We start from the raw sequence: 461,373 nt of genomic DNA on the forward strand, positions 1-461,373 counted from the left end.
AATTTGCCTTCACGAAAAAATGAAAAAATTTTAACTTGATGCTTCAACGTGACTTTTGAACTTGACTAATGAAAGTGACTAAAAATTTTACGGTTGAATCTGACGCAAACTTTGTTGGGCGGGTTGATAATTAGGATTAATTTTCAAGGCTTGCTGAAATTCCGCGATGGCCTGAGATAATTGCCCTTGTTTTTGGTACAATAAACCCAAACCATAATGGGCTAAAGTATGAGAACTAGCCGGGATTCCCATCATATCTGGTAAATTTAGTGCCAGTTGATAGGCAGAAATTGCTTCTTCAACTCTGTCGAGTTTTCTGAGGACATCACCCACATTTGTATAAGGGGCTGCTAAGTTAGGATTTAGCTTAATTCCTTCCATATAAATAGCCCCAGCATCATTCAATTTTCCCTGTTGAGCCAGTGCTAAACCTAAGTTATTATAGGCGGCTACTAGGGTGCGATCGCGCTGAATGGCTTGAGTAAATGAGGCGATCGCCTGATCCAATTTCCCTTGATTCATTAACGCCAAACCTAAATTATTATAAACCCCTGGATCCGTGGGACGACTTTGACCAATTTGACGCCAAATCAATTCCGCTTGAGCGTAATTTTGGGCATTAGCAGCTTCCAAACCCATTTGCCACAGTTGATCGAGAGATTGAGCACCGACCACAGAAGGGGTCAAGGTGAGGGATAAAGTTAGCAAAAATCGGTAGAGTTGTCGCATGATGAAAATTTTAACTTAATTTTAACTTAATTTTAACTTAATTTTAACTTGTTCAGGAGTTACCTATTGATTCTATATTGGGGGATATTGGGGGCAGGGGATGTTTGGGGCAACCACGGACGGATGTTTGGGGCAACCGGGGATGTTTGGGGCAACCACCGCCTTTAGGAATTGCCCCTACTTTTCTACTGAATATAGAATAGATACTTTATTTTATAGCAAAATTTTGCCCACCCTACTACTTCCATGAATACTGACGATTACTGAAGACTACTGAAGAGTACGAAGGTTTCTTTGGGCTGATTGAAAGTTCGGATCGATTTCTAAAGCTTGCTCAAACTGTGCCCTCGCTGCCGATAATTTACCTTGCAATTTCAGGGTTTCTCCCAAATCATTGTAAGCTTGAGGTAAGTTGGGTCTGAGCAAAATTAGCTCTCGAAATGCCGCTTCTGCTTCCGCAAGATTGCCCTGTTTTCGCAGCAGCAAACCGAGATTTCCATAAGCACCGGCATTATTGGGATTGATTTGGATGGCTTGACGATAAGCTGCGATCGCCTCGGTAATTTTTCCCTGTTCATTGTAAGCAATTCCTAAATGATAATAGGCTAAACCTTCCTGGGGATCTAACTCAATTGCCCGTTGATAAGCGGCGATCGCCTCATTCAATTGCCCCTGATGTTTGAAAGTAATCCCCAACCCCACATAAGCTTGAGGTAAATCAGGATTCATCGCCAACATTTGCCGATAAGCGGCGATCGCTTCCGCAAAGTTCCCCTGGTGTCGTAAAGCATTGCCCAAATTATAATAAGCAGAGGTATGATTGGGGTCTAGTTTCAATCCTTCCTGGTAAGCCACAATTGCTTCTCTCATCCGATTGAGATTATAAAGGGCATTCCCCAAATTAAAATAAGCTGGGGCATTATTCGGTTCAAATTCTAAAGCTTTCTGGTAAGCAGCGATCGCCTCTTCAATTTTGGTTTGATTGTAAAGAGCATTGCCCAGATTATAGTAAGCAGCAGCATAATTGGGCAGGCGTTCAATGGCTTGGCGATAAGTTGCGATCGCCTGATCTAATTCACCATTTTTTCTCAGGGCATTGCCTAAATTATTATAGGCTTGAGCATAATTTGCATCTTGGGAAATCGCTTGACGATAATTGGCGATCGCCTCATCCAACTCACCCAAATTATGCAGTGCATTGGCCAAATTATAATAACCTGGGGCATAATTAGGGTCTAATTTAATCGTTTCTCGATAAGCCGCGATCGCCTCATCTAATTTATTTTGGGCATAAAGACTATTGCCCAAATTATAATAAGCGATCGCATTATCTTGATCCAGGAAAATTGCTTTACGCCACAAAGACTCTGCCTGCTCATAATTACCTGCTTCTTGAGCCAACTTACCCGCTTCAAGCAAACTTTCCAGGGATAAAACTTCCCTGTAATTTTCAACGGATTGAGCCGTCACTATTTGGGGGGTTGCCCCCAAAGATAGGGTTAATAACAGAATTAAACATCGACGAAACATAACAATATTTTTGATTTATGTGTGAGAGAGGAACATATAAACGTAATCGGTGAAAAAACAGCGCGATCTGCTGCCTAATCTTTAGCATCTAATCTTTAGCATCTAACCTTTACCATCTAATCTTTAGAATAATCTACACCTGCTCCCCGTCAGATCGGGAAATCCTCTCGTCAAGTGTAGGGAAGGATCGGGGAACGGGGAACGGGGGCCAGCCAATAGGGACGCAAATAAAGTCCCCCAACCCCCCCTTCGCCTTTGAAGGAGGGGTTGGGGGATCGAGATGTATAGCAGAGTAAACTGCTGTCTTAAAATAAATCAACTCCTTCAAACTTTTTCTGGGCTTGAGCATTAGCAGACTCCCCACAAGTGCGCGGAGTGGGGAACATTTTCCCTGGATTAGCCAAACCTTTGGGATTAAAAACTTCTCGCACCCATTGCATCGTTTCTAAATCCGTCTCCGTAAACATATTCGGCATATAGCATTTTTTATCAGCCCCAATGCCATGTTCACCAGACAGACTGCCGCCAACTTTGACGCAAATTTTCAGAATTTCGCCCCCCACTTCTTCCACTTCTGCCAAAGCACCCGGCACGGAATTATCGTAAAGAATTAACGGATGCAAGTTGCCATCACCGGCATGAAACACATTGGCAATTTTATAACCGGATTTTTCGCTGAGAGCTTCAATTTCTTTGAGGACATAAGACAGTTGCGTCCGAGGAATTACCCCATCTTGCACATAATAATCTGGACTGATATGCCCCGCCGCCGCAAAAGCCGCTTTCCTTCCTTTCCAAAGTTTTAAGCGTTGTTCCGGGTCGCTGGCAGTGGTGACATTACGCGCCCCATTTTTTTGACAAATTTCCGTAATCAGCTTTTTATTTGCATCTACTTCTACTTGCAAACCGTCCACTTCTACTAATAAAATACTGACCGCATCACGGGGATAACAGCCAGTGGCTACTACGTCTTCTACGGCATTAATGCTCAGGTTATCCATGATTTCCATACCACCAGGAATAATGCCCGCACTAATAATATCAGAAACCGTCGCCCCCGCCGCTTCCATACTGGTAAAATCCGCTAATAAAACACAGATTGATTCTTGGGTTTTTAGGATGCGTAAAGTGATTTCTGTGGCAATACCGAGGGTGCCTTCGGAACCGACAAATAAACCCGTTAGATCGTATCCGGGCATTTCGGGAATTTCGCCGCCCACATCGACAATTGAACCATCGGGGAGGACTAATTTTAACCCTAAAACATGATTGGTGGTGACGCCGTATTTTAAACAGTGAACTCCACCAGAATTTTCGGCAATGTTGCCGCCAATGGAGCAAATAATTTGACTGGACGGGTCGGGAGCAAAATAAAATCCGGCACCGCTGACTGCTTGTGTGACCCAGTTGTTAATTACTCCCGGTTGTACCACCACCCGCTGGTTTTCTAGGTCAACGGAAAGGATTTTCCGCATGAGGGCGGTGACAATAAGGACGCAGTTTTCTACGGGTAAGGCGCCTCCAGATAGTCCTGTTCCTGCCCCTCGCGCTACCCAGGGGATTTCGTAGCGATCGCAGATTTTCACTGCTGCGGCGACTTGTTCCGTAGTCCGGGGTAGGACTACCAGGGCTGGACGTTGCCGATAGCTGGTTAACCCATCACATTCATAAGTCAGCAATTCTTCTTTCCGCTGGATCACCCCATCTTTACCGATCGCCCGTTCAAATTCTTGGATGATGGGTTTCCAGTTCCTTGGTGTCATCGTGGCTGTGGTTGTTTCTGAAGTCAGCATGGTCAGGTATTTGAGAGGATATGATTTAATTTAATAGTACATCTAGTGTCCGCCGTCCGTCGTCCGTCGTCCGTCGTCCGTCGTCTGTTGTCCGTCGTCTGTTGTCCGTCGTTTGTCCAGCCTTAGCAACCGTGGATAAATAAAAATTAAATAATCGCCTTTAAATTACTCGCCACCTTTTCCAACTGCTCCATTTCTTTTTTCGCCTCACTCATACCCGCAGCACTTGCTTGGGCAGCGCGATTAATTTCTTGAATCGCGGCCAAGGCTTCTTGGACAATTGCCCCTTGCTGTCGGGCGATCGCGGTAATTTCTTCACTATTAAGAAACACTGCATTCATTGCCTCAACAATTTGCTCAAATTCATTGAGCATTTTCCTCGTTATCTTAAGTTTTTGCTGAAAAATTTGCCGACTATTATCGGTGAAACTCACCGTAGACTTAATATTTTGTTTAACTTGGGCAATCAATAAGTAAATTTTTTCTCCAGCTTTTTGACTTTGATTGCTTAACTGACGAATTTCTTTAGCTACCAAGGCAAATTCTTTCCCCTTTTCCCCGGCACGAGTGGCTTCCATTGAAGCATTTAAAGCCAGCATATTCGTATGATTTGCCAGTTCACTGACTAACTCAGATATGGTGGCAATTTGTTTCGTTTGCTCCCGTATATCGACAATTTCCGTGTAAAATTTTTCTATGTTATCGCTTAAAAAAACCAGATCAGCCAAAATTTTTTCTTCGGTTTTATGACTATGTTCAACTAAATTTTTTACTTCCTCCGCCCTATAATTTACTTGAATTACCTGCTCAATTGAATCTTGAGAAAAATGATTCAGCTTCCCCATGATTATTTTAGTTTGGTCAACCGCGATCGCCTGTTTTTGGGTTAGCAATTCTTGGCCTATAATCGTGCTGGCAATTTCCGTAGAATAATTGGCCAAAGTCTTCAGGTTATTTTTTAAGTTATTTTGCAGATAAAAAATTATCCCGACCAGGGCGGATGCAACCACTAAGTTAAGGGCAAATATAATTAAGATATTGACTTGATACCGGAAAAGTTTAGTGCTAGAATAATTTTCTACTGCCGTCACCCCGTCATTAGTAATCTCCCAATAATTCTCACTGTAATTTATCAAACTATCTTTGGCAGTGGGATTGGTGCGGAAATCAGCAATAAATCGTTTCAGGTTATGCCAAGATTTCGCGATCGCCTGGTATTGCTGCAAAACCTCTGGATCCTGAACCCGAGGCAACCCCAAACTGACATCCCCGTTAATCAGTCCAGCAGTCAGGCGATCGATTTCCGCAATTAACTCATCAGACCGTTGCCCAGCTAACTCTAACTTAACCAGTCGCTGCGTCCTACCTCTGACAATTCCCGCTGTATTCACCCCTCGGACAACATTTCTGATCTGATTAAGAAAATAATACACAGAACCCAAACTGATCGTCGAAGAAATAAACAAAGCTGCGGCAGCTAATCTTAACTGAGCAGTGGTTTTCATTGCCTGTCTCGCTTATGGATCAAAGAAAATTAATGGTTAAAATACTGGTTAAAATTACTTGTTAGACTTTGCTGAAGCATCCGCTTTTTCATCAGGGTTTGGTGTAATGGTTCGCTGTTCGCTGGTAATAGTCCGCTGATTTATAACCCAGCCCCCGTCAAGGTCGGTTTCTAGGGGCGTATTGCATACGCCCCTAAACAACCATTTTTCTTGATAGAACTTGCCACCAAGACCCGGATTGCTTCTGTATCATTCATATAGTCCCTCTCTGGTTGATGACGGACAATTCCCTATTGCCTTGTCCCTAATTCCCTCAATGTTTCCATCAAAGATTCAATTTTGTTCCTCAGTCAATTGAGAATCTTCTTCAATTGCCCCTGGAGTATCTCAATTGTGTGATTAACCAAAAACACTAATAAAATCCCCACTCTTGCCACCCCCCCCACCCTTCGCTACCCTGACTGTTCCCTAGTATTTTTGCTTTCTATGAGATGAAGTCATTCTCCTGACCTAAATGGATCAAAGGAAAAAATCACAAAATTTCCGTAAGTCCTAAGATCGACATATGATCGACAGATGGACAACGGGATCTAATTCCCAACACCAATAGAGGTACTGTTTGTACCTCTATTGGTGCTTATGTGGATATTATGTTTAGACTTTTGAGTGATTTAGGAATCCGCATTCTCTGTTTACCTGTAGGCCATCGTCGAGTATTGGCCAAGAATAGTCCAGAAAATCCTTAAAACGCAACAAACCATGACAACGGACTGAAAACACCTACAGGTATAACAGGCGATCGCAGCTTAAAAAACGGGAATCCCAGTTTAACAATTATTTAGCGCCACAACTAAATTATTTACTGTCTGAGGATGGCTCAACTTGTTTCAAGTGAATATGCTTACGTCCGACGGTAATTTCAAACTCATCTCCTGGGGTGAGATTCATCTGTTTGGTGTAAGCAGAGCCAATTAACAAGTTCCCATTGGACTGGACTGTAATCCGATAGCTGGCTTGACGGCCTCCCCGACGGCCTTCTCCAGTGCCGGTACTATCTAAAGTAATGCCCTCAGCATCAATTAGAGCATTCAGAAACGCCATCATATTCACCCGTTCCAGACCATTCTTGGTGACAGTGTAGTACCCGGCTGCTTTGGCTTTTTCCTCTTTGCTGGCTTTTTCTAACTCTTTAACTTTTTTGAGCAGTTCTTCTCCAGTAAGCGGGGTTGGTTGATTAGACATTTTTTGATTTCCTATTCGACAACTGAAAGTATTGTATCATTAATTCTGTAAAAATTTATCCAATTTATCCATCAATATTTTTTTGGAACAATTTAGCCCGGATGGAGTAAACCACCGAATCAGGCGAAACAACCCAGACGTGGAAAGCTAAAGAGAATCTGGGCAAAATCAGTCCAACGATCCAGTGATGGTTGGGCAATTCCCTGTCCGAGAGGTTCCAGTAGAGAAAAATAGCGATAGAAAGATATTTTCAGCGGCGGCATTTGAGGTGCGATCGCCTAGAAGGAGGCGTTACGCAGTTCCACATCATCCCCTGATTCAGTGGCAATGGTCAAGGGGCTGATTCAGTCGCAATCATCAAATCCCCGCAGAGAATTGTCCCATGCAAACCCAGGGGAGGAGGCTAATAAATCTCCGAGTAATGATGGTCAGCCCTAAAACTTTTGCCGATGCAGACTGATGGGATCCAACCAAGACGACGGGCAAAACTATCGTCACAAACTGCTGACATTAACCGATAAGATTTGAGGGGTTCGTCCTATAACGATCGCCCCTGGGCTGGATGATGATTGGGGAAAAATCAGACAGTTTCCTGGGTCAACCAAGATTTATGGTCTGGCGATCCATTTAATCACATCGGGTTAATCCGGTCGGCGCGATCGCATAACCCGGTTTATCATCGACAGTTGTTGCTAACTCAGTAAAAATACGGAAAAAACTTATCCAGGCTTCAACAACAAACGCCACATATATATCATATATATAGATTGGTAGATAGATTGATAGATTGATCTGGTTTTGACCATGACTCAGGGAGTGGACTTTTCATGGTGGGTTTAATCGGGGGGTGCGATCGCGCGTTGCTCAGGCGAGGGAATCGCGCGTTGCTCAGGCGAGGGAATCGCCCACTGGACTTTTACCTTGTTGCCGCACAATTCATCCCCTGACTCACGGGTCTTAGAAGATTTCACCACACAGAACTGCTGGAAAATCCTATTTGTTCGATCCATTTCACTTTTGGTTCAAACCTACCAAATGCCCCAACGTTCTTTCTCAGGAGTCAACCCCCACTGCTGCTTAAGAAAGAGGTGTCCCCTCCCTCCCCTAACTCCTCCCCTAACTCCTCTCCTAACTCCTCTCCTAACTGCTCTCCTAACTCCTCCCCTGCTAAGACCCGGAAAAATCAATCGATATAGGGAGGAGACATCACAAATTTATCCAGCGCCTTTACCCGGCTGGTTTGACCGTATTTAGTCTAATCAATTTGGGATTATTACTGATAGTATTTTTACGAATTAATTCGTGATTTTTATTGTTTTATTTAAATTTAATTGGTAAACATAACTTGTTTTTATCGGTAGATAAATATAATTATTATATCTATTTAATTTTTTAATAAAGTCTGGTAAATTAAGGTAAAAAAAAGAGAAAATACGTTCAATTAATATTGAATCAAAAAAAAGGATTAACCCAGCCAAATTGAGTTAGGGCGAATTCAGTAAAATTGACCAAATCCAGTGAAACCCCAAAAATGCCCTAAATCACAACATCCAATCATCATCGATCTTCCATAATTCCCCAGAATTAAAAGTCAGGGGGAGTGAGGGACGATCAAAATGCCAGTAAGGGGTTGATCCCGGAGGACACTATGTTAACAAATTCCAGCAAAATTTCTATTTATTCTGACTATGTATTGACTGATTTTGACCGCCAAAAAGATTATGACTCAATCAAAATTTTATTGTTTGAAGATATTCCCATAAATCGAAAATTAACCCGAAATCAACTTAAACAACTAGGATAAGTAGATGTAATAAATTCACCACAGACCCCATCAGAGGAAAGAGGAAAGAGGATGCATAGGAAAGAGGAAATATATTCTCTACTCTCTCTTCTCTATTCTCTTCTCTCTCCTTCCTACAGGCGGGAATCCAAGGATTTACGCCAGGGAGCGAAAAGTGCAATTAATTATGTTCACCTGCTTATGAAGTGGATGATGTGGAAAATGGACAAGCAGCCCTGGATCGGTTAGCTTTACAAGCTTATGATCTGGTATTGATGGATTGTCATATGCCGGTGTTGGACGGATATGAAGCGACTCGGTTGCTGCGGCAACGGGAAGGAGAAAATGCCCCTAGGGTGGTGGTGGGTTTTACGGCTTATGCGATGAAAGGCGATCGCGAAAAATGCCTGGATGCGGGAATGGATGATTATCTGACTAAACCTGTGACAACTCAAGAGCTTGGCTTTTGCAAAAATGGATTCCCCAACAATACCGGGAGAAAAATTAGCTTTGATTAATCCCCATCGTTGGGCAGAAATTAGCGGCGGGGATAAAGCTTTTGAAATCAAATTACTGGCAATTTATCTGGAACAAACTGAAGGATATTTGGCGGATTTAAAGAAAGGTTTGATAAATTATTATGCGGTATTGGTGGCTAAACTGGCGCATCAAATTAAAGGGGCTAGTGCGAATGTTGGCATCGAAGATATTGCAGAAATTGCCAGAAGTTTGCAAGCAAATGCTAAATCCCATCACATCAAAGTTGCCGATGGGTTAATCGGTGAGTTAAATCAGTTAAATAGTCTTTTACAGCAGTTAAAGAATTATGTGGCTGATTTAAAGTTACGGAATGGTTCATCGGCAGAATATAGGGAGCATTTAGGGAAAATTTCTCGGTGGCAAACAACCTAACCCCCAGGCGCTCGCTCGACAACGGCAACGGCTGATGATTTAATCCTTGACAAAGTTACAGACAGCATTACAGACAACATTATAGACAGCGATCGCCTACAACAAATTAGCTTTGGAGATCGACAGTTCCTAGAAAAATTGCTGGGGGCATTTATCAGCAATACAGAAATGTATCTGGAACAAGCGATCGCCGCCTTTGCCAGTAACGATATGGAAACCTTAGCCCTTCGTACACACCAAATCAAGGGCAGTTCATCTACGGTCGGGGTGCGTTTCATGCCAGAAATTGCTGCCAAGGTACAAAAGTATGCTCAACAAAATAAACCGCAAGAGATTCCGCAATTACTCCAGCAATTAAAGGAACTACTGGCACGGGTTAAACATTGGCAAAGGAATAACTTTTAAGAATCATAAGGATTCTTCGGTTTGGGGATGGGTGTAATCGAATTGGCTTGGATAGTTAATTGTCGGCGATCGCCAAATTTCTCGGTAATCATCACCCCTTTGACTTCTAACCAAGTATCTGGGGGATAAGCACTGCGATTTTCCTTCAGTTTCACCGGCAAACCGACGGGATAAACATCGGCGGCACAACAAGTAATAATAAATCGGGACAATAAAATATATCTTTCGGGCAGTTCCGGGGCATGAATCACAAACCCTTGAACATTCACCGGCTGACCCGTATAAGCATCGGGTTCGGGATAAACCGTCAGTGTCCTAACCCAGCCAATGAGCGATCGCTCTTCCGGCTTATTATTCCCATTAAAAGCTTGGGGTCTGAGTTTGGTAAGCGCCGTCAAATCACCACTGACAGTCTGACCCGCCAAAGGCACGAAATCCGTCACCTGTCGTTGCAGAGCTTTATCACTGGCAAAAACCGTCGGTTTGATCATAAAACCCACCAAAGCCGACACCAAAAACACCGCACCACTCCAACCCAAGGCTTTTGAACTGAGATGTGGCATCGGACTTGGGGTGTTTAAACTCTGAGTCTTCTGCTTACGGCGACCCATAAGTACAAATTGCCATGCTTTGAAGCCAGCAATAGCGATTAACCCCAGACCCCCACACACCGTCAGGCCAAAGTAATTGGGATGGATCAGCATCGCTAACTCCCCAGTCACCCAGAGTTTAATCAGTAACACTCCCCAAGCGAAAATAGCTACAACGTCTAACCAAGGTTGGACTTGTTTCCAGAGAGCAGAGTTTGATTCATTAAATATAGCCATGATGAAATTTGTTCTAGGGATTGTCTTACGGAGAGTTAGCTAATTTAGCTAATATTCAGGTTATAGGCCAGACAGACCACAAAGGTGAGTTGCGCGGCGATAATCATTAAATAAGCCACGGTTTTCGGCTGGAAAATCCACAACAGCAAACCAATCGCTTTGATATCAATCATCGGCCCAAAAACCAAAAAGGCCAGTAAGGAACCAGTGGTAAAAGTAGAGGCAAATGATAGAGCAAAAAACGCATCAACCGTTGAACAAATGGACACCACTGTGGCCAAAATCAACATGGCAATAATCGAACTGACGGGGCCTTGTCCCAAATTGATAATAATTTCACGGGGGACGAAAATCTGAACGATCGCCGCGATCGCGCTACCCAGAATCAACACCCCGCCCAGTTCCCGCAGTTCCAGCACCATATTATCCACCACCATCGGCAACTGCTGCACCCAACGGGGCCGACGAGACAATTTAGACCCGAAATTTTGACCGCTATCGTTCACCGCAGTCCAGCCACTCTGCAAAATATTCGTTTCTAACCTTTGAGGACCGCCGGTTTCCCCCAGCAAAAAACTGCCAGACTGTAACAGAGGAGAAATCGGCTCGTCCTGAGATTCCTGAGATGCGCCACTGTCCGATTTAGCCCCGAATAAATCCGCCGGACTCATCGACTTTGGCATCGCCCGAATCACCGCTGGTTGGAGAAATGGTCGTAAATCTTGCTGCACACTAAACAACCAGCCCAACAGAGTGGCAATAGCCAAAGAAAAGCCCAACCGCAACACCACCATTTCCGGCAACTCCCGAAACGCAGTCCAAGTAGACCAAACCACAATCGGATTTACCGTCGGCGCCGCAAACAAAAACCCAATCGCCACCGGGGGTGGGACGCCCTGAACCAACAATCGACGGGCCACGGGTACATTCCCACATTCACACACCGGAAAGATACAGCCAATCAAGCTGCCCACAAACGCACCGAGGATCGGGTTGCGCGGCAACTTCGCGATCAGCTTGCGCTCTTCCACAAACAACAAAAGCACACTGGAGAAGATTACCCCCAGCAGCAAGAAAGGAATTGCTTCGACTAAAAGACTCATCCACAGAGTAAAGGCGTAGTTTAATTGATTCATCCGTTTGCCGTAATTTACCAATCTCCCCCAACAGGGTTTGCTTAGATATTCTATCGCCTGTAATTGTTTTGTTAAATATAATCCTATGAATAACCCCCTGAGAATTGCTATCCTAGAGTCTGCTACATTCAGCAATTTAGGATCTGAAAAGCATGAGAATATTAGTCACGGGTGGGGCGGGGTTTATTGGTTCCCACTTGATCGACCGATTAATGGAGCAAGGACACGATGTTATTTGCCTAGATAACTTTTTTACCGGCAATAAGCGGAATATCCTCAAGTGGATGGATAATCCTTACTTTGAACTGATTCGCCATGATGTCACCGAACCGATTCGCCTGGAAGTAGATCAGATTTATCATCTCGCTTGTCCCGCTTCCCCAGTTCACTATCAATACAATCCCGTCAAAACGATTAAAACCAACGTAATCGGGACGATGCATATGCTGGGGTTAGCCAAGCGGATTAAGGCGCGATTTCTCCTAGCGTCTACCTCTGAGGTCTATGGCGACCCGGATGTGCATCCCCAGACCGAAGAGTATCGGGGCAATGTGAACTGTATTGGACCGAGATCATGTTACGACTCAAAAACCGAAATTTTAACAGAGGAAGGCTGGGTAGCTTTCCCGGATTTAAAACCGGGGGTTCGCGTAGCCACCCTAGATCCAAATAACCAAGTCGAATACCATATCCCGGACGAATATATCGAGCAGCCTTATATTGGCGAATTGCTACATTTTGCCAATGCCAAATTCGATTTTTGCGTCACCCCCAATCACTGGATGTACGTCCGTAGTAAAACCGGCGTTCTGAAGTTTGTCCGCGCTGATGAAGACAAACACTGGCATTCGTGGCGCGTGCTTACAGGTGGGGAGTTTGTCGGAGAAGAACCAGAATGGTTTGAGCTAGGTCAGCCTCCTCGAAATGCCAAAGTCAGCGTAGAACGCATTGCGATGGATGACTGGCTGGAATTCTTCGGTTACTACATTTCTGAAGGATGCGTCCATGTCCGCCAACGGGGGCGCGTCGTCAATGGATCCGACTACGATGTGGCTGACTACAACATCTTGATTGCTCAAGAAAACCCAGAAGGACGGGCAAAAATAGCGGCTTGTCTCAGTCGTCTGGGCTTCAAATTTTTCCAATCCGACGACGACCAGTTTAGAATTTGCAGCAAGCAACTGGCGGAAATTCTCTTGCCATTTGGCAAGTCAGGAGACAAATACATTCCGCGAGAACTGCTTCAGCTATCACCGCGACAGTCCTGGATTTTGCTAAAAGCGCTGATTCTCGGAGATGGCTCCCAAAGAGGCAATTGTTACACTTATTACACCAAGTCAAAGCAGCTTGCTGACGATGTGCAAGAGTTAGCGTTGCGTTGCGGATATGCGGCATCAGTAGTTTCCCACGCCGCAGGACGGGATATTTATCACGTTAATATTCGACCGGCTGTTGACGCTCACCTGGTTTCCCCCGACCGCGTTCGCTATGTGGGCAAAGTGTATTGCGTGAATGTCCGTAATCATGTGATCTGCGTGCGTCGCAACGGACGGGCTGCTTGGTGCGGTAACTGTTATGACGAAGGGAAGCGAGTCGCAGAAACCCTGGCTTTTGACTATCATCATCAAAATAATGTGGATATTCGGGTAGCGCGAATCTTCAACACTTATGGCCCTCGAATGTTGGAAAATGACGGACGAGTGGTGAGTAATTTCGTGGTGCAAGCTTTGCAGGGAATTCCTCTGACGGTGTATGGGGATGGTTCCCAAACCCGCAGTTTCTGCTATGTGTCGGATTTAGTCGAAGGACTGATTCGGTTGATGAATGGGGATTATATTGGGCCGGTGAATCTGGGAAATCCGGGCGAATATACTATTTTAGAGTTGGCCGAGAAGATTCAAAAGATGATTAATCCCGATGCCCAAATTGAGTTTAAGCCCCTGCCCCAAGACGATCCTCGTCAGCGCCAACCGGATATTACTAAGGCCAAGCATTACCTAGGGTGGCAGCCGACGGTGCCTTTGGATCAAGGGTTAGAGTTGATGATTCAAGATTTCCGCGATCGCCTTTCCTCGACTTAATTTAACAATTGCTTTTTACGGCATCCTGAGTCATATAATAGCGACCAGTAAAGATGGTTTCTGGCAAAAAGTCACGATCCCTTCGCGAAGCGTCCCGGAAGGAATCGCTCATCTTCGGGAACTGTCCGGGAAACACCCTTGAAAATCAATAATTCGAGGGCTTGAGAATCACAGAAATACAGGTGCATCGTTTTTTTCCACTTCATCAATCGTCAATAATCGGAAATCAGGCTTCTTTTCGCTTAAGAACCGCTCACTGATAATAAATGAGGAGTTACCCATATATGCGCGTTTGCGTCATTGGTACAGGATATGTTGGTTTAGTCACAGGTGTTTGCTTGGCTCATACAGGGCATCATGTGATCTGTGTGGATAACAACGAAGAAAAAGTCAAGATGATGAAATCTGGACTGTCCCCGATTTATGAACCGGGACTTTCAGAACTGATGCAGTCATCTACCAGTGCGGGAAGGCTGGAATTTACCAGTGATTTAGCCGCTGGGGTAAATCACGGAGAAATTTTATTTATTGCCGTGGGAACTCCACCCTTACCCACGGGAGAAAGCGATACTCGCTATGTGGAAGCGGTAGCCCGTGGGATTGGTAGTCACCTGCAAAAAGGCTACAAGGTGATTGTGAATAAATCCACGGTGCCGATTGGTTCTGGGGACTGGGTGCGGATGATTGTCCTCGATGGACTGGCCGAACGCGAAAAATCTGGCGCTAACGGGGATGAAATCGCCGCTAAATTGGGAATTGAATTTGATGTGGTGAGCAACCCCGAATTTTTGCGCGAAGGTTCAGCGATTTACGATACGTTTAATCCGGATCGAATTGTCCTCGGTGGCAATAGCCAGCGGGCGCTGAATCTGATGGAAGAACTTTATCAACCCCTAATTCAGCGGGAGTTTGGCGAAGATCCTTCGTTGCCTCCAGTGCCGGTGGTGAAAACAGACCTGAGTTCGGCGGAGATGATTAAATACGCGGCGAATTCCTTCCTGGCTACGAAGATTAGCTTTATTAATGAGATTGCCAATATTTGCGATCGCGTAGGCGCCGATGTGGTACAAGTCTCCAAAGGCATTGGCTTAGATTCTCGGATTGGCCCGAAATTCTTACAAGCGGGCATTGGTTGGGGTGGTTCCTGCTTCCCCAAAGATGTCTCGGCGATGATTCACACTGCTGACGACTATGGCTATGATGCCAAGCTACTCAAGTCCGCTGTGGAAGTCAACAAACACCAGCGAGTGATTGCGATCGAAAAACTTCAGCATGAACTGAAAATCCTCAAAGGCAAAACTGTTGGTTTGTTAGGCTTGACCTTTAAACCCGATACCGATGATATGCGCGATGCCCCCGCGTTGAATATTATTGAACAACTCAACCGCTTAGGGGCAAAAGTCAAAGCTTATGACCCAATTGTCTCTCAAAGTGGGATTGGTCAAGGACTTTCTGGGGTACTTGTGGAAACCAACGCCGAACAACTGGCTTTTGGCTGTGATGCCCTAGTTTTAATTACTGACTGGAACCAGTTCCGGCATTTAGACTATGGGTCGATGGCTAAATCGATGAATAATCCGGTGATGATTGATGGCCGGAACTTCCTCGATCGCAAGGCCATTGAAGCCGCCGGTTTCCGTTATGTCGGTATTGGTCGATCATAACTTTTCTATCCTAGTTGTGCGTATAGTTGTGAGTACATTTCATCCTAACCTAGAAATATCCAACTAAGAAAAAATGCGGTTAATTCATGTAATTTAATATGCATAAATTAACCGCATTTTTATGCTACAATGTTTTCAGAATGATTTGTATGTTCAAAAAGCCATAGGACTTACGGCATAGGAATTACGACATATCGAACAATTAATTTATAGGGGTTATTTATCAATTATTTGTTAAGTTTATTTTAAAAAAATAAATATGTTTGAGTTAATAAAAAAAATCCATTCAATTATTTAAATTGAATTTAATTAAACAGGCAAAAATTAACGGGTAAATATTGACTTAACTTTACCTGGAAACATAAGCAAAATCACCAATCATGTCAAAAATTAAAAATTAAAAATTAACAATTAACAATTAATAATTAACACTCGATTTTAGAACCAACGAACTTGTCAAAGCCTATAGGATCGGGCGATCGCTCTCGCGGCGCGGATGCGCTTTCGCCCCAGAAAAGAATCCGGTGGCAGACGCAATCAGGCAAAACTAGGTTACACTGGCTTCAGGAAAATTTTGATCACCTGTCAGGCAGACACTATCTCCACGGCAAGCAATGGATTACTGGGAATTTCTCATACAAAAAGAGGGCGATCGCTCCTGGCTACCTCTAGAAACCGCTGATGTGGAAATTTTAGAAGGTAGATATCGGCTGGTTGCGCGATCGAGTCGGCACAACGTGCCCGTAGAAATTAGGATTACCCATCAAACTCCCCCGGAAGAATTCCCGCCAAAACGTCGAGTCCAAAAACGAACCAATCGCACCAGTCCCGAAGGATTAATGGTGGTCATTCCATTTATGCGCTTCAAACCGGGCATTTGGGAACTGCGCTGTGTCGGTGACGTAAACCCCGATGGCCAGGAAGAAACCTGGCAAGAATCCGTGCGTTTACAGGTCTTACCCATTGATGAAGATGCAGAACTGGACGTTCGCGGAGCGGTGCGGAAGCACTTAGATTTAGAACCAACACAGCCCCCCACCTTCTTATCTGAACCGGCTCCCACCCAGGGGACAAATCAAACTATCCATCAGCCAGAAACAGCCCCAAGCAGCAACGGTGAAGACTCATCCTTTGATTCCACTGCCGATCCAGAACCCAGCCCATCATCTGGGAAACCTCCCGCGCCCCAAGTTCAAAATTTTTTGGCAGCCCCAGGAGTCAAATTGACCCTAGCGCGTCAGTCCTATATCGTCAATTGCGGCGAACGGTTTACCCTCTCTGGTCGAATTGAGGCCGATACCACCGAGCAAGGCGAGTTTGTGGTTACAGGTCAACTGCACATTGGTTTACGCAATCCGGAAACCGGCAAATGGTTAGCCGAAGTACAGCAACCCTTATTTGCCCAAAAGCTACCAGTACCCTTTTCCTGTGACGTGGATATTCCCTTAAAGTGCAACACCAGTTTACTTTTAGGAGAAGTCAACCTCTATGCACCCGCAGAATCAAATCAACAGGATGCCCCTGTGTCCTTAGCCAGTGCATCGTTTTCCATTACAGCCGATGTCAATCAGTTGATGGAAGAAATTTCTGATAATTTAATCGAGGAAGAACTCTTAGACTTATCCAGAGAATCGACCATTAAACATAATTTAACGAGGATTGATGAAGCTTTTTTAAATATCGTAGAAACCCTGAAAAATCCTGAACCCATATCATTTCAACGGGTGAAAAAACCGGCAATTCCCCCCAAAATAGACCTACCATTGCCGCCGGATCAACCTTCACCATTTAAATCGATTGAATTTCCGGTGTTTGCTCGTCAACCACAGTTTCCGGTGAAAAATCAGAATCCTCCAGAGGATCCGGCTCAGTCTCCTGACCCAGAACCGGAGCCGGAATTGCCCGCAGAGAAAACTGCCGAGGCGACCAATGTGATTGACTTTACGAAAAAAATTCAGCAAAAAGCCAAACAAAAAGATCAATCTCTTGAGTCTTTTTCGTCAGATAGTCTGACAATTTCCCCGGAACCTTCTACCCCAGAACCTCGCAAACCTTCTTTGTTAGAAACAGCTTTTCAAAAGCTAAATTTACAACAAAGATTTTTCTCTCGCCTCAATGCTTTGGCGAGTGATGATGAGTTATCTGAATGGTTAAAGAGTCATTTTTCTGAGCTAGAAAGTCCCCAAGCTGAGGAACATCCGGTGGCCGATCGAATGGGGGTGGAAAATCCGCCAGAAGAGGAGATCGACTCTGAAGTTGAAGAGGAGGAGATCGACTCTGAAGATCAAGAGATTGTGGTGGATGATGAACTGGAAACGGAAGTCACTAGCCAAACTCAGCTTTCCGTGGGCGACAAGAAAGCCAATCTGTCGAGTGTGGGATTACTTTTGCCCGAAGATGAACCCGTACCCAACCCACACCTGGAGTTGCCACCAGGGGAATTAATCGCCGGTCGTCCGGTAAAGTTGCTGGTGCTATTGCCAGAACTGGAACCCCGCATTTATGTGAAATTATGGCTGCATGACCGGCAAACTCGCACTCTGCTGGATGGCCCGCACTGGATTACGGATTTTTGGGCTACGGGAATGGGGGATATGGAGGCAACGATGCAGTTGCTGATTCCTTATGGGACAGTAGAAATTGAGCTTACGGCGATCGCGGTGGAAATGCAGACGGAACGAGAAAGCCATAAAGTCACATTATCTTGTCCCGTGGCCCCGCCAACTCCTCCGTCTTTACCATTGGATAATCCTCAGAATTAACCGTTCGCGGAGCGCTATCGCGGCGCGGATGCGCTTAGGATTACGGCAATTCCAAACAATATGGCGAGATTGCTACGCAACGCGCTCGCGATCGCTCCACATGGGCGATCGCTCTAAACAAATTTGCTCCCGGTAGATTTTAAAATATTGCTTTAGATCGCCCCATGCAACTGCAAAGTTTGGTGCAATTCCACTAACCGACGCCATTGGTCTTGTCTGAGCACTTCCCAATTATTGCCAAAACCGGATGCCTCGAGAACTCCGGTTTCGGGGTTAACAAAACTCATCACACGAGCTTCTAACACGGCATTAATTCCTTGATTACCCCTGGCGCGAGCCTTTTTTAAATTCTCCACATAGCTCATCCCCGCTGCCGGTGCTTGGTTCAACAAATCCGCACCCGCAACCAACTCCAGGGCGGAAAGCTTAACATTCTGCTCTTGAGCTTGACCCAGGATCGTTTCCACCTGCCTCTGCAATCGTCTAAGCTGACGCCAATCAGCCTGTCTCGGTGTAGGTGCTCCATGTTGGTAACTGAAAGTCCCCAAATTATTTGCGCCATTCCCCGGATCTGTATGACCCCAATAGCTTGAATTTAACTGACCGCTGGCCGTGACTGTTCCTTCGGCTGTCCCAATCGCCAGCACCCCAGGAGCATCAGGAGTCGCAAATAACTCAAACAGCACATTATTTTCCGACCAATCTGTCGGAATAATTTCATGGGAATTTGTTTCTGAAGTGGCTTGTGGCTGCGGCATCGGAGGCAGTTCCCGATATGGAACCACAACAGGTGTGGTTTGTGGCTGCGGCATCGGAGGCAGTTCCCGATAGGGAACCACAACCGGGCTGCTTGCTGGTTTCTGGCTATCCAGAGAATTAGTTTCTGGTTGAGAATCTGAAACTGTATGGGGTTTTTCCACCGACCCAGATGGATTTGGGGACTCAGACTGCGGAGATTTTAGCGGGGTAGATTTTGGGGCATCTTTTTCTGGTAGAGGGTTTTTACCCGGTGTTAATTCCGGGAGTTCTGGTTTGGATCTATCGGCAACCGGGGTTGTTGCTGATGGAACTGCGGATAACTTTTGTCCGGGGTTCGTTGAACTCGTGGCACTGTTTTTTCCCGCCGATATCTCTGCCGAGGATAATTCTTGTTTTTGCTCAACTTTTGGCTCGACAGAATTATTTTTTTCCGCCGCAATTTTCACTGATGGTTGAATAATTGCCGATTCGGTTTGAGATTTATCCGAACCACGAGCAGTGGTCAAACTACTGAATACTTTAGTTTTTTCAACATTAGGCTGGCTGGCAGTCTGCCCATGTCCATCGGCTGATAAAGTTGTCAACCCTTGAGCCGTAGCCACAAGGGTGACGATCGCGATCGCTGGAATTAGACCAAATTTAAGTATATGACTTTGACTCATTCGACTCAATTTAAATCTCCATTTCTTTTTTCTATATAAAAGCAATTAGCTATTACTTAAGATTTAGAAAAATACATTCCGAATCCTCTCATTATGACTACGGAGAAAAACCATAAGGTTTCCTCAACCGCCAATCCGGTATAGATAGTTAGGGCGAATTATTTTTTAATTGTTGATGGTTTTTCTGCTCCTGATGTTTCTGTTCCTGATTTTTTGGCGCCGGATGGTTCTGAGGCTGGTGTTTCGGCATCAGTCACCGGATTGATAAATTTTTGTGCCGAGGATTCTTGGGGTGATGGATTCGAGATCGCACTCAAAGCACTGACTGCGGCAATCAACAGGGCAATATAACTCAGGTATAAATGAAAACGGGTGAAGTAAAATCCCTGAAATGTCCAGAAATGGTTCCGTTGTGACACAGGGGCGATCGCCTCATCTGGAGGTAAAGAATCCGCCAGTTTAGCCCCATCGAAGCCCAGGTAATCGCCAATCCGCCGTACAAACCCTTGGACGTAGATTTTCTCCGGCAATCGCTTGAAGTCCCCTTTTTCCAAAGCTTGGATTGTATGCAATGGCACGAGGGTTTGGGCATGAAGCTGATAGACAGAAATTCCCTGGGCTGTGCGGATTTCCGCGAATTCTCGACCAATTTCACGGAGGCGATCTTCCCAGGTCATTGGTCCCCTGTGCCGAGGAATTTCCGTTTGACGATCATTGGTAGAATATACTTCAGTTTCCTCGGAGATGCTAGTTTGATTGACCGATGAGTCAACAAACGTTGTATCTGATAAGGAATTGGGTAATAAACTGAATCGGATATTTGCTTCTGACATAACTGGTCTATATATATTTTTAGATGACAGCGTTGCATGAAGTTATGTTAACTGTCAAGGGTGTAATCACTGATAACAAACAGCCAACTTTTTTCAGCAAACCTTGACAGACATCAACAGATTTGCACAGATTTGCGTGGCTGGACTTAAGGTTCTTCAGGATCGCAAATCGTCAGAGATTGGAACGACCTCCAAGATTTAGTCATTTTTTTTGCTTGATTCTTGATCAGAAATTAGGGCGTGTCATCAATTAAGCCAAATGACAGAAGCGATGAGATAAATTGCTCCTAAAAAATTACGAGCAGTCTTATCATAACGAGTTGCAATCGCTCTATATTGCTTCAGACGGGCAAAAAAGTTCTCAATTAAATGACGGGCTTTATAAAGCTCTTTGTCATATGGGTAAGAGACTGTGCGATTCCCTTTTGAGGGAATCACCGCCTCACATTTTTTGGCGGAAGATATCGCTTTCGAACTCGCTCATCTGCATCATATGCTTTGTCTGCTAAAACTGCCTCCGCTTCTATCTCTGGTAACAAGACATCCGCTCCCTCTAAGTCATGGGCTTGCCCCGCAGTTAAATGAAATCCGGTCGGATTCCCCAGTGCATCACAAGTGGCATGAATCTTAGTGCTCAACCCCCCTTTGCTACGTCCAATGGCTTGGTCTTCTCCCCCTTTTTTTCCGCCCCGGCACTGTGTTGATGGGCTCGCACAATCGTACTATCAATCATGGCATATTCATCATCCGCATCTTCTGCCAGTAACTGGAAGATATTCTCCCACACCCCAGAACGACACCAACGACTAAATCGAGTGTGAATCACCCTAAAATCACCAAATCTGTCGGGTAAATCACGCCAAGGAATACCGGCACGATAGCGATAGAGAACTGCTTCAACAAAGAGACGATTATCTTTGGCCGTAACTCCGACATGTCCTTTTCTGCCCGGAAGCAGAGGCTCAATTTTTTCCCATTGGTCGTCTCTGAGAGCGTAACGGCGCATAATTCACCTGATGATCTAAAAAGTTTTCTGCTTCTACCTCTGCATTTCTCCTGCTTTTTGTCAAGTCTTCCAATTGATGACACGCCCTAGTTATTACTAATTAGTTATTGGTTGTTTCGCTCCCATAACCACGAATCCATAACCAATCAAAGCGGATATATCGAATTTGCATCTCGATCGCCCACCGACGGCTGAGTCGCATCCCTGATTCATGCTCTATTGAAATATAACACTCTGGTTATCTTCATTATGCAACTGATTTGTATGCAAAAATCATAAAATATTCTGAAATTTATCTTGACTCTAAAACCGACTATTTTGCCTTATGACTCAATTTAACAAGTCTGAAACTTTCATTTGGTTTTGCTGGTTTGGTTGTTTACTGCTGATTACCCTGTTTGTTTGGGTGCTTCGGGGGTTACAAATTCTGCCTTTCCTCTCATCAGGGGTGATTTGGGTGTTGTTGCTGTTATCAATGGGTCTGGGAGCGATCGCTCTTTTTTCGGCCACCAAACGCTATTAATATTTTTGGTTAATATTTTTTCCTGGGACTCATTCTTGGCTCTAAAATTGAGAAAATCATGGCACAAATAATGTGCATGATTGTTGATTGTTGATTGTTATTGGTTATTTGTTGATTGAAAAAATATTAATTATTAAATGTTGGCAATCAACAATCAACAATCAACAATCAACAATCAACCATTACTAATTTTCCATTCGTCTTTAAAGCGGTAAAATCTTTCTAAAAGCTCTTTAAACTCTTAAATTTCCCCGGTTATGAGTCAGGATATCGCCCAATGGTTAGCGGAAATTAAATCTTTACAACAACAAGTTGCTCAACTACAACAAGAGTATGAGGAGGCGCAATCGCGAATTGATCGCTGGAGAGAATTGTATAACCAAGAAGCGGAACAGCGGCGGAAAGAAACTAAGGTCTACCAAGACAGGATCGATACTTTACAATCAGAAATCCAATTGTTGAAACAGGGGGGAAAATCTCCAGAGGAGCGAGCAGCCACTGAGCGGCAGCTTTGGCAGGAGTTAAACCGTCTGGAAACTGACGAAATTAAACAGAAACTCTTGGAGGCGATCGCCCAAATCGACCAAGGCAAAGCAGAAGCGGAGCGACTGCGGGAAGCCCTCAGGCAAGAGCAAATCGCTCACGAGCAAACCCGCAAAAGTCTAACCACAGCCTTGGGTGATACGGTAGAACTGTTGACCCAAGCCACTGTTGCCGCAAAGAAGAAACGTCCAGAACCAACGCTCCCCGGATCTTCTGTTCCTGCCAGCGATCGGCCTGCCACTGCTTTGGAGTCGGTTAAAAGCCCATTGCTTCAGCTACCGCCTTTAGATTAGGTTCAATACCTTGTTTAAAGGAATTGTTATTGCTGTGCTTGATGGCGGTATCAGGATCTTTGAGTCCGTTGCCCGTCAGGACACAAACAATGGTCGCCCCTTGAGGCACTTGGTCTTTGACTTTGAGTAAGCCAGCCACCGATGCCGCCGATGCGGGTTCGCAAAAGACTCCTTCTTGGCAAGCCAAGAGGCGATAAGCTTCTAAAATTTCGGCGTCCGTGACGATGTTAAATTCACCTTTGCTTGATTGTTGCGCCGCCACAGCCTGTTGCCAACTGGCGGGGTTGCCAATCCGAATCGCCGTGGCGATGGTTTCTGGATGTGCTACGGGAGCCCCGTTGACAATGGGCGCTGCTCCTGCCGCTTGAAATCCCATCATTCGCGGGAGGCGATCGCTTTTCCCTAGTTGATGATATTGACAAAAACCCATCCAGTAGGCGGTGATGTTGCCTGCATTGCCCACGGGAATGCAAAGCCAGTCGGGAGCATCACCCAAAGCGTCCACCAATTCAAAAGCCCCTGTTTTCTGACCTTCCAGGCGATAGGGATTGACGGAATTAACCAGGGTGACTGGGTAATCATTGGCCATATCCCGCACAAATTGTAATGCTTGGTCAAAATTTCCTTTAATCGCGAGCACTTCAGCGCCATAAAGTAGAGCTTGGGCTAATTTTCCTAAAGCCACATAGCCATCGGGAATCACCACAAAAGCCCGCATTCCACCCCGTCGGGCGTAAGCGGCTGCGGCTGCGGAAGTATTGCCGGTACTGGCGCAGATGACTGCTTTGGCTCCGGCTTCTTTGGCTTTGGAAATGGCCATCGTCATGCCTCGGTCTTTGAAGCTGCCGGTGGGATTGAGGCCATCATATTTGACAAACACTTTTACTTGCTTGCCAATGATTTCGGCAATCGTTGGCACGGGAATCAGTGGGGTGTTGCCTTCTTTTAAGGTGACTACCGGCGTGTTTTCACTCACCGGCAGATACGGGCGATAGGCTTCAATTAAACCTGGCCATGCGGAATGCGCTGATGTGGCACCAGCGCCGGATTTAGAAGTAGATACGTTAGATTCAGTCGTAGATAAACTCAGGGTCACTGTAGTTCATGTTGGGGGTCGAATTCACATAGACTTGGATACAATCGAAGTCTATTTTTAGTGTACCGCGATCGCGGGCGTTCTCCCTTGGATCTGGCGTAAAAATTAGGATAAATTTTATAATTTACATTTTTGCAACATTTATTTTATATTTTTTTGCCCGGTTTCCCCTGAAGCCTGGGGCAAAGAATTTGGCAAAATGACAAATTTGTTGCACAATGTTTCGCGGATCGCTGTAGAATATTTAACTATTGTAAATAAGTAAAAATTACTATTAAAACGCAAATGTCTACCGTTGTCTTATCAAGCCGAGAAACTTCACCCACCGTTAGCACACCGCAGCATCGTCACGGTTCTGGTCATGGCGCAGAGGGCGATCGCCTCATTCACTTGATGAGATCCGTTTACCAAGCCGATCATCAGGTTAAGTTGCTGCATCTCCACGTCGAAGCCGACACTTTGTTGCACCAGCTACAAGCGGCTCTAAAGCAACGGCAAAATTGAATCATATTTTAAATGGGGAGCTTTCGGAGCTTTCGGGGCAGAGGTGCAGAGGGGCGGAGGGGATGAGGAGCTTCAGGAGCTTCAGGAGAGAGTGAATAGTGAATAGTGAAAGGGAGGATGCATAGGAAAGAGGATGCATAGGAAAGAGGATGCATAGGAAAGATATTCTCTCCTCTCTTTTCTCTCCTCTCTTTTCTCTCTTGGCCATTCGCCCCTACGACTTTTCACTTTCCCCTGCCCCCCCGCTCCTCCGCTCCCCCGCTCCCCCGCTCCGGGGCAACCACCGCCTAGGGAAAAGCCCCTACTTGCCTTCAAAAGAAAAAAAATAAATTACCCGCTGGTTATCAAGTTATGGTATAAAAGTTAAACCTTGATAAACTGTTTCACTTTAGTTAAAAAACTTAAGTGAGTAAACTTGCCCAACCAATTTCTGAACCAAGCATAAAAGGCTAAATCTATGATCTGTATTGCCTGCAACTAATTTTAATCTACAGAAAATTAAGGCAAATTGCCTAGTTTAAGTGAGATAAAACCAGCGGATTTGGCAGAATATAGATAGACTTAACCTTGGACTAATTTACAATTCTTAAGGAGAAGATTCCTTTATCCATGACAGCATCAACGTTAAAACCTCAGAATCTGGAATCATCCGCAAATCAGTTTAATTGGCGGATGCGAGATGTGATCAAAAGCTTGCCCCGCGAGGTTTTTATTAAAGATTCCCGGAAAGCCTGGACAACCGTAGCCGTGAATGTGCTGATGGTGGGCTTAGGTTACTGGGGTTTAGCAATTTCACCCTGGTTTTTATTACCCGTCTTCTGGATTTTTACCGGCACAGCGTTGACCGGATTTTTTGTGATTGGCCATGACTGCGGTCATCGTTCATTTGCTAATCGCAAATGGGTTAACGATTTGGTCGGGCATTTAGCGATGCTGCCGTTAATTTATCCGTTCCATGCTTGGCGAGTTGGCCATAATATTCACCACAAGCACACCAATAAGCTTGGGGTGGATAATGCCTGGGAACCTTGGCTACCAGAAATCTATGGCGAGTTAAAAAATCCTTTGTTGGCCTGGTTTTATCGTCGTCTGCGCGGACGGTTTTGGTGGTTAGGTTCGATTACCCACTGGGCTGCGGTGCATTTTACTTGGTGGAATTTTGAGAAAAGATACCAAGCAAAGGTACGGTTATCGGTGATCGTGGTATTGGTGGGAGCGGCGATCGGTTTTCCCGTTCTGATTGCCACTACCGGCATCTGGGGTTTTGTCAAGTTTTGGCTTTTGCCCTGGCTGGTTTACCACTTCTGGATGAGTACCTTTACTATTGTTCACCACACTGACCCAGACATTCCTTTTCATTCCCCGGAAAATTGGAATGAAGCCGAATCACAGTTGACTGGAACCGTTCATTGTGATTATCCTCGGTGGGTGGAATTTCTCTGTCACGATATTAATGTTCACGTCCCCCATCATATTTCGGCGGCAATTCCTCACTACAATCTCCGCAAAGCTCATCAAAGTCTGAAAGACAACTGGGGTGGTTATATCAAGGAAAGCAAATTCTCCTGGTCTTTGATGAAGAAGATTACCGATCTGTGCCATTTGTATGACGATCGCAAATACTATCAAAGCTTCCAAGAGTTCCACGGTCAAAATAAAGTCTAAAAGGCTTGATTAGTAGAGACTAGATTGTTTTGCCAATTCCCGGCTATTTTTTAGCTGGGATTTTTTTTGATGATTGATGATGATTGATATTTGGCGAGCGATAACTAGGGTGCGTGTTTCCTGGCGATTAAATTGGGGTGAAAAAAAACCATCCAATTCCCGCCGTAATGCACATAATTTGATATTTTGCACTAGGTTTTTTCCCCATCAATAATATGAATATCAACGCCTTTTAAATATTTCAATAGCTGGTTGATGAGCGATCCTTTTAAAATCAGTTCCCAGCGAGATTTTCGAGTATGGCCTAGGACAATCTGAGTAATATGATATTGCTGAGAAATTTCCGCGATGCCCTCGGCAACATTATGGGTTTTAATTCTAATAAATTCGCCGCCAAACTCTTGAATTAAATGTTGACAGGTTTCTAAAACTAAACTTTCTTCTTTGGTTAAAAAACGTTCGGGATTTTCTACATATAATCCATATAACCGAGCTTTCATAAAATTAGCTAATCGCAATCCTCGCCTGACGAGTCTTGGGGAGTTTTGATAGGTAGAAAAACAGACTAACACTCGCTCATGGACATTACAAAATAAGGTTTTTTCTCGATTTTCTGCTGATTCTTCAATGTTATTCGCCACTTCTCGTAAGGCTAACTCTCGCAAGGCCACTAAATGACGACGTTGAAAGAAATTTTGTAAGGATTTTTCAATTTTGTCAGGGGTATAGATTTTTCCTTCTTTTAGGCGTTCTTGTAAGGTTTCTGGGGTTACATCAATGACTACAACTTGGGTGGCTTCATCCAAGATGCGGTCAGGAATTCTTTCTCTAACAACCACCTTGGTAATTTTAGCCACGATATCATTCAAGCTTTCTAAATGTTGAATGTTGACGGTGGAATAGACATTAATCCCATGATTTAAAATCACTTCCACATCTTGATAACGTTTTTCTCGGCTAGAACCCGGTACATTCGTATGCGCTAATTCATCAACTAACACTAATTGGGGTTTCCGGGATAAAATTGCATCGGTATGCATTTCCCATAAGGTGATTCCTTGATGGACTATTGTTTGTTTAGGAATCTCTTCTAAACCTACGGCTTTTTTGGCGGTTTCTTCCCGTCCATGAGTTTCTAATAAGCCAATGACTACATCAATTCCTTCTTCTTTTAATTGATGAGCTTCTTCTAACATTTGATAAGTTTTACCGACCCCAGGACACATTCCAACAAAAATTTTATGTTTGCCCCGATCGCGAGATGAGGCAGGATAATCTCCTGGTAATGAAAAATTGCGATCGGTAATTTCAGTTTTACTAATCATTGGTTTAGAAAAATTATTTAGGATAAATTATCTAAAGCTAAATTAAGTTTTAGCACATTAACACCCGGTTCTCCAAAAATTTCTAAAAATCGATGTTCAGTATTTTTCTCAACTAATGCTTTTACTTGAGCAGCACTTAAACCCCGAACATTGGCAACGCGGGAAATTTGAGCATTAGCTGCGGCAATACTAATGTGAGGATCTAACCCTGACCCGGAAGCATAAATTAAATCGGCTGTGGGAGTAATTTGAGCCAGTTGGCTAATCCGGTTTTGCACATTTTCTAATAATTGAGGATTACTGGGTGCTAAGTTACTCGCACCAGAAATTCCGGTTTTTACGCCCAACTCAATGGGGCTATAATCTACGCTACTGGGACGGGATAAAAAATAACGCTCGGAGGTAAAATTTTGACCAATTAAGGCAGAACCGACTACCTCACCTTGAAGATTTTTGATGAAGCTGCCATTGGCTTGAAAGGGAAAAACAGTTTGACCGATCACCAGAATAATTATTGGGTATAAAATGGCGGTAATTAGCCATAAAATTAGGGTGTTTTTTAGGGCGATCACTATTTCTTTAAACATTATGATTGACCAAGGGTAAAGTTGCAAGAAGTTAAAATCGTTCTGGTTGTAAGATGACAATCAATAAGTAGATTGCCATCGCGATCGTCACTAACAATAAAAGTCCGATCGCCCCAGCGGTTGTCCGGGCGATCACTTGTCCGGTGGCGGCATAAATCATCGGGGACAATAGCAAGTTTGAAGATAGCCACAAAAACAAAGAAAGGGGAAGTAAATGTTTTTTGCCTTGTTTTTGCATGAAAGCGATCGCGTTTTTCCAGGAATTTTCTAAGGGCAAAGCATTCCGGCAGATATGTGATTGATTAAAAGCCGAAAATTTCTCCCGTAATGCTTTGCCCCTACATCTGAAAAATGCTGTAAGTTTTAAAGGTGAACTTAAATAAAAATCGTTGATATTTTTCATCGGATTTTTCCAAAAATTAAACTAAATTAATCAAAGCGATCAGGCTATCAATAACTTTAATGCCAATAAACGGGGCAATTACTCCTCCTAATCCATAAATTAAAATATTTTCTTGGAGTAGTTGATTGGCACTAACTGGACGAAAGGCTACGCCTTTTAACGCTAAAGGAATTAACGCCGGAATAATTAAAGCGTTATAAATCAATGCGGATAAAATGGCTGATTGAATACTCGCCAAACCCATGATATTTAAACTGCCAATTCCCGCTGCGAAAAACATCGCTGGGATAATGGCAAAATACTTGGCAATATCATTGGAAATGGAAAAGGTGGTTAAAGATCCACGAGTAATCAACAATTGTTTACCAATGGTGATTAAATCAATCAACTTTGTCGGGTCTGAATCTAAGTCCACCATATTCGCTGCTTCTTTTGCCGCTTGAGTTCCAGAGTTCATCGCTAATCCTACATTCGCTTGGGCTAAAGCAGGAGCATCATTGGTGCCATCTCCGGTCATGGCTACTAATTTACCCTGGGCTTGTTCCCGTTGAATCACAGCAATTTTTTCCTCTGGAGTGGCTTCAGCAATAAAGTCATCAACCCCAGCTTCTTGGGCAATAACTTCAGCGGTAATTCGATTATCTCCGGTTAACATCACGGTGCGGACTCCCATGCGTCGGAGTTGGTCAAAGCGATCGCGAATTCCGGGTTTAATAATATCTTTGAGGTAAATAATCCCATACAATTCACCATCTTTACAAACTCCTAAAGGAGTTCCACCTAACCGAGAAACTTGGTGATAAGCAATATCCAAATCATCGGTTAATTGGCCGCCACGAGAACGCACAAATCCCTTAATCGCATTCACAGCCCCTTTTCTAACTTCACTGTTATTCGGTAAATTTGTGCCACTCATCCGAGTGCGAGCGGAAAACTCAACTCCTGTGGCTAATTCCGGGTTAAAATTTAGGGCAGCGCCCATTTTTTCCGCCAGTCGAGCAATTGATTTTCCTTCCGGTGTCTCATCAAAAATACTGGCTTCTAGTGCTACTTGAGCCACGTCTTTAGGGCTATAATTATTCACCGGAATAAATTCTTCCGCGAGGCGATTTCCTAGGGTAATAGTTCCGGTTTTATCTAAAACCAATGTATTGATATCACCACAAGCTTCCACAGCGCGTCCTGATGTCGCTACGACATTAAATTGAGCCACTCGATCCATTCCGGCAATCCCAATTGCACTTAATAAACCGCCAATAGTGGTGGGAATTAATGCAACTAAAAGAGCAACTAAAATGACAATACTGACGGGAGTTTGGACAAAGTTAGCTAGGGGAGGAATGGTCGCTACGACAATGAGAAAAACCTCGGTTAATACTGCTAGTAAAACCGTTAAGGCAATTTCATTCGGGGTTTTAGTCCGTTCAGCCCCTTCCACTAAAGCAATCATGCGGTCTAAAAATCCTTTTCCCGGTTCCGCTGTCACCCGCAAGATTAATTCATCAGAAATAATGCGAGTTCCCCCTGTGACAGAACTGGCAACATCGCTACCGGGTTCTTTTAAAACTGGGGCTGATTCTCCAGTAATGGCTGATTCATCGACGGAAGCGACCCCAGAAATTGCTTCCGCATCAACGGGAATAATATCCCCAGCGATTACCTTAATAAGGTCGCCTTTTTTTAAGGTGGTAGAATTAATTTCTTCTATGGAACCATCGGGTAATAATTTGCGGGCGGTGGTGTCTTTTTTGGTAGACCGTAAAGAATCAGCTTGGGCTTTTCCTCTTCCTTCGGCGATCGCTTCAGCAAAATTTGCGAAAAGAAGAGTCAAAAATAAAGTCACTGTCACCAGAAAGTTAAATAAGCGATCGTTTTTATCGGCAACAGGGCCAAATAAGTTGGGATCCAGGACTAATAAAGCCGTAATCAGGGTTCCGATCGCCACCACAAACATCACAGGATTTTTTATCAAATATCTGGGATCAAGTTTGCGGAAAGCATCCCAAAATGCTCTTTGATAAAGTCCTTTAGTTTTGACTTTATTTTGCTTTTTTTGCTGACGTTTATTTAGTCTATTTTTGCAGATCATATTCAATAATAAAGTGATAGGTTTGTTAAAGGTGTAAAGGTTATTGCTGCAATCAGAACGCTGCCGTTATTTCTGACTAGCAATCTGGAAAGCTTCGGCGATTGGCCCTAATGCTAAAACAGGTAAAAAGGTTAAAGCCCCTAAAATCAGAATGACTCCGGCTGTGATACTGGTGAACAAAATAGAATTGGTTTTTAAGGTGCCTGGATTTTCGGGAACGGGTTGTTTATTTAACATATTTTCTGCCAGAAACAATAAAGCCAAAATCGGGATATAACGTCCGGCTAACAGCACCACACTGGTAGACAGATTCCACCAGAGAGTATTATCATTCAAGCCTTCAAAACCAGAGCCATTATTTGCCGCTGCCGAAGCATATTCATAAATCACTTGAGAAATGCCATGAAATCCTGGGTTAGAAACCCCAGAAAGCTGGGGATAGGCAAGGCTAATTGCCCCAGGAATTAAAATCCCCAGGGGGTGAACCAGTAAAATAACACTGGCGAGAATAATTTCTCGTTTTTCAATTTTTCGCCCTAAAAATTCTGGAGTTCTGCCGACCATTAATCCCGTTAAAAACACGGTTAAAATTAGAAAAATAAATAAATATGCGGTTCCGGTTCCTTGTCCTCCCCAAACAATTTGTAAAAATAGATTAAATAAGGTAGCAAATCCGCCATTGGGCATTAAGGAATCATGCATTCCATTGACTGCTCCGCACATGGTTGCGGTTGTGGTGACTGCCCATAAAGCGGTTTCTGCCCAACCAAATCGCACTTCTTTTCCTTCTAAGTTTGGTACAGTTTGACCGAGTAAATGGTTAACTATGTCATTGCCTTGAAATTCACCGATCGCGGTGAGGATGATCGAAAACAAGTAAATCAAAAATACTAAGCAAAATAGAAGCAATGCTTGTTTTTTATCCTGGGTAAAAATGCCAAAGGTATAAATCAATGACGCGGGAATAGAAACCATTAATAAGGTTTCCAGTAAATTAGAAAATCCATTGGGGTTTTCATAGGGGTGAGCCGAATTTATGCCAAAAAATCCGCCGCCATTTTCTCCCAATTGTTTTATCACTTCAAAATGAGCCACAGGCCCTAGGGCAATAATTTGTTTGCCTCCATCTAGGGTATTGACAATTTGTGGCCCAGCTAGGGTTTCTGGAACACCGAGTGCTAATAAAATAATCGCACCGATTAAGGAAATAGGGAGTAAAATTCTAGCGATCGCCCGAGTTAAGTCAACATAAAAGTTGCCTAATAGTCGTCCGGTTAATCCTCGAATAAAGGCGATCGCAACAGCTAATCCGGTGGCTGCTGAAGTAAACATTAAAAAGCCTAAACCTAGGGTTTGACTGGCATAACTGAGGGTGGTTTCACCGGCATAATGTTGTTGATCGGTATTGGTTAAAAATGAAATAGTTGTATGGAGGGTTAAATCCCAACTGGGTGCAGTTAATCCCGTAGGATTTAAGGGTAAAAAACCCTGAAATGCGATCGATAAAAAGATCAAAATTCCCATGACTAAGTTGCTGAAAAGCACCGCTCGCCCATATTGCCAACCTGTCATGGTTAGTTGGTAACGAACCCCACTGAGTTGATAAATGATGCCTTCAATGGGTTGAAGTAAGGGATCGAGAAAAGTCTTGTTTCCCAAGAAAACATCGGCGATATAGGTGCCTAAAATCGGCACAATTCCCACTAGGATGACTAGGGCGATCGCAATTTGAAATAATCCTTGCACCATAAAGATAATGAATTTATCAAAGGTTAATTATATTGTCTGATGGTTTACCGAAAACAACATCTAACGTTGAGTATATTTTTGGCAAAAAATGCTATATTTAATTTATTTAAATTTGTTTATATCTTTGGATATAGGCTGATAATTTTAAGCATATACCTGAAGATATAGATCGCTCTAAACGTTTATAAACAAATCAACAATTATTGGGGGATAGGAAAATGAAGAGAGAGTTACTACACCCTTTAAAAAACCCGGTCAATATTATTGAGCAGCCTAAACATATTTTTTGGTTGATTTTTGCTGTTTTTGGGTTTTTGATTTTCTGGGAATATACCACCCCTGTAGAGTATGTTTTTGGTTATCTCTACATTATCCCTATTTTATTAGCTCATCCCCGGTTAAATCATCGGATGACATTGGGGGTGACGGCAGCAGCTTGTTTATTAACTTTATGTAATGTAGTGCTGCCTAATCTTAAACTGATTGATTCAGCAACCATTGCTAATCGAATTATTGTTGTTTTCGCTTTGGTCGTTACGGGTTGGTTAAGCGATCGCAATCGTCGTTATGAAGAAGCGATTTCCCAACAGCAAGCTCAACTCCAGTCTCAGGCTAAAATTGCTAGTGTTCGCGAGGACTTTACCTGGACTTTAACCCATGATTTAAAAACTCCACTGTTAGGAGCGATTGAAACGTTAAAATTTTTTCAAAATGGACAATTTGGTGAGATTACTTCTCCGCAAGCTAAAGCGATCGAGATCATGTTGCGTTCTCACCAAATAAGTTTACAATTGGTGCAGACTTTGTTAGATATTTATCGCAATGATACGGAGGGATTAAGGCTAAATTGGCAACCGATTAATTTAGTTCAGGTTGCCGAGGAAGCGATCGCCACCTTAACGGATTTAGCCTTAACCAGGCGAATTTATTTAGGGTTAAGTTATGGTAATTCAGATTTTCGGCAATTTTTCTGGGTAAAAGGGGATCAACTGCAACTTCAGCGGGTTTTTAGCAATTTATTGATTAATGGGATTAATCATTCACCTCGTGGGGGTCGAGTTCAAGTTATCTTGGAATCTAATTCTAATTTTCAAACGGTGAAAGTTGGCGACCAGGGTTTAGGGATTCCCCCCGGAGAACTCCAGAATTTATTTGAGCGCTTTTATCAGGTAAACAGCGAGCGCCAAGCGCAAGGATCTGGATTAGGATTGTATTTAACTCAACAAATTATTGAAGCTCATGGCGGGATAATTTGAGCAGAAAATCGCTCTCCCAATGGAGCAATATTTTGTTTTCGGCTTCCCGCTTTGACTCAACAACAGATCCAAGAGTAAAACTAAAAATGATTTTAATTGATTGGTGAATCTATGAAATCAGCCGAATTAAGAGTGTTATTAGTCGAAGATGATGAATTATTCCGTCTGGGACTGAATATTCGTTTACAGCAAGAAGCAGGAATTAAAATTATTGGGGAAGCCAGTGACGGAGAAACTGCCGTTGAATTAACTAATCAATATTTACCAGATGTGGTTTTATTAGATATCGGATTGCCGGGAATTGGGGGGGTAGAAGCTTGTCGTCAAATCAAACAAAATCATCCAGATATGCCGATTTTAGTGTTAACTTCCCATTCTCAACCTAGTCTAATCCAGCGATTAATTGCGGCTGGAGCATCGGGCTATTGCTTAAAAGGCATTGAAGCAAATTTATTAATTTTAGGTTTACGTTCGGTTGTCGCGGGGGCTTCTTGGTGGGATCAAACGGTGACATCAGAAATTCGCACGGTCTTTGAAGACGTTGGAGAATCTGTGACGAAACCCCCAATTTTGGAAAATAGTTTAACTGAACGAGAACAAGAAATTTTATGTTTAATTGCTGATGGTAAAAATAATCAAGAAATCGCTGATTTACTCCATATTACAGCCGGAACCGTTCGGGTTCATGTTCACGCAATTCTGCAAAAATTAGAAGTGCGCGATCGCACCCAAGCCGCAATTTTAGCCCTGCAAAAAGGATTAATATCCCGACCAGATTAATAGACTTATGGCAAAAATCTCAAAATTTGAGAATTTTGCCAGAATTGTCTAAGATAGATTTTTTCTGGAGATTGATTGCTTTGAGCAAACAGCAAAGGGACAGTATATCCTTTCCGCAGATGAAATGCCGGTTTTTGTCAGAAGCGGAAGCATCGCCCCAGCAGATCAATGATTTGATCGACGATTTGATCTACCGACAAAAAGGTCAGTCCGGCTAAGGTTCGGCATCATCTAAGTCATGTTCTGTGTAAATTAGGCGCAGGCAACCGCACAGAGGCGGCAGGCAATGATGGCGGTGCGATCGGATTTATTAAATAACCTGGGCAATTGGGCAAAATTAGTTATATTAGGGACGAACGACGAACGCGGTCAAAAATATCCGTTATCCCATTTATCAAATCGATTCTTTTTTTTTTCAATGAAACTTTATCCCAATTTATTTGCTTATCTCAACGATGCTCCGGTGGCTTCCCTGGATTTACCTGTGAAAGCCAAGAATCGTCCCGTGGTGATTGATGATGGCAAATCCCATCGTGTTGTTGGTTTAATTCATCGATCCGCCCAAGTTTATGAGATTGGCTTTCCCTATCTTTTGCCAGAGGATATTGATAGTCATGCTACCCCCGGAGATGCTTTAGTCAAAAAGTGGCAGTTATCCTTGCATTCTCAAGATTCATCATCCCTTGGCCGCTTGTTGGTGGCTGATGAAGTGTTTGATGGAGCCGCATTAGAAGAGGAAAAACAGTGGCAGGAAAGCTGGAATCAGAAGTTAGGCGATCGCCTCGATGAAGGGGTTTCTCTGATGCTGAAAACCTTGGTGGGGTTATTTAACAGTTTGGGACAAAACTGCACCAGTCATCTCACCAGTCATCAGTTTGACATTGATTTATCCCAACTGAATCAGCACCTTGATAATATTGATATTCGGGAAGCTACGTTACCCCTGGTGGTAAGCCTGAATCGTCGGTATAATTTGCATAAGAAATTACAGAAAATTACCCCAAATTTGCGCCATCAACTGAGACGACGCACGGAAACTATGCGAGTAAGCGATATTCAAGAAATGGATGCTTATTCTATGAGAGATTATATTCGCCGTCCGGGGAGAAGCGCGGCGGAAAAAGCTGGGGTAAAACAAGAGTTAACCGGGGTGAATCGCTATGCGGATTATAATACGGCGGAAAATAAATTTTTGCTGTATTTTGCCGGACGCTTGCTGCATGGGGAGTGCGATCGCTATGAAAAAAGTAATGCCCAGCAATATCGCTCGGAAGTTGTGCAGCTGCGAGCTTTAATCGCTCGCTTAAAACAACAATGCCGTCAAGAAAATACGCGAGTGTTTACGGAGAAAACATACCAATTTACTCAACCCAATCACGTTTTACTCAAAGATCCGATTTATCGCAGCTTTTACAAAGCTTATTTAGACTATATTAGCCATAAGCAAGAAAAAGAACAAGTTTGGCCATTTAGAAACCAAATATTAGCCGACGCGTTTTATTTATTTATGACAGCGGCATTGCTCCGTTTTCCCGAAAATCAGATAGACTCGACCGTGATTGCTTGTCGGAGGAATCCCGATCTCGGCCATTACTTAATTCTGGATAAATCCGTGCCGACTATTCGCGCTGCGATCGATCATCAACCTTATTTGATTCGGTTACACCGACCAGAAAAACATCACCCTCAATGTGATTGGATGTTGACAGTTAAATCAGCCAAAGACACCGCCGAATTCGGGAAATTTCATTTACCGATTTGGGTCTTTTGGTATGCCCCAGATGAATCGGCGATCGCCCACGCGGAAAAATATCTGAATCAATTTAATGATTCATCCATTGGCTTAATCTTTTATTTGCAAAGAACCGCCAAAAAATATTCTGCCAAAGGAGATGTGGGATATTCACCCACCGGCAAAATTTGGATGTTTCAACTGCCCGCTGCCATTGAATCATTCGGTTTTTCCACTTCCGTCGATTTCCTCACGGAATTTTTACAGCGGTTATTATTTTTGTCGATGAGATAAATTAACTATGTGATTGTTGATTGTTGCCTGTTGTTGTTGATTGTTGATTGTTGATTGTTGATTGTTGATTGTTGATTGGGGAAAGGGGAACAGTTATCAGGAGCCACTGCGATCTTGGGGTCTCCCCAAGTCTAGCAAGTGGCGTGGAACGGGGAAAGTGAAAAGTGAAAAGTGAAAAGTGAAAAGTGAAAAGTGAAAAGTGAAACTAAATATCACTATTCACTATTAACTATTCACTATTCACTATTCACTCTCTCCTGAAGCTCCTCTGCTTCCCTGTTCCCTCTGTTCCCTGTTCCCTGTTCCCTGTTCCCTGTTGCCTGTTGTTGTTGATTGTTGATTGTTGATTGTTTATTTCTCCGCAGCCTGCCCCCGCGAAAGCGGGGTTTTTTGTCCGCTCATCTCTAACCAATAACAAATAACCAATAACTAACAACAAACCAAAAATAAGACAGAACAAAGGACAAAGGACAAAGGACAAAGGACAAAGAACAAAGGACAAAGAACAACCAATTGGCCATTAAGTATGGTAATCTCTAAATCATTCCAGAAAATCGAGCAAAAACGCCACAATATTTGAGAAAGGGGGCATTCATGGACGGTATAGCAATACTTAGAGATCAACAAGCTGACTTTATTAAAAGACTCAGTTCAAATGCAGCGGTCTTGCATCAAATGAAAGATTATAAACTCACCGGCTATCATAGTGAGTTAATGGTTATTTCGGGTAGTTTGTTAAATCGATTACAAAAATTTTATACTCGACAAAAAGCAGAAAACTTACCCGATAATTACCAAAAATATATCGAAAAAGATGATTTTAAGCAAAAGCTGAAAAGTAGTTTTAGTAAATTAATTGTTAAACAGTATTTAGATGATTTGATCCAAATTATTGATAAAAATAACAATTTATATTCTGAATATCCGGGAGATTTTTGTCTAACCTATCGACCTAATTATCCAATTATTGTCAAGGGAAATTTTGGCAATAGAAACACTGTATCATGGTCATTAATTCCCGATGAAGTTGAACGAGATGGCGTGGTAGTGTTTGTGTTAATTGAAGAAGATTTCGAGCGAGATAAGTATCAATATAATTTGATTTTAGCCGGTTTTTTGCCGACGGAAATGCTCGAAGGTGCTCCGCACCCCGGCGCAGGCCGCGATCGCACTCAGCCAATAATTAGAGTAACAATTCAGGATCTTCTTTATGGCGGTGGGTTGAAAAGTTATTTAACATCTTATGTAACATCTGGTGCAGGGGTGATGCCGAAAGTACCTTCCCTCAGCCTACCAAATGACCTAGAGAGTTCAACTTCACCAACCAAATGGATTTGCACCCAAACCCTGAGTGATGAAAAATCTCTATTGTGTCTGGCAATTACCGGCGAAGGTGCTCCGCACTGCGGCATAGGCCGCGATCGCCTAGGGTCGGGGCAGTCACCAAAACTCGCTTGTGCGGGGTTAGATCAATGGTTGAAAATTTGGGATTTATCCACGGGACAAGTGGAACAAACGATTTCGGAACACCGTTATCCGGTTTTTTCCTTAGATTTTAGTCCTGACGGCCAAACCTTAGCCGTTGCTTCAATGCACGAAACCATTGAACTGTGGGATTTAGGCAATGGCGATCGCCCTCCCACTTTGCAAAATATTCTCGAAGGTCATTCTCTGGGTGTATTTTCTCTGCATTTCACCCCTGATGGAGAAATGCTGATTAGTCGGTCTTTGGAAGAAAGCATCAAAATTTGGGATCTGAAAACCGGCGAACTAATTCAAACCCTGGATAGCCATGCGGGTCCAGTATGGTCGGAAGCCATTAGTCCTGATGGCAAACTGTTGGCCACGGGAAATTTAGATGAAAGTATTAAAATCTGGCATCTAGAAAAGAATTCCGGAAAATTAAACGTTTCTGAAGTTTGCGTTCTTAATGGTCATTCAGATGTGGTGCGTTGTCTGGCTTTTAGTCCCAATGGAAAGTTCTTAGCCAGTGGCAGTGCCGATCACACAATTAATCTTTGGCGTCTGGATCAATCCCCCGAAAATCCTTCTATCTTTGCCACCCTGAAAGGTCATACGAATATCGTTTATTGTTTAGCTTTTAGTCCTGATGGCAAATTTCTCGCCAGTGGCAGTGAGGATCGCACGATTAATATTTGGCGTCTGGGCGAACGCACTAACAATTATGTCACCGCTTTAGAAGCCACTTTAACCGAACATTCTGGATTAGTTTGGGGCTTACAATTTACCCCAAATGGCAAAACTCTGGTCAGTGGTTCTCAGGACGGAACGATTAAAATTTGGGATCAGTGTTAAATCAGTGTTAAAATATTAACCAATAGAGAATAACCAAAAATAATTATGTCTGAGCGCGAAACTGGCCGGATGGCATTAGAAAAACCACTAAATCCTTGGCATTATAAACCGTGGTGGTGTCAGCCCTGGTCGATTTTATTAACCGGCATTACCATTATTGCAGGCAGTTGGTTACTATTTCATCGCGTCTGGGTGAGTGCGATCGTGGCAGTGCCCATATTAATTTGGATGGGTTTTTTCCTCCTGATTTGGCCAAAACTGATGATTCAAAGTGGCATTTTGGAGCAGTATAAAGCCAATTTAAAATAATTATTTATTGGTTGTTAGTTGTTGGTTGTTAGTTGTTGGTTATTTGTTATTGGTTATTTCTTTGGTTGTTTTACTCAGAATAACGAATAATCAATAGACAATTCTGGCAAAATTCTTAAAAGCCGATCGCGGTTGATCCGCCATATTGCATCCGCAACGCTTTTCGCGAACGGTTGGGGGGATCGAGATATTTATTTTGCCAGAATTGTCTAATAACTAAGAACAACAAATAACCACATCCAGAAAACTTATTTTCGCCTGGAAAGTCTTTAATAGAAGAAGAATAAAAGGTGACGGTTATGAAACCTATTTTTTGGCATTCTTTAATAATTGGGCTGAGTTTACTCCTGTCGCCGACTTTGCCTCCCTGGTTGGCTTCTGCTGCGGAGAACGTTACGGAAACAACCTCTAATGTAGAAGTTGAGGCAGAAGTTGAGGCAGAAGTTGAGGCTAATCCGCAGAATCAGGATTCATCGGTGACAGAGGAAAAACAGGAGGAGAGTGAATCCATTGACGAAACGTGCCAGATGGTGACAACAGAGGATGTTTCCCAGGAAGCTGAGACAGAAGTTGAAGATGCAGAAGACGCGGCAGCAAAAGCGGCAGCCGTTAGCGAAGCGTGCCGGATGGCATTACAACGACGGCAGGTTTTGATTGCGGCAGATAAATTATATTTGGCGGGAGATTATGCAGGGGCTAAGGCATTGTATCAACAAGTGAAACCGCCTTTTTCTGGAAATACTTTGTCCGATGAGTTTGCCGATCGCCCTGAACCGATTTATGACCCGGAACTTTTAGCCCCTGCGGGACAAGTGTATTGGCGGGAAGGCAATGCGGGAATTGAGCAAAAATTAGAAACGCGAATTTTTATCCCCTTGGAGTTATTGGTAGAAAAATATCCCGAATTTATTCCCGGTCATTTACTATTAGCCCAGGCTTTGCAGGACTATGACAAATTGCCACAAGCGGTGGAAGTGTTGAATCGTGCCACTACTCTTTATCCCCAACAAACGGATCTGTTGCGATCGCAAATTGATGTTTTGGTGAAAAGCAGACAGTGGTTAGAAGCGTCGATCGCCGCCCGTCAATTTGCGTTACTTAACCCAGACCACCCAGAGGCGAAAGAATTCGCAATTTTGGCCGAAGAAAATTATGATAAGTTCCGGTCTTATCTGAAAAAAATGATTACCGGAAATGCGATCGCTAATGTGATTACTGGGGCGGCTACTGTCGCCCTCACCGGCAATCCTTTGGGTGCTCTTTCGGCGGTAGAAACTTTGATGCTATTAGCCCAAGGTGAATCCGGTCTGGGCGATCGCATCGCTAACAATGCGATCGAAAATCTGGAAATGGTCGAAGATGAAGAAATCGTTGCCTATATTAATGAACTAGGCCAAAAACTCGCCAAAGTATCGGGGCGCGATGATTTTGAGTATGAATTTCATGTGGTCTTAGATCCCAACTTAAACGCCTTTGCCCTGCCCGGTGGCAAAGTCTTTGTCAATGCTGGGGCGATTTACCACACCGAGTCAGAAGCCGAACTCGCCGGTTTACTCACCCATGAATTAGCCCACGCGATTTTATCCCACGGATTTCAAATGGTGACTCATGGCAACTTGGTGGAAAGTATGACCCGCTTTGTACCCTTTGGCGGCACCATTGGCAATTTATTAGTCTTAGACTATAGCCGAGATATGGAACAGCAGGCGGATCTTTTGGGGACTCGAATGCTGGCAGCAGCAGACTATGCGGCGGATGGCTTACGCAACCTGATGGTGACATTAAATGAGCAATATGACGACAACAGCCCGGTTTTGAAAGCCTTATCCTCTCACCCGCCGACGAAAGAACGAATTGCTTATTTGGAAAGTTTGATTACTCGCGGTGGCTATAATCGTTATGCTTACGAGGGAGTAGAACGCCATCAACAAATCCGCCAGCGGGTTGCCAAATTACTCAAAGAAAAAAAGACCGATGATGAGGATATCCTCGAAATTGAATAATTTTGGTTATTTGTTGTTTGTTGTTGGTTGTTTGTTGATGGTTGTTGGTTGTTTGTTGATGGTTGTTAGTGGTTGTTAGTTATTGGTTGTTAGTTACTGGTTGTTAGTTATTGATTATTCAATCCGGAATCCCCCAAACAACTTGCCAACAACAAACCAACAACAACCAAAGAATCCCTACCCCACAACCAACAAACAACAAAAGAATCCCTACCCAACAACCAACAAACAACAAACAACAAAATTAATTAAGATTTGCTTGAATCATTTTCTGACATTCGGCCACGGAAGCCCGTTGTTCCATTGCGGTGACAAGGGCTTCATAAGCTTTTAAGTTAGCTTCAATTAGGGTACGCGCTTGTAAAGCCGCCCAACGCGCTTTTAATTGAGCATTTATCGGGGTGTTAATTTGACTTAAAACTGCTTGCAATTTCAGCCGGTCTTCAGCCCCTCCAGTGGCGTTATCATAGGCGATGGTTTCGGCGGCAATGCCAGCCATCCAAACGGTGCAATAGCGATCGAGCATCTGCGCCGTGATTTGCCCTTTTTGCAGTTGTTCGTTGAGTTGGCGATCGTCAAATTGTACCCCGCCTTGGGCTGCCTGTCCTTGTTGGAAAGCTTCCCAAGCATTCAGGGCATAGCTACTAATGGGAATATCTAATAAGTAAGCGACCAAAAAGTGACCGGCTTCGTGCTTGATAATGCGTTCGCGATGTTCTGCCGAAGTCATTCTTGCCAACCAATCTAAGATTAAAGTTCCCCCTTGACCTTGCCAAGTAAAGCTGTCTACGGTGGCAAGTCCCAACAGGGTAAAAGTAGCAACTGCCGGAATTGTGGGAGATAAATTGACCAGTGGGCTCAGCAGGACAGAAAAAGTAGTCACAAAGACAGCGATCGCCGCTAAATTTATTGAAAGTTGGCTCATTTTTGGATAATTTCAGAGTATTTGTTAACTTTTATAACATTTGCGCCTTTCCCCGACAAGGCTGAATGGCGATTAGTCTCCTTGTATCTTTGTATTTTTGTATCTTTGTCCTGATGGGCAGTTGGCTGCCAGCGCTTCTGAAGATGGCACGGTGCGTCTGTGGAATGTACAAGGACAATTGTTGCAAGAATTTCAAGACCCTCAAGCAATAAACCCGGTTTCTCCAACAAACCGGGTTTCTGTGAGTCCAGCGTATAGTGTGGACTTTAGCGCTGACGGTCAGACTTTGGTTGCCGCTTATATGAATGGAAGCTTAAAACTTTGGCAGCTTGATGGCAAATTGATTAAAACGGTTAAGGGAGATCAAGGGGCGATTTATCGAGTGCGTTTTAGCCCGGACGGTCAGACGATCGCTACAGGAAATTACCTGAATACAGTGACGCTTTGGAGTGCAACGGGGGAAAAATTGCATCTTCTAACGGGACATAAAGAATCGATTTATAGTATTCAGTTTAGTGCCGATAGTTAGTCCCTTGTTTCTGCCAGTAAAGATGGCACGATTAAAATTTGGACTCGTGACGGGGAAGAACGACAAACTCTGATTGGCCATAGCACGATTACTTGGGATGCTACTTTTAGTCCTTATGGCCAAATTATTGCTTTCGGGGATGATAACAATTTAATTAAACTGTGGAATCAAAACGGGGAAGAATTACAAACTTGGGACATACCGCTAAAGTTAATGGGGTTCAATTTAGTGCCGATGGTCAGAAGATTATTTCTGCGAGTGCCGATAAATCAATTATTATTTGGACTTTAGATTTAGACAAATTAGCCATTTTGCAAAGATTAAGTATTAATGACCTGATGGGGCAGGCTTGTGATTGGGTGGCGGATTATCTCAATTATAATCCATTCGTGACGGAGCGCGATCGCCAAATTTGTGAAGGAATCACCACGGATGGTTAGCCCTTCGCGAAGCGTGCCGGATGGCATTAGAAATCCGGCGATATTTAGCTATTTTAATTTAGTTGCAGAAACCACTAACTAGCGATGTCTTGCGTTAACCTTTGCTACCAACTAACAACTGTCATAGAAACCAGGTTTTTTGGCGGCGATCGGTTCAATAGACAAGAATGCAAAATTCTGGCTTCCAAGCCTCTTTTTTAAGGGTGGTTGGGGGGATCAATATGGTATTTTGCAATAAATCTATTACGGTAAATCGTACAAAAATTTAAACCAATTTACGAATAGTTGAGCTTTGGGATGTTGTGGATTTAAAATCTTTTGCTTAACTCCTTGATGAAGCTGTCTTCCCGGAGGATCTTGCCAAGCTAACCAAGGATATTAGCTTTATCTCGATGAGTTGCTTTAAATTTTGCTCCTTTTGCGATCGCATCTTTTGTCACCTCCTGAGCAAATTGCCACAGCCCTTGATTTTCATCAGGAATCATATAAGCCAAATTTCTAACATTCCCCGCATTTGATTATCCGGCATCATCCAAATGCCAAAATTAATCTGATTAGTAGTCCGATGAATTAATCCCGTTTTTGGCACATTATTTGGTAAATTTGGAATACTTTTTAAGCAAGAATTTTTTATACTTTGCCATCGAGATAATGGTTCTTTATCAGGATTAACGATAATTCCTAATGCCGATACTTAAGATGCTTTTAATTGAGTAAAAATCAGACCGATTTTAATTAAATTTTCTTACCCTTCACAATCTTCAATATAAACGATCTGATTTTTCTTATTTCCCCAGGGAATCCCATTCGCTTCCATTAATTGGGGAATCACTCTTAGGTCTTCGCTGCCTTCCACTAATAGCACATTTTTATGAACTGATGCTATCTTTAACGCACCTCAATATCTCGTTCAGCAGCAATCATCATTTCTTGTTCATCGAAAATAATACTCGCTGGTTTGCCTTTTTCGATGCGATGAATGGTGATGCCATTTTCTAAAGAATTATCTGAATTTGCCACAGCCGCAAAACTTTTCCAACAATCACTATTATGCGTGGTAGCAAAAACTTGCACATTCAATTTTTTGGCGACTTGACAAATAATCGTCCACATATCTACCATCACACTATAATGGAGTCCAGTGTCAATTTCATCGACTAATAAAACCCCATCTTTTACATTCACAATTGCTAATATTAAACCTAATATGCGCCAAATACCATCGCCCATGCTACCAATGGGAACACGCTGTTGACCAATCCGAACCACAAACCCACTTCTAGACCCTGAGTAATAAGATTGCTTAGAAGCGATCGGGGCAATGCGATCAATGCCCGGTTCAATTTTCCGAAGTGCTTCTATAATCACATCTTCTTCTGGAGTTAAAACAACTTGATCAAATAACTCCATCATCTTGTTTGCTGTCAAAGAATACGATTTCACAAATTCGGTTTTGATTCTAAATTATCGATGGTTTTTAATAATGTTATTATAGGGTGCGGATATCAATTCTTGATTTTCAGATAAATCAATGATTAATTTTTATATTCTGGATCTGTCTTCAAACTATTCTAGAAATAATTAAAAATTTAATGATGTTTTTTTCGTGTTTTGTTTATCATAAAATCGCTTAGATTGCTTGACAAAAACAACTAGCTTATTCTTAGGGTTGTTTTTAGAGGCAACTACAGATATTTTTGATTTTTCGTTAATTTCGTGATTATAAAATAAATGACGAATATCTATTGTTTTATGTTTTTCGTTTGGGTTGATTATCTGATCGTTTAAATTATATTCGCCTCTGTCTATCATTAGTTCACATAAAATCTCTAAGTCATCACGAGAATAAAATAGCTGAATAGCTTATAAAATTGAGGTTTTTCCGCTATTGTTGGAGCCAACTAATAAATTAACTTGACCCAGTTGCTCTAGGCGGAAAGATTCAAAACATCGAAAATTTTTGATTTCTAGGGACTTTAACATAATCGATCGAGAAGAGAACTAGAAAAAATGATAGCATTGATTAGGCGTAGCAGTAAAATGACGACTTGATTGGCGCGGTAAGCGAAGCTATTCCGAAGGAAATCGCCCATAAAACATCTACAAAAATCTTAACAAAATATTATCTTTTGAAATCTCCAGAATCAAATTATATGTTTTCAGCTAAAATAAAAGATTGCCGAAATCAATAATTAGCATTATGAGCAAGGGAACACTTTTCGACAAAGTTTGGGATCTACATACCGTTGGCACATTGCCCTCTGGACAAACTCAACTATTAATTGGCTTACACCTGATCCACGAAGTCACCAGCCCGCAAGCCTTTGCCATGTTGCGGGAACGGGGACTCAAAGTGATGTTTCCAGAGCGAACCGTTGCCACTGTAGACCATATTGTACCCACAGAAAACCAGGCCCGTCCTTTTGCCGATACCTTGGCAGAAGAGATGATGCAGGCATTAGAAAAAAGCGCCCAAGAACATGGGATCACTTTTTATAATGTCGGTTCTGGTCATCAAGGAATTGTCCATGTGATCGCCCCGGAACAGGGCAGAACCCAACCGGGGATGACGATCGCCTGTGGAGATAGTCACACTTCCACCCACGGGGCTTTTGGCGCGATCGCCTTTGGCATTGGCACCAGCCAAGTGCGGGATGTCCTCGCCTCCCAAACCCTAGCCTTAGATAAACTCAAAGTGCGGAAAATCGAAGTTAACGGCAACTTGCGACCGGGAGTTTATGCCAAAGATGTCATCCTGCACATTATCCGCAAACTCGGAGTAAAAGGCGGAGTCGGATACGCTTATGAATACGCGGGCAGCACATTTGAGCAAATGTCGATGGAAGAACGGATGACCGTTTGCAATATGTCCATCGAAGGGGGTGCTCGCTGTGGCTACATCAACCCGGATCAAGTCACCTTTGACTATTTGCAAGGGCGACAATTTGCTCCCAAAGGGGCAGACTGGGATAAAGCCGTAGCCTGGTGGCAGAGTATTCGCTCTGACGCCGATGCGGAATATGATGATGTAGTAGTCTTCAATGCTGAAGAAATTTCCCCCACCGTCACCTGGGGCATCACTCCCGGACAAGGCATAGGCGTTGATGAAACCATCCCCACCCCCGACAGCTTGCCCGAAGACGAACGCTTAGTCGCCCAAGAAGCTTATGAATATATGAAACTGCAACCAGGGCAACCCATCAAAGGCACTCCTGTAGATGTCTGCTTTATTGGCAGTTGCACCAATGGACGGATTAGCGACTTGCGCGAAGCCGCCAAATATGCCCAAGGTCATAAAGTCGCCCCAGGAGTTAAAGCCTTTATTGTCCCCGGTTCTGAAGAAGTGAAACAGCAAGCGGAAGCGGAAGGACTGGATCGCATCTTTGAAGAAGCTGGGTTTGAATGGCGCAATGCCGGATGTTCCATGTGTCTAGCCATGAACCCAGATAAACTTCAGGGGGATCAACTCAGTGCTTCTTCTTCTAACCGCAATTTCAAAGGTCGTCAGGGGTCATCGTCAGGACGGACATTATTAATGAGTCCGGCAATGGTCGTGGCAGCAGCAGTTAATGGCAAGGTTTCTGATGTGCGCGAGTTGTTGAATTAGCGTTGAATTAGCATTAAGTTAATGGGTAATGGGTCTAAAATGCCATTACCCATCAATAAACTGCAATCATCAGCACAATTGAGGAATATCCCATGACCCAAACTCCCCTAAAAATTGACAAACCTAGGGCTTTTCCCGACCATACTCAACTACCCGATGAAGATGGTACATTTCGGCAAAATTTTCAAGAACATCCTCAAAGTATAATTCTCACTGATTCCATTGGCCCAGTCTTACAAACAGTCCACCCCGAAGGAGACTATTGCATCGGACAAGACTGTGGTATTTATTGGCGAGAAACTGACCCGCCACGTTCAAAATTTTTTGTGGGGGGTGCCATTGCCCCGGACTGGTTTTATGTGGGTAATGTCCCTGCGTTATTAGATGGACAAATCCGCCGTTCTTATGTACTCTGGCGTGAGTTAATGGCACCGTTAATTGTCCTAGAATTTGCCAGTGGAGATGGGGCAGAAGAAAGAGATAAAACTCCTTTATCTCTTTCTAATACTGAAACCGTGACCAATCCGGGAAAATTTTGGGTTTACGAGCGGATTATTCGAGTTCCTTACTATGGAATTTATGAAATAAAAACTGGTCGTTTGGAAGTTTATCATCTGAGAGATTTAACTTACCAAAAATTAGCCCCCAACGATCGCGGACATTATCCTATTTACCCCCTGGGTATAGAACTAGGACTCTGGCAAGGTTCTTATCAAAATCAAGAACAACTTTGGTTGCGTTGGTGGGACAACGAAGGCACTTTGTTATTAACAGGTCACGAACGCGCTGATTTAGCAGAATATCGGGCTGAACAGGAAAAACAACGGGCTGAACAGGAAAAACAACGGGCCGAATTAGCGGAACAAAAAGCCGCTAAACTTGCGGAACGTCTCCGAGAAATGGGCATTGACCCAGATATGGTTTAAAGTAAACTTTGGACTTGCCCAAAACATCCATATTAATTTGTAGGGGCAATCCGATGGCGGTGGTTGCCCCAATCCCCCCTAGTTTGAGTCCACGGGTAGGGTGGGCAAAATTTTGCCCACCCTACTACCAACAAACAACCAACAACAAACAACCAACAACGAACAACCAAGAACAAAGAACAACTAAAAAAAGGACAGAAAATTATGAGTAGTGAAGTAATCAAAATTTCCGGTCGGGGAATTGCCTTGGTGGGCAATGATATTGATACAGACCGGATTATTCCTGCCCGGTTTTTACGCTGTGTCACCTTTGATGGATTAGGGGAACAAGTGTTTAAAGACGATCGCACCCAAACTCAGGGAAACCATTCATTTGACCAACCCCAATATCAAGGGGCAAATCTATTAGTGGTTAACGGTAATTTTGGCTGTGGTTCTAGCCGGGAACACGCCCCACAAGCGATCGCCCGTTGGGGAATTCAAGCCTTAATTGGCGAAAGTTTTGCGGAAATTTTCTTTGGTAATTGTGTAGCAATGGGGATTCCTTGTGTCACCGCTGAACCAGCAATTGTCAAAGCATTACAAGAGGCGATCGCGGCTAACCCCCAAACTCCCATGACCTTGGATTTAGACACATTAGAAGTCACATTAGGCGATAAAAAATATCCCGTTTCCTTAGCTGCTGGCCCCCGGCAAATGTTTATCAGTGGCACATGGGACAGTTGCGGACAACTGATCCAATCAGCAGATAAAATCCGGGAAACTGCGGCTAAATTGCCATACTTATCTTTTGCTTAAACAAAAGAAACCGGGTTTCTGGGTTTTCTAGGGAATAAGATACCCCCAACCCCCCTTAAAAAGGGGGGATTAAGAAATTAAAGAAACCCGGTTTCTGGGTTGTCTAGCGATCTCCCCTGTATAATATATATATGTGTTATAATATATTCCGATCATTTGTAGGAAATAATTATGCTTAATATTGAACAAATCCAAAAAGATATTAATGAATTACCGGAAGAAGCGCAAACATTACTCATCGATTTTATTGATGTATTAAAAAAACGCTATTCTTTAGCTGAAAAACAAGAGGTTAAATCTCACCCAACTCTTAGCGTTCGATCTAGTACCTTAGACATTCTCAAAGAATCTGGATTAATCGGTTGTATTAGTGCAGAATCAGAACTTTATACGAATTATAAATCTGTAATCCGAGAAGGATTAAACTGTAAATATGAATGATCATCGTTGATACAGGATTTTGGGTTGCTTTGTTTAATAATAAAGACCAATATCATCAAAGCGCCCAAGACAGTTTAGCACAATATCCCCATGAACCTTTAATCACAACTTGGTGTGTTTTAACAGAAACTTGTCATTTACTTTTACAACGTTCTTCAAATACATACCAAGGAGTCCAAAAACAGATTAAATTAATCAATATTTTTAAACAATATCCCCAGCTTCGCTAACACAATCAACCTGTTAGACAATGGTAGGGTGCGTTAGGCGGCTGGTTTTTTCAGTAATTTTGATTAGACATTTAACGCCGCCGTAACGCACCTATTTTGATTGAATTATTTCCCAATATTATCCCAATAATTTAAATCTATTTCGGTGCGTTACGGTGAGCCAGTGCGGTCTTGGGGTCTCCCCAAGTACAGCAACTGACGAACCCGTAGGGCGAACCCGGAGGGCTCGAATTTTAGTTCAGTAAAGCAAGAAACCGGGTTTCTGGGTTGTCTACTTCTTTCTTGCTTCCATCCGCTGCCACCATCCGTTAACCCATCCGTTGCCCATCCGTTGCCTATCCGTTAACCCATCCGTTGCCCATTCGTTGCCCATTCGTTGCCTATCCGTTAACCCATCCGTTGCCTACCACCAAAAAAAATAGCCAGCTTTTTCGTAAAGAAATAAAATCAAAGTGGAGTAATGATTAATACTTAGTACCCCTGTTTTGCTTTACATAACTTAATATTTTCGGGTTCATATTTTCAGGAGGCAGGTTCCATGACGTTCCGAGGCAAATTATTCACCCAACTATTCGCAGGATTGACGGGATTCACCGTCGCCGTAGCCACTACAGTAAATCTGCCTACGGTGGCACAGCAAAACCGCCGCTTTTTTTGCGGCACCGATTTTAGTCCCACTCACGGTACCGTCCCAGCCACGATCGCCCGGACTGAACGCGGCCCAGTTCCAATGATTCACTGGGTTTCTGATTGGATTAAAGATCCGAAGTGGACGCCACAAACCCGCTGCGAAGCAGTGGCCGATCGCTTTCAACGCTACCACGATAATGGCACTCTGAAATATATGCGAACCGGCAACAGCGGCAATTATCCAGTGATTTGCATTGCCAGTATCAAGGGGGGGAACTGTCTCCAAGAAGATATTCTCGTTACTTTAGAACCTGGTACTAATGCCAGTGATGTTTTGCAGCAAATGACTGACTTGCGGCGGCGCGTGGGTAAGCCATTAGAATTGAGCGATGATTTATTCTTCTATGTTGATGGGGAAGCCTACATCAATATGGAAGTGTTTCTGGAACAAGGGCACACCCATGAAGAATTAGAAGAACTTTGGTAATGGCAGTTTTAAACGCAACGTGGCGATTTACTGGAAGGAGAAATTACCGCCCATGAGTGCGATCGCCCTAATCACGAGTTTGCTGCTCACCTTGCCAGGAGATATGCCTCGGAAAACCCCAGAGTTGATATCCGTAAAAGCAGATCCTCCCTTGCTAGTAGTGGATCGATTGCAGCAGCAAGCCTGGGCTATTACCATCAGGGTGTTATCTACGAGTCCCCTGGGGTCGGGATTTGTGATTCAAAAGCAAGGGTCAGTTTATACCGTAGTCACAAATCAGCACGTCCTCCGAGGGGGCAAACCTCCCTATCGCGTCCAAATGCCCGATGGTCAGATATATCTTGCGGATGTGGTGACGGGGGTTGATTTATCGGCGTATGATTTGGCCTTATTGCAATTTCGCAGCCCGAATGTGGTCTATGCAGTGGCCCGGTTGCCTACCCCCCCAACCCCCCCTTATCAAGGGGGGGCGAGGGGGGGTTTGTCCGTCGGGGATGAGGTATTTGCGGCAGGGTTTCCGGCTAGGCAAATTCTTTCCGACCCTCTAACTCCCCCCTTATTAAGGGGGGTTGGGGGGGATCGGCAAGGTTGGGAAGAGATCCCCCCCAACCCCCCCTTTTTAAGGGGGGGCTTAAAACCAACTCCCCCCTTATTAAAGGGGGCCTTCCCTCTAACTCCCCCCTTATTAAGGGGGGGCTTAAAACCAACTCCCCCCTTATTAAAGGGGGGCTTCCCTCTAACTCCCCCCTTATTAAGGGGGGTTGGGGGGGATCGGCAAGGTTGGGAAGAGATCCCCCCCAACCCCCCCTTAAAAAGGGGGGGCTTAAAACCAACTCCCCCCTTATTAAAGGGGGCCTTCCCTCTAACTCCCCCCTTATTAAGGGGGGCTGGGGGGGATCTCCCAGGTTTTGCTTTCCGACCAGGGCGAATCACTCTAATATTAGATCGGCCCTTAGAAGATGGCTATCAAATTGGCTCAAATAATGATGTAGAAAAAGGGATGAGTGGTGGGCCATTATTAAATAGTCGCGGGGAAGTAGTGGGAATTAACGGAATACACGCTTATCCTCTGTGGGATGCAACGGAATTATATGCGGATGGGTCGGAACCTTGCCCCCCGTTACAAGATTTTATTGCGCGATCGAGTTGGGCAATTCCCATTGAGGTATTATCCACCGTTGTTGCTAAAACCGCTGATAATTCGTTTCCTTTGTTATTAGAAGATTTGGCATTTCCCGCGATCGATGAAAGTCAACAGCGTTATACCCCCTATTTTATTTTGCAAATGCAATTAGCCGCCGAAGCCGCAAAAAATTGTGTACCGTAGGGGCCAAGCATTCGCGCCTTGATCTCAAGGAAAAAACAACCATACTTATACGCGAATGCTTTGCCCCTACCAGAAAAAAACGATTTATATTATGTAGGGGCCAAGCATTCGCGCCTTTATCTCAAGGAAAAAACGACCATATTTATACGCGAATGCTTTGCCCTCACCCCCTAGAAAAAACGATTTATATCATGTATGGGCCAAGCATTCGCGCCTTTATCTCAAGGAAAAAACAACCATATTTATACGCGAATGCTTCGCCCTCACCCCCTAGAAAAAAACGATTTACATCATGTAGGGGCCAAGCATTCGCGCCTTTATCTCAAGGAAAAAACGACCATATTTATACGCGAATGCTTTGCCCTCACCCCCTAGAAAAAAACGATTTATATTATGTAGAGGCCAAGCATTCGCGCCTTGATTTCAAGGAAAAAACGACCATATTTATACGCGAATGCTTCGCCCCTTGATCTCAAGGAAAAAACGACCATATTTATACGCTCTTGAGAAAGCCCTTCCTGAGCGTTAACGATCAATCCTTCATTGGTGGCGTCAGGGCGAAGCATTGGCGTATAGATATAGTCGTTTTTTCCTGGAGATAAAGGCGCCAATGCTTCGCCCCTACATTTTTTGCTGATTGGCGTTATAAAATAAATTTAAAATAAATTATCGGATCTCCTGTCGCCAATAGACTCGGTGAGGGCGAAGCATTGGCGTATAGATATAGTCGTTTTTCCCTTGAGATAAAGGCGCCAATGCTTCGCCCCTACATTTTTTGCTGATTGGCGTTATAAAATAAATTTAAAATAAATTATCGGATCTCCTGTCGCCAATAGACTCGGTGAGGGCGAAGCATTGGCGTATAGATATAGTCGTTTTTTCCTGGAGATAATGACGCCAATGCTTCGCCCCTACATTTTTTCCTTAGACTCGGTGAGGGCGAAGCATTGGCGTATAGATATAGTCGTTTTTTCCTGGAGATAAAGGCGCCAATGGACTCGGTGAGGGCGAAGCATTGGCGGATAGATATAGTCGTTTTTTCCTGGAGATAAAGGCGCCAATGCTTCGCCCCTACATTTTTTGCTGACTTGAGGTATAAAATAGGTTTAAAATAAATTATCGCCAACGAGAAATAACCAGCCAAATTATGAATTTTTCCCATCGATTCCCACCAGCTATCTTTGGCGCCGCAATGGTCAGCAGCACAATCGTAATGATGCAATTCGCGACACCCGTAGCCTTAGCCGCAGACGTGCAGCAAATTGCCAGAGAAATTACGGTGCGGATTGATGGGCCTGGGGCCGGGGGTTCGGGATTTATTGTTAAACGAGAAGGTAATACCTATACAGTTGCGACAAACTGGCACGTTGTAGATCGCGAAGGGCAATATACAGTTAAAACCGAGGATGGTCGAGAATATTCGGTTAGCCAAATCCAACAACTACCAGGGGCAGATTTGGCGGTGATGTATTTTACCAGTCCCCAGAGTTATCGAGTGGCAGAGTTGGGGAATTCAGATAATGTCAGTTTGACTCAGCCGATATATGTGTCAGGTTGGATGAATCCTTTGTCTGATGCAATTCGCCAACCAGCTTATAGTTTGATTCAGGGACAAATTACGGCAATCCAGTCACAAAATGATGGCGGTTATACTTTGGTTTATAACACCACTGGTAACTATAAAGGCATGAGTGGTGGCCCGGTATTGAATCAGGATGGTAAAGTCATCGGGGTGAATGGACAAGCGATATCGGATCCACGGATTGGCGTGGTGGGTTTATATCTGGGAATTCCGATTAATACTTTTGAACGGCTGCAAGCTAGGGTGTCTCGACCAAACCTTCAGCCAAGAGAAACGACTCAACCATCTAATACCCAAAGCGATCGGGCATTCTTAGAGCAGGGTAATGAACAGTATAATCGACAAGACTATGAAAGTGCTATTGCAAGTTACAACCAAGCGATTAGGATTAATCCTGAATTAGCCCTTGCTTACAACAACCGAGGTGCTGCCTACGCCGACCAAGGAAAATTAGACCAGGCGATCGCGGATTATAACCAAGCGATTAGGATTAATCCTGAAGATGCCGATGCTTACAACAACCGAGGTGCTGCCTACGCCGACCAAGGAAAATTAGACCAGGCGATCGCGGATTTTAACCAAGCGATTAGGATTAATCCTAATTATGCCGATGCTTATCATAATCGAAGTGTTGCCTACGAAAAACAAGGAAAATTAGACCAGGCGATCGCGGATTATAACCAAGCGATTAGGATTAATCCTGAAGATGCCGATGCTTACAACAACCGAGGTCTTGCCTACTACAGGCAAGGAAAATTAGACCGGGCGATCGCGGATTTTAACGAAGCGATTAGGATTAATTCTGAATATGCCGAAGCTTACAACAACCGAGGTCTTGCCTACTACAGGCAAGGAAAATTACCTGAATATGCCTCAGCTTACTACAACCGAGGTCTTGCCTACTCCGACCAAGGAAAATTAGACCAGGCGATCGCGGATTACAACCAAGCGATTAGGATTAATCCTGAATTAGCCCTTGCTTACAACAACCGAGGTCTTGCCTACTCCGACCAAGGAAAATTAGACCAGGCGATCGCGGATTTTAACCAAGCGATTAGGATTAATCCTGAATATGCCGATGCTTATCGTAATCGAGGTTTTGCCTACTACAACCAAGGAAATAACCGTCAAGCCCAGGAGAACTTCCGCAAAGCTTCTGAACTATATCAACGGTAAGGAAACTAAGAATGGTATCAAAATGCTTTGGAGAGAATTCGGGAATTAGAGTAATTGTTGTTGGTTGTTTGTTTTTTGTTGGTGGTTGTTGGTTGGTGGTTGGTGGTTGGTGGGATTAAGAAACCGGGTTTCTTGTTGGCAGAAAACAGATAACTTTGATATCCACGACATAAACCCGGTTTCTGGGTTGTTTATAAGTTTACTGTGGGGGTAAAGAAACCGGGTTTCTTGTTGGCGAAAAACCGATAACTTTGATATCCCGAAAAGAAACCCGGTTTCTGGGTTTGCGGGTGGAGGTTGAGAAACCGGGTTTCTTGTTTGCTTGTCACCGTTAACCCTTTGATTCACCACAGAAACCCGGTTTCTGGGCTTTAGCAGGTTGTCACATCCCTTGCCACAAATGAGCTAAAATAGTCAAAATGTCCAAAATAGTCAAAAACTATCACCATGCAGACTTACACCCTTAGCGAAGCCCGAAACCGACACGGGGAAGTCTTCGACCAAGCGGCCGTAGAACCCGTATTACTGACAAAACAATCTCGACCCAGCTATGTCCTCATGTCCGCAGAAAGCTATCAACAATTAATCGATCGCCTCACCCAACTAGAGGATATGCTGTTAGGTCAAACAGCAGAAGAGGCACGAAATCAATCTCAAATGGTTGGTACTGAAACCTTTACCAAAACTCTCAGGGAATTAGCCAATTAGCCAGCTAACACGATACAAACAGCATTGGTAGCATTGGTAGGTAGGGTGCGTTAGGCGCTAGAGTTATTTTTGCCGGAGATAGATAATTTTAAAAGCGCCGTAACGCACCAAACAATTAATATATTTATCCACCTTGGTGCGTTACGGCGGCGATTTTCGGCAAAGTTTCCAGAAATTGCCAATTATTTTCGCCGCCTAACACACCCTACCGCTACGATGGATCTACGATTTATTGAATATTTTTTTTCAGCCAATCCACAAAACCTACAAATGTCATTTCTTCGGTTAAGGTTAACTGAGTTTTATCTTCCCTATGAAGATGAGGAACATATTCCCCGGCATGAGTTCCAATTTCGCCATATTTTAGCCGAATAGCACGAGGATCGGGACTATTATCAAACCCCGCTTCGACTCGTTCTCCGAGTAAAACATAATACCGATACTTCCTCACTTCATCGCTGAATAACTCTGTCACCAACACCCGATACAAACCATATTTACCTTGAATCCGTAAAATTGCCCTGGCTGGAGTCATATCAGTAATAAATTCCACGGATTCAAAGGTGGCTTTTGCCAAAACAATTACATCGTTAAAATAGTCTGCAATTTGATTGTCCAATCTTCGATTCCTTTGTAACAAAATTCCCAATCAGCCAAATCAATTTCCCATAGTTTATTTCCATCCGCCTCTATTTTCTCAATCCAGGCTTCATCTTGACCAATGCGTTGGGCAAAAGTGGGATAATCAATGCCATATTTAGCGCGATATTTAGCCTCATTTTTCTTCAATTCGGCTACTTTTGCGGTAATCTGGGAAATCGCATAACATTGAACCGCTAAATCTATCGCTGCTTGCACATCACCCAAAGCCGTCAGTATCTCAATATATTCATCTTTAACTGATACGGTGGTCATAGTCCTTAATATTCAGTAAAATTGACCAAAATCATCTTGACCGCGTTGCTATATCACAGTATAGCATGAAACCAAAGATATCTGGTAGGGTGCGTTAGGCTCTAGAGTTATTTTTGCCGGAGACAGATATAAAAGCGTCGTAATAAAACCAGAAACCGGGTTTCTTGAAGAAACCCGGTTTCTCTGCTACAGCAAATCAAAACATTGCATCATTTCCCTCGCTGTGCTTTCAAATTTATTATATTGCCCATTTTCTGCCCCATAAATCACCACATAAGCTTTATCAGTCCTGACAATTCCCATCTCTATTTTCTTCACCATCACCCCATTTTCAACTCCCTGATAAGTCAACTCATAAGCGGGACTATTGGCTAAAGTGCCGTCTTGCCGATTCAAAATCGTAACTTGAGGAAAAAACTTGTTAATCTCCTCCATCGAAGCTTGAGAATATTCAGCTAAGGATAAAGTTTTCTGTAATTTTTCTACCTTAATCGTCACCTTAGCCCTAGCATCATCAGGTGCCATAAACTTAGTAATTTCCCCGGTCATGGGATCATCAATGGCTTGCCTCCTCCAAGTTGGGTGATATTTAATTTTAAACCCATATTCATAATTATCATAAGGGGAAAATTTTTGACAGGGTAGTGGCGGTGGTGGCGGTGATGACGGTGGTGGTAACTGCTTGATTATCTCTGCCAGTAACGGAGACATGATTCCTGCGGCAGCTATGGGAATGAAAACCTTTTTTTTCATCCAAAAATTCTGTTTTTTCGGTTTATTTGGCTTTTTCCCTGAATGATTGTCCGGATTAGGCTGTGATACCACCTCTGGCGGAGTAGAAGTGGGCGAGTAAGTATTTTGATTGCTATTTTTCACTGCTTTGACTGCTGCTAAAGCTTCTACCGCTGATGGATAACGCTGATTAAAATCATAAAGCACCATTCGGGTTAAAACCGCAGCGAATAATGGAGCAATTTGCACCTGATTTTGCCAGATTAATTCTCCATTAGCATCCTTTTTAAACTCCCCACTACGCGGGTCTGGATTTAACCCAGTCAGGGCTTGAATTGCAATTACCCCCACCGCATAAATATCGCTACTTAATTGAGGATTGCCATTCGCTTGTTCATTGGGCATATATCCGTGAGTTCCCACCATCACCGTCAATGGTTGCCCCTGGGGATTCACCGATAAATTAGAAATTTCTTTAACCGCCCCAAAGTCAATTAAACAAATTTTCCCATCACTATGACGCCGCATTAAATTCGCGGGTTTAATATCCCGGTGAATGATATTCTGCTGATGCACATAAGCCAGCACTTCCAAGATTTCTATTAATAGATTAATTACCTCGGTTTCGCTTAACTTCTGACCAATCTTCAATTCAGTTTTACTCAGGTCATCCCCGTCAATAAAATCCTGAACTAAATAGAATTCGCTATGCTCCTGAAAATTAGCTTGCAATTTAGGAATCTGCGGATGACTGAGTTTATGCAGGGTTTCCGCTTCGGTGTTAAACATCCGTTTGGCTGTAGCCAAAACTGATGATTTCTTTGACTGAGGTTGCAGTCGCTTCACCACACAATGAGGATTTCTCGGTAAATCCCGATCTTCGGCTAAATAGGTTTCCCCACAGCCGCCACTGCCCAAACTCTTGATAATATGATAGCGTCCCCGTAATGTTGTCCCAATCATTAGAGATATGCTGGATGGTGAATTGCGCTGACTATTTTGATTCTGCCATAAACAATTGGTTTTGATTCCCCCAAGTGGTGCTAAATTTCTGATGGATGATATTCAGCGTCTAATTTCTGGAAAATGGGCAAATCACCGTGAATTTATTAATTTATCCCATTAATTTATAGACAGCATACCCCTTTTGTAGGGGCGAAGCATATAGCCTACCCTACCCTACGGGAAGGCGTTCCGCCTACGGGAAGCCGCTCCGCGTCTACGGCATGGCTTCGCTTACCGGGCAGTGAATTTTCGGTTTTTACAGTTAAGATAATTACCCGAATGCTTCGCCCTGGGTTAACCGAGTAAAGGGCGAAGCATTCCCGCCGATAAGTGATTAATTATAAGCATAAATTTCCGGCGGAAATGCTTCGCCCCTACGGAGATAATTTGCAATGGGAAAATAGGCGATCGCACTAAACCCTACAACTACAACTAAACCCTAAAAAGCTAAGTCATCCTCAACCATTTTATCCCCGATTTCTTGATAAGCATATTCACAAATTTCTGCATAGGGACAAATCTGACAATTGCTTGGCCAAGCATGGGCGCGATAATCTCCTTGTAAAATTTTTTGCACAATATTTTTCACTTCATCACCAACGGCTTGGAAATAGTCACGGGGATAAGTGAAAAGCTTGGGTTCTCTTAAGTAAGCAATGTGGGCTTGGGGGCGTTCCGTTGCTGCCGCATAAACCCATAATTGGCAGCGATGTAAATGAGGTTCGATGATTTGGTCTGTTTTATAATCTAAAACAAAATCATCACCTAATAAATCAATCACCCCATTAAAAGTAATGCTATCTATTTTGAAAGTAATCTTGGTTTCTTTGCTAATGTTTCCTTGGCGATAGGGGGCATAGTCTGGGTATTCATCCCAAGCTTGCACCAGAGATAATATTTCTTGGATTTGTGCCGGGAATAAGCTAGAGTTAAATCGAGATAAAGTTTCCGGGTTTCTGATGTTATTTTCCAAAGCTTTATGGACTAAAATGCCAATTTTTTGAGCGATCGCCATCCCTTCTCCTGTCCCTGGGTGTCCATCAATATAGCGAAATTTAAACCGTTTAGGACAGCGAGTATATTCACTCAAAGCTGTCACCGGCAATTCAAATAATCCCGAACCAACAAAACCGATAATTTCTGGACGATCGCCCTCTAGTAAAGGGGGTAATGGCGGTTCGGGGGCGAATAAATCCTCGGCGGTTAAAGGAATTTTTTCTACAGAAATATTCGCCGCATTCAGTCCCGGACGCAGCAAATCTAACAAACTGCCTTTCTCACTAGCTGCGGTTAAAATTAGGCGATCGCGACTCCGAGTAAAAGCCACATAAAGCAACCGCAAAGCTTCAGCATCTTCTCGTTGTTTCTGTAAATTTTCCAGCCAAACGTAAAGGACTGGCTTTTGTTTTTCTCCTTCCTCATTAGACAAGGAAACTGCCACACCCCACGCAGGGTCAAAATACACCGATGGCGAATAATTGGGTTTACTTCTGGTTAAATCAGGCACTATTACCACCGGCCATTCTAAACCTTTAGCTGCATGAATCGTCATTAAAGTAACGGCATTTTCTGCCTCCAAAGGTAGCCGGGTAATTTTCACATCAGCGGCGGCAATTTGTCGTAACCGTCGCACCACATTAAATACATCATTATTTCCCGTTTCTAATTGTCGCACAAGTTCCATAAAACCTCGCCAGTCTGCCAGCCGACGGGGTGCTCCTGGTAGGTTATTAATCACTGCTGTATATCCGGTTAAACGGTCAGCAATTTGCAGTAAACGGGTGGGCGGTTCTACGGTGCGATCGCCTAAAAGTTGCTTTAATATTTCTACGGCAGAGAAACCGGGTTTCTCCAAGAAACCCGGTTTCTGTTCCATCTGAATTTTTTCCCACCAAGAAAGGTTTTTTCCCTCAACGGTTAACAGAGAACGACTAATCATAAATAAGGTGCGATCGCTAATAGCAAAAAATGGGCTCCGTAACACCGCCACCAAAGCAATATCATCCGTAGGATCCGCCAAAAATCTTAATAAAGCCCAAGCATCTTTTGCTTCCCTAGTATCTAACAAATTGCCGCCCCCGGACAACACCACGGGAATGCCCTCACTTGCCAAAGTTTCCCCATACAATTCTAACGGATCCCAAGTGCGAGAAAGAATCGCCATATCTCCCGGTTTCACCGGACGCAAACCGCCTGTTTTTTTGTCATAAACAGGCATTTTTTGCTCTAACATTTGTTTAAGCGTTCGGGCAATATGCCGACCTTCTGCCTGACGGCAACGGTTAATATCATTTACCTCTCCAGCGGCAACAGTATAAGCCTCTAAATAAGTATTAACATCTGGATTAATATCATTAACATATGGGGCTTCTGTGCGAAAAGCCGTTAAATTTTGGTGCAAATTTCCCAATAGCGGCGCAAAGATTTGATTAATCTGGTTAATCAAGCTTTCATGGGTGCGAAAACTGGTAGAAAGTTCCACAATTTCGCCACCTTTTCCTCTTTTACCTGAATCATGCTGAATGCGATCGCACCAGCTTTGAAACACCGCCACATCGGCCCGTCGAAACCCATAAATTGACTGTTTAGCATCGCCCACAATAGTCAATATTGCCTTAGAATTTAGCAACTCTAAAAATTCTCCTTGGACGGGGTTAGTATCTTGGAATTCATCCACTAAAAAAGCTTGCCACCGTTGCCAATAATACTCTTGAACTTCGGGATGACTCAGGGCTTTTAGGGCATAGACTTCTAAATCCGCAAAATCTAATAATCGGGCTTTTCGTTTAGCCGCTGCTAAAAACTCCCGCACTTGCATAAATGCCTGCTTGAGGATGGGCAAAATAGCGGTTAATTTATGGTCAAATTCGCCAATGTCTAGATTAATCCTGCCTCGCTTGATTTCTTTGTCTGCCAATTTTTTTAGAGTAGCGATCGCCTCTTTAATTTCCGTAAATCCCCCATCTGGCCATTTTTTCTTACTGCCTCCCTGCAAATTAATCTTGGTTAGATTTTCCAAAGCGTTTGTTGGTTCACTATTTTCTTTTAAACTATTGACTGCCTGAATCGCAGTTTTCCGGGCTAATTCTATGCGATCGCCTTCAAGTCCTGCAAACTGGTGTAAAGTTTCTGTTGCCAATTGCCATTGGGAATTGCCCAACAATTCACTCAGGGCAAATTGCTGCATTTGGGCAATTAAATTTTCTGGATTAATTGACCGATTAAAAGCTCGTTCAGCGGCGATTGGATCGGCAATTAAATGGGGTAAAATTTCCCCCAATTGACTATAAAAAATTTCTTGATAAATCTCGGCAGGTAATTCTGTCAAAGCCAAAATTAATTGCTGATTAAGCCAAATTTTACTTTCCAACTCATCCAATACGGTAAAATCAGCGGGAACCCCTGCCGCTTCCGGGTGTTCCTGACAAATTCGGGTGGCTAAAGAGTGGAGGGTACTAATTTGGGCTGCTTCCAATTCAGCTAACAAGTCAAAGCGATCGGGCAGTCTTTGAGAAACCGTTGCCCGAATGCGCGATCGCAGTTCGGCTGCTGCCTTATCCGTAAACGTACAAGCCACAATTTCCAAAGGGGAAAACCCGTCAACAGTGAGGTGATAAAAATAGCGTTCTGCCAGCATATAAGTTTTCCCTGTACCAGCACCAGCAATCACCGCTACACTACCAGAAGAATAGGCTGCTTTTTCTTGTTCCGTCGTTAAAGTCATAATGCCAAAAATAATTGAACCGAACCATCGGCAGGCGATCGCCATTGGCAATTAAGCCGATTCTCTAGCATTCTACCATTCTGTAATCCTGGAACCAATCCTGGAACCATAAGTAATTTTTGAAGATTTCGTGAAATTAGTCAAACTAAATTCTTTTTTGGTAATTTTTATGGTATATTACATAATTAAGAAAAAATCAAAATAACCTCAATGACAACTGAATTTAACTTTTTTCAAAATTGGTATCCGATTTCCCCCCTTGAAGACCTAGAATATGACCGACCTACTACCGTAACGATTTTGGGCAAATCCTTGGTAATTTGGCAATCCCCGGTATCTAAAAAATATCAAGTATTTTTAGATGAATGTCCCCATCGTTTAGCCCCCTTAAGTGAAGGCAGAATCGAACCGAAAACCGGAAATTTAATGTGTAGCTATCATGGCTGGGAATTTGATGCCGATGGCACTTGTCAGCGGATTCCCCAAGCGGAAAATCCCGACTTAGTGAGTAAAAATAAAACAAATTTTTGTGCCCGCAAATTTCCCACCCAAGAAGCGAATGAATTACTCTGGGTTTGGCTGGATCCGAAATCAGAGGAGTTAGCCGCCAAAACCCCGCTACCTTTATCACCGCAAATTGATGCCGAAAAAGGGTTTGTTTGGTCTTCAATCGTGCGAGACTTAGAATATGATTGGCAGACATTGATCGAAAATGTCGCCGACCCCAGTCATGTGCCTTTTGCTCATCATGGGGTACAAGGCGATCGCGAAAAAGCCGAACCCTTACCCATCACCATCAGCCAATCAAATGCCCAAATCATCGAAGCGAAAATTGACCGAAAATTTAAAAGCACAATTACCTTTCAACCTCCTTGTCATTTAGAATATCAAATTTCCTTGGGTGCGGATAAACAAATAGGATTAATCACCTATTGTATTCCCGTTTCTCCAGGCAAGTCGAGAATAGTCGCGCAGTTTTCTCGGAATTTTGCCCAAAACTTACACCGGATCACCCCGCGATGGTGGGATCATCTACAAAATCGCAACTTAATATTAGACGGAGACATGGTTTTCCTCCATTATCAAGAGCGAATATTACAACAAAAACAACAAACCCAAACTTGGAAAACCGCCTACAAAATGCCCACATCGGCGGACAAATTAATTATTGAATTTCGCAATTGGTTTGATAAATATTCTGGGGGTAAATTGCCGTGGCAGGAAGTAGGAATAAACCCGCCAGATATTTTGTCAATTTTGCCAATGACTCAAAACCGACAACAAATACTCGATCGCTATCATCAACATACCCAACATTGCAGCAGTTGTCGGGGGGCATTAAAAACCGTGCAACGGTGGCAAATCTTTTTGCTGGTTTACTTTATCCTCACAATTGCTACAGTTGCACTGCTGCCAGATGCCCTCAGACTGCCCTGGGGTCTGCCTTTAACCTTAACCGCACTCCTCGGTATGGGGGTCTACGGTGGACTCAAATTTTGGCTAGAACCGAAATTTTACTTTGTTGATTATATCCACGCATTCAAAAAGTAATCTTGAGTCTGTATAAGTCTGTATGTCAACCCGCAATGGGTGACTTCTGTCCGGGGAAGTGAAACCTGGTGGGCTAAAATTAACACTGGCAATTCAGCCTGAACATAAGGCGAAAGTAAGGTGGGCAATGCCCACCTTACTTAGTCGATCGGGGTCATCCACAGAAATCTTAAGAAATCTTAAGTAATTTTCCTAATACAGTTTAACCACTAGACAAATGACTACCTAATGTGTTGCTACATCTGACCGCTTAATGTCTGACTCCGGTTTCCAGGGAACTTGCCTAAAACCGATTGGTTCACGAGAAATAACTAAATGTGCGGTCTACCGTCGATAAATGATGTAATAGTCATAATCCTGGTTGACCAAGAAAGTACCATATTGCCCACCAAGAACCAGACGCTTCAGTGCAAGACATTTTGCTTTGTCCTGCATGACAAAGATGCTGATTTTTGCCTGATGGATTGCCCAAACTCAAAGATTCGTGAGTTAATAGTTAATTGTATGATGAATAACTCAATTCCAGAGCTAGAAAATATTATTACTCAGTTGAAAAGCCTACAACGACGTAACAAAGCCAAAATGCTGGTGGTGGATGACGAACCAGATAACCTGGATCTACTCTACCGCACTTTCCGACGGGACTATCAGGTACTCAAAGCCGAAAGTGGCACCCGCGCTTTAGAATTATTGCGCGAAGAGGGTGAAGTGGCCGTGATTATTTCTGACCAACGAATGCCGGAAATGAAAGGGACGGAGTTCTTAAGTAGAACGGTGCCTGATTTTCCCAATACAGTGCGGATTATTCTAACTGGGTTTACGGATATTGAAGACCTGGTAGATGCGATTAACTCCGGTCAGGTTTATAAATATATTACGAAACCTTGGGATCCGAATGAACTGAAAACGGTGGTGCATCGTGCCGCAGAAACTTATAAAGTGCTCAAAGATCGCACGGAAGAATTGCGGCGGGCTGAAGCGCAAACCAACCTCCTATCAATTATTTTGAATTTATCTCAAGAGGCTAATTCTTTAGAGGATTGTTTGAAACCGATCGCCGTCGCCTTTGGGGAAAATTTTGCCGCTGATGTTTGTCTTTTGCAACTGGTGGAAAATAATCGCTTAATCCCCAGTCAAGGGGTATTTTCTAAAGTCGGCATTGAGGAAAACTGGTTAGAACATGACCCGTTAACCGCAGCGGCGATCGCCACCAGAACCTTGCAAGGATCTGTTCATGTAGAAAAAGATAGCAACCTTGCCGAGGACGAACATTATCAAAAATCTGGGACACAAGCTCATTTGGTCATGCCAATTACTTACCGGGATGAACTTCTAGCAGTCTTGTCTCTTCAGTGGAAGCAACCCTTTACCCTGCGAGAAGATGAAGTGTCTACAATCCATTTGTGCGCTAGGCAAGTGGGTGTCACCCTGACCTGTGTCCGCTATCATCCTTAAGGTTGATCTGATGGATTCTCTATAATTTTTCTGCCCCCTGAATTACTCTTATTTTACAGATGTCTACTGTTTCTAAACCTCCTATATCTTTATCCAATCAAATGGTTCCTTCTGCCAGCGAAATTCAACAGATATTTAATCGCATCGCCCCAGTTTACGATCAATTCAATGACTGGCTGAGTCTGGGTCAGCATCGGATTTGGAAGCGGATGACTATTGCCTGGAGTGAAGTCAGTCCTGGAGATATTTGTTTGGATCTGTGCTGTGGCAGTGGGGATTTAACTCTGCTTCTCGCGGAAGAAGTAGGAAAAACAGGTCAAGTCTTTGGGGTAGACTTTTCTGTAGAATTGCTGAATCAAGCGCGTCAACGTCCGGGAAAACAAGAGGTCATCACCTGGGTAGAAGGGGATGCCTTGGATTTACCTTTTCCTGACGAATATTTTGACTGTGCCACCATTGGTTATGGTTTACGCAATGTTAAAGATATTCCCCGTTGTTTAAGCGAATTGCATCGAGTGCTTAAACCCGGTGCCAAAGCCGCGATTTTGGACTTTCATCGCCCCAGTAATGCGATCGCCCGTGAGTTTCAGCACTGGTATTTAGATCATATTGTCGTACCCTTAGCCAAAGCCAACGGATTATATAATGAATATGCTTACATTTTTCCCAGTTTAGATCGATTTCCCATTGGCAAAGAGCAAGTTGAGTTAGCGCGAGCGGCTGGATTTGCTGCCGCCACTCACTATCCTATTGCCCAAGGAATAATGGGAGTATTAGTTGTGAATAAAGTTTAATCTTTAGTGCTTGGTTGTTGGTGGCCCCTCTTTGAAGGGGGGGGGTTGGGGGCTTGTTAGTGGTTGATTGTTGATTGTTGGTGGTTGATTGTTGATTGTTGAAGCAGCAGGACATGGACTTTCACCTTGTCTCTACGGAGATCACCGTCTTCTTATCTCCCCCTGCCCCCTGCCCCCTGCCCCCTACAGCCTACACCCTCTCCCCTACAGCCTACACCTGGAAAAAAACACCTCTTTGCGAATACGATTAAAGGAGATTAGATTGCGCTATGTTTCAGATTCTTGATTCTACTCTCAGAGAAGGAGAGCAAACCCCAGGAGTTTATTTTTCCCCGGAAACAAAGTTGTTAATTGCTCAATATCTAGATCGAATTGGCATCGATATTATTGAAGTCGGAAATCCTGCTGTTAGCCCGGAAATTTCTGAAGCGATCGCCTTAGTTGCCCAGGCAAAATTAAATGCGAAAATTGGCGCCCACTCTCTTTGTCGCATCGATCACGTTCAAAAAGCATTGGATTGTGGCATAGATTTTTTAGGCATCTTCTTTAGTGTCGCCAAACACCGTTTAGAGCGAGACTACCATATTACTTTTGACCAAGCCCTTGAGCAAATTGTCGAAGTAATTCGCTATGCCAAAGCCCAAAATCCCAACCTGTTGATTCGCTATACCCCTGAAGATGCAACCCGCACCGAAATCGAACAGGTGATTGAAGTAGCCACGGCGGCAGTCCAAGCTGGTGCAGATATTATTAGCATTGCCGACACAACGGGATACGCAACTCCGTTTCAACCCGATCGCAGTTACGCCTATTTTGTCAAAACTTTAAAGCAAAAACTAGCGGATCTTCAGCTATTTCCTAAAATTGCCGTTCATTGTCACAATGACCGAGGTTTAGCCCTCGCCAATGCCCTTGATGCTTACAAAGCTGGCGCCGATATTATCGATGTCAGTGTTATCGGTTTGGGAGAACGTGCGGGGATTGTTGATTTGGCAACTTTATTAGTCAACTTAGTTGAAATGGGGGAATCAAAACGGCGTTGGGAGTTTAAATATCTTCAAGAACTCTATCATCTGGTGAGTCAAGCTTCCCGGATTTCAATTCCGCCTCTTTTCCCGATTATGGGAAAAAATGCCTTCACTCACTATGCCGGGGTTCATGTCACAGCGATCGCCAAGGATCCGATGCTTTATCAAAGTCTCAACCTGGAGAGTTTGGCTCATCAAAATAAATTAGCCTTAGGAATGCAATCTGGTCGAAATTCAATTGAATTAGCTCTCAAGCAAATTGGCAAAGAGGAAATGATCGAGAATGAAAGTCTAATTAAGTCAATTCTAAAAGAGGTGAAATTTTTAGCTAAACAAGGAACTTTGATTGATATTCATAATGAATTTATCAACCTAGTTAATCGATGTGTTGCTATAGAAAATTTTGAATAATATTGGTCAGCATTCACCCTTATGGTTTGGGTTGCTAAAACCATAGAAATATTGTCTTTGAGGAGCCTCTAGGTTTGACGTTAAATGATCTCTAACCCATCAATATCCATCCTATTTAACAGATTTAAAATTAACTCCCCAGGTTCGATATTTTCACTGTTCCTGGCTTTAATCGCCTTGTCTTTTGCCGCAATCTTGATTAAACTATGCGAACAAGAAATGAGCGCGATTGGCACCGTGTTTAACCGTTTATGGATGGCATCGATCTTACTAGGAGGCTGGGATTGGATCGCTCAAATGGGCGATCGCACCCCCGAATCCGATCTGCCCGGGCTAACCCTGACTACCCAGCCCCAAACAATCCCTAATTTTCGGGAAATTGCGCTTTTATTTCTAGTGGGAATTATCGGCACGGCTTCGGTCTTATGTTGGGCTTGGTCATTAACTCAAACGAGCGTGGCAAACTCAACCCTGATGCGGAATTTATCGCCCTTATTTACTTGTATTCTCGGTGGGATATTCTTACAACAGCAGTTTGAAATTCGCCTGATCGGTGGTCTGTTTTTAGGCATATTTGGCGCATCACTGATTGGCATGAATGACATCCAAATTGGACTAGAATATCTCTGGGGAGATGGGTTGGGTCTATTAGCCGCATTGTTTTATGCCTTAAATCTGTCTATCCTAGAATATTTACGCCCCAAATTTTCAGCGGTGAAATTGTTATTTTGGCGCTGCACGATTGGCGCGATCGCTTTGTTGCCGCTGATTTGGCTAACCCAAGACAGTTTTTTTCCCCATTCTTGGCGCGGATGGGCTACCGTATTTATCTTAGCCAGTCTTTGTCAATGCTTTGGTCAATGTATGTTGATTCATAACCTCAAGTATTTTTCTTCCACCTTTATTGCGATTTTCTTACTCCTTGAACCAACCCTGACAGCAATTTTTGCCTGGGTGATTTTTGGCGAAACCTTAAGTGGGTTAAATTCCTTGGGATTTGTGATTATTTTGAGCGGCATATTTCTGGCAAAAACTAGCCAAAGCTCCCATAAAAAAATTTTAATCGAGGAAAAAACAACATGATGCAATTAAACCAAAATCAAACGGAGTCGATAGAGTTAATCCCTGGAATTGGATTTGGATTCTCCGCCGTTGATGGCTGGCTTCCCCTGGTGGAACAACCCTTGCTGATTTTAGTTGGCTTGACGGGAGTCGGCAAAAGTACCTTGGTCAAGGCTTTATCGGATACCCAGTTAAACTTTACCCTGTTGCCTAACCGTCGAACTTTAACCGATCGATTTATCATTCCCACCGTGAGACAAATCGATGGAGTGGTCACGGACGACGATCTCACCTGCCGTGTGACACGCTTCTCTTATACCCGTCGCTATAAGCAACTCTTTCCCGAAGGAATGGTCTATGTTTTAAGTCAATTACAAATCAACCCGGAGCGACTCTGCTTTCCGCTACTCTTTGATGGTTTGCGCGGAAAGCTGGAGGTAAAATATGCCAGTGAACTTCTGCCAAATTCTCAATTTATCGTGTTAGAAGCGCCGAATTCGGTTCGCTTGGAACGTCTGTTAACTCGTCAAGATTCCTTTGATCGCATTGGACAATCTAGCCCGATCGCCTGTAACAATGATACTCAGAAAATTAGCAGTTTGGCCGAATTAGGATTGCCCGAAGCGGTGAATTTCTTCTCACCGGAAGAAACCACCAGGATTTTAACTCAAATTAATCAAGGAGACTACTCGATCGCCGAGGTGCGCGATCGCCTAAAAATTATCGTGGAAGAACAAAAAAACTACGATCCCTTAGCGGCGCGATCGGTCTTAGAACTCCTGCCGACCCACCGCACTCTATTTATTGATACAACGCTTAATAGTCCTGAGTCCATCGCCCAAAAAATTAAGTCCTCATTCCTGGCTAATTAACCCAACCCTGAATTAAGGTAAAATAAGGTAAAAGATGATTTTCATCCCTAAACTAGCCCTTGGCTTCCTGTGGCTATTCACTATTTTAGTTGCCCTCCCTACTCCGGTTCTGGCCAACAATTTGGCAGACATTATCAATGAGGGCGATCGGGTAGAACAGGTAGTCACAGGTTTTGCGTTTACAGAAGGCCCCGTTTGGCACGATGGTGGTTTTTTACTATTTAGTGATATTCCCGCTAATACTATCTATCAATTGTGGACGGGCGATCGCGTTAGGTTGGGTTTCGTTCCTCAACCCAACCTAAGCAATAATTTTTTTGTCGCTCAACCCGATCAACAAGTAGAGTTAAAAGTATTTCGTCATCCTTCTGGAAATGCCAATGGCAACACTTTAAATCGGCAGGGTAGCTTGCTAAGTGCTGAATATGCTAACCGTCGGATCTCCTTGACCCAGAAAGATGGTACAATGATTACATTGACCGATCGCTATCAAGGAAAATATCTCAATAGCCCCAATGACTTAGTAGTTAAATCCGATGGCAGTATCTACTTTACTGACCCTAACTACAGCCCTAAATTTATCCAGCATTACCATCTGCAAAAACATTCTCAAGAACTGGAATTCTATGGGGTCTATCGGCTCACCCCGGATGGTAAATTGACGCTTCTATGCCGGGAATTCCTACATCCCAATGGGATTGCCTTTTCTCCAGATGAAACAAAATTGTACATCAGTGATTTCCAAAAATCTCACATTCGCGTCTTTGATGTGAAGCCAGACGGCACCCTAACCAACGGACATATTTTTGCCCAACTCAATCCATCTAGTCAAATCGGAGGGCCAGATGGGATAAAAGTAGATCGGCGAGGAAATGTTTATTGTACTGGACCAGAAGGAGTGTCCATTTTCTCCCCGGCAGGGGATTTTATGGGTCTGATTCAAGTACCAGAAGTTCCGAGTAATTTAGCCTTTGGAGACAGTGACTATCAAACCCTTTACATCACCGCAAAAACCAGCATTTACCGGATTCATCTCAAAATCCCAGGATCCGCAGTAACCGGGACCATCCCATATTTGTAGGGGCGAAGCATTCGCGTAGATAATTTTTCGGTTTTTTGGGATAAATTTATCCGCGAATGCGTTCATCCCCTACGGGCTGATTTACCAAAATGGGATGCTCCCGCAGTAACCCCCAAGGGGGTTTGAAGACCAAACTTCTACTTGATCCCTGCCTCTTGCTCGATCAATGAATTTATCTAACTTATTTATTTATATTGGCCCGCCCATTGCCGGTGGCATTATTGGCTATTTCACCAATGATATCGCCATTCAAATGTTATTTCGTCCCTATCGAGCGATTTACATTGGTGATCGGCGGCTGCCATTTACTCCCGGATTAATTCCGCGAAATCAAGAACGTCTAGCTAAACGAATTTCTGATACCATTATGGGGTCTTTGTTAACCCCGGAAGAATTGCAAAACCTGGCACGGCGTTTGCTGCAAACCGAACGCATGGAAGGGGCAATTCACTGGCTATTGCGGATGGCAATGGATCAGATTAAGTCCGATACAGAAGCCAAAACCGCGCAAATTTTGGCGGGAATTCTCCATGATTTTCTCGGCCAATCTTTGCCAAGAATGTTAAAGGTTTTAGCCAAAGATGAAAGCTTTTTACAAGAACAACTCGATCAAATTTTTGACCAAGTTTTATTAGAAATTCAACTCAATCGCGCCCAAGCCCATCAACTAGCCAATTGGCTGTTAGATGTGGTATTGCCCCCAGATGTAATTCGGCAAGTGTTGGTCGATTTCTTGACTGATCGCAACATTCACACCATTGATGAAGGATTTCGCGAACAAAGTAGTGGCACCTATTGGGTCGTAGCCAACCTGATTGGATTACGCAGTACCTTGATGCGGTTACGCACCTTTTGTTTAGATGAAAAAGAAAAGTCAAACGATCGCATTCGGGATTTAATTGTTGCCCTGGAACTGCGCGATCGCCTAGAAGAATGGTTTCAAACCCTTTCCCTGCAAAATCTGCCCTTATCCACCGTCAAACAATTGCGGAAAACCATCCGCGATAGTGTCCGCAACTACCTGCAAACTAGCGGCACGGATTTATTATTAGGCTTAAGTAACTCAATTGATTGGCAAAAAGTATCTAGTTTAATCTTAACTCGCTTACAAAAATCCGCAGTGGTCAGTAAATCCCTCGGATTAGTCAGTCACGAACTAGCCCTGATTTTAGAAAGATATCTAGAACGGGACTTAGAAAATTTAGTGGCCAAAGCCATCCCCATTTTAAACATCGATCAAGTAATTATCAATCGGGTGAAAGCCACCTCTCCCGAAGAATTAGAAAATGCCATCAATGGCATTGTCAAAAGTGAATTACAGGCGATCGTTAATCTAGGAGGAGTGTTAGGTCTGATTGTCGGTTGTATGCAAACTATTATTCTGCTTTTACAATAATGATTTGTTAGTTGTTAGTTATTAGTTGTTAGTTATTAGGTGTTGGGTAGGGATTCTTTGGTTGTTAGTTGTTGGTGGGTAGGGATTCTTTTGTTGGTGGGTAGGGATTCTTTGGGTAGGGATTCTCTGGGTAGGGATCCTTTAGTTGTTGACGTTTGACAAACAACAAACAACCAACAACTAACAACAAATAACAACTAACAAATCATTCATAAATCGTGCCATCGGGCATAATCGCACCACTGAGGTTAAATTTTTCTAAATGAACCCCTGTCAGCGTTGCTCCATATAAATTTGCTCCACTTAAATTGGCCAACTTTTTTGTCGCCAGATTTTCTATGGGGTTCTCCTGACGGGACTTTTCATAATTGCCGAAAGATGGCAATCTTAACTGATCACCCACTAACAGCAAAGTAAAAATACCGATTTGAATCGTTGAACCATCGGTTAAAACCACAGGTTCTTTCACTCTTTGTCGATTGACAAATACACCATTGGTACTATTTTGATCTTTTAAAATGTAACATCCTTGATCGTCCGTTTCAATAATCGCGTGCCGTCGAGAAACCATCGGGGAAATAAACCGCACATCCGCATTATGATGGCGACCAAGTAGGACAAATTTTTTATTTTTTAAACAAATTGAATGAGGGATGACTAATTCAGTGGATTTTTGCAAATTGCTTTCCAAAGAATTGGTATTATGTCCCGACCCAGCATTGCCGATAATTTCCGTTAATTTAGCATCCGTGAGATTGGCATGATTCAGATTTGCTTCACTCCAATTAGCCAGACTTAAATGGGCTCTAGTCAAATTGGCTCCAGTTAAGTCTGCACGAGTCATATTGGTCGAGTATAAATCCGCGCCAGTGAGATTAGCTTTGCTGAGATTTGCCTCACTTAATTTTGCTCCTCTGAGGTCGGCTTCAATTAAATTCACCCCGACCATTTTGCTAGAAAATAATTGGGCATTAATTAATTCAACGTATTCTAAATTTGCCCCGGTTAAGTCCGCATTATAAAGTTGCGCTTCACTCATTTTGGCGCGGGTCAGATCCGCTTCAGTCAGATTCACTCCCGCGAGGTTGGCGAATTCTAATTTGGCATCTTTTAAATGAGCTTTACTTAAATCAGCCCCGGTTAAATTTGCTCTAATTAAGTCTGCCCCAATTAAGTGCGCCCCATTTAAATCCGCACAGTATAAATAAGCCCGAAAGAGATAAGCCCGAAATAAGTCGGCCCGCCGGAGATCCGCATAGCTTAAGTCTGCATAACTTAAATAAGCTCCAAAGAGTTTACTATCTCTTAGGTCTGCATGACTCAAGCAGGCTTTTTGTAAATTGGCACTGCTGAGATTGGCTAATTTGAGATTGGCTAAATTCAGTCTCGCACCGTTGAGTCTGGCATCATATAAGTCCACATCACTGAGATCCGCCCCGGTAAAGTTGGTGCTGCGGAGTTCGGTTTCACTCAAGTTAGACCCACTCAAGTTCGCTCCACTGAGGTCAGCACCACTCAGGTCAACACCATTTAAATCAACTCCTTTGAGGTTAGCCCCTTTGAGATCAATCCCACAAAAATCTCTTTCTCCTGCTGCGTATGCTTTTAACAGTTCTTGAGCATCCATTCAAAAAACCCCCGCTACTGCACGTGATCTCCGAAATATTAAGCTGACGAGAAATGTAGCGCGATCGCCCGATCAAATTCTTTGACAGACGGATCTTGACAGACGGATCTGATATTGATTCCCAGGCGCTATTAGGCTGAGGCTGACCGAGCTAAAATATTAGCAATCCCCTCCTGAATTAGTTTAAGCCTAACAACTATTTTGACAGGGAATTTTAATTTTGGTTCTATGATTAAACCATGACAGCATGATGACATGACAGAATGATGATTTGTCATCTTTTGTCACCCTGATGCTTTATCCCTGATGTTTACCAATTCACTCCGCAACAAATCCATCTAACAATTTCATCGGCTTCATCGGCAAGAAACAAAAAATTTAATACTGCATCCGATCGCGCATCTTCCCCTTCACCGCATTTTTCTCAATAAACTCAATAATCTTACCCGCGACATCGACTCCGGTTGCCGTCTCAATTCCTTCCAGACCGGGGGAAGAATTCACTTCCATCACCACCGGGCCATGATTAGAACGTAACATATCCACCCCGGCTACTTTCAACCCCATCGTTTTCACCGCCCGAATTGCGGTGGAACGTTCCTCTGGAGTTAACTTAATTTTCTCTGCGGTTCCCCCTCGGTGAAGATTAGAGCGAAATTCCCCCTGAGCCCCTTGGCGTTTCATCGCCGCAATCACTTTTTCCCCGACCACAAAACACCGGATATCTGCACCACCTGCTTCTTTAATAAACTCCTGGACTAAAATGTTGGCATCTAAACCGCGAAACGCTTCAATCACCGACTTGGCGGCCTGGTGAGTTTCCGCCAGCACCACGCCAATGCCCTGAGTTCCTTCTAATAATTTAATCACCAAAGGGGCTCCGCCTACCATATCGATTAACCCATCAATATCTTGGGTAGAATTGGCAAATCCCGTCACCGGCAAACCAATTCCTTCTCTGGCTAGTAGTTGCAAGCAACGCAACTTATCCCGAGAACGAGAAATTGCCTGGGAACTATTGGTAGAAAATACGCCCATCATTTCAAACTGCCGCACCACTGCGGTGCCATAAAAGGTTTTCGATGCACCAATTCGGGGAATCACCGCGTCAAAGTCTTCTAATTGTTTGCCTTGATACACTAAAATCGGTCGATGGGAGGTGATATTCATGTAACAACGAAGGTAATTGATTACTTTCATTTCATAACCCCGTTGCTCACCGGCTTCCTTCAATCTAGAAGTAGAATAAAGCGTACTATCTTGAGATAAGATGGCAATTTTCATACAATGATTCGTTTAACTTGTTTTTTTCCGGTGGGAGAAAGATTGCGGCTAAGTAAGTATGATTTCCCAGGATTAACCAAGAAGCGATCGCGGACTGCCTGACGTCCCAGCAGCATCCTGAAGCCCATCACATCCCGATTAGTTAACGTCAGTTCAATCGGCCATTCAGAACCGCCAAGAACTACCAATGTGACAATCGTTAATCTTAACTCAGTATGCCCTCCAGAATTGCGGACTTCTCGTTCCTCTAAAATTTCCGCTTCACTAATCACAGTCGTGTGGGGATTCCGCTGATAAGGATGCACTTTAAAGCGCACCTTATATTTATCTTCTGAGGAGAAAGTCTGGAGATCAAACGCATGAATCGCCGAGGATCTAGCCCCGGTATCAATTTTGGCCTTCACTGCCACAATTCCCAACTCTGGCAGAGACAGCCATTCTCGCCAACCGATCGCTGGTAAATCTTGTTTTTTTTTCATCTGAGATCGCTGCAGAGTAAACTCGTTACCAGATTACCGGCATTTTTCCCAATATTTTCCCAATATTTTCCCAATATTTTTCTCAATAGTATAGGGGCGAATGCTGATGCATGCCCCTACTAACCAACCAGCGATCGCACAACCACCATCAAACCAAGGAGGAAATCCGAGTTTATTCCGGTAGTTTATACTGACTCACAATTCGCTTGGCGAATTCCGGCACATGATCCGCTAATTTTTCTGGATGATTCCGTTTCACATAAAGATAATTGCGGGTAAAGTGAGAATCAATGGAAAAGCGGGCATATTCTAAACCTTTCGGGCCAATTCTTTCGATCGCCACCCCCATAAGTTTCGCTGCCCACATTGGTAAAGTCACCGCCTGATCGTAAGCGGGAATACTTTGTTGTACGGCGGGTTTGCGGTTGCCTTGGGACATCACCGGCTGAGTATCCAGTTGATCCTGCACCAAATCCAACATTTCTTGGCCGATTTGGTTGCGAACCACAATCCACTGCCAACCAAACGGTGCCCCCATATAACCCACCACCAAATCCGCCAAGCCATTGGTATAGTCAAAGCAACTCATACAAGAAGGGGCAAAAATATCTTTCAGTTTCTTGGTGTTCAGGCCAAAAAACGGCACCAATTCCACGGAACCATCTTCATGTTTGAAGTGAACCCGGAAATCCTGCATAAATTCATAATGAACCACTGTATCCGGTGACTTGCTGGTGGTTTCCAAGAAGGTTTGTAACCCAGCGCGGCTGACGTTATCGACGCAGGGGGTGCCTAAAACATAGAGTTTTTCTAAACCGAGTTGTTTTTCTACCGCTCGCAAGGCTTGAATTTGACAACCTACCCCAATCACCAGTAACCGTTTCATGCCTGATTTTTCCACTTGTTCGAGCACCGATAAGTTGGGGGAAAGGGTGGGTTTATTCACTCTGGCCGCCAGCACTTCTTCTTTGGTTCTCGCTACCACGGGCATGGGTTGAAAACGGTCTTCTTTGGTGTTCTGCACGCAGACCACCCCTTCTACTAGACCGCGATCGAGCATTTCACAGGCAATGCTACTGACGATCCCAGTCCATTGGGCGCCGGGGATCGGGTCTTTTTTCTTGGCGGCCATCATCTGTTGATGCACGCCAAAGTACAGTTCATCGGGGTTATCTAAGTTGCGATCGCGCCCGTGGGCAGCCTGTTCCAATTCTGACATCTGCTGGTTCAGAAAAGCACAAGCTTCTTTGACGTAATGGATGTAATAAGTATCACACAGCCCACATTCGCTACAAAGTTCCTTGGCGGGACGCCGCGCACCGGGTCGCAGGGCTTTCGCTTTTTTATGCTTGGGAGTTTCGGGAATAACTGAAGTCATGGAAATTTTATTTCTCTGCTCAAATCGCCTATATTCACTATCCTATCTGATTCCATCGCCTTTTTTTCATTAACTTTTCATCAACGCTTAAAAATTCAGTCAAAAACATTTATTATTATTTATGAATAAAATTAATTATATCTCTAATTAAAATGATATTGATGAATTTTTAATGCTATTATTAATCTGGCTATTTATACCACCAAAATAAACAATAAATATCATCTAAATATATTAATATATTTAGATGATATTTATTGTTGGTTGTTAGTTGCTGATTAAATGTCAACCAACAACCAACAAACAACAATCTTGCCCTGAGCCCAGTCGAAGCCGAAGGGCAAAAACAACCAACAAACAAAGAACCCCTACCCAACAATCAACAAACAACAATCAACAAATATTCCTTATTTCACCCACATAACCTGAACCATTTCACCAGCAGGAATTAATTTTTTACCCACAGGCACGATCGCTAACCCATTTGTTTGAGCTAAATTGATCAGATTTCCCGAACTATGACTACCACCGGCTAATTTAAATTGATATTCAGAATCAACGGATTGGATCTGACCCCAAAGATAGGTTTCTCGCTGACCTCCAGCCCGTAAGTCTTGCTGAGTTTTGGCGAGGATAAATTCTGGTAAAAAGCCATTATTTAATCCAGAGAGTTTGCCCAGGGCTGGTTGGACAAAGCGCCAAAATGTCACTAATGCGGAAACCGGATTTCCTGGTAAGCCGAAATATAATAAGTTTCTGGATAAGTTTCTGGATAAGTTGCTGGCAGAATCTCCCAGGGTTGTGGACGGGGGAAATGTAGCGACGGTTAAAGGTTTTCCTGGTTTAATCGCCACAGATTTAATATGAATTTGACCGCCTAATTCCGTGAGGATTTGTTCTACATAGTCATAGTCACCGACAGAAACTCCGCCAGTGGAAAGGACAAAATCCGCCAGGGACAAGGCTTGGGCGATCGCCTGTTTCAGCTTGCCCGGATCGTCCGGGACAATGCCCAACGGCATAGCCTCACACCCTGCGGCGATCGCTGCTGCGGTCAAAGCATACTGATTAGAATCCACCAATTGTCCTGGTTTCAGGGATTCTCCGGGGGCAACTAACTCGTCGCCTGTGGAGAGAATAGCCACCTTGGGACGGCGATAGACCGGGACTTGGACACATTGCGCCGTGGCTAAAACGGCAATATCCGGGGGGGCGATCGCAATTCCAGCGGGCAGCAGGGGGTTTCCCGCCCGATAAAAAGACCCTCCATACCGAACAAACTCCCCGATTTCTCGTGGGGCGGCCAAAATTTCCACCGCTGTGCCTTGGCGTCGGGTTTCTTCTTGCATCACCACCGTATCCGCCCCAGGGGGCATCATTGACCCGGTTAAAATCCGGGCAGCCAGTCCAGGCTTAATTTCTACCTGTGGCGGTTTACCAGCGGGAATTTCTTCAACCACGGTTAACAGGGTGGGAGTTTCTGGACTAGAGTTGCTCACATCTGCATAACGAACGGCATACCCATCCATTGCCGAATTATCCCAGTGGGGAAAATCTCTTGACCCCACCACCGGCGCCGCTAACACTCGTCCAGATGCCGATAACAAGTCTAAACGTTCTACGTCCTGCTGGTCATCTAACGGCTTGACCAGGTTGAAAATGATTGACTCAGCTTCTTCAACTGACAACATATTACCTTATATTTTTTTGATACTGACCTCCTGATTATTTTAAAGTATCAGTGATTAATTGAAAAATTCATCTCAGCTATTCGTCTTCTTCCGACTCTTCATCACTGGGATTAGGTTTGCCAATCCCTAGATTTTTTTTCGATTGTTTTAACTCATGCCAAAGAGATTTAATTTCTTCATAAGCTTCTTGCGGACTGAGTTTGCCTCCGGTTTCTAAGTTACAAATATAGTTTACTTTCTGGGCAAATTCCTGCAAATTTGAATTAAAAACCACATTTTCCGGTTTAAAATCCCCGTAGTAACGACTCCGAGGATACAGAAAATCATCTTTGCTGTTTGGCATTAGGTTCTCCTCTATTTACAAATCATGTATCCGGATAAATATTTCCTAGTTTGGCAACATTCATTTATGGTTTTATCTTGTTTTCTCCTTTTGGATCTCTCGGTAATTCAACTCACCTATCAGGATCTTTTGTCCTAAGCATTTATGTTTTGCTTTGTTGGACGTTTTTCGGTTAAGTTAATCTAATTTTAACTTAATTTTAAAATAAAATTAATTAGTGGCGGAAAATGCCTGATGAGAACTGGCGACTCTAGATTTAGAGTCCATTACTTCAGGAAACCACAGCCTACCAGTCCCTGGCGGTGAGTTAGTCTTATCTCATTTTCACAATCTCTCATGGTTTTGTCTGCAATTTTATTGCAAGTTGGCGATTGCATATCGGAGTGATAGAATCGCGTTAGGTTACCTTCGATGTAAGCTAGAAGCGTTGTATGGTAAGCAAAAAATGGAAAAAAACACCCGAATTCAAGAAACACAAGGCAACGGGGAAATAGATTCAAACATCGATTCCAACAACATCGATTCAAGCATCGATCGCGCCTTAAATGCCGAACAGTACAAGCAGAAGATGCAACGGCGTCAAGCTATCCAAGCGGAACGGCTGGCAAAAGCCATTCCAGAAAAAGGACTGATTATTGTTCATACAGGCAATGGCAAGGGAAAAACGACCGCAGCATTGGGAATGGTGGTGCGATCGCTTGGTCATGGTTATCGAGTGGCGATTGTCCAATTTATCAAAGGTGCCTGGGAACCGGCAGAAAAAGCCGTCCTCAGTCAGTGGGAGTCTCAATTAGAATTTTATGCGATGGGGGAAGGTTTTACCTGGGATACCCAAGACCGCGATCGCGACACCCAAAAAGCCCAAGAAGCTTGGCAAAAAGCCAAAAGCTTAATTACCAACCCAGAAATTAAGCTGGTTCTCCTTGATGAAATTAATATTGCCCTCAAGCTGGGTTATTTATCTGTAGAGCAAGTCCTTGCTGGTTTAGCCCAAAAACCCGCTGATTCCCATGTCATTCTCACCGGCAGAGGCGCCCCAGCCCCTTTAATTGAACGGGCTGATTTAGTCACGGAAATGACCCTGGTTAAGCATCCGTTCCGGGAGCAAGGGGTGAAAGCGCAACCAGGAATTGAGTATTGATAGTTGTTTGTTGATTGTTGGCAAGTTGGTTGTTGGTTGGAGAAAGGGGAACAGTTATCAGGGAACGGGGAACGGAGGAGAGAGGAGAGAGAAGAGAGAAGAAAGATGCATAGAAGAGAGAGTTTTCATAATTCACCTCTTTTCTGTTCCCTGTTCCCTGTTCCCTGTTCCCTGTTCCCTGTTTGTTGGTTGTTGGCAAGTTGTTTGTTGGCAAGTTATTTGTTGGCAAGTTATTTGAATTATCTGGCTCAAAATCACGAATAACCAATAACCAAATGTACCAAATTTACCAAATTTGTTCTTGATAGTTGTCCTTGCAGGTAGCTAAAAGACGCCGATCCAAGTCGCTGAGGTTGGCGATCGCCTGAAATCCTTCTAAAGAGAACTTTGTCTCGCCATTTCCCGGAGGTTGGCGATCGCTGGCTGACGCCACTGGGTAATCTTCCACAATTCCCAAAGCAAAAGTATGAGTCATGCCATCATAACTATTGACTACAGTTAAAGCTAACTGATTTCCCTGACGAGTGCCGTAAAAACAATCAAACTCGGAATGTGGCATATACAATGCACCAATAATCTTGCCCCCACGAGACTCAAACACCATATAAGCTTGACCAATTTGATCTAATTCCGAGGATTCACCATAAAGATAAACGCCATCGGGCAAGGAATCATCGCTCTTGTCGAGCAATTTTTCTGGTTTAATCGATGCAGGATTTGATAAATGAATTGTCTGTGCGATATTTTCCGTAGTTCGATGCAGAATTGCTTCTGGAGTCACATCGACCACGTTCGACAATGCCAGCACTTGTGTCGCGCATAATCCGACCAGCATAGTTCCCAGCAAGACACCACCCTTTAAATAGAGATTTTTGGTGACTTGGGCGAAACGGGCAAAGTCCAGCAATGGCGACGTTGAACTGATTAAATGATGCAACATCTCACTTCCTCCCCCTGAATGTTTAGACGGTGAGAATTGTTATAATAAAGTCATCAAGTAATGGGGAAATACCCAAAAAAATTTTTCCTTATAGAATTAGTTTCACCGATATTTAGGGGGATTTCCGCATTCCTTTACATTTTGTAACATAATGATGATGTCTAGAAAAAAATACTCAGGAAAATAAGAAAACTCATCAGAAAACTCAGATGTTGGCACAAGCCAGAGTCATGGTTGGCAAACAACTAAGTTTGCTCGTCAGAAATTCGGCGATGCGATTTGACTGAAAATGAACAAGCCCTATGTAGAAGAAGATGAAAAAATTTAACCCTGGAGGCAATACTGGGCAAGTTTTATATTCAAAAGGCGATAGTCAAAAGGCGATATTCAAAAGGCAAGTGAAAAAAATAGCTAACAAAGTGATGACATTGGCAAAAAAGCAAAAATTTGAGGCAAATAAACAAATTGAACGGAGCAGAAACTCCATGAATTATCCCCCTCAATAAACCCACTTCCACCCGATTTTCCACCGTATAACCGGCAGCTTGCCCATCTAGGTGAAAGACAAAAAAAGGACAGACATAATGCCTGTCCCATAACATCAAATTCTATCAAAAAATAGAAATGCTCGGCTCATCGGGATTTCAGCCTAGCCCAACAGTTGGATGTTAGAAAAGGTGAACCGATCGCGGCGATCGCTTTCCGGGTTGTGAATCAGGCGATCGCTCAGAATTTGATACTTGCCCACCTGGGTATAGTGGTCTTCAAAATTGCTCTTTTCCCCCTTTTGCTCCCCAGTTTTGGGGTCGTGATAGACAGAATCATAACAGTGGGAAAGGTAGCCCTCTGGGGTTTGGTGGCTGCTTTGGGTGTAGATCGTCACCACAACCCCGTGGATGTGGCGATGCACCATGCAGACCTCATTATTGCGGAGTTGGTAGCGATCGCCTTCCCCCTTACCGCCGATAATAATTTCCACTGCCCCCGTTTCATCGGTTTCCCCATAGCTAAAAGTATTTTCCCCATGCACCGCTTCAAAATCGCGACGCACACGGTGGATCGCCGTTTCCCAAAGTTGCCCATGAATCGCCTTTTGCGCCGCCTCATCAGCAACATCCATAACTTCCGCCTTCATATCCGGCCCCACCTTCACCCGGCCCTGAATCACCTGACCCTCATGCTCATAAGTGACATCAGCGGTATAGCCGGGAAAATCCGCATCCCAGGTGTAACGATTTTCATAAGCAGCACGGAAAAATTCGCGGGCAGAAACTTGAGTTGCAACCATAAATACTCCAAGTGTTCCAAGTGTAACGATAAAATCTATTAACTAGAATAAGCTTTTGTGAGAAATTTTTGTAGGGTGCCTCAGACACAAGAAATGTGAACTCAAATCTAGACTTTTAAGAGAATAAGTAAAGAAAGTTTTGATTAAATTCACCGAAAATACCGCCATCTTGTGCTGGCCATCTTGTGCCGGGGAATCAAAAGCGAAACAGGCGAGAAAATTAAAAGATAAAATTTATCCTCTCATCTGCACACCCCAGACCCCCAAAACTTGTGACAGAAATGCTTGGGGATGCCAGCGCCTCCTTGAGGCAAGCCCCCCCTTATGGGAGGGTAAGTTAAGCTAAAACAAAATCAACTTAGGCACCTCACTTAGGCACCAGCGAGCACAAAATCGACCTCATTAGTGCCATCAGTTTGTCCTTGACCGGACGTAATTTGCTGACCCGTGGTCTCCACTTCCACCGCCATTGGTGTTCCTTCTAGAGAGATATTGTAATCAGTCCCATCCGCTGTATAGCCAACGCTGGCAACCATTTTCCGAGCACCATCGGTATATTTGAAAGCCAACATTTGTTTTTTCCCTTTCTGGTTATCGTCAGCCCAAATCACCATATATTGAGTATCTTGATAATCAAAAACTTTCGGTGGACGATTGGGGACGTAACGACCGGGAGACCCAAAACTGGCATCAAGAAAACCCTGAACTGAACTCGGTTCTACATTGACATATTGAATGGTCTGTTCCGGTGGCGCTGAGAAAGAGGCCATTTTTGCGGCAACGGTTTCCTCAACAGCCGCTTCGTCTTCTAAGTTTCCTTCGGGGGTTTGTTCTTTGCCTCGGTTGCGTAAATAATCCGTGGCCAGCTTAACACCAATGCCGCCAACCGCAGCGACTCCGGCACCAATCAGTAAATTTTTCAGTTTCACTATTTGTTCTCCTGATACTGAGCAATCTCAATGGCATGATAGCAAACGACGGGTGTGACCCGATCGCGTCAGTGCTGTTCTGGTTAAAATAGTCCAGAGGTTTTGAGGAAACTTAATATGATCGCTCAACTTTCATTGCCCGAAACCGAGCCAGAAATTATTTATCCGGATAGTGACGGTCAACCGATCGCAGATAAGTGCATCTGTAAAATTAATTGCATATTCAGTTCCAATCCCCAGGAGAATTTTTCTCACAGATGTTACTAGGCTTGACCAGTCCTTATAAGCATCTACTTGAATCCATTCATATTTCATACATAAATTTCCACAAAATCTCAATCAAATTTAGCTGGGGTGAATCAGGGGGTAGCCAAAATATTTCCAGCCCAGCGACCTGCCATGATTCTATTTTGTCGATCGCGGCTTTACTTGTATGGATTGAAGCCTGGTTGGTCTATCACCACTACGGTTTTTTTAGTTAAGGTTTGGCAAAAATCATCTAAAACCTTTATTAACCCGTCACTTGTCAGCGTATTATGATAAATTTTAGAAAACAATTCATTTTTTCTGTTCAGCCAACCTACCACATTCAATCGGGGGCTGCTTGAACTTTTCAAAGTAATTGTTTCCCCCGGCAATTGCCATCCATAAGGGATAACAGGAGTCAGGCTAAAGCCAACTTCATCTAAATACCTTAAGTCTATGTCGCCTTTTTCATCAAGGTTTTTTAAGACTGATAATTTTTCTAGCTTCAGCTCATATTCCCACTCAAAGAGTGGCCTGTTGAGACCTATGATCATTCTTTTCCTGGTCATGCCGAATTCTTTTACCACTTTTTTTAGGGTGGATTTACTCACTTTGATTCCCCAGGATTCTTCTACCTGATTTATCACTTTTTTTCAAGTTTTCGGCTCCGACTTCACCCACTCTTTCACTTGTTCCTTTTGGGATGATGACAACTTGGGTTTTCTGCCTCGGCCTGCCCGGTCATACAATCCTACTAATTTTTGAGTTTCCCACTTCTGAAACCAATAGTGTATGGTACGGCGGCTGACTCCGAATATGTCGATGAGTTGCTCTCTCCTGAAACCGCTAAAACTTAATAGAATACAATGGTCTCAGGCTCGCACTTGAGGCCGCTTGCTTTCTTGATAAATTCTTTCTAGAAGTCTTTGGGTTTCTGGACTTAAATTCTGAATAAATCTCACTGTAGTGCCAAGCACCGGGGGATTTTCCCTGTCCTATTATACACGAATCACAAACAATGTGCAATTTATTTTACACCAGTGCTTACCACTTTGGCGGCATTCTGCTTATAATAGAAACACGGTAATGTAAACTTTTGTAAAGAAAATGAGTGCTTTAATGACCTTAGAAGAAATTTCTGCCAAGTTGGACAGCCCAAAAGTGGCCGATCGCATGGTGGCATTGGCGCATCTGCGGGATGTGGCGCCGGAAGATGCCATGCCTTTAATTAAGAAAGTTTTAGATGATGAAAGTCTGCAAGTGCGGGCAATGGCCGCGTTTGCGGTGGGACTGAAGCCCACCGACGAAAGTTATCCGATTTTGGTGCAACGGCTGGAAAGCGAACCGGACTACAGTGTGCGGGCAAATGTGGCGGGGGCTTTGGGTTACTTGGAAGACCCGCGAGCATTTCAGCCATTAGTCCGGGCATTTTATGAGGATACGGAATGGTTGGTGCGCTTTAGTGCCGCAGTCGCTTTGGGCAATTTGAAAGATCCCCGCGCCCGTGATGTGCTGATTTCTGCCCTGGATAGCCCAGAAGTGGTGGTGCAACAAGCGGCGATCGCGGCATTAGGGGAAATTCAATCCGTAGAATCCGTGGATCGGATTCTCCGGTTTATCCAATCCGAAGATTGGTTGGTGCGTCAGCGTTTGGCGGAAGCTTTGGGAAATCTGCCTACGGAGAAAAGTCTCTCAGCCTTGAAATTCTTAGAAAAAGATAGCCATCCCCAAGTGGCAGCGGCGGCTTGCTTATCCCTGGAACGTTTGGGCAAAATCAAAAATCAATCTTGATTCTTAATCTTGATTCTTTTTGATCCCCCAATAACTTGTACCATAGACCGATAGATATAAATATAGCGATCGAATTGCTTTAATTGATGGACATTATTGAGTTTTTTGAGCAGAGTGCTGGTAAATGGTTTTCTCAGCGCACCAGTCAACATATGGCAGAAACCAAATCTGTGGCAGATAGCACGGATCTATGGATTGACTCCTTAGAGAAAAATGACCAAGAGGTGCTGCAACTTTGTCAGGATCACAAAGTTAACCCCTCTTTGGCTTTATGTGCGGTGCGGGTACGTTGGGAAAATAAACCCTTGTACAAGGAACCGAAAAAGATGGGGTCTACGGTTTTGGTAGCGATCGCCTCCGACCCTCACGCCAAAGAAGGCAAGTTATTGAGAAAACCAGGCCCAGGAATCAGCGATCGCGCTGGCAATGTTAGTCGGTTTGCGATCGGCAATGATAACGCTGTCACCATTACTACCGAGTCCGATTCTTTGTTTGCGGAAGAAAGGCTCTGGTTTGCTGGAGATAATTTACGCTTGCGTACCAGTGCGGTAAAAGACGAAACCGGCTATAGTTTATTGTCATTTTGTAGCGAAATTCGCATGGGTGGAGTTAAGCCCAAGGAATGATCGGATCCCCCCAACCCCCCGATCCTCGGGGGGCTTTCGATTATCTGATTTAATCGTCTAATTTGATTTTTTCCGAGGTCGAGAGCGTCTTTTTCGCGGTTCTTCTTCGGGATGCTCTAACTTATTTTCTAACACCGCTTTTAGCTTCATATAAAACTCTGAAGCGGCTACATCTGGAGTAAATTGATGAATCGGCGGACGAGTTTCTTGCCAATTAAATTCAGAATTCACCGGGGCTGAGGGTAGTTGATCTGAGTCAAGGTTTAGGACTGTTTGCCAATCAAATGTTGGCAAATCAGAAGAACTCATAGAAGCATCGATCGCCGCATTAGCGGCATTGATAGAATCATTGAAAGAGGAATTTGTCGAAACATTGAGAATGCTTTGAATCGTCGCTTCATCTTCCTCATCTAGCCAAGGATCTTGGAGTAAATTATTAATGATTTGACGCTGAATTTCTTCGGTAGATAACTTTTCTTTTTCATCAGCTTTTGACTGAGCTTTTGAGTTAGCGCTATTCTCAGAAATCAAGGGCAAAGAATGAGCGGCATTTGATTCAAATGATTCAACCTCCGGGGAGGCGATGCCGTTTTTTTCCCCAGAATTTTCAGAGTTTTCAGAATTTTCAGCGGCAGATAGCAAAGCCACTGCGGGGGATTGTTCCGCAGTATCCACCATGATTCTCGGGACAGTTTCCCCGGTGGTTGGCAGGCTCAAATCAGGCTTATACTTAGCAATTATGGGGTGGATCGCGGGGTTATTTGTCAATAATTTATCCGGTTCCTCAATAATTGTATCGGGGATATTTTCTGCCAATTCAGGGGCTTCAAGCAGCGCCGATTGATGAGTCACTTGAACATCTTGTTCGGGAATATTTGCTTCTGGCAATTTCCCACAAATTAACTGCTCAAATTCCCAGTTAAAGTGATAAATTGGCCTAGATCGCCGCTGCCAGCAGGCTAAAATTTGTTCTACAGAAATGCTTTTATAACGGCCTTGATATAACGCTTCAATAATCGCTAACCGTAACCAGCGGGATGGATAATCTTGCAGCCATTTATGAATTAATTCTGCTGCGGTCCAATGACTCAGATCAAAACTATAGTGAACCAGCAGCGTTTCAGCAGTCATCGCTGCTGCATCATTATTTTTTGGATCTGGTCTAGTCATTTTTTTTGCAGAATTTCACCCATTATTTGTAATTGTCGGATTTACTGAATTTCTTGGTTAACTCGCCGGATCCCACCATCCACCGATCGCACTTCTGAGCGAGAAAAAGGTTCACCTCCACCCCTCCAGTTAAAGTCACTGATCCGCAAAGACAGAGAACCGAGTTGTTGTTCAGGATTATAGCGAATCGCTAGACCGTAACTACGCCGACTGTACTCCAGAATTAAATCAGTATTAATCGCTTCCTTGGTATCAAGATTAATCAGAGTTTGTACCCCGAAGCGAATTGGCCCATAAATTTGTTGGGTCAATCCGAGGGCAAGTACCTTAGAGTCAGCAATTCTATCAAATAAAAAGGGAGAAGCACCATCTTTCCAAATCCGGGATAAACTTACGCTCCAACCCGTATAGTCTAACCAACGACGGGAAAAATGACCAAATTGCCCTTGGATGCCAATACTTCCAGAGACAAAGTTTTGGGTATCGCCATTACTGTAGCCAGTCAAAGTGCCGTTGAGTCCCGTGAACAAGCGAATATATGGAATGACAGGACTGGGACTATATCGTAGTCCCTCTTGGGGATTCGCCGGTAACGGGGTTCCTTGCCAAAGTAAAAAGCCACGACTTAAAGCCGCACCCCCTTGAAATCGGGTTAAGCTGGTGCGATTATGCTCCCGGATCGGTTCGAGTAAGTCGATTTGATCGGTGTCCGCATTGATGGATTGAATGCTGCCTTCATAGCTGAGGTTGATGCCGGTTTTGCCCAAGGGGATAATGGGAGAATTTAATAGGACGCCCAGACTTTGTTGCACGGTTCTAAAGCCAAGAGAACCGTTGAAAATGCGATCGCGATAGGCGTATTCCCCTGTCAGAGAATGGGTGCCAATTTGTTGCCTTAGTAGTAGATTGGCTCTAGTTTTATCGTCAATAGTGTCAGGGTTGAGGGTGGTAAATGTGGCTCGTCCTTCTAGGTTGGTGGTGGGACTGAGTTTGCCATTGACTCTGGTTTTGAAGCCAAACAGGTCAGAAATGCTATCGGGGCCGGCGATCGCCTTTTGAATATAGAATTGGGGGCTAATGCTGAATTGGAATCGGTCATTGACGATGGGCTCTAAAGGCGTTTCGGCATAAAATCCCCCGCGATCGCCCCCATCATAGCCGAAACGAATTAAAGACGGGTCGCGTTCCCGGCGATCGATAATCACTCGTTCCCGCAACAGCGGAATCGATACTTTATTCTCGAAAACTAACCGAGGTCGTCGGGCAATCACTTCATCCTGTTCCGGGGACAACCGTCGCACCGTCACATGACGGGAGCGTAATTCTAATTCTGGGGGAGAATATGGATCGTTGGTAATTCTAACATTCGTCCCCTGCCAATCTTCCCCGGTAAAGGTCAGGTCATCGCTTTCAAACCGCAGCCGGTTGATGGTGCCTCCGGTAGTGGGCAGACCCACCCCTTGATTTAGTCCAGCCCCCACGCCGATCACTAGACCCCCTGTGTTCCTAACTCGGCGCGGCGGTTCTCCCGCCCGCAGTCTTTCCGTGAGCGCCCGTTCTTGTCCAGCCCCCGCCGTCACATCCGTGGGTAAGGTGGTGGCAACCGTCGAGGTCGCTTCATTCAAAACAATCTGACCTTTAGCCTGCTGCATTCCCCCTTGGTTTCTGACCACATCGTATTCCAAGCGATCGCCCTCGATCACCTGAGTGCCATTGGTTAAAAGCACTTGCCCTTGGGCTACGGCAAACCGGCTGAGTAAATTCATTTGCAGCCATTGGGAATTTAATACCGTATTCCCCAACCGCATAAACACATCGCCTTCCGCCGTCACCACCTGACGTTGCTCGTTATATTCCTGGCGATCGGAATTAATTTTTACTACATCCTCTGCACTCAACGGCAGAGGCGTTCCCTCCGTGGGTTGTGGGTTGGGGGTCACGGCTTCTCCTGGGGCCGGGGTTGGGGCTGGGGTGACTTGACCCGCTTGACTAATATTAATTTCTGAAAAGTTATTTTCTGAACAGTTAATTTTTGGAAAGTTAATCTCTGAAAAATTAATTTCTGACAGTTTTGGGGTCAGTTCGGAGGGCGATCGCTCCTTTGTTGATAAAGGCCAACTCACTTCTAAAGGCCCACCGAGTAAAAAAGCTTGCGGCGGTATTGCCCCATTAGCATCAGGGACAACTGGCAGCGCCGTTAAGCGATCGGCATCAACATTAAATAACCGCTGTGCTGGAGGTGCAATAGAAAAATTTTCTGCCGTAGTCAACTCCGAATCCTGGATTGGCGGCATTTGGTATTCAATGATCGCAGGCGGTTCAGAAGGGGGAACCGGATAGGACATATTTAATCACAACAGATATAAATAATCGTGGCAATTTACCCAAATCTCAGATAAAACTGCCAGCTTAAAACAATAGTTTCCAGGAGATTCATCTGAGAGGATAAGTTCCCAGGCAATTGACAATCATTATTATCCGGCATTATCCGGCAACTCTCCCCATTCGTGACAAACCCCCACTTAAGCGCGGGGGTTCAATCTTGGGATATTTCTTCCCTGAATTATTCCAAGTCGCGACGACCGGGGTTCCGGGATGGGTCAGAAGACAAAAATCCAAACACAAATAAGCCCACAAAGAACAGAACCACGATATTGACAACGATTTTCAACGTAACCATGAAAAAATCTCCGAATATATAGCAAAAGATAACAACAAAACCATCATCGATGGTTTAAGCATCCTTATCATATCGAAATCTGGTCATTTTTGAGCGCTGAATTTTCTCAAAATAAATTCGTTATTTGTTATTCGTTATTTATTGGATATTTATTGTTTATATGTTATATGTTATATGCGATAATATAAAATATGCAACCACCAACCAACAACCACCAACCACCAACCACCAACGAATAACCAACAACCACCAACCAACAACTTTTTTGGTAAAATCAGCACCGACGACCTGAGACAATCGTCAAGCATAAAGAGGATAAATGAGGCATTTCTGTGAGTGAAAAGACACAATTAAAAGCCATTGAATTATTTGCCGGGATAGGCGGTTTTCGCCTAGGCATGGCAGCGGCGAATATTTCTACAATTTGGGCTAATGATAGCAGTGAATTATCCAGTCAAGTTTATCGGAGTAACTTTGGCAAAAATTCTTTAGTTTTAGGCGATATTAGGGAAATTAATCTAGAAGAAATTCCCTGCCATGATATTTTAACTGCCGGATTTCCTTGTCAACCTTTTAGTCCCGCAGGAAAAAAGCAGGGAGTTCGCGATCGCATTCGGGGAACTCTGTTTGAACGGATTATAGAAATTTTGCATCATAGAAAACCGCAGTATTTCTTTTTAGAAAATGTTAAGCGTTTGTTGACAATGGAATCCGGTTATCACTTTCGCGCGATTTTAGATGCCCTGTCAGCTTTGGATTATTTTATAGAATGGAGAATAATTAATACTGTCAGCTTTGGTTTACCCCAGAATCGCGAGCGCATCTTTATTTTTGGCACTAGGATTAACCAAACAAACAGCCCGGAAATGCTAGAAATGCTAAAAATGCTAAAAATGCTAGAAAAATATTCCGTCTTTTTAACCCATGAAGATTTAAAATTCATAGAAATTAATCCATCATTTACGGATAATTTAACGCCAATTATCCGCAGTCACAGCAAACCGGGAAATTGGGGAATTGCCTATCAGAAAAAAATCTACTCTAAGCAGATTCCTCCGTTACCAGACATCCAACCGAGAAAGAAACTCAGAGATATTCTGGAAAATGAATCCGATGTCGATCCGCAGTTTGATTTTACCACCGATACTGGGGAAAGAATCAAACAAAGTAAAGCCGTGAATCGCTATTGTAATGGAGTCGAAATCCTTTATAATCAAGGAGGAGGAGCGAGACTCGGTTATACTATTTTTGGGATTAATGGCATTACTTCAACCCTAACCGCTTCTACTTCCAGACATTATGAACGGTATCAAGTAGGGGATAAATATCGACGGTTAACCCCAGTGGAATATGCCCGATTGATGGGATTTCCCGATGATTGGTGTCGCGTTGCCAGAATTTACGATCGCTATGCATTATTTGGCAATGCGATCGCTCCTCCTTGTGTGGCATGGGTAGCCAATCGAATCGGTAAAAATAACCTTATCTTAAATCAGCCAATTTTTCAGCAACTAACCTTAGCTTTGTAACCAGGAGTAGCCTGAATCAATGCAACGATTAACCTTGACTAAATTAAAGACAGAAGTCCAAAAATTTGCCAGACAAATCAGTGATACTCCGATTCCAAGCTTATACGGAATTACTGACGGAAAAGCAGTCGGAACTTATGTATAAGCTGCCTTTAATCAATATTTAATTCGTCAATATTATTACAGCAGCGGAAGTGCCGCCAGTGGCATATATTTTCCCGATTTAAATGTTGATTTAAAAGTAACATCCATTCGACAGCCTCAGTCTTCCTGTCCATTTCGCGATGCCAGTCAGAAAGTATTTAAACTGGGGTATCATCTCCTGGTTTTAGTCTATGAAAAAACCGACGATAGAGCCTCTCATACTTGTGATCTAAAATTTTTACACATTGTTTTCTTAGAACAAAAACACACCGCTGATTATCAAACCACTTATGGATTGCGAGAAATTATACGGCGTCATGGTAATAAAGATGATATCATTGCGTTTTTAGAAGAACGGAATCTCCCTCTAGATGAGATAGGCCGTGAAATTTTAGCCGATCGCATAATCAGCCACCCTCCAGAACAGGGTTTCTTAACGATTTCAAATGCCTTGCAGTGGAGATTGCAATATAGAAGAATTATTGATCTAGCCAATTTGAGCACAACAGAAGGCGTAGAAAATTTACTAATCTAACCCAAAGATATAGCACCGCCCTGGATTAACTTGTGTTAATCCTTGTGTTAATACTTCAATTAAGAAACCAGGTTTATGAGTTTCTGGAAACCTGGTTTCTTTTCTGTGCGTAAGCAAAAACCCCTAGCACTTGAACTCATGCTAGGGGTTTTAACTGCCAATCACATACTTTTTCCATTCTTGATGCAAGCCACTCTTGACGTGCTTGTTCACCTCAAAGTAGAGGCTGCTGTGCGGTTTGCGCGGATGATGACTTAGAGGCATATTAGCTTCTTGGGGGGTACGATTTCCTTTTTTAACGTTGCAACGAATACAGGCAGTCACGAGATTGTCCCAGGTATCTCCACCGTGGCGCGATCGCGGCAGGACGTGATCCAGGGTCAAATCATCCCCAGAATATCCACAGTATTGACAAGTATGGTTATCTCGGTAATATATATTAGGGCGAGTCAGTGGGATATCTTTGTAAGGCACCCGGACGTATTGCCGCAACCGAATCACCGTGGGCAAAGGAAACTCAGCATAAACATATTTACCGTTATGTTCTACTTGCTCGGCTTTGCCTTTGAGCAATAAAACCACCGCTCTTCGCCAGTTGGTGATATTGAGCGGTTCGTAAGAAGCGTTAAGAACCAGAACCTTACTCATTGATTTGGGGGATTTGGAGATTAATTTTAGGGATTTTAAAAGCAAGTTTTCCCCCGATGCTAACACAAGTTGCAATTTTCGGCTGTTTTATCTCGGACTAGGGCCGCCCGATCGCCTGAATCAAGGTGCAGGGTGCAGTGCAGCACAACCAAAGAGAGTAAACCCTGCCCAATATCTAGGTTCTGGGAATTTTTCCCTGGTCGAGAGCATGGCTTGACGTAAAGATTGGGCTTTATCTCCAGTGCCTTGAAAATCTTGATAAAACTGTTTCATTAGTATGGGGCTGGAGTCGGTGGGGGGCAGCCACAGAGAGATGATTAATGTATTCGCTCCCGCGACTAAAAAAGCTTGGCTGAGTCGAAACACCCCGTCACCCCAAATCTGACCCCGGGCAATATCACAGGCACTCAAGCAAACCAGATCCGCTGATAAGGGCAGTTGGTGGCGATCGCTGCTTAAATGAAAAATATCTCGCAGGGTCAAAAAACCATTTTTTCCTTGGGAATTGGGTGCTAAGGCAACGACTCCTTCCATGCATTCCGTGGAACCCAGCCACCCATGAGTAGCTAAGTGAATAATTCTGGCTTTGGGCATTTGCTCCAAAACCACAGTTCTTGTAGCAGCATCATTGGTCAGGGGTGCCACATTCAGTACATCAGCCACCGCTTTAGCTTCGATTTCCGCTCCTGGTAAGCGGGTCATATAGACGGGAACCTCCCCAAATTGTAGGGAAAAACTGGGCATGGTGGGATTTCCCAAGACTAATGCCGGATAAAGAGTCAGGGGTAATTTAGCGGTCGGATCTGAGAGGCGAAGGAGCTCCGCTCCGCTGCCGCGATCGCTGCTTTTGGGGGTCAAAGAACTGCTGAGGGATTGATCGGGGGGGAGATCCTGCGGGACAAATGAGTGTTTTTGTCTTTTCCGAATCAGTTCGATCGCCTGCAAACTTGGCGCACTCAATAAAGTATGTTTTTCGATCAAATATTGACCATTTTGATCTTTCAGAGCGCCAAAGGGAAGTAAAAATAGGAAATCTTGGGGAATAATCATCACCCGTGAACTGGGATCCCTCGGCAACCAATCCGCGATCGGCGAAATCAAAAACCGATACAGTAATTGTAATTGTTCGTCCAGGGAATAGCGGCGAAACATTTGCGGTAACGTGGACAAATAATCTTTGCCAACGGCGATCGCCTCTCGCACCGTTCGCACCAAATTCGCCAAAGAAGTCTGATATTCTTCCAGCAAAGGTGTTAAGTCAACTTCTTGAAACCAAATCTGACCTTTGGGGGACACCACCCAAATCAGTAACTTCGTTGCATAAGCATAAATATCAGGGATGCCCCAATGAGTAGAACGAGTAGAACTTCCCTGATAAAACTGGTTGTAATCATAAATCAGGGAATATTCCACTAAAGTAGATGCCTGAGATTTGGCAATTTGTTTAATCTGGTAAATACTTAGGGGAGAAACCGATGGCAAAAAGGGCGATCGCATCCCTATATGGTTGGTCAAAAAATCCACAAATCCTTTCGCTCTGCCTTGTTCTGATACCTCCAAGGCTTTATCAACTCTTTGCTGCTCGATTAAAACCCGTTCAAATCCGCGATAAATATCGGGAAGCCCCTGGTCTTTGATATATAAATTCATTGTTTTGCCTACCCATTCCTATCAATTATTCTACGTCTTCAGTAGTCAGAGATCGGCGATCGGTCGTACCCATGCAAAAAAATTTTGTCAGCATTCAGCATTGACAGCGGCCAGTTCTCACCCATGAGCCTTGGGTTCCGAGCCTCAAGGTTAACGACTCACGGGTTGATGTAGAGAGGATAAATTGCTGCTCTTTACAAGCTAACCACTAATCCCTATAAATTATTTGATCCTTTATATATTCTTTACATATTATAGTTTATCTTATTCCTGAGAAACTGACCATTTTTTTGAGAAAATTTCCGCCCGAATTTAGCCCTAAAATTTGTTCCATAATCTTAAATTATTGTGAAATTATTTAAGTTTATTTAAAAAGCCACAAACTGCGCGAAATCTTTTAGCATAAAATAATCGCTATTTGTTAATAGGTATTCATTATTTGTTATTCGTTATATAATATTTGCTATTTAATAAAGCCAATGCCTACGCAAGCTTAATTTTCCCCCCTATTTCCCCTATCTCCCCTATCTCCCCTTATCATCTTCACAAGGTTGACAATGCCCACCCGACTACTTTTCAAGTAAAGCACGAGTTAATTGCATAACAATATCCGTATTAAAATTAATCACTAACTCTCTCAAGGCATTTGCTAAATTGGCTTCTGAATCAGGGATTTGTCTAATTAATTCCAGCATCACATCCGCATCCAAACAGTAAGCGGCTTGATACATTTCTTCTAGCCATTCCGGGGACATCACCCCTAAAGCTTCTGGGGATAAATTAGCCCCTGCAAAAGCTGGCTGTATAGGGGATGGAGTTTCATAAATATACTGCACCCCTAAATATTGAGAAATTTTGGCAAAAATCACCGATTCTTGGAAAGGTTTTCTCACCATATCGTCACAACCTGTCGCGAGAATTGCTTCCTGTTGTTCTTCCCAAACACTTGCGGTTAAAGCAATAATCACAGGTTTTTGTGTACCAGCAGCTTCGGTAATTCGTTGAGTGGCTTCATAGCCATTCATAATCGGCATCCTCAGATCCATCCAAATCAAATGGGGCGACCAAATTTCCCATAAAGCCACAGCTTCAGCGCCATTTGTGGCTTCTTTCACCTCAAAACCGATCGCCCGCAGCAGTTCAACCAATAAGCAACGACTTTCCCAAAGATCCTCCACAACTAAAATGCGATAATTCGGCTGTCCTGGGGCTAGTCCGACCACGGTTTGAGTCAATTTTTCCGGTTCACTTTTCGAGGCTAAACCTAATTGAACCGGAATAGCAAAGGAAAAAATAGTGCCTTCTCCTAAGACACTTGCAACTTGGATTTTACCGCCCATCAATTGCACAAGTTTTTGCGAAATCGCTAAACCCAGCCCCGCGCCTTGATTTAAATTTTTTCCCGCTTCTCCTTGCAAGAAAATTTCAAATAAACTGTCAATCTCATCCTGAGCAATTCCCACTCCGGTATCTTCTACGGCAAAGCATAGAGAGAAAGGGCAATAGTCATCAGTCATCAGTGAATCATTCGCCAGATTATTCGCCGGATTGATTTCATTTTCCCCTAGGCTAACGCTAACTCTTAAAGTCACGCTGCCTCGATCGGTAAATTTAATCGCATTAGTTAATAAATTAATTAAGACCTGACGCAATTTTTTCTCATCGATTTGAACCCACTGAGGCAGATCGAAAGCCCGGTCGAAAATTAAATTTAATCCTTTGGCTTGCGCTTTAGAGCGTAACATTTCTTCAACGGTGAGTAATAACCAGTGCAAGTCACAATCATTCCGGGCTAAACTCATTTGTCCCGTTTCAATTTTGGATAACTCTAAAATATCATCAATTAATCCGAGTAAATGTTCCCCGCTGCGATTAATAATCTGTAACCTTTCTTGATGATAAGCACTTAAAGTGCGATCGCGCCCTAAAAGTTGGGTAAAGCCCAAAATAGCATTTAAGGGAGTCCGCAGTTCATGGCTCATATTCGCCAAAAACATACTTTTAGATTGGTTCGCTAATTCCGCTTGTTCTTTGGCTTGTTTTAATTCTAACTCCGCTTGCTTGCGATCTGTAATATCAAAAATAGTAGAGCGAGTCATTATCAAATTACCTGCGGCATCTTTAATCGCCGTAGCATTTAAAATCGCCGACAAAACCGTGCCATTAGAGCGAATCATTTCAAAGTCTACGTTATTTAACCAACCGCGCTGTTTCAACATGGGAAAATTTTTCTTAAATATTTCAATGCTTTCGGGGGTCAAACATTGACTAAGGTGCATTTTCCCAATCACTTGTTCCCGGGTATAACCTAGCCAGTTTAATTCAGTATCATTAATTTGAATAATTCTGCCCTGACTATCTAAGGAATGGTAGCCACAGGGGGCATTATTGTATAAATCCGTAATCTCTTCCGCATATTTTTGTAATTTTTTTTCAGCGTTTTTGCGCTGAGTGATATCTCTAATCACCACCATAAAACCAATGATCTGATTTTCACTATTTTTCACCATTGTCCCAATGGTTTCAGCCAGAATCATTCCCCCATCTTGGCGGCGAAACTCAATTTCCGATCGTTTTGGTTCGTCGGTTGCCGTCGGACTATAATACTTTTTCCAATGGGCATAATACATATCGGGTGTTTCATAAAGAAATTGGGGAGTTTTTCCCAACACCCGTTCGGCAGGATACCCTAATATTTTAGTAAATGCCGGATTAACTTTCCTAATTTTGCGACTGACATTGGTAAAGATAATTGGATCGGGAATCGCTAAAAAAATTGCTTCAATTTCCGCTTTCTTATTTTCTAAGCTCCGTTGAAACTGATGACTTTTGATTAATTCTGCTTGTAGTTGATGATTCAAGGTTTGTAATTCCAGGGTTCTTTCTGCCACCCGGTTTTCTAAATTATGATTAGTTTCCCTTAATTCAAGTTCTAAATTTTTTCGATAGGTGATATCTTTGAGAATCCCACGCATCTGGACTGCCGATCCGGTTTCGTCATACAAAAATTTACCGCTTGAGACAACCCAACGCTCCTTGCCAGTCGGATCAATAATTTCATGATCCATCAGCCAGGTAGTAGCGTTTAACCGGGATATTTCCAAGGAATTGGTAATCGCATCTAGGTCGCTATGATGGAGTAAGTTAATAAAGGCTTCATAAGTTCCCGGAAAACTGCCCGCTGCCAAACCTAACAGCCTTTCGCTTTGAGGAGATAATATGACACTTCCGGTGATTAAATCCCATTGCCATGTTCCTAATTCCGCCGCTTCTACCGCTTGTTTAAAATGTTGTTGTGTCTGTTGAAGGGACTGGTTAGCCTCGGTGCGATCGCGCTCTATTTGATTTAACCAATAGCCATTCCAACAAACAATCACTAAAAAACAAACAATGGTAAACGTTACTTGAATGCCATAAGCCGCTTTCAGATCGTACCAGCCGAAATCATATCCTTCAAACACCAAAAAATTGAGAACTAGAGGAAATAAAATTACCCAAGGAATGAGCCAACGCACCATCAAACCACCGATAAAGGGACTGACAATGATTTCCATCAATCCGGCTTCGGGATTGGTCAACAAAATTCCACCATAGAGAAGCAAAAAAGCCAGAGCAGTATGGATTGCTTGAGTGGTTGAATAGGCGATCAAAGTAGCCAGAACACCCACATTAAACAAATGTCCCAATAAAGCCAAAAGAGAAATAATAGCGGCCACACTACTGAAAAATTGCGCCAACCAAATGCCACGATTGGTTTTGTTTCCCACCAACCATAAAGCTATTCCCATTAAGACAAAATTCAGGGCTGTATTAAACCCCATTCTCCCCGGAAAAGTTGTGGTAATTGCAGAGCTAAAATCCTGAAAAAGCCACTCATCAATGCCTAAATTTATTTTCAAATAATATTGAATTATATTGACTACTCCCAGCAGGCTTACCAATAACGCTAACCCTTGGGCGATGCGATATTGCAGTCGGGTAATTCTTTGATATTGGAGAATTCTTAAGGATATTCCAGCTAATAAAAAAGCCAAAGCGGTGTTAGCTTTCATGGTTGATATACTACCGGGAAAACCTGTTTTGAGTAAAGGAATATCCCAGTACCAACCTAGAAGCACCAGACCGCCTATGGCCATGACCAAAAAACTCAAAAATTGACCGATTCGTTTGTTCATAAGTTTAACCAAGGGTAAATTTTGTATAACTGTATAACATAGACAAGAAAGCTTTTATACCAATCTTGATCCCCCCCAACCCCCCTTAAAACCGCCATCGGCTTTTTATACCAATCTCGATCCCCCCCAACCCCCGCTTCCAAGCTATTCTTTTAGGGGTTTGGAAACCCCGAAAAATCGTTCAACAGAAGATCGTTATTTCGTGTAGGGGCGAAGCATTCCCGTACAAAATTTACGCTTCTAACCATAAACTATCGGCGGGAATGCTTCGCCCCTACGGATCCCCGATGGATCCGACCAATATTTGTGGTCTATTCAATTGAAAAGTAAAATAACGATTTTTGAAGACAGGATTTCCCAAACCCTACAAGATTAGCTAAAAAAGGGGGTGTTTTTGATAATTTTGCAGTCTTGTCTAATAATTCACCTCCTTTAAAATTTTCAATAATTGACTAATGGTGTAAGGCTTTAACAAAAAGGCTTGGGCATCAGCTTGTAAAGCCAGTTGTTTATTGTCCAGGATGCCGCTGGTGCCAATAATCTTAACTGCTAGGTTCATTTTTTTCAGAGCGCGGATGGCGGTAAATCCATCTAAATTGGGCATCATCATATCCATTAAAACCACACTGATTTCTGCTTGATTTTTGGCATATATGGCCAGGGCTTCAATCCCATCACTCGCCAGCAGTATTCTGTAATTATACTTCTCTAAGGCAGTTTTGGTAATTTCTTGAATCGAGCTTTCATCCTCCACAATTAGAATTAACTCTCCGTTCCCGGAGGGCATTTCTTCTTCTAAGGTGGTCGTAATGATTTCTCCCTGAATAGCCGGTAAGAAAACTTCAAATTCTGTCCCCTTACCCAACTCACTTGTCACCCGGATAAAACCGCCATGATTTTTCACAATTCCCATCACCGTAGATAATCCCAGTCCGGTGCCTTTTCCCACTTCCTTAGTGGTGAAAAATGGGTCAAAAATTCGCTCTAATAGTTCCGACGGAATGCCGGATCCTGTATCAGAAACCGTAACCACCACATAAGGCCCCGGTTTGGCTTCTAAATTCAGCAGGGCATAATGTTCGTCTAAGTAACGATTTTCGGCACTTATGGTTAAACTACCTCCTTCGGGCATGGCATCCCGCGCATTAATCATCAGATTCATAAATACCTGATCCATTTGAGTGCGATCGGCGGAAATTGTCCAGAGTTCTCTGGTGGGGCTTTGATCGGAAATTTCTATCGATTTGGGAAAAGTCTGTTTGGCAATTCCGATCAATTCTCGAAACAGATACCTGAGTTGGAAGACAACGAATTCACCGTCACTGGCGCGACTAAACAGCAGAATTTGCTTGACCAAATTCACCGCCCGTCGGGTACTTGTAGTCAGGGTACTCAACAATTCTTGTGTCTTTTGATCAACATTCGTGAGTCGGAGAGGCAAGAGTTGACTAATTCCCAAGATGGGAGTCAGGATGTTATTAAAATCATGGGCAATGCCACTGGCTAAGGTGCCGATACTTTCTAAACGCTGGACATGGTAAAACTGTTTTTCCAGTTGTTTTTTCTCTGTAATATCGCTGTTGACGCTCAGGATTGATTTCGGTTGGCCTGATTCATTTTTTACCAATGTCCAGCGACTAGCTAGGATGATTTTTTTATTGCTTTTAGTCCCTTGTGCGATTTCCCCTTGCCAACTGCCCTGTTTCATTGTGATTTGTAAAGCTTGATTCAGGGCATCATCTTGATTAAATAGGGTTTGAGTTTTTTGCCCGATCGCTTCAGCGGTTGTCCAACCATATAACCGTTCAGCCCCTTGATTCCAGAAAACAATTTGCTGTTCTAGGTCTTGGACAAAAATCCCATCAGTGGCAATATCAATTAAGACTGCTTGTTCAGCAATTTTGCGCTCGGCTTTTTGCCGATCTAATAATTCTTGACGAGTTTTTTCATACAATTCTGATTGTTGAATGGCAATCCCTACCTGAATCGCTAATTGTTGCAGTAATTCAATTTCTGTGGTTTGCCATTGCCGGGGGGCAGAACATTGATGGACAATTAATAATCCCCATAAGCGATCGCCTTCCAAAAGCGGAACGGCTAAATTAGCCCTGGCTTGAAAAGATGCCATTAGTTCGCGATAACAGGGTTGAATGTCATCCGCATAAAAATCGCTGCGGTTGGTGACAATTCCCTGACGATAGGGTTCGATATATTTGTTCGCAAAGCAGGGATCGTAAATATGCCTGGACAGAATAGCAGGATAATCACTTAGCACCGATTCTGTAATCACTACACCAGTCCAATCCGGTTGAAAACGAAAAATAATCACGCGATCGGCGGTGAGAAATTCCCGCACTTGATCCACGGTTCTTTGTAATACTTGATTGAGAGCCAAGGTTTCACGAATATTTTGCGCGATATTGGTGACTACTCGCTCTCGGGCGATTTGATTTTTTAAAGTGATTTCTGCCTGTTTGCGCTCTGTAATATCAAGATTTACACCGGCTCCATAGAGAGGTTTTCTATTTTCGTCAAAATAAAAACGTCCATAAGCCGCCATCCAGTGAATACTTCCATCTGGCCACTTAACACGCACTTCAAAATCGAGTTTACCCGTTTTCATGGCACGAGCAAAAGCATCATCCCAAATTTTCAGGTCAGCTTCCAAAATGTGCCGTCTAGCAATGGCTTCTCCCCACTCTATTTGGGGCTTATCATAACCAAAAATCTGGTCATGGCGTAGCGATCGCACCGAGGAAACATCATTAATTAAATCCAAATACCATGTACCCATTTGGGCGGCTTCAATGGCAATCATTAAACTCTCTTGACTCTCTTGTAAAGCCATTTCTGCTTGTTTGCGCTCTGTAATATCGTCAACAAAAATCAGAATTCCTCCCACTTCCTCCGTATCAAGTCGCCAGGGTAAAATTTCCCATTTCAACCATTGCACAGAGCCATCAGGTAGGATAAAAGAGTCTTGATCGCATTTTTGCGTAGCACCTGCTAAACATTTTTGATGAATCTGTTTCCAAGTATCAGGAATATTCGGGAATACTTCATAGTGAGAGCGCCCTAATATCGCTGCCATAGAATCTAATTGATACAATTCTAGCCAGCGTTGACTGACATTCAGATAACGCATTTCGCGATCGAACATGGCCACACTGACAGGAGCATATCTCACAAACAAACTTAATTTTTTTTGCTCTTCCCTTAAGGCAATTTCCGAGCGTTTGCGATCGCTGATGTCAATAATCGTCCCCATCATCCGCACAGCTTTTCCAGTTCGATCATAAATTCCTTGTCCTTTGCCTAACAGCCAATGGACAGAGCCATCTGAATGTATAACCCGATATTCTGCGGTGTAACCTGTGTGATTTTCTTGTGCTTGTAAGAGTTTCTTTTCTGTCTCAGTCACATCATCGGGATGAACACGACATCGCCACACTTCATAATCCGATGTCACTTCCCCTGGTTGATAGCCTAATAAGGTATAATGACTCGGATTCCATTGAATAATTCCGGTGGTTATATCCCAATTCCAAATACCAGTTTTAGTTAATTCTAATGCTAATCGGAATTGTTCTTCTTGTTGCTTGATAATATTTTCCGCTTCTTTCAGCGCTATTTCTGAATTTTTCCGTTGGGTAATATCCGTTAAAACCCCGGTTACGAACCAACAATTATGAGTTTGCTCCCATTCAGAAAACAGGGAAGCGGAAATCCAGTGCCAAGTGCCATCTTTGTGGCGAAAGCGATACTCTACATGGCTGATGGGTTTCATCCGATCTTTTTCAGTGATTTGAGCAAACAGGGGGTCTAAATCTTCAGGATGGACATTGTTTTTCCAGAGATTTGGATCGGCGATGAGTTCTTCTGGAGTATAGCCAAACAGGATTTCGCATCCAGGAGACCAATAATCACAAATACAAGTGTTATCGGCAAATGTTCGATAGCTGGTAATCGCCGCGATCGCCCGATTCAAAATATTATTCAGTTTCGCTTCCTCTTGGCGCTTATAATCGGTAATATCTCGAAAAACAATGACCGCCCCAATCACCTGACCTTGACTATTTTGAATGGGTGATGCTGAGTCATCAATATCAAATTTCCTCCCATCCCGTGCCATTAAAATGGTATTTTGAGCTAGATTAAGAATTCTCACTTCATCTAAAGCTTTAATAATCGGATTGTCTACAGGTTCTTTCGTAATGGCGTTAATAATTTTAAAAACATCAAATAAAGGTAAACCTTGCGCCTCCTGTTCGCTCCAACCTGTAAGATTTTCAGCCATTGGATTGAGATAAGTAACATAACCCTGGGAATTAGTCGTAATCACCGCATCGCCAATGGATCTAAGAGTGATTTGAGCTAATTCTTTTTCATAAAAGAGAGCTTCTTGGGTGCGTTGGTGTTCAGCAATTTCTTGGGTAAGATGTAAATTTTTTTCCTGGAGACTTTTTTGAAGTCGCTGAATTGATAAATGAGTTTCTACGCGGGCTAACACTTCTTCGATTTGAAAAGGTTTAGTGATATAATCTGCCCCACCCACCGCAAATCCCTGGATTTTATCGCCGGTATTAGTCAGCGCACTTAAAAAGATTACGGGAATATGGGCAGTTTGCTCATCGGCTTTTAATTGCCGACAAATTTCATAGCCATCATAGTCAGGCAGCTTAATATCCAGTAAAATCAAATCTGTCACGGCGGCTTTCGCCCCTCTTAAAGCCATTGCCCCGGTTGTACAGGAACGAACTTTATAGCCTTGTCCTTGTAATGTGTCTCTCAGAAGTCGAAGATTATCGGGTAAATCGTCAACGATTAAAATACTCCTATGACCCATGTCATTTTTCATTAGATATCTCCAATATTTGTGATTATTTTGTGATAATTAGTCCTGCCATTATAGGTTGGATCCTGGGAACATAATACCATGACTCATGTCATTTTTTTGCCCTCGTTCCCAGGCTAGATATGGGGGGAGAACGAGAAAACCATCAACCATTAACCATTAACCATTAACAAATGTTTTCCCAAAATCAAAAGGAGCAGGCTTTGAGATTTCATAGCCTTGAGCATAATCTACACCGATCGCCCCGATTTTATCTAAAATTGCGGCATTTTCCACAAACTCAGCGATGGTTTGCAAATTCATCACCTGCCCAATGCGATTAAAACTTTCCACAATTGCCAGATCGATCTCACTATTGACAAGATTCTTGACAAAACTGCCATCAATTTTTAAATAATCCACCGGGAAATGTTTAATATAATCAAACGAGTTCATGCCGTGACCAAAATCATCTAAGGCAAAACAACAGCCCAGTTGTTTGAGTTCATTAATTAATTTAATGGCTTGGTCATGGTTAGCGATCGCAGTAGTTTCGGTAATTTCCAAACAAATCGTCTGCGGTGGGACTTCCGCTTGCTGTAATTGCTCCTTGAAAAAATCAAGAAATTGCGGCTGATTAATACTAGATCCAGAAATATTCAGCGCATATAAATTATGCGTCTCATCAACCCGGTCAAAATTTTGCTGGTAGTAATGGCGATATTGACTGAAGAAAGTCTGAATGACCCAACGATCTATGGTTGGCATCAATCCATAGCGTTCTCCAGCGGGCAGAAACACTGCCGGGGAGAATAGTTGGCCATTTTCACTTAAGAAACGCAATAAAATTTCATAGTAAATCGGCTTATTTTGACCTTGAATGGGAGTAACTTTTTGATAATAGAGACAAAAGCGATTTTCCTGTAATGCCTGATTAATTTGGACAACCCATTGTCTTTCTTTCCGTTGTCTGACTAACTCATAATCATTATCTTGATAGACTTGAATACAGTTACGCCCTCGGTTTTTTGCCGCATAACAACAGGCATCGGCAATACTCAAAACCGTATTTTTATCTTTGGTATGCTGGTCGATCGCCACTACGCCGATACTCACCCCAATCTTAAAGGTTTTATTCTGCCAATAAAAGCGAAATTTTTCAACTTTTTGGCGATAAGATTCGGCGACTTCAATTCCTTTTTCCAGGGAACATTGATGAAGTAAAAAAGCAAATTCATCTCCGCCTAAACGAGCTAAAGTATCCGTAGACCGGATGCGCTGCTGCAATAATTGAGTCACTTGACGTAATAACTCATCTCCCGCTGCATGACCACAAGTATCATTCACCACCTTAAACTGATCTAAGTCTAAATAGCATAAAATATGGTTGTGTTGCTCATTTTTGGCAGAGGCGATCGCCTCCTCGAGTTCTTGTTCAAATTTCCGGCGATTCATTAATCCGGTTAAGGCATCGTGGCTGGCTTGCCAAGACAATTGACGGGTAAAATTATAGGATTCGGTGATATCCCGAAACACAATCACTGCCCCAATGACATTACCTTGACGATCTTGAATCGGCGCCGCTGAGTCATCAATCGGAAATTCTCGCCCATCCCGCGCTATTAACATCGTATTTTTAGCGAGATTAACTATTTTAACTTGCTCTAACGCCTCAAAAATCGGATTTTCCACGATTTTTTTCGTGAATTCGTTAACAATATTAAAAACTTCAAATAAATGTAACCCTTGAGCCTCTTTTTCATTCCAGCCGGTTAAATATTCGGCCATCGGATTGAGATAGGTGACAAAACCATGAGCATCGGTGGTAATCACCGCATCCCCAATGGATTTTAAGGTGACTTGAGCTAATTCTTTTTCAAAGAATAATGCTTCTTGGGTGCGCTGATGGTCGGCGATTTCTTGCCTTAAAAGCAAATTTTTTTCCTGGAGAATTTTTTGCAGGCGCTGAATGGATAAATGAGTTTCTACGCGGGCTAATACTTCTTCGATTTGAAAGGGTTTGGTGATATAATCCGCCCCACCCACGGCAAATCCCAGGATTTTATCGAAAGTATTCGCCAGCGCACTCAAGAAAATGATCGGAATTTGGGCAGTTTGCTCATCGGCTTTTAATTGACGACAAACTTCATAGCCATCATAATCAGGTAGCTTAATATCCAGTAAAATTAAATCTGTCTCCGCCGCTTTCGCCCCTCTTAAAGCCATTGCCCCGGTTGTACAGGAACGAACTTTATAGCCTTGTCCTTGTAATGTGTCTCTCAGAAGTCGAAGATTATCGGGTAAATCGTCAACGATCAAAATGCTACCTTTAGTACAGGAAGTCATGGTGATATCTCCCTAGGGAATATGGGGAAATTAGCTTAACTTTAGCAGAAACCCGATGAAAAATTACCCTAGGGCAGTCCAAGGGCATTTGATTCAGGGGAAAACCCCTTTCCGTTGGTATTTATTCCCGGTTGGATTAGCTGGGAAAAAATAACCGTAAATAACTGGATAAAATCACATCACCCCAAATGGCGCTGATGGCTCCACCGATCGCCAAAAATGGGCCAAAGGGCATGGGTTGTCGGCGATCCAACCAACCCAGAGCGATCGCCCCTCCGCCGAGAAATGCGCCCATGATACAAGCCAGAAAACCCGCCACGAGCATATATTTCCAGCCCAACCAAGCTCCCATCATAGCCATCAGTTTGGCATCTCCTGCGCCCATTGCCGCTTGTCCAAAGGCGATCGACCCCACCACGCCAATAATATCTAATAACCAAATTCCCAAGACCATGCCGATAATTCCTGGCATCAAATAATCGTGGAGTCCGGCGGCAAAATTCGGGGCTTGCAAAAAACACCGGGCTACCTGAAACCCCAAACCCACAACTAAACCTGATTTCGTGAGGACATTGGGCAGGGTCATGGTATCCAAATCGATCAGAGATAGGGCGAGTAACCAGCTAAAAAATGCCCAATTTGCCACCATGTCCAAGGGAGTCGCCAAAGAAGTTAAGCAAATGAAGACAAATAATAAACCTGTGGCGGCTTCTACCAAGGGATATCGGATAGAAATTGGACTGCGACAGTGGCCACAGCGTCCCCGCAATCGGATCCAACCCCAGACCGGAATATTTTCGGTCTTGCCCAGTTTATGCAAACATTGGGGACAACGGGACGGAGGCCAAAGAATTGATAAGCCAGCAGGCACCCGATAGACGACGACGTTGAGAAAACTGCCAATGGACGAACCCAAGATAAACACGATCGCGATCGCTGGCAAATAGTAGATCCATTCCATGTGAGTTTAAATTTTTCCTGATAAGATGCCCGAATCTTCAATTAATAAAGTCCCGATTCAATTTGCTCAAACGGGACAAAAGATTCAGTAAATAATAAGATCGGTTTGCGTTGGAAAATTAGCTGTCCCCGATAACTCAACCGATCAATTGCCACCCCCACAGGGCGATCCATCCGTTCTCGATGAACTTCTTTATAAGCACGATAAAACAGTCTTGCTGCTCTGAGCAAGGTTGGATCGAGTAATTGGGGTGACTGTGTAGAATAACTCGCCATTTGTTCTGGCCATTGCTGTGCCGCGTTTACCACGGACCCACTCCAATGCTGAAAATTTTCTCGATTGTAGCTGATTTTGTTAATCAGCGATCGCGGTGATGGAATTGCCAGAAAATTACCCCCGTTGCCAAACGTGGCGATCGGGGCAGTATCGCTCTCAAGGATATCCCGTTATAATCTCTATGGAACGTCTGTTTAACCAAAGAGTATCAATGCTCTGGACTATCTACAGTCAGCGTGTTGATCTCTGACCTGTTGGGTCGCCACACTTTCTGCTCGATTTCCTGTTGTGAACTTTTACAAACGCTTATGGAAACCTTAGATCAATTTCTCCCACAAGTTTGGTTTGTCATTTTAGCCTTGTTCCTTTTCCTTTATGTTATGCTGGATGGCTTTGACTTAGGGGTGGGAATTTTATCTCTGACCGCTTCTACGGAAAAACGGCGAGGTATTTTGATGACAAGCTTAAGCAATGTTTGGGATGCGAATGAAACCTGGTTAGTGCTGATGGGTGGTGCTCTTTTTGGCGCTTTTCCCTTGGCATATAGCACTATTCTCAATGCCCTATATATCCCGATTTTGATGATGATTTTCGGGTTTATATTTCGGGCGGTGGCCTTTGAATTTCGCGAACATTCTCGCCGCAAAGTATTGTGGAATTTTGCTTTTGGTGCCGGTAGTTTCTTGGCCGCCCTTGGTCAAGGATTTGCCCTAGGGGGTGTTTTGCAAGGTATTGCCGTTGATGAAGCAGGACATTTTGTGGGCAATACTTGGGACTGGTTAAGTTTGTCTTCTTTGTTGGTGGCGTTGACTTTAATTCAAGGTTACGTTTTAATCGGTTCTACTTATCTGATTCTGAAAACTTCCGGAGAGTTGCAAACTACCCATTTCCGCACTGCCAAAATCGCCGCTTGGACAACATTATTGGGCGCGGGATTAATTACGATTACCACGCCGCTATTTTTTGCCCAAATCCGCGATCGCCTATTTAATCCCCCGCAAGTGTATATTTTTGCCCTGATTCCTTTCTTAGGCATTTTGTTAATCGGTTTATTGATTAATAGCCTGAACCAGCGACAAGAAAAAACCCCGTTTATATGGACAATCGGCATTTTCCTACTCACGTTTTTTGGATTAGCTTTGATTGTGTTTCCCTACATCATCCCCATCCAAATTACTATATATGATGCCGCCGCTGCCACCAGTTCCCTGGTGTTTATGATTGTCTTCATTGGTTTTTTAATCCCGATTATGTTGTTTTACAATATTTATCAATATATTGTGTTCCGGGGAAAAGTCATTACCGACAATTATGGCGATTAAGAGGATTAATTCGCGGTTGGCTAGGTTAGGGGGCGATCGCACCTGTTTTCTTTTGCCAAATTAATCTAATTGATAATTGACAATTGATAATTGACAATTGATAATTGATATTTTTTAGCGATCGATCAATTATGAATTATCAATTGTTAATTAATTGTTAATTATTTTACCCGTTCCCCGTTCCCCGTTCCCAGTTCCCCAACCACCAACCACCAACCATAGAATCCCTACCCACCAACCATCAACCATAAATTATTATGAAAGCAGCCATCATCAATCAATACGGTTCCTCGGAAGTATTACAAATCGCCGAAGTTGCCAAACCTACTCCCAAAAATAATCAAATTTTGCTCAAAGTTCACGCAGCCAGCATTAATCCAATTGATTGGAAAACCAGAAAAGGAATGCTGAAATTTTTAATTAACCAAAAATTTCCCTTAATTTTAGGATTTGATGTGTGTGGGGAAGTGATAGAAATCGGCAGCAAAGTCACCAAATTTAAACCCGGAGATTTAGTTTACGGAATGGTCGATTTTCCCGGTGGGGCTTATGCGGAATATGCAGTAGTTTCAGAAACCGCTGCGGCATTTAAACCGAACAATATGACCGCCGAAGAAACTGCCGCTTTACCTGTTGCTGCCCTAACCGCTTTACAATCTTTACGAGACTTAGGGGGAATTCAGCCCGGACAAAAAGTGCTGATTAATGGCGGTTCTGGAGGGGTAGGTACTTATGCCATCCAAATTGCCAAAGCCTATCAAGCCCATGTCACCGCTGTATGCAGTACCAAAAACTTAGAATTAGTCAAAAGTTTAGGCGCAGATCGCGCGATCGACTATACGCAACAAGATTTTACAATTTCTTCAGAAACTTATGATATTATTTTTGATACAATTGCTCATAAATCTTTAGGAAAATGTAATAAAATTTTACACAAAAACGGAGTTTATATTACCACTTTGCCCATATTACCTTGCTTATTAGAAAGTTTCCTAACTCTGTTATTGCCCGGAAAAAAATGTAAAATTATTTTGGCTAAACCTAGTGGTGAAGATATGGCTACCTTGAAAGACCTGGTTTCTGCGGGTAAACTACGCAGTATTATCGATCGCACCTACCCCCTTTGGCAAATTGCCCAAGCCCATCAACACAGCGAAGCCGGCCATGTAGTGGGTAAGATAGTGATAACCGTCTAGAGAGTAGTTTGCCACCAGGGGCTGGGAGTCCGCGATCGGCGGTCAGCTAAATTTGGCAATAACTAAACATAAAGGATCAAAGATTATGAAATTTGTGGATGAGTACCGAGATGCGAAGGCTGCACAAGACTATGCTCTGGCGATCGCCAAAATTGTCACCAAACCTTGGACAATTATGGAAATCTGCGGCGGACAAACCCACTCGATCGTCAAATATGGCATTGATGAACTTTTACCCAAAGAAATTACCCTCATTCACGGGCCTGGTTGTCCGGTTTGTGTCACTTCTATTGAGTTAATCGATCAGGCGATCGCCCTAGCACAACGTCCAGAAGTTATCCTCTGTTCTTTTGGGGATATGTTACGAGTTCCTGGCACAGAAAAAGACTTGTTAAGTGTAAAAGCAACCGGGGCAGATGTGCGGATCGTGTATTCTCCCGTAGATGCTTTAAAAGTTGCGCGGGATAATCCTGACAAAGAAGTGGTATTTTTTGCTGTCGGATTTGAAACCACTGCCCCAGCCACATCAATGGCCATATTTCGGGCAGAACAACAAGAACTAAAGAATTTCTCCATGTTAGTTTCTCATGTGTTAGTGCCCCCGGCAATGGAAGCGATCTTAGCCTCACCCAACTGTCAAGTTCAAGGCTTTTTAGCGGCGGGTCATGTTTGCACCGTCATGGGTTACACCGAATATTATCCCATTGCCGAAAAATATCAATGTCCCATCATCGTCACCGGATTTGAACCTGTGGATATTCTCCAAGGAATTTATCTTTGCGTGCAGCAGTTAGAAGCAGGGAAAGCCGAAGTAGAAAATCAGTATAAACGTTCCGTAGAAGAACAAGGAAATATTCCGGCTCAACAGTTAATTCGAGAAGTGTTTGAAGTGACTTCACGAGACTGGCGCGGCATTGGGGAAATTCCCCGCAGCGGCTTAAAACTCCGGGATAAATATGGCCAATTTGATGCCCAAAAACGCTTTAATTTGCAGAGTATCCCGTCAGCTTTCGCCGAACCATCACCATGTATTAGTGGGGAAATTATGCAAGGAGTTAAAAAGCCTCATCAGTGTCCGGCTTTTAGCGGCGAATGTACTCCAGAGCATCCTTTAGGTGCGCCGATGGTTTCTTCCGAAGGGGCTTGTGCTGCTTATTATCGCTATCGCCAACAGTCCAATCAAACCTCACAAAAAAGTTAAAGGAGTGGCTTGATTGTGTCTCATCAGAATGCTAAATCATCAGTTTATTAGCCGGGCAGAGAAAAGAAACCGGGTTTTTTCCGAACCACCCACATTTTTGGAAAAAACAGCAAAAACCCGGTTTCTCTAATCCCGATAATAAATTTTGCCGTTAAGTTTGCCGTTAAGTTTGCCGTTAAGTTTGCCGTTAAGTTTGCCGTTAAGTTTGCCGTTAAGTTTGCCGTTAAGTTTGCCGTTAATTTTGTTGATAATTTTGCCGTTAATTTTGCCGTTAATTTTGCCGTTAATTTTGTTGATAAAAATCCCAGCTAGGCAGAATGAAAGCTGAGTGAGAACGCACAAAACAAGATTGATTATTATCGACGATTACTTCTACCCAAGGATCTCGATCCTTATCTAATTTGACTTCGCGGGATGATACCGGAGCAATCTGTGTTAAAAAACGAAATCTTCTGAGAATGTTATAATTAGTCCCCGGCCCTTGACGACAATTTAAACCGTTGGGATCTCGGTCAACCACCCGCCAAGATTGCCAGTTTACATTTCTAAAGTTTCCCCGATTATCCGGTTGTGGCTGTGCATGAACCCCAAAGGAAGTGGTGGTGATGGCTGAGGAGATCGCGATCGCGAAAATATTTCTCAACATCTTAGACATCTCCTAAATTAATTTGCTACGGCTGAATAGCACTTTCATTCATTCACAGCCGCCATCAATCAGGAAGGTGAGAGAGAAAATAAGAGAGAAAATCTTTGCCTTACAGCAGTTTTCAGATTGGTCAACCACAAATATCCGTAGGGGCGAAGGAAGGATTCCGGCAGTCTAAGGGCACGATCTTTCCGGCAGTTAATTTATTGCTTAAAATATTAATTTAACTGCCGGAAAGATCGTGCCCCTACTGCTTAAAATTTTGATATTTGATGGTTGACGGTGGACTGTTCACAGACAACGGGCAAACGAGGACTAGGAACTAATGAGCGATCGCCAAAAAGAAAGCAGAAATAACTAGGGACTAAGGACTAAGGACTAGGAACAAATAACCAAGGACAAAAGCCATAAGTGGTTGGTTAAAAAATTAAAATTCTGCCTCATCTTCTAAGGTTTCAATTAATAAATTCATTTGCTTTTTTTTCTCGGACAAAAAAACCTCGCATTCCTGTAACGCTGCTACAGCCCAGGCAAATTTATCAAAGACTTCCGCCAGGTCTAACTGGCCTGATTCAATTTCATCAATAATCGTTTCTAGGTTAGCTACGGTAGCTTCATAATTCCAATTTTTAGCTTTAGCGGACTTGGTAGTAGTAGATTTTTTCATAGGGCGTTACTATTAGCTGTACTATTCATTTAATCAGATAAAATTTCGGTAATTTTAACTTTAATCTGTCCTTCGCCTAACTGAATGATTAACCCTTGATCTAAGGATAAATCAGCGGTAGACCGGGCAATTGCCCCAGCTTCGGTTTTGGCGATCGCATAGCCGCGTTTTAACACCGCATTAGGGTCAAGGGCAGCCAATTTTTGCCGCAATAAATCACAGGTTTGGTCAGCTTTTTGCAAACTGCGGCTAGTTTGGGGAAGCTGAAGCAGGCGCGATCGCATAAAGGCTAAATTTTCCCTAGCCTCTTCCCACTGTTGTGTCACGGAACGATAAAGCGCCGTCATCCGCTGACGATGTTCCGCCTCCAGAACCCGGAAACTGGGCACGGCAATTTCTGCCGCAGCGGTCGGGGTGTGAGCGCAAACATCCGCCGCTAAATCCGCCAAAGACTGATCTCGTTGATGCCCAATGCCTGTAATCACCGGAATCGAACAATCAGCGATCGCTCGCACCACTCTTTCATCATCAAAACAGACCAAATCCTCCGTAGCGCCACCACCTCGCGCCAAAATCAACACCTCAGCGCGACCATCTGCCTCAACCCGCTGAATCGCCTGAACAATCGAACTTGGGGCTTGTTGACCCTGAACCGTTGCCGGGGAGAACAAGACCTCTAACCCTGGATAGCGTTGGCTGAGAGTTCGTTGAATATCGCCCCAAGCGGCGGCTTGCGGCGAAGTCACCACCGCAATGGTTTGGGGATGAACTGGCAAAGGTCGCTTTTTCTCCGGGTCAAACAACCCCTCTGCTTCCAGACGCGATCGCAGTTGGCGGTAACGCAACGCCTGCAACCCTTCTCCGGCTGGCAACGCTTGCCAAATCGTCAACTGATAATCTCCCCGCTGGGGATAAAGGCGAATACTGCCCAAAACGAGCAACTGTTCCCCAGTCACAGGCTGTTGCACCAACTTTCCCCGCTGACTATTCCAAGTCACACAGCGAATGGCAGCCCCCTCATCTTGCAGGGTAAAAAATATCCCACTGGCATGATGTCGTGTACTTGACACCTCTCCCATCACCCAAATTTGGCGTAAAAGCGGATCCTTCTGTAAAACTGCCTGAATATAAGCAGTCAATCCAGACACCGACACCACGGAGATATCGGCTAGATCCGCATCGGCAAGTTGAAAATCGGGCAAATCGGCAGTCATAAGCAACGAGTCAGCAGCGATCGCGACGAGCAGTCAGAGGTTTAATTTACCAGAAAACTTAGTTGACTTAAAAGTCAATATATCCTATAGTGGGTTTAAAGCCCGGAGAGAGCAATCCTAGGGCTTTTCCTTGCTGACCACAAATTTTCAGGCAAGCAAGCTAAAATAAAAGCTCTCGAAAACCCTGACAACTCTTGAGGCTAGGCATGGCTACTCAAACCTCTACGAATAGCGAAAAAGACAAAGCCCTGAAAATGGTGCTGACCCAGATTGAGCGAAACTTTGGCAAAGGCTCAATCGTGCGCCTGGGAGACGCCACCCGGATGAAAGTGGAAACCATCCCCAGTGGAGCCTTGACCCTGGATTTAGCCCTGGGAGGCGGCTTACCAAAAGGGCGGGTGATTGAAATTTACGGCCCTGAGAGTTCGGGTAAAACCACCGTCGCACTCCATGCCATCTCCGAAATTCAAAAATCTGGGGGAATTGCCGCGTTTGTCGATGCGGAACACGCTCTCGACCCGACTTATGCCGCTAACCTGGGCGTGGATATTGAAAATTTACTCGTTTCCCAACCAGATACGGGAGAAATGGGTTTAGAAATTGTGGATCAACTGGTGCGATCGACCGCTGTAGATATTGTAGTGATCGACTCTGTGGCGGCGTTGGTGCCTAGGGCAGAAATCGAAGGACAAATGGGAGAATCTCAAATAGGCTTACAAGCCCGTTTAATGAGCCATGCCCTCAGAAAAATTACTGGAAATATTGGTAAATCTGGTTGTACGGTGGTATTCCTCAACCAACTCCGGCAAAAAATTGGCGTCACCTATGGGAATCCAGAAGTGACAACCGGAGGACAAGCCCTGAAGTTTTATGCTTCTGTCAGATTAGATATCCGCCGGATTCAAACCTTGAAAAAAGGCTCAGAAGAATATGGAATTCGGGCAAAAGTGAAAGTGGCGAAAAATAAGGTTGCGCCCCCGTTCCGCATTGCCGAATTTGATATTTTATTTGGTAAAGGGATTTCTCGCTACGGCTGTATTTTGGATCTGGCCGAAGAAACTGGCGTGATTACTCGCAAAGGTACTTGGTATAACTACAACGATAATAACATTGGGCAAGGACGGGATAATGCCTCGAAGTATCTCGAAGAAAATCCCCAAATGGCGGCAGATGTTGAGAAAAAAGTGCGCGAACAATTAGAACTGGGTGCCCTGGTTTCTGCTAATTCCGTGGGACATCCTCACGATGAGGATTCTGCGGAAGAATATTCTGAAGAATATTCTGAAGATTAATGCCGATTAGAGGTTAATAAATCTCTGATAAATCAGCACAAAACCTCGGCTTCATTGTCGAGGTTTTTTTGGGCGCGATCGCATCCCCCACATTTAATTTATTGACTGCTAAATCATCATCGATTGTGTAGTTTATAGTAATTTTAAATTTAAATGAGACATTTAATCGTAGTAGGGGCGGTTCGCGAACCGCCCCTACATACGCCCCTACATAATTAATAATTGCGCGAACCGCCCCTACATAATTATATTAATCTTAATTGCAATAACTATAATATCTATTTCATCTATTTCCCGGATTATTTCCCGGATTATTTCCCGGATTATTTCCCGGATTATTTCCCGGATTATTTCTCGGATAATTTCTCGGATAATTTCCCACCATTGAAATAAAATTTCGCTGGTGAAATCCAGAGAAACAGGGATTCTCCCTCCCAGAGATTGATACACGCGGTTGGCAAAATAGACCCGCCCCGCAGAAAATGCGCGTTAGGATCTCAAAGGTTTCTCACTTCCGGTCGTTCGATCAATTTTTGGTTCTGATTAATCCCGGTCTGAATCTGGTTTTTTTTCTAGTTGTTTTGGCTCTAAATTTATATTGGGATTGGCTTCTAATCCTAATTGTAATTTAAGTTCAGGTGTGGACTTAGATGCCGTTTCTAGTTCGGCATCGATTTCCGATTCAGAATCAATGTCTAGATCGTTTTCCAGATCTATTTCCGATTCAATTTCCGGTGCTGATAGAGGAGAAATTAAGTCTCCATCGGCTGTAAATTGAGGGTAATTTGACGGCAAATCTAAGGACATTCCAGATTTAGATTTTGCCGAAGATTCTACCTGTGTTTTCATTCGCCGAATGGGAAAATTGGCAATCAACGCCGTGGCGCGATCGCTATTTTCCAGGGATAAATTAAATCCTTCGGAGTCTAATTCTACATATCGAGAAACCACTTCCAGGATTTCTTGTCGCATCGCCTCAAAGGTATCTGGAGTGATATCAGCGCGATCGTACGCCAACACCAGTTTGAGGCGGCGCTTGACTTCTAGGCGACTACTGTCAGGCCCAGATCGAGGAAACAATCTTTCGAGAAGTTCGCTAATCATGTAGCTTGCAAAAATGGTAGAGGCTTACATTATTTTGGTAAAGAACAATTTGCGGATGCGGGAAAAGAAGTTGTCTGAAGGTAGACTTAAATCTAATAACTCTACTTTTTCTCCTTCTAAACGACGGGCAATATTATCAAACGCTTTGCCAGCGAGTGTTTGCTCCTCCCCTAATACTAAGGGTTCCCCACGATTGGTAGAAACAATCACCCGTTCATCATCTGGAATCACTCCAATCAGAGGAATAGCCAGAATTTCTTGGACATCCGCTACTGACATCATGTCATTAGCTTCTACCATTTGTGGTTTAAGTCGATTCACAATTAAATGAATTTGCCGCACTCCGTGGGCTTCCAGCAAACCAATCACCCGGTCAGCATCACGCACTGCGGCAATTTCCGGCGTGGTGACAATTAAGGCTTCTCTCGCGGCGGCGATCGCATTTTGAAACCCCTGTTCAATTCCCGCCGGTGAGTCAATCAGCACATAATGATATTTCTGCAACAGTTGCTGAACAATCTGTTTCATTTGATCTGGGGTCACGGCATCTTTCATGCGATTTTGTGCTGCGGGCAGAAGTGCGAGTCCCGGTTGACGCTTGTCTTTAACCAAGGCTTGTTCTAACCGACATTGACCGGCAATCACTTCTACCGCTGTGTAAACGATGCGATTTTCTAACCCAAGAAGTAAATCAAGATTTCTTAGGCCAAAATCAGCATCGATTAAAGCTACTTTGCGACCTCGTTTAGCCAGTGCCATGCCGAGATTCGCTGTAGAGGTGGTTTTTCCCACCCCGCCTTTACCAGAAGTGATGACAATAATGCGACTCATAAATAAAATTGACTATGAGATTGCGGGTGAATGGATGGGTTATTTTTATTTACCAGCGATAAAGCTGATCAGAGTTGGACTGCCGATTTAGTTAATCGATTGGTAGCCGATTTACTTTACCATAGTGTGCTGCGTTGGTCCGAGGAACACTTCGGACTCAACCGAGAAATTTTGGTGTTTTTAACAGGGAAAGAGCAGAAATAGCAGTTATAATTCCGTTGCCGAGGAAGAAGATTTGGCAAAATCCAGAGCTCCAGCGATGCGAATACCCTCTGGGGATACATACGCCACTTCTGGATAGAATTCCGGGGGACTTTCTGGAGAACGGGCAACATAATCGCCAATTCTAATTTGGGTGGGCTCCATTTCCAAGGCCATAATGATTGATTCATTATTGCCCCGCGCTCCTGCATGGACAATGCCCCGCAAACGGCCCCAGACTAAGATATCTCCATCAGCGACCACGGAACCCCCCGGATTGACATCCCCGCGAATCACCACGGTTCCTTCATGGCGAATTTCTACCCCAGAACGAATGGTCGTTTCTAGATAAAGAGGATCGGCGAGGGCTTGGACTGGGGCATTGTTGCTGGGATTAAAGGCCGCTAGGTTGATGCGCTGTTCGACGGAATAGCCAGCGGTTGCCGCTGCCACAGCGGTTTGACGGCGAGCAGTGTAAACCCGACTGAGGTTTAATTGCACTTCAGAAAGGGCATCGGCGATCGCCTGCAATTGTCGCACATCTAGCAACCGATCCTGAGCCATCAAATAGACGGAGGTATTGGCTTGCCAGAAGCGATCGCCCCCATTTAATCGGTGTTTTAGGGCTTGCCACATCTCCATCCAATCATTCAATGGTGTATCGCCATCTTTTGCTCGGATTTCTCGGGGCAGAATTAGCAAGAGTTTTCCATCCTTGGTGGTAAATCGAGGCTGCAAGTTCGGATCGATCGCAATGAAGAAATCTGGCTCCTCCGCTGATTTATCCTCAGTCACTTGCTCCTCCGTCGAGGAGGTCTCCGGTTGCTCCAGTTCTTTCTCTGGAGGGGTTTCTGCAGAGATGTTGGTGGCTGGGATGTTGGTAGAGTTTTCCTGGGAAATGGTTTCCGACAATGGAACAGAAGTATCAGAAGTCATGCGGCAAACACAGGCGCATTAAGGCTTTGAATAGTTTAACAAAATTATAGACATACCTAGACAAAAATTGAAAACTCTTTTTGATTTATAGGAGAATATCCGCTATGAGGCGGAAACGAAATGCAGCTAGTCGAGAGGCATCTAATCAAGAAGACACATGAGGATTGGCAAGAATGCGATTCTTTATGGTTTAAAGCCAAGAATCTTTACAACCTCTGCAACTACTACATAAGGCAACGGTTCTTCGAGACTGGCAAGGTCTGGCCTAATACTAAGTTGTATCACTTGGTAGCCGAATCTTATGCCTATAAACATTCGATATCTTCCCACCCCTGATCACCGCCAATCACAGCTAAAATAGCAATGACTAAAATATCTTTAAGGTTGTGTTTTTGGGTTCTTGCCACTCTCGGATCGGGAACAGAAGCTACATAATTTAATAAATTGGCTTGGATTTCGTTTAGAGAAGTTAAGGTTGGTTGGTCAGATATTCTAGGTTGAGGGGGTTGAGGAAGTTGATCTGCCGATGCAAAACCCTTTGTCATTGCCTTTGACTCCGTTTCAAATTGATTGACTATCACTGAGATTCAAATTCAAAATTGATTATAGGTTTAACTTCGGTGACTCGAACCCATTACATATTTTGACAAATTTATCAAGGACATTTTTTACTAAATTAGATGAGCTTACCCTGAGTGAACAACGTCTAGTATTAGCGCAAGTCAAAGTCGAAGACCATTAAACATGAAATTACTGCAAATTACTGCAATTCCCGCTCTATTGGCATTATTAGATATTCAAGAGGCAATTATTACCATTGATCCGATGGTAACCCAGACTGATATTGTCCGACTCCTTAGAGAGAAAAAAGCCGATTATGTGTTGACACTCAAAGGGAATCATCCAACTCTTTACACCCAAGTAAAAAACTGGTTTATCCAGGCTCAAAGCAACCATTTTGAATGCCTTGATGTTAGTTATGTATGACCAACGCATTGACAAAGGGCATCATCGTGTTGAAAAGCGTCACGTTTGGGCTGTACCACTGTCAGCTTTTGGTGGTCTTTATCAACAGGAGCAATGGGAACGGACTTCAATGTGTCGTCATGGTTGAGAGAGTCCGTCATCTGTGGAACAAAACTACTCGTGACGTTCACTTTTATCTGTCTTCTTTACCTGCTGATGCCCAACATCTTGGTCGTGTGATTCGCCAGCACTGGGGCATTGAAAATCAAGTTCACTGGACAATAGACGTTACTTTTAAAGAAGATCAATGCCGGATCCGCTTTGGTCATAGTCCTCGTAATTTCGCCTTTCTCAGACGTCTGGCTCTTAATCTCCTTAATCAAGAAAAAACTTTCAAGAGCAGTGTGCGTCAAAAAAGTAAACGGGCTTCCATGAAGATGAGTGCCATATGTGGTGGGGATATCTGTGTAGGTATGTATGGGGTAAAACAGACGAACGGATTTCAGTCCCCATCACGAATGAGAGACAGAAGCAGACCTACTATGGAGCGGTGGATTTATATACTCAGCAGTGTCTAATTCAAGTCGTTAAGAAGGGGAATTCTGAGTCAGGCGATAGCCTTCATTAAATATTTGTTAGACCAATATCCTCAGAGTAGGATTGCCATCATTTGGGATGGTGCAACGTATCATCGTTCTCAGGCCGTCAAAGATGATCTAAAGTCGGTCAATCAAGAACTCGATGAATCTCACTGGAAAGTGACTTGTATTAGCTTTGCTGCCAATGATCCAACTCAGAATCCCATTGAGGATATTTGGTTTGAAGCGCTTGGTGTGTCTTCCTGAGTGGTTGTTTCTGAACTTGTTGAAACATTGTTCAATTGCATCTTGGCAGCTTCTTCAGGGTCTGAAGCCATAGGAGTTTGCTTCAAACACGGCTTCCCATTCAGGTTCCATTACATTTTTGACTATTGCTTGTGCGACTCTATCCTTGATGGTGGGAATCCCTAGAGGACGTTTCTTGCCATTGGATTTGGGTATATATACCCGTTTTGTGGGTTTTGCTGAAAGGCATCACAGCAATTCTCATTTTGGAAATTTAACTGCTAGCTCGTTGAGTCCTTTCTGTGAGGGCTAGGGGTGGAAATCCCTATAAGGTTCGGAACCTTGTTTCAAATGACCATTTCAGGTCGCGCCCGTGTGAACGAATCGCACTGAACTTTTCAAAGTAATTGTTTCCCCCGGCAATTGCCATCCATAAGGGATAACAGGAGTCAGGCTAAACCCAACTTCATCTAAATACCTTAAGTCTATGTCGCCTTTTTCATCAAGGTTTTTTAAGACTGATAATTTTTCTAGCTTCAGATCATATTCCCACTCAAAGGGTGACCCGTTGAGACTTATGATCATTCTTTTCCTGGTCATGCCGAATTCTTTTACCACTTTTTTTAGGGTAGATTTACTCACTTTGATTCCCCAGGATTCTTCTACCTGATTTATCACTTTTTTTCAAGTTTTCGGCTCCGACTTCACCCACTCTTTCACTTGTTCCTTTTGGGATGATGACAACTTGGGTTTTCTGCCTCGGCCTGCCCGGTCATACAATCCTACTAATTTTTGAGTTTCCCACTTCTGAAACCAATAGTGTATGGTACGGCGGCTGACTCCGAATATGTCGATGAGTTGCTCTCTCCTGAAACCGCTAAAACTTAATAGAATACAATGGGCTCGGGCTCGCACTTGAGTCCGCTTGCTTTCTTGATAAATTCTTTCTAGAAGTCTTTGGGTTTCTGGACTTAAATTCTGAATAAATCTCACTTTAGTACCAAGCACCGGTGGATTTTCCCTATGCTATTATACACGAATCACAAACAATGTGCAATTTATTTTACACCAGTGCTTATCAGCCGCTTAAACTGAGCATTAACACCGTCGATCGCGGTGCTTGATGCGTGTGGTAGTAGGGGGCAATTTATCAACTGTCCCACAGCCAACGGAACCAAAATTCAGTTGTGTTACAAAAAAGTTGTTCGTTCATATCCCAGTTGATTAACTGGCATATCATCAACGGAATTAGCCACCGGGGGTCCAGAATCCCCAATAGATCGGGAGGCTGATTCATTTTTCCTTTAAGACTTTTTTCCTTTGAGACTTCTCTTTAAGGCTAGTTTTGATTATGGTTTCAGAAAAATTTCGCCATGAATTACGCAAAGAATCTCAGCAATGGCAAGCGGAAGGATTGATTAGTTCCCGGCAATATGAGGAATTATCCCAACGCTATAGATTTAATCAGTTAGACTCCGCCGCCAGCGATCGCTTTATTAGTATCTTAATTGGTTTAGGATGTATTCTCCTGGGTTTAGGGGCGATCACATTTGTCGCCGCAAATTGGCAAGATTGGTCACGAAACTTTCGGGTTATATTACTGTTGGCCGTATTTTTGACCGTGAATATCAGCGGCTTCTATCTTTGGCGACAACCGACCCGTAACCCTGGAAAAAAACGCTTGGGTCATGGATTATTACTGTTCGGGTCGCTAATTTTAGGGGCAAATATAGCCCTAATGTCCCAGCTTTTTCACCAAAGCGGCCCCATTTACGAGCTATTTTTATATTGGTCATTAGGTGTCTTACCAATGGCTTTTGCTCTCCGGTTAACTTCTTTAGGAGTTTTCGCCCAAATTCTCCTGGGAATCAGCTATTTTTCAGAACTGACAGATTACGGTCGAATCGAAGAGTTTGGTTTCTCGCAAATACTGATAAATCATTTGCCGATCTCCCTCAGTTTATTATTTGTTCCGTTAGCTTATTGGTGTGGTTCGCGGGTAATTTTTGCCTTAGCCAGTATTGGCATTACCCTCAGTTTTATGATCGGTATTAATCCCTTTGCCTTGGGTACGAACGGCGGGGGTATTTTGGCCGCGATCGCCTTTACTATACCGCCCGCTTTATTATGGGGTTATCGCGATGATTTATGGAAATTTACCAGAATCTGGATCGCCAGGATGCCTGCTTTAAATGAATATTCTTTTCAGGCCATTTCACGAGCGATCGCCCTTTGCTTTTTCGCCATATTTTTATATTTCTTTTCCTTTCACGGAGTTTGGGATCGTTGGTTGTGGAGTGATCCTAGTGTCACAGAAATCGAAAAGTTTCGCCAATTTTTACCCGATGTATTCTTGTTGAGCGTCTTTGCCTTCATGGGATGGCTGCAAATTTTCAAACAGCCTCAAAATCTGAATCCATTTCAGACCCTTAACATTAACAATGGGATGATTCTCATATTGATGAGCGTCATCAATATCTTATTGATCGTCCACCTGAATATTACGCCGATTCTGCCAATTGCCACCATCGCCATTAACATTTTATTAGCCTGGTTCGCTATTGGGTTAATTCGGGATGCCTTAACCTTAGTCAAACGCACAACCTTTTGGTATGGCATGGTGCTGTTAGTCTTGCAAATTACCAGTCGGATGTTTGAATATGACACAGAATTGCTGTTAAAAGCCATCGTCTTTGTTATCTGTGGTGTGGCCATTATTGCGGCGGGTTTGTGGTTTGAACGTCAGCTTAAAGCCGCGAAAGCTAAAGCATCTTTACCTGAATCAATTTAGGAAAAATGGATAAAGGGGAATATAGCAAAAATTATTTATAGTCACATTCCCCTATATTTTTCCATGTTTTTTCCAACAACAACGATTAATTCATTTTTGTCAAATTCGTTAAAGGAATTCAGCCCATGATATCACCGAAAGAAAATCACCAAAATCCTGAATCAGAACCAAAAGAATATCAGCCAATTGCTGAGGCTAAAAATTCTGGAAAATGGTGGAAATTCGCCGTAATCCTGGTATTACAAACCGGATTAATTTTAGCGGTTCCCGCTCAAGCGGTTTATACTCATTTAACCGGAACCACAGTTATTTTGGAAACTAGACCCGTCGATCCTTACGATCCGATGCGGGGTTACTACCAAACTTTATCCTATAAAATTTCTGATACCGATACTTTGAAGAAGTTACCCGGTTGGGAAGAAATCACCCCGCAGAGAAATTATGCCGCCAATTATCAGTCAAACTCTCAGACTTTTTATATTGTGATGGAACAACCAGCAAATCCAAAAAGCACCCTCACGCCAAGTCCTTGGCAACCGATTAAAATTAGTCGCGATCGCCCCCAAGATTTGGCCGCGAATCAAGTGGCTATCCAGGGAGAATATATCAATGAATGGCAGATTCTCTATGGCATAGAAACTTATTATATGCCCGAAGACCAAGGAGAAAAAATTAATAATGAAATTGCTCAAGCTCAACGACAACCACAGGCTTTTGTAGTGGAAATTAAAGTGGATCGATCGGGGAATTCGGTGCCTGTCAGTTTGTGGGTGCGCGATCGCAACTATAAATTTTAAAATTAGCTAAAATCAGCTAAACTCAGCTAAACTCAGCTAAACTCAGCTAAAATCAGCCAATCATATGAAGTCTTATGAAGTCATAATTAAGCAGCCGCTAGAGGCGATCGCTAAATAAGATTAAAATAGGGTTTGATTGGCTTGAGATATTCTGGAGGCGCGACCCTCGCTGAATTGCTGAATTAATTAGTTTTTGCCCGTTGATTAGTTTTTGCCCGTTGATTCACGGGAAAAAATAGGTTAAAAATAGCTTAATTTGGCTGAAGTGGGTCGGCCTCTATAAAGCCGAAGATAGAATAGCCGATAGAGAATCGCTGGTGATGTTAAATCTCTCAAATTATTTGATCTTTGACCGTTGCTCCACTGTCTCTTCAGAATTCGCATGAATACTCAGAAAAGTTTTCACCACTTGACACAACTGTTCACTTTGAAACGGTTTGGTTAAATACTCCGTGGCTCCGGCTAATCGTCCCTGCACTTTATCAAACATTCCATCACGGGCGGTTAACATAATAATCGGCAGTTCTTGAAACTGTGGAATGTTACGCACCGTGCGACAGAGTTCAAGACCGTCAATTCCTGGCATGGTTACGTCGAGCAATAATAGTGCAATCTGATCGTGGTAAATAATTGATAAAGCGTCCACGGCGTTATCGGCGACCAGCACCCGATATTCACTGGATAAAGCCCTTTTTACCAGGTCTTGCATCACTGGACTATCATCTACCGCTAAGATTGTCGGGCTTTGATTCTCATTTGACGACATTTTTTCCCTCCAGTTTTACTTTCAAAGTACCCTGACTGCAAAATTTGTTGATTCAGTTTTGATTCTGACAACGGTTTTGTTTATGTTGGCATCTAGTTGGCATCTAGTTGACATCTCACTCCAGTTTGTCTGAATTATGGTTTTTTTCTAGGAAATCTAGCAGACTCCTACTATCACTTTAGCTTATTCTCGTCAACAGTTGCGAAGGTTCCCAATTAATATTACCGCCATCAATACTACCGTCATAAATATTCCTGAGACGATCGCCTGGCGGTGGGTTCCGGTTGCAGTCCGGGAAAAAAGCGATCGCGGCTTTCCCTGGATCCTTTGTTTGATGGGGGCGATCGCTTCAGGATCCGACAGGGACTTAAGTCCCTGTCGGATGCGAAACTTGACGTTAAGCCTGCCCCCGCGAGGGGGGGTTGACACCAATGCCAAGCGGAACCGCCCCTCGATCGGTAGGGTGCGTTACGCTGCCGCTAACTCACCCTACCGATCGAGGGGTTGCTTAAGTCCTGTTCTGGTTTTGAAGCGATCGCACCAGAGTTGGGGTCTTCTGTTGACCGTTCCTCTGTTGACCCCTGTGGGGGTGACAACAGATTTTTCGCATACATACTGATGCCAATAAATAAAGCAATCATTCCCGCCCCAATACCAATCGGACTTGGCACCCAGAAAGTCACCTCAATATGGTTCAGTTGTCCTGGTTGTAAATGCCAAATAAAGGTTTTTCCCTGGTCTATAATTTCGGGAATTAGCGGTGCATTTTGACTTATTTTTGCTTCTAATTCACTCTCTGGAGTAACGGCAGCATCGGTAATAACTTCACCTCCCCAAGGAGTTTGCAACGCAAATTTTAAATCCAGCAAAGCCCCTGGGCTAATTAACAGGTTACCATTGGTAGAAATGACACCGAGCGATCGCAAATCCAAATCATAAATTAAGCGATTCCGCAAAGCAAACAACCAATTATTTTGGGTCACGGTCATTGCTGCGGAAATTGGCGGCAGGTCTGGGTCTAATTCTTTTTTCGCTCCAGAACCCGGTTGACCACCGGGATTCATAAATTGATTAATTTTATCGGCTAATTCAACCCCATTATTAAACGGAATCTTTACCACAATTTCTTGGTCAGAAATTTTCTGAGTTTTTCCGCCTAAATCACGAGTACGCCGCTTAATACTCTCTAGCCATAATCTAGCGGTTTCGCTGCTAAATGAACTCAGCCGTTCTCCAATTTGAATATGTTGAATAATCTCCCCATGAGTTTGACTGGCAAAATTAATTCCTAAATCATATTTAACACAGCCACTCAATAGCATTAAACTACAAGCCATAAGCATCACGACTAAACTCCGGGACTGTCTGAATGATCCACGCAGTTTTTTACTCAAGTCTGTCATCGGATTTAACCCTAACATGATTGTTTCTTTCAAATTATTATCTCCTAATTATCTCCTAATTCTTTCCTGATTCTCTCCTGGAAAAATTGCCCTCTGAGTGAGCGATCGCCCTCCCAGGTATCAATCACAACTAAGTCTATTTTAAGACCGATGATGTCTAATCTGGTTTTATTGCTATAACTAATAACACATCTGTTATATAGGATAAAATCAAGCCGGTTTTTCCGGTTGACTATTTTCGGCGGAATGCTGACCCCCGATCCGGGCATTCTCCCGACCCCAGAGAAATCAAAAATTTTAACCAGCTTTAAACAGGAAAAAAGTGACTTAGACAACTGGGGATCAACTAAAAAATGTTTTTAATTGATTTTATAAAAGAGTTAATATTAAATAAGTAGACCATTAAAAGTTTAATGGCTTTTAATGGCTTAATTTTCTCTGAAGGTTGACAAAAAATGACAGTCACAAACACAATTAGTCTTTTAGAACTCGGTAAAATTACCGTGGGTCTTTGTGGAGGTCTGGCCTTTTTTCTCTATGGACTGGAACAAATGACCGAGGCATTAAAACAAGTTGCCGGTAAATCCATGAAGCTTATGCTGGCTAAACTGACCTCGAATCATTTTAATGGCTTGATGGTGGGAGCATTTGTCACCGCTGTGATCCAGTCCTCAACGGTGACAACGGTTTTGGTAGTGGGTTTTGTCTCTGCTGGTTTGATGACGATGCCCCAATCCATTGGGGTGATTATGGGGGCGAATATTGGCTCCACGATTACCGCTCAAATTATTGCTTTCAATATTACTCGTTCCGCCTTAGTGTTTTTTGCCCTGGGTTTTGGTTTGCAACTGATTTCTAAACGACGATACTTTCGCCTGTATGGTGTTTTGTTAATGGGCTTAGGTCTGATGTTTTATGGGATGGAGTTAATGAAGATCGCCACAACTCCACTTCAGACTTATCCCCCGTTTATTGAATGGATGCAGCAAGTGCAAAATCCTTGGTTGGGCATAACTTTGGCGGCGGTTTTTACGGCGTTAGTGCATAGTTCGGCGGTGACAACTAGCTTGGTGATTGTGCTGGCTAGTCAAGGTTTATTGAGTCTGGAAGCCGGAATTGTTTTAGTGTTTGGCGCAAATATTGGCACTTGTGTCACGGCAACTTTGGCATCATTGGGCAAACCTTCAGCGGCTTTTCAGGCAGCGATGGCCCATGTGTTGTTTAATACTTTGGGTGTGATTCTCTGGATTGGGTTTATCGACCAACTAGCTGATGTAATTCGCTGGATCACTCCGGTTTCATCATCCTTGGAAGGTATGGGTAAACTGGCGGTAGAAACGCCCCGACAAATTGCTAATGCCCATACTTTTTTTAATGTGGCAAATGCATTTATTTTTATTTGGTTTGTCCCGCTTTTCGCTAGGTTTTTACAATGGTTAGTCCCCGATCGCTCTCTGGAGAAAGCACAATGGCAACCAAAATATCTGGATGACCTTTTGCTGACTACCCCAGCTTTGGCCTTAGATCGGGTGCGTTTGGAGTTAGCTGAACTGGGAAAAATTACCCTTCAGATGGTGCGGAGTTCCCTGCAAACCGTTGAGCAAGGAAACAACGATCAGGTGACAGCCCTGAGAACGATGGATGATGATGTGGATCGACTCCATGAGGCGATCGTTGCTTATTTAAGTCAGCTAAGTTTACAAAGGTTAGTCCCGCCCCAATCTCAGTTAATCTCAATGTATTTGGATATTGCCGGTTATATTGAAAATATTGGCGATACCATTGAGACAAATATGGTGGAACTGGGTTATCAGCGGCTGCGCCATGAGATTAAATTAAGTGATTCGACGCAACAGGTTTTAAAGTCACTGCATGAGGAGGTTTGTTTAGCGGTGGAACAGGCGATCGCCTCTGTGGTTTCTGGCGATCAAAAATTAGCCGCCGAAGTTGTGGCTATGAAGCCGCATATTAATCAGTTAGCTGACCAAGCTCATCATCATCTAGCGATGCGTTTAAAAGCTAACCAATCTAATGGCTTAGTAGCATTTCGCGTCGAATCCGATTTTATTGAATATTTGAAGCGATTATTTTATTTTGCCAAGCGAATCGCTAAACTGATGGCGGAAATGAATGTAGAAATTAATGGTAATGGTCAAACCCATTATGATTTAAAGCTTGATTTTTAATCCCCAGCAAATCTGGGTTGATTAACCCGGATTTGCTATCAGATGGGCAAAATATTGCCAATTTTCGCTCGATCTATATCTTTAATCTTTCCACAGGGCAATGCCACCCAATAAGCCGTGAATATTGGGGATAATTGTGACATTTTCTGGTAAGTCGATCGCAATTTTTTTGGCTTCGCCCCCACCGATATAGATGCGATCGCAGTTAAACATATTTTGCCAAGATTCTAGGGCTTTTTCTAATCGTTTATTCCAGCGTTTTTTGCCAATTTCGTCTAAGGCAGTTCGGCTTAATTGTTGTTCGTAGGTTTCGCCTTTTCTAAATGGATGATGTCCCCCTTCCAAATTCGGGACTAATTTACCATCCACAAACAAAGCTGTACCAAATCCAGTGCCGAGAGTAATCACTAATTCTACTCCCACACCAGCGATCGCGCCTAACCCTTGTATATCCGCATCATTACAAACTCGCACGGGTTTTCCTAACCGTTCAGATAGGACAGTTGCTAAATTAAACTTCACCCAATCGGGGTGTAAATTCACTGCGGTGTAAATCACTCCATGCCGCACCACTCCGGGAAAACCCACCGATACTCGGTCAAATTCTCCTTGTTCACTGGCTAAAGAGGCGATCGCTTGAATCACTGGTTCTGGTTGTGCGGGATTGGGAGTCGGCACCCGGTTGCGTTCCGTCAAAGGTTCTCCCGCTTCATCTAATACAATGGTTTTAATCCCACTGCCGCCAATATCAACTGCTAATGTTCTAATATGCTGCTTTTTTTTCGTCATTTTTTCACCTCAAATAAACTTAAATTAACAATAATTAATCAAAAATTTAGGGAGCGATTTAATCTGAATTAATCTAAATTATTCTCAATAATATTCAATTAAATTTTTCCCATACAATTCGCCCACCGAACCAAAAAAAGCGATCGCCATAACCATATAGAAACCGGGTTTTAGGGCAACAATTAGAAGCTTTTTCCCCTAAGTTAACCCAGAAACCCGGTTTCTTGATTACATCGTCAAAGACTCAGGCTTAGTCTCAATTAATTGCGCCAAATCTTGCAAGAAAGCAGCGGCATGAGCGCCATAAATCACCCGATGATCGCAAGTAACATTCACCTGCATCTGACGCTTCACCCCGAACATTCCATCGTCAGTGGCTACTACTTGCGGACGGGAAGCACCGATCGCCATAATCGCCCCTTGACCGGGTGACAACACCGCATCAAAACGGTCTACCCCAAACATCCCTAAATTAGAGATGGTGAAAGTGCCGCTGTTGTATTCTGGGGGTTGCAGTTTCTTAGCTCTAGCCCGTTCCACCAAATCCTGCCAAACTCGCGACAGAGAATAAATATCCAACTGGTCAGCATTTTGCAGCACTGGGGTAATTAAACCGCCATCAGGCATCGCCACACCGACTGCAATGTTAATCGCACTACTATAGGCGATCGCCCCATCCCGATAACTGGCATTCATAATCGGATGTTTCTGCAACGTATTCGCCACCGCCTTAGCCAACAAAGCAGTCATGGTCACGCCCTTGGGCTTCAGTTGCTTATAGAGTCGATCCAGATTATCCGTAGTAATCGTATAGCCAACGCGGAACACCGGCATCTCCAGGCTGGCGTTCATATTCGCCACCACTGCTTTTTGCAGGGTATTTAACGGCACCACTTGACCGGGGGCTGACGGGGCTGGAGTCACCACGGGGGTCACGGTTCGAGTCACGGTGGGGACTGGTGACGGGGCGACGGGAGCAACGGGGGCAACGGGAGCAACGGGAGCAACAACCGGAGTCGCCACGGCAGCGGCTGGTTGCAACCCGGCGGCTGCTTCCACATCTTCCGCCACAATCCGACCATGCGGGCCACTACCCTTTAAGGTGTCTAAATTAACTTTGAGTTCTTTGGCCAACTTTTTCGCACGGGGGGAGGCAACGGTGCGACCATTGTCCACAGTGGCAGGTACGGCAGGTGTACTCGTTGCGGCTGCTTTGGGCGCTGGGGCGCTGGCTGGTGCAGCACTGGTGCTGGCAGCGGGTTGCGACAGATTTTTCGCCTTCTGTTTTGCTACTTCGATTTCCGCTTCCGTTTCCGCGAGAAAGGCGATCGCCTCTCCTACTGGGGCTGTACCACCGGCAGGGACAATAATCGTTGCCAAGTACCCGGAATAAAAGGACTCTACGTCCATATCAGCCTTATCCGACTCGACAATTAAAACGGTTTCCCCTTTTTCCACCTTGTCCCCTGGGGCTTTTTCCCAGGAAACAATTTTACCTTCGGTCATTGTGGAGCTCAGGGCGGGCATGAAAACTTCGTGAATCATGGGGAGAAAGTTTCCGACTAGACGCTAAAATAAAACAAAATGTACGCCGATCGATCCGCCGATCGATCTGGTCGATAGAATCAACCACCGCGATCGGCAGATCCCCTACAAATAAATATGCATAGGGATGCGTAAGTCCTAATCAAAATTAGGTCAAATGGCATTGTACCGTGATGCTGGACACCACGGATACAATTCGCCCAATTTTCGCCAAATTTTTGCCAAATTATTTTACTGGCATTATGGGTCTGGCATTATGAGCCTGACATCATGGGTCTGACATTATCGGCCTGACATTATCGGCCTGACATTATCGGCCTCACATTATGGGCGATCGGTCATACCCTTATAGATCCCCGCGAATTTCTTCCACGATCCCATCCCGTAATAAAATTTCCACTTGCATTTTTTTAATCAGATTCTCACCCAGTTCAACGGTAAAAAAGCTTTCAACCTGAGTTTGGGTGACTTCTGTTTCCAGTTCCAAGGTCTGCACTTGTTGCAAGTTTTGCAAAATTTGATTTTTCTGATCCAGCAGCTTACGTTGCTGATTGTTAACCTGAGATTGAATACTTTCCATCTGTTGCTGGATTTGTGCGCCACCGACACTAGCACTCTGTCTTTGCAAATCACTCATCGCTCGGTTCGCCTGGATTTCGATCTGCTGTAACTGAGTATCCAGTTGGTTAATTTGCGCTTGTAATTGTTGTTGGACTTCTTCTTTCCATCGTGGCGTCACAACGGCTTTCACGATTACATTGCGCTTCAGGAAGAGTTGTGAATTCGATAAATCCATGTATTTCTCCGTAATTATTAGAGTATCGGAACCTATTGCATATTAGTGCAGAAGCTAAAAAATCGGGGAACGGGGAAGAGAGGGTGTAGGGTGTAGGGTGTAGGGTGTAGGGAAGAGTGAATAGTCAATAGTCAATAGTCAATAGTCAATAGTGATATTTATGCATAACTTTTCAATGCATCACTTTTAACTTTTCACTTCTCCCCCCGATGGCGGCCCTACACCGATGGCGACCCTACACCGATGGCGGCCTTACACCCTACACCGATGGCGGCCTCAACCAACAACCAACAACCAACAACCAACAACCAACAACCAACCTATTGTGAATTTTTATTAAACTGACTATACTTAAAAGCTACATCACTATAGAGTAATAAAAAGATTAAGACACCGGGTTTCGCGTAAGTATTATTACTGAGAAACCTTTTTCCCTCAGAAACTTTCTGATTCAGGCACCCGATTACAAACCATTAACAATTCAGCATGAGCAGTCAACTAGCCGCAAAGCTTCGGGAAGGAACAAAAAAGCCTCATAGCACAGCCGAAAACACGGGTTTTGTGCTGTGTTTAATCAAAGGGGTTATCGAACCCATCTCCTTGAGAAAATTTCTTAGCTACTTATATTTTGTCTACAGTGCATTAGAACAAAATCTAGAAAAATATCGGCAACATCCGGTGGTTGAGCCGATGTATTTTCCCGAACTGAATCGCACCGCAAATTTACAAGAAGATTTAGCCTATTTTTATGGCGAAAATTGGCGCGATAAAATCACTACCTCAGAACATTGCGATGTTTTTGTAGCGCGGATTCATGCCGTATCAGTCACTCATCCAGAATTATTAGTGGCTCATGCTTACACTCGCTATTTAGGCGATTTATCCGGCGGTCAAGCATTTCGGAAAATTTTTCGCAATGCTTTAAAATTACCGGCAGACAAAGGCACAAGATTTTATGAATTTGATGCCATTTCTGATATCCCAGCCTTTAAAGATCGCTATCGCGATGCTTTAAATTCTTTGGTAGTCAGCGATGAAATTGCCGATAAAATTGTCGCTGAAGCAAATGAATCATTTTATCTCAGTCGCAGTCTATTTAAAGGACTAGAAGTTGATTTAATTAAAGTCATTGGCCAAGCAGAATACGATCGCATTGCCAGCCAAACCCACCCCGGAAGTACGGAAACCGTAGGGGCTAGATCGTAGCCTAAATCTGCCAAAACGGGCGATCGACCGGGTTGCTAAATAAATCTTGTTTTGATCTCTTGTTCTAATTTCAGACATAAAAATAACCCGGGTTTTTAACCAATTTTTGTCCCACTCTTACTTGATTCCACTCTTAAAATTTCAGAAATAACGACTATGAAATTATTAACCCAAGACGTAAAATTTGACCACGATTTGATTGTCAAGTACGATCGCACCAGCGCCCGTTATACCAGCTATCCCACTGCCCATGCCTTAAGCAGTGAATTTACCGAGACAGCTTTACACGACTGTATCGCCCGGAGTAATGAAAAAAAATCGCCCCTATCCCTTTATTTTCATATTCCTTTTTGTCAAAGTGCTTGCTATTTCTGTGGTTGTAATGTGATTGTCACCCAAACCCAGAAAGCTATTGAACCTTATTTGAATTATTTATATCAAAATATTGCCAACGTTTCTGGGTTAATTGACAAAGACCGGAAAGTTTCTCAACTTCACTGGGGTGGGGGAACTCCGAATTATTTAAGTCTGCATCAAGTGGAAGCCCTCTGGACTAAAATTAATCAACATTTTACTTTTGCAGACAATGCCGAAATTTCTATAGAAGTCAATCCCCGCTATGTCGATCGCAACTATATTTTTCTCTTACGGGAATTAGGCTTTAATCGGATTAGCTTTGGGATTCAAGATTTTAATCCCCAAGTTCAAGCGGCAGTGAACCGAGTTCAGCCAGAAGAATTGCTGTTTAACGTGATGAGTTGGATTCGGGAAGCGGGGTTTGAAAGTGCAAATGTGGACTTAATTTATGGGTTGCCTTTCCAAAGTCTGAGTACCTTTACCGAGACGATTGAAAAAACCATTAAACTCGATCCAGAACGGGTGGCGGTGTTTAATTTTGCCTATCTGCCCAGCATGAAACCTGTACAAAAAAATATTGCGGAAAAAGACTTGCCGCAAGCAGAGGAAAAACTGGCAATTTTACAAATGGCGATCGAAAAGTTAACCAGCAATGGTTATGTATTTATTGGCATGGATCACTTTGCCAAACCGAATAATGAGTTAGCGATCGCCCAACGGGAAGGGGAACTGCACCGCAACTTCCAAGGCTATACCACCTTACCTGGGGCCGACTTATTTGGCTTTGGCATTACTTCCATTAGTATGCTCGATGATGTTTACTTCCAAAATCATAAACGCCTGAAAGATTATTACCAAGCCATTGATGCAAAACAACTGCCGGTAGAAAAAGCAGTATTTCTGGATTTTGATGATATGCTGCGTCGGGAAGTAATCATGGAACTGATGTGTCAGTTCAACTTATCCAAACGTCAGATAGAAGCCAAATATGATCTGAATTTTGAGCAATATTTTGCTTGGGAACAAGAGCATTTACACGCCCTAGAAAAAGATGGACTGGTACAGGTGGACGCGGAAAAAATCCAAGTTACCCCAGTGGGTCGGTTACTCATCCGCAATATTGCCACAATTTTTGATGCTCATAGCCGCCAAAATCAGGTAAGAATACTTTCCCGATCTATTTAATAAAGTAACCACAAAGCAACCACAAAGACACAAAAGACCATTAGCATAATTACGGAAAAAAACCACCAAAAACCCTGAAAAATGGGGCTTAGGGAGGGATGTAAAAAGCATAAATATTTTCTTCTGCGTTTGTGTCCTTTGTGTCCTTTGTGTCTTTGTGGTAAATCTGTTTATAATCTGCTTATTTTTATCAGGAGAAAAATATGATGAAAATAATGATGGTTCAACCGAATTATCACTCTGGTGGGGCGGAAATTGCCGGAAATTGGCCGCCAAGTTGGGTGCCTTATGTGGGGGGCGCGTTGAAAACCGCAGGGTTTAAGAATATTCGCTTCGTAGACGCGATGACAAATAATATCTCTGACGATATTTTAAGGGAAATTATTGAGAGAAATCAGCCGGATGTGGTGCTGGCAACGGCAATTACCCCGATGATTTATCAATCGCAGAAAACTCTGAAGATGGTGAAAGAAGTTTGCCCCCAAGCGAAGACGATTATGGGGGGAATTCACCCCACTTATATGTATGCAGAAGTTTTGACGGAATCCCCTTGGGTGGATTATATTATTCGGGGTGAAGGGGAAGAGATTACGGTGAATTTGATGCGGGCGATCGCTGCGGGAACGGATATGAGCGATCGCCACCAAATTAAAGGGATTGCATTTTTAGAAAATGGCCAAATTTTCGCCACACCAGCCCACGATCCAATTGCCAATCTGGATACATTAACCCCGGATTGGAGTTTATTAGAATGGGATAAATATATTTATATTCCCTTAAATGTGCGGGTAGCGGTACCCAACTACGCTAGGGGTTGTCCGTTTACCTGCCGGTTCTGTTCTCAGTGGAAATTTTGGCGCAATTATCGCATCCGCACGCCAAAATTATTCGTGGATGAAATTGAAACCCTGGTGAAAGAACACCATGTAGGTTTCTTTATTTTAGCTGATGAAGAACCGACGATTAATCGGAAACAATTTATCGCCTTATGTGAGGAATTAATCGATCGCAACTTGGGGGTTCACTGGGGAATTAATACTCGCGTCACCGATATTTTACGGGATGCAGAGTTACTGCCTCTCTATCGGAAAGCGGGATTAGTTCATGTGTCCCTGGGCACGGAAGCAGCCGCCCAATTAAACCTGAATGTGTTTCGCAAACAAACCACCATTGAAGATAATCACCGGGCGGTGCAATTGCTGAAAGAAAATGGCATTGTGGCCGAAGCCCAATTTATTATGGGTTTAGAAAATGAAACCCCGGAAACCATTGAAGAAACCTATAATATGGCGCTGAAATGGAATCCAGATATGGTGAACTGGAATATATTTACTCCTTGGCCATTTTCTGAATTATTCCAAGAAATCGGCGATCGCGTCGAAGTGCGGGACTACTCTCAATATAACTTTGTCACCCCAATTATTAAACCCAACAACATGGAACGAGAAGAGGTACTCAAAGGGGTACTACATAACTATGCTCGTTTCTATATGCGGAAAACATTTGAGTATTGGTTAATCAAAGATAGCTTTAAGCGGAAATATATGTTGGGCTGCTTAAAAGCCTTTGCCAAAGCAACTTTAAATAAGCGCTTTTATAACCTTAACCGCGTCAAACAAAAAGGGCTACATACGGAAATTGATTTAGGGTTCGATCAATCCAAAATTTACACCAGAGAAGAAATCGCCAAACGGAAACAAGAACATCCCGAACTGGCCGCAGATATCAATTTTGCGGGCACCGCTTGCGCGAAAGCTGGGGACAATTCATCAAATTCTGACTCCTCCGCTTGTTATTTATAATAAGTAATACCAATTTTAAGAATTCTTGCTACAATTTCAAGTTTATTTGGGCGCAAGCATTGCGCCCCTACTGTTGTATGAATTTTTGTAAATGGTATAATAGACCTCTGGCAAAATTCTGATGCATCCCCCCTTTTTAAGGGGGGGATCGTACCCGTTATGAAAGCCAGAATTGTCTAATACTTCGATCGCATCAAACTTGGATGCTCCCGAAAAAATTTTTTTCAATTTTTACCAAAAAACCGGTTTTTTGACTGAATAAACCGGTTTTTGGCTTTGGGATTTATCTGGCTATGTGGCTATATATGGCAGACAATTTTTCAGAAAAAGATACAGGCGATCGTCCTTAAAGATTTAACTAGGATTAAGTGGAAAGATAGTAATATCCTACCTTTAATAAATGGACTTGTAAAATTATGATAAAGTTAGTATTACCTTAGAGGATGAAATTTTAGAGTTTGTCGATCGCATCGCCACGAACCGGAGTAGCTTCATCAATGATGTTTTGTGGGAAGAGAAAAAAAGAATTTTTATGAAAGAGTTAGCAGATGCTTACAAAGAGCAAGATCGTGACCCAGAATTTCGTGAAGAAATGTCTGTTTGGGATATTACCGTAGGTGATGGACTCAATGCCTAATGGAATTTTGACTTACAAGCGTGGAGATATCTGGTGGGTTGATTTGAACCCGGTGGTGGGTAGTGAAACAGGTAAAGAACGCCCTTGCTTGATGCAAGCAAAATGATATTGGCAACCAAAATGGGGCGACGACAATCGTTGCCCCATTCTTACCGGGGAAAAAGACATATCCATTTGTTGTCAATGTAACACCAACTCCCCAAAACGGATTAGATATAGATCGACATATAAATTTGACTCAAATCAGAACTGTAGATTTTCAAAGGATCAAAAATCAGCAGGGTGTTTTGGAGGAAAGTTATTGGCCAGCCATTGAGAAAGCTGTATGTATTGAACTAGGTTTTAGTGATGTGTTTACATAGATTTTGTAACCAACAAGGTTTATGCGTAGATTATCTAGTTTTTCGGTAGGGTGCGTTAGGCGGGGGAAAACTTGGGAATTTTTACAGAGATTAAAAAGCCCGCCGTAACGCACCTTTCTTTCTAAAAATCATGGTGCGTTACGGCTTGAACCGATCGCCTATTTTAATTTCGGATCGGCAACGGATATTTTTGGGTCAGGGGCGATCGGCTATTTTAATTTCGCCGATCGCTCCCCATACTTGACCGAAATAATGGGCGATCGTGCTTTAATAGAGGCAGTCAGTAAACAGAATAAATGCGATCGCTCAGACTAGATGATTCGAGACGCGATCGCTTTTTTACTATTGCCCTATTTTAAGCTTGACACGGCACTACAAGAGTGGCGATCGCATCCCGACATATAGAAAAGTGCGCTCGCTGATTTTTCCTAGACTAGATTTGAAGCTAATCAATTTCAACCATTAAGTCCACCGGTTGCTTCTATAATCGACTCCGAAATCTGTAGCCCGCCATACAATGCTATCAGCACTCCCATTACACCAGCAAGAATTGCCTTAGATTTCGGCTCTTCATCCATCCGTACTGCGAAGGCGCAGATCCGATTAAGGTAATTACAGATATTGCTAGTCTCATCAAGAATCGCTTCGGTACGATTCCTTGATGCTGGATAACTCGATAGCTCGGAGAAATGGTAGCATGTCGGTAGCAATGCCAAGACAGCAATCGTGGCATCAAACCCTGTTCCTATCTTTTTCGTCTTCGTCGTCAGAGATTGGATCTCTCCCGCATCCGTAATCCCGCGCTTCTTGGCAATAGCCTTTGGTGCGGCATAGAATGCTACCTTCCCTAAAAGGGTGGCACCTGTGCTAACGCTCGATATTTTTGACATCACGGCATTCTGAATCGGATATGGCTGTGCTAAAACTGTCGCTAAACCTGCTGACATAGCACCAACTGCCCCGGATATCCCTACTGCCGTTTCATACTCACTACTACCTTCATCCGATAAAGCATCTGCTACTGCCAATACAGAAGTTAACATTGCAACAACCCCACCAAGGAGATGCCCAATAAGAAAGATGGGATCTTTTGCATTTTTCGGGAGATCGATAGGGACAAGCGATGACTCTTCTTTACCGGAACCATCTGCTGATACTGCTGCGATTGACATCATTGGTTGTATTTCATGTAACATCATTGATTGTATTTCGTAAGGAGCTACCGAGTGTATTCCGCCACTGCCACCTCCTGTGCTGCTACTAGCAAACGCCGTTCGTAACGAGTCGAGATCCTTAGCTGCAAGAATCTTGTCGCTAAATCCGTCGCCCGACGAGAAGGGAGCAGAACCTTTAATTCCCTTATAGACTAAGGTTGCAGGAACTGCTCCAATCATCATAATCACATCAAGCATGGAGAATGAAATTGTTATCCCAACATCTTCCAAAATATCTGAGAGGACAGGAATCCAAATCGGAGTATCCAGTGCCTTGATGACGGCTCCTGCGAGAATAACAAAGACATCAATGAGGATATCTACTAGATCCTCCGTACTATTTAACAGTGCATCCACAACAATTGCTGTGAGTTTTTTCAGCACGTCACTGAGTGAAAGTGACTCATATTGCGAATTCCCTATCAACTCGAACTGAATTCGGTTCACCGCATCGATCAGCACATTACCTTCGTCCTCTAGTGCTTGAATGGTACGATTAAGCAGATCGTCAATCACATCTACAGCAGCATTGCTGGAGCCTTGACTTTGGCTATTAGGTGCATTGTGAACGAAATGCTGAAAGAGAAACATAGCAGGTGAAGTAAAAACTTCTTCGATATCAGTTATTGCTTGTAGATAACCGAGAGGATGACTGCTATTTTGTACACTTGGTTGCCAGTCATCGTGCTTAATTCCTGCCCAATCATCTACTGTATTTTTAGCCTCAGTAATGAAACCGTTGAAGTCTGTTTTAAAGCCTTCAATACCATCGAGTACATGATCGAAATAGAGAAGGAGAAGTTTCTTGAATACATCTTTGGTGCGGACAAAATCTTCCCAATCGAACAGGAACTTCAAATAGTCAATAAGATCGCCAATAAAAGTCTTGATAGCGTTAAAGACAAGTTCAAATGCATGGGCTACTTTTTCAGCACAATCAATGACAAATCGATAGGCTTTTTCACCAATTTTGGCAATAAAATGCCAAGCGTCTTCTGCCGCCACGATGAAGACATGAAAGACTTCTTTGCCAAATTCCCAAATATTTTCCCAAAAGCTAATGAAATCCCCTGCGACAACCTCAATCGCACTGGTAAAGTCACTGAAGCCGTTGCTAGTAGGAAAATTATGGGCGGGAAGTGCAACCGCATTACCACCAGCAAAAGCGTTAAAAGAATTTGGTTGAACCGCTAAAGCAAAAATCTGATTATGGGGAACAGCAGATAAGGAGGAAGTAGTTGTAGGAGTTGCAGTTTTGACAGAACCATCAGCAGGTAGAGATTGTGAAACGGTTGCAAGTTGTTTGATGGAATCGACAACGGCTTGTTTGTCAGCATCGCTGGTGGAGGATGAAATTAAGGATTTAGGTGTAGAATCAATTGCTCCATACTCAATCTTGGCATTATTTAACTTTTCTATACTATCGAGTTGTTCAACTTTTTTCCTTGGTTTATCCATCGGGTTAATGCTGATCGCGTGACCATCATTTCCATAAATCTTGAAACAAGATCCTTTGAGACTACTGACTTTTTCAACAATGGTGATGCCTCCCATTGAGTCGGAAGTAATCTCAATCGGTTCTTTATCCAAGATATAGTACCGATTATTAATATAAACACTACAACTATCAAGAGAACATATTTTTATTTTAGCTCTATATATTGGGGCATTTTTATCATCAGCAACATGAATTCTCGTGGTATAGGAGTTAAATTTTAGAGATTTAGCGTCTCGGTAAAGAGAAGGCAATAAAATGTCATTATATTTCCAGATGGTTGTTTCTGGAGATTGAACCGCTTTCTTTAACTGATTACCACCGACATGAGCAAAAAAGGTATTACCATCATTGACACAGTTAACATAAGGTGTAACCTGTTCAACACCATTTAAAAGAGCAAGAGGATAGCTCCAAGCAGATGAATTTTTGATGTCCGCCTTATTACAAGTTGTATAAAAAATTTCCTGCGCCCTGTTCACACCCCAAACAATAACTTTAGAATCAGTTGTGTGAACGAATAACTTTTGGACATCAAGGAAAATATCATTTTCAAAAACTTTGATCCCCTCTTTCCCATCTTGTTGTCGATCGTAGGGAAAATAATAAAGTGCTTTATCACCAGCAACAAAAAGATCGGTAAAGTTGCTATCGGCTGCCGCACCTACGGCAATAGCAGAAGCAGAGGGTGGTGTAACTAACCTGACGGGATTGGCAGGAACACGAGGGTTAAAAGGATTATAGAGAGGCGTATAAATCAGTTCGAGCTTATTATCTATATCGCCCAAAGTATAAATTCCTTCAACTCGTTCTCTCGATCTTTTACCCAGACAACTTTTGATTTGATCTGGCTCTAGATTAGCGGGTAAATCATGAGCGTTCCAGATTTGTCCTGTAATTCGCTGAGTGGGATCTATATAATACCTGAAAACAAATTTTTGACTATCATCTGGATTCTTGATAATGTCAACAACAATATATTCCCCATTATGAACTTGAGCAATATAAATGTCATTAATTTCAATATTTGAAAAAGAATGGTTTTTATCGTCAAATGGCATAATTAGCCAGTTAACCTTTTGACTCCATGACATATCTGAGTTGGAATTATTTTGTGCTAGATATAAATAATCTTGTCCGTCCACAGTGATTGCTAAAGCAATGTCAACGTTATCATTATTTATGCTTTGTGAAACAGCAAAGGTTTTGGCAACGACAGGTAATCCGTTATGATATTGAGACAAGGTACTACTTAAATCGGTTTTTTGCCAGCCTGTAGCATGATCTACCAATTCTTTTGTTAAGTAAAAAACATTATTTGTACCAATCGAAAAAAGTAGGGAATGCCCCTCATTAGTTTGTAGTGCTTCAAATTGTGTATCTGGTGCAACAATTTCAGCCTGTTTATAATTCTGCATTAATTCTGACGAAAAGGTAATTTTGACTGACATGAATTTTCTCCTTACCGTTACATGAACTTTTTAATTTTTATTAGGCAAATATTCGATTAGAATAGAGTAGATTCTTCTGGATCTACATAGGTAACATGAGCAACGAGATCCTGATGATCTGAAAAATAAACATCCTTGAAGATAAAAGTTTTTCCACCCGGAAATACCCAGATACCAGACCCTTTTAACATTGCTAAAATTGCTGTCTCATGGTTGTCAAGGAAACGTTTTAGATTAGTCCAAAAACTTTTTACCTTATCGACCACACCATCAATTTGCCCCAAAGTAACAAATTCAGACCAACTACTGGGATCGATTTTATCTGAAAAATCGGAAAACTTTGGAGAACCTGTTGTTAAAACTACCGTTAGATTTCCTGATTGATCGACTCCTATTTGGTAAGATGTTTCTGTTTGGTACTTGACAAAGTTGCCTTCTGTTACTCCTCCCTCACAATTAATATGAACGTAGGCAGTTGCTGTTGTTACAGTCCTAATAATGTTGTTCTCTAAATAGATATCGCTTTGAACACTATTGGTTAAAGTTATATTCCCCCAAAGTGGCACAAAAGTATCGCTATCACTAGCACTTTTTGAATAGGAAAAAGTTAACACTTTAGATGTGCTATCATTAACTACTTGATAAGTTTGCGGAGTAGTATCGCCTGTGTAACCACAACTCCACTCCATATAAAAAGGATTGGGAATATTCATTTTGCAATTGGGTATAAGACAAACGCTGTTGAGTGATGGGGATAATTGCTGATTAAGGAAAGAGGCAAAAATTCCTTTCTTAATGGTCATCGTGCCAGCGTAATCACGTTCTTCCGATTTCTCAATCCAATTCCATCCAAATTCAACAGAAGCAGGCATATGGTGATTGTCAGACATCACCAAATAATTCAAAGTGTACAGATCGTAAATTTTCGTTGGTACTCCATTCTCATCACGGAAAGGAGATACCATAAATGTTAGATCGGTAGGGATGATGGACGAGGTTCTTGTTGATGGCTTTGTGGGCTTAACCGAATATCCCAAGAGAATATTTCCATCAGGGTTAGCAGGATCTTTACTCTGCTCGTCCTGCAACTGTTTCAAGTAGGAATTTATAAACACCCGTGTTAGATATATATAGGCGGTACTGGTAGGTTCTAAACCCATAACCGTAGGAGCAGTTTCTAAGCCTGCTGTGTTCAGATCAAGATATAACTGTTGAACACTAAACGCTGAATGTGGGTTTAAGTTTTTAACTTTTCTTTGTACAGTCTCTGGTAAATGGATAAAAGCACTATCACTCGAATTCAAATCTAACTTCACACTAAACTGAAATACCCAAGGTGCAGGTGCATCTGCTTGGGATAGATTAGTCCAAGAATAGCCACGTCGTTGAGGTTCGGCATTTAATATCCTGAAGTCCTTGAAAAACAGATTATAGGTAACGATAACTGAACCTTTGTCTAAAATGATGACATTTGGGATTGATTCCAGAGAAAAATCAGGTAGTCCCATTGTGGCTTTAAAGGCAAACGAAAAATAATTATCGTAGGCTTGATCAGCAGCAGCTTTCTGATCGGCAGTTTGATTAGTGGTGGGAATAGAGAATAGATCCATACCCGCTATTTTGGATAATCGATCGTAATCTCCGGGGACATCTGTATAAGTCCCATCACTTTGCTCTTGGGATACATAGCAACTGATAAACTCTTTTCCCTCGAATTTATCCAAAAATTGTTTCATTGTGGCATTTATGGACTCTTGCGTTGTCGAAACAACTAGGTCATATCCATATTGAGGCAAAGACAAGTTTGATTGATGTCCGCTTATGACAACTTTATCCATTTTTTATACTCTTGTAAAAATCGCTATACAATATCTGTCTGCTAACTTATAGTTTGCACTTACAATTCGCTCCCAACAACCGAAGTTACTGAACTTAAGAAATAACTTAATAACTTCTGATCCTCAAGTTGTTAAACCAAGAACACTCGATTATTTAAAGGATTGCAAAACTCATCATCCTGCTCGATTTCTTCCCTTAAATTCGGCATGCATGACCTAACTTTCGTATATACAGCCCTACATCCAGACTTTTACTCCTTGCAACTGCTCAGTCATCACAATGAATTGCGATCGCTCAAAAGGCTTACTCAATTCCCACTTGAATCGAAAAACCCGCCCCTCTGAGTACAATAGGATCAGCCACAGGCAAGCTTGACCTTCCATGACACCAGCTACCGAGATTTGTAGAAGAGCGATAATTCACCATGCCGAAGTTAATGAGAATCCGTTAAATTCCTTAACTTCGGTACTGGAAAAAAGCGAGTAATATAGAAATGGCTGTGCGAATCTACGGTAGTGAATCCTTTAGCTCTGACCTGCCTTGAGTCTGAAGTCGGGCATCGCATCTATACTTTCCGGTCAGACTGCCTTAAGAAAAATTTTTTCATGGGTGCAATTTTTAAAATAACCACTTTTTTTGTCAATAACCCTGTAGATTTCGCGACTTAAGCCATACTTGCATCCCTTGTGCAGGTCATTACCTGTGTCTAGCCCATCTTACCGATGCCCTAGAGACAGGCAATGTCGCCGATCCATAAAATATCCATTTATAAATTTGAGAGGTTTTCGATGATGCCCCAACGACGGAGCCGGAGACGTGGTGTAATCCTCACGCACCAAGGATTTCAGAAACTTCTAGATGCAAAAACCGCATCCGAAACCAATGAGAATTTTGATAAACGCTATTCCCATGAAGCTTTAGGTTTTCGCATGGGCTTAGATACGGATACAGTGGCAAAGGTCTTTGCTTGTGAAGTGGGAGTTGATAAAACAACCTTGAAGTGCTGTTTCCGAGCCTTTAACCTGCAACTAGACCCCGATGACTATCAATATGCCAAGCCAGTCATGGATTCACAGACAGACAACAGAGAAAATCACACTGCAAAAGTTGACAATTGTATAGATTGGGGGGAAGCTCCAGATGTCTCAGAGTTTTACGGACGCACAGAGGAACTGGCAACCCTCAAGCACTGGATTTTAACCGATCGCAGTCGCCTTGTCACCTTATTAGGCATGGAGGGAATGGGCAAAACCTATCTATCCGTGAAGCTAACCCAACAAATTCAGCATCACTTCGAGTTTGTGATTTGGCGATCGCTCCTCCCAACTTCCCCAGTCACCGATCTCCTAGCAGACCTGATCCCCATCCTATCCAATGGCCAAGAAACGGATTTACCAGAACCACTCAACCGCCAAATTTCTCGACTAATTCATTATTTGCAACGCCACCGTTGCTTGCTGGTTTTAGACGGTGCGGACAGCATTCTCCAAGACTGTGCCGCCCCAAAAATGACCTGTCGAGATTGTATCTGTCTCCAGCAACCAGCCAAAGGAGGATACTGTGAATTGTTTAAAAGAGTGGCAGAAGCCATTCATCAAAGTTGCTTAATCTTAACGAGTCGAGTCAAATCATACGAGTTAATCCCACTGGAAGGACAGACACGACCCGTGCGGGTATTTCCTCTTCAGGGATTACAGGTGACAGATATCCAAAAACTTTTTGGCACCAAAGGAACCTTTAGCGGAACGGCAGAAGACTGGAATCGATTAGTCGATTCCTATGCCGGAAATCCCCTGGTTCTCAACCAAATTGCCACAACGATTCAACAGCTATTTAACGGGAACATTACTGAATTTTTAAAACAAAAAATTACAGTTTTTGGTTCATTTTTTAATAGTTTAGATCGAGAATTTGAACATTTGCCCGATCTCGCTAAAGCAACGATTCAATGTATGGTTGTCAGTCATCAACCGATTACTTTTTCAAAGTTGCGAACCACGATCCAATCCTCGGTTTCCTCCCCAGCACTTTTGGAAACATTAGAACTATTGCAAGCGCGATCGTGGATTGATGCCAATGCCGGTCTGCTCTCTCTCCAACCGATGATCATGCAATATGCCAAATCTGTTATGGTTGAAAAAAAGATTGCCAAAGCTCAACCGATCGCCTTTCTGGAGCGAGAACGAAAGCTACTTCATTGAATCGCACTTGGATCGCAACCATTCAGGCGATCGGGCTGACAAAATACAAAAAATAGGCAGGAAGTGAGAATCGTAGGGTGGGCAAATTTTTGAGATTTAACCATCAATTCCGGCATTTTATCCGTTTGCCCACCCTACCAGAGTAGTAAATGTAGGGTGGGCAATGCCCACCCTACGCATTTTATCCTGATAACTTTTGTGTGGGGAATATTTATGACCAGATTCGTTGAATTGAATAAGGATTAAATTTAGTATCGCCACTCACCAGGAATAGCGATCGGTTCATAGCTTGAGTGACTAAAATGCGATCGCAAAGTCCGCAACTCTTTGTGTCCTTTGTGTCTTTGTGGTAACTCTTCTTATTTCGATCGCTTAATCGAGCATCACCCAAAACGTACCAGAGAAATACATGAGTATCTAAGAGAAATTTCATACTACATATATTCCTTAAAATCTTCCAGAGGTTCGTCAAAATCATCGGACATAATGATTTGTCCGGCAAGACTCCCATAACCATGAGATTTTTCCAAATTTTGTTGGTTCTCCTCCTTGCCGTTTGGTCGAGATGCTCCCGTCGAATTCACATATTTTTCTAACAAAAACTCGATATAGTGACCGACTTCGATTTTGAGTGACTCTGGCAATGCCTCGTATTTTTCTAAAATTTTTGCTTGTGTCATTGGTGTTTCTCCTAGTTGTTTCTCCAGTTTATTCATCAGTAAATGTAGGGTGGGCAATGCCCACGATACGCATTTTATACTGATAACTTTTGTGTGGGGAATATTTATGACCAGATTCGTTGAATTGAATAAGGATTAAATTTAGTATCGGCACTCACCAGGAATAGCGATCGGTTCATAGCTTGAGTGACTAAAATGCGATCGAATGGATCTCGATGACCGGGGATAACCGGCAAACTTGCGTAAGTTTGAGTATCTTCAACGGTTATGGGTAAAATTTCCGCATCGATCGTCACCACCTCCTGAAATAGCTCTTGAACTGGTCGATTAATTTCTAGTTTTCCCACGTTTAATTTAATGGAAATTTCCCATAAACTAACGATACTGAAATACAAACCAGTCTTGGCATCGATGATTTGTCTGGCTTCATTAATGAGTCTGGTATCTCCTAGTAAATACCAGAGGAATACATGAGTATCTAAGAGAAATTTCATGCTACATATAGTCCTTTAAATCTTCCAGGGGTTCGTCAAAATCATCGGACATAATGATTTGTCCAGCCCAACTCCCATAACCATGAGATTTTTCCAAATTTTGTTGGTTCTCATCTTCATACAGGTCATGACCTAAGGAGGCATTAACATCCTTAAGTAAACCCGCGACTACCCCGGCGGTCCAATGAGGGAATTCACCATCCTCCGCCATTTGGTTTAATTCTTTGAAGACTTCCTTCAACTCTTCAATTGCTTCGGGGGTGCCAACCTCGGCCAAGGAGCGGATTTGGGCTTTACGAGCCGCTACCTTCTTCTTCCCCCCGGACTCTCTACGAAGGGTTTCTTTGAGGGAAGCCCACTTATTAATGCGGGCTTCTATTACCTCCCGTCCAATACCTTCGGAGGATTTATCTTCGGCATTAAGGAATGCCTCTAATTGTCCGGCAAAGAACTGCCGGTTCATTGTCTTTGATGGGTCAACTACCCGGTTTTTCACCTCCTCAATCGATATGTCAGCTATGTCAATATCGACCCCACGGCTTGTGAGGGCCTCATCTTGGTTCTCCTCTTTGCCGTTTGGTCGAGATGCTCCCGTCGAATGGACATATTTTTCTAACAAAAACTCGATATAGTGACCGACTTCGATTTTGAGTGACTCTGGCAATGCCTCGTATTTTTCTAAAATTTTTGCTTGTGTCATTGGTGTTTCTCCTAGTTGTTTCTCCAGGTTATTCATCAGTATTAGCGACGATCTGGGGGGCAGTTCTTACCCGACTAGACTAATTTTTAAACCAATTATATCACTCAGATATATTTGGTTGTTGGTTGGTGGTTGTTGGTGGTTGGTGGTTGGTTGTTGTTTGTTGTTGTTTTCTGTTACTTGTTACTTTTAAATAATTAATTGTTAATCGCTAATAACCAATAAAAAACAAAAAAACAGCAAGAACCATGAACAAAAAAATCCCTACCCAAAGAATCCCTACCCAAAGAATCCCTACCCAAGAACCAACAACAAACAACCAAAGAATCCCTACCCAACAACCAACAACCAACAACCAACAACTAACAACCAACAACCAACAACAAAAATGCCTAAAATGGTTATGTTTATTCTCTTTCCTGTTTGCTCTCTATTCTCCCCTCTCCCATCTTTTTAACCCGATCGCGCATTGGGGGAAAAATAGGATATAAAAGGGATGAGCCATTCCCTATTGATGCCCTATTGATACCCAATTTCCCACCCATGAGTGATTACGCTTACCAAGTCGGCGGTAGCTTGCCGGTAGATGCTCCCAGCTATGTGAAACGGCAGGCAGATGAAGACCTTTATCAAGGGTTAAAAGCGGGAGAGTTTTGCTATGTGCTGAATTCCCGACAAATGGGTAAATCTTCGTTGCGGGTGCGGACGATGCAACGGTTACAAAAATCGGGAATTCTTTGTGCTTCCATTGATTTAACAGCGATCGGCACTTCAGAAATTACCCCAGAAGAATGGTATGCGGGGGTGATTGACAGTATTGTGGGCAGCTTAGATTTATATAATGTGTTTGATTTAGATGAATGGTGGGAAACCCAGGGACGGTTGTCAAATTTACGCCGCTTCAGTAAATTTATTGAGCAAATTCTCATTAATCAAGTTCAGCAACCTCTGGTGATTTTTATTGATGAAATTGATAGTGTCTTGAGTTTAAATTTTAAAGTTGATGACTTTTTTGCAGCGATTCGGGCTTGCTATAATAAACGGGCAGAACAGCCCGCATTAGGGCGATTGACTTTTTGTATTTTGGGGGTGACTACTCCTTATGATTTAATTCAGGATAGAAATCGCAGTACCCCATTTAATATTGGCAGAGCGATCGCTCTCACCGGATTTCAGTTCCATGAGGCAGAACCTCTAGCCCAGGGATTACGGCAAAAATTTGCCCATGCGGATCATATTTTAAAAGAGGTGTTGTCTTGGACTGGAGGACAGCCTTTTTTAACTCAAAAAGTTTGTCGAATGTTGGGCAATTTTACCCCTCCCACCACGGAGAAAACTTGGGCAAATTGGGTGGAAAAAATTATCCGTCAGCAGGTGATTTATAATTGGGAATCTCAGGATGAACCGGAACATTTACGCACTATTCGCGATCGCCTACTTTGGCGGGGCGATCGCCAAGGAAAAATCCTGCAACTATATCAGCAAATTTTACGCCAAGGGTCAATTATATCGCAGCAAAAGCCCGAATATTTAGATTTACAACTCACCGGCTTAGTGGTGAAACACAATAATAATTTAAAAGTATATAACCGCATCTATGGTGAAGTTTTTAATCAAACTTGGTTATCATCGGTTTTCAAAGAAAGTTTTACGAAAAATAATCCCCCAAATTCGTTCAATGATGTGGCAATTAACTACAGCCAACTCCGGGATTTGTTGGCGACTAAACAGTGGCAAGCAGCGGATCGAGAAACCGCAGCAATTATGCTGAAAATCGCTGGTAAAGAATCCGCCGGTCGATTAACAGGTCAGGATATGCAAAAATTTCCTTGTGAGGAACTTGGCAGAATTAACCAATTGTGGTTGGATTTTAGTGATGGAAGGTTTGGCTTTACGGTACAAAAACAGATTTGGGAACAAGTGGGGGGATTGGTCGATTCAGATGATTCTGAAACCTATTGTCGTTTCGCCGATCGCGTTGGTTGGCGCAAAAATGGTGCTTGGTTGGACTATTCCCAACTGAGGTTTAACAGCAATTCTAACACCACTTCTCCCCTGGGACATCTTCCTCGCGTTATGGTAGTTTTTTGGCCAACGGTTGCCGGTGATGAGACTTTCAACGAAAGGGATTTTTTAGAGGCGATCGCGCAAGCTGAAAACTGGACAGAAGAGGAAATAGGCGATTTATTTGAAGGATGTGTTTATCTTTTTAATCGGCTGAAGGATTGTGGTTTAGAATCTAGTTCAGAGTTAGCAGAAAATCCCCGCATAGATTCATCACCTTCTCTTGCGGATGATGCGAGAACCGGGGAATCAAAAAATATCGTCGTTAATTCACAAAAACCAATGACTCGCGTTCCATTAGTTTATGCCAAAGATCGGGATTTAAATTCAGGTTTCTTACATGAAGAGATGATTCATAATTGTTGGCTGAGAATTTATCTAGGATCTATTACGGATTTAGTTGTTGATGTGATCGTCAGTTCTGATGACATATATCTGACAATGGGCGGAGGAGTATCGGCCAAAATCAGACGAGTGGGCGGCGATGAAATTAAAAAAGAAGCTCAACTATTAACTCCTTTATCTTTAGGTGATATTGCCATTACCACCGCTGGAAATTTGGCGGCAAAAAAAATATTTCATGCAGCGGTGCTTGATTGGCAGCCCCTACAAAAGCCAACGGAAGATCCGATCAAAAAATCAGTGGTAAATTGCCTGGATTGTGCGAATTATTTAAAACTTAAAACCATTGCTTTTCCTTTGTTGGGAACTGGTAAAGCCCGGTTTACTTCTCTGCAAGTTTTTGATATTATGGTAAATGAGATTATCGCCAAAATTGGCACCGACAATCAAAGTATTGAGGAAGTAGCGATCGTCATTTTTGGTGATATATCTCTCGCGGAATATTTAATTTCAACGCTAAAAAAATAGTGATTGATTAATTAATTAGTTATATAAGCAGTTATCTAGGATGTGTCGATAGTCGATAAATAACCATAATTTACAGGCTGTTTACAGCATTTTAACCATAAAGATTAAGAGTAAACAATAAGCATCACCACTTATTGCCGATTATTTTGCCAGAAATAAATTACTAAAACGCTTCGCCCTGACAGAATTGTTTTATTATAATCAAATAATGAGATGTTGCCATAAATCCAATTATGAAGTTGAAAAATATAAATTTAATTGCCTTTGTCCTCATATTCCTCTTATCTTTCAGCATTGCCCAACCAGCGGCAGCAGCCTTTTGCCGGAATTACAAAGGAAATAGTATTTGTATTCTGAGTATTGAACGCAGTGCTAAATATTATTGGGAATATCGGGCAGCGGTGAAAGTGAATGGCGCAACTCGTCCGGTGGAAATTTATAATTGCCGCGATCGCACTCGGACAAAAGCAGATGGCAAAATCGTCTCATTCGAGAAAAATGGGGCAGGCAATTTGATTTGTACCGTGCTGAATCAGTAAAAGTTTTATTATGAAAAAAAGGCAAATTTTAGTTTTATTAAATATTGCTTTATTTGCTGTTTTATTCATTTCTATAATACTGAATTTTATCCTCTACAAACGAGGAATTCAGTATTATATAGACTTGAATCAGACTCGCTTAGATCCTTTTCAGGTAAGCACCTATCCCCCAGAGGCAAAACCGCCCAAAAATCCGCAAGCTTTATCAAAGCGAGTGGTATTTTTTGGAGACTCTAGAGTCCTGAGTTGGCCAGCGCCCAACTTGCCCAACTATGAATTTATTAATCGGGGAATTGGGGGACAAACTTCGGTGCAAATTAAAGGACGCTTTGACCAGCATATCCGTCCCCTGCAACCGGATATTGTGGTACTGCAACTAGGGATTAATGATTTAAAAACCATTGGCTTATTTCCCGAAAAAAAAGCGGAAATTATTGCCAATTGTCGAGAAAATATTCGAGAAATCGTCAAAAAATCTCAAGCCTTGGGAGCGGTGGTGATCGTCACGACAATTTTTCCTTTTGGGGATATTCCTATCACCCGGCAACCTTTATGGTCTGATGATATTTTGCCTGCGGTTCAAGAAATTAATGCCCATATTGCCAGTTTAGAGGATGAGGGGATTATTATATTTGATTCTTTTTCCATTCTCGCGGATGACCGGGGCATGATGCCAGCGTCTTATCGCATTGATGAGTTACACTATAACCAGCGGGGATATCAGAAAATTAATCAAGAGTTTACTGAGTTATTCAAAACCATTGATTAAATAATGATTATCTCTGCCTCTAAAAAAACCCGGTTTCTTAAAAAACTCCTAGGTTTATGAAGAAAACCTCAGTTTCTTCAAGAAACCTGGGTTCTATCCCCGGCATATCTATTCCCAGCAATTATTAACAAATTATGTCTGAATTGTACCATGCCTTTATTTCCTATGGCCGCGCCGATAGCAAAGAATTTGCCATCAAACTTTACAATTGCCTCACAAACCTTGGCTTTAATATCTGGTTTGACCAACATGATATCCCCTTGGCGGTAGATTTTCAAAATCAAATCGATGATGGCATTGCCAAAGCGGATAATTTTCTGTTTATTATTTCCCCCCATGCGGTGAATTCCTCCTATTGCCAGAAAGAGATTAATCTGGCATTAAAATACCATAAGCGGATAATTCCCTTACTGCACGTGGAACAAATTACCCAAGAAACTTGGCAAAGCAGAAATCCCCAGGGTACTGAAGCCGAATGGCAAGATTATCAAGCTAAATGGTTACATTCTAGCTTTGTCAATATGCCCCCAGAGATTGCAAAAATTAACTGGGTTTACTTTCGGGAAAATATTGATAGTTTTGATGAGTCTTTAGGCGGGTTAATCCAAGTCTTTGATACCCATAGAAATTATGTTAGACAGCACACTAAGTTTTTGGCTGATGCTCTAAATTGGCAAGAAAATCACCAGCAAACTCGATATTTGTTGATTGGCGAACAAAGGCAAGCGGCAGAACAATGGTTAGACCGAAAATTCGTGGATGAACCTGCTCCTTGTCAACCCACTGATTTACACTGCGAATATATTTGTGAAAGCATCAAGAATGCGAATAACTTGATGACCCAAGTATTTATCGGGTATGCAGACTCAGACCGGGACATTATGGAACATCTGACTCGGACTTTGCGCCGAGAAAAAATTACGGTTTGGCAAAATACCAGAGATATTAAAACTGGTGCAGATTTTCAAGAAGAAATTAAGCGAGGGATTGTTGGGGCAGATAACTTAGTTTATCTAATTTCTCCAGATTCTCTCGCTTCTCAATATTGTCACTCAGAAATTGAGTTGGCTTTGTCCTACCAAAAGCGGATTATTTGTTTAATGGTTCAGCCTATAGAAGTTAAAACGATTCCTGAAACATTGCGATCGCTTCAATTTATCGAGTTAACCGATTGGCAAAATTATGAAATTTATCAGAAACAAAGCAATGAATTAATTAAACAACTCCGAGAAGAATCCGCTTATTATCAAGACCATAAACTTCTCCTGGCTAAAGCCTTAAAATGGCAAGAACAAAACCGCAACCCTAGCATTTTGTTGCGGGGATATAACTTACAGCATTTTCAGGCATGGCTGAAACTAGGAAAAACCCGTGATCGATATCAGCCAATTCCTTTACAAGGGGAATTTATTGAGGTCAGCAGTCAGTATCAGTTCAGTTATTTAGAAGTTTTCATCTCTTATTCTCGCACCGATTCCGACCTAGCTAGAAAAATTAATGATGCACTCCAATCTCAAGGAAAATTTACCTGGTTTGACCAGGAAAGTATTGCCGCTGGGACAGATTTTCAGCAAGAAATCTATCGGGGCATTGAAAATTCTGATAACCTCTTATTTATTATTTCTCCTAGTTCGGTGAATTCCCCCTATTGTGCGGCGGAAGTGGAATATGCCCAAAAATTAAATAAGCGATTTGTCACTATATTATATCGTCCCGTTGACCCAGAAACTTTGCATCCCGTTTTGGCGAAAGTGCAGTGGATTGACTTTAATCAGCATGGGGGCGATTTTTATGCCAATTTTAGTGAGTTAGTCAGAACTTTAGACACGGATAGAGACCATCTAAGAAGTCATACGAAGTGGTCGCAACGAGCTTTGGAATGGCAGGAAAAAGGGAAAAGTGCAGATTTATTATTGCGGGGTAGCGAGTTAAGTGTTGCTGAAGATTGGTTGCAGGAAAGTCAACAAGAACATAAGCAGCCTCCGGTGACGGATTTGCAACAGGAATATATTGCGAAAAGTCAAGCCGCGAGAGAAGCTGGGATTAAGCAAGAAAAGCAACGAGTTTTGATTTTAAGAACCCTACTTGGTGGAGTTAGCGTGGCATTGGTGGCGGCGATCGCCCTGGGGTTAAAGGCGAATAAATTGGCCACAGAAGCGACGATTAAAGCTGATGCAATTTTAGCCCGAAATTTGATTAGAGCAAATCCCCTAGAAGCTTTAATTTCCGCCATTGAAATCACCGGCAGAAGTGAAGCAAAATTAGGCCAAGTTTTGCCGATCGCTCAATCTAGTTTATCCGCCACCGTCCACGCAATTCGAGAACGCGATCGCCTCAAAGGACATACCGCTAATATTAATTCAGTGGTGATGACTCTAGACGGTAAAAAAATTGTTTCTGCCAGTGGAGATAAAACCATTAGAATCTGGGATAATTCGGGAGAAAAATTAGCGGTATTAACCGGCCATAAAAATTATATTTTCTCCGTGGCTATTACCCCAGACGATCAAAAAATTGTTTCCGGTAGTGGGGACAGTACGATTCGCGTCTGGGATATTATTTCCGGGAAACAATTAGCCGTTTTAAAAGGACATCATGGGAACATTTTCGCAGTAGCTATTACCCCAGATGGGCAAAACATTGTTTCCGCCAGTTGGGATAAGACAATTAGAATTTGGGATATTAATTCAGGCCAGCAATTAGCCGTTTTAAATGGACATGAAAATGGGGTGATTGCGGTGGCCATTACACCAGATGGGCAAAACATTGTTTCCGCCAGTTGGGATAACACAATTAGAATTTGGGATTTAGTTTCCGGATCTGAATTAAAAGTATTAAAAGGCCATGATTCTGGAGTAATTTCTGTGGCGATTACCCCCGATGGGCAAAATATTGTTTCTGGGAGTTGGGATAATACAATTCGGGTCTGGAATATGGCCGGTGAACCATTAAAAGTTTTAAAAGGACATCTGGATCGAGTTTGGTCTGTGAAAATTACCCCCGATGGCCAAAAAATTGTCTCCGGTAGTGGGGATAAAACGATTAAAGTTTGGAGTTTATCCGGTGAAGAATTAGCGGAATATAAAGGACATGAGTCAGGGGTACTTTCCATAGGCATATCCCCCGATGGCAAAACGATTATTTCTGCCAGTGATGACCGCACAATTCGTCTGTGGGATATGTCAGCCCAAGAACCGAAAATTCTAGGGATACATGACTCATATGTGATTTCCGTAGCCATTTCTCCAGACGGGCAAAAAATTGTTTCTGGTAGTGCGGATAAAACCATTCGACTTTGGGATATATCTCAGGATAAATTAACCGTATTTAAAGGACATGAATTGACGATTAATTCAGTGGCTATTACCCCCGATGGCCAAAAAATTGTGTCCGGTAGTGATGACCAGACAATTCGACTTTGGGATATGTCTGGTAAGCAATTAGCGGTGTTAAAAGGGCATCAGTCTGGGGTAATTTCTGTGGCTATTTCCCCGGACGGGAAACAAATTGTTTCTGGTAGTTCAGACAATACTATTCGACTTTGGGATATCTCCGGTAAGGACTTAGCTGTATTTGAAGGACATGAGGGGGCGGTGGTTTCCGTGGCTATTTCTCCCGACGGGAAACAAATTGTTTCTGGTAGTGATGATGGAACAGTTCGTTTGTGGAGTATTTCTGGGGAACAATTAGCGGTATTTACCGGCCATGAATCGGGGGTTTATTCCGTGGCTATTTCCCCAGACGGACAAAAAATTGTTTCGGGTAGTTTAGACAACAAAATTCGCATTTGGAATTTAGCGGGTCAGCCCCTCGCTATATTAAAAGGCCATGAGAATTATGTGCGATTTGTGGCTATAACCCCCGATGGCCAACATATTGTTTCCGCTAGTCAGGATAATACAATTAGAGTCTGGAATTTAGCCGGGGAAGAAGTAGGAATCTTACAAGGACATGAGGGCGGAGTTAATGCAGTGGCGATTACTTCAGATGGGCAGAATATTATTTCTGGCAGTGATGATAAAACGATTCTTTTGTGGCGAGGTTCTTGGTCTGGTTGGTTAGCCACAGGATGCGATCGCTTACGGTTACATCCAGTATTCTTAGAAACCGCATTTAACCGCCCAAATGTAGAATCAATCCGCTTGGATTTTTCCCAAAAATCAGAAACAGAAAATATCCCACTGGCAGCGGTAAAAACTTGTCAAGAACAGGTATGGAATAAACAGCAAACAGCCGATTTTTATGTGCAACAAGGTTTATTAATTGCCCGGTCAACGGGTGATTTTGCCTCCGCGAAAAAACAGTTTAAGCAAGCGCAACAGTTAGACCCAGAATTTTATTCTGCTTTAGAATTTAACCCAGAAACAAAAGCCAAGCAAATCGTGGTGTTAATGTTGCTCCAAGATGCAGAAAACCGGGCACAACAGGCAGATTTACCCGGCGCGATCGCCAAATTTAACCGGGCGAAAAATATCGATCCGGCTTTACCATTTGACCCGGAAACAAAAGCCAAACAAATCGTCGCGGCTACTTGGATGGCTCAGGCCGCTGCATCGATTCGCCAAGGAGATTTAGAGTTAGCGTGGAAACATTATCAACAGGCGCGGGAATTAGACCCTGAATTAGCAAAAGCCACTGTATGGGATTTAAATACAATCTGTTGGTATGGCACTTTACAAGGTTATGTTACTCAGGCGATCGCTGCTTGCGAAATAGCCGTAAAACGCGAACCCAATCATGGGGGAATGCGGGATAGTCGCGGGGTGGCGCGGGTTTTGACGGGCAATTATGCTGGGGCAATTTCTGATTTTGAGGCATTTATTAACTGGAGTGATAATGAGGTAGAAAAAAATCAACGTCAAGGCTGGGTAGATGCTTTGCGTCAGGGAAAAAACCCGTTAACGGAGGACGTGATAAAAGAGTTATTATTAGAATCCCACTAACCAATACCAATAAGCAACAATTTTCAGAAATTTAGGGGCTACATCGGATGACAATTAGGTTATCGAATACAGAAAAAATTTGTAAAGCGATCGTTTTGACAGACTTTTGCTGTTTTCTCTTCATCTGTTCTGTCAGAGTTGTTTTGGTTATTATTTTGCCTATTGGGTGCTAACCGGGAAAAGGGCTGGGTAGGTAGGGGCATTGAATTCCTCCCAGACTGAGACCCGGAAGTTGAGGTAGTCGTCGTGCCGGAGAGCGAGCCTGGGGTGGGGGTTGCGGGGGGCGGCTGACTAGGCAAAACGCTTGGGGAGGGCGTGGGTGCGGAACCCGGAAAAATACTCGGTGTGGGCGTGGGCGTGGGTGTGGGCATAGCTTCAGTCGTGAACGCGGGTGTGCCTGTGGGCGTGGGCGGGGACGTGGGCGTGGGCGTGGGCGTGGGTGTGGGCGTGGGCGTGGGTGTGGGCGTCGGTGTGGGTGTGGGCGTGGAGGTTTCCACTGGCGTACCACCCAGGTCAAAGCTAAGGGGTGCAGTAGGTACTACGGGGGCTGGAGAAACTGGGGAATTTTGGGCTTGCGCGGGGGCTGCCGGAACCACTACAGTGGCGATCGCGCTAACCATGCCCGCAGTACCGACCGCGATCGCACTGTTTATAGGTGTTTTAAAATTAGAAAATCGCTGTTTTTCTTTCATTGATAAACTCTTATTAAACTATCAGAGGAAGCGATACAACGGTATCGCCTTCTTGGTAAAATACCAAATTTGCTTAAAAAAAACCAGGAGAATTTACCAAAAAGACATAAAAGACATAAAGGGGATTGATTATAATCTCTATAAAGAACTCCGATTTCTTGAAAAAACTGGCAGAAACCCGGTTTCTTCAAGAAACCGGGTTTCTGCTCCTACCAACCATTAAAAACTTATGGCTGAATTTTACGATGCCTTTATCTCCTACGGACGCGCCGATAGCCAAGAATTTGCCATCAAACTTTACAATTGCCTCACCAACGCTGGCTTTAATATCTGGTTTGACCAACATGATATCCCCTTGGCGGTAGATTTCCAAAATCAAATCGATGATGGCATTGCCAAAGCGGATAATTTTCTATTTATCATTTCCCCTCATTCGGTGAATTCCCCTTATTGCCAGAAAGAGATTAATCTGGCATTAAAATACCATAAGCGGATCATTCCCTTACTGCACGTCGAACAAATTACCCAAGAAATTTGGCAACGCAGAAATCCCCAGGGTACTGAAGCCGAATGGCAAGATTACCAAGCCAAAGGGTTAGATTCTTGTTTCACAAATATGCCCCCAGAAATTGCCAAAATTAACTGGGTTTACTTTAGAGAACATATTGATAATATTAACGCACCATTTGCGGGATTAATCGACTTATTTTATAAGCATCAAGATTATGTCAGACAACATACGGAGTTATTGGCGAAAGCCCTGGAGTGGGCAGAAAATAAAAAGCCTAATCGCTATTTATTAGTTGCCGAAGAAAGGCAAAAGGCAGAAGATTGGTTAGAGATTAGATTTAAAGGTGAACAAGCCCCCTGTCAGCCAACGGATTTGCACTGTGAGTTTATTTGTGAAAGCATCAAGGATGCCAATAATTTTCTGACTCAGGTGTTTATCCGGTATGCGGAAGAAGACCGGGAGACGATGGAAAAGTTAACTAGGACTTTGCAGCGAGAAAAAATTACTATTTGGACTGAGAGAAGCGAGAGCGGCAAAAGAATGAGTTTCCAGGAAAAACTGAATCGCGGTATTCTCGTATCTGACAACTTTGTTTATCTCGTTTCTGCGGATTCTCTTCAATCTGATTATTGCCAAAAAGAGATTGATTTAGCCTTGTCATATCACAAGCGAGTGATTTGTTTTATGGTGCCATCCCCAGAAATGGAGGCGCTGCCTGAATTTAGTTATGAACACCAAGCAAATGAGCTAATTAAACAAATTAGGGACGATGATAAATATTATGAATACCATAAAATTTTGTTGGTGCAATCTCTGAAATGGCAAGAACAAAATCGCCACCATAGTATTTTATTTAGAGGATATAAATTACAGCATTTTCAGGCATGGCTGAAAGTCGCCGGAACAAGATTAGACCATCCACCAACGGCTTTACAAAAAGAATTTATCGCCGCTAGTAGTCAGTATCAAGCCAAATCCTTAGAAGTTTTTATTTCTTATTCCCGTACCGATTCCGACTTAGCCAGAAAAATTAATGATGCGCTGCAATCTCAAGGAAAATTGACCTGGTTTGACCAGGAAAGTATTGCCGCTGGAATCGATTTTCAGCAAGAAATATATCGGGGGATTGAAATTTCTGATAATTTTCTGTTTATTATTTCTCCCAGTTCGGTGAATTCTCCCTATTGTGCGGCTGAGGTGGAATATGCCCAAAAGCTAAATAAGCGGTTTGTCACTATATTATATAATTATCATAACCTAGACCCAGAAACTTTGCCTCCGGCCTTGGCGAAAATTCAGTGGATTGATTTTAATCAACCGTGCGATTTTTATGCGAATTTTAGCGAGTTAATTAGAACTATAGATACGGATAGAGAATACCTGCGGAGTCACACTTTATGGTTACAAAAGGCGTCAGAATGGCAGGAGAAAGGAAAGAATTCTGATTTATTATTGCGCGGCAGTGAGTTGACGTTTGCTGAGGTTTGGTTGCAGGAAAGTGAGGCAAATGAGCGACAACCACCCCCAACGGCTTTACAAAAAGAATATATTGGCAAAAGTCATCGGCAAAAACTCCATAATCGCCTGTGGCAAATCGGCATATTAGCTACTTTTGTGACTATGGTGAGCGGGGCGGCAGTTTTTGCTGGTTTTCAGTGGCAAAAAGCCGAAAGACAGGCGACAATTATGGGTCTGAGAGAGTCTGCATTGTTGGCGAACAATTTACTGTATATTGAACCTCTGAAAGCTTTGATTTGGGCGATTGAAATTACTGGGGAAAGTGAAGCAAAATTAGGCCAAGTTTTGCCCCAGGTTCAGTCTAGTTTGTCAGCAGCGATCGCCTTTGCTAGGGAACAGAATCAGTTTAGACATGAAAGTTGGGTGCGTTCCGTGGCTTTTTCTCCAGATGGAAAAAAGATTATTTCCAGTAGTTCCGATCGCACGGTGAAAATTTGGGATATTCAGGGGAATTTATTGGCGGATTTAAAAGGACATACTCATGCAGTGACATCGGTGGCGGTTTCCCCAGACGGACAAAAAGTTGTTTCTGGGAGTGATGACAAAACTATTAGAATTTGGGATATCTCTGGTCAGGAAAGGGGACAATTTTTCGGACATAAAGATATAGTGACTGCCGTGGCTTTTGCCCCGGACGGAAAGACGATCGCCTCTGGTAGTTTGGATCGAACAATTCGGATTTGGGATGTTTCTGGTCAACCACTTGGGCTACTTAAAGGCCATGAGGATATTGTGACTGCGGTCGCGTTTTCCCCGGACGGAAAAATGATTATTTCTGGTAGTCGAGATCATACGATTCGGCTGTGGCATATCTCTGGTGAGCCACTTCGGGTAAATAATCGGGTGTTAAAAGGGCATGAAGCTGATGTGACTGCGGTGGCTGTTTCCTCGGACGGGCAAAGAATCGTTTCTGCGGGCGCCGATCGCACCATTCGGGTTTGGGATATATCGGGCAATCCCCTGGCAGTATGGAACCTGGGGGAAATTTTTGCGCTTTCCCTAGCGATCTCCCCTGACGATCGGAAAATTCTCGCGGGCAATTCCGACAAAACTATCGGAATTTGGGATATGTCTGGCAATGAAATCGCGGTGTTGAAGGGACATCAGGATTCGGTGTGGTCTGTGGCTTTTTCCCCCGATGGTCAAACCGTTGTTTCTGGCAGTCGGGATAAAACCGTGCGATTGTGGGACAGCTTTGGCAACCAAGTGGCAGCAGTCAGCGCCCATAATGCCGCCGTTCGATCGGTGGCGATCGCCCCAAATGGGCAGACGATGGTTTCTGGAGGTGAAGACAACAAGATTCAGTTATGGGATATTTCCGGCAAGAAACTGGCAACATTGCAGGGACATCAAGATGCTGTCAGATCCGTGGCCTTTTCCCCGGACGGCCAGACCATTGTTTCTGCCAGTGAGGACAAAACTGTCCGACTGTGGAACCGCCAAGGCCAGGAATTAGCGGTTTTCCGGGGACATGAGGCGCCTGTCTATTCCGTGGCCTTTTCCCCGGACGGCCAGACCATTGTTTCTGCCAGTGAGGACAAGACTTTGCGACTGTGGAACCGCCAAGGAGAGCAAAAAGCGGTTTTCCAGGGCCATAAAGATTATGTGCGATCGCTGGCCTTTTCCCCGGATGGCCGGACTATTGTTTCTGGGAGTTATGACAAAACGGTGCGACTTTGGGACCTCCAGGGCAATCAATTAAAGCTGTTTTCTGCACATCAAGCCTCGGTTTACGCGGTGGCCTTTTCCCCGGATGGTCAGACCATTGTATCTGGGGGTGAGGATGATACTTTGCGATTATGGAACCGCCAAGGGGAACACAAAATTTTCCAGGGACATGACGATGCGGTGATTTCCCTGGCTTTTTCCCCGGATGGCCAAACGATTGTTTCTGGGAGTTATGACCATACCGTCAGGCTGTGGGATCTCTCCGGCAACCAACTGGCTGTCATCACCGGCCATGAAGCCCCTGTGTATTCCGTAGCCATGACCCCGGACGGCCAAAAAGTCATTTCCGGGGGTTCGGACAAGAAGATTCGAGTCTGGCAAGGTTCTTGGCAGTCTTGGTTACTGGCAGGGTGTGAGAGGCTGCGATCGCATCCCGCATTGATTCAAGCCGAGGAATTGAGTGATGCGATCGCATTTCAGGCGAGGAAAACTTGTCAGCAATGGCAGCAGAAAACTCACGCACCACAAAGACGCAAAGGACACAAAGAGGATTGATGATAATCTATTCAAAGAAACCCGCTTTCTGGCAGAAACCGGGTTTCTTCAAGAAACCCGGTTTCTACTCGCACCATTAGACAATTCTGGCAAAATAAATATCTCGATCCCCCCAACCCCCCTTAAAAGCGCCAATCGGCTTTTAAGAATTTTGCATTCTTGTCTATTAATTAAAAATGGTATTATAGTTATTTTAATTGTGCTTGATAAAACGCATCAGGGGCGCGAGCATTGCGCCCCTAGATAATTTTATTAATCTTAGCTGAAACAACTATAAAAAGTTATGACTCAATTTTACGATGCCTTTATTTCCTATGGCCGCGCCGATAGCCAAGAATTTGCCATCAAACTTTACAATTGCCTTACCAACGCTGGCTTTAATATCTGGTTTGACCATAATGATATCCCCTTGGCGGTAGATTTCCAAAATCAAATCGATGATGGCATTGCCAAAGCGGATAATTTTCTATTTATCATTTCCCCTCATTCGGTGAATTCCCCCTATTGCCAGAAAGAGATTAATCTGGCATTAAAATACCATAAGCGGATAATTCCCTTACTCCACGTGGAACAAATTACCCAAGAAACTTGGCAAGCCCGAAATCCCCAGGGTACTGAAGCAGAATGGCAAGATTACCAAGCAAAAGGCTTAGATTCTTGTTTCACAAATATCCACCCAGGAATTGCCAGAATTAACTGGGTTTACTTTAGAGAAAATCTTGATAATTTTGAAACCTCTTGCGGGGGCTTAATCCAAGTTTTTCAGCACCATGCAGATTATGTCAGTCAGCATACGGAATTGTTAGTCAAAGCCTTAGAGTGGGCGCGTGGGCAAAAGCAAAGTTCTTATTTATTAATTGGCGAAGCAAAACAAGAGGCTGAACGGTGGTTACAAGTGCGTCTTAAACATGAACAACCTCCTTGTTTGCCGACGGATTTACATTGCGAGTATATCTGTGCAAGTATTAAAAATTCTAATAACCTGATGACTCGCGTCTTTCTCAGTTATGCAGAGGAAAACCGAGAGATGATGGAACAAATTACTCGGAATTTACGCCGAGAAAAGTTGACGGTTTGGACGAAAATCACCGACATGGAAATCGGGATAAATGTTCAGGAACAAATTCACCGAGGAATTGCGGCGGCTGATAATTTCGTTTATCTGATTTCTCCAGAGTCTTTACAATCAAAATATTGCCAAGCAGAAATAAAGTTAGCTTTAGCTTACCATAAGCGGATTATTTGTGTGATGGTTCAACCCACGGATTTGCAACTGATTCCCGTGGATTTGATAAATCTACCCTTTTTAACTCTTCCCCCAAGGGAAAAACGGGAAAATTATGGCCTAGTCATGGATCGGTTAGTTAAAGAACTTAAGGTGGATGAAAATTATTATCAACAACATAAAATTTTGCTGGTAAAAGCGCTAAAATGGCAAGAGCAAAAGTATAATCCGAGTATTTTATTACGGGGATATAATTTACAACATTTTCAAGCATGGCTGAAGGTGGCGAAAACTCGTCAGCAACATCCACCAATTCCTTTACAGGTAAAATTTATTGAGAAAAGTCTGAGTCAATCCACGATTTTTTCTTTAGAAGTGTTTATCTCTTATTCGCGGGTGGATTCAGATTTTGCTCGTAAAATTAATGATGCCCTGCAATTACAAGGCAAAACTACCTGGTTTGACCAGGAAAGTATCGCCGCTGGGAGTGATTTTCAGCAAGAAATCCATCGCGGGATTGAACAGTGTGATAATTTTCTGTTCATTATTTCTCCCAGTTCCGTCAATTCCCCCTATTGTGCCGATGAGGTGGAATATGCTAAAAAGTTAAATAAGCGGTTGGTGACGATATTATATCGTCCCGTTTCTCCGGCTGATTTACATCCGATTTTAGCCCAGGTGCAGTGGATTGATTTTAATCAGCATGGTGGCGATTTTTATGCTAATTTTAGTGAGTTAATTAGAACCCTGGATACCGATCGCGAATATGTACATAGCCATAATCAATTGTTGCAACGAGCGATCGCCTGGTATCAGAAAAAGCAAAATCCTGATTTGTTGTTACGGGGCAGCGAATTAGCGATCGCCGAAACTTGGTTAAAATCAGTCCAACGGCAGCAAAAACAACCACCAATCACCAAACTGCATCAAGCGTTTATTAGCAAAAGTCGCCAACAAGAACGTCTAGAAGCCGATCGCTGGAAACAACTGTATATTCAGGCAGAAAAACAACGCATTCGGGCGGAAATTGCCGAAATAAAAGCCCTAAATTCCCTATCCAAAGCCTACTTTTTATCTGACCAGCAACTCAAAGGACTTTTCGCGAGTATTCAAGCAGGTTTCAAATTAAAAAAAACCCGCGTTTCCGACTTTATTCGGCTGCAAACTATTAGCTTTTTACATACATCAATTTATCAAGTAAAAGAGCAAAATTGCTTAAATCACCATTATCAAGAGGTTGCCAGTATTTGCTTTAGTTACGACGGTGAAATTTTAGCCTCAGCCAGTGCGGATCAAACAATTAAAATTTGGCGCAAAGATGGCCAATTATTAACCACCTTAACCGGACATACGGATCGTGTCTGTCAAGTTATATTTCATCCCCAGCCAAATGAACATCAAACCCTCGTATCTGGTGGTCAAGATGGGTTGATTAAATTTTGGACTGTTGATGGGGAATTATTACAAACTATTGAAGGGCATAAACATGGGGTTTTCGGTTTGGCTTTTAGTCCCAATGGTCAAATATTAGCTTCGGTGGGTGCTGATAAAAAAATTAAGCTTTGGCAATCCGATGGAACTTGGATTAGAACTATTAGCGGTCATGGAGATCGAGTGGTGGATGTCACCTTTAGTCCTGATGGTCAAAAAATCGCCACCGCCAGTTATGATGGCACCGTGAGATTGTGGGATTTAAACAGCCGTAAAATGCAGGTTTTTCCCGGTCATTTCGGTGCCGTTTTGTCTGTGAAATTTAGTCCCGATGGTCAATTTTTAGCCTCTGGTGGTCGAGATAAAACGATTATTTTGTGGAATAATGATGGGATTGAACAATTTAGTTTAAAAGGACATCAGGCAACGGTGTTAGATGTCACTTTTAGTGCCGATGGCCAAATCATTGCTTCCGCATCTGCCGATGGCACGGTGAAACTTTGGTCGCGCAAAGGTAAAGAATTACAGACTTTTTTCGGCCATCAAGGGGCGGTTTTTCAAGTAAAATTTAGCCCGATTCGTCCTGATGGGGAAATTTTGGCCTCTGGTTCGGCGGATGGGACGGTGAAACTTTGGCGACGAAATGCCCGTCTTATGCCCTGGGTGCAATTGCCCGTGACTCAAATTACTCAGGTTAGTTTTAGTCGCGATCGCCAATTGTTTGCTACCGCTACCCCCGAAGGGTGGATGCAACTTTGGAACCTTGCCGGAATTGAACAGCAGTCTTTCCCAGGCAGTTTAGAAAGTTTACGCCAAATTTGCATTAGTCCCAAGGGAGATGCGTTCGCGAAGCGTTGCGGATGCATCATTGCTTCTGCGGGAGAAAGTGGGGTGATTAAACTCTGGGATCTGCAAGGGAAACAAACGCAGCCAATTTTTGGCCATGAAACCACCGTAGTGGATTTGGCATTTAGTCCAGACGGCGAAAAACTGGTTTCTGTCAGCGCCGATGGCACTCTAAAATTATGGCAAATCTCCTATATTTATGCTAAAATTAGCCAAACTATCAAAATAAGCGATCGCAGTATTTTACGAGTCCAGTTTAGTCCCAATGGCCAAAACATTGTGGCGGCAAATACTGAGGGCAACCTTTATATTTTTGACGCCAATGGGGGCTTATTAAACAGTTTTTCCGCCCATACTGCCAAAATTTGGGCGCTGGCTGTCAGTCCAGACAGTCAAATGATTGCTTCTGGTAGTGACGATAAAACCCTGAAACTCTGGAACTTAGACGGGAAAATCCAACAAGTTTTCTCTGGACATGGCGATCGCATCGTCGATATTTGCTTTAGTCCCGATGGCAAAATTTTAGCCTCTGGCAGCGAAGATTACACCGTGAGAATTTGGAGTATAGACGGCAAATTTATGCAAGTTTTATCGGGACATCAAAGCAGTATAATCGGCATCCGGTTTAGTCAAGATGGCAAAACTTTAATCTCTGTAAGTAGCGATGGTATGGTAAAATTCTGGAACTTTGATTTAGATGATTTATTAACCCAAGGATGTGATTGGCTGCGAGATTATCTGAAAACTAATCCAGAAGTGGATGAAACAGACCGCCACCTGGGAATGTCATAAATATCATCAATAAAATATCATCAATAAAATATCATCAATAAAATATCATCAATAAAATATCATCAATGTAGGGTGAGCATTGCCCACCCTACAGAGATCGTAAATAGGTAGTTTATAATACAAAATTTTCTAATTTTTACAAATCCCCTGATATTTTACCACATTTGACAATTATTGCCCAAAAATCAACAACTGTTGACTTCGAGCGCCGGTGGTAAATGCTAAAATTGTCAAGGCTATGCGATCGGCATCAATTAAGCATTTCTTAAATATTCAGCAAATTCTTGAATCGGTCTAGTTTCTGCCAGTTGCCAAGAACGGCTCATTGACAAAAACAATCAATAAGTTGCTTTACTAGCGGGAAAAAGATCGAGAAATGCTCAAAAAATTTCAAGGATACAAAGACCTGATTTGATTTGCGAGTGCTATAATCGGGGTAAAGCCTGCAAGCAACGCGCTTTTTTGCTTATGATGAACAATTTTCCCACAAAATCAGTCAAAATTAAGATAGATTGATGAAAGTTGGATAATTTTAGGGAATTTCCAGGATTTAATTTCTCTTAACTTGCTCAATGTAGCTAGTTAAACCGAAAAAACCCATAAACAAATTGGGGTCATTTATAATATAAAGCCAACAAAAATTAACAATACTTAGTCAACCGTTAACAAATATTTAATGAGGTTAGAGTAAACTTAGAGAGTTCACTGTGAGGGATTCATGCGGCTTTTATGGCAAAGCAAAAAAATCAACCAGATTGCCGTCAAGTCACCGACATGAAAATTGTTGAAAAAAAAATTTAATTTTTACCGAAAAATGTCAAAAAGTCTGAAAACAAATATTGATTTCGATAAATCAAAAATTATCGAAGAGTTTTACCGTTGCAAAATAATGGTGCAAAATAATGTTGAAAATATTTCAGAAATCAAGTGATTAGGAGGCTTCCATGCAAGTGAGATTAATCAACTCATTGAGACCAGCCGCAGACCCAGCCCACAATATATTAGGTGATAAACGCCAACCCCTCGATGCGATTTTTGCACCGAAAAATGTGGCGGTAGTAGGCGCTACGGAAACTCCGGGCAGTGTGGGTAGAACCATTTTATGGAACTTAATGAGCAATCCCTTTGGGGGGACAATTTTTCCAGTGAATCCCAAACGCACCAGTGTTTTGGGCATCAAAGCCTATTCCACCATTGCGGAAATCCCTGAACCCGTTGATTTAGCAATTATTGCTACTAAAGCGTCCACGGTTCCGGACATTATTCGCCAATGTGTTGATGCGGGAGTCAATGGGGCGATTATTGTTTCCGCCGGATTTAAAGAAATTGGCGAGGCTGGAGTCAAACTCGAACAAGAAATTCTGGACTATGCTCGTCGAGGAAATCTGCGAATTATTGGCCCCAATTGTCTGGGGGTGATGAACCCATTAACCGGACTCAATGCTACTTTTGCTTCGGCGATCGCCCGTCCGGGAAATGTGGCCTTTATTTCCCAAAGTGGCGCACTCTGTACCTCGATTCTCGACTGGAGTTTTCGGGAAAATGTCGGCTTTAGTGCCTTCGTTTCCATTGGTTCCATGTTAGACGTGGACTGGGGGGATTTGATCTATTATTTCGGCGAAGATCCGCGCACCCAAAGCATCGTCATCTATATGGAATCCGTGGGGGATGCTAGGTCTTTCCTCTCCGCAGCCCGAGAAGTTGCCCTGAGTAAGCCCATCATTGTGATTAAAGCCGGTTGCACCGAACAAGCGGCCAAAGCGGCGGCCTCTCATACGGGGGCGATCGCCGGTAGTGATGCGGTCTTGGATGCGGCCTTCAGACGGTGTGGAGTCCTGCGAGTTCACAGTATTTCCTACCTATTTTACATCACTGAATTGTTGGCCAAACAACCGCCACCGAAAGGCCCACGGCTGACCATTCTCACCAACGCGGGGGGCCCTGGAGTGATTACCACAGACGCTTTAGTTTCTCAAGGCAGCGAACTCACGGAACTTGCCCCAGAAACTATTGAAGCCCTCAATAAAATTCTGCCGCCCCATTGGAGTCATAACAACCCCATCGATATTTTGGGGGATGCGGACCCCGATCGCTATGCCAAAGCGTTAGAAATTGCGGCGAACGACCCCAACACCGATGGCTTATTAGTCATCCTCACCCCGCAGTCCATGACCGAGCCCACCCAAACGGCGGAAAAACTCAAACCATACAGCCGACTGAAAGGCAAGCCGGTTTTAGCCAGTTGGATCGGGGGCACCGAAGTCAGCGCGGGGGCGGAAATTTTGAATCAAGCGGGAATTCCTTGCTTCCCATTCCCGGATATGGCAGCGCGGTTGTTTGACTATATGCGGCGTTATAGCTACAACTTGCAGGGTCTTTATGAAACTCCCATGCGGATTCAAAAAGATGACCAAGCCAACCGATTTTTAGCGGGCAAATTATCGGGGAAAACTGGCACCATTCCCGAAGAAATGACCGGACGGGCTTATGCGGATTTAATTATTAAAACCGCACGAGATACCGGACGCACTACTTTAACCGAATTTGAATCCCAAAAAGTCTTTGCGGCTTATGGCATTCCCACGGTTAAAACCATGATCGGCACCAATGAAGAAAGAGCGGTTGCCGCTGCCGAAGAAATCGGTTATCCCGTCGCCGTGAAACTCTATTCTGACAGCATCACCCATAAAAGTGATGTCAGCGGAGTGCGCTTAAACCTGCATACTCCAGAGGAAGTAATTAGTGCTTATCGGGGCATAAAACAGGCGGTGACAGACAAAGTTGGCGCCGAATATTTTGATGGCGTGACCATTCAGCCGATGATTAAATCTGAGGGTTATGAATTAATTATCGGCAGCATGGTGGATCGGCAATTTGGCCCCGTGATGCTGTTTGGTGCGGGAGGAGTTTTGATTCATGTCCTCGATGATTGCGCGATCGCCTTACCGCCATTAAATACCACTTTGGCACGACGGATGATGGAACAAACCAAAATCCACAAAATCCTCAAAGGGGTACGCGGTCGTCAGCCGATTAACTTAGAAATTCTGGAGCAAATATTAGTCCGCTTTTCTTACTTGTTGGTGGAACAACCTTGGATTAAAGAAACGGATATTAATCCCCTGTTAGTTTCCCACGATGGATTTATTGCCCTGGATGCGCGGATTATTTTACATGACTTAGAAGTCACCGAAGACCAGTTACCAGATTTGGCAATTCGTCCGTACCCTAATCAATATATCACTGAGTGGAAATTGCGTGACAATACCCCAGTGAAAATCCGCCCTATTCTGCCGGAAGATGAACCCTTAGTCCGGGAATTTCACGATCAACTTTCCGAACATAGTCTCTATTTGCGCTATGCCCAAATAATGAAAAAGAGTCGCCTACTCGTCCACGAACGGCTGTCTCGGATGTGCTTTATTGACTACGATCGCGAAATGTCTTTAGTTGTAGAATATCAAAATCTCGAAACCGGCAATACCCAGATTATTGCCATGAGTCGCTTAACCAAAATTACCGGCACCGAGGACTCTGAATTTGCTATGCTAGTGAGCGATCGCTTCCAAGGCAAAGGATTAGGCACCAAACTACTAAGTCTAATGATTGACATTGGTCACGCCGAAAAACATTCAGTGATTCGGGCAGAAATTCTCAGCGATAATTTCATCATGCAACATATCTGCAAAAAACTCGGTTTTCGGATTCACCGTCTCCCAGGAGAAGCAATGATATCGGCAGATTTGCCCTTACAAATTCATCCGGTGATTTAATATAGCAATTGTCAGAATTATGAAGTACAAAAAAATTTGTCATTCCCGCGTTCGCGGGAATCCAGAAAACTTCTGTACTTCATTCGGACAATAACCACTATATTCGTTGATTGTTGATTGGTGATTGTTGATTGTTGTAGGGTGGGCAAAATTTTGCCCACCCTACTATTTACTGTATGATATAAATTAATATAAACTATCTTTGTGCTCTTTGTGCCTTTGTGGTAAAAAATCCATGACTCAAAATATTCTGATTTGGTATAGAAACGATTTACGCATTCACGACCATGAACCCCTCTATCGGGCAACCCGTCAAAAAAACCCCGCCTCGCAAATTATTCCCGTTTATTGTTTTGACCCCCGACACTTTGGGAAAACCCCTTATGGTTTTCCCAAAACCGGGGCATTTCGCGGCCAATTTTTGTTAGAAAGTGTAGCAGATTTAAGAAACTCTTTAAAAGCGATCGCTTCTAACCTAATTATTCGCACTGGAAAACCGGAAGAAATCCTACCCCAATTAGCCCAACAATTTAACATCACTGACATCTATTACTATCAAGAAGTCACCTCAGAAGAAATTGCCGTAGAAACCGCCTTAAAAAAAGCCTTAAAACCATTAGAAATTTCCCTCACCGGCTTTTGGGGACATACTCTGTATCATCCAAATAACCTCCCCTTTTCCATTAGCGAAATTCCCGAAGTATTTACCCAATTTCGTAAAGAAGTAGAAAAAAAAGGCAGCGTCAACCCGACATTTTCCACCCCTAAACAATTACCGCCCTTGCCCAAAATAGAAATAGGCGAACTCCCGGATTTAACGGATTTTGGTCTAGAAAAACCGGAATTTTCTCCCCGGTCTGTCCTGCAATTTAAAGGCGGTGAAACCGAAGCGATCGCCCGATTAAAACAGTATTTTTGGGAAAAAGATTGCTTAAAAATTTATAAAGAAACCCGCAACGGAATGATAGGGGCTGACTACTCCTCTAAATTTTCTCCCTGGTTAGCAATGGGTTGCATTTCCCCTCGTTACATTTATGAGCAAGTCCAAAAATATGAACAGCAACGCATCAAAAACGATTCGACATACTGGCTAGTTTTTGAACTCCTTTGGCGGGATTATTTCCGCTTTATTGGCGCCAAACATGGGAATAAAATATTTTATCTTTGCGGGTTACAAGGAATAGATATTCCTTGGCAAGAAGACTGGGAAAAATTTGATTTATGGCGGCAAGGAATGACCGGATTTCCTCTCGTAGATGCCAATATGAGAGAACTTGCTGCCACCGGATTTATGTCAAATCGCGGACGGCAAAATGTCGCAAGTTTCCTCACCAAAAACTTAGGCATAAATTGGCAAATGGGCGCCGAATGGTTTGAATCGTTATTAATTGATTATGATGTTTGTAGCAACTACGGCAACTGGAATTATACCGCTGGAGTGGGCAATGATGCGCGGGGCTTCCGCTTTTTTAATATTATCAAACAATCCAAAGACTACGATCGCCTCGGAGAATATGTCAAACATTGGTTGCCCGAACTAGCAAAAGTTGCCCCGGATAAAATCCATGAACCCTGGCAACTTTCCCCCGACCAGCAAAAGCGATTTAACGTCATAATTGGCGTTGATTATCCTCAGCCTGTAGTAGATTTATTTAAATCTGCCGATGAGAATAAACGCATCTATGAAGGGGCATTATCCCGGCATGATTCTCGGCGATCGAGTCAAAAACCAGGGAAAAAATCTGGTAATAAATCCGAGGTTTATGCCAAAGTTCCTAAAGCTTTAAAAAGACCAGGTTAACAGAGAAAAGTCCGTTTACTTTATAAACGGACTTTTTTCTGTTTGACGAACAATTTTTTCTACCTACGCCGGGGTCGTAACTCACTATGGGAGCCATAGAATTTTCCCGGAGTCTACATCTCATAATATAGCTCATATTCCTAAGTAGGGTGTAGGGTGGGCAAATTTTTGCCCACCCTACGAATGTTATTTTTGCCCGATCGCCGCATCCGTATAACTAAACCCGATCGCGCTGATTAAAATTTTCTGTATAGTTAGATACGTTTTAGTGGTTTTTCCCTGATTGTCACCATATACTGATATCAAGGCCAATTCGTTGTCAATCATCGGCAAATATACTCATGTGGAAATATCAGAAAATTCGGTTGAAATGGGAAACTTATTGCTTCAAGCTGTTCGGGAAATGGCGGTCTGTACCGTTAACTTGTCCAATGGATCGACCGCATCACAAACATATTTTTTGGAGTTGGTTGGGGAGTTTCTGCGCGATCGCTGCCACATCTTACCTTTCCGTCAAAACCAATTCTCCCTTACTAATGGCTCCCTTTGGGGCTACCAGCGTCTTAATTTTTGGCGTTCCTGACAGCCCTTTGGCGCAACCGCGCAATCTCATTGGGGGTAATCTTTTATCAGCCTTTATTAGCCTCAGCATTTTGCATATTTTCGGTTCTGCTCCCTGGACAATGGGGATGGCTGTAGCTACGGCGATCGGACTGATGCAGCTTACCGGAACGTTACATCCGCCTTCGGGAGCCGTTGCCTTAGTTATTATGATGACAAAGCCTGACTGGGAATTTTTAATCGTGCCAACATTTGAGGGATCGATGATTCTTCTGTTGTGTGCCGTTGTTTTCAATAACCTCGCTGAAGATCGGTCGTATCCTAAACACTGGCTATAGCATTTTTTCGGTTAAGAGAGATAAAAAATGAAGAAATATTAACCTAATTTTCCTAATTTGCCCTTCCCATCCCTGGACTAAAAAAACTGCGAGAAATCTATACTAAGATAGATTCAATTCTCGGACAAATTACTATGCTCACGGTACTTTTGCTGACCATCTCTAATCTATTTATGACTTTTGCCTGGTATGGACACCTCAAGTTTTTGCAAAATCAATCATTATTTTTTGTGATTTTAGCCAGTTGGGGCATCGCTTTTTTTGAATATTGCTTTCAAGTCCCGGCAAATCGGATTGGTTATGGAGAGTTTACCGCCACCCAGTTAAAACTCATCCAAGAAGCTATTTCTATTATGGTGTTTATTGGCTTTGCCGTAATCACTTTGGGTGAAAGTCTGAAATGGAATTATTTGGTTGCCTTTATTTTCATGTTTATCGCGGTTTATTTTGCGGTGGCGATAAAATAAAATCTGTATTTGTAGGGTGTAGGGTGTAGGGTGTAGGGTGTAGGGTGGGCAAAAATTTGCCCAGCCTAAGAATTTGCGCCCGCAATGCTTGCGCCCCTACGGATTAACTCATGGGATTTTGCAGTTCTTGCTCAATTTCTTCTAAAGTTTGAATCACTAATCGTTTCGCTTGTAATTTCCAGCCCATCTGTTGCACTTTAATAGCAATAAATCCCCCCACTCCCGTCGCAATAAAATCTAACGGCTGAGTCATAGAAATGCCAAATAATAATCCCAGTCCCGCAATGCCCCAAAAAGGTAATGCCACCGTTTGCCGTTGGTGTTCCAGAATGCGACTAAATAAATCTGTGGGCATTTCTTCGATCAGTTGGGCTTTGACTTTCCTTTGTTCCGCGATCGGGACAGAAAGACCAATTTTTCGCCGCAATTTTTCGATTTTTCTGGCGGTGGTGCTGTATTCCGTTAGCTGATCTTCTGCCATCATTACTAGGCGTTCTAACTGTCCCATAATTGTTAATAAATAAGTAAAGTTTGATGTGGTTTTTGACCCCAATTTTGTAGGGGCGAAGCATGACCGCAGGAGAAACCGGGTTTCTGGGACAATGGGCGACCACTTTCGGGGAATCTCTACAAGAAACCCGGTTTCTGAAATTAAGGATCTAATACCGGAATGCTTTGCCCTGACAATGCTAAAATATTACCATATTTAGCTAAATTTTTTTGGAAAAATTCAATGATACTAAAAAAACCCGATCGCCCCCTAGGGAAACTTTCTCCCAGCTTTCTGGCTTTACTATTATTGGTGACATCCTGCACCAGGGCGACCACGGGGGGATCGCCCCTAAATTCCGTATCTTCTGAACCCGTCCGTTCCACCCCGGTAACGGTGACGGAAGCAGGAACCTGGGCATTTACACCGGAACCGGATACTTATAATAATCAAGCCTTATTAGATTTGCGGTTTCTCAATGAAAAAATAGCCGGTGAATCGGGGTTTATTCGCCGATCGCCTGATGGTCGAAATTTTGTCAAAGGGGACGGTGTACCGATTAGATTTTGGGCAGTCAATTCTGATAGTTGGAGAGAAGGTAAAGAAGCGATCGCCGACCAAGCGCGTTTTTTAGCCAAACGAGGGGTTAATTTAGTGCGTTGGCATGGACAAATTCAAGCCAAAAATGAAGAATCAAAACTAACAGATATTGACGAAAAAGCTAGGGATCAACTTTGGCAATTTGTGGCGGGAATGAAACAAGAGGGAATATATATGACCATTTCCCCATACTATGCCATGCCAGTCAAGGCAAAACCCAACTGGGGCATTCCCAGAGATAGTGAATCGATGCAGGGTTTGTTATTTTTTGATCCAGAGTTACAAGCGGCTTATAAAGGATGGCTGCGATCGCTGTTTGAACCAGTCAATCCCTATACAGGAATTGCCTTAAAAGATGACCCGGCTGTGGCCATTATTCAACTGCAAAACGAGGATTCCTTATTATTTTGGACAGTGGAAAGTATTCAAGGTCGCGATCGAGAAATTCTCAGCGGTCAATTTGGCGAATGGTTAAAGCAAAAATATGGTTCTTTAGCCGCAGCCTCAAAAGCATGGAACAACGCCAAAATAGAAAGCGATGACTTTAACAATGGTCGAGTAGGCTTTTATCACATTTGGGAAATGACCCAAGAACAAAAGCCGAACAGTGGTAAAGCCAAACGTTTGGCAGACCAAACCCAGTTTTGGACAGAAACCATGCATAATTTTAATCAGGAAATGGTGCGATTTTTGCGAGAAGAAATCGGCGCCAAACAGTTAATTAATGCCGGTAACTGGAAAACCGCCAATTCTCTGACCCTAAATGATGCCGAACGCTATTCTTATACTCCCAGTGAGGTGATGGGCGTAAATCGTTATTATGATGGCGGCGGTCATTGGGGGGAATTTTCGGGCTGGGCGATCGTGAATGGGGATAAATTTATTAACCGTTCGGTGTTATTTGACCCCAGTTCTTTGCCCACGAATTTAAAACAAGTAGCAGGTTATCCCATGATTATTCCTGAAAGTTCTTGGGTGCCCCCTTTGGGTTATCAGTCAGAAGCGCCTTTTTTAGTCAGTATTTATCAGTCCCTCGGTGGGGTGGATGCTTTCTATTGGTTTTCCATGAAAGAACCCCAATGGCGTCAACCTTCTTCGGCAAATGGGTTTAAGCCGTCCATTGGAAAATGGGTGATTAATACCCCAGAGTTGTTGGGCAATTTTCCCGCTGCGGCGTTAATGTATCGTCAAAATTATATCCAAACAGCGCCAGTGGTGGTGGCCGAAAAGCGATCGCTGGATGATTTGTGGCAGCGGCGATCGCCCATAATTGGGGAAAATTCCGGCTTTGACCCCAACCGCGACCAAGAAGCCGCTAGATCCCTGGGACAAAACCGGGGATCTGACTCAATTCATCCCCTCGCCTTTTTGGTCGGCCCCGTAGAAGTGACTTATAATGCTGACCCCAGCCAAAGTCAGGCGATGAACTTGGATCAATATATTGATGAAAAAGCCAAAGTGGTGCGATCGCAAACCGGGGAGATCCAGTGGGACTATGGCAAAGGCATTGCCACCTTAAATGCCCCCAAAGCCCAAGGAGTCACCGGCTTTTTGGGACAAATCGGCAACTTTGAATTAGGAGATATCACGATTATTTCTGGCAATAACTACGCCACGGCGATCGCGGTATCAATGGATGATCGACCCATTGCCACCTCTAAAAAAATATTAATTCAAGTAGGAACCGTCGCCCGTCCTCACGGTTGGACAGAAAAAGCCGTCACCTGGGAAGACAAAAACGGTCAGCAATTGCAAGGGTTTGAGGTAATCAGCTACGGTGAGGCCCCGTGGGCGATCGCGGAAAATAACCTAACCATTACCGTCAACAACCCCAAAATTACCAAAGCAACAGTATTAGACATGAACGGGTTAGCCAGAGGGCAAGCAGAACTCCAGCGTCAGGGAAACAAAGTAACATTGCAAATGCCCCCTGACGCCAAATATCTGATTTTAAATTAAAGCGTTTTTCTACTGAATAAACCACAGATATATGTAGGGTTTATGGGGTGTAGGGGCGAAGCATTCTGGGGAAAATCTTAATGGTCAAAACCAAGATTTTTTACCCGTAGGCGAAGCCTTCTCGAAGAGTATGCTTCGCCCTTACCTGCGGTCATGCTTCACCCCTACGAAAATTTGTAATTCATTAATCTGAAAAACCCTGTAAGTCTAAATGCAAAATCAAATAAAAAAACCGGATTTTTCCTCAAAAAAAACCGGTTTTTCGCATCAATCAAACATTAAATTAACCCCCACCGAAGACGCCTTTAGTGAGCATTTTCACCGCCACGTCCACCACTTCTGAATAGCGTAATTCTCCACAGAGAATTTCCACCATTTTTGTGGTGGCAGAGGGTTTCTTCACCCCGACTTTGTAGCTAATTTTCGGCAAGCGGAAAAATGCGCCAGCAATCCGTTGCGCCCAAACCATATCACTGCCCCGTTCTTCTTTCATAATTTCGGTGTATTTTTCCAGGGCGTTGCTGTCACCGGCTAAGGCAGCCGCGATCGCCTCTGCCGCCTTAATCCCACTAAACATAGAAGGGCGAATTCCTTCAGCAGTAAAGGGATCGACCACCGCCGCCGCTTCCCCAGCTAACACCGCATTTTGGGTATGCAAAGTGCGATCGCCATCCCACAAAGCCATCTCTGCCTCATACTGTTTAGCATTAGTTAGATCCAAACCCAAATTAGTGGCATACTTCTGCAAAATTTCCGGCAGATTCTTCACATCTCCACCAATAAAAGCCGCCGTTCCCAAAGAATAGCCATCCGCCTTCGGGAAATTCCAAATAAAACCATTTTTCACTTCCCCAAAATCAAAATTAATCGGCGAATTTTGCACCCCCGTAGTTAAAGGCACCTCAAGGCCCACCGCCAAACGGCGTTTCACCTCTTTCTTAAAGCCCAACAACTTACTCATCGGCCCAGAAGCGCCGTCAGCAGCAATCAAATAACGACCTGTCACCGGCCCCTTACTCGTCGCCACTTCCCAAGCCCCATTCTTAAAGGCCACCCCAGTCACCGCCGTATTATCCCGAACCTCAGCCCCTTGACCCTTCCCTTGGTCGATTAAAAACTGGTCAAACACATCCCGCTTGACCATCCAAATTGGTTCTGCACTCGTCACCTCTAAATCCACCGGGTCTTCATTACTCCAGGTGTAGCGAAGATGCTTCACTTTCAGGGAAATCGCCGGACTAAAATCAAAATCAAACCACTGGGCAACTTGTGGTGACACCGCCCCCCCACAAGGCTTATATCGCGGCAGAGATTCTTTTTCCAGGACTAACACAGAATGTCCTTTCTTCGCCAAATGGTAAGCAGCACTGCCCCCGGCAGGCCCTGCGCCGACAATAATACAATCAAACATCCTTAAATGAGACTCCTCGCTAAACTACACTACAGAAATACATTACGCATCTTACATGGCAAACCAATTGCCGCCTTGTCAATACAAAATTTGTACTGTAAACAAATCGGGAAAAATAGTTTTGCCTTCTCTGTTATATCTGTTGAGATAGCGGTTCGCACCGAACGAGTAGTATTTGTTATTTGTTATTTGTTATTTGTTATTTGTTAACTGTTGACCTTTGTAGGGGCGCAATGCTTGCGCCCCTAAACCCCGCACACCGATGGCGGCCCCCTGCACTATTTACGCATCCCTAATCGATCCTCAAAGATTTTTCTATCCATCTACCGAGTCGGCACGTTGGGCAGTTCACAACAAACTTTATAATGATCGAGATACTTGCAACCGAATATTTTTGATCCATCTGCCGTGCCTTTGGTGAGCTTTTGTCCAGACGCGACCTATCGGGTTTTGACAAAACAGCAAAAATCTCAACTGGGGCGGCAGCCCAAATCTGTCTCAAGGGGAAAAGGCCACAGTTATGTCAATGATTGAAACCAGAACCGAACCCATGATTCTCAACATGGGGCCACACCATCCCTCAATGCACGGGGTGTTGCGGTTAATTGTCACCCTGGATGGTGAGGATGTGGTGGATTGCGAGCCAGTCTTGGGCTATTTGCACCGAGGCATGGAAAAAATCGCCGAAAACCGCACCAACATCATGTTTGTTCCCTACGTCAGCCGCTGGGATTACGCAGCGGGGATGTTTAACGAAGCCGTCACCGTGAATGCACCAGAAAAACTGGCGGACATTCCCGTCCCCAAACGGGCCAGCTATATTCGGGTGATTATGCTGGAGTTAAACCGGATTGCCAATCACTTGCTGTGGTTAGGACCATTTTTGGCGGACGTGGGTGCCCAAACTCCATTTTTCTACATTTTCCGGGAGCGGGAATTCATCTACGATCTGTGGGAAGCCGCCACAGGTCAGCGCTTAATCAACAATAACTATTTCCGCATTGGTGGGGTTGCCGCCGATCTGCCTTATGGTTGGGTGGACAAATGCGAAGATTTTTGTGACTATTTCGACCCCAAAATCGATGAATACGAGCGCCTGATTACCGATAACCCCATTTTCCGTCGTCGGATTGAAGGACTCGGTGTGATTACTCGCGAAGAGGCGATCAACTGGGGACTGTCTGGGCCAATGCTGCGTGCTTCCGGGGTGAAATGGGATCTCCGCAAAGTAGACCACTATGAATGCTACGACGATCTGGACTGGGAAGTGCAATGGGCAAAAGAGGGCGATTGTTTAGCCCGTTATTTTGTGCGGATTGGGGAAATGCGGGAGTCGGTGAAAATTATTCGCCAAGCCCTGAAAAACCTTCCCGGCGGCCCCTACGAAAACTTAGAGGCGAAACGGATGGCAGGGGGGCCAAAATCTGAATGGAGTGATTTTGACTATCAGTTTATGGGTAAGAAAATTGCCCCCACGTTTAAAATTCCCGCTGGCGAACATTATGTGCGGATTGAAAGCGGCAAAGGGGAATTAGGGATCTATATTATCGGTGACGATAATGTGTTCCCCTGGCGGTGGAAGATTCGGGCGGCTGATTTTAATAATCTGCAAATCTTACCGGATTTATTGCGAGGAAATAAGGTGGCCGATATTGTGGCTATTCTCGGTAGTATCGATGTGATTATGGGTTCAGTCGATCGCTAATATATCTGGCTAAAACTTATCAAAAATAGGGACAATAAACTGTCCCTATTTTTATGAGCAATTTTATCGATATTTTTTCGCGATCGATGAAATAAAATGTTTTACCACAAAGACACAGAGAAGCACAGAGAGAAAGAAGCACAGAGATAAGCACATAGAAAAAATTTCTCCGTGTCCTTTGTGTCTTTGTGGTGAAAAATAAGTAATAATAAGTAATAATTGGTGGGCAATGCCCACCCTACTAATTGATTAAAAAATATGAGTAATCCTAATTTATGTGAAGAAATTGCCCGGAAAATTCAGGCAAGTGAGCAAAAAAGAATTTCTTTTGCTGAGTATATGAATTTAGCGCTGTATCATCCCGCTTATGGTTATTATACGACGGGGGCGGGAAAAATTGGCGCTGGGGGTGATTTTGCGACTTCTCCCCATTTATGCTCGGATTTCGGGGAAATGCTGGCGGAACAGTTTTGGCAAATGTGGCAAATTTTGGGCTGTCCGGTGCGGTTTCAATTGGTAGAAATGGGGGCAGGTCAGGGATTAATTGCGGGAGATGTGCTGGTTTATTTACAGTATAAATATCCCGATTTTTTTCAGTGTTTAGATTATGTTATTATAGAAAATTCTCCGGCGATGCGCCAGTTTCAAGAACAACGGTTAGTTCGGTTTACAGGCGATTTGGCGAATGTCCTCCGCTGGTGTTCTTGGGCAGAAATCGAACCGGATTCAATCATCGGTTGTTGTTTTTCTAATGAATTGGTCGATGCTTTTCCTGTGCATCAATTTGTTATAGATAGAGGGAAATTTAAGGAAATTTATGTGACTATGTCAGAAATTAATGGTGAACTAAATTTTGTGGAGGTATTGGGAGAACTTTCTACCCCAAAAATTGCCGAATATTTTAATGAGTTAGGGTTAAATTTTCTGGGAGTAAAGTACCCGGATGGCTATCGCAGTGAGGTGAATTTAGCGGCGTTAGATTGGTTAAGGGAAGCGAGCCAACGGTTAAAGCGGGGTTATTTGTTAACCATTGATTATGGCTATGAAGGCGATCGCTATTACGCCCCTTCTCGACATCAGGGAACTTTGCAATGTTATTATCAGCATCGCTACCATGACAATCCCTATATTTTAGTAGGCCAACAGGATATTACTGCCCATGTGAATTTTACCGCCTTGGAGCGTTATGGGCAGCAATGGGGTTTAGAAAATATCGGCTTTACTAAGCAAGGATTATTTTTAATGGCTTTGGGGCTGGGCGATCGCATTGCCGCCATATCCACCACTCCCGGACTGGATATTGTCACCGCATTACAACGGCGAGAAGTGCTGCATCAATTAATTGATCCAATGGGTCTGGGTAATTTTGGCGTCTTAGCACAAAGTAAAGGACTAACGGATCAAGAACGCGACCAAAAATTAACAGGTTTTACCATGCCACCAATGGGAACGTTTTAGGAATAAAGAGGTGTATTGGAGCGGGAGAACCCGCTCCCCCATCCGCCTAAATGGGCACGGCGACCTTTTTTAAGACCGTCATGGGGCCGGTTTCTTTGAGGAGTTGCATTTGTTCGGCGTTGCGAACCAGCAGGGCGCCCGCAAAGCCCAAGGAGTTGATGGAGATGCCGTGAAATTCTTCCTGCGATCGCGGCACAATCAGCATCCATTCCCTTGTTGCCAGTAAATTGTAAGGCCCAGACTGCTGCGGACTTGGCTGATTTTCTTCCGTGAGTAAGCCGACTGCCGATAATAAGGTGCGATAACATTCCAGGGTCGGGGCAGCGGCATCTACGGGGGAATTGACCCAGTTAGGATCCATGCGGGCGAACCCATTGACAAAGGGCAAATCCGCGATTCGCAGGAGCGATCCTGGACTATTGGCTGATGGCAATAGGGGTTCCAGGGGAATTTTGCCTCTGCCTGTCCCTAGGGGCAATGGGACGAGTTGTAAATGCTTATGTTTTTGACTTGCCCCAGCGATTTTGCCGCCGTTATAAAATATCAGTCCATCAAATTCCGCTAAACAAGCCCACATTGCCACAAAATCCGCCCAAGTTAACCAATTTTCCTGGTCTTCAAACTCTCGCGTGACAATCAGCAGGTGATGGTTAACCACATTAAATTTATTCAATAAACATAAGTGGGTCGGAGAAATATCACAGACAAATAAATCTTGCTCATAAGGCAGAAAAGGGTTAAACTCTTTGCCGGTTTTCTGTTGTTTTTTCTGTTGTTTTTTCTTGGCTTTATCTTTGCGGACGAGGTTGGCTAAAATTCTCACGATCCAATCAATGCCCTCTTGATTGATTAACTCGCATTCCGTGGGAATTGATTGCAATGCCCCACAACTTATGGCATAGTTGGTTTGGAATTGAATTTTAGACCATAAACTGCCCGGTTTTAGCAGGATATTTTCTGGACGCAATTCTGGACACAATAATGTTTGTTCAGTCATATTTCAATGTCAGAAATATTGGCGTGAGTTGTACTTGCTTTAATCGCTTATTTAACTAAGTTAATTAATTCAGTAATTATTCCCCCAAAAAAAAGATAATATTACCTTAATTGGATGGATATAAGGTTTAATTAACCATAAGTTAAGAAAGTATTTGATGGCGATTTTAAGATTTTGACGATTCAATTTTAATGGTGTAGCGATCGCACCTGATAAAATATCGGATTTTTTTAACAAAACGTAACAATAAATTTAGTTTCAGGATATCAAGAGCGCTCGGCTTTAAGAGATTTTTTGGCCACAACCATAGAGAGGCAGAGAACCGAGAACAACGACAGAAAAGCCTCGTTTGCTCTGATTGTCCGGGAAAATTATTTGGCCGATAATTAGCGATGAATTAGCGCTTGTCCTGGAGACGATTTATCAACGGAAATAAAGACTGTGTTTAAGAGTTAGCGGCGATCGCCGCCCTCCCATCGGGCGCCCTAAAATCATGGGTGATGGGTGAGAAAAATGTTAAATTTTGGTCATCGGCGCCTGCCCCCGCCTTCGCGGGGGTTGGCATCAGCTTGATTAAGGATATATAATATAAGACATTTTATTTACCGGAACTATATTTTACTTGCCGTATTTTCACGGATCCAGTCAATTTTCTCTTTGACTTTTGAATTCATTCAAGTGAACTGATTAAAATAAAGCTGTGTCTGATCATGTTTCTCCGTTTCTGCTTCAAGATCCCCACGTATTTGAAACCCTATTTAACGCTGCCCTCGATGCGTGGGCGATCGCCGATGATCGAGGTAATTATCTTGATGCTAACCCCGCTGCCTGTCAATTATTCGGATTGCCCCGTTGCAACCTGATCGGTTGTCATCTCAGGGATTTTACCTTCCAAGGGTTTGACTTTGCCTCGGCTTGGCAGCAGTTTCTTGACCAAGGTCAAGACAAGGGGGAATTTCAGTTGATTAGAACCGATGGCCAAGTGTATGAAGTCGAATACACCGCAAAGGCTAAGGTAATCTCCGGTTATCACCTATTAATGTGGCGGGACGTCACCGCCCGCAAACGGGCAGAAGACCGGGTGCAGGTGTTGGAAAATCTCCTGGCACAAACCACCGCTGTCCCACCGCCGTCCCACCCAGACAGCCTGGAGGCGATGCAGAAAACCGATGAAGAACGGTATCGCCTGCAACAAATTGCTCGGCATATCCCTGGGGCGATCTACCAGTTGACGTTGCATCTCGATGGCCGGTCTTGTTTCCCATACTTCAGCGAGGGGTTGCAAGAGATTTATGGGGTCGCACCAGAAGCGGTCAGGGAGGACGCTACCCCCCTTTTGGCCATGATTCATCCCGATGACCTAGCCAGTTTCAAGCGGTCGATTGTTGACTCAGCCACCCACCTCAACCCGTGGCATTGCGAATATCGCATCTGTCATCCCGATGGCCGGTTGTTATGGGCGATCGGTCACGCCACACCCCAGCGAGAACTCGATGGCAGCACTATCTGGTATGGCTATATTCAGGATATTACCGCCCAAAAAGCGACGGATCAAGCGCTGCGGGAAAATCATGTGCGGTTACAACTGGCCCTAGAAGCGGCGAATATTGGCACTTGGGATTGGAACCCGCAAACCAATCAGGTGGCTTTTAGCAAGCAGTGGAAAGCGATGCTGGGCTACAAAGAAGATGAAATTGAAAATCGCCTACCAGTCTGGGAAAGTCTGGTACATCCAGAGGATCTCCAAGAGGCTTATGCAAAGATTGATGCCCACATCCAAGGAAAAACGCCAGTTTATCAGAATGAATATCGGATGCGGTGCAAAGATGCGTCGTATAAATGGATCTTAGACCGAGGGCAAATTATTGAACGCGATGAACAAGGTCAGCCGGTCAGGTTTATCGGCATCCATCACGATATTTCTGAGCGCAAAACGGCGGAACTGGCCTTACGGGAACTGACTCAACAACTCCAAAAAGCTCAGGAAGTGGCTCAGTTGGGTTATACCTATTTTGATATGGCAACCCAAAAAATCACTTGGTCTGAACAGGTTTTCCGCATCTTTGGCCTGAACCCAGACCAAGGAGAACCAACGTTTAAGGAATATCTGAAAAAATTGCACCCGCAAGATCGCACCATTTGGCAACAGAGGTTGACAGAAGCGAGGCAAGGTGTGCCCCAAAGTTTTGACTATCGCGTCTTTCGTCCCGATGGGGAAATGCGCTATGTGAATGCTCGCCTTGAGCTTGAGGTTAGAGATGGTGAAGTGGTGGGGATTTTCGGCACCGAGATGGATATTACCGATCGCAAAACGGCGGAATTAGAACTGGAGCAATTTTTTAGCATTTCCCTGGATTTACTCTGTATTGCTGATGCCGAAGGTCGTTTTCGCCGCCTGAACCGGGCTTGGGAAACTAGCTTGGGCTACACCGTTGAGGAATTGGCAGGTCGGCTTTTTTTAGAGTTTGTCCACCCTGATGATGTTGCCCCCACTCTGGCCAAGATGTCAGATTTAGAGCATGGGGATAGGGTGCTGAAATTTGTGAATCGCTATCGAGCTAAAGATGGCAGTTATCGTTATATTGAATGGCTGGCGAATCCTTGCGGATCGTTAATTTATGCCGCTGCTAGGGATATTACCGATCGCATCCAAACGGAGGCGACCCTGCGAGCGAATGAGGAAAAACTGCGATCGCTGTTTGACCTATCTCCTTTGGGAATTGTGTTAAATGATATGCAGGGTAAATTCACCGAAGCCAACCCAGCCGCTTTGAACATTACCGGCTATACCTTGGCAGAATTAAATCAGTTGAGTTATTGGGATTTAACTCCCTCGGAATACATCCAGCCGCAAAACCGACAAATTCAATTACTCAAGACCATTGGGCGATACGGCCCTTACCAAAAAGAATATATTCGCAAAAACGGCGATCGCGTACCCGTGGAACTGACGGGGATGATAGTCACGGGGGCAGATGGACAGCAATATGTCTGGTCAATTATTGCCGATATTACAGAGCGCAAACAAGCGGAAGCCCAACTGAACGAAATCTCTGAGCGGTTGTCATTATCCCTCAAGTCTGGAGCGATTGGCTGTTGGGAATGGAATATCATCGAAAACACCCTGATTTGGGACGATCGGATGTATGAACTGTATGGGGTCAACCCGGAGTCTAATACCCGATTAGTTTACGAAATTTGGTCAACGGGACTGCATCCCGATGACCGAGAGGCATCGGAAAGTTTAATTCGCCAAACGGTTTTGGGTCAAGCCGAATTTGATACGGAATTTCGGGTGATTCATCCTGATGGCAGCATCCATTTTATTAAAGCCTTTGGTCTGCTGCTGCGAAACCCCGAGGGGAATCCCGAAAAAATGATTGGGGTTAATTTTGAGATTACAGACCGCAAACAGGCTGAAGCCCAGCTACAATCCCTGCTTCAAGAATCCCAAGCCAAAAGCCAAGAACTCCAACTCGCCTATCGGGAACTGCAAGAAACGCAAATTCAGTTAATTCAAGCGGAAAAAATGTCCAGTTTAGGGCAGTTGGTTGCCGGGGTTGCCCATGAAATTAATAACCCAGTAAGCTTTATTTATGGTAACTTAACCCCCACATTAGAATATGCCCAGAGTTTACTAGAACTGATTCAGCTTTACCAAGATTGCTATCCTAATCCAGGGGAAGAAATTACTGATTTCAGCGAAGAAATCGAGTTAGATTTCATTATCGAAGATTTCCCTAAAATCATCGATTCTATGAAAAATGGTGCATCGCGCATTCGGGATATTGTCAAGTCTCTGCGGATCTTCTCTCGCTTAGATGAAGCCGATTTAAAGGAAGTAGACCTGCATGAAAATCTGGACTGCACTCTGGTAATTTTACACAATCGCTTGAATGGTGGAGGGGTAAATGCGGAAATCAAAGTGATTAAAAACTATGGAAAGTTACCTCTGGTTGAATGTTATATTGGCTTGTTAAACCAGGTGTTTATGAATCTGTTGATCAATGGGATTCAAGCCATAGAGGAACGACAAAAATTTGATCTAATTGATCTAAATTATGAGTATGTTGGCATAATTACCATTACCACAGCTATTGATGCATCTAATTGGGTATCGATTTCAATTAAAGACAATGGGATCGGCATGACTCCAGAGGTGCAAGCGAATATTTTTAATCCCTTTTTTACTACCAAGCCTGTAGGTCAAGGGACCGGCATGGGATTACCTAATAGCTATCAAATTGTCACCAAAAATCACCAAGGAAAGTTAAGTTTCACTTCGGCGATCGGGGTGGGAAGTGAGTTTGTTATTCAGTTACCTTGCCGGTAAGTTTAGGTAAAACCAAGGCTTTTTATCAATGTTAAGGCCAAAGGTTAAGGCCAAAGACAAGAATGGAAGCCGCCTAAAATACCCTATTAAAATAGAATCAGCCAAAAAATTAAAAATAGGCTATCAATTACCATGCAAATAAATTATCAGCAACTAAATTCTAAAATCGATCGCGTAAAACTCTATGCTGCCGGGGCAACGGTGTCGCGGGTGGCTGAGTTAGCTGATAGAAATGAAGTAGTGGAAATTCCCGGTTTACCTTTAGCTTTGGATGATAGTAGCGTGCGAGTCCGGGTGGAAAGCGATTCTGGAAATAGTGCCTTTGCCGCGATCGCCACTGATGTGCGGATTGGTTTAGGGGTTCCCCCGCAGACCGAAACCCAAGCATTTCCCCTAGAGGCAGAGATTTCTACCGCCCGCACGGAGGTGCAACAATTAGAGGAATTGCTGACTGTGATTGACCATGAAATTAAAGTTATTTCTCGAATAGAAATTCCCCAAAGATTTAGTGGTGAGGGAGAAAAAGCGCCTCCCCCGTCCCCAACGATGATGCGAATGGCGATCGCCAATTATAAGAACCAACAAATACGCGATCGGATGCAAGAACAGCGAGAAATTCGGGAAAAATTACGCCAAGCCCAAGAAAATCTCAACGATTTATTAGAGAAACAATCGCGGGCATCTTCTGCCAAAGAAGCCCGACCCCATGAGTTGAGAAAAATCGCCATTATTCGCCTAACTTATCCAGAAATTGACTCAAACCAACCCCTATCCTGCCAACGATTAATCCTAGAATATTTTGTCCCCGGCACTCGTTGGACTCCGACTTATATTTGTCGTTTAGATACAGTTGCCAATACCGCCACAATTGCGATGCGGGCATTAATTTGTCAGAAAACTGGGGAAGACTGGAACGGAGTTTCTCTGGAACTTTCTACAGCGCAACCAATGATGTGGTGTGACTTGCCAGAGTTGCCTTCTTTACGTCTTGGTCGGGCGCAACCAACGCCGCAAAAATCCGGTTGGCGACTTCCTCCAGTGGGGGCAGAATTGTTATTTGAAGATTACGATCGCGGCTTCTCACAACCAACATTATCCGATCAAGTTATCCCCCAAATAAAAACCATGATTCCACCCCCAAGTCCTATGGCAGTATCGCCTCTGGAAAACGGGGATTTTAGCGCCGATGAATTTGATCTAGCAGAAGAGTCAGAATTTGCAGAATTTCAACAGGAACCCTTAGAACGAAAACCTGACGATCGACCGGCAAAAATTAGCCATAAAAAAGCATCTACAAATGATAATCCTTTCGAGATGAATTTACTAGGCGATCGACCAGATTATAATCCTCCCGATGTGAATATGTGTCCCCGACCTGCGCCATCTCCTCTGTCGATGTGGAAAATGAGACGACAAGCAAAAATAGAAGATGTAGAAGCAGATGTATTAGAAGAAAGTTACATCAGTTCGCCTGCATCCCTAGTAAAAGAATCGTTGATGTTTGAAGAAAAGAAAATTAATCGGCTGATTCTCGCATACAATTTGATGGAAATGCCTGCACCCGATCGCCGGGACCAGCGCGGTAAATTATCTTTGATCCAACAACAAGAAACCTATTTAGAAATTCTGCAAACTCAAGAATTAATCGTTAACTTTGATGTAATAGATCCTGTAAAATTGGCTATTTACCAAGCCAAACAATGCCTAAATCAGCCCTTACCCTCTGGGGGGATTAATGTGCGACAAGTAGCCGGTTCTTTTGACTATGCTTATCCGGGAACTGGTCGCGTAGACGTGGCCTCTGATGGGCAATTTCATTCCGTAGCTTTGACCGGAGAAGGCACAGAAATGGAGATTTATTATGTCACAGTTCCTCGCGAAGCTGCCGATGTTTTTCGGATGGCTAAACTCCGTAACCCCCTACCATCTCCTTTATTAACGGGTCTAACTGATGTTTATCTTGATGGAGAATATCTGTTATCGACTACGATTAAAACTGTACCGCCGAAAGGGGAGATGGATTTAGGTTTAGGTGTAGAAGAATCGATTAAAGTTGCCCGTAATACTACTTATAAAGAAAACCGAGGCGGTAATCTTTTGGTAGGAGTGAATGAACTGCACCATGAGATTAAAATTGATTTGGTGAATAACTTATCTAAAGATGCGAAAATTGAGGTGCGCGATCGCGTGCCTATTCCCGCCAAAGATGCTAAAGTAGATGTGAGCATTGATGCGGTTTCTCCTCCTTGGGAAAAATATCCACAAACAGAACGAGATTTACCGATTGAAGGGGGGTATCATTGGTGGGTAAACCTCTCGCCCGGAGAAGAGAAAACTCTGGCGGTACAATATACTTTGAAAATAGCCGTGGATCGCGAATTAATCGGGGGCAACCGTCGGGAGGAATAAGCCTACAGCCATTTTCTATTGAATAAACCAGAAATATCTGTAGGGGCGAAGCATGACCGCAGATATCTTTTTGCTTAGAATATTGTACGGGCGAAGCATTCCGGCAGTGTAGGGGCGAATGGCCATTCGCCCCTACTGCTTGGAATATTAACTTGACTGCCGGAATGCTTCGCCCCTACTACGGTCATGCTTCGCCCTACCGTGGTTCAGTAATCTGAAAAACGCTGTATAATGTAGGTTGGGTTGAGGAACGAAACCCAACATTACCAAAATTTTTGTTTCACAAAATTATAAAAAACCTACAGAATATATTTTTGATCTAACCAGAGAATCAAGTATGGAAACCAGCTTAAAAGAGATTAAAAATTTAACCCTAGATGCACCAGTTGCTACGGTGACATTGTTAGAAGACCGGGCTTTAGTTCAGCGTATGGGTAAAATAAACTTAACCCCAGGTTTGTGGCGAGTTAAGGTGGAAAATGTTTCACCAATTATGGCGAATAAATCGCTACGGGCAGAATTTTCTGGAGACTATCCTAATGCCAGAATTGATGATGTGCGAGTCCGTCGGGAAATGATTGTTAAAGCAGCGGAAAAACCAGCAGAAATTCAGCGGTTAGAAGCGGAGTTGCGATCGCTTACCCAAGAGGTGACAAATATCGTCGCAGACCGGCAGCAAAATGATAAATTTGCCCAGGAAATCAACAAAGTTCTTAATCTGGGGATTTCTGAGTGGATGCAAGATGCGATTTGGGGCAATTTTGACCTGAGTAGTGGGCAGGAACAAATCAAAACTCTATTTCAGGAATTGCGCGATCGCCGCTTGGAAGGTTTCAACAGCGATCGGATTTGCAGCGAAATCCAACAGCAAATCGACGATTTAAAGCATCGCCTTGCCAGCTTATCCCGACCGGATCGGGTCTATATTACTTACCTGGAAATAGACTTAATGATTCCCACAGAGGGCGACTATGAAATTGCCATAGATTATGTAGTTCCTAATGCTTTATGGCGTCCGTGGCACCAAGCCCGGTTATTATTAGGAGAACAGCCTAAACTGATCTTTAAATGTGATGGCTGCGTCTGGCAAAGAACGGGGGAAGATTGGGAAAATGTAGATTTAATATTTTCCACCGCCCGACCCTCTCTCGGTAGCGACCCACCCCTATTAACCGATGATGAGTTAAGTCTGCAAGAAATAGAGAAGAAAATTATTGTCGAAACACGCGATCGCACCATAGAAAAACCCGGATTAGGCAGTGAACCTAGCCCCGATACTATCACCGTACCAGGGGTGGATGATGGGGGAAAAGTCCGCATATTGCGATCGGGCACTAAAGCCACCATTCCCTCTGATGGTCGTCCCTATCGTGTCCCCTTATTTACCTTTGAATCCGAAGCAAAAATCGAATATATATTAATGCCAGAAATCGTCCCGCAAGTCGTCCTCAAAAGCGAACAAATTAATCGCGCCGATTTTCCGATTTTAGCCGGCCCCGTAGACTTATTACGCACCACAGAATTAATCGGCAAAACCTCTGTGGGATTCATTGCCCCAGGGGAAAAATTTGCCCTGGGGTGGGGGCCAGATGCCGCCATGCGAGTGCAACGCACTCAAACCAAAAAATCAGAAAAAAACGCCATTACTCGTTGGAAAAGTATCACCACCACCACTCAGCTATTTTTATCCAATATTGGCGCAGAAACTAGAGCGATTAAAACCACTGAACGGGTGCCCGTCTCAGAATTAGAAAAAGTCAAGATAGAGGTAATTAAGGATAAAACCACCGAGCAAATCACCGCCGATGAAAATGGTTTTTGTCATTGGACATTGACCTTAGCCCCTTATACGCAAAAAGAGGTTATGTTGACCTATAAAATATCCTCAGCCCCCGATGTTGAGGGGATTTAATCTTCTGCTTGGTTATTAGTTATTGGTTATTGATTATTGGTGATTTGGAAAAAACACTAATAAATCATAACCAATAACCAATAAGCACTAACGATAGATTGGCAATCATATATGAAAAACTCAACCGGAGATCCGAAAATTCCATCAAGCTAATCAGCCTGTGATTTGACAATTCCTTCTAATTTTTCCAGCGGTGGAAGATATTTCAAAGCATTCTGAAAAGCTTCTGTATTTTCAAACAAATCTTGCAAAGTTAATAGATGAATCACAACCTGATGAATATCTGGATGACCATAAAGACGTTCTTTGAATGTTTCTTTATAGCCCACTCCAGATAACATAATACTTACATCTGCTTGATGATATTTGATATCTGAGTAATATTTACGAGCTTCATCTTTATCTAAAGGTTTACTGCTTAATTTAGATTGAAAATGAATGTTTTTGCCTTCAAAGTAAGTTGAACCATCAACACCGTCGTCCGGTCCTTCTGGCCCTGGTGTTAGATTAAGGCAATCTGCAAACTTTTGACCAAGCCTCTGCTTGGAATCATTTTCAGCTTGCAGAATCCCTTTGATCAGATAGTAGGTTGTTGGATCTCTGAACATTTTTCAATTTTTATCTCAATTAGAGCTTTTTTTTCTAAGATTCAAATTCTTTTCATATAAAACTTTAATACCCGCAACAGCATATTTGGCGGCCTCCTCTACTTCTTGCACCCCTGAGTCTTTAAGTTTACTTAATGTTTCCGCATTGAGCAGCAGGTCATAACCAATAGACCCTAACCGCTTGGGATAATATTGCAAATCTTTTGCCTCAACTCCTTTTTCTTTAGAGAAAAAAATGATGTATTGTATGCAAGAATTCAGCATAGTTCTCACAGAAACACCAAATACGTCACAATACTGTTCTACTTTCTGTTTTTGATCTTCAGATAGATAAACTTTTACCGATGACTCATTCAGACCGGAATCACGTTTATGTAAGCCAGAAGAAACTAAATAGTCTACGGCTCCATTTTCTCTAGCTGATTGTTCTCGATAAATTTTGGTTGTCATCATAACCTCCTATTTTACACATAAACTAACTGAGAAGCGAGCTAAAATATTCCTGCAAATTTTCCAAACCTGGATAAGTCCAAATCAGCTTTCCCTCATCCAAAGCCCTATCTACTTCTTTGTTTAAGTTTTTCATCCGATTTGCTAGATTGTAGTTACTTGGCAAGCGTGATATACTTTGCATTTTTTCATTAATCTTTTGTTTATATGATCCTAGTGGTACAATTACAACTTCAGGAGTAAAACCGGCAAATTCCTCTAATTTTGAAATTACTGGTAAAGTGTCAGATAAACCTTCAATTGCCCAAGGATGCTGGCTAACAGGGATCAACACAACGTCAGGGTAGTTATCGACTATAACTTTAACTGTGTCAGGTAAAGGTGTACTCATATCCAGAATAATGTGATCGTAAGTTTGAGTATCCGCTATGCGTCGAATTGGCTCCCGATCGGGATTCCAAATAATTGATAATTGGTTGCTATGCTCTTTCAGTTGCAAAGGTGTCTGCGCCTTGCTACGAAAATAAAAAAGCCAAGCATTTCTTTGTGTGTCGCAATCAATTAGAAGAATACGACCTAGCTGAGTTGCCAGAAAACCTGCCAAGTGAACTGCCAATGTTGTTTTTCCAGCACCTCCTTTATGTTGAGTGCAAAGAATAATACTCAATTTAGTCTCCTGATGATAAAGCTATAGGAATTTGTTCTATTTTACTTGTTCTCGTTGGCATCTGCAAACCCGCCCAATTTATTCCATGAAAATTTGACTTGACTATTAATTCGGTGTTACTTCAAAGCTTAATTAATTAATATTTTTTATCTGTTACTTGTTATCTGCTACATAGTTTTTTGCAACCAATAACGAATAACCAATAACGAATAACCAATGACAAAAAATAACCTATTTAATCCCTGAATAGCGTAAGCTATAATCACCAAAGAATTTTGCTGGTTGCCCAATGAATTTAACTAAACTAAAACTGCCCAAAATTTTAGCTCAAACGAACCGCCCTAGCCTAGATTTCCTGTTTATGTGGGTGGGGTTAATCATTACCCTATTCTTTGTAATGATTGCGTTATTTTCCCCATTATTTCAATCTTGGGGATGGTTACAAGACCCGACAGAATTTTTGAGTAATCCCATTCATCAGCCCCCATCATTTGATTATTTATTTGGCACAAATCGCCTGGGTTATGATGTGTTTTCCCGCACTTTAATGGCGAGTAGAGTGGCGTGGCAAGTGGTGATTTTAGCGACGGCTTTAAGTATGTTAATTGGGGTGCCTTTGGGGATGCTGAGTGGTTATCTTGGTGGTCGCGTCGATCGCATCTTATTGTTTATCATGGATACCATTTACACTCTGCCCGGGTTATTATTATCAATTACCCTGGCATTTGTGGTAGGCAAAGGGGTTTTTAATGCCGCGATCGCTTTAAGTATTTCCTATATTCCCCAATATTATCGGGTAGTCAGAAATCACACGGTAAGCGTAAAAACCGAACTATTTATTGAAGCGGCCCAAGCAATGGGAGCAAGTTCTTGGACAGTGCTTTCCCGTTATCTATTTCTCAACGTGATTCAAAGTGTTCCTGTATTATTTACCCTGAATGCTGCCGATGCAATTTTAGTCCTCGGTGGTTTAGGGTTTTTAGGATTAGGTGTTCCCGAAGAAGTTCCCGAATGGGGTCACGATTTGCGCCAAGCATTAGAAGCACTACCCACGGGCATTTGGTGGACTGCTTTTTTCCCCGGTTGTACTATGACTTTCATGGTGGTGGGCTTATCTTTATTTGGCGAAGGATTGAATCAATTTGTCAATCCCAAATTAAGAAACCGCAGTTAAAACTTGAGAAATTGAGCAGATTAACTAATGTCAAATAAAATCGGCATTGTGGTGGTAGGAGTGGGTCGCTGGGGCGTTCATTTGGTGCGCCAATTTTACCAAAATCCCCTAACAAAGGTAGTGGCAATAGTAGACCAAAACCCGGAAAGATTGCCAGCGGTTCAGCAGCAATTTAATTTAGATTTATCATCAGTGGTTTTGGCCAAAGATTGGGCAGAGGTGCGAGAACTGCCCGGAATTCAAGCGGTGGCGATCGCCACTCCTGCTTCTACTCACTATTGTTTAATTAAAGATGCCTTAAATCAGGGCTATCATGTATTAGCAGAAAAACCCTTAACCCTCGATCCGCAAGAATGTCTGGAACTTAGCCATTTAGCCGAACAAAAACAGCGGCAATTAATGGTCGATCATACTTATTTATTTCATCCGGCAGTTCAACGGGGCAAAGAGGCGATCGCGGCTTTGGGAAAATTGCGTTATGGGTACGCTGCCCGAACTCACTTAGGCCCAGTGCGATCGGATGTTGATGCCCTCTGGGATTTAGCTATTCACGACATCTGTATCTTCAACTTTTGGCTAGGAGAAACACCGATTCAGGTGCAAGCAACGGGCAAAATTTGGTTAGAAAGATCGGGAAATTCTGCTAACAGCAACATTTCTCAAGAAATAACCACAGAAAATAAATTATTTACCCAAGGTTTAGCGGATTTTGTCACCGTAAACCTGACCTATCCTAGTGGGTTTGAAGCCCGGATTCATCTGTGCTGGTGTAATCCTGACAAGCAAAGGCGTCTCTGTGTGGCTGGCAGTCAAGGCACTTTAATTTTTGATGAAATGTCACCGAATGCTCCCTTAATGATTCAGCATGGTTTCTTAGAACGAAATAACGAAACATGGCAACCTGTGGGGCAAAAATCTGAGGTAATTGCTGTGTCCCCTGGAGAACCTTTACGCTTAGTGTGCGATCGCTTTCTTGACCTCGTAATAAATCCCAATCAACCCAGCAAAAATCAGCCCATTTCCTCTGGCTGGTTAGGAGCAGAATTAGTGCAAATTATCACCGCTTTAAGTAAATCCTTAAATCAAGGAGGAATCCCAATTAAAATACCAAGGTGAATTATCAATAGTTACCCTGAATATTTACCCTGAATCCTGTAGCATCCTGTAGGTGGGCATTGCCCACCCTACATAATAATTATTATTATGCTTTCTCAAATAAAGGTGGTTCAGGATGATGGGTTGGTTTAACGGGAATTTCTATAATCAACTCTGTTCCTTCCCCAGGAGCAGAAATCACGTCTAATCTACCAGAGTGTTTTTCCACCACAATCTGATAGCTAACCGATAACCCTAAACCCGTGCCCTTGCCCACAGGTTTAGTGGTAAAAAACGGCTCAAAAAGACGCTTTTGCACCGTTTACTCAATCCCTCGACCATTATCAATAATGGAAATTCTGACATAGTTTTTTACCCCTTCTGAATCCTCAGTAGTTTCTAACTGGGAATTATCAACAGTAAAAGCGCGGGTTTTAATCGTAATTAATTGGGGTGGTTCTTTATTTTCTAGAGCATCTAACGCATTATTTAGTAAATTCATAAAGACCTGGTTTAGCAAACTAGGGTAACATTCCACCTTGGGCAAATTCCCATAGTCTTTATAGACTTCAATGTTGGGTTTGCCTAATTTGCCTTTGAGCCGATGTTGTAAAATCATTAATGTACTTTCCAGTCCTTCATGCAGATCGACTTCCTTAATGGCAGCCTCATCGAGGCGAGAAAAATTGCGTAAAGATTGTACAATCTGGCGGATTCGTTCTGCCCCAGCCTGCATAGAATGCAAAATTTTATGTAAATCATTCGCCAAAAAATCTAACTCAATTTCTTCGATTATTTGTTCAATTTCTTGGCTAGGATTGGGATAAGTATTTTGATAAATATTCAGTAGCTTCAGCAGATCCGTAATATAAGTGCTGGCGTGAGTGATATTGCCATAAATAAAATTAATTGGGTTATTAATTTCATGGGCGATTCCGGCCACAAGCTGACCTAACCCAGACATTTTTTCCATTTGAATTAGTTTGGCTTGAGTTTTTTGTAGTTTCTCAATAGCGATTTCTAGTTGACGTGCTTGTTCTCGCGATTGGGCTTCTGATTTTCGCAGTGCAGTTTCTACTTCCTGCTGATGCAATATCTCTTTTTTTAGCTGTTCATTAACTACTTTTAAATCAGCGGTGCATTCTGCTACATAGCTTTCTAAATTTTTTTGGATAGTTTCTAATGTAGTCTCGGCCTTTCTGCGTTTGGCAATTTCTGCTTGTAACTCTGTATTCTTTCTATTTACTGCTTCGGTTTTTGATTCTAGGTTTTGTTGCAGTTGTGCGATTGTCTGATACATTTCGGCAGGGTCTAAGGTTTTTAGCCAGCTTGTTCGATCAATTACTCCCATAAATTCTCCCTGATCGCTAGAAACTACTAAGGCTGAAGTTTGCCATTGTCCCATAGATTTTTGAGCCGACCATAAAGACGCTGCGACACCGATCGCCGGTAAAGGATGATCGATGACAGATTTCGCTTTTATAGTCGATAAATCTAGGCCAATTGCCCAATAATTCACGATATCTTGGTCAGTGACAATGCCCAGGGGCGTGGGGATATGTTCTGGTTGGGCGATCGCTTCTCTTTGAGCATTTAACTCCTCAAAAATTAACACATAACTTCCCTGATTTTGCCGCATAAGCTGGGCAATTTTTGCTAAAGAATCGCTCAACAAAGCTGGAATCACTTTTTGATTTAATACATTTTTCAACGAGTGCCATTTTAGCCAATTTTCACCAGATTCAAGAGATTCAAGTTGTTGAACAATCTTAGAGGGAGCGATCGCCCCTAAAAAAAACCCGCTGGTGTCAGACACTAATATGGGATAAATCCCCGACTGCCGCCAAAGATTAGCAATCGAGAAAATATCCTCAGCTTGCGCTTGATAAAGCGTGAGTAAATTTGGGTTCATTACATCAACAACCGTGAAATTTGTACCTGGTTTCTTCTCTGCGATCGCTTGGAGAATATCTGGGACGGTGACAATCCCTAAAATATCTGATATTTTTAGCATATTTTCAGTATTTAGAGTCGGGTTATATGCATCGGCGCTGATAGCAGATTCGGAAACTACCAACATATAACCCGATGCCATATTAGCCCCAGGGTAATCGGGTAATTCTGGGTAATTTTTTGATGCAAACAGAGGACAGCTTGCATTTAAGTGGCTGATTTCCTCGCTAATTTCCCGGACAGAAATGTTCGGTGTCACAAATTGAGGATGGCGATCGAGAGCAGATTTTAGAAAGGTAGGATTAATTAATGATGTTTGATTTGACATTTAAATTAGCTAGATAAAAAATAACCAAAAATAACCAAAAACAACCAGAATAATCGCAAGCAAAATTTTAATCAATAATCAAATAATTAACAAAAATTATTCAGGTTAATACAGGGAAAATTTACCCATTTTAGATAGGAAAATGATGGCAGATTGATCGATAATTTTTTTTGCAAAAAAAAATAAAAAACTGATTAATTTTGCGCTTGCCCAGTAAATTTTCGTCTCAGTCATCTTAATTGAGTTTACCCTAGCACGAGAGGCGGATAAAATTTTAACATTAATGTTTTAAGATTAATGTTAAAACATTAATGTAGGCAATCCATTCAGCGATCGCCAATTTTCTGGATCGTCTCGTCAACCTCCCTTCGTCAACCTCCCCTGAAGGATCAAACAGATGCCTTTTGCTTCAAGGCTTCAGTAGGGCGTCAGTAAGGCTTCAGTCTACGGTAAACCACACCTGACATCATTGCCACAGAGAGGCACCATTGATTACAATAGAGATTACAATAGAAATAAAACAGATATTGTAATCCGTTGTTGATTACCCAGGATAAAATGCCAGAATCCTACAGCCAAGAAGATGTACAGCAAATTCTCCAATTAGCGATCGCCAAAAGAGCGATCGATGGAGATTTTTCTCGCGTTCAACTCCTAGAAATGGCCGATGAACTAGGAATCTCCCCAGAAAATCTTCAGCAAGCCGAAGCACAATGGCTGGCGAAACAAGATGAATTTAAGGAACGTCAGCAATTTGATATATACCGACGCAATCAATTAAAACAAAATTTCGTGCGTTATCTCATTGTCAACGTTTTTCTCATTCTGCTAAACCTGGTTCTATTTAAATCAGCTAACTTTGGTCTAACCATTGCGCTAGTTTGGGGATTAATTCTCGCTTTAAAGACTTGGAAAAATTATGAAATAAATTCAGAAGAGTATGAAATGAATTTCCAGAAATGGAGGCTGAAAAAACAAATTGGTGAATCTATCAATCTAGTGGTTGATAAATTATTTCACCCTAAATCATCAAGTTAAATTTGCCGAATAGCGTTGTCAAACCCACTGACAACGCTGATTTTTTTCCCAGGAATCAGCCATGAAATCGAGAGTTTAGGCTATGACTGGCCTCGGTAGGTTGCCTCCCTGTCAGACCTGTTTGACGCCACTCAAATCAGCGAGTTACTCAAAAAAAATTTAACTAGGTCCCTGATTTAGGATATAAGAATAAACCAGTCTCTTTACCAACAAATCAAACGTTTAATGTTTTATCGAATAATTTGATGTAAAAACAGTAAAATTTTTGAATAAATTGATTTGTTTTTGTTTAGATTAATTTAATTTTTAATTATTGCTGCTATTAAAAATTAAAAATTTAGATATTTTTTTAATTGTAAAATAAAAAAATATCTACAATATGTGAATCAATATTTTAATTATTGATCACACTTAAATTAATTTCAAAAATTTTTTAAAATATCGATTCATGGCTATTTCGTCAAGCATTGAGTGGTTAAATAGCGTTAATAACCATATAAAAACTGCTCCAGATATTATTTTAATGGATATTACTATGCGGGATATGAAGTGTGTCTTAAACTCAATCAAGTCTAATCAAACAACTTGTGAAATTACCATAATTTTTATTAGAGATGTATCATGTATCGGCTAAAATAAAAGCCTTTGATGTGGGCTGGGCGGTGCCGACTATATTACTAAGCCTTTTAAAAGCCAATTTAAGCACGGCTAGAAAATCAAATTAAGATTAGGCAATTACAGCAACAACTGACATTGCAAAATATTCAATTGCAAAAAATTGCCGAACGAGAAAAACTTTTGGGTCAGATATCTCAGCGGATTCGTCAATCTTTAGATTTGACAGAGATTCTCTCAACGGCAGTTAGAGAAGTGCGAGAATTTTTGCAAGTAGATTGCGTAGCGATCGCACGGTTAAATCCTGATCGAAAACAATTGTCCAAGAATCTTTGGTAGACCAAGGGTTATCAATTTTAAATTTAAAGATTACCGATATTTTCAGGAGGCTTATATTCAGCGATCGCCTGACATTCAGATGATTTCAGATATTCAGCAATCTAGTCTGTCACTTCCTTTGATTTCATTCTGGACTGGACTTGCGCTCTCATTTAGTGGTGCCAATTTTTCAACAAACTGTCAGCATTTCTGAAGAAAATAAGGAGCCATACACCGATAATCTGAAAGAAGATTCTCTAAATTCAGAAGTTTACAGACTGCTGATTGCCGATGATTGTACTCAGGTGCGTCAATGGCACCCCTCAGAAGTGGATTTATTAACCCAATTATCGATTCAAATTGGTATGGCTTGGCAACAAATTCAAATGAAAAGTTGCGCTATCAGCAAGAAAATACGGAGACGCTGTTGTTAAATATTTCGCCAAAATTAATTGCTCAACGGCTGAAACAAAATCCGGGGCTTATTGCCGATAACTTTGAATCGGTGACAGTGATGTTTGCAAATATTGTGGGATTTACTAATTTATCCGCGCAAATTTATGCTCTGGAGTTAGTCAAGTTATTGAATGAAATTTTTTCTAGGTTTGATGCCTTAGCCCAACGACATAAGTTGGAAAAAATTAAAACCATTGGGCTCTTTAGGACTTATGGTGATAAGTTTATCTAATTTAATATGAGTATTTGCATAAAATTAAAAGGTGAAATTAATATACATGAACGCTTCTAGCTTCTCATGTTGAAAAAAAGAGTCTTATAAGTCCGCCAAATCCTGAAAAAATCATTAAGTTTAGTTACCAGGCTCAAAGTTAAGCCCTAAACTGATAAAATTTAGCTGTTTTGTGAAACTAACCCTTTCACCCTAAAAATTTTTGAGCTTAGGTTTATGGAAAATCATCTCAATGTAATACTGGGCTTACCTGAAGTGAATTTAACAAGCCCATAATTTGCATATTACCCTGGGCAAAAAGATTAATATCTCCTCCTTGGGTGACGATTCGGTCAATGATTAATTGGCCGCCTGAGTTAATAATCACCGGCCACCCTGGAGTGGAAATCTGACTCACAGAAATATCACGATTAAGTTGCTCGGAGTCAGAGAGAAACGCGGTGTTTACCACGGTCAAATCAGGGGGAATGTTCGCCGGATTACTCAGACTAGAAACGCCGGATCTTAAAATTAATGCTGGGGAATTGGCCAAGATTTCCGCATCAGGATCCGGAGAACCGGATAAAGTCACATCTGGGTTAGTAATGATGATATTCCCGGCATCAATTCCTCCCGTGGCTTCTACTTTTAAGGAAACCCCAGTATATTCATCAAAACTCACATTACCATCAGCACTAATAATTGGGTCATAATAACTGATAAAATCACCGAAATCGCCAGCTACAGTACGAATAAAGAAATTGCCCTCCGTGGCAAAATGAGCATCGGTGGCAATATTTCCCCCACTAATTAAGGTAATATCACCCCCTGCCTGAAAAGTTGCGCCTTGGTTGACAGAATTCAGGGCGAAAATATCAATTTTTTGCAGTCCAGTTAGATTCATATTTGCGCCTGCGATCGCGGAAAATGGGTTTTGACTATCCCGAACAATCAGCGTATTTTTCGCCAATAAATTTAAATCTTGGCTAGTTTGGATTTCAATCCCGAATAAACTTAAATTATTAGCAGCGGATAAACTAGCATTTCCTGAGATAATTGTTGCCGATTGATTTGATTGATTTGTGGGGTGAAGCACCACATCCCCATTGCGTATCCCCAAGGCAGAACCGGATAAAACTACTTGCCCCGCTTCATTGACTGTCACCTGGTTGGCATCAATAATATTGCCACCCCCGGTTAATAATTCATGGAGAGAAAGTGGATTAAAAGCCTCAGTTTTTAAATTGGATAAACTCACTTCTAAACTAAGTAAATGTCCGGGCCGACTAATCCGCAAAATACTTTCCCCTGGAACCGCAGTAATAATCAGATTCCCTTGGGGGGCAGCGCTCGACCCGGTACTGAGTATGGCGCTGCAAATTAAAGATAAAGATTGTCCCGATCGCACCGCTAAATCGGCAAAATTAATCAGACTCCCTGGCTGAATATTGTCAAAAGAAAAATAAATCAAATTCCCGACTAATGTGGTATAATTATTATTGCCGAATACTTGCAATATTCCGGCATCAAAGCCTAAACTGGTGGCAGTGGTGGCGGTAAAATCACCGAGGACATTTAAGGCAGCATTTTGACCAAATACTATGCCTGCCGGATTGAGCAAAAAGAGGTTAGAATTTCCACCATTAACTTGAATTAAACCATTAATTAACGATGGATTACCCCCAGAAATTCGTCCGAGAATATTGACAATTTCTGGACGCGATAAAAAGTTGGCAATTTGTCCATCACTCAGTCCAAATTCTTGGAAATTGTGAAATAAATTTGCCCCATCTCCAGAAGTTTTACCCCCGGTAATGTTAATCTGATTTCCCTCAGTAGTGACAACAGTTCCCGTCCCGTCTGTTGCTGGGGTAATTGTTTGGGCAAAGACTAGACCCTTATTGACTCCTAGGGTCAGGAAAAAGACTACGAGGAATAAGGAATAAAAGGGGGATGTGGTTGGCAACTAGCGAAGACCCTCAAAATTAGTAATTTTTCTTTTCATTATACAAATACCTGATTAACTAAACAATACGCCCAAATCAAAAATTTTTTGGTTCGTAGAGTACACCCCACTTTTTTCTCTGTGTCCTCTGTGTCTCTGTGGTTTATTCATTGGTTTTTTTTCACCACAGAGACACAAATAGTCACAGAGAGGAGATAATTTTGACCAAAAACCACCGATTATTGCATAATATCTCCTCTTAATAAAAAAATCTTAAAATTCTCTCAAAGCCCTGCGCCCTCGCAAAAGGGCTTGGGGTGAGGGCGATTTGAAAGTGGTATCAGATGGATTTAATTAGATTGATTCAACCAAATCAGTAAATCTTCCATCGTAGTAAAATCTAATAACGCTTCGGCTAATGATTCTAGTTGTTGGATAGATAATCTCTCAATTCCTTGTAATATTGCTGAGTCAATATTACCCAACCGCCGCGACAGTAGGCGTTTAATTAACGCAACTTCTCCTTGTTGGCGTCCAGTTTGGATAATTTCTTGATAAATCACCGATTCTTGCATAATATCTCCTCGGAATAGTTGACGAATCAAATCTTTTTCATAGCGTAACCCGGCCAATATCTCCGTACAACCAGAGATATTTTGCCGTTCCTCTTCTGAGGATATCTTAGCCAATTCTTTGGCCACTTGTTGCAGAAGGGTAGGGGGGTTTTCGCTCCGAGTAAGAGGGGCTAAAGGTAATAACCCTCGGTTGGCTAAAAACGGCGCTGGGTCTTGTTCCCAAAGTCGGATAATCCCATAGCGGTGTTCGGTGTTCGTGTCTCGGTATTGGTTCTCAAATACCAGAGGTGAACTGGTTTCTTTTAAGAAAATTACCAGTTGTTGAATTTCACAGTTGTACTGCCGCTTTAATCGAGTGTAATAATCCAACATTCGCAAAGGAATGGGAGTGCGATCGCTTTTTGGCAGGGTTTCAAATTCCAGGTGAGCAATGCGATTTCCTGCTTTGATAAAGGCTACAGAATCCGCACGAATGGGTTCAATGGTTAACTCGGTTTTAAGAATTGAAACATCTGCGGGATCTACCGAGAGAAAATAGCGGATAAAATCTTCCGGATAGCGATCAACCATAAATTTGCAAGCGTTATCGTAACTCACAACTTTCGGTTTCTCTCTATATTTTTATTTTTTTTTATTTTATTGTATCACAAAAAACAATGTGCGACTTGCCAGCATTGTGTCCTCTGTGTCTCTGTGGTTAATATCTTAAATAAACTGAATTAAATTAGGTTCAATCCCTTGACCTCCTTGTAAAATGGCTAGATATTCCCCAGTTGCTTGATGCTGAATGATGAGATCGTTAGCATGATTTCCCGTTCCTTGGGTAATATTTAAGGATTCAGAATTTAAGCCCTCTTCGGTGGCAGAATCCATTAAATCAATAAAATCTTCCTGCACATTAAAATCAGTAATAACATCTGCTGATTCTAATGTCAATCCGCCCATGCCTAACCCGATCGCAAATACATCCCGTCCTTGCCCTCCCGTGAGGGTATCTGCACCTAAATCCCCCGATAAATAGTCATTGTCTTTATGACCCAATAGCCGATCGCTGCCATCTCCTCCTAACAGGCGATCGCTGCCACTTTCCCCAAACATTAAATCATTGCCTGCACTACCTTCAATATAATCATTGCCCTGACCGCCCCAAATTTTATCATCGCCATCCCCTCCTAAAATATAGTCATCATTTTCCCGACCATAAAGGCGATCGCTCCCCCCTTGACCATCAATAAAATCATTACCTTCTCGTCCATGTAGAATATTCATTTCCACAGTTCCAAGGAGGCGATCGGTCAGATTAGTTCCTGCTAAATTTGGGCGATTTTCACCCTCAAACCCTTCTCCTAAATCATCATTATCGCTCACATTAGCGCTTAAATTAACCGTTAAATTATTATACTGAGAATCGCTACTGGTAATACTATGAATAATCTCACTACTACGCAACCCTTCTTTAACATTATCATTCACCGCCGTCACGATGATAGTTTGGGCAATATTCCAATTTGATGGGGTAAATAATACCTTTAAAGAACTTGATGGTGAGTTACTCCCTGAGTTATTTAAATTAGTTTGGCCATCGGTGGTAATATTAATCCTCACATCAGCAGTAGGTTGAGTGGCAAGTTTGACTTTATATAAATCAAATCCGCCATTTTCCTGCACATCAGTGCTAAATAAAGATTGAATCAGTTTAATATTACCAATGGATACATGAACCAAGGCATCAGTATCGGCATAAGTTTTGCCATCATAACCATTCCAGGTAAAACTGGTATTGCCATTAAAATTAGTGTTGGGCGTAAAAGTCAGATTACTTAATTGGTCAACGGCAATTTCTTGATTAACCGTAACTTCTGTGCCATTTAACTTGAGAATTCCGTTAGCGGAAAGCGAAGTTATTTTAATTTGGGATAAGCCATCATTGTCTGGGTCAGCAAAAGCATTGGTAAAGTCAGTCTCAGCTAAAGCAATTTCACTATTTTGATCTCCAGACTTGCTGATAGTTTTCAGACTAGGGGCATTAATCAAGCCAATATTTAGGTTAACCGTTGCATCGGTATCTGCATAAATTTTCCCATCAAATCCATTCCAAGTAAAACTGGTATTCCCGTTAAAATTGACATCCGGGGTAAAAGTCAGTTTATTTAAGTCAGCCGCCGCAATTTCTTGATTAACTTTCACTGCCGCGTCGCTTAATTTAAGAATGCCGTTAGCGGGAAGCGAAGTTATTTTAATTTTCGATAAGCTGTCATTGTCTACATCAAAAAATGCGTTGATAAAGTCGTTTGCCGTCAAGACAATATCCGTATCTTCATTACCATTAAGACTAACATTAGTGAGAATAATATTGGAATTTCGAGTGATTTGATTTGCAGCAATATTATTATTTTTCGCATTATCTATCGCCACATTTTCAGCAATATCTACCGTGACTTTACCATTAACAATAGGAGTGATATCAAAGGTGTAATTTTTAGCATCAACTGGGGTAAATTTAATGACCTTGCCATTCCCCACCTTAATATCTGTTGCCTCGAAGCCGGTGACAGATTCACTGAAATTTGCTGTGACTTTGAATGGATCTGTTACTAGGTCAGCCGCATTAGAAGTTAATGTGACAGTTGGGACAACCCCATCCACAAATACATTTTCTGTAGATGCGACATTATTTAAATCTAAAATAGCGTTGTCGCCGTTAACATTTTGAATTGTTGCTGTGGCATCGGCGGGCAAGTTTAAAGCATTGCCTACGGTGATGCCATTAGTTGCTAAATCACCAGAGGCAATTGTATAGGTGAAATTGTGGCTAGTCGCTGATGCACCAGTTCCATTAAGGGTGGCATTAACCAAACCGCGATTATTTAAAATAATCGGTAAAGTTGGACTGCCGGTAATCCTGACTGCTTGACTAAAATTAACCGTAAAGGTGAGAACATCGCCGATTTTATAATTGTCGTCAGTGGGAACTTTTACACTGGTAATGGTTGGTGCAGAGTTGATGGTAATCTTGGCGGTTTCAGTCGCACTACTAAAAACACTAGAGGTGGTATTAGTTGCCCGGTCTGTGGTGTAGTCGGCGGTTCCGCCATTGGTGCCCGTAATTCGATCCCAAGCAGCAAAGGTGATGGCATTGGCAATAGTGCCGTTATAATCCGTATTGGGAACAAAGCGGATTTTAGTATTAGTATCACTGGCTAATAATAGGGCGCTATTTGCCGAAACTGTCGGGCAAGCATTCCAGGTGGTGCCATTGGTACTGTATTGCCAAGTGCCGTTAGTGGTGTCTAAGGCAGTAATGGCAATGCCTTGTAAAGCGCTGGCATTGGGGTCGGTGATTTTGCTGCCGCCCAAGTTGGCGATGATGGTACTGACTAAGGTGCCGCTACTGTTATTGTTGTTTTGGTTTTGCGGGTTAAGGGTGGGACTGCCAGTGTTGTCTAAGACTGGGGAGTCGTTGACCAGTACGGTGACGGTGGTGGGACTGCTGACCCCGTTGCGATCGCGGGCATTGTAGGTAAATTTGTCCAAGCCGTTGAAGTTGGCAGTGGGGGTGTAGAGGATATCTCGTTTCGGGTCAATGGTAATCGTCCTGACTACATTATTCGCATTCGGGTCAAAGGTACTATTCGCAGTGCCAGTGGTGGGGTTTAACTTAGCCATGCGGTTGCGAGTTGCACCGCCGATATTGGTAAAGCTGCCACCGACAATGGGGCTGCCACTGCTATCTAGGGCGATCGCCTCGACGGTACTATTCGCATTGGGGTTAAAGGTAGTATTCGCAGTGCCGGTGGTGGGGTTTAACTTGGCAATGTAGTTGCGAGTTTCACCGCCGATACTGGTAAAGCTGCCACCGACAATGGGGTTGCCACTCCTATCTAGGGCGATCGCATAGACCCAATCATTTGCATTGGGGTTAAATTGAGTATCCGCAGCACCAGTGATGGGGTCTAACTTGGCAATGCGGTTGTAAGTTTGATCGCCGATACTATTGAAATAGCCACCGACAATGGGTTCTAGGGCGATTTCATAGACATAACCATTCGCATTGGGGTTAAATGTGGTATCCGCAGCACCAGTGGTGGGGTTCAACTTGGCAATGCGGTTACGAGTTTCACCGCCGATACTGGTGAAGTCGCCACCGACAATGGGGTTGCCACTGCTATCTAGGGCGATCGCCCGGACATCACTATTCGCATTGGGGTTAAATTGAGGATCCGCAGCACCAGTGGAGGGGTCTAACTTGGCAATGCGGTTGCGAGTTGCACCACCGATACTGGTAAAGTTGCCACCGACAATGGGGTTGCCACTGCTATCTAGGGCGATCGCCCAAACATAATTATTCGCATTAGGGTTAAATTGAGGGTCGGCAGCGCCCGTGGTGGGGTATAACCGGGCAATGTAGTTGCGAGTTTCACCGCCGATACTGGTGAAAGCCCCACTAACATAAGGGTTGCCACTGCTATCTAGGGCGATCGCATTGACATCACTATTCGCATTGGGGTTAAAGGTGGGATCGACACTACCATCAGAGTTTAACCGGGCAATGCGGCTGCGAGGTTGACCGCCGATACTGGTGAATTGACCACCGACATAAATCCAATCATTAATTATGACAGTGCCGTTAGTGCCCGTGGTGTTGATACTTTCCACGGTGAGTCGCCCGGTTCCGGTGTCGTTGCCTAGGACATCAAGTTGTTTGCTGGTGAGACTGCCTGTAATCGCTTTGCTGTCCGCATTGGCAGTGGGAGGGGCCAGGATGTAGTCATAGTTTGTCGGGGTAATGGGTGCAGTTTCGATATTGCCCACTTGGGTTTCTAATTCCCAATCGCCCCCAAAGCCGGTTTTGTCGTCACTTGCGGCGATATCGGCTTGGGTTAATTGATTCAGTTTTGAAATAAATTGAAGGTCTGCCCCAATATCACATCCATATAATAGAATATCCGCATTTGCAGTTAGAGAGTTTTGCCACTGTTGTAGCTGCGGGCGATAGATTTCTAACTGCTGCTCATCAATCGTATCTTGCCCTAGTTTAAACCGGCCTTGTTCCCCGTGAGAAATAATATGAATCGCGGCGATATTTTCTGCTAGTTCTAACCGTTCCGTGATTTGCTCAAGGCCATTGCGGGTGCCATCCAAGATAATCACTTCCGCATCGGAGGGAATGGCGTCGATTAAGGTTGGATAATCGGCTACGTTAGGGTCAATAAAAACTAAGGTGGAATGTGACATGGTGAGGGTTCCCCGGTTGATTAATTAATTAATCTTATGCTTGATTAGGGGGGATATACTCCTTATTTTACCACAATTTACCCAAACAAATAAGAAAAATAATTATCTTCACAATCTCTTTAAAATTGACCATAGTAAAATGTTTTTTTATGTAGTTTGTTTACGATTTTGTTACATCGATCAATTGTAGTTAAGTGGTAATTTCTCTGTGTCCTTTGTGTCTCTGTGGTTGATTCATTGGTTTTTTCACCACAGAGACACAGAGAACCACAGAGAGAGATAAGATTTTGGGCGATCGCTAAGAAATATCCCATCCTTTGGTTTCTAAATTGGAAAGCGATCGCCCCCATTTGAGATATTCGGTTTTCGTAGCTTCTAGGATATGTTTCATCATCACAGGTTCATTGGCATCAGCGGCTAAAAAAGCAGCATTGAGGGCAATAGATTTAATATTTCCGCCGGTAATATCTAATTGACCTAAACGTTTATAATTGAGTTCTTTAGTAGGAGTTTCTTGGGGAAAAGCCCGCTGCCAAATTTCGCTACGTTCGGGGGATTTGGGAAAGGGGAAGTTGACAATAAAACGCAGCCGACGCAAAAAAGCTTGATCTAAATCCTCTTTTAAATTAGTGGTGAGAATGGCCAATCCTTGATAAGCTTCCATGCGTTGTAATAAATAGCTAACTTCGATATTTGCGTGGCGATCGTGGCTATCTTTGACTTCGCTTGCCAAATAGGGCATCCGCTTCATCAAATAGTAGAATTCCGCCGCCGGTTTCTGCGGCGTCAAAAATGCGGCGTAAATTCTTTTCTGTTTCCCCAATATATTTGCTCATTACTGAACTTAAATCGATGCGATATAAGTCTAGATTCAGTTCATAAGCTAAAACTTCGGCGGCGGTAGTTTTGCCGGTGCCACTGGTTCCGGCAAATAATACAGTTAATCCTAATCCTCGCTGATTTTTGCGGGCAAATCCCCACTTTTGATAAACTTTCGCTTGCTGGCGAATTTGAGCCAGAATTTGCTTTAAAATCTTTTTTTCTTGTTCTGGCAAGACTAAATCATCCCAGGAGGTTTTAACATTAATCCGTTGGGCTAATCCTTCCAAGTGCGGACGGGCTTGTAATCGACAAAAATCCCATAAGCGATCGCCCCATTCTTTTGGTTCTAATGTTTCTAATTCTGTATTGACTTCTGTATTTAATTCTGTATTTAATTTTACCGCAGCACTGGCAGTTTGAATCATCCCTGGGGATAAGCGAAATTGTGCCGCTAATCGTTCGAGTTGTTCGCCGATTTCCCCTTCAGTATCCGGTAATGCCCCTTGCCATAGATCGAGTTGTTCTGCATATTCTAAACCAGCAACATCAAAAGTGATGACTACCGGATGGGAAAGGGACAATCTTTGGTCTGTGGCAACGAAACCCGGCACTTTTAATGATTCTAAAAAACTGTTGATCGCGCTGATTCTTTGTCCTTCTGCCATTGCCCCAGATTCTTTAATTTTTAATAGTAATAAACTGGGTTCGAGGAGATACCAGCGCTGCCACCGCATGACTAAGGATTTAATTTCGGTGCGATCGCTGGGGATAGCATCACTGGGGATAAAATACAAAGGTAAATCTAAATTTACGCTCACATTTGCGGCAATTTCTCGTTGGGATTCTCGCAAAGTGCCGCATAATTGAATAATCGGCACCTGGGTTTGGGGGGATTGAAAAATAGCGATGATTTGGTTAACAATTTTTTGATAAGAAGGTTGCAGAGAAATCGGCGATGCCGGGGAATCAAATTCACGAGCGATCGCCCCAGTAAGAATTGGATCGCTGTAAGGTTCTCCCATGAAATAATGTAAAATTGCTTCATCAATTTGTAAGCAAGCCCGAGGCAATTCAGGACTGGTAGCACAATGAACCAATTGCCAGCGACGCAAAGGCCGATTCTCCGTGAAAGCATCCCAATGAACTTCGGGAAAACACTGACAAGCTAGTTGAAAAGTGGGATAATTTAATTCGGCATTATTATGGGCGATCGCAAATAGGTTGGGAAAGTTAGGGTCGATCGCTTGTGCGGCACAACAAAGCAAAATCATCCGTTCAAAATTGGATAAATCAAAAGTCTGACAAACTTCTTCCAACCTGGGGGAAAAATGCATAGCATCAGCAATATCTGCCAGTTCTGCCAAATCATCGTCCAAACTTAAACTTTCTTCACCCCGCGACTCAGCAATGTGAGAATTCAGTAAACCTTGAACACAGGCGATCGACTGGAGCAAATAGTCGATATTACTGGAATACCAAGCCAGATTTTCCTTCATAAAAAACCATCCCGAACCCAATCCGGATACTATTAATATTTATGTCATTAGGTTGGTTTGAGGAACGAATAACCGCCAGGGAATCGTATTCCCTGGCTAATAGCCCAAGTCGGTTAAAACCGACTAAAATTATGTACGGGTCAACGGTTATTGTACGGGTCAACGGCTGTTGACCCCTACCAAGCATAATTAGTCGGTTTTAACCGCCTGTAGGGGTCAACGGCCGTTGACCCCTACGGGGATTAAAATCCCCGACGGGTGTGGTTTACAAGGGCAGAAAACCGCTGTGTGTTAGGTTTCGTTCCTCAACCCAACCTACGAAACTATTTTAAGCAGAAACCTAGGAAAAAATACTAGACTTTAGTCTATAACATCGCGGCAGAAATAAGATTTAAAATAATTGGTTATCCTGAACATTTTCATCTACCGCAAAAAAATGAGCCCACAACAAACTCGGATTTATGCCAAGAAATCCTCATCGATACCAGTCGGGCCGAAATATACGCCAGTTTCTCAGTAGCCCGTAGGTTGGGTTGAAGAATTAAACCCAACATAATCATCCCTAGAAAGATAATTATGGTGGCTTTTTCACATATTTAACAATGGTAGGTTTGGTTGTTCTTCGTTTAACCCAACCTACGTTAATCTTGTGGTTAAGCAAATTAATTTTGATTTGATGCTGGGTTTCCTTTGTCAACCCAACCTACGATTTATTCTTGGCCAATATGATCATCAAACATCAATTTTTATTCAGCCATCCACATCAAATCATAAACCCCTGCTTCAACATAACGGTGAAAACTCGAAAATTGCCAATCTTTCGGCGACCGAACCAATCCGTAATGCACCGGATTATAATGAATATATTCCACATGATTAACAAAATCTAGATCGCCCCTAATTTGATGCTCCCAAAATCGGCGTTGCTAAATCGCTTTTTCTCCCTTATGATGTCGGGATGCGGTCATATTACATTGAAAACAAGCATTACATTTCCGGCTAAAATAACTTTTAATTAACCGCCAGCGAGTCGAAAAATACGCATCCTCTTCCCGTAATGTCCAAATCTTATGGAGGTGGTCGGGCAAAATCACAATTGCATCAATTTTAAACGGATGTTGTTTGATAACGTATCGAAAAGCATTCCTGAGTAAATTGATATTTTAAGTTTGACACAAAATTGGCCGACGCTGATGGGTGACAAGGGTAAAAAAATAAGTTGATCCCGGTGTTTTTGCTCGACGATATCGCATACTTTTAAAAATAACATGGTTAGGATAAGAATAACATGGTTATATTGGGGTTTGTGTTGGGTTTCGTGCCTCAACCCAACCTACGGGCTACAACAGCGATCGCCTGTAGCCTGTAGGTTGGGTTGACGCCAGGAAACCCAACCAAAACATACCAACAAATTGCGATCGCTTTTTTGATGTGCGATCGCTTTTTTGATGGGCGATCGCTTTTTTGGGGGGCGATCGCTTTTTTGGGGGCGATCGCTCATTTTATCGGTAGGCTTCCACCCCAGAACTCCACACCCCATCAATGATTATAGTACGCTTTTTTTTGTGGGGCGATCGCTGTTTTTGGCGGCGATCGGTTTTTTGATCCAAGCCAAGAAACCGGGTTTCTTTTGGGGATATTAGAGTTAACTGTGGCACCGAGAGAAGAAACCCGGTTTCTGAGTTCCAATTTTTTTGGGAGGCGATCGCTAATTTAGCCCAGCGCTTGTTTAGTAGATAAATTTTTTCTCTTTGTGTTCTCTGTGACTCTGTGGTTCGACTCTGGAAACCACCGAGTCACACGGAGGATAAAGGTAGAGGGGGTAATTCCTTAACTTAATCTATTTTGTAAATCCATCTGCCCGCGATAGCCGGTAATAATATAACTGCCATCTTTCAGCACATGAATTTCCATTTGATCGCTGGCCCAGTTTAGCTGATTTTCCAACGCTGGATTAAAAATATGCACCTTTTGATTCCGGGAAGAAACCAGGGAATCGGTAGTATTAACCGCCAAAGATTTAACAAACGGGCCATCTACTAAAATATCCAGTTCTGCCAGTAACTCTTGAGAACCTTCTGGGGCATTTTCTCCTTGTAATTCTTTTAAGGTAAAGCCGCTAAAAGACATTACATTCAAGCCCGCAGTCTTGACTTTTTTCGCTAATTTTGCTAAAGTTTTTGCTTGAAAAAAGGGTTCACCACCAGAAAAAGTCACCCCTTGATTTTTGGGATTACTGATAATTTGACTAGCCAGTTCATCCACAGAAATTAATTGCTTAATTTCAAATGGCCAAGAAGCGGGATTAAAACAGCCATCACATTCTCGTTTACATCCTTGTACCCAAACCACTGCCCGATATCCGGGGCCGTTGACTTCTGATTCGTCTACATAGCCCATAATATTTAAGTGGTTCTGGGGAATGTTGGCGGGATTTTCCGTTGGATTTATGGTTGAGTTATTCATTTTTTTAGCCAATTTTATGTTAATTGTTAATTACAGCGGTTTTCTTTCTTACTGAACCATGATCTGACCCGCGCATTCCGTAGGGGCGAATGGCCATAAGGCCTGACGGCATGGGCTTCGCAAGGACGCCCGTACAATATTCTAAGCATCGTAGGGGCGATTCGCGAATCGCCCCTACGGAATGCTTCGCCCCTACAGGTGTTTGTGGTAGATTCAATAGAAAAGTGCTGTAATGTATTCTATTCGTAGGTTGGGTTGAGGAACGAAACCCAACCTACTATCTACTACTCAGTTAATTTGCCGGGGCAAAACGAACTAAAATCCCAGTGGCGGCGGTAATTTCTTCAGCAAATTGTTTTAAAATATCCGAACTAACACATTTTAAAACTTTTACTGGATAAGAAAATTGCCGATCTGGTTCGTGATTTCCTCGTCCTTCTAACTCATGTTTTAAGGGTTTCGGCCTAGTGGGGGTGTTGAGTTGAATTTCTGTGGGGGCGATCGCCTGGACTAATTTGATATATTCCTCTCGGTCTTCCTTTTTCCACGGGTTCAAAAGCATAGTTTGAATCCCCAGTTCACCGCCATACATTTGGCTAAATTTTTTGATGCCCGCTAAAATATCGGGCAATTCAATACCGGCAACAGGTCGGTCAACCCCGCGCATTTTGTCTGGGGAAACCCCATCAAGTTTTACCGAGACTTTATCCGCCAAAGCTAACTCTTGACAAACTTGGTAATCGTTGAGTAAAGTAGCGTTGGTTAATACGAGAACGGGGCAATGAGTTAATGCCTTAATCTCGGTAATAATCTCCCCTAAATTAGCGGCTAAAGTAGGTTCACCGCTGCCGCTGAGGGTGACAATATCCACATCCCAAGGGGCAAAGGGCTGTAAATCTCCTAAGATTTTTGCTGTGGGCAAAAAGACCCGGCGATCGCGGGTTTTATCGACAATTTCCCCCAGTTGGCAATAGACACAATTAAAAGAACAAGTAGAAACTGGGCCAATGGGATCGATACCCAGCGATCGGCCATATCGCCAAGACTTCACCGGCCCATAAACGGAATTAAACTTTACATCGACTTCTAAAGACATATTTTTCTGATTTTGCTCTGATTTATTTCTGCAACAAAACGCATCCTCTAAGATAATTGTGCCGCAAAATTCCGTAAACTGCCGGAAAAATCCAGTTGGGATGTTAGAAATTCACCAAATTTTGCCATTCCAATACCAAAGATGGCGGTAAACGCAGGGGATAGTCATTTTTTTCGTTAGGAATTAACAAACGAATCGAGCCAGTGGTGGGCAAATCAAATAAAATATCTTCTAAATCGTACTGTCCCACATTCGGGGCTGGGGACTCTTGGGCAAACATATCCTCAGCAATAAATTCACCGCTATCCGTAATCAGTTTTAACGGTTGCGGATGCGCTACTTCCACCACACCGGGAAACCCCACCAACCGCAAACTAATACTAAGTACCTCAGTGTCAGTGGATCGTTTAAAAAAGATTAATTGCCACGCATTGCCACTGCGATCGCGCAAACTATGACGAGACTTATATAGCACTTGTCCAGGGGCTTCATAGGTCTTTTCCATCAATGCCCCTGCGGGTTGGCTAGTGAAAGCGCCAAAACCAACCAATAGGGAAAAACATAGAATCAGAATTAAACTGAATTTAGCGAAAATTTTCATCAATTTGGTGTTAGTTGTTGGTTGTTGGTTGTTGGTTGTTGGTTGGGGCCGCCATCGGCCGCCATCGGCCGCCATCGGCCGCCATCGGTGTGGGGGGAAGAGAGAAAAGAGAATAGAGAAAAGAGAATAGAGAATTTTCCTATGCATCCTCTTTCCTATGCATCCTCTTTCCTATGCATCCTATGCATCCTCTCTTCCCCTACACCCTACACCCTACACCCTACACCCTACACCCTCTCTTCCCCCGCTCCCCCGCTCCCCTTTTGTTGCTTATTAGTTATTATTTATTAGTTATAATAAAGTTTGAGAGGGTGGTGAAACCCTCTCTGGGGGATCCGCTTACTCTTCAGAACCCTGAATTTTCAGCAGCAAAAAGCCGAGGGATAAACCCACTAAAATCAAAGAAAAGGCTAAAAAAGCAGCATTAGCAATTTCACCAGCCATCGTGTTTTAATCTCCTAACTTCAAATAATGACCACAAGCAGCTAATTCCAGGGCGAACCCTAGCAGTCTTGTGTATTTTAAACCAGTTTGAGCCTCGATCAGAACGTGGATCTATAGATCGAGGCAAGATTTCGGCGAGATGGACGCGATATTGACGCGATCGCACTCACCCAGAATCATCCAATTTTTGTATTAATTTATACAGATTTTTGGTAAAAACTATGATCGCGTAAATGCCGTTAGTTAGCGCCAGGGGTCTTGGGGTTTTGAAATGCTGTCTTCAAAAATCGTTATTTATCGTTATTTATCGTTATTTCGTGTAGGGGCGAAGCATTCCCGCAAAAAATTTACGCTTCTAACCATAAACTATCGGCGGGAATGCTTCGCCGCCCTCCGTTAGCCATGAATTATAGGTTGGGTTTCGTGCCTCAACCCAACCTACAAGCATCCTGAATAGGAAAGCTTCAGAAATGAGCTTTCTTAAATTTATTGCTCAGGTTTATTGCTCAGGTTGGACAAAAACCGGGACTCTTTTATAAGCCGGTGTTTCCGCCAACGGATCGATCTGTGCCTTAAATAAAACATTGGCTTCGGGATAAAACATAAATGCCGTCCCTGGTAAAACATTACCGGCAATAATTTCAATCTTATCTAATGCCCCCGCATCTCCTCGCACTTTTACCCGTTGATGAGGTTGAAAACCGGCGTTTTTTATGTCTTCTTGATTCATCAAAATACAGTAACGGTGAGGCATTCCCCGATATTTGTCCGCCGAATTATACACAACCGTGTTATGTTGCCCATACCCTCGACCCGTGCCTAAAATTAACACAATTCCCGGACTATCTTCGGCGAATCCAAAAAATTGTTTATGGGGAATCGTCAACTGGGGTAAAGGGGTTACTTTCATTTGGGCTTTACCGTTAGCAGTGGCAAAATGAGGCTGGGTAAAAATCCGCCCATCAATGGTAAATTCGGTCTGATTTTGGTCAATTTCACCAATTTTACTGTAACCCGGAATAGTTTTAGCGATTAACTCTCGAATATAACTGGTGTCCTGTAAACGCTGCCAATTAATCGGAGTTTTCCCTAGGAGGCGATCGCCCATTTCTGTAATTAATTCAACCTCGGAAATTAAATCGGTTTCTGGGGAATTCAGATGGGTTGTCCCCGGTTCATTTAACCGCACAAAATTATTCCCCGATTCGGTAGTAGTCCGGTGGGGATTTTCAAAACGGTTAAACACCGGCAGAATCAGAGTATTTTCTTTCCCTAACCCATGAAAATGACCTAAATTTGGTTTAGTAGCGACATAAAATACCGTGTCAATATTGGATAATGCCTGTTTCGCTTCGGTTAAATCAGGATTAGCGGCGTATAAATTCCCACCTAAACAAAACAACGTATCAATTTTATGGTGATAGGCAGCACTAATTAAACCTCTGGCAGAATAACCTTTAGTTTCGCTAACAGTTTGCCCTAAAATTTGCTGCAAAGCTTGTTTAATCGGTTCACTTAATCTAATTGTCACCCCCATTGAGCCAAAACCTTGGACATTAGAATGTCCGCGAATGGGCATTGTCCCAGCCCCTAATTTACCGGCATTTCCAGTGACTAAAGCCGTATTAGCAATACTTTTAACATTATCCACTCCATTGGTATGGTGAGTGATGCCCATTGCCCAGGCAAAAACCACTTTACTTGATTTGCCAATAGTATAGGCAACTTCTTCTATTTCTTCTTGGGATAAACCACAAGTATCGGTAATGGTTTGCCAAGGGGTATTTTTAGCATGATTAATCACCTCTTGCCAACCGTCTGTATGCTGTTCTAAATAGGCAAAGTCGATTAAATTTTGTTCTAGTAAGGATTTTTGAATGCCTACAAATACCGCCACATCACTACCGGGAATTGGTTGGAGATAAAGGGTAGAAATTTCTGAGCCGCCTTTGAGTAAAGATTTGATAGGAAAAGCCGGAGAAGCAAATTTCACTAACCCCACTTCGATTTGAGGATTAATAATGATAATTTTGCCGTTTTTCTCCCGAATTTTAATCAATTCATTCATTAACCGGGGATGATTTGCGGGGGCATTTGACCCAATTAAAACCACACAATCGGACTCTTTGAGGCTTTCAAGGCTGACCATTGATGTGCCACTGCCGAACACTTCTTTTAAGCCAACGGTAGAAGGGGCGTGACATAAATCTGAGCAATCCGCTAAGTTATTACTGCCTAATGCTCTCATCATTAATTGTAAGAGAAATGCGGCTTCATTGGACGATCGCCCCGAACTATAACTGGCTACTCTTTCTGGACTTTTTTTAAAGGCTTTTTCGGCGATATCATAGACTTCCTGCCAGCTAATCCGCTGATACCGATCGCTGCCTTTTCTGAATATAACCGGATAGGTTAATCGACCCAGGCGATCGCACTGTTGGGAATCTAATTCTTGTAACTGGTCAATGGTAAATTTTTCAAAAAAATCGCCTTTAATCCCCTCTTGTAACTCAGCGGCGATCGCTTCTACACTTTTCGCACAGCGTTGTAGATATTCTCCTGCTTCATTCACGAAACCACCCTTTTGTCCACCAGTCCCCCATGCACAGGATAAACAACTACTTTGATGCTGCAACTTTTCCCAAATTTTCAACCCTTGAGGGGATACAGTTTTTTCTACCCAATATTGAATCACGGGTAAGCCCCCACCAGCAGTCGGAGAATGTGCGGAATTTTCTGATTGAGTCGGTTGATTCATAATTACCCTAGGCTAATTTTGGATGTTAATATTTTGGATTTTAATATAGTTTGTCTGGAATTACAGAAAAATCATCACCAAATCACCATGTAACCGTCAATAGCAAATAATCCTAATGCGCGATCGGCAATTAAGCACAAACGAAACATCCCGATTATGGAAATCAGCCCTAAGACGCGATCGGGTCGCGTTGCGGAGTAATATCGAAGCAAGGGGATTTATCTGCCATATTCACCAAAAAATTATCTCCGAGAATGGGTTATTCCCCTAGGGCCTAGGGCAAATCTGATTTTTCGCCGATTAACCAATAGGTTAACATTTCTCCCTTCCCTTTTACGGAAATCAATCCTCTATTTTGAAAAATATATTTATCCTTTAATACTTCATAAGTTGTTTCACTTACTTGAATTTTACCAGGTTCCCCAGAAGATTCCATTCGGGAAGCCACATTCACCGCATCTCCCCATAAATCATAACTAAATTTTTTCGTGCCAATCACTCCGGCAACGACTCTGCCCGTATTAATCCCAATCCGCATAGTAAAACTTTCTGATTGCCCTTGAGAAATTTCTCTAATAATCCCTTGCATTTCTAAGGCCATATTCGCGATCGCCTCTGCATGATCTGGTCGGGGATTTGGTAAGCCAGATGCTACCATATAAGCATCTCCAATAGTTTTAATTTTTTCTAGACCGTACTTTTCGGCCAAGCGATCGAAACTGGAAAAAATATTATTTAAAAAATTCACTACATCTAAGGGTGACAACCTACCGGCTAAAGAGGTAAAACCCACCAAATCAGCAAATAATATGGTCACATCATCAAAATTATCAGCAATAATCCCTTGATTATTCTTTAACTTTTCAGCGATGGAATGAGGCAAAACATTCAACAGTAATTTTTCCGTTTTATGTTTTTCCTTCTGCAACTCATCTAACATCCAGTTAATCGTACCGGCAAAATTAGTTAATTCGTCTTGACCTTGAATTTGCACTCGCAGATCAAAATCATTGGTAAAGCCAATATTTATCACATCCTGACTCAAGCAAATCAACCGCTTTAATATTAAGCGATCGATTAGGATAATTGTAATTAACTCAAAAGAAACTCCCACTATTAATAAAGCAATAATTAACGATAATAACGCCACATTACCCTGGCGATAAATATCCCGATTTAGAGTAACTTGTAATAAAATAATCGGTTGACCATTTACATCTTTTAAAATCGAGTAACCAGCAATATTGTCTTGGTTAATCGGTTCAACGATAATTTTAGGGGGTTTTGTTTCTTTTGTTAATTCTTGAAAAACCCCCATTAAATCAGGAGTAATTTGATCCACTCGATGAAAAATTAAAGACAACTTGGTTCTTTGGGCAATTTCCTCAACCTTAGATTGATTAATTAAGCGCCCCATAATCAGTGTACCGGAACGCGGCCCTGTTTGTTCGCTGGTTAAAATGGGCAGAGAAGCGATTAACAAAAACCCTTGTTGCACCAAAAGTAAACCCGTCAACTCATCTTGGTCTGTTTTGTGGTTTAATAAAATACTATTTGGAGTTAAATATTTATTTAACTCCGGTGAAACAGGGACAAATTCACCACCTTCAAAATCATAAGCCAAATTTAATACGCTTTTGTTTTGCGAATTATAAAAGAACATTAAGTTAATTTGCAATGTTTCAAAAGCCGATGGAAATAAATTTTTATCTTGATAAGTTTTGTTGGGGGCTTTAACAAAATTATATGTATCATCCCATCTCGCCCAATCTTTAGTAGTAGAATTTAGCTCATTGAGTCTTTCGCTGAGATACTCTTGGACTCTTTCTACATTTTTTTCTGTATTTTGTTTCTCTATTTGGGTAAAACTTTTGATAAATATCTCGTAAAAAATAATAATAATAACTGCGATCAAACCCGATAAAGTCAAACTAATTAGTAATAAAGTCTTTTGCCGAATATTCATAAATTTAAGATCGGGACAGCTTCAGCACGAATGTTGTAAACGGCTAGTTAACCCCCGATCTCATTATTAACATAAAATTTCCTTATTGTAACTAAAAAAAACAGCCTACTACAAGTCACCATGCCGAATCACCTGCGGTTGGTTTGTGGTCAAGGACTTCTGGAATAACCCTGCTAAAACCCCGCGATCGCTCCCTTTCACTGCTTTTCAATTCAAAGGTCAATTCCCAGGGGGGAGTTTTTGGCTAAAGTGATATTTTTCATCCCCCCGATCGCGGGGAAAGGGCTGCCATATAGGCTAGTTGGTTGGGTTCTCTTCAGCTAGAGATAAGTTCAGCGGATTTTCCGAGATTTTCGGGAGGATTCAACCTAAATTGAAAGGCTTATTTAGTAAAAATTAAACTAATGCCAAACATAGCAATCACCACAAAAACAAAATCCCGTAAGCTCACCGGCTTTTTCAAAAACAAATCAAAGCATAAAGCAAATAGGGGACTGGTATTCAGTAAAGTTGAAGCAATCCCTACTGGGGCGAACTTAAATGCAGTTTGGTGTAACCATAAACCGATAAAAGTGCCTAAAATTGCCGCCAGACTGAGACGAAACCATTCACCCCAAGTGAGGGGAGGCATCAATTTACTTTCTTGCTGCCAATTTAACCAGAATATCACCATAATTATGCCACTCAGTAAGCGAATATTGCTACTCCATAAAGGACTAACTGTGGTAGTTGCTAAGACAAATTTTAATAAAATCGCTCCTAACCCTTGAGTGGATGTCGATATCAGCCCCCAAACGATCCCTCGGCTTAAATTACTAGCTTCTTGATCCATTGTCCGATGATTAATTACCCCGATAATGCCGATTAAAGTCAGGATAATCCCGATCGCCCCCCAGCTAGAAATTTTTTCTTGCAAAAAAATAAACGCCAGCAAGGTTCCAAAAACCGGAGTCAGAGTTTGTAAGAGTAAAGCTTTTTTGACGCCCACATCTTTTAAACTAAAGAAAAAAGCCGTATCCCCTACCGTAATGCCTAAGATCGCACTCAGAATCAAACAAGTCCATTGGACTAAACTTAACCCAGGCAGGGGATCTTGAGTTACCCATAAACTTAGACCCAGAAAAGGCAAAGCAATCACTCCTCGATATAAACTTAATTGCAGTGAGGATATTTCTCTTTGTTTGATTAAACTGTCATACAAGTTGGATGCCATCACCCAAATTGCTGATGCTGTTAATGCCGCAATCTCCCCAAACACATTGACTCCTTTGGTAAAATTTTTTAATGAATAGATAATAAATATACTGGGAATGTTCTCCCTTGGCTCAAATTTTCTGCGATCGCGAAGCTCACGAGAGGGAATCGCGGTCATAAGGGGAAGCGATCGCGGAAAATTACCGTAAGTCCTGATATAATTTTAGCGATTCGCCCCTTGTTTCCCTAAAGGAAGCGATCGCCTACCCAAAATAAGTCAACCAGAAATTTTATTTACCGAGCATGAATTTTAAACCTGTGCAACAAATTCGGCAATTTTCCTGGCCTCTTTCCTTCAGAAACTTAGCCATTTTTCTGAGTCTCTTATTTATTTTCACCTTAAACGGCTGTGGCCTTAACCGGCTGCACCATTTAAATATACCGAGTTCTCAATTAATCTTTACCACTTTAAGTAATCCAACCACTTTTAATCCCCCCTTAAACACTTCAGCTTTTAATGTCTTTGGGTTCCTGTATGATGGCTTAATCAATCAAAATGGCATAACGGCGGAATTAGAACCAGGATTAGCGGAATCTTGGGAAATTTCTGAAAACAAAAAACAGATTATATTTACGTTAAGAGAAGGATTAAAATGGTCAGATGGCCAGCCCCTCACTGCCGACGATGTGGTTTTTAGTTACAATGAAGTTTACTATAATCCCAAAATTCCCACCGGCATTAAAGATATTTTAAAAATTGGCACCAGTGGAGATTTACCCACCGTCAAAAAACTAGACGATCGCCGAGTAGAGTTCACAGTTTCTGAACCCTTTGCCCCATTTCTCCGATATGCTGGAGGCATTACTATTTTACCCGCCCATGCCTTGCGACCCTATCTCCAATCTACTGATAGCAATGGCAATTTGGCCTTTCTTTCCGCCTGGGGAACCGGAACCGACCCCAAAGAAATCATTGGCAATGGGCTCTACCGGATGGTCAGTTATAAACCCTCAGAAAGACTAATTTTTGAACGAAATCCTTATTATTGGCGTAAAGATGCTGCCGGTAAAACACAGCCCTATATTGAAAAAATCGTTTTACAAATTATTGAATCAACGGATAATCAAATAATTAAATTTCGTTCGGGAGAAATTGACAGCATAGACGTGACTCCTGACGCATTTAGTTTATTGAAAAAAGAAGAAAAGCGAGGCAGTTATACTATTTATAATGGCGGGCCATCTTTTGATACTCGATTTGTCACTTTTAATCTGAACAAAATGCAGAATCAACAGGGTAAGCCTTTTGTAGATCCCGTGAAAAGTCGCTGGTTTAATACCTTAGCTTTTCGGCAGGCGGTAGCTTATGCCCTTGACCGAGAAACCATGAAAAATAATATTTATCGAGGACTAGGTGAAATCCAGCATTCTTCCCTCAGTTCAAACAATCCTTATTACTTATCGCCGGAAGAAGGATTAAAAGTGTATGAATACAATCCAGAAAAAGCCAAAAAACTCCTAATTGATGCGGGATTTAAATATAATTCTCAAGAAGAACTCTTGGATCGAGACGGCAATAGAGTCCAATTTACGATTCTGGTAAAATCTGAAGAAAAAGCCCGCGTAGATGCAGCAGTGCAAATTCAACAAGACTTGGCCAATATTGGCATGAAAAGTGATCTCCAAGTTTTAAACTTTAATGCCATCTTGCAAAAGCTAGACCGACGGGATTGGGAATGTTATGTCGGTGGATTTAATGGCAGTGGGGTTGAACCCCACGGAGGATTTAATATCTGGTCTTCCGAAGGTTCATTACATCAATTTAATCAAGGACCTCAACCTTGGGAACCAGAATTAAAAGGATGGGAAGTCTCTGATTGGGAAAAAGAAATCGATCGCCTCTTTGCCCAAGGAGCCCAAGAACTCGACGATCGCAAACGTAAAGAAATTTATGGCAAATTCCAACAAATTGCCGCCGAACAAGTGCCCTTTATTTACTTGGTCAATGGTCTATCATTTCAGGCAGTGCGCGATCGCGTCCAAAACATCAAATTCTCAGCATTAGGCGGGGCTTTCTGGAACCTTTATGAACTGAACATTGCCCAACCGTCTTAAAAAATATTTGTTGATTGTTGATTATTGTTGGTTGTTGGTTGTTGGTTGTTGTTTAACATCCGAGCGCAAATAATAAATAATAAATAATAAATAAACAACAATTAACAATCAACAATCAACCATCAACCATCAACCATCAACCATCAACCATCAACAACCTAAATTTTATTAATAACTTGGTTCATTCCCCGGTTTCCATTTAATATTGCAACCGATGCTGGGAGTCTGTACTCGGTTCACCGGCTGACCAGCTAACACCGCATCGATCGCCGCCCTTAAATCTTTACCCGTCACAGGTTTATCATTACTGGGACGACTGTCATCTAACTGACCGCGATAAACCAGTTCCAACTGGCGATTCCCGTCAGGGATCCGCTTCGCGGAATCGAACACAAAAAAATCGGGAGTACAAGCTGCCTGAAAAGCCTTAGCCACTTCCTGAGTGGCATCGTAACAATAGGGAAAGTTAAAACCCAGGGCGATCGCCATTTGTTTGAGCAACTCTGGGGCATCCTCTGGGTGACTCTTCACATAATTACTACTAATCGCCACAATTCCCACATCTTTATCCTCATAGTCCTGACCAATTTTGGCCAATTGTGCCTGAACGTGCTTCACAAAAGGACAATGGCGACAAATAAACATCACCACCAATGCTTGCTTACCGGAAAAAGTTGCCAAAGAAATGGTCTGGCCAGAAACCACATCCGGCAATTGAAAATCTGGCGCTTTTGTTCCCAGCGCCAACATAGTTGAAGGGGTTAAAGCCATCACGATCGCTCCTTTGCATTGTCAGACCGAATGGGAATATTTCAGCACATTTTGATTCTGCATCATCCAGAGGCGCCATATACACCCAGAGAACGCCCCTTTGATATTAAACAGTTAAATTAACTATTAACCTGCCGATACATTGCCTTTAGATACATTCAACCTCCCGGACTTAGAGCCACGATAGATAACCCCAATAACATTTTGAATAAAGCTATTTTCTGTATCTATCGGCCAATCTCCCCTGTCAGTATATTAGATAGACCCTCAACTAAATTATCTTATTTAAATGTGTGAATTGCTCAAAAAAATCGGCAATCATCTAAAACCCTAATACCGGGCATCAGTAATTTGTATAATTTAAGTAATTACACTGAGAAAAAATACCACCGTACTCCGAACAAATACGGATAAGCAATTTGCCTAAAACAAATATTGCTAGATAGTTAATTGCTATTAGCTGTTTTTTGGCGGGCGCGATCGCAGTAGCGGGAAATCCCTGAAACCCTTACAGGGATTAAAACTAATTCATAGGTTTACTTTAAAAGCCTAACCTTGGGTCATCTTTTAAAAATTTTATTTTTTATTTAGATTTTGGATGCCTTCAGGATAAAATACTAACTAACCAGGCTGACCTGTAAAAAAATCACGAAATTTTGCAACAAATCTAAATATTCTCATAAAGATTTATCAAATAAAATTCAGGGAAATTTCGGTTGATAAACCTTTGTAAAATTTGGCACAATTAACTTATAACTCATACGGTGTGCTTCCGATGACGGCTAACTTAATCAATCCCACATCCAGACCAAGCTTTACTTCTCAAGAAGTGATAGAACTCTACGCCTCCGGGACGAGAAATTTTGGTTTGGCCAATATGACCGGCGCCGATTTGAGTGGTTCTAACCTGAGTGGAGCCTATCTTGGCGGAGTTCGCCTGAGCAAAGCCAACCTCAGTGGAGCGAATCTCAGAAAAGTCAACTTCACTGGTGCCAGCCTCAGTGGAGCCAACCTCAGTGGTGCTGACCTCCGGGGTGCCGATTTGACTGAAGCACACCTGAACTGGGCAGATTTAAACGGCGCAAATTTAACGGGAGCCCTTCTCCCCAAAGCGGATATCAGCGGTGCCAACCTGAGTAGCGCCAACCTCAATGGGACTAATTTTACAGGCGCATACTTAATTGGCGCCAATCTTCAGCAAGCTGATTTAACCCAAGCCAACCTCAGTCAAGCCAGCTTAAACAAAGCCGACCTCAGTGGGACTAAGCTCATTGAAGCCAACCTCACGGGCGCCAAGCTTAAACAAGCCAATTTAACTGGAGTCGATGCCACTCGCGCTAAGATGACGAGAGCCAACCTGAAGCAAGCCAACTTGAGTCAAGCCCATTTGAATTGGGCTGATTTGGTACAAGCCGATTTAACTGAAACAAACTTCACTCAAGCAAATCTCAGTAAAGCCAACTTGAGCAACACTGACCTGACCACTGCTTGCCTGAACCGGGCAAACTTAGCTGGAATTAACCTCAGTGGGGCTAACTTAACTCAGGTTGACCTGAGCCAAAAATTAATGACTGGCTCAAACTTAAGTGGGGCGAATTTGACTATGGGGAATTTAAGTGGCGCTTATCTAATTCAAGCCAATTTAAGTGGGGCAACTTTAATCAGAGCGAATCTGACGAAATCACACTTGATGAATACCAACTTAAGTGGTGCGGATCTCAGACAGGCTGATTTGAGCAAAGCGAACGTCATGCAAACCAATCTCAAAGACGCTCAGGTGAAAGGTATGGTGTTACCCAGTGGCAAAATTCACGCATAAGCTAATGAAAACATACCAGATAATATTCGATTCACAGTAAACTCGGTTTTATTCAACAAAACCGAGTTTATTTTTTTTGAGATTAGTATTTGGCCATGAAACCAGCGCCCTTGCCAAACAATGAAACAAAACGCCTAGAAGCCCTCAACAATTACAACATTTTAGATACTCCACCGGAAGAAGCTTTTGATGAACTCACCGCTTTAGCCGCGCAAATTTGTGGAACTCCCATTGCTTTAGTCAGCTTGGTGGATGCAAATCGACAATGGTTTAAATCTAAGGTTGGGTTAGAAGCCAGCGAAAGCCCTAGAGAACTGGCATTTTGTGCTCATGCAATTCTGGAACCGCAAAAAGTGATGATCGTACCTGATGCCAGTGAAGACGATCGCTTTGCAGACAATCCTCTAGTCAAAGACAATCCGAATATTCGTTTTTATGCCGGGACGCCTTTAGTTACCGCAGACGGTTATCCCATTGGCACTTTATGCGCGATCGACCAAACTCCTCGTCAATTAACTCCAGAACAATTAAATGCACTACGTCTGTTAGGTCGCCAGGTAATTACCCAAATGGAATTGCGAATTAATATCGCTAGGTTACAGCGACAAATTAAACAAAATGAACAAATAAAAGCAAAATTAAGAGCCTCCGATCGCCAAGTGGTTGAGTTACTCGAAGGGATGAAAGATGGTTTTTTTGCTTTAGATCGTCAATGGTTTTTTACTTATGTTAATCAAGCCGCTGCCAAAATTTTCCAAAAACAACCGGAAGCTTTACTCAGTAAAAATATTTCGCAGGTTTTCCCTGGTTTAGTGGGTTCAACCTTTGAACGGCAGTATCAGCAAGCAGTACGTCAACAAGTGAGTGTGACTTTTGAAGCCTTTGACTGGGGAGTGAACCGTTGGTTAGAGGTGAGAGTGTTTCCTTCTTATGAGGGACTTTCGGTTTTTTTCCATGATATTACGGAACACAAAGCCACGGAAGCGGCTTTAGAAAGAGAAAAAGAAAAAACCGATAATTTACTGTTGAATATTTTACCAAAACCCATTGCGGAACAGTTAAAACAAGGCGCAGGAGTGATTGCGGAAGGCTATGATTCGGTGACTATTTTATTTGCAGACTTGGTAAATTTTACCGAACTAGCCAATCGCACTCATCCCAAAGGATTGGTATTAATGTTAAACAAGATTTTTTCTCAATTCGATCGCCTCACCCTGGCCAAAGGTTTGGAAAAAATTAAGACTATTGGCGATGCTTATATGGTAGTGGGTGGTTTACCGGAACCCAACCCCAACCATGCCCAGGCGATCGCGAATTTAGCCTTAGCCATGCAAGCCACCATGACTAAATTTAATCAAGAACATTGGACAGAATTACAACTGAGAATTGGCATCAATACCGGGTCAGTAGTGGCGGGGGTCATCGGCATGAACAAGTTTATTTACGATCTATGGGGGGATGCGGTCAACACCGCCAGTCGCATGGAGTCTCATGGTTTACCGGGAAAAATTCAAATTTCAGCCAGTACATTAGCCCTGCTTTCAGAGGAATATCTCTTAGAAGAACGGGGCTTAATTGAAGTCAAAGGGAAAGGCACGATGAGAACATATTGGCTCCTGGGTGCTAAACATGATGTATCAGCGATCGAACCAGAAAAAATGATGCCGAGGATAGATTTTCATATTTAAGCAGCGGCTAATCAGCGGCAAAAACCCATTGCCCGATGCCGCGTGCATATCGGATCCCTTGCCCGATCGCCCCCTTCCATTTAAAAATAAAATGATCGTGATTCGCACCAGGAGGATCAGGTGAGTCAAGAGTTTGATTATGATCTAGTAATCATCGGTGCCGGTGTAGGCGGACATGGTGCTGCCCTACACGCGGTGGAATGCGGCCTAAAAACAGCCATTATCGAAGCCGCAGATATGGGTGGCACTTGTGTCAACCGTGGCTGTATCCCTTCAAAAGCTTTACTCGCCGCATCAGGAAGAGTTCGGGAACTGCGCGACGCCCACCATCTACAATCCTTGGGCATTCAACTTGGTGCAGTGGCCTTTGAACGGGAAGGCATTGCCGACCATGCCAACAACTTAGTCGCCAAAATCCAAGGGGACTTAACCAACAGTTTAAAACGGTTGAAAGTTGACATCATCCGAGGTTGGGGGAAAATTGCCGGACCGCAAAAAATATCTGTAAAAACAGATAGTGGGGAAACAACCATTACAGCGCGGGATATTTTATTAGCCCCCGGTTCTGTTCCTTGGGTGCCCCCTGGAATTGAAGTAGATGGCAAAACTGTCTATACCAGCGACCAAGCCGTAAAATTAGAGTCTTTACCGCAATGGATCGCTATTATTGGCAGTGGTTATATCGGTTTAGAATTTGCCGATGTTTATACCGCGTTGGGGTCGGAAATTACCATGATCGAAGCCCTCGATCGCCTCATGCCCACCTTTGACCCGGATATTGCCAAACAAGCGGAACGAATTCTGATTAACCCCCGCGATATAGAAACTCGTGTGGGTAAATTAGCGCTGAAAGTCACTCCCGGTTCTCCCGTGGTCATTGAATTAGCGGATGCCAAAACCAAAGAAGTCGAAGAAATCTTAGAAGTCGATGCTTGTTTGGTGGCTACAGGTCGGATTCCCGCTACCAACAATTTGGGATTAGAATCCGTCGGCGTGGAAACTGACCGCCGTGGGTTTATTCCCGTGAATGATGATTTAGCGGTATTGTCTGGCGGCGAACCAGTCCCCCACTTATGGGCGATCGGGGATGCTACGGGTAAGATGATGTTGGCTCATGCCGCCTCCGCGCAAGGGGTGGCGGTGGTGGAAACGATCGCCGGTCGTCCCCGCCAAGTGGATTATCGCAGTATTCCCGCTGCGGCCTTTACTCACCCAGAAATTGGCTTTGTGGGGCTAACCGAACCCCAAGCCAAAGAGTTAGGGGAAACCGAAGGCTTTGAAGTGGCGGCGGTGAGAACTTATTTTAAAGGAAATTCTAAAGCCCTGGCTGAGGGAGAAACCGAAGGCATTGCTAAGGTGATTTACCGGAAAGATAATGGGGGAATTCTCGGCGTCCATATTATTGGCATTCATGCCTCTGATTTGATTCAGGAAGCGGCTAATGCGATCGCCCTGCGTCAATCCGTCAATACCCTAGCGTTTACGGTGCATACTCACCCCACCCTCTCAGAAGTGTTGGATGAAGCCTACAAACGGGCTGCTACTTACGCTTAATTTTATGGTGATTGGCTATTGGTTATTCATTATTTTCATAGAATAACCAATAACCAATACCCAACAAAAGAATCCCTACCCACCAAAAACTAACAACCAACAACCACCAACCAACAACAAATAACCAGTATCGTGAAGAATCAAGAGTTACAAATTCGCCGTCGTCCGCCCAACCCCCCAGTGGATGTGAAACAGTTGCGCTATCAGGTACAGGTGCCCGATGCTGAACCCAGGCATATTCTGGAAGAAATTGTCTGGCACAAAGAAACAGAAGTGGCTCAGTGGCGCGATCGCGTTCCCTTGGTGGAACTACAAAAACAACTAGCCACCTTGCCCCCTACCAAAGACTTTGTCTTGGCATTGCGCCAGAGTAAAACCAATCCAGCGGTAATTGCGGAAGTGAAAAAAGCGTCCCCCTCCAAAGGAGTGATTCGGGAAGACTTCGACCCAGAAGCGATCGCCCGCGCTTACCAACAAGGGGGAGCCAGTTGCCTATCCATCCTCACCGATGAAAAATTCTTTCAAGGCAGCTTTGAGAACTTAGAAAAAGTTCGGGCGGTGGTGGATTTGCCCTTATTATGCAAAGAATTTATTATTTATCCCTACCAAATTTATCTGGCACGAACCAAAGGCGCCGATGCCATCTTACTCATTGCGGCCATTCTATCCGACCAAGACCTAAAATATTTTGTGAAAATCGCCAAATCTCTGGGCATGACCCCCTTAATTGAAGTCCATACCCTCGCGGAACTTGACCGGGTATTGGCCATTGATGGCGTCACCTTGGTGGGGATTAACAATCGCAACCTGCAAGATTTTTCCGTGGATCTGCAAACCACCTGTGACTTGCTGGCACAAAGAGGTCAACAACTCACTGAACGCGGTATCCTAGTGGTCAGCGAATCAGGTTTGCACAGCGGCGCTGACTTAAAACAAGTGAGCAATGCCGGAGCCAATGCCGTTCTGATCGGGGAGTCCTTAGTGAAACAACCCGACCCGGGCATCGCATTAGCCCAGCTAATTGCTAGTGTGGATTAAATCGGTCACCGAACCAGTAGGGTGTAGGGTGTAGGGTATAGGGCAGCCATAGGTGTAGGGCCGCCATCGGTGTAGGGTGTGGGGGGAAGAGAGAAAAGAGAATAGAGAAAAGAGAATAGAGGATTTTCCTATGCATCCTATGCATCCTCTTTCCTATGCATCCTATGCATCCTCTTCCCCCACACCCCACTCCCCACACCCCACACCCTACACCCTACACCCCGCTCCCCCGCTCCCCCGCCCCTACATATAATCTTGATTCGATATTGGTATAAACTAAATTGGCTGTCATGGCTCCTATCCCCCTTCCTTCTCATGTCCACTACGAACTTTTGTTGCAACTGCTGGAGCGACAGACGATGTTTGCGGTGGGACAAAACTCTCCCCAGCGAGACCAAGTGCGTCAGTTAATCGCAACCCTTCGCAAAGCTTTCGCCCAACAAAAGCGACTAGAAGAGAGTTGTCAACATGAAAACTTAGCCATTGAATACCGTTGGTCTTTGAATAAAGGATCGGGGGAAAGCAGGGAAGATGCCAGCTTGACCGCACCGCCTCCAACCTTAGACGATCGGTGATATATTTGTTATTTGTTACTTTTTTATTTGTTATTTGGTGTTAGTCCGATCCATAACGAATAACAAATAACAAATAACAAATAACGGTTATCTGTTAACGGTCAAATACTGATTAATTTTAGGAAGAAAATTCATGGACGATAAGTTAATGCTGATGATTCCTGGCCCAACCCCCGTGCCAGAAAGAGTTTTACTGGCGATGGCCAAACACCCGATGGGTCATAGAAGCAAGGATTTTGAAGCGATCGCCGGGGAAATTACCGAGAATCTGAAATGGTTGCACCAAACCCAAGGGGATGTGCTGATGTTGACTTCATCGGGCACTGGGGCAATGGAAGCGGGAATTATTAATTTTCTCAGTGCAGGCGATCGTGTTTTGGTGGGCTGTAATGGGAAATTTGGCGAGCGCTGGGTCGAAGTCGCCACCGCTTATAATTTAAACGTGGAACAAGTGACGGCAGAATGGGGCAAACCCCTCGACCCGGAAGAGTTTCGCGTCAAGCTGGAAGCGGACAAGGACAAGCAAATCAAAGCGGTGATCGTGACTCACAGCGAAACCTCCACGGGGGTGATCAACGATTTAGCAACCATTAACCGTCACGTCAAAGCCCACGGACAAGCTTTAATTATTGTGGATGCCGTCACCAGTTTGGGTGCGGTGCATATTCCCATCGATGAATGGGGTTTAGACGTGGTGGCTTCCGGTTCCCAAAAAGGGTTTATGGTGCCACCGGGTATGGGATTTGTGGCGGTGAGTGCCAAAGCCTGGGAAGCTTACAAAACCGCAACCCTACCTCGATACTATTTGGATTTAGGCAAATATCGCAAAGCCGCCGCGAAAAATAGCAGCCCCTTTACTCCCCCAGTGAATTTAATGTATGGTCTGCAAGCGAGTTTGGGGATGATGAAAGCCGAAGGGTTGGAAAATATTTTTGCCCGACATCAACGGCATAAGAACGCTACCCGCGCTGCGGTGAAAGCTCTGGGAATGCCTTTGTTTGCCCCAGATGAAGCGGCTTCTCCTGCTATTACCGCTGTGGCCCCGGTGTCGGTGGAAGCAGAACAGGTGCGATCGATTCTGAAAAAACGATTTGATATTATTCTGGCGGGAGGTCAAGACCACCTGAAAGGCAAGATTTTCCGCATGGGGCATTTGGGCTTTGTGAGCGATCGCGACATTCTCACAGCGATCGCCGCCTTAGAAACCGCCCTCGTCGAGTTAGGTGTGAGTAACGTCACCCCAGGGGCAGGTGTAGCCGCCGCCAGCCAGGTCTTTGCTCAGTAGTCAGTAAAAAGTAAGTAAAAAGTAAGTAAAAATGCCGCAAAAAAGGGTGAATTGTTCGCCATGAACAGTTCACCCTTTTTTAATCCATAACAATTGGCTGCAAATCAATTTTCCCTGATGTCCGACTTGGGCGCCACCCCTACCCCCCCTAAAAAAAGCTAACCGAGAAAAGCGATCGCAGCGGTTGATCCGATCAGTTGGCTCATCATTAAATGATTCCATCCGATGGAGCCTCCTATAGTGTTTGTGAAATCTATGCCGTTTCCAGCCAGTCAAAAATTCGCTCTAACTGCTGAATGGTGACTAAGCCATATTGCCAAAGTACCATTGGTAAAGGCATCGGATCGGACTCACGATTGCGAATCCCAAAAGAACCACAAACCCGCTCGGCTAAATCAATTGAAGAGGCAGAAATCGCCAAATCTTCTTGCAAAAACCGAATAAATTGAGAATAACTGGATCGTCCCATGGCTCAGTCAACCTCCGAAATCTTAAAGTCTATTATTTCAACTGTTTTTTTATCCACGCCTACCCTAAGTAGCCAGTTTTTAATCTGTACACTCAACCAACGGCTAGATAATTCATTCCTAACGAATAAAGCGATCGCCCTTTGGGTGCTTCAATTCGGGGATCAGCGTTTAACCCTCTGGGATCATCGCGAAATCGAGATCATTTTCTTAGCTTAAATCCATTTTGATCGCTTGTCGTGCCAGCGCCGCAACGCAAAAACTCACACACCACACTAGGCCGATTCCTGTCAATAAGCAATCATCACGTCTGATCCTAGTTCAGCATAGGATTGCTTAAATGACATCAGCGAAATTACTGATTTTTTTTTCAAGTTGCTCAGTAAATTTACGCATCGAAAATTTTACCCACTCTTAAACCTATAGTCTAAGTCTGAGGGGTGCATTTGTCAAGAGACTATGACAAATTGAATATCGAAATTGGTCAGCGAATAGCCGTTGTATTTGGCGGCTATTTGGCGTTGTATTTATGGCCTTGCGGATTCTAGCAGACCTAGCGCCGTTTTTACCACCGTACTGGGTAGCCATTGGCAAAATTTCGGCCATATTACCAGGGCGATCGCCCCCGTCAGCAAACCGGGGGACTGCTATCCCAGGGATAGCCCAAATTTCGCTCATTCTAAAACATCTTTAATAAGTTTTGTAAAAAATTCGGAAAAATTTTTTACATCGCTCCAATTCTCCCCATCACCAGTCCGGTCAAAGTCAGAGAATCAAGCCTCCCGCAACACATAACCCAAACCTCGCACCGTATGAATCAGCCGTTTGTTACCATTGCTTTCTAATTTCAGACGTAAATAACGGATATACACTTCAATCACATTCGACTCGCCCATAAAATCATAGCCCCAGACATTTTCCAAAATCTGGTCGCGGCTGAGGACTTCACGAGGATGCTCCATTAAATATTTCAGTAGTTCAAATTCTTTCATGGTTAAAGCAATCATCTCTTGGTTATTGCGTAAAACCGTCCGCTTCGATAAGTCCAGGATAAAATCCCCAAAGTGTAATCGATCGTTGCCATGAGTTTCCGGTTTCAGGTACAGATGAATTAACTTGAGAAAGTCCTCCCGACGATACGGCTTGAGAAAATAATCATCCGCCCCGGCTTCTAAACAAGCAATTCGATCAGGGAGAGTATCTCTAACCAAAAGCATTAATACCGGGACATAATTCCCCTCCCGTCTCAGTTGGCTACACAACTCTAAACCCGATTCCGATCCCAACATTCTGGCAATGACAATTAAATGAGGTTGGTGGAGATTGACCTGATGCCAGCCCGTTTTGGCATCCGGCGCTATGAATGGTTGATACCTGGCGGTTTGCAAATCTTCGCAGATTTGCCCAGCTAAGACTGGATCTGATTCAACCACGAGGACAGAAGGATTTATTTGCAGAGCAACTGGATTCATATTGATTGGTGTAGGATTTTAGCGATCGCCACCGAAAGCGAACCCGAATCGGTCGGTTAGGTTCATCTTTGGGGTAACCACCATTGTTATATCAATCAATTCTCAGCCATTGAGACAATTAATTCGGCGAAATCCCTAGACACAGCAATGGGTTGAGCCACTTTGATCTGGATATCTTCAAATGTTCCGCAGAGTTGGGTGACAGAATCAGCGATCGCCTCCGTCAGTCCTCCTGGAAATAAAACATAAGGCAAAATCGCCATCTGCTGATAGCCCATTTTGACAGTTTGCCTGCTTTTTAGGGTAGCCAAGATATCAGACAAGAAAGGGGCCACAAACGAATACGCCGTCACTACCTCCAGCCCCGATAGTTCAGCCAAGTAATGGGCGATCGCCTCCACCGGCTGATTTCCCCCATGCCGACGACTTCCGTGAGAAAATAAAATCGCGATACTAGCGGCGGATGAATCATTCACTGCCGCCATCCGGGACAGCAGCAAACCACTCAAAGCCTTCTGCTGAGTTCCTATATAGGGCAACAATTCCAGGGCGATCTTTGGGTCTATCAGATTTCGGGCTATGGCCACCTCAGCGGGAATATCTTCATAAACATGGACTCCGGGCAACAAAAATAACGGCAAAACCTGAATCCGCCTCATCCCTTCCTGGACAGCGCGATCGGCAAAGGCCACAATTTGCTGATGTAACGGCAAAGGATGAGCCTCCAAAAAAGCCACATCCACCAAAGTCCTCCCCAATCCCAAGGTTTGACTCCTACCGATCGCCCGCTCCTGCACTAACACAGTGAGTTCTTTCACCGCTGCATTGTAGCTAGGGTGATGACTGCCATGTACTACCAATAAATACGCTACTTTATGCATTTGTTATTTGTTATTTGTTATTTGTTGTTGGGTAGGGATTCTTTTGTTGTTCGTTGTTCGTTGTTTGTTGTTTTAACAAATAACAAAACGACATCATAATAAATAATGATGCCGTCCTGAAAAAATCCCCAATCAACCCTTAAATGTGTTTAACTGTTTAACCGAAACGACCGCTTACATAAGCTTGGGTTGCTTCTTCAGCAGGATTATGGAATATTTTTTCAGTTTGGTCATATTCAACTAAGTAACCAACTCTTTGGCCTTTTTCATTCGGATCCACATTGAAAAACGCCGTCATATCAGACACCCGCGAAGCTTGCTGCATATTATGGGTGACAATGACAATCGTATAATCTTGCTTCAGTTGGTGCAGCACCTCTTCAATTCTCAAAGTAGAGATTGGGTCAAGGGCCGAACAGGGTTCGTCCATCAGCAACACATCTGGTTGCACAGCCAAAGCACGAGCAATACACAAACGCTGCTGTTGACCTCCGGAAATTGCCAAACCACTTTGTTGCAACTTATCTTTCACTTCATCCCAGACTGCCGCTTGTTTTAAACAGCGTTCCACTAACTCATCCATGTCCCCTTTATACCCATTGATGCGGGGGCCAAATGCCACATTGTCATAAATTGATTTGGGGAAAGGATTCGGTTTTTGAAAGACCATGCCAATGCGTCGTCGCACTTCCACTGGATCCACTTGGGGGTGATAAATATCATGGCCACGATATTTAATCGTCCCTTCTAAGCGAAAGCTTTTAATCAAATCATTCAAGCGATTATAAGAGCGTAACAAGGTACTCTTGCCGCAACCACTCGGTCCAATGAAAGCAGTGATCCGGTTTTTGGGAATTTTTACATTCACATTCCGCACTGCCAAAAAATTCCCATAATAGATGTTGACATTTTCAGTATCAAACACCGTCTCAATTTTCTGGTGAGATTCCTCACTTCGAGAATGATTCAATTCACTGGAATAATTCATACAACCTCTTTTTTTTTAATTAATAGCCGATAGATAGAAAATCAGCAATAATCCTGACTAACTTATCAAGATTATATCAAACAATTAATCGATATTTTACTGCATATATTATTCCCAGATAATAATTTATTTCATCATCATCCTAGGGTTAAAAATTATTTCAATAATCCATATTTTTCCTTCTATTTTTTTTATCTAATTTTTTTGAGTTTCTATGCTCAGAATAATTGGCAATTTTAGCAATTTTAGCAATTTATTTTTCGGAAAATATTAGTAAATTGCTGAAATGTTGGGTGAAATAGCTTAATAAACTTTACGGGAAGTCGCCCACCGGGAAATCACACTGGTGATCAGCACCATCAGTACCAGTACCAGAGAACCGACCCAGGCTAATTCCACCTGATTGTCAAACGGGACGATCGCAAAGTTGTAAACCAAAACGGACAGAGAGGGAGTTGGTTCCATGAGCGATCGAGGCCAGAATTGGGTAAACAAGGCGGTAAAAATCAATGGGGCGGTTTCTCCCGCTGCGCGGGCTACGGCCAACGTCACCCCAGTTAAAATTGCCGGTAAAGCAGCGGGCAAGACAACTAAAAATACGGTTTGGTAGTTACGCGCCCCCAGACCCACTGCCCCCTGGCGAATTTCATCTGGGACTAATTTTAGGGATTCTTCCGTGGCTCGGACTATAATTGGTAACATTAAAATCGACAAAGCAAATCCACCAGCAATGGCGGAAAATGTGCCGGTAGTTAATACCACAACCCCATAAGCAAATACACCAACAATAATCGAAGGCACGCCACTGAGTACGTTCGTCGCAAATCTTACCCAAGAAGAAAATTGGCCATTATTGCCAAATTCTGAGACAAAAATTGCCGCCATGACGCCAATAGGAATGCTAATTAAAGCGGCGATTCCCACCATCACGAGGGTGCCCACGATCGCATTGGCAAAGCCACCGGGTTCTTGTTGCATCGCTGCAGGCGGCAATTCGGTAAAAACGCTGAGACTCAGACCGTTAAAACCTTTATAAAGTACATAAGATAATACGGCGCCCAATGGTAAAAGTGCGGCGATCGCTGCTACCCCAGCTAAGGCACTCATCACCAAACTAAATAAGGTTCTCCGAGACTGAGGAGAACGCCTTAAACTACTGGCACTGATCGAAGCAGTATCTTGGGTATTTGGGTATTTGACACTCATATTTTCTGGATATATTCTGGATATATTCTGGATATTTTCCTGATTTCGTTTAACCCTTAACTCTTGGGGCATCGTTGTTGCTGATTGTTCACTGTTAACCGTCAACAATCAATCCTTGAAATCATCAATCTTTTCAATTTTTCATCGGGGATGATTCAGCTTTTACGGTTAACGGTTAAGGGTTAAAGATTAACCGTGAACAATCTAAGCTTTAAATTCCTACCCTTTAAATTCTTTGGACGCGGCGAATTAAAACCTCAGCCAACATATTCACCACCAAGGTCAGGGCAAATAAAATCAACGCTGCATACATTAAAGCGTAAACTTGCATCCCATCCGCCTCGGCAAATTGATTGGCCAATAGACCGGCAATACTACTGGCTGGAGCGAACAACGAAAAGCTAATTTTAGGGTTGTTGCCAATTAGCATGGTGACAGCCATTGTTTCTCCCAAGGCGCGACCGAGTGCCAGCATAATAGCACCAACAATTCCGGAAAAAGCAGCGGGTAGTAAAACTCGTAAAATGGTTTCCCACCGAGTTGCACCGAGGCCATAAGCTCCTTGACGCAAAATGTCGGGAACGTTGAGCAGGGCATCCCGCGCTAGGACGGCAATGGTGGGCAATATCATAATCGCCAATACTACTGAAGAGGCTAGTAAGCACGGACCATTGACGCCGATGGGTCTTAATAAGGGAATCACCACAAAAATTCCCCAGAGTCCGTAAACCACACTAGGAATTGCGGCTAACAGTTCCACCAAAAAAGAGATCCCCTGTTGAATATTCGGGGGTAAATAGTCTTCACTTAAAAAAATGGCCACCCCTAAACCCACTGGCACCGCTAAGATTAGGGCAATCAGAGAACTGACGAGGGTGCCATAAATGTGCGGTAACGCACCATATTCTTCTCGATTGGGTGCCCAACCACTAGAAGTAAGAAAACCTAAACCATATTTGGCGATCGCTGGCCAAGCTTCCAGGGTGACAATCACAACCATCCAGATCAAAGTGGCTAGGACGGCAAACGCTAAGATTCGAGCGAGCCAAACGAATCCTTTTTCTAAAATTTGTGGCCAACTGACACCCGAATCAGATCCTTTAAACTTATCTTCCCGGTTTGATAAACTCATAAATTTGTGTGTACTTCAGCAAAACTTTCAGATCCAGGGAACATCTTATCCCTTGAGGATTTTTAATCCCATACTGGAAATTATAATTTTTTCATTCACTCATAATATCTATGCCGTTGACTCAGGTCTTAATTCATGGCAATTAGGCCATTAATTGAATGACGATATTTTTTTGGTAATTTGATTTAATTTTTTTGATGGTTTTTTACTGATCAAGACTGCTTTGTTTTTATCAGATAATTTATCAGTTCAATAATATTTGATACTATAAATTTAACAGGGAAATGATTTTTTGTAATAAAAATATACAATAATCGACAAGAATTAATTAAAAAAACCAAATAATCCGTATCTAATTATACCACTTTTGCTGAAAAAAATGTTAAAATTTCATTAAGAAAAGTTTAAGAAACGTCTAGAAAATCAGGCAGGATTTGTTGATTTTTGCAATATTTTAACAGTCATCAATTTTTTTCGCTGATTTTATATCATAACCATCGATGCCAGAAAGTTAAAGCTTTATTTAAAATAAATTATCAAAGATCAAAGGAGAATTAGAAATATCTTCAGAATTTTCTCAAAATTTTCTCAAATTAGCACCATCAAAACAACGATCGATCGCAGGGGTTTGCTTCCGGTGAGCATACTGGCAATGGGATTAGGGGCGCCCTAGGAGATAAAAAGTCATTGGCTTGAGAAATGCTGACACCCCCAGGCTGATGGTAAAATGCCAACACGCTATAGTCATGGTCATCATTAAGGATCCAAAAGTGCTACAAACACAAGTCTCAAGTTCTACTAAGTTATTAATTTCTCAGAATTCATCGATTAGCTTGCCATCATCCACCTGGACAAAAGAGGAACTCCAGCAGTGGTTAGAAAACCGAACGGCCAGAATTATTGCCGGGGAACTGCTGCAAAAACAAGAGGCGATCGCATTGACCCAAATCGAGGGTCAGGAGAATATCCTACTTTTGTGTGCAGCCGCCGATCAGGTGCGACAAGCTTGTTGCGGCAACAAAGTAGATTTGTGCAGCATCATCAACGTCAAATCTGGCAATTGCTCAGAAAATTGCGCGTTTTGCTCCCAATCCGCTCATCACCCCGGAGAAAATTCTCCGATTTACGGACTTAAGTCCCCAGACGAGATATTAGCGCAAGCTAAAGCCGCAGAGGAAGCAGGCGCTAGTCGCTTCTGTCTGGTGTCTCAAGGAAGGGGTCCTAAATATCATAGTCCAAAATCGGCAGAATTTGAGCAAATTCTCGCTACAGTTCGCCGCATTGCTGCGGAAACCAATGTTAAGCCTTGCTGTGCATTAGGTGAGGTGACTCTAGAACAAGCAAAAGCTTTGCGCGAAGCCGGTGTCACTCGGTACAACCATAATTTAGAAGCGGCTGAAGATTTTTATCCCGAAGTTGTCACCACCCACAGTTGGCAAGACCGGGTGGAAACGGTCAAGAACCTAAAAGCCGCAGGGATCCAAGCTTGTACCGGCGGGATTATCGGCATGGGGGAAACCTGGGAAAATCGGGTAGATTTAGCGTTATCGTTGCGCGAACTGGAAGTCGAGTCAGTGCCGTTGAATTTACTGAATCCTCGCGAAGGCACCCCATTAGACCATTGTTCTAAGCTCGATCCTTACGAAGCTTTAAAGGCGATCGCCATTTTCCGGCTGATCCTGCCCACACAAATTATTCGCTACGCCGGTGGCAGAGAAGCGGTCATGGGCGAACTCCAAGCCCAAGGCTTAAAAGCGGGAATTAATGCCATGCTGATTGGCCATTACCTCACCACCCTAGGGCAACCCCCAGAAAAAGACCATGAAATGCTCGCCCAACTTGGGCTAGAAGGTTCAGAAGCCCCCGTGCCGGTTTTCGACCATTAAACAATTCCACCATCAACCAATGGTCTATCAATCTAGCCGGTAAATAACTTGTAAATTGTGGCTTCGGCGAAAAACGTGACTTTTCCTTTGGAATTAATGTGGGCTTTGATTGGCTTGCTACTAACAATTGCTGGCACCTTTATCGAAGCCTCAATGATCAGCCCTCCTTGGGATTGGGACTCCCAGGGAATTTCCATTTTTTCTCTGGGTGTCACCTATCAAATTGGGGCTGTTTTATTAATCGGATGTTTGGGCGGTAAAAAAGCCGGTACACTATCGCAAATTGCTTATTTAATCTTAGGATTACTCTGGCTGCCGGTGTTTAGCCAAGGGGGGGGGTGGACGTATTTAAAGGAACCTTCCATTGGCTACTTACTCGGATTTGTTCCGGGGGGTTGGGTTTGTGGCACCTTGGCTTTTAGAAAACGCTTGCGGTTGGAATATCTGGCGTTCAGTTGTCTTTGTGGATTACTGGTGATTCATATGGTGGGCATCAGCTATTTAATTGTCAGTCATTACTTTATTGATGTACCATTAGTGCCCCAAATATTTAAATACTCCGTCGCCCCCTTGTTAGGACATTTAGTTATTGTCTGTGAGGTGACAGTATTGGCTTTTATGTTGCGAAAGTTTCTGCTTTATTAAGTTGTCTGGTTGTGGGTTAATTTGGGTAAATCACCCCTAAATGCAATTTGTTAACTTTGAATTATGGAGAAAATGATGCAATTAAATATGAAATTTAAAAATAGCGTATTTTGGATCGCGGCTTTGATTAGTTTGGGATTTGACCGATTTACTAAATATTGGGTGGTGCAAAACTTTGAGTTTAAAGAAAGTTGGGCCTTATGGCCCGATGTGTTTCACTTTACTTATGTCACCAATCCCGGCGCCGCATTTAGTCTTTTTCCTGGTGCTGCTTGGTTGCGTTGGCTGTCTTTAGCGGTTAGTTTAGGATTAATCGCGTTAGCCTGCTTTGGCCCAAGATTTAATCCCTGGGAACAAGCAGGTTATGGGTTGATTTTAGCCGGGGCTTTGGGCAATGGGATTGACCGCTTTGTTGCCGGAGAAGTGGTGGACTTTTTACACTTCAAGCTGATTAACTTTCCGATTTTTAATGTAGCTGATGTTTCGATTAACCTGGGGATTATTTGTTTAATTTTGCTGAGTATTTTTATGCCTCATCCTACAGAAAAAATTAAAAAGACCCAACAACAAAAAATTTCCAATATAACTAAACAAGATTAATTGATTTAGCTTGGTTAATATTAGATAGAGTGGCTATGTTAATTTTTTTAAGAATAAATTGATATAAGTCAATTAAAGAATTAGACTTATATTTAAAGCCAGTAAATATTTTAATTGGCGCTAATGGTGCGGGTAAGTCTAATTTAATTTCTGGGTTTAAATTATTGCGATGGATGATGCAATCTCCGGGGAAATTGAAATTTTTTATTGGCCAAGCGGGAGGCGCAAATTCTTTACTTTTTAATGGTGCGTCTGTGACTCCACAAATGGAAGCTGAATTTCATTTTGAAACCGAAGCGGGCAGAAGTGAATACTTTTGTCGGCTATTTCATGGGGCACCGGATACTTTAATCTTTGCTGATGAACGCTATCGATTTTCTCGGAATACTTTTAATGGATTGGCTGATTGGACTTTATTAGATGCCGGTCATAAAGAAGCCAAATTAATTGATCTAAATAATTTAGGCGATCCAACGGCTAGAACAATTTTTAGGCTAATGCAAGGTTGTGCCGTATATCAGTTTCATAACACTTCAGATACAGCGCGAGTTCGCCAAAGATGGAATATTGAGGATAGCCGATATCTGCGTGAAGATGCGGCAAATTTAGCCCCTTTTCTGTTGCGGCTGAAAGAAACAGAACCCATCTATTATAAAATCATTGTAGAAAGCAGCAAATTGCGCCTTTTTTTGCCGATTTTGTTTTGGAACCAATTAACAATTCGGTGATGTTACAATGGAGTGAACGAGATACAGATTTAGTGTTTAGCGCCCATCAAGTCTCCGATGGAACATTAAGAACGATCGCCTTACTGACTCTCTTGTTACAACCACCAGATAATTTACCTGAAGTTTTAATTTTGGATGAACCTGAGTTGGGTTTACATCCTTATGCGATTAATATTATTGGTGGCTTGATCAAGAGTGTGTCCCATTATAGTCAAGTGATTTTAGCTACTCAGTCTCCTCTATTGATTGATTGTTTTGAGCCTGAAGATATTATTGTCGTAGAACGGAAAGATGGGAAATCTTATTTTTCTAGATTAGAAGAGTCTAAGCTTGAAGATTGGTTAGCTGAGTATTCTTTGTCTGAAATCTGGAATAAAAATATTATTGGAGGAAGACCACGGCGATGATTCGGTTACATATTATTGCGGAGGGACAGACAGAAGAAGAATTTGTAAATTCAATGTTAACGGAATATTTAGGAAATTAGGACATTTTTTAGTCGCTTTTCAGGAAAAATGGCTGATATCTTTGTAGCGATCGCGAAGCGTCCCGTAGGGAATCGCTGCTCATTTGAGTATCCGATTAGCTTTTTTTGGCTTTTTTGCCGATCGCGATCTGGTCGTTGCCCGATCTCTAAGCCTTAAAATTGAGATCAAGCAAACCTCATACTCAATCGTTAGTCGCTGAATTTTCAGAGGATATGACCCCACCACCCCCCCAAAGACCCAAAACGATTCTGAATGTTGTCACCCAAGCGGTGCAAACAGTTCACGCCCAAGTGATGGGAAAGCTGAAGCTGAAACCGAATGCTAAAGTCCCGGAATTGTGGATTTCTGAACCCAATGCTAATAAACCAGAGGTTTATCCTTTGCTGGGCGATCGCTACTTGTTGGGGCGATCGTCCAAAACCAGTGATATTGTGGTGCGGAATCCACTGGTGAGTCAAGTTCATCTATCTTTAAGTCGGAATTCTCAGCAGCGTTATGCCCCATTTATCCTGAAAGATGAGAAGTCAACCAACGGTGTGTATCAGGGTAAACGACGGATTACGAAAATAGTCCTGGAACATGGGGCGGTGTTTAGTCTCGGCCCTCCGGAATTAGCGGATGCAGTCCAAATTAAATATGTGAATCCGCCACCGTGGTATATCCTGATGTTGCGCTGGTCCCTGTACGGCTTCACCGGCATAAGTGCGTTATTCGGATTATCGATCGCGATCGCGTGGCAAAAAGTCTCGGTCAAACCCTTGCCCACATCGATTTCTGGGCCTGTGGTGGTCTATGCTCGGGACGGACAAACCCCACTACGTCCGTCTTATAGCCATGCTCACCGAGAAATCAAACGATTAGAAGAGTTTTCCCCCTATTTGTCAAAAGCCTTAATTGCTTCGGAAGATAGCCGGTTTTATTGGCACTTGGGGGTCGATCCGATTGGCGTTACCCGGGCGGTATTGGTGAATTTAAGCGGAGGCAGCATTAGCCAAGGGGCGAGTACCCTAACACAACAGTTGGCCCGGAGTCTATTTCGGGAGTATGTAGGGACTCAAGATTCTGCGGGGCGCAAACTCCGAGAAGCCTTGGTGGCCTTGAAGTTAGAAACATTTTATGGCAAGAACGATCTACTGCTGGCTTATTTAAATCGAGTCTATTTGGGCATTGACCTCTATGGATTTGAGGATGCGGCCCAGTTTTACTTTGGCAAGTCCGCCCGAAATCTCAATTTATCCGAGGCGGCAACTTTGGTGGGAATGTTGCCTGCCCCGAATGCGTTTAACCCGGTGCAAAATTATTCTTTGGCGGTGAAATACCGCGATGGTGTGATCTATCGGATGCTGAAATTGGGCATGATTAGCCAAGAAGAAGCCGATCGCGCCCGCCGATCGCGGATTTCTGTGCATTCCAAAGCCAAAGAAATTATTGGCAACACCATTGCCCCTTATTTCTATAGTTATGTGTTTGAGGAATTGGAGTCTTTGCTAGGGGTGGGTCTAGCCAGAGAAGGTAATTTTATCGTGGAAACAGGTTTAGACCCGAAGATCCAAGCCAAAGCCGAGAACAGCCTGAAAAATTCCGTAGCCGAAATGGGTGGTATTTATGGCTTTGAGCAAGGGGCGATCGCCACCGTAGACTCCCGAACCGGGGAAATTTTGGCTTTAGCGGGAGGGGTAGACTATCAAATCAGTCAATTTAATCGGGCTACTCAAGCATTACGTCAACCGGGATCGACCTTTAAAATTTTTGCCTATACTGCGGCTTTAGAAGAAGGAATTTCCCCGAATACCACCTATTCTTGTGCCGCATTGGTCTGGGAAGGGGTTTCCTTTTCCCCTTGCGAACGCAGCAGTGGATTTATCGATATGTGGCAAGCGATCGCCCAATCAGAAAATTCCGTTGCCTTGCGGGTTGCCCAACAAGTCGGCTTAAATAACGTCGTGCGTCAAGCCAGAGAACTGGGGATTAAAAGCGACCTCAATCCCGTACCGGGCTTGGTTTTGGGTCAAAGTGAAGTCACCGTGTTAGAAATGACCGGAGCATTAACGGCATTAGCCAATGGTGGAAAATTCAACTCTGCTCATGGGATTAAGCGAATTTTAGATAGCAGTGATTGCAAGGATCCGAATAACCCAGAAACCTGCCGCGTCATCTATGAATATGGACAAAGCCCCGAAGCCAACCGGCAAGTCCTCTCCCCAGAGGTGGCGGATACTATGACGCGAATGTTACAAGGGGTGGTGCAAAGTGGTACGGGCAGAAGTGCGGCGATCGGTTTGGGAGAAGAAGCGGGCAAAACCGGCACCACCAACAATGGCGTAGACCTTTGGTTTGTGGGCTATTTGCCCCGCCAACATTTTGTCACTAGCGTTTGGCTGGGCAACGATGACAATAGTCCCACTTCCGGCAGTAGTGGCCAAGCGGCGCAAGTTTGGGCTAATTATATGAATGAGGTGGTGAATCAAAAGTAACTCGTCACCGATGGTTGATGGTTGTTTGTTGATGGTTGATGGTTGATGGTTGTTTGTTGATGGTTATTTGTTGATGGTTGATGGTTGTTTGTTGTTTGTTGATGGTTGATGGTTGATGGGTAGGGATTATATGGTTAATTGTTGATGGTTGATGGCTACAACCACCAACAAAAGAATCCTTACCCACCAACAAACAACCATCAACCATCAACCATCAACCATCAACTAAAAATTGTTAATTATCAATTAGTTCGGATTGTGATAACATTTCTGTGTGTTGTAACCAGGCGATCGCTGCTTGATGAAATTCTTCTATTAAAACAGTTTCTGGCGGATTACTTTCATCAATTAAATCCTCAATTGTTGCCCCTTCATAAGATAAAATAAGGCAAAAAGCATTACCAATTCTTTGCCAGGTTTGTAAACTACCGGATTGAATTAAAGTAATTTTATCCAGTAAATCTCTAGCCCATTCAGGACTGTGCTGAATATCCATAATTAAAAACTCGGAAAGCCGAAGATGAGCCGGGTCATTTTTTCGGTGTCCCGGCCAGGTAAAAGCAGTTTTAGACATAATGTTTGACGGTAATAATAGACGATCAAAAAGTCAATAAAGTCGTCCAAATCAGATAACTTTAAAGACTATCTTAAAGGAAATGCCGTGTTAATTTGGCCATCGCTTAAGAAAGCGCCTGCTATTGTAAATAAACGATTATTATCACTCTTACAATAGTTGTCGGCGTTAGCGCTTGGCGCATTAGGACCACACCAAGCCCACCTAGGTGCATTTGATGGGCAATTTTGTTGATGGGTAGCGGCGTAGATAATTGAGTTTAAAACTTGAGTTTGCGTGCAGCTATCTGGAAACATGGTGGAGAATTTTCTCTGGTTAGAATGGCCGGAATAATTCCAGGTTCCGCCGTAAATTCCTTGGCTATTGGCTGACTGAGTAATTTGAAAGTTTTCCACCGTATTGGGGGTAACTCCACCGGGTCGGGAATGAAATCCTTTAGGCCGGTTTTGACTCCACTCCCCACAGAATATATGGGTCTGGTTAAGTGGGGGATTTGTTCTCGACCAATGATCTATATTAGCACAATTGACTTGACTTGGTGCGGCACAAGCAAAGAAAACGATCGCCCCAAAAAGTGATAGCGCGCTCGCCATTAGTTTAGGTATAGTTTTCATATTTTTGCAGATTTTTTCATTTTTGATGGCATCGATCGCATTTTCTGGGAAAGTCAGACAATCATGGGATGCCACACCTTACGCAAAATTTTAACCCAGAATCGATCGCTCCCGCAATTGACATCTGGGAAAAAATGGGAAAAAAGGCGATCGCGATCTGTTTTAATTAACTGCTTTTCTCAAAATGGTTTAAATCGGTTTGAAGCAAAGATTATCAAGAATCAGTGACAGTCTGGCCGGAGCGAACCAACTCCGAAGAGAATCGCGATATTCTATATATTGCTCATCATGGCGATTGGGTGCATTACTCCGGTGAGCACAGAATCGCAATTCGGTACATTTTAATGAATCAATATTTTGCAACAGTTGCCAGAGGGTTAGAAACCCTGGCAGCCCAAGAGTTAGAAAACTTGGGGGCGCATTCTGTAGAACCGGGATTTTGTGGGGTTGCTTTTAGGGGCGATCGCACCTTACTTTACCGAGTAAATCTATGGGCTCGCTTACCCTTCCGCATCTTAATGAAACTTGATGAATTTCGCTGTCAAGACGCCCAAGAACTCTATCGCCACATCCAAACCATTGACTGGTCAAACTATCTGACTCCAGACTTGACCCTAGCGGTCAAAGCCACCGGGAAAAGCGATCGCCTCAACCACACTCATTTCACCGCCCTTCAGGTGAAAAATGCGATCGTAGACCAACAAATGCAGGAATTTGGCGATCGATCCAATGTAGACACGGAAGCCGCAGATTTGCGAATCTCCGTGCATATCGATCGCGATATCTGTACCCTAAGCCTCGATAGTTCCGGCAACAGTCTGCACCGTCGAGGTTATCGTCCGGCAGTTGGGGCCGCCCCCTTAAAAGAATCTTTAGCCGCTGCCCTAATTCAAATGTCCGGGTGGCAACCCGACCTTATGTTCTACGATCCCCTCTGTGGTTCCGGCACTTTACCCCTAGAAGCCTGTTTAAAAGCCCTCAACGTCGCCCCCGGACTATTTCGGGAAAGCTTTGGCTTTGAAACTTGGCGAGACTTTGACCCCTCAGTGTTGGAAAAACTGATTCAAGAAGCGGAAGACAGCCAACTGGATCAGCTTCCCGCACCAATTTGGGGCAGCGATGGGGATCCGAAAATGATCGAACAGGCGATCGCCAATGCCACCAACTGCGGCGTCCTCGATCAAGTCTATTTTTCTCAACTAGACTTAAATGAAATAGCTGCCCCTGGAGACAGTGGAGTGTTATTCTGCAATCCTCCTTATGGAGAACGCTTAGGGCGCGATCGTGACCTAGGGGAATTTTACAAACAACTAGGAGACATCCTCAAACAACGGTTCAAAGGCTGGACAGCCTTCATCCTCAGTGGCAACAAAGAACTCGCCAAATCCATTGGACTCAAATCATCGCAACGGACGGCAGTATTTAACGGCACATTGCCCTGTCAGCTAATGAAATATGAACTCTACTAGAGGGTCCGCGCATTCCGGCAGATATTTTTGGGTTAAAAGCATAGATTTACTGTCGGAATGCGCGGACCCCTACAGAGGTTGTGGACAAAAAACACAAAACCCCCTTTCCGCAAGGGAAAGGGGGCGAAAAGCCACAAGAATATCCGCTTAATAAGCGTCTTGTAACTCGTAAAAATCTGGGGAAATATAATCCTTGCGTAAAGGCCAACCCACCCAATCCTCATTCATCAAAATTCGTTTCAGGTTGGGATGTCCTTCATACACAATCCCGTACATATCATAAGACTCCCGTTCTTGGAAATCTGCCGCCTTCCAGATCCAATAAACCGAAGGCACTCTGGGGTCTTCTCTGGGCAAGAAAACCTTCACCCGCACCTCCTCTGGCTCAGTGACATTATCCTTCACCTTCACCAAATGGTACATACTCACCAAATCTTCCCCAGGGCCAACATCATAGCCACATTGACATTGGAGATAATTAAACCCATAAGCATAGAGAGCGGTTGCCAGAGGAATTAAGAAATCTCGGTCAACCTTGATCATCTCTACCCCGGAATGATCGTTGCCCAAAGACTCATGTTGAAAACCATTCTGGGTTAACCATTGGGATACCTTACCCGGAGATGCCACTGGCACACTAGAGGCTTCAGCGATCGGAGTATTCTTCTCTTCAGCCACGTTTCACCTCCTGTTTTTGCGCCGACTGAGCCGACTTCAGGGCCGGAGGCACAGGCATACCCATCGCTTCCGTCAACTGCTTCGGTGGCACCTGTCTCGATTCAGTCTGCAAATACTGACCCGTCAAAATCGGCGAAACCGCCTTCATTTGATGCTTCGTCGTATGGTAACGATGAGTTTGTTGCAACATTCCCCGTTCTTGGATCGACTCATTCGCCACCTTTTTCCGCAGCTTCACGATCGCATCCATAATCGCTTCTGGACGGGGAGGACATCCTGGAATATACACATCCACCGGAATCAACTTATCCACCCCGCGCACTGCCGTAGGAGAATCCATACTAAACATTCCCCCGGTAATCGTGCAAGCACCCATCGCGATCACATACTTCGGTTCCGGCATTTGCTCATAAAGTTTCACCAAAGTCGGCGCATACTTCATCGTAATCGTCCCAGCAGTAATCAACAAATCCGCTTGTCTAGGGCTACAACGGGGAACCAGACCAAAACGGTCAAAGTCAAACCGCGAGCCGATCATCGCCGCAAACTCAATAAAACAACAAGCCGTACCATACATCAAAGGCCACAGACTCGATAACCGCGCCCAATTATAAAGATCATCCAGGGTCGTCAACACGACATTTTCTGAAAGCTCTTGAGTGACCTGGGGTCGCTCAATTGGGTTCATAATATATTTTTCGTCATTCATGGGCGTTTTTAAGACCATTCCAAAGCTCCTTTTCGCCATGCGTAAACCAGTGCAATGATTAAAATTGCAATAAATATCAAGGCTTCAATAAACGCCAAGAGTCCCAGTTTATGGAACGCCACCGCCCAGGGATATAGAAAAACCGTTTCTACATCAAAGACAACAAACACCAGGGCGAACATATAGTAGCGAATGTTGAACTGAATCCAGGCACCACTAAAAGGCTCAATCCCGGATTCATAAGTCGTCCGCCGTTCTAAAGAAGTCCCTTTAGGGCGCAAGAGCTTCGATGCACCCAAGGCAACAATTGGGACTAAACTGCAAACTAGCAGAAAGCCTAGTAAATACTCGTAGCCGCTAAGGACAAACACAATAAATATCTATAAAGTGACAGGACTTCAGGATTTGATTCGTTTACATTTTTACATAATCCTGGTGCTTGTTGATCGGCATCGTCTCTTTTAGCTCGTTGCATTTTTTTATCTTTGTCATTAGTTATTCGTTGTTAGTGATTCGCTATTTGCCAGAAGCCCCCCTGCCCCCCGCACCCGAAGCCCCCCATAAAAATAGCAAATAACAAATAACAAATAATTAATAATAAATAACAAATAAAATTAAACAGATTTTTGCCAAACACTTGCGGTACACCAATCTTTGTCATAATCTGTTACATATATTTTAAGATTTGCCACAATCGCATTTTTTTGAGTAGCCATGAGCAGCGAAGTCATAGAACCAGTCAACCTAGATCGGTATGAATGCCGCGCCTGCGGATATATTTATGAACCGGAAAAAGGGGATGCCCGCAGTAAGGTGGAGGCCAACACACCATTTACAGAATTGCCGGTGTCATGGCGCTGTCCTGTCTGTGGGGCAAAAACTTCCGCCTTTGCGAATATCGGGCCGGCTGGCACTGCCTCGGGATTTAAAGAAAATTACAATTATGGTTTAGGAGTCAATGTTTTAACTCCGGGAATCAAGAATGTACTCATTTTTGGCGCATTGGGGTTGGGAGTCTTATTTTTCCTCAGCCTCTATAGCTTAAATTAGAGAATGTGTTTTGGAATGTGAATTCCAGTGATTGACTGTTGGTGGGTAGCGCAATCGAAGCGGTCAGGCTAGTAGCGCGGTGATTTTCATCACTTCAACTCAGGCTTAAGAAAATTCACTGGTGAACAAATCAACCAGATGAAATTCTCGGAAAATTTATTTTGCGTGATTTGGCAAATAATGCAGAGCGAAATTTAACCGTAATGAAATCGATCTTGAAACATTGGCAAAGAATTGTCGGCTTGTTGGCAGTTGTGCTGCTCTGTGCTGGATGTAAATATGCTCCATCACTGAGTTACAACCCTTGGCACCCCGTATATGTTCCCAGTCAAGTTAACCTGCTGGATATTGGTTTCACCAACAATGGTAAACATGGGTGGTTGGTGGGAGCCGAGTCTACTTTACTCGAAAGTACCGATGCAGGGGAGACTTGGCAGAAAATCGGTCTGAGTTTAGATAGCGACAATTATCGCTTCACATCCGTGAGTTTTTCTGGTGAAGAAGGATGGATTGTTGGGGAACCGGCAATCATGCTTCATACTACCGATGAAGGAAAATCCTGGGAGCAAATTCCTTTGGACAAGAAATTGCCGGGAGACCCCCTGAAGATTGTTGCCCTAGGTGACAAACAAGCGGAAATGCTGACGAATATCGGCGCGATTTATCGCACGGAAGATGCAGGCAAAACCTGGCAAGGGTTAGTCGCTTCCGCTGTCGGTGTGATGCGTAGCGTCGATCGCACCCCGGATGGTCGATATATTGCCGTATCCGCCAAAGGAAACTTCTACTCTACCTGGGAACCGGGTCAACCGGCTTGGGTACAGCATAATCGCACCAGTTCTCGTCGTCTTCAGAGTATGGGATTTGGACAAGATGGCCGGTTGTGGTTGTTAGCCCGAGGTGGAGAGATTCAATTTACCCAACCCAAAGAGACTGGGACTATTTCCTTTAGCGACTTAGAAGCACCTGATTTTTGGCAGGAACCGATTTTCCCTGAGTTTGCCACAAGCTGGGGATTGTTGGATTTAAGTTACCGAACTCCAGAAGAAATTTGGGTTTCCGGTGGCAGTGGCAATTTACTTTGCAGTCTTGATGGGGGACAAACCTGGCAAAAAGATCAGGCGGTAGAAAATTTGCCTTCAAATTTTTACAAGATTGTCTTTCTATCTCCTGAGCAAGGATTTGTGATTGGTCAGAACGGGTTGCTATTAAAATATCAAAAAGCCCCGGAAACGGCCTGAATCCCATTTATGGACGGGCAAAAACTGGAACCAGGGCAAAAACCGGGGCAAAAACCGGGGCAGAAATTTTTCCCGAATTTTTGCCGAATTTTTCCCGACTTCCGTATCCACAGGGTAAAAATGCTTAGTAAAAATCCGAATCAAGACTCGGCTTTGAGTTGCCAGCGATGGCATCATCGGTTGATCTCAAGCCAAGTTATGATAGATTTTTCACCATAGCCTTGATCCACCCGCCTGGAGAAAAGGTTCAGGAAATTATCGACGGAAAATTGATCTTCAAGAGCGATCGCTTACAGGTTAAAATCCTAAAAAGCCGAGCGCTGAAAACAGAAAAGCTAATTTGTGAGTTTTTGGAGATAAGAGGAGGATTCTTCAATGTCTGGAGTAACTGGTGAGCGTCCATTTGGTGACATTATTACAAGTATTCGTTATTGGGTGATTCACAGCATCACCATCCCGGCATTATTTATCGCCGGTTGGCTGTTTGTGAGCACTGGTTTGGCTTATGATGCTTTCGGCACTCCCCGCCCAAATGAATACTATACTCAAGATCGTTTGGAATTGCCAATTGTGCAAGACCGTTTTAATGCAAAACAACAAGTCGAAGAATTCATTGGTAAGTAATTAAATTTAAGGAAGCAGAAGTTATGGCAACTCAAAACACTAACGAGCCAATTAGTTACCCAATTTTTACCGTTCGCTGGCTGGCGGTTCATACCCTCGGCGTCCCAACGGTATTCTTTCTAGGCGCGATCGCCGCTATGCAGTTTATTCAACGGTAAAAAATCATGCCCTTAGAACGTAATCAAAACAGTAATAACCAACCAGTTGAACTCAACAGAACTTCCCTTTACCTGGGTCTGCTACTGATTTTTGTGCTGGGAGTTTTATTCTCCAGTTACTTCTTTAACTAAGTAGTGATTCTGGGTTGAACTTTTGAGCGGTGGTCGCGCAAGTGACTCGACTGGTCAGGAATTGTCTCCCAGGATAATTCCTCAAATAAATGCCTAAATCATTGGCGCAAACCAGTCGAGAAAACTAGCAACCTTTGCTCTATTTGACCGGCTCTATTTCACTGGCTCTATTTCACTCTCTGTGAAACTATCAAACTATCTTTAATCTCTTGATTAATCTCTTGATTTCTGGAGATCAAAGACGCTCGATGTAACGTTGTTTTTGTTAGGCATGAATTAAAGAGGTACAAGCTGTGTCTGAACCAGGAAGAATTCCTTTGTGGCTCGTCGCTACCGTCGCTGGTCTTGGTGTAATTGCCGTGGTGGGTCTTTTCTTTTACGGAGCTTATGCTGGGATTGGTTCTTCTATGTAAGAAGCAATTCGGTTTAACTCAGAGTTTTATATCTATCTAAAGTTTGGAAAAAATGGGACAGTTGCTTGGCTTAAACAGCAAATGTCCCATTTTTTGTTTTTTGATTGGTGTTTTGATTGGTGTTTTGATTGGTTGTTTGATTTGACCGGCGATCGCGTTACATTGCCCCCGCAAAATTACAAATCCTAGATTAAGAATTCCCATCCGGGGCGATCGCACCTCGTCACACCCAGGGGAGACTAATCTTGTAGAGGTTTTTGCCGGCTCGGAAAAATCGTTATTTCGATAGGTTCATCTGGGGGTGCGGGGCGACCACTTCGGGGAGTCCCTGCCAACCAGGAAGTGCTATATATAAACCCCTACAAGATTAGACCCTACAGAGGTACGGGGAATTTCGTGGTTTTTTGTTAAACAAGACCCCTGACTCTGATAGACTTTTAGACGGTCGTAGGCAGCACATACGACGACAAATCGGCTATGAAATTAGGAGATATCTAAATGGATAATGCAATTGGTTTAGAGATTATTGAAGTAGTTGAACAAGCAGCGATCGCTTCTGCTCGCTGGATGGGCAAAGGCGAAAAAAACACTGCTGACCAAGTGGCCGTAGAAGCCATGCGCCAACGCATGAACAAAATTCATATGCGGGGCAAAATTGTCATCGGTGAAGGGGAGCGGGATGAGGCGCCGATGCTCTACATCGGTGAAGAAGTGGGCATTTGCACCCAACCCGATGCCAAGAATTTCTGCGACCCAGAACAATTAGTGGAAATCGACATTGCCGTCGATCCCTGCGAAGGAACCAACCTGGTAGCATATGGCCAAAATGGTTCAATGGCAGTGCTGGCAATTTCCGAAAAAGGTGGCTTGTTTGCGGCTCCCGACTTCTATATGAAAAAACTTGCCGCCCCAGCGGTGGCGAAAAATCATGTAGATATTCGCAAGTCGGCTACAGAAAACCTGAAGATTCTCTCCGATTGTATGGATCGGTCGATTGACGAATTGGTGGTGGTAGTGATGGATCGCCCTCGTCACAAAGAATTGATTAAAGAAATCCGCGCCGCAGGTGCCCGCGTCCGACTGATCAGTGATGGGGACGTATCCGCCGCCATTTGCTGTGCTTTCTCCGGCACCAATATTCATGCCCTGATGGGCATTGGTGCCGCCCCAGAAGGGGTGATTTCTGCCGCAGCCATGCGAGCCCTGGGTGGACATTTCCAAGGACAGTTGATCTACGATCCCGAAGTAGTGAAAACTGGCTTGATTGGCGAAAGCAAAGAAAGCAATCTAGAACGCTTGGCCAGCATGGGCATTACCGATCCCGATAAAGTCTATAACGCTGAAGAACTGGCTTCTGGTGAAACCGTCCTGTTTGCCGCTTGTGGCATTACTCCAGGCCCATTGATGAACGGGGTGCGCTTTTTCCACGGCGGTGCGCGGACAGAAAGTTTGGTAATTTCCAGCCAATCTAAGACCGCTCGGTTTGTCGATACTGTTCATATGTTTGAAGCGCCTAAAACCATTCAAGTGCGCTAAGGCAGTTGCCAAGAATTAAGAATTATCAGATTTACCAAAATTTTATAATTCTTAATTCCCCAGTTTTCATGGTGAATTGATTCCTGAGTATTTACCGAAAATTTTAGCTTAATCTGTAAGTAATTCAGGGAGATTAGCATGATTTGATAATGAACTTTCAGCTTGATTTTTCTGGCTTCGCTTAGAGTAATTAAGCTGAAAGTTATAAAATAAATCCGTTTGAGGGTGTGATATCTCTCGGTGTCGGAACGGTTGAGTCTGGCTTTCAGATTATCTGTTGAGCTTTGATGATTTAAAAAATTTGTTGTCGATATTTCAAGAGGAATAACTTCAGGAAAATAAGCATGAATATTGCAGTCGTAGGTCTCAGCCACAAAACAGCGCCGGTAGAAATTCGGGAAAAACTGAGTATTCCAGAAACACAAATGAGTCAGGCGATGGCTCATTTGTTAGGTTATCCCCATATTGAAGAAGTGGCCATTTTAAGTACCTGTAACCGCTTAGAAATTTATGTGGTGACTACGGAAACTCAAGCCGGAGCCATGGAAATTACGCAGTTTCTTTCTGAGCATAGTAAATTGCCTTTACATAAGTTGCGGCCTCATTTGTTTATTCTGCTGCATGAAGATGCGGTGACTCATGTGATGCGGGTGGCTGCGGGTCTGGATAGTTTGGTTCTCGGTGAGGGTCAAATTCTGGCTCAGGTGAAAAATACCCACAAACTTGGACAACAATATAAAGGGGTGGGTCGCATTCTCAATCGCCTCTTGAAACAAGCGATTACCGCCGGAAAACGGGTACGCACGGAAACAAATATTGGCACTGGTGCCGTTTCCATTAGTTCTGCCGCCGTTGAGTTAGCCCAAATGAAGGTCGAGAGTCTCGAACCCCAGAAAGTTTGTATTATTGGGGCGGGCAAAATGTCCAGACTTTTGGTTCAACATTTGTTGGCTAAAGGCTGTCAGCAGATTGCGATTGTTAACCGTTCTATGGCGCGATCGCAGGAACTCGCCCAGAAATTTCCGGACGCAGCCCTACAACTGCATCCCCTGGCTGAAATGATGACGATTATTAGTCAATCAGATATCGTGTTTACCAGCACCGGAGCAACACAGCCATTACTCAACCGGGAAAAATTAGCCCCCGTCTTAGAACCGACCAAATCGATCATGTTGATTGATATTTCCGTCCCTAGAAATGTGGATGCCGATGTCCAGGAATTGACCAATGTGCAATCCTTTAATGTGGATGACCTAAAGGCTGTGGTTGCCCAAAACCAAGAAAGTCGCCGCCTGATGGCGATGGAAGCAGAGATACTCCTAGAAGAAGAAGTGGAAGCCTTTGATGTTTGGTGGAGTAGCTTGGAAACGGTGCCAACGATTAACAGCTTACGAGCAAAAATCGAAGGGATTCGCGAACAAGAATTAGAAAAAGCCCTCTCTCGTCTCGGTTCAGAATTCGCCGAAAAACATCAAGAGGTGATTGAAGCGTTGACGCGAGGAATTGTGAATAAAATTTTGCATGACCCAATGGTACAACTGCGGGCACAACAAGATATTGAGGCTCGACGCCAAGCGATGGCCACTTTGCAAACTTTGTTTAATTTAGAAGATGCTTGCTCTAGTGAGCAATATAGCTAAGTGGTTCATTGACTTCATTTTAAAAAAATCGCGAAATTGCTATTCGCGGCTAGTAAATGAAATAAATACTCAATTTACGATTGGGACATAGCAGCACAAAACCTCCAACCTCCTTGATCTCTCCTAGTTTATCAATGAGGTTGGCGGTTATAATTTAATTTGAGGCTATAATTTAAATTGTAAGATTTATGGTGTGGGGGTTTTTGTTGGTTATGAATGATTCGGAAACTGCCCAGACACCAACAATTAACAATTAAAAATTAAGAAGTTAAAAAGTACAATTAACACTTTAAAAAGTACAATTATACATCATGGTTTTCTGGTTTTGGAAACGAGTTTTTTCGTTCATTATTTTGATATTAGGAATTTGGTTAACCTTTGATATTTTTGCCTGGATTATTACCGAAAATCTCTGGTTTCAGGAAATTGGTTATTATCGGGCTTTTTGGTTAAGGTTTATTACCCGTACTATTGTTTTTTTCTTGGTTTTTGCTGTTAGTATGACTTTTCTATGGGGCAATTTACAGATTGCTCATCGGCTGAAATCTGAACATATTACTCTAGAAAAACGTTCTAAACAATTGATACAATCAACGGTAGAAGCGACGGGAATAGAAATTAATTATGTCGAGTTTCAATTGAGGCTGCGATCGCTTTTGCCGATTGTGATTGGATTAGCGGTAATAGTCGAGTTAATGGTCTTATACTACGGTCAAGCTGCCGCGAAATATTGGCAACTGCCTGGGGGTTTGCCGTTGATGTATTCTTCAGCCCCCCGTGGTTTTGATATCCAAGTAATCTGGCAGATGATTGGGTCAATGGATGCCCCATATTGGCCGAAAATTTTAGGCTTATTTATCGGGGCAACTTTGCTGCTGTTTTATCCTCAAACCCTTTGGGCGATCGCGGCTTTTTTGAGTCTTTGTTTTGGTTTTGTCCTTTCTAATCATTGGGAAAAATTTTGGTTACTAGCTAAAGGTATATCGTTTAATGTTACCGATCCTTTGTTTCATAAAGATATTAGCTTTTATATCTTTAGGCTGCCTTTTTGGGAACTGCTAGAGTTTTGGCTAAAAGGCTTATTAATTGCGGCGGTTGTTGTGGTATTTATTGACTATTTACTGGCAAATAATAGCTTGAGTGATGGCCGTTTTTCTGGTTTTTCTCTAAAAGAACGCAGCCATATATATCGATTAATTAGCTTACTAATGGCCTGTATTGCGGGAAATTATTGGTTGTCTTGTTATCGCTTACTTTACTCTCACCGTGGGGTAAATTATGGCGCCAGTTTCACCGATGTGAAAGCTCAACTACCGGCATATATTATATTAAGTCTTGGCGCTAGTGCGATCGCGATTTTTCTGTTAATAATCACCAATACATTTAAATTTAGCAAATTACAGCTAATTACTCTCGGCAAATCTAGCAGCAAATCCCTAGAATATAACCCAAAAAAATCGTTGAAAAAAACAGGATTAAATTTGGATAAAATAAGTAATTTTTATGGCCAAAAAAATCGTTATAAAATATCAACATTTAACAGCACAACCTCCAGCCTCCCAAAGCTGAGATATGCCATATTTGCCTATCTTTTAGTCATGGTTGTAGCTGAATATCTTTGGCCATCAGGAATACAGCGGTTTATGGTTCAACCCAACGAACTGGAGAGAGAAACTCCCTATATTCAGAGGAGTATTGCTTTTACTCGTCAGGGTTTTGGCTTAGATAATATTGAAACGCGAACCTTTGAACCAGAAGGAAAATTGACCTACAATGATATTAAAAATAATGACCTGACAATTCGCAATATTCGCCTGTGGGACAGTCGTCCTTTACTACAAACCAATCGGCAGTTACAACAAATTCGTCTATATTATAAATTCTTCGATGCGGACATTGACCGCTACACTCTGAAAAAAGAAGCACCCAGTGTTCAAGGGCTGACCACAGAAAAACAACAAGTCTTAATTTCGGCTCGCGAATTAGACTACAGCGCGGTTCCCGAAGCGGCGAACACCTGGGTAAACGAACATCTCGTTTATACCCACGGTTATGGGTTTACTCTTTCCCCTGTGAATACCGTTGGTCCAGGAGGTTTACCGGATTATTTTGTCAAAGATATTGGGGTCGGTACTGGGGATAACCAAGGACTTTTAGGCACTTCTAGCGAACGAATTCGCGCCAGTATTCCCATTAGTCATCCTCGGATTTATTACGGTGAATTAACCGATACTTATGTCATGGCACCGAGTCTGGTACGCGAGCTAGATTATCCCAGTGGTGATGAGAATGTTTATAATACTTATGATGGCAGTGGTGGGGTGTCTCTTAATTCTTGGTGGCGCCGGTTGGTGTTTGCTCAGTATTTGAAAAATTGGCAGATGGTTTTTACCAAGAATTTTACCCCGGAAACTAAAGTGTTATTTCGGCGGACGATTCAGGAAAGAGTTCAGTTAATTGCCCCTTTTTTAAAATATGACAATGACCCCTATTTGGTGGTGGCAAACACTAGCTTATTCCAGGGTCAAAATGGCACTGGTGAACCGAACCGTCCAGGGTCAACGGTTAATAATTATTTGTATTGGATTATTGACGCTTATACCACGAGCGATCGCTATCCTTATTCCCAACCGGGAGAAGAAGGCTTTAACTATATCCGCAACTCGGTAAAAGTGGTGATTGATGCTTACAATGGATCGGTTGGTTTCTATGTCGCCGATCCGACCGATCCAATTATCTCCACTTGGCAAGATATTTTTCCGGGGTTATTTCAACCCTTAGAGGAGATGCCATTAGCTTTGCGGGTGCATCTTCGTTATCCAGAAGATTTGTTTACGATCCAATCCCAACGCCTGCTGATCTACCACATGACCGACCCCCAGGTTTTTTATAACCGGGAAGACCAGTGGCAAATTCCTCAAGAAGTTTACGGCAATGAACGGCAGCTACTACAGCCCTATTATCTGATTATGAAACTGCCGACCCAAGACTCAGAAGAGTTTATCTTGCTCAATCCCTTTACTCCTACCAGTCGGAATAATTTAATCGGCTGGTTAGCCGGTCGTGCGGATAATGACAATTATGGCAAATTACTGCTGTATCAATTTCCTAAACAGCGGTTAATCTATGGTCCCGAACAAGTGGAAGCCCGGATTAATCAAGATCCGGTGATTTCCCAACAAATTTCTCTGTGGAGTCGGCAGGGTTCTCGGGCAATTCAAGGCAATTTATTGGTGATTCCCATTGAACAATCTCTGTTGTATGTAGAGCCATTGTATTTGGAAGCTGAACAAAATAGTCTGCCAATTTTAGCGAGGGTCATTGTGGTGTATGAAAATCAAATTGTGATGGCAGAAAGTCTGGAGGAGGCACTCAAGGCAGTGTTTGACCCGAAAAGTTCTTCCTCAACCACTATTATCAGACCTGTGGAACAACCAGAACTTCCTTAGTTTGTGTTATTTGTCTTTTAACGAATAACGAATAACAAATAACCAACAATAAATAACCAATAATAAATAAACCCTGTAGCCCCAGAATTGGCAAATCTCTATCTAGCGAGGTCTTAGATAGATAAACTGTTGTGATGAGGATTATATAAGTTGAGTTTTGTATGGATATCAGTGCAGTGGATTTGTGGCAACGATATCAAGAGTGGCTGTATTTTCACTCTGGATTAGGTTTGTACCTGGATATCAGCCGGATGCGGTTTGATGATGCTTTTGTGGCGAAGATGCAGCCGGAGTTTGAACGGGCATTTGTCCAAATGGCAGAGTTGGAACGGGGGGCGATCGCGAATCCCGATGAAAACCGGATGGTGGGTCATTATTGGTTACGCAACCCTGACTTAGCCCCGACCCCAGAACTGAAACAGGATATTATTCAGACTTTAGAGGCGATCGAGGCTTTTGTCGCGAAAGTGCATTCCGGGGAAATTCATCCCCCCAATCAGCCCAAATTTACTGATGTGCTGTCGATTGGGATTGGGGGTTCCGCCCTGGGGCCGGAGTTTGTGGCGGAAGCCTTGGAACCGGATCAGGCACCGATGAAGATTCACTTTATCGATAATAGTGACCCGACAGGAATTGATAAAGTCGTGAAATCCCTGGAAGATCGACTCTCTAGCACTCTGGTGATCATCATCTCCAAGTCTGGGGGCACCCCGGAAACCCGCAATGGGATGTTAGAAATTGAGTATGCTTTTACGCAGCGCAACCTGAATTTTGCCCAACAAGCGATCGCTATTACCGGAGTGGACAGCAACCTCGATCGCCATGCCAAGTCCCAAGGCTGGTTAGCCACCTTCCCAATGGAAGACTGGGTAGGAGGACGAACCTCGGAACTGTCCGCCGTGGGCTTACTTCCTGCCGCTTTACAAGGAATCGACATTCGCGAAATGCTGGCTGGGGCGAAAGAAATGGACATCGCCACCCGTACCCCGAACCTGAAAGACAATCCTGCTGCCTTATTAGCCCTCTCTTGGTACTTTGCGGGCAATGGACGCGGGGAAAAAGATATGGTGGTTTTGCCCTACAAAGATAGTTTGCTTTTATTTAGCCGCTATCTGCAACAACTGGTAATGGAATCTTTGGGCAAAGAAAAAGACCTAGATGGCAATATTGTTTACCAGGGAATTGCCGTTTATGGCAATAAAGGGTCTACGGATCAACACGCTTATGTGCAACAGTTGCGCGAAGGGGTGCCCAATTTCTTTATGACCTTGATTGAAGTCTTAGAAGACCGTCAAGGCCCCAGTATGGAAATCGAACCCAATGTCACTTGTGGCGATTATTTATCCGGCTTTTTAATGGGAACTCGCGCTGCTTTGTTTGAAAATGGCCGAGACTCCATTACTCTGACCATCCCCCAGGTGAACCCGCGCACCGTTGGGGCGTTGATTGCCCTGTATGAACGGGCTGTAGGATTGTATGCTTTTTTGGTGAATATCAATGCTTATCATCAACCAGGGGTAGAAGCAGGGAAAAAAGCCGCCGCCAGCATTTTGGCGCTGCAAAAACAGGTGTTGGCAGTGCTGCACCAAGAAACCGCCCCTCTGTCTTTGGAGGCGATCGCTGCTAAAGCTGGTGCCAGCGATCAAATTGAAATCGTCTATAAAATCCTCCGGCATTTGGCAGCTAACGATCGGGGTGTTGTTTTACAAGGCGATTTCGCGAAACCATCTAGCCTCACCGCGATGATTTCCGCTAGTTAGTTGTTAGTTGGTTGTTGGTTGTTGTTGGTTAATTGTTGTTTGTTGGTTGTTGTTTGTTGGTTGTTATTTGAAAATCGGATAACCAATAGCCAACAACTAACAACTAATAACCAACAACTAACAACTAATAACCAATAACCAGAGAGAGAATAGAGGAGAGAGAAGAGAGAAGAGTGAATATCTTTACTCTTTCCTCTTTACTCTTTACTCTTTACTCTTTCCTCTTTCCTCTTTCCTCTTTCCTCTTTCCTCTTTACTATTTCCTCTTTACTCTTTACTCTTTACTCTTTCCTCTTTCCTCTTTTCTCCCCCTACACCCCACACCCCACACCCCTTGACTATCCATGTCTCTGATAATTCTTGTTGTTGATGACGATCCGGCAATTTGTTTGTCGATTAGTGACTATCTTCACGGTTCTGGTTATGCGGTAATCCGGGCAGAAAATGGCCGAGATGCGCTGATTTTAGTGGAAAAATATCGGCCACATTTACTGATTACGGATATTATTATGCCGGGGATGGATGGTTATGAATTGATTAAAAAAATTCGGGAACAACCTTTTTTTAGATTATTGCCGGTGATTTTATTAACCAGTAAAACTAAGACCGAGGAAAGAATTTTAGGGTATCAAGTTGGTTGTGATGTTTATTTGCCCAAACCGTTTGAGTTGCCAGAGTTGGGGGCGGTGGTTCGCAATTTGTTGGAGCGATCGCAGCTAATTAACGCTGAAAAAGATTTTTCTGTTTATCTAGCTTCTCAAGTGGATTCCCGCTTTCGCGGGAATGACAAGCTTGTGTCGGCAGATCGCCCAGTTTCCGATGCCAAAAATTTAACCGTTGATTCCAGAAAAATCGCCCCTTTAGAGATTGATTTAACTCACCGGGAACAAGAAGTTTTAAGTTTCTTAACTTGGGGATTATCCAATGCAAAAATAGGCGATAAAATGCACCTGAGTTCTCGCACCGTTGAAAAGTATGTGAGTAGTTTATTGAGAAAAACATCCACTTGTAATCGTGCGGAACTGGTACGATTTGCGATCGCCCATCAATTAGTTGATTAATAATTGTTTTTGGTTGGGGTGTGGGGTGTGGGGTGTGGGGTGTGGGGGAAGAGAAGTGAAAAGTCGTAGGGGCTTTCTGGCCATTCGCCCGTACAAAAGTCGTAGGGGCGAATGGCCAGAAAGCCCGTACAAGTGAAAAGTTATGCATAAATATCACTATTCACTATTCACTATTCACTATTCACTATTCACTATTCACTCTTCCCCACACCCCACACCCTACACCCTACACGACGGCGGCTTCCCCCTACACCCTGTTAGTTGTTAGTTGTTATTTTGAGCTAAATAATGAATCACGAGTCACTAATAACCAATCACGAACAACTAAGAATATTTTTTCTAGGCGCAACATCACCCAATCGATCGCCTCAAGTACCACTTGCAAGGGATGTTTAACATAGCCAACGGAGACAACCTTGGTTTCAATATAATCCCGTCCGGTTTCCGGTTCTCCCATTCCGGTAACGGGAGTTTCAGTTTGGGTCAGAGTCGAGGTGGTTTCAGCGGTAGCAGGATCCTTCAGGGTCAGTTGATGGCTTGCTCGTGAATGCGCGATCGCCTCAATTTTTCCCCAGTTTTCTGCCACCGTTTGGCCAACTTTCTGGATCGTGGTGGTGGCTACTGTTGCCACGGTTAATGGCAGGAATGCAGCCGTGTTTTTTAGGGTGTAGGGTGTAGGGTGTAGGGTGTAGGGTGTAGGGTGTAGAGCCGCCGTCGAGAGAGAAAGCTCCTCTGCTCCTCTGCTCCCCCGCTCCTCTGCTCCCATGCTCCCCTGGTTCGGGGAATTCACCGTCGGAATATGAACTAAAGCGTTCACTTTGCCAAACCATTCGGTGATGGTGGTGCGAATAACTGCTTCACTTTTTTGTACTACTTGCACCAGTTGCGGCAATGGGTTTTCGGCTAAGTCGGAGGCTGATGCTGGGACGAATGTTTGAGTTTGAGCCGTTTGGTTTGCTGAGGCAGCCTTTGCCAGAGTCGCACTGCTGGGTTCAGCCCATAAATCGCGGGTTAAATCTTCATCTTCTAAATTGAGGGGATAGTCTCCCTGCCACATATACCAATTTTTGACAGGTTCCCAGAAGGATCGCGTGTTGTCCACCACCGCATCAGTCATCTCTTGCCACTGGGGAAACTGTCCCGCTTCTAACTGGGCTACGGTGCGTTCGCGAAGCGTTGCGGATGCAATATCGATGGATTTTAAGAATGATGAGTCTTCGGTCTGGGGCGCTTGAGTCGCCTTTAAACCGGCACCAATGCCCATGTTTTCCCCGGAAAGATTTTGCGCGGTTGCGGCAGTGGGGGGCAGATGTTTTAATTTTGATTCTTTAAACAGATTCACTTTGACCGCCACAGTGCTGGTTTCCATCCAGTTGATCAGCTTGTGAAATAGCCGAGTCAAGGGGGGATCGTTTGGTTTATCCGTCAAAGGCGGTAAGGGCAGATCCGCTTCACTTTCGCTAACCGTGGCAAGCGCTGTTTCTGGCTGCTTGGTCGGTTGGGACTTAGGCGGTGACTGAACTTTGGCCACGGCAGATGACCGTGGCTTGCTTCCGGGCAACCCAGGCCGTTTTTGACTGACGGTTTGCTGTAGCTGTTTGCCCACCAGTCGCCCGGTTTGAAACATGGCATACAGGGGATACATCAACAACTGAACTGTCCAGATCGTTGTGGTTTGGACTTGTCGCGCTGCTTGTCCCATGCGATCGGATAGCTGTTGGGACTTTTCCAGTAGGAGGTTGAGGAATCGGCTTTGGTAACGGCCCGTAGAAGCAGAAGACATGGCATTGGCTCAAAATTCTTCCTTATATTAAAGCAAAATTTTGCCCTGAATGCCAATATGATTCGTTGTTCTTGGTTATTGGTGATTTTAACAGCAAGTAACCAATAACCAATAACCAATAACCAATAACTAATAACCAGTTAATTTTGATTTCCGGGAATAGCCGCAGATTTAATTGACTGAATCAGTCCCTCGCGATCGCAAGACTGGGCGACTTTTTGCGTTGCTAACTCGTGATCCAGACCGCCAGTAATGCCACTGGTATCAACGCAAGAGGCGAGTTCCCGTTGGCTGTTCTGGACAAACCATCGATATTCATTGACGGTTTCGGGACGGGCATAATCCAGACATTCAAGCCAATATTTTTCCGCTTCTGACATCTTTTTCTGTTCCGTGAGGGCTTCTCCCAAGAAACAATAAGCCATACCCCCACCAATTTGTTCTTCAGTAATTTGATCGTCAATAGCGATCGCCTGTCTCAACTCTCTCTCCGCTGCGGGATAGTTCTTTTGCGCCAACAATGCCCAACCCAAATTGCGGTGCAATTGATATTCGATTTGTGGATCATTTTTCACCCTTTGCAGACCTGCCCGCAGCAATGTCTCCGCCAGATCGAACTTGGATTGCTGAATATAGACCCGCCCGATAGAGTTGAAGCCTTCGGGGTTGCCATTAACCACTGCGTTTTTATACTGTACCAGGGCTTTGTCTAATTCCCCTGTGCTTTCGTAAACTTTCCCCAAAGGAACATAAAACTTGGAATCTTCCGAATTGAGTTGAATCGCCTGAAGTAATTTTTCCTCAGTATGGGCCAAGTTACCCGCATCATATTCCGCAACGGCTTTTTTATAAAGGTAATTGGGTAAACTACGGTGGATACCATAGACCGAAAGCAACAGCAGCATGGCGAACCCACAACTCACCTCACTGTGCCACTTTGAAGGAACACCCATTTTGTGCAGCAGTTTGGCGACCTGTTGATGTCCGTCGGCGGTCAGCGCCCCTTTACCAATCAAGGCGATCCCTGTCCCTTGGGCAATGGTTCCGAATGCCTCGGTGACACCTAAACCACCGATCGCAAAAGCCTGAAGGGTGATAAACAAATAGCTACCGGCTAAACCCAAAGCCCCAGTGGTGATGACATTCCACACCCAGTCAAAGCGATCCCACGGGTCAATTTCCGGTGGTAATTCAAAAAACCACCACCAGGCTGAAGGATCGGGGTTGAGGGGTTCGCGAAATTGCTCCAAGTTGACCGCACGGGCGATCGCTTCTCCTTGCTGTTTCAATCGCCGATCCAATTGGATCAACGAGATGAACGCGATCGCTGATAATTTGGTTTTATCTGGGAGTAATTGCTGCACCGCATCTCGTGCCAGCAGCACTTTAACCGCTTCGATTTCTGACAGATTCGGGGCTGCGGATTCAAGCTCGTTTAAGGCTGCCTGATAAGACTCAATTGCCCCGTCTAAATCCGTGGTAGGCTTATGATTACTTTCAGTCATCATGTTTGATTGATGATAAATGGTATTTCTTTCTTTAGAAGAATAAGTTTATTCTAATTAGTTTGATCCACATTGACAATCCCAATAAGCTGATTTTTCAGAAAATATGTTTATACGGTTGCTAATTTTCCAAAAATGCAGCATTAAGCGTGTGGGGCGACCCCTGGGGGATCGCCTTACACCCTTAATGTTGTATAAATTTTTGTTGGTAAAAATTATTTATTAGTAAGTGACTGATTGATCCTAAAAGCTATTTTTTATTTTTAAAAATTCATTTAGTGTGATATAATTGAGTCATATGATTGGTAAAATGTTCATGCCAAACAAGAATAATCGATAACCAATAAACCTAAAAATTATGATCGAGACACAAACTACAGAAAATCAAGAAAATTTAGATGTTATAGAAGCGATCGCGCATTTGCGGCAGTTAACCCAAGTAAATCTGCAAAATCACTGGCATTATTGCCAGGAAAATTTAGATATTTCCCAAGTTAATCACTTCCCCAACGGGGATTTAGGGCATAATTGGCCGATCGCCGAGTTAAATGAAAAAGCACATATTGCTTGGTCAGCCAAAAAAGAAGTAATTTGGCTGACTCAAACCATCGCCATTCCCCCGGATTTACAAGGATATCCTTTAGCGGGTTTTAGCTTGCGGTTGGCTTTGCTTTGGTGGGCAGAAGATGCTCAGGTTTTTGCCAATGGCGAACTGCTACAATCCGGGGATTTATTTGATTGTAATGTGATAATTTTGGTCAGTCAAACAGTGGTTCCCGGTGAAAAAATTACCCTAACTTTACGGTTGGTCAGTCCCGGACACGACCCAGGGGCTTTGGTGCGATCGCAGTTAATTTATCAACCCGCAGATCCCCAGGAAATTGACCCAGGTTTTGTGGCCGATGAACTGACAATTTTATGGAAATATCTGCAAAATTATGCCCCGGATTCACAGGAATTAATTCACCTATTTAAACAGCAAATTCATTTAATTAACTGGTCAGCAGTTCACCACCGAGAAACCTTTAATCAATCTTTAGGTTTAATCCGAGAAAACCTGCGATCGCTCCTTTCACAAATTCCCAATATTCCCCATAAAATATCACTCCTAGGCCATGCCCATTTAGACATGGCTTGGTTATGGCCAATTAGTGAAACTTGGACAGCAGCCCAACGGACTTTTACCTCAGTCTTAAACCTGATGAAAGAATTCCCCGACTTAACCTTTGGTCATTCCACTGCTGCCCTATATGAATGGATAGAAACCCATCGTCCTGACCTATTTTTGGCAATTCAAAAACAAGTCAAAGCCGGACGTTGGGAAATTCTCGCGGGCTTATGGGTGGAACCGGAATTAAATATTATTTCTGGAGAATCTATTGTCCGGCAATTACTCTATGGTCAGCGCTATTGTTTAGCCAAATTTGGTCAATTAGCGCCGGTTGCTTGGTTGCCGGATACCTTTGGTTTTTGTTGGCAACTGCCCCAACTCTTGACCCAAGGAGGTATTCAATATTTTGTCACCCAAAAACTGCGCTGGAACGATACTACCGAGTTTCCCTATAGTCTTTTCTGGTGGGAATCCCCCGACGGTAGCCGCATTTTCAGCCTGATGTCTGCCCCGATTGGTAAAGATATTCAGCCGGTAGAAATGGCCGAATATGCGATGGATTGGCAGCAGAAAACTGGCATAAATCACGCCCTTTGGTTGCCCGGAGTGGGCGACCACGGCGGCGGCCCCACTCGTGAGATGTTAGAAGTGGCTGAAAAATGGCAATATTCTCCATTTATACCACAATTAGATTGTACCACATCTGAGGCATATTTGCAACAGTTATCTCAAGAAAAAATCAGCAAAAATTTACCGATTTGGCAAAATGAACTCTATTTAGAATTTCACCGAGGTTGCTATACCACTTATGGGCGACAAAAACAATGGAATCGCCGCTGTGAACGGTTATTATATGAAGCGGAATTGTTTAGCAGTTTAGCCCAAATTATTGGTGATTTGCCTTATCCCAAAGCTGAGTTAGAAACCGCTTGGAAACAGGTACTTTTTAATCAATTTCACGATATTTTACCCGGTTCCTCAATTCCCGAAGTGTATGAGGAAGTTAATCAGAGTTGGCAAAAGGCTGAACGAGTGGCAAAGAATATATTAGACCGGGCTTTAAAGGCGATATTGCATCAAATTGACTTGCCTCAACCTCCGAGGGTTGATGCCAAACTGATTGTTATTTTTAATTCCCTAAACTGGTCTCGTTCTGAGGTATTGGCGGTCGATTTAACCACTATTTCCGCAGCGGGAAAATCCTGGAAAGTTTACGATCGCGCTGGGGAAGAAGTGCGATCGCAGCTTACGGAAAACTCCCTGTTATTTTATGCAGCGGATATTTCTTCCATTGGTTATAATACTTTTTGGTTAGTGGGTGATATTAATCCCGATATTCCCGATAGTGTGAACCAGCCCGTAGGGGCGAAGCATTCGCGGATGAATCTCCCAGATCAAGTGAAAACTTATTTACGCGAATGCTTCGCCCCTACAAATTTTGACAAAAATAATCAGGATTTACCGTTAATTCTAGAAAACGATCTGCTGCGAGTCATCGTTGACCCAGAAACGGGGAATCTGCAAAGTATTTTTGATAAAGTTAATCAACGAGAAATCCTCAGCGATGCCGGAAATAAACTGCAAGCATTTCAAGATAGCGGTCAATATTGGGATGCTTGGAATATTGACCCAAATTATGCCGAACATCCCTTAAATCCGCCGGTTTTAAAGGCAATTTTCTGGGAAGAATATGGGCCAATTCAATGGCGTCTACGGGTGATTCGGGAGTTAGAAAATTCCGAGTTTGTCCAAGACTATATTTTACAGATTCATTCACCAATTTTAAAAATAGCGACCAGCGTCGATTGGCAGACTCCTCATGTGATGGTTAAGGCGGCATTTCCTTTAAATGTTACAGCGGATATGGCTACTTATGAGATGCCTTGTGGGGCGATCGCCCGTTCCACGAACCCTCAGACTCCAGCGGAAAAAGCCCAATGGGAAGTTCCCGGTTTACATTGGGCAGATTTAACCGAAAATATGCCTAAAATGCCTAAAATTGCTTCAGAAACGGTTGCCCATCAAGAAGAAAAAGACACTTATGGAGTCAGCTTATTAAATGACTGTAAATATGGCTATGATGCCCAACCGAATCAATTACGGTTAACCCTGTTGCGGGGGTCAACTTGGCCCGACCCCAATGCGGACTTTTATCACCATAAATTTACTTATGGAATTTATCCTCATGGGGGCAGTTGGCAGCAGGCAAAAACTGTCCGACGGGGTTATGAGTTTAATCAACCGTTGTTGGTGCAGTTGTTCGATCATTTCCCAGAATTACACTCACCGATTTCGGAGAAAAAATTGCCTAGTAAAGGTTCTTTTTTGGACTTATCTGCCGAAAATTTAATTTTGATGGCATTTAAAACCACGGAAGATAATTATGAGGCTAAACAATGGATTTTACGGTGTTATGAATGTCACGGACAAGCCACGGAAATTCAGTTAGAAAGTGATTTGGGTTTAAAGATTGACGGTTCGGTGGATTTATTAGAACAAGCGACTCCTTCAGTAAATCTGGACATTTTCCCTTGGCAAGTGAGGACTTTTCGCATAGTCTAAAGAGTTAAAAGAGTTATCGGCGATCGGTTATTGGTTATGCCTGATTCTGGTTTTTTATCAAATAACCAATAACCAAAAATTAATCCCCAGAAATTAATCAACTGCCGGGAGCGTAAAATAAAAAGTTGATCCTGCCCCTACTTGAGATTGTACCCAAATTTCACCCCGATGTCTTTGGACAATTTTTTTACAAATGGCTAAACCAATACCTGTACCGGGATATTCTTCGCGAGTATGGAGTCGTTGAAATATGGTAAAAATTCGCTCAAAAAACTCTGGGGCAATGCCAATGCCATTATCGCTGACCGCAAAGCGCCAATAATTTTCTATGCGCGTCGCGGAAATATGAATAATCGGCGATCGCTCAGTCCGATATTTAATCCCATTGACAATTAAATTTTGGAATAATTGAACAAGCTGAGTGTGATCGCCGAGCACCACGGGCAAAGGTTCGTGATTGATAATAGCATCATTCAGAAAAATGGTTAAATTCAGGTTTTCCAGGACAAGATTCAAGACAGCTTCACATTCCACTTGCCCTAATTCGTTTTTTTGACTGCCTAGACGAGAAAATTCTAGCAAATCTTCAATTAATTGCTGCATTCGTTGGGCTGCTTTGACCACAAATTGAATATATTTATCTGCTTTTTCATCGAGTTTACCTAAGTAACGACGAGAGATTAATTGACTATAGCTGGTAATAATTCTTAAAGGCTCTTGTAAATCGTGAGAAGCCACATAAGCAAATTGTTCAAGTTCGGCATTAAAACGGGCTAATTCTATTGCGTGTTGCGCTAACTGTTCCTGGGCACGTTTGCGATCGCTAATATCGGTATAAATGTACACAAAACCAACAATTTTGCCGGTTTCATCTTTAATCGCATCGGCACGTAATAAAATATCTAAAAAATCTCGATGATGAGTTTGCATTTTCACTTCTCCCCGCCAAGATACCCCTTGTTTAATTGTGTCAAACACTGAGGTGCATAGGGAAGAATCAGCATAAAGAATATTCAGCCCTTTGTGCGAAATCAGTGGCGCTAATTCATAGCCAAATAGCTTGATAAATGCTGGGTTAATATAAATTGGATTTCCCGATAAATCTGTGATGGCGATCGCATCTGAGGTACTTGCCACCGCTTTACTGAGACGCAAAAGTTTTTGCTGATTTTTTTTCTGTTCTGTAATATCGATTCCTGCGCCGAGAATTTGTTTAGGTAAGCCATTGGCATCGCGCAAAAATAAAGTTTCTTCACATTGAAAATTGCGCCAAACTCCCTCAGCATCTTGGATCCGCATTTCCGTTTGCAAAATCTCGCCATCTTTTACCGATTCCCAACGTTTTTTCAGATTAATTTCTGAGAGACTATCTTCAGGATGCAATAAGGTTAATAACAGGGGGCCTGCTTGTTCTATTTCCTGAATTTTCGCCAAATCATATCCTAAAATTTCTGATATTTGAGAATTAAAATAAGTATTTTTTTGTTCGACTAAATCGTAAATATATATGAGAACTGGCACTGTATCAGTAATTTTTTGAATAAATCGCTGGCTATCGATCAAGGCTTGACCCGTACTCACGAGATCGCTAATATCTCGCACGAAAGCAAACATCAGCTTTTCGTTGCCTAACTGAGTCACGGTCACGCTCAGTTCTACATGAATAATTGCTCCATCAGATCGGCGATACTTACTTTTTAAGCGCTCGGAAATCTTGGGAGGTTTCTTAGAAAAATTACCCGGATGCTTTACGGGACTCGGAAAACAAATTGCCTGGATATGCTTGCGGATTTCTTCTGGAGTATCCAGGGCTAATAAATCTTGAACTTTCATGCCCAGCAATTTATCTTCTGAATATTGCATGATATCCATAAATGCTGAATTCACTTTTAAGATATTCCCTTGAGCATCAAAGCGGAAAAAGCCATCCATTGTGGTTTGCAAAATTAATTGATTCCATTGCATCTGTTGTTGCACTGCCCGTTCCGCTTGTTTGCGATCGCTAATATCCCGGACAATGGCTAAAACTTGATGCTTCAGAAATACCGCCATGCGGACTTCATAATCGCGAATTTGATGATTTACGGGTAACTGATATTCTAAAAGTTGAGTTGTCTGATTTTTTAATGTTTGTTGAATTAATTTAATCACTTTTTTTGCCAAATTTTCTGGCAAGACATTGGTAATTTTTTTGCCAATAAACTGATTGAGTGTGACAAAGAGATGAAATTGTTTGGCCGGAATAAATTCTAAAAAAATTCCCTCTCGATCCATACAAAATAGGGCGTCGGGTATGGCCGCTAAAATTGCTTTTTTTCTCGCTTCACTTTCTGCCAGCGCTCTTTCCGCTGCCTGACGGTGGGTAATATCCCGATAAGCACTGAGAAATAAATTGCGATCGCCGTCTCGCACCAAGGAAGTAGACACTAATAAAGTTTTTTCTTGGCCTGTTTTAGTTTTAATTATAGTTTCTCGATGAATATTTTTACCACTTTCTATGATTTTTTTGAACCCGGTCATGGCTTTTTTATATTCACGAGGTTCTGGATAGAGTCGAGCCAGAAAATTTTCACAACTGTTGGCTTCTGATTTCGTATATCCAGTAATTTCTTCCATTTTCGAGTTAAATAATTCAAACTTCCCGGTTTCCTCTCCAAAGGTAATACCTTCGGCAACGGTTTCCAGAATCGCCATCAAGCGTTCAACGGTGTTTTGGATTTCGACTTCAGTCCGCTGCCGCTCAATAATTTGTTTCTCCAGTTGTAAATTAGCTAGTTTAAGCTGTTCGGTCCTTAAATGAACCACTTTTTCTAATTCTTGCCGGCTATGTTTTAATTCAGTTTTTACCTGCTCAACTTGGCTAATATCTCGCAAAAATAATAAAAACAGTTCTTTGGCTAAAGTAATCTTTTTAATTTTAATTTCTACCCAATGATGATTGCCAAATTTATCTAAAATATTACCAGAAAAATGGTTACACTCTAGAGCCAAGCTTTCTGGTTTTTTAGCAGCCAGAATTAATTCCTCTAACAAACCAGCTTCAATCAGTTGAGTAATCTGACTAATTTGATTAATTTCTGAGGCTGAATAGCCAAATATTTCCGTTATATTTCCCGCTGAATAAATAATATCTCCTAATGGATCGCAAATAAATATGACATCACTAATATGATTGAGAATAATCGATAATACTTCTCCATTCAAGGGTGTATCTGATTTGTTAAAATGATTCAACATAGATGTTTTTTATTATTTTGGTTGCTCAGAATTTATTAAACAAGCAGATAAAAAAAATTAAATGATGTTACAGACAAAAATTTACGGATAGGGAAGGTCGGATCGGCAAATCGACAATTAAAAATATATTTTACAGAATTTCACAAAATTTCACAGAATTTCACAAAATTTCACAAAATTTCACAAAATTTCACAATCGATGATTTGCCGATCGCCTCTGACCCGACTTCCATCCCTCTGACTCTTCCCCGCGCTTTGATTCCGACGACTAATCCAATTGTTCGGATCGTCCGGTTTAGGGGCTATCGATCGATGACCCCGGCAATAACTGCACAGTTAAGGTAAGATTCGATCGCTCAATTTTGCCAATTCCAGCAATATTTTGCTGACTGAATGCCAAGACTGTGCAGAAATCGCTCATTTTTGCAGTCATCTCCCTAACTCCGATGCTAAAAACCTGGAACAGATTTTTTTATTCTAATCACAGATTTTTTTATTCTCATCATCGTTAATCTTATTATAGGGTTCTGATGGTCAAAACTTGGGGCGGGGTTGCATCTGGAGGATAGCGAAAATCCACCCGAACGCTTCGGGTTTCTCCAGGGGCTAAATTAACGGTGAATAAAGGATCTAAGACTTGTCCACGACGATGCCATAAATGCACATAGCGCGTTACAGATGGGGTTATTTGTTCCGCAGTTTCATCGGCATACCGTATCCGTACCGTTCCGCGAAAATACGGAAAGTCCCACGGAGGTTGCCGGAAAATTAAACCCCCTTGAGACAATCGTTCTTCTTTTTGGGGAGTTTCTAAGGTAATGCTGACAGTTTGGGGTTGATTAGTTCGATTAGATAACGGTAAAGTTAGGTCATAGTGAGTGCCATAGTTCCCATGAGATTCATAAGCGGTATCGGGGTAACGGACTAATAATTTAGCTGATTGAATTTGCCCTGTACCCATACTACCAGCCCGGACGGTACTAATGACATAGGAAAATGCTTGTCCCTGGTTAGGAATTGTTAAATATTGTTTCCCAGGATCGACAATATTTGCCTGCCATTTAGACCCTTGTTGGACTCCAGCCACTCGACTATAAATCAGTTGCCCACCTACTTGATCTGGAGGGGTTGGTGTTTTGTCTCTGGGTTGGGCTAATCCCCCATTATTTAATAGGGTTTGCCATTCTTGAAGGGTGGGTGGGCGTTCGCGAAGCGGCGCGGATGCGCTATCGCTGCCATCGGGATTTTTCTTGGCATACATGGCTAAACTTGCTAGATAAACTTTGCCCGAACTTTGCAACTCCATAAAGGTGGATCGCCCATTGACAATCTGGGTTAAACCTTTTACTGGAATTGCCCCATTCATTAACAGTTTACTTTGTCCCGGTGCAATGACTAATTCTGCTGGAAAATCCGGTTGTCTGACTCCCCGTAATACTTGATCCACCGCCCTAATTCCAGGCCCAGAATACACTTCTCCATTGGGATTTTCCGTCATCGGTGGCTGGAGAGCAAATGGGGCATCTGGTGACAATAAATAACTGGCGGCTGCCGATATATTTAAGCGAACATTTTCGGTTCCAGGATTATGGACAATTAGGCCAATATAGAGGGTTTGTAAATTGGGCGGCGTATGGATAAAATGGTGGGCAAATAATTCAAATTTGCCCTCAAAAGGAAAGTTGAGATGGGCTTCAGGGACTTGTTTGCCATCTGGGGAAAAAGTGGACAGTAAAATTCCCTCTTTTTTAATCCATTCTGGACTATTACTATTAAACATCGGGATATTGTCCAGTTGTCCGGGCAGCGATCGCACCTGATTTTTTTGCACAATTATTTCCGGTGCTTTGGCTGAATTTTGGGCTCTAACAGGGGCAATATCACCAGGTTTGGGGGTAATTTTCTTGAAAAAAAATAGCCCGAAGCTGCTGGCAGATAAGAGGGCGATCGCTCCCCCAATCATCAGAAATTTTTGTTGAGGTTTTTGTCGGTTCATAAAATTGATTGAATGCTATTAATTTAATCGGGCTGATTTTTTTACGGTGACAATTGCCGCCAACGTAATAAATAAACCGGAGTATTAAACCAAAAATTATGCGGTTCCGGGGTGGTGACTTCGATCGTTTTTTGGACATCAGGATCCGCTGAAATCCAAGTGCGATCGCCCAGATAAGCCAAAATATGTTCTCCATCCACAGTCACCGCCATATCCCCCGGTTTAAGGATGCTCGAATCTAACTGATTAATGCTATCGTATCTGAGCATTTTTGTGGTATAATTGCGATATTCATCTCGTAAAGCATCCGCCCCTGCATCATACCACCACATTTCAAACCCTTTTCGCACCAAAGCAGGATTTCTTGATTTAACTCCTAATTTCCAGTTTGCTTGAATTAAACCTTGACGAACTAACCCGGAACAATCAATTCCCAGTTTATTTTCTCCCCCCCAAACATAAGGAGTTCCTTGATAACGAGTCAGTTCGCGGACATAAGCGGCTGCTAAAGTATCAGGGTCAGCCGGACTACCGGGTAAAATAATTAGTAAAATAACCAATAAAGCCCAGATAAGACAAATAACCCGAATCAGCTTTTTCGCCCAGAATAAATAGAGGGAACTACCCCAAATGACGCATCCGATAATGACACTGCCTAATCGCATGATGCCATAACTGACTGGTTGACAGAGTAAGATAATGAATAATGCCCAAAGACTGCCCCATAAAATAAAAAGATGACGCCGGTTCAAAGTGAGTGGTTGCATCCTTATACCTCCAGTATGAAATTATTTCTGGTTCATTTTTGAAGAAAATCAGACAGGGCAATCCTAGCAGGACAATTATAGGAGGGGAATTCAGCCCCTAACATTCGTAGTGTGGGCAAAAATTGTCACCCACCCTACCATATATCATGGTGAATTTTTGCCCACCCTACAATATAAATACTAAGATTAATCATACATATATAAATAATTCGCCAATTGCCTTAAAATGCGATCGCCATGCCATCACTGCGGGGTTCAGATCCAGCTAAAAATACACCATTTTGTTGCAAAATCATTTGACCGCGACCAAAGAGACTTTTTTCTGGGCTGACCCTAACCCCATGTCCCCGGTCTAACAATCCTTTGACGATCGCTTCGGAGACAAAATTTTCCAGAATTACCTGATTATTTTCCAAAAAACGCCATCGAGGGGCATCTAATGCTGCTTGAAGATTTAGTTGATAATCCACTAAATTTGTCACCATTTGTAAATGACCTTGGGGTTGCATTGGTCCACCCATGACCCCAAATGGGCCAAGGGGTTGGCTATTTTCGGTGAGAAAACCGGGCATAATTGTATGTAGGGGACGCTTTCCAGGGGCAACCTGATTAGGATGTCCGGTTTCTAAAGTAAAACCACAGCCTCGGTTATGTAGAGAAATGCCAGTTTCCGGGACGACAATGCCACTGCCAAATCCCATATAATTTGATTGAATAAAAGATACCATTAAATCCCGATCTGCTGTTGCTAAATAGACCGTGCCCCCTTTGGGAAGTCCGGGTAAAGCATGGGCGATCGCTTTATGTCCAATTAAGCGCCGCCGTTCATCGGCATAATCTTTATCTAATAGCCGATGTACGGACATTTTCATGTACCGGGGGTCGGCATTATACTGATGTAAATCGGCAAAAGCCAGTTTCATAGCTTCAATTTGCAAATGATAAGAATCCACTGATTCTCGCGGATATTCACTTAAATTAAATCCTTCCAAAATATTTAACCCCATTAAAGTAGCAATTCCCGGAGTATTCGGGGGTAATTCCCAAACAGTGACTTGCCGATAGTCGGCGGCGATCGGACTTACCCAGTCCCCTTGATGTTTGCTTAAATCATCCCCAGTTAATAGACCGCCTGTTTCCGCCGCAAAGTGGCTAATTTTTGCCGCTAAATTCCCTTGATAAAAACTTTCCCCGCCCGTATTCGCAATTTCTGTTAAAGTTTGGGCGTGAAGCAGACTACCCCAAATTTCTCCAGCGGCTGGGGCGCGATTTTTGGGAAAAAATATCTCTTTAAAAGCGGTAAATTCTGTGCCTTTTTTGGTTAAATAAATCCTCTCAGCGGCTTGCCAAGCTTGGGCAGTTTCTGGAGATACGGGAAACCCTTCTGTAGCGTAGCGAATTGCCGGGGAAAATAATTGTTCAAATGGCAGTTTTCCCCATCGTTCCCATAGCATTCGCCATGCAGAAACTGCCCCCGGAACGGTGACGGGCAACCAGCCATAATGGGGGATGGTTTCTTGACCGGCAAATTTTTCTATGGTTAAGTTTTGTGGGCTTTTTCCCGACCCATTTAACCCATGAACTTTGCCATCCCAAACTAAGGCAAAAGCATCAGAACCAATGCCGTTTGCGGTTGGTTTGACCACGGTCAAGGTAATAGCCATAGCGATCGCCGCATCCACGGCATTTCCCCCCGCTAAAAGCATTTCCATACCCGCGATCGCGGCTTGGGGCTGACTGGTGGCAACGGCACCGCGTTTCCCCATAATTACTGGTCGCATTGACGGGTAAGGATATTCTGTCAGATTTCCAAATAGCATCCCATAAACCTAAGCGATTTCTTCATAGTAATTATACGCCTCGGTTCGGCAAATTTTTTTTTATGAGAAACAATCTATTTTTTGTAAATTTTTGCTAAGAATATTAATAATGTGGGGATTAATCTAACAGTCTAGACTAAAATTGGAGAAACTCCCGTGGTAGCGATCGCCTTAGCCGTAGACGCAGATTCCGGGAGGGCAGCCTATATGCTATCATCTCAACAATCAACATCGTAATTTACTCTTATGACAAACATCCTATGAACAATAAAGATACCAATAAAGATATTTTAAATTTCCTGTTTGAATTAGGACAACTCAGACGGATTAAACATGAAGGATGGCGAGTAATTGGCATTGAACATCCCGAAAGTGTAGCCGAACATTCATTACGCGCTGCCCAAATCGGTTTTATTTTGGCTAAATTGGAAAATTACCCTAATCCTGAGCAAGTTTGTACGATGATTGTGTTTCACGATATTGGGGAAGCTAGGGTGGGGGATATTCACAAATTAGCCAAACGATATATTACCGTTGATGAGGCAAAAGCAACCCAAGAACAATTAGAGATTTTGGGGAAACTGGGGGACGATCTTTTTGATTACTGGAATCAAGTAGAAACCCAAGAAACTGTGGCCGGAATCATTGCCAAAGATGCGGATTTTTTGGAACAAGCGGTGATGGCTAAAGAATATTGGGAAAGAGGCTATGTGGGCGCCCAACGTTGGATTGATAATGTGGCCAAAGCCTTACAAACTGAGTCCGCTAAACAGCTTTTGGCCAGCTTAAAAGAGGTTAATTCTTATGATTGGTGTTTAAACCTCAAATCAATGTAACCATAGTGAACCATTAAGTGATTAATTACTTATTAGTCATTTTAGTCATTTTCCGTTTTTTTGAGTACATAAATCTAGGCGTCGTAACATTCGATGAACCGTAGAAATACTAATGGTTACTCCGGCGATCGCGGCCAATTTTTCTTTAAGCTCTTGTAAAGTGGCTTCTGGGGTTTCTGCCACTAATTTTTTAAGCACTTGTAACTGTTCATCGGTCAATTTGGTGGGAGTTTGTTTCCTCCTCACCTTGGGGGCAATATTGCCCGTTTCTTTATATTGTTTAATTAGTTTTTGGATAAAGCTTAAAGCTACCCGAAATTGTCGCGCTAACTGACGTTGCGATACATTTCCTTCCGCATAAATATCGATAATTTTTTGTCTCAAGTCAACAGAATAAGGCTTCATAGTTTGAACGCTACTTAACTTTTATTGTTATATGTTATTATACCTCATTAGGCTAAAATATATACCATAACCGAATTAATAGGATGGTTTTTTTCACCACAGAGACACAGAGAAAGCAGAGGCGCGGCGGTTCGGCTTCGCTCACCGACCGAGGCGCAGAGGCGCAGAGGCGCAGAGGCGCAGAGGAGATAACAGTCAAGATATCTTTTTGTCCTCTGTTTCTGGGGGTAAAAAAGTTATAAAATATCCCAATTTTTTTGTCAAATTTATTTACAATTACCAAAATTAGTTTGAGCTTAATATTAAAGATAAAACAGGAAAAAACTGCGCCAATATATATAAGTCTTTATATAAGCCTTGCCAGCATTCGGTAAATATTCTAAAGGGGAGTAATCCCATATTTGCAGGGGCGTAGGGGCGAAGCATTCGGGCGATTAATTTTGGGTAAACATAGAGAATTTATTATCCGAATGCTTCGCCCTGACTTGGAAGAAAAGAAACCGGGTTTCTGGGGTTATCCCTGGGGGTTTAGAAACCGGGTTTCTGTGGTGAATACTAAAGTTAACGGTGAAATGCCAAAAAGAAACCCGGTTTCTGGGGTTATCCCTGGGGGTTTAGAAACCGGGTTTCTGGGTTTTTCGGACTACTAATTACCCTGGCAAATGTACCAGTGTCGATCCATTTGTTTGGAAATTCTGCCTTCTTGATGACAATTCTTGACTGATTGAATGCCGTGGCGGGTTTCGCTGTAAACTAATGGTTTATCCTCATTAAAAGGAATAAATTCTACGATTAATCCAGAGGATTCTCTATTCACAGATACACAAGTTGCGGTTAGATGTTGATAAGCAGCCGGAACCGCAAATAATGAGTCTTTGCATTGTTCGTTGTGGGTTAACTTTTCCTGCCTTACCAGTTCTACGACTTCCTGGTATTTGGCTTGATGTCTCTGAAAATATACTTGTTCTGCACTTGGCGGTGTTGAAGGTTTAAATACTAAGTATAAGCCTAGTACCATGATTACTAACGGGGCTGGATGACCATCGCGTTTAAAGGCATGACCGACTGATAAAATGAAACAAATACATCCGCCGACGATCGCTAAAATAAAGACTGGCAACAAAGGGCCTAGCAGCAGAAAGAACCCCAGCCCCTGATCCATTTGCGCGATCGCCAAGAGGAAAACGATAAAACCCAGCGTCCCCCAGAAAAGTCGCCGACCATAGCGATCGCGGGGCAATAACCACTTATTCAGGTTATGCAGCGGTTGCAGCAGCGGTTCCAGAGGGAGATTTTTTATTTTTTCGACGGGCTTTAAAGCGGTAATAATGCGGAGTTGCGGCTTCAGTCTAGCTAACATATTTGTTTTATTAATTTTTTCCTACAATTGTAACGTGCCTTCCGGAAAAAAGCTAGAGCTTTACGATTTTTTATTATTCCTTGATATTTCTTTAAAAAAAATAAAAAATGGGGTAATTTACCCCATTTGTATTCAAAATAAGTCAATTTTAAGTATCATGCTTTACCGTAGCCAAAAGACTGCCCCAATCCCCAGGGGCTTGACCATTGTCAGATTCTTTCACTTCAAAGGTGACAAAACGAGACTGCGGTTCTTGCAAGCAATTGACACAGAGTTCGGCAATATCTTCGCGACTTACTTTACCTTTAATATTGTCCCCTTGGTCAAAAATTAATCGCTTACCTCCGGGTTCTTCCGTTAAAGCACAAGGTCGAATAATTGTATAAGGCAAACCACTATTGCGAATCACCTCTTCCCCGCGTAATTTCCAGGTAAGAATTCCCCCTAATTGGTCATTTAAGCGCACTGCTGGTGGTTCTTCATCTAAATTTAACCCAGGGCGACCGGGACGAGTCACCCCGGCAGAACTAATCTGAATAAATTGAGGTAATTTCGTGCCTCCATAAGCTTTAATCGATTTGACCTGAATTTGAAACAAGCCTGGGGTAAACTTAGGATTTAAATTTCCGTCATATTCAAATTTACTTAGCATTAGTTGAAATGAGGTAATTTGACCTGGTTCAAATGGTGTAGCATCTTTTAAAGTTTTGGCGCGAAACACGGGGATCAATTCTGCAAAAGGAATTCGCACGGTAAACTCGATATTAGGCACCGTGTCAAAAGAATAGCAATAACAAATACTATCCCATTTTGTTTCATTTCGGAGAATAAATTTATACCGATTTCCGTCCCCCTTGACCCGCAAATCGATGCCAGTATAATTAGATAAGTCTAAAATTGGCTCAAAATTGCGCGATCGCACCGAAGCAAAGCCCCCAGAATTGGCGGTGGAAACATTGCCCGAAAAAATAGCGGCTTCATTACCTAGGCGAATGCCACTTTCACTCACGCCACCCATGACAATATCATCCAACGCTCCCCAAGTTTCTTGGATATCTTTGGTGGGTTGGCTGAAGTCAAAAATTACTGGTTCTTTGGCTTGATTTACCACTGCTTGTACCAGGTTTTTCATACCCTGATATTCGACAATTTCCGGCACATCTACCACTTCTGGCATATAAAATTTAATGCCTTGATAGTATTTTTCCCGATTGGGAGTATCGCCTTCTTTGGGCTGCACGCGGGTGCCCGTACAGCAAATTACCGCTTGAATATCTTTTGTCACTTGCGGGGTCAAAGTTTGCGGTAGGGTAATGTCTCCTTCCACCAGTTCCAGGCGATCGCCCAGCATTTCCTGGGCTTTTTTGCTATCCCGAACCAGCGATCGCACCTGATAACCTTGTTCTAGCAAACGTCTCACCACTCGTTTACCGACGCCCCCTGTAGCCCCCGCTACCAGAATCGTGCCTTTATTTTCCGTTGGGGCTTTTTTCGGTTGGCGTTTAAACTTATCCAGGCTACCAATAAATGGAATGACCCGGAAATAGGCCAAAGTTCGCCAAAACCTGCCTGCATCCCATTTAGCGCGATTTGTTGCGGTCACAATTGATTCCTCCTAATTTCCAGAAACCGGGCTTCTATAACAATTTTGGCTTAAATCCCCAGATTTGGGCAAGAAACCCGATTTCTTGTCTCCAAGCTAGAATTGGCAGAAACCCGGTTTCTATGACAATTGTGGTTTAAACCCGAAGATTTGGGCAAGAAACCCGGTTTCTAAGATTGTCGCAAAAATCTGAGAAAATCGGCCACCACGGTTTCCGGTTGTTCCCTGCATAACCGGGCGGGATAATTTCTCACACTTTCAAACCCTTGACGGTGAATCAAATTCAGAATTTCCGCTTCATCCAGGAGGTTGGCAATTTCCGGCTCGTCGATTTGCAGAATTCCCGATTTACCGATATCAAATATTAAAAAGTCAAAGATTAGGGTTTTTCTGCCCGCTGATGTGGTTAAGCGTAAAGGATAATTCGGGGAAAAGACAATTCCTTGCTCGTCCAGGGTTTCCGCGATTTTGACTGCGGCTTGGGAACGAAACTGAAACCCGTTCCATTCATTGATTTTAGAATTATTTTCGTTCTTGGTTTCGTTGCCGGTTCTCTGTAAATCAGCTTGACAAAACTTAGAGTTCTGTAAATCTCCAACAACGGCATTACTTACTGTAGCACCCTTGAAATTTACGCCACTTACTTGATGACGATGTAAAGTAACCTGATGATGCTTTAAATATCGTTTAATCACTGCCTGTATATTCTCTTTTTTCACCTTTTCGCCAAATTTTTTAGAAAGCTTTTTCCATAGTTTAAACCCCACCGCTTTTAGGTAAGCTTCATCATAATCGGTGACATTTGCCATTTGCTGATAAGACTTGCCTTCCCAAGACTGACGAAACACGATTTCTTGAACTTCGTTGAAGCGATCGTAGTCCATGACAAATTCGGCGATCGCCAATGCTTCATCGGCAGTTAATGGTGACAGTCCTTCAAAAGTCATTGATAATTTTCTGGGAATTTCTCAAAGTTTTTACGGATAGGGGCGATCGGGTCAACCACGGGGAAACCAAGAAACCGGGTTTCTAGCAGCTATATCTGCCTCCCCACCAAACTATACATAGAAACCCGGTTTCTGAACCCGAAAGCCTCCCTTTTTCAGGGGGGTTTGGGGGGATCCATCTTGGGGCAGAAAATGGGCGATCGCCTGGGTTTGGCACAATTTATCGCGATTATAGCACTTTCATGTAACTTTCATGTAACTTTCATATAACTTTTGTACTACTTTCTGATCACTTTTTTTTCAAAATTTTATTGGATAATAACTAGATAAGTGTAAATACTTCTAGTATTAGACATTAAGGTAATTCACTAAAATCACCTGTCAGATTTAGCAAGACATCAGTCATGGATAAACTAACTATTTCTACTCTAAATCGCCGCCATTTTCTCAGCTATATCGCTTGGGGAACTTTTGGTTTGTTAACTAAAGATATAATTTATCCACTTAATGCCAGAGCAGATAGCGAAGGATTAGGCAACAGCAACAGTTTAGAAACTTATCATATTTTTGTTCCTTATACCACCGCTCGAAATGGAGAAAAGCAGTTCGTTACTCTGCGATCGGGAGATGACTATCCGGTAGAGATTCCTGCTAAAATTAAAGATGGCCAAGAGATGACGATCGAGGGGCGTGGTTTAGAGGGTAAAGATATTACGCTTGTGTTGCATACCTTGTATGACCGAAGCTCCCAAATAAAGGCTCAAGTTTTTCAAGAAATTGACCAAAAGACAAACTTTCTGATTCCAGAATCTAGCCAAGAGAAATGTAAATCAGTTTATGAGCAAATTGAGAATGGTGAATATGTTCAGGATTTGATTGCCTTAGATTTATTAGATTATGTGATCGCTTCTTCTAAGCTGGACAGCAGCATTAAAAATCGCTATCAACTTGCCAGTACCAATTCCCGCTTAGTGGGACTTCAGAAAACCATTGACTCTACCTTAGAAAAATCTACACTGAGTCCAGAACAGAAGAAACTAATTCGAGCAACTTTTGCTTATGTGCGTGCTGATGAACCTGTTCCTGACTTTAACGCTCTCACGGATTTAGATGCAATTGTTGCTGGTTCAGACTTGCCATCAGAAATTAAGGCAACTTACTCTTTAGCCAGTGCTAAATCAAGGGCTTTAACCGTTGATATTATTTTAGTTAACGAGATTTTGAAAAGTCCAAAACTAACCGAAGAACAAAAAGCAAATTACCTGTCAATTTATCAGCAGGTACGCGACGGCAAGACGGTAGAAGATACAGAAACCTTAAAAGCCTTAGACTCATTGATCGCTCAAGCGGATATTCCAGATAATGCTAAAGATGTTTACAAGACTGCCAGCCAGCAGAATTTAGACAAGATTGTTAGCCAGAAGAATGTAGACGATCAACAAAAATTAGTTCAAATAGCACAGATGCTTTTCCGGGAAGGTAACAAGGTCAAAAAGCAAGTGCAAAAAGCTGGCCAGATAGGAGCCGCGATCGTCCCGTTTGCGACAAATGTGATCAGTGCAGGTGGAGTATCAGCAGGTACGGGTACTCTGATTAGCACGTTATCTGGAGGGGCTGCGACCAATGCCACATTAGCTGTTTTGGGTGGTGGTTCTGTGGCTACAGGTGGTTTGGGAATGCTTGGCGGGTTAGCCGTAGCTACCGGGGGCGCCGCGCTGATCGGAGCAGCCGGAATTGTATCGATCACATTAGTCTCACAAATGGACGGCGAAGACCAAAAAAACCTGGGAATTGCGATCGGGACAGGGACAATTGCAGGCGCTACAAGTGTTTTAGGTGCTTGGACTGCGGCGAGTGCTTTGGGAGTAGCCGGAACTTTATCCGGTGCTGCGGCAACTACTGCGACGATCGCAGCTTTTGGTGGAATTAGTGTTATTACTGGCGGTGCGGCAGTGGTTGCATCCGGGACAGCATTTTTAGTTTGGTCATTGCTCAAAAATGCAAAGAAACGAGAGCAAGAAGTGCTATCCCAGCTAGAAACTCGAACCTACACCTATACTGAAGAAGAACTCCCCAGTTATATCGGAGAGTTTCTGCAAAATCAAGTACAGGGAAAATACAGCTTTACCAATGCTTTCTATGCTCCAAATATACCATTGGATAAGCTCTCAACTGCTTTTGATAAATGGCTATCTATCAAGGATAATGAAAAAGTTATTGCTTTCATAGATACCAGTAGTTTTCCGTCTACAGTAGGAATTGCGTTTACTGATGACAGAATTATCTGGAGCAATAACTCTATTAATTACCAGGATTTAGCCCGGCTTGTCAAAAAAGATGCACTATCGCAGGATTTACTCAAGGTGGCAGAGTTAGTCCAGAAGTTACCCAACGAATCCGAGCGGAATAATTTAATGAAATTACTGGGAGAAATTGGTCAACAATATTCCTCAGTCTAGGAATCCATTCGTTTCAAAGCTTAATCCCAGAGGGTACAGAGGTAAATATCTCTCTGTACCCTCTGTGTCTCTGTGGTCAATTTCATCCCCATTTCCTGGTTCACATTTACCATAAAAATAATGCGCGATCGCTCTGGTACAAGAAACCGGGTTTCTATGACAATTTTTGCTCTATGGCGAAGATTTGGGCAAGAAACCCGGTTTCTCATCTCCACCCACGGGCGATCGCCTCTACCTCAAATCCAAGAAACCCGGTTTCCCAGCTTCAGGGGCGCCCCGATGAATCAATTAAGCTAGAATTGTCCAATAAATTGGGGAATCAGAAAATGCCTGTGGAACTAACTCGCGAGCAAGAACAACCAACGGAAAATCTCCCACTCGAAGAAGAGTGGACTCCCGAACTCCCCCCAACCGATTTAATATTTGACGACGGAGAACCCTTGGAAAGCAATCGACATCGCATCGCCATGAATGCCTTGATTGAAGCCGTGACCCTAGCTTATCAAGGAAGGGAAGATTATTTTACTGGTGGCAATATGTTTGTTTACTACTCGGTAGAACAAGCCAGAAATCGAGACTTTAAAGGGCCGGATTTCTTTGTCACCTTAAATGTCGATGGCACCAAACAACGTCAAGGGTGGGTAGTTTGGCAAGAACACGGACGTTATCCCGATGTCATTGTCGAGTTAATGTCCCCCTCCACTGCGGCAGTGGACAAGGGAAAGAAAAAGTTACTTTATGAGCAAACTTTCAAAACCGGACATTATTTTGTCTATGACCCCTTTGTCCCGGAGTCGCTACAAGGTTGGAAACTTAGCGAAAAATTCCGTTATGAAGAAATAACTCCTGACGAACGAGGATGGCTGTGGTGCGACAGTTTAGGACTATGGTTGGGTACTTGGTCAGGAACTATCCTGCGAGAGACAGCCACTTGGTTACGCTTTTATGATGCGGCGGGTAATTTAGTTAAATTATCCTTCGAGTTGGCCGAAGAAGAACGAGAACGGGCCGATCGCGCACAAGAACGGGCTGTTCTCGCTGAGTCCAATCTTAAGCTGGAACAAGAACGGGCAGAAAAATTGGCTGCACGGTTGAAAGAACTGGGAATTGATCCTGATATCTAAGCTGGTGACAGAAACCGGGTTTCTATGACAATTTTGGCTTAAATTTTCAGATTTGGGCAAGAAACCCGGTTTCTCATCTCTATCCCCAGATTTGGGCAAGAAACCCGGTTTCTCAGTCTAGGCAATAGAGCCCCGTTTGCGGGCTTCTTTATAAGAAGTGCTCACATTGGGCAACCCGGCTTTAATCATAAGCTGTTCTAACAGGGCAAAAAATCGGGCGCGATCGCCTCCCCGAACCACTGCCTGATTATGGGCTTCTGCCAAAGCCACCGGATAGCCATAGCCTTTATTTACCTGGGCCAATATCAGACTAAAAGCCGACTCGCGCATATCGTCATCTTCTGCCACCCAAGCAGGCAGATCGATCCGGGCAATTTCTGGCCCCACATGGACATAACAAAAATAGACCGCGTTTTCTGCCCCGTACAAGTCCAAAATTCTTGCCCTGCTACGCCATAGGGGACTGCGTTGCCCTGGTTGCAACACCGAAGCCCAAAAGGTAGTATCCCGTAGCGGGTCAAAAATTTGACAAGGGGTTTTATCGTTATAAGCACGATGTACCGTATCCGGAGCGATCGGGCAATGAGTATAACAGTCCGGTTCTGGATAGGGACAAGCTTGCAACCGCAGAAAACTCAAAGACTCACTACTGCGAGACGCACTCAAATAGCCCACCAAAGGCACCCGGCAACGGCGCATTTCCTCCCAAGCAGCAAAAATAATCGATAAAATAATGTCGCGGGCATCATTGGGCAACGGTTCAAGCACCCAATAAATCAGCGAACCATCTACCATTGCCAACATAGGCATCTCGGTTTTTTCTGGTTTCAGTCCAGTTCTCACCGCAGTCGCCAACTCTGCTAAAGCCTTTGCCTCTGCTGCCGTTCGGCGGTGTCCCATCCATTCCTCAGTTTTAATGCCCCATTGCCGCGACACATATAAATCTTCCGGGCGATAAAATACTTCTGGAATACTATCTAATAATGGATGACGACTTTCCCCATAGTGCAACACCACCCGCCCAATATTAATTAGATAACAATAGGCAATTTCATGGTGACTGGGGGCAATTTGCGATCCATCGGTGGCCAAAATTGTATGCACTTTTGGCGGGACTGCGATCGCCGGACGAATATGCAGGGGTTCCACGGGGACGGGCGGGGAAAATACCATGCGATCGCACAAACTTTCCCGGCGTTTAATCAACTCTGCCTGCCGCCACTGGGCTTTATCCAAGAGTTTTTGGGCAACGTCCAACCGTTGCCGGGATGCTTCCGCCTCCTTCTGCAAATGCTGACTAATTCCCTGCATTTGCTTGGCTAATTGGGTTAAATCTAGCATGATGTTTGATCAAGTCATCAAGACTTTATGACTATTGTGGCTCTTTTCGCTGACCAGAAAGCTGAATCTACAATACATTATCCCCATATTTTTCTTCCAAAGTAGTTTTATGACTCTCCAGATTAGATCATCAGGCTGATGACATTTTCCGATCTTGGGCAGCTAGAGGCACCAATTTTTTACCGGCTTCTTTCACTGACTTATTTCAATATGTAAAGTTTTTTAAACAACTCCCACCATCCCAAAATAATCAGTTAAAATCGACGAGGCATATATGCGCCCTGTTTGCTCTAGGTCGCCCCAAAAAAATCGTAAATTTTGTGATTTTTTTGACATTAGGGATCCTCGCTCAGACTAAGCAATTTAACTTAGTCCAATTTTTACTCCTGGTATGGTTAAATTAATAAATCTTAGTCGATCAATTCATGGTTGAAAATGGTGGATTATGAGCGTGTCTATGGAAGATATTATTCAAAATGTTTTGCCTAGTCTAAATCAATGAATTTTATTATCGATTTCAATAGATAGCTAAATCAAATAAGTGGAGAAAACAGATTTTTTATCCGTCTGTCTGATATATCATATTGATAGGTTTGATGGATCGGGAAATTTATCCGCTCTAAAAAAGGCGATTTTCCCAGTCTAGTGATTGATTAGACGAGATAAATTGACTGGCGTAAGAATTTTCGCTGCTCCACAAACACCTATTAGACATATCGGCAAATTAAATTTATTGAAATATGTCAGGATTACTTATATGTTAAAAAATCCGTTAAAAAATCCCTACCGAGTAATTATATTAATTGGATTGTTCCTGCGGCTATTATGGGCGATCGCGGTTCCCGTAGTCCCCGTATCCGATAGCAATGCTTACGATGTGTTTGCCCAAAATTTGGCCAAAGGAAACGGCTTTGGCTGGGGCGTTAACGAGTTAACTGCTTTTTGGCCTCCGGGAACTTCATTTATATATGCGATCTTTTACAAAATATTTGGTCATACTTACTGGCCAATTATTCTTTTCAACCTATTGCTGGCGGCAGGAACCATCTGGGTTTCCATGCATTTGGCCGAAAAGTGGTTTAGTCAGCGAATTGCTATTTTAACTGGCTTCATCCTAGCATTTTGGCCTGCCCAAATCCAGTTTACCACCGTCTTAGCCAGTGAATTATTATTTACAGCCTTGGTGATGGCGGCTTTATGTTTATGGCTGGAAGAAAAATTTACTCTGCGATCGCGAGCCATTGGAGTAGGAGTGATTATGGCAGCAGCTTGCTATGTCAGACCCACGGCATTATTAATTCCTTTTCTGCTATTATTTTTTCGCGTCATCAAAACCAGAGAAATCTTTAAAACCGTTACAGCCACCCTGGTCATGTTTCTGATCATGGCCATAATAATTGCCCCCTGGTCGTATCGCAACACCCAACTTTTCGGACAATTTACCCTACTTTCTACCAATTCTGGTGCCGTATTATGGATGGGCAACAATCCCAATTCTAACGGCGGATATATGCACTTGCCAGAAGAGACAAAGGGAATGAATCAATCCCAAAAAAATCAATACTTAAAGTCTTTGGCTAGAGAGCATATCAAAGAGAAACCTTTACTATTTATTCAACGTTGCATCATCAGGCTAATTGACACCCATAGCCGGGAAAGTATTGGCGTGGCTTGGAATGAAAAAGGCTTAGTATCTCGTTATGGTTCCGGCATTTTATTGCCCCTAAAGATTATTAACCAATTATATTGGCTGCCCGCTTTAGGACTGGGATTAATCGGGATTTTGATCTTAGGAAAACAATATGGATGGTTGACAATTTTTACCCATCCAACCGTGGTAATATGGGGCTACTTGGCTGGAGTTCATGCAGTAATTATTTCCCAAGATCGTTATCATTTTCCCAGTGTCCCTATGATTGCTATATTAGCGGCATTCACTGTGGTCTATTGCTTGGGCAAACAAGATAACTAAAAAGCGTAAAAATATCGAAGGTAACAAAGAATAATGAAACTACTGAAACATGAATTCAGCATCTTACTGATCATACTTGGCTTGTTTTTATTGATTAACTTGATCACAGTGGATCGTTTTACCACAGTATGGCTCGATGAAGTAATGTTTACAGATCCAGCAATCAACTTATATTTTGGAAATGGTTTTACATCGACAGCTTGGTTCATCCAAACAAAGGAAGAAATGTGGGCTGGAAATTTACCTCTATATTCACTTGTACTCTTCTTATGGGTAAAATTGTTTGGGTTTAGCCTGCTAACAGTGCGATCTCTAAACTACTTTTTGATTATAGGATCGACTATCATGCTTTGGTTGGCAGTTATAAGACTAAGATTAGTCAACATAGCTTGGATCAGAATTTTCCTAATCATAATTTTTATTTCTGGGTACGGTATAAGTCTCTGTTATAGAAGTGGACGATATGATTGTCTCGGTATAATGCTTGGTATATCTGCGCTCTTCGTTTATTCAGTCTCACTCTCAAAGCTACGTTATTTTTTCCTAATGTTAATTGGTATCCTGATTGTTCCCTCTGGTCTACAGGTATGTTTATTTGCTGTAATCATTTGTTTTCTCTTACTTATATTTTTGAGAAAATCCTTTGTCAAAGAAGCCTGCTTTATGGGATTTGGTATTATAATAGGATTAATGATTTTATTGTGTTTCTACTATCTGAATGGAGTTTTAGATGATTTCATTAGCTCAGTGAATAGTTTAAAGAGTGTGACTTCAGGTAATTTGCCAAAGGATCCTAGCCTTCCTTTTCTTTATATAGCGGCTTTGTTGATCATTATTGATCAGATAATAAAAAGTTATATTCAAGGTAATTCTCCAATAATATTTGGTATATTAGCTGGTTTATTTGTGCCAATAATTATGCTAATATTCGGACGTTTTCCTACTTATTATTCCTGGATGGTTTATATTCCGTTATCTGTTGTAGTTTGTTCTTCTATGGAAATAATGAAGTTTCGATTAAAAAATCAAATATCTATTTTAATCTTAATATCACTGTTATTAACTTGTATGGTTGGATGGCCTTTGCAAATAGCATCAGCCGTTAATTATTGGAATGATAGAGACTATGAAAGAATTGAAAATTTAGTGGTAAGTAAAATATGTATCAAAACAGGATGGAGTCTATTGCGATTACGCTGCTTATTATAGTGTCAAGAATATAGCAAAAGTTACTTTTCTACCTTCATATTTAAAGGTAATATCCGATGAAGAAAAAAAACAAATTACTATTGCAATTGCTCCATCATCACAATTTAACAATATCAAAGAAAAAATAGGAGGTAATTGGGTAGAGTTAGATGAAGGTATAAAGCCGAATAAGCAAAGTTTTCTCATGTTTAAAAAAGATTTTGGGGATAAGTTAGTCGAAAATTATAATTTATCGGTTTTTAAAAGAGTTGATTAACAGATTATTTATGATTCGCTAGATTATGGAAGAGTAAATAAGCTTAGACGCATTTATCGGGGTCGTACTATATTTGTAAAAAGACTTATTCTTTCTATACATCTCTTTACCTATCTATTTGATATCAATTTTTTGCTATTGCTATCAAATCGCTGTAACTTTGATCGGAATGATAAAATAAAAATATCTAATGATTAATACCGGATATATGGCATAAAAATCGAAAATCGCTAATACATTGAACGGTGAACGTTTGTAGATAAACGGTATATTTGAGGAGCCTGCAAAATGAATCAACAACTAATCTCTATTATCAATAGCTACCCCCTAATCCTGCCTCGTTTTTACAATTACCTCAGAATTCTGATCTTACCCCTTGAGGAAATTGCTAAATTTGTCCCAACATCGGGAAATATTGTGGATGTGGGATGCGGTTATGGTCTTTTGGATATTTACCTAGCCCAAACCGGCCAAAATCGCCATGTAATCGGCAGCGAATTAAATGGCAAAAGAGTGAGAATCGCTCAAACAATTTCCCAACATATCCCCAATGTCAAATTTTTTGAGAAAAATTTACTCGCAGAAAGTGATGTGGCCAATGTCGATCGCATTGACTGTATAATTCTGATGGATTTGCTGCATCATGTGACTTATGAACAGCAAGATGAGTTAATTAAAACCATCCATAATATTCTGCCCCAAGGCGGCAAACTGGTGATTAAAGATATGGACGATCGCCCCGCGTTTAAATATTACTGGAACTTGGTTCACGATAAGTTAATGACCAAGTTTGACAAATTGCATTTTATTGGCGCTAATAATTTGACAAAAAAGATAGAGAAAATGGGCTTTACCGTGCAATTATCAACCAAGTTTAAACATCCCCTATACGCTCATTATTTGCTCTTATGCGAAAAAGAATAAAAGGGGCAAATTACGGTAATAGTTAGCAAAATTATATTGATTTAATAGATGAATACAATTGATGCTTTCAAAATAAATTAAGATGAAAATTGCAGCATATTTAAAGGCGCTACGACCAAGACAATGGACAAAAAATCTGATCGTTTTTGCCGCTCCACTGTTTGCGTTTAGTATTAATCAGCAATCCCTCCTGGGTAGCTTGCTCGCACTGGCGTTGTTTTGTGGCGCATCGAGTAGTTTCTATTTACTCAATGATATTGCCGATGTAGAAGCAGACCGGCGCCATCCCGTAAAATGTAATCGCCCCATTGCGGCTGGTTTAGTCAAGATTCCCGTAGCGATCGCCATGGCAGCGATTCTGTTAGGAGGTGCCTTAATCTTGGGCTGGCTGCGATCGCCTTTATTGGGCGCAACCATCTTATCCTACGCCATCCTGCAAATTGCCTACAACCTCAAGCTAAAACACACAGTAATTCTTGATGTCATGGCGATCGCTGCTGGGTTTGTCCTGCGTGCTTGTGCCGGGGCAGCAGCCACGGGAATTGTTTTATCTCCTTGGTTTATGTTATGTACCGCGATGCTGGCGTTATTTTTAGGCATAGAAAAGCGCAAAGCCGAACTACGATTACTCAAAATAAAAGGCGGAAAAACCAGGGCTGTATTGCGACGTTATTCCTTAAATTTGTTGCTACGCATGGAAAGCGTCGTCACCAATGGAGCGATTATTACCTATGCGATTTGGAGCGCTGGCCCGATTGTCAAGGGAGCATCAACCCCTTGGATGATGTTAACATTACCCTTTGTCCTCTATGGGATGTTTCGTTATCAATTACTCAGTGACCCTAGAGAAATTTCTAGTATCGATAAAAATGAAGCTGAAACAGGTGGGGAAACCGAGCGACCGGAAGAAGTGTTATTAAAAGACTTCCCGATTAGATTAACAGTTTTGAGTTGGGTAATGACCACTTTTATCATTATGTATTTAAACCGCCAGGGAATCATCACATAGTTGTCGATCTCGTCCCATGAAAGCAGAAACCAATTAAATCAACCATGAGGAAAAATCAGTTTCCCCGAAAATCATCTCCGATAGTGGCTGCCATTGAGCTTGATTTATTGATCGATCGTGGCATCAAAGGGATTATCCTGGATTTAGATAATACCATCGTTTCCGAAGACGATCGCTATTTATCTCCCGACGCAGAAGCATGGATTCAGAAAGCTAAATTACAAGGACTTAAGTTTTTTATCTTATCCAATGGTAAACGGCGTTATCGAGTCAAAAGCTGGTCGGCAAGGCTGGATATTCCAGCCATTAGTCCGGCCAGAAAGCCCTTTCCTTTTGCTTTTTTGAAAGCCTTCGCCCAAATGCAGCTAAAAGCAAAGCAAGTTTTAGTCATCGGAGATAGCCTGCATACGGATATAATCGGTGCATGGATAGTCGGTTGTCCGAGGATTCAAGTAGCCAGTCTGCCTCACCCACCTCGCTGGTGGGAAAAATTAATCGGTAAATGGGTCCAAAAACCATATCCATCAAACTATGAACTTTGGCAAATGGATCCAATGTATGAAAATATTGAAAATAATTAGAGTTGTCTCATGGTAAATAATTTAATTTTTAGCCTGTTTATCCTGCTGGCCGTTGGACTGAATACTGGCGGTCAAGTTCTCTTAAAAATGGGAACGGGTCAAAATCCCTTGAATCTTTATTTAATTGGTGGACTGGGGCTGTATGCGATCGGTACAGTTTTTTATATTCTGGTTCTCGGTAAGTTTAATTTATCCGTTGCCTATCCCACGGTGATTGGATTAACCTTGATTGCCACGACCATATCAGGAATGTTTTTTCTCCAGGAAAAAGTAACGTTTATCCAATGGATGGGAGTTGGTTTAATGATCGGGGGTATTTCGGCAATATCCTTGGGCAAAATTTGGTAATTTTTGACAAATTAAAGCACAAAATTAATTCGCCCATCAACATAGTATATAATAGCAAAAAAATCCCAAAAATTAATGTAAATTATCATAATATGGCAAATTTGGCTACATTATTGCTAATCCTTATGATTGGGAATACAGATAAATTGCTATGCTACCTTGGGCAACTATTGATGACTTTTAATTCGATTTATATAAAAGTTAATGGTTACATCTAATGGAGCGATATGAAGACATTTTTTGAATAAATCCTCGGCTTCATCATAAGAACCCAGGTGATAAAGTAAGATAGCTTTTTCAAATTCCGTGCGGGTGGCTAATTTGCCTTGGATAACTTCTGGTGCATCCCCATCAAAAACTTCATAAACCGTGACAGGCTGGGATTTTCCCTTAACTGTGACGCGATCGATTAAGCGAATATGATATAAACTTGGATCGGCTAACTCTAATAAAGTATATTGGGTAATTAACAGAGACCCCCCATAAGTTTTTGTCAAAGTTTCGACTCGTGAACCTAAGTTGACCGCATCGCTAATTACGGTACTATCCATGCGGTTGATGCCGCCAACCGTTCCTAACATCATTGATCCGGTATTAATGCCAATGCCAATGCGGATTGGTTTTGTGCCAATGGGCTGTTTTTGATTATAAATTTTGAGTTGTTGTAACATGGCAATTCCCGCCTTGACCGCATCATCAGGGGAGCCAGGAAATAATGCCATAATCCCATCGCCAATGTATTTATCAATAAAGCCATTATTTTGATTTATGGCCGGTTCCATGCAGGATAAATAAGCATTGATAAATTGAAAGTTTTCTTCAGGGGAAAGATTTTCTGATAAGCTGGTAAAATCCCGAATATCAGAAAATAAGGTGGTCATTTTCTTCTGTACTGCTTCCCCCAATTCCACATCAATAATGCTATTTTTATTTAAAATTTGCAAAAATTGATGGGGGACAAAACGCTGGTATGATTTATTTAATTTGAGAAGTTGTTCCGTAAAGGCTTTGCGGTCTGCCTCGGCTTTTTTTCGTTCACTAATATCCTGGAAAGCGACGATCGCATAAGCTATACTTCTTAGTTCGTCATAGATAGGAGTTCCCCAAACTTCCAGGGGAATAATCTGGTTATTTCTATGCACTTCCATATCATCAATGCTAGTTGATTCTCCCTGCAAAGCTCGAAACAGGGGCAAATTTTCTGTAGGATAAAGGCGATCGCTTCCGGCAATATAACTTTGATAAACGTCTGCAAGTTGCTCAAAAGTTGCATTAGAGATGACTCCTTGGCCCAAAATTTCTTTAGCTTTTTGATTGGCAAAATAAGGATGTCCTGTGGTATCAACGACAATAATACCCACCGGAACCGCTTCTAAAAATTGGGCGAGTCTTTTTTCATTTTCCCGGTGTAACTGTTGCTGATGATAAACAATCATGGCGATCGCCGAACCCGTTAAAGACAGTAAAGGGCGAACAATCGGAATCCATAAACTTCTCAAAAAAGCAGCATATCCCATCAAGATAATACTACTTACCGCTAAAATTAAACTCACAATCACTCGACAGGTTAACCGCTTTTTAACCGGACTACTGCGGCGAAAAAGCAAAACTAAACTGCTGCCAATCAAAGACCAGAAAAATATCCAGATTTTTTCAATAACTTGACTCCACACTTTAATTAATGGACGCCCATCTAAAGCGGCGCTGATTACTTGGCTGATTAAATTAGCATGGATAAACACTCCAGGCATCGGGTCAGAATTATCCAAAAAACTGCTATTATAGGGAGTAAAGAAAAAATCTTTAATACTGGGAGCTATTGTGCCAATTAATACGATGCGATCGCGCAGAGGAAACTCACTATTTTCACCGAGAATTAAATCCGGAGGAATCTGATTAGTCAGGACATCCGTCAGAGAAACGGTGTAAAAATCTGCAACATTGCCGCGATAATTGAGCATCACTTGATATCCCCCCGGATTGGCGCCCACATAGCCGCCATAATTAGCACTAAATGGAATAAATAAAGCTTTGCCCAAGCCCAAATGCATCTTTTTCCCATCAACCATCTCTAAAGCAATATCTTCTCCTTGCAAATACATCAAACTAAGCTTCGCCCCTAAGCTTAACCGCGTTTGATTTTGCCGATCTTTATGAGACATTAAAACCCGCCGCACCTTGCCATCGAAATCCAAAATTAAATCAGCAATTCCAACTTGATCCAGGTCTGCTAAAACTGGAGGGGGTTCAACCACATCCCCAATAATTTTATCTACCCCAATTAAATTGGGAGTTGATTTAAAGGTTTTCATTAATTGCTGATTGCCCGGTTCAACAGGTAAATCTCGATAAAAATCAAGGCCGATCGCCCGGGGTTGCTGTTGTTTAATCTTCTCAATTAATTCAGATAGTACAGCATCAGGCATCGGCCATTGTCCCACATAGCGAATATCCGGCTCATCAATGGTGACAATCACAATTCGGGAATCCGGTGCTTCCTGCGGACGCAGACAAAACAAGAGATCCAAAGCGGCTAATTCCAAAGGTTGTAACCATCCCGTCGCATTCACTGCCATCACAAAAGCGGCTACAGTAGGAGTCACCATCAATACGGTCCGCCATTGCCATAACTTATCAATTTGGCGCTTGATTTTTTGGCAAGGCAACATAAATCCTCTCCACTTCAGAATTAATTTCCCATAATTCCCGATACAACCGATAAAATAGGGCATCAGCGATCCAGGGATCATTGCCAGAAAGCGATTCTGTAGATAGCCCTGATTGACTTTTCATGCACTTTCTTTGTTTTAACCTTTAATCTGAGGTTAATTTAATATTCATACCCATGATTTAGCCTATCAGGATTAACGAGCGATCCGCCAGAGAAAATGTATTCGCTTATTGATTAAATCTTGGCTCAAAGGACTCGATTATAGGATTTCGCAATAAAAAATCCGGCCTGTGTAAGGACAAGTCGGATTTGCCAAAACCAGCATTGCAAAAAATTGCAACCATAAGTTTGCCACAATCAGCGATCGGAGAATCACCATGATCCTTATGATCCCTAAATGATCCCTAAATTTTTAATTCCCGAAGGCTAATTTTGATCGAGCATCAGTGGTTCAGAGGCGATCGCCTCCAAGCCCACAGAAGCTAGAAACTCCTTCCAGACCGCCGTATAGTTTTCTGGTTCTTGATCGCGCAACAGGGCTAAAGTGGTCAGCGCATCAAACCAAACCCCAGCCGATCCATATAACTGGGCCATTTCTAGGGACGGAGTGGCGTTAACCCGATGGCGGGTAGAATTTAGATTCAGACCCACCGAGTCAGGAGTAACCCGCGTCACCCAACCAGTCACAATTGGGCTATCCGGTCGCACTGGCATTTGGCAAGCCACCACAAAAGTCCACTGATAATTTTTTCCCACTTCCAAGGGTGGGGCATCCTCTGGAAGCTGAACGCTAACAATACTGGCACCTTCAGGGACGGACACCGTTTTCTGGTAATAATAATCTTCGTTCTGGTCTTTCAGGGTAAAAAAGATTTGTTCCGCAGAACCGGAAGACACATACATAAAAAAGGCGGGGCGATCGCTCACCGTCAAACCGTCCGCACGATTCTTGGGCATCAAAGGCACCACCGACCGAGCCGAGTTCACACTATCAGTAGAACTATCAATAGGACAATAACCACTATCGCGAGTCGCTCCCCCTTGTGAATTTTTCAAGGTTTCGTCTCCAGGGGGTTCAAACGTCACCCCTGCGGTAATTTGAGGTTCGATCGCCCCTCCAGAACTCATCTGTCCCTGGGCTGGCAAACCACCCAGAAGCGTAGTTAATGAAAAACTGGCTAGAGAAAAGCCTGCTAGAGAAATTAGAGATTGATTTACAGCCATAAGCTCAAAACCTCTGCAAAACTGTGACTAATCTGTTTCAATATTGACGCTTATACAACTAAAAAATATTAACTCAGCCCCAGGATTTCGCCAATCTTCTCATCACATAGATCCGAACTTCTCCATTTCAGCCCGGTTCATACCTCTGGAAGCGATCAGAATATTTTTGTCCCATATTGCCCCAGATATTATACTTATTATACTGTAGGTTTACATTTAGGCGAAAAAACATAATCCGATCTACAAATGCCCTGCCCCCCTGAGATTAGTGTCATATTTGCGTATTCTTCAGGAGGTTTTATGAAGTTTTTGTAAAGTTTTTGTAAAATCCTCCGTTGTTTCTACAACACTGCTGCGTAATTTCCCGGACATTTCTTTCCTGACCCAAGTCAGAGAATTTCCACAGGATTCTCAATCACCAGCAACCAAAACCGCAGCAAAAAGCCCAAATCCTTAACAAGTAGCCCAGGGGTTGACGCTTAGAGCGATCGCGGTGCTGACCACAATCATTAATACTTGTAAAATTTTTGCTCCTCTAAACGTAGCAGCCAACTTAACCATCACCGTAATCGGTCGTCACTCACTGCCAAAAACCGGAGAAAGTAGCAATTTGCCACCTTCACATTGCCATTCTTAGGGGCAAAGCATGACCGCAGTTAAACCAATATCCAAACGACAATTTATTTACCGGAATGCTTTGCCCTTGCTGTAAATTTTCGTAGGGGCAAAGCATGACCGCAGTTAAATTAATATCCAAACGACAATTTATTTACCGGAATGCTTTGCCCTTGCTGTAAATTTTCGTAGGGGCAAAGCATGACCGCAGTTAAATTAATATTTTAAGCAATAATTTAACTGCGGTCATGCTTTGCCCTTGCACCCCTGCAATAGAGTGGGCTTTGCCCACCCTAGAGATAAAGTTGCGGCTGCGGCTACAACCAATTGCCCACCAGCACAAACGGAGCCCAATAATAAGGATGCTGATACGCTGAATCATTCAGCAACTTTAACTGAGCTTGGCGCAAAGCCTCAGCTTTGGTAATCCTCCCGGAAGCCCCCACCGAATCATTGCCCGGAGTCACAGCATCTTGCGTTCCGAGCAAAGAACGATAAAACTCAGCCACCAAATTCGCCGTTGACTGGTCATTCACCGACCAGAGAGTTGCCAAAGTCGTGCGAGCCCCCGATCGCACTGCCACCCCAGCCAAACCCAAAGCCGCCCGTTGATCCCCCGCAGCGGTTTGACAAGCACTGAGAACCAATAACTCAATGGGAGTCGTGGCAGCAGTTGAGCGATTTTTTAATAGATTCTCAAAATCTTTAACCTTCAGCTTATCGTCCCAAGTAAGGATAAAAGTCTGTTCGGGATTAGAACTAAACTGACCATGAGTCGCCAGGTGAACAACAGGAAAATCCAAGCGATCGAGTTGCTTGAGTAAATTGACTTTGGTAAACTCTTGATCCAGCAAATTTTCTCCCTGGATTTTATGGGAAATTTCCTGTAATTCGGACTCAACCCCAGGCAACGCCGGAAATCCTTGACGGGCTTCGGTCAAACCGCCAGCTAAAATTTTTAGCTTCTCCGGTTGTAACGGCGAAGGTTCCAGCAATTGCAACCCTGGAGTTAGGGCAATACCGTATTTTTCTACTAAATACTTTTGCCCATCATATAGGGCAGCCATTGGCAAATTTCGCAACATTCCGTCAAGGACAAACACCAGTGTATTCACGCTATTTTCTGCTAACTGCAATTCTGCCGGACGAATCAGCCAGTCATAAACTTGTTCAGATAAAGTCAATCGTTGCTTGCTCGAAAAAGCCGGATTGAGTGATTTTTGTAATTCCAGCAGAGTGCTTTCTACTTTCCCTTGAGCAAGTTTGGTTTGATAATAGCTTAAAGGTTGTCCGGGAATAGATAAAATCACTGCTAACTCGTTGGGTAAAATAATCGGGTAAATCACCGCTGAATTCGGATCGACTTGATCGACTTGTTGGGGTTTGGCATCTAAACAAGCATCCCGAAAGAAATTGTCCAGTTCTGCCAGTTGCAATGCTTCAATAGTTTCACGGGCTTGTTTGAGGTTTTCTTGAGAAATTTCTTTACTGGCAATTCCTCCTGCCGCATCAGTGGTCGGTTGGATTAATAATTCTACAAGCTGCCGATAAAGTGGTTCGACAGTTTCCCGAAAAGAAAACTGAATTTCTTGGTTAGTGGCTACTAAATCACTGCGTAAAGATTGTAAGGTTTTGACGGCTTCAGTGTAAGCCGCGATCGCCTCGGAAATACGACCTTGATACGTTAACAAACGGCCTAATTGCCATTGCCATTCATAGGCAATATCCGATAATTGAAGGGACTGGGCAATATTTAACCCTAACTCAGTATATTCTTGAGCTAACTTTTGTTGATTTAGTTCTTCATAAATTGCCCCCAAACTTCCCAAAGCATAAGATTCAGCGCGGTAATCTGCCAAATTTCGGGCAGATTGCACCGCCGTGTCTAATAACTGAATAGGATGCTCTATCTGTTGTTTCGTATGCGGATTAATGGGGCTAAAAAATTGACCATATTCTCCCACATAGTGAGTATTTTTATGTAAGCAATTTGTATTTTTTTGCGCCAAACATACTAAATTATTAGCCAAATTGACCTGAGCATAAATTGCTGGACGACTGTCCGGTAAATTGCTTAAAGGTGCGGGGATATTTTGCGCCAAAATCTCTGCTTTTTGCCAATCAGCATTTTCCACTAATAGACCGATGTGATTTAGTTGGATTTGAATTTTCAGCAGTTCAGCCCCATTTCTTTCCGCCAGGGTTTCCGCTTGTTGATAAAAATCTAAAGCCGCAGAGAGATTATTCAAAGTTCTCGCATTATTTCCCAAACTCATCAAAATTTCACTTTTTTGAATCGGGGAAATGGTAGGATGGGCGATCGCCAATGCTTCCTGTAACAAAAGATTAGATTGCTCCACAGACCCAGTTTCTCTCAGTAAATCAGCCAAAGCCAATAAAACCGATGATTTTAAAGCCGGATCTGTTTGTTCATTCAGGCTCAGTTTAATCTCTTCTAAAAGTTTCAGGGCTCGCCGATATAACCCCAAAGATTCTAACGCCCTGACTTGATTAATTTGACTAAAAATAATCCCGGAACGATCCTCCGCTTGCCGATAAGCAGCCGTTGCTTTTTGCCAAGTTTCCCAAGCTGCCTCGCTATTTCCTTGTTGAAATTGTAACCGGCCCTCGGTATTGAAAATTTGGGCGAAAATGATGGCTAAATTTTCGTTATTTTCCCGATCGTCAAGGGAATGCAAAATTTCTTTACTGTGGGCGATCGCCTCACTAGCGGCGGCATAATCCCCTAATCTTTGATAGGACAAAGACAGAAAACTTAAGATTTGGGCTTGTGGCAACAAATTTCCCTCTGCCGTAAATTTATTAAGGGCTTCTTGCCATAAAATTACCGCCTGATTGTACTGCCCAGCCTCATAATAGTTCCTGCCTTCTTTGACCAAATCGCCAGCAGCAAAACCAATTTCTCTGGTTTCATCGGCAAAATTTTCGGGAAAAACCACGGAATGACTTCGCGCCTGATTAACCCAATAAAGCTGAGGAATTATCGTTAATAAAATTCCTAAAAAAAATGCAAAAACAAATATCACTAATTTGATTAACTTCATAATATTATTGTGATATATTATTGTGATAATTCCTTGTAGGGGCAAAGCATTCGGTGATTAATTCCTGATTATCACAGTCAATATTTCGCCCTATAAGGGCAAAGCATTCGGATATTAAATTTGGGGTTTTTCGCATAAATTGTTGTCCGAATGCGAAAGCCCCTACAACGCCCTATTCGGATATTAAATTTGGGGTTTTTCCCAGAAATTATTGCCCGAATGCGAAAGCCCCTACATTCTACTTCCCAGCACCTCTACAATCCAACACCGGCAACCCAGACCCTGAGAGAGTCACATGAGGCGATTCGCTCTGACGCGATAGCTTCGCTTCACGCGCCACCAAAACCACCGTGCCATCAGCGGCCACCAGCCAGCCCTGAGCCTCCACTATGGGCAACTCTAATGGCAAAACAGATGGCAAAAGAGAAGTGGCTGAATATCTTTGGCTTTTGGGCGGCTTTTGGGCAAAACTGCGAATCTGTGATTCTGGCTGCCCATTGCTATGATCGCCAAAAAACCGTAAATCGTCCAGCACCACAGCCGAGTGAATCACCTCATTGGGAGAACGGGGCAAACCGCCACGACCTGACACCGTAAATTGACTGCCACTGTTCACCGCACAGAAATTACGGTCAATCAAGCGGGCTACATCAACGGGACTTTTCGCCAACTCCAGCAACCCAGCAGCCGCATCAATATCTGGGGTACTAATATCCACGGTGCCACTAAACTGGGGGCCAAGTTCAGAAGAGGCCGTAATATCGCTCAAGGGCGTTTCACTGTTGCGAAATTGGGTGCCAAAAATCCCTTGAGCATTAATTCTTACCTGACCCCCACGACCGGCCAAGGCATTCGCCGTAATATCGCTATTTTCCAGGGCTACTAAATTTTCTGTTGCGATCGCAATATTCCCACCGTCGGTATTTGCCGCATTCGTATTAATATTGCCCCCTTCCCGCAACCACAAATCCTGAGTTTGCAAGCGAATATTGCCACCCTGACCGGAACTGGTAGCCCCAGTAATTTCCCCGGTATTGGCAACCTCGATTTCGCGAGCCACTACTTCCAGATTTCCCGCATCACCCAGACTCACACTGCTCACCGCCAGTTTTGCCCCATCACTGACAATTAACTTATCCGTAACAATGCTCACGTCGCCCCCCGCTCCCGTGGCAGGAATTGGCGATCCGGCCAAGCCCGAAGACGCCGATATCCCACTAGGAATCAACGTCCCAGTCCGACGACCAGTAACTCCGACCAACTCGGAAGCATTCACCGTCACGCTGCCCCCAGCCCCAGGGCCAAAAAAAGTCCCAGCGGCGATCGTTCCGCCATCGCGGACAAACAGTTTCCCGGTATTAATCACAATGTCACCGGCCACACTACTTGGACCACTAGACGAGGCTAATAAAGAACTGGCCAACAGGCCATCCCCAGAGACTCCGAGGACTGCCACTGACTCCGAAGCATTAATCAACATTGTCCCCCCTTTTCCCGCACTGGTACTGGCAGCGGAGAGAGAACCACCATCTCGGACAATTAACCGGCCAGTATTAATAATTAAATCACCGGCATTCCCAGTCCCGCTTTCCTCGCGACCGACACTGCCACTGAGAATATTCGTAGGCAGATAAGTAATTAAGCGACTGACCCCAAAGGTTCTGCCCAAAAAATTAATCGGCGCACCAACTATTTCCACTTGCTCCGCAGCGTTGACAATCGCATTGCCTCCCTGACCGGGGCCAAAGGTGGTACTGGAAATCACCGAGCCATCCTGGAGTCTCAATTGCCGCGTATCAATGGTCAAATCCTGGGCGCTGCCGGTGCCCGCAGTCCCAGCCATCACCAGGGAGCCGCCAGTGATATCAATAAAATCAGCCTTAATTGCCAAATTGCCGCCGTTACCGGGGCCAAAGGTCGAAGCCAAGATGCCGATGCCATTGTTGACGATTAACTGGTTAGTCTCCAGAGTCAGATCCCCTGCCATCCCATTGCTGGCAGTCAACGTATATAAACCACTATTAATATTCAGGGGGTCAAAGGTTCCGGCTAACACCTGTTCGGAGATGACTAATCGTTGGGTGCCACTGAGGTTAATCTGGTCTGTAGCGCGGATGGTGAGGTTGCCGCCGTGTCCACTGCCAAAGGTGGATGCAGAAATAAAGGCGCCATTATTGAGGACAAATTGATTAGCATCAACGGTAATATTGCCGCCGTTTTCACTGCCCAGGGTATTAGACAGAATACTGGAGCCATTGGTCAAAGTGATATTCCCACCCCGGACTGCGATCGCGCCACCACCATTCCCACTGGCATTCACCACGGCATTTTGGGTCAATTGAATATCGCCGAAATTCTCCACTCCCCAATATCCTGGGGCAAAGCCACGATCAGGACCAGATAAACTCACTCTGGCATTACTGCCGACACTACCGAGGTAAATTTGTCCTTGGGGACTGGTCAGTTTTCCCCCATCCAAAAGCAAGCTACCGCCAATTAATGCCAAACTTTGCCCTGGTTGTGTTGCCAGACCGATCGCGTTTCCTTGATTATCTGTCACCTGAGACTGGTTAACAATGGCGCCGGGATTGTCACCAAACTGTAAGCCCACTGGCAGATTAACTGTGAGCAATGGCTGGGCTTGGGGATTGGTAGCACTAAACAAACTACCATCCGCCATCACCAAACTTTCGGCACTACTGGCAAAAAACGAACCGCCAATATTTAACTGAGCATTTGGCCCAAATACAATCCCATTCGGGTTAAGGAAAAATAGATTTGCTGTCCCATTGGCGCGAATTAAGCCATCAATATTAGAAATATTGCCACCAGTGACGCGAGTGAAAATATGGCTAATCTCTGAAGCATGGTTAAAAAATACCTCGCCCCCAGTCGGCAAAGAAAATTCCTGAAAACTATGAAATAGATTAGCCCCGGCAGCGGTTCCCCCGGTAATTGTTTGCAGATTGCCATCCGTATTGACCACGGAATTAATCGGTAAGGTGCGATCGGGAATAATCTGACCTTGGGCAATTGATGGCGCGATCGCATAGCCAAAGCAGTAAGAACACAGAGTGACAGTCCAGGGTATTGGGGATTTACCTAACATATTATTTATTATTTATCATTCGTTATTTTTTTACTGTTATTGGTTATTTGTGATTTTGACTCTGGTCAAATAACCAATAACCAATAACAATCAACCAATGCTTGCCTGTAGTATGCCAAAAAATTTCCTGGCAAAAAAGCCGTAAGACCAAAAAAAGGCCAAAAATATGATCCGTAAACCTCTTGCAAAGAATTGCTAATTCCTGTAATGTTTTGTCATATTACTTCAACTAATTTGCATGATAAAACTGACGCCGAAATCCTAAATCGGGATTTCGCGAGGGGGAGCGATCCCCTATATAGAGTGTTTAAGCTTAAATTTGCTGCTCGATTAAGCAGAATTTTCATCGGAAAAACTATCGGAAAAACTAAAGGGGGTAACGCTAATGTTCAAAACAAACCAAAATCCCAAAATTATGGTGGTTGATTTAGCAGCAGGGGTGAAAGTTCAGACCGCGATCGCCTCTACCAACCAAGCGGCCCTAAGGTCTGGTTTCGCCGGATACCCAGCTAACCCTCGCTGGGGCGCCGTCAAATATCGGGCTTGGAAAACCGGACGAGAATTGCGAGAATCACTCCAAGAAGGCAAGCTGGTAGTGCGATCTTCTGACTCCATGCTCGTCGTAGCCAAATCACCCCAAAATATACCCCAACCAAAGTTTTTTCAACGAGTCAAAGTCGAAGCTGAACTCGCGATCGCTTAGACTTTTGTTAGATGTCATACCTGAAATCAAATCATTCAATTAAACTAGGAAAATTACGGGTTTTTGATGAGAAGAAACCCGTAATTTTCCTAGGCTGAATATTACACCGAATTCACCAATTAACCATCGGCGTTAATTTGCCGAATCAACTCTTCCTTCACCTCTTCCGCTTGGTCATTATCCACTTGGCAAGTTCCCGCATTGGCATGACCACCGCCGCCATATTTCAGCATTAATTTCCCGATATTTGTGTTGGAAGATCGGTTAAAAATTGACTTGCCAACGGCAAACACGGTATTTTGCTGTTTTAATCCCCACATCAGATGGATGGAAATATTGCACTGAGGATATAGCGCATAAATCATAAAGCGGTTTCCCGCATAAATGACCTCCTCATTTCTTAAATCTAAAATTACTAAATTTTTATAAACTTTTGAGCATCTTTTTAATTGTTCTTTAAAAGGCACGGATTGCTCAAAATAAAGTTCTATGCGTTCTTTAACGTCAGGTAGTGATAAAATTTGCTGAATGCTATGATTTTTGCAATATTCGATTAACTCCATCATTAATTGATAGTTAGAAATCCGGAAATTCTTAAATCGACCTAATCCGGTTCGGGCATCCATAATAAAGTTCAAAAGCACCCAATTTTCTGGGTCTAAAACTTCATGTTTTTCAAATTTAGCCGAATCGGATTTATCAACGGCCTCCATCATTTCATCAGAAATACTCGGAAAAGTTTCTTTACCGCCATAATAGTTGTAAACGACTCTGGCCGCTGAAGGGGCATTGGGTTCGATAATGTGATTATCTTGGATTTGTTCGTTTCTAATGGTTTCACTGGCGTGGTGGTCGAAGGCTAAATGGACGCCTTCTAAATAAGGTAAGTTAGTGGTAATATCCCGATCCGTGACTTCAATTTTTCCATCCTGCATATCTTTAGGATGAACAAATTTAATGTCATCAATCATGTCTAGTTCTTTTAAGAGAACCGCACAAACTAGACCATCAAAGTCACTCCGAGTGACTAATCGATATTTTCTGTCATTCGTAGACATAGAAAAACCTCTTGGCTATCAGGCCGAATTTAACTTCTATTGAAACTCATGTATTCTGATATGTCCAGGGCGATCGCGCCAATTCCGATCCGATCGCGACTCAAACCTGCAACAAGATCATGTTGCTCTCTCCTCTCTCCTCTCTCCTCTCTCCTCTCTGTTGAGCAGCCTAGTTAGTTAGAGGGAGTCCCGGAACTCCACCGCCAAATTTGAATCGTGTTATTGTCGCCCCCAGTAGCCAGCATGGTGCCATCAGGACTAAAAGCCACCGCTTGCACCGCATCCACCGTGGGAGAAATTCGGTGCAACAGTTCACCCGATCGCAAATTCCAGAGTTTCAGCCCATCCCGACTAGCACTGGCGAGGGTGTTACCATCAGGAGAGATCGCCAAAGTATGAATCGGGCCAAGATGCTCTCCCAAAGACCTCATTTCCCCAGTATCCATCTGCCACAATTTGATGCCTTGGTCATAACTACCACTGACTAAATATTCGCCATTGGGAGTAAATGCCAGCGCACTAATCGCATCCGTATGTCCTTTAAAACTGCCTTCATGGGGATTTGCACGGGGAACAAAACAGCCCAGAGTCTCGGTGCAGTCTGGTTGGGCATCCCAAAGAGTAATTTCGCCGTTTTTGCCCCCAGTAACTAACAGCCTGCCGCGAGGATCAACCGCCACGGAGTAAATCGGATTCAGCCGTAATAAAGTTTCAATAAATACCTGTTGCTGAAGATTCCAGATTTTCAGCCCATCTAACCCCCCACTAATTAAATTTTGGCCATTGGGAGTAATCGCCAAAGCCATCACATGAGACGAATGGGAAGCAAAAGTGCGGATTAACTGACGTTTTTCCAAATCCCAGAGATTAATCAGGGAGTCTTCCCCCCCACTGACTAAGGTTTTACCATCGGGGGCGATCGCCATTGACAAAACCCTCGCTTGATGTCCTTTCAACTGTCCCCGATGTTTGCCATTTCGCACAGTCCACAAATGAATAATCGGATCATTGCGACCCCCACCACTGATTAACATTTCGCCATTGGGAGTAAACACCAACGACTCAACCGCCGTTTTATGGCGACTTTCCAGAGTTCTGACTAGCTGGATATTCCCCCAAGCCGATTCCTGAGTCAATGTCTGAGGGGGGGAAGCATACAAAGGAAGTTGACCCAAGTAGATGGGGATTAAAGTACAAAACAAAGAAAAAGAAAACAGAATGAGTCTGTTGCGTCCGCTTCTGGTTTTCTTCTTCGGGTGCTGTGTCATTCGTTTGATTGAATATTAGGGCAAATTGTCCGGGCGATGCGGTCAGCACTGGGAAGGTCTTGCCAACCGGACAGCAAGCCTTGGAGTTCGCCGCGTAAGGTTTCTAAGGCTTCGATTTGGTCAGTAATTTCTGCTAACTTTTGCTGCACCAGTTGTTTAACTTCCCCGCAAGGCAACTGACCTTGGTCGTGAATATTTAAAATTGCTTTAATGTCATTCAAGCTTAACCCAAAAGATTGCGATCGCTTAATAAAAGCCAAACGATTGAGCACATGGTGGTCAAACAAACGATAGCCCGTTGCCGAGCGTTTGACCGTTGGTGCGAGTAAGCCAATTTCTTCGTAATAACGAATAGTTTTTACTGGCAAACCACTTTGATTGGCCACTTCGCCAATTTTTAAACGCTTTAAGCGCTCAACATCGGGGATTCTTAACATCGGGGATTAACGTGCAGTTCATTGGTCAATTTTCCAGCTTCCTCACGCCCATCACGAGAAATTACTTGGTTGATTGCTTGGGATTAAACTCGGCGGAAACTAAAAATTGGGTGGATGTTTTTTCTGCGCCATTAACATCGGCATTTGCGGTCGAGAAGAACTCGGTGGCAGATAACGTTCTGGCACTTCTTCTGGGATTTCTTCCGGCTCATTGCGGAGAATTTGCCATAAGCGTAAAAATAGCGCTAACCCGACGAGACTCAAGCCAAAACCAAATAAAGACCCGCTATTTTCCACTCCACCAATCACGGCATCTACCGCCCCCACCGTAACAATAAAACTAGAGAGGGGCTCTTGACGGTAGGCTGACTTAATAAATCTAAACAAAGCAGCGTTCATCACAGACTTTCGCCTTCCTATTTCTTTCTAAATTGATAAATTCGGTTTCTGGTCATCAGGAATAAATTCTTAATTGATTTATCCTGGAATAGAAACCTAAACGGTTGATGGTTTTCTTGGCAGACTGTCCAGAATCCTTAAACAAGGGAGTTCTGCTATTCTGGGGTTCCATTGGCTCACGGTCAAGATTGACTGGGGAATGGAACCGAAACAAATCTTATCGGCATATTTCTGGATTTGCTACATATACTTCAGGGATTCTGAGCAAAGTTTTTGCGCGATCCCTTTAATCTTAGCAGAACTTTTTCCGGTAATTAACGAAATCATAGCGTTATGACCAGAAGGAGTAGGTAAAGACTCTCCGGGGAGCATTTTAATCTTTCGAGCAATAATCGAGCAATAATATTTAATTTACATTTCCGTGACTGATGTTCCAGGAATTATCGGCATTAGCATACAAGCAAAGGTTTTTAATTTCTGGCAAAAGCGGATTTGATGGGAGGCGATCGCCTCCCATATCCCCGGCAATAAGCTTTTGCTGTTTCCTGTCATCACATCCTCAAGACTCAAAAGAGAATCTACAGGTTTCTGGCTGAGGCATTCGACCAGGAGAAGGCAGACCCTTCTCCTGAATCTAATCTATCCGGCAATTAGTTTAAACCCAGCCAAGACAGGACACCTTGACCTGTCAGATACTCGATGACTACAGTCAAAACAAAGCCAATCATCGCCGCTCGACCGTTCAAGCGTTCGGCATAATCGTTAAAGCCAAATTTTGGATCGGCCAATTTGGGAGTGGTAGTGGGTTGGGGTTGTGTCATGGTGCTTTGATAATTTGATAAATTTACAAATCTTTACGTTTTCCTGTAATCCATTGTAAATACCAGGTGGCCAACGTCAACTACTTTTGACCAAAAGAAGGGCAGGGAGTGGGGGTGCGGGGGGGCAGGGGTGCAGGGGAAGCCGCCGTCGTGTAGGGTGTAGGGTGTAGGGTGTAGGGTGTAGGGGAAGAGAGGATGCATAGGATGCATAGGATGCATAGGATGCATAGGATGCATAGGATGCATAGGATGCATAGGAAAATTCTCTATTCTCTTTTCTCTATTCTCTTTTCTCTCTTCCCCCCACACCGATGGCGGCCGATGGCGGCCGATGGCGGCCCCACAGTCCCCAGCGCTAACCCGATGCTTTCTTCCGGGTGGTGGACTTGGAGGTGGACTTGGAGGTGGACTTGGTGGTGGACTTGCTCTTACCTTTACCGTTGTTGGCTTTGGAGGTTGCCCCCTTGCTGGCCAATAACTTGCTGGCCAATAATTCCACCGCTTGAGCCAGGGTTACATTTTCCATCGGTTGATCTTTCGGGATAGAAACATTGGTTTTCCCGTGGTTGATATAGGCACCATAAGAGCCGTCATAGATATTCACGGGTTCCCCGTCCGCAGGATGTTCTCCCAGTTCCCGCAAAGGTTTTTTGCTGGTGCTGGTTTTGCTGTTTTTACTCCGTTTTGGCTCCGCCAAGAGTTCTAAAGCGCGGCTGAGGTCAATGGTTAAGACATCATCTCCGGCTTTGAGGGAGCGATAATCTTTGCCTTCTTTTCCTTGGTCGTGAACGACATAAGGGCCAAATCTGCCCAATGCCGCTGTAATTTTGGCGCCAGTTTCCGGATGATCGCCCAGATGTCGGGGGAGAGACAGTAAATTCAAGGCATCTTCCAGGGTTAGGTTTTCCACAGTCATACCTTTGGGCAAAGAACTGCGCTTGGGTTTTTTGTTTTCCTCACTGGCTTCCCCAAGTTGCACATAAGGCCCATACTTGCCCAGCATCACATAGACGGGTAAGCCGGTGGTGGGGTCAATGCCCAATTGTTCGGGGCCGGTGGTTTTTTGCCGCAGCAATATCTCAATTTGTTCAGGATTGAGGTCAGCGGGGGTTAATTCATGGGGCAGTGAAGCGGTGACGACGCCATCGCCATTTTCGGCCTCGATGTAAGGCCCGTAACGACCAATGCGGACTTTGGCATTGATGCTTTCTAGTTCGACGGTGCGAGCGCTTTGGGGTTCTATCTGGTCTTCTTGTTGTTTGACTTGGGTGGATAGTCCCTGTTCACCACAGTAAAATTCCCGCAAGTAGGGCACCCAGTCGGCCAGCCCGGTAGAAATTTCGTCTAGAGTTTGTTCCATGCGGGCGGTGAATTTGGTATCGACTAATTCGGGAAAATATTTTTCCAGCAAATTTGTCACCGCAAAGGCGGTGAAGGTGGGGACTAGGGCGTTGTTTTTCAGTTGGGCATAGCCTCTGTCGATGATGGTGCCGATGATGCTGGCGTAGGTACTGGGACGACCAATGCCTTCGCTTTCTAGGGTTTTGACCAGGGCGGCTTCGGTGTAACGGGCGGGGGGCTGGGTTTCATGCCCGATCGCCTCTAAGTTTTGGCACTCTGGGCGATCGCCCACTTTCAGGCTGGGCAAAATGATTTCCTGATTTTCTAACGCCGCATCCGGGTCATCGGATCCTTCCACATAAGCCCGCAAAAAGCCGGGAAAAGAAATCCGTTTTCCCGTGGCGCGAAATACCGCGTCATCAACTTGTAAATCAACGGTGACAAAGGTTTGGCGAGCATCGGCCATTTGAGAGGCTACGGTACGCTTCCAAATTAAGTCATAGAGTTTCAGTTCGCGATCGCTCAACCCTGTCTCCTGGGGAGTGCGGAAATAGCTGCCCGCAGGACGGATGGCTTCGTGGGCTTCTTGGGCGCCTTTGGTATTAGTAGCGTATTGCCGAGGTTTAGGACTGAGATATTCTTTACCGTATTTTTGTTGGACACAATCGCGGGCAGCCGCGATCGCTTGTTCCGATAGATGCACGGAATCTGTCCGCATATAAGTAATATAACCCTGCTCATATAAATTCTGGGCTGTCCGCATGGTTTCCCTGGCGGAAAGCCTGAGTTTGCGGTTGGCCTCTTGTTGCAAGGTAGAAGTAGTAAACGGCGGCGACGGCTTGCGGATCGTCGGTCGTTCTTCCACATTAATCACCGTCCAAGGCTTTTGGCTCAGTCGGGCTTGCAAATCTAAAGCTTCCTGTTCATTCAGCAGCACCACCTGACGGCCTGCGGCAATTTGGCCGGTCGCTTCATCAAAATCGCTACCCGTGGCAAGTTTCGTCCCTTTCAGGCTGATTAACTTGGCCTCAAACGGACTATTTGCTTGCACCATATTGGCTTTTAAGTCCCAGTAGGTTCCCTGGCGAAAGGCCAACCGTTGCCGTTCACGCACCACCAGCAACCGGACCGATACCGATTGCACCCGGCCTGCGGACAAGCCACTGGTAATTTTTTTCCAGAGTAACGGAGAGAGGGTATAACCCACGAGGCGATCGAGAATGCGCCTGGTTTCTTGAGCATGAACCAGTTGATCGTCGATGTCTCGACAATTTTTCAGGGCTTCCCGGATAGCCTCTTGGGTGATCTCGTGAAACACCATTCGCTTGACCGGGACTTTCGGCTGGAGTAGCTGGAGTAAATGCCAGCTAATACTCTCTCCTTCTCGGTCTTCGTCCGTGGCCAGAATCAATTCTGACGCACCTTTGAGGGCTTCTTTGAGTTCTTTGACGATTTTCTTTTTGTCTTTGGGAACCACATAAATGGGTTCAAAATCACCATCCACATTCACCCCAAGCGCTGCCCAGGGTTGACCTTTCACTGAGGCGGGAATTTCGCTTGCGGACTGGGGAAGATCCCGGACGTGCCCCATAGAAGCCTCCACCACATAATCCGAGGGGAGGTAATTGCGAATGGTACGAGCTTTGGTGGGAGATTCCACAATGACCAGCTTTGACATGGCTCTTTTTTTTCGCGAACAATAGCTATATTAGTAAAACCGACAATCGACAAGCCCGATCAGGCATCTAGGTTAAATTCATAGTGAATGAGTGCTTTGACGATGGCGGGTTTGCCTCTTCCTATTACTTATATATATCGATTTGTCTTGACCACGAACTACACCCTAACTTAATTTATCCACGCTTGACCGTTGAAGATTAACCGAAATCCAGGGAAAAATTCAATGATTTCACCGCCAAAATCCAATGTAAAGTATTTTTAACAGTCTGATTGGATGCCGTTGGGCGCATGAAGCGAAGCTATCGCTTCAGCGAATCGCAGTTCATATGCTCGAACTGACAACGCTCAAGGCTACCTAAAGACAGTTCCACCTAATTTACAGACTATGGACTTTGCTAATCTTGCTGCCGAATTGAATACCGGGGCGATCTTGCCAGAGGGAATTGTCATTGTCACCCTCGTTGTGGTAGCGATCGCGGATCTCATTGTCGGGCGGTCTTCTCCTTTTAATGAGACTAGCAACGCCTCGCGCTCCTGGATTCCTTATATCGCGATCGCCGGTTTATTGGCCACGGAGGTCGCCCTGTACTATCAATGGGATAGTACCACTCCCACAGCCTTTTTAGGGGCTTTTAATGGCGATGCCCTCAGTGTCGTCTTTAGAGGCATCATTGCTTTATCCACGGCGGTGACAATTCTGATGTCCATTCGCTATGTGAATGAATCAGGCACCGCTTTGGCGGAGTTTATTATGATTTTACTCACCGCCACCATTGGGGCAATGTTCCTCTGTGCTGCCAATGAACTGGTGATGATCTTTATCTCCTTGGAAACCCTGAGTATCTCCTCTTATCTGTTAACGGGATACATGAAACGGGATCCTCGTTCCAACGAAGCGGCTTTAAAATATTTGCTGATTGGCGCTTCGGCATCGGCGGTTTTCCTCTATGGCACCTCCTTGCTTTATGGCTTGTCCGGTGGCGAAACCAACCTGGAAGCGATCGCCGCTGGTTTAGCCAAAGGCAACACGGGAGAGTCGATTACGTTGCTCATTGCTTTGGTATTTGCGATCGCCGGGATTTCCTTTAAAATTTCGGCGGTGCCTTTCCACCAATGGACTCCAGACGTTTATGAAGGTTCGCCCACACCCGTGGTCGCATTTTTGTCCGTCGGTTCCAAAGCTGCTGGATTTGCCCTCGCCATTCGTCTGCTGGTAATTGCATTCCCCTTGGTCAGCGAACAATGGCATTTTGTCTTCACTGCTTTAGCCATTCTCAGTATGATTTTGGGCAATGCGGTGGCGATCGCTCAAACCAGCCTCAAACGGATGCTGGCCTATTCTTCCATCGGTCAAGCCGGATTTGTGATGATTGGTTTAGTCGCCAATACCGACGCCGGTTATGCCAGCATGGTCTTCTACTTGCTGGTTTACCTGTTTATGAACCTAGGGGCATTCACTTGCTTAATCCTGTTCACTCTACAAACGGGTACTGACCAAATTAGTGAGTACGCTGGACTCTATCAAAAAGACCCTTTGCTCACCCTGGCATTAAGTATTTGCTTACTGTCTTTAGGCGGGATTCCTCCCTTAGCTGGATTCTTTGGTAAACTCTACATTTTCTGGGCAGGTTGGCAAGCCGGACTTTATGGCTTAGTCTTAGTCGGTTTAATCACCAGTGTCATCTCGATTTACTACTACATTCGAGTAGTGAAAATGATGGTGGTTAAAGAACCCCAGGAAATGTCAGAATCCGTGAAAAAATATCCCGAAATCCGCTGGACTTTACCCGGAATGCGGCCTTTACAAGTGGGAATTATTCTGACTTTAGTGGCCACATCTTTAGCCGGAATTCTGTCTAATCCCTTGTTCACCTTTGTCAATGACTCGGTGACTCGGACAGAAATGTTGCAATCTTCGATTCAAACTGAATCCGTAGCGACTTTGCTGCCCCAGTCTCCTCTCTCTTTATCTGCCAAAAATTAGAGCAGATTACTGGTAATAAATTACCAAAAATAAATTAAATTACCAGAAATCAATTCACAAAAACAAAAATGCCTGACTCAAAGCGTCAGGCATTTTGATTTTTGGTAATTTGTTGTTTTGGGGGTGAGAGTGGGCATTGCCCACCGATTCACCAATTCATCATAAGCGGGATGTGAATCCTTAATTGGGCTAATTGATGCCTAATTGATGCCTAATTGATGCCTAATTGACGCCTAATTGATGCCTAATTGATGCCTAAGCAACCGTTGCTAAAATATCTCTTTCAGTCAACAAAATATATTCTTCATTGCCCATTTTTATGTCAGTACCCGCGTACTTAGAATAGAGAACTTTATCCCCAATTTTGACATCAAGGGGAATGCGCTTACCATTTTTATCAACTTTTCCAGAACCCACCGCGACGACTTCTCCGAGTTGTGGTTTCTCTTTGGCGGTATCAGGCAACAGAATTCCTCCGGCGGTTTTTTCTTCAGAAGCGCTGATTTTCACAAATACGCGATCGCCGAGCGGTTGAACCGTGGAAATATTGATGCTAACGGCCATAAAATTCACCTTTCAACTTAATCGTAAAGAGCAATAGTTTTTCTAATTTATCTTACTAAATTAAGGCGCGATCGCCACTTTTTTAACTGTACGGTTTACCGAACCGGAAATCTGGGGGGAGGTGCGGAGGGGCGGGGGTGCGGAGGGGCGGGGGTGCGGGGTGTGGGGGGGGAAAGTGAAAAGTGATGCATTGAAAAGTGAAAAGTCGTAGGGGCGTCCTTGGGAAGCATAATCCGTCAGGCTATATGGCCAGGCCATTCGCCCTTACAAAAGAAATATCACTATTCACTATTCACTATTCACTATTCACTCTTCGCGGAGGAGCGGGGGTGCAGGGGTGCAGGGGTGCAGAACCAAAGAATCCCTACCCAAAGAATCCCTACCCAAAGAATCCCTACCCAAAGAATCCCTACCCAACAAACAACAAACAACAAACAACAAACAACAACCAAAGAATCCCTACCCAAAGAATCCCTACCCAAAGAATCCCTACCCAACAACCAACAAATTATTGATTAATTGGCAGAGTAATCTTAAACTCAGTTCCGGCAACCAATCTGGAACATTCAAGCTTACCCCGATTTTTTTCGACAATAATCTGATAGCTAACCGAAAGACCTAACCCGGTGCCCTTGCCTAGCCTTTTAGTCGTAAAAAACGGATCGAAAATTTGCGGTAGGACGGATTCAGCAATGCCACAACCATTATCACGAATCCGAATCAACGCTTGATTATTTATCAATTTTGTGGTAGTATAAAGCGTGGAATTATCTACATTTTATACTGCATCAATTGCGTTACTAATAATATTCATAAAAACCTGATTTAATTGCGCCCCATGACATTCTAACTTGGGTAAATATCCGTAGTTTTTCTCCACGATAATTTCCCGCCATTCCTCAGACTTTAGGCGATGCTGCAAAATTAACAGGGTGCTATCAATGCCTTGATGAATATCTACAGCTTTCATTTCTGCTTCATCATGGCGAGCAAAGGTTCGCAATGAGAGCACAATTTGCCAAATCCGTTCCGTTCCCGTTTTCATCGAAGCGAGGGCTTCTGGTAAATCGTGACTAATAAAATTCAGATCCACCTCTTCTATTTTTTATAATATTTCGGCGGCTGGTTCGGGATAATGTGATTGATAAAGTTGTACCAATTCTAATAAATATTGATCATAATCACCAATATAACCTAGATTGCCATGAAATTAATCGGGTGATTAATTTCATGGGCAAACCCCGCGACCAACTGCCCCAAAGAAGCCATTTTTTCACTTTGAATCATTTGGGTTTGAGTTTTTTGCAAGTTCTGGAGAGTCTCGGTCAGTTCGATCGCTTGCCGACGGGTTTGTTCCAACAATTCCGCTTGTTGAATAGCAATTCCCAATTGTACCACCAATTGATCTAATAAGTTAATTTATTGATGGTGCAAATAACTCGCTTGCGAGGTTTTATAAGCGACTAAAAAACATTTTTTTATTTTAAAATTGGCAAAAATGTTTTATTTATTTATAGAATATTGACATTTTCCTGATTGATTAATTTTTACCCAGTCTTGTTCAAACGCAAATGTTTTGACAGGTTGTGTAGTGAAACCATCAACAATAGAATCGGCGACAAATTCCCCACTCCAATCAGGATAAAAGCGATAGATGGCCACTCGTTCGACTTCTAATAATCGCCGGACTTCTTGGGTGGTAGTTTGAAAAATTGTATTAATATCTAAAAAAGATTGGCGAATTTTGTCAATGGTGGTGGCAAGCGATCGCAGCCTTTCAGCCGCCTTTGCCAATTGTGCCGCTTGATTCTGCACTTGATTTCGTAGTCTGTTTGTTGCAATGCCACCCCAAGCTGACTGGCAATTTGGGACAGCACTTCCACCTCTTCTTCTTGCCATTCACGGCAACCAGAGTTTTGATAAGCCGCTAATAATCCCCAGATTTTTGTCCCCTGGTAAATGCCTACAATCACATAAGCTTTCGCCTGCATACTTTCGATCACTTGCAAATAGCAAGTAGTAAAACCTGCTTGGTAGATATTATTACAAGTGCGGAATGCTTGTCCTTGGACAAAAAGTCCCCCTTGGGTTTTTTGTAAATAAGTATCCGTTGAGGTTAATTTCGCCAAAGATTTCAGGGTGGAGTCACTAATATTTCTAATCTTATCCGTTAACCGGGGCGGTTCGACTTGTTGATGTAATAATGAAATCCATTCTGGGGCGACGGACTCGGAAACACAAGCCCCACTTCAATCAGGATTAAACCGATAGATGATTACTCGGTCAGCTTGCAGCAATTTTTGCACTTCTTCGGTGGTGGTGCAAAAAATCGTTTCAATGTCCAATGACCCCCGAATTTTATCCACTATGGCCGCTAAAATTTTCTGGCGTTCGATCATTCTTTCCCGTTCAGCGGCTTTGGCTAATTGTGCCGATTGGGCTTGCACTTGTTTGAGGTACTCTAATTGTTGCAGGGCTAGGGTCAATTGTGAGCCAATTTGAGGGAGTAAATCGATTTCATCTTCTTGCCAATGTCGGGGGGCAGAGTTTTGATAAGCGGCTAACAATCCCCAGAGGTTTTCTCCCTGAAATAAGGGGACAATTACATAAGCTTTGGCTTGAAATTGTTCTAAGAGTTGAATCTGGCAATCCGCATGACCCACTTGGTAGATGTCATCAACGGCTTCTCATTGTTGGCATATCTGCCCCCTTTGGTTTCTTGTAAGTGGGTGTCTTCAATGATGGGCAATGTTCCCACTAAGGGTTATTCAACAGTGTAAGTTTTGTTAACAGATGCTCATGTATGCTTTCAGGAGATGGCATACATACCACTCAGGAAAGCGGTCGAATTTCTGGGTGTACATCCCAAAACCGGAGCGAAAAAACGCTGATGAAAAGAAGATCAAAAACATCAAAAACACCGCCTACCAAAAACTCTATGATGTCGAATCATCGGTGCGGGATACAGTTGGAGCTACCACGGCTTGCTACTGCCGAGTTAGTTCAACAAAACAACGATCTCACCTCGACAGACAAGTTGCCTATATGTAATCAATCTACCCAGACGCAGAAATTATCCGAGATATCGGCTTTAGATCGGGGCTTAATTTCAAACGCAAAGGGTTGCTTTGGTTACTGGTCAGACTTATGCGAGGCGATTAGCTCACAGTTATTTTTGCCTGTCGTGACAGATTGTGTCGAAAAGGATTTGAATTATTCGAGTTTATGGCACAACAAAACGGTAGAGGCATCGTGGTTTAAGAAAACTCTGTAAAATGTCCAGAAGCCCAACTCACAGCCGATATTCTCTCCATCCCTCACGTCTTTTATTGTCGGATACACGGATTCAGAAGCTACAGTAAGAAAATCAAGGAAGCTCCGAATCTATCTAAACCCAGAACAAAAAAAATTGCTTAAACAATGGTTCGGAGTTAGTAGATTTGTCTACAACGAAACCATTAAATATTTGCAGCAGCCCGATACAAAAGCTAACTGGATGGCGATTAAAACAGGAATCTTGAATGGATTACCTGAATGGGCTAAACCTGTTCCTTATCAAATTAAATCAATCGCCATCAAAGATGCTTGTTTAGCCGTTAAAGCCGCTAAACAAGGGTTTAAGGCAGATGGCAAGATTCGTCAATGCAAATTTCGGAGTCGTAAAGACGTAAAGCAATCAATCTATATACCTAAATCAGCGATTAAAGATTGTGGGATTTACCACAGTATATTGGGAAAGGGTAAATTCAAAGAGTCACTACCCGAGAATTTTAGCGATGGTCGATTAACACTAACTTACGGTGAGTATTACTTGACTATCTCGACAGAAGTGCAACAACTAAATTCCGAGAATCAAGGGAGAGTTGTTGCCTTAGCTCCTGGTGTCCGCACGTTTATGACATTTTTTTCGGAAACATCTTTTGGTTGGCTAGGCAAAGATTCTAACTTACACATTCAGAAATTGTGTTTCAAATTAGACAAATTAGTGTCTCGACTATCAAAAGCCAAGTGTAAACAGAAAAGAAATCTCAAAAAAGCCGCGAGTAGACTTGGTTGTAAAATCAAGAACTTAGTCAAGGAATTGCATTATAAGACAGCTAGATTTTTAGTAGAAAACTTTGATGTGATTTTCCACCCAACATTTGAAACATCACAGATGGTTTCTAAGTCAAGACGTAAAAGAAACAAATCTGTCAGGCTTATGCTAACTCTAAGTCATTATGAGTTTAAGCAATTTCTGAAATGGAAGGCTTGGGAAAACCACAAAATTGTGATTGATTGCAACGAAGCCTACACTTCTAAAACGGTGTCATGGACCGGTGAAATTATCAATAATTTGGGTGGGGCAAAAACGATTAAATCGAATTCCACCCAATTAAAGATGGACAGGGATTTAAATGGTGCGCGAGGGATCTTTCTTCGTGCATTGGTTGATACGCCTTGGTTGAGAGAGTATCTCAACTTATGTGTTTGTTAGCAAATGTTAGCAAAAAAGTATCGGTACACAGCCTTCCGCCATTGATTCAGCGACAAAGGTGACCGTCCAGTCCGGTAAAAATTGATAAATGGCCACCCGGTCGGCGTTGAGGAGTTGGAGGAGTTGTCGGACTTCGGCGGTGGCGATCGCAAAAATTTCTCGATATCTAATAGCTGGCGAATTTTATCGATAATTCGGGCAACAATTTTCTGGGGATAAGCCGGCTTTTCTCTTTCCCCCCAAAGCGGATGGCCAATTTTCCCCCACATCTTCCGAAACAAATTCTCCCTCCCAGTTTCTTTGCGGATCCAAGCAAAAGACGGCGACGCGATCGCACTTGAGTAGTTGCCGCACTTCCTTAGCGGTGGTGGTGAAGATGACGCCTAAATCCAGGGATTGACGAATGCGGGCGATCGCTCTGGCTAACGCTTTTTGCTGGTTTAATTCTTGTTGAATCCCTGGGACTTTCCGGTCATCGGTGTTAACTGAATTTGCTTTCTCTTGCGCTTCAGGGCTTAAATTGGCTGACATGGCGGTGTTTGATTAAGTTTGATTAACTAAAATCTTATGATAGAAATTCTTAAGCATGAATCAATTTCCTTTAAAATCTCTACATGGGTCTATTGTTTCTGGTATTTTGCTATAATACCCTTTCCCTAAAGATGTTTCCGCCAATGTTTCCGCCAATGTTTTCGCCAATGTTTTCGCCAATGTTTTCGCCAAGGAACTTTCCCAAATATCTGGCATGAGATAAAAACTAAAATCCCTTCGACTTCTGATTGACCTGTTGGCGGGTCTAAGCAAAGTCGAAGAGACAAATACAATTTACTAAGTAATTTTTAATAAAAAATTAGCAATAACTTACCAATTAACTTAGCAATAATTTATTCATCAATCCCGTTGAATTGCCCTGAGAGGATATCGCCCGGCGATCGCCCGGCGATCATTATCATTATTTAAAATGCAGCTTTGATACTCCCATGTTGAATCAGGTGTCAGATAACTTTAATGTTTTTCGGTTTTTTCCGTTTTTTCCGGTTTTGACTAAAATTAAGCTTCATAAAGTTTCCGGGGGAGAAATACTTAAATTAGCGGTGATGTTTTTTTCTGGGGCGATTAATTCAGGACTAGATTTTTGCTGACATTTTTCTGGGTTAGGGTTGATAGGTAAATATTCCATGTTTTTTTGTTTGTCTTCTGGTAAATTTGTGGAAGCATCGCTTTGATTGTCAATAAAATGAAGCATTCCAAATGCACTAGCAATTAATGATATATAGACCCATATAAGGTGCATATAATTTAAGTAAATTTTTGGCTGAGTCTGCTCTCTATATGAGTGGGAATTGCCCGGTATTTTTATATTGATATTTCCACCGGGATGGGGAGGGGTATTGAGAAAATAATTGGCGAGGCGATCGCCATCTAAACCCACTGCCTGACCCAGACGACGGATATACCCTTGCAGGTAAATGGGTTCCGGTAGTTTCTCTAAACAGCCATTTTCTATCGCTTCAATTTTACTACTGAGAATCGCAGTTTTTACATTTAGCTGGGCAATACTGATGGATTTTGCTAAACGCGCTGCCCTAATTTGACGGCCAATGTCTTGTAAACGTTGTTGCTGTGCTTGTTGCAAATCAATTTTAAGACTTTTTGCATCTATTTTTTGATGATTTACTGAATTGCCTTCACTAATATTCTCTAAATAATGAGTTATTTTTGTCCCCAATTCCTTGGCTTCTTCTAGAAAATCATGCAACTTAGTTTTCCGCTTTAATTCCGGTGATTCAGCGATCGCATCAGCAACTTGAGGCGATGCTGGATCCAGTAGTGCTTGAGTTTCTTCAACCGGGGATTCAACCGGGGATTCAATAGTGGATTCAACCGGGGATTCAATAGTGGATTCAACCGGGGATTCAATAGTGGATTCAACCGGGGATTCAATAGTGGATTCAACCGGGGATTCAACCTTGACAGAATTGAGATTATCTGAAGTCATTTGTGCGGTTTCAGGGTTGTTTAGCGATGGGTTTGAGAGTTCACCGGGTTGTGTAGTTAAGGATTGTCTATGAAATTCTGGGATAGTTAGAAATCGTTGAAAGGCAACTCTAATCACGGAACGAGTAACTTTTTTCAGCAGAGAATCTGTATTTCTTTTTTGGGATTTTTTCTCTAATGTGGCTAAAGCATGACAGTAAATTGGACTGGCATAAACTTCCGCTTCAATTTCCGTGACCAAGGATATCATAAGATTTAGACTAATCGTTGATGAAAAAATATAAGTTGATTGGGTTGAATGCATGGTTGCTGCCTCCAGAGGGGTTTTCCTCAAAATATGATGAGTGTTCTGATGATGAGTGTTCTGATGATGGTAGATAACTGATGAAGAATATAATTAACGCATTAATCGGATGCAGACCCATTCATCAGTTTAACGCTGGTGAAAATTCAAGTCATTTTTTCTGGATCTTGAGATTCTGTATTTTCAAATAAGTTTTAATGGTTTATTCGGTTTCTTTCAGGGGTCTACGTCCTCATTCCGGAACAAAAGGGCAATTTGCTTGGTCTGTTCGGTAAAATTATCGGGTCTTGGGATTTGCAGTTCTAGGTTTACAGTTCTAGGTTTACAGTTCCAGGTTTGCCGTGATTTGCCGTGATGGATTTGGCTATGTCAATATTTAATTTGTTCCCTTCACTCTGGATGTACTGGTCGTGAGTTACTGCCTAAATCCTAAATGTCCCAATCCTACGGATCCACTGCATGAGCATCACCGCATTTGCCGACATTGTGGATCGGTTTTGCAGTTGCAAGGGCGTTATCGTGTCCAAGGTCTTTTGGGAGAGGGGGGTTTTGGCACAACCTATAAGGTACTCGATGAGCAAGCGGGGACGCCCCAGGTTAAGGTGCTCAAGGTACTCAGTTCCAAGAATCGCAAGGCGATCGAACTGTTTCAGCGGGAAGCGGCGGTGCTCCAGCGGTTACATCATCCGGGAATTCCCCTGGTGGAACCGGACGGTTATTTTATTTTTACCGGGAGAAACCAAGACTTTGAGTTGCATTGTTTGGTGATGGAGTTTATTGCCGGAGAAAATCTGGAACAGTGGATGAGCGATCGCGACCATTGTCCGATTACCGAAACCCAAACCGTTGAGTGGTTAATCCAACTGGTAGAAATTCTCCAACAAGTCCATCAACAGAATTATTTTCACCGGGATATTAAGCCGTCGAATATTATGCGGCGTTTTGATTCCTCAGATAATGATGCGGAAAATAGCTGGCCGAGTCCGGTGGGTCAGTTGGCGTTAATTGATTTTGGCAGTGCCCGACAAGTTTCTGGGACTTATTTGGCTAAGGTGGCCGGGGGTGGTTCTCAGGTGACGGGAATTATTTCTCCCGGTTATACCCCCCCAGAACAAGCGAATGGTAAGGCGGTGCCCCAGTCTGATTTTTATGCTTTAGCCCGGACTTTTGTCTATTTGTTGACGGGCAAAGAACCGAATGTTTTTCCCGAAGATTCGCGGACTGGGGAGTTACAGTGGCGATCGCCGGTGGAGCATATTTTCCCCCCGTTGGTGGATTTGCTGGATTATATGATGGCCCCGTTTCCCGGCAACCGACCCCAAAATACTTATCTGATTTTGCAGCGGTTGCAAGAAATTCGTTCCACTTTGCACTCTGGGGGATATTCTCGACAATCTTGGCGCCACCGTCAAAGGCGATCGCCTACATCAGCATCAGGGACACAAGCGACACCAGGGGCGATCGGGTCATTACAATACCCCTCCCAGACCCCTTCCCCATTCCCACAGCTATCCCAGAATTTGATGCCATCTTGGGTCATTCCTTATGCCACGACCCATAAACACCACCACCGCAGAAGTCATCGGCGCAGTCGTCACCGCACTTTTCGCCAATATGCGCCCAAATTATTGATGGGCGTGATCGCTTTAACAGTGCCAGTCACCGCTTTACAACTACTGAATGAGTTGGATTTACAGTATCTACTTTCTGCCTCTCCCTCATCTTCGGCAAGTCCTGCGGTGGAAAATACGATCGCATCTAGTCCCGTAGAAGCTTTACCCTTGGAGACGGTGCTTTCTAAGCCATTGGAGAAAAATCCCACAGTCCCCGGAAAAGATTTTGTCCTGACTAATACTCTCACCGGCCATGTTTGGGCAGTCAATACCGTGGATCTCAGCCCAGACGCTAAAGTTTTGGTCAGTGGCAGCGTGGATAAAACCGTGAAACTTTGGGAAGTCGCTACAGGAACTCTGCTGCATACTTTACTAGCCCATTCCCAGCAGGTTTGGGTTGTCACCACCAGTCCTGATGGCAAAATGCTGGGGAGTGCCGGGGGTGACGGCAAGATTAATCTTTGGGAAGTCAGTACGGGTTATTGGTTACACACCATTGAGAGTCTTTCTTCTTGGGTGATTTCTTTGGCGTTTAGTCCCGATAGTAAAACTCTGGCTAGTGGGTCGCAAGATGGGACGATTACCTTGTGGGATGTGGAAAATGATGTGACTGGTTTTCCCAAAGGGGTGAAGCGGCAGCAGTTGTATGGTCATAGTCAGCCGGTGTTGGCGATCGCCTATTCTAAGTCGCAGCCGATTTTGGTCAGTGGCAGCAGTGACGGCACAATTCATATCTGGAATTTGGCCAACGGCACGATCTTACGCACTTTACAGCGTCCTAGGGAACAACTCCGCGCTTTGGCTATTAGTCCGGATGGGCAAAAAATTGCCAGTGGCACTGACGATGGTACGTTTAATCTCTGGGATCTGAATACGGGTGAACTGCTGTTAGCGGTAAAAGCACATTCTGATGCGGTGCGGGCGATCGCCTTTGGTCGAGATGGACGAACGGTGATTACTGGGGGCGGCGCCCTGGATAGCCTGATTAAAGTGTGGGATGCCACGACCGGAGAACGGTTGCAAGTATTAACGGGTCATACGGATACGGTGCATTCCCTGAAACTTAGTGCCGATGGCCAAATGCTCACCAGTGGCAGCGAAGACAATACAATAAAAGTTTGGCGAGTTCTCTCGATTGATCGGCTTCCATAGTAGGGTGGGCAATGCCCACCCTACGAATACAATCTTCCATAGTAGGGTGGGCAATGCCCACCCTAGGAATATGATCGTGGGCTTCGCCCAATCAAGAAAATGCTCAGTAAAGATCACATCAAATTGATGAAACCACAGAAAAAATTTAACTTTTTTACTATTTTTGCGGCGATTGTTTTGGTATTAGAACTGGCAAGCTGTGGGGTTTCCGGAGGTAGCCCTAGCGATCTTCATACCCTATTTGGCCATACCCTATTTGGTGATGAGGGAAAAGTTAGCCCAGAAGCCAGTATTTTTGTGCCGAAACAAGCCCCGTTTATGGCCTCTTTGTTGGTAAATCCTGACCAATTAGAAGAGTTTGTCCAGCAGACTGCCGCCAGCAAGAATACCCCGCAAATTAGTCGCCAATTACAACAAGTCAAAGAAAGTTTATTGGCGCCAACTCAGGTTAATTATAGCACCGATATTCAACCTTGGTTGGGTAATGAAATTACTTTGGCCATGACGACTTCAGATATCGATCGCGACCCGATTAATGGCTCACAACCGGGTTATTTGGTGGCGATCGCTACGAAAGATCCGCAAGCAAGTCGGGAGTTTCTTACTCATTTTTGGGAAAATAAGCCCCTGGTTGGCCATGAGTTAGTTTTAGAAGATTATGCCGGGGTACAATTAATTTATAGTAATGGTTTTAATGCCTCAGAATTGATTCCTTTAGCCGGGGGAATTAAGCCTTTATCTGGGGATTGGGCTTCAGCGGTGGTGGGCGATCGCTTTGTCTTATTTGGCAATCACCCGAAAGTGCTGCGAGAAGCGATTAATAATGTGCAAGCAGGAGGGCTAAATTTAGAGGGTTATCCCCCCTATCAAGCAGCGATCGCGCCCCTAATTAAAAATAGCCAACAAAATAACCAAAAAAATCCCCAAATTGGCTTAACCTTTATTAATATGCCGCAATTTTTAGCCTGGTTAAGCGATCGACCTTCAGGTTCAAACCCCGATTTAACCCCAGAAAACTTTGACCAGGAACTGGACTTAGAAAGCCCGGAAATTTACGAACATTTGGCTATTTCTTTGGAACTGAAAAAACAAGGATTAGTGGCACAAGTGGCGGGAAATTTAATCGAGCTTACGGCAACAAATGAAACATCGGAAACATCGCCTTTGCGTGCTCCCGTTGGGGCATTAAAATATATTCCCGCATCAGTGGATATTTTAGCTTCTGGCTCAAATTTGCCGGATTTTTGGGCAAAATTTGCACCTACTTTGGCCAAAGAGGGGGTGATTTCCGCTTTGGTTAATCCGCCCTTAACCAAGTTAGAAAGTAGTTGGAAAGTTAATCTACCGGAAGATATTTTTTCCTGGGTGACTGGAGAATATGCCCTAGGTTTAATTGGCACAAATACTCCGGTTCAAAATCCTAATTGGGCTGATTGGATTTTTGTGGCGGAAAAGGGAGAAAATACCGAAGCGGGAATTGCTCATTTAGATGCGATCGCCCGTCAAGAAGGTTACACTACTGGGTCGGTGACATTCGAGGATCTGCCCCTTTCTGCTTGGACAAAATTAACCGCTGCCAAGGTCGAAGCAGGGGGAAATTTAAGCCTCAAAGCCAAAGTCCAAGGATTGCATACTACCGTAGGCAATTATGAGATTTTTGCCTCGTCGATTAATACCTTGCAATCGGCTTTAAATGCGGCGAATAATGCGGCAAATTCTGAGTCTATATTGCAACAAGAAAGCTTTAGTGATGCGATCGCGGCTTTAAGGTCGCCCAACTACGGTTATATATATCTGAATTGGCAAAACGCCGAAAAGTTGTTAAAGCGAGAGTTTCCCATTTTGCAACTCTTAGAAATTGCCGGAAACCCCATTTTTGATAATTTGGGTTCTCTAACTTTTAGTGCTTATGAACCAGAATCAGGTTATCAACGGGGCAATATTTTATTAAAGACTAAGGGGGAATAGACCAGGGTCGAAACCGGGTTTCTGTCTTAACTTCTGTCTAAGTATCAAAACTTAAATTAAGAAACCCGGTTTCTGGGCTGGGTTTCTGAACCCGGTTTCTGGGTTTCTGAACCCGGTTTCTCAACCCCCAGGTTTAATCCATTCATAACAAATTAACTGAATATCTTTTTCCGTGACATTGTTAGCCATTGTTTCTTGAGTGGGTTCTTTTGGTTCTAATTTGGCTTCTAAGTTGACATAATATTCATTTTCGACAAATAAGTCATCTAAGCTAATGATTAACTGCTGAATATTTTTCGTCACCGTGTATTCTAGCCAGAAATTTTTCAGTTCTTTGTTGTAGCTTTTCAAGTTTAAGGTTTTAATCACTTGCAAAATGCGATCGCTTGCTGCTACATCTTCTATAGAGTCATTGGGCTGAGTAAGCAGATGGTAAATTAGTTGAGGATATTTGGTCAGCTTGGGGGTAATTTTGGCGGTGGCTTGATCTTTTTTTAATGCGTTGAGGATATTGTTGACCGCGCCCTGAAAAATCGCAAAAACCGCCGCATCAAATTTGACCGGGGGCAATGTTTCTGGTGGGGGAAAGTCGGTTTCTTCACATTGAATCCAACCATAGATTTTGCGAAGACTATGAACCATGTTTTGAGGGTCGGTACTAATGGCGCCGTTGATGCGGGGATAACATTGCCAAAAGTGGCGATCGCCTACCCGAAAAGCCAAGAAAATTCCCCCATCTTTAAAATTAGGTTCGGGAATATTAAAATGATAGGTGCTATGAATTCCTAGGGGAATATCTTCTAGTTCTTCTTTAGCAAATTTCTGGAGATATTGTAGCAGAGGAAAGCGCATTTCGTCAAGAGAAATTAGTTCTGCTGCTTGTTCTAATTCTTCCAGAATAGCGCGTTTTTCCGCCACCGTATCCGCTTGTTTAAGGCGCACTAATTCATCCAAAGAACGTTCGGAAATGCTTTCCCCCAAAACGGAGGCATCTAAACCGACTTCTCGGTCAATAGTGGCAATTCTTTGTTGTAAACGTTTGACCAAATTGAGTAGTTTTTCTAGTCCGGCTTCGGGAAAGCAATTATAAATATATAGAGTAGCAAAATCCGTGCCTAAACGGTCAATTCGTCCCGCCCTTTGAATCATTCTGACTGGATTCCAGTGTAAATCATAGTTAACTAAAATCCCGGCATCTTGTAAATTTTGCCCTTCACTGAGAACATCAGTACAGATTAAAATATCAATAGGGTTTGCTTGGCAATATGCTAATTCTTCTTCATCTTGGGCGTTAGCTTTGGGGGCAAAGTGTCGCACTTTCGCTGCCCGTTGTTGACCGGAAGAGTCACCAGTAATTAGGTCAATTTTTGGGGTTTTGCCATGATGAGACATTTGGGTTAACCATGTTTTGTCTTTGGTTAGTTGTTCATGGAGATAGTTGGCAGTGTCTTTAAAGTAACTAAAGACTAAGATTTTTTGACCTTTGAGGTTTATTAATAGTCGTTTGAAGGCTTGTAGTTTCCGATCGCCCTCTTGGGCAGTTTGGGATGTTTCCACCGATGTTTTGATTTTGTCAATGATTGTTAAAATGCTATTTAGGGCTGCGAGGTCTGTTTCTATTTGCGATCGCAGTTCTTTAATGTCATAGTCTTTAATGGCGATCGCTTCTAAGTTTTCCAGAATAGTGGTGACAGACTCTTCATCATCTTCGCTTTCTAAGGCAAGAATCAGCTTTCTAAAGTTAACACTATCCAGCAATTTTCCTTCTTGAGTGAGAGTTTCATAGAACTTTGTTTGAAAATTATGTTGATTTTGCAGGGTGTTGGCAAAGGCAACTAGGGAACTTTCAAACCGCTTCAAATAGAGGGCTTTTTGTAGATAGACTAGGGCTTTATTTCGTTTCACCTCATCTTCATCATCTTTTACCCGTTTTTTCTTGAAAGATTTGATGTTGTAAGGGGCAAGGTTGAGGCGATCAATTTTATCAGCGATCGCCTCATAGAGTCCGGCAAAATTTTCCTCAAAGTTATAAGTAAATTTTTCTAATTGCCGTTTGGGGAATTTAATCACTTGTCCGGCAATGACAATTTCTTCCCCCGCTTGTTGACGTTTAATTACATCTTGTCGGGTACGACGTACCATTGTTTCCATGAGTAAATCGGTAATTTCCGCTTTGCCTTCTTTCAGGTCTTTAAAATAGCTGGTCAAATTTCCCATGCCCCGATTTTGATATTTTAAATCGTTATTTTTGGTCAGCAGAGAGATTTGGTGATATAGGTCATAAATACTATTATTAATCGGCGTAGCGGTGAGCAATAATATCTTGCTGTCTTGGTTGCCGCTGGTTAAAAGTTTTTGCAGATTTTGATAGCGTTGGGTGGCACTATTTCTAAAGCTGTGGGATTCATCGACTACGATTAAATCATGGTTACGGAAACGTCGCAGGTTAAAGTTTTGTCTACTCAGTTCTTCATGGGAAATAATATCCGCTTTGATGTTAAAATCATCCATTTTTTTACGCCAAACTAAATCCCGCAATTGGGCTGGACAAATCACTAGGGCGCGGGGTATTTTACCCGGTCTCCGCAATTTGATTAAGTAATGTTCTATGACTCGCAAACCAATAAAAGTTTTGCCTAAACCCACAGCATCCGCAACCATACATCCCCCATGTTTTTCTAGGAGTTTGATTGCCCTTTCAAAGCCTTCTTGTTGAAAATTGGCTAGATTTAAGCCGGTTTGCTGACTACCTTCGAGGAGGGTGTCATCTTTGAATTGTTCATATAAAGCTTTGATAAAAATTTGATAGGGAGTGTAAGGTTTACTGCCAAATTTGGAAGCGTTGAGGATATCAATTAGTTTGGTTTTATACTCCGTGTCTACGCTGGGGTGATCCCAGAATTTTTCAAACCAGTTTTCTCTCAGGTCACGGGCGATCGCTTCTATTTTATTCACAATATTCAGTTCCGTATTTCCCAGCAGACCGGAGGGGGTGAAGTTACTGGAACCGACGATACTATAGTGGTCAAAAATATAGGCTTTGGCATGGAGGAATAGAGATTTGTTGCCCAATGCGCCAAAAAGTCGCACTTCTACGGATTCTTTTTCTAAGTATTCGATTAACCGGGTAATTTGGTTTTTATACTCAACGTTAAATGCTTGGTGTTCTACTTGATTTTGGATTTCTCGCTGAAAATATTCAAGTAAATTAATATGGTCTTTTTCTGCGGGGCGGATGCTAGGGTCACGACCAATAAGTAACCGCAATGATTCAAGTTGCTGCATGGATTTTTCCAGGCGAAACCAGGCTTCAATGCGGAAAAATCCCGTAGCAATATCCAGCACTTTTTGGTTTTCCTGTTCAATAATTTGCATCAGGGTTGCTTGCAGGGTTCGGTTTTCTGAGTTATCGATATAGTCATGGATTTTCATGGGATATTTGGCTCATTATAACAGTTAACATTTTGCCCTGTGGAATAAGGGGAAAGCATTCGGATATTAAATTTGACGTTTTTTTCCAGAAATTGTTGCCCGAATGCTTTGCCCCTACAAACCTAATTTAATTTTGATTTTTGTAGGGGCAAAGGATTCGGTGATTAATTCCTGATTATCACAGTTAACATTTCGGCCGAATGCTTTGCCCTGTGGATTAGGGCAAAGCATTCGGATATTAAATTTGGCGTTTTTTTCCAGAAATTGTTGCCCGAATGCTTTGCCCCTACAACGCCCTAAATTTTGATTTTTGTAGGGGCAAAGCATTCGGCGATTAATTCCTGATTATCACAGTTAACATTTCGCCCGAATGCTTTGCCCTGTAGATTAGGGCAAAGCATTCGGATATTAAATTTGGCGTTTTTTTCCAGAAATTGTTGCCCGAATGCTTTGCCCCTACAACGCCCTAAATTTTGATTTTTGTAGGGGCAAAGCATTCGGTGATTAATTCCTGATTATCACAGTTAACATTTCGGCCGAATGCTTTGCCCTGTGGATTAGGGCAAAGCATTCGGATATTAAATTTGGCGTTTTTTTCCAGAAATTGTTGCCCGAATGCTTTGCCCCTACAACGCCCTAAATTTTGATTTTTGTAGGGGCAAAGCATTCGGCGATTAATTCCTGATTATCACAGTTAACATTTCGGCCGAATGCTTTGCCCTGTGGATTAGGGCAAAGCATTCGGATATTAAATTTGGCGTTTTTTTCCAGAAATTGTTGCCCGAATGCTTTGCCCCTACAACGCCCTAAATTTTGATTTTTGTAGGGGCAAAGCATTCGGTGATTAATTCCTGATTATCACAGTTAACATTTCGGCCGAATGCTTTGCCCTGTGGATTAGGGCAAAGCATTCGGATATTAAATTTGGCGTTTTTTTCCAGAAATTGTTGCCCGAATGCTTTGCCCCTACAACGCCCTAAATTTTGATTTTTGTAGGGGCAAAGCATTCGGTGATTAACTCCTGATTATCACAGTTAACATTTCGGCCGAATGCTTTGCCCTGTGGATTAGGGCAAAGCATTCGGATATTAAATTTGGCGTTTTTTTCCAGAAATTGTTGCCCGAATGCTTTGCCCCTACAACGCCCTAAATTTTGATTTTTGTAGGGGCAAAGCATTCGGTGATTAATTCCTGATTATCACAGTTAACATTTCGGCCGAATGCTTTGCCCTGTGGATTAGGGCAAAGCATTCGGATATTAAATTTGGCGTTTTTTTCCAGAAATTGTTGCCCGAATGCTTTGCCCCTACAAGGCCCTAAATTTTGATTTTTGTAGGGGCAAAGCATTCGGATATTAAATTTGGCGTTTTTTTCCAGAAATTGTTGCCCGAATGCTTTGCCCCTACATTCTGTCTCAAAATTTATAATTTTTTCTCATGTTATCCGTCTCCTTTAATAATCGTCATGTCATCAGCAGTCAGCTTATACAGGTGGGCTACTCTGTCGTCTATTTCTGCCTCCCAGCGATCGACTCCGACTCCTTTCGCGGCTAGGCATTTTTCTACTAATTCTTCTATGGCTTGTTTGTCGGCTTCACTGGGTTTCGGGATGGGAATTTGTGAGACATATGTGGTTTGCATTGCATAAGCATCACCTTGTAACTTAGATGTTATATAACTTAGGAAAAACCAAACTACTTTTGAATTTAGTAAAGCGACTAGATATTTACTTGCATTGGGAATCAGAAAAGTTTTGTTATTAGAATAAAAGTGATAATCATCCCAAGCAAATGCTTGATAAGTTGCAATTTCTTGATAGAATATTTTCGGTTTTTCAAATTCATCCCAATACTGACAAGACCTTAACTCCCAGAAATATTTTCCCTGGTCACAACGTTTAATGAGTTGTTCTCGATACTGATTAAATCTTTGAGAAATTGCCGGATAAGTTTTAGCGAAAATATTTTCAGCTTCTTTTTCTGATTTGCCACTCCAAGGATGTTCTTTATTTTCTGAGGATTCGATCTTAATTAAATATTGTTCAGCAAAGTCCACAGACCATCTTTTTACATCTCGACCTCGGAGAAATGGCTTGAGAACTTCAGCGGATGAAGGATGTTCGGCAATTAATCTATCCCGCGTTTCGCGATCGACGACAAAGGCTTCATTGAAACCTGTTTTAATTCCATAGTAAAAACGACCATTGACATATTCACCGAGAGGAGTTCCGGCATTTCTTAACTTATCCAATAAGCGTAAAACTTTTGAGGATTCTAACCGCCAACCATCGGGTTTTAATTCGGTTTGATCGAGAGAAAAAGCATTTTTTTGATAAACGGAAACAAAGTCTTCTAACTCCTGCCCTTCTTGCCAGGTCAATACAGAAACTTGATGAGATCCCCCCAAACCCCCCTTAATAAGGGGGGCTGAAGAGTCTGGATTTGATCCCCCCAAACCCCGCTTAATAAGGGGGGCTGAAGAGTCTGGTTGGGATTTCTCCCCCCTTTTTAAGGGGGGCTGGGGGGGATCTTCTTTTTTGACTACAATAATACTAGGATAAGCGATCGCCTCAAAGACATTAGCATCGCCAAAATCAATCATTACTTCAATGGTGGATTTTGTCCCTAGATATTTGCGGAGTTTTTCCCCATACCCTGCCCGAAAATATTTATTAGAGGTGATAAAACTGAGATAACCTTTTTCCTTGAGTAAGCGAAATCCTTGTTCATAAAAATAAACATATAAATCCGCCACTCCCGTATAACAGTCATATTCCTCTTTTAAAGCGGGCTTAATTTCCTTAATTTGCTCTTGTCGCACATAGGGGGGATTGCCAATGACAATATCAAACCCTCCTTTCTGTTCAAAAACATCGCGAAAATGCAGATAATATTGAAAGAAATTTAAAGAGCGATCGCCCCTTTTTACCTGGGCTTCAAAGTCATCTAATCCTGCTAACCGGGCGGCTAACTGTTCCCGTTCTTGTAACTGCTGTTTGCTAGGTTTATCGAATTCCTTAATTTCTAGTTCTAACTGCTTTTGTTGTGCTAAAATAAAATGGCGTTGGTCGGCGATCGCCCCGACAAAAACTCGTTTTTCCGCCTCCATAATTTGTAAGCGTAAATCTTGCCGTTCCTGAGAAGACACATGAAAATATTGTTTTTCTAATTTCAACAAATCCGCGATCGCCTTATCCAATTCCGTCATCTCAAAAGCGAAAGCTAACTGTTCCGATTGCCCCGGTATAGGAATAATCGTTTGCCCATTAATCTTAGAAATCAGCGAATCTCCACACATCAACTTATAATCTAAATTCGGCAAAGCTTCCACATTTTCTATAGTGGGAATATCCACCACCAAAGATAACCACATCCGCAGTTTAGCAATCTCGATCGCCTCTGGTTTAATATCCACCCCATAAAGATTATTAGCAATAATTTCTCGCTTCCATTCTGATATTGCCAAACTGCCTCGCTGGACGGTCATCCCTTCTCGACGGGCTACAGCTTGCCGCACATTTAAGATTAACTGCATCATCCCCAAAGGAAACGCCCCAGAACCCACCGCAGGGTCAAGAACTTTTAAATTCATCAGGGCTTTTTTGAGACTTTTCGCATCTTGGGGCGAAATTAATTCATTCAAATCTTTGTCGGAAATATCTGGGTCATAATGCACCAATTTTTGCGCCGTTTCTAAACTAATTCCCGTGGTATCTGCCAAATATCGCCCTAACACTTCCGCACAGATAAACTGAACAATTCCACGAGGAGTATAGAAGGTTCCCGACTTACCCCGTTCCTCTGCGGCTAACATATTTTCAAATACTTTCCCCAACATTTCTGGGTCAACCGCTACATCTTCATCCCCAGTAACATTTTCTGCCACCGTGAAGTTATAGCTATTGAAAAATCCTAAAATGCTGTCAGAATTACCGGGGTCAAAAATCCGATTGGGCAATGTAATTAATTCCGGGGTTTCACGACCAGCCCCATCTTGAATATTTTCCCCATAATCCCGGTCAAATAGTCCCCCATTTAAATAGGGAATTTGCCCCCAGGGGGATTGATGATTTTCTCGTTGCTGGTTTAAGGTGTCAAAAAATAATGGCTCTAAAATTTCGGTATAATAATCGGTATTTTCCGCTTGATAAGCACTTTTGCCTTTGCCATACATCGTTTTCAGGAATTGGCGATCGCCTGCCAAAAAGCCCTTTTTCTGGAGAAAATACAAGAACATAATCCGCCCCAATAACCTTTGGGTAAACTGAGAAAGCCGGTCTCTATCGGCAAAATAGGGGTGAGGATTATGAGAGGAAATCGCCTCTAATACTCGGTGAAATAATTTCTGATATTCTTGATAAAATCCTTTGGTGAGTTTCTCAACATCAAAAGCTTCACATTGTGCTTGGTACAGTTCTCGGGCAGAACGACCCCGAACCGCGATCGCTTCTAAGCGGTCTAAATCATAAGCGGTGGGATTTTGGCGGTCGATTAATAACTTGCGAATACTTGCCTGTAAATTACTTTTTTCATCAAAAAACTTGCGAGGGTTGACTAACATCAACTGGTTATAGTCTTTTGTGGCTAATAACAAAAATTCCGAGGGTCTTTTGCCCAACTGAGAGGCGATCGCTTTCATCCGACCACTGGCGATCGATGGGGAAATCCAAGCCTCTGGTTTTAACTCAAATAATATTACTTGCAAACCACCTCGGTCTTGGTCAGCAATCAAATAACCACCCGCGATCGCTTCTTCACTGCGAGGGGATAATTCTAAACTTTTTATATCAATTGGTTCCGCTGAAGCGGTGTAACCTAATTGCTGAAAAATCTTAGCAATTTTATCCGGACTGGTTAAATCACGGAGGTCATCAATTTTTAGAATACGTTGGTTCATAAGTAATTATTGATATTTTAGATAAAAAAAGTTAGCGTTAGTCTGATAAAAAAGTGCTATTTAATAATAGTAAACTATTTTGATCCCCATTGCCATTAATTTAATTAAATCTTAATAATTTTGTTCCAAAAAAACCGCCAGGGATTAAAATCCCTGGCTAATAGCTAAAGTCGGTTTTAACCGACTAGAATTCTGTACGGGTCAACGGCCGTTGACCCCTACCAAACATAATTAGTCGGTTTTAACCGACTTGCGCTATGAGGCGGGGATTTTAATCCCCGACGGATCGCAGGGTTACACAAAGGCTGGTTGAAAATGATGCAAGAAAAACCGCCAGCGCCAGGGATTAAATAAAATCCCTGGCTAATAGCTAAAGTCGGTTTTAACCGACTGAAATGCTTTTACAGCGGTTTTCAGATTACTAAACCACGAGCGGGCCAGTGCAATATTGTAGAGGCGAATGGCCATATAGCCCCTACAAAAGAAATATCACTATTCACTATTCACTATTCACTATTCACTTTCTCCTCTGCCGATGGCGGGTTCCTCTGCTACTAATTCGCCCCTTTCATGCCTTCTAATAATTTTGGTAAATACCAGATTTGTTGGTCGGTGGCTACTTCATTTGCTTTCAAGAAAACGCTGCCATCTTGAAAGTTTAATGGCCCTTTAAATAGCTGGATGCTGCCATCTCCCAATCCTTGAGTAAATTGATTGAGAAATGAGGCGCGATCGCCCAAAGCTTGACCGGCAATAAAACCAATCGCACTGGTTTCTGGGCTATTAATATTTGCCCAATCTGGACCAGCTAAAACAAATTCACTGGTATATTCACCAGACATAGCTTTTTTCACCGCTTCCTGATAAGGAACTGCCCAGTTATAATAAGGAAGTCCTAAGCAAATATCTGGGGCAATTTCACAGCCTTTGATATAATCATAGTGAACATATTTGACTTTTTTGCCCGCTGCGGCGGCTTTTTTTCCTTGCACAGCCGCTTCGGGGGTGTCAATGCCAGACATGACCACATCAAAGCCACTATTATAAAAGTCATCGGCAACTTTTGTCGGGTCTAAAGTTTTCCCCGGAATATTAAACCAAAAACCAATCCAGGTAACTTTAAAAGTTAAATCTTGCGGGTCTTTTTGCCGATAGTTTTGCCAACAATATTTAGCCCCTAAATAAGCAGACGCGGCATAGCGGCGAGTTTCATCATTAATTAATGGGCCAAGATAGCCAATTTTGCCGGTTTCCGTCCCCAGGGCGGCGGCACATCCGGCCATCATTTTGCCATATTCCATCCGCCCCATAATATTACCTAAGTTGGGAATTGCTTGATAATTTTTCCCTTCTTTCCAGGCAGCATCCCCAGAGATATGAATCACCGGAATTTCGGGATATTTTTTCGCGGTTTCCAGGGCATCATCTTTAAAGTCATCGGAGTTGAAAATAATCATTTTTGCCCCAGAATCAATTAAATCATCGGCGACTTGGGATGCTTTCACGTTGGGCCGATCACCGGGATTAACTTTATCCACATATTGAAATTTCACTTGAGGAACTTTTGCGGCAACGGTCTGCACTCCCTCATAGTTGGACTGGTTCCACCCCGCGTCATTGTGTGGCCCGACTAAAACCATCCCCACGGTAAATTGATCCGAGGTGGCATTCGGGGCCGGTTGACAAGCGGTGAACAGGAATAACCCCGCGATCGCACTCAGGGAGACGAGACGAGTTCGGGCGATCGCTTTTCTGGTTGGCAATTTATTTTTCATAGTAAAATCCTGACGTTTTATTTTAAACATAAAATAGTCACAGGCTGTTTCATTGGCCAGCGGCTGTTATGATTTATGATTAGTTATTAGCTAGTCATTGTTAAGTAGCTAATAACCAACAACCAAAGAATCCCTACCCAACAACCAACAACTAACAACTAACAACTAACAACTAACAACAAATAACTATGCCAGCGATCGCCGGATATAAAATTCTTCAAACCATCCATGAAAGTCCCAATTCACGAGTCTATCGAGGGCTGCGTGAATCAGACAATCAACCAGTGATTCTCAAAGTGCTTAAAGAGGACTATCCGACCCCGGAAAAAATCCGCAAATATAAGCTGGAGTATCTGATAACCCACAATCTGAATCTTCAGCGGGTGGTCAAGTCCTATAGCCTAGAAACCTATCACAATACCCTGATGATTGTTTTCGAGGATTTTGGCGGCAAATCGTTAAAAAGTTTAATGTCCCACCGCCGGTTTACCCTGGAAGAATTCCTAGAAATTGCGATCGCCTCTGCTGATAGTTTAGCAGAAATTCATGCGGCTAACATCATCCACAAAGATGTTAATCCATCGAACCTAGTTTATAACCCAGAAACTAAGGTTTTGAAGCTGATTGATTTTGGCATTGCCGTGGATTTTGCCAAAGACAGTCACCTGCTGGAAACCCCACAGATATTAGAGGGAACTCTTAGCTATATGTCCCCGGAACAAACCGGCAGAATGAATCGGATTTTGGATTATCGCACGGACTTTTATTCTCTGGGTGTAACTTTTTATGAACTCCTGACGCACCAGTTACCATTTAAAGGGGCTGATGCAATGGAGTTAGTTCACTGCCACTTGGCTAAACAACCCCAACCTCCTCATTTAATTATACCCAATAATGGAGAAAAACAGCTAGATAAATTTGAGCCAATTCCTCGAGCAATTTCCGACCTGGTGATGAAACTTTTAGCGAAAACTGCTGAAGAAAGATATCAAAGTGCTTGGGGGCTGAAAGCGGACTTAGAATTTTGCTTAAGTCAATTAAGATCCACAAGGGTGATTAGCCAATTCCCCTTGGGCAGCCAAGATATTTCTGACAAATTCCTGATCCCGAATAAACTGTATGGGCGGTCTAAAGAAATAGCCCAGTTATTAGCAGCCTTTGAACAGATAGCGGGTCGAGGAAAGACCCCGAAGTCCTCAGCAACTTTAGGAAATGTTTCTCCAGTTTCTCCAGTTTCTCCAGGATTTTTTTACCAAAAAGCCAGAATGATTACCGTGACGGGGGTTCCGGGAATCGGGAAATCATCCTTGGTGGCGGAAATTTATAAACCTATTACCCGGAAAAAAGGATATTTTATTTGCGGAAAGTTTGACCAATATCAGCGGAATATTCCTTATAGTGGGGTGATTCAAGCCTTTCAGGAATTGATTCGACAACTGCTGACGGAAAGTGAAGAGCAGTTGAATGAGTGGCGGACAAAAACTTTAAAAGTTTTAGGGGCTAATGCCCAATTAATTCTGGAGGTAATTCCCGAATTTAAGCGGATTATTGGCTGTGAATCTGTGGGGTCATTTTTACCGGCGATGCAAGCGGAAAATCGCTTAAATTTGTTATTTCAAAACTTAATCCAAGTTTTTGCTAATGCTGCACATCCTCTGGTAATTTTCCTGGATAATTTACAGTGGATTGATTCCGCTAGTTTAAAACTGCTGAAACTCTTGATGAGTGGCTGCTTGGATTTTGTTTTGTTTATCGGGGCTTATCGGGATAATGAGGTCAGTCATAGTCATCCTTTAATGCTGACTTTAAGTGAATTGGAACACCAGGGGGCAATTATTTCATCTATTTCTTTATCTCCTTTGAAATTAAAAGAAATTAATCAGTTAATTTCTGAGACGGTTAAGCAACCTTTAGAGGTTACGAAATATTTAGCCCAAGTAGTCCAAAATAAAACCGGGGGTAATCCGTTTTTTGTGAATGAGTTCTTAAAAGCTTTGGCCGCAGACCAGTTAATTTACTTTGATTATCAACGAGGGTCTTGGCATTGGGAGATTAATCAGATTTCAGTCAGAGAAATTACTGATAATGTGGTTGAGTTGATGGCCAGTAAAATTCAAAAATTGCCCGATTCTAGTCAAGAAAGCCTGAAGTTAGCCGCTTGTATTGGCAATCATTTTGATTTAGGGACTTTGGCAATGTTGAGTGGAAAATCCCTGAAGCAAACAACGGTAAATTTGCAAGCCGCAGTCCAAGAAGGGCTGATTGTTCCCTTAAGCGATCGCGATGGATTCTTACCAGAAACTTCTCTGGGTAATTTATCCGCATCCCAGCCATTGCATCTGTCTCAAACAAAGTCAATCGCCTACAAGTTTGTCCACGATCGCATTCAACAAGCGGCTTATTTTTTGATGCCAATGAAGGAAAAACAAGCGGTTCACTGGCAAGTGGGACAGTTTTTATATCAAAATACTCCAGAAAGCGATCGCGAGGCGAAAATCTTTGAAATTGTCAATCAATTGAATGCGGGGAGCGAACAGATTAAATATCAGGGCGATCGCGATCGACTCGCGGAACTAAATTTAACTGCTGGCATCAAAGCCAAAACTGCTGCCGCTTATGAACTGGCTTTAAATTATCTCACCATCGGCATCACTTTATTAGGAGTTCGCAGTTGGCAAACCCAATATGAACTAACCTTGTTCCTCCATGTGGAAGCAGCGGAAGCGGCTTATTTAAGTGGGCATTTGCCGCAAATGTATAAATTTTCCTTAGTGGTTTTACAATCGGCCAAAAATATTTTAGATAAGGCAAAAGTTTATGAAATCAAAATCCAAGCCTACCAAGCCCAAAACCAGTTAAAAGAAGCGGTTCATACCGCTTTACCTGTTTTACAACTATTAGGGATTACCTTCCCTTCAGTCCCGGCAAATTCAACAACAACCGCTGTACCTCTGCATAAAATTTGGTTCGGAGTTTACCAGATTCAATGGGCAATGTTTTGCAAAAAAATTGAGGATTTAATTCATCTGCCGACCATGACCGATCCCATTCACCTGGCTGCCATTAGAATTTTATCCACCGTAGCTACCGCGTCTTATATTGCCGTTCCCGAACTGTTTCCCCTGATTATTTTCAAAATGGTGAATCTCTCGCTAGAATATGGAAATTCCCCAGAATCTGCTTTTGCTTATGCTGGTTATGGGCTAATTTTATCGGGATTTTTAGGGCAAATTAATGCCGGATATCAGTTTGGTCAGTTAGCCTTAAATCTGTTGTCAAAAGTTGAAGATCGCCAGATTAAAGCCAAAGTTGTCCAAACCGTGAGTATTTGGATTTTTCCCTGGAAACGGCATATCCGAGAAACCTTACAATCAGTCCGCCAGTTGTATCTAATGGGCAGGGAAACCGGGGATTTAGAATGGGCTAAATATGCGGCGCATACTGGCTACTATTCCTATTTTAGCAGTCAGGAAGAACTGACGGTTTTAGAACAAGAAATGGCGGGGTATAGCCAGATTCTTTACCAGCTAAATCAAATTAACAGTTTTTATGGCAGTGAACTCTTTCGCCAGGGAATTTTAAATTTGATGGGAGAGGCGGCGAATCCCTGTGTTTTAATTGGCGAAGCTTATAATGAGTTAAAAATGTTGCCGGTGCATCAACAAGCTCAAGACCAAACTATTTTACACTACTTTTATTTAAATAAATTGATTCTCTGCTATTTATTTGGCAACTATCATGAAGCGAGACAAAATGCGAAACTTGCTAAAAAATATGTAGCCGGAGTGGTGGGGACTATCGCCCTGCCGGTGTTTTATTTTTATGATTCTTTAATCTATTTAAGCCAAATTAATCCCGCTAGTCAGTTTCAAAAAAGAAGACAAATGCAAGAGATTTACCGAAATCAAAAGCAGATGAAGAAATGGGCTAAATTTGCCCCCATGAACTATTTAGCGAAATTTTATTTAGTTGAGGCTGAACGCTACCGGGCGAAGGGACAGGAAGCTAAAGCGATGGATTTTTATGAAAAAGCGATCGCCGCTGCGAAAAAATATGAATATCTTCACGAAGAAGCCTTAGCTAATGAACTTGCCGCTAAATTTTATGCGGATAAACAACAAATTAATATTGCCAGGACTTATTTGCAAAATGCTCGCTATTGCTATGTCAAATGGGGGGCTAAAGCCAAAGCCAAGCAGTTAGAAGAAACTTATCCCGAACTGCTTCCTTATCGAGCCGATCTGCGGCGCCTATCCGCCACAAACCATCATGGGATGACCTCCTTAACCTCCACGGAAACTCGCATGGCATCCGCCTTGGATTTAACCACGGTGGTGAAAGCATCTCAAGCCCTATCTGGGGAAATTGTCCTGGATAAGTTATTGGCCAAATTAATCACCATTGTCCTAGAAAATGCGGGGGCGCAAAAAGGCTTTTTAATTCTAGAACAAAATGGAGAATTAGTTATTGAAGCGGCTGGAGGTGTGGAAGATTCAGAAGTTTCAGTACGGCGATCGCATCCGGTGGAAAAAACTAACTTATTGCCGAAATCAATTATTAATTATGTAGCCAGAACTCACGAATATGTGGTGTTCAATGATGCCACCAAAGAAATTGATTCTCCTTTTTGTAAAATTCAAAATCCCGACGAGTCTTATATTCTTTTGCATCAGCCAAAATCCGTGCTTTGCGTGCCGATTATTGGCCAAGGAAAATTTATCGGCATTCTCTATTTAGAAAATAATCTCACCCCTGGGGCATTTACTCCTGATCGTCTCTTAGTTTTGCGCTTACTCTGTTCTCAAGCGGCGATTTCTTTAGAAAATGCTCGTCTCTATGAAGCGGAGGAAGTCTATTCCCGCACCTTAGAAGCGAAAGTGCAAGAACGTACCGAAGAATTAGAAGAGCAAATTCGCGTCAGGGCGCAAACTGAAGCGGCATTACGCTTATCAGAAGAAAAGTTTTCTAAGGCGTTTCGGTCTTCGCCGAATCCCATTGTTATTACTACCTTGGCTGCGGGAAAATTTATCGAAGTAAATGATAGTTTTTTGACGTTAACCGGCTATAGTAAACAAGAAGTGATTAACCAAATGAGTCATCACCTGAATATTTGGCAAAATCCTCAAGATGAAATCTCAATTATGCAGATGTTAACCACCGCCGATTCGGTGCATAATCAGGAATTTGCTTGGGGACTAAAGTCGGGAGAAATCAGAACCGTTTTATTATCTGCTGAATTGATTAATCTGGGGGGAGAAGAATGTATTCTTTATTTGGTGAATGATATTACGGAACGCAAGCAAGCAGAAGAGGCGATCGCGGCCAATGAACGTAAATATAGAAATTTAGTAGAAACTTCTCAAGATATGATTTGGTCTGTAGATGCTGCCGGTCAGTTTACGTTTGTGAATCAAGCGGTGAAACAAATTTATGGCTACGATCCAGAGGAAATGAGCCAACAAAAGTTTACGGACTATGCGGATCCGAAACATCAGTACCAAGATAGGCAAATGCTGCAAGAAATTTTAGCCGGTGAATCTGTATTTCACTATGAAACTGTTCACCGATCTAAACAAGGTCAACCCATTTATTTAATGGTGAATGCGATCGGGGTGCGAAATTGGCAAGGTCGTGTCGTGGGAATTACGGGCACCGCCAGCGATATTACTTATCTTAAACAAGCGGAAGAAGCTTTACGTCAATCAGAGAGTCAATTGAAAAAAGCCAAAGAAGCGGCAGATGCGGCGAATCAAGCTAAAAGCACTTTTTTGGCGAAAATGAGCCATGAATTGCGAACACCTTTAAATGCGATTCTGGGGTTTACTCAACTGATGAGTCGCGATCACAGATTAACCCCGGAACAGCAAGAATATCTGAACATTATTAACTACTCTGGGGAGCATTTACTGGAACTGATTAATGATGTGTTGGATATGTCTAAAATCGAAGCGGGTCATCTAGAATTAAACCCCACCAGCTTTGACTTATTTCGGTTACTCAATTCTATCTTTGAAATGTTGCAACTCAAAGCCACGGGCAAAGGTTTAAAATTCATCTTTCACTGTGACCCCAATGTGCCTCAATATGTGCAAACAGACGAAAGTAAATTACGCCAAGTATTAATTAATCTTCTGGGCAATGCGATCAAATTTACCGAACAAGGAATGGTGCAATTATCGGTGACGATGGTACAAAATTATGAGGATAAACTGCACTTCCAAGTTCAAGATAGTGGGCCGGGGATCGAACCCGATGAAACTGATGATTTGTTTGAGCCTTTTGTCCAAACTAAAACCGGGCGTAAATCCATTGAAGGCACCGGGTTAGGCTTGTCCATTAGCCGCCAATTTGTTCGCTTAATGGGGGGAGATATTTTGGTCAGCAGTTGTTTAGATGGCGGTACTCTATTTAGCTTTGAAATTACTATCCGTCTGGCCGTAGCTGGATCGGTGAAAGCGAAAATTCCCCCGGCAAAAATCGTCGGTCTTGCACCAAATCAGCCGGAATATCGTATCTTGGTAGTGGAAGATCAAACCGCTAATCGAGTGATGCTAACCGAGTTACTACGATCGATTGGGTTTCAGGTGGGTGAAGCGATGAATGGCATTGAGGCGATCGCTTTATGGCGCAGTTGGCAGCCGCATTTAATTTGGATGGATATTCGGATGCCGGAAATGGACGGATTAGAAGCCACTCAGCAAATTCGCCAACTGCAAGACCCCAGTGAGGATCCAGTGGTGATTATTGCCCTCACCGCCAGTATCTTTGAAGAAGAACACCAACAGATATTAGCGATCGGCTGTAATGATTGGGTTCGCAAACCCTTTCGCCAGGAGGTAATTTTGGCAAAAATTGCTGAATATTTGGGGGTGCGTTATATTTATGAAACCAAAAATACCCATCACGACACCCTGACCCATCAATTATCCAGTAAAAACCGTTTACTCCATACGGACGAACTGAATGCGGATCATCTCAAAGCCATGTCTCCCCAATGGCGATCGCAACTCCAAGAAGCGGCCCTTTGTGCCAGAGATCAACGACTGTTTCGCTTGATTGACCAAATCCCACCAGAACATAGCCCCCTCGCGAATGTTTTAGTTGACTTAGTCAATAATTTTCGCTATGACAAAATCATGGATTTAATTCAACGGTGGCCGCATGAATAACCAGCCAACATCCCAGCCAACATCCACGTTAAAAGCCGATATTTTAATTGTTGACGATACCCCAGAAAACCTGCGGTTTCTATCCACTATGCTGGCCGAACAAGGCTATGAAGTGCGGAAAGCCTTAAATGGGCCAATGGCTTTGGCTACGGTACAGGCTGACCCTCCCGATCTGATTTTACTGGATATTAAAATGCCCCAAATGAATGGATTTGAGGTGTGTGAACGGCTTAAATCCGTAGACATCACTCGTGACATTCCGGTGATTTTCTTAAGTGCATTAGATGATGTCTTGGACAAAGTAAAAGCTTTTAATATTGGCGGCGTAGACTATATTACTAAGCCGTTTCAGTTTGAAGAAGTCTTAGCCCGGGTGGAAAATCAACTTTCGATTCGTCGCCTCCAAAAACAACTAACTCAGCAAAAAGAAGCGGCGGAAAAAGCGGCGCAAGCAAAGTCAGATTTCTTGGCGATGATGAGTCACGAAATTAGAACTCCTTTAAATGGGGTTTTAGGGATGACTCAATTGTTAGCCGAAACCGAACTGAATCGCGAACAGCAGAAATTCTTAAAAATCATTGAAATGAGTGGAGAAACTCTACTGGCAGTGATTAATGATATTCTGGATTTTTCTAAAATTGAATCCGGTCAGTTAGAGTTAGAACACCGCCCAATTAATATCCGTGATTGTATTGAAAATGTTTGTGATTTACTCAGCTTAAAAGCCCAGGAAAAAAAACTGGAACTTTTCTATCAAGTCGCCCCGGATGTGCCTATTATGATTATGGGAGACGTGACCCGACTGCATCAAATTTTAATGAATTTATTGAGTAATGCGGTTAAGTTTACGGAACAAGGAGAGGTGTTTGTTGAGGTAAAAGTGCAGTCAGATAGCAGTGAAGCGCAATCCCCAGAATTCCCCAATCTGACTTTTGCGGTGAAAGATACGGGAATTGGCATTCCCCAGGATAAATTAAATCGGTTATTTAAACCGTTTTCTCAAGTGGATTCCGCTACCAGTCGTAAGTATGGCGGGACGGGTTTGGGCTTGGTGATTTGCGATCGCTTGGTGAAGTTAATGTATGGAAGTATTGGCGTAGAAAGTCAAGAAAACCAAGGGTCTACTTTCTTTTTTAAGATTAAAACTCAGGCAGTTCCCGGCCATCCTGAACCCTCTTTAAATCCGGCAGTTCCCGAATTGATAAATCGGCGGGTTTGGTTGGTGAATTCTCATCCCACCACGGCGGCAATTTTAGGGCAACAATGTCAGTATTGGGGATTGCAGGTGGAAATGATTGCTACTGGGGCGGATTTGTTGTTCAAATGGCAGAACAGCGATCGCCCAGATGTGATGATTTTGGATATGCAGCTTACGGATATGGATGGCTTGACTTTAGCCAGTCAAATTTATGCATATGATGGCGGGAAAAGAGTTCCCCTAATTTTATTAACTACTCTGTTACATCACGAAGAAAATAGTGAGGCGATCGCGGCGATTTTTAATAGCTACTTATTGAAGCCGGTTAAACCCGCGCAACTCTTTGACTCGCTGCTGAGTATTCTTTCAAATATTCAAGCCTCAACTCCCGCGAATCAACGCCATAAAGCTAAACTAAATCCCCGTTTAGCGGAACATATACCCTTGCAAATTTTAATCGTCGAAGATAGCGTTATTAATCAAGAATTATTGCTGACCATTTTACAAAAAATGGGCTATATTGCTGATGTTGTTGACAATGGATTAGCCGCCATTGAAGCCCTGGAAAAGCATTTTTATCAAATCATCTTCATGGATGTACAAATGCCAGGAATGGATGGGTTAACCGCAACTCGCTATATTGTCAGCCATTGGCCAGAAAAGCAAAGACCGAAAATTATTGCCATGACCGCCAGCGCATTTCAAGAAGATAAACAAAACTGTTTAGATGCGGGAATGGACGACTATATTAGTAAACCCATTCGCATCGAACAAGTCCAGCAAATGTTGCAAAAATGGGCAAAAAATATTCCGGCAATTCCCTCAGCGGTTACGGAACCTTCCTTGGTTCCAGAAGTAACATCGTTGATCGATAGATCGGTGATTGCTGAGTTAGAAGAACTCAACCCTTCTCTGCCTCAAAAAATGGCCAAAAGATTTCTCGAAGATGATGCCCCGAATGCGATCGCCCAACTCAAACAAGCGGTTGCCGAACAAAACGCCTCGGCCATGAGAAAATGCGCCCATAGCCTCAAAGGATCTTCGGCCTTAATGGGTGCGAAAGCACTCTCTGAACTGTGCCTACAAATTGAAATCAAAGGCAAAGCCGATGACTTTCAAAATATTGAGGAATTGCTCGCAGAATTAGATAACCAATATCAGCAATTGGAGCAAGAATTAATTCAAATGTTTGCGATGGAAAGTGAAAATTGAAAAATTGAAAATTGAAAAATTGAAAATTGAAAAGTCTCACTATCAACCATCAACCATAGAATCCCTACCCATCAAGATTCCCAAGGCAAAGAAATTGTTACCATTGTTTGTTGACCGGGAATACTGCTAATGATTAACTCCCCACCGTATAATTCGGTCAATCGTTTGGCAATAATTAAGCCTAATCCTGACCCTTGTTGTTCATATAGTTTTCTCTGAAATTGGACATAGGCACCGATCCGCTCAATTTCAGAGGGACTCATGCCTTTGCCATAATCGATCACGTCAATTTTCCAAAAGACATCATCGGTATGAGTTTTAATCTCAATGGGTGTACCGGGTTGAGAAAACTTAAAAGCATTATCCAGAATTTCCTCTAAAATTTTTTCAAACTTTGGCGCTGATATTTTAATAAATTTATCCTGAGTAATACTCAGGTAAATGTCAGCTTTTCTTTGATATTTTTCACCTTTTTTTTTGGCTAAATTGGTAATAATTTCTTCAGTAAAAGTTGATTCTTGAAAAATGTTCACTTTTTGAAATTTTTCTGGATCATTACTGAGAATTTCTAATTCAGCATAAAGTAAAAAATTTTGGGTTAATCGATAGAGGACTTGAGCAGAATTGTGAATCATGTTAATCATCTCAACGACTCTGGGATCTTCAATATGGTAGACATCCAAGATAACTCTAGAAAGACCCAAAATTCCCGTGAGAGGGGTATGGAGTTCATGGGGGAGTGAATGGGTTAGGTGATCTCGCAATTCATCTAGTTCTTTCTGGGATTGGCGATAAAATAGTTCATATTTTTTTAACCGGGCAGCGATCGCGCCCAATAACTCTTCCTTAGTAAAAGGTTTTGTCAGATAATCATCAGCCCCCAATTCCATCCCATGACGTTGATCTGCTTTATCTACTCTAGAGGATAAAAAAATAAACGGAATACTTTGAGTGGTGGGGTGTTCGCGCAAAGCCTGAAGTACGCCATACCCATCTAGTTCAGGCATCATAATGTCACAAATGACTAAATCTGGTAAATGTTTTAAGGCAAGTTGCACTCCAACTTTCCCATTTTCTGCTTCAAAAATTTGAATATTTTCCTGAGATTTCTTTAAAATAAATTTAATAAGTTTTCTAAAATATTTACTGTCATCAATAATTAAATATTTATGAAATTTGATTTGCTCTTTCATTGTATGGTAAGTTTTCAAGTATAATAATTAACCAAGCATAATAGTCTTAGGTTAAAACAAAAATAATCACAATTTTAACGATGAATTACTGATCAATGATGTTGCCTTGGTACAGGGAAAAAACACTAGATTGAATCAAATCAATCAAGATGTACGGCGACGCTCGGATGTTTCATCCAGTATTTGTAGACAGTGACTATCCCATTATCCCATATTCTATAAACTGTTGGGCTGGTGTCCACCCCAGCTAAAATTCGGATACAATGTAACATTGTTTCACCACAATTTATGGTATTTTAAACATGATCCAGATGCTAGGGAGAATTAATTTAGAGTAAATTGGGTAAACATATAAGTATTGAAAACATATCAAATCTGTAACTAAAAATTCCATGAGCCATTATATCCTCAAAGCTACTCCGAACACGGTTCATTTAGGGGGTTTTTCCCCGGATCTGGAACCGGCTTTAATCATTGATTCTGGGGATACGATTGATGTAGAAACCTATACAGGATTCTATGTTTACGATCAAGCCCCACCAGAGTTTCTCACCCCAGAATTTGTGGAAATTTGTCAGTCTTTACCCACTGAAAGAAAGGTGGGGCCAGGCCCACATTTGCTGACCGGGCCAATTTATCTGCGAGATGCGAAACCCGGAGATGTCCTGGAAGTGAAATTAGAACAAATTTCCCCTCGACTGCCAATGGGGTTTAACGCGATTCGTCCCGGTTGGGGCGCTTTACCCGACCAATTTACCGAGTCTAAGCTGCGGTTTATTCCTTTGGATTTGGCAAAATCCGAGGCAGAATTTCCGTTCGCGCAGCGTTGCGGATGCAATATCGCCTCTGGGATCCGGATTCCTTTGCAACCTTTTTTTGGCATTTTGGGAGTTGCCACTTCAGAAATTAATCGGTCTTCGGTTCCTCCTGGTAATTATGGTGGCAACCTGGATAATCGCTATTTGCAGGCAGGTTCACGAATTTTTTTGCCGATTTATCTCCCAGGGGGCTTATTTTCTATTGGGGATGGACATTCAGCCCAAGGAGATGGGGAGGTGAATGTGACGGCAATTGAAACTTCGATGAATGGCAGGATTCAGCTTAATTTACGTCGGGATTTGAAGTTGACTGCCCCTTTGGGGGAAACTCCAACCCATTGGATGACGATGGGGTTTGGGGAAACCTTGGATCAGGCGTTTGCACAAGCCCTGGAACAGGCGATCGCCCTTTTGGTGGACTGGTTTGGCTTCAAAGCCGAAGATGCCTATATATTATGTTCCTTGGCGGTGAATTTTCATATTACTCAGGTGGTGAATCGTCCTCATAAAGGAGTCCATAGTATGTTACCTAAGTCAATTTTGCCCAAGCCATTAATCTAAGCCCATATTAATCTAAAACCATATTAATCTAAGCCCATATTAATCTAAACCCATATTATTATGAGTGAAATCGCCTTGTTGACGTTTACTGCCGCCGGATTATTGGCCGGAATTCTCGCGGGATTTCTGGGGATTGGTGGGGGCACCGTATTAGTACCAATTTTAGTCTCCTTGGGACATTCCCCGCGTGAAGCGGTTGCCACCAGTAGCTTATCTATTGTCATCACTGCCATCTCTGGTACAGTGCAAAATTGGCGCATGGGCTATCTGAATTTTCGTCAAGTAATCGGCATTGGAATGCCGGCGATCGTCACGGCTCAAATTGGGGCAAAATTGGCGACTATCTTTTCTCCTCCTGTCTTATTAACTGCTTTTGGTGGTTTACTTTTGCTAAATATATATTTAGTGCAATTTCGCCAACGAATCACCCGCAAACAAGCAGCGATTGAAGCTTTAAATAACCAAGAAGCTGACTCCATAATTGAGCCAACAATTGAGCCAACAATTGAAGCCAGCCAAAATAGGGATCTACTTACCCACAAAAGCCCAATTTATTTCTTTTTATCGCGGATTTTAACTGGCAGCCTTGCCGGGTTATTAGCGGGGTTGTTTGGTGTCGGGGGCGGCGTGATTATGGTGCCCCTGCAAATCCTGCTATTAAATACTAAAATTAAAACCGCGATTCAAACCAGTTTAGGGGTAATTGTGATTACGGCAATTTCTGCTACCACTGGCCATGCCCTCCAAGGAAATGTGTTATGGATTCCTGGTTTAATTTTAGGCATGGGTGGGTTATTGGGCGCTCAAATTAGCACCAGATTTTTACCCAAATTGAGCGATCGCACGGTCAGTTTAGCCTTTAATATATTGCTGCTGATTCTTTCATTTTATATCTTTTGGCAAGCATGGCAAAAATATCATGTTTAGGGCGATCGGCAGTAGGGGCGATTCGCTTTACCGCCCCTACATTGTATTGATGTGTCACCGTCTCAAAACGGTCCCCTACTGATAGTCACTTATACGGATAAAATTGGTGCGTTACGCTGTGGCTAACGCACCCTACTAAGAACTAATAACTAATAGCTAACAACCAATTACCCATAACCAATCAAAAAATGAGCAATAAATGGTTAAATCAAGTAATTTTTGTGGCGATTGCCCTGGGATTAATTAGCCTATTCATTATATTGGCGGGTTCTGACCCGATCGCCGTCACCGCGAGGATTTTTAATGGGGCATTTGGCAATATTAATCGGTTTGCTAGAGTGGTGGCAACTTTAGCTCCTTTGCTATTATGTGCTAGTGGTTTAATTTTTACTTTTACCGCTGGTTTATACAATTTAGGGGTTGAAGGTCAGATTACTTTTGGCGCGATCGCCACCACATTTACTTTACGTTTATTGTACCCCATATTCCCGGCACCGTTAGTGATTGTTTTGGGATTAATTGCGGGATGTTTGGGCGGTTTATGCTGGGGATTATTAGCGGGAACCTTAAACATCTATGGTCGAGTCAACGAAATTTTTGCGGGCTTAGGGTTAAATTTTGTGGCCGATGGCATTGCCTTATATTTGATATTAAATCCCTGGAAACGGGCCGGGGTTGCTTCCATGAGTGGGACGGAATTATTTGACCAATCTTTATGGTTAAACACCTTTGGCCAAACTGATGCCAGTCCCGTTGCCTTGGCGATCGCATTTTTGGCTTTAGCCATCACTTTTATCGTCATAGAAGGCACTTATTTTGGCCTAGAATTACAAGCGGTGGGCAAAAATTTACGCGCCGCTTATGTGTTAGGAATTCCCGCAGTTCGCCAAATTTTAGGGGCTTTTGCCATTTGTGGTGCCTTAGCGGGGATTGCCGGTGCTCTGCAAGTTTTAGCCGTATTTCATCGCCTAATTCCGGCGATTTCTAGTAACTTAGGATTTCTGGCTTTATTAGTGGCGATGATTGCTGGATTTCGGCCTATTTGGATTTTGCCCGTGGCTTTTTTTTTCAGTGCCTTAAATATCGGCAGTTTACAGCTACCGCTATCCCTACAATTAGAATCGTCTTTAGCCGGAGTAATTCAAGGAATTTTAGTTTTATTGGTACTTTTAGGTCGGGGATTTAGCGGCTATTTTAAATCAACACAGAGACACAGAGAACACAGAGAATATCGGTGAAAAAGTATCGCCAAAGTAAATGTTAAATTAAATAAAAAAAATATATTACATATAAGGTTAATAGCATAGAATAACAGCTAGATAAAATAAGTTTCTCCTAATAACATCGGTTGACTGGCGCCGGTGCAGTGGGGCAGATTTCCCGGAATGCCAATGGTTCGCCAATAAGCAAATACGGCAAAGGCGATCGCCTCTTTAAAATCCGCATTCAAACCCAAGTCGTCGGTAGGGAATACAGGTAATTTTAATTCTTGGGCTAATCGTTGCCGTAAATATTGGTTACGACTGCCACCTCCACATAAAAAAACTTCATCCGGTTGTACGGGCAAAAACCGCCGATATCCTCGGACAATTGACATTACGGTTAATTCGGTAATTGTGGCTAATAAATCCGCTGGGGCTAAGGTACTGGCATCGGCTAAACATTGCTGAAAATAGTCAAGCCCAAATAATTCTCTTCCCGTAGATTTTGGCGGTTTTTGGTGAAAAAAAGGGTGTGCTAACCAGGTTTCCACTAAGTCTAAGCGAGGCGTTCCTTGGGCAGCCCATGCCCCATTGCGATCGTAAGTTTGTTCACCTTCCGTCAGATATTCTACGGCTAAATTAATTAAACTATTTCCCGGCCCTGTATCCCATCCTTGAATTTGTGCTAACCAATTAACTTGATTTATGGTTGCTGAATTTTTTGGCGGCAAATAAGTCACGTTGCCAATGCCCCCTATATTTTGAATACAACGATATTTTTGCTCGTGACTAATTAAGCAAGCATCGACTTTTGTCACCAAGGGCGCCCCTTGTCCCCCAGCGGCAATATCCGCAGCCCTAAAATTACTCACCGTGGGAATTCCGGTTAGCTGGGCAATCAATGCACCTCTGCCAAGTTGTAAACTGTAACCTAATGGGACATGAGGATTAATTCCCGGAATTCTGCCCGGGTCGATCGCGGTTCCGGGAGGACGATGGTAAATTGTTTGTCCGTGAGATCCGATTAATTCCGCTTGGGGTTGATTGGTTTGAATGGCGATCGCTGCTTGGGCAAAAACTTGGGCGATCGCATCATCCAGGGCGGCAAATTCTGCCATCGATCGGCGATCGCCGGCACAAACTGCTAAAATTTCTGTTTGCAGGGGATTAGGATAGGGATAAGTTTTAGCCTGAAGTAGTTCTATTTTTAGGTCAAATTCCTTACCTGTAATCTCAACCAAAGCTGCATCAATGCCATCGACTGATGTCCCACTCATTAAACCAATTACTAGGGTCATATCTTTCTGGGAAAAACGCTAACATTCACCATCATACAACAGTCAGGAGTCATCCAGGAATCATTTCCTATCAGCGGTCAGCAGTCAGCCTTTATCACTTTTCAATGATTATGCCAGAGAATACGAACGACTTGTTAAAAAATGCCTTGAATAATCTGAAAAATCGCGAACAATAATTTCAGCAGCAACAGGCGGAAATTAAACTGCTGCCCGCAGAATTCATCCCTAAAGCTTCAGAAATTCAAAAGCTCCAATTTCCTGTCCAGCAGCCAAGTGCAGAAATCCAACATTTAACCGAGGATTTAATTAATAAAAATGCTAAAATTGAACAACGCGCACTTATCTGCCCTTAACGATGAAACCAATAAATACCTAATTTTAAAAAGTCCTATGGGCATTGATTATACTCGTTTCCAACAATTATTATCCCAGCAACAATGGCAAGCCGCCAATGAAGAAACCGCGAAAAAAATGCTATAGGTAATGGGGCGATCGCCATCGTCCAATGGATAGCTTCGGGAACAAGAAATCCACCAATTTCTCCGGGAATATTTTTTGACTTTGGATACTGGGTGAAATATAGCCAAAATCGTTTTGGTTTTTCCATAAGCGGATCTTTGAAACCATGCAGACTGAAAAGCCAATCCTCGATTATGATTCCTTTAAATATTTGATTTTTCGCTTAGGTTGGACTGCATCTCCCCTCCCACGGATAAAGAATAGTTAGGGGGCCATATTTTTGATTTAACCACTCCTCCGGGACATCTCCCAGGATTGAGCAGTCATTTAAATGGGAAAGATGCAAAATTTCCCTTAACTAAAATTCTTAACTAAAATTATTATGCGCTTGCGCGGACAGCGAGCTTTATTTGCCTTAGTCAAATCCCTGGAAAACAAATTATAATTTTTATGCTAATTTTTTCTTAAACTATGATAAAATAATTTTCTAATTGTTTAGTCGTAAAATCAAAAAATGGCAACGGTTAACGAAAACTACCTGAAGCTAAAAGCTGGCTACTTATTTCCCGAAATCGCTCGTCGGGTGAATGCTTTTGCTCAAGAAAATCCCCAAGCCCCGATTATTAAATTAGGCATTGGTGATGTGACTGAACCATTACCAGAAGCCTGCCGCACCGCAATGATTCAAGCGGTAGAAGATATGGGCGATCGCGCCTCTTTTAAAGGCTACGGCCCAGAACAAGGCTATCCTTGGTTGCGGGAAAAAATTGCCGCATTAGATTTCCAATCGCGGGGATGTGATATCGATGCATCAGAAATTTTTATCTCTGATGGTTCCAAATGCGACACGGGAAATATCCTGGATATTTTTGGTGACAATAACACCATTGCCGTCACGGATCCGGTCTATCCTGTCTATGTGGATACCAACGTGATGGCCGGTCATACGGGGCAGGCTACCGAGTCGGGAAAATATGAAGGATTACTATATTTACCCATCACAGCAGAGAATAATTTTACCGCCGAAATTCCCTCGGAAAAAGTAGATTTAATCTATCTATGTTTTCCCAACAATCCCACCGGCGCCACCGCCACCAAAGACCACTTAAAAGCTTGGGTAGATTATGCTAAAGCCCATGAAGCAATTATTTTCTTTGATGCGGCCTATGAAGCATTTATTACCGACCCCACTTTACCTCACTCAATTTATGAAATTGAAGGGGCACGAGATTGCGCGATCGAGTTTCGTTCTTTCTCGAAAAATGCCGGATTTACCGGGACTCGTTGCGCGTTAACCGTGGTGCCGAAAACCCTCACCGCGAAAACCAGTGATGGGACAAAAGTAGAACTACATAAACTGTGGAATCGGCGCCAATCTACTAAATTTAATGGTGTTTCTTATATTGTGCAACGGGGGGCAGAAGCGGTTTACTCTGAAGCCGGGCAAGCCCAAGTGAAAAGTTTGGTCAGTTTCTATATGGAAAATGCCAAAATTATTTGTGAAAAATTAACCGCTGCGGGCTTAACGGTTTATGGGGGTGTGAATGCCCCTTATGTTTGGGTGAAAACTCCCAATAATTTATCTAGTTGGGAGTTCTTCGATCAGTTACTTTCCCAAGTCAATGTCGTGGGAACTCCTGGGTCTGGTTTTGGCGCTGCCGGAGAAGGTTATTTCCGCATTTCCGCATTTAATAGCCGGGAAAATGTAGAAGAAGCTATGCGGCGAATTACGGAAAAATTTAAGGTTTAATCTGGAAATCCCCCCTTTTCAGGGGGGTTGGATAACCCTAGGGACTGGCAATTTGTCAGCAAAATTGGTTAATTTGGGGTCACAACCCACAATCGAGCAGAAATGTTTGATAAAATAGCAATAATTTCATCCTCAACTCACTAAAAACCATCAGGAATCATGTTTGAATCTATCCAACCTCAAAGTAATCCCGCAGACAATGAATGGCGAGAACATCTGGCAGATTTTGTCAAGGCGAATCAAAAAGAGTTAGCTGCCCTGGCTTGGGGTTTGTGGCAAGAATGGGGCAAAAGTGACGATACTTTGGGCATTGACCTGGAACCCCGGCCTCATTTTGTTTCTTGTCCCAAAGAGGCGATCGCGACTCTGAATCAAAATGTGAATAATAAGTTGCAGGAAGTTTTGGGTATTGTCGATCATCATAATCCCGAAACTGAAGTGCTGCTGCTTGGCATTGCTAAAGGTCAAATTAAGTTAATTCAGTTTAAAATTGAACCTCCGCCTCCGATTTGTTTTCAAGAAGTGGGAGAAGACCTCGAAACGCTATTGCATCGTTTAGAAGAATGTCTATGTCAGCAGATGAAACTTTAACTAAAGATACAGCCACCAAGAAACTGAAACTGGGGATGCGGTGGCTGACTTTTTCGGCAGTGTTAGCGATCGCCTCATTGGGGGGATGGTGGCTTTATAGTCGTACCTTAAAGCAATCCAGTAAAGTGGTTGAAGTGCGATTAATTACTGTCAAAACCGATACTCTCGAAGAACCGATTAATGAATCGGGTATCCTAGAACTCGGCGATCAAAGAATCCTCAAATCTCCCAGCGATGGCATAGTAGAAAAAGTCTTAGTCAAGATGGGTGATCGCATTGCAATTGGGGATGAATTAATCCTGCTGCGATCGCCAGATCGAGAAACCAAATTACTCGATCATCAATATAATACCCAGCAAAAAGAATTAGCCTTGGTGCAACAACAGGAAAAAATCCAAGATGCCGAAGCAGACCTGGCGATCGCACAACAAAAATTCCAAGACCTTTTCAGCCAATATCGCAGCAACAGCGAAACGAAACGGCAACAAAAACAACTAGAAATTCAATCTCAACAACTGGAAATTCAAAATCAACGTCAAACGGTGGCGATCGCTGAAGAAAACTTAAAAGTAGCCACTCAAAAAATCCAGCAATTTCTCCAGGAAGAATCTAGCGAAATCCAAACCCAGATTAGACAGAAAAAGGTAGACATTCAAAAACAACAACTCAACCTAGAAAACCTGCGAGAAGAAGTTACCGAAGCGGAAATTAATTTAAAAGAAGCCCAAGAACAACTGCAAGAAGGTGAAAGTCTTTATTCCAGAGGATTTATTGCCGAAAATGAACTGCAAGGAAACCGTCAAGAAGTCCGCAGCAGTCTGGCCATGCTGCGGGATACACAATTGGCCTTAAATAACGCCCAACTAGAGTTAAATAATAGTCAGGTAGATTTACAAAAATTAGAAAAAAACATCTCAGAAGAATTGCTGGCATTAGAATTAGATGTAAAAGAAAAAACCATCACCCTAGAAAAAGAAAAAAATCAGGTAAAAAATCTGGAATATCAATTAAATAATTTATTAATTGCTTTGCAAGAAATCGAGGAAGACTTAGAAAAAAATCTGGTCGCGGCTCGTCAGGAATTACAACAAGCAGAACGAAATCTGCGGGATGCCAAATCAGAACTCAGAAACCTCAGTATTGACCTAGATAAAAATCAACTAGGACGGCAAACAATTGAACAAGAAATTCTCGATAGTATCGTCACGGCGCCGATTAATGGTAAAGTCTTAAATATTGCCGTTGAACCTGGAGATGTGGTCGATCGCAGTAAAGACTTACTCATCATTGGCGATCCGAATAGAGAAGTCGTAAAATTGAAAATTTCTACCCTGAATGCGGCGAAAGTAAAACTCAACCAATTAGCCCGAATTAGTCTCCCTGGACCCGATGAAGAAATTTTTACGGGATATGTGGAAACAGTCTCTTTGGTGGCGAACAGTGAGGGGTCGGAAAGCTCAAGTAGAAGCAGTGATTCTGGGGGCGGATCCGTGGAAGCTACAGTACGCTTAGACAGTCCTTCTGGCACTTTTATTCCCGGCAGTCGGGTTATTGTGGATATTATTTTAGAACAACGAAAAAATGTAATTGCTGTCGAAACAACTGCTGTGCAAAACTTAGGTGCAGAGTCATTTGTTTGGGTGCGTGATGCTGAAGGAAAAGCCCAAAAAAAATCGGTGACATTAGGACTAGAAGATTTAACCAATGGTTTAATTGAAGTCACCGAGGGTTTAAAGCCTGGAGACGAAGTGATTTTGCCTCCAGTAGATCAGGAATTAACCGAAGGAATGATCGTCAAAGAATTTAAGCCAGAAAATACTAATGAGGAAAGCGAAAATTAGCGCAATTAGACCAGAGAAGCAGAAGACGTAATTAATGAGAATAAAAGCATTTTTTAAACTAAAATTTATTCAATTTTTTTGATTCCAATATTTTTTAGCAAAAAAAAACAGTGACCTGAATTACGATAAAAATGCTGAATATGATAGTATTTATAAGATAAATTAGGGTGATTATTTTTAATAACCACCAACCAATAACCACCAACCAATAACCGATAATTATAGAAAAATGAGTTTAACACCCATTGACTTACTAAAATTAACTTATCTATCTTTAAGCGGCAATCTATTGCGATCGGCCTTAACTTCTGTGGGGGTTTTTATGGGAGTTGCCGCCGTCAGTGCCACCTTGCAAGTAGGAACAATTAGTCGGGCTGTTGTCGCCAAAAAATTGGCGGAAAGAGAAGCACCACAAATTATCGTATTTCCTTATGATGCTTCTAACGACTGGGAACCCGTTGACGTTAAACTCGAAGATATCGAATTTTTAAGAAAAAGATTGGTAGGTTCGCAGGCGATCGCGGTGATCAACAGGGTATATTCGTGGGAAACCCGTTTTCGCGATCGCCAAGCCAATCCGCAGCCTAAAATCACAGCAGTTTCTCAAGGTTTCTTAGAAACTTCTGGACGCAGAATAATCTCAGGCAGCTTTTTTACCCAAGCTGATTTTGACAAGTATCGCCCAGTAGTGGTGATTGATGAAGCGCTGGTTGAGGCTTTATTTTTAGACAGTAATCCCATTGGAGAACGTATTGATATTGATGGCCGCCCTTATTTTGTCCGTGGGGTGATGGAAACTAAACTCAGAGGTTCTTGGGATGAGGGGAATGGCGAGGCGATTATACCACTTTCTGTCTACAGTGCGCTCACCGGCGATCAAACTCTTAGTCTGATATTAATTCGGCCTGAAAGCCTGGAAGAAATCGACCCGATGAGTGAACAGGTGAGTAAATTGTTAAAACGAAGATTTTCTGGCAAAGAACTATCTACCTGGAATAATATTCGCGATATCAAAGAACAACAAGACACCTTACTAATGGTGTCTCGATCGCTTTTAGCGGTGGGAGCGATCGCCCTATTAGTGGGTGGGGTGGGCATTGCTAATATTACCATTGCCACGGTGATGGAACGCACCGCAGAAATTGGTTTACGTCGGGCAATTGGTGCCACTCAAGCCGATATTATGCTTCAATTTATTTTAGAAGCTGCTTTACTGAGTTTAATTGGTGGAATCTTGGCGATCGGCACCGTACATGGTATCACAATTGTGGTAGCTGATACCTTTAAATTACCCTATAAATTCGAGCCGCCCACTGCCGGTTTAGCATTAGGATCCGCTTTATTAGTGGGGGTTGGTGCCGGATTTTTTCCGGCCTTACAAGCCAGTCAACTCGATCCAGTCAAAGCTTTAAGTTCTGGTTGATGGTTGATGGTTGATGCTTGGGGATTCTATTGTTGATGGGTAGGGATTCTATTGTTGATGGGTAGGGATTCTATTGTTGATGGTTGATTGTTATTGATACGATAAGCTTAATTTTTTTAGAGTTTCACAATACCGATTGTTTCCATAATTATTGATTTTTTGCTTAACAAATACTATGATAGAACCCAAGCCAGAAATGAATTCAAAATATCATAAAAAATTAGGAAAATCGCTGTTTTCACCGGATGAGGTAAATTTCGCGATCGCGGCAATTTGTTCAACCACTTTGGGCTTATTCCTCAGCCTAGCCCTGGTAATTAAATCTGCTCCCAAAGAACCGGCAAGCGCCAACAAATTACCCAGCCAAACCGCCCCTCTCACCTTGGATGATATTGACAACATCATCCACCATAATCTCAACGCAAATTCCTCGAAATCACACCGCCTATCAACTAATAATTTATCCAGCCAAACAGGTATCAAAAAACAAGAGGCGATCGTTGATGAGATCCCCTCAACCGATAGCGGATCCAACGAGGGTTTAGAAGAGATTCCCCCAACCCCTCGTAAAAAGGGGGGCATTGAGTTATCATCCGCTGCCCCATCCGAAGGGATCCCCCCAACCCCCCGATCCAAGGGGGGCATTGAGTTATCATCCGCTGCCCCATCCGAAGAGATCCCCCCAACCCCCCGATCCAAGGGGGGCATTGAGTTATCATCCGCTGCCCCATCCGTTACCCCCATAAACGGAAATCAACCACTATTTCCTATCTTAAAAACCGCTGTAAGATTCACCGGCAAACATTGGCTAGAAGAAATCACAACTGTTCGCCAAATTAAACAAGAAAATAAACCCCATGAATCAGCAAAAACCGCTGAACAAATTGCCCCATCTACGAGAAACGATCGCATTTTAGAATTAACCAGCCAAGATGCGATTATCTTATCATTACAAAATAATAGGGATATTAAAAATGCCTATTTACAAAGAATCATAGAACGCCAAGATTTAGCGATCGCCGAAGCTAAATTTACCCCGAATTTTACTCCGAGCGTTGAAGTGGTTTATAATCGAAATCAAATAGGAGCGATCGCCACCAACCAGGGTGAATTTAACCTGGGAGCAAACTTAGTAGTAAAAATTCCCACGGGGGCAGAAATTTCGGCTACTTGGGCGGGAGTAAGGCAAGCCCAAAATACTCTCGATTCTAGTACAATTGTAGATCAAAATAGCCTGGGACAAAATATTTCCCTGAATTTCACTCAGCCTCTATTAAGAAACTTTGGCACGGATATCAATCGAGCCTCGATTGAAATTGCGCGGCTGAATGAACAAGCGAATATTTTAAATTTGAAAAATACCTTAATTAACAATATTACCATAACTTTGCGAGCTTATCGAAGTTTATTGCAAGCCCAAGAAGCGTTAAAAATTCAACAAATTGCCTTAGCCAGTACCCAAAGGCAATTAGAATCTATTGACGCTTTAATTGAAGCGGGAAGAAGAGCGAGAATAGATCGCACTCAAGCGGAAACAAATTTAGCTAATCGCCAACTCGACTTATTAGCTGCATCAAATCAGCTAGAAGCGGCAAAACTCGATCTAATCTCTATTTTAGATATTGACAAAACTATCCAAGTAGTTGCAATTGAACAACCGGCGATCAATCACCGGGAATTAACTTCCTGGGATCGGGAATCCGCTCTAAGTATTTCCTTGGCAAACAATATCGATTATTTACAATCTCTGATTGATATTGAGATAGCCAAGATTGACTTATTGCTGGCGGAAAATAATCAAAAATGGGATTTAAGTCTCCAGGCTAATTATCTGAACAATTTAAGCAATAATACTGAGAATAACAATGATTTGAGAGCAGGGATTTCCCTGAGTCGGACTTTTGGCGATCGCAGCTTAGACAGCGAAGTAGACCGCAGTAAAATTAAACTATAAATTGTGCAAAATACTTTAGAAGAACAACGGGAAGAATTAGAAATTAGCGTGATTAACGTTCTCCGGGATGTTGAGTTTAACTTACAGCAATTAGAGCAAGCTAAAAAAACCAGAGAATTATCAGAACAGCAGCTAAAAAACGAACAAGATAAATTAAAATTAGGAGTAGGAAATACTCGGTTAATTGATGTGTTAGATTTTGAACAAGATTTAGTGAATGCTAAAAACCAAGAACTTAATGCGACCATAGCTTATCTAAATGCGTTAACTGATTTATATGCCACCCTGGGGATTACTTTAGACCAATGGGATATCACCATTGAACCAGAAAATTAACTAATTCGGCTATTGCTTGGGGAAACAGGAAACTAGCACAAAAAACCGATTTCTTTATCCCGGCAAAAGCTAACGCAAAAACCGGGTACATAAACCGGTTTTTTTAAATTAAATTTAAGTAAATTTAAATTTTTATTTGAGGCAAAAATTAACGCAAAAAACCGTTTTTTTTTGTATCGCAGGTATGAATGATCCTAAAATATGAACCACTTCAGACACATAGGACACAAAGAGGAGAAACCTCGGTGTTCTCTGTGTCTGAAGTGGTTCATATTCCTTACATGGAATCAGGATCGATCTCTAATTACCAGAGTTTTTCTGCAAGGCGATTTGCCTGTTGGCGTTCGGTTTCTGCCCGTTCTTCTGCCTGTTGGCGTTCCGTATCTAATTCAATATAAGTGGAGAACTTGCGGCCATCAGGACGATAAAGTTCTAACCCTTCATCCCCCATGTGAAAACCTACACCTAAGCGCGGAGAAACCCAACCCTTGTGGTTTCAATCGGTTCTAATTGATTTTCCTTTCTCATCCAGCCACAGAAGTCTATTTTATCCGGGTCATAAATATAGTATTCCTCCACCCCATAGCGCTGATAAAATTCCAGTTTTTTCGCCATTTCCGTTAAGGTATTCTCCGGAGGTAACACATCAAAAACTACTTGATGGGGAATATTATCCTCTTGCCATTGTAAATAAAAACCGCGTTTTCCCTTGGGTCGCCCAAAAGCTACCATTGTATCTGGGGCTACCCGAATTTTATTTTTGCCTTCTACAGGATACCAAAGTAAATATCCCGCAACAAATACATTTAGATCGTCTTTAAATAGGGCATCGATTACCCATTGAATCGTCACAATCCAGCGAAATTGTTTCGTGTTATCTGCCATTGGTTGACCGTCGCTTTCTGGATAGATGATTTTCGTCTGTAGGGGAGATTCGCGAATCTCCCCTACATTCAGAATTTCCGTAACCATTGCTGCCTCCTAAGTTTTTTGTTATATATTTTTTCCTAAAAAAATATAATTTTAGTGGTTAAATTCACAATAAATTTGATAAAATTTAAACCACATAATTTCTACAGTAAGAGGCTAAAAATCGGTTTGTTTCTGAAATAGATTAATTTATTCTGATGTTTTTATGAAAATTGAAATCAAAAATATCTCCAAAACTTTTGGCAATTTGCGGGCAAATAATGATATTTCCCTGACCGTGGCAGCGGGAACAATTCACGGTATTTTAGGGGAAAATGGCGCGGGCAAAAGTACCCTGGTGAAAATATTAACCGGCTATCTTCGCCGCGACCAAGGAGAAATTTTGCTGGGCGATCGCCCAGTGAATATTCAAACTCCCATAGATGCCATGAAAGCGGGAATTGGAATGTTACACCAAGACCCCCTAGATTTTCCCTCGTTGTCGGTCTGGGAAAATTTTATTATCGGCAAATCCGGGAAATTTTTGATCAACCTGCGTCAAATTATCCGGGAATTTCACCAATTATCTTATCAATTTCAGTTTGAGTTAGATGTGAATGAACAATTAGGCAATTTGACCGTGGGAGAACGGCAGCAAGTGGAAATTTTGCGGTTATTATCTTTGGGGGTGAAAACCCTGATTTTGGATGAACCAACCACGGGAATTTCTCCTGCCCAAAAAACCGCTTTGTTTGCGGCGATGAAGCAATTAGCCGCCCAAGGTAAGTCAGTAATTTTTGTTTCCCATAAATTAGAAGATGTGGAAATATTGTGCGATCGCCTTACCGTGATGCGCCAAGGTCAAATCGTTGGTCATCGAGAACTTCCTTGCCCCGAAGACCAATTAATCTCGATGATATTTGGGCGGCAACTGGCTAAACCCATTAAACCGAAAACCGCAGGAAATACCATCAGATTACAACTAAACAATATTACCTTAAAAAGTGATTATTTGCAAATAAAAATTGAAGAACTACAGGTAAAAGCGGGAGAAGTTATCGGCCTCGCCGGATTAGCCGGAAGTGGGCAACAATTACTGCTTCAGCTATGTGCCGGACTGAGGCGATCGCCCACCGGAACCCTTTATATTAATAGTCAACCAATGACCCAGGAACCCTACGAAAATTACCGGCAAGCGGGGGTCGCATATTGTCCCGCCGATCGCCTCAAAGATGGCCTAATTCCCGGATTATCCATTCAAGAACATATCGCCTTAAAAAATCAACGGCATCACGGGTTAATTCCTTGGGCAAAAATCGGCCAAAAAACCGCAGAAGCGATCGCTCAATTTTCCATTCGCGGTCAACCCCAAACCCCGGTAGAAAAATTATCGGGCGGCAACCAACAACGCACCCAATTAGCTTTATTGCCTAGTCCCTTAAATTTACTCTTAATGGAATATCCCACCAGAGGCTTAGACATGGAATCGGTTTTATGGGTTTGGCAACAACTAATTGCCCGCTGCCAAACGGGCACGGCAATTTTATTTACCTCGGCTGACTTAGATGAAATCATGCAATATAGCGATCGGGTGATCGTGTTCAGTAATGGCCAAATTTCCCCAGCCATTCCCGTCGAAAAACTCACCCTAGATCGACTCGGTAAAATGATCGGCGCTAAATTTTCTAGCCTGGGATAAAAATGTAGGGGCGCTTCGGCTGGCGCCCCCAGGGCGACTGACACAATTTAGGGTCGCCCTGGGGGCGCCCCTACGGACAAAATTAGGGGCGCTTCGGCTGGCGCCCTTACAAGCAAAAGCAATCAGGCGATCGCACTCAGCCCAATTATGGCAATTATTGTTAGCAAAACTTAATAATATTTGCTGTTCATTCCTCCCTATAAACGCTACAATTTCCAGAAACCCCAGAAATATACTTGGTGAATATACTTGGTGAATATACTTGGTGAATATACTTGGTGAATATACTTGGTGAATATATTTGGCGAATATATTTGGCGAATATATTTGGTGAATATATTTGGTGAATATATCTTGTTGTCTTTTGACCGTCCTTCGCTTCTGCAACCACCCCATTCTTAAGCCCCCTTTGATAAAGGGGGGTTGGGGCGATCGATGCTGATTTATCTGTAGCAATGTTTTATGAATTTAGCAGTCATGGGTCTTTCCCAACCAACCACCAACCACCAACCACCAACCACCAACCACCCCAACCCCCCCCTTCGATCACCATCGGGCTAGGGGGGCGACCGCCATCGGCCACCAACCACCAACCACCAATCCATCAAATTATCTAAAAAATAAAACCCATGAAGCAACCACTAAAAACATTAGGAACGCCCCCAAATGCTTGGGCGGTTAATGAGGAAATTGCCGATATTACTCGGCCTCCCTTAGAGCCCAAACTGGTGACATTGCCAACGGAAACAAAAACCCTAAAAATAGACTTAGCCAAAGCAGCCATTATCGTCATTGATATGCAGAATGACTTCTGTCATCCTGATGGTTGGTTAGCCCATATTGGCGTCGATATCACCCCAGCCAGAACCCCAATTCAACCGTTACAAAATCTACTGCCAGAACTAAGAAAAGCCAATATTCCAGTTATTTGGTTAAACTGGGGAAACCGTCCAGATTTACTAAATATTAGTGCCGGACTTTTGCACGTTTATAACCCCACAGGAGAGGGGGTGGGTTTAGCCGATCCTTTACCGAAAAATGGGGCTCCGGTACTCACATTAGGCAGTTGGGCAGCAGCGGTTGTCGATGAATTAGAACCAAAACCAGAAGATATTAGGGTCGATAAATACCGAATGAGTGGATTTTGGGATACTCCCCTCGATAGCATATTAAGAAACCTAGGCAAAACCACATTATTTTTTGCGGGAGTGAATGCGGATCAATGTGTAATGACGACTTTGCAAGATGCCAACTTTTTAGGCTATGACTGTATTTTAGTCACCGATTGTACGGCCACCACTTCCCCAGAATATTGCTGGCAAGCCACCCTTTATAATGTGAAACAATGCTTTGGCTTTGTAGCAAATTCTCAAGCTATTTTAAATGCGATTAATTAATTTAAATAATTGGTTGTTAATTATTATTTATTCTTTATTGTTTATTAAATATATGATTAGTAAATGACCAATAAACAATAATTAATAATCTGATATTTTCAGATAAAAAGCATAAATAATATCAAGAAAATATGAATAAAATTTGTATGATTCCCGTGGTTAAAAGCCCAAAAGAATATCAAGTTTATAAAATTAGTCCAAAGGATACGAATCGATTAGCCATTGTCTTCGATCCAAATAATGCAAATATGTCCTTAGCGGTTTGTGTGGAAATTTTTGATATCGGAGGAAAAACCCCACCAAATCGACATACGATGGCCGTAGAAATGTTTTATATTCTCCAAGGAGAGGGCATGGCGATTTGTGATGGCAAACAAGTGCAAATTCAAGCCGGGGATAGCTTGTTAGTTCCCCCCACAGGAATCCATGAAATTATTAATACGGGTTCGACTCGCTTGTATGCGTTATGTGTGATGGTGCCTAATGAAGATTTTATAGAATTAATTAGAAGTGGGATTCCTATGGAATTAGATGAGGAAGATTTGCAAGTGTTGCGACGTTAAAATTCCGGGGTTATGTAGTTATATTAGTTGTTTTAATAAAGTCATATAAACTATCCCGTAAATATAGCGAATAACAATTTTTTTTGATATAAAAATTAGCCAGGGGATGATTGTTATTGGATTATTTCCAGAACAATTATGCCTTAGCCCAGACGGTTGAATGACCAGATAACGACCAGATAACGACCAGATAATGACCAGTAAAACTTTTGGGCAGACTAACACCCCCGCCCTAAAAGTTGATGGAAGAGAGGGGATTAGATGCGGAAATCATGCGTTATGTCTTCGCTTTCAGAAAAATTTTGGTGAAATTCACAAAAAATGTGCGAATATATAGATAAAAAATTTTGCCAAACGGGTTCATGAAAATTCTGGTATTAAGTTGGGAGTTTCCACCAAGAATTGTCGGGGGGATTGCTCGCCATGTGGCGGAGTTATATCCAGAGTTGGTCAAACTAGGACATGAAATCTATTTGATTACGGTGGAGTTTGGCCAAGCACCCTTGTATGAGGTGGTGGAAGGGATCCATGTACATCGCGTACCTGTGCGATCCGGTCACGACTTTTTCCAGTGGGTGGCAAATATGAACGATAGCATGGGAGAGTTGGGGGGCAAGCTGCTAGGAGAATCCGGTTCCTTTGATCTGATTCATGGCCATGATTGGTTGGTCTCCGATGCCGCGATCGCCCTCAAATATCACTTTAAACTGCCGTTAGTAGCCACCATTCATGCCACAGAATACGGGCGATACAATGGTTTACATAACCAGACTCACTATTATATCCACGGAAAAGAGTCTCACTTAGCCCATGAAGCATGGCGCATTATTGTCTGTAGTCACTATATGCGACAGGAGATGCAACGGGCGTTTCACAGTCCTTGGGATAAAATTGATGTGATCTATAATGGGATTCGCCCTGAGAAAAAACCCTTATTGCATGAGTTTGATGCTGGGAATTTCCGCCGCCGCTTTGCCAATGATGACCAACAAATTGTCTATTATGTAGGACGCATGACCCATGAAAAAGGCATCTCCGTGCTACTCAGTGCCGCACCCAAAGTCCTTTGGGAAATGGGCGGTCACGTCAAATTTGTGATTGTCGGTGGTGGCAATACTGATAGCTTAAAATTTCTTGCCTGGAATTTGGGAATTTGGGATCACTGCTATTTCACCGGATTTATGTCCGATGATGACTTACACAAATTCCAAACGATCGCCAATTGTGCTGTTTTTCCCAGTCTGTACGAACCTTTTGGGATTGTCGCCCTGGAAAGCTTCGCGGCTAGGGTGCCAGTGGTCGTTTCCAATACTGGGGGCTTACCAGAGGTCGTCCAACATACGCAAACGGGGATTGTCACTGAGGCAAATAACTCTGATTCTTTAGCCTGGGGCATTTTGGAAGTGCTAAAAAATCCCGGATACCGACAGTGGTTGGTTGATAATGCTTATGCGGATTTACAGTGGCGCTTTAACTGGGCAAAACTCGCGAAACAAACTGAGAGAGTTTATCAACAAGTGGTGACAGAGCGATCGCAGGTCGAATGGTAATACTGGTGGTCATGCTGGTAATATTTTCTGGCCAAATTGCTTAGTGATCCTGTTGGTCAAATGTGGCTTTTTTCTGTCTTGTCGCCGATAAAAACAGCAGTCATCTGCCTGATTATTCTGCCTGATTATTCTGCCTGATTATTCTGCCTGATTATTCTGCCTGATTATTCTGCCTGATTATTCTGTATGAAAATACCAGCAATTCTATTTCTCGAAACGCTTATTACCAACCGCCGCGATCGGGCTGACCCTAATTTCCAGTTATGCTCGAAACCTCGATCGCCAAACCAGGGATATTCAGGATTCAGTCCCCAGAGAAGTCAGCCAAGGTAGTGACTCAAACTGGAGACAAATGAATCGGGACGAAGAAGCCCAAGGGTGGGATTATATTTTAAATAGTCCTTTGGGAATTGCTGCCCTGAATCAATTGACGATTGACGGTTTTATCAGTCCAGTCTGTAAAAAAAATTCTATCTTAATGAAGAATTTGGGGTATTTCAAAGCTTACTCCAGGTCAAATGTCGAGACCCCCTTGGGGTTTCAATTGCCTTAGCTTATGATGAAATACGAGTCATATTTAACCGCTTTGAAAGCAATATAAAAATGAATTTAAGCGTTTTTTTAGGCCATAAATGCCGCCATAAATTCGTTTAAAATATTGAAATAACCTATATCGAATTATCCGAACAAATCTTAGATATAACAATTGTTTTGATTAATTAGGAGGAGTAATAATCGGTTAGTAGTATTCGGATGATTCCAGCCCCAAATAACCTCGAAAAAAATCAAGCAACAATTAAAATCTCTATCAAGACAGCCAAAATAATAATTTAAAATTAACCGGCCATGCAATCAGAAATTTCTCCTGGAACTGTTCTGCAAAATCGATATCACATTATTCGTGTGTTAGGTCAAGGTGGGTTTGGTCGTACTTATCTGGCGGAAAATCAGCGCAGATTTAATGAAATTTGTGCTTTAAAAGAATTTATTCCCCCTCTTGGGGATCATTATGCTTTACAAAAAGCCCACGAACTTTTTCTCCGGGAAGCGGCAACTTTATATCAAATTGAACATCGGCAAATTCCTAAGTTTAGAGAAACTTTTGAAGAAGATAGCCGCTTGTTTTTAGTACAAGATTATGTAGAGGGCAAGACTTATGCTACCTTGCTAGAGGAAAAAATTAAAGACAGAGAAACTTTCTCAGAGGCGGAAGTTTTTCATCTAATGGATTCTCTGTTGCCGGTGTTAGATTATCTGCACCAAAAGGGGATTATTCACCGAGATATTTCTCCAGAAAATATTATTTGTCGAGAGAGCGATCGCCTGCCAGTTTTAATTGACTTTGGCGTGGTCAAGGAATTGGTGACACAGATGGAATTGACCGCTCGCGATAGCTTTGCGGAGCAATATCGCTATCTTCCCAGTACCACCGTGGGAAAAATTGGCTACGCACCAGGCGAACAAATCCAATCCGGTCGCTCATATCCTAGTAGTGATTTATATAGTTTAGCCGTCACGGCGATCGTCTTGTTGTCGGGGCGGGAACCCCAGGAGTTATTTGATGATGTCACCTTATCTTGGCAGTGGGAAAAGTTTGTCCAACCGCCAGTCAACAAAGATTTTGCACATATTTTAAATCGGATGTTAAGTTATCGACCCGGACAGCGCTATCAATCTGTCCATGAAGTCGGTTATACTTTCGATCAGCTTAAACGTTATAATTTGGCGGCCAAAGTCACGGAGCCACCTGTGAATCAACCAGAGGCACCCCCCAAAAGCCAGCCAAATTTCTCAAAACTAGATTCAGAAATGCGGACGGTGGCGATCGGCCAACATTACACCGACGAAAGCCATCAAACCAGCCATCAAACCAGCCATCAAACCAGCCGTCACACAGAAGGCAACCGTGAAACAGCCGATGGGATGATTTACACCGACAATGAGGATCGGAATCCCCTATTAGAAAGTCCGATCGCGATCGGTGTACTTTTAATTGTCGTGTCCCTGTTCACCGGGCTCACCGCGTGGGTAGTAGTGATGGCTTTCAACAAACCTCCAACCCCCGTAGAACCAGAAGAAACCCCCATATTCATCAACCCGGAAATTCCCAGCCCTAACATTCCCACATTGCCCAACACCCCCACCCCCACCCCCACACCCAAACCCACGCCCAAACCCACAACCACCGAACAACCCAGCCCCACTCCAGGGCAGACCAGCACAAATGCAGCAGAGGGGATGGAGGTCACAGGAGATGAGGAGCTTTCGCTCCCCCGCTCCCCTGCACCCCCACCCCCCACACCCTCTACTCCGGCACCCACCCCCCAGACCTATAATCAACCCGTAGAAATTAGCCTAGGGGTTCCTCAGGTTTTGGAAGGAAACTTAAAAGCCAAAGAAACGATTAACTATAAAATTCAAGGACAAACCGGAGAAGAGTTACTCACCTTTGTCAGTGGTCACGGAGTTTTAATGGATTTAATCGGGCCGAATGGCGAAATAATAGAAAATGTCTCCATGTGGGAAGGCTCATTACCCAGCACCGGAGAATACACCATCGCCTTGAGTCCCTTACCCGATATCCCCGGCAGTAATTATGAGTTACAAATTCAATTAAATCCGGGTCGGGCGGCGGCGCCACCCACCGTCACATCTCCACAGAGACCTACGCCTACAAGCCCGCAAATGGACAGCCCTACTCCCACAAGCACTCAAGCGGACAGACCCACCCCCAGTCCCACCCCCATTGAAGTGACACCAAGTCCCCAACCCACGGAAACTGAAGGGGAAAATTGGCCATCTTCCGAATTGGTTGAGGTAGTCAGCTTTCCCAGTGGGGGTGGTGTCCAGCAACTTAATGGTACGACCAGTCCTGACCAGATCAAGAGTTATTTGGTCAACGTTGACCCTGGCAAAATCTTGAATGTAGAAATTTTGCGAGGCGCCGTATCTTTGGATATTCGCGATCCTAACGGCAATTTACTCAAAAACGCCGAGGGTGTGGTTTTCTGGAAAGGACAGGCGACCATGACGGGTCAATATCAAATTGACGTGATTGCTCCTGAACCTTTAGACTTCGGTATGGAAATTCAAGTTAGAGATTAAGTTTCTCTGTGACTGACTCTGGGTATGGGTTCCCCGCTGCTTTTCCCAGTTTATAGGTGGCATCTAGTGACGCTATAGTTACTAGATGCCACCTATAGAAACTACAGCCATGTCAAGAATCAAGTCAGGCAACTCCGATGAATTGCCAAAAATCAAAGCTGAAATAGACAATCACAACTCAGGAATAAAAAGAGAATACGGCGGTAGAGGGAAAAACAAGCCTTAATTCAAGAACTCACTCACTTGAAAGCAGAGTTTGTCGGTTGTGGGTTCCCAGAGAGAGAATTTCAGGACAGCATAGAATTCTTGTATAAGAAAAAATCTCTTAGCGACATGACAACCGAACAACTAGACGGTTTCCGTGGCAACATTTGCCGCCGTGTAGAACAAGCCAAACGTCGATTAAGTCAAACAGGGTATAACAAGTTAATGAGGCGACATTAAATACAGGTATCTCTAATGACGCCTTGTTAACTTGCTAGGTGATATCGCTAATCACCCATAACAGCTATCAAGGTTAGTAGAGACGTTTTAGTTACAAACATTACTGCAACAATGCTATTTAGGGACACCAAAATCAGCTTAAAATCAGCTTAAAATCATTCTTATAGTGACCTATTAGTAACGATGGAAGTAACTAATAAGCACGTTGACACTATAAAACAGACAGCATAAAGGTTTTAGTTAACTTGGCTGAGTTTCTATGCAAATTCAAGTTAGAGATTAGCAATCGCCTACCATACTTATTCTTAACCATGAAAAATCACCGATCGCTATTAATTACGGGAACGGATACCGACGCAGGCAAAACCGTATTGACCACTGCCTTAGCAGCTTATTGGCAGAAAGTTTATCCCCAAAGTTCTTTGGGCATTATCAAGCCGATCCAATCTGGTATCGGCGATCGCGAACTGATTGCCCGACTTTTTGACCTAGATAAATTAGATCAATCCTTTGAAGAACTCAACCCGATTTATTTCTCCGCTCCCCTGGCGCCCCCCCTGGCGGCGGAACAAGAAAACGCCTCAATCAACTTGAGTGCCGCGTGGCAAGCATTCTCCGCCCTCCGAGAACGAAAATCCTTCGTCTTAGTGGAAGCCCTGGGGGGACTGGGTTCGCCCATTACCCGCGAACTCGCCGTCGCTGATTTAGCGCGGGATTGGCGCTTGCCCACCGTCTTAGTCGTCCCGGTGAAATTAGGTGCCATTGGACAGGCGATCGCCAATGTTGCCCTTGCCCGTCAAGCCGCCGTCAACCTAAAAGGCATCATCCTCAACTGCGTTGAGCCTTGTTCAGACCGAGAAATTGCCCAATGGGCGCCCCAAGACCTGATCGAATCTTTAACCAAGGTCCCGGTTTGTGGAGTGATTCCCCATTTAAATGCCCTAAATGCCCGTGGCCTAAATGCCCGTGAAGATATGGAGCAACTCGTCGCTGTTGCCGCCAACTTAGACTTAGAATATTTGCTTTAGAATATTTGCTTTAGTCACAACATTTTTGAAATAATCGATTGAAACTGTTCAATTCAGTCAGAGACGATTAACAATCGATCCCAATAAAAATTGCCCAATCTTAAGAGCCGATAGAGCCGATTATTATGGTGACAACGTTTCCGATTTCAGCCGCACAAGATATTTCCTCTGTGCGCCCAACAATTCAAGCCTTACACACGGATTTAGTGGAGTGGCGACGTAACTTTCATAAATATCCCGAATTAGGCTTTAAAGAATATCTCACCAGTGAATTTGTCGCCCGGAAATTGCAAGAATGGGGCATTAACCATAAAACCGACATTGCCAAAACTGGAATTGTGGCCACCATTCCAGGAAAGCAACCAGGGCCTGTCCTGGCAATTCGGGCTGATATGGACGCCTTACCTATTCAAGAAGAAAATGACGTGGAATATCGATCGCACCATCATGGAATCATGCACGCTTGCGGACACGATGGCCATACCGCGATCGCCCTGGGCACCGCCAAATACCTCGCGGCACATCGCCAAGACTTTTGCGGCACCGTAAAAATCATTTTTCAGCCCGCAGAAGAAGGCCCAGGGGGTGCCAAACCGATGATTGCTGAGGGGGTGCTGGAAAATCCCACCGTAGACGCCATCATCGGTCTGCACCTGTGGAATAATCTACCCGCCGGCACTGTTGGCGTCCGCAGTGGCCCATTAATGGCCGCCGTCGAACAATTTCGCTGCACCATTCAAGGCAAAGGGGGACATGGCGCTATGCCCCATCAAACCACCGACTCTATATTAGTGGCTTCCCAAGTGGTGCAAGCATTACAAACCATCGTCGCCCGGAATGTAGACCCCCTGGATGCGGCGGTTGTCACCGTGGGCAAATTTCACGCCGGAAATGCTCATAATGTCATTGCCGAACGAGCAGAACTCGCGGGAACCGTGCGCTATTTTAATCCGAAACTAGAACCCATCATCCGTCAGCGCTTTGAGCAAATTGTGGCTGGAGTTTGCCAAAGTCACGGGGCTAGTTATCACCTCGACTACTGGCAACTTTATCCCTCGGTGGTCAACGATCCGGCGATCGCTGACCTGGTGCGTTCCTGTGCGATCAAAGTCGTAGAAACCCCTGCGGGCATCGTTCCTGAATGTCAAACAATGGGCGGCGAAGACATGAGTTTCTTTCTCCAAGCTGTCCCCGGTTGTTACTTCTTCCTCGGATCAGCCAACCCCGCCAAAAATCTGGCCTATCCCCATCACCATCCCCGCTTTAACTTTGATGAAAGCGTTTTAAGCAAAGGTGTAGAAATCTTTGTGCGGTGCGTCGAAAAATTCTGTCAGCCATAATTAATTATTGGTAATTGATTGTTGGTTATTCGTTATTCGGGGTTTGAAACTGTAACGTAATTGTTGGACAGAGTTACCCATTGCTACTCAAAAATGGGTAGCTTTTGTCTTGCCGTCAGATTTGGAGACATCACTTAAGTAGTCGGACATTTTGGCAGGGGGACTAATTTTCGTAAACATACTAGAAGCCCTTGTGGCACAATAATTACTGGATAGCTGTTCGGGGCGCTCGCCCTCGCCCTTATCTACGTTTTGGCTGATTAGAGATTTTTGGCCAGCCGGATTGACAAGTTTAATTATACTCATATATCATTGTCAAAGTGAAACATTTACTCTTGTCGAGTCAAATGCAGTTAGTTGAGAAGCATATAATTAACCGACAGCATAAATTTTGGCAGGAATGCGACTATTTAGCATGGCAATCCAAAAATCTTTATAACTCGGCTAATTATGTCCAGCGTCAATACTTCTTTGAAACTAGAAAGTATTACAACTCGATTGATATTTACCACCAGACGAATAACAAAGATAGCTTATCGATACCTACCAACGAAGGTTAGTAAACAGATTGTCCGTCGAGTTGCTGAAACTTAGAAAGCTTGGTGCAGAGCGTTAAAAGATTGGTCTGGGCATCCTGAAAAATATTTAGGTAAGCCGAAAATCCCAGGATACAAGCATAAAGAACGTGGTAGAAATGTGGTGATTTATCCCAAGGATGCGATCTCCTCTCCACTGCTATCTCGAGGCATTGTCAAGCTATCTCAGACTAATATTGAGTTGACCACTGAGGCTAATAATATAAACCAAGTACGAATTGTTCCTAAACTTGACCACTATGTAATTGAGATTGTTTACACGGTTAGCGAGCCAGATAAATTTGATGGTAAATATCTAGCTGGTGTAGACCTGGGTTTAAACAATTTGGTGGCTATAACATCCAATCATCCCGGTATTAGACCGCTGTTGATTAATGGTAGACCATTGAAAATTATTAACCAATTCTTCAATAAAAGAGTAGCAAAAGCACAATCAATCAAGGCTTGTCGGCTGGTAAAACAGCTAAACAGCAAGCGAGATAGAAGGATTGACAACTACCTTCATACTGTGAGTCGGCGTGTTATTGATTGGTGTCAGTTAAATGAGATTGGTCAATTAATCATCGGGAAAAATCAACGATGGAAACAAGCTCTCAATATTGGGAAAAAGAATAATCAAGAATTTACCAATATTCCTCATGCCAAACTGATTAAATTATTGACCTCACAATTAGCAGGGATTTCTGTAGTTTTAACTGAAGAAAGCTACACTTCTAAAGCGAGCGCTTTAAATGGCGATTATTTGCCGAATATCCAGGTTAAAACAGAAGCAAAAGTTGTGTTTAATGGTAAGCGTGTTAAACGTGGTTTATACTTGACTTCCACTGGTAGAATCATCAACGCTGATATCAATGGAAGCATGAATATAGCTAGAAAAGTAATTCCCGATGCTTTTGAGGGAATAGAGGGATTGCCGTTTATTCCTGTAGTTTTAGACCTTTGGACTAAAATTACAAACGTAGCTGTCTAACATTGTCTACCTTTGGGTAACTTTGTCCAGATTTTTACGAGCGGTAAAGTTAAAACAACAAATAACCAATAATATTTCCGATCCAGGGAGGGACAATTGATGAATTGTCCCTCCCTTTATTTATGGGTTTATTTATGGGTTTATTTATGGGTTTATTCATGGGTGAAATCTATTCACCATTCCGTAGGGGCGAACGCCCGTTCTCCCCTACACAAAGAAACAACAATTAACAAGTAAGCAATAAGCAATAATAAATAGCAAACAGACAATCAAAAACCACCAATCAAACCTGTGGACAGTTGATAAACTGACCGAAAAAAATAATTTTATCCTGAAACTGCGCTGAGTTTCCGAATTCTGAAATATAGTTTAAAAGGAAATATTAACTATGCGCAGCATCTACGGTTTTATTCTATTGTCTGGTTTATTATTGACTGGCGTTGGTAACGCGGCATTTCGTACTTTTGACTCTGGGTCTTTTGACCAAGTTGGCTCTGATATTCCATTGAATATTCTCTCGGAAAATGATGGAAATTTTTGCAAAAGAGGTGCAGATCAAAGGGACGGTTGCTTAGAGATGAAATCTCAAGTATTACTGTCATTGAATCAGTCTAAACTTGTTGTGGACAAATTTGTAAATCGTATGCCTAGAGGGAGCGGACGCATTGACACGATGGATTCCGATCAGAATAATCGTCGGATGTCAATCAAAGACGAAGCCAGGGGCAGCGGGCGTCGTGATATCACTAATTCTGAGAAAGATCCCGATAGCGTCCAAAGCACTTCTCAAGAACATCGGGGGAGTGGACGATTAGAAGCATAACATAATTTGACAATAATTTTTCGTCAATATTTAAGCTTCATAACAATTGCAATAGGCCGATAGGATTATTTCCTGGCGGCTGATTTTGCTTTTTACAAAAAATATAAATTTGGTTAAATGACTGGCTTTCCTCCCGGAAGCGATCGCCTAAATTAAGGCCGAAAATTCTCTAATAAAAGTATTTCATACAAAATCTCATATTATTTATTTGTTACAAGTTATGAAATATGAATAAGTTAATTACAAACAATTGCCGTCAGTGCAAATACTTGCTTATTGGATGTGGTGATGAAGATGAGCCGTTGATTGCGGTTCCGGGAATGCTGACATCCTTGGGCAAATTCCCTCAGAGAAATATTCATAAAATGTTAAAGTTAATATAGATGTTTGCTCAGATGACTTTCAGAGCATTTATCAGAGGATAATTTCTGGTCGAATTATTGGTTAAATTCAGATTATAAAAATGATGGATCCTCTCTGGTTTCAAGTAAAATCGTTTAATCCTAAAGAATTTCTGGTGTTAATCGTCGATGACGTGAGGAGTAATCTGAAAGTCGTCGGCGCCATCCTAGATCGCGTGGGGTATTCTACAACGTTTGCCACCAGTGGCGAACAAGCCTTTGAACGCATGAAAAAGTCTAAACCAGACTTGATATTGATGGATATAATGATGCCAGAGATGGATGGAATCGAAGTTTGTAAAAAAATTAAAGGAATTAGTCAATACGAGGAAATACCGATTATTTTCGTCACCGCCAGTCACGAAAATAAAATGATTATGGAAGCCTTCAAGCAAGGCGCGGTTGACTATATTACTAAGCCATTTAAGTCCGGTGAATTACTGGCAAGGGTTAAGATTCATTTAGAGTTGAAATATACCAGAGATGAATTGAGAAAAAACCTAATTGAGTTAAATAAATTAGCCACCACTGATGGTCTAACTGGGGTACTTAATCGGCGTCATCTCTTTATTTTAGCCGAGCAGGAATTTAACCGAGTTTGTCGTTATGGCAATTCTTTTTCTGTGTTTATTTTGGATGTAGATTATTTTAAGATGATTAATGATACTTATGGTCATACGGTTGGGGATGAAACTTTAAAGGCGATCGCCCAAACCACCCAAAGTTTACTCAGAAACGTTGATTTATTTGGCCGATTTGGGGGAGAAGAGTTTGTCGGTTTTCTCCCAGAAACTAACAGTGAAGATGCTTTCAAAGTCGCTGAAAGAATTCGCCAAACTATTGCTAATTTAAACCTAGAAATTGACAATAATATTTTGCGTATTACCGTTAGCATTGGCTTGGCAACTTATGCCTCAACCGATCCCGACATTGACGAAATGTTAAAACGAGCGGATCTGGCTCTTTATGAAGCCAAACGACGGGGACGTAACCAAGTGCTTGTTTATCAGGATAATTTATCCTGATAATTTATGGATCAAAAGATCAAACCTAATTTTAGAGTAGAATGAATCACTGGTAATTTTTTTATCGGTTGAGTCCAAAAATTAAAACATCTCAGAAAACAATTTACTCAGGTATTCAATGGAAAATACAGCGTTGTTAGATGCGATCGCCGGTGGACTAGCCCTGGCCATTGTCATTGGTGGGTTAGTCATGCTATTTAAAGGAATGTCAGCATTTAAATAATTTTAGTTATTTGTTATTGATTATTCGTTGTTTGACTGATTATGCAAATAACGAATAACCAATAACGAATAACGAATAACCTTAAAGGGAAATTTTGGTAACGGCAATGTGACCGGAAAAGCACACATCCACATCCGTATTGGGGGCGCGATCGCGGTGCCCATATTCACCCACATAATAAAACTCATCCCTTTCTACCCGATATTGGATCGGTAAGGGCTGGGTGGAAGGTTGGCAAAACACCATTTTCGGGTCGGGTTCTCCGGGTTCGATGTATGGAAGATTCACATTCCAGAAACTGCCCGGTTCTAGGGGTCGATTCAGTAAATCGGCCAAGACATAAGCAGCGCGACGAGTGGTGGCAGACCAATCAATCGGGCGTTTTCCTTTGCGATATTGAGAAATGGCAATTCCTGCACGGCCTAAAAATACCGCCTCCCTTACGGCGGCGACGGTTCCAGAAAGATAGACATCAATTCCCATATTCCCACCCTCATTAATCCCGGAAATGACCCAGGTGGCGGCGGGAAATAAATGACTTAAGCCAATGCGTACACAGTCGGCAGGGGTTCCCCCAATGGCATATTCCTGCTCGGAACGGCATTCTACATGAATGGCGCGATGGGTCGTGACTTGGTGTCCACACCCCGAATATTGTTTTTTCGGAGCCGCGATCGCACAATCATAGTTCTCCAGTGCTTTAACCAATCCGCGAATCCCTGGGGCATCGATGCCGTCGTCATTAGTCAGAATAAAATTCATCGGTAGATTAAGACTGTGATTTGTTGGAAAGTTGTTTGTTGGAAAGTTGTTTGTTGGAAAGTTAATAGCGATTCTAGCAATGGTAGGGTGGGCAAATCTTGCCCACCCTACAGTCGCTACCGAGGCCACTCAAGCAATTACAAGCCGGTTTTTTGCTGTAGCATCGTGTGAGTTTTCAAGCCCACAACTCCATCAGGAGTCAAGCCATTCGCTTTCTGGAAATTAATCACCGCCTGTTGTGTAGCGTCATCAAATTTCCCGTTCATTTGCCGCCAATCATATAACTTCAAAGAACTAAGCTGGCGTTGTACCCGTAAGACGGTCGGGGAATCATCTCCCAGTCTGACCACCGGCTGAGTCGTCGGTTGTGGAGTCTCTGGATAGGTTTGCTCCAAAGCTTCCTGGGTTTTTGTCCCAATCACTCCATCCGGTGTTAATCCATTATTTTGTTGAAAATGCTTCACCGCATCTTCCGTTAAATAACCATAGTAGCCGGTGGCTTTGGACTTAAAATAACCCAGTTCTTGCAGACGCCGTTGGACTTGAACGACTTGATCGCCGCTATCTCCCAACTTGATTAGCGCCAGGGCTGGCACCGCCGTACCAAAAACTGAGGCGCTGAAAACCACAGACATCACAGAGGAAATAGACCGACGGCTAAACTTTGGCCATTTCCCGCGCCAATTGGGATAACTCGGAATATCCTGTTGCTCGTATGCTTCAGCAATATGAATATAAGCGAGATTTTCCATCACGAGTAATTCCTTTTTATTCCTGTGTACTGATAAACACAAATTCATTGCCTTAAATAGCGATCGCGGCTCACATTCTCCGAAGTCATAAATGAAAAAATTTATGCTCATTTCTTAACAATTAGAATGTGTTTACGGCTTAAAATTCGATTTTCGGATGAATCAAATTGTATCCTGCCGCTTTCAGCTTTTCATTGGATAGCCGTGCATTGTAGGGACGTACCTGGGGTGTCGATGGATCCCAAATTACTTTAGGCAGCCCATGACATTCAAACAAACCATCAAGGAGTTCGCCCGTAGTCATAGGTGAATCATTTCCGAGATTGTAGATGCCCCCCAATTGCTGGCAAAGAATAAAATCCAATGACCCTACAATATCATCTAAATGTATCCAGTTAGCGATCTCTTGGCCGGTTCCCGGACGAGTTTTTCCGGCAATATTTTGAAAGATTCTTAACAGAGTTCGACCCGGCCCATAAATTCCCGCAATGCGAAGAATAGAAACAGTCAATTGCTCACTCGCTGCCGCCAATAAAACTTGCTCTGTTTTATACAGAATCTCACCATTTTCATTGGCAGGACAGACTGGCGACTCTTCATCTACCAACGCACCCTGTCGATCGCCATATACAGCATAACTGCCTGTATATATAAGTTGCTGCACTGTGGGGACTTCTTTTAAGGCCGTGACTAAGGTTTCCGCAGTCTTTAAGTAAGTTTGCTCATAGCCGGTGCGATTTTTCGCCCCGACACTCAGCAGTACCACTTCTTGATCTTTTAGCACATCCCGCATTCGTTCGAGGTCATCCCCTCGAAGAATTTCTACCCGGTGAGCCACTGCTTGTAATTCAGGAACTCTTTCTGGGGTCGTGGTGGTGACAGTGAGGGTATGACCCCCTTCTTTCCACAACTTTGCCACCGCAGTGCCGACATAACCACAGCCAATAATTAGAATATTCATAATTAATTGCTAATTGCTACTTGCTAATTGCTAATTGCTAGTTGTTGGGTAGGGATTCTTTGGGTAGGGATTATTTGGTTGATAGTTGTTGGTTGTTCGCTGGGGAACGGGGGTCGGAAGGTGTCGGGTGTGGGGGAGCAGAGGAGATATATCTCCTCTGCTCCTGATCTCCTCTGCTCCTGATCTCCTCTGCCGACGGCGGTCTCCTCTGCCGACGGCGGTCTCCTCATCTCCTGAAATCAAATATCTGTAGCATCACTTAACGAAATGCCAACCGTCATTTCTTAAACACAAACAACAAACAATAACAAATAACTCATAACCAATACTTAATAAAATTTAATTCTAATCTACCATTAAATGTAAGATATTGAACAATCAGTTTTCTTACATAAGCACATGAGACTAGCAATCTTTTCTTTAAGAAAATATACTCAGCGACTAATGGCGGTGGTGGGGATGATCCTGTTAGCCAGTGGGTTGGTGGCATTACCTGCGAGTGCGACGGGAATGTATCAAATGCCGCCGACGCCCCCCGATCGCACCAGAGTGCTGGATGATGGGGAAATTCTTAGCCGCTTGAATGAAGGTCAAATTACCAAAAAATTTGATGCGGTGGCGGAAAAAACCGGCTATCAACCCTGGTTGGTGACGATTCACCGCTTGGATTATGGCCTGAGTATTGAAGATTTTACCAATCAGCTATTTGAGAAGTGGTTTCCTACCCCGGAAGCGCAGGCGAATCAAGTTTTAATTGCGATCGATAACGTGACTAATAACGCGGGAATTCGCACCGGAGAGGCGGTAAAATCGGTGCTGACTGATGAGATTGTTGCCAGTGTGGTTAATGACACGATTCAGGTGCCTTTGATCCAAGGAGACAAATATAATCAAGCCCTGTTGGATGCCAGCGATCGCGTTGCCACGGTATTATTTGGGGAACCGGATCCAGGGCCGCCCGTATTTGACAATTCCATTGATGTGGAACGCACCTATAAAACGGCGGAAGAAACCGATACGTTTAATTCCACCATTGTGGTTGTGGTGCTCTTAATCTTAGCCACGGTGATTCCAATGGTGACGTATTACTGGTACATTAATTAGTCATTAGTTGTTGGTTGTTAGTTGTTAGTTATTTGTTGTTTGTTGTTTGTTGTTTGTTAGAGCCATAGCCAACAACTAACAACCAACAACTATAGCAGTCCTATATCAGTTGTGTAATTGTAGGGGTAACAGGTTTGGCAAGCGTGAGCTTACCCCTAAACGCTCCGGGGCAACCACCGCCTTAAGGAATTGCCCCCTACAAAAATATTACGATTGAAATAGGACTGCTATAATAACCAACAACTAAGAACCAACAACCAACAACCAACAACCAATAACTAACAACCAACAACGAATAACTAATTAATCTTGCACATAGTCGGCCCCAGTGACTAAAGCCATTTCCGCCCGAACAAATTCGCGGCCTAAATAAGCGGCATGATCGAGCATGGTGACGGGAACTGGGCTAGTTTCTTCAAAAATTTTCACACAAAGTTGTTTAGCCGTTTTTCCGGTAAATATGGTGGTGTGAGTCCGTTGTACTTTACCCCTTGCGGGAATCACTTCGCCGGTTTCGGGATCGACCGCTAAACCGCGATCGTCGATCGCATTTGTAAAGTGTTTAGCACAAATCAGCCCCGCTTCTCGGTCTAGGTAAATAATAAAATAGCCATTGGGATCGAGATCGATATGACGTTGGGAGAGTTTGTCATCAATGGCTTTTAGATTGTCGAGTATTTGAGTCATGTTTAGTAACAATGGGATATTTTTTTCTAACCGCCGCAACTTTCCTTTTTTTGGATGGTCGCAAATAGTCTTTATTTATAGTGTATAAGATAAGTAGTTATTAGTTATTAGTTATTCGTTATTCTCTCCCAAAAAAACAAACAGTAACAAATAACAAATAACCAACAATATGCCTAATCCCTACCCAACAATATGCCTAATCCCTACCCAACAACTAAAACAATAAATCCATTAATTGAGCGAGTTCTTCGGTGCGTTGTTCGGTCATGCGGATTTTACAAAGATTTTCGCCTCCTGATGTTTGAGTCCCTTCAAACGCACAGTTGGTATCGCGAAATTTAATCCAAGCTAATTCAGCGGTTTGTAATTTGTTTTTATTGAACCCATTTAGTTGGGCGATAAAATTTTGATAAACTTGATTAAGTTTTTGGTCAACTTGTTGATAATTTCGGCTGGTGGGTTGAGGAATTTGACGAGATTGATAGGCTTCTAGTTCAATTGTCCGCTGTTCAGTCATGCCGCCTAAACAGCCATTATAAATGCTTGGTGCGATGGTTCCTCCTTCAAAAAGACTTCTGGCAAAGTCACAGTTGGTATCGCGAAAGTCAATCCAAGCTAACTGTGCCAGGGTAAGTTGCGATCGCATTTGGGATGATAATTGTTGATAGACTTGATTTAGTTTTCTATCCGCTGCTTGATAATATCTAGCGGCACAAATATTCATTTCGGCTTGGCTTTGGGGATTGTCACAGTTGGGGTTTTGTGCCAGTAAATTATCTCTAAAATTATCCTGAAAATTATCCTGAAAATTATCCCCCTCAAAGGCGATCGCGCTGCTATGAAAAACGATGACAATCAGGCTACTGGTGAAAAGGTTGAATAAATATTTGGGTAAATTCATAGGTTTTTAATTATTTATTATTGATTATTGATTATCTATTATTTATTACTTGTTATTTGTTATTTGTGCTAATTAATAACAAATAACAAATAACAAATAAAATTAAGCCGGAACTTCAATTTTTTTCGCCCCGGAAAGTTCAAAGGCGGCGTGAACGGCTTGCAAGGCAGTTACGGCTTGATCTTCATCCACTACACAGCTAATTTTAATCTCTGAAGTGGTGATCATTTGGATGTTAATTTGCTGTTTGGCTAAAGCATCAAACATTTTCGCGGCGACTCCGGGTTGGTTGACCATCCCTGCTCCCACGATACTAACTTTAGCGATCGCTTTATCCACAGTAATCTCACCAAATTGCCACCCCTGGACTAAGGGCGCTAAGACATCACGGGCATCATCTGCATCTCCTTGGGCAACGGTAAAGGCCATGTCACGGGTGGGGATACCGTCAATGATGCGACAACGCTGAGACTGAATAATCGTGTCTACGCTGACACCTTTTTCCGCTAAGAGGGTAAAAACTTTTGCGGCCATCCCAGGGCGATCGGGGACAAAGCGAATGGCGATCCGGGCTTGCTTGAGATCCAAGGCTACACCGCGCACAGGTGGGGCGGATTTTTTCAACTCGGATAGTTCAATGTTAATGCTTTCGTCTACGGGAGAACTATTCACGGCGAAGGTTTCGCAGAGGGTATGAATGGCGCGATCGCAATCTTTTTGGTCAATCACACAACTGACTTTCACCTCGGAGGTAGAAATCATCAGAATATTAATCTTTTCTGCGGCTAAGGCGGAGAACATTTGCGCCGCTACCCCCGGTCGCCCGATCATCCCGGCCCCAGCAATGCTAATCTTGGCGATATCCCTTTCCACCATAACTTCCGCTTCGTTGGTTACGGGGTTGTCCTTTCCAGAATTAGAACCAGAATTAGAACGCTGGCGAAGGGTAGGCGCGATCGCTGCTGCCACTGCTTCCGCTTGGTTCAGGGAATGCTTATTCACCGTAAAGGCAATATCATTGCTATTCCCTTCGTGAATTGACTGAATAATCAAATCCACATTCAAGTCCTGGCGACCAATTTCCCCAAACATCTGTGCCGCTACCCCAGGGCGATCGGGCACCCGCAACAGCGCCACCTTTGCCTGATCCGTATCAAACTCCACCGCATCCACCGGACGCACCAGTTCCAACCCGTCTAACGGACGGGGAATAGGTGACGGAGAAATCACTCTAGTCCCTGGGTCGTCAGTCCAGCTAGACCGCACCACCAAAGTAATCCCATAATTTCGGGCAATTTCCACCGCCCTCGGATGCAGCACCTTCGCCCCTAAACTGGCTAATTCCAGCATTTCATCACTGGTAATTTCCGACATCAGGCAAGCATCGGGTACAATACGCGGGTCAGCGGTCAAAATCCCCGGCACATCGGTATAAATTTCACAACAATCCGCCTGCAATGCCGCTGCCAAAGCCACCGCTGAAGTATCGGATCCGCCGCGTCCCAGGGTGGTAATTTCCAAATCTTCGAGACTGGAAATCCCTTGGAACCCAGCCACGACCACCACTTTGCCGTCTTTTAAATGGGATTCTAGGCGTTCTTTGGGGATATGTAAAATTCGCGCCCGGGTATGTTCCGCTTCGGTAATAATCCCAACTTGTGCCCCAGTCAGAGAAATCGCCGGTTGACCGATTTGCTGTAACGCCATACTCATCAGGGCGATCGAAACTTGTTCCCCCGTAGACAGCAGCATATCCATTTCCCGCCGACTGGGATTAGGGGAAATTTCGTTGGCCAATTTCACCAATCCGTCCGTGGTCTTCCCCATTGCGGAAACGACCACGACCACGGAGTTACCCGCTTGCACTGTATTCACGACTCTTTGAGCCACCGCTTGGATGCGTTCCACTGATCCAACGGATGTACCACCATATTTTTGGACAATTAAGGCCATATTTTGCCACTCCAGAAAAGTTGCTTATCTTAGCATGATTAATATATTCAATAATCACGTGCAGCACACAGAGATTCTGATGTTTTCTTAACGAAAATTATTTGTTATTTGTTATTTGTGATTTTTTTATTTAAATAACAAATAACAAATAACAAATTACGGCTTATTACCCACAGAAAAGCTATAAATTGTTTGCAATGCCAGGTTTTGGCATAAGGAAGAGGGTAATTTACTCAGGGGGAAGGTTTGACGGTTGAGATCCACCCCCAAATTTGTCAGGGGATCGACCCCGGAAGAAATGAGAAATTCCAGGCGATCCAGACGAGGCCAAGTGGTCAAAGCATCGAGAATTTCCGAGATGGCTTTGATATAAGGATGTTCTGGGTGTTTATACCAATCCGGTGCCGCTAGTTTGGGTTGATCGAAACCAAAGTGAACGGTAAATTCAGGGCGACCAAACACTGCTACGGTGACAGGTCGTTTCTCCTCTTGGATTAATAAATGTTCTTCTTCCGCTAAAGAACGTAATTTTTCCAGGTATTGATACCGTTGTTCTAAGGTTAGAGAATAACTAGGCCAATGCAAGGCAACGGTGACTAAATAGGTCTGCAAGAGCATATGACCCAGTTTTTCCGCTTTGGTGGCGAGATAGAGACAGTTATATGGGTTGGATTCAATTAATAAGGGGACGCGATCAACAATTTCCAAACCATAGCCTTTCAAGCCAGCAATTTTGCGGGGATTGTTGGTAATCAATTTAATTTGAGAAATGCCCAAATCATTGAGCATTTGGGCGCCGACGCCATAGTTACGCAGATCCGCCGGAAATCCTAAGCGTTCATTGGCTTCTACGGTATCTAAACCCGTATCTTGAAGGGAGTACGCCTTGAGTTTATTGATTAAACCAATGCCGCGCCCTTCTTGGCGCAAATATAGCACCACCCCTTGACCGGCATTTTCAATCATTTTCAGGGCAGCTTGTAACTGCATCCGACAGTCACAACGCAGAGAACCCAAGGCATCCCCGGTTAAACATTCCGAATGCACTCGCACCATGACAGGTTGGTTGTGAAAATCAGCGAGGTCGCCTTTGACAATGGCGACGTGCTCGGAGTTGTCTAAGATGTTACGGTAGCCATAGATTTGGAATTGACCAAATTCGGTGGGCAAAGCGGCGACGGTTTCCCGGACGATAAACCTTTCGTGTTTGAGTCGATAGCTAATTAAATCAGCAATGCTGATAATTTTTAGCTTGTGGGTTTTGCTATATTCGATGAGTTCTGGCAACCGAGCCATTGAGCCGTCAGGATTTTGAATTTCGCAGATGACTCCTGCTGGGTATAATCCAGCCATGCGAGCCAGATCCACGGCTGCTTCCGTATGACCTGCCCGTTTTAAGACGCCGCCTTCCCTAGCTCGCAGGGGAAAGATATGACCGGGACGACGTAAGTCAGAGGGTTTGGTGTTGGGATTAATCACCGCTTGGATGGTGCGAGCACGGTCTTCAGCGGAGATGCCGGTGGTGACGCCTAAGCTGGGAGAGCCATCAATACTGACGGTGAAGGCAGTTTGATTGCTTTCGGTGTTGTTTGTGACCATTAAGGGTAGGTCAAGTTGATCCAGGCGATCGCCCGTTGTGGCTAAACAGATTAGACCACGACCATGTACCGCCATAAAGTTGATGGTGTCTGGGGTGGTAAACTGAGCGGCACCAATGAGATCCCCTTCATTTTCTCGGCCTTCATCATCGACCACAACCACGAGGCGTCCCGCTTTGATCTCTGCGAGGGCAGATTCTACAGAGTCAAAGACAAAGTTTTGTTTTGAAGCGTTTTCAGACGATTCCACGATGAAAGTAAAGCAAGTAAACAATAATTTTTTTGGCACTGATGTTTAAATTGTACCGAGTTTAGGGCGATTCCCTCGCTCTCAGAAACCGGAAAGAGCGGTTTTTATGGGTTGTCAAGATTTCCAGATGTTTAGATTGCTCATAAAATCGGTAATTCTACTACCGCTAAATCAGAATTTTGATACTACAATGCAGCATTGGGCTTTGCTCGGCAAGATTTGAGCAAAAATACCAGAAATCTCGATAGGTCTTGATTAGGAGAAGTGATATGGGTGATTCTAAGCCAGTGTCGGTGGGAATTGTCGGAGCATCTGGGTATGGTGGCGTGCAGTTGGTGCGACTGCTGATGGATCACCCAGGGGTGAAGGTGGTTTATTTGGGGGGAGATAGTAGTGCCGGGAAGCCATTTTCCGATATTTATCCCCATTTGAGTCATGCGACAGATTTGGTGATTGCTCCAGTGGATCCAGAGGCGATCGCGGCTCAATGTGATGTGGTGTTTCTTTCGTTGCCCAATGGTTTGGCTTGTGAGATGACGCCCACCCTGATTCAAAGAGGCTGCAAGGTGTTGGATTTGTCGGCTGATTACCGATTTAGTAACTTAGAAACTTACAAGGCTTGGTATGGGGGCGATCGCACCGATGGAGATGTGGCAGCAACGGCGGTCTATGGTTTACCGGAACTGTATCGCGATCGCATTAAAGACGCCAAGTTAGTCGGTTGTCCCGGTTGTTATCCTACCGCCAGCTTACTGGCTTTAGCCCCGCTACTCAAACAGGGGATGATTATCCCAGAAACGGCGGTGATCGATGCCAAGTCCGGCACTTCGGGGGGTGGTAGACAGGCGAAAACTAATATGTTACTAGCGGAAGCGGATAGTTCCATCGCCGCTTATGGGGTGACTCGGCACCGCCACACCCCAGAAATTGAGCAAATTTGCAGTGATTTGGCCGGACATGAGGTGTTAGTCCAGTTTACCCCTCACCTGATGCCAATGGTGCGGGGTATCTTGGCCACGGTTTACGCTACTTTGCGGGATCCAGGATTGGTGCGGGAAGATTTGGCGACGATTTATAAGGCGTTTTACCGGAATTGTCCCTGGGTGACGATTCTGCCTAATGGGATTTATCCCCAAACTAAATGGGCTTGCAGTAGCAATATGTGCTATATCGGCATCGAAGTGGATCAGCGTACCGACCGTGTGATCGTTATGTCGGCGATCGATAACTTAATTAAGGGGCAAGCGGGTCAAGCGGTGCAATGTTTGAACCTGATGATGGGTTGGGATGAAACCCTCGGTTTGCCGAAATTGGGCTTTTATCCTTAATTACAGCGGTTTTCTTTCTTACTGAACTACGGTAGGGCGTGATCTTTCCGGTAGGGGCGTGATCTTTCCGGTAGGGGCGTGATCTTTCCGGCAGTAGGGGCGAATGGCCATTCGCCCCTACAATATTCTAAGCAATAAATTATCTGCCGGAAAGATCACGCCCGTACACTGCCGGAATGCTTCTCCCTTACAATATTTTCAGCAATAATTTGTCTGCGGTCGTGGTTCGCCCCTAGATATTTGTGGTTTACTCGCGGCAGATTTGCGCTGTAATCTTTCTAAATAATAGTAAACAATAGTAGGGTGGGCTTGCATTTTGCCCACCCTACATATTTCTCAAAACGGATGCTACAGAAGGATGTACTAATTCATCAGGAACTCGATTTTTATCAATGTACTCATTAATCTCTGCTTGATTATCTAGATAAAAACTCAAAGCATCAAAAACTTGCGCCAAAGTCAGATGAGGTAAATGGTTAAGAATCTCTTCTGGCATAATACCCATCCGCCATAGACCAACAATAGCGCGAACCGATGTCCGAGTACCTATGATAATTGGTTCTCCGCCTAGAATCTCAGAGTTGCGATTAACATACCGTGAGAGGGTTTGAGTTGGCATAGGACAAATTTATCTATTTACTGATTTTTTCTTTAGTCTAGCAGTGAGGGATATTCTGAGGAAGAATCTATATTGACATTGCCTAGTTTGCGAACAATTCCCTAGTTAATCTGGTTTCTATGCTTTCCCACCTGAATTTTATTCTCTCAGAATTAGACGATTAATGGGCGATCGCACTCGCGAAGCAGCGCCGCTAAAAAATGCCTTACTACGATCGCCCTAACAACTAGAAAAGTCTTTTCCTGAGAAATCTTCCTCCCCTCTATACCAAAAATCCAAGGAGTATGATATACTCTATTTTTAGAGTGAGTCAGCCTAATTCTGGGTAAATCAAGCCAGAGTAATTACTCAATCAACTTGATGGCACAGAAACGGGGGAACCAAATTAGGGGCTTATCTTTACTGGAAAGGTAAAGAGGGACATCTCTCAGTCCTAGCCCGTCAGCTAACCTCGTAGGCATTGAGAGGAGACTAAAGAATGAGCATTTTTCATGTCTCAATTTCATTTAGGTATTCCCAATTTGACAACTCTCTACATTCGATTACCTTTATTTGATTTTGAGGTTTAACTTCATTGATCAATTATCGTCCCTTGGAAATTAATTTTCCGAGCGGCAACAATTTATGCAAACTTAAGCCAAAAAAAAGCTTGAGTTTTTTTCGGATGAAAAAATTCTCAATTTTGCCTGGATAAAAATCGGGCAAAATCCTGATTTAGTTTGGATTTGATTCAGTGGGGCATTGGGTCTTCACTGTTTTGAATTGGGAATGCTTTATTTATTTAATAAATTGAATAAAACATCAACAATGAGAGCGGTTATGAAGTCAAAGAAGAACATTTTTCTGGATTTTTTCAATAACTCCAATTTTTTATTACCCATTGTGGGTTTTGTGGGGGTGATTGCTTTATGGTGGCTTATTGCCTTATTCAGACAGGAAATGATGCCCACACCCCCGGAAGCATTGGCAAAAAATTTGGACTTTATTCTCAATCCTTTTTATCGTCGAGGCCCCGGTGATTTAGGTTTAGGATGGCTACTCTTAGCGAGTTTACGGCGAGTTTGTATCGGGTTTCTGCTGGGTGCGATCGTAGCCATTCCCGTTGGGTTTTTAATTGGAATGTCTCATACTGCATGGCAAATTCTGAACCCGATTATTCAAGTCTTTAAACCCGTTTCGCCCCTGGTTTGGTTGCCGATCGCCCTAGCTATATTTAATGCCGCTGAACCTTCAGCAATTTTTGTGATTTTTATTACCTCTCTCTGGTCAACCATTATCAATACCGCTGAAGGGGTAAAAAACGTTCCGAAAGAATATTTAGAAGTCGCCGAAGTGTTAGAAATGCCTCGGTGGAAACAATTAGTCAGCGTGATGCTGCCAGCGAGTTTACCCTATATTTTCACCGGGTTACGCATTAGTTTAGGCATTGCTTGGTTAGTGATTGTGGCCGTAGAAATGCTCACCGGGGGCATTGGGATTGGTTTCTTTGTCTGGGATGAATGGAATCGTCTTAATGTGAGTTCCGTGTTTTTAGCCGTCTTTGTAATTGGGATCACGGGCTTAATTCTGGATTATGCCCTGGCTAAATTACAAATTATGATTACCCATCGTCCCGCACGGAGTTAACCGGAGGAAAAACTGATGAGAAACTATTACAATCGCCGGTTATTTATCCAAGGAATAATGGGAACAGCGGGGGCGATCGCTCTTAATAGCTGTAGTCAAAAGAAAACTCAGCAAAATATTCCCGAAGAAGCCCTGGCTGTAGAACCAATTATTAAACCAGAAACCCTAGAAAAACCTAATTTAACCGTTGGTTTTGTGCCGGTTAATGATTGCGCCCCGTTTGCGATCGCATACCAAAAAGGTTTCTTTCGTAAATATGGTTTAAACGTCACCCTCAGCCGAGAAGCGAGTTGGGGCAACTCCAGAGATGGGATTATTTTTGGGCGTTTAGATGCTTCCCCCGTTGTTTCTGGTGCCGTGACTAATGCCAGATTGGGTGCAGAAGGAGCACGTCATTTTCCCCTCTGTGCCGCCATGACAATTCACCGTCATGGCAATGGCCTCACTATGAATCGTCAACTGTGGGACTCAGGAATTAGACCCTGGTATAGCTATAACGGCAATTTAGATGCATTTGGTCAAGATTTACGCAACTATTGGCAAAAATCACCCCTCGATCAGCGAGTCTGGGCAGTGGTACAAAGTTCAGCCATTTATGAATATTTTGTGCGCTATCTCATCGCTGCTGTGGGATTAAATCCGATTGATGAATTACGTTTAATTATTACTCCCCCACCGCAAATGGTGAGCAATATTCGCATGGGTGCAATGCAAGCCTATATGGTAGCTGAACCTTGGAATACCAGAGCCATTACAGGTAACGAAAATGTCGGTTTTACCTTTGCCCAAGGGCGGGAAATTTGGCGCGGACATCCCGATCGCCTTTTAGCAGTCAGAGAATCTTTTATTCAAGATAATCCCAAAACTTACCGCTCCTTAGTTAAAGCCATGATTGAAGCCTGTCAATATTGCAGTAAACCAGAAAACAAACAAGAAGTGGCACAAATTATTTCTCAGCGTTCCTTTACCGGAGCAAACATTAAATATACTGAACCGGGAATTGTGGGTAGTTATAATTACGGCGGTTTTGATCGGCAAACCCGCATCAAAAATAGCCCAGAAACCACCCTCTTTTTTGATTTACCGACCGAAGTTTCCGCCATTAAAAACGATCATTCTACCTTTCTGTGGCAATCCGATAGTTTGTGGTTAATGACTCAAGCCCACCGCTGGGGACAAATTCCCGAATTTCCCAAAAATGCTGAAGAAATTGCCAAACAAGCTTGGCAAACGGACTTATATCGAGCGATCGCCAACGAAATGGGAATTCAATGTCCCTCAGACAACTATAAAACTGTTTCAGGAGAAGCATTTATTGATGGCAAACCCTTTGATCCCAGTCAGCCCACCCAATATATTAACAGCTTTGAAATTCGTGCCAACCGCCCCCAAATTTACGGGTTGGCTTAATGCGATCGACAATATTTAATCAAAAATTAAGCAATCTTTAATCAAGAGGAATTCCGACATGGTATCACCATCAGAAAATCAACTAATTAACAACTCCCCCAACGCCAACGCCCAAGATTTTCTCGTGATTTCAAATGTAGTTAAAAGCTTTAAAAAAGCAGATGGCAGTGAATTTGTGGTGTTAAATGGCATTAATTTAACCGTTGGTAACAAAGAATATGTCTCGGTCATTGGTCACTCTGGCTGTGGAAAATCAACATTAGTCAGGATTGTGGCTGGTTTAGAAAAACCCACATCAGGACTTGTCACCCTTGAAGGGAAAATGATTCGGAAGCCCGGTGCCGAAAGAATGATGGTGTTTCAAGGTTATGCCTTACTGCCTTGGTTAACGGTCAGAGAAAATATTAGATTAGCCGTAGATGAGGTTTTCAAAACTAGCAGCAAAGCGGAAAAAATTAGCATTGTCAATGAACATATTGAAATGGTAAATCTGACGGCGGCGGCGGATAAATATCCCCATGAACTTTCCGGGGGAATGAAACAAAGGGTAGGAGTTGCCCGGGCTTTAGCCACCCGCCCTAAATTATTATTATTAGATGAACCTTTTGGGGCTTTAGATGCCTTAACTCGGCCTAAATTACAACAACAGGTGATTGAGATTTGGGAAAATCATCGTCAAGCGGTAATGATGATTACCCATGATGTAGATGAGGCGATTTTTATGTCTGACCGGGTGGTGATGATGAGTAATGGCCCTAATGCTACTATTGGTAAAGTGCTGGATATTCCTTTACCACGCCCCAGGCACGCCCATGAAATCCGGGAAACCTCGGAATATTATGAATTACGCAATCAGGCTTTAGATTTTCTGGAAATGTATCAGTAAAATCCGCTCATAGGTGATGAGAAATATATTTTATTTTTAACGGGTATATTTCTCTCGCCAAGAGACAAAGAGATATTGGTCAAATTATCTCGCCCGCTATGCCTGAAATTTGCTCTTGATGATTCTGAATGGTTTTTGATATCTAAAATTTAACGAATTAACCAATGCACATAAAATTTTCTCAAGATATTGAGTCGTTGCTCAATCGATTGTCAGAGCACCCTTTAACCATTGGAGAAATTATGGGAGAAACCGCTGAACATGGATTTAGTTTGAGTATTGGTTTATTGGTTTTGCCTTTCTTGTTTCCCATGCCTCCTGGATTATCTACTCCCTTGGGTTTAGCCTGTTTTTTCTTAGCAATCCAAATGACATTAGGTTTACATTCTCCCTGGCTGCCTAAAAAAGTCACCAGATTCGTATTTCCTAGTGCTTTTAGTCTTTATTTGTTGCAAAATCTCAAACGAGTTACGGCTTGGTTAGAAAAAATTGTGCGTCCTCGTATGTTAAAAATTGCTAAAAATCCATATATCTGGAGAGTGAATGGATTCTGTATTGCTTGGATGGCATTTTTCTTAATGTTACCAATTCCTTTGACTAATTCTATACCGGCGATCGGGATTTTATTCTTGGCCGTAGCAACTTTGGAATCCGATGGTTTATTAATGTGTTTAGGGTATGCCTCAACGGTATTTAATACCCTATTTTTTGGGTTTCTGGGATATGCTTTTTGGTTAGCGCCGAATTTGTTACCTAATATTTTTAAATAGCTCCCCCCTAACCCCCTAAAAAACGCCACTCTGATTTTGGTAATTTTGCCAGAGGTCTAGTGCATCATTATTTTTAAGGGGGGTATTTGGCAATTTAGCACTTTTGTTTCATAAAAAATTCTTGTGTAATTGATTGATTAACATTGATGGCTGGTTTAGTGAAATCATGGTAGGCGATCGCTGTTTTCCCAAACAAAAAAATAATGATGGTTTAGGGCGCTATTTTTTTATGCTACTTTTTTATTCTATTGACCAGAAATTGCGATCGCGCCTAAACCACCCTAGCAAAAATTCCAATTTAATCGGAATCTAAATCTCCAGATAAACGCTTTAATTCAGGGAGATTTAATAAAGTAATGACCGCGCCGTCGATTTCTATCAGTCTTTCTTGACTCAACTTAGCAAATACTCGCGAAAGTGTCTCTGGAATCGTCGCCAGTAACGCCGCTAACTGGCCTTTGGTAATATCTAATTTTACTTGATTTTGCAGAATATTTAATGCGGGATTATCTCGTTGTAAATTATTCAAATAGAGCAAATATGAGGCAAGTCGCCCCGGAACTTCTTTAAAAGAAAGGTTTTCAATTATCTTGGTAAAATGCCGTAATTTGCGAGCCAAAATTCCTAACATTTGCATCCCTAAACTGGGATATTTTTCCAGCAGCGAGATAAGAGCAGCACGGGGAAAAAATAAAAGTTCGGTGGGTTCGATCGCTGCGGCAGAAGCGGGAAAACATTGGCCATCAAATGCCGGAACTTCGGCAAATTGTTCCCCCACCCCAAATATATGTAAAATCTGTTCTTTCCCCTCTGGAGACAGTTTAAAAACTTTGACTCGTCCGACAACAACGAGAAAAAAACCTCGCCCTTCATCTCCTTGCCAAAATATTACTTCATTTTTTTGATAAGTTTGCGCGATCGCAATTTGGGCTAAAGCCTGGATATTTTCTGGGGATAGTCCCTGAAAAAACTGGGTTTGGGCTAAAAAATCTTGAATCATAACTTTGATTATTTGTTATTTGTTGTTGGTTCTTAGTTATTTTATCCTTAAAATTGGTTATTTTATCCTCAAATAACCAATAACGCATCCTGTCAACGGTCAACAATGATCAATTTTTTGACTTAAGTCAAGGATCTTAGCTGTGGTGAGTCATAAGCTAGATATAGGCAACGGATAGATATAGGCAACGGATAGATATCGGCAGCGGATAGATATCGGCAACGGATAGATATCGGCAACGGATAGATATCGGCAACGGATAGATATCAGCAACGGATAGTTGATGTTTGCTTTTTATTGTTTTTTATTGGAGAAAATTTTGACGATGAGTGCTTCAAAATTATCGAGTGACCAGTTAGACAAGATGCCCGGTCATTGGGTTTTGGCTAAGATGGGCAAACGGGTTTTGCGTCCAGGGGGACGCAAATTGACTGAAAAAATGTTGGATAGTTTAAATATCCAATCGGACGATCGCGTGGTGGAGTTTGCCCCCGGTTTAGGGTTTACAGCCCAGTTAACTTTGCAACATCAACCGGCATTTTATACGGCGATTGAACGGGATGAAACCGCCGCCCAAAAAGTTCGAGGCTATTTGACAGGCGATCGCCAAAAATGTGTGGTTGCTAGTGCAGAAAATACCGGGTTAGCAACGGGTTCAGCAACGGTAGTTTATGGGGAAGCAATGTTATCAATGCAATCCCCCCAACAAAAACAGAAAATTGTTTCCGAAGCCGCCCGGTTACTCGAAACTGGAGGGCGATATGGGATTCACGAATTGTGTATTGAAATCGATCATTTGGAGGTGGGTAAAAGAGAAGAAATTAGACGGGCGATCGCTCAAGATATTCATCACGGAACCTGGCCTTTAACCGCGACGGAATGGCAAGCTTTGTTAGCCTCTCAAGGGTTTACGACTCAGACTCATGCTACGGTTCCCATGCAATTACTGGAACCCCAAAGAGTTATTGAAGATGAAGGCATTGCGGGAGCAATTCGTTTTGGGTGGAATTTAATCAATCATCCCACAGCCATTCAGCGAGTTTTGTCAATGCGGCAAATTTTCCACAAATATCAAGACTACCTCAAAGGAATCATGTTAGTGGGTGTAAAATCCTAGGAGATGTAACAATGAACTATCAATATATTGCTGATTTAGCCAAAGAAATGGAAATTCCCAAAGCGGGAATTCTCACGCGAGTTCTGTATCAAGACGAGCGGGTAAAAGCGGTAATTTTTGGTTTTGATACGGGTCAAGAACTTTCCGAACATACCGCCTCAGTACCCGCAATTCTGTCAATGGTTAAAGGGTCAGCAAAAATTACTCTGGGAGAGGATATTTTAGAAGCGGAAGCAGGGGCTTGGATTCATCTGAATGCACAGTTGCCTCACAGTATTTTGGCCAAAACCCCGGTGGTGATGTTGCTGCTTTTGCTGAGATAAATCTTAGGGTGGGACAAAACCCACCCTACGCTTCCAAATAATACCGTTTGAAATCAAAAATGCTTTATGGGCGCAATGGTTGCGCCCAAATTGCGTGTTTGTAGCAATAATTTTTGAGGCTTAGTATCAAATTTGGCGGATTTAGGAGCAAAGTCAGATAAAATTGATATAATCTGAGATATGCTCCGGTTAATCCTGAATTTTATATTGGCTTATGCGTACTGTTCAAACTCCAGGGATTCAATATTTTTGGCATCATTTTTTATCTTTTTTATATCTGAGAGAAATTATTGGACTGATTCCAGTGTTTTCCCTGACGCTGTTACTGTTTCCCTCATTAATTCCTGAAGCGCGATCGCAAATTATCCCGGATGCAACCCTGTCGAATAATTCCGTGGTTATCCCCCAGGGAAATACTTTGAACATTGAAGGGGGAACGACGGTGGGCGATCGCCTCTTTCACAGTTTCCAAGAATTTTCTATCCCCACAAATACCGAGGCATTTTTTAACAACGCTGTCAATATTTCTGACATCATCACTCGCATCACTGGTGGTCAAATTTCTAATATTGATGGCATCTTAAGATCGAATGGCACAGCCAACTTATTAATTATCAACCCCAATGGCATCATTTTTGGTCTTAATGCCCGCTTAAATATTGGAGGTTCTTTTTTTGCTACCACCGCCGATAGCCTTTTATTTAATGATGGTAATATTTTCAGCGCCAAGAGACCAAACCAAGCCCCAAGCTTGACGATTAATACACCAATTGGGTTACAAATGGGATCGAATCCGGGAGAAATTATCAACCAATCCCGATTTACCGATGATACAGGAAAACTGGTGGGATTGCAAGTACAACCAGGCAAAAAATTAGGCTTAATTGGCGGAAATATTTCCCTGGATGGCGGTTATTTAACTGCACCGGAAGGAAACATTTTTTTATTATCTCTAGAAAATAGTGTTATCACCGCAAACCAGGAAAATTATCTGATTAATGCATCATTTTTAAATCACGATTTATTATCAGTTAAAAATCATATTACCTTGTCAAAATTAGCTGCGGTAGATGCCAGTGGTAATGGCGGCGGTAGCATTCAAATCATTGGCAGAAATGTCAGCTTAGAAAATAATACTCGCATAACCGCAGATACCCTGGGAAATAATCCCGGTCAGGGCATTACCATTGAAGCAAATTTGCTAGAGTTACAAGTGGGTGCTTTAATTTCTTCCTCGACTTTTGCCGATGGAAATGCCGGAAATTTAACCGTAAATGCCACTGAATCAATTCAACTCCGTGGTGCCGCCCCAGTGGAATTTTTAGAACGAGTCGATGTCAAAGATCGAGTTTCTCAGCCTTCGGATATCAGTAGTGGTTTATTTGCCCTGACTTTTGGTAATGGAAATGCGGGAAATTTAACCATTTCTACTCAACGTTTACGGATGGAAAATGGGGCGACTGTCACTACGATGACCGAAGGTATGGGTAACGGCGGCAATATTGTAGTAAATGCTGCCCAATTCTTGCAACTAAATGATTCAGCAATTGCATCCTACACCAGGGGGCGTGATTTTGGCGAAGGCAACGCTGGAAATATTACCGTAAATACAGTTACGCTTTCCTCGAATGGCGCTATGATTTCAAGCAATACTCGCGGCATTGGTGACGCTGGAAATATTAGTTTAAATGCTTCTGAATTAATTGAAGTTGCGGGGAGAGCAACCACTTCTTTTTTTGTATTTCCAGGAGTATTTGCTAACAGTAGCCCTTCTTTTGCTGGAACCGAAGCATCGTTAAAAGATGTGGATGCGGGAAGCAGTGGTAATGTCACCGTTAATACCGGACGATTAATTGTGAGAAATGGAGCACAAATTGGGGCTGGCACATTTAGTCCTGCCCCAGGGGGAACTTTGACGGTGAATGCATCTGAATCGGTGGAAATAATTGGCACGACTCCCGATGAATTTCGCTTTCCCTCTGTGTTATTTGTGGATACGGCAGGGGCAGGAGATGCGGGTAATTTGATTGTGAATACTCAGCGATTGGTTCTGCGCGATGGAGGGCAAATTACAGCGGGTACGGTTGACCGAGGAAATGGCGGTCGTTTAATCGTGAATGCCACTGAATCTATCACACTAAGTGGTGGTGTTCCAGTTAGTGCCGATGGTGTTGACTATTTTTTTAATCGCAATGGTCAGTTTCCCAGTGCTTTGATCAGCAGTAGTGTGAGTGCTGCTTCTGGGGATGCCGGGGATTTAACGATCGCCACGGGACGATTGCGGGTTGAGAATGGCGCTGCGGTGACGGTGGATAATCAAGGAACAGGAAATGCGGGAAATTTAGCGATCGCTGCTAATTCGATTTTTTTGGATCTTCAAGGGGTGATTATTGCTAACACTGCCTCTGGGGAAGGGGGCAATATTCAGTTACAAACTCAGGAAATTTTTCAACGGCGTGAAAGTTTAATTAGTACCACCGCTGGCAACCTAGGAAATGGCGGCAATATGACAATCGATACCCAGACTTTAGTGGCTTTAGAAAATAGCGATATTACCGCCAATGCCCAACGGGGGGCAGGGGGAAATATTATCCTCGATACTCAGGGAATGTTTGGCATTCAGTTGCGAGAACAACTGACACCAGAAAGTGATATTACCGCTAGTTCTGAATTTGGACTTTCGGGAACGGTGACAATTAATAATCCTGATGTAGATCCGACTTACGGGCTGATTAAATTACCCGAAAATGTCACCGATCCTACCAAAAGAATTGTCACCGGATGCGCGGCTAACCAAGGCAATTCTTTTATTGTCACCGGACGGGGGGGTTTACCACCAGATCCCACTTCAGTCATCCGCAGCACCACTGTCTGGCAGGATTGGCGAGATATTTCTTTAGTCGGAGATAATGAACCGGCAAGTTTTTCCCCTTCTTCCGCAAAATTCACGGCCTTTCCCAGGAGCGATTCCGCACAGGGGACGCGCAACGAGAATCGCCCTGATGAAATCACCGAAGCAACCGGGTGGGTCATTACTGCTAATGGCACGGTAGAATTAATTGGCGATCCCCCAAATCCCATCAGAAATAATCTAGTTGAATGTGGCCAAAATTTTCATCCCTAGGTCAATAAATAACTTTGAGCCCAGGGGCAATAAAGCATCCTATCAGGATACCGTGACATCCCATCGATCAGCGTAAGTTCGGTGATCGCTCTGCCGTAAAGTTTAGATTTACTAACAAAAGAATCTTTTTGCCCGTTGCCCCTGATTTATCCTGTTCGATATGGAGATCTAGCGATGCCAAGATCATAATCGCAGGGTGCGTTTAAACAGCAGTGGTAAAATATTAAAGCCCATATTGCTGGGAGAGAGAGGCGATCGCTCAGGATCACTGTGCCCAAATCAAAATACAAAGCCAAAAACAGGAACACTGGCAGGAATCGCGATCTGATGGTAGACTGGGGCTAGGGTCATTACGCATATGCATCACCGATAATAGACGTGCAATTCGTTGCGTCAACAATAGGGGGTTTCTAATATAGACTATTTAAACTAGAAACCGGTTTTATGCCCAGATATCTAGTTGACCAAGGGATGATTTTTGCCTGAAACTATATTAATCAATCAGTTACTTGTTCCTGGGCTATAAATTGTGATATCAATCGTCGCAGCGACAATTTTAATTTTCAATGACTTTTCAAATTCTTGAAAATTATATAAGGGGGGTTATAAAATTTTATATCTTATTAATTTTTGTTAAATAAACAATCAAATATCCAAAGGTCAATGACATCATGTTTAAGCAGACAATAGCATACCTTGCTTCGGAAATTCCATCACTTTCTGCTACATTTATATATAACGAAATTTTGGCTCTCCAGGAAAGAGGCTTACAAGTGATTACCATGTCGGTTCACTATCCGATTGTCCCGGCCAAAGAAGCAGAATTAAAAAAAATATTAGAAAATACTCATTTTTTATATCAGCAAAAATTTACTTCGGTGATTGTAAGTAATTTGAAAGTTTTTTTCAGACATCCAAGTCGCTACCTGATTACTTTATTTTTATTGTTGAGTGATATGTGGCAAATTGGATTAATCAATCCAGAGGCGCTAAAATTGCTTTACCATTTTTTTCAAGCTAGTCAGGTAGCAAAAATTCTAGAAGAACATCAATGTCAACATTTACATATTCATTTCGCTCATGTGCCGACACAAATTGGGATGTATGCGTCTTCACTTAGCAAGATTCCTTTTACGTTTACATCCCATGCCAACGATTTATTTGAACGAGGTCTTTTACTCAAAGAAAAAGTCAACCGATCAAAAGCGGCAATAACCATTTCAGAATACAATCGTAAATTCATGGTAAGTCAAGGATTAGACCCTCGAAAAATTAAATTGGTCAGATGCGGCATCGATACTAAGAAATACGAGTTTATTGACCATCAAAAACATACCAATAAACAACCTGTGATTATTTCTTTGGGAAGGCTCGTCGAGAAAAAAGGAATGGACACGCTGATTTTGTCTTTAAAGAATTTGGCAGAAGGTCGGAAGGATTTTTCAGGGGAAATTGCGGGGGATGGTTTATTGATAAACGAATTAAAAAGTTTGGTTTCACAGCATAATTTGACTTCAAAAATAAATTTTAAGGGGGCGATCGCCCACGACGATGTTTTTTCTTGGATGAGACAAGCAGATATTTTTGTGTTAGCCTGCAAAGAGGATAGGAATGGAGATCAAGATGGGATTCCAGTAGTTCTGATGGAAGCGATGGCAGTGGGAATTCCAGTGGTTTCAACTGAGATTTCGGGGATTCCAGAGTTAATCCAAGATGGTGTTTCTGGTTTTTTAGCAAAACCAAACGATCCCGAATCATTAACTGAAGCGATCGAGCGCGTTTTAAATGGTTCCAAACCGATTGCCCAAATCACCAAGGCAGCTAGACAAAGGATTGTTGATGAGTTTGACCAGGATAAGAATATCGATCGGTTGTTAGACATTTTTAATCAAATTAGCTAAACTAAAATAGATTTACACATTTAAAGCAACAAAGACAATGAATAATTCAGGTAATCGGATTGTTATCATTTCTCCCGTAAGAGATGAAGAGGAATTTATTGGAGGAATCATCAAGTCAATGATTTCTCAAACAGTTATCCCGGTTGAATGGGTGATTGTTGATGATGGTTCCACCGATCGCACTCCCGAAATCATCAAAAAAGCGGCTCAAGAGCATGACTGGATTCATTTAGAGCAAAAACCAAATAGAGGGGATCGAGCGGTTGGCCCTGGAGTGGTTGAAGCATTTTACTACGGATATGAACGCATCAAAACCGATGAGTATGATTTTATCTGTAAAATGGATGCAGATATTGAATTTGGCGAAAAATACTTTGAAACTCTACTAAGTTTTTTTGCCAAGGATCCTTATCTAGGTGCCGCGAGTGGCAAACCTTTCTTAGAAGAAGAAGGGAAACTAATTGAAGAACGCACCAATGATGAAATGGTCGCCGGACAAATTAACTTTTATCGTCGTCAATGCTTCGAGGATATGGGAGGTTTTGTCCGAGAAGTACATTGGGATGGGATCGCTTTTCATCGCTGTCGTATGGAAGGATGGAGAACCATGAGTATCAGACATCCTGACCTAAATTTTATTCACAAGCGACTTATGGGATCGTCACATAAAAATATTTTATATGGCAGAATGCGGTGGGGAAAAGGTCAGTATTTTATGGGAACTCATCCTTTATATATTTTTGCGATCGGTGTCTATCGATTGTTTGAGCGACCATTTGTTCTCGGTGGGCTGTTTATTGTAATTGGATACTTCAAAGCGATGCTTGAATCAATGCCAAGATACGAAAATATGCCGTTCAGAAAATCTTTACATGCGTGGCAATTTGAGCGGTTGAAGCTCGGCAAGCGCTTAGAGACGATTCCTGAAAGTGAACCATAAATCTATAAAAGCTGATTGATCATCCGCTATCTAGCTGGAAAACCAAGCCAAGTCCTGGTGGCTTCGTTAGACTGCAAAAACGATTATATATGAATACCAAGTTGGTAAACTTAGTCTTATTACATGGCGTTTCAAAGTTTGAAGCCACTTAAATCCTTCTGCCCCTTTCACTATCGCCTAGTTATCCATTAACCAAACACTTCTTCTTCGAGATTGTTAAATGCTTTATTGGCTAATTGTTTTCTTAATAAAGGCCAAATACATTCCATTGGATTGAGGTCGGGAGTATATGCAGGGAGAGGATAGATGATCGGATTTTCCGGTAAAGCCTACTTCTGGCTTCTGTGCCATCCAGTGAGGGTCTAATCACAAAATAATCAATTTTTCATGGGGAGGATTAATATCAAGTCCGGACAATTAGTGATGATTAAGTGCCGAAGGGGTTTTCGGCCACCAATGAAAACAGGTTAACCCCTGAACCAGGTTTTGTTGCTTCATAATTTTTTGACAACGATAAAGCAGTAAATTTTCCAATTCATCTAAGTATTAGTAGTGAATAGTTCGCTAAAGCTTCGTTGGTCAAAGGCCACAAATATTCCGCCGGTTGTAGTTCAGGACTTGGGACTGGGGAGAAAAAACAAGTCAATGACTTCAGGTAAAATCAGCTTTTCGGTGGTATGCGATCGTGCTTGATCTAGCACCAGTAGGATCCGCTTATTTTTGTTCAGGTCAAATTCTCGAGCCAAGTCGGCTAAAACCAGACTGAATAACTCAGTGCTAACCTTTGGCAGAATCGACTTATTAGGCTTCTTCTGACTCTGGGTGGACGAAACCATAAAGCCACAGCCAAAGGCAATTTAATTTTAACCGCAGCAATTGGTTGCTCTCCTGATTTTATCCACAATCGGCGAGTGAGTGGTCGGGGTCATAAGTAGAAAATCAACGGTCAAACTTTTCCTCAAAATTCTCTGATTTGCCAATCCCTCTGCTGTGGGCAACTTCTTCAAATAGGCTTTCCCATTCTCGTGCAATATACTTTTGCTCAAAAGCTTCACTACGTTCAAGACCCAGTTGGGAAAACTTTGCGCGTTTTGTCGGATTGCATAACAATTCTTCCAGACCATCTGCAAGTGCCTTGGGATCTTCTGGTATGACTAAAATCCCATATTTTCCTCCTTCTAAAGCCTCATTGGGACCGGAAGGACAATCGGTTGAGACAATCGGCGTTCCGCAAAACAAAGTTTCTGCAATCACAAGCGGGAAGCCCTCAAATCGAGACGACAAAGCAAAGACCGTTGCATTTTTTATAAACATGTGGGGATTATTTTGAAAACCCAGGAAATGAACGGAATTGGAAACCCCAAGATGATTTACTTGTTGTTTGAGTGAGTTTAGCAGTCCCCCTTGACCTAGAATCACTAAATTATGTTTAATTCCTTTATTAATGAGGAAAGCATGGGCTTCAATGAGATACTCTTGAGCTTTCGGATAATCCAATCGACCCGCTGTGATGATCGTTGGCTGTTCAAAAATACTGGTAAATTGATCGGGGAGAGGTTCTTGCGTCCGTTGGCGAATCAGATCCCCTGAAATTCCATTATAAATTGTTTGAATCCGAGACGAATCTAAGTCAACTATTTTTGAGAAGCTGTCAGCAACCCCTTGAGAGCAGGCGACAACCCGATCAAAATAGCCATATAATTTCAGGGATAGTATTTGTCTCCAGCTAGTCAATTTTCTAAACTGACTCCAATCATTATGTAACCAACCCACAATCGGTTTGCGGAGTAATTTGGCTGCGATTAAACCAAAGAAAGTTGCACGTCCCTCATTCGCACCCAGAATAATATCTGTAGACTTAGCATGATGAATTGTGGCGAACAGCAAGCCGGGGAGGTCTGTTCGTTTGTATTTTCTTTCATGCACAAACTTAATATTAATACTATCATCTAAGTCATGCAACAAGCTGCCCCATTTTTCATGGGCTAATATCGACAGTTCAAACTTATTCGTGTCTAGAGAACGATACAAGGTTAAAACCGCTTTTTCAGCCCCACCACCATGCAGATTGGGCATCAGCATCAATAGTCTGATTTTTCGATGGTTTAGCATCATAAATTCCTCAAAGTAAATTGACAAAACCTCAAATTAACCAGAGATTAAGATAGCTGTTCTAAAAGTTTAGCTAAAGTCTCAGCACTCTGTCGGTGGTAATATTTAGCCGCGATTTTTTTCCGAGACTCTCGACTCAGATTCAAGGCAAGTTCTGGATTTTGTAAGACGTTGGCGATCGCATCAGTCATGGCGGCTGGTTGTTTGGCCGGAACCAGGATCCCATCAACTCCATCATCAACCATGTCTGGGGTGCCACCCACAGCCGTCACAATTACCGGCATTTCCATCGCCAGTGCTTCCATGATGGCAATCGAAGTGCCTTCATTTAAACTAGCCAAAGCAAAAATATGCGCTTCTTCAAGACCTTGACGAATTCTTGGTTCAGGAACTGCGCCTAAAAGCTCAATCGATTCAGACAAAGACTTTTCTCGGATTATTTTCTCCAGTTCCTGATGATATCCACTGCCACCCTGTTCGTCTTCCCCAGCAATTTGCAACCGAATATCAAACCCTTGTTTTCTGAGTTGTTCCACTGTTTCTATCAAATAGTTATGTCCCTTGACACGATTAAGCCGTCCACAAGAGAATATTTTGCACGGACCAGTTCCATCCCAAGGCTTATAAGGACTATGACGTTTGATTTCGTCAAGATTTACACCCATTGGCGAAATCGCAATTTGATCGGGAAGACAATCACCCAACTTCTCGGTAGCGCGTTTGAGCAGCATTTCCGATTCGATGATGGCAAATGATGCGTGCTGCCATTTTTGTTTTTGATTCGGTCCATAGGTTTCTAAGGTCGGGCCGAGGTGCGTCAGACTATAAGTCAGAGGGGAAAGAATTGAGGCAAACATCGCAATATTGGCAGCATCAGCACAAGAATGAACGTGGATATGATCCCAGCCGTTTTTTCGACCCACCCACACAAGTTTTCCGGCAATAAAAGCCAAAGCTAACAGACGAAGTTTCTGACTCCAAGATGTGTCCTGAGATTGCATGATGCTTTTCAGGCAATTGAACCAAGCAACGGGTCGAGCTTTGAGGATTTCTATGCTGGCAACAACAATATCTTGAAAAGAAAGTGGTGCTAGATAAGAAGTATTTTTTTGAGCTTCCTCTGCCCAAACATGAGCCGCAATTCCCTTGGGGGGACGCCGAGTAGATACCAAATCAGTTTTAATCCCCATTTCAGCCAGCGCTTCCCGTTCCCGCCAGTAAAAAATATGTGTTTGTCCAGGAAATTCTGGTATCAAATATCCAATCCAGTTTTTCATCATTCTCCTTGAATTATTTTTTGAGTGTTTAAATCCAATTAATCAGGAATTATTATTTAATCGGTTTTAATTTTAACTTGAATAATTATTCAGTTAATCAGTCAGGTTTTATTTTTTCAAAATCTCCTCATAAATCTGTGCGATCGCCTGCGCTTTATTTTGCCAGGTAAATTCTCTCACTCGTTCTCTGGATTTCCAAGACATCTCGTTTCTCAGACTATCATCTTCGACTAAAACTTTAATGCAATTAACCAATTCTAAAATTAAATGATCTTTTGATTTTGGCTCAATTTTAAACCCAGTTTCTTCCGTCACATATTCTCCAATTCCCCCATTATTCACCACAATACAAGGCAAGCCACAAGCCATTGCTTCGAGTACCACAGCCCCGCCAAATTCTCGGATAGAGGGAAAGCAAAAAATATCAGAATTTTGATAGTATTCGAGGGTCTGTTGTTGTGTCACCCATCCGGCAAAATTTACCAAATGAGTCAAACCAAGTTCTTGGGATTTTTGTTCTAAGAACCTTTTTTCTGAGCCATCCCCCACAATGGTAAATATAATTTTATTTTGCAGAGATGGTTCTAAACGTCCCAAGGCTTCCATGACCATATCTGCTCCCTTGTAAGGCACCAGTCTGCCGACAAATAGCAGGTGGACTTTTTCTTTGGGAGTCAAGGATTTTTCGGTTTCTAAAAAATTGCTTGTAATGCCATTTTCATAAAATAGACTAATCCGGTCATCGGACAGAGAAAACATTTCTTTTAAATTGTTTAAGGTATAGGTTGAACCAGCCAAAACGCGATCGGCTTTTTTGTAAGTTTCTACATAACCGGGGATTAAATAGCGACCCAAAGTCCTTAAAAAATTAAACTGAGCAAATTCCTGTTTAGCAATTTCTTCAAACCCAGCAGGAAAAGGGACTCCCCCATTAACCGGGCCAATGATAAACGGGGTTTTTTGACAAAGTTTAACCGCTTTGACGGGGTATCTCGGCATCATCGGGGTCAAAGCGTGAACGATATCATATTCCCCTTGCAGAATTTGCTGTTTAAACTGTTGATAGACTTTTTGATTAAATTCGGCATAAATTGGATAACGCAAAGCATTATACAAAGGCCAATTTCTTTTACCTCTAATCGTTGTTACATGGGAAACTAAGCGATGATATTTTTTATTCAAGTCACTTTCAAGCATATAAACAATATTTTTATATCCCAGTTTTTCCAGAGCTTTTTGATTTCTTTCGTGAGTGACCAAAGTGGCATCGAATAACTGATTAATTTCATGAAAGTAATTGTACCCCTCTAAAGGGACTGATGATTTTTCGGGATTACATTGTTCAATAATCAATAAAAGTTTTAGTTTTTTCCGGCTCATATTAGGCTCTTAGTATCTCTCTGAACAAATGATAAAAACTGAACGCTTCGCTTATATCAGCAGTCTAGGGTGTTACTTGAGGATCTCGCTCGATCTGGGAAACATCTTTGTATTCAACCAGTTTGGTCTGACGGCCAATCAAGCGATTCAGATGAAAATTTAGCTGGCCTTGTACCAACGGGAATTTCGCCACTACACAAGTCCAAGCAAACAAAAAAGCATCTGCTGAGGTAAGTCCTCTTTGTTGTATAGTTCGACAGTAAATCCGATAGGTTAAAATCGGATATCCTAACAATAATAATAAACTTAAGCCTTTAGTTGGCCATGCCAATACTAAAGCAATTAAAGGCACAACTAAGCCCCAAAACCAAATACTGCGGCTTTCTTTGACCCAATGACGTTGGGGGCTGCGACCTTGCAGCCAAGAACCTTCGGCATAAGCGTGACCCACTCGAATATTCCGTTTCCACCACTGACTGAAACGGGTGATATCTGCATCATGCCAGGTCATTTCGCAATCAACTCGCAGAATTTTCCAGCCTTCGCGACGGAACCTGACACATAGTTCCGGTTCACCCCCACCAATTAAACCGGGATTAAAACCGCCAACTTGCTGATAGGCTGCCACCCGCATCATGGCGTCACCGTGGCAATATTTGACTTCCCCAATGGGCGTGTCCCACTCAATATCGGCAAGTCGATTATAAATCGAGCTTTCCGGAAAGCGTTCTCGCCGTCTTCCGGATACCACGGCAATATCCGATCGCGCATCCAGTTCACTAACCCCACGTTCCAGCCACCCAGAAATCAGTTCACAATCACCATCAATGAATTGAACGTATTTTATTTCGGGATCCACTTTGATTAAATGCTGGAAACCTTCATGGCGCGATCGCGGTGAGGCAAAAGGTTTTGAGGGGTCAAGTTCTACCACATCGATTCCCATCTCTTTAGCCAACTCGACACTGCCATCAGTCGATGCAGAATCGACATAAACAATATGATGTCCTTTGCCCAGCGCTGCGTTGAGTGAACGACGCAGACGTTCTCCCTCATTGCGACCAATTATAACGATGCCAAGTTTACTCATGCTTCCTCTCCCAGGTTTAAGGTCTGATCTTAGGTCATTACTTTGCTACTGTTTCGGTTGTATCACATCAGAACGGTCAATCCATTGATAGGAACGAGCCTTTACAGTATTTTTAAACGTCTCATAAGACAATTCAATGCCCAACCAAGATCCCAGAAGCCCCGGGTCTTGATTAAACATCCCCTATAAGTATGCCACCTGTTCTGATTTCAGTTCTGGTCGCTGTTGCAAAGTCCACAAACTGCGTACCCCAGTGCGAAAATTCTTGGGGATTAAGTTCTGGCGAATTTGTTTTAAGCAGTCATGCCAAATAAATTGCACACCCTGATTCGCTGAAACCCTTGCACCGACTATTCCGTTGGGATGCAATTATTTTTGTCCCCTTGCTTAAGAAAGGAAGCTCAACCAAAACGTCCCGCCATGCACTCTTCCGCATTCGCTGATTAGAAATATTTTGAGCGTTCACTTGTGCATCCCAAATCGGTTGACCCTTGTAACCAATAAATTGACAAATCCGTTCCAACTCGGTCTGTGGCTGATAAAATAACCGTTCAAAAAACACCGGCAACACGCGATCTTGACCAAAAGCTTCAAAATAAGACTTGATCTGAAAACTATAACGACTGTAGTCAATCAACTCGGGATGGTTATAAATCGCTTGATTGATTTCCACAGAAATCCGGCATTCACTCCATTCTTGGATATATTGGGATACCCGTCGGTCAATCAGATGGCGCATAACATAAATTAGCTTCACGTCAGGCAAATGTTTTTGAAGTCGTGTGATGATCTGTGGGTAGGTGGGTAACTTGGTGTAATGGGTACTCGACTCACCAAAGAGGTCATGGGTATCAGCGGCAGCCAAGTGGGATTGATCCCATTCAATTCCCTGAGCGTACTGCTCATCATTACTGAAAAAGTTGGGTTCTTTCAGTTCAGACATAAAAATACCGGGTGGCAAAGCAAGTTGCTTATGCAAGCTACTGGTGGCGCATTTCATGGCGCCAATGATGATAAAGTGTGGGCGATCGCTCATCAATTTTTTCTCCCGCTGATTAATTATCTTGCCCAGGTAATTTGGGGGGCTTCATCGCTTCCCACAAGTTGATCCAAATATCAAGAGCTTGGTATTCACAAGTATGGGGCTGTTTCTTACCAATTATTTCACGACTCAGAGAACTACTCCGACCAGAAAGCCAAAGGACATTCACCATCTGGTTGTGAATATATTTCAGCATCACAGTATCGAAAGCTTGTGAGAATTTCTGATCTACTAACCAATTTATAGGCAGTCCATATTTCTTATCTAAGCATTGTCTGGGGAATTTTTGCTGTTAATAATTTTTGCCGGAATGCCAACAACAGTTTTTCCAGAAGGAATATCTGATAGCACCACAGCATTGGCCCCAATGTTGACATCATCACCAATGGTTACATTACCCAATATTTTTGCCCCTGCACCGACATTAACCCGCTGACCAAGCTTTGGGGCATCCTTTGGACGCTCCCGGTAACGATTCCCAATTGTCACACCTTGACGAATAACACAATCGTTGCCAATTACAGCCCACCCATGAATAATAATCCCATGTTGATGCTCAATAATTACACGGCGACCAAGCTTCGCCGTGTAGGGCAATTCAATCCCATAGGTGTTTCGGATCTTCCGATAAAAAGCCTGGTAAAGAAGACTAAAGGGCGCCCGAAGTAGCTTTGGCTGAATCTTCATTCTCCAGACCCCAAATCGCTGAACTGCTATTGCCCGAAATCCCGGCTTTGTCCAATCGCACTTATGAGCTATCCAATCTTCTTTGATTTGCTCCCAGAGTCCTAGATCATTATTGGCTTCTGGTTCTGGTTCACTTGTTATCGGATCTTGCTTTGTGACCATAATCAGTTTTTTTCCTTTATAATATTCTATCGTTGCAACCAATCAATTGACAAAAACATTCCAACTCTTCTTTTGATTGATCAAATAATCGTACAACAAAGACCGGCAACACGCTATATTGATCAAATAACGGCTGATTCAGGCAAATAAGGCTTCAGTTGAAAACGATAACGACTGTAGTCAATAAACTGGGGATAATCATAAATTTTTTCTCTCCCTAATCAATTCTCTTTGCTGCTGATTAATTAGTTTGCCCAGGTAATTTGGGGGATTTCATCGGTTGCCAGCAGTTGAGCCAAATATCACGAGCTTGGTATTCACAAGTATGGGGCTGTTTCTTCCCAATTATTTCACGACTCAGAGAAATAGTCCGACCAGCAAGCCAAAGTAAATTGGCCATCAAAAGTCCAGCTTGACCATAGTGCTTGGCAAAATACCGAGACCGAGAAGCATATAAATAGGCTGGAGGACGTTTTCTCTTCGCCAAATCGGACTGAACGGATCCACTACCACCGACCAAATGAACCACTCTGGCTGTTGGCCAATATAATATTTTCCACCCAGCATTCCGGGCACGGCGACAATAGTCATTATCCTCACGATACATAAAATATCCTTGATCCATCAAACCCACCTGTTTAATCACTTCAGCGCGAATTAACACACAAGCAAAGGCAGTCCAATCGGGTTCGATGGGTTCGTCCGATACCGGAATTGGGATATCATATCGTTTTAATAGCTGAGTAATCACTCCTGTCGCGGCGGCTCGGATAAACTCAGTAATCGGTGAAGAGTCGCGAAAACAGCTAATCTGGGGAGTGCCGTCTGGTTCCTCCAAACGTGGACTAATCAGACCCACACCGGGATGGCTTTGCATGGCGGCCAGCAGGGAGGCGATCGCCCCTGGTCGCACAATCGTATCACTATTTAACAAGATATAAGCCTCAGCATTAACCGCTTGAATCCCCAGATTATTCCCAGCAGAAAATCCCCCATTGACGGGAGAAGGGATGAGCTTAACCCACTGTGACCATTGGTGGTCAGTAATGGCCTGCTCAATTTGATCGACTGAGTTATCTCCAGAACAATTATCGACCACAACCACACAATCGCGATTGACGGTGATTTCATTTTCCAGCGAGCCTAAACAATCGATTACCAGTTTAGGTGTCCGATAGTTAATGATAACAATAGCAAGACGCATCATGTTTTATTCTTCACAAAAAAATTCTTGTCAAAATAATTTTTATGTTTGTTCATTAATTTATCATATTTTACTCTGTTATATTATTTTTTTGCTGAATATTTTTTATTAATTTAGCTTTGAATACCAAATTAAAAATTATTGATACAATTACGAGATTAATTTGGGCGTACCCTAGTGTTGCATGATTTTTTGTATATGGTATAAATTTGATTTTAGCCTATTTTACTTGCTCCTTATCCTAGATGAAGGAATCAAAAAAAAATATTATATACTTTACATATTTTTCAATTGTTTTAAATCAAAAAAAATCTTAAAATCACTGCTCCGTTTTTAAGCAAGAGGACAAAAATAATTTCATCCCAACGGAATGGTCGTTGCAAGGGTTTCAGCGAATCAGGGTGTGCAATTTATTTGGCATGACTGCTTATCTGAACTATGATCCGTGATTTCTTGTGAATCATATCATATTTTTGGGTGATCTTCGGACTTTATTTCTTCGGTGTCCCTGTCGGTTCCGTCCTTTTCTCACTTGACTTTGTTGCGGAGTAGATTTGGCGTACCTGGGTTTTGATGATTTTTTTGATGGTTTATCTTTTAAGCTTTCTGGAGGACTTGATGCCACTCCTGTTAAACCGCCACACATGAAAGCATAGATAGGGTTAATCATTGAGTTTTGTAGGCAATCTAGGACGTACAATGGCAAGACAGTTGCGATCGCTGCCGCAGGTGCTACCTTGGGGTGAAACCAATTTTTGGCAGGATAACGTAAGCAAAAACAACAGACAGGTAAAAGAATAGCAAGTCCCCAAGTCAACACACCAAACATACCATTGACACCAAAAATTTGAATATATAAGCTATCGGGAATCGTTTCAAAGTCAGGAGGAAAGTTTCTCCCCCATCCTCCCCAGCCAAAAAGAATTCTATGACGAGCCCATCCTCCCATAATTTCTTCATTAGCAAATCTAAATTCAAGAGAAGATACTCGCTCGTATGGTATTCCTAGCTGGTACAAAAAAGCAATGATATCACCTCCATGAAATAAACCAGTACAAGCAATATATAAGTAATAAAAAATCAGTAATACTAAACCGACTAAAGGGAGTGATAACTTTAAAAACTGAGCAACTAGCATAATCGTTAACCCGAAACCCAGTAATCCCCAAGCTCCAGTTGATTTCACCAACACAAATGTAATCAGCATCAAAGGAATCAGTAAGATCATGGGCTGATTCCATAATTTTTTCAACACCCCACTTCTCCACAGCCAAATTCCAATTAAGCTCGTGGCCATGAACCAAACACCCAACTCCAGCCCATGTTCCATAAACACAAACGGTCTAAATCCTCCATATCGTTTTGCTTGCATGATCGAAGCGATTCCACGGGGATAGCCGCCATAGATCATCTTATGCAATACGGGACTCATGCGAATTTCGTAAAGAGCCAAAGGAACGTAAATAACTCCAGCAGCAAATATACCAATGGCCAACTCGCGAATCCCCGCCAGATTATTGAAATAAATCCGACCCAAAAAATAAGGCACTCCCCAAGTCATGGTTTTAGCCAGGGATGAAGCTAATCCATCGTAAGGTCCTAGCCCATTGCTGATTGAACTGATGAATGAACTGATACACCAGAGGAGCATTGGGTATTCTAGCGAACCTAATTTGAACTTATTGAAGCGTTGAGAATCAAAGATGGCCACCCCAACTAATGCCGAATAGCCAGTTGCACCCATTTTATCGTACGCAGGAAGTAGCGGGATTTTGAATCCTGATTTCCAAGGAAGAAACAGCCAACCTCCAATAATCCCAACCATCACCCCGACTGAGGGTGAATAGCGTTTAAAAATATACAAGACAAATGGCAGCCAAAGCAGCATGACCAGTTGTGCTTGAGGACTCATAAGCAGAAACCATAGATAAAATGAAAGTGAACGGCATGGTCTGAGGAACTGTCTTGGTCTATTTCGGAGCTAAAAAAGGCTTTAACAGCTTGCGTTTAATTTTGCCAATCAGGGTATTATCTCGCTCAAGTTTTTTCCATGCCAACAATTGATAAAATGGATATTTTTGACGACGACGCGCATCCGCTGTAATCCATGCTGTGTAGTCTTCGACTGATTGAAATCCTCGGTTACGTGCCGATAAAGCTGATTCTGACTGAAGTGTTCCCGATTTCGTCTTTACATTCATGGGCGATCGCGGATCATCCATATTATGCGCATAAAGTAGTGGCACAGGATAACCGCTTACCAACCCATCAAGCGACATCGACAGTGTATGGACTGGCAAGCCACACTTGAGCTTTTCTTGTGGTAAGTTCAGCGTTTGTTTATAACGAATCAGGTATTCTTTTCTGGCCAAAAATGATTGCCCTTGAACTGTAAGTGTGCGGAAAACTCGTTCATTAGATAGCTCAATAATATTTTTATGGGCAAGATTTTCATCCCAATCTTCCGGCATAAAAATCCAGCAACCCAACATGCCAAACTTTGGTTCTTTCCGAAGCATTGGTGCAATTCGTTCTGTCCAGCCTTGAGGCAGCAAAATATCATCATCTACTTTTCCGACGATATCACTACTCGCTTCTTGTAAAAACCACATACAAGGATCATATTGGCCAACATTTTCCTGATTAAAATGTCGCTGAACCACTCGGCAATCCTGAAGAGATTTTAGTAAATCTGCGGTTCCATCACGAGAGCCATTATCCCAACAATATAAACGAAAATCACTGGGATCACTTAGGAGGTTTGGGATCGTTTTTTCAAGATACTCCCGGCGATTCCATGTAATTAAGAGTAAATCCACTGGTTGAGACATTTATTCTTTCCCTAGTCAATATTATTTTTTACATCAATTTGTGTAAAGGCTTTTATCGTCTCATTTTCAGAAAATTAGGATAAAATGCCTGCAATTGGATTTCCTAGACCCAAACTATATCGAATGCTTAAAACTACAGCAAATAAGCTGATTAACATCAGGGTGGCTAAAATATCTTGACCGATTCCCGTCAAACCTTCTCGGCATAAACCAAAATTAATCGCTACATAAGAAGGCAAATCATTAAAGGCTAAGACAATAATAGATCCGACTAATCCCATCAAAGAATAGCCAAGCGGTAAAACAACAATCATATATAAAAATTTTAAAGCATTGCCAAATGCAACATAGACAGGTTTGCCAATTGCATATAGACTGGGATTAACTGTTATATGCAGCAACAAAGGCCAAAGACCTAATGATAAAATGGGTAACATCCAAGCAGCATCTTTGTACCGGTGGTCATATAAGAGCAAGACAATTATATCGCCAAAACATCCTAAAAAAGTAACGATCAATGCCATGCCAGTCAGTAATAGCCAGCGCTTTTTGAGAATTTTTCTTCTCAGTTCTTCCCTGGGCAGATCCGCTTTCTGGGATAGAATCGGAAACATCACTTGATCACTTAATTTCTTAACAAATTGTCGCGGGATATCCGCAAAAGTAAATGCGATGGTATATACTCCTAACATTTCCAAGGACAACAATTTACCGAGCATCAGTCTATCGGCTTGGGCAGCCAAAAAGGTCATCATGGTGGATAAAAATATCCACTTGCCAAAGGACAGGAGTTCTTTGACTGCGGTTTTATCCCAAGCAAAGCGGTTTGAGGTTTCAGGAGCTAATTGATGACTCCAAAACATGGACATAAATCTAGAGACGATCATTCCGCCTACAAGTGCCCAGATGGTTTGCTTGAAATAAGCCCAGATAATCGTCACAGCTAAACTCAATGTCTGGGTTTTAAAATCCAGTTTGGTTAACTTACCCAGTTCCACTTTGCGGTTGAGTGTCGCTAAGGAAGTAGAGTTAAAGCCGCCAATGACCGTTGTGAAACCAACCACTGGAATTAACCATAGAAACCTAGGTTCTTCATAGAATTTTGCCACTGGAATCGTAATTAGGCAGCAAGCAAACCATAACCAAAAACCGCGCATTACTTGTAAAGTCCAAGCTGTATTGAGAAACAGCGGGTCATTCCAGCGGCTACTACGAATAATACTGGGTTTAATGCCAATATCAGAGAATAATGTGAGACCTGTGATGAAGGTATTGACTAAAGCCATCAAACCAAAAAGTTCTGGCACTAGCAAACGAGTCAAAATTATGTTACTGCCCAAACGTAGTGCTTGACCTCCTCCATAACCAATGATTGTCCAGGCTGTGCCACGGATGGCCTGCTTTTTTAAAGAGGATTCTTTCTGAGCTTTGGTTTTTGATGGCTCGTTTTTGTTTTTAATCACAGGCATTAGTGGCTCCTCGTATGATCAGCTAGGCTCAAACAAGTCCGCTCAACTGACGAATTATAAGGATTTTTGCGCAATGTTTGCGTGAACCCACCCTGATTTTTGACTTTGGGAATTTCAGTAAGTCAGTTTGATCGCACCGGGCTTAATTATTGGCTGAAAAATTGTTAAATTTTTCCGTTAATCGAATAATTTTAGACACTTTTTACCGAGATATATGGGGAATATGTGGTAAAATTTGCACATATTTTTATTATTACTTTATTATGAGCATTATCGCAAAAATAAACCACAATGTCAAGTTAATTGTCAAGAAATCACAAAAATTTACAAAATCTTTAACTTAATTTTCCTGTTCGCGAAGCGTCCCGGAGGGAATCGCCATACTGATGATTAACCATAAACCTAATAAGCTGGCGGCGGCAAATAACGCCTCACTGACCCAATAAACTTGGGCGATCGGTTCTTGGGAGGAAATCATCGCGGCGCCCATGATTAAAGAACCGACCAAAATACTAAAAGACAGACGGTTCGCGGAGTCATCAATACTACGACGCAGGTCATCTAATTCTTGGATCCGGAAATTCCAGCGCAGTCTTTCCGAGGTAATCCGATCTAATAAAACTTCAACCTGTCGAGGTGATTGTAGGGATAAACTTTTTAGGTCTAAGGCGGTTCTGAGTAGGGCAGGAATTGGGGCTTATCCAATCATTTGCAGACTAAATAAATCGGTGATTAAAGGTTTAATTTGTTCGGAAATATTATATTCAGGATCTAGGGTACGGGCAACCCCTTCTAAATTGGCTAAAGTTTTGGCACATAAGCCCAAGTTTGCCGGAAGAAGGACTTGGTTACTGCGGGCCGCTTCTAACACTTCATAAAATAACTCACCAAAGCTAATTTCTGATAGATTTAGATTGTAATATTTTCGCAATAATCGGTCATATTCGGTTTCTAAGCGGGCTAAATTAATACTAATCGGGGATGGAGAAAGTTCTAAGGTTAATTGGGTACAGCGTTGGGCATCTAAGTTTACCATTGCTAGGAGTAATTCAATTAAAACTTTCTGGGTTACGGGATCAAGGCGGCCAATCATACCACAGTCTAATAAAGCCACTCGACCATCGGTGAGATAAAATAAGTTGCCTGGGTGGGGATCGGCATGAAAAAAGCCATCGAGACAAATTTGTTCAAAGAATACGCGGGTTAATAAGGTGGCGAGATTGCATCCGCAACGCTTCGCGATCGCCTTTTTTTTGGCTTGGTCTTCATTGCCATTGGGCAACTGAAAATCCCAGGTTAAAATTGGCTTACCATACAACCATTCCATCACCAAAACTTTTTGGGTAGTGAGGTCCCAAACAATTTCTGGAATCACCAATTCTTTGGTCTCAAACCAACGACTTTTGGCTAAATTTCGCCGTAAGCGATTCCCTCCGGGACGCTTCGCGAACGGTGTAACTGGCTTCTTGAGATCGGATAAGGGTTGGCAACGGATAGCGGTTGGCAGCGGATAGGCTGACTATTTTATTTTCAAATAGTGGTTGGCAACGGATAGCGGTTGGCAGGGAATGGGTTGACTATTTTATTTTCAAATAGTGGTTGGCAACGGATAGCGGTTGGCAGAAGAAACCGGGTTTCTTGGTGGCGATAAACAGATAACTTTTATATGCCGCAAAAAACCCGGTTTCTTTACCACCAAATTTTGATTTGATGATCCCAACTCCCACTAACTAGCAGCGGATAACTTTGGGCAAACTGCTCATTTTTACCACTTACCGCTAGGGATAAAATATCCGTACTATGGTCAGTAAAGGTGGCTGTAACTGACGCTAATTCGCGGTTATTTTTATGTTTTTGATCCGCCGATAAATGCAATTTCCAAATTTTAATTGTATTGTCATCACTGGCACTAATTAGGTTTTGACCATCGGGGGTAAATGCCACTGAATTGATATGCTCAGTATGGCCAGCGATCGCCCCTATTAAAAACGGGGAGTAATCCGCATCAGAATCCGCAGATTCACTGATTTCTGTTTGCGGTTGCAGCGTCCAAAGTTTAATGGTATTATCCCAACTGCCACTGGCAATAATTTTCCCATCAGGACTAATAGCGACAGTGCGAACTAAATCTGTATGTCCGATTAAGGTATGTTGTAAACGTCGAGTTCTTAAATCCCAAACTTTTACGGTGCCATCGGTGCTGCCACTGACTAAGGTATGACCATCTGCACTGACCGCTAATGATCTAATCGATCCTTGATGACCTTCTAGGGTTTTGATAACTTGATTTGTATTCAAATCCCAAATTTTAATTGTCCAATCAGAACTGCCACTAATTAATATGTTTTGATTGGGCAAAAAAGCCAGGGCATAGATAGCCCCAATATGATCGGTTAGGGTTGATTTTAAATAAGTCGATCGCTCATTTTTGGGGCTTAAATTCCAAATTTTAATAGTTTGATCGTTGCCCCCACTGGCTAAAGTTAGACCATCAGAACTAATGGCTAAAGTTCTCACTCTATCCGTATGTCCTGAGAGGGTATCGATTAATAATTGATTAGAGTATGGCGGGTTTTCTGAGTTATTTTGCCAAAGGGGGGCTAAGTTCCATAGTTTAATTGTCTGGTCATTACTGCCCGTAGCCAGAATTTCTTGATTAGGCGCGATCGCCACTGCTTGAACTGGCCCTTGATGATCCGTGAGGGTAATCGGTTTTTTTGTAGGAATAGGAAACGGATCTGTTAACTTATTTTCGGTTACATCATTCCCTTTATTGGGGTTGCCGGTTACATCATTTCCTTGGTTGGGACTAGGATTAATCGTTTCCGAGGCAGGGGATAAATTGACTGGCTGTTTTGCGTTTCTTAAAGCCGATCGCCCACCTAATCGCAAGGCATAAATTCCCCCAGCAAATAACATTGTCAGGGCAATTCCGGCCATAATTAACCCTGGTAAGCGGCGCTGATTTGATGATTTAGCAACCGCTGGCGGTTCAATATTTTGAATATCCGCATCAGTTAATCCTAAAATGCCTTGTTGCGACTTCAACCAGAGACGATTTTCGGGAGAAATTATCCCGCGTTTTTTCGTGACTCTGTGGCGTAATTTTTTATAGAGTTCTAACTTAGCTTTATGGTAAAGGTAAGGGACTAAAACGGTTTTTTCCAGACTAGCAGCGATCGCCTGGGACACCCCCAAACTTTCGCGACGCACATCAAGACTTCGCTGCACCACCAAGGGAAAATTTCCCTGATAAGACTTAGCGACTTCCATCAGAGTATGATAGTATTCTTGATTGGCGTTTAGACTCAAGATTTCCGCGATCGCTATTTTTTCCGCTGGTGCGATCGCATACATTGCTGCCTCCATCCCAGCAGTCACCAAACTCAACTGATAGGCCGCATAATCATGCCATTCTCCCAGAGAAATCACCCCATCTCGATCCAGATCCGCTGCCCCGGTAGCCAGTCCAGCTACTAAATAATCGGTATAACTGGGAAAATCATCTTCTGCCATTAATTGCCTTAAAATTGCCTCCGAATGACTCTCTTTCTCCCCGGAAATTGACTCCTCGGAAATTGGTTTTGGCCAAATGCGGAAATGACAAAGCAAAGCCCCTTTGGTAAAGCGACGACAGGATATCTGTTCAAAAACTTCTTTTCCCTGGTAAATTACATCCAAACAATCCAAAATCACTACCCCTTGGGGGCTATTACTTTGTTCCATCTGTTGCAACACCCAATCCAGGGAAATCATCGACGGGTTTGGCGGCAAAACTGACCCTAGGGGGTATGGCGGCGCATCTTTCGCCGTCTTTTCACATAAATAAACTTGACCCGTTGCCGTCACAATTGCCGATCCACAAAAGTAGAGTAAACGTAGAGCATCCACTGTCGGCCGATCAAATAACTGTTGAATGTGATCGCGCATCTGTTCGGGACTAGGATTAATCAATTCCGTAATCTGGGGTTGGGCAAACTTCCCCGAATCTATCTGTTGAGACCGGGATTCCGCTAATGCGTGGGCGATCGCCTGTATATTACCCATCACCTTACCCATCACCCGTTGTGGCGATCGCCGCGAAACCGTCCCCGGTTGTGTTTCCACCGCTTCCCGGTCAACCCCATTTTTTGTCGCCTCGTCTTCCCCGCAGACACCGATTAGCACTGCCACCATGATCATGTGTTTTTTTCCAACAACCCCATCAATAGTCATTTTCCCCGATCAACGCACAAATCTCCCCAATTTGAGGAGATTTGTGCGTTGATACAAGAATACTCAGTATATTTCGTGTTCGTGTTGGAATCAATTCACCTACCCTAACCGTCTTCTGCTCATTTAAACATTTAATAAATTTACTCAAACGCCAGCTAAATCGCTAATCAGAAATGCAGTTGACCTTGGGATGATGTTTGAATTTTAACTTTTACACCCCTTTCTCCAGGAAGGAATTTCTTCAGTTGTACCTGGGACACTGATGTTATCTTCAAGTGACTGAGAATATTCTATCAATAGTGAATCCGTACTTAAGCCGCTTTTCCTTCGACTTGTTTTTCTAGATACTGGGTGGCTTGACGCAGGTTCTTGAAATAGTTATCCCAAAACAGCTTTTGAATGTCCAAAGTCGATTGATTGGCTTGGGATTGAAGCTCCAGGGAAGCTGCAATAATATCTTCGCCAAATTTAATCGATTCTTCCACACTGCCCTTGACATTCAGGGCTTTCATTCCCGCTGCCATTGGGGTCACTTCAATCCACTTGTCAAACATGGTGCGCTGTAGTTTCAATAACTCTTTAGACCAGTCTTCAACAGTTGCATTTGTCATAATTGTGGCGTCTCCTATAATTAATTTTTTTGATTATAGCACCAATTATTCGTTCTGAATATTAGTTTTTGTTTCGGTGATTTGCAAAGTTTTTTATCATTTTTTCATTTTAGCAAAGTCCGATCAATGCGCCAATTTCTGCCCAGAAAGGATCAAATTACTCAAACTCATTGACTTCATGGCGACTTGATGGCGGAATTTCGCAAAAACTCCAGGATTGAAAATGAGGTGATCGCTTAAAAATGAGATAATAAAATGAGACAATATTTACGATTGTTAAATCAAAATTTAATAATTGTGTAAACCATCAAAAGTCTCTAGGGACTTTCCTGCCGTATAGCCTTACGGCTAACGCTCCGCAATGGATCCCGTTTAAATAATTGCAAGTCACAAATTACAAATTGTAAATTACATATATTTATAAACCCTGTTTCTTGATGCGGTATCTTTAAATAGCTTAATATTTCTTGCAATTTCCATCCGGTGAGAATTTGTCATGTTGTCTTGGCCAAAAAATCCGTGGTTTCGATTGGCGATCGCCGCCGCAATGACCTTTTTCCTAATCGCTTTGACCTTAACAGTGCATCGGTACTACACCTTCTATGCCTCCTTTGACCAAGGCATCTTTAACCAGGTTTATTGGAATAGTCTTCACGGTCGTTTTTTTCAGAGTTCCTTATCCTCTTCACTCTCCACAAATGTGGTTCACAGTGGCGAATTTCCCGACGTATCCTATCACCGACTAGGGCAACATTTCACCCCAGCCTTATTAATTTGGCTACCGATTTACGCCCTATTTCCTAATGCCATAACTTTAACCGTCTTACAAGTAACCTTAGTCACCGCAGCGGGTTTAGTCTTATATATCCTCGCCCGACAATATCTGCAACCCCCCCTCGCGGCCATGATTGTGGTCAGCTTTTATAGTGCAAATGCAATTATTGGCCCGACCCTTTCTAATTTTGCCGATAACTGTCAAATGCCATTATTTATGTTTACCCTGCTGCTGGCAATGGAAAAACGCTGGTGGCCATTATTTTGTCTGATGGCAGTTTGTGTATTAGCAGTCCGGGAAGATGGCGGAGTTTCCTTATTTGGGGTGGGAATTTATCTGACCCTAAGTAAACGTTATCCCAAATTAGGATTAGGGGTTTCTATGCTCAGTTTTCTCTACATATTAGGGTTGACTAATATCATTATGCCCTTATTTTCTGAGGATGTTGCTCGCCGATTTACCCTGGAAAGGTTTGGGCATTTGCTGGGTTCGGAAGAACCCAAAGAACAAGCCACCACGTTAGATTTATTGTGGGCATTAATTAGCCAACCGGGGAAAGTATTGCGGAAACTCCTGATTCCCATAGACCGCAAAATTCTTTATTTATTGGGGCAATGGTTGCCTTTTGGGTTAATTCCTGTAGCCGCCCCCGCAGCATGGGCGATCGCTGGTTTTCCTTTAATTGCAATTTTCTTACAACAAGGGCAAACCGCTTTATCAATTAACATTCGGTATGCCATGACCGTAGTACCGGGAATTTGTTACGGCATGATTCTTTGGTGGTCAAATCGTCAAGAATTGCGAACCGCCCCAATGCGAGACTTGCTGCTGAGAGGCTTGACCCAAATTAGTCTGTGGGTTGCCCCGGTTACGGTGGTAAAAGAAGTATTTGAAGGGTGGATCAATTCCTTAAAAAATCGTCCCCAGTTATTCACCGTCTCCATGCAACGATTTTGGACAATTTGTCTCGGTTTATCGATTATTTTATCCCTAACTTCTAACCCGAATCGCACCTTATCTTTTATTATTCCTGACTCAATTAATCCTTGGGTTTATGTGTCCTTGCCCCAACGGTGGCAACATAGCGCCGTAATTCATTCTGTTTTGCCAGAAATTCCCCCAGATGCCAGTGTTTCTGCCACTACTTATATTGTGCCCCATTTGTCCAGCCGTCGAGAAATTCTCCGATTTCCCGCCCTAGAATTACGCAACGATCGCGCCAGAGTGGTGCAAACAGAATATGCGATCGCGGACTTGTGGCAACTGGAACAATATCAGCCTGCATTCAAACATGACCGGGCATTATTAAAAAACATGATTTCAGTCATTGACAATATCCACAATAGTGGACTTTATGGCATCATTCGCTTTACCGATGGAGTAATTTTATTACACCGAGGACAAACTTCCGACCCCGAAGCAGTCACCGCTTGGCAAACTTATCGAGACAAGATTACTGCTTTATTAGTTAAATAAATAAAGACTTAAATCGCAGGGTGGGCAAAATTTCTACATCAGACTACAAGTTAAGTAATTCTATCCATTTGCCCACCCTAAAATATCGTAGGGTGGGCAAAATTTCTACATCAGACTTAAATCGTAGGGTGGGCAAAATTTTGCCCACCCTACCACTTGATAATCAATCAAGAAATTAAATCAATTTGCCCAGCCGACAAATAACAAATAACTAATAAACAACAACGAATAAGTTATGCAAACTCTGACCAAGTAAGTTAAAGTAAGTATAGAAGCTCAGTAAGCACAGACTTCAGGAAAAATGCCACCCTCCTATATTGCTGTTCGGGAACTCCCGCTGTTTCCTTTACCGGAAGTAGTTCTATTTCCAGGTCGGCCTCTGCCTCTACATATTTTTGAATTCCGCTACCGAATCATGATGAACACGATTCTGGAGAGCGATCGCCGGTTTGGGGTCGTCTTATGGGATCCCGTAAGACGCCAACCGGCGACGGTTGGTTGCTGTGCGGAGATTCTTCAGTATCAACGCCTGCCTGATGACCGGATGAAAATGCTGACCTTGGGACAGCAACGATTCCGTGTTTTGGAATACGTTCGCGAAAAACCCTATCTGGTCGGTTTAGTAGAATGGATTTCTGATCAACCAACCACTGAAGATTTACGTCCCTTAGCGGCGAACGTTGAGGAATTATTAAAGGATGTGGTGCGGTTGTCGGCCAAGTTGATGGATCAAAAAATCGAAATTCCCGACGATATTCCCAGTTTGCCCACAGAACTGTCTTATTGGGTGGCCAGCAACCTTTATGGTGTCCCCCAAGAACAGCAAGACCTGCTGGAAATGATCAGTACAAGCGATCGCCTTACCAGAGAATCAGAAATTCTCACTTCGACTCGCAATCATCTGGCAGCGCGAACAGTTCTGAAAGATACGTTTAATGAAAATTAGAATTAATTGAAACGTTTCCCAAAACCCAGAAACCCGGTTTTTTTTGTCAAAAACCGGGTTTTTCAGTTTCTATGCCTCAAAAATACAGAATTATTGAGGACACTGGTAATTAGGAAATTGGTAAAAAGAAAAAATACTATTTTTATTATATACTAAACTAAGTCTAAATTCAGTTAATTCATCCCCGGTAACGGGCTTAATGAATTACTCATCTCTGTTGCGGCTATCGATTGATTTTACTGGGTTGGTTTGGGTAGAAATTGCGGGCATTTGATGCCTAGATGTGAGATGATTCCTGACGAATTGCTACCGTTTAACTCCCTGGAATGAACCCTAGAATGAACAATGAATTTTTACATCTCTAAAAAAAATAAACAGGCTATACCATGAACATTGCATTTATTGGCATCGGCCAAGTGGGATCCGCTTTAGCCGGACAGTTAGTAGGATTAGGTCATACGGTGAAAATTGCCGCCCGCGATCGCAATTCCGACAAGGTAAAAGCTGCCTTAGCCAAGTATCCTAATTTGCAAGTGGCGGCGATTTCCGAGGCGATCGCCACTGCGGAAATAGTATTTTTAGCTACCCCCTTTTCTGCCAATCAAACCGCCCTGGCAGAAGCCGGAGATTTATCCGGTAAAATATTAGTAGATTGTACCAATCCCGTTGGCGCTGGTTTCACTCACGGACTAAATAATGAACAATCTGGCGGTGAATTTGTCCAAAACCTTGTCCCCAATGCCAAAGTAGTAAAAGCCTTCACCATTTACGGATTTGAAAAATTTGAAAATAATACTTATCCCGGTTATGGGGACTTGAAACCAGCGATGCTAATTGCAGGCAACGATCCTGATGCTAAACAGGTAGTGGCAAACCTCTGTATAGAAATGGGGTGGGAACCTGTGGACACGGGAAATCTGGCCATGAGTTTGCATCTAGAACACATGACCCTGTTGTGGATTAAAATGGCCCGCTTGCAAGGATTAGGGTCTGGTTTTGTTTGGGCAAAACTACAACGATAGGGACAACTATAGGCGATCGCTTTCCCAGTTTTAAATCTAAAAAAATTAACCAATTTCACACAGAGAGAACAAAAATATTTTATATCTTTGTGTTCTCTGTGTCTTTGTGGTTTTCCATCCGAGCATAAAATAGACACAAAAAGCAATTAAATTGCGCTTTTCTACTTTTTCTGCTTACTTTGGCCGTTTCACCCCTCCTTTACGTTTCACTTGAAAGCCATATAAATAAATTTCCGGCATATTAATCCGTCCATCAAAACGACTTTCAACAATTCCCATTTGCAGTAAATATTTCAATATTTCTTCAGAGTTATTAGCCGGTGGTTTTTTTTCAGGTCTTTCACTCCATCGAGTAGATTGTACGGCTTCTAAAAATGTCTCCCTGGGCATCGGAGCATTTAAACCCACTAAGCTAGTCTTCAGAGATTCTAACCAGGGGTATTCCTCTTGTAATTCCCGAATGCGATCTTCGGAAGTATCCATTAAAGCCCCCTGTAACTCAGAGGGTTGCAAAAGTTTGGTTTCCGGTAGGTTCTGTTCAGATTGTCCGGAAATTCTTCTGCTGGCTGCTAAGGCAAATAATTTTAGAAAAGAACGTGGGGCAATTCGACCACCAGCATCTTGAAGGTGATTAGGAATCCAACGATAGGTAATTCCTTTTTTAGGAGCATTTCCCATATACTTACCAATCATCATCTCGATCAGTTGTTCAAACAATTTTTCGTTTGATGTGGCAGTCCATCCCAAGCTATTTTTTTCTTCAATAATTAAACCTGGAATGTTTTGTAAATATGCTCGCATTTCATTACTAGAATTGGCGAGACGCTTGACTAAAAGTTGATAAAGCCAGGAATTTTGCCATTCCAAGCGAATTTGATGACCCGATAGTTTAGAAGCATCGGGAAAATTCAAAAATTCTTCTCGAAATAGATCGGTTCGCAAAAATATTTTCGGGCAGATTCTCTCCCAACGGCGCGATCGATCCAGCCATAAGGCTAAAAGTTCACGAATTGGGCTGGCTAAGGCAGTGTAAGAACTGACTAACCTATCTAATTCGTCATAACTAACAAATAACCAATTATCGGTTTCGATTAATTTTTCATCTAATTTATCTAATACATCATTAAATTTTTCCAGATGTTCGTTCACCAAGGGCAGCCAATCAGATAAAAGGGACAATTTTTCTTTTAGTTTATGGGCAATGAAAGCGATCGCTGGATCAATTTCGGCAAAAATAAAATCTTTTAGCTTACAGTCTTCTTGCTGTAGGATGACACCTAACATTAACCCAATCCAGAAACTGCGCCATTCAATGTTTGTAGCATTTTGCATAAGAGACTCAACAATGTCTGGTGTCGGAAAGCGCTTTTCTGCCTTGCGAGTCCGCCCAAAGCCAGCGATCCATGTTGTTTGGCTTAAAGGAGGTAATGCTCTAATTTTCAAGCTTTCCACCAAAGCTTCCCGTCCTGAAGGAATAGCTAGTAAACGGAATAATTCTGTTTTGCCGACGCCCCGCCCTCCTTGGATTAATAATATATTAGGTTCTAGTGCCCTGCGATAATCGGCAATCGGCAAAAAGTTTTTTAAGAATTCCTCCTCATTATAGCTTTCACCTTCAGCGGATCCCCCTGAAGGGGCAATTTTACTAATTAATTCCAGTAAATTTTGTCGATTAAATTCACTCATGGTTTTCATTGATTAACTTGGTTTAATTCACGCCCAAAAATTAAACATAATTTTTCGGCAATATTCTGATAAGGATAATCAGTCATGATTCTGACAATATCTGACAATCGATTTAACTCTTCTGGGCTTGAGTTTCGGCTAAATAGAGCAATGTCTCCTCGGAGGATATCCTGATATGGTACAACAAAAGGATTAAATGGCGCATCGGGATCGTTGGCGTTAGGGACAGTTTCATTTTCAGAATAATAGTTATTTTGAAAAATGGTGTAGGCTTGTTCTCGAAATTCGGTTAACTCTTGTTCTCTGCCCGTTATTCCTAATCCTGGTGCCATTGAATGTACGAGAATCAACGGCAAACGGTCATCAACTCCAGGGCTGGCTAAATGGCGAATCACATGGGTTAAACCCGCCCAACTTTGACGGGATTTCGTGCTAAAAATAACTGCTGCATGGGAAAGATTCGCGATCGCCAAGCCACCAATATCGTGAAAACCAGCCCGTGCATCCATCAGAATAAAATCTAAAGGTTTGGCGGCACTTTCTAATTCTTTTAACATATCTCCCATTGTCCTGCCGATCTCACCATCGACAAGGTTCTGAAAGTCCAACCGGGCTAATTTTTCTAAGTAATCGCGATCGACGGTTCCTGCGGGAAGTAATTGGATGGTTTCGCCCTCATCTCCGAGCAAAGTGCGATCGCTAATATTGATCAATTGAGGGCGAAGTTTCCAATTCTTTCCTTGCACCTTCTTTTCCAATAAATAATCAATCACCCCAAAATTATGAGAGTCATCAGGTAAAAAAATTGTGGCCAAACCCGGTGCTTCTAAATCCAGATCGACAATCGCCACTCGATGACCATTATTAGCTAAAGTCAATGCGGTTGCAACCAGGGTACTTGTTCGCCCCACACCGCCTTTAAAAGAGAAAAAAGATATGATGGCAGGCTTATATTTTTGATAGATTAATTCTGGTTTCCAAGGTGGTTGACCGACGTTTTTATTTGTCCATGATTGTTTGGCAATATGACGCTCAAGAATATACCAGCGAAGTGTCTCTGACTCATCATCCCAAGATGCCGGTTCCCTTTCGGCTTTAATCGTATCAATTAAAGCTTTATAAGCATCTTGTTCTCCGGTAGGCAACCAAATATCATTCCCATAATAAAGCTCAAGGTTTTGAGAAAGAAACCGATCCAGGTGAGTTGTATTAACGGCTTCTGGTGTTTGTCCTTCTGATAAATCAAGAAACAGGCGAATTTTGCCATTCACATCACGAATAATGGTGACAGACTCAAGCTTAGGTACAAGTTCAGAGAAAATGCTTGGTTCCTGAAAGCATTCCCTTACTTTCTCTAATGTTTGACCAAAAGCGATTGTCATGGATTAAATATCCTTACTATAAATTGAGCCATTTAGCACTAAGTTTGGGATGATTTTCCGGTAAATTGCTTCGGCAGCTTCAACCGCTAACTTTGCTTGTTTCTCAGTCCAAAGGGGAGACTTGGCATATCTTCTTTCAGGGTGATCCTGAGCTAAAACAGTATCAATGATTGTTGCAGATGGAAGTTGTCGATCTAAAATGGGATAGAGAACCCGCAACCTTTCCATTGCCCTTCCCTCAAGTTCATTGAGGTCATGTCCATACTTCTTGACGGCGTTTTTATCATGCTTAAAATATTGCTCTACCAGCAGTTTAAAGGAACATTCTACCACATAGCCCGCGAGGTAAACGGCGTTGTCCCAGCGTTGGTTTTCTAAGAGAATTTTGGCATCAATCAGATGCCTCCCGGCTGAGTTGGAATAGGACTCTTGCATTGTCTTAGTAATCACGACTATATTTATTTATATCATTAAGGACAAAATGATGGACTTAATTTTAAATTTTTATGCCAGAGTTAGGGCGATCGCGATTCTAGAGACAATATGGCTCAACATGGCCTTTTCATAGGATTGATGAGTTGAAAAAAGCCGCTTAATTTATTTCATCCGCTGAATTAACAAGGGGCGATCGCGCAGAAAGAAACGCTTTCGACTCCCTGGCTGTTGCCACACTGACAATTCGTGATATCCTATTTAAAGGTTAGCCTTCTGCCCAGAAAACGTTACACGATAACACTTAGGAAATTTGCAATTATGTCACTACAAGAAGAAATTGACAAAATCAGACAAGAAATTAAGACAGATAGTTACTCAATGTCTATTGGCGAGTTGATCAGCCTTTATAAAGACGGTGAAATCGATATTCACCCAGATTTTCAAAGGTTTTTCCGTTGGTCAAATCATCAAAAATCAACTTTTATCGAATCAATCCTTTTAGGCATCCCAATTCCCCCAATTTTTGTCAGTCAAAGAGATGATGGTATTTGGGATGTAGTTGACGGGTTACAAAGACTCTCAACAATTTATGAATTTGTCGGTATTTTGAACCAAAATGTTACAGATGAATATCAACCTTTTGTTGCTTTAGAAGCAACCACATACTTACCTTCATTGAAAGGTAAAAAGTGGAATGACCCCAATGATGAACACAACTCTTTAACTCAATTTCAACGCCTATTAATCAAGCGAGCTAAAATCGCCTTGAATATCGTGGTAAAAGAAAGCGATAAAATGATTAAATATGAGCTATTTCAGCGACTCAATACAGGCGGTTCGATCGCTACACCCCAAGAAGTGAGAAATTGCATTGTTTTAATGTTGAATAAGGATTTATATAAATTGATGCGTTCATTGGCAGATAGAGAGTCTTTTAAAAACTGTATTGCTTTGAGCGATCGCCTGTATGAAGAACAGTATGATATGGAATTAGTATCGCGTTTTATTCTTCTATACGAGCGAGATGATGCAAGTATTCAAGAGTTAAAGGGTGATGTTAGCGAGTTTTTAACAGTTGGCATACGCCAAATGGCTCTTCAAGAAGATTTAGACTACCGTCGTATAGAAAAAGCGTTTGATGTAACATTTAATATTCTTAATGAAGCAATGGGAGATAATAGCTTCAAGCGATATAGAGCGGAGGATGATAGATTTCTTGGAGGGTTTCTATTATCTGTTTATGAAGTAGTAGCACTAGGAATTGGATTCCACTACCAAAATCCAATTTCAGCGGATAAAATACCCAATCAAATTAAAACTATTTGGTCACATCCAACCTATAAAAAATGGTCGGGGGCTGGAGTAAATGCGGCAAGACGCTTACCCTATCTGATTCAGCTTGGTAGAGAGGTATTTGCTCCATGAGCATCCGAACTCTTGAAAACTTAAGCGATAAACTAGCTCAAGACTTGGCTTGGCGAAAAAGAGAACTGGCCGAAATTAAATCTTTAGTAGAAGCGAAAAAAGATGTTTCCGACCAAAGACATAAGGTATTAGTGAGAAGTGCGGTATGTATCCTTTATTCCCATTGGGAAGGTTTCGTAAAATTAGCGGCTAACGCTTATGTAGAATATGTTCGGCTAAAAAAGCTTACCTACCAGGATATTTCTACTAATTTTTTAGCTTTGGCCATGAAAGAAAAACTGAAGGAGGCAAAAGAAACCAATAAAGCATCTTTGTATATACCCGTTTGTGATTTTTTTATTTCAGAATTAAATCAACGATGTAATTTACCTAAAGATCCAATATCTACTGCATCGAATCTAAACTCAGACATTTTGAAAGACATCACTGATATTCTGGGGATAGACTTTTCCGAGTACAAGACGAAATCTAATTTAATCGATGAAAAGCTGTTAAAAACCAGAAACGAAATTGCTCACGGGGAGTATTCGGGGGTTGATAGGAATGAGTATATAGAGTTACACCAAGAAATTATCAATCTGCTGGATTTGTTTAAGAACCAAATAGAAAATGCGGCGATTTCAGAAAGATTTAAGCGCAAGTAATCTTAAGTTTCTCAATCTGTAAATATCAGCAGCCTAAGAAAAATAAAAATTAAATCGGTATTATAAAGCAAAGAGGAAAGCAAAATCGTGTCCATTGTGTCTCAATTTGATATCGCCAACAAAATTAGCCGTGAGCCCTACTACAGCACTCAGCTAGGTTCAGCCTACTTGGGCAATAGTTTAGAACTGATGGCAGAATTGCCCGATGAAAGTGTCGATTTAATTTGCACTTCCCCACCTTTCGCCCTGGTAAGAAAGAAAGAATATGGCAATGTAGATGCTCATCAATATGTTGAATGGTTCAAGACATTTGCCCGTGAATTCTATCGGATTCTTAAGCCTCAAGGGTCGCTATTTATCGATATTGGTGGCACTTGGCTGAAAGGTTTTCCGGTGCGATCGCTCTATCATTTTGAGTTAGTCATCGAGCTTTGTCAACCTAAATCAAAAGGCGGTTTAGGGTTTTTCCTGGCTCAAGAAATTTTCTGGTATAATCCCGCCAAACTTCCGACCCCGGCAGAATGGGTGACAGTGCGACGAGAGCGGGTGAAAGATGCTGTAAATACGGTTTGGTGGTTATCAAAAGATCCCCACCCTAAAGCCAATAATAAGCGAGTTTTACGCCCTTACAGTGAGGCGATGAAAAACCTGTTAAAAAATGGTTATGAAGCTAAACTACGCCCCTCTGGACATGATATTTCTACTAAGTTTCAGACCGATCGCGGTGGGGCGATTCCTCCCAACATTATCGCCGATACTGCGTCTAGTGCAGGCACATTTATTGGTCAACCAGTATTGGGCGAATTTAATTGGATTTTAGACCATGATTTAGCCCAGCCCGTGAATGTGATTGCCGCTTCTAACACCGCATCTAATGACTACTATCAGCGACGCTGCAAGGAAGCCGGAATTAAACCTCATCCGGCGAGATTTCCCCAAGCATTACCGGAATTTGCGATCGCACTTTGTACGGAACCCGGTGATTTAGTCCTCGATCCGTTTGCCGGTTCAAATATGACCGGAAGAGTCGCCGAAACCCTCGTTCGCCGTTGGTTAGCCTTTGAATTAGATGAGAATTATATTAAAGCATCACAATTTAGATTTGAAGCCGATGCGCCCCTAGTAGTTACTCCATTAAAAGACCGAAAATATCTCAAAACTAAAGCGCTGGATTTAGCTCCTGATTATCGGGAAAAATCATCTACAATAGATGATAAAAATAGTCATATTCAATTAGACTTATTTCAATCACCAAGTAACGATATGCCAGAACAAAAACTTAAATTCACCTATGGTCATCAGTTTGAACCCAAAACGATGCATTTACCTGAACTGATGCAACTATGTAAAGCAAATCAACCCGATCGCCGGGTTCTACAGGATGAAATTGCCAAGGGTTATTATTCCAGCCACTCCAACCAAAATGATTTACAAAAAGGAGAAAATCGTAGCAAACTGGCAATGAATACATTTCTCTCTCTTCGTGCTTACAAGTTAGTTGAATCGATTAATGATGATGATTGGCAGTACCAACTCACAGATATTGCTAATCAAATCCTAGAACATCAAAGTGATGCTGATGAAGTCGCGACAATTTTTGCCCGTCACATCCTGACTAACTTAACCGGAATGTCTTTACTCAAAGCGGTGGAAGCGATTAATAGTAGAGGCGATCGACCGAAATTAGATTTAATTGGTTATGAACTGCAAGAAATGGGCTATTCTCTCTCCCCCAACGCTATTTATGTTAGCACCATGCGACAATGGCTAGAAAAGGCAGGAGTATTTGAGAAAACTTACGAGATTAACTGGGATCGAGTCTATGATATTTTAGAACTTGATAAAGATTATATTGACGATATTTATACTCTGACCTCAGAGCAAAAGTATTTTCTTTTAGCCATGCTCCAGATGAGCATTACAGAACTCACTAAATGGAATGACATTGCTAACTATGCGGTGAGTGTTTATAAAGTCAGATTTCCCTCTAAGTCCTTTGTTAAGGATATTATTCAACCCTTAGTAGAATTTGGGTTGATTTCAACGGAAAAAACTACCGGAGGACGTGGGGCTAAACCTAATCTGGTTAAACTGACGGAAAAAGCGCAACGTGAATTATTGTCTCAACTCTTAGAGGCGATCGCCGCACTGACAGAAATCTCCCAAACTGAGCTAAATCGAAGTTTTGAAGATGTGGTGAATGATTTAGATCATCCCGACAAACATATTAAAGGCAAAGCCCTGGAATTGTTAGCAATTTGGATGATTCGTTTGACCAGTCTTCGCTTCACAAAATGGCGGAAACGGGACTATGAAACTGGACAAGGAGAAGTCGATGTTTTAGCGGCATCCGATCGCTTTGTCTACCACCGCTGGCAAATTCAGTGCAAAAACACGAAACGAGTTGATGTTGAAGTGTTAGCGAAAGAAGTCGGGATGACTTTTGTCACTGGGGCTGATGTGGTAATGATTGTCACCACGGGTGAGTTTACCAGAGATGCTTTCCAGTATGCTTATCGGATGATGGAAATATCCCGTTATTATATGGTGTTAATTCAAAAAGAGGATATTGAGGCGATTAAAGCCGATCGCACTAATATTATTAAGATTCTCGATCGCCGCGCAAGGCGTGTATTTGCTAAGAAAGAACTGGGGTTAACTGATGATGCGGTGGATGAGATAGAAAGTGAAGAAGATTCATTGACAGAATTTGAGGGAACCTTGGCAGAGGAATAGAGTAATTTTGGGCAGAAGGTGACGGAATTATCTCTGCCTGAATTATGCCTGGATATTTACAAAATTCTGGGAGTATAATTGGGTATTAGCTGGTGAGCCAATCCAAAGATAGACTACAATAGGATTCAGCAGTGGTTTTTTGGGGATAGCAAAGTGACAATGGATCAAGATTTTTTTAACCAAGGATTAGCCAAAGCTGGCAATAAAGACTATTTAGGGGCGATCGCCTGTTTTGACCAAGCATTAGCCATTAATCCAGATTTTGCTCAAGGTTACTATCATCGCGGTTTAGCTAAATTTGACTCAGGAAATCCGCAAGGGGCGATCGCCGATTATACCCAAGCCTTAAACCTCAATTCTGAATATATCGAGGCTTATTTTGCCCGGTGTTTAGGACACATTGCTTTAGGAAATTTGCCGCAAGCACTGGCAGATATAGACCGGGCAATTGGGATTAAGTCTAATTATTCTAAAGCCTATAAATTGCGGGGAACAGTCTACCGAAAAATGGGCAATACGGAGGCAGCGATCGCCAATTTTAAACAAGCGGCAGAAATGTATATTCAGCAGAAAGACGCGACAAATGCTCGCCAATGTCTCGATCAAATTAAAAACCTACAATCTCCACCACCTGCGCCGGTTTTTCCCCAGAAAAAGCCGGTAATGTTGCCACAAATGTTATCGGAAAAACAGTTTTATGCTCAATTATTAGAAAAAGCTGAAAATGGCGATGTTCAAGGGGCATTAGCGGGGTTAAATTGGGCAGTTGAAGTCGATCCAAAAGATGCCGCAGCTTATCTCTGTCGAGGAATTGTCCGCTGTAAAGGGCAAAATTATCGAGAGGCGATCGCAGATTTCAATCAAGCCTTAAAATTCGCCCCAGAAAATATCACTATTTACCGCAATCGAGGCAAAGCTAGAGCCGCATTTGGTGACGATCAAGGCGCGATCGCGGACTATAATAAAGTCCTGGAAAAAGAACCCCAAGACACCTTAGCCTATATTGCTAGAGGCAATGCTTATCGGGAAACGGGCAAGTATGCTCAAGCCATGCAAGACTATAACCAAGCGATCAAAATTAACTCCCAAGAAGGGGACGCTTATTATAATCGGGCGATCGTCCACAGTCGCTTAGAAGAAATCTCAGCAGCCATCCAAGATTATCAAACTGCCGCCCAAATTTTTTGCGAAAAAGAAGACTGGGACAACTACCAAAAAGCCCTAGATAGCCAGAAAAAAATTCAAGGAGCAACTCCCCCGGAAAAAGACCCGAATCTTTTCAAAAATCAACAAAAGCAACGGCTACTTTTATTAGTCGGTGGCTATTGGGAAATTGCCGAACGGTTAATTGAGCAAGCCAAAGACAAATATCCGGGGAATTCAGAGCAATGGTACTGGGAAAAAGTGATTGCTGACTTAGAGCGCGATCGCGGGTTATAATCGATTATAATACCGTTGTTAATAAAAAATGCAGTAGTAGGGGCGCAATGCTTGCGCCCAAATTAAGTTCTTAATTGTAGCATTATAGTTCTTTCAATTGTGCTTCATAGCATTAAGGGCGCAAGCATTGCGCCCCTACAATTTTTTGTCAAATTGGTATAAATTGGTTTACAGCAATTTTCTATTGAATCTACCACAAATTTTTGTAGGGGCGAAGCATGACCGCAGACAAATTATTGCTGAAAATATTAATCTGAATCCGGTCATGCTTCGCCCGATCGCGGGTTATCATCGATTATAAATTGGTTTAAATCAGATTTTTTGGGAATTATACCGTTTACAATCAAAAATAGAATAGTAGGGGCGCAATGCTTGCGCCCCGAATCTTGGATATTTGATTGAAAGCGGTGTTAATTGCAAGTCTATGGTGCGTCTAGGCTGGAATCGAGGTTAATTGTTTTTTCTCAAGTTACTTGCCAGCCTAACACACCCTAGATTTTTGACAGCGGCAATAATCGGGCAAAGCCTAAGCTTTAATCCGCTGCAATAACTCATAGAATGGTTGCCAATTATCCTCAACAGCGATCGCCTCCCAAATCGCTTCAATTTCTGGTCGTAATAGAACCGTTTGGGGATTAAATCGCCTTAACCGTTCACCGATTTTTGCCAGTTCATCCCCGGATAAAAACTGCAACATATGATGATATAACTGCCGCCAAGGTTGCAAAACTTCGGAAGCTTCTACCTCTGGAAAAATCAGACTTATATCTTCACGCCATTGGGGGGAAAACTGTTGAGTCAATTGCCAGAAAAACTCGTGATAACCCACTTCATATTCGCTTAAAACTTGTAGGGTTAACTTGACTAATTCGCGACCTTCTTCTGTGGGTACGTTTTCAAAACCCAATTTTTTCAGCATTAGTTCTCGGTACGCGGCCTCATAATACTCATAAAACCGATCTAAAGCCGCTTCCATCTCATTGGGAGCGATCGCGGCTTTTAAGGGAACTTGCAACTTTTGTAAATTCCAGTAACAAATTGTCGGTTGATTGCCGTAACTGTAGCGACCATAATAGTCAAAATAAGCCGCTGTAAACTTGGGATTATAGGTAGGAATAAAAGCATAAGGGCCATAGTCAAAACTTTCCCCGGTAATCGACATATTATCCGTATTTAAAACCGCATGACAAAACCCGGCGGCCATCCATTGCGCCACTAATTCCGCCACTCTTTGCACTAATTCCCCATAAAAACGGACATAATGCTCTTGACTATATTCCTCCAGGCCATTCTGAATCAAATCAGGGGCGATCGGTGGCAAAACTTTCCCGATTTTCCGCCCACTCACAGCGGGATAATATTGTGAAATCACATGATTTAATAGCTTGACAATTAAATCTGGACGGCTAATATAATGCAATCGTTCAAAAGTGCCAAACCGGATATGAGACTTGCTGAAACGAATCATCACCGAAGACCGGGTGGGAGAAGGTTCGTCCCCACGCCAGAGTTGTTCTCCAGTTTCAATCAGACTCAAACACCGAGAAGTCCGCACCCCCATGCGTTGTAAGGCTTCAGCGGCCAGGACTTCCCGCACTCCCCCTTTCAGGGTTAAGCGACCATCAGCGGTACGAGAATAAGGGGTTTTACCGCTGCCTTTGGTGCCCAGGTCGTAGAGTTCGCCATCCACTCCGCGTACCTGTCCATAAAGAAAACCCCGACCATCTCCTAAGTTGGGGTTATATTCACCAAACTGATAGCCGTGGTAGCGCAGGGCTAAAAAAGGTCGGACGCCCAGAAAATAACCGAACGCTTCGATAAAATCTTGATCGGTGACTTCTTTTGGGTCGAGTCCCAAAGTAGGCAGTAAGTCGTCATTGCGAAAACGCAGTATATGTACGGGAAATTCGGCGGCAGGAACGGGATCGTAGTAGTCATCCCCCAGCTTTTCCAGGGCTGGTTCATAGTTCAGGGTTAAGAAAGGATTAGCCGTTTCTATAGTTTTGAATGCTTGAGTTTGGGTCACGGATACAAAGATTCATTGCTTTTTTTCTATTTTCTATTTTGCCAGTTTTTTTGTCCGCAAACCCATCCGTTGCCCCATCCGTTGCCCATCCGTTGGTGGTGCGTTACGTTCCACTTCGTTCCACTAACGCACCCTACCATTCTGCCAATCCATTGCCCCATCCCTTATCCCATCCGTTGCCCGATCCGTTGCCCCATCCGCTGCCACAAAGATCAAACTTAGCCAAAAAAGCTGCGTTTGCCATTGGGTTTAATGGTCATCCAATTGGTGCGAGCATAAGATAACTGTTGATCGGTAATCATCGCCCCAGTCAAATTCGCCCCACAGAGGTTGACTCCTCGCAAGTTCGCATAGTTGAAAGAGGCATAACTTAAGTCGGCACCGCGTAAATCAGCGCCGCTTAAGTTGGCATAAAGAAAAGAAGCTTTGCTTAAGTTGGCATTCCGCAAATTGGCTTGAGTTAAGCTGGATCGGTCAAAACTCGCATTAAATAAGTCTGAACCTTCAAGATTGACTCGATCTAATTTGGAGTGATAAAAATTAGCTTTTTGTAAGATACTGTTTTGCAGATTTAATCCCACTAAATCGCATTCAATAAAATCTCGTTTACCTTTGGTATAAGCTAATCTGACCCCATGGGCATCGAGGGCTTCAGAATCTGGGGTTATTTTCGCGTGAGTCCCACCGTGAGAACCTCCAGATCCACCAGATTGGGCAACGGTTCTGGGATCTATGCCGGTATTCATGGTTAAACCTTGTTTTAAGATGGTTTTTTCTTTTTTGGCTTTGCGATCGCGAATTGCCCGGGCTTGACGAATATGTTCTGGCAACCATTTAGAGTCTTCTGTATCGATTTGGGTTGTTTCTTCCGGTACTTGAGTCTGCGCGATCGGTCGCGTCATCATACTTTGGGCTAAATCCTGGCTATGAGACTCCAGATCCAAGGCTTGGAGCACTTCATCGGCGCTATGATAGCGATCGCGCACTCCTGCCGCCAGCATTTTTGCCAGAATCTCCGCAAACCCATCACTAATCTGCACGGATGGTCGCCAAATAATTTCGCAAGTCAGGGGATCGTAGCCAAAATTTTTCGGCGATTGACCCGTCAATAAATAAAGACAAGTTGCCCCGATCGCATAGATATCGCTGGCATAAACCGGGCGCAAAGCCATCTGTTCTTGGGGTGCAAAACCGGGGGTGCCAATAGCAAAGGAAGTAAAAGCGGTTTCCCCCGTATTGTTGCTCATAATGGTTTGATTCACCTCATCTTTCACCGCCCCAAAATCAATCAAAACCAACTGTTGATCGATATCACGACGGATAATATTCGCCGGTTTAATATCGCGGTGAATCACCTCATTCTCGTGCAGATATTTAATCAACGGCAAAATTTGCCGGAGAAAATCTTTAGCCCTCTCCTCAGTGAACAGCCCCGAAGCTTTTACTTCTTGCTTCAGGTTTTTGCCGGCAATATATTCCTGAACCAAATAGAAAAATTCCTGACCAATCACGGGATCTTTGACGGCAAAATAGTCCAGGAGTCGGGGAACTTGGGGATGATCTCCAACCCGACCAAGGGTTTTGGCTTCTCGGGCAAAAAGCTGCCGCGCCATTTCTAGAACACGGGGAGACTCAGAAGCCGGACGCAGTTGCTTAATCACACAGACAGGGGCACCGGGTAAGGCGCGATCGCGGGCGATAAACGTAGCCCCAAAGCCACCTTGACCCAACGCTTTGATCGTTTGGTAGCGATCGCGCAGTAGAAGGTTTGCCCCGCAACTTTGGCAGCGGCGAGTTGTGTCAGGATTGTTCGGATTAGGACAAGCTGGATTAACGCAGTACATGAAACTTCACCTTATAACTCCAAGGTTGTACAACAACCATCTACGACAATCGATGCTCCCAATGGCTTGTATTTGATCCTATCGATACTTATACATTACCTGAGTCAATAGCCCGATTATCCGTTGTCAATCTGCCTAAGCTTCTGGCTCACTTATTATAGTAATTGATTCACGAGCGAAATCAAGGATTCCCTGCCAGTATTCTGTTTGATGCGATCGCATACAACTCGCAGGGTCATCCTCTTCCCCTACCTTGACTGATTTATCTCTATTCTACTGTATTCTAAGAGTTATTCTAAGAGTTATTAAAATAACCGACAATAGGCAGGCAGGCGATCGGGTCACGAGTCGCTCAACGGCCTACTTTTAAATCCATCAAATTACAGACATCAAAAATTTCGCAAAAATTTCGCAAAAATTTCGCAAAAATTTCGCAATTTAGGAAAAAAACACAAATAATTTTATGATTTTTTATGCCCCTCTCCCAGAACGGGAGAAGGGTTAGGGCTGAGGTTTTTTCGCCAAGATATCTAGCAGCGATATCGCAATGCGATAAAGAGGCTATAAAAAGGCTATAAAGAGCAAATCGTAATTAAATCTCGACTTTTACTCCCCGCCAAAATGCCACATATCCAGCAATGTTTTTGGCGGCTTCTTTGGGGGTGGGATAATACCAAGCCGCATCCTTATTTTGTTGACCATCGACTTCAATGGTGTAGTAACTAGCTACACCTTTCCAACCACAAGTGGTATGAGTATTGCTAGGTTTAAAGTATTCCTGGTTAATAGAATCAGGGGGAAAGTATTGATTGCCTTCTACCACTTCACAGCGATCGCTTTCTGCTAATACCGCACCATTCCAAATTGCTTTTGGCATCAGAAACTCCATCAGTAAGTATTTTTCTTAGTTTATTTAGTTTATCGTGTTTTTGGCTGAAAATACTTGTTGTTGGTTATTTGTTATTCGTTATTTGTTCATGGTTGGTGGCTGGGGAATATTATTTTAATAACAAATAACTAATAACTAACAACCAACAATCAACAACCAACAACCAACAACAAAAAAATTATGAAGTTTTATATGAATTTGATCAAATCAGATCCTTAAGAGTTGACTAACAACATAAAATAACGAGAGATGTTTACCCCACAAAAGCAAACAATGTTAGGGAGTAGTCCTCCACCCACAACCGCCCAAGTGCAACTGAACAAAGCCTTAAAACATTTTTTTGGCTATGATACTTTTCGCCCCGGACAGCAGCAAATTATTGAAGCGGCGCTACAAAATCGGGATTTATTAATTGTGATGCCCACGGGGGGCGGAAAATCCCTCTGTTTTCAACTGCCTGCATTGCTGAAACGCGGGGTGACGGTGGTGGTTTCACCCTTAATTGCTTTGATGCAAGACCAGGTGGAAGCTTTGCGGAATAATGGCATTGGGGCGACTTTTCTCAACAGCACTTTATCGCCCCAAGAGATGCGATCGCGGGAAATGGCGATTATCAATGGCAAGGTGAAGCTGCTTTATGTCGCCCCAGAACGGTTATTATCCGATCGCTTTTTACCCTTTTTAGACTTACTCCACTATCAAATCGGCATTCACTCTTTTGCCATTGATGAAGCGCATTGTGTATCAGAATGGGGGCATGATTTTCGCCCGGAATATCGCCAGTTAAAACTATTGCGCGATCGCTATCCCGATATTCCCATGATGGCGCTCACTGCCACCGCCACCGACCGGGTACGACAAGATATTATCCAACAACTTGCCCTGAAACAAGTCCTGGTTCATCTAGCGAGTTTTAACCGACCCAATCTTTACTATGAAGTCCGACAAAAAGGCCACAATTCCTATGGCGAACTTCTGCAACTAATCCGCCAAAGTAAAGGTTCTTCTATTGTCTATTGTCTGAGTCGCAAAAAAGTTGATGAACTAGGGTTTAGACTACAACAAGACGGGATTGCCGCTTTACCCTATCATGCCGGAATGCGCGATGAAGACCGCACCAACAATCAAACCCGGTTTATTCGCGATGACGTGCAAGTAATTGTCGCCACCATTGCTTTTGGCATGGGAATTAATAAGCCAGATGTGCGCTTAGTGGTGCATTATGACCTGCCGAAAAATATCGAAGGTTACTATCAAGAATCTGGACGGGCAGGACGAGATGGGGAAGAAGCTAAATGTATCTTATTTTTTAGTTATGGTGATTTAAAAACAATCGATTTTATTATCGAGCAAAAGAACGATATCGAAGAACAAAAAATCGCTCGTCAACAGCTTCGCCAAATTATTAACTATGCCGAAGGCACCGACTGTCGGCGGACAATTTTGCAAGGATATTTTGGCGAAAAATATCCGGGAAATTGTCTAAATTGTGATAATTGCTGCAATCCTCAACCGACGGAAGATTGGACAATTGAAGCCCAAAAGTTTCTCTCTTGTGTGGCGCGGTGCCAAGAACGCTTTGGCATGATTTATATTATTGATGTTTTGCGGGGTTCTAAGCAAAAAAGAGTTCTCCAAAATCGTCACGATCGATTATCCACTTATGGCATTGGCATGGATAAAACAGCGGAAGAATGGAAGCTATTAGGGCGATCGCTCATTCATCAAGGGTTAGTGACAGAAACCACCGATGGCTATCCGGTGTTAAAACTAAATGATGCCAGTTGGGAAGTATTGCGAAAACAGCGTTCAGTTCACATCGTCATACCGAAAAAATCTGTCAATGTTCTGACCTCTGCTTCTAATAAAAAAGTTGAATTTGAAACGTTATTTGAAATGTTACGGGGTTTACGCAAACAAATCGCTGATGAACAAGGGATACCCCCTTATATGGTATTTGCGGATTCCACTTTGCGTTTAATGGCACAAATGCGGCCCCAAACCTTAGCCGCTTTGCGAGATACTCCCGGAGTGGTCGAGTATAAAGTCGCCCAATATGGCGATCGCTTTATCTCCGTGATTATGTCCTATATTCAAACCCAAATTAACACCCAAAATACCGCCAGAAAATCCCCAAAAACTACGGTATCGGGTAGACCCACCGCTACCCAAATTCATACATTACAATTATATCAAAATGGGTTAACTATCGCCGAAATTGCCGCAATTAGAAATATTAAAACCAGCACAGTTGCCAGTCATTTAGCTGATTTAATTGAACTGAATCAACCCATTGATATTAATCAACTTGTCCCCCCAGAACGACAAGCCGCCATTTGTCAAGCATTGCAGGTAGTAGGCGATCGAGCTTTAACCCCAATTCGGGATTATTTAGGGGAAAGTTATTCCTATGATGAAATTTGCCTCGTTCGTGGTTGGTGGCGACAACAAAATCCCGAATTTTGACCCGATTTATAGGGCAAAGCATTTCGCTAATAAATTTGGTGTTTTCATCAATATGCTTAAAGGGCGAAGCATTTCGGTACTAAATCTCGGATTTTAGCCCACAAATATCTGCCGAAATGCTTCGGCCCTACAATAGTTTAATAAATTGGAGATGAAACTCATGCCTGTGGAACTGACTCTGGAACAACAAGAATCTCAAACTGTCCAAACTGCCGAAGTCCACAATGTCGAAGTCCAGAACGCCGAAGTCCAGAACGCCGAAGACCACAATGCGGAATCCGAAGAGTGGACTCCAACACCTCCCCCTACTGATTTAATCTTTGACGACGGAGAACCCTTGGAAAGTAATCGCCATCGCATCGCCATGAATGCCCTCATTGAAGCTGTCACCCTAGCTTATGAAGGACGAGAAGATTATTTTGCTGGTGGAAATATGTTCATTTATTACAGCAGCAAACAAGCCCGAAATCGAGATTTTAAAGGCCCTGATGTGTTTATTACCTTAAATGTGGATGGGACAAAAGAACGTCAAGGTTGGGTGGTTTGGGAAGAAGAAGGACGCTATCCCGATGTGATTATCGAGTTGATGTCCCCTTCTACTGCGGCTGAGGATTTGGGCAATAAGAAAAAGCTCTACGAGCAAACTTTTAAAACGGGGCATTATTTTGTCTATGACCCCTTTGCTCCCGAATCTTTACAGGGTTGGAAACTAGGCGAAAATTTCCGTTATGAAGCGATCGCCCCTGACGATCGCGGCTGGCTGTGGTGTTCTAGTTTAGGACTATGGTTGGGTCATTGGTCTGGCACGATCTTACGGGAGACGGCGACTTGGTTGCGCTTTTATGACGAGGCGGGAAATTTAGTTAAATTATCCTTTGAGTTAGCGCAACAAGAGCGAGAAATTGCTCAACAAGAGCGAGAAATTGCTCAACAGGAAAAAGACCGGGCCGATCGCGCTGAATCGGATCTCCAGCAAGAACAACTGGAGAAACAACAAGAAAAAGAACGGGCTGATCGCGCTGAAGCTGCTTTAGCCGCAGAACGCGAACAAAAACAAAAATTACGCGATCGCCTACAAGCACTGGGCATTGACCCGGATCAACTGGTTTAAGCAATTTAAAGGAAGGCGATCGCACCTTTGGGAGCCAGCATTTTAGCCCACCAAAATGTGGCTCCCTCTCCCATTGCTTCAGTAAGTCCTAATTCAGATCGCCTAAGATAGCCTCTATGAGATACCTACGATCAAATAAATGTCCATGAATGCTTCTTTTTCTTCAGAACTCCGCGATCGCGACCAAGCTTACGTGCAAGCAGCCAGCGATTATGCCAATGTCCAATCCCTGCCCGAAGTGTGGGAAAAGGCGCGATCGCGCTTTGGCAAGACCTTAGCCCTTTGGGATCCCCACGCCACCCCTCCGGTGCAAGTCACCTACAGCGAACTGGTCGCACAAATTCAACAATTTGCCGCAGGAATTCAAGCCCTAGGACTGCCACCGATTAGCAACAAGATCCCGCCGCGAGTGGCTTTATTTGCCAACGACAGCCCCCGATGGATCGTCGCCGACCAAGGGTTAATCTATGCCGGTGCTGCTGATGTGGTGCGCGGCAGTGACGCCGACCGGGAAGAATTGCTGTATATCCTGCAAAATAGCGGCAGTCATGGTCTGGTAGTCGAAAACCTGAATCTGTTAGAAAAATTGGGCTCTGGCTTAGACGATCTGCCCTTGCAGTGGGTCGTATTGCTTTCTGATGAAGATCCACCGACGGCGATTATCGATCAACCAGAATCGTTAATGGTTTTTTCTTACGATGAAGTGATGGCCAAAGGCAAAAATCGCCCCCTAGAACCCGCGATCCTCAAACGGGATATGTTGGCCACTTTACTCTATACTTCCGGCACTACGGGCAAACCCAAGGGAGTGATGCTGACTCATGGCAACCTGCTGCATCAAATCAATACCTTGGTCAGCATTATTCAGCCACAACCAGGCGATCGCATTTTGGGGATATTACCCACTTGGCATTCCCTGGGACGGGCTGCCGAATATTTTGTCCTGTCCCAAGGTTGCACCATTGTTTACACCAGCATTCGCCACATCAAGCGCGATTTTGCCAAATATCAACCTAAATTTATGATTGCCGTTCCCCGGTTATGGGAATCAATTTACGAAGGAGTACAAAAGCAATTCCGGGAACAACCGGAAAATAAGCAAAAACTCGTTAATACTTTCCTGAGTATTTCCGAACGCTATATTTTAGCCCGTCGCACGTGGGAAGGTTTACGTTTAGATACCCACAACCCTTCATCAATGGAGCGATCGCTTGCTGCCCTGCAAATGGTTCTCTGTTGGCCGATCCATAAACTTGCCACCAAACTGGTTTATGAAAAAGTCCGGGAAGCTACGGGGGGTCACCTTAAATATGTCATCAGTGGGGGCGGTTCCCTAGCCATGCACTTAGAAACCTTTTTTGAAATTGTCGGCTTAGAAGTGCTGGTGGGCTATGGTTTAACGGAAACATCCCCGGTACTCACCGCCCGTCGTTATTGGCGCAACTTACGGGGTTCTGCCGGTCTGCCCATTCCCGAAACAGAAATCAAAATCGTCGATCCTGAAACCAGACAAGGGCTACCCGTGGGCGATCGCGGCTTAGTCCTAGCCCGTGGCCCCCAAGTCATGCAAGGCTATTTTAACAATCCCGAAGCCACCGGCAAAGCCATTGACGCCGAAGGCTGGTTTGACACTGGGGACTTGGGCTTAATCACCACCGAAGGTCATCTCGTCCTCACCGGACGGGCAAAAGATACCATTGTGCTGACCAATGGGGAAAACATTGAACCCCAACCCATTGAAGACGCTTGTATCCGCAGCCCGTATATTGACCAAATGATGCTAGTCGGACAAGACCAAAAATATCTCGGCGCCTTAATTGTCCCCAACTTTGAGGCATTAGAACAATGGGCCGCCAGCCAAAACTTACAATTGCGTCTGCCGTCAACGGTGAAAACCTTCTCACCCAAGGCACCCAGCAACTCTGAGCCAGAAATCACCTTAGATAACCCAGTGGTGCAGGAATTATTCCGCCAAGAACTCAATCGCGAAGTGAAAAATCGGCCCGGATATCGTCCTGATGACCGGATCGGGGTTTTCCGCTTAATTACTGAGCCATTTTCCCTGGAAAACGGTCTAATGACTCAAACCCTGAAAATTAAACGTCCCGTGGTGAGCGATCGCTATCGCAAGCTGATTTCGGAAATGTTTACTTAATATTGTTGTTAATTGTTGTTAGTTATTAGTTGTTTGTTGTTGGTTATTGCAATGTTTTCACAACCAATAACAAACAACCAACAACTAATAACCAAGTTATACCAATTTCAAAAATTATTGCTACAATTTCGAGGTTAATTTGAGCGCTTTGCAAAGCGCCCCTCGCAATGCTTGCATCTTTAATTATAAATGGTATTATTTTATGTCTTTTTACCATCCGTTGCCAATATAATCACCAAAAATAATCTCATCCGTTGCCAATTTAATTTACTGGGCAAGTTGATCTCTAATATTCATAGATCGCTGGTTTTTTAATGTGATTAAATTCTAGGTTTTATTCTCGAATATCGCAATTTTATCATCGGTTAAGCCGTTTGATACAAAATGGCATCAATGAGGCGATCGCACTCCAATTATTTTATTTACCCCAAACCAACGCCAAGAACTCAGAGAAATGACTTCTGCGGTAGTTCAATATTATTCCCCAGAACAGCCGGAGATATTTGTGAAAAATTACCCAATATTTCCGGCTGCCAAAATTTGCTCTACGGTTAAAGTTAACTCTGGGAAAATTTGAGAGACAATTTCCTGGTTTCCCGTGAAAACCGTTTCCTCATATAATCCTTCATCCAATCGCAATACAGAAACTTGATTTAAAATTGGGTCTACAATCCAATATTCGGGAATTTCCGCTGCCGCATATTCCGATCGCTTATATCGATAATCTCGCTGTACCGATTCGGGACTGACCACTTCTACTACTAACAAAGGTGGGGTTTGAAAAACAGCAGATTTATCCAGCAATTCGATCGCCTGTTCCTGCAAGACCACGCAAACATCAGTTAACCGAGACTTCCGCCACCCAGTTCTCACTCCTGTTTCTTTAAAACACAGCCAAGGTAAATTCATGCGAGAAATTTCAGCTTTAAATATATCGCGAATCATATCGGAAATTAGCAAATGTCTAATCGTTGGCGGATTCATTAGCTCTAGCCTCCCATCAACCAATTCATAACGGCGATCGCTCCCATCATCATAATTGAGATATTCCTCAAAAGTATATAATTTGGTTGTGATTATGGATGTCATAGTTATCCTCTGATTTAATTAGTGATTAATATTATAGCTTAATTGCTTGGGCAACCCAGACTTACCCCCGGTTAAATTTTTATGGGCGATCGCATTCCAATTATTGACCACCCTAATTATCTATCTGCTAACAACATCTTTTAACGCTTCATCAATTACTTGTTCGCTAACTCCCCGACGCTTCAAACTGGCAATCAACGCGGTGACTGTTTCGCTTTCAAATCGCTCTAAATCTTGACGCAATCCCTGACCAATATAAGCGCGAATCAATGGCTGATAATCAGAAAAACCCAACAATGGGGCAATCCGCTTGAGGTCTTCCACCACATCTTCAGGAATATTAATCGTCAAGCTAGTCATGGGACGATTTCTTTTTAAGCGTTTTTTTAACTGCTCAATTTTCATAGATTTCTCTCTCCTAACGAGTTGCTTTACGCGCTGAAATAATCCGAATTGTATTATCCTTCGGTATCAGTGTTTATTGAGCCATCATGGGGCAGTTTTTAGCTATATTTTAGGCTTTATTCTGAATCATATTCTCTTGTTTGAGTTGTTCAACATAATCTGCCATTCCAGCTTCCGCAAGTTCTCTATCTTCTTGGGCAAATTCTTGATAGAGGTGGGCAAATTGATGCAGATCGAGTGATTTTTGAGAGAATCGACTGCGAAATTTGATAATTTCGATAAATTCGGCAATTTGCTGCAATTGTTCATCGTTAAATTGCTCGATTTCTTGTTTGATCTTATCTTTAGTTGCTTGTATTTCGGGGTTCCTAACATTACGATCATTGCGATCGCTATCTGCTATTTCAGGAATCAATATAATCGCCTCAACCTGCTGGTTTATATTCGTGATTAACGGCTGGTCTAGGGTGAGGTGTCCTCGCTCATCAATTTTGCCCATAACTTTGATTGCTTTCATAAAATATCCTCAGAAATTACTTGACGAAATTGTGATCCGACCCGATTAAGCAGATTCTAAATGCGTTACCGGAATTTGTTCGGTTCTTTCTGGGGATTTTTCTCCGGTTGCCACCTGATGAACCGTATGGATAATGTTAGCTGAATAATAACGATTACCGCAGTTGTCGCAGACTCCGATGGTTACATTCTCCAAAATCACAAACCCATCTCGATGCTTAAATGCTTCATGCTTGACCGTGCGAGGTTGAACTGTCCCTTCGCAATATTCACATCTGTATCCGTACATATTCTTATAGTTTAAGTGATTAGTGGGTCTCTGACTTCCCCTCTACAATAGCAATTTCCTTATCGGTTAAGCCATAGAGTTGATAGACAATGGCATCGATTAAGCGATCGCACCGCATCAGTTGAGTTTTAATTGGCAGTAAGATATCTAAGCTGGCTTGATATTCTTTGGCCAAAGTTTGCTGGTCTTTGCGGGCTACCGGGTCGATGTTAATTTTCTTTTTATTTTTCTTCAAGATTTCGATGAATTCATCAAAGCTGAGATGAAGTTCTTCTTTGTAATAGTCTCTTAAGTAGTTTTGAATTTTTGATTTGTTGGTGAGGTTGTCAATGGGGTAACCGATGAAGCGTTCTAGCCATTGCAAGAAACCTTTAATTTCCGCTTGTTTTTGTTTGTTCAGTTCTAGCATTTGTTCCGCTAGATAAGCTAACAGATCGTGAATCACATCCGCTTCTTCTGGCTGTTGGTTGAGGTGATGGTTGACTTGGGTTAAAAGTGGGTCAAGTTGGCCATTTTTTTGATATTGCTGGTAGAGGTTAATCGTATTTTCCAGGGCTTGTTGTCGGCGATCGCTTGGAGTGGTAAAGTTGATTTTACGGATGGGAATTGTTTTTAATTGCGGCGCTTGAAATTGGAAATATCCTCCACTCATAACCAGACTACCAAAATAAATATCATAAACAAACGCAATTAAGTGACTATTTAAAATAGCAGATAAGTAACCAAGTGAATAATCGGATTTATAAGCAAAATTAGTGTTAGCTGAAGCATACTCACCGAGTAAATCACAAAATACTTCTGGATATTTGGAAATTTTTGAAAAAATAATTTTAGGATTTTTGTATTGGCTTTTACGTTTCGCAGATATTACAGAATTACTCATATCTAAATATGGAGTTAAAATTTTAACTCTTTGATGAGTTAATGTTTCTATTCCCCAGGTAATAGTCCACCTGTCAATTAAACCAGTATTGATAAACTTGATACAATGTTCATTTTTACGATCCACTAAAGCTTGAGAATAAGCGTCCGCTTCTGCGGCTGTACTGGAGGCATTAACAACAGCAATTTGCTCAAGTTTGACTGATTGACTTTCAATCTTTAATGCCAATTCCAAAAAATTGGAAATGAGAAAACCCCAAATACAATCGGGTAATTTGCTTAAATAACTACTCCGTTGGTGAACAATACTTGTTGCTTTAAAATTGGATGCCATTGATTCAATGATAATTTCATACTCTTGATTTGGTGTGCTAGATTGGAACATAGAAACAACTGGATATATTGATGGATCGGCAAAGATCGGCAAATAAGATACATTCAGTAATCTTAAAAAATGTTTATGATTAATAATATATTCTCTAAAAGCTTGGGCATAAGGCGCTGACAAAAATTTATTAGGTATAATCATTCCTGAAATGCCATTTTTCTTGACTAAATTAATTCCTTTTTCTACGAATATAATATAGATATCATAAGCTCCAGCAGCAGACTTAAATTGATTTTTCCAATACGGCTTTTCAAAAACAGAAAGATTTTGATTTAGCTGAATAGCATTTATATAAGGAGGATTACCCACTACGGCATCAAACCCGGCATTTTCATGCCAACTGGCATTTTCCAAATCAATAAACACCTCTGGAAATTCTAAATCCCAATGAAAAAACCGTTTTTCCTCACTAATTTTTTGCGCTTCCTGATAAACCGTTTTATCTGGTTTCTTCATCTTTTCAGGATTAGCCGTAATTGCATCAGTTCCATAGACCCGCAAAAACTTATCCGCTTCCTTCACCCCAAAAAACTGAGACACATAAATATCTAACAAACGCTTATAAGGTTTTGCTGCCTCATCGAAAGACCGAAATAACCGTTCGCTTTGCTCAACTTCCGCAAAGGTCGCATCACTTAAAACACTCACCCCGCGCATAATTTCCGCCGCTGTCAATAAACCCACAAACGGCCCGGTTAATAAATTGAACTGACCGCTTTCTTCCTGCATCATCTTCGCTTCTGCTTCTCTCGCTGTTGTGCCAATCAGCGAATTTCCACAGCGCAAATGATGGTCTAAAAAACTCAAAGGTGCGCCAATAGTAAACGAATGTAACCATAAGCTAACTTTCGCCAACTCGACTGCCATTGGGTTTAAATCCACCCCATAAATACAGCGTTTCATTACCACCCGTTGTAACAGTTGAGTGGGTTCTAGTCGATCGGGATTAATAGTAATGCTTTGCTGCGCTAAATTATTTAAGATACTTTCACGAGTTTGATCCAGCATTTCTAACACTGGATTATGTTCGGGATATTCGCTTAAAATCGTGCTTAACTCATCGGTCAAATAATCCACCGCTTCCACTAAAAAGTGACCGCTACCCATTGCCGGATCGCAGACTTTGATATCCAGTAACGTGCTTTGGGCTTCTCGTTCTAAGCGTTGTAAATCTTTTTGCAATCCCCTGAGACTTTGCTGCCCTAACCGCTGATCTTTTAAGCGATCGCGCAATTGGGCTATTTGCCCCATCAATCCCTCAAACCGTTCTTTTCGCTGTTGCAAAATCGGCTTAATCGTGTGGCTGACAATATACTTCACAATATATTCTGGAGTATAATAAGACCCGGTGGCTTTTCGTTCTCCTTTGTCATTTTCTAAATAAACTTTTACTCCTTCTCCCCCCTTAGAAAAGGGGGGCTGGGGGGGATCGATCGCGATCCGATATTCCAACAAACCCTCATAAATAGACCCCAGTTGCCGCACTCCCAAAAAACTATAATCGATTGGCTGTCCTTCAAATCGCGCCAAGCGATCTAAAACTGGGGCTAGTACCGCATCCGCTATTTTAAATTGAGATAAAAAATGATTTGCCCGGTGTTCGCTACTATCTTCTGGCTGATAAAAATCAAAGTGAAATAAACCGCCATTATAGCGAGGAACTCCTAACCCGGAATCGCCGCGATCGACAATTTGAAATAAACTCAAGAGGCGATCGTACATTGCCGTAGAAGTTTGGCTCAATTTTTTCTGAGTATCTATACTTTGAGCAACTTCTTGGGTTAACTGAATTAAACTATAATCCCGATAATCCCCGTCAATGGGTAACAGATTTCTCGCTTCCGCATAAAGCAAAAATAACAACTTATAAAGAAAGGATAAAGTTGCCTCATAAACCTTGTCCGCTTCCACCGCTTTTTTCTGTCGGGAAGCATTCGCCACAAAACCCCCCGCTAAATCAGGAAATAGGCGATCGAACACCAAAGCTTTTAACTCATTTCCGACTCTGGTCGCATAAGTCGTACTGCCTTCGCGGACTCGTTCTAAAAAATTGCGTCCTTGAGAATCTTTAACAAATGCTTCCTGGCGAAAAAATAGCCAAAAATATTTAAACTGATCTAATTTATTAACCCGATCTGGGGCAGCGTTTTCCAGTAGTTCTACCAAATCCACTGGATAAAATTCTGTAGCGGTTGAAGATGCTTGGCGATAATATAGCCGCCATTCTCGACCATTGGTTAAAATCCCCCAATCCACCCCGGTTCCGGTGAGATAATTAGTAATCTGAAACGAGGGGTTTTCATTCTTATAAATATCTCGGTTATCGTTAGCCGAAACTTTGCTTAAAGGACGTTCCCAATATTTCGCCTCGGCGATCGCCTTCACCCTGGGATAAAAAGCTGTTTCATCATTTTGTAGCGCAAAAGCAGCATCGCGATCGCTCTCATTATCAAATAAAGCATAATCGGGACGTTGTGTGCGACCTTTACCGCGAGTTTTCACCTGAGTAATATAACTAAATCCCAAAATTTCCAACGCGGGTTTAATAAAAATTTCCTCAGTTTGGGCTTCGCTGAGGCTGGGCAGTAAATCTTTTTTCGATAAATAAAGGCTATTCAACTGGTTAAACCCCACCGCTACATTTTCCGCCCATTCTGGACAGTCTTGGAGACGGTGATCTAAATAATGTTGTGAAAATAGCGGTTTGTTGGGTTTTTGTTGATTTGCCATGATTTCATCCCAGAATATTTTAGATCCATGTTTATTTTATAACCACAAAGACACAAAGAACACCAAGTTTACTTTTCTTTATGTTTTTTTTATGTTTTCTGGGTCTGAAGTGATTTTTTTCTGCACTACCAAAGTTAGGCGATCGCCCCCTATATTTTCCTCTCCGCACCTAGGGGCGATATTGCCTCCGCAACCAGGTGCGATCGCTCACAATTGTAACAGATTTATTATTCTTCTACCAACTTCAAAGCTTCTACTTTCAAATCCTCATTGAGATAAAATCCATTAACTTGTAATTCATCCAGAAGCGGCTTGAGAAATGGAATTAGTCCAGCTTGTTTTGCTTTAACTAAAACTCCCACAGTGCCAATAATAGAAATACCCAAATTTTTAGCGACAAATCGGGCTTGTCGGTCATCCAGACTAATCTGGAATCCTCGTTAATAAGCCAGAGCGATCGCCTCAGCTTCCCCCTCATCAACCAGCATTTTTATCGCTCCCACCATCCCCAAATCTGATGGTTTTTCTACCTGAAGCCAAGGCAGGGAAATACCAAAGCTTGTACAGCTTGGGGAATTATAATTTTCTGAAAAAGCACCGGAAGCAAATCTAGATAGCCAATCCTTTCTAGCCCAATTAAACAAGTGCTATCGGTAATCACTACTGAATTCATAACCCAACTTCCTCGCGTAATTCTTCGGGAGAATAGGCAAATACGGGAACGCGATATTTGCCTAAAATTTCTATAAAACTTCGCTTAGAATAACCAGCTAACTTGGCGGCTTTTCCCAGGGAAACTTTACCCACCTCATATAGTTTGATCGCTAAAAGTAGTTTGGCTTCATCCTCAGATAAGCCCGGTGGTAGATTCACTTTTAACTCGATTGTATTCATCATAATAGTCTGTCTCTAATGATTTAAAAAGAATCTGGATTTGATATCTATCGTAATTATAGCTTATGGATCGCCCTGACCGCACCTCCAAACCCCAAGCAGGGGCGATATTGCCTCCGCAACCAGGAGCGATCGCACCCAAATATCTGCTAAAATAAAAACAAATTCCCGACAATAGCAAAAAATATGGAAACAAAAACTACCCAAAATACCGTAGAAATTCATCCCAGTGTTCTAGCGGGTTTAGATGTCTTATCCCCAGAAGAAAAAGAACGGGTTTTAAACGCGATCGCCTCCCTGGAAACCTTCTCCCTAGAACAACCCTTGACAGCGAACATTCAGAAATTCACTCCAGCCGATCAGCCTCCCTTTTATCTGCTTCACGCAACTCCCAGCTACCGAGCAATCTTTGTTGTCACCGATGGCATAGTAGAAATTATTGACCTGTTTCTCAAAGAAAGATTAGAATGGTTTGCCCAACCAACTAATAAATTATCAACAATCTAGCCAAAATGAAACAATTTTTAAAATTTCATTTCAATCCAATTCTATGCCATCAACAGCTTGATGAGTTCCGCTACCTCATGCAAAGTCGTGAATTTTTATCCGAATTTGACGATATTCTGCCATTTTTTAAACAACGGCATCAGTTATCCGCCTTAGTGGGTTCTTACCATGCGAAAATTATTCGACCGGATAGAATTGCCTTTGAATACGATATATTTGGAGATTTAAAGATCGATTTAGTGGTGGGATATTCGGTGACAAATGCTTATTGTTTCATAGAATTCGAGGATGCCACTGCCAACAGTATTTTTGTCTCTAAAGCCGGTAAAAGCACTCCAGAATGGTCGCCCCGATTCGAGCGCGGATTTAATCAAATCGTCGATTGGTTTTGGAAGCTAAACGATTTTGAAAAAACCGATGATTTTGAAAATCGATTTAATAGCCGGTCTATTGACTACACCGGATTACTGATTATCGGCAGAAATGAGCATTTGGAACGTCGAGAAAAAAAGAGGTTGCAATGGCGTCAAAAAAACTTAGTTGTGAATTATCGACATATCACCTGTATTACCTTTGATGAGTTATACCAAACTTTATTACGTCGTCTTGTTCAATATCAATTCGTTAGTCAGGAAGATAATTAAGCTGACTGTTGGAGGTGCGTTAGCGATCGCCCCCTATCTTTTCCTCTCCGCAACCAGGGGCGATCGCCTTTTTAACCAGTTCCGTCACTACCTCTGGATTATTAGTTTTAAAGATAATTTAAAGATAATTTATGTCATCCTCTCACCGCTTCATGCTTTTCTGTTTCAGGATATCAGGATGAAATAATCTAACATACAATCTAACATACAATCTAACATACAATCTAACATAAAATCTAAGATACAATCTAAGATACAATCTTAGATACAATCTTAGATATAATCTTAGATACAGGGAATGATTCTACAAAAAAAGAGGAATCACCGCAGCGATTGTCCCTAAACAGGGATAGTGGACTCGCTACTAAGGATGCGACCAGGGATGCGACCAGGGATGCGACCAGGGATGCGACCAGGGATGCGATCAGGGACAAATACAGGATTCGACTTTTTTTCTGGGCGATCGCGCTGACGGTCGGCAGATTTCACGAAGAACTAATGGATCGACGGGAATAATCTTTGTACAATTTTGGGAAAATCTACAGCAGCGACCAATGGACTGGACTACCTCTCTGAAATCTCAACAGGTTGATTTTATTGCTAGACTCAATCACGATCCGACCACATTACTGCATTGTCCAATCCCAGGGGTACATAGCGAGGTAGTGGCGATCGCGGATGAGAGATTAAAAAAAATTTGGGCATTTTGTCGAAAAACCCTGGTGGAATCAACTCTGCCTTCGGTTGCCCCATCCATGTCAGTCCGTCAAATGTTGGGGGAACAATTGCCATTAGAATTAGCCATTGAAGCGATCGCCATCATTCTCGCTGAAAAAGTAACCAAAGTTGACCCCAAAGAACGGCAAAGCATCAAGCGATCTCTCAACTTTTGTTTAAAAGATACCACGGGTAAAACCCAGGCAATTTTTGGCATCCAAGTCAAAGTTGCCCAAGACATCCCCCAACAAGCCCAATGGCAGATTAACCTTGAAGAAATCAACCAAAATGTCGTGGTTATCTGCGTACTACTGCCCAAAGATGTTAAAACCTCTGACACGGAACATCGCCCCATCTTAGTCGGGTTTCTGCCCACAGAACCGATCAAAACTGCTCAAGAGTCTGCAACTTTAAAATTACCCGACTTACTTTATATGGGAGGATTAGTCAGCTATTTAGAAAGCCTGAAAACGGAGTTCACCTCCGAGTTCACCTCCCAGCCATCGACTGCTGACCCAGAGAATTCCGGTGAGTGGCTGCGTCCCCTGACCAGTGGTTCCAGTTATGTGTATCCTTTAGCGGTTAGTGCCGATGGTGAAACGATCGCCAGTAGCAGTTATGACGGCAGCATCAAACTTTGGCGGATCGGCGATCGCCAGCTTTTAAACGCCTTGGGGGGTCAGCCCTGGTCATCCTATCCCAGCACTGGCAATGCAGCGGCGAAAATTGCCAATTCTAATTCTGAAAGCAACACCGATGAGTCCCAAGTCGGAATCGGTAAATTAATCCGTTCTCTCCCCGGTCATAGCAGTGGAGTCAGCGCCTTAGCCATCAGTCCCGACGGTGAGATTCTCGCCAGTGGTGATTACAATGGCATGATTGCTTTATGGAATCTCGCCACCGGAGAACTGCTGCGGAAATTTTCCGGTCATTCCGGCACCATCAAGCCCATGATCGTCAGTCCTGATAATCGCTTACTGGCGACTGGCAGCACGGACAAAATCCTCAAAGTGTGGAACATCGAAACCGGGATTATGATTAGGAGTTTTTCTCTGTCCGATCCACCCGTGGCGATCGCCATCAGTCCTGACGGTCAGATGATTGCCAGTGGTTCTAGTGAAGGGACTATAAACATAATGGATCTCTCCAGCGGGGAGTTGAAACATCAACTCACAGGTCATGCGGGCTTAGTTGATTCTTTATTAATAAGTGCAGATGGCCAAACCCTCGGCAGTAGCAGCACCGAAAAAACCATCAAATTATGGAATTTGCAAAGCGGCGAATTACTCAACATTCTCACAGGTTACGCGAACCCCATGATGGCCTTGACCGTCAAACCAGATGGTCAGACCTTAGAGTTCACCATTACCCATCGCCAGCAACCCGGATGGCATTAGCAAATTTAGGGGAAAAAGTAGGGGCGAACGGCCGTTCGCCCCTACAAGCGGACAAAAAAATAAAATCCTGGTAGAAACATGGCATCAAAAGTTTCTATCAGGAGCAAAAAAATCGTTAGAAACCGGGGTTCTCTAAGAAATGTCTGCCACTCCACAGCCCTCTACATAGAAACCCGGTTTCTGTGCAAATTTTTGTTTGATCAAAACTAGATTTCTGGTGCGGAAGAAGACCGGGACACCACTGGAGTGAGGAAAGCGACTAAAGCGGCGACTCCGAAAGCGAGGACATTGCGTAACAGTGGCAACCATTCAGGGGTGCGAGTCACCACCGGGCCAATGCCAAACGCTACAAACAAAATTCCCCACAACGGGGAAAACATTAACGCCCATTGCCAGGAAAACACTTGTCCGGGTTTTCTAGGATGACCGGCAAATCCCATCACCAAGCCGCCTAATGCGGAGCAAACCATCGTCAAGATCCACTGTTCGCGGGGTAGTCCGGGCACCACTTTACAGCCTCCCTGACGCAGGCAAGTTTCTACGGAATGCAGAGATTGGATGATCGATTGGTCTTCGCCATTATCACGGACAAAAAACTGATTCCCGTAACGAGTTTGCAATTCAATCCAAAAGGTTCTGGGTAAAAGCGGATATAAATCATCGCCGACATTAAACGCCAACAAGTTGCCTCCACGAGGATCGGCAATTAGCAGAACACTTTTATCATCTAAGCCCCAAAATTGTTTAACTGCTCGTCCAGGGGTGCGATCGTATTGAGTTAAAACCCGGAGTTTCCAGCCGGTTTCCGCTTCAAAGTTTTCTAGTTCTTGGGCGAGATTTTCTTCTTGAACGCTGGTGAGAGATTTGGCTAAATCGATGATTGGGGTAGGTTGATCTGGGAGTAATTCGGGATTATCGTAGGCGATCGCATTATGCGGAAACAGCCCCCAAGTGGAGATAGCCAGGAAAAAGGCGGCCAAAGAGATCAAAAGTTTTCGCGGAAATAACTGTTGCATTTGCATCGGTGTCAGTTCAATATCTTTCAAAGGGGCTAAAAATGGATATGGAGTTGTCATACAGTCAAACAATTCTTAAATTTAGAGTCGGCAATCGGTTATTTTTTAACCGGATTTCTTAGAAAAACCGGGCTGCTGTAATCAACCGATTTTCCGGCGGTGAATAGCTGTGCGATCGCCTGTCACCAAGAACAGGCAAGCACTCTTGTTTTCCTTAAACCTAGTTGGGTCAATCGTGCCATTACCCCTCCTAGACCTCTAAATATTAATCTTTGTTTACAATTGTTTACGTTACTTTAATATATTCACTCATCTACCATCCCGTCAATCTATACCGGCAGATTTTTTTCAAGTCATTTATTGTTAATTATTGGTTATTGTTAACTATTGGTTATTGGTTTGGTTATTGGTGATTATTTATTGGTTGTTGGTTATTTGACAGAAATCTCCCTAACCCATAACCAACAACCAAGAACCCCCCCAACCCCCCTTCGACCGCCACCGGCTAGGGGGGCAACAACCACCAAAGAATCCCTACCCAAAGAATCCCCAACCAACCAATAACCAATAACCAACAACCACCAGCCACCGATCAATTTTCGGCAGAATTGGTGATCTCCATTTCCATATAACTGAGCAACCAATTTGCCATCGTCGCCCGACGAGTCAAACGCGGCACCAATTCACCGACTTTATAACCGGCAAAACCCAACTTTTCCTTGAGTAACTGCTTATTTTCTGGGGGAATAGAGCGGGTCAACTTCACCGTAGCGGGTCGGCTGGCGATAAAATCAGGGGGTTCTGGATATTCTTGCCAGGTCGGATCCACGCTACTGGCGTCCCACTGACTCGTCTCTTCATCATATCGATAACCCAGATAGTGCCAGACCAAGCGGTTAACCGTGCGATCGTCCAGCTTGTCGTTGAGAATATCCCAAACCGTATCTGTATTCAATGGTGGTAAATCAGACATGATAGATCAATAATTTCATCTAATTTTATCTAGGGGCAAATCTAGGGGCAAACAACCGTTTCCCCCAGCTATATTTTAGCTTAAATATTGCTAATATTGCTATCGTTTTTAACGGTTTTTAGGGAGCAAAAACGCTATCAAATTCCTTCCGTTGACCGTCAGCCGCCACCTAGTCACATCCAGCCTAGATGTTTATGGATGTTGATGGATGTTGATGGATGTTTATGGACAGACTCACAGATTTTGGCATCATTGGGACTAACATTATGGCTATATTTCAGATAATCACTGACCCAATCACAAGTCATCGAAGTCAGACTATCTAAATTCAAATTCCACAACATAATTTTATGATCGTCACTTCCAGACACAATACTTTGACCATCAGGGGAAAAACTTACATCAATTACCCCAGAAGTATGGCCATGTAAACTTTTAATCAGAGTGCCATCCTGAATATTCCACAATTTTATGGTGCTGTCCCAACTGGCTGAGGCTAAAGTTTTGCCATCGGGGGAAAAACTCACACTTTCGACGCTATCGCTGTACCCTTGCAAGAGAGTTTTTTTGAAGCAGCCATGGCGATGCCAGAGTTTGACGGTGTTGTCCCAACTGGCAGAGGCGATGAGTTCACCGTTAGGAGAGAATCTCACACTGGTGACATAAGAGCGATGGCCATCATCTCCGGCTAAAGTATTCAGCAGCTTACCGTCTTGGCTCCAAATTTTCACGGTTTGGTCATCACTGCCAGAGACGATTAACTCACCGTCGGGAGAAACATCCACACTATTCACCCGATCGCTGTGCCCGACCAGGGTTCTGACTAAGGTGCCATCGGTGCGCCAAATCTTGATCGTGCGATCGCGGCTGCCAGAGACAATCATCCGTCCATCCTTAGAAAAAGTCACACTGGTGACGCGATCGCTATGTCCGACAAATGTTTTCAGCAAATGCCCATCATCAACCCGCCAGAGATTAATGGTATTATCCGAACTGCCGGAAATCAGGAAATTGCCATCGGGGGAAAAGCCCAAACTGGTAATGTGATCGCCATGTCCGATTAAAGTCCTCAACAACGTGCCATCTTGCCGCCAAATTTTCACCGTATTGTCTCGACTACCGGATGCAATCAATTGACCATTAGGGGAGAAACGAACCGCCGTGACGCGATCGCCATGAGCCACCCAAGAAGGATGAAGAAACACACCAACCAAACTCCAAAGACGCACAGTTTTATCAAAACTTGCCGTGGCAATCACTTGAGCATCCGGAGAAAAACTCACCGTAGTCACCCGACCGCTATGTCCAGTAAATTCTTTGAATAATTGCCCATCTAAATGCCAAACTTTGACCAAACTATCGTGACCCGCCGTAGCCAACATTTGCCCCTGTATTTTTGCTGTATTCCCTGGGGAAAAAGACTCTGAATCCTCAGTCATTCTCGGTAGAACCCTGGATGAATTCCCCATTACTTTCTCCTCTTTCTGGCTCGATGTTCCAGAGGAAGGGGACTGATTGAAAACACTGGAAAAACTGATACTATAAATTCCCCCATCATGGGCTTGCCATTCTTGAGTGGGACGAGAATTCCATTCCTTATAGTCATTATTCCAGTCCCATCGCTGAATTTTTCCGGTGATATCTCCAGAAATAATTGTTTGACCATCGGCGGTAAAACCAACCACGGTCAGGGCTGATTTATGACTTAAATTGGCAACTATTTCCCCATCATAATTCCAAATTTTCAAAGTTTTATCATCGGACACCGAAGCCAGCCAATTATTCCGGGGACTAAAGCTGACCCAGTCCACCGAACCCTGATGACCGGAGAAAGTTTGTAATAACCTACCATCACTGACTTGCCATAATTTAATTGTGCCATCATTACTCGTCGTGGCAATGTGATCGCCTGTGGAATTAAAACTTAAACTATAAACACTATCCGTATGACCTTTTAAGGTCAAGATTAACTTCCCGGTTTCTATATTCCACAATTTGACAGTGCAATCGCGAGACGCCGAAGCGATTTCTTTTCCTGATGGCGAAAAACTCACAAAAGTCACATTATTTTCATGGCCTAATGCCGAATGCTGATCTGTCGGAATAGTTTTATACAAACTTCCATTGCGTCGCCAAATTTTCAGATTTTTATCATTGCCTGCTGAAGCTATAAATTGACCGTCTGGGCTAAAATTTACACTCCATACTTCGGCACCATGCCCATCAATTCTATTTTTTTCTTTTACATTATAAATAGCTTGTTGCAAGGCCGTTATCACCCGCAGCTTCGTCTCTGGAGTTGGGCTAGAAATTTCCTGAAGTTTTTTCCAAGCTCTTAAGCCTTCAATTAGGGCATCAAAATCTCGCTTGGACACAAATAGGGCTTCACTGGATGCCGCAATCGCTGAAATTTGTAAATTTTGTTTCCGCGATTCCGCTTGCAGCCAAAGTCTGGCATACAAGCCTGATAAAACGGCTAAAAAAACTGAGATTAAAACCGTTAATTGGAAAAAATTTTTTAATTTCATATGACTTTTTTCTAGTTGACTTTGCGTCTTTTTTAATTCCACTTTTAGCCCAAAATTTTTATCGTAAGCATCCCGAATATACTGCACCAGGTAATCGTGAATCAATTGATAGCGATCGCCTGGGGCTTCTCGATGCAAAACCACTAAACCAGACTGCACTAAAATTTCTAAGACAACATCTAACTGACTGGCTTGAGAACCCAAAAAAACGGCTAATTCCGACTTCATTCTTAAAGGACGATTTCCCCGATCTTGGGTTAACTGATACAAGACTTTCCAAGCGGCAGCCTGATTTTCTGCCCCACAATCTTTAATCGATTGATGCAGAAAATGTTCCATCAATATTTGCTGGGGATTGGCTCCCAATTGCTGATATTGAGAAAGGGTGTTAATTTTCTGGTAATCTTGCTCATCTTCTTGGAGTTGATTGCAGAGTAATTGCAGAGAAATCGGTCTAACTCTGCCTTTTTCATTGGCCAAATCATTCACCAAAGCATTAATTAAAGCTGGTTCTAAATAAAACTGACTTTCCTTGGTTAACGTATCGATGACATTTTTAGCATCATCCATAGTAAAATCATCTAAATAATATATAATATTTTTATTCAAAATATCTTTATTAATTACTTCTAGATTTTCTAATAAATCTATGTCTAATAAATAATGTAAACAATCTTGCCGCAAAGATAAAATTACTTTAGTGAAGGGAATATCTAAACAAGCTTGCAGAAACTCATAAAAGTATTGACGTTCCGATGGTTGTTTCAGAACAAAGAAAAATTCTTCAAATTGATCGAAGATTAAAATAGTGACTAAATTGCGATCGGCATTTTGGCGGAGCTTATCCAAAATCCAGTCAGCAATTAAAGAGATTTCCGAGTTTTGAGCCTGGGTTACAGGTAAATTCAGATGCAAACGATTGGCTAAAGTTCTCGCCCAATCCGTATAAGTTCTTAAAACGATGGGTAAAGTAAGGCGATCGCCCATTGGTTGCTGATGTAAAGCCGGGACTAACCCGGCATTAATCAGAGAAGACTTGCCAACCCCTGACTCCCCATAAATCACCATCAGCTTTTGGTCTGGTCGAGCCATTCGGGATAACAAATTATGAATATCTTGTTCGCGACCTAATGCGGAGATGCGTGGCGACTTTCCCAAAGCTACCAGTTCTGATTCTGGGGAAACAACCACCGACTCTGCGGGTAACTGACTAGCGCCAATGAACGGGCGAAACCGATATTGATGCTCAATATCCCGTTGTTGTTTTTTCAGCATAAAAGCTTGCTGATATTCTCTTTGGTTATAGTAGAGCGATCGCAACTCTTTTAAAATCTGAATATAAAGCCTAGGGTCATCCTCTGGGGCGATTCCATTCAGGGCTAACTTCAAATAACTAATCGCTTCCACAGACTGACCCAAGTGACTTAAAGCACGAGCCAACAGCAACAAATATAAACTCTGATGCTGTCGCATCGGCAATGGAGAACCAGCCACCGTAGTCAGGGCTTGCTGGGCAAGGCTTTTCGCCTGTTCCCACTGTTGTTTTTGCGTCGCCACCTCCGCTAAAAAGCCATAATTTTGGGCTAACTGCACTGGATTCTCACTTTGGTGATGCCGAGTTAGGCACCTTTGGGCAAACGCCGCCAAATCATCCCAGGCTTGTAACCGTCGCAACACTTCCCCTAAAAGCGGCACAAACTTGGCCACTAAATCTCGGCGTCCAGCATCTTGAAACACTTGCAAACATGCTTCCAGCCGAAGTCGCGCTTTTTGCCAATGAGTCATATAGCTGCTGGCTTGGTCGAGTTCAGCCCGCCGCCAATAACACAAACCCATATACAGCAGCAAAACACCCAGCCTTTCTTGCCCAGATTCGCCGATGGCGGTCGTCCTCTGGCTGCGAGTTTGCCAAAAACTAAAACTTTGCTCGTAATGGGCTAACGCTGAGTCAACTCGGGAAAGGGCATGATCGTATCGGCCGGTGACAAAATGTTGGATCGCCGCCAATTGTGGATCTGGGGCGATCTGAGGGAAACGTTGCAAATCGTGGATCGCGGATTCGAGTTGCTCCCGCGTTCCTTGCACCGTAGAAGCTGGGGGCAAAACAGGTAAATCGTGAATCACTTTTGGTGAGGCGATCGCCCACTCTTCCAAACGCGCTTGTCCATCCAACACCCGTGCCAACAACGCCGCATCTTGATCAAACCAAAGCTGAATTAACTCATCACTGCTGGCTTCAAACTTAATTGAAGCCGCCGCCCAACTCTTGAAATCCGGCGCCCATCTAATCAATTTTTGCAACAACTTTTCTGTCATCCATAAGACTAAAGGAAAAGGGCAGTTCTTGCGAAATTCATCCCGAACTTGATTGCTTGACTGAAATAATTGATCGATCGCCACCACCGAATCTAACCCAAAAATCATCAGACCAATGGGGGGGTTCTGAAGTTGATTGATCCGATGAATAATTGTGCTATAAAGGGTTTTTACCTGACAATCCAGTTTAATTTCTAGCCAGCTTGCGGAATCAATTTTCGAGTTAGGTAACAACTGATGCAAATCCTGTACCATGCGCTCTTGTACACTCGTATAATTGCAGCGCACTAAAATTAATGAAAATTCCCCTTGAGATAGGGAAATCGCTCTGGCCAAGGTATGCAAAGCTCGTTGGTTTTGAGTAGAAACAGTCATAAGCTCAGGGTAATTCATCTTCTCAGCGTCATGGGATTAAATTTCCTGTTATAGTTAAACCGATTTTTTTAATAGCGATCGGATGTCATAACAGCAATTACTAAAAGCAGCAAATAAATAACTTACAAATAAATAAATTATTTATTTATTTATTTATATTTGTAAAAAATATTTTTGTTAAATGGGTTGACCAGAATTAGGTTTATCTTCCCAATTCAATAAGCTGGAAATTTTTTTGAAACTGCCCCTAAAATCTAGGCAATTTCGGAATGTGACCATCAATGATCCTCCGAAGTGACCCCTTGTGTACTTGACTACTCTACCATCATAGACTAATGCTCAATTAGTCTACTGGTCTGCGGACTGGCGAACATTCGCAGTGTCTTAGCAATTGCTCTATGAATGGGCAAAAGATTTTGGGTAACAAATTTTGTTACTGTTTATGAGTAACAAAGTTACTCAATGTTCAAATTTCGTTTTTTCCCGCGAGATGAATTCTTGCAGCGCTTTTCAGGTAGATAAACCGCATTAACCGCCTGGGAATCGTCTTCCCGTCGGTTGTTGCAACTGGTGCAAAATTTCAGTAGGGGTCAACGGCCGTTGTAGGGGTCAACGGCCGTTGTAGGGGTCAACGGCCGTTGTAGGGGTCAACGGCCGTTGTAGGGGTCAACGGCCGTTGACCCCTACAACATTTCAGTCAGCTAAAACCGGCGATGGCAGCCTTCGTGGAGGCAGGCTTGTGCTATGAAGCCGCCATCGTTAAAACGATGGCGGATGGGTGTGGTTTACTCAGTAGAAAACCACTGTAAGAAATTTCTCGATCGACGGTCAGAATCGTCAGCGTTTACAAGCGTATAGCATATAATCAATATGCAACCAAATTGAAAAAATAACCAATAGATAACCAATAAATAGACATCTCCACAAATCAGATATAAAGGATGGCGCATCCGCGCCGCGAGAGCGAACGGACTGGAGTAACAGGCAATTACTGGAGATGTCTAATATTGAGGCGTCAAGCCAGGCAAAATTCAAGCCAGTGTTTCAGAAGATGCGGCTGGTTGAGAAGACGATGTTAACCAAGCTTTAAATTGACTCGATTCTGCTAAGGGGGGATTTACCCAATACCAACGACCTTCGCGATCGCGGTACTCAAACAGAAACATACTCCGCAGCAAAATTTGATAATCATCATCGCCGCGAACGGTTTTATTTTCCAAAGCTTGAAACATCAATTGCCATTCTTGATCGCAAATTGCGGCCAACAGATCATCGCGATATTCTTTGATCACATCTTCTAATAAGTTGCGTTCAAACGGCGGATCCTCTTGTTGTAAACAACTATAGAGTAACCCCAGCAGATTCCGCACATGACCGCCGCTGACTCGGCATAACCGATCTAATGTTTCTGGTTCGTCAAATAACTCGGAAATTAACTCTAAGCGTTTTTCCGGCTCAATATCAGGAAAAGCTCTGGCTAAAACCATCTGTCGAAGTAGATTCATGCCTTCATCACAATCTTCACCATTGCGATGTTGCACTGGCACCATTGGTAAAACCTTCGGCTTCAAACCAAATCGACTGGTTAAGCGACCAAAGTCATTGGAAAAAATTAAACTCAAAGGAATGGTGTACACCATGTGACAATTCAGCTTGCGTAACTGATCGCCTCGATCCACAAATAAATATTCCGGTTGAGTTCTGCCGGTGGGTTTGGGGGAACTATCCACCCGGTCTAGGTTATCCACAATCACCACCAGTCCTTGTTTCCCCTGTTCTTTCAGGAATTTTGTGGCCGGATCGAGCAACTCGGAGTTAATCGCATCTAAGATATTATTTGTCCGGGGTTCTAGATATTGTCTTAATCGAGAACGTTCTGCGGGAGAATCTTTGGCTTTGGCGGTAATTTTGCCAATTCCCCCAGGCAAGGAAAAACCAATTTCTGCATTTTCGGTGCTGACACTGATTGTCCCTAATCCGGCAATTCCCGCTTCCCCGCTGAGTTCAATGGGGGTTTGCAAAATTTGAGCCGCACCTTTAAGCAGCGCTTTAAAGCCTTTTGGTTCTAACTGGAGGGAAATTTTTTGTAAACTTTCACTAACTTGGCGGGCGATCGCCAATAAAATATCACTAATATCTACGTCGGCCATATCCAAGTCTTCAGAAGACTCGAAATAGACCACATGATATCCTTTTTGCACCAACTGTTCTTTGAGGCGAAATAACTCTGTGGACTTGCCGCAACCAATATGTCCTGAAAATAACTGACAGGTCGGTTCTCCACCGGATAAGCGGGTAATAGTTCTTTCTAATTCTCTAGTGCTATCACTGCCTCGGACTTTAGAAAAATCAATATAGTATTTCCGCTCCTGTTCATTCCCCATATCGATGGTTTTCGTGGGATTACAGGCTTTATAAAATTCTGCAAAATTTAATGTCATTCCCCGATCGCCTCCCGAACGGCTATTCTTTTGTCATTTATAACTGGTCTGGTTCAGATCGCCAATTAGGTTAGGTGGTTTTGGTATCCAGCAACTAGGATCTTGACATTTTCTGGTCTTTTATGTGTCCGATGGATCACCCCTGATGGGTATGAATCCTGTGGGGTTAGACCCCTCCCCTAAGTCGCCAGACCCGTGGGAACTGGTGAAACTGGGAACTGAATCACAGGGGTAGCGAACCGGGTTAAATCCGTTTAAATCCGTTTAAATCCGTTTAAAATAGACACTGGTGATCACCCCATAAGCCGTTAGCCTTTAGCCTTTAGCTGAATACTGATAGCTGATAGCTGATACCTTTTGGGCTTACGTCTAGTGATGGATCAAAGAATCACCCAGGCGCTTCACTCCTTAATATATGCTCTTAATTCTGCTCTTAATTCTAGTCTCTTCAGAGGTAATTGATGGCGAACATCTCTTCAGTATCTCCGGCTCAATTAGCCCGTCGTCGTCGGTTAGTGCGGCAGCAGCGGCGACGCAAATTTTTTCACACCGCGTGGCAAGTCTTGATCATTGGCAGTTTAACCGGGGGACTGGTTTGGTTCACGACTCGACCCGATTGGTTTATTTATCAAGCCAATGAAGTTGTCATTTCTGGCAACCAATTTCTTTCAGCCCAAGCTGTGAAATCTTTGCTGCCGATCACTTATCCCACATCTTTGCTACAATTAAACCCTCAAGAGATTGCGGAAAAACTAGAGTCCAGCGGGCCGATCGCCCAAGCTAATGTCACTCGTAAGTTATTTCCACCAAAATTAATTGTGGAAGTGCAGGAAAAGCGTCCAGTGGCGATCGCCCAAGTTCCATCATCTACAGTACAAAAACCACCCTCAGCCCAGCAAAAAAATCACCCCATTCCTCCCCTGAGTCAGAATGCTCAAATCGGATTACTCGATGAAAATGGGGTTTGGATCTCCCAAGGCGGTGACATCAGTCCCGATCAGTTTCTTCAGCTACCCACCTTAACCGTAATTGGCGACCCCAAGCGATATCAACCCTATTGGTTACAAGTGTATCAAGCCATCAATCGCAGCCCAATGAAAATTTATGAAATTGATTGGCGCGATCCGAGCAACTTAATCCTCAAAACCGAACTAGGAATCGTACATTGTGGCGGACAAACTTCTCAGCTAGTCGAACAACTGCATATCCTTGATAAAATGCGTAATTTACCCGCACAGGTAAATCCTAGCCAAATCGATTATATTGATCTCAAAAACCCACAAAAGCCCACAATTCGGAAAACTCCCTAAAACTAACTATAATTAGCAGTTAGTCATTTATCTGGCGCCAACGAATTTTCTATGAATCCTGACGGCATGGTTGGTTTTACCCTCCAACTTAGCCTATAGTTGACTCGAAGTCGCGCTTGGGAGCGCGCAAAGCAAATTATCGATCCTGTTTACTTTCTTACATATCTACCCTTGCCTATCCCCATGACACTAAATAATTCACTAGGGCCGGTCCATGAAAGTCCCCATGCTCAAGAAACAACGAGTTTACCGCCAGCTAATGCGGAAAACTCCAATCCATTCAATAATGTTGGATTGTATGGGGGACAAAATTTAGATCCAATTTGGCGCGAAAAAACTCCCCCTAAAGAAGAACCTAGGAGCCGCGAAATTGTGCCAAGTAGTATAGCCAGAATTAAAGTGATTGGTGTGGGTGGCGGTGGTTGTAATGCCGTCAATCGCATGATCGCCAGCGAAGTATCCGGGGTAGAGTTTTGGGGCATCAATACTGATGCTCAAGCTTTAACCCAAGCCAATGCCCCAAAACGCCTACAAATTGGGCAAAAACTCACCCGAGGTCTGGGGGCTGGGGGCAATCCTGCCATTGGTCAAAAGGCAGCCGAAGAATCCCGAGATGAAATCGCCGCTGCCTTAGATGGATCTGACTTAGTGTTTATTACTGCCGGAATGGGAGGCGGAACGGGGACTGGTGCCGCCCCCATTGTGGCTGAAGCAGCCAAAGAAGTTGGCGCTTTGACCGTTGGGGTAGTGACTCGGCCATTTAATTTTGAAGGACGGCGGCGCACCAGCCAAGCGGAAGAAGGGATTGCCGCTTTGCAAGGTCGGGTCGATACTCTAATTATTATTCCCAACGATCGCCTACTGCACGTGATTTCTGAACAAACTCCCGTGCAAGAAGCTTTCCGGGTGGCGGATGATATCCTCCGGCAAGGGGTGCAAGGCATATCAGACATCATTACCATTCCCGGTATGGTCAACGTGGACTTTGCAGACGTGCGAGCGATCATGGCGGATGCCGGATCCGCTTTGATGGGAATTGGCACCGGTTCCGGCAAGTCCAGAGCTAGAGAAGCAGCAATGGCGGCGATATCTTCTCCCTTAATGGAAGCTTCTATCGAAGGCGCTAAAGGTGTGGTGTTTAACATTACCGGCGGTGGGGATCTGACCCTCCATGAAGTCAGTGCAGCGGCAGACATTATCTATGAGGTGGTAGACCCGAACGCGAATATTATTTTTGGCGCGGTAATTGACGAACGACTTCAGGGCGAAATTAGAATGACTGTGATTGCCACTGGATTCTCTAATGAACCGCAGCCCCTACCCCAAAAATCGCGAACGGTGCCACCACCGCCACCTTCTTTTAGAAGAGAAGCCTCAGCCCCAAGAACTGTCAATCCTGTCGAACCCAGTCCACAACCCAAACCACCCACCCAAACCGGAGGATTAGATATTCCCGAATTTTTACAAAGACGGCGCCCACCCAAATAATGACTCAATGGGTGTTTGACCGGAAAAAGCCTTGATACGCGATTCTCTCGCTTGAGCAACGCGCGATCGGGGCTGATTCTCCATACTGCTCGTTGGTTTCTCCCTGACCCGCCCCCGAAAAGTCCCCCTCAGCGAGAAGAAATATTCCTGAAATATTCCCAGATAAATCATTAGTCTATTAGACTTCTTGCACCAGCCTAGAAATCCCCCCTTAAAAAACTAAAAAAAGGGGGGTTGGGCGGTTTCCTATAAAAGCTACAATCATCAATCATCAATTATCAATATAAAACATTTTAGTATTTAGATTGTAGGGTAGGCAAAAATCCACACACATCGGAGGATGCATAGGATAGAGGATAGAGGAAATAGGATAGAGGATGCTGATGAAAGAGGAAAAAGTCC

At 43.0% G+C, this 461,373-nt stretch carries 350 protein-coding genes, 13 pseudogenes and 1 riboswitch (1 of these 364 running past the window's edge); of the genes and pseudogenes, 168 read left to right on the forward strand and 195 right to left on the reverse strand.

The annotated features are described in order from the left end of the window. Positions 1-87: 87 nt before the first annotated feature. The 5 genes from ABWT76_RS28790 to ABWT76_RS28810 all read right to left on the reverse strand — a co-directional run bounded on the left by ABWT76_RS28790 (position 88) and on the right by ABWT76_RS28810 (position 6,799). A complete protein-coding gene (locus ABWT76_RS28790) occupies positions 88-729 on the reverse strand; it encodes a tetratricopeptide repeat protein (protein WP_054466582.1) in 642 nt (213 codons plus the stop codon). A 270-nt stretch (positions 730-999) separates the two neighbouring features. Beyond that, positions 1,000-2,259, reverse strand: a complete 1,260-nt coding sequence (locus ABWT76_RS28795) for a tetratricopeptide repeat protein (protein ID WP_354635345.1) — start codon at positions 2,257-2,259, stop codon at positions 1,000-1,002. Between the two features lie 305 nt (positions 2,260-2,564). Further along, positions 2,565-4,052 (reverse strand): glycolate oxidase subunit GlcD, encoded by a 1,488-nt coding sequence (gene glcD, locus ABWT76_RS28800; RefSeq protein WP_054466580.1) that lies wholly within the window; start codon positions 4,050-4,052, stop codon positions 2,565-2,567. A gap of 146 nt (positions 4,053-4,198) precedes the next feature. Next, positions 4,199-5,557, reverse strand: a complete 1,359-nt coding sequence (locus tag ABWT76_RS28805; protein WP_354635346.1) for a methyl-accepting chemotaxis protein — start codon at positions 5,555-5,557, stop codon at positions 4,199-4,201. A gap of 855 nt (positions 5,558-6,412) precedes the next feature. Further along, positions 6,413-6,799 carry an AbrB family transcriptional regulator gene (locus ABWT76_RS28810; RefSeq protein WP_054466578.1) on the reverse strand — a complete coding sequence of 129 codons (387 nt, stop codon included), beginning with the start codon at positions 6,797-6,799 and terminating at the stop codon, positions 6,413-6,415. A gap of 1,648 nt (positions 6,800-8,447) precedes the next feature. Between ABWT76_RS28810 and ABWT76_RS28815 the strand changes: the two genes are divergently transcribed. The 4 genes from ABWT76_RS28815 (at position 8,448) to ABWT76_RS28830 (ending at position 9,899) form a co-directional block, all read left to right on the forward strand. Further along, the gene (locus ABWT76_RS28815) at positions 8,448-8,603 is read left to right on the forward strand and encodes a hypothetical protein (protein ID WP_156331742.1); all 156 of its coding nucleotides are present in this window, start codon (positions 8,448-8,450) and stop codon (positions 8,601-8,603) included. A 185-nt stretch (positions 8,604-8,788) separates the two neighbouring features. Next, the gene (locus ABWT76_RS28820) at positions 8,789-9,100 is read left to right on the forward strand and encodes a response regulator (protein ID WP_054466577.1); all 312 of its coding nucleotides are present in this window, start codon (positions 8,789-8,791) and stop codon (positions 9,098-9,100) included. Then, entirely contained in the window at positions 9,057-9,494 is a 438-nt protein-coding gene (locus tag ABWT76_RS28825) for an Hpt domain-containing protein (protein WP_082348872.1), read from the forward strand. Before ABWT76_RS28820 ends, ABWT76_RS28825 begins: the two co-directional genes overlap by 44 nt. A gap of 138 nt (positions 9,495-9,632) precedes the next feature. Continuing rightward, complete coding sequence (locus ABWT76_RS28830; protein ID WP_255353194.1) at positions 9,633-9,899, forward strand: Hpt domain-containing protein; 267 nt, start codon at positions 9,633-9,635, stop codon at positions 9,897-9,899. Here ABWT76_RS28830 and ABWT76_RS28835 read toward each other — a convergent pair. Together ABWT76_RS28835 and ABWT76_RS28840 are read right to left on the reverse strand one after the other, a co-directional pair. Beyond that, the gene (locus tag ABWT76_RS28835; protein ID WP_054466574.1) at positions 9,896-10,726 is read right to left on the reverse strand and encodes a TIGR03943 family putative permease subunit; all 831 of its coding nucleotides are present in this window, start codon (positions 10,724-10,726) and stop codon (positions 9,896-9,898) included. The two genes, ABWT76_RS28830 and ABWT76_RS28835, sit on opposite strands and share 4 nt — an antisense overlap. Before the next feature lie 44 nt (positions 10,727-10,770). Next, a complete protein-coding gene (locus tag ABWT76_RS28840) occupies positions 10,771-11,862 on the reverse strand; it encodes a permease (RefSeq protein ID WP_054466573.1) in 1,092 nt (363 codons plus the stop codon). Positions 11,863-12,014: 152 nt separating this feature from the next. On the opposite strand from ABWT76_RS28840, the pseudogene ABWT76_RS28845 reads away from it, so the two are divergent. The 5 genes and pseudogenes from ABWT76_RS28845 to ABWT76_RS28865 form a co-directional block, all read left to right on the forward strand. Next, positions 12,015-12,446: pseudogene (locus tag ABWT76_RS28845) on the forward strand (GDP-mannose 4,6-dehydratase); the annotation flags it as partial. Positions 12,447-12,815: 369 nt separating this feature from the next. After that, a pseudogene (locus ABWT76_RS28850) lies at positions 12,816-13,298 on the forward strand (LAGLIDADG family homing endonuclease); the annotation flags it as partial. A gap of 30 nt (positions 13,299-13,328) precedes the next feature. Beyond that, positions 13,329-13,943: pseudogene (locus tag ABWT76_RS28855) on the forward strand (GDP-mannose 4,6-dehydratase); the annotation flags it as partial. A 284-nt stretch (positions 13,944-14,227) separates the two neighbouring features. Further along, the gene (locus ABWT76_RS28860) at positions 14,228-15,607 is read left to right on the forward strand and encodes a UDP-glucose/GDP-mannose dehydrogenase family protein (protein ID WP_054466571.1); all 1,380 of its coding nucleotides are present in this window, start codon (positions 14,228-14,230) and stop codon (positions 15,605-15,607) included. Positions 15,608-16,221: 614 nt separating this feature from the next. Further along, the gene (locus ABWT76_RS28865) at positions 16,222-18,369 is read left to right on the forward strand and encodes a hypothetical protein (RefSeq protein ID WP_054466570.1); all 2,148 of its coding nucleotides are present in this window, start codon (positions 16,222-16,224) and stop codon (positions 18,367-18,369) included. 152 nt (positions 18,370-18,521) lie between these two features. Here ABWT76_RS28865 and ABWT76_RS28870 read toward each other — a convergent pair whose 3' ends face one another. The 3 genes and pseudogenes from ABWT76_RS28870 to ABWT76_RS28880 all read right to left on the reverse strand — a co-directional run bounded on the left by ABWT76_RS28870 (position 18,522) and on the right by ABWT76_RS28880 (position 21,629). Further along, positions 18,522-19,790, reverse strand: coding sequence for a hypothetical protein (locus ABWT76_RS28870; RefSeq protein WP_190876850.1), 1,269 nt, complete (start codon positions 19,788-19,790; stop codon positions 18,522-18,524). A gap of 158 nt (positions 19,791-19,948) precedes the next feature. Then, on the reverse strand, positions 19,949-20,623 hold the full coding sequence (locus ABWT76_RS28875; RefSeq protein WP_054466568.1) for a helix-turn-helix transcriptional regulator: 675 nt from the start codon (positions 20,621-20,623) through the stop codon (positions 19,949-19,951). Between the two features lie 246 nt (positions 20,624-20,869). Next, a pseudogene (locus ABWT76_RS28880) lies at positions 20,870-21,629 on the reverse strand (IS5 family transposase). 325 nt (positions 21,630-21,954) lie between these two features. On the opposite strand from ABWT76_RS28880, the gene ABWT76_RS28885 reads away from it, so the two are divergent. Together ABWT76_RS28885 and ABWT76_RS28890 are read left to right on the forward strand one after the other, a co-directional pair. Further along, positions 21,955-22,152, forward strand: a complete 198-nt coding sequence (locus tag ABWT76_RS28885) for a hypothetical protein (RefSeq protein WP_054466567.1) — start codon at positions 21,955-21,957, stop codon at positions 22,150-22,152. Between the two features lie 257 nt (positions 22,153-22,409). Continuing rightward, positions 22,410-22,988, forward strand: coding sequence for a hypothetical protein (locus tag ABWT76_RS28890; protein ID WP_054466566.1), 579 nt, complete (start codon positions 22,410-22,412; stop codon positions 22,986-22,988). Here the strand turns inward: ABWT76_RS28890 and thrC are convergent. Next, entirely contained in the window at positions 22,951-24,084 is a 1,134-nt protein-coding gene (thrC, locus tag ABWT76_RS28895; RefSeq protein ID WP_072160763.1) for a threonine synthase, read from the reverse strand. The two genes, ABWT76_RS28890 and thrC, sit on opposite strands and share 38 nt — an antisense overlap. A gap of 285 nt (positions 24,085-24,369) precedes the next feature. Between thrC and ABWT76_RS28900 the strand changes: the two genes are divergently transcribed. Next, positions 24,370-24,588 carry a hypothetical protein gene (locus tag ABWT76_RS28900; RefSeq protein ID WP_156331741.1) on the forward strand — a complete coding sequence of 73 codons (219 nt, stop codon included), beginning with the start codon at positions 24,370-24,372 and terminating at the stop codon, positions 24,586-24,588. Positions 24,589-25,197: 609 nt separating this feature from the next. Then, positions 25,198-26,253, forward strand: a complete 1,056-nt coding sequence (locus ABWT76_RS28905) for a fatty acid desaturase (protein WP_054466565.1) — start codon at positions 25,198-25,200, stop codon at positions 26,251-26,253. Between the two features lie 191 nt (positions 26,254-26,444). Here the strand turns inward: ABWT76_RS28905 and ABWT76_RS28910 are convergent, their stop codons facing one another. The 5 genes from ABWT76_RS28910 to kdpA form a co-directional block, all read right to left on the reverse strand. After that, entirely contained in the window at positions 26,445-27,578 is a 1,134-nt protein-coding gene (locus ABWT76_RS28910) for a sensor histidine kinase KdpD (protein ID WP_054466564.1), read from the reverse strand. Between the two features lie 17 nt (positions 27,579-27,595). Next, positions 27,596-28,165, reverse strand: coding sequence for a K(+)-transporting ATPase subunit C (gene kdpC / locus ABWT76_RS28915; protein WP_354635347.1), 570 nt, complete (start codon positions 28,163-28,165; stop codon positions 27,596-27,598). 31 nt (positions 28,166-28,196) lie between these two features. Next, positions 28,197-28,568, reverse strand: coding sequence for a potassium-transporting ATPase subunit F (locus tag ABWT76_RS28920; protein WP_206756742.1), 372 nt, complete (start codon positions 28,566-28,568; stop codon positions 28,197-28,199). Positions 28,569-28,584: 16 nt separating this feature from the next. Then, complete coding sequence (gene kdpB, locus ABWT76_RS28925) at positions 28,585-30,657, reverse strand: potassium-transporting ATPase subunit KdpB (RefSeq protein WP_190876848.1); 2,073 nt, start codon at positions 30,655-30,657, stop codon at positions 28,585-28,587. 66 nt (positions 30,658-30,723) lie between these two features. After that, positions 30,724-32,406, reverse strand: coding sequence for a potassium-transporting ATPase subunit KdpA (kdpA, locus tag ABWT76_RS28930; protein ID WP_054466561.1), 1,683 nt, complete (start codon positions 32,404-32,406; stop codon positions 30,724-30,726). A 218-nt stretch (positions 32,407-32,624) separates the two neighbouring features. Here kdpA and ABWT76_RS28935 point away from each other — a divergent pair, with 218 nt between their 5' ends. The 6 genes from ABWT76_RS28935 (at position 32,625) to ABWT76_RS28960 (ending at position 41,096) form a co-directional block, all read left to right on the forward strand. Next, a complete protein-coding gene (locus ABWT76_RS28935; protein WP_354635348.1) occupies positions 32,625-33,662 on the forward strand; it encodes a HAMP domain-containing sensor histidine kinase in 1,038 nt (345 codons plus the stop codon). Positions 33,663-33,773: 111 nt separating this feature from the next. Next, complete coding sequence (locus tag ABWT76_RS28940) at positions 33,774-34,442, forward strand: response regulator transcription factor (RefSeq protein WP_354635349.1); 669 nt, start codon at positions 33,774-33,776, stop codon at positions 34,440-34,442. A gap of 286 nt (positions 34,443-34,728) precedes the next feature. After that, positions 34,729-36,468, forward strand: coding sequence for a DUF2357 domain-containing protein (locus ABWT76_RS28945; RefSeq protein WP_156331740.1), 1,740 nt, complete (start codon positions 34,729-34,731; stop codon positions 36,466-36,468). 594 nt (positions 36,469-37,062) lie between these two features. Continuing rightward, positions 37,063-38,784, forward strand: coding sequence for a WD40 repeat domain-containing protein (locus tag ABWT76_RS28950; protein ID WP_190876841.1), 1,722 nt, complete (start codon positions 37,063-37,065; stop codon positions 38,782-38,784). 45 nt (positions 38,785-38,829) lie between these two features. Beyond that, positions 38,830-39,093 carry a DUF6737 family protein gene (locus ABWT76_RS28955; RefSeq protein ID WP_231636784.1) on the forward strand — a complete coding sequence of 88 codons (264 nt, stop codon included), beginning with the start codon at positions 38,830-38,832 and terminating at the stop codon, positions 39,091-39,093. 299 nt (positions 39,094-39,392) lie between these two features. Then, the gene (locus ABWT76_RS28960; protein WP_054466556.1) at positions 39,393-41,096 is read left to right on the forward strand and encodes a M48 family metallopeptidase; all 1,704 of its coding nucleotides are present in this window, start codon (positions 39,393-39,395) and stop codon (positions 41,094-41,096) included. A gap of 244 nt (positions 41,097-41,340) precedes the next feature. Here the strand turns inward: ABWT76_RS28960 and ABWT76_RS28965 are convergent, their stop codons facing one another. Next, positions 41,341-42,021, reverse strand: coding sequence for an ATP-dependent Zn protease (locus ABWT76_RS28965; protein ID WP_190876839.1), 681 nt, complete (start codon positions 42,019-42,021; stop codon positions 41,341-41,343). 97 nt (positions 42,022-42,118) lie between these two features. On the opposite strand from ABWT76_RS28965, the gene ABWT76_RS28970 reads away from it, so the two are divergent. Genes ABWT76_RS28970 through ABWT76_RS28980 form a run of 3 tightly spaced genes read left to right on the forward strand, consistent with a single transcriptional unit; the run spans position 42,119 to position 42,990 of the window. Continuing rightward, a complete protein-coding gene (locus tag ABWT76_RS28970; RefSeq protein ID WP_190876837.1) occupies positions 42,119-42,550 on the forward strand; it encodes a WD40 repeat domain-containing protein in 432 nt (143 codons plus the stop codon). A gap of 36 nt (positions 42,551-42,586) precedes the next feature. Then, the gene (locus ABWT76_RS28975) at positions 42,587-42,841 is read left to right on the forward strand and encodes a hypothetical protein (protein WP_354636447.1); all 255 of its coding nucleotides are present in this window, start codon (positions 42,587-42,589) and stop codon (positions 42,839-42,841) included. Beyond that, positions 42,742-42,990, forward strand: coding sequence for a hypothetical protein (locus ABWT76_RS28980; RefSeq protein WP_354635350.1), 249 nt, complete (start codon positions 42,742-42,744; stop codon positions 42,988-42,990). Before ABWT76_RS28975 ends, ABWT76_RS28980 begins: the two co-directional genes overlap by 100 nt. Before the next feature lie 243 nt (positions 42,991-43,233). Here ABWT76_RS28980 and ABWT76_RS28985 read toward each other — a convergent pair. The 5 genes and pseudogenes from ABWT76_RS28985 to ABWT76_RS29005 form a co-directional block, all read right to left on the reverse strand. Further along, positions 43,234-43,308 (reverse strand): annotated as a pseudogene (locus tag ABWT76_RS28985) (hypothetical protein); the annotation flags it as partial. A 47-nt stretch (positions 43,309-43,355) separates the two neighbouring features. Beyond that, the gene (locus ABWT76_RS28990) at positions 43,356-43,484 is read right to left on the reverse strand and encodes a hypothetical protein (RefSeq protein WP_354636456.1); all 129 of its coding nucleotides are present in this window, start codon (positions 43,482-43,484) and stop codon (positions 43,356-43,358) included. Beyond that, positions 43,472-43,807: pseudogene (locus ABWT76_RS28995) on the reverse strand (DUF3226 domain-containing protein). The gene ABWT76_RS28990 and the pseudogene ABWT76_RS28995 overlap by 13 nt, the downstream one beginning before the upstream one ends. A 71-nt stretch (positions 43,808-43,878) precedes the next feature. Beyond that, on the reverse strand, positions 43,879-44,403 hold the full coding sequence (locus tag ABWT76_RS29000; RefSeq protein WP_242049660.1) for an ATP/GTP-binding protein: 525 nt from the start codon (positions 44,401-44,403) through the stop codon (positions 43,879-43,881). 450 nt (positions 44,404-44,853) lie between these two features. Further along, entirely contained in the window at positions 44,854-44,973 is a 120-nt protein-coding gene (locus ABWT76_RS29005; RefSeq protein WP_072160761.1) for an AAA family ATPase, read from the reverse strand. Between the two features lie 217 nt (positions 44,974-45,190). On the opposite strand from ABWT76_RS29005, the gene leuC reads away from it, so the two are divergent. The 7 genes from leuC (at position 45,191) to ABWT76_RS29040 (ending at position 51,436) form a co-directional block, all read left to right on the forward strand. Next, complete coding sequence (gene leuC / locus ABWT76_RS29010; RefSeq protein WP_190876835.1) at positions 45,191-46,597, forward strand: 3-isopropylmalate dehydratase large subunit; 1,407 nt, start codon at positions 45,191-45,193, stop codon at positions 46,595-46,597. A 92-nt stretch (positions 46,598-46,689) separates the two neighbouring features. After that, the gene (locus tag ABWT76_RS29015; protein ID WP_190876833.1) at positions 46,690-47,523 is read left to right on the forward strand and encodes a Uma2 family endonuclease; all 834 of its coding nucleotides are present in this window, start codon (positions 46,690-46,692) and stop codon (positions 47,521-47,523) included. Between the two features lie 204 nt (positions 47,524-47,727). Continuing rightward, positions 47,728-48,321 (forward strand): 3-isopropylmalate dehydratase small subunit, encoded by a 594-nt coding sequence (gene leuD / locus ABWT76_RS29020; RefSeq protein WP_190876831.1) that lies wholly within the window; start codon positions 47,728-47,730, stop codon positions 48,319-48,321. A gap of 171 nt (positions 48,322-48,492) precedes the next feature. Continuing rightward, on the forward strand, positions 48,493-48,762 hold the full coding sequence (locus ABWT76_RS29025; RefSeq protein WP_354635351.1) for a DUF2281 domain-containing protein: 270 nt from the start codon (positions 48,493-48,495) through the stop codon (positions 48,760-48,762). Continuing rightward, on the forward strand, positions 48,759-48,992 hold the full coding sequence (locus ABWT76_RS29030) for a type II toxin-antitoxin system VapC family toxin (RefSeq protein WP_231636782.1): 234 nt from the start codon (positions 48,759-48,761) through the stop codon (positions 48,990-48,992). Before ABWT76_RS29025 ends, ABWT76_RS29030 begins: the two co-directional genes overlap by 4 nt. A 538-nt stretch (positions 48,993-49,530) precedes the next feature. Beyond that, positions 49,531-50,109, forward strand: a complete 579-nt coding sequence (locus tag ABWT76_RS29035; RefSeq protein ID WP_354635352.1) for a COP23 domain-containing protein — start codon at positions 49,531-49,533, stop codon at positions 50,107-50,109. Between the two features lie 19 nt (positions 50,110-50,128). Beyond that, a complete protein-coding gene (locus ABWT76_RS29040; protein WP_354635353.1) occupies positions 50,129-51,436 on the forward strand; it encodes a trypsin-like peptidase domain-containing protein in 1,308 nt (435 codons plus the stop codon). 811 nt (positions 51,437-52,247) lie between these two features. Here the strand turns inward: ABWT76_RS29040 and ABWT76_RS29045 are convergent. Then, entirely contained in the window at positions 52,248-52,658 is a 411-nt protein-coding gene (locus ABWT76_RS29045; RefSeq protein ID WP_354635354.1) for a hypothetical protein, read from the reverse strand. On the opposite strand from ABWT76_RS29045, the gene ABWT76_RS29050 reads away from it, so the two are divergent. Further along, positions 52,650-54,194, forward strand: coding sequence for a serine protease (locus tag ABWT76_RS29050; RefSeq protein WP_190876825.1), 1,545 nt, complete (start codon positions 52,650-52,652; stop codon positions 54,192-54,194). The two genes, ABWT76_RS29045 and ABWT76_RS29050, sit on opposite strands and share 9 nt — an antisense overlap. Positions 54,195-54,385: 191 nt before the next feature. On the opposite strand, the gene ABWT76_RS29055 is transcribed toward ABWT76_RS29050, so the two are convergent. Continuing rightward, a complete protein-coding gene (locus tag ABWT76_RS29055) occupies positions 54,386-54,523 on the reverse strand; it encodes a hypothetical protein (protein ID WP_156331611.1) in 138 nt (45 codons plus the stop codon). A gap of 118 nt (positions 54,524-54,641) precedes the next feature. On the opposite strand from ABWT76_RS29055, the gene ABWT76_RS29060 reads away from it, so the two are divergent. Further along, complete coding sequence (locus ABWT76_RS29060; RefSeq protein WP_054465509.1) at positions 54,642-54,902, forward strand: type II toxin-antitoxin system Phd/YefM family antitoxin; 261 nt, start codon at positions 54,642-54,644, stop codon at positions 54,900-54,902. 229 nt (positions 54,903-55,131) lie between these two features. On the opposite strand, the gene ABWT76_RS29065 is transcribed toward ABWT76_RS29060, so the two are convergent. From ABWT76_RS29065 to ABWT76_RS29080, 4 genes are all read right to left on the reverse strand, one after another. Next, positions 55,132-55,521 carry a hypothetical protein gene (locus ABWT76_RS29065; RefSeq protein ID WP_054465510.1) on the reverse strand — a complete coding sequence of 130 codons (390 nt, stop codon included), beginning with the start codon at positions 55,519-55,521 and terminating at the stop codon, positions 55,132-55,134. After that, positions 55,485-55,817 (reverse strand): hypothetical protein, encoded by a 333-nt coding sequence (locus ABWT76_RS29070; protein WP_054465511.1) that lies wholly within the window; start codon positions 55,815-55,817, stop codon positions 55,485-55,487. Before ABWT76_RS29070 ends, ABWT76_RS29065 begins: the two co-directional genes overlap by 37 nt. A gap of 186 nt (positions 55,818-56,003) precedes the next feature. Beyond that, the gene (locus ABWT76_RS29075) at positions 56,004-57,512 is read right to left on the reverse strand and encodes a serine/threonine-protein kinase (protein ID WP_054465512.1); all 1,509 of its coding nucleotides are present in this window, start codon (positions 57,510-57,512) and stop codon (positions 56,004-56,006) included. Positions 57,513-57,993: 481 nt separating this feature from the next. Continuing rightward, complete coding sequence (locus ABWT76_RS29080; RefSeq protein ID WP_354635355.1) at positions 57,994-61,278, reverse strand: UvrD-helicase domain-containing protein; 3,285 nt, start codon at positions 61,276-61,278, stop codon at positions 57,994-57,996. Positions 61,279-61,488: 210 nt separating this feature from the next. Between ABWT76_RS29080 and ABWT76_RS29085 the strand changes: the two genes are divergently transcribed. The 8 genes from ABWT76_RS29085 (at position 61,489) to ABWT76_RS29120 (ending at position 70,928) form a co-directional block, all read left to right on the forward strand. Then, positions 61,489-62,829, forward strand: a complete 1,341-nt coding sequence (locus ABWT76_RS29085) for a Rieske 2Fe-2S domain-containing protein (RefSeq protein ID WP_054465513.1) — start codon at positions 61,489-61,491, stop codon at positions 62,827-62,829. Between the two features lie 507 nt (positions 62,830-63,336). Further along, on the forward strand, positions 63,337-64,284 hold the full coding sequence (locus tag ABWT76_RS29090; protein ID WP_054465514.1) for a response regulator: 948 nt from the start codon (positions 63,337-63,339) through the stop codon (positions 64,282-64,284). 101 nt (positions 64,285-64,385) lie between these two features. Beyond that, a complete protein-coding gene (gene ubiE / locus ABWT76_RS29095) occupies positions 64,386-65,078 on the forward strand; it encodes a bifunctional demethylmenaquinone methyltransferase/2-methoxy-6-polyprenyl-1,4-benzoquinol methylase UbiE (protein WP_054465604.1) in 693 nt (230 codons plus the stop codon). A gap of 269 nt (positions 65,079-65,347) precedes the next feature. Then, positions 65,348-66,517: a LeuA family protein gene (locus tag ABWT76_RS29100; protein ID WP_054465515.1), complete on the forward strand. Its 1,170-nt coding sequence runs from the start codon at positions 65,348-65,350 to the stop codon at positions 66,515-66,517. An 84-nt stretch (positions 66,518-66,601) separates the two neighbouring features. Further along, positions 66,602-67,600 carry a DMT family transporter gene (locus tag ABWT76_RS29105; RefSeq protein ID WP_072160706.1) on the forward strand — a complete coding sequence of 333 codons (999 nt, stop codon included), beginning with the start codon at positions 66,602-66,604 and terminating at the stop codon, positions 67,598-67,600. Next, entirely contained in the window at positions 67,597-68,451 is an 855-nt protein-coding gene (locus tag ABWT76_RS29110; RefSeq protein WP_054465517.1) for an AAA family ATPase, read from the forward strand. The genes ABWT76_RS29105 and ABWT76_RS29110 overlap by 4 nt, the downstream gene beginning before the upstream one ends. A gap of 34 nt (positions 68,452-68,485) precedes the next feature. After that, the gene (locus ABWT76_RS29115; protein ID WP_072160707.1) at positions 68,486-69,532 is read left to right on the forward strand and encodes an SMP-30/gluconolactonase/LRE family protein; all 1,047 of its coding nucleotides are present in this window, start codon (positions 68,486-68,488) and stop codon (positions 69,530-69,532) included. Positions 69,533-69,698: 166 nt separating this feature from the next. Then, positions 69,699-70,928 (forward strand): DUF445 domain-containing protein, encoded by a 1,230-nt coding sequence (locus tag ABWT76_RS29120; protein WP_054465518.1) that lies wholly within the window; start codon positions 69,699-69,701, stop codon positions 70,926-70,928. 205 nt (positions 70,929-71,133) lie between these two features. Here the strand turns inward: ABWT76_RS29120 and ABWT76_RS29125 are convergent, their stop codons facing one another. The 6 genes from ABWT76_RS29125 to ABWT76_RS29150 all read right to left on the reverse strand — a co-directional run bounded on the left by ABWT76_RS29125 (position 71,134) and on the right by ABWT76_RS29150 (position 77,730). After that, positions 71,134-72,555 carry a pentapeptide repeat-containing protein gene (locus tag ABWT76_RS29125; RefSeq protein WP_054465519.1) on the reverse strand — a complete coding sequence of 474 codons (1,422 nt, stop codon included), beginning with the start codon at positions 72,553-72,555 and terminating at the stop codon, positions 71,134-71,136. 378 nt (positions 72,556-72,933) lie between these two features. Next, positions 72,934-73,839: a 30S ribosomal protein S6--L-glutamate ligase gene (rimK, locus tag ABWT76_RS29130; protein WP_054465520.1), complete on the reverse strand. Its 906-nt coding sequence runs from the start codon at positions 73,837-73,839 to the stop codon at positions 72,934-72,936. Next, positions 73,836-74,318, reverse strand: coding sequence for a RimK/LysX family protein (locus ABWT76_RS29135; RefSeq protein ID WP_054465521.1), 483 nt, complete (start codon positions 74,316-74,318; stop codon positions 73,836-73,838). Before ABWT76_RS29135 ends, rimK begins: the two co-directional genes overlap by 4 nt. Positions 74,319-74,490: 172 nt before the next feature. Further along, a complete protein-coding gene (locus ABWT76_RS29140; protein WP_054465522.1) occupies positions 74,491-75,696 on the reverse strand; it encodes a Coenzyme F420 hydrogenase/dehydrogenase, beta subunit C-terminal domain in 1,206 nt (401 codons plus the stop codon). Between the two features lie 407 nt (positions 75,697-76,103). Beyond that, complete coding sequence (gene glp / locus ABWT76_RS29145; RefSeq protein ID WP_354635356.1) at positions 76,104-77,387, reverse strand: gephyrin-like molybdotransferase Glp; 1,284 nt, start codon at positions 77,385-77,387, stop codon at positions 76,104-76,106. Between the two features lie 76 nt (positions 77,388-77,463). Continuing rightward, positions 77,464-77,730 (reverse strand): hypothetical protein, encoded by a 267-nt coding sequence (locus ABWT76_RS29150; protein ID WP_054465524.1) that lies wholly within the window; start codon positions 77,728-77,730, stop codon positions 77,464-77,466. Between the two features lie 445 nt (positions 77,731-78,175). Between ABWT76_RS29150 and cobO the strand changes: the two genes are divergently transcribed. Continuing rightward, positions 78,176-78,871, forward strand: a complete 696-nt coding sequence (cobO, locus tag ABWT76_RS29155) for a cob(I)yrinic acid a,c-diamide adenosyltransferase (protein ID WP_082348789.1) — start codon at positions 78,176-78,178, stop codon at positions 78,869-78,871. Between the two features lie 286 nt (positions 78,872-79,157). On the opposite strand, the gene ABWT76_RS29160 is transcribed toward cobO, so the two are convergent. After that, positions 79,158-79,811, reverse strand: a complete 654-nt coding sequence (locus ABWT76_RS29160; protein ID WP_054465525.1) for a hypothetical protein — start codon at positions 79,809-79,811, stop codon at positions 79,158-79,160. A 314-nt stretch (positions 79,812-80,125) separates the two neighbouring features. On the opposite strand from ABWT76_RS29160, the gene ABWT76_RS29165 reads away from it, so the two are divergent. Continuing rightward, on the forward strand, positions 80,126-80,317 hold the full coding sequence (locus tag ABWT76_RS29165) for a hypothetical protein (protein ID WP_054465526.1): 192 nt from the start codon (positions 80,126-80,128) through the stop codon (positions 80,315-80,317). Between the two features lie 143 nt (positions 80,318-80,460). On the opposite strand, the gene ABWT76_RS29170 is transcribed toward ABWT76_RS29165, so the two are convergent. The 3 genes and pseudogenes from ABWT76_RS29170 to ABWT76_RS29180 form a co-directional block, all read right to left on the reverse strand. Further along, on the reverse strand, positions 80,461-81,099 hold the full coding sequence (locus ABWT76_RS29170; RefSeq protein ID WP_054465527.1) for a DUF3386 domain-containing protein: 639 nt from the start codon (positions 81,097-81,099) through the stop codon (positions 80,461-80,463). 371 nt (positions 81,100-81,470) lie between these two features. Beyond that, complete coding sequence (locus tag ABWT76_RS29175) at positions 81,471-82,028, reverse strand: hypothetical protein (RefSeq protein ID WP_313890604.1); 558 nt, start codon at positions 82,026-82,028, stop codon at positions 81,471-81,473. Between the two features lie 207 nt (positions 82,029-82,235). Then, a pseudogene (locus tag ABWT76_RS29180) lies at positions 82,236-83,236 on the reverse strand (IS630 family transposase); the annotation flags it as partial. A gap of 145 nt (positions 83,237-83,381) precedes the next feature. On the opposite strand from ABWT76_RS29180, the gene ABWT76_RS29185 reads away from it, so the two are divergent. Together ABWT76_RS29185 and ABWT76_RS29190 are read left to right on the forward strand one after the other, a co-directional pair. Continuing rightward, entirely contained in the window at positions 83,382-84,065 is a 684-nt protein-coding gene (locus ABWT76_RS29185; protein ID WP_054465530.1) for a HEAT repeat domain-containing protein, read from the forward strand. Between the two features lie 86 nt (positions 84,066-84,151). Continuing rightward, positions 84,152-84,691 (forward strand): phycobiliprotein lyase, encoded by a 540-nt coding sequence (locus ABWT76_RS29190; protein WP_054465531.1) that lies wholly within the window; start codon positions 84,152-84,154, stop codon positions 84,689-84,691. 57 nt (positions 84,692-84,748) lie between these two features. Here the strand turns inward: ABWT76_RS29190 and ABWT76_RS29195 are convergent, their stop codons facing one another. The 3 genes from ABWT76_RS29195 to ABWT76_RS29205 all read right to left on the reverse strand — a co-directional run bounded on the left by ABWT76_RS29195 (position 84,749) and on the right by ABWT76_RS29205 (position 88,541). Next, the gene (locus ABWT76_RS29195; RefSeq protein ID WP_054465532.1) at positions 84,749-85,861 is read right to left on the reverse strand and encodes a hypothetical protein; all 1,113 of its coding nucleotides are present in this window, start codon (positions 85,859-85,861) and stop codon (positions 84,749-84,751) included. A 41-nt stretch (positions 85,862-85,902) separates the two neighbouring features. Next, entirely contained in the window at positions 85,903-88,206 is a 2,304-nt protein-coding gene (locus tag ABWT76_RS29200; protein WP_054465533.1) for a DUF3769 domain-containing protein, read from the reverse strand. 218 nt (positions 88,207-88,424) lie between these two features. Then, complete coding sequence (locus ABWT76_RS29205; protein WP_072160708.1) at positions 88,425-88,541, reverse strand: photosystem II reaction center protein I; 117 nt, start codon at positions 88,539-88,541, stop codon at positions 88,425-88,427. 332 nt (positions 88,542-88,873) lie between these two features. Here ABWT76_RS29205 and ABWT76_RS29210 point away from each other — a divergent pair, with 332 nt between their 5' ends. Then, positions 88,874-90,070: a DNA (cytosine-5-)-methyltransferase gene (locus tag ABWT76_RS29210; protein ID WP_354635357.1), complete on the forward strand. Its 1,197-nt coding sequence runs from the start codon at positions 88,874-88,876 to the stop codon at positions 90,068-90,070. Between the two features lie 829 nt (positions 90,071-90,899). On the opposite strand, the gene ABWT76_RS29215 is transcribed toward ABWT76_RS29210, so the two are convergent. From ABWT76_RS29215 to ABWT76_RS29245, 7 genes are all read right to left on the reverse strand, one after another. Continuing rightward, positions 90,900-91,397, reverse strand: a complete 498-nt coding sequence (locus ABWT76_RS29215) for an HNH endonuclease (RefSeq protein ID WP_054465607.1) — start codon at positions 91,395-91,397, stop codon at positions 90,900-90,902. 120 nt (positions 91,398-91,517) lie between these two features. Then, on the reverse strand, positions 91,518-93,047 hold the full coding sequence (locus ABWT76_RS29220; RefSeq protein WP_054465535.1) for a CHAT domain-containing protein: 1,530 nt from the start codon (positions 93,045-93,047) through the stop codon (positions 91,518-91,520). 569 nt (positions 93,048-93,616) lie between these two features. Beyond that, positions 93,617-97,222, reverse strand: a complete 3,606-nt coding sequence (locus tag ABWT76_RS29225) for a PAS domain S-box protein (protein WP_354635358.1) — start codon at positions 97,220-97,222, stop codon at positions 93,617-93,619. A gap of 415 nt (positions 97,223-97,637) precedes the next feature. Further along, positions 97,638-102,080 carry a PAS domain S-box protein gene (locus ABWT76_RS29230; protein ID WP_354635359.1) on the reverse strand — a complete coding sequence of 1,481 codons (4,443 nt, stop codon included), beginning with the start codon at positions 102,078-102,080 and terminating at the stop codon, positions 97,638-97,640. A 156-nt stretch (positions 102,081-102,236) separates the two neighbouring features. After that, positions 102,237-104,402, reverse strand: coding sequence for an EAL domain-containing protein (locus ABWT76_RS29235; protein ID WP_354635360.1), 2,166 nt, complete (start codon positions 104,400-104,402; stop codon positions 102,237-102,239). A gap of 136 nt (positions 104,403-104,538) precedes the next feature. Continuing rightward, positions 104,539-105,363, reverse strand: a complete 825-nt coding sequence (locus tag ABWT76_RS29240; RefSeq protein WP_054465538.1) for an A24 family peptidase — start codon at positions 105,361-105,363, stop codon at positions 104,539-104,541. A 41-nt stretch (positions 105,364-105,404) separates the two neighbouring features. Continuing rightward, positions 105,405-105,671, reverse strand: a complete 267-nt coding sequence (locus tag ABWT76_RS29245) for a hypothetical protein (protein WP_054465539.1) — start codon at positions 105,669-105,671, stop codon at positions 105,405-105,407. Between the two features lie 276 nt (positions 105,672-105,947). Between ABWT76_RS29245 and cydB the strand changes: the two genes are divergently transcribed. The 3 genes from cydB to hypD all read left to right on the forward strand — a co-directional run bounded on the left by cydB (position 105,948) and on the right by hypD (position 109,358). Further along, a complete protein-coding gene (gene cydB, locus ABWT76_RS29250; RefSeq protein ID WP_054465540.1) occupies positions 105,948-106,961 on the forward strand; it encodes a cytochrome d ubiquinol oxidase subunit II in 1,014 nt (337 codons plus the stop codon). Positions 106,962-107,218: 257 nt separating this feature from the next. Next, complete coding sequence (locus ABWT76_RS29255; protein WP_054465541.1) at positions 107,219-108,157, forward strand: NAD(P)-dependent alcohol dehydrogenase; 939 nt, start codon at positions 107,219-107,221, stop codon at positions 108,155-108,157. 85 nt (positions 108,158-108,242) lie between these two features. Further along, positions 108,243-109,358 carry a hydrogenase formation protein HypD gene (gene hypD, locus ABWT76_RS29260; RefSeq protein ID WP_054465542.1) on the forward strand — a complete coding sequence of 372 codons (1,116 nt, stop codon included), beginning with the start codon at positions 108,243-108,245 and terminating at the stop codon, positions 109,356-109,358. 283 nt (positions 109,359-109,641) lie between these two features. On the opposite strand, the gene ABWT76_RS29265 is transcribed toward hypD, so the two are convergent. From ABWT76_RS29265 to xseA, 3 genes are all read right to left on the reverse strand, one after another. Next, positions 109,642-110,004, reverse strand: a complete 363-nt coding sequence (locus ABWT76_RS29265; protein ID WP_054465543.1) for an SH3 domain-containing protein — start codon at positions 110,002-110,004, stop codon at positions 109,642-109,644. Positions 110,005-110,431: 427 nt separating this feature from the next. After that, the gene (xseB, locus tag ABWT76_RS29270; protein ID WP_054465544.1) at positions 110,432-110,671 is read right to left on the reverse strand and encodes an exodeoxyribonuclease VII small subunit; all 240 of its coding nucleotides are present in this window, start codon (positions 110,669-110,671) and stop codon (positions 110,432-110,434) included. A gap of 29 nt (positions 110,672-110,700) precedes the next feature. Beyond that, positions 110,701-111,885 (reverse strand): exodeoxyribonuclease VII large subunit, encoded by a 1,185-nt coding sequence (gene xseA / locus ABWT76_RS29275; RefSeq protein ID WP_054465545.1) that lies wholly within the window; start codon positions 111,883-111,885, stop codon positions 110,701-110,703. Between the two features lie 206 nt (positions 111,886-112,091). Here xseA and recA point away from each other — a divergent pair, with 206 nt between their 5' ends. Beyond that, positions 112,092-113,177, forward strand: coding sequence for a recombinase RecA (gene recA / locus ABWT76_RS29280; RefSeq protein WP_054465546.1), 1,086 nt, complete (start codon positions 112,092-112,094; stop codon positions 113,175-113,177). 543 nt (positions 113,178-113,720) lie between these two features. Here recA and minE read toward each other — a convergent pair. The 4 genes from minE to ABWT76_RS29300 form a co-directional block, all read right to left on the reverse strand. Further along, on the reverse strand, positions 113,721-114,281 hold the full coding sequence (gene minE / locus ABWT76_RS29285; protein ID WP_082348790.1) for a cell division topological specificity factor MinE: 561 nt from the start codon (positions 114,279-114,281) through the stop codon (positions 113,721-113,723). A gap of 24 nt (positions 114,282-114,305) precedes the next feature. Next, positions 114,306-115,112 carry a septum site-determining protein MinD gene (minD, locus tag ABWT76_RS29290; protein WP_054465548.1) on the reverse strand — a complete coding sequence of 269 codons (807 nt, stop codon included), beginning with the start codon at positions 115,110-115,112 and terminating at the stop codon, positions 114,306-114,308. Between the two features lie 207 nt (positions 115,113-115,319). Beyond that, positions 115,320-116,249, reverse strand: a complete 930-nt coding sequence (minC, locus tag ABWT76_RS29295) for a septum site-determining protein MinC (protein WP_082348791.1) — start codon at positions 116,247-116,249, stop codon at positions 115,320-115,322. A 305-nt stretch (positions 116,250-116,554) separates the two neighbouring features. Next, positions 116,555-116,794 carry an ISAs1 family transposase gene (locus tag ABWT76_RS29300; protein WP_054465549.1) on the reverse strand — a complete coding sequence of 80 codons (240 nt, stop codon included), beginning with the start codon at positions 116,792-116,794 and terminating at the stop codon, positions 116,555-116,557. 149 nt (positions 116,795-116,943) lie between these two features. Between ABWT76_RS29300 and ABWT76_RS29305 the strand changes: the two are divergent. Beyond that, positions 116,944-117,649, forward strand: a pseudogene (locus tag ABWT76_RS29305) (ISAs1 family transposase); the annotation flags it as partial. A 468-nt stretch (positions 117,650-118,117) separates the two neighbouring features. Here ABWT76_RS29305 and ABWT76_RS29310 read toward each other — a convergent pair. The 3 genes and pseudogenes from ABWT76_RS29310 to ABWT76_RS29320 form a co-directional block, all read right to left on the reverse strand. Continuing rightward, positions 118,118-118,279 (reverse strand): annotated as a pseudogene (locus ABWT76_RS29310) (reverse transcriptase domain-containing protein); the annotation flags it as partial. A 120-nt stretch (positions 118,280-118,399) separates the two neighbouring features. Next, positions 118,400-118,681, reverse strand: a complete 282-nt coding sequence (locus tag ABWT76_RS29315; RefSeq protein WP_156331613.1) for a hypothetical protein — start codon at positions 118,679-118,681, stop codon at positions 118,400-118,402. A gap of 42 nt (positions 118,682-118,723) precedes the next feature. Further along, a complete protein-coding gene (locus ABWT76_RS29320; protein WP_054465554.1) occupies positions 118,724-119,047 on the reverse strand; it encodes a helix-turn-helix domain-containing protein in 324 nt (107 codons plus the stop codon). 343 nt (positions 119,048-119,390) lie between these two features. On the opposite strand from ABWT76_RS29320, the gene ABWT76_RS29325 reads away from it, so the two are divergent. Both ABWT76_RS29325 and ABWT76_RS29330 read left to right on the forward strand, forming a co-directional pair. Then, a complete protein-coding gene (locus ABWT76_RS29325) occupies positions 119,391-120,830 on the forward strand; it encodes a DUF2157 domain-containing protein (protein WP_354635361.1) in 1,440 nt (479 codons plus the stop codon). 125 nt (positions 120,831-120,955) lie between these two features. Then, the gene (locus ABWT76_RS29330; protein ID WP_082348793.1) at positions 120,956-121,627 is read left to right on the forward strand and encodes a GDYXXLXY domain-containing protein; all 672 of its coding nucleotides are present in this window, start codon (positions 120,956-120,958) and stop codon (positions 121,625-121,627) included. 337 nt (positions 121,628-121,964) lie between these two features. Here the strand turns inward: ABWT76_RS29330 and ABWT76_RS29335 are convergent, their stop codons facing one another. The 3 genes from ABWT76_RS29335 to ABWT76_RS29345 all read right to left on the reverse strand — a co-directional run bounded on the left by ABWT76_RS29335 (position 121,965) and on the right by ABWT76_RS29345 (position 123,829). Then, positions 121,965-122,393, reverse strand: coding sequence for a response regulator (locus ABWT76_RS29335; protein ID WP_054465556.1), 429 nt, complete (start codon positions 122,391-122,393; stop codon positions 121,965-121,967). 192 nt (positions 122,394-122,585) lie between these two features. Continuing rightward, entirely contained in the window at positions 122,586-122,822 is a 237-nt protein-coding gene (locus ABWT76_RS29340) for a hypothetical protein (RefSeq protein ID WP_156331614.1), read from the reverse strand. A 50-nt stretch (positions 122,823-122,872) separates the two neighbouring features. Continuing rightward, the gene (locus ABWT76_RS29345) at positions 122,873-123,829 is read right to left on the reverse strand and encodes a DUF3153 domain-containing protein (RefSeq protein ID WP_231636693.1); all 957 of its coding nucleotides are present in this window, start codon (positions 123,827-123,829) and stop codon (positions 122,873-122,875) included. Positions 123,830-124,251: 422 nt separating this feature from the next. On the opposite strand from ABWT76_RS29345, the gene ABWT76_RS29350 reads away from it, so the two are divergent. Further along, complete coding sequence (locus ABWT76_RS29350; protein ID WP_354635362.1) at positions 124,252-125,982, forward strand: Na/Pi cotransporter family protein; 1,731 nt, start codon at positions 124,252-124,254, stop codon at positions 125,980-125,982. Positions 125,983-126,063: 81 nt separating this feature from the next. On the opposite strand, the gene ABWT76_RS29355 is transcribed toward ABWT76_RS29350, so the two are convergent. The 3 genes from ABWT76_RS29355 to ABWT76_RS29365 all read right to left on the reverse strand — a co-directional run bounded on the left by ABWT76_RS29355 (position 126,064) and on the right by ABWT76_RS29365 (position 129,112). Next, a complete protein-coding gene (locus ABWT76_RS29355) occupies positions 126,064-126,771 on the reverse strand; it encodes an ROK family protein (protein WP_054465558.1) in 708 nt (235 codons plus the stop codon). Positions 126,772-126,999: 228 nt separating this feature from the next. Further along, positions 127,000-128,316, reverse strand: a complete 1,317-nt coding sequence (locus ABWT76_RS29360; protein WP_354635363.1) for a dihydrolipoamide acetyltransferase family protein — start codon at positions 128,314-128,316, stop codon at positions 127,000-127,002. A gap of 346 nt (positions 128,317-128,662) precedes the next feature. Then, positions 128,663-129,112 carry a YlqD family protein gene (locus tag ABWT76_RS29365; RefSeq protein ID WP_054465560.1) on the reverse strand — a complete coding sequence of 150 codons (450 nt, stop codon included), beginning with the start codon at positions 129,110-129,112 and terminating at the stop codon, positions 128,663-128,665. Between the two features lie 486 nt (positions 129,113-129,598). On the opposite strand from ABWT76_RS29365, the gene ABWT76_RS29370 reads away from it, so the two are divergent. From ABWT76_RS29370 to ABWT76_RS29390, 5 genes are all read left to right on the forward strand, one after another. Then, positions 129,599-130,318 carry a biliverdin-producing heme oxygenase gene (locus tag ABWT76_RS29370; protein WP_354635364.1) on the forward strand — a complete coding sequence of 240 codons (720 nt, stop codon included), beginning with the start codon at positions 129,599-129,601 and terminating at the stop codon, positions 130,316-130,318. Positions 130,319-130,474: 156 nt separating this feature from the next. Continuing rightward, positions 130,475-131,860 carry an oxygen-independent coproporphyrinogen III oxidase gene (hemN, locus tag ABWT76_RS29375; protein WP_054465562.1) on the forward strand — a complete coding sequence of 462 codons (1,386 nt, stop codon included), beginning with the start codon at positions 130,475-130,477 and terminating at the stop codon, positions 131,858-131,860. A gap of 203 nt (positions 131,861-132,063) precedes the next feature. After that, positions 132,064-133,662 carry a magnesium-protoporphyrin IX monomethyl ester anaerobic oxidative cyclase gene (gene bchE, locus ABWT76_RS29380; protein WP_354635365.1) on the forward strand — a complete coding sequence of 533 codons (1,599 nt, stop codon included), beginning with the start codon at positions 132,064-132,066 and terminating at the stop codon, positions 133,660-133,662. Between the two features lie 629 nt (positions 133,663-134,291). Next, positions 134,292-134,405 (forward strand): type II toxin-antitoxin system PemK/MazF family toxin, encoded by a 114-nt coding sequence (locus ABWT76_RS29385; protein WP_277926263.1) that lies wholly within the window; start codon positions 134,292-134,294, stop codon positions 134,403-134,405. A 28-nt stretch (positions 134,406-134,433) separates the two neighbouring features. Continuing rightward, entirely contained in the window at positions 134,434-134,661 is a 228-nt protein-coding gene (locus ABWT76_RS29390) for a type II toxin-antitoxin system PemK/MazF family toxin (protein ID WP_354636448.1), read from the forward strand. A 455-nt stretch (positions 134,662-135,116) separates the two neighbouring features. Here the strand turns inward: ABWT76_RS29390 and ABWT76_RS29395 are convergent, their stop codons facing one another. Then, positions 135,117-138,821 (reverse strand): hypothetical protein, encoded by a 3,705-nt coding sequence (locus tag ABWT76_RS29395; RefSeq protein ID WP_190876812.1) that lies wholly within the window; start codon positions 138,819-138,821, stop codon positions 135,117-135,119. Positions 138,822-138,877: 56 nt separating this feature from the next. Next, entirely contained in the window at positions 138,878-140,659 is a 1,782-nt protein-coding gene (locus ABWT76_RS29400) for a hypothetical protein (RefSeq protein ID WP_190876810.1), read from the reverse strand. Positions 140,660-141,448: 789 nt separating this feature from the next. On the opposite strand from ABWT76_RS29400, the gene ABWT76_RS29405 reads away from it, so the two are divergent. Further along, positions 141,449-142,861 carry an NB-ARC domain-containing protein gene (locus tag ABWT76_RS29405; protein WP_354635366.1) on the forward strand — a complete coding sequence of 471 codons (1,413 nt, stop codon included), beginning with the start codon at positions 141,449-141,451 and terminating at the stop codon, positions 142,859-142,861. Positions 142,862-143,072: 211 nt separating this feature from the next. Here the strand turns inward: ABWT76_RS29405 and ABWT76_RS29410 are convergent, their stop codons facing one another. From ABWT76_RS29410 to ABWT76_RS30750, 5 genes and pseudogenes are all read right to left on the reverse strand, one after another. Next, entirely contained in the window at positions 143,073-143,294 is a 222-nt protein-coding gene (locus ABWT76_RS29410) for a hypothetical protein (protein ID WP_354635367.1), read from the reverse strand. Between the two features lies 1 nt (position 143,295). Then, positions 143,296-143,541 carry a DUF2281 domain-containing protein gene (locus tag ABWT76_RS29415; RefSeq protein ID WP_354635368.1) on the reverse strand — a complete coding sequence of 82 codons (246 nt, stop codon included), beginning with the start codon at positions 143,539-143,541 and terminating at the stop codon, positions 143,296-143,298. A 104-nt stretch (positions 143,542-143,645) separates the two neighbouring features. After that, the gene (locus ABWT76_RS29420) at positions 143,646-144,035 is read right to left on the reverse strand and encodes a type II toxin-antitoxin system VapC family toxin (RefSeq protein WP_354635369.1); all 390 of its coding nucleotides are present in this window, start codon (positions 144,033-144,035) and stop codon (positions 143,646-143,648) included. Between the two features lies 1 nt (position 144,036). Next, positions 144,037-144,735: a DUF2281 domain-containing protein gene (locus ABWT76_RS29425; RefSeq protein ID WP_354635370.1), complete on the reverse strand. Its 699-nt coding sequence runs from the start codon at positions 144,733-144,735 to the stop codon at positions 144,037-144,039. Positions 144,736-144,946: 211 nt separating this feature from the next. Then, positions 144,947-145,146: pseudogene (locus ABWT76_RS30750) on the reverse strand (hypothetical protein). Between the two features lie 132 nt (positions 145,147-145,278). Between ABWT76_RS30750 and ABWT76_RS29430 the strand changes: the two are divergent. The 4 genes from ABWT76_RS29430 to ABWT76_RS29445 all read left to right on the forward strand — a co-directional run bounded on the left by ABWT76_RS29430 (position 145,279) and on the right by ABWT76_RS29445 (position 153,920). Next, on the forward strand, positions 145,279-147,669 hold the full coding sequence (locus ABWT76_RS29430) for a GUN4 domain-containing protein (protein ID WP_354635371.1): 2,391 nt from the start codon (positions 145,279-145,281) through the stop codon (positions 147,667-147,669). Between the two features lie 233 nt (positions 147,670-147,902). Further along, positions 147,903-148,208 carry a hypothetical protein gene (locus ABWT76_RS29435; RefSeq protein ID WP_054465567.1) on the forward strand — a complete coding sequence of 102 codons (306 nt, stop codon included), beginning with the start codon at positions 147,903-147,905 and terminating at the stop codon, positions 148,206-148,208. A gap of 10 nt (positions 148,209-148,218) precedes the next feature. Continuing rightward, on the forward strand, positions 148,219-148,977 hold the full coding sequence (locus ABWT76_RS29440) for a GDSL-type esterase/lipase family protein (protein WP_054465568.1): 759 nt from the start codon (positions 148,219-148,221) through the stop codon (positions 148,975-148,977). A gap of 134 nt (positions 148,978-149,111) precedes the next feature. Beyond that, the gene (locus ABWT76_RS29445) at positions 149,112-153,920 is read left to right on the forward strand and encodes a TIR domain-containing protein (RefSeq protein ID WP_190876801.1); all 4,809 of its coding nucleotides are present in this window, start codon (positions 149,112-149,114) and stop codon (positions 153,918-153,920) included. 59 nt (positions 153,921-153,979) lie between these two features. Here ABWT76_RS29445 and ABWT76_RS29450 read toward each other — a convergent pair whose 3' ends face one another. Continuing rightward, entirely contained in the window at positions 153,980-154,612 is a 633-nt protein-coding gene (locus ABWT76_RS29450) for a hypothetical protein (protein WP_190876907.1), read from the reverse strand. Between the two features lie 229 nt (positions 154,613-154,841). Between ABWT76_RS29450 and ABWT76_RS29455 the strand changes: the two genes are divergently transcribed. The 4 genes from ABWT76_RS29455 (at position 154,842) to ABWT76_RS29470 (ending at position 168,732) form a co-directional block, all read left to right on the forward strand. Beyond that, entirely contained in the window at positions 154,842-158,864 is a 4,023-nt protein-coding gene (locus ABWT76_RS29455; protein WP_354635372.1) for a TIR domain-containing protein, read from the forward strand. Between the two features lie 283 nt (positions 158,865-159,147). Further along, the gene (locus tag ABWT76_RS29460) at positions 159,148-163,158 is read left to right on the forward strand and encodes a TIR domain-containing protein (protein WP_354635373.1); all 4,011 of its coding nucleotides are present in this window, start codon (positions 159,148-159,150) and stop codon (positions 163,156-163,158) included. Between the two features lie 944 nt (positions 163,159-164,102). Further along, positions 164,103-166,931, forward strand: coding sequence for a bifunctional acetate--CoA ligase family protein/GNAT family N-acetyltransferase (locus ABWT76_RS29465; RefSeq protein ID WP_054465573.1), 2,829 nt, complete (start codon positions 164,103-164,105; stop codon positions 166,929-166,931). A gap of 235 nt (positions 166,932-167,166) precedes the next feature. Beyond that, complete coding sequence (locus tag ABWT76_RS29470; protein WP_354635374.1) at positions 167,167-168,732, forward strand: DASH family cryptochrome; 1,566 nt, start codon at positions 167,167-167,169, stop codon at positions 168,730-168,732. A gap of 186 nt (positions 168,733-168,918) precedes the next feature. Here ABWT76_RS29470 and ABWT76_RS29475 read toward each other — a convergent pair whose 3' ends face one another. After that, positions 168,919-169,059: a hypothetical protein gene (locus ABWT76_RS29475; protein WP_190876795.1), complete on the reverse strand. Its 141-nt coding sequence runs from the start codon at positions 169,057-169,059 to the stop codon at positions 168,919-168,921. Between the two features lie 14 nt (positions 169,060-169,073). On the opposite strand from ABWT76_RS29475, the gene ABWT76_RS29480 reads away from it, so the two are divergent. Next, positions 169,074-169,631: an HPP family protein gene (locus ABWT76_RS29480; protein WP_054465574.1), complete on the forward strand. Its 558-nt coding sequence runs from the start codon at positions 169,074-169,076 to the stop codon at positions 169,629-169,631. A 134-nt stretch (positions 169,632-169,765) separates the two neighbouring features. Then, on the forward strand, positions 169,766-170,098 hold the full coding sequence (locus tag ABWT76_RS29485; RefSeq protein WP_054465575.1) for a DMT family protein: 333 nt from the start codon (positions 169,766-169,768) through the stop codon (positions 170,096-170,098). 103 nt (positions 170,099-170,201) lie between these two features. Here ABWT76_RS29485 and ABWT76_RS29490 read toward each other — a convergent pair whose 3' ends face one another. Further along, on the reverse strand, positions 170,202-170,606 hold the full coding sequence (locus ABWT76_RS29490; protein WP_054465576.1) for a hypothetical protein: 405 nt from the start codon (positions 170,604-170,606) through the stop codon (positions 170,202-170,204). Between the two features lie 225 nt (positions 170,607-170,831). On the opposite strand from ABWT76_RS29490, the gene ABWT76_RS29495 reads away from it, so the two are divergent. Continuing rightward, on the forward strand, positions 170,832-173,147 hold the full coding sequence (locus ABWT76_RS29495; protein ID WP_190876793.1) for a hypothetical protein: 2,316 nt from the start codon (positions 170,832-170,834) through the stop codon (positions 173,145-173,147). 283 nt (positions 173,148-173,430) lie between these two features. On the opposite strand, the gene ABWT76_RS29500 is transcribed toward ABWT76_RS29495, so the two are convergent. Further along, positions 173,431-174,558 carry a geranylgeranyl reductase family protein gene (locus tag ABWT76_RS29500; RefSeq protein ID WP_054465577.1) on the reverse strand — a complete coding sequence of 376 codons (1,128 nt, stop codon included), beginning with the start codon at positions 174,556-174,558 and terminating at the stop codon, positions 173,431-173,433. A gap of 520 nt (positions 174,559-175,078) precedes the next feature. Between ABWT76_RS29500 and ABWT76_RS29505 the strand changes: the two genes are divergently transcribed. Both ABWT76_RS29505 and ABWT76_RS29510 read left to right on the forward strand, forming a co-directional pair. Beyond that, entirely contained in the window at positions 175,079-176,263 is a 1,185-nt protein-coding gene (locus tag ABWT76_RS29505) for an NAD(P)H-quinone oxidoreductase subunit H (RefSeq protein ID WP_054465578.1), read from the forward strand. A 258-nt stretch (positions 176,264-176,521) separates the two neighbouring features. Next, a complete protein-coding gene (locus ABWT76_RS29510) occupies positions 176,522-177,721 on the forward strand; it encodes a class I SAM-dependent methyltransferase (protein WP_190876791.1) in 1,200 nt (399 codons plus the stop codon). A 46-nt stretch (positions 177,722-177,767) separates the two neighbouring features. Here ABWT76_RS29510 and ABWT76_RS29515 read toward each other — a convergent pair whose 3' ends face one another. Then, positions 177,768-178,718 (reverse strand): DUF4922 domain-containing protein, encoded by a 951-nt coding sequence (locus tag ABWT76_RS29515; RefSeq protein ID WP_054465580.1) that lies wholly within the window; start codon positions 178,716-178,718, stop codon positions 177,768-177,770. A 700-nt stretch (positions 178,719-179,418) separates the two neighbouring features. On the opposite strand from ABWT76_RS29515, the gene ABWT76_RS29520 reads away from it, so the two are divergent. The 3 genes from ABWT76_RS29520 to ABWT76_RS29530 all read left to right on the forward strand — a co-directional run bounded on the left by ABWT76_RS29520 (position 179,419) and on the right by ABWT76_RS29530 (position 187,372). Beyond that, entirely contained in the window at positions 179,419-183,051 is a 3,633-nt protein-coding gene (locus tag ABWT76_RS29520) for a PAS domain S-box protein (RefSeq protein ID WP_190876789.1), read from the forward strand. A gap of 132 nt (positions 183,052-183,183) precedes the next feature. Further along, entirely contained in the window at positions 183,184-185,460 is a 2,277-nt protein-coding gene (locus ABWT76_RS29525) for a DUF4139 domain-containing protein (protein ID WP_199317200.1), read from the forward strand. A gap of 337 nt (positions 185,461-185,797) precedes the next feature. Next, on the forward strand, positions 185,798-187,372 hold the full coding sequence (locus ABWT76_RS29530; protein WP_054465583.1) for a mucoidy inhibitor MuiA family protein: 1,575 nt from the start codon (positions 185,798-185,800) through the stop codon (positions 187,370-187,372). Positions 187,373-187,521: 149 nt separating this feature from the next. Here ABWT76_RS29530 and ABWT76_RS29535 read toward each other — a convergent pair whose 3' ends face one another. From ABWT76_RS29535 to ABWT76_RS29545, 3 genes are read right to left on the reverse strand one after another with little or no spacing between them, the layout of a single operon-like run. Then, positions 187,522-187,980: a restriction endonuclease gene (locus tag ABWT76_RS29535; protein WP_190876787.1), complete on the reverse strand. Its 459-nt coding sequence runs from the start codon at positions 187,978-187,980 to the stop codon at positions 187,522-187,524. Positions 187,981-187,995: 15 nt separating this feature from the next. Continuing rightward, a complete protein-coding gene (locus ABWT76_RS29540; RefSeq protein WP_156331617.1) occupies positions 187,996-188,433 on the reverse strand; it encodes a hypothetical protein in 438 nt (145 codons plus the stop codon). Between the two features lie 22 nt (positions 188,434-188,455). After that, positions 188,456-189,097 (reverse strand): ParA family protein, encoded by a 642-nt coding sequence (locus tag ABWT76_RS29545; RefSeq protein ID WP_190876785.1) that lies wholly within the window; start codon positions 189,095-189,097, stop codon positions 188,456-188,458. Positions 189,098-189,386: 289 nt separating this feature from the next. Between ABWT76_RS29545 and ABWT76_RS29550 the strand changes: the two genes are divergently transcribed. Further along, positions 189,387-190,271, forward strand: a complete 885-nt coding sequence (locus ABWT76_RS29550) for an ABC transporter permease (protein ID WP_054465587.1) — start codon at positions 189,387-189,389, stop codon at positions 190,269-190,271. 27 nt (positions 190,272-190,298) lie between these two features. After that, a complete protein-coding gene (locus tag ABWT76_RS29555; protein WP_054465588.1) occupies positions 190,299-191,387 on the forward strand; it encodes a Gfo/Idh/MocA family protein in 1,089 nt (362 codons plus the stop codon). 85 nt (positions 191,388-191,472) lie between these two features. Here ABWT76_RS29555 and ABWT76_RS29560 read toward each other — a convergent pair whose 3' ends face one another. Together ABWT76_RS29560 and ABWT76_RS29565 are read right to left on the reverse strand one after the other, a co-directional pair. Continuing rightward, the gene (locus tag ABWT76_RS29560) at positions 191,473-191,685 is read right to left on the reverse strand and encodes an ATP-binding protein (protein ID WP_354635375.1); all 213 of its coding nucleotides are present in this window, start codon (positions 191,683-191,685) and stop codon (positions 191,473-191,475) included. A gap of 3 nt (positions 191,686-191,688) precedes the next feature. Next, positions 191,689-193,647 carry a histidine kinase dimerization/phospho-acceptor domain-containing protein gene (locus tag ABWT76_RS29565; RefSeq protein ID WP_354635376.1) on the reverse strand — a complete coding sequence of 653 codons (1,959 nt, stop codon included), beginning with the start codon at positions 193,645-193,647 and terminating at the stop codon, positions 191,689-191,691. Positions 193,648-194,205: 558 nt separating this feature from the next. Here ABWT76_RS29565 and ABWT76_RS29570 point away from each other — a divergent pair. The 3 genes and pseudogenes from ABWT76_RS29570 to ABWT76_RS29580 form a co-directional block, all read left to right on the forward strand. Next, positions 194,206-194,685: a 2TM domain-containing protein gene (locus ABWT76_RS29570; RefSeq protein WP_054465613.1), complete on the forward strand. Its 480-nt coding sequence runs from the start codon at positions 194,206-194,208 to the stop codon at positions 194,683-194,685. A gap of 753 nt (positions 194,686-195,438) precedes the next feature. After that, entirely contained in the window at positions 195,439-195,639 is a 201-nt protein-coding gene (locus ABWT76_RS29575; RefSeq protein ID WP_054465590.1) for a GAF domain-containing protein, read from the forward strand. 373 nt (positions 195,640-196,012) lie between these two features. After that, a pseudogene (locus ABWT76_RS29580) lies at positions 196,013-196,273 on the forward strand (adenylate/guanylate cyclase domain-containing protein); the annotation flags it as partial. Between the two features lie 262 nt (positions 196,274-196,535). Here ABWT76_RS29580 and ABWT76_RS29585 read toward each other — a convergent pair. The 15 genes from ABWT76_RS29585 to ABWT76_RS29655 all read right to left on the reverse strand — a co-directional run bounded on the left by ABWT76_RS29585 (position 196,536) and on the right by ABWT76_RS29655 (position 217,061). Continuing rightward, positions 196,536-198,251, reverse strand: a complete 1,716-nt coding sequence (locus tag ABWT76_RS29585; RefSeq protein WP_054465593.1) for a filamentous hemagglutinin N-terminal domain-containing protein — start codon at positions 198,249-198,251, stop codon at positions 196,536-196,538. A 329-nt stretch (positions 198,252-198,580) separates the two neighbouring features. Then, positions 198,581-199,375, reverse strand: a complete 795-nt coding sequence (locus ABWT76_RS29590) for a DUF4351 domain-containing protein (protein WP_354635377.1) — start codon at positions 199,373-199,375, stop codon at positions 198,581-198,583. A 135-nt stretch (positions 199,376-199,510) separates the two neighbouring features. Next, positions 199,511-204,040 carry a DUF4347 domain-containing protein gene (locus tag ABWT76_RS29595; protein WP_354635378.1) on the reverse strand — a complete coding sequence of 1,510 codons (4,530 nt, stop codon included), beginning with the start codon at positions 204,038-204,040 and terminating at the stop codon, positions 199,511-199,513. Between the two features lie 298 nt (positions 204,041-204,338). After that, positions 204,339-204,773 carry a hypothetical protein gene (locus ABWT76_RS29600; RefSeq protein ID WP_354635379.1) on the reverse strand — a complete coding sequence of 145 codons (435 nt, stop codon included), beginning with the start codon at positions 204,771-204,773 and terminating at the stop codon, positions 204,339-204,341. Then, complete coding sequence (locus ABWT76_RS29605; protein ID WP_354635380.1) at positions 204,751-206,358, reverse strand: ATP-binding protein; 1,608 nt, start codon at positions 206,356-206,358, stop codon at positions 204,751-204,753. The genes ABWT76_RS29600 and ABWT76_RS29605 overlap by 23 nt, the downstream gene beginning before the upstream one ends. 1,333 nt (positions 206,359-207,691) lie before the next feature. Beyond that, a complete protein-coding gene (locus tag ABWT76_RS29610) occupies positions 207,692-207,859 on the reverse strand; it encodes a hypothetical protein (RefSeq protein ID WP_354635381.1) in 168 nt (55 codons plus the stop codon). 1 nt (position 207,860) lies between these two features. Then, positions 207,861-208,016 (reverse strand): hypothetical protein, encoded by a 156-nt coding sequence (locus tag ABWT76_RS29615; protein WP_354635382.1) that lies wholly within the window; start codon positions 208,014-208,016, stop codon positions 207,861-207,863. A 172-nt stretch (positions 208,017-208,188) separates the two neighbouring features. Then, positions 208,189-208,824 (reverse strand): 4Fe-4S single cluster domain-containing protein, encoded by a 636-nt coding sequence (locus tag ABWT76_RS29620; RefSeq protein ID WP_354635383.1) that lies wholly within the window; start codon positions 208,822-208,824, stop codon positions 208,189-208,191. A gap of 292 nt (positions 208,825-209,116) precedes the next feature. Beyond that, positions 209,117-209,920 carry a radical SAM protein gene (locus ABWT76_RS29625; RefSeq protein ID WP_054465602.1) on the reverse strand — a complete coding sequence of 268 codons (804 nt, stop codon included), beginning with the start codon at positions 209,918-209,920 and terminating at the stop codon, positions 209,117-209,119. 103 nt (positions 209,921-210,023) lie between these two features. After that, positions 210,024-210,425, reverse strand: a complete 402-nt coding sequence (locus ABWT76_RS29630) for a DUF3122 domain-containing protein (protein WP_354635384.1) — start codon at positions 210,423-210,425, stop codon at positions 210,024-210,026. A gap of 435 nt (positions 210,426-210,860) precedes the next feature. After that, entirely contained in the window at positions 210,861-210,965 is a 105-nt protein-coding gene (locus tag ABWT76_RS29635; protein WP_054467968.1) for a PetM family cytochrome b6-f complex subunit 7, read from the reverse strand. A 499-nt stretch (positions 210,966-211,464) separates the two neighbouring features. Then, positions 211,465-213,723: an FdhF/YdeP family oxidoreductase gene (locus ABWT76_RS29640; protein ID WP_354635385.1), complete on the reverse strand. Its 2,259-nt coding sequence runs from the start codon at positions 213,721-213,723 to the stop codon at positions 211,465-211,467. Positions 213,724-213,797: 74 nt separating this feature from the next. Then, a complete protein-coding gene (locus ABWT76_RS29645; protein WP_156331889.1) occupies positions 213,798-213,935 on the reverse strand; it encodes a hypothetical protein in 138 nt (45 codons plus the stop codon). 62 nt (positions 213,936-213,997) lie between these two features. After that, complete coding sequence (locus ABWT76_RS29650; RefSeq protein WP_190876777.1) at positions 213,998-215,689, reverse strand: adenylate/guanylate cyclase domain-containing protein; 1,692 nt, start codon at positions 215,687-215,689, stop codon at positions 213,998-214,000. 382 nt (positions 215,690-216,071) lie between these two features. After that, complete coding sequence (locus tag ABWT76_RS29655; protein WP_054467964.1) at positions 216,072-217,061, reverse strand: DMT family transporter; 990 nt, start codon at positions 217,059-217,061, stop codon at positions 216,072-216,074. Between the two features lie 125 nt (positions 217,062-217,186). On the opposite strand from ABWT76_RS29655, the gene ABWT76_RS29660 reads away from it, so the two are divergent. Then, positions 217,187-218,998 (forward strand): ABC transporter substrate-binding protein, encoded by a 1,812-nt coding sequence (locus ABWT76_RS29660; RefSeq protein ID WP_054467961.1) that lies wholly within the window; start codon positions 217,187-217,189, stop codon positions 218,996-218,998. 168 nt (positions 218,999-219,166) lie between these two features. Here the strand turns inward: ABWT76_RS29660 and ABWT76_RS29665 are convergent, their stop codons facing one another. After that, complete coding sequence (locus ABWT76_RS29665; RefSeq protein ID WP_054467958.1) at positions 219,167-219,769, reverse strand: thioredoxin family protein; 603 nt, start codon at positions 219,767-219,769, stop codon at positions 219,167-219,169. Between the two features lie 775 nt (positions 219,770-220,544). On the opposite strand from ABWT76_RS29665, the gene ABWT76_RS29670 reads away from it, so the two are divergent. The 6 genes from ABWT76_RS29670 (at position 220,545) to ABWT76_RS29695 (ending at position 227,728) form a co-directional block, all read left to right on the forward strand. Then, positions 220,545-221,588 (forward strand): pentapeptide repeat-containing protein, encoded by a 1,044-nt coding sequence (locus ABWT76_RS29670; protein WP_054467955.1) that lies wholly within the window; start codon positions 220,545-220,547, stop codon positions 221,586-221,588. A 95-nt stretch (positions 221,589-221,683) separates the two neighbouring features. After that, positions 221,684-223,276 (forward strand): adenylate/guanylate cyclase domain-containing protein, encoded by a 1,593-nt coding sequence (locus ABWT76_RS29675; protein ID WP_354636449.1) that lies wholly within the window; start codon positions 221,684-221,686, stop codon positions 223,274-223,276. A gap of 120 nt (positions 223,277-223,396) precedes the next feature. Further along, on the forward strand, positions 223,397-224,830 hold the full coding sequence (lpdA, locus tag ABWT76_RS29680; protein WP_354635387.1) for a dihydrolipoyl dehydrogenase: 1,434 nt from the start codon (positions 223,397-223,399) through the stop codon (positions 224,828-224,830). A gap of 132 nt (positions 224,831-224,962) precedes the next feature. Beyond that, the gene (trpC, locus tag ABWT76_RS29685) at positions 224,963-225,868 is read left to right on the forward strand and encodes an indole-3-glycerol phosphate synthase TrpC (protein WP_190879476.1); all 906 of its coding nucleotides are present in this window, start codon (positions 224,963-224,965) and stop codon (positions 225,866-225,868) included. Positions 225,869-226,158: 290 nt separating this feature from the next. Continuing rightward, the gene (locus ABWT76_RS29690; protein WP_054467946.1) at positions 226,159-226,443 is read left to right on the forward strand and encodes a DUF5340 domain-containing protein; all 285 of its coding nucleotides are present in this window, start codon (positions 226,159-226,161) and stop codon (positions 226,441-226,443) included. 133 nt (positions 226,444-226,576) lie between these two features. Next, positions 226,577-227,728, forward strand: coding sequence for an alanine--glyoxylate aminotransferase family protein (locus ABWT76_RS29695; RefSeq protein ID WP_054467944.1), 1,152 nt, complete (start codon positions 226,577-226,579; stop codon positions 227,726-227,728). A 253-nt stretch (positions 227,729-227,981) separates the two neighbouring features. Here ABWT76_RS29695 and ABWT76_RS29700 read toward each other — a convergent pair whose 3' ends face one another. From ABWT76_RS29700 to pstC, 7 genes are all read right to left on the reverse strand, one after another. Next, positions 227,982-228,197, reverse strand: coding sequence for a DUF2949 domain-containing protein (locus tag ABWT76_RS29700; RefSeq protein WP_054467942.1), 216 nt, complete (start codon positions 228,195-228,197; stop codon positions 227,982-227,984). Positions 228,198-228,615: 418 nt separating this feature from the next. Continuing rightward, entirely contained in the window at positions 228,616-228,873 is a 258-nt protein-coding gene (locus ABWT76_RS29705) for a hypothetical protein (protein ID WP_054467935.1), read from the reverse strand. A 95-nt stretch (positions 228,874-228,968) separates the two neighbouring features. Further along, the gene (gene nblR, locus ABWT76_RS29710) at positions 228,969-229,667 is read right to left on the reverse strand and encodes a response regulator transcription factor NblR (RefSeq protein ID WP_054467932.1); all 699 of its coding nucleotides are present in this window, start codon (positions 229,665-229,667) and stop codon (positions 228,969-228,971) included. Between the two features lie 95 nt (positions 229,668-229,762). Beyond that, positions 229,763-230,548: a sirohydrochlorin chelatase gene (locus ABWT76_RS29715; RefSeq protein WP_190879478.1), complete on the reverse strand. Its 786-nt coding sequence runs from the start codon at positions 230,546-230,548 to the stop codon at positions 229,763-229,765. Between the two features lie 157 nt (positions 230,549-230,705). After that, positions 230,706-231,536 carry a phosphate ABC transporter ATP-binding protein PstB gene (gene pstB, locus ABWT76_RS29720; RefSeq protein ID WP_054467928.1) on the reverse strand — a complete coding sequence of 277 codons (831 nt, stop codon included), beginning with the start codon at positions 231,534-231,536 and terminating at the stop codon, positions 230,706-230,708. A gap of 303 nt (positions 231,537-231,839) precedes the next feature. Beyond that, the gene (gene pstA / locus ABWT76_RS29725) at positions 231,840-232,742 is read right to left on the reverse strand and encodes a phosphate ABC transporter permease PstA (protein WP_054467985.1); all 903 of its coding nucleotides are present in this window, start codon (positions 232,740-232,742) and stop codon (positions 231,840-231,842) included. A gap of 226 nt (positions 232,743-232,968) precedes the next feature. Next, a complete protein-coding gene (gene pstC / locus ABWT76_RS29730) occupies positions 232,969-233,874 on the reverse strand; it encodes a phosphate ABC transporter permease subunit PstC (protein ID WP_054467927.1) in 906 nt (301 codons plus the stop codon). A 719-nt stretch (positions 233,875-234,593) separates the two neighbouring features. On the opposite strand from pstC, the gene bioB reads away from it, so the two are divergent. The 6 genes from bioB to ABWT76_RS29760 all read left to right on the forward strand — a co-directional run bounded on the left by bioB (position 234,594) and on the right by ABWT76_RS29760 (position 240,695). Then, positions 234,594-235,760 carry a biotin synthase BioB gene (gene bioB, locus ABWT76_RS29735; protein WP_375339299.1) on the forward strand — a complete coding sequence of 389 codons (1,167 nt, stop codon included), beginning with the start codon at positions 234,594-234,596 and terminating at the stop codon, positions 235,758-235,760. Positions 235,761-235,835: 75 nt separating this feature from the next. Next, the gene (locus ABWT76_RS29740) at positions 235,836-236,405 is read left to right on the forward strand and encodes a biotin transporter BioY (protein WP_156331890.1); all 570 of its coding nucleotides are present in this window, start codon (positions 235,836-235,838) and stop codon (positions 236,403-236,405) included. Between the two features lie 72 nt (positions 236,406-236,477). Further along, complete coding sequence (gene lspA / locus ABWT76_RS29745; RefSeq protein WP_375341518.1) at positions 236,478-237,005, forward strand: signal peptidase II; 528 nt, start codon at positions 236,478-236,480, stop codon at positions 237,003-237,005. A 146-nt stretch (positions 237,006-237,151) separates the two neighbouring features. Then, the gene (locus tag ABWT76_RS29750) at positions 237,152-237,733 is read left to right on the forward strand and encodes a hypothetical protein (RefSeq protein ID WP_231636860.1); all 582 of its coding nucleotides are present in this window, start codon (positions 237,152-237,154) and stop codon (positions 237,731-237,733) included. Continuing rightward, a complete protein-coding gene (locus tag ABWT76_RS29755; protein WP_354635389.1) occupies positions 237,709-238,140 on the forward strand; it encodes an AAA family ATPase in 432 nt (143 codons plus the stop codon). Before ABWT76_RS29750 ends, ABWT76_RS29755 begins: the two co-directional genes overlap by 25 nt. A 293-nt stretch (positions 238,141-238,433) precedes the next feature. Beyond that, a complete protein-coding gene (locus ABWT76_RS29760; protein WP_190879511.1) occupies positions 238,434-240,695 on the forward strand; it encodes a PBP1A family penicillin-binding protein in 2,262 nt (753 codons plus the stop codon). A gap of 235 nt (positions 240,696-240,930) precedes the next feature. Here the strand turns inward: ABWT76_RS29760 and ABWT76_RS29765 are convergent, their stop codons facing one another. After that, on the reverse strand, positions 240,931-241,269 hold the full coding sequence (locus ABWT76_RS29765) for a hypothetical protein (protein WP_190879480.1): 339 nt from the start codon (positions 241,267-241,269) through the stop codon (positions 240,931-240,933). A gap of 68 nt (positions 241,270-241,337) precedes the next feature. Beyond that, the gene (locus tag ABWT76_RS29770; RefSeq protein ID WP_190879482.1) at positions 241,338-241,862 is read right to left on the reverse strand and encodes an EndoU domain-containing protein; all 525 of its coding nucleotides are present in this window, start codon (positions 241,860-241,862) and stop codon (positions 241,338-241,340) included. Between the two features lie 365 nt (positions 241,863-242,227). On the opposite strand from ABWT76_RS29770, the gene ABWT76_RS29775 reads away from it, so the two are divergent. After that, positions 242,228-243,352, forward strand: coding sequence for a class I SAM-dependent RNA methyltransferase (locus ABWT76_RS29775; protein WP_054467976.1), 1,125 nt, complete (start codon positions 242,228-242,230; stop codon positions 243,350-243,352). A gap of 147 nt (positions 243,353-243,499) precedes the next feature. On the opposite strand, the gene ABWT76_RS29780 is transcribed toward ABWT76_RS29775, so the two are convergent. Genes ABWT76_RS29780 through ndhC form a run of 3 tightly spaced genes read right to left on the reverse strand, consistent with a single transcriptional unit; the run spans position 243,500 to position 245,110 of the window. Then, entirely contained in the window at positions 243,500-244,030 is a 531-nt protein-coding gene (locus ABWT76_RS29780; RefSeq protein WP_369817770.1) for an NAD(P)H-quinone oxidoreductase subunit J, read from the reverse strand. Next, positions 244,023-244,757, reverse strand: coding sequence for a photosynthetic/respiratory NAD(P)H-quinone oxidoreductase subunit K (ndhK, locus tag ABWT76_RS29785; RefSeq protein WP_054467922.1), 735 nt, complete (start codon positions 244,755-244,757; stop codon positions 244,023-244,025). The genes ABWT76_RS29780 and ndhK overlap by 8 nt, the downstream gene beginning before the upstream one ends. Then, on the reverse strand, positions 244,748-245,110 hold the full coding sequence (gene ndhC, locus ABWT76_RS29790) for a photosynthetic/respiratory NAD(P)H-quinone oxidoreductase subunit C (protein WP_054467920.1): 363 nt from the start codon (positions 245,108-245,110) through the stop codon (positions 244,748-244,750). The genes ndhK and ndhC overlap by 10 nt, the downstream gene beginning before the upstream one ends. A gap of 343 nt (positions 245,111-245,453) precedes the next feature. Here ndhC and ABWT76_RS29795 point away from each other — a divergent pair, with 343 nt between their 5' ends. The 7 genes from ABWT76_RS29795 to glpX all read left to right on the forward strand — a co-directional run bounded on the left by ABWT76_RS29795 (position 245,454) and on the right by glpX (position 249,893). Next, positions 245,454-245,789, forward strand: coding sequence for a rubredoxin (locus tag ABWT76_RS29795; RefSeq protein WP_054467918.1), 336 nt, complete (start codon positions 245,454-245,456; stop codon positions 245,787-245,789). A 203-nt stretch (positions 245,790-245,992) separates the two neighbouring features. Further along, positions 245,993-247,030 carry a photosynthesis system II assembly factor Ycf48 gene (locus tag ABWT76_RS29800; protein ID WP_054467915.1) on the forward strand — a complete coding sequence of 346 codons (1,038 nt, stop codon included), beginning with the start codon at positions 245,993-245,995 and terminating at the stop codon, positions 247,028-247,030. Between the two features lie 375 nt (positions 247,031-247,405). After that, positions 247,406-247,654, forward strand: coding sequence for a cytochrome b559 subunit alpha (psbE, locus tag ABWT76_RS29805; protein ID WP_054467910.1), 249 nt, complete (start codon positions 247,406-247,408; stop codon positions 247,652-247,654). A gap of 23 nt (positions 247,655-247,677) precedes the next feature. Beyond that, the gene (gene psbF, locus ABWT76_RS29810; protein ID WP_054467908.1) at positions 247,678-247,812 is read left to right on the forward strand and encodes a cytochrome b559 subunit beta; all 135 of its coding nucleotides are present in this window, start codon (positions 247,678-247,680) and stop codon (positions 247,810-247,812) included. 6 nt (positions 247,813-247,818) lie between these two features. Next, the gene (locus tag ABWT76_RS29815; protein WP_072160837.1) at positions 247,819-247,944 is read left to right on the forward strand and encodes a photosystem II reaction center protein L; all 126 of its coding nucleotides are present in this window, start codon (positions 247,819-247,821) and stop codon (positions 247,942-247,944) included. A gap of 293 nt (positions 247,945-248,237) precedes the next feature. Then, positions 248,238-248,357 (forward strand): photosystem II reaction center protein J, encoded by a 120-nt coding sequence (locus ABWT76_RS29820; RefSeq protein ID WP_072160836.1) that lies wholly within the window; start codon positions 248,238-248,240, stop codon positions 248,355-248,357. Positions 248,358-248,855: 498 nt separating this feature from the next. Beyond that, on the forward strand, positions 248,856-249,893 hold the full coding sequence (gene glpX / locus ABWT76_RS29825; protein ID WP_054467906.1) for a class II fructose-bisphosphatase: 1,038 nt from the start codon (positions 248,856-248,858) through the stop codon (positions 249,891-249,893). Here glpX and ABWT76_RS29830 read toward each other — a convergent pair. Next, positions 249,890-250,267: a hypothetical protein gene (locus ABWT76_RS29830; protein ID WP_156331888.1), complete on the reverse strand. Its 378-nt coding sequence runs from the start codon at positions 250,265-250,267 to the stop codon at positions 249,890-249,892. The two genes, glpX and ABWT76_RS29830, sit on opposite strands and share 4 nt — an antisense overlap. Here ABWT76_RS29830 and ABWT76_RS29835 point away from each other — a divergent pair. The 4 genes from ABWT76_RS29835 to ABWT76_RS29850 all read left to right on the forward strand — a co-directional run bounded on the left by ABWT76_RS29835 (position 250,238) and on the right by ABWT76_RS29850 (position 257,803). Beyond that, a complete protein-coding gene (locus tag ABWT76_RS29835; RefSeq protein WP_054467905.1) occupies positions 250,238-251,533 on the forward strand; it encodes a glutamyl-tRNA reductase in 1,296 nt (431 codons plus the stop codon). The two genes, ABWT76_RS29830 and ABWT76_RS29835, sit on opposite strands and share 30 nt — an antisense overlap. A gap of 311 nt (positions 251,534-251,844) precedes the next feature. Further along, positions 251,845-254,982 (forward strand): UPF0182 family protein, encoded by a 3,138-nt coding sequence (locus tag ABWT76_RS29840; RefSeq protein ID WP_354635390.1) that lies wholly within the window; start codon positions 251,845-251,847, stop codon positions 254,980-254,982. Between the two features lie 167 nt (positions 254,983-255,149). Beyond that, a complete protein-coding gene (locus ABWT76_RS29845; protein WP_197285341.1) occupies positions 255,150-256,742 on the forward strand; it encodes a glucose-6-phosphate isomerase in 1,593 nt (530 codons plus the stop codon). Between the two features lie 344 nt (positions 256,743-257,086). Then, entirely contained in the window at positions 257,087-257,803 is a 717-nt protein-coding gene (locus ABWT76_RS29850) for a response regulator transcription factor (protein ID WP_054467900.1), read from the forward strand. Between the two features lie 271 nt (positions 257,804-258,074). Here the strand turns inward: ABWT76_RS29850 and ABWT76_RS29855 are convergent, their stop codons facing one another. Then, complete coding sequence (locus tag ABWT76_RS29855; RefSeq protein WP_354635391.1) at positions 258,075-259,586, reverse strand: hypothetical protein; 1,512 nt, start codon at positions 259,584-259,586, stop codon at positions 258,075-258,077. A gap of 140 nt (positions 259,587-259,726) precedes the next feature. After that, positions 259,727-261,094: a tetratricopeptide repeat protein gene (locus ABWT76_RS29860; RefSeq protein WP_354635392.1), complete on the reverse strand. Its 1,368-nt coding sequence runs from the start codon at positions 261,092-261,094 to the stop codon at positions 259,727-259,729. Between the two features lie 355 nt (positions 261,095-261,449). Here ABWT76_RS29860 and ABWT76_RS29865 point away from each other — a divergent pair, with 355 nt between their 5' ends. After that, complete coding sequence (locus ABWT76_RS29865; RefSeq protein WP_354635393.1) at positions 261,450-264,764, forward strand: alpha-mannosidase; 3,315 nt, start codon at positions 261,450-261,452, stop codon at positions 264,762-264,764. Positions 264,765-264,857: 93 nt separating this feature from the next. Here ABWT76_RS29865 and ABWT76_RS29870 read toward each other — a convergent pair whose 3' ends face one another. The 5 genes from ABWT76_RS29870 to ABWT76_RS29890 form a co-directional block, all read right to left on the reverse strand. Further along, positions 264,858-268,001, reverse strand: coding sequence for a PAS domain S-box protein (locus ABWT76_RS29870; protein WP_354635394.1), 3,144 nt, complete (start codon positions 267,999-268,001; stop codon positions 264,858-264,860). 295 nt (positions 268,002-268,296) lie between these two features. Next, positions 268,297-268,434 carry a hypothetical protein gene (locus ABWT76_RS29875; protein ID WP_354635395.1) on the reverse strand — a complete coding sequence of 46 codons (138 nt, stop codon included), beginning with the start codon at positions 268,432-268,434 and terminating at the stop codon, positions 268,297-268,299. An 84-nt stretch (positions 268,435-268,518) separates the two neighbouring features. Continuing rightward, positions 268,519-269,997: a DUF3370 domain-containing protein gene (locus ABWT76_RS29880; RefSeq protein WP_082348941.1), complete on the reverse strand. Its 1,479-nt coding sequence runs from the start codon at positions 269,995-269,997 to the stop codon at positions 268,519-268,521. A 41-nt stretch (positions 269,998-270,038) separates the two neighbouring features. Continuing rightward, positions 270,039-270,764, reverse strand: coding sequence for an NlpC/P60 family protein (locus ABWT76_RS29885; protein WP_354635396.1), 726 nt, complete (start codon positions 270,762-270,764; stop codon positions 270,039-270,041). A 221-nt stretch (positions 270,765-270,985) separates the two neighbouring features. Further along, positions 270,986-272,545, reverse strand: a complete 1,560-nt coding sequence (locus tag ABWT76_RS29890) for a gamma-glutamyltransferase family protein (protein ID WP_354635397.1) — start codon at positions 272,543-272,545, stop codon at positions 270,986-270,988. 299 nt (positions 272,546-272,844) lie between these two features. Here ABWT76_RS29890 and ABWT76_RS29895 point away from each other — a divergent pair, with 299 nt between their 5' ends. Further along, entirely contained in the window at positions 272,845-273,420 is a 576-nt protein-coding gene (locus tag ABWT76_RS29895; protein WP_054467886.1) for an HD family hydrolase, read from the forward strand. 45 nt (positions 273,421-273,465) lie between these two features. On the opposite strand, the gene ABWT76_RS29900 is transcribed toward ABWT76_RS29895, so the two are convergent. Next, positions 273,466-273,825, reverse strand: coding sequence for a helix-turn-helix domain-containing protein (locus tag ABWT76_RS29900; protein ID WP_054467884.1), 360 nt, complete (start codon positions 273,823-273,825; stop codon positions 273,466-273,468). 440 nt (positions 273,826-274,265) lie between these two features. On the opposite strand from ABWT76_RS29900, the gene ABWT76_RS29905 reads away from it, so the two are divergent. Further along, entirely contained in the window at positions 274,266-274,475 is a 210-nt protein-coding gene (locus ABWT76_RS29905) for a hypothetical protein (protein WP_354635398.1), read from the forward strand. Here the strand turns inward: ABWT76_RS29905 and ABWT76_RS29910 are convergent. The 3 genes from ABWT76_RS29910 to ABWT76_RS29920 all read right to left on the reverse strand — a co-directional run bounded on the left by ABWT76_RS29910 (position 274,472) and on the right by ABWT76_RS29920 (position 277,735). Further along, positions 274,472-275,185 (reverse strand): hypothetical protein, encoded by a 714-nt coding sequence (locus tag ABWT76_RS29910; protein WP_354635399.1) that lies wholly within the window; start codon positions 275,183-275,185, stop codon positions 274,472-274,474. The genes ABWT76_RS29905 and ABWT76_RS29910 overlap by 4 nt on opposite strands. Before the next feature lie 148 nt (positions 275,186-275,333). Further along, complete coding sequence (locus ABWT76_RS29915) at positions 275,334-276,788, reverse strand: CIA30 family protein (RefSeq protein ID WP_054467878.1); 1,455 nt, start codon at positions 276,786-276,788, stop codon at positions 275,334-275,336. A gap of 170 nt (positions 276,789-276,958) precedes the next feature. Then, the gene (locus tag ABWT76_RS29920) at positions 276,959-277,735 is read right to left on the reverse strand and encodes a hypothetical protein (protein ID WP_354635400.1); all 777 of its coding nucleotides are present in this window, start codon (positions 277,733-277,735) and stop codon (positions 276,959-276,961) included. A gap of 404 nt (positions 277,736-278,139) precedes the next feature. On the opposite strand from ABWT76_RS29920, the gene ABWT76_RS29925 reads away from it, so the two are divergent. Together ABWT76_RS29925 and ABWT76_RS29930 are read left to right on the forward strand one after the other, a co-directional pair. Further along, positions 278,140-280,194 carry a hypothetical protein gene (locus ABWT76_RS29925; protein WP_054467873.1) on the forward strand — a complete coding sequence of 685 codons (2,055 nt, stop codon included), beginning with the start codon at positions 278,140-278,142 and terminating at the stop codon, positions 280,192-280,194. Between the two features lie 326 nt (positions 280,195-280,520). Continuing rightward, a complete protein-coding gene (locus tag ABWT76_RS29930; RefSeq protein WP_354636450.1) occupies positions 280,521-281,318 on the forward strand; it encodes a Uma2 family endonuclease in 798 nt (265 codons plus the stop codon). Between the two features lie 117 nt (positions 281,319-281,435). On the opposite strand, the gene ABWT76_RS29935 is transcribed toward ABWT76_RS29930, so the two are convergent. Continuing rightward, complete coding sequence (locus ABWT76_RS29935) at positions 281,436-282,659, reverse strand: DNA double-strand break repair nuclease NurA (protein ID WP_190879499.1); 1,224 nt, start codon at positions 282,657-282,659, stop codon at positions 281,436-281,438. A 757-nt stretch (positions 282,660-283,416) separates the two neighbouring features. On the opposite strand from ABWT76_RS29935, the gene ABWT76_RS29940 reads away from it, so the two are divergent. From ABWT76_RS29940 to ABWT76_RS29965, 6 genes are all read left to right on the forward strand, one after another. Further along, positions 283,417-284,631 carry a glycosyltransferase family 39 protein gene (locus ABWT76_RS29940; RefSeq protein ID WP_190879501.1) on the forward strand — a complete coding sequence of 405 codons (1,215 nt, stop codon included), beginning with the start codon at positions 283,417-283,419 and terminating at the stop codon, positions 284,629-284,631. 663 nt (positions 284,632-285,294) lie between these two features. Beyond that, the gene (locus ABWT76_RS29945) at positions 285,295-285,840 is read left to right on the forward strand and encodes a hypothetical protein (RefSeq protein ID WP_190883041.1); all 546 of its coding nucleotides are present in this window, start codon (positions 285,295-285,297) and stop codon (positions 285,838-285,840) included. Positions 285,841-286,384: 544 nt separating this feature from the next. Beyond that, positions 286,385-287,020: a bifunctional 2-polyprenyl-6-hydroxyphenol methylase/3-demethylubiquinol 3-O-methyltransferase UbiG gene (locus tag ABWT76_RS29950; protein WP_190879505.1), complete on the forward strand. Its 636-nt coding sequence runs from the start codon at positions 286,385-286,387 to the stop codon at positions 287,018-287,020. 82 nt (positions 287,021-287,102) lie between these two features. Further along, positions 287,103-288,029 (forward strand): decaprenyl-phosphate phosphoribosyltransferase, encoded by a 927-nt coding sequence (locus ABWT76_RS29955; protein WP_054470149.1) that lies wholly within the window; start codon positions 287,103-287,105, stop codon positions 288,027-288,029. 44 nt (positions 288,030-288,073) lie between these two features. Then, positions 288,074-288,610, forward strand: a complete 537-nt coding sequence (locus ABWT76_RS29960) for a YqeG family HAD IIIA-type phosphatase (RefSeq protein ID WP_054470151.1) — start codon at positions 288,074-288,076, stop codon at positions 288,608-288,610. 9 nt (positions 288,611-288,619) lie between these two features. Continuing rightward, complete coding sequence (locus ABWT76_RS29965; RefSeq protein WP_054470154.1) at positions 288,620-288,958, forward strand: multidrug efflux SMR transporter; 339 nt, start codon at positions 288,620-288,622, stop codon at positions 288,956-288,958. Between the two features lie 167 nt (positions 288,959-289,125). Here ABWT76_RS29965 and ABWT76_RS29970 read toward each other — a convergent pair whose 3' ends face one another. From ABWT76_RS29970 to ABWT76_RS29990, 5 genes are all read right to left on the reverse strand, one after another. After that, positions 289,126-291,627, reverse strand: a complete 2,502-nt coding sequence (locus ABWT76_RS29970) for a CHASE2 domain-containing protein (protein WP_054470156.1) — start codon at positions 291,625-291,627, stop codon at positions 289,126-289,128. Beyond that, positions 291,593-291,751, reverse strand: coding sequence for a hypothetical protein (locus tag ABWT76_RS29975; RefSeq protein WP_156332118.1), 159 nt, complete (start codon positions 291,749-291,751; stop codon positions 291,593-291,595). Before ABWT76_RS29975 ends, ABWT76_RS29970 begins: the two co-directional genes overlap by 35 nt. Positions 291,752-292,055: 304 nt before the next feature. Then, positions 292,056-292,853 carry a DUF928 domain-containing protein gene (locus ABWT76_RS29980; protein WP_054470157.1) on the reverse strand — a complete coding sequence of 266 codons (798 nt, stop codon included), beginning with the start codon at positions 292,851-292,853 and terminating at the stop codon, positions 292,056-292,058. 932 nt (positions 292,854-293,785) lie between these two features. Next, complete coding sequence (locus ABWT76_RS29985) at positions 293,786-296,533, reverse strand: CHAT domain-containing protein (RefSeq protein WP_354635401.1); 2,748 nt, start codon at positions 296,531-296,533, stop codon at positions 293,786-293,788. Between the two features lie 238 nt (positions 296,534-296,771). Further along, the gene (locus ABWT76_RS29990; RefSeq protein ID WP_354635402.1) at positions 296,772-299,642 is read right to left on the reverse strand and encodes an S-layer family protein; all 2,871 of its coding nucleotides are present in this window, start codon (positions 299,640-299,642) and stop codon (positions 296,772-296,774) included. Between the two features lie 385 nt (positions 299,643-300,027). Between ABWT76_RS29990 and ABWT76_RS29995 the strand changes: the two genes are divergently transcribed. After that, positions 300,028-300,345, forward strand: coding sequence for a hypothetical protein (locus ABWT76_RS29995; protein ID WP_054470072.1), 318 nt, complete (start codon positions 300,028-300,030; stop codon positions 300,343-300,345). Positions 300,346-300,464: 119 nt separating this feature from the next. Here ABWT76_RS29995 and ABWT76_RS30000 read toward each other — a convergent pair whose 3' ends face one another. The 7 genes from ABWT76_RS30000 to topA all read right to left on the reverse strand — a co-directional run bounded on the left by ABWT76_RS30000 (position 300,465) and on the right by topA (position 307,347). Beyond that, a complete protein-coding gene (locus ABWT76_RS30000; RefSeq protein ID WP_054470071.1) occupies positions 300,465-301,403 on the reverse strand; it encodes an exopolyphosphatase in 939 nt (312 codons plus the stop codon). 173 nt (positions 301,404-301,576) lie between these two features. Next, a complete protein-coding gene (locus ABWT76_RS30005) occupies positions 301,577-302,671 on the reverse strand; it encodes a WD40 repeat domain-containing protein (RefSeq protein ID WP_054470070.1) in 1,095 nt (364 codons plus the stop codon). Then, a complete protein-coding gene (locus ABWT76_RS30010) occupies positions 302,668-303,108 on the reverse strand; it encodes a heavy metal-responsive transcriptional regulator (RefSeq protein ID WP_054470069.1) in 441 nt (146 codons plus the stop codon). Before ABWT76_RS30010 ends, ABWT76_RS30005 begins: the two co-directional genes overlap by 4 nt. Before the next feature lie 99 nt (positions 303,109-303,207). Further along, positions 303,208-303,507, reverse strand: a complete 300-nt coding sequence (locus tag ABWT76_RS30015; protein WP_054470068.1) for a hypothetical protein — start codon at positions 303,505-303,507, stop codon at positions 303,208-303,210. A gap of 411 nt (positions 303,508-303,918) precedes the next feature. Then, positions 303,919-304,059, reverse strand: a complete 141-nt coding sequence (locus ABWT76_RS30020) for a hypothetical protein (protein WP_156332112.1) — start codon at positions 304,057-304,059, stop codon at positions 303,919-303,921. A gap of 98 nt (positions 304,060-304,157) precedes the next feature. Then, on the reverse strand, positions 304,158-304,328 hold the full coding sequence (locus tag ABWT76_RS30025; RefSeq protein ID WP_156332111.1) for a chlorophyll a/b-binding protein: 171 nt from the start codon (positions 304,326-304,328) through the stop codon (positions 304,158-304,160). A gap of 355 nt (positions 304,329-304,683) precedes the next feature. Then, on the reverse strand, positions 304,684-307,347 hold the full coding sequence (topA, locus tag ABWT76_RS30030; RefSeq protein WP_354635404.1) for a type I DNA topoisomerase: 2,664 nt from the start codon (positions 307,345-307,347) through the stop codon (positions 304,684-304,686). A 387-nt stretch (positions 307,348-307,734) separates the two neighbouring features. On the opposite strand from topA, the gene ABWT76_RS30035 reads away from it, so the two are divergent. Further along, entirely contained in the window at positions 307,735-309,333 is a 1,599-nt protein-coding gene (locus ABWT76_RS30035; protein ID WP_054470066.1) for an NAD(P)H-quinone oxidoreductase subunit N, read from the forward strand. Positions 309,334-309,588: 255 nt separating this feature from the next. Here the strand turns inward: ABWT76_RS30035 and groES are convergent, their stop codons facing one another. The 7 genes from groES to ABWT76_RS30070 form a co-directional block, all read right to left on the reverse strand. Further along, on the reverse strand, positions 309,589-309,897 hold the full coding sequence (gene groES, locus ABWT76_RS30040; protein WP_054470065.1) for a co-chaperone GroES: 309 nt from the start codon (positions 309,895-309,897) through the stop codon (positions 309,589-309,591). 508 nt (positions 309,898-310,405) lie between these two features. After that, positions 310,406-310,639, reverse strand: coding sequence for a sensor histidine kinase (locus ABWT76_RS30045; protein ID WP_054470064.1), 234 nt, complete (start codon positions 310,637-310,639; stop codon positions 310,406-310,408). A gap of 36 nt (positions 310,640-310,675) precedes the next feature. Beyond that, a complete protein-coding gene (locus ABWT76_RS30050; protein WP_054470063.1) occupies positions 310,676-310,990 on the reverse strand; it encodes a sensor histidine kinase in 315 nt (104 codons plus the stop codon). A 101-nt stretch (positions 310,991-311,091) separates the two neighbouring features. After that, positions 311,092-311,286, reverse strand: coding sequence for a hypothetical protein (locus ABWT76_RS30055; protein WP_190880864.1), 195 nt, complete (start codon positions 311,284-311,286; stop codon positions 311,092-311,094). 114 nt (positions 311,287-311,400) lie between these two features. Further along, positions 311,401-311,691: a GAF domain-containing protein gene (locus tag ABWT76_RS30060; protein WP_354635405.1), complete on the reverse strand. Its 291-nt coding sequence runs from the start codon at positions 311,689-311,691 to the stop codon at positions 311,401-311,403. Further along, positions 311,622-312,026, reverse strand: a complete 405-nt coding sequence (locus tag ABWT76_RS30065) for a GAF domain-containing protein (protein WP_354635406.1) — start codon at positions 312,024-312,026, stop codon at positions 311,622-311,624. Before ABWT76_RS30065 ends, ABWT76_RS30060 begins: the two co-directional genes overlap by 70 nt. Positions 312,027-312,146: 120 nt before the next feature. Next, a complete protein-coding gene (locus ABWT76_RS30070; RefSeq protein WP_054470060.1) occupies positions 312,147-312,560 on the reverse strand; it encodes a GAF domain-containing protein in 414 nt (137 codons plus the stop codon). 746 nt (positions 312,561-313,306) lie between these two features. On the opposite strand from ABWT76_RS30070, the gene ABWT76_RS30075 reads away from it, so the two are divergent. Continuing rightward, positions 313,307-314,374, forward strand: coding sequence for a transposase (locus tag ABWT76_RS30075; RefSeq protein WP_354635408.1), 1,068 nt, complete (start codon positions 313,307-313,309; stop codon positions 314,372-314,374). A gap of 183 nt (positions 314,375-314,557) precedes the next feature. Here the strand turns inward: ABWT76_RS30075 and ABWT76_RS30080 are convergent, their stop codons facing one another. Both ABWT76_RS30080 and ABWT76_RS30085 read right to left on the reverse strand, forming a co-directional pair. Next, positions 314,558-314,905, reverse strand: a complete 348-nt coding sequence (locus ABWT76_RS30080) for a GAF domain-containing protein (RefSeq protein ID WP_054470188.1) — start codon at positions 314,903-314,905, stop codon at positions 314,558-314,560. Between the two features lie 526 nt (positions 314,906-315,431). Further along, the gene (locus ABWT76_RS30085) at positions 315,432-316,676 is read right to left on the reverse strand and encodes a helix-turn-helix domain-containing protein (RefSeq protein ID WP_354635409.1); all 1,245 of its coding nucleotides are present in this window, start codon (positions 316,674-316,676) and stop codon (positions 315,432-315,434) included. A gap of 410 nt (positions 316,677-317,086) precedes the next feature. Between ABWT76_RS30085 and ABWT76_RS30090 the strand changes: the two genes are divergently transcribed. Together ABWT76_RS30090 and ABWT76_RS30095 are read left to right on the forward strand one after the other, a co-directional pair. Next, positions 317,087-319,441 carry a protein kinase gene (locus tag ABWT76_RS30090; RefSeq protein WP_190880835.1) on the forward strand — a complete coding sequence of 785 codons (2,355 nt, stop codon included), beginning with the start codon at positions 317,087-317,089 and terminating at the stop codon, positions 319,439-319,441. Between the two features lie 99 nt (positions 319,442-319,540). Then, complete coding sequence (locus ABWT76_RS30095; RefSeq protein WP_354635410.1) at positions 319,541-321,409, forward strand: DUF3352 domain-containing protein; 1,869 nt, start codon at positions 319,541-319,543, stop codon at positions 321,407-321,409. A gap of 120 nt (positions 321,410-321,529) precedes the next feature. On the opposite strand, the gene ABWT76_RS30100 is transcribed toward ABWT76_RS30095, so the two are convergent. The 3 genes from ABWT76_RS30100 to ABWT76_RS30110 form a co-directional block, all read right to left on the reverse strand. Further along, positions 321,530-324,841 carry a helicase-related protein gene (locus ABWT76_RS30100; RefSeq protein WP_354635411.1) on the reverse strand — a complete coding sequence of 1,104 codons (3,312 nt, stop codon included), beginning with the start codon at positions 324,839-324,841 and terminating at the stop codon, positions 321,530-321,532. Between the two features lie 1,439 nt (positions 324,842-326,280). Next, a complete protein-coding gene (locus ABWT76_RS30105; RefSeq protein ID WP_354635412.1) occupies positions 326,281-329,736 on the reverse strand; it encodes an Eco57I restriction-modification methylase domain-containing protein in 3,456 nt (1,151 codons plus the stop codon). 554 nt (positions 329,737-330,290) lie between these two features. Next, entirely contained in the window at positions 330,291-331,511 is a 1,221-nt protein-coding gene (locus ABWT76_RS30110; protein WP_082349033.1) for a BMP family protein, read from the reverse strand. 188 nt (positions 331,512-331,699) lie between these two features. Between ABWT76_RS30110 and ABWT76_RS30115 the strand changes: the two genes are divergently transcribed. Next, positions 331,700-338,680, forward strand: coding sequence for a PAS domain S-box protein (locus ABWT76_RS30115; RefSeq protein WP_354635413.1), 6,981 nt, complete (start codon positions 331,700-331,702; stop codon positions 338,678-338,680). Further along, positions 338,673-341,090 carry a response regulator gene (locus ABWT76_RS30120; RefSeq protein ID WP_190880157.1) on the forward strand — a complete coding sequence of 806 codons (2,418 nt, stop codon included), beginning with the start codon at positions 338,673-338,675 and terminating at the stop codon, positions 341,088-341,090. The genes ABWT76_RS30115 and ABWT76_RS30120 overlap by 8 nt, the downstream gene beginning before the upstream one ends. A 71-nt stretch (positions 341,091-341,161) precedes the next feature. Here the strand turns inward: ABWT76_RS30120 and ABWT76_RS30125 are convergent, their stop codons facing one another. Further along, positions 341,162-342,283: a response regulator gene (locus ABWT76_RS30125; RefSeq protein ID WP_354635414.1), complete on the reverse strand. Its 1,122-nt coding sequence runs from the start codon at positions 342,281-342,283 to the stop codon at positions 341,162-341,164. Between the two features lie 392 nt (positions 342,284-342,675). Here ABWT76_RS30125 and ABWT76_RS30130 point away from each other — a divergent pair, with 392 nt between their 5' ends. The 3 genes from ABWT76_RS30130 (at position 342,676) to ABWT76_RS30140 (ending at position 345,827) form a co-directional block, all read left to right on the forward strand. After that, positions 342,676-343,662 (forward strand): acetamidase/formamidase family protein, encoded by a 987-nt coding sequence (locus tag ABWT76_RS30130; RefSeq protein ID WP_054469451.1) that lies wholly within the window; start codon positions 342,676-342,678, stop codon positions 343,660-343,662. 60 nt (positions 343,663-343,722) lie between these two features. Then, a complete protein-coding gene (locus ABWT76_RS30135; RefSeq protein WP_054469452.1) occupies positions 343,723-344,589 on the forward strand; it encodes a sulfite exporter TauE/SafE family protein in 867 nt (288 codons plus the stop codon). A 188-nt stretch (positions 344,590-344,777) separates the two neighbouring features. Then, complete coding sequence (locus tag ABWT76_RS30140; protein WP_354635415.1) at positions 344,778-345,827, forward strand: ABC transporter permease; 1,050 nt, start codon at positions 344,778-344,780, stop codon at positions 345,825-345,827. Positions 345,828-345,904: 77 nt separating this feature from the next. On the opposite strand, the gene ABWT76_RS30145 is transcribed toward ABWT76_RS30140, so the two are convergent. Next, on the reverse strand, positions 345,905-347,089 hold the full coding sequence (locus ABWT76_RS30145) for an anhydro-N-acetylmuramic acid kinase (protein WP_054469454.1): 1,185 nt from the start codon (positions 347,087-347,089) through the stop codon (positions 345,905-345,907). Between the two features lie 315 nt (positions 347,090-347,404). Between ABWT76_RS30145 and ABWT76_RS30150 the strand changes: the two genes are divergently transcribed. The 6 genes and pseudogenes from ABWT76_RS30150 to ABWT76_RS30175 all read left to right on the forward strand — a co-directional run bounded on the left by ABWT76_RS30150 (position 347,405) and on the right by ABWT76_RS30175 (position 355,443). Continuing rightward, entirely contained in the window at positions 347,405-347,569 is a 165-nt protein-coding gene (locus ABWT76_RS30150; protein WP_354635416.1) for a hypothetical protein, read from the forward strand. Positions 347,570-348,062: 493 nt separating this feature from the next. Next, a complete protein-coding gene (locus ABWT76_RS30155; protein WP_054469456.1) occupies positions 348,063-349,298 on the forward strand; it encodes an LL-diaminopimelate aminotransferase in 1,236 nt (411 codons plus the stop codon). A gap of 159 nt (positions 349,299-349,457) precedes the next feature. After that, positions 349,458-349,889, forward strand: a complete 432-nt coding sequence (locus ABWT76_RS30160; RefSeq protein ID WP_054469457.1) for a hypothetical protein — start codon at positions 349,458-349,460, stop codon at positions 349,887-349,889. Next, complete coding sequence (locus ABWT76_RS30165; RefSeq protein WP_054469458.1) at positions 349,868-351,730, forward strand: efflux RND transporter periplasmic adaptor subunit; 1,863 nt, start codon at positions 349,868-349,870, stop codon at positions 351,728-351,730. The genes ABWT76_RS30160 and ABWT76_RS30165 overlap by 22 nt, the downstream gene beginning before the upstream one ends. A 229-nt stretch (positions 351,731-351,959) precedes the next feature. Then, complete coding sequence (locus ABWT76_RS30170) at positions 351,960-353,153, forward strand: ABC transporter permease (RefSeq protein WP_054469459.1); 1,194 nt, start codon at positions 351,960-351,962, stop codon at positions 353,151-353,153. Positions 353,154-353,349: 196 nt separating this feature from the next. Beyond that, a pseudogene (locus ABWT76_RS30175) lies at positions 353,350-355,443 on the forward strand (TolC family protein). Positions 355,444-355,747: 304 nt separating this feature from the next. Here ABWT76_RS30175 and ABWT76_RS30180 read toward each other — a convergent pair. Next, a pseudogene (locus tag ABWT76_RS30180) lies at positions 355,748-356,415 on the reverse strand (Uma2 family endonuclease). 163 nt (positions 356,416-356,578) lie between these two features. On the opposite strand from ABWT76_RS30180, the gene ABWT76_RS30185 reads away from it, so the two are divergent. From ABWT76_RS30185 to ABWT76_RS30235, 11 genes are all read left to right on the forward strand, one after another. Then, entirely contained in the window at positions 356,579-358,051 is a 1,473-nt protein-coding gene (locus ABWT76_RS30185) for an ABC transporter ATP-binding protein (RefSeq protein WP_054469461.1), read from the forward strand. Between the two features lie 629 nt (positions 358,052-358,680). Next, positions 358,681-359,448: a cysteine hydrolase family protein gene (locus ABWT76_RS30190; protein ID WP_054469462.1), complete on the forward strand. Its 768-nt coding sequence runs from the start codon at positions 358,681-358,683 to the stop codon at positions 359,446-359,448. A gap of 131 nt (positions 359,449-359,579) precedes the next feature. After that, positions 359,580-360,011, forward strand: a complete 432-nt coding sequence (locus tag ABWT76_RS30195; protein ID WP_054469463.1) for a cupin domain-containing protein — start codon at positions 359,580-359,582, stop codon at positions 360,009-360,011. A 362-nt stretch (positions 360,012-360,373) separates the two neighbouring features. Further along, positions 360,374-361,561 carry a glycosyltransferase family 4 protein gene (locus ABWT76_RS30200; protein ID WP_054469464.1) on the forward strand — a complete coding sequence of 396 codons (1,188 nt, stop codon included), beginning with the start codon at positions 360,374-360,376 and terminating at the stop codon, positions 361,559-361,561. Positions 361,562-361,913: 352 nt separating this feature from the next. Beyond that, a complete protein-coding gene (locus tag ABWT76_RS30205) occupies positions 361,914-362,114 on the forward strand; it encodes a hypothetical protein (protein ID WP_054469465.1) in 201 nt (66 codons plus the stop codon). A gap of 293 nt (positions 362,115-362,407) precedes the next feature. Next, the gene (locus tag ABWT76_RS30210) at positions 362,408-364,666 is read left to right on the forward strand and encodes a protein kinase (protein ID WP_199317455.1); all 2,259 of its coding nucleotides are present in this window, start codon (positions 362,408-362,410) and stop codon (positions 364,664-364,666) included. Between the two features lie 755 nt (positions 364,667-365,421). Further along, positions 365,422-366,138, forward strand: coding sequence for a dethiobiotin synthase (gene bioD, locus ABWT76_RS30215; RefSeq protein ID WP_054469467.1), 717 nt, complete (start codon positions 365,422-365,424; stop codon positions 366,136-366,138). A 125-nt stretch (positions 366,139-366,263) separates the two neighbouring features. Beyond that, positions 366,264-367,478 carry a M20 family metallopeptidase gene (locus ABWT76_RS30220; RefSeq protein WP_054469468.1) on the forward strand — a complete coding sequence of 405 codons (1,215 nt, stop codon included), beginning with the start codon at positions 366,264-366,266 and terminating at the stop codon, positions 367,476-367,478. Positions 367,479-368,138: 660 nt separating this feature from the next. Further along, positions 368,139-369,044, forward strand: coding sequence for a transposase (locus ABWT76_RS30225; RefSeq protein ID WP_354636451.1), 906 nt, complete (start codon positions 368,139-368,141; stop codon positions 369,042-369,044). Positions 369,045-369,432: 388 nt separating this feature from the next. After that, positions 369,433-369,867, forward strand: coding sequence for a hypothetical protein (locus ABWT76_RS30230; protein ID WP_054467070.1), 435 nt, complete (start codon positions 369,433-369,435; stop codon positions 369,865-369,867). A 463-nt stretch (positions 369,868-370,330) separates the two neighbouring features. After that, positions 370,331-371,293, forward strand: coding sequence for a diguanylate cyclase (locus ABWT76_RS30235; RefSeq protein ID WP_242049874.1), 963 nt, complete (start codon positions 370,331-370,333; stop codon positions 371,291-371,293). A gap of 304 nt (positions 371,294-371,597) precedes the next feature. Here ABWT76_RS30235 and surE read toward each other — a convergent pair whose 3' ends face one another. The 3 genes from surE to ABWT76_RS30250 all read right to left on the reverse strand — a co-directional run bounded on the left by surE (position 371,598) and on the right by ABWT76_RS30250 (position 373,991). Beyond that, complete coding sequence (gene surE / locus ABWT76_RS30240; protein WP_054467068.1) at positions 371,598-372,278, reverse strand: 5'/3'-nucleotidase SurE; 681 nt, start codon at positions 372,276-372,278, stop codon at positions 371,598-371,600. Between the two features lie 137 nt (positions 372,279-372,415). Then, a complete protein-coding gene (locus tag ABWT76_RS30245; protein ID WP_082348906.1) occupies positions 372,416-373,141 on the reverse strand; it encodes a peptidoglycan-binding protein in 726 nt (241 codons plus the stop codon). Between the two features lie 28 nt (positions 373,142-373,169). Beyond that, on the reverse strand, positions 373,170-373,991 hold the full coding sequence (locus ABWT76_RS30250) for an SDR family oxidoreductase (protein ID WP_054467066.1): 822 nt from the start codon (positions 373,989-373,991) through the stop codon (positions 373,170-373,172). A gap of 399 nt (positions 373,992-374,390) precedes the next feature. Between ABWT76_RS30250 and psb32 the strand changes: the two genes are divergently transcribed. Next, positions 374,391-375,095: a photosystem II repair protein Psb32 gene (gene psb32, locus ABWT76_RS30255; RefSeq protein ID WP_054467065.1), complete on the forward strand. Its 705-nt coding sequence runs from the start codon at positions 374,391-374,393 to the stop codon at positions 375,093-375,095. 303 nt (positions 375,096-375,398) lie between these two features. Here psb32 and ABWT76_RS30260 read toward each other — a convergent pair whose 3' ends face one another. The 4 genes from ABWT76_RS30260 to ribBA all read right to left on the reverse strand — a co-directional run bounded on the left by ABWT76_RS30260 (position 375,399) and on the right by ribBA (position 380,484). Further along, complete coding sequence (locus ABWT76_RS30260; protein ID WP_054467064.1) at positions 375,399-375,782, reverse strand: DUF4346 domain-containing protein; 384 nt, start codon at positions 375,780-375,782, stop codon at positions 375,399-375,401. Positions 375,783-375,996: 214 nt separating this feature from the next. Continuing rightward, a complete protein-coding gene (locus tag ABWT76_RS30265; protein WP_054467063.1) occupies positions 375,997-376,683 on the reverse strand; it encodes a lysozyme inhibitor LprI family protein in 687 nt (228 codons plus the stop codon). 102 nt (positions 376,684-376,785) lie between these two features. Next, positions 376,786-378,636: an aspartate kinase gene (locus ABWT76_RS30270; protein ID WP_054467062.1), complete on the reverse strand. Its 1,851-nt coding sequence runs from the start codon at positions 378,634-378,636 to the stop codon at positions 376,786-376,788. A gap of 156 nt (positions 378,637-378,792) precedes the next feature. Further along, entirely contained in the window at positions 378,793-380,484 is a 1,692-nt protein-coding gene (ribBA, locus tag ABWT76_RS30275; RefSeq protein WP_054467082.1) for a bifunctional 3,4-dihydroxy-2-butanone-4-phosphate synthase/GTP cyclohydrolase II, read from the reverse strand. A gap of 269 nt (positions 380,485-380,753) precedes the next feature. Here ribBA and argC point away from each other — a divergent pair, with 269 nt between their 5' ends. Further along, complete coding sequence (argC, locus tag ABWT76_RS30280; RefSeq protein ID WP_190878095.1) at positions 380,754-381,812, forward strand: N-acetyl-gamma-glutamyl-phosphate reductase; 1,059 nt, start codon at positions 380,754-380,756, stop codon at positions 381,810-381,812. Positions 381,813-382,137: 325 nt separating this feature from the next. Here the strand turns inward: argC and ABWT76_RS30285 are convergent, their stop codons facing one another. After that, on the reverse strand, positions 382,138-382,431 hold the full coding sequence (locus ABWT76_RS30285; protein ID WP_054467060.1) for a DUF433 domain-containing protein: 294 nt from the start codon (positions 382,429-382,431) through the stop codon (positions 382,138-382,140). Between the two features lie 335 nt (positions 382,432-382,766). Further along, a riboswitch (cyclic di-AMP (ydaO/yuaA leader) is annotated at positions 382,767-382,906 on the forward strand. Positions 382,907-383,250: 344 nt separating this feature from the next. Between ABWT76_RS30285 and ntrB the strand changes: the two genes are divergently transcribed. The 4 genes from ntrB to ABWT76_RS30305 all read left to right on the forward strand — a co-directional run bounded on the left by ntrB (position 383,251) and on the right by ABWT76_RS30305 (position 387,123). Then, a complete protein-coding gene (gene ntrB / locus ABWT76_RS30290; protein WP_054467059.1) occupies positions 383,251-384,057 on the forward strand; it encodes a nitrate ABC transporter permease in 807 nt (268 codons plus the stop codon). 15 nt (positions 384,058-384,072) lie between these two features. Continuing rightward, positions 384,073-385,467 (forward strand): CmpA/NrtA family ABC transporter substrate-binding protein, encoded by a 1,395-nt coding sequence (locus ABWT76_RS30295; RefSeq protein WP_354635417.1) that lies wholly within the window; start codon positions 384,073-384,075, stop codon positions 385,465-385,467. A 58-nt stretch (positions 385,468-385,525) separates the two neighbouring features. Further along, complete coding sequence (locus tag ABWT76_RS30300; protein WP_054467057.1) at positions 385,526-386,353, forward strand: ABC transporter ATP-binding protein; 828 nt, start codon at positions 385,526-385,528, stop codon at positions 386,351-386,353. Between the two features lie 164 nt (positions 386,354-386,517). Next, on the forward strand, positions 386,518-387,123 hold the full coding sequence (locus ABWT76_RS30305) for an exopolysaccharide biosynthesis protein (protein WP_054467056.1): 606 nt from the start codon (positions 386,518-386,520) through the stop codon (positions 387,121-387,123). 298 nt (positions 387,124-387,421) lie between these two features. Here ABWT76_RS30305 and ABWT76_RS30310 read toward each other — a convergent pair whose 3' ends face one another. After that, the gene (locus ABWT76_RS30310; protein WP_054467055.1) at positions 387,422-388,123 is read right to left on the reverse strand and encodes a Crp/Fnr family transcriptional regulator; all 702 of its coding nucleotides are present in this window, start codon (positions 388,121-388,123) and stop codon (positions 387,422-387,424) included. A 325-nt stretch (positions 388,124-388,448) separates the two neighbouring features. Between ABWT76_RS30310 and ABWT76_RS30315 the strand changes: the two genes are divergently transcribed. The 5 genes from ABWT76_RS30315 to ABWT76_RS30335 all read left to right on the forward strand — a co-directional run bounded on the left by ABWT76_RS30315 (position 388,449) and on the right by ABWT76_RS30335 (position 395,528). Further along, on the forward strand, positions 388,449-389,240 hold the full coding sequence (locus tag ABWT76_RS30315) for a methyltransferase domain-containing protein (protein ID WP_354635418.1): 792 nt from the start codon (positions 388,449-388,451) through the stop codon (positions 389,238-389,240). Between the two features lie 11 nt (positions 389,241-389,251). Continuing rightward, a complete protein-coding gene (locus tag ABWT76_RS30320; RefSeq protein ID WP_054467054.1) occupies positions 389,252-389,563 on the forward strand; it encodes a cupin domain-containing protein in 312 nt (103 codons plus the stop codon). Between the two features lie 214 nt (positions 389,564-389,777). Next, positions 389,778-392,687, forward strand: a complete 2,910-nt coding sequence (locus tag ABWT76_RS30325; protein WP_354635419.1) for an S-layer family protein — start codon at positions 389,778-389,780, stop codon at positions 392,685-392,687. Positions 392,688-393,358: 671 nt separating this feature from the next. Beyond that, the gene (locus tag ABWT76_RS30330; protein WP_054467052.1) at positions 393,359-394,588 is read left to right on the forward strand and encodes a glycosyltransferase; all 1,230 of its coding nucleotides are present in this window, start codon (positions 393,359-393,361) and stop codon (positions 394,586-394,588) included. A 37-nt stretch (positions 394,589-394,625) separates the two neighbouring features. After that, positions 394,626-395,528 (forward strand): glycosyltransferase family A protein, encoded by a 903-nt coding sequence (locus tag ABWT76_RS30335; protein ID WP_354635420.1) that lies wholly within the window; start codon positions 394,626-394,628, stop codon positions 395,526-395,528. 611 nt (positions 395,529-396,139) lie between these two features. Here the strand turns inward: ABWT76_RS30335 and ABWT76_RS30340 are convergent. The 17 genes from ABWT76_RS30340 to ABWT76_RS30420 form a co-directional block, all read right to left on the reverse strand. Continuing rightward, positions 396,140-396,364 (reverse strand): hypothetical protein, encoded by a 225-nt coding sequence (locus ABWT76_RS30340; RefSeq protein WP_082348903.1) that lies wholly within the window; start codon positions 396,362-396,364, stop codon positions 396,140-396,142. 103 nt (positions 396,365-396,467) lie between these two features. Next, positions 396,468-397,643, reverse strand: coding sequence for a glycosyltransferase (locus tag ABWT76_RS30345; RefSeq protein ID WP_082348902.1), 1,176 nt, complete (start codon positions 397,641-397,643; stop codon positions 396,468-396,470). 44 nt (positions 397,644-397,687) lie between these two features. Further along, a complete protein-coding gene (gene epsE, locus ABWT76_RS30350; RefSeq protein ID WP_354635421.1) occupies positions 397,688-398,920 on the reverse strand; it encodes an exopolysaccharide biosynthesis GT4 family glycosyltransferase EpsE in 1,233 nt (410 codons plus the stop codon). 105 nt (positions 398,921-399,025) lie between these two features. Further along, positions 399,026-400,297, reverse strand: coding sequence for a glycosyltransferase family 4 protein (locus ABWT76_RS30355; protein ID WP_054467048.1), 1,272 nt, complete (start codon positions 400,295-400,297; stop codon positions 399,026-399,028). 64 nt (positions 400,298-400,361) lie between these two features. Beyond that, a complete protein-coding gene (locus ABWT76_RS30360) occupies positions 400,362-401,387 on the reverse strand; it encodes a glycosyltransferase family 2 protein (protein WP_054467047.1) in 1,026 nt (341 codons plus the stop codon). A 183-nt stretch (positions 401,388-401,570) separates the two neighbouring features. Next, the gene (locus tag ABWT76_RS30365) at positions 401,571-401,708 is read right to left on the reverse strand and encodes a hypothetical protein (RefSeq protein WP_156331827.1); all 138 of its coding nucleotides are present in this window, start codon (positions 401,706-401,708) and stop codon (positions 401,571-401,573) included. Next, positions 401,689-402,423 (reverse strand): sulfotransferase domain-containing protein, encoded by a 735-nt coding sequence (locus ABWT76_RS30370; RefSeq protein ID WP_082348901.1) that lies wholly within the window; start codon positions 402,421-402,423, stop codon positions 401,689-401,691. Before ABWT76_RS30370 ends, ABWT76_RS30365 begins: the two co-directional genes overlap by 20 nt. Positions 402,424-402,442: 19 nt before the next feature. Next, positions 402,443-402,625 (reverse strand): hypothetical protein, encoded by a 183-nt coding sequence (locus tag ABWT76_RS30375; protein WP_054467046.1) that lies wholly within the window; start codon positions 402,623-402,625, stop codon positions 402,443-402,445. 68 nt (positions 402,626-402,693) lie between these two features. Further along, positions 402,694-403,278 (reverse strand): serine O-acetyltransferase, encoded by a 585-nt coding sequence (locus ABWT76_RS30380; protein ID WP_054467080.1) that lies wholly within the window; start codon positions 403,276-403,278, stop codon positions 402,694-402,696. A 241-nt stretch (positions 403,279-403,519) separates the two neighbouring features. Then, positions 403,520-404,485: a glycosyltransferase family 2 protein gene (locus ABWT76_RS30385; RefSeq protein ID WP_231636816.1), complete on the reverse strand. Its 966-nt coding sequence runs from the start codon at positions 404,483-404,485 to the stop codon at positions 403,520-403,522. Positions 404,486-404,942: 457 nt separating this feature from the next. Then, the gene (locus tag ABWT76_RS30390) at positions 404,943-406,394 is read right to left on the reverse strand and encodes a hypothetical protein (RefSeq protein ID WP_072160793.1); all 1,452 of its coding nucleotides are present in this window, start codon (positions 406,392-406,394) and stop codon (positions 404,943-404,945) included. A gap of 58 nt (positions 406,395-406,452) precedes the next feature. Continuing rightward, positions 406,453-407,313, reverse strand: a complete 861-nt coding sequence (locus tag ABWT76_RS30395) for a glycosyltransferase family A protein (RefSeq protein WP_054467044.1) — start codon at positions 407,311-407,313, stop codon at positions 406,453-406,455. Between the two features lie 74 nt (positions 407,314-407,387). After that, positions 407,388-408,782 carry an oligosaccharide flippase family protein gene (locus ABWT76_RS30400; RefSeq protein WP_054467043.1) on the reverse strand — a complete coding sequence of 465 codons (1,395 nt, stop codon included), beginning with the start codon at positions 408,780-408,782 and terminating at the stop codon, positions 407,388-407,390. Positions 408,783-409,122: 340 nt separating this feature from the next. Next, positions 409,123-409,290, reverse strand: a complete 168-nt coding sequence (locus tag ABWT76_RS30405; RefSeq protein ID WP_156331825.1) for a hypothetical protein — start codon at positions 409,288-409,290, stop codon at positions 409,123-409,125. Positions 409,291-409,479: 189 nt separating this feature from the next. Continuing rightward, on the reverse strand, positions 409,480-410,160 hold the full coding sequence (locus ABWT76_RS30410; RefSeq protein ID WP_354635422.1) for an AarF/UbiB family protein: 681 nt from the start codon (positions 410,158-410,160) through the stop codon (positions 409,480-409,482). A 311-nt stretch (positions 410,161-410,471) separates the two neighbouring features. Continuing rightward, positions 410,472-412,997, reverse strand: coding sequence for a WD40 repeat domain-containing protein (locus ABWT76_RS30415; protein WP_354635423.1), 2,526 nt, complete (start codon positions 412,995-412,997; stop codon positions 410,472-410,474). 311 nt (positions 412,998-413,308) lie between these two features. After that, positions 413,309-413,608: a hypothetical protein gene (locus tag ABWT76_RS30420; protein WP_354635424.1), complete on the reverse strand. Its 300-nt coding sequence runs from the start codon at positions 413,606-413,608 to the stop codon at positions 413,309-413,311. Between the two features lie 496 nt (positions 413,609-414,104). Between ABWT76_RS30420 and ABWT76_RS30425 the strand changes: the two genes are divergently transcribed. From ABWT76_RS30425 to ABWT76_RS30435, 3 genes are all read left to right on the forward strand, one after another. Then, a complete protein-coding gene (locus ABWT76_RS30425; RefSeq protein ID WP_054467039.1) occupies positions 414,105-415,859 on the forward strand; it encodes a DUF2079 domain-containing protein in 1,755 nt (584 codons plus the stop codon). Positions 415,860-416,160: 301 nt separating this feature from the next. Then, positions 416,161-416,805, forward strand: coding sequence for an LON peptidase substrate-binding domain-containing protein (locus tag ABWT76_RS30430; protein ID WP_054467038.1), 645 nt, complete (start codon positions 416,161-416,163; stop codon positions 416,803-416,805). 386 nt (positions 416,806-417,191) lie between these two features. Beyond that, the gene (locus ABWT76_RS30435) at positions 417,192-417,827 is read left to right on the forward strand and encodes an NADPH-dependent F420 reductase (protein ID WP_190878128.1); all 636 of its coding nucleotides are present in this window, start codon (positions 417,192-417,194) and stop codon (positions 417,825-417,827) included. A gap of 174 nt (positions 417,828-418,001) precedes the next feature. Here ABWT76_RS30435 and ABWT76_RS30440 read toward each other — a convergent pair whose 3' ends face one another. The 3 genes from ABWT76_RS30440 to ABWT76_RS30450 are packed head-to-tail and all read right to left on the reverse strand — an operon-like array spanning position 418,002 to position 421,330. Next, entirely contained in the window at positions 418,002-419,513 is a 1,512-nt protein-coding gene (locus ABWT76_RS30440; protein ID WP_190878130.1) for a P-loop ATPase, Sll1717 family, read from the reverse strand. A 5-nt stretch (positions 419,514-419,518) separates the two neighbouring features. After that, complete coding sequence (locus ABWT76_RS30445) at positions 419,519-420,895, reverse strand: KGGVGR-motif variant AAA ATPase (RefSeq protein WP_190878132.1); 1,377 nt, start codon at positions 420,893-420,895, stop codon at positions 419,519-419,521. 3 nt (positions 420,896-420,898) lie between these two features. Then, on the reverse strand, positions 420,899-421,330 hold the full coding sequence (locus ABWT76_RS30450; protein WP_354635425.1) for a HEPN domain-containing protein: 432 nt from the start codon (positions 421,328-421,330) through the stop codon (positions 420,899-420,901). A 318-nt stretch (positions 421,331-421,648) separates the two neighbouring features. Between ABWT76_RS30450 and ABWT76_RS30455 the strand changes: the two genes are divergently transcribed. The 4 genes from ABWT76_RS30455 (at position 421,649) to ABWT76_RS30470 (ending at position 427,575) form a co-directional block, all read left to right on the forward strand. Further along, positions 421,649-422,755, forward strand: coding sequence for a DUF262 domain-containing protein (locus ABWT76_RS30455; RefSeq protein WP_054467034.1), 1,107 nt, complete (start codon positions 421,649-421,651; stop codon positions 422,753-422,755). Beyond that, on the forward strand, positions 422,752-423,399 hold the full coding sequence (locus ABWT76_RS30460; RefSeq protein ID WP_054467033.1) for an MAE_28990/MAE_18760 family HEPN-like nuclease: 648 nt from the start codon (positions 422,752-422,754) through the stop codon (positions 423,397-423,399). The genes ABWT76_RS30455 and ABWT76_RS30460 overlap by 4 nt, the downstream gene beginning before the upstream one ends. Positions 423,400-423,495: 96 nt before the next feature. Beyond that, positions 423,496-426,135, forward strand: coding sequence for a DNA methyltransferase (locus ABWT76_RS30465; protein ID WP_354635426.1), 2,640 nt, complete (start codon positions 423,496-423,498; stop codon positions 426,133-426,135). 159 nt (positions 426,136-426,294) lie between these two features. Further along, entirely contained in the window at positions 426,295-427,575 is a 1,281-nt protein-coding gene (locus ABWT76_RS30470; protein WP_190878136.1) for a tetratricopeptide repeat protein, read from the forward strand. A 526-nt stretch (positions 427,576-428,101) separates the two neighbouring features. Here the strand turns inward: ABWT76_RS30470 and ABWT76_RS30475 are convergent. From ABWT76_RS30475 to ABWT76_RS30485, 3 genes are all read right to left on the reverse strand, one after another. Continuing rightward, complete coding sequence (locus ABWT76_RS30475; RefSeq protein WP_354635427.1) at positions 428,102-429,601, reverse strand: YdiU family protein; 1,500 nt, start codon at positions 429,599-429,601, stop codon at positions 428,102-428,104. Between the two features lie 218 nt (positions 429,602-429,819). After that, positions 429,820-431,445, reverse strand: coding sequence for a serine/threonine-protein kinase (locus ABWT76_RS30480; RefSeq protein ID WP_054467030.1), 1,626 nt, complete (start codon positions 431,443-431,445; stop codon positions 429,820-429,822). A 592-nt stretch (positions 431,446-432,037) separates the two neighbouring features. Beyond that, entirely contained in the window at positions 432,038-432,322 is a 285-nt protein-coding gene (locus ABWT76_RS30485) for a DUF427 domain-containing protein (protein ID WP_054467076.1), read from the reverse strand. Between the two features lie 285 nt (positions 432,323-432,607). On the opposite strand from ABWT76_RS30485, the gene recQ reads away from it, so the two are divergent. The 3 genes from recQ to ABWT76_RS30500 all read left to right on the forward strand — a co-directional run bounded on the left by recQ (position 432,608) and on the right by ABWT76_RS30500 (position 438,066). Continuing rightward, positions 432,608-434,800 carry a DNA helicase RecQ gene (gene recQ / locus ABWT76_RS30490; protein WP_054467075.1) on the forward strand — a complete coding sequence of 731 codons (2,193 nt, stop codon included), beginning with the start codon at positions 432,608-432,610 and terminating at the stop codon, positions 434,798-434,800. A gap of 160 nt (positions 434,801-434,960) precedes the next feature. Next, positions 434,961-435,911 (forward strand): Uma2 family endonuclease, encoded by a 951-nt coding sequence (locus ABWT76_RS30495; protein ID WP_082348899.1) that lies wholly within the window; start codon positions 434,961-434,963, stop codon positions 435,909-435,911. 145 nt (positions 435,912-436,056) lie between these two features. Beyond that, entirely contained in the window at positions 436,057-438,066 is a 2,010-nt protein-coding gene (locus ABWT76_RS30500) for a long-chain fatty acid--CoA ligase (RefSeq protein ID WP_369817740.1), read from the forward strand. 513 nt (positions 438,067-438,579) lie between these two features. On the opposite strand, the gene ABWT76_RS30505 is transcribed toward ABWT76_RS30500, so the two are convergent. The 8 genes from ABWT76_RS30505 to ABWT76_RS30540 all read right to left on the reverse strand — a co-directional run bounded on the left by ABWT76_RS30505 (position 438,580) and on the right by ABWT76_RS30540 (position 445,262). Next, complete coding sequence (locus ABWT76_RS30505; RefSeq protein ID WP_054467028.1) at positions 438,580-439,155, reverse strand: Uma2 family endonuclease; 576 nt, start codon at positions 439,153-439,155, stop codon at positions 438,580-438,582. A gap of 120 nt (positions 439,156-439,275) precedes the next feature. Further along, positions 439,276-439,560: a hypothetical protein gene (locus ABWT76_RS30510; protein WP_190878138.1), complete on the reverse strand. Its 285-nt coding sequence runs from the start codon at positions 439,558-439,560 to the stop codon at positions 439,276-439,278. 109 nt (positions 439,561-439,669) lie between these two features. After that, positions 439,670-440,077 carry a hypothetical protein gene (locus ABWT76_RS30515; RefSeq protein WP_354635428.1) on the reverse strand — a complete coding sequence of 136 codons (408 nt, stop codon included), beginning with the start codon at positions 440,075-440,077 and terminating at the stop codon, positions 439,670-439,672. Between the two features lie 45 nt (positions 440,078-440,122). Continuing rightward, the gene (locus tag ABWT76_RS30520; protein WP_190878140.1) at positions 440,123-440,365 is read right to left on the reverse strand and encodes a YgiT-type zinc finger protein; all 243 of its coding nucleotides are present in this window, start codon (positions 440,363-440,365) and stop codon (positions 440,123-440,125) included. A 19-nt stretch (positions 440,366-440,384) separates the two neighbouring features. Then, positions 440,385-444,365: an Eco57I restriction-modification methylase domain-containing protein gene (locus ABWT76_RS30525; RefSeq protein WP_354635429.1), complete on the reverse strand. Its 3,981-nt coding sequence runs from the start codon at positions 444,363-444,365 to the stop codon at positions 440,385-440,387. A 227-nt stretch (positions 444,366-444,592) separates the two neighbouring features. After that, positions 444,593-444,751 (reverse strand): DUF3368 domain-containing protein, encoded by a 159-nt coding sequence (locus ABWT76_RS30530; RefSeq protein ID WP_190878144.1) that lies wholly within the window; start codon positions 444,749-444,751, stop codon positions 444,593-444,595. Positions 444,752-444,805: 54 nt separating this feature from the next. Then, positions 444,806-445,009 carry a hypothetical protein gene (locus ABWT76_RS30535; protein WP_054467024.1) on the reverse strand — a complete coding sequence of 68 codons (204 nt, stop codon included), beginning with the start codon at positions 445,007-445,009 and terminating at the stop codon, positions 444,806-444,808. A 25-nt stretch (positions 445,010-445,034) separates the two neighbouring features. Beyond that, a complete protein-coding gene (locus ABWT76_RS30540) occupies positions 445,035-445,262 on the reverse strand; it encodes a UPF0175 family protein (protein ID WP_354635431.1) in 228 nt (75 codons plus the stop codon). A gap of 183 nt (positions 445,263-445,445) precedes the next feature. On the opposite strand from ABWT76_RS30540, the gene ABWT76_RS30545 reads away from it, so the two are divergent. Together ABWT76_RS30545 and ABWT76_RS30550 are read left to right on the forward strand one after the other, a co-directional pair. Continuing rightward, positions 445,446-445,766 carry a hypothetical protein gene (locus ABWT76_RS30545; RefSeq protein WP_054467023.1) on the forward strand — a complete coding sequence of 107 codons (321 nt, stop codon included), beginning with the start codon at positions 445,446-445,448 and terminating at the stop codon, positions 445,764-445,766. Positions 445,767-445,843: 77 nt separating this feature from the next. Next, on the forward strand, positions 445,844-446,410 hold the full coding sequence (locus ABWT76_RS30550) for a Shedu immune nuclease family protein (protein WP_354635432.1): 567 nt from the start codon (positions 445,844-445,846) through the stop codon (positions 446,408-446,410). Positions 446,411-446,749: 339 nt separating this feature from the next. Here the strand turns inward: ABWT76_RS30550 and ABWT76_RS30555 are convergent, their stop codons facing one another. Next, positions 446,750-446,899, reverse strand: coding sequence for a hypothetical protein (locus ABWT76_RS30555; protein WP_354635433.1), 150 nt, complete (start codon positions 446,897-446,899; stop codon positions 446,750-446,752). Between the two features lie 65 nt (positions 446,900-446,964). Here ABWT76_RS30555 and ABWT76_RS30560 point away from each other — a divergent pair, with 65 nt between their 5' ends. Next, entirely contained in the window at positions 446,965-448,524 is a 1,560-nt protein-coding gene (locus ABWT76_RS30560; RefSeq protein ID WP_054467021.1) for a WD40 repeat domain-containing protein, read from the forward strand. A gap of 206 nt (positions 448,525-448,730) precedes the next feature. On the opposite strand, the gene ABWT76_RS30565 is transcribed toward ABWT76_RS30560, so the two are convergent. From ABWT76_RS30565 to ABWT76_RS30580, 4 genes are all read right to left on the reverse strand, one after another. After that, the gene (locus ABWT76_RS30565; protein ID WP_054467072.1) at positions 448,731-449,540 is read right to left on the reverse strand and encodes a TPM domain-containing protein; all 810 of its coding nucleotides are present in this window, start codon (positions 449,538-449,540) and stop codon (positions 448,731-448,733) included. A gap of 592 nt (positions 449,541-450,132) precedes the next feature. Beyond that, positions 450,133-450,513, reverse strand: a complete 381-nt coding sequence (locus ABWT76_RS30570) for a DUF1823 family protein (RefSeq protein WP_054467020.1) — start codon at positions 450,511-450,513, stop codon at positions 450,133-450,135. Between the two features lie 173 nt (positions 450,514-450,686). Continuing rightward, the gene (locus tag ABWT76_RS30575) at positions 450,687-455,732 is read right to left on the reverse strand and encodes an NACHT domain-containing protein (protein ID WP_354635434.1); all 5,046 of its coding nucleotides are present in this window, start codon (positions 455,730-455,732) and stop codon (positions 450,687-450,689) included. 1,031 nt (positions 455,733-456,763) lie between these two features. After that, the gene (locus ABWT76_RS30580) at positions 456,764-458,173 is read right to left on the reverse strand and encodes an AAA family ATPase (protein ID WP_054467018.1); all 1,410 of its coding nucleotides are present in this window, start codon (positions 458,171-458,173) and stop codon (positions 456,764-456,766) included. Positions 458,174-458,634: 461 nt separating this feature from the next. Between ABWT76_RS30580 and ABWT76_RS30585 the strand changes: the two genes are divergently transcribed. Then, positions 458,635-459,483 carry a cell division protein FtsQ/DivIB gene (locus ABWT76_RS30585; RefSeq protein ID WP_054467017.1) on the forward strand — a complete coding sequence of 283 codons (849 nt, stop codon included), beginning with the start codon at positions 458,635-458,637 and terminating at the stop codon, positions 459,481-459,483. Between the two features lie 183 nt (positions 459,484-459,666). Further along, complete coding sequence (ftsZ, locus tag ABWT76_RS30590) at positions 459,667-460,971, forward strand: cell division protein FtsZ (protein ID WP_054467071.1); 1,305 nt, start codon at positions 459,667-459,669, stop codon at positions 460,969-460,971. A 293-nt stretch (positions 460,972-461,264) separates the two neighbouring features. Here ftsZ and ABWT76_RS30595 read toward each other — a convergent pair whose 3' ends face one another. After that, a protein-coding gene (locus tag ABWT76_RS30595) for a hypothetical protein (protein ID WP_156331822.1) crosses the window boundary here: on the reverse strand, positions 461,265-461,373 show its 3' portion. The gene runs 296 nt beyond the window's last position; 109 of the gene's 405 nt are visible here — the last part of the coding sequence; the start codon falls outside the window, past its right edge; it ends in the stop codon at positions 461,265-461,267.

This window comes from Planktothricoides raciborskii GIHE-MW2 (assembly GCF_040564635.1).
GTDB lineage: Bacteria > Cyanobacteriota > Cyanobacteriia > Cyanobacteriales > Laspinemataceae > Planktothricoides > Planktothricoides raciborskii.

Coding starts and splice junctions, on each gene's coding strand:
- ABWT76_RS28790 (WP_054466582.1), bottom strand. CDS start 729: ATGCGACAACTCTACCGATTTTTGCTAACTTTATCCCTCACCTTGACC.
- ABWT76_RS28795 (WP_354635345.1), bottom strand. CDS start 2,259: ATGTTTCGTCGATGTTTAATTCTGTTATTAACCCTATCTTTGGGGGCA.
- glcD (WP_054466580.1), bottom strand. CDS start 4,052: ATGCTGACTTCAGAAACAACCACAGCCACGATGACACCAAGGAACTGG.
- ABWT76_RS28805 (WP_354635346.1), bottom strand. CDS start 5,557: ATGAAAACCACTGCTCAGTTAAGATTAGCTGCCGCAGCTTTGTTTATT.
- ABWT76_RS28810 (WP_054466578.1), bottom strand. CDS start 6,799: ATGTCTAATCAACCAACCCCGCTTACTGGAGAAGAACTGCTCAAAAAA.
- ABWT76_RS28815 (WP_156331742.1), top strand. CDS start 8,448: ATGTTAACAAATTCCAGCAAAATTTCTATTTATTCTGACTATGTATTG.
- ABWT76_RS28825 (WP_082348872.1), top strand. CDS start 9,057: ATGGATTCCCCAACAATACCGGGAGAAAAATTAGCTTTGATTAATCCC.
- ABWT76_RS28835 (WP_054466574.1), bottom strand. CDS start 10,726: ATGGCTATATTTAATGAATCAAACTCTGCTCTCTGGAAACAAGTCCAA.
- ABWT76_RS28840 (WP_054466573.1), bottom strand. CDS start 11,862: ATGAATCAATTAAACTACGCCTTTACTCTGTGGATGAGTCTTTTAGTC.
- ABWT76_RS28860 (WP_054466571.1), top strand. CDS start 14,228: ATGCGCGTTTGCGTCATTGGTACAGGATATGTTGGTTTAGTCACAGGT.
- ABWT76_RS28865 (WP_054466570.1), top strand. CDS start 16,222: ATGGATTACTGGGAATTTCTCATACAAAAAGAGGGCGATCGCTCCTGG.
- ABWT76_RS28870 (WP_190876850.1), bottom strand. CDS start 19,790: ATGAGTCAAAGTCATATACTTAAATTTGGTCTAATTCCAGCGATCGCG.
- ABWT76_RS28875 (WP_054466568.1), bottom strand. CDS start 20,623: ATGTCAGAAGCAAATATCCGATTCAGTTTATTACCCAATTCCTTATCA.
- ABWT76_RS28885 (WP_054466567.1), top strand. CDS start 21,955: ATGACTCAATTTAACAAGTCTGAAACTTTCATTTGGTTTTGCTGGTTT.
- ABWT76_RS28890 (WP_054466566.1), top strand. CDS start 22,410: ATGAGTCAGGATATCGCCCAATGGTTAGCGGAAATTAAATCTTTACAA.
- ABWT76_RS28900 (WP_156331741.1), top strand. CDS start 24,370: ATGTCTACCGTTGTCTTATCAAGCCGAGAAACTTCACCCACCGTTAGC.
- ABWT76_RS28905 (WP_054466565.1), top strand. CDS start 25,198: ATGACAGCATCAACGTTAAAACCTCAGAATCTGGAATCATCCGCAAAT.
- ABWT76_RS28910 (WP_054466564.1), bottom strand. CDS start 27,578: ATGATTAGTAAAACTGAAATTACCGATCGCAATTTTTCATTACCAGGA.
- kdpC (WP_354635347.1), bottom strand. CDS start 28,165: ATGTTTAAAGAAATAGTGATCGCCCTAAAAAACACCCTAATTTTATGG.
- ABWT76_RS28920 (WP_206756742.1), bottom strand. CDS start 28,568: ATGAAAAATATCAACGATTTTTATTTAAGTTCACCTTTAAAACTTACA.
- kdpB (WP_190876848.1), bottom strand. CDS start 30,657: ATGATCTGCAAAAATAGACTAAATAAACGTCAGCAAAAAAAGCAAAAT.
- kdpA (WP_054466561.1), bottom strand. CDS start 32,406: ATGGTGCAAGGATTATTTCAAATTGCGATCGCCCTAGTCATCCTAGTG.
- ABWT76_RS28935 (WP_354635348.1), top strand. CDS start 32,625: ATGAAGAGAGAGTTACTACACCCTTTAAAAAACCCGGTCAATATTATT.
- ABWT76_RS28940 (WP_354635349.1), top strand. CDS start 33,774: ATGAAATCAGCCGAATTAAGAGTGTTATTAGTCGAAGATGATGAATTA.
- ABWT76_RS28945 (WP_156331740.1), top strand. CDS start 34,729: ATGATGGCGGTGCGATCGGATTTATTAAATAACCTGGGCAATTGGGCA.
- ABWT76_RS28950 (WP_190876841.1), top strand. CDS start 37,063: ATGGACGGTATAGCAATACTTAGAGATCAACAAGCTGACTTTATTAAA.
- ABWT76_RS28955 (WP_231636784.1), top strand. CDS start 38,830: ATGTCTGAGCGCGAAACTGGCCGGATGGCATTAGAAAAACCACTAAAT.
- ABWT76_RS28960 (WP_054466556.1), top strand. CDS start 39,393: ATGAAACCTATTTTTTGGCATTCTTTAATAATTGGGCTGAGTTTACTC.
- ABWT76_RS28965 (WP_190876839.1), bottom strand. CDS start 42,021: ATGAGCCAACTTTCAATAAATTTAGCGGCGATCGCTGTCTTTGTGACT.
- ABWT76_RS29000 (WP_242049660.1), bottom strand. CDS start 44,403: ATGATGGAGTTATTTGATCAAGTTGTTTTAACTCCAGAAGAAGATGTG.
- ABWT76_RS29005 (WP_072160761.1), bottom strand. CDS start 44,973: ATGTTAAAGTCCCTAGAAATCAAAAATTTTCGATGTTTTGAATCTTTC.
- leuC (WP_190876835.1), top strand. CDS start 45,191: ATGAGCAAGGGAACACTTTTCGACAAAGTTTGGGATCTACATACCGTT.
- ABWT76_RS29015 (WP_190876833.1), top strand. CDS start 46,690: ATGACCCAAACTCCCCTAAAAATTGACAAACCTAGGGCTTTTCCCGAC.
- leuD (WP_190876831.1), top strand. CDS start 47,728: ATGAGTAGTGAAGTAATCAAAATTTCCGGTCGGGGAATTGCCTTGGTG.
- ABWT76_RS29025 (WP_354635351.1), top strand. CDS start 48,493: ATGCTTAATATTGAACAAATCCAAAAAGATATTAATGAATTACCGGAA.
- ABWT76_RS29030 (WP_231636782.1), top strand. CDS start 48,759: ATGATCATCGTTGATACAGGATTTTGGGTTGCTTTGTTTAATAATAAA.
- ABWT76_RS29035 (WP_354635352.1), top strand. CDS start 49,531: ATGACGTTCCGAGGCAAATTATTCACCCAACTATTCGCAGGATTGACG.
- ABWT76_RS29050 (WP_190876825.1), top strand. CDS start 52,650: ATGATGCAATTCGCGACACCCGTAGCCTTAGCCGCAGACGTGCAGCAA.
- ABWT76_RS29060 (WP_054465509.1), top strand. CDS start 54,642: ATGCAGACTTACACCCTTAGCGAAGCCCGAAACCGACACGGGGAAGTC.
- ABWT76_RS29070 (WP_054465511.1), bottom strand. CDS start 55,817: ATGACCACCGTATCAGTTAAAGATGAATATATTGAGATACTGACGGCT.
- ABWT76_RS29075 (WP_054465512.1), bottom strand. CDS start 57,512: ATGATTGGGACAACATTACGGGGACGCTATCATATTATCAAGAGTTTG.
- ABWT76_RS29080 (WP_354635355.1), bottom strand. CDS start 61,278: ATGACTTTAACGACGGAACAAGAAAAAGCAGCCTATTCTTCTGGTAGT.
- ABWT76_RS29085 (WP_054465513.1), top strand. CDS start 61,489: ATGACAACTGAATTTAACTTTTTTCAAAATTGGTATCCGATTTCCCCC.
- ABWT76_RS29090 (WP_054465514.1), top strand. CDS start 63,337: ATGAATAACTCAATTCCAGAGCTAGAAAATATTATTACTCAGTTGAAA.
- ubiE (WP_054465604.1), top strand. CDS start 64,386: ATGGTTCCTTCTGCCAGCGAAATTCAACAGATATTTAATCGCATCGCC.
- ABWT76_RS29100 (WP_054465515.1), top strand. CDS start 65,348: ATGTTTCAGATTCTTGATTCTACTCTCAGAGAAGGAGAGCAAACCCCA.
- ABWT76_RS29105 (WP_072160706.1), top strand. CDS start 66,602: ATGATCTCTAACCCATCAATATCCATCCTATTTAACAGATTTAAAATT.
- ABWT76_RS29110 (WP_054465517.1), top strand. CDS start 67,597: ATGATGCAATTAAACCAAAATCAAACGGAGTCGATAGAGTTAATCCCT.
- ABWT76_RS29115 (WP_072160707.1), top strand. CDS start 68,486: ATGATTTTCATCCCTAAACTAGCCCTTGGCTTCCTGTGGCTATTCACT.
- ABWT76_RS29120 (WP_054465518.1), top strand. CDS start 69,699: ATGAATTTATCTAACTTATTTATTTATATTGGCCCGCCCATTGCCGGT.
- ABWT76_RS29125 (WP_054465519.1), bottom strand. CDS start 72,555: ATGGATGCTCAAGAACTGTTAAAAGCATACGCAGCAGGAGAAAGAGAT.
- rimK (WP_054465520.1), bottom strand. CDS start 73,839: ATGAAAATTGCCATCTTATCTCAAGATAGTACGCTTTATTCTACTTCT.
- ABWT76_RS29135 (WP_054465521.1), bottom strand. CDS start 74,318: ATGAAAAAAAAACAAGATTTACCAGCGATCGGTTGGCGAGAATGGCTG.
- ABWT76_RS29140 (WP_054465522.1), bottom strand. CDS start 75,696: ATGACTTCAGTTATTCCCGAAACTCCCAAGCATAAAAAAGCGAAAGCC.
- glp (WP_354635356.1), bottom strand. CDS start 77,387: ATGTTGTCAGTTGAAGAAGCTGAGTCAATCATTTTCAACCTGGTCAAG.
- ABWT76_RS29150 (WP_054465524.1), bottom strand. CDS start 77,730: ATGCCAAACAGCAAAGATGATTTTCTGTATCCTCGGAGTCGTTACTAC.
- cobO (WP_082348789.1), top strand. CDS start 78,176: ATGGAAAAAAACACCCGAATTCAAGAAACACAAGGCAACGGGGAAATA.
- ABWT76_RS29160 (WP_054465525.1), bottom strand. CDS start 79,811: ATGTTGCATCATTTAATCAGTTCAACGTCGCCATTGCTGGACTTTGCC.
- ABWT76_RS29165 (WP_054465526.1), top strand. CDS start 80,126: ATGAAAAAATTTAACCCTGGAGGCAATACTGGGCAAGTTTTATATTCA.
- ABWT76_RS29170 (WP_054465527.1), bottom strand. CDS start 81,099: ATGGTTGCAACTCAAGTTTCTGCCCGCGAATTTTTCCGTGCTGCTTAT.
- ABWT76_RS29185 (WP_054465530.1), top strand. CDS start 83,382: ATGAGTGCTTTAATGACCTTAGAAGAAATTTCTGCCAAGTTGGACAGC.
- ABWT76_RS29190 (WP_054465531.1), top strand. CDS start 84,152: ATGGACATTATTGAGTTTTTTGAGCAGAGTGCTGGTAAATGGTTTTCT.
- ABWT76_RS29195 (WP_054465532.1), bottom strand. CDS start 85,861: ATGACTAGACCAGATCCAAAAAATAATGATGCAGCAGCGATGACTGCT.
- ABWT76_RS29200 (WP_054465533.1), bottom strand. CDS start 88,206: ATGTCCTATCCGGTTCCCCCTTCTGAACCGCCTGCGATCATTGAATAC.
- ABWT76_RS29205 (WP_072160708.1), bottom strand. CDS start 88,541: ATGGTTACGTTGAAAATCGTTGTCAATATCGTGGTTCTGTTCTTTGTG.
- ABWT76_RS29215 (WP_054465607.1), bottom strand. CDS start 91,397: ATGAGTAAGGTTCTGGTTCTTAACGCTTCTTACGAACCGCTCAATATC.
- ABWT76_RS29220 (WP_054465535.1), bottom strand. CDS start 93,047: ATGAATTTATATATCAAAGACCAGGGGCTTCCCGATATTTATCGCGGA.
- ABWT76_RS29225 (WP_354635358.1), bottom strand. CDS start 97,222: ATGAACAAACGAATCGGTCAATTTTTGAGTTTTTTGGTCATGGCCATA.
- ABWT76_RS29230 (WP_354635359.1), bottom strand. CDS start 102,080: ATGAAAAATGACATGGGTCATAGGAGTATTTTAATCGTTGACGATTTA.
- ABWT76_RS29235 (WP_354635360.1), bottom strand. CDS start 104,402: ATGACTTCCTGTACTAAAGGTAGCATTTTGATCGTTGACGATTTACCC.
- ABWT76_RS29240 (WP_054465538.1), bottom strand. CDS start 105,363: ATGGAATGGATCTACTATTTGCCAGCGATCGCGATCGTGTTTATCTTG.
- cydB (WP_054465540.1), top strand. CDS start 105,948: ATGGAAACCTTAGATCAATTTCTCCCACAAGTTTGGTTTGTCATTTTA.
- ABWT76_RS29255 (WP_054465541.1), top strand. CDS start 107,219: ATGAAAGCAGCCATCATCAATCAATACGGTTCCTCGGAAGTATTACAA.
- hypD (WP_054465542.1), top strand. CDS start 108,243: ATGAAATTTGTGGATGAGTACCGAGATGCGAAGGCTGCACAAGACTAT.
- ABWT76_RS29265 (WP_054465543.1), bottom strand. CDS start 110,004: ATGTTGAGAAATATTTTCGCGATCGCGATCTCCTCAGCCATCACCACC.
- xseB (WP_054465544.1), bottom strand. CDS start 110,671: ATGAAAAAATCTACTACTACCAAGTCCGCTAAAGCTAAAAATTGGAAT.
- xseA (WP_054465545.1), bottom strand. CDS start 111,885: ATGACTGCCGATTTGCCCGATTTTCAACTTGCCGATGCGGATCTAGCC.
- recA (WP_054465546.1), top strand. CDS start 112,092: ATGGCTACTCAAACCTCTACGAATAGCGAAAAAGACAAAGCCCTGAAA.
- minE (WP_082348790.1), bottom strand. CDS start 114,281: ATGATTAGCGAACTTCTCGAAAGATTGTTTCCTCGATCTGGGCCTGAC.
- minD (WP_054465548.1), bottom strand. CDS start 115,112: ATGAGTCGCATTATTGTCATCACTTCTGGTAAAGGCGGGGTGGGAAAA.
- minC (WP_082348791.1), bottom strand. CDS start 116,249: ATGACTTCTGATACTTCTGTTCCATTGTCGGAAACCATTTCCCAGGAA.
- ABWT76_RS29300 (WP_054465549.1), bottom strand. CDS start 116,794: ATGACAAAGGGTTTTGCATCGGCAGATCAACTTCCTCAACCCCCTCAA.
- ABWT76_RS29325 (WP_354635361.1), top strand. CDS start 119,391: ATGGTTTCAGAAAAATTTCGCCATGAATTACGCAAAGAATCTCAGCAA.
- ABWT76_RS29330 (WP_082348793.1), top strand. CDS start 120,956: ATGATATCACCGAAAGAAAATCACCAAAATCCTGAATCAGAACCAAAA.
- ABWT76_RS29335 (WP_054465556.1), bottom strand. CDS start 122,393: ATGTCGTCAAATGAGAATCAAAGCCCGACAATCTTAGCGGTAGATGAT.
- ABWT76_RS29350 (WP_354635362.1), top strand. CDS start 124,252: ATGACAGTCACAAACACAATTAGTCTTTTAGAACTCGGTAAAATTACC.
- ABWT76_RS29355 (WP_054465558.1), bottom strand. CDS start 126,771: ATGACGAAAAAAAAGCAGCATATTAGAACATTAGCAGTTGATATTGGC.
- ABWT76_RS29360 (WP_354635363.1), bottom strand. CDS start 128,316: ATGATTCACGAAGTTTTCATGCCCGCCCTGAGCTCCACAATGACCGAA.
- ABWT76_RS29365 (WP_054465560.1), bottom strand. CDS start 129,112: ATGGATTTATCGAATTCACAACTCTTCCTGAAGCGCAATGTAATCGTG.
- ABWT76_RS29370 (WP_354635364.1), top strand. CDS start 129,599: ATGAGCAGTCAACTAGCCGCAAAGCTTCGGGAAGGAACAAAAAAGCCT.
- hemN (WP_054465562.1), top strand. CDS start 130,475: ATGAAATTATTAACCCAAGACGTAAAATTTGACCACGATTTGATTGTC.
- bchE (WP_354635365.1), top strand. CDS start 132,064: ATGATGAAAATAATGATGGTTCAACCGAATTATCACTCTGGTGGGGCG.
- ABWT76_RS29385 (WP_277926263.1), top strand. CDS start 134,292: ATGCCTAATGGAATTTTGACTTACAAGCGTGGAGATATCTGGTGGGTT.
- ABWT76_RS29395 (WP_190876812.1), bottom strand. CDS start 138,821: ATGTCAGTCAAAATTACCTTTTCGTCAGAATTAATGCAGAATTATAAA.
- ABWT76_RS29400 (WP_190876810.1), bottom strand. CDS start 140,659: ATGGATAAAGTTGTCATAAGCGGACATCAATCAAACTTGTCTTTGCCT.
- ABWT76_RS29405 (WP_354635366.1), top strand. CDS start 141,449: ATGATGCCCCAACGACGGAGCCGGAGACGTGGTGTAATCCTCACGCAC.
- ABWT76_RS29410 (WP_354635367.1), bottom strand. CDS start 143,294: ATGAAATTTCTCTTAGATACTCATGTATTTCTCTGGTACGTTTTGGGT.
- ABWT76_RS29415 (WP_354635368.1), bottom strand. CDS start 143,541: ATGACACAAGCAAAAATTTTAGAAAAATACGAGGCATTGCCAGAGTCA.
- ABWT76_RS29420 (WP_354635369.1), bottom strand. CDS start 144,035: ATGAAATTTCTCTTAGATACTCATGTATTCCTCTGGTATTTACTAGGA.
- ABWT76_RS29425 (WP_354635370.1), bottom strand. CDS start 144,735: ATGACACAAGCAAAAATTTTAGAAAAATACGAGGCATTGCCAGAGTCA.
- ABWT76_RS29430 (WP_354635371.1), top strand. CDS start 145,279: ATGAGTGATTACGCTTACCAAGTCGGCGGTAGCTTGCCGGTAGATGCT.
- ABWT76_RS29435 (WP_054465567.1), top strand. CDS start 147,903: ATGAAGTTGAAAAATATAAATTTAATTGCCTTTGTCCTCATATTCCTC.
- ABWT76_RS29440 (WP_054465568.1), top strand. CDS start 148,219: ATGAAAAAAAGGCAAATTTTAGTTTTATTAAATATTGCTTTATTTGCT.
- ABWT76_RS29445 (WP_190876801.1), top strand. CDS start 149,112: ATGTCTGAATTGTACCATGCCTTTATTTCCTATGGCCGCGCCGATAGC.
- ABWT76_RS29450 (WP_190876907.1), bottom strand. CDS start 154,612: ATGAAAGAAAAACAGCGATTTTCTAATTTTAAAACACCTATAAACAGT.
- ABWT76_RS29455 (WP_354635372.1), top strand. CDS start 154,842: ATGGCTGAATTTTACGATGCCTTTATCTCCTACGGACGCGCCGATAGC.
- ABWT76_RS29460 (WP_354635373.1), top strand. CDS start 159,148: ATGACTCAATTTTACGATGCCTTTATTTCCTATGGCCGCGCCGATAGC.
- ABWT76_RS29465 (WP_054465573.1), top strand. CDS start 164,103: ATGCAAGTGAGATTAATCAACTCATTGAGACCAGCCGCAGACCCAGCC.
- ABWT76_RS29470 (WP_354635374.1), top strand. CDS start 167,167: ATGACTCAAAATATTCTGATTTGGTATAGAAACGATTTACGCATTCAC.
- ABWT76_RS29475 (WP_190876795.1), bottom strand. CDS start 169,059: ATGATTGACAACGAATTGGCCTTGATATCAGTATATGGTGACAATCAG.
- ABWT76_RS29480 (WP_054465574.1), top strand. CDS start 169,074: ATGTGGAAATATCAGAAAATTCGGTTGAAATGGGAAACTTATTGCTTC.
- ABWT76_RS29485 (WP_054465575.1), top strand. CDS start 169,766: ATGCTCACGGTACTTTTGCTGACCATCTCTAATCTATTTATGACTTTT.
- ABWT76_RS29490 (WP_054465576.1), bottom strand. CDS start 170,606: ATGGGACAGTTAGAACGCCTAGTAATGATGGCAGAAGATCAGCTAACG.
- ABWT76_RS29495 (WP_190876793.1), top strand. CDS start 170,832: ATGATACTAAAAAAACCCGATCGCCCCCTAGGGAAACTTTCTCCCAGC.
- ABWT76_RS29500 (WP_054465577.1), bottom strand. CDS start 174,558: ATGTTTGATTGTATTATTGTCGGCGCAGGGCCTGCCGGGGGCAGTGCT.
- ABWT76_RS29505 (WP_054465578.1), top strand. CDS start 175,079: ATGTCAATGATTGAAACCAGAACCGAACCCATGATTCTCAACATGGGG.
- ABWT76_RS29510 (WP_190876791.1), top strand. CDS start 176,522: ATGAGTAATCCTAATTTATGTGAAGAAATTGCCCGGAAAATTCAGGCA.
- ABWT76_RS29515 (WP_054465580.1), bottom strand. CDS start 178,718: ATGACTGAACAAACATTATTGTGTCCAGAATTGCGTCCAGAAAATATC.
- ABWT76_RS29525 (WP_199317200.1), top strand. CDS start 183,184: ATGCAAATAAATTATCAGCAACTAAATTCTAAAATCGATCGCGTAAAA.
- ABWT76_RS29530 (WP_054465583.1), top strand. CDS start 185,798: ATGGAAACCAGCTTAAAAGAGATTAAAAATTTAACCCTAGATGCACCA.
- ABWT76_RS29535 (WP_190876787.1), bottom strand. CDS start 187,980: ATGTTCAGAGATCCAACAACCTACTATCTGATCAAAGGGATTCTGCAA.
- ABWT76_RS29540 (WP_156331617.1), bottom strand. CDS start 188,433: ATGATGACAACCAAAATTTATCGAGAACAATCAGCTAGAGAAAATGGA.
- ABWT76_RS29550 (WP_054465587.1), top strand. CDS start 189,387: ATGAATTTAACTAAACTAAAACTGCCCAAAATTTTAGCTCAAACGAAC.
- ABWT76_RS29555 (WP_054465588.1), top strand. CDS start 190,299: ATGTCAAATAAAATCGGCATTGTGGTGGTAGGAGTGGGTCGCTGGGGC.
- ABWT76_RS29565 (WP_354635376.1), bottom strand. CDS start 193,647: ATGTCAAATCAAACATCATTAATTAATCCTACCTTTCTAAAATCTGCT.
- ABWT76_RS29570 (WP_054465613.1), top strand. CDS start 194,206: ATGCCAGAATCCTACAGCCAAGAAGATGTACAGCAAATTCTCCAATTA.
- ABWT76_RS29590 (WP_354635377.1), bottom strand. CDS start 199,375: ATGGTTGATCGCTATCCGGAAGATTTTATCCGCTATTTTCTCTCGGTA.
- ABWT76_RS29595 (WP_354635378.1), bottom strand. CDS start 204,040: ATGTCACATTCCACCTTAGTTTTTATTGACCCTAACGTAGCCGATTAT.
- ABWT76_RS29605 (WP_354635380.1), bottom strand. CDS start 206,358: ATGAAGGAAAATCTGGCTTGGTATTCCAGTAATATCGACTATTTGCTC.
- ABWT76_RS29610 (WP_354635381.1), bottom strand. CDS start 207,859: ATGAGCGATCGCCCCCAAAAAAGCGATCGCCCCCCAAAAAAGCGATCG.
- ABWT76_RS29620 (WP_354635383.1), bottom strand. CDS start 208,824: ATGAATAACTCAACCATAAATCCAACGGAAAATCCCGCCAACATTCCC.
- ABWT76_RS29625 (WP_054465602.1), bottom strand. CDS start 209,920: ATGTCTTTAGAAGTCGATGTAAAGTTTAATTCCGTTTATGGGCCGGTG.
- ABWT76_RS29630 (WP_354635384.1), bottom strand. CDS start 210,425: ATGGAAAAGACCTATGAAGCCCCTGGACAAGTGCTATATAAGTCTCGT.
- ABWT76_RS29635 (WP_054467968.1), bottom strand. CDS start 210,965: ATGGCTGGTGAAATTGCTAATGCTGCTTTTTTAGCCTTTTCTTTGATT.
- ABWT76_RS29640 (WP_354635385.1), bottom strand. CDS start 213,723: ATGAATCAACCGACTCAATCAGAAAATTCCGCACATTCTCCGACTGCT.
- ABWT76_RS29650 (WP_190876777.1), bottom strand. CDS start 215,689: ATGAATATTCGGCAAAAGACTTTATTACTAATTAGTTTGACTTTATCG.
- ABWT76_RS29655 (WP_054467964.1), bottom strand. CDS start 217,061: ATGACCGCGATTCCCTCTCGTGAGCTTCGCGATCGCAGAAAATTTGAG.
- ABWT76_RS29660 (WP_054467961.1), top strand. CDS start 217,187: ATGAATTTTAAACCTGTGCAACAAATTCGGCAATTTTCCTGGCCTCTT.
- ABWT76_RS29665 (WP_054467958.1), bottom strand. CDS start 219,769: ATGGCTTTAACCCCTTCAACTATGTTGGCGCTGGGAACAAAAGCGCCA.
- ABWT76_RS29670 (WP_054467955.1), top strand. CDS start 220,545: ATGACGGCTAACTTAATCAATCCCACATCCAGACCAAGCTTTACTTCT.
- ABWT76_RS29675 (WP_354636449.1), top strand. CDS start 221,684: ATGAAACCAGCGCCCTTGCCAAACAATGAAACAAAACGCCTAGAAGCC.
- ABWT76_RS29690 (WP_054467946.1), top strand. CDS start 226,159: ATGGCTCCTATCCCCCTTCCTTCTCATGTCCACTACGAACTTTTGTTG.
- ABWT76_RS29695 (WP_054467944.1), top strand. CDS start 226,577: ATGGACGATAAGTTAATGCTGATGATTCCTGGCCCAACCCCCGTGCCA.
- ABWT76_RS29700 (WP_054467942.1), bottom strand. CDS start 228,197: ATGGGACGATCCAGTTATTCTCAATTTATTCGGTTTTTGCAAGAAGAT.
- ABWT76_RS29705 (WP_054467935.1), bottom strand. CDS start 228,873: ATGAGCGAAATTTGGGCTATCCCTGGGATAGCAGTCCCCCGGTTTGCT.
- nblR (WP_054467932.1), bottom strand. CDS start 229,667: ATGAATCCAGTTGCTCTGCAAATAAATCCTTCTGTCCTCGTGGTTGAA.
- ABWT76_RS29715 (WP_190879478.1), bottom strand. CDS start 230,548: ATGCATAAAGTAGCGTATTTATTGGTAGTACATGGCAGTCATCACCCT.
- pstB (WP_054467928.1), bottom strand. CDS start 231,536: ATGAATTATTCCAGTGAATTGAATCATTCTCGAAGTGAGGAATCTCAC.
- pstA (WP_054467985.1), bottom strand. CDS start 232,742: ATGAGTGTCAAATACCCAAATACCCAAGATACTGCTTCGATCAGTGCC.
- pstC (WP_054467927.1), bottom strand. CDS start 233,874: ATGAGTTTATCAAACCGGGAAGATAAGTTTAAAGGATCTGATTCGGGT.
- bioB (WP_375339299.1), top strand. CDS start 234,594: ATGGTAAAATGCCAACACGCTATAGTCATGGTCATCATTAAGGATCCA.
- lspA (WP_375341518.1), top strand. CDS start 236,478: ATGATGCAATTAAATATGAAATTTAAAAATAGCGTATTTTGGATCGCG.
- ABWT76_RS29760 (WP_190879511.1), top strand. CDS start 238,434: ATGACCCCACCACCCCCCCAAAGACCCAAAACGATTCTGAATGTTGTC.
- ABWT76_RS29765 (WP_190879480.1), bottom strand. CDS start 241,269: ATGTCTAAAACTGCTTTTACCTGGCCGGGACACCGAAAAAATGACCCG.
- ABWT76_RS29770 (WP_190879482.1), bottom strand. CDS start 241,862: ATGGCGAGCGCGCTATCACTTTTTGGGGCGATCGTTTTCTTTGCTTGT.
- ABWT76_RS29775 (WP_054467976.1), top strand. CDS start 242,228: ATGAATCAATATTTTGCAACAGTTGCCAGAGGGTTAGAAACCCTGGCA.
- ndhK (WP_054467922.1), bottom strand. CDS start 244,757: ATGGTCTTAAAAACGCCCATGAATGACGAAAAATATATTATGAACCCA.
- ABWT76_RS29795 (WP_054467918.1), top strand. CDS start 245,454: ATGAGCAGCGAAGTCATAGAACCAGTCAACCTAGATCGGTATGAATGC.
- ABWT76_RS29800 (WP_054467915.1), top strand. CDS start 245,993: ATGAAATCGATCTTGAAACATTGGCAAAGAATTGTCGGCTTGTTGGCA.
- psbE (WP_054467910.1), top strand. CDS start 247,406: ATGTCTGGAGTAACTGGTGAGCGTCCATTTGGTGACATTATTACAAGT.
- psbF (WP_054467908.1), top strand. CDS start 247,678: ATGGCAACTCAAAACACTAACGAGCCAATTAGTTACCCAATTTTTACC.
- ABWT76_RS29815 (WP_072160837.1), top strand. CDS start 247,819: ATGCCCTTAGAACGTAATCAAAACAGTAATAACCAACCAGTTGAACTC.
- glpX (WP_054467906.1), top strand. CDS start 248,856: ATGGATAATGCAATTGGTTTAGAGATTATTGAAGTAGTTGAACAAGCA.
- ABWT76_RS29835 (WP_054467905.1), top strand. CDS start 250,238: ATGAATATTGCAGTCGTAGGTCTCAGCCACAAAACAGCGCCGGTAGAA.
- ABWT76_RS29840 (WP_354635390.1), top strand. CDS start 251,845: ATGGTTTTCTGGTTTTGGAAACGAGTTTTTTCGTTCATTATTTTGATA.
- ABWT76_RS29850 (WP_054467900.1), top strand. CDS start 257,087: ATGTCTCTGATAATTCTTGTTGTTGATGACGATCCGGCAATTTGTTTG.
- ABWT76_RS29855 (WP_354635391.1), bottom strand. CDS start 259,586: ATGTCTTCTGCTTCTACGGGCCGTTACCAAAGCCGATTCCTCAACCTC.
- ABWT76_RS29860 (WP_354635392.1), bottom strand. CDS start 261,094: ATGATGACTGAAAGTAATCATAAGCCTACCACGGATTTAGACGGGGCA.
- ABWT76_RS29865 (WP_354635393.1), top strand. CDS start 261,450: ATGATCGAGACACAAACTACAGAAAATCAAGAAAATTTAGATGTTATA.
- ABWT76_RS29870 (WP_354635394.1), bottom strand. CDS start 268,001: ATGTTGAATCATTTTAACAAATCAGATACACCCTTGAATGGAGAAGTA.
- ABWT76_RS29875 (WP_354635395.1), bottom strand. CDS start 268,434: ATGACTGCAAAAATGAGCGATTTCTGCACAGTCTTGGCATTCAGTCAG.
- ABWT76_RS29880 (WP_082348941.1), bottom strand. CDS start 269,997: ATGAACCGACAAAAACCTCAACAAAAATTTCTGATGATTGGGGGAGCG.
- ABWT76_RS29885 (WP_354635396.1), bottom strand. CDS start 270,764: ATGCAACCACTCACTTTGAACCGGCGTCATCTTTTTATTTTATGGGGC.
- ABWT76_RS29890 (WP_354635397.1), bottom strand. CDS start 272,545: ATGCGACCAGTAATTATGGGGAAACGCGGTGCCGTTGCCACCAGTCAG.
- ABWT76_RS29895 (WP_054467886.1), top strand. CDS start 272,845: ATGAACAATAAAGATACCAATAAAGATATTTTAAATTTCCTGTTTGAA.
- ABWT76_RS29900 (WP_054467884.1), bottom strand. CDS start 273,825: ATGAAGCCTTATTCTGTTGACTTGAGACAAAAAATTATCGATATTTAT.
- ABWT76_RS29910 (WP_354635399.1), bottom strand. CDS start 275,185: ATGTTAGCTAGACTGAAGCCGCAACTCCGCATTATTACCGCTTTAAAG.
- ABWT76_RS29920 (WP_354635400.1), bottom strand. CDS start 277,735: ATGACTTTTGAAGGACTGTCACCATTAACTGCCGATGAAGCATTGGCG.
- ABWT76_RS29925 (WP_054467873.1), top strand. CDS start 278,140: ATGGATAAACTAACTATTTCTACTCTAAATCGCCGCCATTTTCTCAGC.
- ABWT76_RS29930 (WP_354636450.1), top strand. CDS start 280,521: ATGCCTGTGGAACTAACTCGCGAGCAAGAACAACCAACGGAAAATCTC.
- ABWT76_RS29935 (WP_190879499.1), bottom strand. CDS start 282,659: ATGCTAGATTTAACCCAATTAGCCAAGCAAATGCAGGGAATTAGTCAG.
- ABWT76_RS29940 (WP_190879501.1), top strand. CDS start 283,417: ATGTTAAAAAATCCGTTAAAAAATCCCTACCGAGTAATTATATTAATT.
- ABWT76_RS29945 (WP_190883041.1), top strand. CDS start 285,295: ATGGGATTTGGTATTATAATAGGATTAATGATTTTATTGTGTTTCTAC.
- ABWT76_RS29950 (WP_190879505.1), top strand. CDS start 286,385: ATGAATCAACAACTAATCTCTATTATCAATAGCTACCCCCTAATCCTG.
- ABWT76_RS29955 (WP_054470149.1), top strand. CDS start 287,103: ATGAAAATTGCAGCATATTTAAAGGCGCTACGACCAAGACAATGGACA.
- ABWT76_RS29960 (WP_054470151.1), top strand. CDS start 288,074: ATGAGGAAAAATCAGTTTCCCCGAAAATCATCTCCGATAGTGGCTGCC.
- ABWT76_RS29965 (WP_054470154.1), top strand. CDS start 288,620: ATGGTAAATAATTTAATTTTTAGCCTGTTTATCCTGCTGGCCGTTGGA.
- ABWT76_RS29970 (WP_054470156.1), bottom strand. CDS start 291,627: ATGTTGCCTTGCCAAAAAATCAAGCGCCAAATTGATAAGTTATGGCAA.
- ABWT76_RS29975 (WP_156332118.1), bottom strand. CDS start 291,751: ATGAAAAGTCAATCAGGGCTATCTACAGAATCGCTTTCTGGCAATGAT.
- ABWT76_RS29980 (WP_054470157.1), bottom strand. CDS start 292,853: ATGGCTGTAAATCAATCTCTAATTTCTCTAGCAGGCTTTTCTCTAGCC.
- ABWT76_RS29985 (WP_354635401.1), bottom strand. CDS start 296,533: ATGAAGTTAATCAAATTAGTGATATTTGTTTTTGCATTTTTTTTAGGA.
- ABWT76_RS29990 (WP_354635402.1), bottom strand. CDS start 299,642: ATGTTAGGTAAATCCCCAATACCCTGGACTGTCACTCTGTGTTCTTAC.
- ABWT76_RS29995 (WP_054470072.1), top strand. CDS start 300,028: ATGTTCAAAACAAACCAAAATCCCAAAATTATGGTGGTTGATTTAGCA.
- ABWT76_RS30000 (WP_054470071.1), bottom strand. CDS start 301,403: ATGTCTACGAATGACAGAAAATATCGATTAGTCACTCGGAGTGACTTT.
- ABWT76_RS30005 (WP_054470070.1), bottom strand. CDS start 302,671: ATGACACAGCACCCGAAGAAGAAAACCAGAAGCGGACGCAACAGACTC.
- ABWT76_RS30010 (WP_054470069.1), bottom strand. CDS start 303,108: ATGTTAAGAATCCCCGATGTTGAGCGCTTAAAGCGTTTAAAAATTGGC.
- ABWT76_RS30015 (WP_054470068.1), bottom strand. CDS start 303,507: ATGAACGCTGCTTTGTTTAGATTTATTAAGTCAGCCTACCGTCAAGAG.
- ABWT76_RS30020 (WP_156332112.1), bottom strand. CDS start 304,059: ATGACAGGAAACAGCAAAAGCTTATTGCCGGGGATATGGGAGGCGATC.
- ABWT76_RS30025 (WP_156332111.1), bottom strand. CDS start 304,328: ATGACACAACCCCAACCCACTACCACTCCCAAATTGGCCGATCCAAAA.
- topA (WP_354635404.1), bottom strand. CDS start 307,347: ATGTCAAAGCTGGTCATTGTGGAATCTCCCACCAAAGCTCGTACCATT.
- ABWT76_RS30035 (WP_054470066.1), top strand. CDS start 307,735: ATGGACTTTGCTAATCTTGCTGCCGAATTGAATACCGGGGCGATCTTG.
- groES (WP_054470065.1), bottom strand. CDS start 309,897: ATGGCCGTTAGCATCAATATTTCCACGGTTCAACCGCTCGGCGATCGC.
- ABWT76_RS30080 (WP_054470188.1), bottom strand. CDS start 314,905: ATGTCAGCCAATTTAAGCCCTGAAGCGCAAGAGAAAGCAAATTCAGTT.
- ABWT76_RS30085 (WP_354635409.1), bottom strand. CDS start 316,676: ATGCATTCAACCCAATCAACTTATATTTTTTCATCAACGATTAGTCTA.
- ABWT76_RS30095 (WP_354635410.1), top strand. CDS start 319,541: ATGCTCAGTAAAGATCACATCAAATTGATGAAACCACAGAAAAAATTT.
- ABWT76_RS30100 (WP_354635411.1), bottom strand. CDS start 324,841: ATGAAAATCCATGACTATATCGATAACTCAGAAAACCGAACCCTGCAA.
- ABWT76_RS30105 (WP_354635412.1), bottom strand. CDS start 329,736: ATGAACCAACGTATTCTAAAAATTGATGACCTCCGTGATTTAACCAGT.
- ABWT76_RS30110 (WP_082349033.1), bottom strand. CDS start 331,511: ATGAAAAATAAATTGCCAACCAGAAAAGCGATCGCCCGAACTCGTCTC.
- ABWT76_RS30115 (WP_354635413.1), top strand. CDS start 331,700: ATGCCAGCGATCGCCGGATATAAAATTCTTCAAACCATCCATGAAAGT.
- ABWT76_RS30120 (WP_190880157.1), top strand. CDS start 338,673: ATGAATAACCAGCCAACATCCCAGCCAACATCCACGTTAAAAGCCGAT.
- ABWT76_RS30125 (WP_354635414.1), bottom strand. CDS start 342,283: ATGAAAGAGCAAATCAAATTTCATAAATATTTAATTATTGATGACAGT.
- ABWT76_RS30130 (WP_054469451.1), top strand. CDS start 342,676: ATGAGCCATTATATCCTCAAAGCTACTCCGAACACGGTTCATTTAGGG.
- ABWT76_RS30135 (WP_054469452.1), top strand. CDS start 343,723: ATGAGTGAAATCGCCTTGTTGACGTTTACTGCCGCCGGATTATTGGCC.
- ABWT76_RS30140 (WP_354635415.1), top strand. CDS start 344,778: ATGAGCAATAAATGGTTAAATCAAGTAATTTTTGTGGCGATTGCCCTG.
- ABWT76_RS30145 (WP_054469454.1), bottom strand. CDS start 347,089: ATGACCCTAGTAATTGGTTTAATGAGTGGGACATCAGTCGATGGCATT.
- ABWT76_RS30150 (WP_354635416.1), top strand. CDS start 347,405: ATGCTAAAATTGAACAACGCGCACTTATCTGCCCTTAACGATGAAACC.
- ABWT76_RS30155 (WP_054469456.1), top strand. CDS start 348,063: ATGGCAACGGTTAACGAAAACTACCTGAAGCTAAAAGCTGGCTACTTA.
- ABWT76_RS30160 (WP_054469457.1), top strand. CDS start 349,458: ATGTTTGAATCTATCCAACCTCAAAGTAATCCCGCAGACAATGAATGG.
- ABWT76_RS30165 (WP_054469458.1), top strand. CDS start 349,868: ATGTCAGCAGATGAAACTTTAACTAAAGATACAGCCACCAAGAAACTG.
- ABWT76_RS30170 (WP_054469459.1), top strand. CDS start 351,960: ATGAGTTTAACACCCATTGACTTACTAAAATTAACTTATCTATCTTTA.
- ABWT76_RS30185 (WP_054469461.1), top strand. CDS start 356,579: ATGAAAATTGAAATCAAAAATATCTCCAAAACTTTTGGCAATTTGCGG.
- ABWT76_RS30190 (WP_054469462.1), top strand. CDS start 358,681: ATGAAGCAACCACTAAAAACATTAGGAACGCCCCCAAATGCTTGGGCG.
- ABWT76_RS30195 (WP_054469463.1), top strand. CDS start 359,580: ATGAATAAAATTTGTATGATTCCCGTGGTTAAAAGCCCAAAAGAATAT.
- ABWT76_RS30200 (WP_054469464.1), top strand. CDS start 360,374: ATGAAAATTCTGGTATTAAGTTGGGAGTTTCCACCAAGAATTGTCGGG.
- ABWT76_RS30205 (WP_054469465.1), top strand. CDS start 361,914: ATGAATCGGGACGAAGAAGCCCAAGGGTGGGATTATATTTTAAATAGT.
- ABWT76_RS30210 (WP_199317455.1), top strand. CDS start 362,408: ATGCAATCAGAAATTTCTCCTGGAACTGTTCTGCAAAATCGATATCAC.
- bioD (WP_054469467.1), top strand. CDS start 365,422: ATGAAAAATCACCGATCGCTATTAATTACGGGAACGGATACCGACGCA.
- ABWT76_RS30220 (WP_054469468.1), top strand. CDS start 366,264: ATGGTGACAACGTTTCCGATTTCAGCCGCACAAGATATTTCCTCTGTG.
- ABWT76_RS30230 (WP_054467070.1), top strand. CDS start 369,433: ATGCGCAGCATCTACGGTTTTATTCTATTGTCTGGTTTATTATTGACT.
- ABWT76_RS30235 (WP_242049874.1), top strand. CDS start 370,331: ATGATGGATCCTCTCTGGTTTCAAGTAAAATCGTTTAATCCTAAAGAA.
- surE (WP_054467068.1), bottom strand. CDS start 372,278: ATGAATTTTATTCTGACTAATGACGACGGCATCGATGCCCCAGGGATT.
- ABWT76_RS30245 (WP_082348906.1), bottom strand. CDS start 373,141: ATGAGCATAAATTTTTTCATTTATGACTTCGGAGAATGTGAGCCGCGA.
- ABWT76_RS30250 (WP_054467066.1), bottom strand. CDS start 373,991: ATGAATATTCTAATTATTGGCTGTGGTTATGTCGGCACTGCGGTGGCA.
- psb32 (WP_054467065.1), top strand. CDS start 374,391: ATGAGACTAGCAATCTTTTCTTTAAGAAAATATACTCAGCGACTAATG.
- ABWT76_RS30260 (WP_054467064.1), bottom strand. CDS start 375,782: ATGACTCAAATACTCGACAATCTAAAAGCCATTGATGACAAACTCTCC.
- ABWT76_RS30265 (WP_054467063.1), bottom strand. CDS start 376,683: ATGAATTTACCCAAATATTTATTCAACCTTTTCACCAGTAGCCTGATT.
- ABWT76_RS30270 (WP_054467062.1), bottom strand. CDS start 378,636: ATGGCCTTAATTGTCCAAAAATATGGTGGTACATCCGTTGGATCAGTG.
- argC (WP_190878095.1), top strand. CDS start 380,754: ATGGGTGATTCTAAGCCAGTGTCGGTGGGAATTGTCGGAGCATCTGGG.
- ABWT76_RS30285 (WP_054467060.1), bottom strand. CDS start 382,431: ATGCCAACTCAAACCCTCTCACGGTATGTTAATCGCAACTCTGAGATT.
- ntrB (WP_054467059.1), top strand. CDS start 383,251: ATGAAGTCAAAGAAGAACATTTTTCTGGATTTTTTCAATAACTCCAAT.
- ABWT76_RS30295 (WP_354635417.1), top strand. CDS start 384,073: ATGAGAAACTATTACAATCGCCGGTTATTTATCCAAGGAATAATGGGA.
- ABWT76_RS30300 (WP_054467057.1), top strand. CDS start 385,526: ATGGTATCACCATCAGAAAATCAACTAATTAACAACTCCCCCAACGCC.
- ABWT76_RS30305 (WP_054467056.1), top strand. CDS start 386,518: ATGCACATAAAATTTTCTCAAGATATTGAGTCGTTGCTCAATCGATTG.
- ABWT76_RS30310 (WP_054467055.1), bottom strand. CDS start 388,123: ATGATTCAAGATTTTTTAGCCCAAACCCAGTTTTTTCAGGGACTATCC.
- ABWT76_RS30315 (WP_354635418.1), top strand. CDS start 388,449: ATGAGTGCTTCAAAATTATCGAGTGACCAGTTAGACAAGATGCCCGGT.
- ABWT76_RS30320 (WP_054467054.1), top strand. CDS start 389,252: ATGAACTATCAATATATTGCTGATTTAGCCAAAGAAATGGAAATTCCC.
- ABWT76_RS30325 (WP_354635419.1), top strand. CDS start 389,778: ATGCGTACTGTTCAAACTCCAGGGATTCAATATTTTTGGCATCATTTT.
- ABWT76_RS30330 (WP_054467052.1), top strand. CDS start 393,359: ATGTTTAAGCAGACAATAGCATACCTTGCTTCGGAAATTCCATCACTT.
- ABWT76_RS30335 (WP_354635420.1), top strand. CDS start 394,626: ATGAATAATTCAGGTAATCGGATTGTTATCATTTCTCCCGTAAGAGAT.
- ABWT76_RS30340 (WP_082348903.1), bottom strand. CDS start 396,364: ATGGTTTCGTCCACCCAGAGTCAGAAGAAGCCTAATAAGTCGATTCTG.
- ABWT76_RS30345 (WP_082348902.1), bottom strand. CDS start 397,643: ATGATGCTAAACCATCGAAAAATCAGACTATTGATGCTGATGCCCAAT.
- epsE (WP_354635421.1), bottom strand. CDS start 398,920: ATGATGAAAAACTGGATTGGATATTTGATACCAGAATTTCCTGGACAA.
- ABWT76_RS30355 (WP_054467048.1), bottom strand. CDS start 400,297: ATGAGCCGGAAAAAACTAAAACTTTTATTGATTATTGAACAATGTAAT.
- ABWT76_RS30360 (WP_054467047.1), bottom strand. CDS start 401,387: ATGAGTAAACTTGGCATCGTTATAATTGGTCGCAATGAGGGAGAACGT.
- ABWT76_RS30370 (WP_082348901.1), bottom strand. CDS start 402,423: ATGAGCGATCGCCCACACTTTATCATCATTGGCGCCATGAAATGCGCC.
- ABWT76_RS30375 (WP_054467046.1), bottom strand. CDS start 402,625: ATGCTGAAATATATTCACAACCAGATGGTGAATGTCCTTTGGCTTTCT.
- ABWT76_RS30380 (WP_054467080.1), bottom strand. CDS start 403,278: ATGGTCACAAAGCAAGATCCGATAACAAGTGAACCAGAACCAGAAGCC.
- ABWT76_RS30385 (WP_231636816.1), bottom strand. CDS start 404,485: ATGATGCGTCTTGCTATTGTTATCATTAACTATCGGACACCTAAACTG.
- ABWT76_RS30390 (WP_072160793.1), bottom strand. CDS start 406,394: ATGAGTCCTCAAGCACAACTGGTCATGCTGCTTTGGCTGCCATTTGTC.
- ABWT76_RS30395 (WP_054467044.1), bottom strand. CDS start 407,313: ATGTCTCAACCAGTGGATTTACTCTTAATTACATGGAATCGCCGGGAG.
- ABWT76_RS30400 (WP_054467043.1), bottom strand. CDS start 408,782: ATGCCTGTGATTAAAAACAAAAACGAGCCATCAAAAACCAAAGCTCAG.
- ABWT76_RS30415 (WP_354635423.1), bottom strand. CDS start 412,997: ATGACTATTGATGGGGTTGTTGGAAAAAAACACATGATCATGGTGGCA.
- ABWT76_RS30420 (WP_354635424.1), bottom strand. CDS start 413,608: ATGACAAATGCAACTGTTGAAGACTGGTCTAAAGAGTTATTGAAACTA.
- ABWT76_RS30425 (WP_054467039.1), top strand. CDS start 414,105: ATGTTGTCTTGGCCAAAAAATCCGTGGTTTCGATTGGCGATCGCCGCC.
- ABWT76_RS30430 (WP_054467038.1), top strand. CDS start 416,161: ATGCCACCCTCCTATATTGCTGTTCGGGAACTCCCGCTGTTTCCTTTA.
- ABWT76_RS30435 (WP_190878128.1), top strand. CDS start 417,192: ATGAACATTGCATTTATTGGCATCGGCCAAGTGGGATCCGCTTTAGCC.
- ABWT76_RS30440 (WP_190878130.1), bottom strand. CDS start 419,513: ATGAGTGAATTTAATCGACAAAATTTACTGGAATTAATTAGTAAAATT.
- ABWT76_RS30445 (WP_190878132.1), bottom strand. CDS start 420,895: ATGACAATCGCTTTTGGTCAAACATTAGAGAAAGTAAGGGAATGCTTT.
- ABWT76_RS30450 (WP_354635425.1), bottom strand. CDS start 421,330: ATGCAAGAGTCCTATTCCAACTCAGCCGGGAGGCATCTGATTGATGCC.
- ABWT76_RS30455 (WP_054467034.1), top strand. CDS start 421,649: ATGTCACTACAAGAAGAAATTGACAAAATCAGACAAGAAATTAAGACA.
- ABWT76_RS30460 (WP_054467033.1), top strand. CDS start 422,752: ATGAGCATCCGAACTCTTGAAAACTTAAGCGATAAACTAGCTCAAGAC.
- ABWT76_RS30470 (WP_190878136.1), top strand. CDS start 426,295: ATGGATCAAGATTTTTTTAACCAAGGATTAGCCAAAGCTGGCAATAAA.
- ABWT76_RS30480 (WP_054467030.1), bottom strand. CDS start 431,445: ATGTACTGCGTTAATCCAGCTTGTCCTAATCCGAACAATCCTGACACA.
- ABWT76_RS30485 (WP_054467076.1), bottom strand. CDS start 432,322: ATGCCAAAAGCAATTTGGAATGGTGCGGTATTAGCAGAAAGCGATCGC.
- recQ (WP_054467075.1), top strand. CDS start 432,608: ATGTTAGGGAGTAGTCCTCCACCCACAACCGCCCAAGTGCAACTGAAC.
- ABWT76_RS30495 (WP_082348899.1), top strand. CDS start 434,961: ATGCCTGTGGAACTGACTCTGGAACAACAAGAATCTCAAACTGTCCAA.
- ABWT76_RS30500 (WP_369817740.1), top strand. CDS start 436,057: ATGAATGCTTCTTTTTCTTCAGAACTCCGCGATCGCGACCAAGCTTAC.
- ABWT76_RS30505 (WP_054467028.1), bottom strand. CDS start 439,155: ATGACATCCATAATCACAACCAAATTATATACTTTTGAGGAATATCTC.
- ABWT76_RS30510 (WP_190878138.1), bottom strand. CDS start 439,560: ATGAAAATTGAGCAGTTAAAAAAACGCTTAAAAAGAAATCGTCCCATG.
- ABWT76_RS30515 (WP_354635428.1), bottom strand. CDS start 440,077: ATGAAAGCAATCAAAGTTATGGGCAAAATTGATGAGCGAGGACACCTC.
- ABWT76_RS30520 (WP_190878140.1), bottom strand. CDS start 440,365: ATGTACGGATACAGATGTGAATATTGCGAAGGGACAGTTCAACCTCGC.
- ABWT76_RS30525 (WP_354635429.1), bottom strand. CDS start 444,365: ATGGCAAATCAACAAAAACCCAACAAACCGCTATTTTCACAACATTAT.
- ABWT76_RS30540 (WP_354635431.1), bottom strand. CDS start 445,262: ATGATGAATACAATCGAGTTAAAAGTGAATCTACCACCGGGCTTATCT.
- ABWT76_RS30545 (WP_054467023.1), top strand. CDS start 445,446: ATGGAAACAAAAACTACCCAAAATACCGTAGAAATTCATCCCAGTGTT.
- ABWT76_RS30550 (WP_354635432.1), top strand. CDS start 445,844: ATGCAAAGTCGTGAATTTTTATCCGAATTTGACGATATTCTGCCATTT.
- ABWT76_RS30560 (WP_054467021.1), top strand. CDS start 446,965: ATGGACTGGACTACCTCTCTGAAATCTCAACAGGTTGATTTTATTGCT.
- ABWT76_RS30565 (WP_054467072.1), bottom strand. CDS start 449,540: ATGCAACAGTTATTTCCGCGAAAACTTTTGATCTCTTTGGCCGCCTTT.
- ABWT76_RS30570 (WP_054467020.1), bottom strand. CDS start 450,513: ATGTCTGATTTACCACCATTGAATACAGATACGGTTTGGGATATTCTC.
- ABWT76_RS30575 (WP_354635434.1), bottom strand. CDS start 455,732: ATGACTGTTTCTACTCAAAACCAACGAGCTTTGCATACCTTGGCCAGA.
- ABWT76_RS30580 (WP_054467018.1), bottom strand. CDS start 458,173: ATGACATTAAATTTTGCAGAATTTTATAAAGCCTGTAATCCCACGAAA.
- ABWT76_RS30585 (WP_054467017.1), top strand. CDS start 458,635: ATGGCGAACATCTCTTCAGTATCTCCGGCTCAATTAGCCCGTCGTCGT.
- ftsZ (WP_054467071.1), top strand. CDS start 459,667: ATGACACTAAATAATTCACTAGGGCCGGTCCATGAAAGTCCCCATGCT.